The sequence below is a fragment of the Bradyrhizobium sp. CCBAU 53338 genome (assembly GCF_015291665.1).
GTDB lineage: Bacteria > Pseudomonadota > Alphaproteobacteria > Rhizobiales > Xanthobacteraceae > Bradyrhizobium.
The window spans coordinates 5722048-6181196 of the sequence record NZ_CP030048.1; the positions used below are offsets into that span (position 1 = coordinate 5722048).

At 64.2% G+C, this 459149-nt stretch carries 428 protein-coding genes, 2 tRNA genes and 2 pseudogenes (1 of these 432 running past the window's edge); 193 read left to right on the top strand and 239 right to left on the bottom strand.

Annotation, left to right across the window (positions count from 1 at the left end; translation table 11 throughout):
- On the bottom strand, positions 1–913 hold the 5' portion of the coding sequence (locus XH90_RS26770) for a cell wall hydrolase (RefSeq protein ID WP_194477290.1). The gene continues 551 nt to the left of window position 1, outside the view; the window shows 913 of its 1464 coding nt (coding positions 1–913); the start codon lies at positions 911–913; its stop codon lies off the left edge, out of view.
- A 209-nt stretch (positions 914–1122) separates the two neighbouring features.
- Here XH90_RS26770 and XH90_RS26775 point away from each other — a divergent pair, with 209 nt between their 5' ends.
- Positions 1123–1365: a hypothetical protein gene (locus XH90_RS26775; RefSeq protein ID WP_194477291.1), complete on the top strand. Its 243-nt coding sequence runs from the start codon at positions 1123–1125 to the stop codon at positions 1363–1365.
- A 57-nt stretch (positions 1366–1422) separates the two neighbouring features.
- Here the strand turns inward: XH90_RS26775 and ppdK are convergent, their stop codons facing one another.
- Both ppdK and XH90_RS26785 read right to left on the bottom strand, forming a co-directional pair.
- Positions 1423–4335 (bottom strand): pyruvate, phosphate dikinase, encoded by a 2913-nt coding sequence (gene ppdK / locus XH90_RS26780; RefSeq protein ID WP_194477292.1) that lies wholly within the window; start codon positions 4333–4335, stop codon positions 1423–1425.
- 96 nt (positions 4336–4431) lie between these two features.
- Positions 4432–4587: a DUF3096 domain-containing protein gene (locus XH90_RS26785; RefSeq protein ID WP_014497329.1), complete on the bottom strand. Its 156-nt coding sequence runs from the start codon at positions 4585–4587 to the stop codon at positions 4432–4434.
- Between the two features lie 237 nt (positions 4588–4824).
- Between XH90_RS26785 and XH90_RS26790 the strand changes: the two genes are divergently transcribed.
- Positions 4825–5178 (top strand): DUF1236 domain-containing protein, encoded by a 354-nt coding sequence (locus XH90_RS26790; RefSeq protein WP_194477293.1) that lies wholly within the window; start codon positions 4825–4827, stop codon positions 5176–5178.
- 179 nt (positions 5179–5357) lie between these two features.
- Here the strand turns inward: XH90_RS26790 and glyS are convergent, their stop codons facing one another.
- From glyS to XH90_RS26820, 6 genes are all read right to left on the bottom strand, one after another.
- Positions 5358–7457, bottom strand: coding sequence for a glycine--tRNA ligase subunit beta (glyS, locus tag XH90_RS26795; RefSeq protein WP_194477294.1), 2100 nt, complete (start codon positions 7455–7457; stop codon positions 5358–5360).
- Entirely contained in the window at positions 7457–8392 is a 936-nt protein-coding gene (locus XH90_RS26800; RefSeq protein WP_194477295.1) for a glycine--tRNA ligase subunit alpha, read from the bottom strand. The genes glyS and XH90_RS26800 overlap by 1 nt, the downstream gene beginning before the upstream one ends.
- Positions 8393–8541: 149 nt before the next feature.
- Complete coding sequence (locus XH90_RS26805) at positions 8542–8733, bottom strand: hypothetical protein (protein ID WP_194477296.1); 192 nt, start codon at positions 8731–8733, stop codon at positions 8542–8544.
- A 104-nt stretch (positions 8734–8837) separates the two neighbouring features.
- On the bottom strand, positions 8838–9746 hold the full coding sequence (locus XH90_RS26810; RefSeq protein WP_194477297.1) for a S49 family peptidase: 909 nt from the start codon (positions 9744–9746) through the stop codon (positions 8838–8840).
- 216 nt (positions 9747–9962) lie between these two features.
- Positions 9963–10730: a tRNA1(Val) (adenine(37)-N6)-methyltransferase gene (locus XH90_RS26815; protein ID WP_194477298.1), complete on the bottom strand. Its 768-nt coding sequence runs from the start codon at positions 10728–10730 to the stop codon at positions 9963–9965.
- Positions 10723–10950, bottom strand: a complete 228-nt coding sequence (locus XH90_RS26820; protein ID WP_194477299.1) for a DUF2007 domain-containing protein — start codon at positions 10948–10950, stop codon at positions 10723–10725. The genes XH90_RS26815 and XH90_RS26820 overlap by 8 nt, the downstream gene beginning before the upstream one ends.
- A gap of 129 nt (positions 10951–11079) precedes the next feature.
- Here XH90_RS26820 and XH90_RS26825 point away from each other — a divergent pair, with 129 nt between their 5' ends.
- The 5 genes from XH90_RS26825 (at position 11080) to XH90_RS26845 (ending at position 15701) form a co-directional block, all read left to right on the top strand.
- Positions 11080–12087: a polyprenyl synthetase family protein gene (locus tag XH90_RS26825; RefSeq protein WP_194477300.1), complete on the top strand. Its 1008-nt coding sequence runs from the start codon at positions 11080–11082 to the stop codon at positions 12085–12087.
- Between the two features lie 276 nt (positions 12088–12363).
- Positions 12364–12879: a helix-turn-helix domain-containing protein gene (locus XH90_RS26830; protein WP_194477301.1), complete on the top strand. Its 516-nt coding sequence runs from the start codon at positions 12364–12366 to the stop codon at positions 12877–12879.
- Position 12880: 1 nt separating this feature from the next.
- Positions 12881–14143, top strand: coding sequence for a beta-ketoacyl-ACP synthase II (gene fabF, locus XH90_RS26835; RefSeq protein WP_194477302.1), 1263 nt, complete (start codon positions 12881–12883; stop codon positions 14141–14143).
- Positions 14144–14186: 43 nt separating this feature from the next.
- Complete coding sequence (locus tag XH90_RS26840; RefSeq protein ID WP_194477303.1) at positions 14187–14819, top strand: LysE family translocator; 633 nt, start codon at positions 14187–14189, stop codon at positions 14817–14819.
- 6 nt (positions 14820–14825) lie between these two features.
- Positions 14826–15701, top strand: coding sequence for an alpha/beta fold hydrolase (locus XH90_RS26845; protein ID WP_194477304.1), 876 nt, complete (start codon positions 14826–14828; stop codon positions 15699–15701).
- A gap of 12 nt (positions 15702–15713) precedes the next feature.
- On the opposite strand, the gene XH90_RS26850 is transcribed toward XH90_RS26845, so the two are convergent.
- From XH90_RS26850 to XH90_RS26865, 4 genes are all read right to left on the bottom strand, one after another.
- Positions 15714–16653 (bottom strand): IS630 family transposase gene (locus XH90_RS26850; RefSeq protein ID WP_194476425.1). Its coding sequence is split into 2 segments (ribosomal slippage): positions 15714–16316 and positions 16318–16653, totalling 939 coding nucleotides; the frame shifts between segments, so codons are not numbered across the junction.
- Between the two features lie 128 nt (positions 16654–16781).
- Positions 16782–17666: a 4-(cytidine 5'-diphospho)-2-C-methyl-D-erythritol kinase gene (locus XH90_RS26855; protein WP_194477305.1), complete on the bottom strand. Its 885-nt coding sequence runs from the start codon at positions 17664–17666 to the stop codon at positions 16782–16784.
- 29 nt (positions 17667–17695) lie between these two features.
- Positions 17696–19492, bottom strand: coding sequence for a tetratricopeptide repeat protein (locus XH90_RS26860; RefSeq protein ID WP_194477306.1), 1797 nt, complete (start codon positions 19490–19492; stop codon positions 17696–17698).
- Between the two features lie 295 nt (positions 19493–19787).
- Positions 19788–21449 carry an electron transfer flavoprotein-ubiquinone oxidoreductase gene (locus tag XH90_RS26865; RefSeq protein ID WP_194477307.1) on the bottom strand — a complete coding sequence of 554 codons (1662 nt, stop codon included), beginning with the start codon at positions 21447–21449 and terminating at the stop codon, positions 19788–19790.
- A 136-nt stretch (positions 21450–21585) separates the two neighbouring features.
- On the opposite strand from XH90_RS26865, the gene XH90_RS26870 reads away from it, so the two are divergent.
- Positions 21586–22392 (top strand): uracil-DNA glycosylase family protein, encoded by an 807-nt coding sequence (locus tag XH90_RS26870; RefSeq protein WP_194477308.1) that lies wholly within the window; start codon positions 21586–21588, stop codon positions 22390–22392.
- Between the two features lie 13 nt (positions 22393–22405).
- On the opposite strand, the gene XH90_RS26875 is transcribed toward XH90_RS26870, so the two are convergent.
- The 3 genes from XH90_RS26875 to XH90_RS26885 form a co-directional block, all read right to left on the bottom strand.
- The gene (locus XH90_RS26875) at positions 22406–23914 is read right to left on the bottom strand and encodes a glycosyltransferase family 39 protein (RefSeq protein ID WP_194477309.1); all 1509 of its coding nucleotides are present in this window, start codon (positions 23912–23914) and stop codon (positions 22406–22408) included.
- Between the two features lie 99 nt (positions 23915–24013).
- Positions 24014–24799: a ribonuclease HII gene (locus XH90_RS26880; RefSeq protein ID WP_194477310.1), complete on the bottom strand. Its 786-nt coding sequence runs from the start codon at positions 24797–24799 to the stop codon at positions 24014–24016.
- A gap of 88 nt (positions 24800–24887) precedes the next feature.
- Positions 24888–26063, bottom strand: coding sequence for a PA0069 family radical SAM protein (locus tag XH90_RS26885; RefSeq protein WP_194477311.1), 1176 nt, complete (start codon positions 26061–26063; stop codon positions 24888–24890).
- Positions 26064–26273: 210 nt separating this feature from the next.
- Here XH90_RS26885 and XH90_RS26890 point away from each other — a divergent pair, with 210 nt between their 5' ends.
- Complete coding sequence (locus XH90_RS26890; protein WP_194477312.1) at positions 26274–28661, top strand: phosphoketolase; 2388 nt, start codon at positions 26274–26276, stop codon at positions 28659–28661.
- A gap of 357 nt (positions 28662–29018) precedes the next feature.
- Here the strand turns inward: XH90_RS26890 and XH90_RS26895 are convergent, their stop codons facing one another.
- The gene (locus XH90_RS26895; RefSeq protein ID WP_194477313.1) at positions 29019–29858 is read right to left on the bottom strand and encodes an RMD1 family protein; all 840 of its coding nucleotides are present in this window, start codon (positions 29856–29858) and stop codon (positions 29019–29021) included.
- 333 nt (positions 29859–30191) lie between these two features.
- On the opposite strand from XH90_RS26895, the gene XH90_RS26900 reads away from it, so the two are divergent.
- Complete coding sequence (locus tag XH90_RS26900) at positions 30192–30767, top strand: glycosyl transferase (RefSeq protein WP_194477314.1); 576 nt, start codon at positions 30192–30194, stop codon at positions 30765–30767.
- A gap of 62 nt (positions 30768–30829) precedes the next feature.
- Positions 30830–31759, top strand: coding sequence for a helix-turn-helix domain-containing GNAT family N-acetyltransferase (locus tag XH90_RS26905; protein ID WP_194477315.1), 930 nt, complete (start codon positions 30830–30832; stop codon positions 31757–31759).
- 187 nt (positions 31760–31946) lie between these two features.
- Here the strand turns inward: XH90_RS26905 and moaB are convergent, their stop codons facing one another.
- Both moaB and XH90_RS26915 read right to left on the bottom strand, forming a co-directional pair.
- Positions 31947–32510 carry a molybdenum cofactor biosynthesis protein B gene (gene moaB / locus XH90_RS26910; RefSeq protein ID WP_194477316.1) on the bottom strand — a complete coding sequence of 188 codons (564 nt, stop codon included), beginning with the start codon at positions 32508–32510 and terminating at the stop codon, positions 31947–31949.
- 162 nt (positions 32511–32672) lie between these two features.
- Positions 32673–33614, bottom strand: coding sequence for a neutral zinc metallopeptidase (locus XH90_RS26915; protein ID WP_194477317.1), 942 nt, complete (start codon positions 33612–33614; stop codon positions 32673–32675).
- 405 nt (positions 33615–34019) lie between these two features.
- On the opposite strand from XH90_RS26915, the gene XH90_RS26920 reads away from it, so the two are divergent.
- The 3 genes from XH90_RS26920 to XH90_RS26930 all read left to right on the top strand — a co-directional run bounded on the left by XH90_RS26920 (position 34020) and on the right by XH90_RS26930 (position 36415).
- Complete coding sequence (locus tag XH90_RS26920) at positions 34020–35150, top strand: site-specific DNA-methyltransferase (RefSeq protein WP_305853142.1); 1131 nt, start codon at positions 34020–34022, stop codon at positions 35148–35150.
- A 126-nt stretch (positions 35151–35276) separates the two neighbouring features.
- Positions 35277–35603, top strand: a complete 327-nt coding sequence (locus tag XH90_RS26925) for a hypothetical protein (RefSeq protein ID WP_194477319.1) — start codon at positions 35277–35279, stop codon at positions 35601–35603.
- A 131-nt stretch (positions 35604–35734) separates the two neighbouring features.
- A complete protein-coding gene (locus XH90_RS26930; protein WP_194477320.1) occupies positions 35735–36415 on the top strand; it encodes a glutathione S-transferase family protein in 681 nt (226 codons plus the stop codon).
- Between the two features lie 96 nt (positions 36416–36511).
- Here XH90_RS26930 and XH90_RS26935 read toward each other — a convergent pair whose 3' ends face one another.
- The 3 genes from XH90_RS26935 to XH90_RS26945 form a co-directional block, all read right to left on the bottom strand.
- A complete protein-coding gene (locus XH90_RS26935; protein WP_194477321.1) occupies positions 36512–39055 on the bottom strand; it encodes an HWE histidine kinase domain-containing protein in 2544 nt (847 codons plus the stop codon).
- Positions 39052–39636: a biliverdin-producing heme oxygenase gene (locus XH90_RS26940; protein WP_194477322.1), complete on the bottom strand. Its 585-nt coding sequence runs from the start codon at positions 39634–39636 to the stop codon at positions 39052–39054. The genes XH90_RS26935 and XH90_RS26940 overlap by 4 nt, the downstream gene beginning before the upstream one ends.
- A 108-nt stretch (positions 39637–39744) precedes the next feature.
- Complete coding sequence (locus XH90_RS26945) at positions 39745–40191, bottom strand: nuclear transport factor 2 family protein (protein WP_194477323.1); 447 nt, start codon at positions 40189–40191, stop codon at positions 39745–39747.
- 91 nt (positions 40192–40282) lie between these two features.
- On the opposite strand from XH90_RS26945, the gene XH90_RS26950 reads away from it, so the two are divergent.
- Positions 40283–41197: a LysR family transcriptional regulator gene (locus tag XH90_RS26950; protein ID WP_194477324.1), complete on the top strand. Its 915-nt coding sequence runs from the start codon at positions 40283–40285 to the stop codon at positions 41195–41197.
- Positions 41198–41317: 120 nt separating this feature from the next.
- Here the strand turns inward: XH90_RS26950 and XH90_RS26955 are convergent, their stop codons facing one another.
- Positions 41318–41938 (bottom strand): glutathione S-transferase family protein, encoded by a 621-nt coding sequence (locus XH90_RS26955; RefSeq protein WP_194477325.1) that lies wholly within the window; start codon positions 41936–41938, stop codon positions 41318–41320.
- Between the two features lie 128 nt (positions 41939–42066).
- Here XH90_RS26955 and XH90_RS26960 point away from each other — a divergent pair, with 128 nt between their 5' ends.
- On the top strand, positions 42067–43344 hold the full coding sequence (locus tag XH90_RS26960) for a flavin-dependent oxidoreductase (protein ID WP_194477326.1): 1278 nt from the start codon (positions 42067–42069) through the stop codon (positions 43342–43344).
- Between the two features lie 207 nt (positions 43345–43551).
- Here XH90_RS26960 and XH90_RS26965 read toward each other — a convergent pair whose 3' ends face one another.
- Entirely contained in the window at positions 43552–43974 is a 423-nt protein-coding gene (locus XH90_RS26965; protein WP_194477327.1) for a PaaI family thioesterase, read from the bottom strand.
- A gap of 51 nt (positions 43975–44025) precedes the next feature.
- Positions 44026–45144: an A/G-specific adenine glycosylase gene (mutY, locus tag XH90_RS26970; RefSeq protein WP_194477328.1), complete on the bottom strand. Its 1119-nt coding sequence runs from the start codon at positions 45142–45144 to the stop codon at positions 44026–44028.
- 122 nt (positions 45145–45266) lie between these two features.
- Here mutY and XH90_RS26975 point away from each other — a divergent pair, with 122 nt between their 5' ends.
- From XH90_RS26975 to XH90_RS27020, 10 genes are all read left to right on the top strand, one after another.
- Entirely contained in the window at positions 45267–45758 is a 492-nt protein-coding gene (locus XH90_RS26975; protein WP_194477329.1) for a DUF721 domain-containing protein, read from the top strand.
- Positions 45759–45900: 142 nt separating this feature from the next.
- Positions 45901–46557 carry a DsbA family protein gene (locus XH90_RS26980; RefSeq protein WP_194477330.1) on the top strand — a complete coding sequence of 219 codons (657 nt, stop codon included), beginning with the start codon at positions 45901–45903 and terminating at the stop codon, positions 46555–46557.
- A 216-nt stretch (positions 46558–46773) separates the two neighbouring features.
- Positions 46774–50238 carry a chromosome segregation protein SMC gene (gene smc / locus XH90_RS26985; RefSeq protein ID WP_194477331.1) on the top strand — a complete coding sequence of 1155 codons (3465 nt, stop codon included), beginning with the start codon at positions 46774–46776 and terminating at the stop codon, positions 50236–50238.
- A gap of 32 nt (positions 50239–50270) precedes the next feature.
- On the top strand, positions 50271–51260 hold the full coding sequence (locus XH90_RS26990) for a small ribosomal subunit Rsm22 family protein (protein ID WP_194477332.1): 990 nt from the start codon (positions 50271–50273) through the stop codon (positions 51258–51260).
- 60 nt (positions 51261–51320) lie between these two features.
- Positions 51321–51698: a hypothetical protein gene (locus XH90_RS26995; RefSeq protein ID WP_194477333.1), complete on the top strand. Its 378-nt coding sequence runs from the start codon at positions 51321–51323 to the stop codon at positions 51696–51698.
- 197 nt (positions 51699–51895) lie between these two features.
- Positions 51896–52456, top strand: a complete 561-nt coding sequence (locus XH90_RS27000; protein WP_194477334.1) for a LemA family protein — start codon at positions 51896–51898, stop codon at positions 52454–52456.
- 32 nt (positions 52457–52488) lie between these two features.
- The gene (locus XH90_RS27005) at positions 52489–53736 is read left to right on the top strand and encodes a M48 family metallopeptidase (RefSeq protein ID WP_194477335.1); all 1248 of its coding nucleotides are present in this window, start codon (positions 52489–52491) and stop codon (positions 53734–53736) included.
- Between the two features lie 211 nt (positions 53737–53947).
- Positions 53948–54700, top strand: a complete 753-nt coding sequence (locus tag XH90_RS27010) for a hypothetical protein (protein ID WP_194477336.1) — start codon at positions 53948–53950, stop codon at positions 54698–54700.
- Positions 54701–54760: 60 nt separating this feature from the next.
- The gene (locus XH90_RS27015; protein WP_194477337.1) at positions 54761–55429 is read left to right on the top strand and encodes a hypothetical protein; all 669 of its coding nucleotides are present in this window, start codon (positions 54761–54763) and stop codon (positions 55427–55429) included.
- An 83-nt stretch (positions 55430–55512) separates the two neighbouring features.
- Entirely contained in the window at positions 55513–55845 is a 333-nt protein-coding gene (locus XH90_RS27020; protein WP_194477338.1) for a GIY-YIG nuclease family protein, read from the top strand.
- 16 nt (positions 55846–55861) lie between these two features.
- Here XH90_RS27020 and XH90_RS27025 read toward each other — a convergent pair whose 3' ends face one another.
- The 6 genes from XH90_RS27025 to petA form a co-directional block, all read right to left on the bottom strand.
- Complete coding sequence (locus XH90_RS27025) at positions 55862–56401, bottom strand: adenine phosphoribosyltransferase (protein ID WP_194477339.1); 540 nt, start codon at positions 56399–56401, stop codon at positions 55862–55864.
- Between the two features lie 9 nt (positions 56402–56410).
- Positions 56411–58576: an anthranilate synthase component I gene (locus tag XH90_RS27030; protein ID WP_194477340.1), complete on the bottom strand. Its 2166-nt coding sequence runs from the start codon at positions 58574–58576 to the stop codon at positions 56411–56413.
- Positions 58577–58838: 262 nt separating this feature from the next.
- The gene (locus XH90_RS27035; protein ID WP_246755597.1) at positions 58839–59438 is read right to left on the bottom strand and encodes a hypothetical protein; all 600 of its coding nucleotides are present in this window, start codon (positions 59436–59438) and stop codon (positions 58839–58841) included.
- A 49-nt stretch (positions 59439–59487) separates the two neighbouring features.
- Positions 59488–60162 (bottom strand): dienelactone hydrolase family protein, encoded by a 675-nt coding sequence (locus XH90_RS27040; protein WP_194477341.1) that lies wholly within the window; start codon positions 60160–60162, stop codon positions 59488–59490.
- A 180-nt stretch (positions 60163–60342) separates the two neighbouring features.
- Positions 60343–62403 (bottom strand): cytochrome b/c1, encoded by a 2061-nt coding sequence (fbcH, locus tag XH90_RS27045; RefSeq protein WP_194477342.1) that lies wholly within the window; start codon positions 62401–62403, stop codon positions 60343–60345.
- Positions 62404–62465: 62 nt separating this feature from the next.
- Entirely contained in the window at positions 62466–62996 is a 531-nt protein-coding gene (gene petA / locus XH90_RS27050; RefSeq protein WP_194477343.1) for a ubiquinol-cytochrome c reductase iron-sulfur subunit, read from the bottom strand.
- 279 nt (positions 62997–63275) lie between these two features.
- Between petA and XH90_RS27055 the strand changes: the two genes are divergently transcribed.
- The 6 genes from XH90_RS27055 to XH90_RS27080 all read left to right on the top strand — a co-directional run bounded on the left by XH90_RS27055 (position 63276) and on the right by XH90_RS27080 (position 66877).
- Positions 63276–63734 carry a tRNA (cytidine(34)-2'-O)-methyltransferase gene (locus tag XH90_RS27055; RefSeq protein ID WP_194477344.1) on the top strand — a complete coding sequence of 153 codons (459 nt, stop codon included), beginning with the start codon at positions 63276–63278 and terminating at the stop codon, positions 63732–63734.
- Between the two features lie 18 nt (positions 63735–63752).
- Entirely contained in the window at positions 63753–64385 is a 633-nt protein-coding gene (gene queE, locus XH90_RS27060; protein ID WP_194477345.1) for a 7-carboxy-7-deazaguanine synthase, read from the top strand.
- A gap of 14 nt (positions 64386–64399) precedes the next feature.
- Positions 64400–64765, top strand: a complete 366-nt coding sequence (locus XH90_RS27065; protein WP_194477346.1) for a 6-carboxytetrahydropterin synthase — start codon at positions 64400–64402, stop codon at positions 64763–64765.
- Positions 64766–64769: 4 nt separating this feature from the next.
- Complete coding sequence (hemF, locus tag XH90_RS27070) at positions 64770–65669, top strand: oxygen-dependent coproporphyrinogen oxidase (RefSeq protein WP_194477347.1); 900 nt, start codon at positions 64770–64772, stop codon at positions 65667–65669.
- Positions 65660–66400, top strand: a complete 741-nt coding sequence (locus tag XH90_RS27075; RefSeq protein WP_194477348.1) for an HAD family hydrolase — start codon at positions 65660–65662, stop codon at positions 66398–66400. Before hemF ends, XH90_RS27075 begins: the two co-directional genes overlap by 10 nt.
- Before the next feature lie 273 nt (positions 66401–66673).
- Positions 66674–66877 (top strand): YodC family protein, encoded by a 204-nt coding sequence (locus XH90_RS27080; protein ID WP_194477349.1) that lies wholly within the window; start codon positions 66674–66676, stop codon positions 66875–66877.
- Between the two features lie 130 nt (positions 66878–67007).
- Here the strand turns inward: XH90_RS27080 and XH90_RS27085 are convergent, their stop codons facing one another.
- On the bottom strand, positions 67008–67397 hold the full coding sequence (locus XH90_RS27085) for a GNAT family N-acetyltransferase (protein ID WP_210348702.1): 390 nt from the start codon (positions 67395–67397) through the stop codon (positions 67008–67010).
- A gap of 260 nt (positions 67398–67657) precedes the next feature.
- On the bottom strand, positions 67658–68383 hold the full coding sequence (locus XH90_RS27090) for a hypothetical protein (RefSeq protein WP_194477350.1): 726 nt from the start codon (positions 68381–68383) through the stop codon (positions 67658–67660).
- Positions 68384–68834: 451 nt separating this feature from the next.
- Here XH90_RS27090 and XH90_RS27095 point away from each other — a divergent pair.
- Positions 68835–69457, top strand: a pseudogene (locus tag XH90_RS27095) (IS5 family transposase); the annotation flags it as partial.
- A gap of 613 nt (positions 69458–70070) precedes the next feature.
- On the opposite strand, the gene XH90_RS27100 reads toward XH90_RS27095, so the two are convergent.
- The 3 genes from XH90_RS27100 to XH90_RS27110 all read right to left on the bottom strand — a co-directional run bounded on the left by XH90_RS27100 (position 70071) and on the right by XH90_RS27110 (position 71002).
- The gene (locus XH90_RS27100) at positions 70071–70364 is read right to left on the bottom strand and encodes a hypothetical protein (protein ID WP_194482910.1); all 294 of its coding nucleotides are present in this window, start codon (positions 70362–70364) and stop codon (positions 70071–70073) included.
- Between the two features lie 71 nt (positions 70365–70435).
- Positions 70436–70810: a hypothetical protein gene (locus XH90_RS27105; protein WP_194477351.1), complete on the bottom strand. Its 375-nt coding sequence runs from the start codon at positions 70808–70810 to the stop codon at positions 70436–70438.
- A 30-nt stretch (positions 70811–70840) separates the two neighbouring features.
- Positions 70841–71002, bottom strand: a complete 162-nt coding sequence (locus XH90_RS27110; RefSeq protein ID WP_194477352.1) for a hypothetical protein — start codon at positions 71000–71002, stop codon at positions 70841–70843.
- 146 nt (positions 71003–71148) lie between these two features.
- Between XH90_RS27110 and XH90_RS27115 the strand changes: the two genes are divergently transcribed.
- Entirely contained in the window at positions 71149–71865 is a 717-nt protein-coding gene (locus XH90_RS27115) for a Crp/Fnr family transcriptional regulator (RefSeq protein ID WP_194477353.1), read from the top strand.
- An 88-nt stretch (positions 71866–71953) separates the two neighbouring features.
- Here XH90_RS27115 and XH90_RS27120 read toward each other — a convergent pair whose 3' ends face one another.
- The 6 genes from XH90_RS27120 to XH90_RS27140 all read right to left on the bottom strand — a co-directional run bounded on the left by XH90_RS27120 (position 71954) and on the right by XH90_RS27140 (position 75772).
- Complete coding sequence (locus tag XH90_RS27120) at positions 71954–72352, bottom strand: hypothetical protein (RefSeq protein ID WP_194477354.1); 399 nt, start codon at positions 72350–72352, stop codon at positions 71954–71956.
- On the bottom strand, positions 72352–72714 hold the full coding sequence (locus XH90_RS27125; protein ID WP_371748372.1) for a TauD/TfdA family dioxygenase: 363 nt from the start codon (positions 72712–72714) through the stop codon (positions 72352–72354). The genes XH90_RS27120 and XH90_RS27125 overlap by 1 nt, the downstream gene beginning before the upstream one ends.
- 129 nt (positions 72715–72843) lie before the next feature.
- Positions 72844–73086 (bottom strand): hypothetical protein, encoded by a 243-nt coding sequence (locus tag XH90_RS27130; protein WP_194477355.1) that lies wholly within the window; start codon positions 73084–73086, stop codon positions 72844–72846.
- A 915-nt stretch (positions 73087–74001) separates the two neighbouring features.
- Positions 74002–74238: a hypothetical protein gene (locus tag XH90_RS27135; protein WP_194477356.1), complete on the bottom strand. Its 237-nt coding sequence runs from the start codon at positions 74236–74238 to the stop codon at positions 74002–74004.
- 121 nt (positions 74239–74359) lie between these two features.
- The gene (locus tag XH90_RS39125; protein WP_246755598.1) at positions 74360–74560 is read right to left on the bottom strand and encodes a hypothetical protein; all 201 of its coding nucleotides are present in this window, start codon (positions 74558–74560) and stop codon (positions 74360–74362) included.
- Between the two features lie 432 nt (positions 74561–74992).
- Entirely contained in the window at positions 74993–75772 is a 780-nt protein-coding gene (locus tag XH90_RS27140; protein WP_246755599.1) for a TauD/TfdA family dioxygenase, read from the bottom strand.
- A gap of 13 nt (positions 75773–75785) precedes the next feature.
- On the opposite strand from XH90_RS27140, the gene XH90_RS39130 reads away from it, so the two are divergent.
- Positions 75786–76025, top strand: a complete 240-nt coding sequence (locus tag XH90_RS39130; RefSeq protein WP_246755600.1) for a hypothetical protein — start codon at positions 75786–75788, stop codon at positions 76023–76025.
- A gap of 159 nt (positions 76026–76184) precedes the next feature.
- Here the strand turns inward: XH90_RS39130 and XH90_RS27145 are convergent, their stop codons facing one another.
- A complete protein-coding gene (locus tag XH90_RS27145) occupies positions 76185–76655 on the bottom strand; it encodes an SRPBCC domain-containing protein (protein ID WP_194477357.1) in 471 nt (156 codons plus the stop codon).
- A gap of 310 nt (positions 76656–76965) precedes the next feature.
- On the opposite strand from XH90_RS27145, the gene XH90_RS27150 reads away from it, so the two are divergent.
- The 4 genes from XH90_RS27150 to XH90_RS27165 all read left to right on the top strand — a co-directional run bounded on the left by XH90_RS27150 (position 76966) and on the right by XH90_RS27165 (position 79589).
- The gene (locus XH90_RS27150) at positions 76966–77508 is read left to right on the top strand and encodes a hypothetical protein (protein ID WP_194477358.1); all 543 of its coding nucleotides are present in this window, start codon (positions 76966–76968) and stop codon (positions 77506–77508) included.
- Between the two features lie 177 nt (positions 77509–77685).
- A complete protein-coding gene (locus XH90_RS27155; protein ID WP_194477359.1) occupies positions 77686–78381 on the top strand; it encodes a YafY family protein in 696 nt (231 codons plus the stop codon).
- 60 nt (positions 78382–78441) lie between these two features.
- Positions 78442–78810, top strand: coding sequence for a VOC family protein (locus XH90_RS27160; RefSeq protein ID WP_194477360.1), 369 nt, complete (start codon positions 78442–78444; stop codon positions 78808–78810).
- Positions 78811–79016: 206 nt separating this feature from the next.
- A complete protein-coding gene (locus XH90_RS27165; RefSeq protein WP_194477361.1) occupies positions 79017–79589 on the top strand; it encodes a hypothetical protein in 573 nt (190 codons plus the stop codon).
- 7 nt (positions 79590–79596) lie between these two features.
- On the opposite strand, the gene XH90_RS27170 is transcribed toward XH90_RS27165, so the two are convergent.
- The 5 genes from XH90_RS27170 to XH90_RS27190 are packed head-to-tail and all read right to left on the bottom strand — an operon-like array spanning position 79597 to position 83179.
- On the bottom strand, positions 79597–80367 hold the full coding sequence (locus tag XH90_RS27170; protein ID WP_194477362.1) for a sulfite exporter TauE/SafE family protein: 771 nt from the start codon (positions 80365–80367) through the stop codon (positions 79597–79599).
- Entirely contained in the window at positions 80364–81629 is a 1266-nt protein-coding gene (locus tag XH90_RS27175) for a CCA tRNA nucleotidyltransferase (protein ID WP_194477363.1), read from the bottom strand. Before XH90_RS27175 ends, XH90_RS27170 begins: the two co-directional genes overlap by 4 nt.
- 10 nt (positions 81630–81639) lie before the next feature.
- On the bottom strand, positions 81640–81903 hold the full coding sequence (locus XH90_RS27180; RefSeq protein ID WP_194477364.1) for a DUF6111 family protein: 264 nt from the start codon (positions 81901–81903) through the stop codon (positions 81640–81642).
- On the bottom strand, positions 81900–82571 hold the full coding sequence (locus XH90_RS27185; protein WP_194477365.1) for a CoA pyrophosphatase: 672 nt from the start codon (positions 82569–82571) through the stop codon (positions 81900–81902). Before XH90_RS27185 ends, XH90_RS27180 begins: the two co-directional genes overlap by 4 nt.
- Positions 82568–83179, bottom strand: a complete 612-nt coding sequence (locus XH90_RS27190) for a DUF1285 domain-containing protein (protein ID WP_194477366.1) — start codon at positions 83177–83179, stop codon at positions 82568–82570. The genes XH90_RS27185 and XH90_RS27190 overlap by 4 nt, the downstream gene beginning before the upstream one ends.
- 261 nt (positions 83180–83440) lie before the next feature.
- Here XH90_RS27190 and XH90_RS27195 point away from each other — a divergent pair, with 261 nt between their 5' ends.
- The 6 genes from XH90_RS27195 (at position 83441) to XH90_RS27220 (ending at position 93293) form a co-directional block, all read left to right on the top strand.
- Positions 83441–84439 (top strand): MoxR family ATPase, encoded by a 999-nt coding sequence (locus tag XH90_RS27195; protein ID WP_194477367.1) that lies wholly within the window; start codon positions 83441–83443, stop codon positions 84437–84439.
- Positions 84439–85383, top strand: coding sequence for a DUF58 domain-containing protein (locus XH90_RS27200; RefSeq protein ID WP_194477368.1), 945 nt, complete (start codon positions 84439–84441; stop codon positions 85381–85383). The genes XH90_RS27195 and XH90_RS27200 overlap by 1 nt, the downstream gene beginning before the upstream one ends.
- On the top strand, positions 85380–88193 hold the full coding sequence (locus XH90_RS27205; protein ID WP_194477369.1) for a DUF4159 domain-containing protein: 2814 nt from the start codon (positions 85380–85382) through the stop codon (positions 88191–88193). The genes XH90_RS27200 and XH90_RS27205 overlap by 4 nt, the downstream gene beginning before the upstream one ends.
- A 7-nt stretch (positions 88194–88200) precedes the next feature.
- The gene (locus XH90_RS27210) at positions 88201–90264 is read left to right on the top strand and encodes a hypothetical protein (protein WP_194477370.1); all 2064 of its coding nucleotides are present in this window, start codon (positions 88201–88203) and stop codon (positions 90262–90264) included.
- Positions 90265–90478: 214 nt separating this feature from the next.
- Complete coding sequence (locus tag XH90_RS27215) at positions 90479–90877, top strand: DUF2946 family protein (protein WP_194477371.1); 399 nt, start codon at positions 90479–90481, stop codon at positions 90875–90877.
- A 148-nt stretch (positions 90878–91025) separates the two neighbouring features.
- A complete protein-coding gene (locus XH90_RS27220) occupies positions 91026–93293 on the top strand; it encodes a TonB-dependent receptor (protein WP_194477372.1) in 2268 nt (755 codons plus the stop codon).
- A 165-nt stretch (positions 93294–93458) separates the two neighbouring features.
- Here XH90_RS27220 and XH90_RS27225 read toward each other — a convergent pair whose 3' ends face one another.
- The 4 genes from XH90_RS27225 to XH90_RS27240 all read right to left on the bottom strand — a co-directional run bounded on the left by XH90_RS27225 (position 93459) and on the right by XH90_RS27240 (position 97892).
- Positions 93459–93842 carry a RidA family protein gene (locus tag XH90_RS27225; RefSeq protein WP_194477373.1) on the bottom strand — a complete coding sequence of 128 codons (384 nt, stop codon included), beginning with the start codon at positions 93840–93842 and terminating at the stop codon, positions 93459–93461.
- Between the two features lie 41 nt (positions 93843–93883).
- Positions 93884–95500: an amidohydrolase family protein gene (locus tag XH90_RS27230; protein WP_194477374.1), complete on the bottom strand. Its 1617-nt coding sequence runs from the start codon at positions 95498–95500 to the stop codon at positions 93884–93886.
- Between the two features lie 10 nt (positions 95501–95510).
- Positions 95511–96830: an MFS transporter gene (locus XH90_RS27235; protein ID WP_194477375.1), complete on the bottom strand. Its 1320-nt coding sequence runs from the start codon at positions 96828–96830 to the stop codon at positions 95511–95513.
- A 291-nt stretch (positions 96831–97121) separates the two neighbouring features.
- Positions 97122–97892, bottom strand: a complete 771-nt coding sequence (locus tag XH90_RS27240; protein WP_194477376.1) for an IclR family transcriptional regulator — start codon at positions 97890–97892, stop codon at positions 97122–97124.
- Positions 97893–98338: 446 nt separating this feature from the next.
- Here XH90_RS27240 and XH90_RS27245 point away from each other — a divergent pair, with 446 nt between their 5' ends.
- Positions 98339–101518 (top strand): hypothetical protein, encoded by a 3180-nt coding sequence (locus XH90_RS27245; RefSeq protein WP_194477377.1) that lies wholly within the window; start codon positions 98339–98341, stop codon positions 101516–101518.
- A gap of 117 nt (positions 101519–101635) precedes the next feature.
- On the opposite strand, the gene XH90_RS27250 is transcribed toward XH90_RS27245, so the two are convergent.
- From XH90_RS27250 to XH90_RS27270, 5 genes are all read right to left on the bottom strand, one after another.
- Positions 101636–102103, bottom strand: a complete 468-nt coding sequence (locus XH90_RS27250; protein ID WP_194477378.1) for a hypothetical protein — start codon at positions 102101–102103, stop codon at positions 101636–101638.
- Between the two features lie 26 nt (positions 102104–102129).
- Positions 102130–102645, bottom strand: a complete 516-nt coding sequence (locus XH90_RS27255) for a GNAT family N-acetyltransferase (RefSeq protein ID WP_194477379.1) — start codon at positions 102643–102645, stop codon at positions 102130–102132.
- A gap of 114 nt (positions 102646–102759) precedes the next feature.
- On the bottom strand, positions 102760–103695 hold the full coding sequence (locus XH90_RS27260; protein WP_194477380.1) for a glycosyltransferase family 2 protein: 936 nt from the start codon (positions 103693–103695) through the stop codon (positions 102760–102762).
- On the bottom strand, positions 103692–104843 hold the full coding sequence (locus tag XH90_RS27265) for a hypothetical protein (protein WP_194477381.1): 1152 nt from the start codon (positions 104841–104843) through the stop codon (positions 103692–103694). The genes XH90_RS27260 and XH90_RS27265 overlap by 4 nt, the downstream gene beginning before the upstream one ends.
- A gap of 48 nt (positions 104844–104891) precedes the next feature.
- Positions 104892–105383 (bottom strand): NUDIX domain-containing protein, encoded by a 492-nt coding sequence (locus tag XH90_RS27270; RefSeq protein ID WP_194477382.1) that lies wholly within the window; start codon positions 105381–105383, stop codon positions 104892–104894.
- Positions 105384–105487: 104 nt separating this feature from the next.
- Here XH90_RS27270 and XH90_RS27275 point away from each other — a divergent pair, with 104 nt between their 5' ends.
- Positions 105488–106369, top strand: coding sequence for a metallophosphoesterase (locus tag XH90_RS27275; protein WP_194482826.1), 882 nt, complete (start codon positions 105488–105490; stop codon positions 106367–106369).
- 38 nt (positions 106370–106407) lie between these two features.
- Here XH90_RS27275 and XH90_RS27280 read toward each other — a convergent pair whose 3' ends face one another.
- The 3 genes from XH90_RS27280 to XH90_RS27290 form a co-directional block, all read right to left on the bottom strand.
- Positions 106408–106962, bottom strand: a complete 555-nt coding sequence (locus XH90_RS27280) for a hypothetical protein (protein ID WP_194477383.1) — start codon at positions 106960–106962, stop codon at positions 106408–106410.
- Between the two features lie 190 nt (positions 106963–107152).
- Positions 107153–107362: a hypothetical protein gene (locus tag XH90_RS27285; RefSeq protein WP_008137787.1), complete on the bottom strand. Its 210-nt coding sequence runs from the start codon at positions 107360–107362 to the stop codon at positions 107153–107155.
- A gap of 23 nt (positions 107363–107385) precedes the next feature.
- On the bottom strand, positions 107386–109020 hold the full coding sequence (locus XH90_RS27290) for an isocitrate lyase (protein ID WP_194477384.1): 1635 nt from the start codon (positions 109018–109020) through the stop codon (positions 107386–107388).
- Positions 109021–109254: 234 nt separating this feature from the next.
- On the opposite strand from XH90_RS27290, the gene XH90_RS27295 reads away from it, so the two are divergent.
- Positions 109255–110700, top strand: a complete 1446-nt coding sequence (locus XH90_RS27295; protein WP_194477385.1) for a short-chain fatty acyl-CoA regulator family protein — start codon at positions 109255–109257, stop codon at positions 110698–110700.
- Between the two features lie 43 nt (positions 110701–110743).
- On the opposite strand, the gene XH90_RS27300 is transcribed toward XH90_RS27295, so the two are convergent.
- On the bottom strand, positions 110744–111037 hold the full coding sequence (locus tag XH90_RS27300; RefSeq protein WP_014497428.1) for an antibiotic biosynthesis monooxygenase: 294 nt from the start codon (positions 111035–111037) through the stop codon (positions 110744–110746).
- A 229-nt stretch (positions 111038–111266) separates the two neighbouring features.
- Between XH90_RS27300 and XH90_RS27305 the strand changes: the two genes are divergently transcribed.
- Together XH90_RS27305 and XH90_RS27310 are read left to right on the top strand one after the other, a co-directional pair.
- A complete protein-coding gene (locus XH90_RS27305; protein ID WP_194477386.1) occupies positions 111267–112079 on the top strand; it encodes a hypothetical protein in 813 nt (270 codons plus the stop codon).
- 160 nt (positions 112080–112239) lie between these two features.
- Entirely contained in the window at positions 112240–112587 is a 348-nt protein-coding gene (locus XH90_RS27310) for a hypothetical protein (protein WP_194477387.1), read from the top strand.
- A gap of 31 nt (positions 112588–112618) precedes the next feature.
- On the opposite strand, the gene XH90_RS27315 is transcribed toward XH90_RS27310, so the two are convergent.
- The gene (locus tag XH90_RS27315) at positions 112619–113260 is read right to left on the bottom strand and encodes a tetratricopeptide repeat protein (protein WP_194477388.1); all 642 of its coding nucleotides are present in this window, start codon (positions 113258–113260) and stop codon (positions 112619–112621) included.
- A 135-nt stretch (positions 113261–113395) separates the two neighbouring features.
- Positions 113396–114355 (bottom strand): zinc metalloprotease HtpX, encoded by a 960-nt coding sequence (gene htpX, locus XH90_RS27320; protein ID WP_194477389.1) that lies wholly within the window; start codon positions 114353–114355, stop codon positions 113396–113398.
- A 365-nt stretch (positions 114356–114720) separates the two neighbouring features.
- Here htpX and XH90_RS27325 point away from each other — a divergent pair, with 365 nt between their 5' ends.
- The 7 genes from XH90_RS27325 (at position 114721) to XH90_RS27355 (ending at position 123067) form a co-directional block, all read left to right on the top strand.
- On the top strand, positions 114721–115986 hold the full coding sequence (locus tag XH90_RS27325) for an HlyD family secretion protein (protein WP_246755601.1): 1266 nt from the start codon (positions 114721–114723) through the stop codon (positions 115984–115986).
- Positions 115983–117923: a glycosyltransferase gene (locus tag XH90_RS27330; RefSeq protein ID WP_194477391.1), complete on the top strand. Its 1941-nt coding sequence runs from the start codon at positions 115983–115985 to the stop codon at positions 117921–117923. The genes XH90_RS27325 and XH90_RS27330 overlap by 4 nt, the downstream gene beginning before the upstream one ends.
- Positions 117924–118025: 102 nt before the next feature.
- Complete coding sequence (locus tag XH90_RS27335; protein WP_194477392.1) at positions 118026–118814, top strand: L,D-transpeptidase; 789 nt, start codon at positions 118026–118028, stop codon at positions 118812–118814.
- Between the two features lie 120 nt (positions 118815–118934).
- Positions 118935–120245: a lytic murein transglycosylase gene (locus tag XH90_RS27340; RefSeq protein ID WP_194477393.1), complete on the top strand. Its 1311-nt coding sequence runs from the start codon at positions 118935–118937 to the stop codon at positions 120243–120245.
- A gap of 108 nt (positions 120246–120353) precedes the next feature.
- A complete protein-coding gene (locus XH90_RS27345; protein WP_194477394.1) occupies positions 120354–120857 on the top strand; it encodes a DUF1993 family protein in 504 nt (167 codons plus the stop codon).
- 179 nt (positions 120858–121036) lie between these two features.
- Positions 121037–122137, top strand: a complete 1101-nt coding sequence (locus XH90_RS27350; protein WP_194477395.1) for an alkene reductase — start codon at positions 121037–121039, stop codon at positions 122135–122137.
- Positions 122138–122260: 123 nt separating this feature from the next.
- A complete protein-coding gene (locus XH90_RS27355) occupies positions 122261–123067 on the top strand; it encodes a lipopolysaccharide assembly protein LapB (protein ID WP_194477396.1) in 807 nt (268 codons plus the stop codon).
- Here XH90_RS27355 and XH90_RS27360 read toward each other — a convergent pair.
- From XH90_RS27360 to glpD, 8 genes are all read right to left on the bottom strand, one after another.
- Complete coding sequence (locus XH90_RS27360) at positions 123056–123766, bottom strand: hypothetical protein (protein WP_194477397.1); 711 nt, start codon at positions 123764–123766, stop codon at positions 123056–123058. The two genes, XH90_RS27355 and XH90_RS27360, sit on opposite strands and share 12 nt — an antisense overlap.
- 183 nt (positions 123767–123949) lie before the next feature.
- Positions 123950–125731 carry an ABC transporter substrate-binding protein gene (locus tag XH90_RS27365; RefSeq protein ID WP_194477398.1) on the bottom strand — a complete coding sequence of 594 codons (1782 nt, stop codon included), beginning with the start codon at positions 125729–125731 and terminating at the stop codon, positions 123950–123952.
- A 76-nt stretch (positions 125732–125807) separates the two neighbouring features.
- Positions 125808–126137 (bottom strand): DUF2160 domain-containing protein, encoded by a 330-nt coding sequence (locus XH90_RS27370; protein ID WP_194477399.1) that lies wholly within the window; start codon positions 126135–126137, stop codon positions 125808–125810.
- Between the two features lie 9 nt (positions 126138–126146).
- Positions 126147–126953, bottom strand: coding sequence for a carbohydrate ABC transporter permease (locus XH90_RS27375; protein WP_194477400.1), 807 nt, complete (start codon positions 126951–126953; stop codon positions 126147–126149).
- Entirely contained in the window at positions 126953–127855 is a 903-nt protein-coding gene (locus tag XH90_RS27380) for a carbohydrate ABC transporter permease (RefSeq protein ID WP_194477401.1), read from the bottom strand. The genes XH90_RS27375 and XH90_RS27380 overlap by 1 nt, the downstream gene beginning before the upstream one ends.
- Entirely contained in the window at positions 127855–128940 is a 1086-nt protein-coding gene (locus XH90_RS27385; protein WP_194477402.1) for an ABC transporter ATP-binding protein, read from the bottom strand. The genes XH90_RS27380 and XH90_RS27385 overlap by 1 nt, the downstream gene beginning before the upstream one ends.
- A 12-nt stretch (positions 128941–128952) precedes the next feature.
- A complete protein-coding gene (locus XH90_RS27390) occupies positions 128953–130029 on the bottom strand; it encodes an ABC transporter ATP-binding protein (protein WP_194477403.1) in 1077 nt (358 codons plus the stop codon).
- The gene (glpD, locus tag XH90_RS27395) at positions 130026–131576 is read right to left on the bottom strand and encodes a glycerol-3-phosphate dehydrogenase (protein ID WP_194477404.1); all 1551 of its coding nucleotides are present in this window, start codon (positions 131574–131576) and stop codon (positions 130026–130028) included. Before glpD ends, XH90_RS27390 begins: the two co-directional genes overlap by 4 nt.
- A gap of 282 nt (positions 131577–131858) precedes the next feature.
- Between glpD and XH90_RS27400 the strand changes: the two genes are divergently transcribed.
- Both XH90_RS27400 and XH90_RS27405 read left to right on the top strand, forming a co-directional pair.
- A complete protein-coding gene (locus XH90_RS27400; protein ID WP_194477405.1) occupies positions 131859–132110 on the top strand; it encodes a type II toxin-antitoxin system prevent-host-death family antitoxin in 252 nt (83 codons plus the stop codon).
- Complete coding sequence (locus tag XH90_RS27405; protein ID WP_194477406.1) at positions 132110–132526, top strand: type II toxin-antitoxin system VapC family toxin; 417 nt, start codon at positions 132110–132112, stop codon at positions 132524–132526. The genes XH90_RS27400 and XH90_RS27405 overlap by 1 nt, the downstream gene beginning before the upstream one ends.
- Here XH90_RS27405 and XH90_RS27410 read toward each other — a convergent pair.
- Complete coding sequence (locus XH90_RS27410; protein WP_194477407.1) at positions 132523–133368, bottom strand: DeoR/GlpR family DNA-binding transcription regulator; 846 nt, start codon at positions 133366–133368, stop codon at positions 132523–132525. The two genes, XH90_RS27405 and XH90_RS27410, sit on opposite strands and share 4 nt — an antisense overlap.
- A 90-nt stretch (positions 133369–133458) precedes the next feature.
- A complete protein-coding gene (locus XH90_RS27415; protein ID WP_194482827.1) occupies positions 133459–134133 on the bottom strand; it encodes an HAD family phosphatase in 675 nt (224 codons plus the stop codon).
- Positions 134134–134285: 152 nt separating this feature from the next.
- Here XH90_RS27415 and XH90_RS27420 point away from each other — a divergent pair, with 152 nt between their 5' ends.
- The gene (locus XH90_RS27420; protein WP_194477408.1) at positions 134286–134678 is read left to right on the top strand and encodes a nuclear transport factor 2 family protein; all 393 of its coding nucleotides are present in this window, start codon (positions 134286–134288) and stop codon (positions 134676–134678) included.
- Between the two features lie 121 nt (positions 134679–134799).
- On the opposite strand, the gene XH90_RS27425 is transcribed toward XH90_RS27420, so the two are convergent.
- From XH90_RS27425 to XH90_RS27470, 10 genes are all read right to left on the bottom strand, one after another.
- A complete protein-coding gene (locus XH90_RS27425) occupies positions 134800–134991 on the bottom strand; it encodes a hypothetical protein (RefSeq protein ID WP_194477409.1) in 192 nt (63 codons plus the stop codon).
- 222 nt (positions 134992–135213) lie between these two features.
- Positions 135214–135624, bottom strand: coding sequence for an acyl-CoA thioesterase (locus XH90_RS27430; protein WP_194477410.1), 411 nt, complete (start codon positions 135622–135624; stop codon positions 135214–135216).
- 7 nt (positions 135625–135631) lie between these two features.
- Positions 135632–137728, bottom strand: a complete 2097-nt coding sequence (locus XH90_RS27435; RefSeq protein ID WP_194477411.1) for a 3-hydroxyacyl-CoA dehydrogenase NAD-binding domain-containing protein — start codon at positions 137726–137728, stop codon at positions 135632–135634.
- A 2-nt stretch (positions 137729–137730) separates the two neighbouring features.
- On the bottom strand, positions 137731–139014 hold the full coding sequence (locus tag XH90_RS27440; protein ID WP_194477412.1) for an acetyl-CoA C-acetyltransferase: 1284 nt from the start codon (positions 139012–139014) through the stop codon (positions 137731–137733).
- Entirely contained in the window at positions 139014–141281 is a 2268-nt protein-coding gene (locus tag XH90_RS27445) for an acyl-CoA dehydrogenase (RefSeq protein ID WP_194477413.1), read from the bottom strand. Before XH90_RS27445 ends, XH90_RS27440 begins: the two co-directional genes overlap by 1 nt.
- 297 nt (positions 141282–141578) lie before the next feature.
- Entirely contained in the window at positions 141579–142202 is a 624-nt protein-coding gene (locus tag XH90_RS27450) for a flavin reductase family protein (protein WP_194477414.1), read from the bottom strand.
- A 70-nt stretch (positions 142203–142272) separates the two neighbouring features.
- The gene (locus tag XH90_RS27455; protein WP_194477415.1) at positions 142273–142872 is read right to left on the bottom strand and encodes a TetR/AcrR family transcriptional regulator; all 600 of its coding nucleotides are present in this window, start codon (positions 142870–142872) and stop codon (positions 142273–142275) included.
- Positions 142873–142905: 33 nt separating this feature from the next.
- Complete coding sequence (locus tag XH90_RS27460) at positions 142906–146043, bottom strand: efflux RND transporter permease subunit (RefSeq protein WP_194477416.1); 3138 nt, start codon at positions 146041–146043, stop codon at positions 142906–142908.
- Positions 146044–146228: 185 nt separating this feature from the next.
- On the bottom strand, positions 146229–147335 hold the full coding sequence (locus XH90_RS27465) for an efflux RND transporter periplasmic adaptor subunit (protein WP_194477417.1): 1107 nt from the start codon (positions 147333–147335) through the stop codon (positions 146229–146231).
- Between the two features lie 252 nt (positions 147336–147587).
- Positions 147588–148916 (bottom strand): MFS transporter, encoded by a 1329-nt coding sequence (locus tag XH90_RS27470; protein ID WP_194477418.1) that lies wholly within the window; start codon positions 148914–148916, stop codon positions 147588–147590.
- A gap of 74 nt (positions 148917–148990) precedes the next feature.
- Between XH90_RS27470 and XH90_RS27475 the strand changes: the two genes are divergently transcribed.
- Positions 148991–149428 carry a DUF2809 domain-containing protein gene (locus XH90_RS27475; protein WP_194482828.1) on the top strand — a complete coding sequence of 146 codons (438 nt, stop codon included), beginning with the start codon at positions 148991–148993 and terminating at the stop codon, positions 149426–149428.
- On the opposite strand, the gene XH90_RS27480 is transcribed toward XH90_RS27475, so the two are convergent.
- From XH90_RS27480 to XH90_RS27490, 3 genes are all read right to left on the bottom strand, one after another.
- Complete coding sequence (locus XH90_RS27480; RefSeq protein ID WP_194477419.1) at positions 149413–150573, bottom strand: winged helix-turn-helix domain-containing protein; 1161 nt, start codon at positions 150571–150573, stop codon at positions 149413–149415. The genes XH90_RS27475 and XH90_RS27480 overlap by 16 nt on opposite strands.
- A 118-nt stretch (positions 150574–150691) precedes the next feature.
- Positions 150692–150946 carry a hypothetical protein gene (locus XH90_RS27485; protein ID WP_194477420.1) on the bottom strand — a complete coding sequence of 85 codons (255 nt, stop codon included), beginning with the start codon at positions 150944–150946 and terminating at the stop codon, positions 150692–150694.
- A gap of 122 nt (positions 150947–151068) precedes the next feature.
- Entirely contained in the window at positions 151069–151314 is a 246-nt protein-coding gene (locus XH90_RS27490) for a hypothetical protein (protein ID WP_194482829.1), read from the bottom strand.
- Between the two features lie 385 nt (positions 151315–151699).
- Here XH90_RS27490 and XH90_RS27495 point away from each other — a divergent pair, with 385 nt between their 5' ends.
- Entirely contained in the window at positions 151700–152341 is a 642-nt protein-coding gene (locus XH90_RS27495; protein ID WP_194477421.1) for an OmpA family protein, read from the top strand.
- 53 nt (positions 152342–152394) lie between these two features.
- Here the strand turns inward: XH90_RS27495 and XH90_RS27500 are convergent, their stop codons facing one another.
- Positions 152395–153660 carry a phospholipid carrier-dependent glycosyltransferase gene (locus XH90_RS27500; RefSeq protein ID WP_246755602.1) on the bottom strand — a complete coding sequence of 422 codons (1266 nt, stop codon included), beginning with the start codon at positions 153658–153660 and terminating at the stop codon, positions 152395–152397.
- A 212-nt stretch (positions 153661–153872) separates the two neighbouring features.
- Here XH90_RS27500 and XH90_RS27505 point away from each other — a divergent pair, with 212 nt between their 5' ends.
- Positions 153873–154574 (top strand): FecR domain-containing protein, encoded by a 702-nt coding sequence (locus XH90_RS27505; RefSeq protein WP_194477423.1) that lies wholly within the window; start codon positions 153873–153875, stop codon positions 154572–154574.
- A 2-nt stretch (positions 154575–154576) separates the two neighbouring features.
- Entirely contained in the window at positions 154577–155653 is a 1077-nt protein-coding gene (locus tag XH90_RS27510) for a hypothetical protein (protein WP_194477424.1), read from the top strand.
- Between the two features lie 162 nt (positions 155654–155815).
- On the opposite strand, the gene XH90_RS27515 is transcribed toward XH90_RS27510, so the two are convergent.
- From XH90_RS27515 to XH90_RS27525, 3 genes are all read right to left on the bottom strand, one after another.
- Complete coding sequence (locus tag XH90_RS27515; protein ID WP_194477425.1) at positions 155816–156304, bottom strand: VOC family protein; 489 nt, start codon at positions 156302–156304, stop codon at positions 155816–155818.
- Positions 156305–156330: 26 nt separating this feature from the next.
- A complete protein-coding gene (locus XH90_RS27520) occupies positions 156331–156759 on the bottom strand; it encodes a VOC family protein (protein ID WP_194477426.1) in 429 nt (142 codons plus the stop codon).
- 131 nt (positions 156760–156890) lie between these two features.
- The gene (locus XH90_RS27525) at positions 156891–157406 is read right to left on the bottom strand and encodes a cupin domain-containing protein (RefSeq protein ID WP_194477427.1); all 516 of its coding nucleotides are present in this window, start codon (positions 157404–157406) and stop codon (positions 156891–156893) included.
- A 127-nt stretch (positions 157407–157533) separates the two neighbouring features.
- On the opposite strand from XH90_RS27525, the gene XH90_RS27530 reads away from it, so the two are divergent.
- Positions 157534–157752: a CsbD family protein gene (locus tag XH90_RS27530; RefSeq protein ID WP_194477428.1), complete on the top strand. Its 219-nt coding sequence runs from the start codon at positions 157534–157536 to the stop codon at positions 157750–157752.
- A 58-nt stretch (positions 157753–157810) separates the two neighbouring features.
- On the opposite strand, the gene XH90_RS27535 is transcribed toward XH90_RS27530, so the two are convergent.
- Together XH90_RS27535 and ggt are read right to left on the bottom strand one after the other, a co-directional pair.
- Positions 157811–158275 carry an FKBP-type peptidyl-prolyl cis-trans isomerase gene (locus tag XH90_RS27535; RefSeq protein ID WP_194477429.1) on the bottom strand — a complete coding sequence of 155 codons (465 nt, stop codon included), beginning with the start codon at positions 158273–158275 and terminating at the stop codon, positions 157811–157813.
- Positions 158276–158343: 68 nt separating this feature from the next.
- Positions 158344–159930 (bottom strand): gamma-glutamyltransferase, encoded by a 1587-nt coding sequence (gene ggt / locus XH90_RS27540; RefSeq protein WP_194477430.1) that lies wholly within the window; start codon positions 159928–159930, stop codon positions 158344–158346.
- 197 nt (positions 159931–160127) lie between these two features.
- Here ggt and XH90_RS27545 point away from each other — a divergent pair, with 197 nt between their 5' ends.
- Entirely contained in the window at positions 160128–160895 is a 768-nt protein-coding gene (locus XH90_RS27545) for a rhodanese-related sulfurtransferase (protein WP_194477431.1), read from the top strand.
- A complete protein-coding gene (locus XH90_RS39135) occupies positions 160885–161103 on the top strand; it encodes a SlyX family protein (RefSeq protein ID WP_256442433.1) in 219 nt (72 codons plus the stop codon). The genes XH90_RS27545 and XH90_RS39135 overlap by 11 nt, the downstream gene beginning before the upstream one ends.
- A 6-nt stretch (positions 161104–161109) precedes the next feature.
- Here the strand turns inward: XH90_RS39135 and XH90_RS27555 are convergent, their stop codons facing one another.
- Entirely contained in the window at positions 161110–163014 is a 1905-nt protein-coding gene (locus XH90_RS27555; protein WP_194477433.1) for a diguanylate cyclase, read from the bottom strand.
- A gap of 171 nt (positions 163015–163185) precedes the next feature.
- Positions 163186–163401: a hypothetical protein gene (locus XH90_RS27560; protein WP_194477434.1), complete on the bottom strand. Its 216-nt coding sequence runs from the start codon at positions 163399–163401 to the stop codon at positions 163186–163188.
- A 111-nt stretch (positions 163402–163512) separates the two neighbouring features.
- Between XH90_RS27560 and hemE the strand changes: the two genes are divergently transcribed.
- Complete coding sequence (hemE, locus tag XH90_RS27565) at positions 163513–164547, top strand: uroporphyrinogen decarboxylase (protein WP_194477435.1); 1035 nt, start codon at positions 163513–163515, stop codon at positions 164545–164547.
- Between the two features lie 148 nt (positions 164548–164695).
- Here hemE and hemC read toward each other — a convergent pair whose 3' ends face one another.
- The 3 genes from hemC to XH90_RS27580 form a co-directional block, all read right to left on the bottom strand.
- Positions 164696–165676 carry a hydroxymethylbilane synthase gene (gene hemC, locus XH90_RS27570; protein ID WP_194477436.1) on the bottom strand — a complete coding sequence of 327 codons (981 nt, stop codon included), beginning with the start codon at positions 165674–165676 and terminating at the stop codon, positions 164696–164698.
- A 61-nt stretch (positions 165677–165737) separates the two neighbouring features.
- Positions 165738–167360, bottom strand: a complete 1623-nt coding sequence (locus XH90_RS27575) for a GMC family oxidoreductase (RefSeq protein ID WP_194477437.1) — start codon at positions 167358–167360, stop codon at positions 165738–165740.
- Positions 167361–167598: 238 nt separating this feature from the next.
- Positions 167599–168189 (bottom strand): TetR/AcrR family transcriptional regulator, encoded by a 591-nt coding sequence (locus tag XH90_RS27580; protein ID WP_194477438.1) that lies wholly within the window; start codon positions 168187–168189, stop codon positions 167599–167601.
- A 218-nt stretch (positions 168190–168407) separates the two neighbouring features.
- On the opposite strand from XH90_RS27580, the gene XH90_RS27585 reads away from it, so the two are divergent.
- A complete protein-coding gene (locus XH90_RS27585) occupies positions 168408–168773 on the top strand; it encodes a nuclear transport factor 2 family protein (RefSeq protein ID WP_194477439.1) in 366 nt (121 codons plus the stop codon).
- Between the two features lie 317 nt (positions 168774–169090).
- Positions 169091–171052, top strand: a complete 1962-nt coding sequence (locus tag XH90_RS27590; protein ID WP_194477440.1) for a bifunctional diguanylate cyclase/phosphodiesterase — start codon at positions 169091–169093, stop codon at positions 171050–171052.
- A 6-nt stretch (positions 171053–171058) separates the two neighbouring features.
- Here the strand turns inward: XH90_RS27590 and XH90_RS27595 are convergent, their stop codons facing one another.
- The 4 genes from XH90_RS27595 to pgm all read right to left on the bottom strand — a co-directional run bounded on the left by XH90_RS27595 (position 171059) and on the right by pgm (position 175762).
- The gene (locus tag XH90_RS27595; RefSeq protein ID WP_194477441.1) at positions 171059–172039 is read right to left on the bottom strand and encodes a PDR/VanB family oxidoreductase; all 981 of its coding nucleotides are present in this window, start codon (positions 172037–172039) and stop codon (positions 171059–171061) included.
- Between the two features lie 7 nt (positions 172040–172046).
- A complete protein-coding gene (locus XH90_RS27600) occupies positions 172047–172808 on the bottom strand; it encodes a GntR family transcriptional regulator (protein WP_194477442.1) in 762 nt (253 codons plus the stop codon).
- A 5-nt stretch (positions 172809–172813) separates the two neighbouring features.
- Positions 172814–173863, bottom strand: a complete 1050-nt coding sequence (locus tag XH90_RS27605) for an aromatic ring-hydroxylating dioxygenase subunit alpha (protein WP_194477443.1) — start codon at positions 173861–173863, stop codon at positions 172814–172816.
- A 252-nt stretch (positions 173864–174115) separates the two neighbouring features.
- The gene (gene pgm, locus XH90_RS27610) at positions 174116–175762 is read right to left on the bottom strand and encodes a phosphoglucomutase (alpha-D-glucose-1,6-bisphosphate-dependent) (RefSeq protein ID WP_194477444.1); all 1647 of its coding nucleotides are present in this window, start codon (positions 175760–175762) and stop codon (positions 174116–174118) included.
- A 293-nt stretch (positions 175763–176055) separates the two neighbouring features.
- Between pgm and XH90_RS27615 the strand changes: the two genes are divergently transcribed.
- Positions 176056–176424: a cytochrome c family protein gene (locus tag XH90_RS27615; protein ID WP_194477445.1), complete on the top strand. Its 369-nt coding sequence runs from the start codon at positions 176056–176058 to the stop codon at positions 176422–176424.
- Between the two features lie 93 nt (positions 176425–176517).
- On the top strand, positions 176518–177660 hold the full coding sequence (locus XH90_RS27620) for a S9 family peptidase (protein ID WP_194477446.1): 1143 nt from the start codon (positions 176518–176520) through the stop codon (positions 177658–177660).
- 27 nt (positions 177661–177687) lie between these two features.
- Here XH90_RS27620 and XH90_RS27625 read toward each other — a convergent pair whose 3' ends face one another.
- Positions 177688–178503: a response regulator transcription factor gene (locus XH90_RS27625; RefSeq protein ID WP_194477447.1), complete on the bottom strand. Its 816-nt coding sequence runs from the start codon at positions 178501–178503 to the stop codon at positions 177688–177690.
- A gap of 188 nt (positions 178504–178691) precedes the next feature.
- Here XH90_RS27625 and XH90_RS27630 point away from each other — a divergent pair, with 188 nt between their 5' ends.
- A complete protein-coding gene (locus tag XH90_RS27630; protein ID WP_194477448.1) occupies positions 178692–179540 on the top strand; it encodes an MBL fold metallo-hydrolase in 849 nt (282 codons plus the stop codon).
- Between the two features lie 4 nt (positions 179541–179544).
- Here the strand turns inward: XH90_RS27630 and XH90_RS27635 are convergent, their stop codons facing one another.
- The 9 genes from XH90_RS27635 to XH90_RS27675 form a co-directional block, all read right to left on the bottom strand.
- Positions 179545–180429 (bottom strand): aldose 1-epimerase family protein, encoded by an 885-nt coding sequence (locus tag XH90_RS27635; RefSeq protein ID WP_194477449.1) that lies wholly within the window; start codon positions 180427–180429, stop codon positions 179545–179547.
- Between the two features lie 99 nt (positions 180430–180528).
- Positions 180529–181842 carry a UDP-glucose/GDP-mannose dehydrogenase family protein gene (locus XH90_RS27640; protein ID WP_194477450.1) on the bottom strand — a complete coding sequence of 438 codons (1314 nt, stop codon included), beginning with the start codon at positions 181840–181842 and terminating at the stop codon, positions 180529–180531.
- 281 nt (positions 181843–182123) lie between these two features.
- A complete protein-coding gene (locus tag XH90_RS27645; RefSeq protein ID WP_194477451.1) occupies positions 182124–183134 on the bottom strand; it encodes an NAD-dependent epimerase in 1011 nt (336 codons plus the stop codon).
- Positions 183135–183252: 118 nt separating this feature from the next.
- Entirely contained in the window at positions 183253–183990 is a 738-nt protein-coding gene (locus XH90_RS27650) for a hypothetical protein (protein ID WP_194477452.1), read from the bottom strand.
- A 25-nt stretch (positions 183991–184015) separates the two neighbouring features.
- Positions 184016–186226: an AAA family ATPase gene (locus tag XH90_RS27655; protein ID WP_194477453.1), complete on the bottom strand. Its 2211-nt coding sequence runs from the start codon at positions 186224–186226 to the stop codon at positions 184016–184018.
- Positions 186227–186235: 9 nt separating this feature from the next.
- A complete protein-coding gene (locus tag XH90_RS27660) occupies positions 186236–186766 on the bottom strand; it encodes a hypothetical protein (protein WP_194477454.1) in 531 nt (176 codons plus the stop codon).
- A 141-nt stretch (positions 186767–186907) separates the two neighbouring features.
- Positions 186908–187534, bottom strand: a complete 627-nt coding sequence (locus XH90_RS27665; protein WP_246755904.1) for a transglutaminase-like cysteine peptidase — start codon at positions 187532–187534, stop codon at positions 186908–186910.
- A gap of 96 nt (positions 187535–187630) precedes the next feature.
- The gene (locus XH90_RS27670; protein ID WP_194477455.1) at positions 187631–188263 is read right to left on the bottom strand and encodes a hypothetical protein; all 633 of its coding nucleotides are present in this window, start codon (positions 188261–188263) and stop codon (positions 187631–187633) included.
- Positions 188264–188341: 78 nt separating this feature from the next.
- A complete protein-coding gene (locus XH90_RS27675; RefSeq protein ID WP_210348703.1) occupies positions 188342–189703 on the bottom strand; it encodes an O-antigen ligase in 1362 nt (453 codons plus the stop codon).
- Between the two features lie 41 nt (positions 189704–189744).
- Between XH90_RS27675 and XH90_RS27680 the strand changes: the two genes are divergently transcribed.
- The 4 genes from XH90_RS27680 (at position 189745) to epsC (ending at position 194360) form a co-directional block, all read left to right on the top strand.
- Positions 189745–191181 (top strand): hypothetical protein, encoded by a 1437-nt coding sequence (locus tag XH90_RS27680; RefSeq protein ID WP_246755603.1) that lies wholly within the window; start codon positions 189745–189747, stop codon positions 191179–191181.
- Positions 191181–192290 (top strand): acyltransferase, encoded by a 1110-nt coding sequence (locus XH90_RS27685; RefSeq protein WP_194477457.1) that lies wholly within the window; start codon positions 191181–191183, stop codon positions 192288–192290. The genes XH90_RS27680 and XH90_RS27685 overlap by 1 nt, the downstream gene beginning before the upstream one ends.
- Before the next feature lie 99 nt (positions 192291–192389).
- On the top strand, positions 192390–193682 hold the full coding sequence (locus tag XH90_RS27690) for a lipopolysaccharide biosynthesis protein (protein WP_194477458.1): 1293 nt from the start codon (positions 192390–192392) through the stop codon (positions 193680–193682).
- A gap of 81 nt (positions 193683–193763) precedes the next feature.
- Positions 193764–194360 (top strand): serine O-acetyltransferase EpsC, encoded by a 597-nt coding sequence (gene epsC, locus XH90_RS39705; protein WP_305853143.1) that lies wholly within the window; start codon positions 193764–193766, stop codon positions 194358–194360.
- 25 nt (positions 194361–194385) lie between these two features.
- Here the strand turns inward: epsC and XH90_RS27700 are convergent, their stop codons facing one another.
- On the bottom strand, positions 194386–194919 hold the full coding sequence (locus XH90_RS27700; RefSeq protein WP_194477460.1) for a serine O-acetyltransferase: 534 nt from the start codon (positions 194917–194919) through the stop codon (positions 194386–194388).
- Positions 194920–195561: 642 nt separating this feature from the next.
- Here XH90_RS27700 and XH90_RS27705 point away from each other — a divergent pair.
- The 8 genes from XH90_RS27705 to XH90_RS27740 all read left to right on the top strand — a co-directional run bounded on the left by XH90_RS27705 (position 195562) and on the right by XH90_RS27740 (position 208121).
- Positions 195562–198930: an RHS repeat protein gene (locus tag XH90_RS27705; protein ID WP_194477461.1), complete on the top strand. Its 3369-nt coding sequence runs from the start codon at positions 195562–195564 to the stop codon at positions 198928–198930.
- A 326-nt stretch (positions 198931–199256) separates the two neighbouring features.
- Positions 199257–200393 (top strand): glycosyltransferase family 4 protein, encoded by a 1137-nt coding sequence (locus tag XH90_RS27710; protein ID WP_194477462.1) that lies wholly within the window; start codon positions 199257–199259, stop codon positions 200391–200393.
- Positions 200394–200750: 357 nt separating this feature from the next.
- Complete coding sequence (locus XH90_RS27715; RefSeq protein ID WP_246755604.1) at positions 200751–201710, top strand: polysaccharide biosynthesis/export family protein; 960 nt, start codon at positions 200751–200753, stop codon at positions 201708–201710.
- Positions 201711–201941: 231 nt separating this feature from the next.
- On the top strand, positions 201942–203165 hold the full coding sequence (locus XH90_RS27720) for a glycosyltransferase (protein WP_194477464.1): 1224 nt from the start codon (positions 201942–201944) through the stop codon (positions 203163–203165).
- Between the two features lie 106 nt (positions 203166–203271).
- Positions 203272–204588, top strand: a complete 1317-nt coding sequence (locus tag XH90_RS27725; RefSeq protein WP_194477465.1) for a cellulase family glycosylhydrolase — start codon at positions 203272–203274, stop codon at positions 204586–204588.
- Positions 204589–204619: 31 nt separating this feature from the next.
- On the top strand, positions 204620–205774 hold the full coding sequence (locus tag XH90_RS27730; RefSeq protein ID WP_194477466.1) for a glycosyltransferase family 4 protein: 1155 nt from the start codon (positions 204620–204622) through the stop codon (positions 205772–205774).
- Positions 205775–205998: 224 nt separating this feature from the next.
- The gene (locus tag XH90_RS27735; RefSeq protein ID WP_210348704.1) at positions 205999–206931 is read left to right on the top strand and encodes a glycosyltransferase family 2 protein; all 933 of its coding nucleotides are present in this window, start codon (positions 205999–206001) and stop codon (positions 206929–206931) included.
- Positions 206932–206978: 47 nt separating this feature from the next.
- The gene (locus XH90_RS27740) at positions 206979–208121 is read left to right on the top strand and encodes an acyltransferase (protein ID WP_194477467.1); all 1143 of its coding nucleotides are present in this window, start codon (positions 206979–206981) and stop codon (positions 208119–208121) included.
- On the opposite strand, the gene XH90_RS27745 is transcribed toward XH90_RS27740, so the two are convergent.
- From XH90_RS27745 to XH90_RS27755, 3 genes are read right to left on the bottom strand one after another with little or no spacing between them, the layout of a single operon-like run.
- A complete protein-coding gene (locus tag XH90_RS27745; protein ID WP_194477468.1) occupies positions 208118–209191 on the bottom strand; it encodes a glycosyltransferase family 1 protein in 1074 nt (357 codons plus the stop codon). The genes XH90_RS27740 and XH90_RS27745 overlap by 4 nt on opposite strands.
- Before the next feature lie 22 nt (positions 209192–209213).
- The gene (locus XH90_RS27750; RefSeq protein WP_194477469.1) at positions 209214–209936 is read right to left on the bottom strand and encodes a bifunctional 2-polyprenyl-6-hydroxyphenol methylase/3-demethylubiquinol 3-O-methyltransferase UbiG; all 723 of its coding nucleotides are present in this window, start codon (positions 209934–209936) and stop codon (positions 209214–209216) included.
- Positions 209937–209947: 11 nt separating this feature from the next.
- Positions 209948–211159: a glycosyltransferase family 4 protein gene (locus XH90_RS27755; RefSeq protein ID WP_194477470.1), complete on the bottom strand. Its 1212-nt coding sequence runs from the start codon at positions 211157–211159 to the stop codon at positions 209948–209950.
- Between the two features lie 33 nt (positions 211160–211192).
- Here XH90_RS27755 and XH90_RS27760 point away from each other — a divergent pair, with 33 nt between their 5' ends.
- Entirely contained in the window at positions 211193–212563 is a 1371-nt protein-coding gene (locus XH90_RS27760) for a hypothetical protein (protein ID WP_194477471.1), read from the top strand.
- 289 nt (positions 212564–212852) lie between these two features.
- Here XH90_RS27760 and XH90_RS27765 read toward each other — a convergent pair whose 3' ends face one another.
- The gene (locus tag XH90_RS27765; protein ID WP_246755605.1) at positions 212853–214277 is read right to left on the bottom strand and encodes an undecaprenyl-phosphate glucose phosphotransferase; all 1425 of its coding nucleotides are present in this window, start codon (positions 214275–214277) and stop codon (positions 212853–212855) included.
- Positions 214278–214622: 345 nt separating this feature from the next.
- On the opposite strand from XH90_RS27765, the gene XH90_RS27770 reads away from it, so the two are divergent.
- Both XH90_RS27770 and XH90_RS27775 read left to right on the top strand, forming a co-directional pair.
- Entirely contained in the window at positions 214623–214901 is a 279-nt protein-coding gene (locus tag XH90_RS27770; protein ID WP_194477472.1) for a hypothetical protein, read from the top strand.
- 166 nt (positions 214902–215067) lie between these two features.
- Positions 215068–215802, top strand: coding sequence for a metallophosphoesterase family protein (locus XH90_RS27775; RefSeq protein ID WP_194477473.1), 735 nt, complete (start codon positions 215068–215070; stop codon positions 215800–215802).
- A 77-nt stretch (positions 215803–215879) separates the two neighbouring features.
- Here XH90_RS27775 and XH90_RS27780 read toward each other — a convergent pair whose 3' ends face one another.
- The 3 genes from XH90_RS27780 to rfbC form a co-directional block, all read right to left on the bottom strand.
- Positions 215880–216302: a hypothetical protein gene (locus XH90_RS27780; RefSeq protein ID WP_194477474.1), complete on the bottom strand. Its 423-nt coding sequence runs from the start codon at positions 216300–216302 to the stop codon at positions 215880–215882.
- Between the two features lie 109 nt (positions 216303–216411).
- Positions 216412–217308: a dTDP-4-dehydrorhamnose reductase gene (rfbD, locus tag XH90_RS27785; protein ID WP_194477475.1), complete on the bottom strand. Its 897-nt coding sequence runs from the start codon at positions 217306–217308 to the stop codon at positions 216412–216414.
- A 1-nt stretch (position 217309) separates the two neighbouring features.
- On the bottom strand, positions 217310–217864 hold the full coding sequence (gene rfbC, locus XH90_RS27790; RefSeq protein ID WP_194482834.1) for a dTDP-4-dehydrorhamnose 3,5-epimerase: 555 nt from the start codon (positions 217862–217864) through the stop codon (positions 217310–217312).
- A gap of 85 nt (positions 217865–217949) precedes the next feature.
- Between rfbC and rfbA the strand changes: the two genes are divergently transcribed.
- Together rfbA and rfbB are read left to right on the top strand one after the other, a co-directional pair.
- Positions 217950–218831 carry a glucose-1-phosphate thymidylyltransferase RfbA gene (gene rfbA, locus XH90_RS27795; protein ID WP_194477476.1) on the top strand — a complete coding sequence of 294 codons (882 nt, stop codon included), beginning with the start codon at positions 217950–217952 and terminating at the stop codon, positions 218829–218831.
- Between the two features lie 12 nt (positions 218832–218843).
- Positions 218844–219908, top strand: coding sequence for a dTDP-glucose 4,6-dehydratase (gene rfbB, locus XH90_RS27800; protein WP_194477477.1), 1065 nt, complete (start codon positions 218844–218846; stop codon positions 219906–219908).
- 96 nt (positions 219909–220004) lie between these two features.
- On the opposite strand, the gene XH90_RS27805 is transcribed toward rfbB, so the two are convergent.
- From XH90_RS27805 to XH90_RS27815, 3 genes are all read right to left on the bottom strand, one after another.
- Positions 220005–220271: a hypothetical protein gene (locus XH90_RS27805; protein WP_194477478.1), complete on the bottom strand. Its 267-nt coding sequence runs from the start codon at positions 220269–220271 to the stop codon at positions 220005–220007.
- Between the two features lie 179 nt (positions 220272–220450).
- Entirely contained in the window at positions 220451–220669 is a 219-nt protein-coding gene (locus tag XH90_RS27810) for a hypothetical protein (RefSeq protein WP_194477479.1), read from the bottom strand.
- 110 nt (positions 220670–220779) lie between these two features.
- Positions 220780–220935 carry a hypothetical protein gene (locus XH90_RS27815; RefSeq protein WP_194477480.1) on the bottom strand — a complete coding sequence of 52 codons (156 nt, stop codon included), beginning with the start codon at positions 220933–220935 and terminating at the stop codon, positions 220780–220782.
- A 599-nt stretch (positions 220936–221534) separates the two neighbouring features.
- Here XH90_RS27815 and XH90_RS27820 point away from each other — a divergent pair.
- The 3 genes from XH90_RS27820 to XH90_RS27830 all read left to right on the top strand — a co-directional run bounded on the left by XH90_RS27820 (position 221535) and on the right by XH90_RS27830 (position 224048).
- Complete coding sequence (locus XH90_RS27820) at positions 221535–221708, top strand: hypothetical protein (protein WP_194477481.1); 174 nt, start codon at positions 221535–221537, stop codon at positions 221706–221708.
- A gap of 219 nt (positions 221709–221927) precedes the next feature.
- Complete coding sequence (locus XH90_RS27825) at positions 221928–223520, top strand: EAL domain-containing protein (protein ID WP_194477482.1); 1593 nt, start codon at positions 221928–221930, stop codon at positions 223518–223520.
- 162 nt (positions 223521–223682) lie between these two features.
- Positions 223683–224048 (top strand): VanZ family protein, encoded by a 366-nt coding sequence (locus XH90_RS27830; RefSeq protein WP_194477483.1) that lies wholly within the window; start codon positions 223683–223685, stop codon positions 224046–224048.
- Between the two features lie 54 nt (positions 224049–224102).
- Here XH90_RS27830 and XH90_RS27835 read toward each other — a convergent pair whose 3' ends face one another.
- The 13 genes from XH90_RS27835 to XH90_RS27895 all read right to left on the bottom strand — a co-directional run bounded on the left by XH90_RS27835 (position 224103) and on the right by XH90_RS27895 (position 236846).
- Positions 224103–224531 carry a CHRD domain-containing protein gene (locus XH90_RS27835; protein WP_194477484.1) on the bottom strand — a complete coding sequence of 143 codons (429 nt, stop codon included), beginning with the start codon at positions 224529–224531 and terminating at the stop codon, positions 224103–224105.
- A gap of 129 nt (positions 224532–224660) precedes the next feature.
- On the bottom strand, positions 224661–224945 hold the full coding sequence (locus tag XH90_RS27840) for a hypothetical protein (protein WP_194477485.1): 285 nt from the start codon (positions 224943–224945) through the stop codon (positions 224661–224663).
- A gap of 126 nt (positions 224946–225071) precedes the next feature.
- On the bottom strand, positions 225072–225518 hold the full coding sequence (locus tag XH90_RS27845; RefSeq protein WP_194477486.1) for a hypothetical protein: 447 nt from the start codon (positions 225516–225518) through the stop codon (positions 225072–225074).
- A 147-nt stretch (positions 225519–225665) separates the two neighbouring features.
- Positions 225666–227387, bottom strand: coding sequence for a chemotaxis protein (locus XH90_RS27850; RefSeq protein ID WP_194477487.1), 1722 nt, complete (start codon positions 227385–227387; stop codon positions 225666–225668).
- A 5-nt stretch (positions 227388–227392) separates the two neighbouring features.
- Positions 227393–228484: a chemotaxis response regulator protein-glutamate methylesterase gene (locus tag XH90_RS27855; protein WP_194477488.1), complete on the bottom strand. Its 1092-nt coding sequence runs from the start codon at positions 228482–228484 to the stop codon at positions 227393–227395.
- Positions 228485–228501: 17 nt separating this feature from the next.
- Entirely contained in the window at positions 228502–229356 is an 855-nt protein-coding gene (locus tag XH90_RS27860; protein WP_194477489.1) for a protein-glutamate O-methyltransferase CheR, read from the bottom strand.
- 135 nt (positions 229357–229491) lie between these two features.
- A complete protein-coding gene (locus XH90_RS27865) occupies positions 229492–231303 on the bottom strand; it encodes a methyl-accepting chemotaxis protein (RefSeq protein WP_194477490.1) in 1812 nt (603 codons plus the stop codon).
- Positions 231304–231364: 61 nt separating this feature from the next.
- Positions 231365–231835 (bottom strand): chemotaxis protein CheW, encoded by a 471-nt coding sequence (locus XH90_RS27870; RefSeq protein ID WP_194477491.1) that lies wholly within the window; start codon positions 231833–231835, stop codon positions 231365–231367.
- 32 nt (positions 231836–231867) lie between these two features.
- Complete coding sequence (locus XH90_RS27875; protein WP_194477492.1) at positions 231868–233565, bottom strand: methyl-accepting chemotaxis protein; 1698 nt, start codon at positions 233563–233565, stop codon at positions 231868–231870.
- Between the two features lie 38 nt (positions 233566–233603).
- Entirely contained in the window at positions 233604–234065 is a 462-nt protein-coding gene (locus XH90_RS27880; protein ID WP_194477493.1) for a chemotaxis protein CheW, read from the bottom strand.
- Positions 234065–236161, bottom strand: coding sequence for a chemotaxis protein CheA (locus XH90_RS27885; RefSeq protein ID WP_194477494.1), 2097 nt, complete (start codon positions 236159–236161; stop codon positions 234065–234067). The genes XH90_RS27880 and XH90_RS27885 overlap by 1 nt, the downstream gene beginning before the upstream one ends.
- On the bottom strand, positions 236158–236523 hold the full coding sequence (locus tag XH90_RS27890) for a response regulator (RefSeq protein ID WP_194477495.1): 366 nt from the start codon (positions 236521–236523) through the stop codon (positions 236158–236160). The genes XH90_RS27885 and XH90_RS27890 overlap by 4 nt, the downstream gene beginning before the upstream one ends.
- Positions 236523–236846 carry an STAS domain-containing protein gene (locus XH90_RS27895; RefSeq protein WP_194477496.1) on the bottom strand — a complete coding sequence of 108 codons (324 nt, stop codon included), beginning with the start codon at positions 236844–236846 and terminating at the stop codon, positions 236523–236525. The genes XH90_RS27890 and XH90_RS27895 overlap by 1 nt, the downstream gene beginning before the upstream one ends.
- Before the next feature lie 285 nt (positions 236847–237131).
- Between XH90_RS27895 and XH90_RS27900 the strand changes: the two genes are divergently transcribed.
- The 3 genes from XH90_RS27900 (at position 237132) to XH90_RS27910 (ending at position 241294) form a co-directional block, all read left to right on the top strand.
- Entirely contained in the window at positions 237132–238271 is a 1140-nt protein-coding gene (locus tag XH90_RS27900; RefSeq protein ID WP_194477497.1) for an HD domain-containing phosphohydrolase, read from the top strand.
- A 184-nt stretch (positions 238272–238455) separates the two neighbouring features.
- The gene (locus XH90_RS27905) at positions 238456–239124 is read left to right on the top strand and encodes a hypothetical protein (protein WP_194477498.1); all 669 of its coding nucleotides are present in this window, start codon (positions 238456–238458) and stop codon (positions 239122–239124) included.
- 19 nt (positions 239125–239143) lie between these two features.
- Positions 239144–241294 (top strand): adenylate/guanylate cyclase domain-containing protein, encoded by a 2151-nt coding sequence (locus XH90_RS27910; RefSeq protein ID WP_194477499.1) that lies wholly within the window; start codon positions 239144–239146, stop codon positions 241292–241294.
- A gap of 99 nt (positions 241295–241393) precedes the next feature.
- On the opposite strand, the gene pobA is transcribed toward XH90_RS27910, so the two are convergent.
- Positions 241394–242566: a 4-hydroxybenzoate 3-monooxygenase gene (gene pobA, locus XH90_RS27915; RefSeq protein WP_194477500.1), complete on the bottom strand. Its 1173-nt coding sequence runs from the start codon at positions 242564–242566 to the stop codon at positions 241394–241396.
- 50 nt (positions 242567–242616) lie between these two features.
- Here pobA and XH90_RS27920 point away from each other — a divergent pair, with 50 nt between their 5' ends.
- A complete protein-coding gene (locus tag XH90_RS27920) occupies positions 242617–243522 on the top strand; it encodes a helix-turn-helix domain-containing protein (RefSeq protein WP_194482835.1) in 906 nt (301 codons plus the stop codon).
- 8 nt (positions 243523–243530) lie between these two features.
- Here XH90_RS27920 and XH90_RS27925 read toward each other — a convergent pair whose 3' ends face one another.
- The 3 genes from XH90_RS27925 to pcaH all read right to left on the bottom strand — a co-directional run bounded on the left by XH90_RS27925 (position 243531) and on the right by pcaH (position 245536).
- Positions 243531–243920 (bottom strand): SPW repeat protein, encoded by a 390-nt coding sequence (locus XH90_RS27925; protein WP_194477501.1) that lies wholly within the window; start codon positions 243918–243920, stop codon positions 243531–243533.
- Positions 243921–244109: 189 nt separating this feature from the next.
- Positions 244110–244736, bottom strand: coding sequence for a protocatechuate 3,4-dioxygenase subunit alpha (pcaG, locus tag XH90_RS27930; protein WP_194477502.1), 627 nt, complete (start codon positions 244734–244736; stop codon positions 244110–244112).
- A gap of 17 nt (positions 244737–244753) precedes the next feature.
- Entirely contained in the window at positions 244754–245536 is a 783-nt protein-coding gene (pcaH, locus tag XH90_RS27935; RefSeq protein ID WP_194477503.1) for a protocatechuate 3,4-dioxygenase subunit beta, read from the bottom strand.
- A gap of 96 nt (positions 245537–245632) precedes the next feature.
- Here pcaH and XH90_RS27940 point away from each other — a divergent pair, with 96 nt between their 5' ends.
- The 3 genes from XH90_RS27940 (at position 245633) to XH90_RS27950 (ending at position 249540) form a co-directional block, all read left to right on the top strand.
- Positions 245633–246562 (top strand): LysR family transcriptional regulator, encoded by a 930-nt coding sequence (locus tag XH90_RS27940; RefSeq protein ID WP_194477504.1) that lies wholly within the window; start codon positions 245633–245635, stop codon positions 246560–246562.
- Between the two features lie 121 nt (positions 246563–246683).
- Positions 246684–247988, top strand: a complete 1305-nt coding sequence (gene pncB, locus XH90_RS27945) for a nicotinate phosphoribosyltransferase (protein WP_194477505.1) — start codon at positions 246684–246686, stop codon at positions 247986–247988.
- Positions 247989–248235: 247 nt separating this feature from the next.
- Entirely contained in the window at positions 248236–249540 is a 1305-nt protein-coding gene (locus XH90_RS27950) for a GGDEF domain-containing protein (protein ID WP_194477506.1), read from the top strand.
- Positions 249541–249558: 18 nt separating this feature from the next.
- On the opposite strand, the gene XH90_RS27955 is transcribed toward XH90_RS27950, so the two are convergent.
- Entirely contained in the window at positions 249559–250176 is a 618-nt protein-coding gene (locus XH90_RS27955) for a TetR/AcrR family transcriptional regulator (RefSeq protein WP_194482836.1), read from the bottom strand.
- Positions 250177–250857: 681 nt separating this feature from the next.
- Here XH90_RS27955 and XH90_RS27960 point away from each other — a divergent pair.
- From XH90_RS27960 to XH90_RS27970, 3 genes are all read left to right on the top strand, one after another.
- A complete protein-coding gene (locus tag XH90_RS27960; RefSeq protein WP_194477507.1) occupies positions 250858–254262 on the top strand; it encodes an acyl-[ACP]--phospholipid O-acyltransferase in 3405 nt (1134 codons plus the stop codon).
- Positions 254263–254499: 237 nt separating this feature from the next.
- Complete coding sequence (locus XH90_RS27965; RefSeq protein WP_194477508.1) at positions 254500–254727, top strand: hypothetical protein; 228 nt, start codon at positions 254500–254502, stop codon at positions 254725–254727.
- 65 nt (positions 254728–254792) lie between these two features.
- A complete protein-coding gene (locus XH90_RS27970) occupies positions 254793–255365 on the top strand; it encodes a hypothetical protein (RefSeq protein WP_194477509.1) in 573 nt (190 codons plus the stop codon).
- Between the two features lie 33 nt (positions 255366–255398).
- Here XH90_RS27970 and tcuB read toward each other — a convergent pair whose 3' ends face one another.
- Positions 255399–256511, bottom strand: a complete 1113-nt coding sequence (gene tcuB / locus XH90_RS27975) for a tricarballylate utilization 4Fe-4S protein TcuB (RefSeq protein ID WP_194477510.1) — start codon at positions 256509–256511, stop codon at positions 255399–255401.
- The gene (tcuA, locus tag XH90_RS27980; RefSeq protein WP_194477511.1) at positions 256498–257889 is read right to left on the bottom strand and encodes an FAD-dependent tricarballylate dehydrogenase TcuA; all 1392 of its coding nucleotides are present in this window, start codon (positions 257887–257889) and stop codon (positions 256498–256500) included. The genes tcuB and tcuA overlap by 14 nt, the downstream gene beginning before the upstream one ends.
- 151 nt (positions 257890–258040) lie before the next feature.
- Here tcuA and XH90_RS27985 point away from each other — a divergent pair, with 151 nt between their 5' ends.
- Positions 258041–258724 (top strand): GntR family transcriptional regulator, encoded by a 684-nt coding sequence (locus tag XH90_RS27985; RefSeq protein WP_194477512.1) that lies wholly within the window; start codon positions 258041–258043, stop codon positions 258722–258724.
- 136 nt (positions 258725–258860) lie between these two features.
- Complete coding sequence (locus XH90_RS27990; RefSeq protein ID WP_194482837.1) at positions 258861–260300, top strand: IS1182 family transposase; 1440 nt, start codon at positions 258861–258863, stop codon at positions 260298–260300.
- Between the two features lie 353 nt (positions 260301–260653).
- Here the strand turns inward: XH90_RS27990 and XH90_RS27995 are convergent, their stop codons facing one another.
- The gene (locus tag XH90_RS27995) at positions 260654–261388 is read right to left on the bottom strand and encodes a GntR family transcriptional regulator (protein ID WP_194482838.1); all 735 of its coding nucleotides are present in this window, start codon (positions 261386–261388) and stop codon (positions 260654–260656) included.
- 116 nt (positions 261389–261504) lie between these two features.
- Between XH90_RS27995 and dctP the strand changes: the two genes are divergently transcribed.
- The 6 genes from dctP to XH90_RS28025 all read left to right on the top strand — a co-directional run bounded on the left by dctP (position 261505) and on the right by XH90_RS28025 (position 267382).
- On the top strand, positions 261505–262494 hold the full coding sequence (gene dctP / locus XH90_RS28000; protein WP_194477513.1) for a TRAP transporter substrate-binding protein DctP: 990 nt from the start codon (positions 261505–261507) through the stop codon (positions 262492–262494).
- Between the two features lie 96 nt (positions 262495–262590).
- A complete protein-coding gene (locus XH90_RS28005) occupies positions 262591–263103 on the top strand; it encodes a TRAP transporter small permease (protein ID WP_194477514.1) in 513 nt (170 codons plus the stop codon).
- Between the two features lie 2 nt (positions 263104–263105).
- Positions 263106–264404: a TRAP transporter large permease gene (locus tag XH90_RS28010; protein WP_194477515.1), complete on the top strand. Its 1299-nt coding sequence runs from the start codon at positions 263106–263108 to the stop codon at positions 264402–264404.
- Positions 264405–264409: 5 nt separating this feature from the next.
- Positions 264410–264844 carry a type II 3-dehydroquinate dehydratase gene (locus XH90_RS28015; RefSeq protein ID WP_194477516.1) on the top strand — a complete coding sequence of 145 codons (435 nt, stop codon included), beginning with the start codon at positions 264410–264412 and terminating at the stop codon, positions 264842–264844.
- A 52-nt stretch (positions 264845–264896) separates the two neighbouring features.
- Positions 264897–265583 (top strand): hypothetical protein, encoded by a 687-nt coding sequence (locus tag XH90_RS28020; RefSeq protein WP_194477517.1) that lies wholly within the window; start codon positions 264897–264899, stop codon positions 265581–265583.
- Entirely contained in the window at positions 265580–267382 is a 1803-nt protein-coding gene (locus XH90_RS28025) for an FAD-dependent oxidoreductase (RefSeq protein WP_246755607.1), read from the top strand. The genes XH90_RS28020 and XH90_RS28025 overlap by 4 nt, the downstream gene beginning before the upstream one ends.
- Before the next feature lie 249 nt (positions 267383–267631).
- Here XH90_RS28025 and ybaK read toward each other — a convergent pair whose 3' ends face one another.
- The 8 genes from ybaK to mobB all read right to left on the bottom strand — a co-directional run bounded on the left by ybaK (position 267632) and on the right by mobB (position 277450).
- Entirely contained in the window at positions 267632–268105 is a 474-nt protein-coding gene (gene ybaK, locus XH90_RS28030) for a Cys-tRNA(Pro) deacylase (protein ID WP_194477518.1), read from the bottom strand.
- Between the two features lie 170 nt (positions 268106–268275).
- Positions 268276–271044 carry a formate dehydrogenase subunit alpha gene (fdhF, locus tag XH90_RS28035; protein WP_194477519.1) on the bottom strand — a complete coding sequence of 923 codons (2769 nt, stop codon included), beginning with the start codon at positions 271042–271044 and terminating at the stop codon, positions 268276–268278.
- Entirely contained in the window at positions 271041–272750 is a 1710-nt protein-coding gene (locus XH90_RS28040; RefSeq protein ID WP_194477520.1) for an NADH-ubiquinone oxidoreductase-F iron-sulfur binding region domain-containing protein, read from the bottom strand. Before XH90_RS28040 ends, fdhF begins: the two co-directional genes overlap by 4 nt.
- Positions 272751–273000: 250 nt before the next feature.
- Positions 273001–273288, bottom strand: coding sequence for a hypothetical protein (locus XH90_RS28045; RefSeq protein ID WP_194477521.1), 288 nt, complete (start codon positions 273286–273288; stop codon positions 273001–273003).
- An 89-nt stretch (positions 273289–273377) separates the two neighbouring features.
- Positions 273378–275030, bottom strand: coding sequence for an OFA family MFS transporter (locus XH90_RS28050; RefSeq protein ID WP_194477522.1), 1653 nt, complete (start codon positions 275028–275030; stop codon positions 273378–273380).
- A gap of 317 nt (positions 275031–275347) precedes the next feature.
- Positions 275348–275611 (bottom strand): sulfurtransferase TusA family protein, encoded by a 264-nt coding sequence (locus XH90_RS28055; RefSeq protein ID WP_194477523.1) that lies wholly within the window; start codon positions 275609–275611, stop codon positions 275348–275350.
- A gap of 45 nt (positions 275612–275656) precedes the next feature.
- Positions 275657–276913 (bottom strand): gephyrin-like molybdotransferase Glp, encoded by a 1257-nt coding sequence (gene glp / locus XH90_RS28060; RefSeq protein WP_194477524.1) that lies wholly within the window; start codon positions 276911–276913, stop codon positions 275657–275659.
- Positions 276914–276922: 9 nt separating this feature from the next.
- Positions 276923–277450 carry a molybdopterin-guanine dinucleotide biosynthesis protein B gene (gene mobB / locus XH90_RS28065; RefSeq protein WP_194482840.1) on the bottom strand — a complete coding sequence of 176 codons (528 nt, stop codon included), beginning with the start codon at positions 277448–277450 and terminating at the stop codon, positions 276923–276925.
- Between the two features lie 106 nt (positions 277451–277556).
- On the opposite strand from mobB, the gene fdhD reads away from it, so the two are divergent.
- Together fdhD and mobA are read left to right on the top strand one after the other, a co-directional pair.
- Positions 277557–278447 carry a formate dehydrogenase accessory sulfurtransferase FdhD gene (gene fdhD, locus XH90_RS28070; RefSeq protein WP_194477525.1) on the top strand — a complete coding sequence of 297 codons (891 nt, stop codon included), beginning with the start codon at positions 277557–277559 and terminating at the stop codon, positions 278445–278447.
- Positions 278392–279069 carry a molybdenum cofactor guanylyltransferase MobA gene (mobA, locus tag XH90_RS28075; RefSeq protein ID WP_194477526.1) on the top strand — a complete coding sequence of 226 codons (678 nt, stop codon included), beginning with the start codon at positions 278392–278394 and terminating at the stop codon, positions 279067–279069. The genes fdhD and mobA overlap by 56 nt, the downstream gene beginning before the upstream one ends.
- A gap of 6 nt (positions 279070–279075) precedes the next feature.
- Here the strand turns inward: mobA and XH90_RS28080 are convergent, their stop codons facing one another.
- The gene (locus XH90_RS28080) at positions 279076–279375 is read right to left on the bottom strand and encodes a hypothetical protein (RefSeq protein WP_194477527.1); all 300 of its coding nucleotides are present in this window, start codon (positions 279373–279375) and stop codon (positions 279076–279078) included.
- 98 nt (positions 279376–279473) lie between these two features.
- Between XH90_RS28080 and XH90_RS28085 the strand changes: the two genes are divergently transcribed.
- A complete protein-coding gene (locus tag XH90_RS28085; protein ID WP_194477528.1) occupies positions 279474–279719 on the top strand; it encodes a hypothetical protein in 246 nt (81 codons plus the stop codon).
- On the opposite strand, the gene XH90_RS28090 is transcribed toward XH90_RS28085, so the two are convergent.
- Genes XH90_RS28090 through XH90_RS28105 form a run of 4 tightly spaced genes read right to left on the bottom strand, consistent with a single transcriptional unit; the run spans position 279686 to position 284818 of the window.
- A complete protein-coding gene (locus XH90_RS28090; RefSeq protein WP_194477529.1) occupies positions 279686–280813 on the bottom strand; it encodes an FAD-dependent monooxygenase in 1128 nt (375 codons plus the stop codon). The genes XH90_RS28085 and XH90_RS28090 overlap by 34 nt on opposite strands.
- Positions 280814–280860: 47 nt before the next feature.
- Complete coding sequence (locus tag XH90_RS28095; protein WP_194477530.1) at positions 280861–282810, bottom strand: molybdopterin biosynthesis protein; 1950 nt, start codon at positions 282808–282810, stop codon at positions 280861–280863.
- Between the two features lie 13 nt (positions 282811–282823).
- Positions 282824–283930, bottom strand: coding sequence for a molybdopterin-binding protein (locus tag XH90_RS28100; RefSeq protein WP_194477531.1), 1107 nt, complete (start codon positions 283928–283930; stop codon positions 282824–282826).
- Between the two features lie 54 nt (positions 283931–283984).
- Positions 283985–284818 (bottom strand): substrate-binding domain-containing protein, encoded by an 834-nt coding sequence (locus XH90_RS28105; RefSeq protein ID WP_194477532.1) that lies wholly within the window; start codon positions 284816–284818, stop codon positions 283985–283987.
- Between the two features lie 29 nt (positions 284819–284847).
- Here XH90_RS28105 and XH90_RS28110 point away from each other — a divergent pair, with 29 nt between their 5' ends.
- The 9 genes from XH90_RS28110 to XH90_RS28150 all read left to right on the top strand — a co-directional run bounded on the left by XH90_RS28110 (position 284848) and on the right by XH90_RS28150 (position 294190).
- A complete protein-coding gene (locus tag XH90_RS28110; RefSeq protein ID WP_194477533.1) occupies positions 284848–285246 on the top strand; it encodes a hypothetical protein in 399 nt (132 codons plus the stop codon).
- Positions 285215–286108 (top strand): helix-turn-helix transcriptional regulator, encoded by an 894-nt coding sequence (locus tag XH90_RS28115; RefSeq protein WP_194477534.1) that lies wholly within the window; start codon positions 285215–285217, stop codon positions 286106–286108. Before XH90_RS28110 ends, XH90_RS28115 begins: the two co-directional genes overlap by 32 nt.
- A gap of 104 nt (positions 286109–286212) precedes the next feature.
- Positions 286213–287427 carry an ABC transporter substrate-binding protein gene (locus tag XH90_RS28120; RefSeq protein ID WP_194477535.1) on the top strand — a complete coding sequence of 405 codons (1215 nt, stop codon included), beginning with the start codon at positions 286213–286215 and terminating at the stop codon, positions 287425–287427.
- Positions 287428–287609: 182 nt separating this feature from the next.
- A complete protein-coding gene (locus XH90_RS28125) occupies positions 287610–288584 on the top strand; it encodes a tripartite tricarboxylate transporter substrate binding protein (protein ID WP_194477536.1) in 975 nt (324 codons plus the stop codon).
- A 337-nt stretch (positions 288585–288921) separates the two neighbouring features.
- Positions 288922–288997, top strand: a tRNA-Ile gene (locus XH90_RS28130).
- Positions 288998–289457: 460 nt separating this feature from the next.
- Positions 289458–290357 carry a hypothetical protein gene (locus XH90_RS28135; protein WP_194477537.1) on the top strand — a complete coding sequence of 300 codons (900 nt, stop codon included), beginning with the start codon at positions 289458–289460 and terminating at the stop codon, positions 290355–290357.
- Entirely contained in the window at positions 290305–291297 is a 993-nt protein-coding gene (locus XH90_RS28140; RefSeq protein WP_194477538.1) for a hypothetical protein, read from the top strand. Before XH90_RS28135 ends, XH90_RS28140 begins: the two co-directional genes overlap by 53 nt.
- A gap of 1409 nt (positions 291298–292706) precedes the next feature.
- Complete coding sequence (locus tag XH90_RS28145) at positions 292707–293735, top strand: glycosyltransferase family A protein (protein WP_194477539.1); 1029 nt, start codon at positions 292707–292709, stop codon at positions 293733–293735.
- 143 nt (positions 293736–293878) lie between these two features.
- Complete coding sequence (locus XH90_RS28150; RefSeq protein ID WP_194477540.1) at positions 293879–294190, top strand: hypothetical protein; 312 nt, start codon at positions 293879–293881, stop codon at positions 294188–294190.
- Positions 294191–294407: 217 nt separating this feature from the next.
- Here the strand turns inward: XH90_RS28150 and XH90_RS28155 are convergent, their stop codons facing one another.
- Complete coding sequence (locus XH90_RS28155; RefSeq protein WP_194477541.1) at positions 294408–295205, bottom strand: adenylate/guanylate cyclase domain-containing protein; 798 nt, start codon at positions 295203–295205, stop codon at positions 294408–294410.
- A 191-nt stretch (positions 295206–295396) separates the two neighbouring features.
- Here XH90_RS28155 and XH90_RS28160 point away from each other — a divergent pair, with 191 nt between their 5' ends.
- Positions 295397–296026: a PRC-barrel domain-containing protein gene (locus XH90_RS28160; RefSeq protein WP_194477542.1), complete on the top strand. Its 630-nt coding sequence runs from the start codon at positions 295397–295399 to the stop codon at positions 296024–296026.
- Positions 296027–296175: 149 nt separating this feature from the next.
- On the opposite strand, the gene XH90_RS28165 is transcribed toward XH90_RS28160, so the two are convergent.
- The 6 genes from XH90_RS28165 to XH90_RS28190 form a co-directional block, all read right to left on the bottom strand.
- Positions 296176–297405, bottom strand: coding sequence for an adenylate/guanylate cyclase domain-containing protein (locus XH90_RS28165; protein WP_371748269.1), 1230 nt, complete (start codon positions 297403–297405; stop codon positions 296176–296178).
- A 79-nt stretch (positions 297406–297484) separates the two neighbouring features.
- On the bottom strand, positions 297485–298069 hold the full coding sequence (locus XH90_RS28170; RefSeq protein ID WP_194477543.1) for a HutD family protein: 585 nt from the start codon (positions 298067–298069) through the stop codon (positions 297485–297487).
- A gap of 90 nt (positions 298070–298159) precedes the next feature.
- Positions 298160–299317 (bottom strand): ABC transporter substrate-binding protein, encoded by a 1158-nt coding sequence (locus tag XH90_RS28175; RefSeq protein ID WP_194477544.1) that lies wholly within the window; start codon positions 299315–299317, stop codon positions 298160–298162.
- Between the two features lie 24 nt (positions 299318–299341).
- Positions 299342–300175 (bottom strand): amidohydrolase, encoded by an 834-nt coding sequence (locus XH90_RS28180; RefSeq protein ID WP_194477545.1) that lies wholly within the window; start codon positions 300173–300175, stop codon positions 299342–299344.
- 20 nt (positions 300176–300195) lie between these two features.
- Positions 300196–301038 carry a shikimate dehydrogenase gene (locus tag XH90_RS28185; protein WP_194477546.1) on the bottom strand — a complete coding sequence of 281 codons (843 nt, stop codon included), beginning with the start codon at positions 301036–301038 and terminating at the stop codon, positions 300196–300198.
- Positions 301039–301281: 243 nt separating this feature from the next.
- Entirely contained in the window at positions 301282–301833 is a 552-nt protein-coding gene (locus XH90_RS28190) for a carboxymuconolactone decarboxylase family protein (RefSeq protein WP_194477547.1), read from the bottom strand.
- A gap of 202 nt (positions 301834–302035) precedes the next feature.
- Between XH90_RS28190 and XH90_RS28195 the strand changes: the two genes are divergently transcribed.
- Both XH90_RS28195 and XH90_RS28200 read left to right on the top strand, forming a co-directional pair.
- Entirely contained in the window at positions 302036–302575 is a 540-nt protein-coding gene (locus XH90_RS28195; protein WP_194477548.1) for a VOC family protein, read from the top strand.
- Between the two features lie 84 nt (positions 302576–302659).
- Positions 302660–303472, top strand: a complete 813-nt coding sequence (locus tag XH90_RS28200; protein ID WP_194477549.1) for a class I SAM-dependent methyltransferase — start codon at positions 302660–302662, stop codon at positions 303470–303472.
- A 31-nt stretch (positions 303473–303503) separates the two neighbouring features.
- Here XH90_RS28200 and XH90_RS28205 read toward each other — a convergent pair whose 3' ends face one another.
- From XH90_RS28205 to XH90_RS28255, 12 genes and pseudogenes are all read right to left on the bottom strand, one after another.
- Positions 303504–305066: a L,D-transpeptidase gene (locus XH90_RS28205; protein WP_194477550.1), complete on the bottom strand. Its 1563-nt coding sequence runs from the start codon at positions 305064–305066 to the stop codon at positions 303504–303506.
- A 321-nt stretch (positions 305067–305387) separates the two neighbouring features.
- Positions 305388–306581, bottom strand: coding sequence for a CaiB/BaiF CoA-transferase family protein (locus XH90_RS28210; protein ID WP_194477551.1), 1194 nt, complete (start codon positions 306579–306581; stop codon positions 305388–305390).
- 93 nt (positions 306582–306674) lie between these two features.
- On the bottom strand, positions 306675–306866 hold the full coding sequence (locus XH90_RS28215) for a hypothetical protein (protein WP_194482911.1): 192 nt from the start codon (positions 306864–306866) through the stop codon (positions 306675–306677).
- A 34-nt stretch (positions 306867–306900) separates the two neighbouring features.
- Positions 306901–306993 (bottom strand): annotated as a pseudogene (locus XH90_RS39145) (ABC transporter ATP-binding protein); the annotation flags it as partial.
- Positions 306994–307033: 40 nt separating this feature from the next.
- Positions 307034–308158 (bottom strand): mandelate racemase/muconate lactonizing enzyme family protein, encoded by a 1125-nt coding sequence (locus XH90_RS28220; RefSeq protein ID WP_194477552.1) that lies wholly within the window; start codon positions 308156–308158, stop codon positions 307034–307036.
- An 18-nt stretch (positions 308159–308176) separates the two neighbouring features.
- Complete coding sequence (locus XH90_RS28225) at positions 308177–309214, bottom strand: tagatose 1,6-diphosphate aldolase (protein ID WP_194477553.1); 1038 nt, start codon at positions 309212–309214, stop codon at positions 308177–308179.
- Positions 309211–310170: a sugar kinase gene (locus XH90_RS28230; protein WP_194477554.1), complete on the bottom strand. Its 960-nt coding sequence runs from the start codon at positions 310168–310170 to the stop codon at positions 309211–309213. The genes XH90_RS28225 and XH90_RS28230 overlap by 4 nt, the downstream gene beginning before the upstream one ends.
- Entirely contained in the window at positions 310167–311240 is a 1074-nt protein-coding gene (locus XH90_RS28235) for an ABC transporter ATP-binding protein (RefSeq protein ID WP_194477555.1), read from the bottom strand. Before XH90_RS28235 ends, XH90_RS28230 begins: the two co-directional genes overlap by 4 nt.
- Positions 311241–311246: 6 nt before the next feature.
- Positions 311247–312251 carry a zinc-binding dehydrogenase gene (locus XH90_RS28240; protein ID WP_194477556.1) on the bottom strand — a complete coding sequence of 335 codons (1005 nt, stop codon included), beginning with the start codon at positions 312249–312251 and terminating at the stop codon, positions 311247–311249.
- 7 nt (positions 312252–312258) lie between these two features.
- Positions 312259–313086, bottom strand: coding sequence for a carbohydrate ABC transporter permease (locus tag XH90_RS28245; protein WP_194477557.1), 828 nt, complete (start codon positions 313084–313086; stop codon positions 312259–312261).
- Between the two features lie 4 nt (positions 313087–313090).
- Complete coding sequence (locus XH90_RS28250) at positions 313091–313978, bottom strand: carbohydrate ABC transporter permease (RefSeq protein ID WP_194477558.1); 888 nt, start codon at positions 313976–313978, stop codon at positions 313091–313093.
- A 59-nt stretch (positions 313979–314037) separates the two neighbouring features.
- Entirely contained in the window at positions 314038–315336 is a 1299-nt protein-coding gene (locus XH90_RS28255) for an ABC transporter substrate-binding protein (protein ID WP_194477559.1), read from the bottom strand.
- A gap of 190 nt (positions 315337–315526) precedes the next feature.
- On the opposite strand from XH90_RS28255, the gene XH90_RS28260 reads away from it, so the two are divergent.
- Together XH90_RS28260 and XH90_RS28265 are read left to right on the top strand one after the other, a co-directional pair.
- The gene (locus XH90_RS28260) at positions 315527–316567 is read left to right on the top strand and encodes a LacI family DNA-binding transcriptional regulator (protein WP_194477560.1); all 1041 of its coding nucleotides are present in this window, start codon (positions 315527–315529) and stop codon (positions 316565–316567) included.
- Positions 316568–316577: 10 nt separating this feature from the next.
- Positions 316578–317312: an SDR family NAD(P)-dependent oxidoreductase gene (locus XH90_RS28265; protein WP_194477561.1), complete on the top strand. Its 735-nt coding sequence runs from the start codon at positions 316578–316580 to the stop codon at positions 317310–317312.
- A 7-nt stretch (positions 317313–317319) separates the two neighbouring features.
- Here the strand turns inward: XH90_RS28265 and XH90_RS28270 are convergent, their stop codons facing one another.
- On the bottom strand, positions 317320–318756 hold the full coding sequence (locus XH90_RS28270) for an oligosaccharide flippase family protein (protein WP_194482842.1): 1437 nt from the start codon (positions 318754–318756) through the stop codon (positions 317320–317322).
- Between the two features lie 223 nt (positions 318757–318979).
- Here XH90_RS28270 and XH90_RS28275 point away from each other — a divergent pair, with 223 nt between their 5' ends.
- Positions 318980–320068: a glycosyltransferase gene (locus tag XH90_RS28275; RefSeq protein WP_194477562.1), complete on the top strand. Its 1089-nt coding sequence runs from the start codon at positions 318980–318982 to the stop codon at positions 320066–320068.
- A gap of 100 nt (positions 320069–320168) precedes the next feature.
- Positions 320169–321236 carry an endo-1,4-beta-xylanase gene (locus XH90_RS28280; RefSeq protein WP_194482843.1) on the top strand — a complete coding sequence of 356 codons (1068 nt, stop codon included), beginning with the start codon at positions 320169–320171 and terminating at the stop codon, positions 321234–321236.
- Positions 321237–321257: 21 nt separating this feature from the next.
- Here XH90_RS28280 and XH90_RS28285 read toward each other — a convergent pair whose 3' ends face one another.
- Both XH90_RS28285 and XH90_RS28290 read right to left on the bottom strand, forming a co-directional pair.
- The gene (locus XH90_RS28285; protein ID WP_194477563.1) at positions 321258–322052 is read right to left on the bottom strand and encodes a protein-L-isoaspartate O-methyltransferase; all 795 of its coding nucleotides are present in this window, start codon (positions 322050–322052) and stop codon (positions 321258–321260) included.
- Positions 322049–325507 carry an AAA family ATPase gene (locus XH90_RS28290; RefSeq protein ID WP_194477564.1) on the bottom strand — a complete coding sequence of 1153 codons (3459 nt, stop codon included), beginning with the start codon at positions 325505–325507 and terminating at the stop codon, positions 322049–322051. Before XH90_RS28290 ends, XH90_RS28285 begins: the two co-directional genes overlap by 4 nt.
- 136 nt (positions 325508–325643) lie before the next feature.
- Between XH90_RS28290 and XH90_RS28295 the strand changes: the two genes are divergently transcribed.
- The 4 genes from XH90_RS28295 (at position 325644) to XH90_RS28310 (ending at position 334326) form a co-directional block, all read left to right on the top strand.
- Positions 325644–332081: a non-ribosomal peptide synthetase gene (locus XH90_RS28295; RefSeq protein ID WP_194477565.1), complete on the top strand. Its 6438-nt coding sequence runs from the start codon at positions 325644–325646 to the stop codon at positions 332079–332081.
- 140 nt (positions 332082–332221) lie between these two features.
- Positions 332222–332389: a hypothetical protein gene (locus XH90_RS28300; protein ID WP_164938853.1), complete on the top strand. Its 168-nt coding sequence runs from the start codon at positions 332222–332224 to the stop codon at positions 332387–332389.
- Positions 332390–332617: 228 nt separating this feature from the next.
- Positions 332618–333349, top strand: a complete 732-nt coding sequence (locus tag XH90_RS28305) for a 4'-phosphopantetheinyl transferase superfamily protein (RefSeq protein ID WP_194477566.1) — start codon at positions 332618–332620, stop codon at positions 333347–333349.
- Positions 333346–334326, top strand: coding sequence for an LLM class flavin-dependent oxidoreductase (locus XH90_RS28310; protein ID WP_194477567.1), 981 nt, complete (start codon positions 333346–333348; stop codon positions 334324–334326). Before XH90_RS28305 ends, XH90_RS28310 begins: the two co-directional genes overlap by 4 nt.
- Before the next feature lie 44 nt (positions 334327–334370).
- On the opposite strand, the gene XH90_RS28315 is transcribed toward XH90_RS28310, so the two are convergent.
- The 3 genes from XH90_RS28315 to XH90_RS28325 form a co-directional block, all read right to left on the bottom strand.
- Positions 334371–335396 (bottom strand): histone deacetylase family protein, encoded by a 1026-nt coding sequence (locus tag XH90_RS28315; protein WP_194477568.1) that lies wholly within the window; start codon positions 335394–335396, stop codon positions 334371–334373.
- Positions 335397–335582: 186 nt separating this feature from the next.
- Positions 335583–336524 carry an SMP-30/gluconolactonase/LRE family protein gene (locus tag XH90_RS28320; protein ID WP_194477569.1) on the bottom strand — a complete coding sequence of 314 codons (942 nt, stop codon included), beginning with the start codon at positions 336522–336524 and terminating at the stop codon, positions 335583–335585.
- Entirely contained in the window at positions 336481–338553 is a 2073-nt protein-coding gene (locus XH90_RS28325) for a sorbosone dehydrogenase family protein (protein WP_246755609.1), read from the bottom strand. The genes XH90_RS28320 and XH90_RS28325 overlap by 44 nt, the downstream gene beginning before the upstream one ends.
- A gap of 202 nt (positions 338554–338755) precedes the next feature.
- Here XH90_RS28325 and XH90_RS28330 point away from each other — a divergent pair, with 202 nt between their 5' ends.
- The 4 genes from XH90_RS28330 to XH90_RS28345 all read left to right on the top strand — a co-directional run bounded on the left by XH90_RS28330 (position 338756) and on the right by XH90_RS28345 (position 341872).
- The gene (locus XH90_RS28330; protein WP_194464114.1) at positions 338756–338989 is read left to right on the top strand and encodes a hypothetical protein; all 234 of its coding nucleotides are present in this window, start codon (positions 338756–338758) and stop codon (positions 338987–338989) included.
- A gap of 9 nt (positions 338990–338998) precedes the next feature.
- A complete protein-coding gene (locus XH90_RS28335) occupies positions 338999–339175 on the top strand; it encodes a hypothetical protein (RefSeq protein ID WP_194477571.1) in 177 nt (58 codons plus the stop codon).
- 117 nt (positions 339176–339292) lie between these two features.
- Positions 339293–340108 (top strand): arylamine N-acetyltransferase, encoded by an 816-nt coding sequence (locus tag XH90_RS28340; RefSeq protein ID WP_194477572.1) that lies wholly within the window; start codon positions 339293–339295, stop codon positions 340106–340108.
- A 174-nt stretch (positions 340109–340282) separates the two neighbouring features.
- Positions 340283–341872 carry a gamma-glutamyltransferase family protein gene (locus tag XH90_RS28345; protein WP_194477573.1) on the top strand — a complete coding sequence of 530 codons (1590 nt, stop codon included), beginning with the start codon at positions 340283–340285 and terminating at the stop codon, positions 341870–341872.
- A 2-nt stretch (positions 341873–341874) separates the two neighbouring features.
- Here the strand turns inward: XH90_RS28345 and XH90_RS28350 are convergent, their stop codons facing one another.
- The 4 genes from XH90_RS28350 to XH90_RS28365 are packed head-to-tail and all read right to left on the bottom strand — an operon-like array spanning position 341875 to position 345336.
- Complete coding sequence (locus tag XH90_RS28350; protein WP_194477574.1) at positions 341875–343158, bottom strand: FAD-binding oxidoreductase; 1284 nt, start codon at positions 343156–343158, stop codon at positions 341875–341877.
- A gap of 13 nt (positions 343159–343171) precedes the next feature.
- Positions 343172–343903 carry an amino acid ABC transporter ATP-binding protein gene (locus XH90_RS28355; protein ID WP_194477575.1) on the bottom strand — a complete coding sequence of 244 codons (732 nt, stop codon included), beginning with the start codon at positions 343901–343903 and terminating at the stop codon, positions 343172–343174.
- Complete coding sequence (locus XH90_RS28360) at positions 343900–344553, bottom strand: amino acid ABC transporter permease (RefSeq protein ID WP_194477576.1); 654 nt, start codon at positions 344551–344553, stop codon at positions 343900–343902. Before XH90_RS28360 ends, XH90_RS28355 begins: the two co-directional genes overlap by 4 nt.
- Positions 344554–344577: 24 nt before the next feature.
- Complete coding sequence (locus tag XH90_RS28365; RefSeq protein ID WP_194477577.1) at positions 344578–345336, bottom strand: ABC transporter substrate-binding protein; 759 nt, start codon at positions 345334–345336, stop codon at positions 344578–344580.
- Positions 345337–345514: 178 nt separating this feature from the next.
- On the opposite strand from XH90_RS28365, the gene XH90_RS28370 reads away from it, so the two are divergent.
- Entirely contained in the window at positions 345515–346177 is a 663-nt protein-coding gene (locus XH90_RS28370; protein WP_194477578.1) for a helix-turn-helix domain-containing protein, read from the top strand.
- 55 nt (positions 346178–346232) lie between these two features.
- Here the strand turns inward: XH90_RS28370 and XH90_RS28375 are convergent, their stop codons facing one another.
- The gene (locus XH90_RS28375; protein ID WP_194477579.1) at positions 346233–347498 is read right to left on the bottom strand and encodes a D-amino acid dehydrogenase; all 1266 of its coding nucleotides are present in this window, start codon (positions 347496–347498) and stop codon (positions 346233–346235) included.
- 70 nt (positions 347499–347568) lie between these two features.
- A complete protein-coding gene (locus XH90_RS28380) occupies positions 347569–348897 on the bottom strand; it encodes an aspartate aminotransferase family protein (protein WP_194477580.1) in 1329 nt (442 codons plus the stop codon).
- 148 nt (positions 348898–349045) lie between these two features.
- Here XH90_RS28380 and XH90_RS28385 point away from each other — a divergent pair, with 148 nt between their 5' ends.
- Both XH90_RS28385 and XH90_RS28390 read left to right on the top strand, forming a co-directional pair.
- The gene (locus XH90_RS28385; RefSeq protein WP_011085008.1) at positions 349046–349594 is read left to right on the top strand and encodes a cupin domain-containing protein; all 549 of its coding nucleotides are present in this window, start codon (positions 349046–349048) and stop codon (positions 349592–349594) included.
- A 150-nt stretch (positions 349595–349744) separates the two neighbouring features.
- Positions 349745–349897, top strand: a complete 153-nt coding sequence (locus XH90_RS28390) for a hypothetical protein (RefSeq protein WP_194477581.1) — start codon at positions 349745–349747, stop codon at positions 349895–349897.
- 42 nt (positions 349898–349939) lie between these two features.
- Here the strand turns inward: XH90_RS28390 and XH90_RS28395 are convergent, their stop codons facing one another.
- Genes XH90_RS28395 through XH90_RS28405 form a run of 3 tightly spaced genes read right to left on the bottom strand, consistent with a single transcriptional unit; the run spans position 349940 to position 353743 of the window.
- Positions 349940–352201, bottom strand: a complete 2262-nt coding sequence (locus tag XH90_RS28395; protein WP_194477582.1) for a xanthine dehydrogenase family protein molybdopterin-binding subunit — start codon at positions 352199–352201, stop codon at positions 349940–349942.
- Complete coding sequence (locus XH90_RS28400; protein WP_194477583.1) at positions 352194–353249, bottom strand: xanthine dehydrogenase family protein subunit M; 1056 nt, start codon at positions 353247–353249, stop codon at positions 352194–352196. Before XH90_RS28400 ends, XH90_RS28395 begins: the two co-directional genes overlap by 8 nt.
- On the bottom strand, positions 353246–353743 hold the full coding sequence (locus XH90_RS28405; RefSeq protein ID WP_194477584.1) for a (2Fe-2S)-binding protein: 498 nt from the start codon (positions 353741–353743) through the stop codon (positions 353246–353248). The genes XH90_RS28400 and XH90_RS28405 overlap by 4 nt, the downstream gene beginning before the upstream one ends.
- A gap of 240 nt (positions 353744–353983) precedes the next feature.
- Between XH90_RS28405 and XH90_RS28410 the strand changes: the two genes are divergently transcribed.
- Positions 353984–354622 (top strand): TetR/AcrR family transcriptional regulator, encoded by a 639-nt coding sequence (locus XH90_RS28410; protein ID WP_194477585.1) that lies wholly within the window; start codon positions 353984–353986, stop codon positions 354620–354622.
- 66 nt (positions 354623–354688) lie between these two features.
- A complete protein-coding gene (locus tag XH90_RS28415; protein WP_194477586.1) occupies positions 354689–355096 on the top strand; it encodes a DUF4864 domain-containing protein in 408 nt (135 codons plus the stop codon).
- Here XH90_RS28415 and XH90_RS28420 read toward each other — a convergent pair.
- Positions 355093–356358 (bottom strand): MFS transporter, encoded by a 1266-nt coding sequence (locus XH90_RS28420; RefSeq protein WP_194477587.1) that lies wholly within the window; start codon positions 356356–356358, stop codon positions 355093–355095. The genes XH90_RS28415 and XH90_RS28420 overlap by 4 nt on opposite strands.
- Positions 356359–356529: 171 nt before the next feature.
- Here XH90_RS28420 and XH90_RS28425 point away from each other — a divergent pair, with 171 nt between their 5' ends.
- The 8 genes from XH90_RS28425 (at position 356530) to XH90_RS28460 (ending at position 363851) form a co-directional block, all read left to right on the top strand.
- Entirely contained in the window at positions 356530–356946 is a 417-nt protein-coding gene (locus tag XH90_RS28425) for a hypothetical protein (protein ID WP_246755611.1), read from the top strand.
- A gap of 81 nt (positions 356947–357027) precedes the next feature.
- Positions 357028–357315 (top strand): hypothetical protein, encoded by a 288-nt coding sequence (locus XH90_RS28430; RefSeq protein ID WP_194477588.1) that lies wholly within the window; start codon positions 357028–357030, stop codon positions 357313–357315.
- Positions 357316–357324: 9 nt separating this feature from the next.
- Positions 357325–358749 (top strand): TolC family protein, encoded by a 1425-nt coding sequence (locus XH90_RS28435; protein ID WP_194477589.1) that lies wholly within the window; start codon positions 357325–357327, stop codon positions 358747–358749.
- Between the two features lie 13 nt (positions 358750–358762).
- Entirely contained in the window at positions 358763–360094 is a 1332-nt protein-coding gene (locus XH90_RS28440) for a copper oxidase (RefSeq protein ID WP_194477590.1), read from the top strand.
- 32 nt (positions 360095–360126) lie between these two features.
- The gene (locus tag XH90_RS28445) at positions 360127–360582 is read left to right on the top strand and encodes a cupredoxin domain-containing protein (protein ID WP_194477591.1); all 456 of its coding nucleotides are present in this window, start codon (positions 360127–360129) and stop codon (positions 360580–360582) included.
- A 16-nt stretch (positions 360583–360598) separates the two neighbouring features.
- Entirely contained in the window at positions 360599–360898 is a 300-nt protein-coding gene (locus XH90_RS28450; RefSeq protein WP_194477592.1) for a copper-binding protein, read from the top strand.
- A 316-nt stretch (positions 360899–361214) separates the two neighbouring features.
- A complete protein-coding gene (gene flhA, locus XH90_RS28455) occupies positions 361215–363356 on the top strand; it encodes a flagellar biosynthesis protein FlhA (protein ID WP_194477593.1) in 2142 nt (713 codons plus the stop codon).
- Between the two features lie 294 nt (positions 363357–363650).
- Positions 363651–363851 (top strand): hypothetical protein, encoded by a 201-nt coding sequence (locus XH90_RS28460; protein ID WP_194477594.1) that lies wholly within the window; start codon positions 363651–363653, stop codon positions 363849–363851.
- Positions 363852–364785: 934 nt separating this feature from the next.
- Here XH90_RS28460 and XH90_RS28465 read toward each other — a convergent pair.
- Together XH90_RS28465 and XH90_RS28470 are read right to left on the bottom strand one after the other, a co-directional pair.
- Complete coding sequence (locus XH90_RS28465; protein WP_194477595.1) at positions 364786–365001, bottom strand: hypothetical protein; 216 nt, start codon at positions 364999–365001, stop codon at positions 364786–364788.
- Positions 365002–365098: 97 nt separating this feature from the next.
- A complete protein-coding gene (locus tag XH90_RS28470) occupies positions 365099–365491 on the bottom strand; it encodes a hypothetical protein (protein ID WP_194477596.1) in 393 nt (130 codons plus the stop codon).
- A gap of 412 nt (positions 365492–365903) precedes the next feature.
- Here XH90_RS28470 and XH90_RS28475 point away from each other — a divergent pair, with 412 nt between their 5' ends.
- The gene (locus XH90_RS28475; protein ID WP_194477597.1) at positions 365904–366221 is read left to right on the top strand and encodes a DUF3303 domain-containing protein; all 318 of its coding nucleotides are present in this window, start codon (positions 365904–365906) and stop codon (positions 366219–366221) included.
- A 364-nt stretch (positions 366222–366585) separates the two neighbouring features.
- On the opposite strand, the gene XH90_RS28480 is transcribed toward XH90_RS28475, so the two are convergent.
- The 6 genes from XH90_RS28480 to fliI all read right to left on the bottom strand — a co-directional run bounded on the left by XH90_RS28480 (position 366586) and on the right by fliI (position 372926).
- Positions 366586–367812 (bottom strand): NAD(P)/FAD-dependent oxidoreductase, encoded by a 1227-nt coding sequence (locus XH90_RS28480; RefSeq protein WP_194477598.1) that lies wholly within the window; start codon positions 367810–367812, stop codon positions 366586–366588.
- Between the two features lie 116 nt (positions 367813–367928).
- Entirely contained in the window at positions 367929–368888 is a 960-nt protein-coding gene (locus XH90_RS28485; protein ID WP_194477599.1) for an AraC family transcriptional regulator, read from the bottom strand.
- A 167-nt stretch (positions 368889–369055) separates the two neighbouring features.
- The gene (locus tag XH90_RS28490; protein ID WP_194477600.1) at positions 369056–370123 is read right to left on the bottom strand and encodes an anti-sigma factor domain-containing protein; all 1068 of its coding nucleotides are present in this window, start codon (positions 370121–370123) and stop codon (positions 369056–369058) included.
- An 82-nt stretch (positions 370124–370205) separates the two neighbouring features.
- Positions 370206–370751, bottom strand: coding sequence for a sigma-70 family RNA polymerase sigma factor (locus XH90_RS28495; protein WP_194477601.1), 546 nt, complete (start codon positions 370749–370751; stop codon positions 370206–370208).
- Positions 370752–371059: 308 nt separating this feature from the next.
- Entirely contained in the window at positions 371060–371479 is a 420-nt protein-coding gene (gene fliJ, locus XH90_RS28500) for a flagellar export protein FliJ (protein WP_092302166.1), read from the bottom strand.
- Between the two features lie 121 nt (positions 371480–371600).
- Complete coding sequence (gene fliI / locus XH90_RS28505) at positions 371601–372926, bottom strand: flagellar protein export ATPase FliI (protein ID WP_194477602.1); 1326 nt, start codon at positions 372924–372926, stop codon at positions 371601–371603.
- Positions 372927–373360: 434 nt separating this feature from the next.
- Between fliI and ctrA the strand changes: the two genes are divergently transcribed.
- Entirely contained in the window at positions 373361–374062 is a 702-nt protein-coding gene (ctrA, locus tag XH90_RS28510) for a response regulator transcription factor CtrA (RefSeq protein ID WP_016848562.1), read from the top strand.
- 93 nt (positions 374063–374155) lie between these two features.
- On the opposite strand, the gene XH90_RS28515 is transcribed toward ctrA, so the two are convergent.
- The gene (locus tag XH90_RS28515; RefSeq protein ID WP_194477603.1) at positions 374156–375739 is read right to left on the bottom strand and encodes a hypothetical protein; all 1584 of its coding nucleotides are present in this window, start codon (positions 375737–375739) and stop codon (positions 374156–374158) included.
- A gap of 76 nt (positions 375740–375815) precedes the next feature.
- On the bottom strand, positions 375816–377633 hold the full coding sequence (locus XH90_RS28520; RefSeq protein WP_194477604.1) for a CHAT domain-containing protein: 1818 nt from the start codon (positions 377631–377633) through the stop codon (positions 375816–375818).
- 273 nt (positions 377634–377906) lie between these two features.
- Here XH90_RS28520 and XH90_RS28525 point away from each other — a divergent pair, with 273 nt between their 5' ends.
- The 4 genes from XH90_RS28525 (at position 377907) to XH90_RS28540 (ending at position 380180) form a co-directional block, all read left to right on the top strand.
- The gene (locus XH90_RS28525) at positions 377907–378311 is read left to right on the top strand and encodes a DUF350 domain-containing protein (RefSeq protein WP_128953712.1); all 405 of its coding nucleotides are present in this window, start codon (positions 377907–377909) and stop codon (positions 378309–378311) included.
- Between the two features lies 1 nt (position 378312).
- Positions 378313–378717, top strand: coding sequence for a hypothetical protein (locus XH90_RS28530; RefSeq protein ID WP_194477605.1), 405 nt, complete (start codon positions 378313–378315; stop codon positions 378715–378717).
- A 62-nt stretch (positions 378718–378779) separates the two neighbouring features.
- Entirely contained in the window at positions 378780–379016 is a 237-nt protein-coding gene (locus XH90_RS28535) for a hypothetical protein (RefSeq protein ID WP_246755612.1), read from the top strand.
- Positions 379017–379019: 3 nt separating this feature from the next.
- Positions 379020–380180 (top strand): glutathionylspermidine synthase family protein, encoded by a 1161-nt coding sequence (locus XH90_RS28540; RefSeq protein WP_194477606.1) that lies wholly within the window; start codon positions 379020–379022, stop codon positions 380178–380180.
- 1 nt (position 380181) lies between these two features.
- On the opposite strand, the gene XH90_RS28545 is transcribed toward XH90_RS28540, so the two are convergent.
- The 6 genes from XH90_RS28545 to chpT form a co-directional block, all read right to left on the bottom strand.
- Entirely contained in the window at positions 380182–381054 is an 873-nt protein-coding gene (locus XH90_RS28545; RefSeq protein WP_194477607.1) for a protein-glutamate O-methyltransferase CheR, read from the bottom strand.
- Positions 381051–382247, bottom strand: coding sequence for a chemotaxis response regulator protein-glutamate methylesterase (locus XH90_RS28550; RefSeq protein WP_194477608.1), 1197 nt, complete (start codon positions 382245–382247; stop codon positions 381051–381053). Before XH90_RS28550 ends, XH90_RS28545 begins: the two co-directional genes overlap by 4 nt.
- A 75-nt stretch (positions 382248–382322) precedes the next feature.
- Positions 382323–382688 carry a PleD family two-component system response regulator gene (locus tag XH90_RS28555; protein ID WP_007600538.1) on the bottom strand — a complete coding sequence of 122 codons (366 nt, stop codon included), beginning with the start codon at positions 382686–382688 and terminating at the stop codon, positions 382323–382325.
- Between the two features lie 72 nt (positions 382689–382760).
- Positions 382761–383231, bottom strand: a complete 471-nt coding sequence (locus XH90_RS28560; RefSeq protein WP_194477609.1) for a chemotaxis protein CheW — start codon at positions 383229–383231, stop codon at positions 382761–382763.
- 23 nt (positions 383232–383254) lie between these two features.
- Positions 383255–386029 (bottom strand): hybrid sensor histidine kinase/response regulator, encoded by a 2775-nt coding sequence (locus tag XH90_RS28565; RefSeq protein ID WP_194477610.1) that lies wholly within the window; start codon positions 386027–386029, stop codon positions 383255–383257.
- Positions 386030–386225: 196 nt separating this feature from the next.
- Positions 386226–386879 carry a histidine phosphotransferase ChpT gene (chpT, locus tag XH90_RS28570; protein ID WP_194477611.1) on the bottom strand — a complete coding sequence of 218 codons (654 nt, stop codon included), beginning with the start codon at positions 386877–386879 and terminating at the stop codon, positions 386226–386228.
- Positions 386880–387054: 175 nt separating this feature from the next.
- On the opposite strand from chpT, the gene XH90_RS28575 reads away from it, so the two are divergent.
- Positions 387055–387882, top strand: coding sequence for a 3'(2'),5'-bisphosphate nucleotidase CysQ (locus XH90_RS28575; RefSeq protein WP_194477612.1), 828 nt, complete (start codon positions 387055–387057; stop codon positions 387880–387882).
- On the opposite strand, the gene XH90_RS28580 is transcribed toward XH90_RS28575, so the two are convergent.
- On the bottom strand, positions 387876–388361 hold the full coding sequence (locus XH90_RS28580) for a YHS domain-containing (seleno)protein (RefSeq protein WP_194477613.1): 486 nt from the start codon (positions 388359–388361) through the stop codon (positions 387876–387878). The two genes, XH90_RS28575 and XH90_RS28580, sit on opposite strands and share 7 nt — an antisense overlap.
- A 141-nt stretch (positions 388362–388502) precedes the next feature.
- Here XH90_RS28580 and XH90_RS28585 point away from each other — a divergent pair, with 141 nt between their 5' ends.
- The 3 genes from XH90_RS28585 to XH90_RS28595 all read left to right on the top strand — a co-directional run bounded on the left by XH90_RS28585 (position 388503) and on the right by XH90_RS28595 (position 390762).
- Complete coding sequence (locus tag XH90_RS28585; protein WP_194477614.1) at positions 388503–389111, top strand: DUF1134 domain-containing protein; 609 nt, start codon at positions 388503–388505, stop codon at positions 389109–389111.
- 117 nt (positions 389112–389228) lie between these two features.
- Positions 389229–390527 (top strand): hypothetical protein, encoded by a 1299-nt coding sequence (locus XH90_RS28590; protein ID WP_194477615.1) that lies wholly within the window; start codon positions 389229–389231, stop codon positions 390525–390527.
- Between the two features lie 160 nt (positions 390528–390687).
- Positions 390688–390762: transfer RNA gene (locus XH90_RS28595), tRNA-Val, on the top strand.
- A gap of 415 nt (positions 390763–391177) precedes the next feature.
- On the opposite strand, the gene XH90_RS28600 is transcribed toward XH90_RS28595, so the two are convergent.
- The 3 genes from XH90_RS28600 to XH90_RS28610 form a co-directional block, all read right to left on the bottom strand.
- Positions 391178–391399: a hypothetical protein gene (locus XH90_RS28600; protein WP_194477616.1), complete on the bottom strand. Its 222-nt coding sequence runs from the start codon at positions 391397–391399 to the stop codon at positions 391178–391180.
- Positions 391400–391449: 50 nt separating this feature from the next.
- Positions 391450–391704 (bottom strand): transcriptional regulator, encoded by a 255-nt coding sequence (locus tag XH90_RS28605; protein ID WP_194477617.1) that lies wholly within the window; start codon positions 391702–391704, stop codon positions 391450–391452.
- Between the two features lie 97 nt (positions 391705–391801).
- A complete protein-coding gene (locus XH90_RS28610) occupies positions 391802–392011 on the bottom strand; it encodes a cold-shock protein (RefSeq protein ID WP_194477618.1) in 210 nt (69 codons plus the stop codon).
- A 419-nt stretch (positions 392012–392430) separates the two neighbouring features.
- Between XH90_RS28610 and rpsU the strand changes: the two genes are divergently transcribed.
- Entirely contained in the window at positions 392431–392706 is a 276-nt protein-coding gene (gene rpsU, locus XH90_RS28615) for a 30S ribosomal protein S21 (protein ID WP_194477619.1), read from the top strand.
- Here the strand turns inward: rpsU and XH90_RS28620 are convergent.
- The 5 genes from XH90_RS28620 to XH90_RS28640 all read right to left on the bottom strand — a co-directional run bounded on the left by XH90_RS28620 (position 392696) and on the right by XH90_RS28640 (position 395192).
- Entirely contained in the window at positions 392696–392974 is a 279-nt protein-coding gene (locus XH90_RS28620) for a DUF1488 domain-containing protein (protein ID WP_194477620.1), read from the bottom strand. The two genes, rpsU and XH90_RS28620, sit on opposite strands and share 11 nt — an antisense overlap.
- 118 nt (positions 392975–393092) lie before the next feature.
- A complete protein-coding gene (locus XH90_RS28625) occupies positions 393093–393389 on the bottom strand; it encodes a hypothetical protein (protein WP_194477621.1) in 297 nt (98 codons plus the stop codon).
- A gap of 238 nt (positions 393390–393627) precedes the next feature.
- Positions 393628–394110: a transcription elongation factor GreA gene (gene greA, locus XH90_RS28630; protein ID WP_194477622.1), complete on the bottom strand. Its 483-nt coding sequence runs from the start codon at positions 394108–394110 to the stop codon at positions 393628–393630.
- 99 nt (positions 394111–394209) lie between these two features.
- Positions 394210–394689 (bottom strand): hypothetical protein, encoded by a 480-nt coding sequence (locus XH90_RS28635; protein WP_194477623.1) that lies wholly within the window; start codon positions 394687–394689, stop codon positions 394210–394212.
- A gap of 152 nt (positions 394690–394841) precedes the next feature.
- Positions 394842–395192 carry a hypothetical protein gene (locus XH90_RS28640; protein WP_194477624.1) on the bottom strand — a complete coding sequence of 117 codons (351 nt, stop codon included), beginning with the start codon at positions 395190–395192 and terminating at the stop codon, positions 394842–394844.
- 635 nt (positions 395193–395827) lie between these two features.
- On the opposite strand from XH90_RS28640, the gene XH90_RS28645 reads away from it, so the two are divergent.
- Positions 395828–397372, top strand: a complete 1545-nt coding sequence (locus tag XH90_RS28645; protein WP_194477625.1) for a heme peroxidase family protein — start codon at positions 395828–395830, stop codon at positions 397370–397372.
- A 136-nt stretch (positions 397373–397508) separates the two neighbouring features.
- Here XH90_RS28645 and XH90_RS28650 read toward each other — a convergent pair whose 3' ends face one another.
- The 4 genes from XH90_RS28650 to XH90_RS28665 form a co-directional block, all read right to left on the bottom strand.
- Entirely contained in the window at positions 397509–400637 is a 3129-nt protein-coding gene (locus XH90_RS28650) for a CHAT domain-containing protein (protein WP_194477626.1), read from the bottom strand.
- Between the two features lie 373 nt (positions 400638–401010).
- Positions 401011–401430: a hypothetical protein gene (locus tag XH90_RS28655; RefSeq protein WP_194477627.1), complete on the bottom strand. Its 420-nt coding sequence runs from the start codon at positions 401428–401430 to the stop codon at positions 401011–401013.
- A gap of 185 nt (positions 401431–401615) precedes the next feature.
- Positions 401616–402134, bottom strand: a complete 519-nt coding sequence (locus XH90_RS28660; RefSeq protein WP_194477628.1) for a hypothetical protein — start codon at positions 402132–402134, stop codon at positions 401616–401618.
- Positions 402135–402175: 41 nt separating this feature from the next.
- Positions 402176–403723: an acetolactate synthase large subunit gene (locus XH90_RS28665; protein WP_194477629.1), complete on the bottom strand. Its 1548-nt coding sequence runs from the start codon at positions 403721–403723 to the stop codon at positions 402176–402178.
- Positions 403724–403993: 270 nt separating this feature from the next.
- Between XH90_RS28665 and XH90_RS28670 the strand changes: the two genes are divergently transcribed.
- Both XH90_RS28670 and XH90_RS28675 read left to right on the top strand, forming a co-directional pair.
- Positions 403994–404569, top strand: a complete 576-nt coding sequence (locus tag XH90_RS28670) for a L,D-transpeptidase (RefSeq protein WP_194477630.1) — start codon at positions 403994–403996, stop codon at positions 404567–404569.
- An 83-nt stretch (positions 404570–404652) separates the two neighbouring features.
- Positions 404653–405468, top strand: a complete 816-nt coding sequence (locus tag XH90_RS28675; RefSeq protein WP_194477631.1) for a DUF2927 domain-containing protein — start codon at positions 404653–404655, stop codon at positions 405466–405468.
- Between the two features lie 25 nt (positions 405469–405493).
- Here the strand turns inward: XH90_RS28675 and XH90_RS28680 are convergent, their stop codons facing one another.
- Positions 405494–406621 carry a pyridoxal-phosphate dependent enzyme gene (locus XH90_RS28680; RefSeq protein ID WP_194477632.1) on the bottom strand — a complete coding sequence of 376 codons (1128 nt, stop codon included), beginning with the start codon at positions 406619–406621 and terminating at the stop codon, positions 405494–405496.
- Between the two features lie 305 nt (positions 406622–406926).
- On the opposite strand from XH90_RS28680, the gene XH90_RS28685 reads away from it, so the two are divergent.
- From XH90_RS28685 to upp, 3 genes are read left to right on the top strand one after another with little or no spacing between them, the layout of a single operon-like run.
- Positions 406927–408183 (top strand): GTP cyclohydrolase II, encoded by a 1257-nt coding sequence (locus XH90_RS28685; RefSeq protein ID WP_194477633.1) that lies wholly within the window; start codon positions 406927–406929, stop codon positions 408181–408183.
- A 7-nt stretch (positions 408184–408190) separates the two neighbouring features.
- A complete protein-coding gene (locus XH90_RS28690; RefSeq protein ID WP_194477634.1) occupies positions 408191–409429 on the top strand; it encodes a URC4/urg3 family protein in 1239 nt (412 codons plus the stop codon).
- 53 nt (positions 409430–409482) lie between these two features.
- Positions 409483–410112: a uracil phosphoribosyltransferase gene (upp, locus tag XH90_RS28695; protein ID WP_194477635.1), complete on the top strand. Its 630-nt coding sequence runs from the start codon at positions 409483–409485 to the stop codon at positions 410110–410112.
- 8 nt (positions 410113–410120) lie between these two features.
- On the opposite strand, the gene XH90_RS28700 is transcribed toward upp, so the two are convergent.
- On the bottom strand, positions 410121–411248 hold the full coding sequence (locus tag XH90_RS28700; protein ID WP_371748271.1) for a M48 family metallopeptidase: 1128 nt from the start codon (positions 411246–411248) through the stop codon (positions 410121–410123).
- A 3-nt stretch (positions 411249–411251) separates the two neighbouring features.
- On the bottom strand, positions 411252–412400 hold the full coding sequence (locus tag XH90_RS28705; protein ID WP_194482847.1) for a YjgN family protein: 1149 nt from the start codon (positions 412398–412400) through the stop codon (positions 411252–411254).
- A gap of 372 nt (positions 412401–412772) precedes the next feature.
- On the opposite strand from XH90_RS28705, the gene XH90_RS28710 reads away from it, so the two are divergent.
- Together XH90_RS28710 and XH90_RS28715 are read left to right on the top strand one after the other, a co-directional pair.
- Positions 412773–414035, top strand: a complete 1263-nt coding sequence (locus XH90_RS28710; protein ID WP_194477636.1) for a cytochrome P450 — start codon at positions 412773–412775, stop codon at positions 414033–414035.
- A gap of 94 nt (positions 414036–414129) precedes the next feature.
- Positions 414130–415404 (top strand): cytochrome P450, encoded by a 1275-nt coding sequence (locus XH90_RS28715; RefSeq protein WP_194477637.1) that lies wholly within the window; start codon positions 414130–414132, stop codon positions 415402–415404.
- Between the two features lie 266 nt (positions 415405–415670).
- Here XH90_RS28715 and XH90_RS28720 read toward each other — a convergent pair whose 3' ends face one another.
- A complete protein-coding gene (locus XH90_RS28720) occupies positions 415671–416591 on the bottom strand; it encodes a LysR substrate-binding domain-containing protein (protein ID WP_194477638.1) in 921 nt (306 codons plus the stop codon).
- A gap of 125 nt (positions 416592–416716) precedes the next feature.
- On the opposite strand from XH90_RS28720, the gene XH90_RS28725 reads away from it, so the two are divergent.
- From XH90_RS28725 to mdlC, 4 genes are all read left to right on the top strand, one after another.
- Positions 416717–417886 carry an acyl-CoA dehydrogenase family protein gene (locus tag XH90_RS28725; RefSeq protein ID WP_194477639.1) on the top strand — a complete coding sequence of 390 codons (1170 nt, stop codon included), beginning with the start codon at positions 416717–416719 and terminating at the stop codon, positions 417884–417886.
- A 9-nt stretch (positions 417887–417895) separates the two neighbouring features.
- Entirely contained in the window at positions 417896–418993 is a 1098-nt protein-coding gene (locus XH90_RS28730; RefSeq protein WP_194477640.1) for a CaiB/BaiF CoA-transferase family protein, read from the top strand.
- 15 nt (positions 418994–419008) lie between these two features.
- A complete protein-coding gene (locus XH90_RS28735) occupies positions 419009–419860 on the top strand; it encodes a MaoC family dehydratase N-terminal domain-containing protein (RefSeq protein WP_194477641.1) in 852 nt (283 codons plus the stop codon).
- A 123-nt stretch (positions 419861–419983) separates the two neighbouring features.
- Complete coding sequence (gene mdlC / locus XH90_RS28740) at positions 419984–421606, top strand: benzoylformate decarboxylase (RefSeq protein ID WP_194477642.1); 1623 nt, start codon at positions 419984–419986, stop codon at positions 421604–421606.
- A 6-nt stretch (positions 421607–421612) separates the two neighbouring features.
- Here the strand turns inward: mdlC and XH90_RS28745 are convergent, their stop codons facing one another.
- The gene (locus XH90_RS28745) at positions 421613–422389 is read right to left on the bottom strand and encodes an SDR family NAD(P)-dependent oxidoreductase (RefSeq protein ID WP_194477643.1); all 777 of its coding nucleotides are present in this window, start codon (positions 422387–422389) and stop codon (positions 421613–421615) included.
- Positions 422390–422464: 75 nt separating this feature from the next.
- Between XH90_RS28745 and XH90_RS28750 the strand changes: the two genes are divergently transcribed.
- A complete protein-coding gene (locus XH90_RS28750; RefSeq protein ID WP_194477644.1) occupies positions 422465–422926 on the top strand; it encodes a MarR family winged helix-turn-helix transcriptional regulator in 462 nt (153 codons plus the stop codon).
- Between the two features lies 1 nt (position 422927).
- Here the strand turns inward: XH90_RS28750 and XH90_RS28755 are convergent, their stop codons facing one another.
- Both XH90_RS28755 and XH90_RS28760 read right to left on the bottom strand, forming a co-directional pair.
- Positions 422928–423722: an SDR family oxidoreductase gene (locus tag XH90_RS28755; protein WP_194477645.1), complete on the bottom strand. Its 795-nt coding sequence runs from the start codon at positions 423720–423722 to the stop codon at positions 422928–422930.
- A gap of 72 nt (positions 423723–423794) precedes the next feature.
- A complete protein-coding gene (locus tag XH90_RS28760) occupies positions 423795–424490 on the bottom strand; it encodes a hemolysin III family protein (RefSeq protein ID WP_194477646.1) in 696 nt (231 codons plus the stop codon).
- Here XH90_RS28760 and XH90_RS28765 point away from each other — a divergent pair.
- Genes XH90_RS28765 through XH90_RS28775 form a run of 3 tightly spaced genes read left to right on the top strand, consistent with a single transcriptional unit; the run spans position 424489 to position 427162 of the window.
- Positions 424489–424659 carry a hypothetical protein gene (locus XH90_RS28765; RefSeq protein WP_194477647.1) on the top strand — a complete coding sequence of 57 codons (171 nt, stop codon included), beginning with the start codon at positions 424489–424491 and terminating at the stop codon, positions 424657–424659. The genes XH90_RS28760 and XH90_RS28765 overlap by 2 nt on opposite strands.
- An 11-nt stretch (positions 424660–424670) precedes the next feature.
- On the top strand, positions 424671–426140 hold the full coding sequence (locus XH90_RS28770) for a YcjX family protein (protein ID WP_194477648.1): 1470 nt from the start codon (positions 424671–424673) through the stop codon (positions 426138–426140).
- A complete protein-coding gene (locus tag XH90_RS28775) occupies positions 426137–427162 on the top strand; it encodes a YcjF family protein (protein WP_194477649.1) in 1026 nt (341 codons plus the stop codon). Before XH90_RS28770 ends, XH90_RS28775 begins: the two co-directional genes overlap by 4 nt.
- 5 nt (positions 427163–427167) lie before the next feature.
- Here the strand turns inward: XH90_RS28775 and XH90_RS28780 are convergent, their stop codons facing one another.
- Positions 427168–428673, bottom strand: a complete 1506-nt coding sequence (locus tag XH90_RS28780; protein WP_194482848.1) for a glycosyltransferase family 39 protein — start codon at positions 428671–428673, stop codon at positions 427168–427170.
- Positions 428674–429091: 418 nt separating this feature from the next.
- On the opposite strand from XH90_RS28780, the gene XH90_RS28785 reads away from it, so the two are divergent.
- From XH90_RS28785 to XH90_RS28800, 4 genes are all read left to right on the top strand, one after another.
- Positions 429092–430828, top strand: coding sequence for an adenylate/guanylate cyclase domain-containing protein (locus XH90_RS28785; RefSeq protein WP_194477650.1), 1737 nt, complete (start codon positions 429092–429094; stop codon positions 430826–430828).
- Between the two features lie 208 nt (positions 430829–431036).
- Positions 431037–432236, top strand: coding sequence for a molybdopterin-dependent oxidoreductase (locus XH90_RS28790; RefSeq protein ID WP_194477651.1), 1200 nt, complete (start codon positions 431037–431039; stop codon positions 432234–432236).
- A gap of 12 nt (positions 432237–432248) precedes the next feature.
- The gene (locus XH90_RS28795; RefSeq protein ID WP_194477652.1) at positions 432249–432557 is read left to right on the top strand and encodes a cytochrome c; all 309 of its coding nucleotides are present in this window, start codon (positions 432249–432251) and stop codon (positions 432555–432557) included.
- A gap of 196 nt (positions 432558–432753) precedes the next feature.
- Positions 432754–432954, top strand: coding sequence for a cold-shock protein (locus XH90_RS28800; protein ID WP_008134691.1), 201 nt, complete (start codon positions 432754–432756; stop codon positions 432952–432954).
- Between the two features lie 169 nt (positions 432955–433123).
- On the opposite strand, the gene XH90_RS28805 is transcribed toward XH90_RS28800, so the two are convergent.
- Entirely contained in the window at positions 433124–433585 is a 462-nt protein-coding gene (locus XH90_RS28805; RefSeq protein WP_025032087.1) for an Lrp/AsnC ligand binding domain-containing protein, read from the bottom strand.
- A 113-nt stretch (positions 433586–433698) separates the two neighbouring features.
- Between XH90_RS28805 and putA the strand changes: the two genes are divergently transcribed.
- The 3 genes from putA to XH90_RS28820 all read left to right on the top strand — a co-directional run bounded on the left by putA (position 433699) and on the right by XH90_RS28820 (position 438740).
- Entirely contained in the window at positions 433699–436698 is a 3000-nt protein-coding gene (gene putA, locus XH90_RS28810; protein ID WP_194477653.1) for a bifunctional proline dehydrogenase/L-glutamate gamma-semialdehyde dehydrogenase PutA, read from the top strand.
- A 112-nt stretch (positions 436699–436810) separates the two neighbouring features.
- Positions 436811–438016 carry a CaiB/BaiF CoA-transferase family protein gene (locus XH90_RS28815; protein ID WP_194477654.1) on the top strand — a complete coding sequence of 402 codons (1206 nt, stop codon included), beginning with the start codon at positions 436811–436813 and terminating at the stop codon, positions 438014–438016.
- A gap of 76 nt (positions 438017–438092) precedes the next feature.
- The gene (locus tag XH90_RS28820; protein WP_194477655.1) at positions 438093–438740 is read left to right on the top strand and encodes a glutathione S-transferase family protein; all 648 of its coding nucleotides are present in this window, start codon (positions 438093–438095) and stop codon (positions 438738–438740) included.
- Positions 438741–438743: 3 nt separating this feature from the next.
- Here the strand turns inward: XH90_RS28820 and XH90_RS28825 are convergent, their stop codons facing one another.
- From XH90_RS28825 to XH90_RS28835, 3 genes are all read right to left on the bottom strand, one after another.
- Positions 438744–438908 carry a hypothetical protein gene (locus XH90_RS28825; protein ID WP_194477656.1) on the bottom strand — a complete coding sequence of 55 codons (165 nt, stop codon included), beginning with the start codon at positions 438906–438908 and terminating at the stop codon, positions 438744–438746.
- A gap of 28 nt (positions 438909–438936) precedes the next feature.
- Positions 438937–440463: a hypothetical protein gene (locus tag XH90_RS28830; protein ID WP_194477657.1), complete on the bottom strand. Its 1527-nt coding sequence runs from the start codon at positions 440461–440463 to the stop codon at positions 438937–438939.
- A gap of 93 nt (positions 440464–440556) precedes the next feature.
- Positions 440557–441543, bottom strand: coding sequence for a hypothetical protein (locus XH90_RS28835; protein ID WP_194482849.1), 987 nt, complete (start codon positions 441541–441543; stop codon positions 440557–440559).
- Positions 441544–441836: 293 nt separating this feature from the next.
- On the opposite strand from XH90_RS28835, the gene XH90_RS28840 reads away from it, so the two are divergent.
- Positions 441837–442208 carry a Crp/Fnr family transcriptional regulator gene (locus tag XH90_RS28840; RefSeq protein WP_194477658.1) on the top strand — a complete coding sequence of 124 codons (372 nt, stop codon included), beginning with the start codon at positions 441837–441839 and terminating at the stop codon, positions 442206–442208.
- Positions 442205–443017, top strand: a complete 813-nt coding sequence (locus tag XH90_RS28845; RefSeq protein WP_194477659.1) for an MBL fold metallo-hydrolase — start codon at positions 442205–442207, stop codon at positions 443015–443017. Before XH90_RS28840 ends, XH90_RS28845 begins: the two co-directional genes overlap by 4 nt.
- A gap of 39 nt (positions 443018–443056) precedes the next feature.
- On the opposite strand, the gene XH90_RS28850 is transcribed toward XH90_RS28845, so the two are convergent.
- The 3 genes from XH90_RS28850 to XH90_RS28860 all read right to left on the bottom strand — a co-directional run bounded on the left by XH90_RS28850 (position 443057) and on the right by XH90_RS28860 (position 445186).
- The gene (locus XH90_RS28850; protein WP_194477660.1) at positions 443057–443554 is read right to left on the bottom strand and encodes a TPM domain-containing protein; all 498 of its coding nucleotides are present in this window, start codon (positions 443552–443554) and stop codon (positions 443057–443059) included.
- 2 nt (positions 443555–443556) lie between these two features.
- Positions 443557–444441, bottom strand: coding sequence for a YgcG family protein (locus XH90_RS28855; RefSeq protein WP_194477661.1), 885 nt, complete (start codon positions 444439–444441; stop codon positions 443557–443559).
- Positions 444442–444577: 136 nt separating this feature from the next.
- Positions 444578–445186, bottom strand: a complete 609-nt coding sequence (locus tag XH90_RS28860; protein WP_194477662.1) for a LemA family protein — start codon at positions 445184–445186, stop codon at positions 444578–444580.
- Positions 445187–445358: 172 nt separating this feature from the next.
- Here XH90_RS28860 and XH90_RS28865 point away from each other — a divergent pair, with 172 nt between their 5' ends.
- Genes XH90_RS28865 through XH90_RS28875 form a run of 3 tightly spaced genes read left to right on the top strand, consistent with a single transcriptional unit; the run spans position 445359 to position 448576 of the window.
- Positions 445359–446210 (top strand): enoyl-CoA hydratase, encoded by an 852-nt coding sequence (locus tag XH90_RS28865; protein ID WP_194477663.1) that lies wholly within the window; start codon positions 445359–445361, stop codon positions 446208–446210.
- Positions 446211–446215: 5 nt separating this feature from the next.
- Entirely contained in the window at positions 446216–447364 is a 1149-nt protein-coding gene (locus XH90_RS28870; RefSeq protein ID WP_194477664.1) for an acyl-CoA dehydrogenase family protein, read from the top strand.
- 15 nt (positions 447365–447379) lie between these two features.
- Positions 447380–448576, top strand: a complete 1197-nt coding sequence (locus XH90_RS28875; RefSeq protein WP_194477665.1) for an acyl-CoA dehydrogenase family protein — start codon at positions 447380–447382, stop codon at positions 448574–448576.
- Between the two features lie 45 nt (positions 448577–448621).
- Here XH90_RS28875 and XH90_RS28880 read toward each other — a convergent pair whose 3' ends face one another.
- The 3 genes from XH90_RS28880 to XH90_RS28890 form a co-directional block, all read right to left on the bottom strand.
- A complete protein-coding gene (locus tag XH90_RS28880) occupies positions 448622–450946 on the bottom strand; it encodes a xanthine dehydrogenase family protein molybdopterin-binding subunit (protein ID WP_194477666.1) in 2325 nt (774 codons plus the stop codon).
- Between the two features lie 111 nt (positions 450947–451057).
- Positions 451058–451933 (bottom strand): dihydrodipicolinate synthase family protein, encoded by an 876-nt coding sequence (locus XH90_RS28885; protein ID WP_194477667.1) that lies wholly within the window; start codon positions 451931–451933, stop codon positions 451058–451060.
- Positions 451934–452036: 103 nt separating this feature from the next.
- Entirely contained in the window at positions 452037–453002 is a 966-nt protein-coding gene (locus XH90_RS28890; RefSeq protein WP_194477668.1) for a VOC family protein, read from the bottom strand.
- A gap of 182 nt (positions 453003–453184) precedes the next feature.
- On the opposite strand from XH90_RS28890, the gene XH90_RS28895 reads away from it, so the two are divergent.
- Entirely contained in the window at positions 453185–454051 is an 867-nt protein-coding gene (locus tag XH90_RS28895) for a S1C family serine protease (RefSeq protein WP_194477669.1), read from the top strand.
- Positions 454048–454419: a response regulator transcription factor gene (locus tag XH90_RS28900; protein WP_194477670.1), complete on the top strand. Its 372-nt coding sequence runs from the start codon at positions 454048–454050 to the stop codon at positions 454417–454419. The genes XH90_RS28895 and XH90_RS28900 overlap by 4 nt, the downstream gene beginning before the upstream one ends.
- 147 nt (positions 454420–454566) lie before the next feature.
- Here XH90_RS28900 and XH90_RS28905 read toward each other — a convergent pair whose 3' ends face one another.
- The gene (locus XH90_RS28905) at positions 454567–456903 is read right to left on the bottom strand and encodes a Tex family protein (protein ID WP_194477671.1); all 2337 of its coding nucleotides are present in this window, start codon (positions 456901–456903) and stop codon (positions 454567–454569) included.
- 1097 nt (positions 456904–458000) lie between these two features.
- On the opposite strand from XH90_RS28905, the gene XH90_RS28910 reads away from it, so the two are divergent.
- A complete protein-coding gene (locus XH90_RS28910) occupies positions 458001–459149 on the top strand; it encodes a ring-opening amidohydrolase (RefSeq protein ID WP_194477672.1) in 1149 nt (382 codons plus the stop codon).

Here is a 459149-nt window from a genome sequence, read left to right on the forward strand (position 1 = left end):
ATTTGGAGCGCTGGTTGTCGGCGTTGACCTCGCCCTTCGGCGCGACGCTCTCGCCGCTCTCACCCGCATTTCCGGCGCCCTCGTTCGGCGGCGACAGCGAGGCGACTTTCAAATCAGGATCGGGCATCACGATCAGCGGCTCGGCGCCGGGCTGCCAGCTCTCGATGCTCTCGAGATTGCCGCCAAGCGAGGAGCTGCCGAAGAACAGGTTCGAGGTCTTGACGCTGAAAGGGTCGCGCGGCGGAGCGGCGACCGCCGCCTGCTTCAGTGCGTTGAGCGGCTGCGCCGCGAAAGACAGGGCATTGTCGTCCGCCTTCGGTGCACCGGTATATTGGGCCAATGGCGGCGCGCGCATCGCTTCCTGGAGTTCGGGATCGAGCGCTGCCGCGGACTCAGGCGACATCGCCTGCGGCTGCGCGACGGGCAACTCAGCCGTTTTGGCACCAAATACCGAGCTGTTCGAGGTCGCGGGATCATGCTGCGGGGGCGCCGCGGCAGGCTCGCTCGTGTCAGGCACTGGCGTCGGCGTCACGGTGGCAAGACGGTCGCCCTTCAGCGCACGCTCGACCTTGGGAAAATCGGAGGCCCGGTAGCGCGCCGGTGCCTGCAGTGCCGGATTGCCGCGAGAAATGGTGCCGGTGACGTCGCGGCTGTCGAGGCTCGCGAGGCGAACCATCGCGCTCTGCGGCGCAGACGTCCCGATCGGGCGAGAGAAGCTGTAAGTCGCGAGCTGAATGGACGAGGCCGCAGAGAATACCTGCTTCTGCCAGCGCTCGACGACGCCGGGCTGACGCGCCAGCAACGAGCCTATGTCCTGATAGCCGATCTCTCTGGGCATCAATGTGAAGACCAGGAGACCGATTCCGAAGGACGCGAACTGCGCGCCCTTCGGATGGTTACGCAACACTGACATCGATACGCTCACGCTACGCTTACGCCAGTTTTCGACCGAACCCAGTACATCCGTGCAATTCGATCTTTATCGTAAGTATCCAATTTAGGTTGCCGGGGCGTTAATCGGCGTTGCGCTGCCGACACACTCAAGCCGCCTCAAGTGTTTTCGCGGAGCGATGCTGCGCATTGGTAAATGCGGGCTGATCTGAAGCGGTAAACAAGTGCTCAATGCAAATGGTGAAGGAACTCTTGCTGACGCGTATCAATACGGGACGCGTGCGTTTCCTCGGTCGTCATTGCTACCGTAGCTTCCACATCATCGGTGTCATGCGCCGGTTTGACCGGGGAAAACCATTACGTCGCAGCCCCTCGATTGAAGCAATGCTTGCTCGGAGCACCGGATCGCCCGGTCAAGCGGGCGATGACAGCGAGGGTGTGACGACAGCGTTGTCTCAAATGAAGGTCGCCTGAAACGAAAAGAGGCGGAGCCAAGCCCCGCCTCTTTCGCATCGCATATGTCGCTTTAACTTACGCCTGGCTCGCAATCGCCTTGCCGAGTGCGGCTTGTGCTGCAGCAAGCCGTGCGATCGGCACGCGGTAGGGCGAGCAGGAGACGTAGTCGAGGCCGACATCGTGGCAGAACGCGACGGAGGCGGGATCGCCGCCGTGCTCGCCGCAGATGCCCATCTTGAGCTTCGGCCGTGTCTTGCGGCCGCGCGCCACTCCGATCTTGACCAGCTCGCCGACGCCTTCCTGGTCGAGCGAGATGAAGGGATCGATCGAGAGAATACCCTTTGCGACATACGGACCGAGGAAGCTCGCGGCGTCGTCGCGACTGATGCCGTAAGTGGTCTGCGTCAGGTCGTTGGTACCGAACGAGAAGAACTCGGCGCTTTCGGCGATCTCGGACGCGAGCAGACAGGCGCGCGGCAGCTCGATCATGGTGCCGACTTGATAGGCGATCTTGGTGCTGGTATCGCGCATCACGGCCTTCGCGGTTGAATCGATCCGCGCCTTGACGAGGTCGAGCTCGGCCTTGGTCGCGATCAGCGGCACCATCACCTCGAGGCCGACGGCCTTGCCGGTGCGCTTCTCGGCTTCGACCGCAGCTTCGAAGATCGCGCGTGCCTGCATCTCGGCGATCTCGGGGTAGGCGATCGCGATGCGGCAGCCGCGGAAGCCGAGCATCGGATTGAACTCCGACAGCTCGCGGGCGCGGTCGGCCAGACGCCGCGGATCGGTGTTCATGGCGCGCGCCACTTCCTCGACCTCGGCGTGGGTGTGCGGCAGGAATTCATGGAGGGGAGGATCCAAAAGCCGGATCGTGACGGGCAGGCCCTTCATGATCTCGAACAGCTCGACGAAGTCGGCGCGCTGCATCGGCAGAAGCTTTGCCAGCGCGGCACGACGCGACTGCTCGTCTTCGGAGAGGATCATCTCGCGCACCGTGCGGATGCGCGTCTCTTCGAAGAACATGTGCTCGGTGCGGCAGAGACCGATGCCTTCCGCGCCGAACTTGATCGCGGTGCGAGCGTCGTCCGGCGTGTCGCCGTTGACGCGGACGCCGATCTTGCGGACCTGGTCGGCCCAGTTCATCAGCGTACCGAACTCGCCGGAGAGCTCCGGCTCGATCATCGGCATGCGGCCGGCCAGCACCTGGCCGAGCGAGCCGTCGATGGTGATGACATCGCCGGCCTTGAAGGTGCGCGAGCCGATGCTCATGGTGCCGCGGCCGTAATCGACGCGGATGGTGCCGCAGCCGGAGACGCAGGGCTTGCCCATGCCGCGGGCGACGACTGCCGCGTGCGAGGTCATACCGCCGCGGGTGGTCAGGATGCCCTCGGCGGCGTGCATGCCGTGGATGTCTTCCGGGCTGGTCTCGATGCGGACCAGAATCACCTTGCGTCCGTCGCCCTGGAGCTTGGCCGCTTCGTCCGAGGAGAACACGATCTCGCCGGAGGCAGCTCCCGGCGACGCCGGCAAGCCGGTCGCGATCACGTCGCGCTTGGCGTTGGGATCGATGGTCGGGTGCAGCAGCTGGTCGAGCGAAGCGGGATCGATCCGCGTTACCGCTTCCTTCTTGCTGATCAGGCCTTCATTGGCGAGCTCGACCGCGATGCGCAGCGCCGCCTTCGCGGTGCGCTTGCCGCCGCGGGTCTGGAGCATCCACAGCTTGCCCTGCTCGACCGTGAACTCCATGTCCTGCATGTCGCGGTAGTGCTTCTCGAGCAGCGTGTAGATCCGCGTCAGTTCCTTGAAGGCCTCGGGCATCGCCGCTTCCATCGACGCCTTGTCGGAGCCCGACTCTTTCCGCGCCTCTTCGGTGATGTCCTGCGGCGTGCGGATGCCCGCCACCACGTCCTCGCCCTGCGCGTTGATCAGGAACTCACCATAGAGCTTGCTCTCGCCGGTCGAGGGATTGCGGGTGAAGGCAACACCGGTCGCCGAGGTCTCGCCCATGTTGCCGAACACCATGGCCTGCACGTTGACCGCGGTGCCCCAGGATTCCGGAATGTCGTGCAGCTTGCGGTAGGTCACCGCGCGCGCGTTCATCCAGGATGAGAACACCGCGCCGACCGCGCCCCAGAGCTGGTCATGCGGATCCTGCGGGAATTCCTTGCCAGTCTCGCGTGCGACCGCGTCCTTGTACTTGCCGACCAGGTCGACCCAGTCCTCGGCGGTAAGGTCGGTGTCGAGCGTATAGCCCTGGCTGTCCTTGAAGGTGTCGAGGATCTCCTCGAAGTGATGATGCTCGAAGCCGAGCACCACGTCGGAATACATGGTGATGAAGCGGCGATAGCTGTCATAGGCGAAGCGGCGGTCGCCGGAGAGTTCCGACAACGCTTCCACCGTCTTGTCGTTGAGACCGAGATTGAGCACGGTGTCCATCATGCCCGGCATCGAGGCGCGCGCGCCGGATCGCACGGAGACGAGCAGCGGGTTCCTGGTGTCGCCGAACACCTTGCCGGTCAACTTGCCGACATAATCCAGCGCCTTCTCGACCTGCGACTGCAATTCCTTCGGATAGGATTTGTCGTGGGCGTAGAAGTAAGTGCAGACCGAGGTCGGGATGGTGAAGCCCGGAGGCACCGGCAGGCCGAGATTGGCCATCTCGGCGAGGTTGGCGCCTTTGCCGCCGAGCAGGTCGCGCATCTCCGTGCGGCCCTCGGCCCTGCCGTCACCGAAGGTGAAGACCCACTTGTTGGCCGGGATCTTGGCTGGTGCGTTCTTGGCCGGAGCCGCCTTCGCAGCAACGCTCTTGGTCGCAGCCTTGGCTGCCGGCTTGGCGGCGGCCTTCGCAACCGTCTTGGCGACCGGCTTCGGCGCGCTCTTCACGGCGCTCTTGGCAAGCGTCTTGCGTGCCGCCGGCGCGGCCTTCGCCTTGGCGGAGGACTTTGATTTCGCTGGGGATTTCTTAGGCTTCGAGGCGGCTTTGGCCATAGCTTGCACACAACCTGCGAGAGGAACGGGAAATTGCGGGCCTTACACCATTTTGGGCGGGCCCGCGCAAGTCGAAGAGTTCCGGAAAATGAAGGCCTAGAGATGGAGCCACTTCAACAAACCGAGCCCGATCGCGCCATTGATGATGAGAAATATCGCGACGATCAGGTTCAGCAGGCGCGGCATGATCAGGATCAGCACACCCGCAAGCAGGGACAGGAGCGGCGAGATGTGGGCGACGGTGATATGCATGAATTTTCTTTCCGAGCGTTAGGGCGAATCGCGGGCGGATCATACCGGACCGGGTTCCGTGGGTAGAGACGCGCGGGCCGCCCGACGGGTTCCGCCGTTCGCGAAAACTGCCCGAAATTGCCGCTGATGCGGCAAGGCTTTTTCGGAACATCGCGCGCGGCGCAGCATTGGCAACCGGTCGCGCCACTGGCGCGTCCCGTAAAACCACGTCGCAAAAGCACGTCGAAGGAGTTGCCCATGCGGAACAGGATTCTCGCCCTTGCAGCGCTCGCGGCCGCGATCGGCTCGCCCGTCGCGGCGCAGGCGCAAACCGGGATCACGGTGGGACGCGCGCCCGTCGTGGTCGATAGCGGCCCGACGATTGCGGTCGAGCAGCGGCCGGCTTTCCGTGACTATGTCGTCGAGCAACGTGTGCCGGCCTTCCATATTCCGGATCGCGTGATCGTCGGTGCCACCTTACCTGAAACCGGCATCACCTATTATGACGTGCCGCAGCGTTTCGGCGCGACGACCTATCGCTACACCGTCGTGAACGGCGAGACGGTGCTGGTGGAGCCGCGCTCGCGACGCATCGTCGAGGTGATGGACTGATGTTGGTCGACTAGATGTCCGGCGCGCCATTTCAATCAGGCTGGCGCGAGCAGTGTTGATCGGACATCAGGCCCTGCCCGGTCTTCCCCCCGCCGGGCGGGGCATGTTTTGTGCCGTCATTCCGTGGCGCGCGCAGCGCGAGCCCGGAATGACACTGGTGTTTGCCGCGCGAGCGCGCCTCAATCCTGGATCTTCGAGAAATCCGCTACCGCTCGCGTGGCGCTGCGGATCTCGTTCAGCAGCTTCAGGCGGTTCTCGCGCACCCTGGCATCGTCGTCGTTGACGCGCACCTTGTCGAAGAACGCATCGACGGGCGGACGCAGCTTTGCCATCGCACTCATCGCGGCCGCAAAGTCCTCCTTGGCAACAGCAGCGCTCGCTTCCGCCTTCACCTCGCCGATCGCCCTGGCCAGCGCCTTCTCCTCGTCGAGGCCGTAGAGCGCGGTATCAGGCGCGCCGTCGAACGTGCGCTTGTCCTTCTTCTCCTCGATCGAGAGGATGTTGCTGGCGCGCTTGGTGCCCGCGAGCAAATTCTTGCCGTCGTCGCTCTCGAGGAACTTGCCGAGTGCCTCGACGCGGCGAACGATCATCAGGAGATCGTCCTGGCCGCCGAGCGCAAACACGGCATCGACGAGATCGTGACGCGCGCCCTGCTCGCGGAGCTGAACCTTCAGGCGATCCGCGAAGAAGGCGAGCAGATCGCTCGGGATCCTCTCGGCATCCGTAGCTCTTGCCGACAAACTGGCAAGCGCGGACGCCGCCACCTTCATCAGCGACAAACGCAGCGCGTTCTCGGCGATCAGCCTGATAACACCGAGCGCGGCACGGCGCAGCGCATATGGATCCTTCGATCCCGTCGGCTTCTCGTCGATGGCCCAGAAGCCGACGAGCGTATCGAGCTTGTCCGCAAGCGCCACCGCAACGCTGACCGGATCAGTCGGCACGCGATCAGCGGGGCCCTGCGGCTTGTAGTGCTCCTCGCAAGCCGCAGCGACGGAAACATCCTCGCCCTGCGCCAGCGCGTAGTACTTGCCCATCAGGCCCTGCACTTCAGGGAATTCGCCGACGACTTCCGTTAGAAGATCCGCTTTCGCCAGATGCGCGGCACGCGTCGCCTTCGCGACGTCGGCGCCGACCAGCGGCGCGATCTCAGCGACAAGGCGCTCGATGCGCTCGATCCGCGCCGTCTGGGTACCGAGCTTCTCGTGGAACACGATCTGATCGAACTTCGGCAGACGGTCCTCGAGCCGGGTCTTCAGGTCAGTCTCGTAGAAGAACTTGGCATCGCTGAGCCGCGCGCGGATGACGCGCTCGTTACCGGCGATGATGGTCTTGCCGCCGTCGGTGGCCTCGATGTTGGCGATCAGGACGAACTTATTGGCGAGCTTGCCCGTCTTCGGGTCGCTGACCACGAAGCACTTCTGATTGTTGCGGATGGTAGCTCGGATCACTTCCCCGGGCGTTGCCAGGAATTCCGGTTCGAACGAGCCCATCAGCACGACCGGCCATTCGACGAGGCCCGAGACCTCGTCCAGCAGGTTCTGGTCCTCGACAAGCTCGAAGCCTTGCGCGAAGGCAAGCTGCTTGGCGTCGGTGAGGATCGCGTCCTTGCGCCTGTCAGGGTCGAGCACGACCTTCGCGTCGAGCAGTTTTGCTTCGTAGTCCTCGAAGCGGCGCACGTTGATCGCCGCTGGCGCGAGAAAGCGATGGCCGTACGTGGTCTGGCCGGTCTCGACGCCGTCCACCGAAAACTTCACGACATCGGGCTCTTCGGTCTCGAGGCCGAAGGTCGCGGTGATCGCGTGCAGCGGACGCACCCAGCTCAGCGAGCCTGATTTGGCCGAGCGTGCGCCCCAGCGCATCGATTTCGGCCAGGGGAAGGTGCGGATGATGACGGGAAGGATTTCCGCGAGCACGTCGATCGCGTCGCGGCCGGTCTTCTCGATCAAGCCGATGTAGAAATCGCCCTTGGGATCGCGCTGGATCTTGGCCTCATCCAGCGATTTCAGGCCAGTCGCCTTCAGGAAGCCCTGCACGGCCGCATCGGGCGCACCGACCTTCGGCCCGCGGCGTTCGGTCTTCAGGTCGGGCTGGCGCGCAGGGATGCCGTGCACGGTGAGCGCAAGGCGGCGCGGCGTCGCGAACGCCTTGGCGCCTTCGTAGACGAGGCCTTCGGCGACGAGCTTGTCGGTGACCAGGCGGCGCAGATCGTCGGCCGCCTTGGCCTGCATCCGCGCGGGGATTTCTTCGGAAAACAGTTCAAGCAAAAGATCGGGCATCAGGCCGCTCCGCCCGCTTCAGTATGGATCCAGGCCTCGCCGCAAGCCTTGGCCAGCTCACGCACGCGAAGAATGTAGCTCTGTCGTTCGGTCACGGAGATCACGCCGCGCGCGTCGAGCAGGTTGAAGACGTGGCTCGCCTTGATGCACTGGTCATAGGCGGGCAGCGCCATGAGATGCGCGTCGCGCTTGCCGTCCTTCCAGCCTGCTTCGAGATATTTCCGGCAGGCCGCCTCGGCCATCTTGAATTGCTCGAACAGCATCGCGGTGTCGGCAACTTCGAAATTGTGCTTCGAATATTCCCGCTCAGCCTGCAGGAACACATCGCCATAAGTAACCTTCTGGTCACCGTCGCCGCCGTTGAAATTGAGGTCGTAGACGCGATCGACGCCCTGCACATACATCGCGAGGCGCTCGAGCCCGTAGGTCAGCTCACCCGCAACAGGCGCGCACTCGAAGCCGGCAACCTGCTGGAAATAGGTGAACTGGCTGACCTCCATGCCGTCGCACCAGCACTCCCAACCGAGGCCCCAGGCGCCCAGCGTCGGGCTCTCCCAGTCGTCCTCGACGAAGCGGATGTCGTGCACGGCGGAATCGATGCCGATCGCGGCGAGCGACTTCAGGTACAGTTCCTGAAGGTTCGGCGGCGACGGCTTCATGATTACCTGGAACTGGTAGTAGTGCTGCATCCGGTTTGGATTCTCGCCGTAGCGGCCGTCCTTGGGGCGGCGCGAGGGCTGCACATAGGCGGCGTTCCAGGGTTTTGGCCCGAGCGCGCGCAGCGTGGTGGCCGGATGGAAGGTACCCGCACCCATTTCCATATCGTAGGGCTGCAGGATCACGCAGCCCTGCTCGGCCCAGAACCGCTGGAGCGCGAGGATGAAGCCCTGGAACGAGCGTTCCGGGCGCATATGGGCGGGCAATGAGGCGTCCATCGTCAGATCAGGCTCTCGCGGGGGGTTGAATCGCGCGGGACCGTATCGACGGCGGGGGTGGGAATCAAGGCAAAGGGGGGTGAATGACGTCATTCCGGGGTACCCGAAGGGCGAACCCGGAATGACCGTGCGTATGGAAAGGGCGCTACCTATCCCGGCCTATAGGCTCCAGTGACGGGGTCACGCTTCAGCGTCTGGATGGTCCCCATAGAGGCGGCCTCGGCGACGCGCGACAGGCGCATCTCCTCCAGCTCCTCGTTGATCCTGATGGCAGTCTTGTAGGCCCAGCGGACCACGGCAAGCCCACCCAGGACGCCCGCAAATGCGATAAACGGCGGCATCGGTCGATCCTTGTCTCGTGCTCAGCCCCCACACGCATATTCGCGCAGTCCGGCCCGAGCCGCAATTGGCTCGCGGCGGACCAAATGGCGCGGGAGGGCGGCGCCTAGAACCCAAATTTCGCCCAAATCGCCCGCGTCTCGATCGCCGAGATCAGATCATCCGGCAGGCCGGCCATTGATTCCATGGCTGAAAGCTGCCCCGCGCCGGGCGATTTCCGCCCCAACAGGCCGGACAGCAGCCCGGCCGGCTGCGCGATCACGGGGGTGAGAACCTTCTCGCCATAGCGGGCACGAAGAGTTGAGCGGAGATCGCCGATACCGTCGGCGAGCCCGAGCGCGATCGACGTCTCGCCGGCCCAATACTCGCCGGTGAACAGCGTCTCGTCCGCGCCCTTCAGCCTGAGACCGCGGCTCTCTTTCACCAGCGCGATGAAGATCTGGTGGATCTCTCGCTGAAGCGCCTTCAGCTTGGCGACGTCATCGGGGTTTTCGGGCAGGAACGGATCGAGCATCGCCTTGTGGGTGCCGGCCGTGTAGAGGCGCCGCTCGATCCCGAGCCGCTTGATCGCTTCCTGGAAACCGAAACTGCCGCCGACCACGCCGATCGAACCGAGGATCGAGGACGGATCGCAGAAGATCTCGTCGCCGGCGCAGGCGATCATGTAGCCGCCGGAGGCCGCGACGTCCTCGACGAACACCAGCACCGGCAGCTTCTTCTCCGCCGCCAGCTGCTTGATGCGCAGATAGATCTGGCGCGACTGCACCGGCGAGCCGCCGGGCGAATTGATCACCAGCGCCACCGCCTTGGCGTTGCGATAAGAAAAGGCTCGCTCCAGCACCCGTGCGACACCCGCCAGCGTCATGCCCGGGCGCAGTGGCGTCACTGCGCCGATCACGCCCGACAGCCGCACCACCGGCACAACCGCGGCGCCGGGGCGGATGCGCGCCGGCAGATATTGCATGAGCTTTTCGGCAAGGCCGGAATTTTCGCGATCGTTCAATTGCTCGGCCATGCCGTTACTCCTGATTTACCAATTCTTATCACGCGACTGTCATTGCTGGTGCCTGGAACGTGTTTTGCAGAATCCCTGTTGGGAAGCTGCAATGAGGCAGCGGAGGAAGCGACATGAAGGTCTATCTGCTGTTGATGCTGATCGGTGCGCTTTTCACGGCGATTCGCTTTACATCGCGGCCGGAACAGCAGTCGGAATCGCTTCCGCAGTAAGCCGTCACGGCTCCGCCAGCGGCAAGACCGCCCTCCCCTCCAGAATATTCCGCACCTCTTTTCTGGGCACACCTGACTCATCATTGAGCATCAGGCCCGGCAACAACCGCAACGGCGCCCGGCCGCCCTTGACGGCGCGGATCAGCACACGGATCGCAGGCCTGCCCGCTTCGCCGTGAACCGGCAGGACCGCCACGCTGCCGAAACCGCGTGACAGCGCTGTCAAAACGTCCGCAAGTCCATCCGCACGCCAGATCAGCGTCAGCACACCGCTCGATCGAAGGAGCCGCCTTGCAGCATGCACCCACGCATGCAACGTCTCGTCGGTCGCGACATGTGCGGCGTGACGCGCCTGGTTCGGCGAGCCGCGATGCCGCGCGGCATCGTTGAACGGCGGGTTCATCAACACGCAGTCCGCACTGTCGGGCATGAGCCCGCGTGCCGCGAAGGCCTGCGCGTCATCAGTGACGTCGAGCACCACAACCTCAACAGCAATCGCATTTGCCGCCGCGTTGGCGCGCGCGAGTTCGGCCAGTTCCGGATCGATCTCGACGAGACGAAGGTCGATGCCCGCGGCGCGCCGGGCCAGCGCCAGCCCGGCGGTGCCGACGCCTGCGCCGAGATCGACGACGCGGTCGCCTTCGCGAGCCTCGGTCGCCGCCGCAAGCAGGATCGCGTCATGTCCGGCCCGGTGGCCGGATCGCTTCTGCTTGAGCAGCAACTGCCCACCGAGAAAGGCGTCCTCGGTGAAATCTGTGACGACGTCAATCATCGCCGCGCAGCTCGTGGCTGAGGCCGGCCTCGGTCAGCAGCTGCCGAGCCGCGGTGGCGTCGTCCTCATGGACCAGGATCCGCCGCGGCAAAACGCCGAGCGAACCCTCGATGATGCTCATGTTCTGGTCCAGTACCAGATGATGGATGTTGGCGCCGTCGAGCAGCGCGCCGATCGCCGACACCAGCACGATATCGTTGGTCCGAACCAGTTCACGCAAACGAGCCTCCTGAGCTGAAAAGGGTTAAGCGGCAATGTCAATGGTTCCACAGGCCTTGCCGCATCCCCTTCCAGTTTCTATTGTCTTTCCATCAGAATAGCCCCTCCGGGGCAAATATTGGAGACCGGCGTGGCCGTCATCGTACCTTTCGAAACCCCCGGCGCGTCGATCGAAGAGCTGGTTGCCCTTGTCGCCGGCGACATGGAGCGCGTCAACGCCACGATCCTGTCGCGGACAGGGTCCGATGTGACCATGATTCCGGAGGTCGCCAACCATCTGATCTCCTCCGGCGGCAAGCGGCTGCGCCCGATGCTGACGCTCGCCATGGCCAACCTCGCCGGCTACGCCGGCGACGGCCACATCAAGTTAGCTGCCTCCGTCGAGTTCATGCACACCGCCACCCTGCTGCACGACGACGTCGTCGACGAGAGCGAGATGCGCCGCGGCAAGCTGTCGGCGCGCATGCTCTGGGGCAATGAAGCCAGCGTGCTGGTCGGCGACTTCCTGCTGGGACAAGCGTTCCGCATGATGGTCGAGGTCGGCTCGCTCCGCGCTCTCGACATCCTCTCTGCGGCCGCGGCGACCATCGCCGAGGGCGAAGTGATGCAGCTCGCCGCCGCCAAGAACACCGCGACCACCGAGGACGAATATCTCGCCGTGATCCGCGGCAAGACCGCCGAGCTGTTCGCAGCGGCTTGCGAGGTCGGCCCCGTCATCGCCAATCGTCCGAAGGCCGAGCAGACCGCCTGCCGCTCCGTCGGCATGAATCTCGGCATCGCCTTCCAGCTCGTCGACGACGTGCTCGACTATGGCGGCAAGAGCGCAAAACTCGGCAAGAACACCGGTGACGACTTCCGCGAGGGCAAGATCACGCTGCCGGTGGTGCTCGCCTTCCGCCGCGGCAACGATACCGAGCGCGCGTTCTGGATCAAGGCGCTCGAGCGCGGCGAGATCGGCGACAGCGACCTCGATCACGCCATTGGCCTCATGAACAAGCACCGCGCGCTCGAGGACACGCTGAGCCGCGCGCAGCACTACGGCGCCATGGCCGTGGACGCGCTGGCGCTATTCCCGTCCTCGCCGATGAAGAGCGCGCTGGAGCAGGTTGTGGCGTTCTGTCTGGCGAGATCACACTGAGCGCGATCGCTCCCCAGCAGCCTATCACGACCGCACCTCGATCAGCCCCGTCACTCTGAGGCGCTCGTGCCTCAGAGTGACGGCGATAGATTCGCGCTCGCTGCCCCATCCTCGTCATTGCTGTGCGAGCGCAGCGAAGCAATTCAAAATCCCTCCTCGGAAACAATCCACTAACTCACACTCGAACCTCGGTAGTTCGACGGCCGCAGCTTCGCAATCTACCATCGTTCACCTAGTAACTTGCATTTTGCAAGCTACTATCCTACCCTCCCCGTCATGCAGCCTAAACTACCCTCGATCCTGGAATGCCCGGTCGGCCGCGCCGTGGAGACGGTTGGCGAATGGTGGAGCATCTTGATCCTGCGGGATGCACTTCAAGGCTCGACGCGGTTTGACGAGTTCGAGCGCAATCTCGGCATTGCGCCAAACATCCTGTCGCGGCGGCTCGCCCATCTCACCAAGACCGGCATGTTCGTACGCCGCCGCTATCAGGAGCGGCCGCCGCGCTATGAATATGTGCTGACGGACAAGGCGCGGGATTTCTTCCCCGTGATCGCGACGCTGCTCGCCTGGGGCAACAAGCATCTCGCGCCGAAGGGCGAATCCATCCTGCTGGCGAACCGGGGCGATCGCCGGCCGCTCGATCCGGTCGTGGTCGACGCCGCCGACAGGCAACCGATCACGATCGCAAATGCGGTGGTGATCGCAGGTCCCGCCGCGAGCCGCCTGATGCGACGACGGCTCACCTCGCTCAAAGCCATGAACCCGGCGATTGCGCCGGCGGGAGACTGACATGCGTCGTATCGTCGTGACGGGAATGGGTGCGGTGTCGCCGCTTGGCTGCGGTGTCGAGACGTCCTGGCGCAGGCTGCTCGCCGGTCAGAGTGGCTTGCGTCCCCTGCCCCAATGGTCGCAGGCCCTGCCGGCGCGCATCGCTGGCCTCGTGCCCGACAAGGCCGATGATACGGACGGCGGCTTCGATCCGGCGGAGGCGGCTGCGCCGAAAGATCAGCGCAAGATGGACCGCTTCATCCTGTTCGCGCTGCTCGCCACCGCGGAGGCGGTGGCGCAGGCCAAATGGACGCCGCAGGACGCGGCGTCGCTGGAGCGAACCGCAACGATCATTGGCTCCGGCGTCGGCGGCTTCCCTGCCATGGCGGAAGCCGTGCGCATCGCCGAACAGCGCGGCCCGCGGCGGTTGTCGCCGTTCACGATCCCCTCGTTTCTCGCCAATTTGGCCGCCGGCCATGTCTCGATCAAATATGGCTACAGGGGCGCGCTGGGCACGCCGGTCACGGCGTGCGCCGCCGGCGTCCAGGCGATCGGCGATGCCGCACGCCTGGTCCGCGCGGGCGATGCCGATGTCGCGATCTGCGGCGGTGCGGAGGCCTGCATCGATCTCGTCAGCCTCGGCGGCTTCGCCGCAGCCCGCGCATTGTCCAGCGGGTTCAACGACGAGCCTACCCGCGCCTCGCGTCCGTTCGATCGCGATCGCGACGGCTTTGTGATGGGCGAAGGCGCCGGCATTCTCGTTATCGAAGAACTCGAGCATGCGCTGGCGCGAGGCGCCACGCCGATCGCCGAGATCATCGGCTACGGCACTAGCGCGGACGCCTATCACATGACGTCAGGTCCCCCTGATGGTGACGGCGCCCGCCGCGCCATGGAGATCGCGTTGCGCCAGGCGAAGCTTGCGCCCACCGATGTCCAGCATCTCAACGCGCATGCGACCTCGACGCCCGCCGGCGACGAAAGCGAGCTCGCCGCGATCGGCGCGCTGTTCGGCCGCGACAAGTCTATCGCGGTGAGCGCGACCAAATCGGCCACCGGTCATCTGCTCGGCGCGGCCGGCGGGCTTGAGGCCATCTTCACCGTACTCGCTCTGCGCGATCAGGTCGCGCCGCCGACACTCAACCTCGAAAACCCCGACGCGAGTGCCGATGGCATCGACATCGTAACTGGGACGGCGCGTCCGATGCAGATGCGGCATGCTATCTCCAACGGCTTCGGCTTCGGTGGGGTGAACGCCAGCGCGATCTTCCGGCGCATGAGCTAGCCAGCGGGCTTGCAATCGCGCTGGGCATCGTTACCAAAGCAGGATGAGCGAAACGAATTTCTGGCTGTTCCTGGCCGCCGCCCTTGTCATCGCCGCCGTTCCCGGTCCGGGCATCTTCTACGTCGCAGCTCGGACCTTGTCGGAAGGTCGCGCCGGCGGCTTGGCGTCGACCGCGGGCACCGCTCTGGGCGGGTTGGTCCATGTGGTCGCGGGCAGCCTCGGCATCTCCGCGATTATCCTCGCCAGCGCTGAATTGTTTGCTGCCGTCAAATTCGTCGGTGCGCTCTATCTGGTCTGGCTCGGCATCAAGACGTATCAAAGCGCCGGCCGGACGCTGTCGCTCGCGAGCGAGCCCGTCGGCGACACCAGGGCGTTCCGTGACGGCGTGCTGGTCGAGGCGTTGAATCCGAAGACCGCAGCGTTCTTCCTTGCCTTCATTCCGCAATTCCTCGATCCCGCAGGCGCGAGCCCGACGCTGCAATTCATCCTGCTCGGCGCCATCTCGGTGACGCTGAACACACTCGCCGATGTCGTCGTGGTGCTGATGGCATCCGCGACGCGCGCGCAGTTGATCGGACGACCGCAGTTGATGCGGCGCCTCACGCAAGGCTCCGGCGTCTTCATCACGGGCCTCGGCCTGTCACTCGCGCTGGCGCGGCGGCCAGTACAGGGGTAGGTCGCGATGATGACCCCAGAAAGCCATTTCTACGAGTCGCACGGGCTGCGGCTGCATTACGCCGATTGGGGTAACGACAGCGCACCGCCGCTCATCCTGGTCCATGGCGGTCGCGATCATTGCCGGAGTTGGGACGCCATCGCCCGATCGCTGCAACGGCATTTCCACGTGATTGCGCCGGATTTGCGCGGGCACGGCGATTCCGACTGGACCAAAGGCGGCAGCTACGCGCTGACGGAGTATGTCTACGATCTCGCCCAGCTCATCCGCCGCATCGCTGCGCCTCAGGTGACCCTCATCGGCCATTCGATGGGCGGCATGGTGAGCCTGATCTTCTCAGGCTCATTCCCCGAGCAAGTCGCAAAGCTCGTCGTTCTCGACGGCGTGACGATGCTGCCTGACACGCCGAAGCCGCCGGTGCATGAACGCATCGGCAAGTGGGTCAGCCAGCTCGACAGGCTGCACGATCGCACGCCGCGCCGTTATGCGACTCTCGAAGACGCGGCTGCGCAGATGGTGCTTCACAACAAGCGCCTCACCCGCGACCTCGCGCTGCACCTCGCCACGCACGGCGCGCGGCGGAGCGAGGACGGCACCTATAGCTGGAAGTTCGATCCCTATCAGCGCGCTTCCGCGCCGCACCGGCTCTGGCCGGATGATCACGTCGCGCTGTGGTCGCGGATCGCGTGCCCCACGCTGCTGTTGAATGCCGGCGAAAGCTTTCTGGCTGGCGCTCGTTCGGCGGGATTGGAGCGTTATTTCCAGCAGGCGCGCATCGCGACCATCGCCGGTGCCGGGCATTGGTTGCAGCACGACAAGCCGGAGGAGGTGCTGGGTGAAATCCGGAAGTTTCTGGGGCTGGCCGAGAATGGCGCGGACTAAAGCGTGATGGTATTAAGTTCGATAGCCTGAGTTTTTCAGGTAGTTGGCGCATTCCTCGGATGTGAAGGCATCGAGTGCGTGGCCGATTGCGGCGCAGACGGTGTCGACGGTTCGCGCGGCAGCTTTGCGGACGAGGTGCTTGAGCTTGGCGAATACCTGTTCGATCGGGTTCAGGTCGGGCGAGTATTTTGGCAGGAAGAAGAGCTTGGCGCCGACCGAACGGATGAGCTGGCGAACTGCTTTGCTCCGGTGGCTGCCGAGGTTATCCAGGATGACGATATCGCCGGGTCGCAGAACGGGCAGAAGAACCTTCTCGACATAGGTGCGAAAGCTCACGCCATCGATCGGCCCCTCGATGAACCATGGCGCATCAATCCGGTCATGGCGCAGGGCCGCCAGGAAAGTCATGGTCTTCCAGCGGCCGTGGGGAACCTTGGCGTGAAGTCTGTGTCCGCGCGGCGCCCAGCCCCGCAAGGGCGCCATATCGGTCCTGGTCCAGGTCTCGTCGATGAAGACCAGCCGCTCAGCTTCGACGCGACCTTGATACTTTGCCCACTGGGCTCGCCGCCGTGCGACCTCCGGTCGATCGCGTTCGCCAGCCGCCACGCTTTTTTTTGAAGCTGAGCTTCTCGGCATGCACGAAATCCCACACCGAGTGGTAGTCGACCTTCAGGCCGCGTCCGCCAAGCTCGGCGACGAGACCCCGTATGGTGAAATCGCCGTCCTTGATCCGCTGCGACAGCCAGATCGCGTGCTCGCCCGAAATTGCCTTCGGCTTGTAGCCACCGATCTGGCCAGGCTCGACACTGCCGGTCTTATCGACCCGCTTCATCCAGCCGATGGCCGTGCTGATCGCCACCCCAAACTGCTTGGCGGCTCGATTGCGGGACATCCCGCCCTCGATTGCCGCCACCACGCGCTTGCGAAGATCCAGAGAATAAGGCTTGCCCATCCATGCTGGCCTCCTATCCAGCCAGCATGGTGAATCAGAAACACACTGATTTGGGAATCCCAAATCGATTCACCCTAACCTCATCCCGCTTTAGTCCAGCCCACAGCCGAGTGGGCAACGGATAGGCCCTAGCTCAACGTCCCCGCATGCACCCACCAACCGGGGTGGCCGCGCCGGATCTTCTCGGCGGCGGCATGCGCGTCCGCTGGAGCGCCATAGATCGCAAAGCAGGTCGCGCCCGAGCCGGACATCCGCGCCAGCTTGACGCCGGCGGAAGAGCGCAACGCCTCCAGCACGTCACCGATGACAGGCTGGATGCGCAGCGCGGGAGCCTCGAGATCGTTGGCGACGGTTTCGAGAACGCCGACCCAATCGGAAACCGACCCGCCCGCCTCCGGCCAGGCCGGAGCTTCGAGCACGTCGGTCGCACCGACCAGCAATTCGCCGTTGCGTAGGCCCAACTCCTGGAAGACGTCCTTGGTCGCGACCGGTACGCGCGGATTGACCATCACGCAGGGCATGCTCGGCAAGGCCAGCGGCAGCAACTGCTCGCCGACGCCGGTCATGTCGCACGCGCGAGAGAGCAGGCACACCGGCACATCGGCGCCGGTCGCAAGCGCGACCTTCTGGAGCCTGGAATCATCGAGCGACAGATCGTTGAGGCGCGCCAGCAAGCGCAGCGCCGCCGCCGCATCGGCCGAGCCGCCGCCGATACCGGCTGCGACCGGCAGGACCTTGTCGAGCGCGAAGGCGCCGAGCTTCAGATGCGGCACCGCTTCGGCCAGCAGTTTTGCGGCCTTGAACACGAGATTGTCCGAGGTCTCGCCGCAGGCCGCCGCAAGCGGCCCCGTGGTCGCAAGCCTGAGCTCGCCACCCGGTTCCAGCGTGAGCCGGTCGGCACAATCGGCAAATGCAACCACGCTTTCGAGATCGTGATAGCCGTCGGCGCGACGGCCAACCACGCGAAGGCTCAGATTGACCTTCGCGCGCCCTTCTTCAATCAACGCCGGCATCGGCGATACGCCCCCAGAACTCAACCAGATTAGCCGCCCTTGCCGTCGTCCTTCTTCTTGTCCGCCTGCGCGGCCGAAGAGTTCGAGCTGTCATCCGTCATGCCGTTGGCGATCTTGGCCTCGATCTTCGGCAGATCGTCCGGCTCGGGCTTGAGATCGCGGGCATGCGCCCACTGGAATTTGGCTTCAAGCGTACGGCCGACGCGCCAATAGGCGTCACCGAGATGGTCGTTGATGGTCGGATCCTCGGGCTTGAGGTCGATCGCGCGCTCGAGGTTCTTAACCGCCTCTTCGTAATTGCCGATGCGGTAATAGGCCCAGCCGAGGGAGTCGACGATGTAGCCGTCGTCGGGACGCTGCTCGACGGCACGCTTGATCATCTTCATGCCTTCGTCGAGGTTCACGCCCTGGTCGATCCAGGAATAGCCGAGATAGTTCAGCACATGCGGCTGATCGGGCTGCAGCTCGAGCGCCTTCTTCATGTCGGCTTCGGCCTTGGCCCACTCCTTGGAGCGCTCCTCGCAAATGCCGCGGTAGTAGTACCAGACGCTGTTGGCTTTGTCGTTGCCTACAGGCAGCACGGCGATGCCTTGCGAATAGGTCGCGCCGCAGTCGCCGAACTTCTTGCGGCCGCGCTCGAGATTGCCGAGCGCCATGATGGCTTCGAGATCCTTCGAGTCCTCGGTGATGACGCCCTTGAGGATCTTGATCGCCTCGTCGGTTCGGTCGGCGGAATCGAGATCGATGGCGAGCTGGATCTGCGCGTTGCGCTTGAGGGGCGAACTCGACGGCACGCGCTCGTAGATCTTGATCGCCATCTGCGGACGCTTCACCGATTCATAGAGGTCGGCGAGCGAGAGCAAGGCCAGCGGATGGGTGGGCTGGAGATAGAGCGCGAGTTGGAGATAGACCAGCGCGAGATCCTCGCCGCCTCGGCGGGTCAGCGTCGCGCCGATGCCGTAGAGCGCCTCGGCTGCACCGGCCTGCGCAGAATCGACCAGCGGCGGCATCTTCTTGCCGGCCTTGGTCTCGCGCAGACCTTCCACGATCAGCGGATGACGGGCGAGCTTCTTGTCGAAGGCTTCATAGATCGCCGTGGCCGACGCCGCGTCCTTGTTGCGCGACAGCCAGCGCGCATAGGCCTCGGTGACGCGCAGCATGGAATCGTCGAGCTTGTAGGCGCGTTCGAAACGGACGCCCGCGTCCTTTTCCTTGCCGGCGTTCTCGAGGATCATGCCGGCATGCAGGTCCTTGAACAGCGGATACCATTCCGGGCCTGCCAGCTTGTCGATCGTGGCGACCGCGCCCTTGGCATCGCCCGCCCCATAGGCGGCCCAGCCGGACAGCAGCGTTGCGACGAGATCGGTGATCGGCCCACGGATCGACTGGTTGATGTTGCTCTGCGCGCTCGAATATTTCTTCAGCTTCAAATCGTGCACGCCGACGACGAGGCGCGCAACGCGATTGGTCTTGTCGATGGTGAGGATGCGCTCGGCGAGCTTGACCGCCTCCTCGATGTCGCCGTCGTCGACCGAGGAAATGAAGGCGCGGTCGAGCAACTCGTTGTTCTTCGGGTCGGTCCGCAGCGCGGAGCGGTAGAAAGCGGCGGCCGAAGTCGCGTCGCGCTCGACGCTGGCGTGGCGGGCGGCGAGATAGCTGCCGGCGGTGGTGAGCGACTTCAGATCGTTTCGGGTCGGAAACTGCGCCGCCGTGTCGGCCGGATGGTCCGGCGTCTGCGCCAGCACTCCGCCGGGGACCGCCATGATCGCAGAGCCGGCAAGAGCGATGGCAGCAGCAGTCCAGCGGTTGAAACGATTTGAAAACATCAGGGCTCGCCTTGAGTTGGTAGTGCCTGGGTTCGAAGCAAAAGGCCGTCTCGCACGCGAACGCGACCGGCGACATCGGACCCGGAACCGTCGGGTCCGGACAATGCCGCTTTTGGCGCTTCACCGCAAGGATTCGGACCGGGCGATCCCTTCCGCACGCCCCAAATCGGCCAGCCGCGCCCCAAGACGCCGCTACTATGGCCTTATCGTGGCCGGAGGCACCTGTGGCGCTCCCGATCTCACGCGAACGTGCGCTCCATCACCCTTCGGGCCTATTTGCCCGCCTGGCGCGCCCTTACATCGCCTCGTAGTTCGGTCCACCGCCGCCCTCCGGAGGAACCCAGGTGATGTTTCCGTTGGGGTCCTTCACGTCGCAGGTTTTGCAGTGGACGCAGTTTTGGGCGTTGATCTGGTAGCGCGGAGCCGCGCCCTCCTCGACCCACTCGTAGACGCCGGCCGGGCAATAGCGATTCGAGGGACCGGCGAAGACGTCATGCTCGGACATCTTCTGGAGGTTCATATCGGCAACCCGGAGATGGATCGGCTGATCCTCCTCATGGTTGGTGTTCGACAGGAACACCGAGGACAGCTTGTCGAAGGAAATCTTGCCGTCCGGCTTCGGGTAGTTCCTCGGCGCATGTTGCTTGGCCGGATCGAGCGTCGAGCGGTCGGGCTTGACATGCGACTGCGTGCCGAACAGCGAGGTGCCGAACAGCGTGTTGAACCACATGTCGAAGCCACCGAGTGCGACGCCGAGCACGGTGCCGAACTTCGACCACAGCGGCTTGACGTTGCGAACCAGGAACAGATCCTTGCCGACCGACGAGGACCGCCACGCGTTCTCGTAGTCGACGACCTCGTCATTGGCGCGATCGGCCGCGAGCGCGGCCGCGACATGCTCGGCCGCCAGCATGCCGGTGCCCATCGCGTTGTGGACGCCCTTGATGCGCGGCACGTTGACGAAGCCGGCCGCGCAGCCCACCAGCGCGCCGCCGGGGAAGGTCAGCTTCGGCACCGACTGGTAGCCGCCTTCGGTGATGGCACGCGCACCGTAAGCAAGCCGCTTGGCGCCCTCGAAGGTGCCGCGGATCGAGGGATGGGTCTTGAAGCGCTGGAATTCGTCGAACGGCGACAGATAGGGATCGTCGTAGTTCAGGTGCACGACGAAGCCGACGGCGACGAGATTGTCGTCGTAATGATAGAGGAACGAGCCGCCGCCGGTCTTCAGGTCGAGCGGCCAGCCGAACGAGTGCTGGATCAGGCCCTTCTGGTGCTTGGCGGGGTCGATCTGCCAGACTTCCTTGAGACCGATGCCGAACTTCGGCGGCTCGCTCTTGGAATCGAGCGCGAACTTCGCGATCAACTGCTTGGTCAGGCTGCCGCGCGCGCCTTCGGCGAACAGCGTGTACTTGCCGAGCAACTCCATGCCGCGGGTGAAAGAGTCCTTCGGCTTGCCGTCGCGGCCGATGCCCATGTCGCCAGTGGCGATGCCCTTCACCGCGCCCTTCTCGTCATAGAGCACTTCGGCCGCGGCAAAGCCCGGATAGATCTCGACGCCGAGCGCCTCGGCCTTGCGCGCCAGCCAGCGGCAGACATTGCCGAGCGAGCCGATATAACAATGATGATTGTTCATCAGCGGCGGCATCATGAAGTTCGGCAGCTTGATCGCGCCGCCGGCGGTCATCCAGTAGAAGCGGTCGTCCTTGACCTGCGTCTTGAGCGGGCAATCCGAATCCTCGCGCCAATCCGGGATCAGCTTGTCGAGCCCGGCCGGGTCGATTACGGCGCCGGAGAGTATGTGCGCACCGACCTCGGAGCCCTTCTCCACCACGACGACGTTGAGATCGGCATTGATCTGCTTGAGCCGGATCGCCGCGGCCAGGCCCGAGGGGCCGGCGCCGACGATGACGACGTCGAATTCCATGGATTCGCGCGGGGGAAGTTCTTCGGTGCTCATCTGATCTCAGCCCTTGAGACGGTTCCTTGTCATTTGCGCCCCCTTGTTTCCGATTTTTCCGGGTAGGACAACCACGGAAATGCGTTCCGCTGGGATGCAAGGCGTCCTAAGATGAACTAATAGTCTGACTTTCCCGATGATCCCCGAGCCCGCACCCACCGTCCGAGAGCTTCTCGCCTTCTATCTGGAGGCCGGTGTCGACTGCGCGCTTGCGGAGGAACCGATCGACCGCCTGGCGGAATTAGACGCCCCGCCGCCGGCCCCGCGCGCGGCGTCGCCGTTCGAGGCACCGCGGCCTATTGCTGCGCCCGCCGTGATGCGCGGCGAGACCGCACCGGCGCCCGACGTCGCGATCGCCTCAGCGCGCGAGGCCGCACGCACCGCGCCGACGCTCGAGGCGCTCCGCGAACTCATGCAAAACTTCGAAGGCTGCGCGCTAAAGCATACCGCGACGCGGCTGGTGTTCGCCGATGGCAATCCGCAGGCCCGTATCATGTTCGTCGGCGAGGCGCCGGGCCGCGACGAGGACATCGAGGGACTGCCTTTCGTCGGACGCAGCGGCAAGCTGCTCGATCTGATGATAGGTGCCATAGGCCTCAACCGCACCACGGTCTACATCACAAACGTCATCCCCTGGCGACCGCCGGGCAACCGCACGCCGACGCCGCAGGAGACGCAGATCTGCCTGCCCTTCATCCAGCGGCATATCGAGCTGGTGAACCCCGACGTGCTGGTGACGCTCGGCAATCCCTCGACGCAGACGCTGCTCTCGACCCGCGAGGGCATCATGCGCACGCGCGGGCGCTGGTTCGAGTACGAGACCGGCCAACGCACCATCCGCGCGCTGCCGACGTTTCACCCGGCATACTTGCTGCGCTCGCCATCATACAAGCGCTTGGCCTGGCAGGATCTACGCGCGATCGCAAAGGCCCTGGCGGGTTAGCAGGCTCTCGTACTCACGTTCCCTTCGGCCGCACGATGGCCCAGCCGATGCGCAGGAGTTGCTGGCGTCCGGTCACCAGCCATTCGAAGGCGCGCGGCACTTCGGGCACGATGCCGGGGAAGCGCGCAAGGATTTCGGGCGGCGGGGTTCCCGCCGTATCGGAGGCACGCCAGACCACGACGCCGCCGCTCTCGCTGAATTTGGCCTGCGACATCCACGGCGTGCGCGCAGGATTGGCGTCGATGAAGAGGTGCGGCCGGCCGGAATGCAGCGTGATCAGGCTTGCAAGCTGGGTCTCACCGGCAACCGCGCGCAGGCGATGATTGGTACGGCGGGCAAAGCTCTCGTCGAAGAAATCCGAGATCGCGCGGGCCGGCATCGAGGTCGCGATCTCGCCGGTGCCGGTCCAGGGCATGAACAGCACGCCCAGCACGACACCGGCGGCGGGCGCCACGACGGCCGCCGCCCACACCGTGCGCAACATCCGCGCGCCGCGCATGGCGATGAGATCGCCTGCCACCACGACCATGGCGAGGCCCGACATGACCAGCACGACGCCGGCGCCGCCGACGACGGCCTCGAACCCGAACAAGCCGGAAATCACGACTGCACCGAGCGCCGGCGCCAGCGCGAAGAAGTAGACGAAGTTGCGTGCAAGCGGCTCGACCGGTGGCCGGTAAATGATCGGCGCCTCCTCGCCCCTGCCGGCGAACAGGGGCGCGTTGAGGAAGCTCAGTACCGGGACCGCGATCGCACCGAGCACGAGCCCGCCGAGCAGCCAGGCGGCGTGGATCGCGCGGGCGCTGAGGTCCGCCACTTGCGGCAGGGCTGGCAGGAGGAGAGTTTGGGCACGCATCAGCCAGACCGCGTAGGGCAGCGCCAGCACGGCGACGACGACGAGTGCGAACAGCGGATCGAGTGCGCGCAAGGTTCGGCGGCCGGCTGCGGTCGCAAGCGCGAAGATGACGAGCATCGCGAGCAGGAAGATTGCGGCCGGCGTGGTGAGGAGCAGGAGGCCCGCTTCGATCGACCAGGCGAACCATGCATTGCCGCGGCGCTGGCCGATGATCTGCCAGGAATGCAGCAGCAGCAGTGCCCAGAGCGGCCGCGCGAGTACCAGCGGGCCGAAGTCGAGCGCCGACGAGGAGAAGGCCAGCACCGTCATGGTCAAGAGCACGGCGAGCACCGCCTGCTGGGTGCCGACGACGGCGCGCGCCAGATGATAGAGTGCGATGAAGGTCGCGATCTCGCAGAGCTCGGCCAGCACGTAGACGCCGAACATGTGGCCGCCCGCGACGCGATAGGCGATATCGGCAAGCCAGATCGACAGCGGCGGGCCGAGATCAGTGCCGACCTGGTATTCCCTGCCGAAGGCCAGCAGGGTCGCGAGGCTGCCGGGCGGGCTGTGGTAGAACAACAGCGCCACCAGCAGCCACATCGCGGCCTGGAGCAGCACGGCAATCCAGACGATCAGTCGCGGCCGGGCGCGAATGAGCTCGATGACCAGGGAGGTAAACCGCATGCAACGCCCGCAAGATGCAGCCAACCCGTCCAGCCGGCCCTATTCGCTCACGCCTGTTTTGATAAAGGGCGCCACGCGTCGTGGCAACGCCAGTCTACGCTAGAGGCCTGCCGAAGCATCGATTTCAACCGAGGCCTCCACCTGCACCTCGACCTCGGCGACCTCGAACAGATCCCGCACCGGCTCGACCGTCCAGGGCATGTGCTTGGCGCGGGCGGCGACGACGGGAGCGAAGAAGCTGCGATGATGGATGGTGGGGCCGAGGCGGTCGAGCGCGTCGAGATGCTCGGGCACGCCATAGCCCTTGTGCTGCTCGAAACCATAACCGGGACAATCCTGCGCCAGCGCGCACATCAGCCGGTCGCGCGTCACCTTGGCGACGATGGAGGCGGCTGCAATCGACAGTACGATGCCGTCGCCGCCGATCACGGCTTCGCAGTCGCAGGCCGTGTCGAGCCGGTCGCGGCCGTCGACGAAAACGTGGCGGGGCGCCTCGGGCAAGGCGACCACCGCGCGCTTCAGCGCCCACAGCGAGGCGCGCAGTATGTTGTCGCGGTCGATTCGCGCCGGCGAGGCGACGGCGACCGAGACCTGCGCGGTGGCGCAGATCCTGTCGAACAGCTTTTCACGCTCTTCGGCGGTCAGCCGCTTGGAATCGTCGATGCCGCGCGGAATGCGATCAGGGTCGAGAATCACCGCGGCCGCCACCACGGGGCCAGCGAGCGGCCCGCGGCCGGCCTCGTCGCAGCCCGCGACCGGCCAGACGCCGCGCTTGATCAGCGCGCGCTCGCGGCGAAAGCTTGCCTTGGCGGGCGCTGCTTTTTTCGCAGCAGCCTTCTCTGGCACGGCTTTGGCCGGTTTCCTGGCGGACTTGTCCCGAATCATGGCCGGGATCGTGCGCAAGCCGCCTCGCCTGCGCAACCGGGAACCCGCGCAATTCCCGTTATTCTCGGACGGCCTCCACGCCCGCGCCTCAGAACAGGCTGAGCTGCTCGCCGTTCTGCTTCGGCCGCGCAAAATGATCCGTCGTCAGCTTCCAGCGGCGCTTGTTGAGACCGAGCCGGTCGCAGGCGATCTCGAAGCGCCGGCCGATGGTCCAGGCCATCGGTCCCGTGCCCTTCATCCGCTCGCCCCATTTCGAATCGTAGTCGCGGCCGCCGCGCATGTCGCGGATCAGGGTGAAGACGTGGCGATAGCGGTCCGGATAGTTCGCCATCAGCCATTCGCGGAAGAGGTCGCGTACCTCGAGCGGCAGCCGCAGCAGCACGTAGGAGGCTTCCTTGACGCCGGCGTGCGCGGCCGCGTCGAGGATGCGCTCGATCTCGGAATCGTTCAGCGCAGGGATCACGGGCGCCACCATCACGGTGGTGGGGATTCCGGCCTCCGAGAGTTGCTTCAGCGCCTCCAGCCGCTTCGGCGGCGTCGAGGCGCGCGGCTCCATGGTACGTGCGAGCTTCGGGTCGAGCGAGGTGACCGAGATCGCGACCTTGGCGAGATTGCGCCTGGCCATCGCTGCGAGAATGTCGATGTCGCGCACCACCAGCGCGGACTTGGTGACGATGCCGACGGGATGGCCGGTGCGCTCCAGCACTTCGAGAATGCCGCGCATGATTTTGCGCTCGCGCTCGATCGGCTGATAGGGATCGGTGTTGGTGCCGATCGCGATCATCCGCGGCTCATAGCCGGAAGCCGCGAGTTCCTTCTCGAGCAGACCAGGCGCCTCGGGCTTGGCGAACAGCTTCGACTCGAAGTCGAGCCCAGGCGACAGGCCGAGATAGGCGTGCGTCGGCCGTGCGAAGCAATAGACGCAGCCGTGCTCGCAGCCGCGATAGGGATTGATCGAGCGGTCAAAGCCGATGTCGGGGGAATCGTTGCGGGTGATCACCTTGCGCGAGGTGTCGACGCCGACAACGGTCTTGAACGGCGGCAGCTCTTCCAGGCTCTGCCAGCCGTCATCGAAAGCGACGCGCGCCTCGGCCTCGAAGCGGCCGCTGGCGTTGGATTGCGCGCCCCGCCCTCGCCTGCGCGCGCGGTCGATGGCGACGCCAAGTTCCGGAAAATCCGCGGGGAAATCGGAAGGCGCACCCGCCGGCTCGGAGGGCGCCGTGACCGGCGGGTGCTTGAGAGCAGAAGAAGAAGCTGGACTCATGCCATCAAGATAGCACGGGAAAGGAACAAATCAAGAACAAGAATCGAAAACGCGAAAACAACCCCATGCACAGTAGACCTGCCCAAACTTCGCGCGCCGGCTTTTGACCTCACGCAACACCGGGTCATCTCGATCCCGTTTGATGCCGCGGAAGGATCGATCTCGCCGGAACCCGGTTGGTGACGATCTGCGCTGAAGGTCGGCAGGATCATGACATTTCAACGACAATCGTCCGCTGCAAGCAGCGACCTCGATCTCCTGGATCGCTACTGGCGCGCGGCGAACTACCTCTCCGTCGGGCAGATCTATCTCCTGGACAATCCGCTGCTGCGCGAGCCCTTGCGACCCGAGCACATCAAGCCGCGCCTGCTCGGCCATTGGGGCACGACGCCGGGACTGAATTTCATCTATGCGCACCTCAACCGCGTTATCCGCGCGCTTGATATCAGCGTGCTCTATGTCTGCGGTCCCGGTCATGGCGGTCCGGGCATGGTGGCCAACACCTACCTCGAAGGCAGCTACAGCGAGATCTATCCTGACATCGGGCGCAGCGCGGATGGATTGCGGAAACTGTTCAGGCAGTTCTCCTTTCCCGGCGGCATCCCGAGCCACGCGGCGCCGGAGACACCTGGCTCGATCCACGAAGGCGGCGAACTCGGCTATGCGCTGGTGCACGCCTATGGCGCGGCGTTCGACAACCCTGACTTGATCGTCACCTGTGTCGTCGGCGACGGCGAGGCCGAGACCGGCCCGCTGGCGGCGTCCTGGCACTCCAACAAGTTCCTCAATCCCGCGCATGACGGCGCAGTGCTGCCGATCCTGCACCTCAACGGCTACAAGATCGCAAATCCGACCGTGCTCGGGCGGATGCCCGACAGCGAGATCCGCGATCTGTTCCGCGGATTCGGCCACGAGCCGCTGTTCGTAGAGGGCGACGATCCGAAGCTGATGCACCAGGCCATGGCGGATGCGCTCGACGTCGCGGTCGCCAGCATCCACTCGATCCAGCAGCACGCCCGAGACGGCCGAACCAGCGTCGCGCGGCCGCGCTGGCCGATGATCGTGCTGCGCAGCCCGAAGGGCTGGACCGGCCCGAAGGAGGTCGACGGCAAAAAGGTCGAAGGCTTTTGGCGCGCGCATCAGGTGCCCGTCGCGAACTGCCGCGAGAATCCGGCACACTTGAAGATTCTCGAAGACTGGATGCGCAGCTACGAGCCGGAAAAACTGTTCGACAGAAGCGGCGCGCTCATTCCGGAGCTTCAGGCGCTGGCGCCCGAAGGCAACAGGCGCATGGGCACCAATCCCCACGCCAATGGCGGCCTGCTGAAGAAGGAGCTGAAGCTTCCCGACTTCCGCAGTTTCGCGGTCGAGGTACCGCATCCCGGCACCGTCACCGGCGAGGCCACGCGCGAACTTGGAAGATTCCTGCGCGACGTCATTCGTCTCAACGCGAAGGAGCGCAACTTCCGCATCATGGGTCCTGATGAGACCGCGTCAAACCGGCTCGATGCCGTATTCGAGGCGACCGAACGGGTCTGGATGGAGCCGATCGAACCCTATGACGCTCATCTCGCGCAGGACGGCCGCGTGATGGAGGTGCTGAGCGAGCATCTCTGCCAGGGCTGGCTCGAGGGCTATCTGCTCACTGGACGGCATGGCTTGTTCTCCTGCTACGAGGCCTTCATCCACATCGTCGATTCCATGTTCAACCAGCACGCCAAATGGCTGAAGGTGACACGGCATCTGCCATGGCGGCGTCCGATCGCCTCGCTCAATTATCTGCTGACCTCGCATGTCTGGCGGCAGGACCATAACGGCTTCAGCCATCAGGACCCGGGCTTCGTCGATCTCGTCGCCAACAAGAAGGCCGACATCGTCCGCATCTATTTCCCGCCCGACGCCAACACGCTGCTGTGGATCGCCGATCACTGCCTGCGCACCTTTGACCGCATCAACGTCATCGTCGCCGGCAAGCAGCCGGCGCCGCAATGGCTCTCGATGCAGGAGGCGGCGATGCATTGCGATGCCGGCATCGGCATCTGGACCTGGGCCGGCAACGAGGATGCCGACGGCGAGCCCGACGTGGTGATGGCCTGCGCCGGCGATGTTCCCACGCTGGAGACGCTTGCGGCCGTCGACCTGCTGCGCAAGGCGCTGCCGGACCTCAGGATTCGCGTCGTCAACGTCGTCGACCTCATGACGCTGCAACCGAAAGAGCAGCATCCGCACGGCCTCAGCGACCGCGACTTCGACAGCCTGTTCACGCGCGACAAGCCGGTGATCTTCGCCTATCACGGCTATCCCTACCTGATCCACCGGCTCACCTATAGCCGGACCAACCATGCCGGCCTGCATGTGCGGGGCTTTGCCGAGGAGGGCACCACCACGACACCGTTCGACATGGTCGTGCTCAACGGGCTCGACCGCTACCACCTCGCGATCGAGGCGATCGAGCGCGTACCCAATCTTGCGACAAGAGCCGCGCTGGTAAAGCAGCAGTTCCGCGACGCGCTGATCGAGCATTCGCGTTACGTATGCGAGCATGGTGAGGACATGCCTGTCATCCGCGACTGGGTCTGGCCGGGAAAGGCGGCATGACGCATGCCGGCCTCCGATGCAGTGCTCGCCTTCAACGCGGGCTCGTCGAGCATCAAGTTCGGCGTGTGCGATATTAAGGGCAGAGCGCCTGCCCTGCTCTGCAAGGGACGGCTCGACGAGCACGAGGCGAAGCCGCGGCTGGCGGCCAGGAGCCCGTCGGGCGAGACGCTTTCGAAAAGCAGAGGGAGGCGAAGCGCCGGATGTGGGGTTCTGTCCGCGTTCACATGTGCACACGAGTATGCGGAGACATACCGCTCACCCAAGTGAGTTCGTATCTCCCAGCAGTGCTGCCCTCTCCCACAAGGGGCGAGGGCACATCAACGCGCACCTCGCGCTCGGCTGCGCAACAGCTCGCAACTAGTGAATCCCCGCAAAGATCTGGAAACATCCGATCGCGACCTCGATCACGATCAGCACCACCACCGCGATTTCGAGCCGGAGCGAGCGCTGGGTGTCGATGATGTCGGTCAGCGCATCCGCCGTCTCCGCGATGACCGTGAGCTTGCGCTCGAGCGTATCGAGACGCTCCTTCAGCTCGTATTCGTCCTCCAGGCGCGCATAGAGGCGGTCGAGCTGCGGCTTCTCCCAGAGCGCGTCGGGCTTCTCGGCGACCGCGACACGGCCGGCGACCCGTTGCTGGACCAGCAGCGCGTTGCCGATCAGCTGCAGGATGCTCCTGCGCTTCCGCGAGGTCCGGCCTTTTTCGGCGAGCTCCCGCGCGAAGGGCTCGATGACATCGAAGACCGCAGCGACACGCCGCTCGTCGCGCGCCAGTGACGTGCTCTTGGCGAGAGCGTCGGCGATCAGCAGCAGCCGTTCGTCGGAAAATTTCGCGAGGCAGATCGGCCCGCCCGGCTGGATCGCCTCCGCGTTTTCGTCCTTGCAGAGCTGCGCCTGCGCGGTTTCCTCCTCGATGGGGCTGAGCTCGCCGGTCACGCGGGACTTCAGGCCGTCGAGCAGCACCTTCTCCTCCGATGGAAGGAGGCCGATCAACACGGCGACGCCGTAGCGGAAGATCACGGCGAGGCCGGCATGGACGCGAAAGGCGGCGGGCGTCGAGGAGATCGACGGACCGATCTCCAGCCCCGACGGATTGATGCGTTCACCGAGCATCACGGCGCGGATCCGCAAGGTCGTCGCGGCGTCCGGCTTCTGCGAAGCAGGCGTCACACTCATGGGAAACTGATCGGCGTTCATACTCGTCTCGCTCGGCGCATCGGCGGTTGCGCGTTTTTCCCTGCCGCAAGATCCATGTCAGACTGCCGGTGTACCTTGCGGAAGGTGCCGTCCTCACCCCGGCGATATCGGCGGGGCAAGGCGCAGTTTGAAGCTCACGACATCGAGATTCACCGAAACATTCGGTAACGCCACCACCCTGCGCGCGACATATTCGGCTGCGACGGAGGGACGGCGATTTACCATCGCACGCCGAAGTGCCGCCGAAAAGTTGCGCTCGGCAGCGCTGCGTGTTTATGACAGGATCATAACGAGGTACGCTTCTTTCGAAGTGCGGACATCGAAGCCTCAACCATGCTGAGCGTCATCATACCGACCGAAGGCGTCGAACAGACGGCGGTCGCAACTCTCGCCGCGCTGGTACCCGGTGCCGCGGCGGGGATCATCCGGGAAGTCCTGCTGGTCGACGGCACCCGCAACGGCGTCATCGAGCGCGTTGCCGACGTCGCCGGCTGCCGCTTCATCGGCTACGAAGGCTCTTCGCAGGGCGCGGCGCTCGCCGCCGGCGCGCTCCAGGCCCGTTCGCCCTGGCTGATGTTCCTTCCCGCCGGCGCGGTGCTGGACACCGGCTGGATCGATGAGACCACCCAGTTCATCCAGGCCGTCGCGGCCAGCGGCCGGGATCGTGCGGCGGTGTTCCGCTACGCCCGTTCGCCTTACGCGGATACCGGATTCCGCGATATCCTGTGGTCCCTGGCCCGCAAGCTGGTCGGCCCGCTCGGCGACCAGGGGCTCTTGATCGCGCGTGACCATTACGACCGGATCGGGGGCTATCCGCCCCAGGCCCGCCGTTCCGAGGCGCGCCTGCTCAGGCGGCTCGGCCGCTCCTCCCGGACGCTGCTGCGCAGCCGGATCGTCATGGTCGGATGAGTCCACCTGATACTTGCCATAGTCAAATAATTGTTTGACAATGGCAATTATTGAGGTGCCCCATGTCCATCGACCGTACCGACGACCAGATATCAGCGGTTCGCGCCTTCAACCGCTTTTATACCCGCAAGCTCGGCGTGCTCGACCAGCACCTGGGCAAGAGCCCGTTCTCGCTCAGCGAGGCCCGCGTCATCTACGAGCTGGCGCATCGCGACGACGTTTCAGCGAAGGAGATCGGCAACGAGCTGGGTCTCGATCCCGGCTATCTCAGCCGCATCGTCCAGAGCTTCGACAAAAAGGGGCTGATCACGCGACGGCCCCTGCCCGCGGATCGCAGACAATACCAGCTCAGCCTCACCGCCAAGGGCCGCCAGAGCTTCGCCAAGCTGAACCTCAGCTCGCAAAACGAGGTTGCCGCGATGCTGGCCCAGCTTCCGGCCGGCGATGCAGCGCGGCTCACGCAGGCGATGGCGACCATCGAGACCGTGCTGGAGCCGCATCGAAGCCAGCCCGCACCCGTCGTGCTGCGCAGCCATCGCGTCGGTGACATGGGCTGGGTCATCTCCAAGCAGGGGGCCGCCTATGCCGCGGACTACGGCTGGGATATCAGCTATGAGGCGCTGGTCGCCGAGATCTGCGCACAGTTCATCAAGAACTACGACGCCGCACGCGAGCATTGCTGGATCGCGGAAGTCGGTGGCGAGCCGGTCGGCTCGATCTTTCTGGTCAAGGCCTCGGACGAGCTCGCCAAACTCCGCCTGTTGCAGGTGGAGAAGAAAGCTCGCGGCCTCGGTGTCGGCCGCGCGCTGGTCGAGCAATGCATGCAGGGCGCGCGCGAGCGCGGCTACAAGAGGATGACGCTGTGGACACAGAGCATCCTGGTCGCCGCACGCGGCATCTACAAGAGCGCAGGATTCGAGTTGGTCGCAACCAAGCCGCATCACAGTTTCGGGCACGATCTGGTTGGCGAGACCTGGGAGATGGATCTGTAGCCGCGCGGTGCGAGGATTCAGGAGCGATGCACATTGCTGCGCCCTCTCCCCTTGCGGGAGAGGGCCGCAATGAAGGTCGACACAAACTCACTTGGGTGAGGGGTATGTCTCACGCATTCCGTGCCGATAGATACCCCTCATCCGGCGCTTCGCGCCACCTTCTCCCACAAGGGGAGAAGGCAGAAGGTCACACCGTCGCGCCCTGCGCTTTCGGCCGGCGCAGATGCTCGTCGAGCCGCGGCATGATCTCGACGAAATTGCAGGGGCGCGTGCGGTAGTCGAGTTGCGCCGCCAGGATGCCGTCCCAGCCATCGCGGCAGGCGCCGGGTGAACCCGGCAGGCAGAAGATATAGGTCGCACCAGCGACGCCCGCGGTGGCGCGGCTCTGGATCGTCGAGGTGCCGATCTTGGCGTGGCTCAGCATGTGGAAGGCGATGGAGAAGCCGTCCATGCGCTTCTCGAACAGCGGCTCGATCGCCTCGGGCGTGACGTCGCGCCCCGTGAAGCCCGTGCCCCCGGTGGTGATAACGACATCGACGCCGGCATCCGCAACCCAGCGACGGATGACGGCGCGGATCGCCTCGACGTCATCGGTGACGATCTCGCGCGCGGCGAGATGGTGCCCCGCCGCGGTGAGGCGGTCGACGAGGGTCTGGCCGGATTTGTCATCCGCGAGCGCACGCGTGTCGGAGACGGTGAGTACCGCGATGTTGAGCGGGATGAATTGCTTGGATTCGTCGATCGAGGCCATTGGTGCTCCCTCTCGTGTCCCGGACGCAGCGCAGCGCGTCAGCGTTGCATCGCAGAGCCGGGACCCATTCCTAACAAACCAGGCGCGACCGGCATTGTGGGCCCCGGCTCTGCAGCGCACCGCTAGGAAGCGCTGCGCTGCGTCCGGGGCACGAGACCTGCGCTACGGCCCGCCGCCGCCGAACGTATTACAGGCTTGCAGCGAGCCCTGCTGGTAGCCGGTCATGAACCACTGCTTGCGCTGCGCGGCCGAGCCGTGGGTGAAGGAGTCTGGCACGACGCGCCCGGTGGCCTGACGCTGCAGCGTATCGTCGCCGATCGCGCTCGCGGTGGTCAGGGCGGCGTCGATGTCGCCGGCCTCGAGGAAGTTCGGACGCTTCTTCGCCTCGCGATTGACCCAGACGCCGGACAGACAGTCGGCCTGCAACTCGACCTTGACCTGAAGCGCATTGGCCTCGGCCTTGCTGCCGGCCTGCTGCTGCAGCCGCGTCACCTTCGGAATGATGCCGAGCAAATTCTGGATGTGATGGCCGGCCTCATGGGCGATGATATAGGCCGACGTGAAGTTGCACGCAGACTTGCCGGAGCAGCCGCGGAAGCGCGTCTCGACCTCGCGGAAGAACGCGGTGTCGAGGAAGATGGTGCGGTCCGGCGGACAGTAGAACGGCCCCATCGCCGACTCGGCCCGGCCGCAGCGGCCGCCATTGGTGGCGTTGCGGAACAGCACGACCTTCGGGCCGGTGTAGGACTGGCCGCTGGCCTGGAAGATCTCGCTCCAGCGATCGTCGATTTCGCCAAGGATGCCGGAGATCATGCTGCCCATCTCGTCGGTCGGCGCGCCGCGCTTGGCCTGCGACGACGGACGGTCGCTCTGGTAGCTCGGCGCCTGGCCGCCGCCGGTGAGGATCTCCGCGCCGCCGATCAGGATGCGCGGATCGATGCCGAAGGCATAGCCGACCAGGCCGAGCACGATGATGGTTCCGATGCCGAGGCCGCCGCCGCCCATCGGCAGGCCGAACCCGCCTCCGCCGCCGCCTAGCCCTCCGCCGCCATCGTCGCGACGATCCTCGATGTCGTCGCTGCGGCGGAAATCATCGTAGCGCATGGCAGGCTTCCCTCGGGTCTTGATGGCGTCAATTGGGCGGCGCGAAAACCGCTGGAGCTCAACGCGCCACATACGTAAAATTTCCGTTGCCTTTATCAATATCGTGGCCGGCAAAAATTGCCTAGTGCGACGGCATCGTCGCATCAGCAATTTTTTCCGAGGGCCATGCATTTTTTTCCGAGAGAAATTTGACCGCCGCAACGCCGCCCCGACGCGGGGAAAGGCGAAAGACACTGCAAAACACGGCAAATGCGCGCAGGCATCGGCTCACACAACCCGGTCGCCGGCCTGCTCGCGAAAGCGGCGGGTTAAGTCGATTTTTACTTTGCCGCTTCATTGTAACGGTCAGTCGGTTGTTTGGTCCCGCGTCGCCGACAGCGTCGCCTGAGTCAGAGTTCTTGAGTCATGGTAGTGTCGCGTCGCGGGGCGTCTGCAAAGGCGCCCCGCACAAATTTCGAGTCTGCCTCGCACAGCATCATCCTCGGCGATTGCGTCGCCGAGATGTCGAAGCTTCAGGCGGGTTCGGTCGATCTGGTGTTCGCAGATCCACCCTACAATCTCCAGCTCAAGGGCGATCTAAAGCGCCCCGACGAATCCCATGTCGATGCCGTCGACGACGACTGGGACAAGTTCGATTCGTTCTCCGCCTATGACGATTTCACCCGCGCCTGGCTGCTGGCCGCGCGCCGCGCGATGAAGCCGTCGGCGACGATCTGGGTGATCGGCTCCTATCACAACATCTTCCGCGTCGGCGCGATCATGCAGGACCTCGGCTTCTGGCTCCTGAACGACATCGTCTGGCGCAAGACCAACCCGATGCCGAATTTCCGCGGCCGCCGCTTCACCAACGCGCACGAGACCATGATCTGGGCCGCGCGCGACGAGAAGGCCAGGGGCTATACCTTCAATTACGAAGCGCTGAAAGCGGCCAACGAGGACGTGCAGGCGCGCTCCGACTGGCTGATCCCGCTCTGCACAGGCGAAGAGCGTCTCAAGGGCGCCGACGGCAAGAAGGTGCACCCGACGCAGAAACCGGAAGGCCTGCTCGCGCGCGTGCTGCTGTCGTCGTCCAAACCCGGCGACCTCGTGATCGATCCCTTCAACGGCACCGGCACCACCGGCGCCGTCGCCAAGCGTCTCGGCCGCTCCTATATCGGCTTCGAGCGCGACAAGACCTACGCGAAGGCAGCGGAGGCGCGCATCGCCGCGGTCGAGCCGCTGCCGGAAGAGAGCCTCGCCCCGTTCATGACCGCGCGCGAGGCCCCGCGCGTGGCGTTCTCCGAGCTGATCGAGCGCGGCATGATCATGCCCGGCACGAAGCTGTTCGACGCCAAGAAGAAGCTCGGCGCACTGGTCCGCGCCGACGGCGCCATCATGTTCGGCGACAAGGTCGGCTCGATCCATCGCATGGGCGCGGTGGCGCAAGGCGCGCAGGCCTGCAACGGCTGGACCTTCTGGCACGTCGAGACCAAGAAGGGTCTCAAGCTGATCGACGAGCTCCGCGCGGAGATCCGCGCCGGCATGGCGGCGGAATAGTTTCCGCTCCCTATCGTCATTCCGGGGCTCGCGCTTCGCGCCAGCGCAATGACGGCGGTGGTTGAAAGCCGCGGCCATCAGCACTAGATTCGTCCGATCTGTCCCGCCACCGACCGGTTGGCTCCCATGCGACGACAGTCCGAGACATTGCTGCTGGTGCCGCTGCTGCCGATCTTCCTGGTCGGCATGTTTCCGATGTTCCTGATCGCGCTGCTCGGCTTTTTCGGCCTCGCCATCTTCGGCGTGCTGGTGATCTGCGTCGGGCTTGCCAGCAGCAACGAGGCCCGCGACAATTTCAATCACGACGTCATCGTCAACGGCTATGCGCGGAGATCAGAGCGCGCGGCGCAGGCCTCCGACATGCATCTCGCCGTAAAGCTCGGACTGCGGCTGGAGGCCGTGGGTGCGGCCATGATCGTTACGGCGGCGATCGGCCTTTGTTACGCCGGCTGATCTGCGCCCCGCGCAGATACCGCCCGGCAAACTCGCCGGTTGCTCTCACGGACGACGTTCAGGCAAGAGAGACCGCCGCGCGGCAATGATGCTGCGTCCGCTGTTGGCCACCAAGGCCGGGGAGACGCCAGATGCTCAAATTCTATTTCAACGGATCGCCGAACCCGACCAAGGTCGCGCTCTTCCTGGAAGAGGCCGGCCTGCCTTTCGAGCCGATCAAGGTCGACACACGCAAAGGCGAGCAGTTCGCGCCCGATTATCTCAAGATCAATCCGAACGCCAAGGTGCCGGCGATCGACGATGGCGGCACCATCGTGTTCGACAGCAACGCCATCCTGCTCTATCTCGCCGAAAAGACCGGCAAGTTCCTGCCCGCCAACCGCGCCGAGCTGCTGTCCTGGCTCATGTTCGTGGCGACCGGGGTCGGGCCGTATTCGGGCCAGGCCGTCCATTTCAAGCATTTCGCGCCGAAGGACCAGAACCACGACTACGCCCATAACCGCTACCAGTACGAGACCGATCGGCACTACAAGATCCTCGACGCCCATCTCGCCGGCCGCCGCTACATGGTCGGCGACGCCTACTCGATCGTCGACATGGCGCTGTGGGGCTGGGCGCGGATGGTGCCATTCAAGCTCGGCGACGACGCCTTTGCGCGCTATCCGAATGTGAAGCGGCTGATCGACGAGATCTCGGCGCGGCCTGCGGCGAGCCGCGCGATCGCCCTGAAGGACAAGTTCACCTTCAAGGCCGAGATGGACGACGAGGCGCGCGCCAACATGTTCAAGCACATGACGACGAAAGTGGCCTGATCAGGCTGTATTCGACTGCGAGGCCACGCGCGTGCGCGTGGCCTCTTGCTTTCAGACAGGGTGGATTGCCGGTGATCTTCCCGATAGTGCGGCTCGTCAGGCCGTCGCCTGCTGCAATTTGCCGAGCGCGTTCTCGACCACTTCCAGCGTGTAGGGCTTCTGCACCACGGGTGCGGAAGCCAGATCGACCGGGATCGGCGCGCGCTCGCCGTAGCCGGTGGCGAAGATGAAGGGCACGCCGATCTCCTTCAGCCTCAAGGCCACCTTGATGCTGCTCTCATTGCCGAGATTGAGGTCGAGCAGGGCGAAGCTCGGCCGCGTGCGCTCGATCGCGCGCAGCGCCTGGTCGACGCTCGCCGCCGTGTCGACATGACGCGCCCCGAGATCGAGCAGGATCACCTCCGCCGCCATGGCGATGATGAGATTGTCCTCGACGATCAGGGCCGTGTCGGAAATGCGGGGACGGGCGGGCTGCTGTTCCTCTACGCGCATGGCGGCTCCTGCGATTGACGGCACCAGCTCGACGAAGTTCGGCGGGATGACGAACCTCGCCTGCACGCCGAGCAGGTCGAAGCGGATCTCGGCTTCGCCCTTGAGATCGAATGGGACGGAACGCTCGATGATGGTGGTGCCGAAGCCACGGCGCGACGGCGGCTGCACCGGCGGGCCGCCGCTCTCCTTCCACTCGATCTCGAGGCTCGAATTCGGGTCGACGCGCCACACCACCTCGACCTGGCCGGTGGAATCGGCAAGCGCGCCGTATTTGGCGGAATTGGTCATCATCTCGTGCACGACCAGCGCCAGCGTCGCGAACGCCTTCGGATCGAGCGCCACGTCGGGTCCGACGATCTTCACGCGGTCGGCGCGCGCGCCGAGATAGGCGCCGGCCTCGGATTCGAGCAGCGTGCGCAGCGCCACCGGCGCCCAGTTCAGATTGGTGATCTGGTCGTGGGCACGCGCCAGCGCCTGGATGCGGCCGCCGAGCACGCCGGCGAATTCGTCGACGCTTCTGGCAGTGTCCTTGCTCTGCGCCACCAGCGCGCGGACCAGGCTCAATATGTTGCGGACGCGATGATTGAGCTCGGCAATCATCAGCTCCTGCCGTTCCTGCGCACCGCGGCGCTCGCGCGCGGCAAGGTCGGACAATTGCAGGATCACCTCGAGCAGGGTGACGCGCAGGCTCTCGGCGATGCGGATGTCGGCCGCCGACCACGGCCTCGACTGGCCCGCCACCGTCTCCTGCCAGAGCTCGAAGCTCTTGCGCGGCGTCAAACGCGGTCCGTTCGGGCCCTCCTCGTAGACCTTCTCGGGCGCCCCCCCCCAGGTCACCGAGCGCAGCACCTCGCGGCGGAAGAAGATCAGGCAGTCGCGCGGGGTTCGCGAGATCGGAATGGCGAGAAATCCTGCCGCACGGTCGCGAAACACCTCGCCGGCCGCATAGAGCTTGGCAATCTCCGCACTGGCGCAGATTCGTCCCGGCGAAGTCCGGTTGATGAAGGCGACGAGCTCTTTCACCTCGCCCTCGGTCGGCGTGTCGCCGTCGAGCGTGATCCTGTTGTCCGACCAGATCGCGACACCGTCGCAGGCGATCATCCGGCGGTAATCGCCGACGAAATCGACGATCGCGCGCCGGCTGTGCTCGTGCGTGCCGGCGGTTTCGATCAACCGCTCCTGAATCTTCTGGGCGCCGGCTTCATAGGCGACGTCGCCTTCGCGCTCCCGCCCCTCCACGATCCAGGAAAACATCTGCCCGAACAATTCGGAGGCCGTACGCTTCTCGAACGAGATGTAGCGCGACGAATAATGGTGGCAGGCGAACAGCCCCCACAGCTTGCCGTCGCGCAGGATCGACACCGACATCGAGGCGGCGACGCCCATGTTGCGCAAGTATTCGATATGGATCGGCGACACCGAGCGCAGCACGCTCATGGACAGATCGAGCAGCCCCGCATTGTGCGTAGCCGTCGACAGCAGCGCGGCCGGCCTGGCGTCGATGTCGGCGATGATGCGCAGCCAGTTGCGCTGGTAGAGGATGCGCGCCTGCCTGGGGATGTCGGAGGCCGGATAGTGCAGGCCCAGAAACTTTTCCAGGCCCGCTTCCGCAGCCTCCGCAATCACCTCGCCCGATCCATCGGGGTGAAACTGGTAGACCATGACGCGGTCGAAGCCGGTCAGAACCTTCAGCTGGCGCGCCGCCTCGCGGGCGAGCTCGGTCATGCCGCGGGTCTTGCGGATGCGATCGAGCATCAGCCGCACCAGCTCGCCGGAATTGACGCCCGCTTCGATCACGCTGGGCTCGGCCTCGATCACGAGATAGGCGCCGGAAAAATGGATCGAGAGATCGTAGAGCGGCCGGCCCGCCTGGATCTCGACGCCGAACACGCGCTCGGTCGCATCAGGCCCGCCGAGCTGGTCGACGCGGTTGCGGATGGTCTCGATCGCGCCAGCAGAGAAGACCCCGGCAAGCGGCCGCTGCAGGAGGTCGGCGACGTCGCCGCCGAGGAAGCTGCCGGCGTTGTCCGACGCCATGCAGATCGTGAAGTCCGACAGCAGCGTCAGCAGGAAGCCGAACGGCTGCACATTGCCTGGGATGTGGATCGGCTCGCGATCGCAATTGGTGAGATTGACCGCCTCGTTCATGCGCGATCCGCCGCCCGCTCGAACGCGGCAAACGCTCTGCGCGCCGCTTCGATGACCTCGTCCTCGTCACAGCCCACGTCACTGGCGAGCTTTGACAGAAAGCTCTGCCACAAGCGCTTTCCGGCCCCATGCCTTAGATAGGCCGTGGCCTCGCCGATGCGCGGATCGGCCGCATCCGCGATCGTCTTCAGCAGAAACCTGGCGCCGAGGCGGGAGCCCTCCAGCACGTACATCGTGCCAACGATCCCGCCGGGAGTCAGTGGCGACACTGACACGGTGGCCTGCGCCTCCCGGCCGAGCTGATCGAGGTCGGCCCCGATTGCAGCGCTGCGTGTACGCTCCGGCCAGTCCGGAAACATCCTGGCGACGCCGGCGTCCACCAGCGCCGCTTCGAGCGGCAGCAGCGCGCCCGCGCTGGCCTGAAGGAAACGACGATAGCCGGAGAAGACGGTGAGATCGAACGCGGACATCTGAGCGTCGAGTTCCCGATGTGCAGTCGCGGTCGCATCTCTCAATCGTTCGTGGAGTCCGGGACAGCTGCGGCCCACCTGTATCGAAACGTCCGAAGCCCCAGCCAGCATGAAATTCCCAACGCGCGCGAAGCCGGCGCGCGATTGCCCCGGAAACGAACGAACGCAGGCGGGAGAAAAAGGTTCCCGCCTGGTTCCAGCCTCTCCGGGCGGCAGTTTCTAGCGCGCCGCGGCCGGCCGGGCCGATTGCGGGAAAGGCCCGAGCGCCTTCTCGGTCAGAACGGAGTCGCAATACTCCCTGATCTCCTTGATCTTGCCGTTCTCGAACCGGAACACGAGGCAATAGTCGTTGTCGTAACGCACGCCTTCAGGCGTGACGTTGTCGCCCTTGGCCTCGACGACGACGATGTCGCCATCGGCGATGAAGCGCTCGGCGATCGTGCGCGTCCGATCGCGCAGGCGGGTGCGCACATAGCCGTGCAGATCGTTGAGGATCGCGTCCTTCCCGGCGAAGGTGCGCGACCAGGAATACTGCCCGGTCACGATCCATCGGGCATCGTCGGCAAGGCTTGCCGTGAACAAGGCGCGATCCCGCACCGCCTGATCGGGGCTGGCGGCAGCGGCGAAAATATCCTGCATCAGTTTCTTGTTGGCGCTCGCGCTCATGGCGGCATCTCCGTTTGGTGGCAACACGGAGAACATCGCCGTCCCAAGACAATTCTTCAAATCGATAGGGAATATGATAACTATTCACCTCATGAATTTGAATTCGCTCGATCTCAATCTGTTGACCGCACTCGACGCGCTGCTGCGCGAGGCCAATGTCAGCCGCGCCGCCCTGCGCATCGGGCTGTCGCAGCCGGCGACGAGCCATGCGCTGCAACGCCTGCGCGACATCTTCGGCGACCCGCTGCTGGTGCGCACCGGCGCGCGGATGGAGCTGACACCGCGGGCGCAGGCGTTGCGCGCGCCGCTGGCGCAGGCGCTCGACCAGGTGCGCGGGCTGTTCGTGCCCGAGGAGTTCGACGCCGCGCGCAGTGAGCGCGCGTTCCGGCTGATGATGCCAGATCTCGCCGTCGAGCTGCTGATGCCGCCCTTGATGGGGAAGGTGACGCGCCTTGCGCCCAACGTCCGCATCGACGTCGTGCCTTGGCGGGGACCTGCGATCTTCCACGCCGAATTCGCCCGCACCATCGACCTCGTGATCTCGATCGGCAACGCCTTCAAGGGATTTCACCGCCAGCTGCTCTACACCGACAGCGACGCGCTGGCGGTGCGGCGTGGCCATCCCATGGGCGCCAGGCTGAAGCGGCGCGAGGCGTTCCTCGCCGCGCGGCATGTCGGCGTGGTCATCCGCGGCAATGCTGAGGATCTCATCGACACATGGCTGCGCACCAAGGGCATCGAGCGGCACATTTCGCTGGTGGTGTCGGGCTATCTCGAAGCCCTGCACGTGGCCGCCCGCACCGACCTCGTCGCCTTCGTGCCACGCCGGCTGATCGCGGCGCTGTCGAAGCATCTCGGCCTCGTCACGGTGACGCCGCCGCTCGATCCCGGGATCGACGAGCAATTCCAGTTCTATCCGACCCGGGCGCAGATGGATCCGGGCTCGATCTGGCTGCGGCGACTGATGCTGGAGACCGGGCGGGAGATGGAGAAGAAGCCTTGGTAGGGTGGGATAGACCTGCGAGCCGCGCAAAGCGCGGTCCACTGGGCGTAACCCGCCACTTCTGTCTTCTGCGGAAATTGAAGAGGTGGGTTACGCTTCGCTAACCCACCCTACAAGATCGTCTCACGCCTTCTGCGCGTCCATCACCTTGCGCACGGCGGAGCGATCGGACATGCGCTTGAAATGGTCGGCAATCTTCGGCGTGGCGTTGATGTCGACGCTGTCGCCCTCGAGCCAGGTCGAGAGCGTGTAGAGATAGGGATCGCAGACCGTGAATTGATCGCCCATCACCCAAGGTCCCCTGAACATCTTCTGTTCGAGCAGGGAGAAGCAGGCGCCCATGGTCTTCGGCACCATTGCCTTCATGTCGGCGAACGAACTCTCCTGCGTGGCCCAGCGGGCGCCGCGCATCTTGTGGGCATGGTTGATGTGCACGGTCGAGCAGAGATAGGAGTTGAACGACTGTACCTGGGCGAAGTCGAAGGGATCGTCGAGCGGCGCGAGTTTCGCCTTCGGGAAGGTTTGCGCGATATAGGCCAGCATCGCCGGCGTCTCGGTGAGGACGCCGCGGTCGGTTACCAGGGCCGGGACGCGGCCCTTCGGATTGATCGCGAGATAGGCCGGGCTGTTCTGCTGATTGTCCTTGAAGCTCAGCCGTTCAGCCGTGTAGTCGGCGCCTGCCTCTTCCAGGCTGATGTAGGTGGCGAGCGCGCAGGTGCCGGTGGCGTAGTAGAGCTTGAGCATGTCGAACCTCATGGGAAAGCTGGAAATTAACGGCTGTCCGTGGCCAGGTCTATAGCACGAAATCCTCTTCGCAGTTGCCCACGGCCGCCCGCCTGTGCCAAGACGCCTGCAAGTGGAGGGGTCTTGTCATGACGGTACTCATCGCCGGCGGCGGCATCGGCGGGCTGACGCTTGCGCTCAGCCTGCACGGAATCGGCGTCCCCGTGAAAGTGTTCGAGAGCGTCGCGGAACTGAAGCCGCTCGGCGTCGGCATCAACGTGCTGCCGCATGCGGTGCGCGAGCTGATCGAGCTCGGGCTGCTGGACAAGCTCGATGCCAGCGGCGTGCGCACCCGTGAGCTCGCGTACTTCTCCAAGCACGGCAAGCCGATCTGGAGCGAGCCGCGCGGGTTGGAAGCCGGCTACAAATGGCCGCAGTTCTCGATCCATCGCGGCACGCTCCAGCAGCTCCTGCTCGACACCGCGGTCGAGCGGCTCGGCCGCGACAACATCCTGACCAGCCATCATCTGACGGGCTGGACCGAGACGGCCAGCGGCGTGCGCGCCGACTTCATCGACAAATCGACCGGCAAGGCCGCCGGGACTTACGAAGGCGCGATCATGGTCGCCGCCGACGGCATCCATTCCGCCGCGCGAGAAAAGCTCTATCCCAATGAAGGCCCGCCGATCTGGAACGGTCGCATCCTCTGGCGCGGCGTGACGCCGGCCAAGGCCTTCCTCACCGGCCGCACAATGATCATGGCCGGGCACGAGATCTTGAAATTCGTCTGCTACCCGATCTCGAAGGAACCGGACGCATCAGGCAACCACCTGATCAACTGGGTCGCCGAGCGCCACATGCCGCCGACCTATCAGTGGCGGCGCGAGGACTATAACCGCACCGCGCGGCTGGAGGAGTTCTTGCCCTGGTTCGAGAGCTGGCAGTTCGACTGGCTCGACGTGCCCGGCCTGATCAGGAACTGTCCGCACGCCTACGAATATCCACTGGTCGATCGCGATCCGGTCTCGCAATGGACCTTCGGCAAGGTGACGCTGATGGGCGATGCCGCACATCCGATGTATCCGATCGGCTCCAACGGCGCCTCGCAGGCTATCCTCGACGCCCGCACCATCACGCGCGAGATTTTGGCGCACGGCCCGACGACGGAAGCATTGCTCGCGTATGAAGCCGAGCGAAGGCCTGCGACCACCGACCTCGTGCTGCTCAACCGCAAGAATGGCCCCGAGCAGGTGATGCAGCTCGTCGAGGAGCGCGCGCCTGACGGCTACAAGGTCGTCACCGACGTGCTGTCGCAAAAGGAGCTGGAAGACATCGCCGCGAACTACAAGCGCGTCGCGGGCTTCCAGGTCGAGGCGCTGAACGCCAAGCCGCCGATCGTGAGCACGGACGCCCGCGCGAGGGTGTGAGGTTTCCGAGCACGATGCACGTCAACGCGCCCTCGCCCCTTGTGGGAGAGGGCAGCGACGCAGGTAGACACAGACTCACTCGGGTGAGGGGTATCTCTCCGCGCGTTCACTTCTCGCGATTGAATTCGCGGAGACATACCCCTCATCCGGCGCTTCGCGCCACCTTCCCCCACAAGGGGGGAAGGAAGAGGAACGCGCGTCGCCGCACTATTTCCCTACCACCCTCGCCGCCTCCAGCAGCCGCTCGCTCGCGCTCGCCGTTGCCAGCACCGTGCCGTCCTCAGCCATCAGCTTGGCCTCGACGAACGCAATGGTCTTGCCGAGCTGCGTCACCTTGGCCTCACCAACGATCGGGCCAGGCTTCGCCGGCGCCAAAAAGTTCACGGTCATGCTGATGGTCGTGGTGTAGAGCCGGCCCTCGCTCATCACCAGCACCGCCGGACCCATCGTGTCGTCGAGCATGGCGGAGAGCATGCCGCCCTGGATGAATCCCGCAGGGTTGCAGAACTCGGGTCTGCCCTCGAAGCCGAGCTTGATCCAGCCGTCCTCGGGACGGGCCTCGAGCAGGCGCCACCCGAGCAGTTCGGCGCAGGGCGGCCTCTTGAAGTTGTCGAGTGCGGTCTTGACCATGGCAGCCTCCATATCGCGCGCTGATAGCGCAACGCTGCTGCCAGCATGCTGTCAGGAGGATCGGCCCGATGCTGGGGCCAACGCGTGCGCAATCACCTTGCGCATGACATTGGGCAGCGCCTCGCCGGACAGCGTCGCGATCGGCACCCAGCGCATGCCTTCGGGCGCGCGCGTGCGGGCCTCGGCCTTCGCCGTGTAGACCACGAGCTCCAGCGGAAAATGCGTGAAGACGTGGGTGACGACGCCGACCTTGCGTTGCCAGCGCGACAGCCCCTTCATGTCAGGCGCCTGCCCTTTCGCCGTCGCGTCCTCCTGGCCGGCGAGCCAGTCAGAACCCGGCACTTCGGTCATGCCGCCGAGCAGGCCCTTCTCGGGCCTCGAGCGGACCAGCAACTCGCCGCCGCGGGTGACGACGAAGGCGGCGCCGCGCCGCAGCGTTCCGCTCTTCTTCGGTGCCTTGCGCGGAAACGTCTCCTGCGTACCCAGTGCACGCGCCGTACAATCCGCAGAGAACGGGCATAGCGAGCAGGCCGGCTTCTTCGGCGTGCAGATCGAGGCGCCGAGATCCATCAGGGCCTGCGCGCTATCGCCGGCGCGAGAATTCGCCAGCAGCGTCGCTGCCAGTTGCTGGATCAGGGACTTTGCCTGCGGCAGCTCTTCCTCGACCGCGAACAGGCGCGACACCACGCGCTCGATATTGCCGTCGACAGGCATGGTGTGGCGATCGAAGGCGATCGCCGCAATCGCTGCCGCGGTGTATGGGCCGATTCCCGGCAGCGCGCGCAGGCCCTCCTCGGTATCGGGGAAGGTGCCGCCATGCTCGCGCGTCACCGCGACGGCGCAGGCGTAGAGATTGCGCGCGCGCGAATAGTAGCCGAGCCCGGCCCACATCCGCAGCACGTCATCAAGCGAAGCGCTCCCGAGCGCCGTAACGTCAGGCCAGCGCGCGACGAATTTTTCGAAGTAGGGCCCGACCGCCTTTACCGTGGTCTGCTGCAGCATGATCTCCGACAGCCAGACGCAATAGGGATCCGACGCCTCCCCTGGCGCGGCGCGCCAGGGCAGCCGGCGACGGTGGCGGTCGTACCATTGGAGGAGCGCAATCGGACGCGACGCGGTCTCGGGCTGACTGGGTTCCGATTTCGCCTTAGGGGCGGATTTGGGGCTCATGCTCTGACTGTAGCGACAACCCACCGGCCTCTCCACGCCATGCCCGCGCTCGTCGTGGGCATCCACGTCTTTCTTCGCTGCAGGGAGTCTGCCGGCCGCACGTCGGGGTGCTATAAGGCCCCATGGCCAAATTCCCACCCAAACCCGGCCCCATCAGCGCCAAGCCGCTCGGGATCCTGCTCGACGACGTCTTTGCCGAAGCCTATGCCAAGCAGGGATTTGCGGCCCGCGAGTTGGTGACGCGGTGGGCGGAGATCGCCGGGCCCGAGATCGCCGCCCATGCCGAGCCGCTGAAGATGCAATGGCCGCGCCCCGTGGAGGGCCAGCCGCAGGAGCCGGCGACGCTTGTGTTGCGGGTCGAAGGTCCGATGGCACTGGAGATCCAGCATTCCGCCGACGTCATCCTGGAACGGGTCAACCGCTTCTTCGGCTGGAGCGCGGTCGGCAAGCTCGCCTTCCGCCAGGCTCCCCTGTCGCGCGCCCGGCGCCCGGTGCGTCCCGGCCCGCCTGACCCCAAGGTCGTCGCCAAGGTGGCGGAGGGCCTCGGCGACATCGCAGACGAAGAACTGAAGTCGGCGCTGGCGCGGCTTGGGGCCGCCATCAAGCGAAATTGAGCCTCATTCCGGAGCCAATCTGGACCCCTCCTTGCCGCTCACCATTGCCTCAAACCACGTTTCAAGCTAGCGACAGGCCGCCTGGGAACCTTTGAGCCTTGACGAGAATCCTGGCGAGACCACATCAATTCGGGAGCCGACCTTGATCATTACCCGCCGCGCCTTCACCACGATGCTCTCGCTGACCGGCCTTGCCGCGCTCGCCGTGCTGTCGCCGCTGCGGTTCATTTCCGAGGCCATGGCACAGTCCGCGGCCGACGTCGCCAAGCCGGTGTCGCTGCCCGACATGGCGCTGGGTCCAAAGGACGCTGCCGTCACCATCACCGAATACGCCTCGATGACCTGCCCGCACTGCGCGGCCTTCAACGAGCAGGTGTTTCCCAAGATCAAGTCGGAATACATCGACACCGGCAAGATCCGCTACATCTTCCGCGAGTTCCCGCTCGACATCAAAGCCGCCGCCGGCTCGATGCTGTCGCGCTGCATCGCCAATGGCGACGCGCCGAAATATTTCGCTGTCACCGACATGCTGTTCCGCCAGCAGAGCGATTGGGTGGTGAAGAACACCACGGAGACCCTGACGCGGATCGGCAAGCAGGCCGGCCTCACCCAGCAGCAGGTCGAAACCTGCCTGAAGGACCAGGCGCTGCTCGACAAGATCGCCGCCGACCAGAAATACGCCAGCGAGGTGCTGAAGGTGGATTCCACGCCGACCTTCTTCATCAACGGCGAGAAGATCAAGGGCGAGACTTCGTTCGAGGAGTTCGCCAAGAAGATCAATCCGCTGCTGAAGAGCTGATTCGCTCGTCAAGATCCTGATTCGCATCTCAAAAGCCGTATCTTTCCCGGCATAAATCCCTTGGGAAAAGCGGCTTTCGCAGGTTGCCCTCGCGGCGCACCGCGGCCATTGTCCGCCGCATGAGGCGCCCCGCGCGACTCGCCCAGACAGCGACATTGCCTTCCATGGTATTGTCCCGGCAGGGGGATTCGCGCCTGCCAACAGAGATGCGTGCTTATGAAAATCACCCGCCTGCGCCTTCACGGCTTCAAGTCCTTCGTTGAGCCTACGGACTTCGTCATCGAGCCCGGCTTGACCGGCGTGGTCGGACCCAACGGTTGCGGCAAGTCGAATCTCGTCGAGGCGCTGCGCTGGGCGATGGGCGAGACGTCCTACAAGAGCTTGCGCGCGGCCGACATGGACGCGGTGATCTTCGCCGGCTCCGGCAACCGTCCGGCGCGCAACCACGCCGAAGTGACGATGACGATCGACAATGCCGATCGCACTGCGCCTGCGGCGATGAACGACAGCCAGCTTCTGGAAATCTCCCGCCGCATCGAGCGTGAGGCAGGCTCCGTCTATCGCATCAACGGCCGCGACGTGCGCGCCCGCGACGTGCAGATCCTGTTCGCGGACGCCGCAACCGGCGCCCGTTCGCCCGCGCTCGTCCACCAGGGCAAGATCGGCGAAATCATCCAGGCCAAGCCCGAGCAGCGCCGCCGCGTGCTGGAAGATGCCGCCGGTGTCGCCGGTCTGCACGCCCGCCGCCACGAGGCCGAGCTGCGGCTGAAGGCGGCCGAAACCAACCTCACGCGCGTCGAGGACGTGATCGGCCAGCTCTCCGGCCAGATGGAAGGCCTGAAGAAGCAGGCCCGCCAGGCCGTGCGCTATCGCGAGGTCGCGGCCAAGGTCCGCAAGGCCGAGGCTACGCTGTTTCATCTGCGCTGGATCGGCGCCCATGCCGACGTCAATGAATCCGGCCAGACCCACGATCTCGCGGTGCGCGAGATGGCCGAGCGTACCCAGCACCAGGCCGAAGCCGCACGTATCCAGGCGATCCGCGCCGCCGAAATGCCGGCGCTGCGCGATGCCGAAGCGCGCGCCGCCGCCGGCCTCCAGCGCCTGACCAACGCCCGCGAGCTGCTCGACCGCGAGGAAGAGCGCGCCAAGGAGCGCGTCGCCGAGCTCGAGCGCCGTCTCGCCCAGTTCGAAGGCGATATCTCGCGCGCCCAGCAGCAGACCATGGACGCCGACGTCGCGCTGCAGCGGCTCGACACCGAAGATTCCGAGCTGAAGGAAGAGATCAAGTCGCGCGTCGAGAAGCGCTCCGGCGTCGACGAGCGCGTCGGCGAGGCCGAGGCGGTGCTGACCGAAACCGAGCAGCAGTTCGCCGAGCTCACCACCGCGCTCGCCGACCTCACCGCCAAGCGCAACCAGCTCGAAGCCAACGTCCGCACTCACCGCGACAAGCTCGCCCGTCTCGACCAGGAGATCGCGAATGTCACGGCGGAAGAGCAGAAGCTGGCCGCCGACACCGGCGGCTTCGGCGATCTCGACGAGCTGACCGCCGCGGTCGAGACCGCCGAGCAAACGCTGGCGGCCTCCGAAGCCGCAGCCCAGGCGAGCGAAGCCGCGCATGTTGCCGCCCGTCAGACGCTGGAATCCTCGCGCTCGCCGCTGGTCGAAGCCGACAAGCGCGTGCAGCGGCTCGACACCGAGGCGCGCACGATCTCCAAGATCGTCAACGGCGAGACCAAGAATTTGTGGCCGCCGATCATCGACGGCATCACCGTCGACAAGGGCTTTGAAAAGGCCATTGGCGCTGCGCTCGGCGACGATCTCGACGCGCCGATCGATCCTTCGGCACCGATGCGCTGGACCAATGTCGGACACACCGAAGGCGATCCGGAGCTCCCCGAAGGCGTCACCCCGCTCGCCAACCATGTTCAGGCGCCGGCCGAGCTGACGCGCCGCCTGGCGCAGATCGGCGTGGTGCCGCGCGAGCGCGGGGCCGAGCTGGTCTCGCAGCTCAAGACCGGCCAGCGGCTGGTCTCGCCCGAGGGCGACGTCTGGCGCTGGGACGGTTTCGTCGCCGCCGCGCACGCCCCGACCGGTGCCGCACGGCGTCTCGCCGAGCGCGCCCGTCTCGTCGACATCGAGAACGAGCTGGAGCAGGCCCGCATCGACGCGCAGATCAAGCGTCAGGCGCTTGAAAATGCCGAGTCCGAATTGCAGATGGCGGCCAGCACCGAAGGCGCCAGCCGCGAAGCCATGCGTGCCGCGCAGCGCGAGCTGAACGTCGCGCGCGAGCGCCACGCCGCCGCCGAGCGCGAGATCAGCCGCCACGCCGCCCGCAAGGCGACGCTGTCGGAGGCGCACAGCCGCCTTGCCGCCGACCGCGCCGAGGCCGAGGCCGCCTACGAATATGCCGAGGCCGGCATCAGCGAGCTGCCCTCGAGCGAGGACACCGAGACGCGTCTTGCCGCCGTCCGCAGCGACATCGAAGGCCAGCGCCGCATCGCCGCCCAGGTCCGCGCCGAGGCGCAGGCGCTGGCGCGCGAGGCTGAGTTGGCCGACCGCCGCGTCCAGGCGATCCTTGCCGAGCGCACCGAGTGGGCGAACCGCAAGGAGAGCGCGGCCTCCCATATCGACACCATCCAGGCCCGTATCGCCGAACTCACGATCGAGCGCAGCGAGCTCGAGAACGCGCCCGCCGTGTTCGCCGAGAAGCGCAGCGCGCTGATCACCGAGATCGAATACGCCGAGAACGACCGCCGCATGGCCGCCGATGCGCTCGCCACCGCGGAGACCGCGATGGCCGAGACCGACCGCGTCGCCAAGCTGACTCTCGAAGCGCTCTCCAGCGCGCGCGAGGCCACGGCGCGCGCGGAGGAGCGCATGGAAGGCTCCCGGCGCCGGCTCGAGGACATCGAGCGCGAGATCCGCGACATGCTCGAAGTCGAGCCGCAGGCCGTGGCCGGCCTTGCCGAGATCGAGCCCGGCGCAGAGCTGCCGCCGCTGCACGACATCGAGGAAGACCTCGAAAAGATGCGCCGCGACCGCGAGCGCCTCGGCGCCGTCAATTTGCGCGCCGAGGAAGAGCTGCGCGAGGTCGAGACCCAGCACACCGGTCTCGTCACCGAACGCGACGACCTGGTCGAGGCCATCAAGCGGCTGCGCCAGGGCATCCAGAGCCTCAACAAGGAAGCGCGCGAGCGCCTGCTGACCTCGTTCGAGGTCGTCAACAACCACTTCAAGCGCCTGTTCGTCGAGCTGTTCGGCGGCGGCGAGGCGGCGCTGCACCTGATCGAGAGCGATGATCCGCTGGAAGCCGGCCTCGAAATCATTGCCAAGCCGCCAGGCAAGAAGCCGCAGACGCTGTCGCTGCTCTCGGGCGGCGAGCAGGCGCTGACCGCGATGGCGCTGATCTTCGCGGTGTTCCTGACCAACCCCTCGCCGATCTGCGTGCTGGACGAAGTCGACGCACCGCTCGACGACCACAACGTCGAACGGTACTGCAACCTCCTGCACGAGATGACCGGCTCGACCGACACGCGCTTCATCATCATCACGCACAATCCGATCACGATGGCGCGGATGAACCGGCTGTTCGGCGTCACCATGGCCGAGCGCGGCGTCTCCCAGCTCGTCTCGGTGAGCCTGGCCGAGGCCGTGGACATTCTCGACCAGAACGTGGCGTGAGGCCGCTGGCCCAGAAATGACGGTGGGCGAACATGATCTCGCCTACCCTCCCGCCTGAACTGAAAGCGGCCCTAGACGGCAAGCTGCAGGGCTTTTCGCGCACCGACGCCGCGCAACGCTCACAGAAAATCTCGACCACCTATCGCGCAGGCGGCGGCTCCGGCACGATCAAGTCGGACGCCGACGCGCTCGCCTATGCGCTGGCGCGCATGCCCGCGACCTACGCGGCCGTCGCCGCCAGCCTGAATGCGCTAACCGAGATCGCGCCGGATCTCACCCCGGAAACACTGCTCGACGTCGGTGCCGGCCCCGGCACCGCAAGCTGGGCCGCCGCCGAAGCATTTCCGTCACTGCAGGATTTCACGCTACTCGACGCCAATGCCACGCTGAGCCGGCTAGCGCTCGAGCTCACCCGTGACAGCACGCGGCTGTCGGAGTGCCGCTATCTGCCTGGCGACGCCGGCGGCAACCTCGCCGAGCTCTCGCAGGCCGACCTCGTCGTTGCCAGCTACATCATCGGCGAGCTCGGCGAGGCTGATCAGCGCAAGCTCGCGGAAGCCATGTGGACGAAAGCGCGCCATGCACTGGTCGTGATCGAGCCCGGCACGCCCGCCGGCTATGCCCGCATCCTCGCGCTGCGTCACCAGCTCATTGAGCAAGGTGCCTACGTCGCCGCGCCCTGCCCACACGAGAAGCCCTGCCCGCTTGCCGCACCCGACTGGTGCCACTTCTCCCAGCGCTTGCCGCGCTCGCAGGCGCACCGCCAGATCAAGGGCGCCGAGGTGCCATTCGAGGACGAACGCTTCATCTACGTCGCCCTCACCCGCACGCCGCCGGCAACCCGCGCGCTGCGCGTTCTGGCACCGCCTGATGTCGGCAAGGCTGAGATCACGGCCAAGCTTTGCACGGAGGATGGCGTCGCCACCACCAAAATCCCGCGGCGCCACAAGGCTGCTTATGCAGACGCGCGGCGCTGGCGCTGGGGTGAAGCTGTCACAGGACGCGACCACTTCGACGACTGAGCTTATGCCTATGATACCTTGTTGGATCATGCTATTATAGGTTGCTACCGCGCATATGGTTTGACCATCGGCACGATGAACACATCAGTCCCACAGCACCCTCCTCCCAAACAAACACTGATATTCATTTCAGGATGGACCGTTGAGATCGACCTGGCGGCACGACGGCTGACGATACTGAGGAAGGTCTGGCGGAAAACGGTCGTGAACTACTGCACCTTCGACGAATGCAGTGCAGTGGGTACGGTCAAGTACGAGGACGAAGGGCCAAATCCGTTTGGCGTATATTTGGACTTCAGAGGCGGAAGAGAGGTCATTCCGGCAGGCCCCAAGAGTGAGGCTTCAAGACTTGCTTCGGAATTGTCCGCAACGACGGGGATACCACGGCGCGACGCAAAAAGCTGGCACCGCTCGCTGTGGGGCTCTGATGACGACTGACGGCGGATGTGGACGGTATGATCGGGTAACGCCGACCACAAATATGGCCGAAAGTTAACCACCGTTCACCACTTTCGCCTTGAACTTGGATGGCGTCCCACTCGACCAAGTCTTACCTCCCTTCTGTGCCGGGGCTCTCGCCCTGCGCCAATTTGGTCTAGGCTACGGCCGCCTTCTTCCCCCTTCAGGAGTTCTCCATGTCGACCGGCTGGATCGTTCTCGGCGTCATCGTCGTTCTCGTCTTCCTGGCCTTCAGTGCCTACAACCGGCTGGTGGCGCTGGGCCAGCGCGTCGGGCAGGCCTTTGCCGATGTCGACGTGCAGCTCAAGCAGCGTCACGATTTGATCCCGAACCTGGTCGAGACCGTGAAGGGCTATGCCTCGCACGAGCGCGGCACGCTCGACGACGTCATCAAGGCGCGGAATTCGGCGATGTCGGCGCAGGGGCCGGCCCAGGTGTCCGCCGCCGAGACCCAGCTCTCCGGCGCACTCGGACGGCTGATCGCGCTGTCGGAGGCCTATCCCGACCTCAAGGCCAACGCCAATTTCCAGCAGCTCGCATCCGAGCTGTCCGACCTCGAGAACAAGATCGCCGCGAGCCGCCGCTTCTTCAACAACGCGGTCCAGGAATACAACACCGGCATCCAGCAGATGCCTGCGGCGCTGTTCGCCGGCATGTTCGGCTTCACCAAGAAGGACTTCTTCGATCTCGGCGCCAGCCGCGCCGAGGTCGAGGCTGCGCCTCAGGTGAAATTCTGATCTGAGCCTATAGGCCGGCAGGGCAACGCGTCATGGCCGCGTATGGTCTCTACACGCACATCGCCTCGAACAAGTTTCGTTCGATGCTGCTGCTCGCCGGCCTGTTCGCGCTGGTCTATGTGCTGGTCTATGCCGGCGCGCTGGTCGCCGAGGTCGTCCTCAACGGCAATCAGACCGTCGCCTATTATCTGAACCGCGCCCTCCACGACCTGATCGTCGCCTTTCCCTTTGCGACAGCCGGCGCGATCGCCTGGATCGTCATCGCCTATTTCTTCCACCAGTCGATGATCGACGCCGTGACCGGCGGCCACGGTGTTAGCAGGCAGGAGGAGCCGCGCCTCTACAATCTGCTCGAAAATCTCTGCATCTCGCGCGGCATCACCATGCCGAAGCTGAAGATCATGGAATCGCCAGCGCTGAACGCGTTCGCGACCGGCCTCAACCCGCGGCAATATGCCGTCACCGTCACCACGGGTCTGCTGCAGGCGCTGAACGACCAGGAGATCGAGGCGGTGCTGGGCCACGAGCTCACTCACATCAAGAACGGCGACGTGCAGCTGATGGTGGTTGCCGTGATCATCGCCGGCGTGGTCGGATTCTTCGGCGAATTGTTCTTCCGCCTGTTCACCAATTTGAGCTGGAGCTCCGGTGGCGGGTCGTGGTCATCGGGCTCCTCCTCGTCGTCGCGGTCGTCGTCGTCGAGCAACGACAACAAGAACTCCGGCGGCGGCGCGGTGATCGTGATCATCATCGCGGTCGTGCTGATCGTCGTGGCCTGGTTGGTGTCGCAGGTGGTGAAGCTCGCCCTGTCGCGCTCGCGCGAATATCTCGCCGATGCCGGCTCGGTCGAGCTGACCAAGAATCCCGACGCCATGATCTCGGCGCTGCGCAAGATCGAGGGCCGCGGCGAATTGCCCGGCGCAACCTCCGCGGTGATGGAGCTGTGCCTGGACAATCCGCGCGAAGGCTTTTCCGATCTGTTCGCCACCCACCCCTCGGTGCAGTCCCGCGTCGACGCGCTGGTCAAATTCGCTGGCGGCCACGATCCCGGTCCGCTGCCACCGCCATCCGATGAGGCGGAACAGCCTGCCACGGACGTACCCGAAGCGCAGGCCGGTCAGCAGGACACCCCGCCGCCAGTACCGCAGGGGCCGTGGAACGATGCGGGCGGTCGGTCGACGCCACCGCCCGTCCCTACCCCAGGCGCTTCCGGAACCGCAGCCGGCAATCCGTTACCCAATCCAATCGGCAATCCCATGGGTCCGTGGGGCCGCCACTGAGCTGCCGCGTCTTCTGTCGTTTCCTGGGCCGGTTTCACGACCTTTGGGAAAAACTCCGGGAATTGCTTCAACGGGATACCGGAGATTTGAATTCTCCCTTGTTTCTGCCATGTTCGCGCCCAACAGCAGACTCGGGACTATCCTTGGGACATCGATTTGGGGCCCGGCCGATTGCGACCTCGCGATCGGGGGCGCGCGTTAGGGGACAGCAATGGCAAAGCCGGCAGTGGTTGTGGTGGGCGCGGACAAGGGCGGGGTCGGCAAGACCACGGTATCGCGCACCCTGCTCGATTATTTTTCCGCCAACAACGTGCCGACGCGCGCGTTCGACACGGAGTCGCCGCGGGGAACCCTGAAGCGCTTCCACCCCGAGATCACCGAGATCGTCGACATGACGACGACGGCCGACCAGATGAAGATTTTCGACACGCTCAACGCAGTCAGCCCGTCGGTGACCGTCATCGACGTTCGCGCCGGCCTGCTCTCGCCCGCGTTGGCCTCGCTGCGCGACATCGGCTTCCTCGACGCCGCCAAGGCAGGCCAGATCACCTTCGCGGTATTCCACATCCTCGGACCCTCGATCGCCTCGCTGGAGGAGATCGCCGAGACCGCCGGCTTCATGACCGGCGCGAAATATTTCCTGGTGAAAAACTTCATCAACGACACCCAATTCTTCCAGTGGGACCAGGCGACCTACAATTCCTACTTCCACCGCATCAAGGATGCGACCGAACTGACCATCCCGAAGCTCAACGAAATGGCCTATGAGCAGGTCGAGGTGTCGTCCGTCCCGTTCCTGAAATTCGTCGCCAACAAGGGCATCCACGACGAGGCCGCGAACTACTCCTTCGTGCTGCGCGGCTATGTCCGGCACTGGCTGGCCAACGTCTGGAGCGAATTCGACCGCATCCGCCTGACCGACATCGTCGGTTCGAAACCCGTGACCCGCAACAGCGAAAAATAGTTGCGAAGGCCGGGCTGATACGGCTGGATTGGGCGGTGAGTTGGCCTGATATAGCTGTCGATGTCCGCGACGCCCCTCTACATCATCTGCTCGCCCCGCCCGCAGGTCGGCAAGACGCTGCTGGCGCGGCTATTGAGCGAATTCCTCCTGCTCAAGAACGGTAATGTCGCGGCTTTCGACGTCAATCTGAAGGAGCCGTCGCTGCTCGATTACCTGCCGAAGGTGACCGAGACGGCTGACGTCATCGACACCTACGGCAAGATGCAGCTGATGGACCGCGTCATCGTCGATGACGGGCTCGCCAAGGTCATCGACCTCGGCTTCCACGCCTTCGACGAGTTCTTCAAGATGACCGACGAGATCGGCCTGCTCAAGGAAGCGGCGCGCCGGCATGTCGCGCCAATGATTCTCTTTGTCGCCGACACCGACCGCGTCTCGGCCCGCGCCCACGAGACGCTTCGCCAGCAGATCCCGCGGATGAACCTGATCACCGTCGACAACGAGTTCGTCGTCCGCGGCGAACTGCCGCCCGCGATGGCCGGCGGCCGGCTGTTCCGCCTGCCCGCGCTGCCCGGCTTCCTCAAGACCTATATCGACCGGCTGAACTTCTCCTTCACCGGCTATCTGCGCCATGAGAAGGATTCATCGACGGAGCTGCACCAGTGGGTCCGGCGCAATTACCTCGCCTTCCGCGAGCTCGAGCTCAGCCTGATCCTGCAACGGTCGTGAGTATTTTATCCGGGTAGTATTTACACAACGTGGCCCAACCGTTACTGAGGCTGCACAACAGCATTTCTCAGCGAGATCTTCCCGTGAGCATCGACCGGAAAGCAGCCATCGCCGCCTACAAGGAGCGGAAGACCATTGCGGGCATCTACGTGATCCGCTGCGGCGCCTCCAGCATGGTCTGGGTCGGCCAGGCCCCGAATCTCGAGACCATCCAGAACCGCATCTGGTTCACCCTGCGCCAGGGCGGCCACCCCTGCCGCAGCCTCCAGGCCGCTTGGAACGCACATGGCGAGGCTGGCCTGACGTTCGGCGAATGCGAGCGACTGGAGGATGAGGAGAGTGCCTATGTCAGGAACGCGCTGCTGAAGGAGCGCGTGCTGCATTGGCGGGACGAGCTGAAGGCCGAGGTGATTTAAAGAAAGCCCCGGCGGCTCAATGCCCCTCGAACGTCATCAGCGTGCGCACCGGCACGTCCATGGCGCGCAGCTTGGCGGCACCGCCGAGCTCGGGCAGATCGATGATGAAACAGGCGGCGACGACATTGGCGCCGATCTGGCGCAGCAGCTTCCCCGCACCTTCCGCGGTGCCGCCGGTGGCGATGAGGTCGTCGACCAGGATGACGCGCTCGCCGGGCTGGATCGCGTCGACATGCATCTCCATCTCGTCGATGCCGTATTCGAGCGAATAAGCGATGCGCACGGTGGTATGCGGCAGCTTGCCCTTCTTGCGGATCGGCACGAATCCGGCCGAGAGCTGATGGGCGACCGCGCCGCCGATGATGAAACCGCGCGCTTCCATGCCGGCAACCTTGTCGATCTTGTTGCCGGCCCAGGGATTGACCAGCTCGTCGACCGCGCGGCGGAAGGCGCGCGCATCCGCGAGCAAGGTCGTGATGTCGCGAAACATGATCCCCGGCTTGGGATAGTCGGGGATGGTGCGGACGCTCGCCTTCAAATCGTGGTCAAAAGTCATTGGTGCCTCTCAATTGACCGGCGCATCCAGCCGGAACGCATTCTCGACAATCTTCAATCCGACCTCGTTGCCGAGCGACATCAGCGACTCCGGATGGAATTGCACGCCGGCGACCGGCAGGGTCTTGTGCTCGAGCGCCATGGCGACGCCGTCCTCGGTGCTGGCGGTGACATCGAGAACGTCCGGCATGCTGTCGCCCTCGACGAAGAGCGAATGATAGCGGCCGATGACGATCTCGTTCGGCAGATTGCGCATCAAGCGCCCGCCGCGCACCTGCACCCGCGAGGGCCGGCCGTGGGCGGGATGCGTGAGCTGGCCGAGCTCGCCGCCGAAATATTCGCCGATCGCCTGCACGCCGAGACAGACGCCGAACACCGGCAGCTTGTTCGCCAGCGCCGCATCGATCGTCTTCTTGATCCCGAAGTCCTCCGGGCGGCCCGGGCCGGGCGACAGCACCAGCAAGTCCCACCTCTTCTGCTCGAGCATGTCGAGCGCATGCACATAGCGGACCACGGTGACGCTGGCGCCGACTTGCCGGAAATAGTCAGCCAGCATATGGACGAAGCTGTCATCGTGGTCGATCAGCAGCACGCGCTTGCCTGAACCTGTGGCGTCGGGGGCAAAGGCCGACAGCGGCTTGGGCGGATCGCCACGCAGCGCCTGGAACAGCGCCGCGGCCTTGACCTGGCATTCGCGGTCTTCCGCGGCGGGATCGGAGTCAAACAGGCAGGTCGCGCCGACGCGGACCTCGGCGAGACCGTCCTTCATGCGGATGGTGCGGATGGTGAGGCCGGTATTGATGCTGCCGTCAAAGTTCACCGCGCCGATCGCGCCGGCATACCAGCGCCGCGGCGAACGCTCGTGATCCTCGACGAACTGCATCGCCCACAGCTTCGGCGCGCCTGTCACGGTGACGGCCCAGGCGTGGGTGAGGAAGGCGTCGAGCGCGTCGAAGCCGGGGCGCAGCATGCCCTCGACATGGTCTACCGTGTGGAACAGCTTCGAGTAGGTCTCGATTTGCCGGCGCGCGAGTACCTTGATCGTGCCGGGCACGCAGACGCGCGCCTTGTCATTGCGATCGACGTCGGTGCACATGTTGAGCTCGAACTCGTCCTTCTCCGAGTTCAGGAGCTGGCGGATCTGCTCTGCATCGCCGATGGCATCGGTGCCGCGCGCGATCGTGCCAGAGATGGGACAGGTCTCGACGCGGCGTCCATCGGAGCGCACGAACATTTCCGGTGACGCCGAGACGAGGAATTCGCCCTCGCCGAGATTCATCAGGGCACCATAGGGCGACGGGTTGATGACGCAGAGACGCTGGAACACTTCGGCCGGCGAGCGCTCGCAGGGCTCGGCGAAAAGCTGCCCCGGCACCGCTTCGAACAGATCACCGCGGGCAAAGGCTGCGCGCGCGGTCTCGACGGTGGCCTGATATTCGCCGGGCGCGTGGTCGGCAAAACCCTGGCGCCCGGTTTTCACGTAGGGGCTCTCGACGGTCTCGCGCGGCAGGCCTTCGGTCGATTGGCCCTTCCAGGCGAAATCGTAGCTGAGCACCACGCCGCGCCCGGTGGCGCGGTCGTAGGCGAGCAGGCGATCGGGGACGTAGAGCACGATGTCGCGCTGGTCATTTTCGCGCGTGCGCTTCTGCACGAGGTCCTCGATCTGGAAGACCAGGTCGTAGGCAAAAGCGCCGAACAGGCCGAGCAGCCCGTCGTCATTGGCGGAGAAGGCGGCGACGAGATCGCGCACCAGCGACATCACGCTGGCGCGACGCGTGCGCTGGTCTTCCTCGACGGGCGCTTCGCCGCGGATGATATGTCCGGCAAGACGCGTCGCGGTCTTCTCCGAGATCACCACACAGGGCTCGTGGAGGACCTCGGCGAGGAAGGCGATCAGCACCTGACCGCGCTCGTTCAGCGCTTCGAGCTTGAAATTGACGCCAACGGTTTCGAGCTTGAGCGGCGGATCGGAGAAGCCGAGATCGAAGCTCTCGTAACGGCCCGGCACGGTCGTGCCCGAGGACAGTACCACGCCGCGGCGGCGGTCGAGCAGGCTGACGAGATCGTCGAGCCGGTTGGCGCCGCCGGTGAACTGTTCGGCTACGCGCGTGATCGCGAGACCGCCACGGGTGACGTAATCGCTTCTGGGTGGAAGAGCAAAGACTGTCCTGTTCATGGGGTCCTCTTACGAAACTTGCCGAGGGAACGCCACACAGGACAAACGATCAGGCCGCCGCGCTGTGCTGGCGACCTCACACGATTTTGGGAAAGCAAATCGCACCGGCCACCTCTTAGGAGGTGCGCCACCAACGACGGGATGGGCGGGCTGCTGTGCTCATGGGCGGGATAATCACCATGACGCGGGGGCGGCGTCAAGGGCCGGAACCTACGCCAGTTCGGGCTGAAACGGCCGTCAGCCGGCGATTGCCTGCGCCTAACTAAAGCTCGTCGCCCTGAGGTACCCAGTCGAACTGGCGTTTCTTCCGATCCCATTTCAGGACAGAGCCTTCGTCGCACTCCATGCATGCCGAGGTGACCAGCGCGCCATCCTTCCCCTTTTGAAGAGCACCGAATTGACGGTCCGTGCGCACGGCGCTGACAAACCGGATCTTGGGCTTTCCGCCAGCGGGTTGATCGATGATCAGGACGAACCTTCCCTTCGCGCCGGCGCACTCCTGAAAGACGCCGACCAGCGCCACCTGCTTCGTCGTCGTGCCATCGAAATGCCCCTCGATCGCGAAGGACATGTTGACCGCGGCCATGGCATCGGTGTTGCCATCGAAGAGCAGTTCCCTTGGAATGAGATCCTTGCGGAATTCAGTCGCCTTGCACCAGCTCTTGCGGATCTGGTTCGCAGGTATGCCGCGAACCTCGGTCGTGAACGGATGGAATTCCGCGATGACCCACCAGGCCTCCTTCTTCGGATCGCCGTTCAGGGTCACAAATGCCTGCTGTGCCGCGGCCTGAGCCGTCGTCACCGCAACGAGGACGCCAATGCCGATGGTCGAACGGACGATCGCGCCAAGGACGCGGCGCATGAGAGACGTCGTCGACATGCTCCGCTGCCCCCGCCCGATCGCCCCGGTATCATCCGAGATGCTTTTTGAAGAACTCCGTCGCCCGGCCCCAGGCAAGCTCGGCGGCTTCGCGGTCGTGCACGGCCTGGCGCTGCTCGTTGACGAAGGCGTGCTCGGCGTCATAGCGGAACAGTTCGAGCGATTTACCGGCGGCCTTCATGGCCTTTTCGAAGCCACCGACCAGCTCTGGCGTGCACCAATCGTCCTTGTTGGCGAAATGAGCCTGCAGCGGGATCTTTACGTCGGCGGGTTTGGCCGCCTGCTCCGGCGGGATGCCGTAGAACACCACACCGGCGGCGAGCTCCGGCACGTGCACCGCGCCGATGATGGTCACGGCGCCGCCGAGGCAGAAGCCCGTCAGCCCGACCTTGGCGCCGTTGCGCGACAGATATTGCGTGGCGCCACGCACGGTCTGTGTGGTGGCGTCCATGAAGTCGAGCGAGTTCATCTCTTTGCCGGCCGCGTCCGTATCGTGATACGGCACCACCTTTCCCTTGTAGAGATCCGGCGCCAGCGCATCGAAGCCGGCGAGCGCGAAGCGGTCGCACAGGCCCTTGATCTGGTCCGACAGGCCCCACCATTCCTGGATCACGACCACGCCCGGCGCGTTGCCGCGTGCGGCATTGGCCAGATAGCCCGAGGCGTCCTTGCCGTCCGGACGCTTGAAAGTGATGCTGGTTCCCATGGTGTCCTCCGATGGGTTCTGTTGGGGGCAATGAGCAACATTTTGGCGGGTGCGCCGACCCGGCGCAATCCAAACGTTCGTCATTCCGGGATGGTCCGAAGGACCAGACCCGGAATGACGACACCGACAAAAAAGCCCCCATGCGGGGGCTTCTTCGGTCTCGTTTCGCGTCAGGCCCGCTCAGTGCGAGTCGGCCCAGACCTTCTTCTTGGTGAAGTACATCAGGAACGCGAACAGGATCAGGAACACGAACACCTGGAGGCCGAGGCGCTTACGCGCTTCCATGTGCGGTTCGGCGGTCCACATCAAGAACGTGGTGACGTCGTGAGCGTACTGCGCGACGGTGGCCGGCGAGCCGTCGTCATAAGTCACCTGGCCATCGCTGAGCGGCTTCGGCATCTTGATGGCATGGCCCGGGAAGTACTTGTTGTAGTACGTCCCCTCCGGCACCGTGACTCCCTCTGGCGGCTTATCTTCAAAGCCCTGGAGGATCGCGTCGACGTAGTTCGGGCCCTGCTCCTGGAACTGGGTGAAGAAGTCGAAGATGAACTGCGGAAACCCGCGCTCATAGGACCGCGCCTTGGTGATCAGCGAGAGGTCCGGTGGCGCTTTGCCACCGTTCGCCGCAGCCGCCGCCTGCTCGTTGGGGAACGGCGACGGGAAGTAATCCGCCGTGCGGCCCGGACGCTCGAACATGTCGCCCGCATCGTTCGGGCCGTCCTTGATCTTGTAGTCGGCCGCGAAGGCAGCCGCCTGTGCCACCGAATAGCCCGGCCCGCCGGGATCGGCGAGGTTGCGGAACGCGATGTAGTTCAGGCTGTGGCAGTTCGAGCAGACTTCCTTGTAAACCTTGAGGCCACGCTGGAGCGAGCCACGGTCAAACTTGCCGAATGGGCCGGCGAACGACCACTTGTTCGACGGAGGCTGCTGGTCCCCTTCGGCGCGGGCATCCTGCAAGGTGCCGACGAGCAGCGCTCCGGCAGCGACAAGCGCGACCATGACCGAAGCCGCGGCCTTGCCGCTCTTGACGAGGATCGCCTCCGAGATCGAGTTCGGCACCGGCCGCGGCTTCTCGATGCGCGAGAGCAGCGGCAGCACGATCAGGAAGTAGGCGAAGTAGCAGACCGTCAGAACCCGGCCGGCGATCACGTAGATGCCTTCCGGCGGCTGCGCGCCGAGATAGCCGAGCAGGATGCAGACCGCGACGAAGATCCAGAAGAACTGCTTGGCCAGCGGGCGGTACTTCGACGATTTGGTCCGGGCGGCATCCAGCCAGGGCAGGAAGCACAGGATGATGATCGCCGAGAACATGCCGATCACGCCCGCGAGCTTGTTCGGGATCGAGCGCAGGATCGCGTAGAACGGCAGGTAATACCATTCCGGCACGATGTGCGGCGGGGTCACGCCAGGGTTCGCCGGAATGTAGTTGTCGGCGTCGCCGAGATAGTTCGGCATGTAGAAGATGAACCAGGCGTAGAGCAGCAGGAAGCAGGCGACGCCGAAGCCGTCCTTGATGGTCGCATGCGGCGTGAACGGCACCGTGTCCTTTTCCGTCTTCGGCTCGACGCCGTCGGGATTGTTCTGGCCGGCGACATGCAGCGCCCAGACGTGGAGCACGACGACGCCCGCGATCAGGAACGGCAGCAGGTAGTGCAGCGAGAAGAAGCGGTTCAGCGTCGGGTTGCCGACCGAATAGCCGCCCCACAGCAGCGTCACGATGCTCTCGCCGACGTACGGAATTGCCGAGAACAGGTTGGTGATGACGGTGGCGCCCCAGAAGCTCATCTGGCCCCACGGCAGCACGTAGCCCATGAAGCCCGTCGCCATCATCAAGAGGTAGATGATGACGCCGAGGATCCAGAGCACCTCGCGCGGCTCCTTGTAGGAACCGTAATAGAGGCCGCGCAGCATGTGGACGTAGACCGCAAAGAAGAACATCGACGCGCCGCAGGCGTGCATGTTGCGCAGCAGCCAGCCGTAGTTCACGTCACGGACCAGCAGCTCGACCGACTTGAAGGCGAGATCGGCATGCGGCGTGTAGTGCATCGCCAGGATCACGCCGGTCAGAATCTGCATCCCCAGCATGAACGACAGAATGGCGCCGAAGGTCCACCAGTAGTTCAGGTTGCGCGGGGTGGGATAGACGACGAAGGAAGAATGCACGAGGCCGAGGATCGGCAGGCGCCGCTCGATCCATTGCAGGGCCGGATTGCTCGGCTGGTAGTCGGATGGTCCGCTCATGATGCGATCCTGAGGAAATAAAACGACGAGACGGCGCGAAGCTTCGGACGCGGGTCCGAAGCTCAGCCGATCTGGATTTTGGTATCGGAAACGAAAGTGTACGGCGGCACGGCCAGGTTCGCGGGCGCGGGCCCCTGGCGGATGCGGCCGGACGAATCGTACTGCGAACCATGGCAGGGGCAGAAGAACCCGTCGTAATTGCCTTCATGGGCGATCGGGATGCAGCCGAGATGGGTGCAGATGCCGATCACGACCAGCCACTGATCATGGCCGGCCTTGACCCGGGCCTCGTCGGACTGCGGATCGGGCAGGCTCGCCACGGGAACGGCGCGCGCCTCGTCGATCTGCTTCTTGGTGCGGTGGCTGATGTAGATCGGCTTGCCGCGCCAGAACACCTTGATGTCCTGCCCCTCGGCAACCGGGCTCAGATCGACCTCGATCGGCGCGCCGGCGGCGATGGTCGAGGCGTCCGGATTCATTTGGGAGATAAAGGGCCAGAGCGCGGCTGCGCCCCCTACTGCTGCAGCTGCCCCCGTTGCAACGAATAAGAAATCACGGCGTGTCGGATGGTCCGCCGAAGACGCTGTCGTCACGATTCCAACCCTTTCTTCTTATGCTGCCGGTGGAACCGCTCCAGGAGCCCCCAAGGTCCCCGGAACAGCGCTGCCGGCGCCCGCGGCCCCCCGCGGCGGCAGAACTTCACTTGTCGGCGCCAAAACAAGGCGAAAACAGCAGTCCAGAATCGTTCTATTGGCACCCTTGCAGGGCGAGCGCAAGCCCGCTAACGGCGCGGGAGCGTGCAATGCACGAATTCCGCGGCCGGCGATGTTTTATTGAGACATTTCCGGCCCACAACCAGCCCTGTAACGCTCATGCAGATCGCACTTTTCCAACCCGACATCCCCCAGAACACCGGCACGATTCTCCGCCTCTGCGCCTGCTTGGGGCTGGACGCCCACATCATCGAACCGGCCGGTTTCCCGGTCTCCGACCGGCATTTCCGCCGCGCGGGAATGGATTACCTCGACCACGTCAGCATCCTCAGGCACGATTCCTGGTCGAAATTCGGAGAATGGCGGGCGGCACACGGCTACCGCCTGCTGCTGTTCACCACCAAAGGCGCTACCGACTACCGCGATTTCCGTTACCAGACGTCCGACATCCTGCTATTCGGGCGCGAGAGCGCCGGCGTCACCGACGCGGTGGTCGAGGCCGCGGATGCGCGGCTGGTGATCCCGATCACCGAGGGGCTGCGGTCGCTCAATGTCGCCATGACCGCGGCGATGGCCGCAGGCGAAGCGCTCCGGCAGGTCCGGAACCCGCACGACTGACATGACGAGGAGAGAGAAGTGAGTTACGCGGTCAAGGAAATCTTCCTGACCCTGCAAGGCGAAGGCGCCCATGCCGGGCGCGCGTCGGTGTTCTGCCGTTTTGCCGGCTGCAACCTCTGGAGCGGCCGCGAGGCCGATCGCGCCACTGCGACATGCCAGTTCTGCGACACCGATTTCGTCGGCACCGACGGCACGCTCGGCGGCCGCTACGCCACGGCCGTGGAACTCGCCGACACCATCGCCGGACAATGGACTGGAGCCACCGAGAACCGCTATGTGGTGCTGACCGGCGGCGAGCCGCTGCTCCAGGTCGATGACGCCCTGGTCGATGCGCTCCACGCACGCGGCTTCGAGATCGGCGTCGAGACCAACGGCACGGTTGCTCCACCAGATGGACTCGACTGGATCTGCGTCAGCCCCAAGGGCGGCAGCGAGTTGGTGCTGCGCGCCGGCCACGAACTGAAGCTGGTCTATCCGCAAGCCCTCGCCGCACCCGAAGCGTTCGAAGGCCTCGCCTTCGAGCGCTTCTCGCTGCAGCCGATGGACGGGCCCGAAGTGATCGAGAATACCGCGCGCGCGATCGACTATTGCCTGCGCCACCCGCAATGGCGGCTGAGCGTGCAGACGCATAAATCGCTCGGCATCAGATAGGACTGAACGGACAGATGTGGGAATTGACGAAACAGTTCCGCTTCGAGGCGGCGCATACGCTGAAGGGGACGACCTTTGGTGCGGCGAGCGAAGAAATCCACGGCCACTCCTTCCGCGCCGAGGTGACGGTGCGCGGCACGCCGGACCCTGCGACCGGCATGGTGGTCGATCTCGGCCTGCTCCAGCGCGCGATCGAGGATGTGCGCTTGATGCTCGACCACAAGTTCCTCAACAAGATCGAGGCGCTCGGCACACCGACGCTGGAGAACCTGTCGCGCTTCGTCTGGGAGCGGCTCGCGCATATCGGCAAGCTGACCCGCGTCAGCATCCACCGCGACAGTTGCAACGAGAGCTGCACCTATTACGGTCCGCAAGGGTGACGACATGACATCCCCGTTGGACCCGACACTGATCGAAGACCGCAAGGCCCGCGCGCGCAGCTGGTTCGAGCGCTTGCGCGACGACATCTGCGCGAGCTTCGAGCGGCTGGAAGACGACGCGCCGCAAAGCCTCTATCCGGGCGAGGCGGGCCGCTTCGCGCGCACGCCGTGGCAGCGCACCGATCACGGCGGGGCCAAGGGTGGCGGCGGCGTGATGTCGATGATGTCGGGCCGGCTGTTCGAGAAGGTCGGCGTGCACTGCTCGACCGTGCATGGCGAATTCGCGCCGGAGTTTCGGGCGCAGATTCCGGGCGCGGCAGAAGATCCGCGCTTCTGGGCCTCCGGCATCTCGCTGATCGCGCACATGCGCAATCCGCACGTGCCGGCCGTGCACATGAACACGCGCTTCGTCGTCACCACCAAGGCCTGGTTCGGCGGCGGCGCGGACCTGACGCCGGTGCTCGACCGCCGGCGCACGCAGGAGGATGCCGACACCCTCGCCTTCCACGCCGCAATGAAGGAGGCCTGCGACCAGCCCAACGGCGTCGCCGACTACGACAAGTACAGGAAGTGGTGCGACGAGTATTTCTACCTGCCGCACCGGAAAGAGGCGCGCGGCATCGGCGGCATCTTCTACGACTGGCACGACAGCGGCGACTGGGACGCCGACCTCGCCTTCACCCAGGACGTCGGCCGCGCCTTCCTCAAGATCTACCCCGACATTGTCAGGCGCAATTTTGCGAGCGCCTGGACCGCCAGGGATCGCGAGGAGCAGTTGATCCGCCGCGGCCGCTATGTCGAGTTCAACCTGCTCTACGACCGCGGCACCATCTTCGGGCTCAAGACCGGCGGCAATGTGGACTCGATCCTGTCGTCGCTGCCGCCGGAGGTGAAATGGCCATGAGCGTGATCAAGCCCCTTCCCCGCGCCATGCTGATCGACATGGACGACACCATCCTGTCGGCCTATGGCCGGCCGGAGATCGCCTGGAACACGATCGCGGAGGAATTCGCCGAGGAGCTCTCCCCGCTGCCGCCGGCACAGGTCGCAACGGCCGTGCTCGCCTATGCGCGAAACTTCTGGTCGAATGCGGAAGCTGCGTGGCGGATGAAGCTCGGCGAAGCACGGCGGCTCACGGTGCGCGGCGGTTTTGCTGCGCTCGCGGCAGCCGGCCACCGCCCCCTCTCTGATGATCTCGCCGCGCGCCTCGCCGACCGCTTCACCACCTATCGCGAAGAAGCGATCTTCGTCTTTCCGGGAGCGCATGACGCGATCGACGCATTCAAGGCGCACGGCGTCAAGCTCGCGCTGGTCACCAACGGCGCCGCCGACATGCAGCGCGCCAAGGTCGAGCGCTTCGAGCTGACCCATCGCTTCGACCACATCCAGATCGAGGGCGAGCATGGTTTCGGCAAGCCGGAGGAGCGCGCCTACCTGCACGCGATGGAGGCGCTCGGCGTCACCGCGGAAGATACCTGGATGATCGGCGACAATCTGGAATGGGAAGTCGTGACGCCGCAGCGCCTTGGCATCTATGCGATCTGGCTCGACGCGCATGGCGAGGGCCTGCCCGAAGGCTCGACCGTCAAGCCGGACCGCATCATCCGCTCGCTGACCGAGCTCGTGCCGGGCTGAATTCTCGAAAACAACCCCATGCACAGTAGGCGTCGCTGCAAAATCAAGGGTTTGCGGATTTTACGAAGAAGCGTTGACCCGTCGGGCAAAACAGGCGCATGATGCGATCGTCGGGATGCGTGCGATCCATCCTTCGAGACAACCGCTGGCCGGCCTCCTCGGCAATGAGGTCCGGGCTCCCCGGCGCGATGCAGTTCGCCTCCGCCCGTGTTCGGCGTGTCATGACAAATTGCTAGCCTCGCATTCGGGTCGATCAACTCGAAAGGACAATCCATGGAATTGAAAGCCGGCGATATCGTCATGCTGAAATCGGGCGGCCAGCCGCTGACCGTCGCGGAGGTCAAGGGCGAGGACGTGCTCTGCGTCTGGATGGGCATGGAAGGCGATCTCTTCCGCGAGACGCTGCCGCTCGCCACCCTCATCCAGGTGGAAGAGGATGAGGACGACGAGGAAGAAGACGACGAGGACGACGAATAGTCTAAAGCCGTGTACTCATAAACCCAGCGACGTGATGCAACGAACGCATTGTCCGCCTCGCCCCTATAGCGGCTGGGTTCATGCGGCGGCGCAATATGTCGCGATGCGCCACAAGGCGACATACGCGCACTCAGGTCGATCGTAGCTCCTTCACAAACTTTGGCAGCATCCTTCCTGGTATCGAGCCGGAGGGAGCGAGCCCACAGTCCTCAGCGCCCATTCGCCTGTAGAAGGGCGCGGCGTCCGGGTCGGCCTCAATCAATAGGCGTTCGGCACCCTTGCTTCTTGCTTTGTTCATCGCCCAAAGAAAGAGGGCTCTTCCGACGCCGCTACGCAGCGCAGTCGGTTCGATAAAAAGCTTCAGCAAATCAGCTTCGCTTCCGACAATCTTGATCTGCGCAACGCCAACGATCTCGCCATTCCCTTCGGCCACCGCTATTGAGCTTGATCGCAACTCGCTTGGTTCAAACGTGAGCTCTCTGCGACAGGCCTCCATGAAGTCGTTGTCGTAGCCCCACACTGCTTTCGACCGGAAGCACAATGCCGAGAGCGCTGGCAGTTCTTCGACTGTTGGGGCTCTGACAATGCATCGCAAGCAGGTGCCTCCCTCGGGATTGGCTGATACATAACAGTTCGAGCAACCAACCTCTCCTACGGGTCAAAATGCGAAGACCTCAGATTGAGCAGAACCAGTCCGCTCCACCCACTAAGCGGACCTTAGTGGGGCCTTTGCCGCGACTTCGTTGATGGGCCAAGTGGCGACATATCTTCTTTGGTTTATCAATCCAAGCCGGAAGGCGACATTCTTGGCTCAACCATGGTAGACCGTGCTCGACTTGCATTGCGCAAATCGACAATCGTGCGTCCGAAATCGTCAAAATTCTTAATTCCGAGAAAGCCAAACAGTTGAGGCTGACTCCTCGGCACCGCCAACCAAATAGAACCCGATGGTTTGCCTAGCTCTATCGATTTGCCCGCAACCATCTCCAGAGGATCACTGTATCGCTCAAGATAGACGCTTCCGTACTGGGTCCCATAGCTACGAACCTCCACGCTTTTGATTTCTTCGAGAGGCACGCCGAGCCATTTGCGGCCTGCCCTGACACGTATATTTCTATTCGTGAGGACGAACGAGAGCCCACGCGCGAGAAGCGCGATAAGCAAAAGGAAGATCGAAAATACAATAAGGTCGAGTAGCGCCAGGACTTTTAAGAGGAATATCAAGTGGCCGCCTTTCGTGAGCATCAGCACAACTACTAGAAAAGCACTCAAACCAAGCATGGAAAGGATAGCGGCCCGCGACGCTTCCCAACTATACAGAAACGGATTCGGCTTGGCCTCGGACAGGACTACTTCGTCTTCCGATAGTCCGCCAAGCCGATCCAGCTTGAGCGCCCTCATGATGCCGTTGAGCCTCCCGCTTGCGTCGCCGCCGCAAGAAATGACGCCCACAGTGGCTCCAGCATCGCCTTCGTTGCAGGTGGCAACATCAGCATAAGAGGGCATGTAGCGACCAGCGCCGTACAGTCCAACCGCTCCTTCATCGTGGGCGCGTGCCGTCGTTCCCTGCGAACGCCGTGAGCTTTCACTTCAATGGTCTGCACGGTGATAGCCCCGCTTCGAAATGTTCAGCGCACGGGGAAGGACACGAACATACGACGCGCTGTGGCAGCGCCCTAAACAGTGCGAATTCTAGTAAGCCGAGGGGAACCTAGCCATCAGAAAGTTGAACATCTGCCTGGCTGCAACCGATTTCGCGCGGCCTGTGGCCGCTCCGCAACATACAGACAGCCAGAGAGCTAATGACGCTGATGGGTCATTTTCGACGGTTTCAACAGGGATTGTCGGCCGGCTGATGTACGCTTCTGCCCGTAAGCGTCCAAGTTGCGCCTGCCTCCAAGCGTTGGCGGCGGACCAGATCGCTGTGATTCAAGCTTCCAAACTGGGGGCTCGAATCATGCGCTACAAACTCACTGATCATGAATGGATTGCCATCAAGCCAATGCTGCCGAACAAGCCGCGTGGAGTTCCTCGGGTGAACGCCCGTCATGTCCTCAATGGCATCTTCTGGGTCTTGCGCTCTGGAGCACCTTGGCGTGATCTGCCCGACATGTTTGGTCCATACACCACCTGCTACAATGGTTTCGTTCGTTGGCGGCGGGCTGGCGTTTGGGGCCGCATTGTCGACGCGCTTGCCGCTGCCCATGACGCCGCTGTTCAGATGATAGACACCTCCATTGTCCGCGTGCATCAGCACGGGGCCTGCATCACAAGGAACCTGCGCCAATCGATGGGACGGTCACGCGTGGCTTAACGAGCAAAATTCATGCGGTAGTCGATGGCAATGGTCTGCCCGTGCGGCTGGCGCTGAGCCCCGGTGAAGCCCACGACGTCCGACTTGCCGGAAAACTGCTGTCTCGTCTGAAATCCGGGTCAATGCTGCTTGCCGACCGTGGCTCTGACACCGACTGGATCAGAGAGCTTGGCATGAAAAAGGGCGCATGGGCCAACATCCCGCCGAAAAGCAATCGCAGCGATCCGATCTGCTTCAGCCCCTATCTTTACTACGCTCGCAACCGATCTGGTGCGTCAGGCTCCGACGCGAGAGATGTCCGCTTCTTGGCCGACAGCGGCGCACTGGCGGACATCGCGCGAGGTCGCCAGCAGGATTTGCAAATGGCACGACTGCTCGCCCCGTGCAGCCCGGCGATGCCGAGGATGTGACCGGCCGTGAAGCCGGTATCCGTTGGGGCCTTACGGTCGAGCGCCAATTAAAGGAGGCTACAGCATCTGCATCCGGAGAAAAAGCGATGCGCTCCATTTTGGCTTTGAGCCTTTTGATCGCGCTGTCAGGCGTCGCGAACGCGGCGTCTGCGCATCACCCCCACCGCCACGCCGTTATCCCCTCCCGGCAGGGCACGCCAGGTACCGCTTCGAGCTTTGCCTACGCACCGGCTCAGCCGCCGGGTCAATTCCGGTCCGGCCGCTCCTCGTGCGACGCGCCTGAACCGTACTTCGGCGCTTGCCAGGGTTATGCGCCCGGCGAGAAGGAGCGATTTCTCCACAGCCTGTACAGCCCATGAGGCTTCGCCAGTGCACGCGATGATGCGCGCCACTGCAGCGCGCGCGGGAGGCTCGTGCGGTGAAGGATCATAAGTTGGCGTCAGCCACGGGCCAGTCAGCGGAACAGGGGCTAATCGAGACCACCGCGATCCTTCTTGATGATCGCTCGCAGATCGTCGGCGTACTCTTCGACGATGGCCAACCGATCCCGCTCCGGCTCGCCGATCGGCGCTTCCTCTATGAGGCCGTCCCATTCGCGCCAATGCGTCGGAAACACATATACGCGCGAACCGGTCTGTGAATTGACCCAGCCCCGAAGCACGCGGCGACACGGGAAGACCAGTGCGTGTACCTGTCCGGCGGTGTCGATGACCGCCAGTTGCAAATTGCGATCAAACGGTGCCGTTGCCGTGGAATTCCACATGGCGCGCTCCCTCTTTGCAGGCGGGAGCGCGATCGGTCTCTCAGCCACCGACGCCTACGGGCAGAGCCAAATCAGTCTATCAGATTTCGTCGGGGACCTGTGGAAATTGTTACGCTCGACGAGTTGATCTTCGCGCGCAGGCGGCGACAAGAATCTTCAAGCACCGTCTGCAGGTTTTCGCAGCCTATGAGCAGCCGCTCCGCATGTTCGCGCTCGGTTGTGCCGAAGGGATGACCGTTGCGAGCATTCCTGACAAGGTTCACCCTGTCACGGCCCTCCGTTGCTTTTCTCTCGACAAATTCGAGATTTTCCAGCTCATGCGCGAGCTTGTCCAACTCGGCGATCAGCAGCCCGGTCACGCCCGTTCGCTTGTCAGTCGTCAGATCGTTGCCGTTCAGAAGGCCGATGAAGTGATCCACATTGGCTCTTGCGATGAAACGGTGCATTGGACCCCCTGATCCATGCGTCTCGATGATTCATTTTGCCGGTACTTCAATCGCGTCCGTTCGGTCCGGTCGAAGTGACGTCCGCTCGACTCCGCAGGGCCGACAGAAGGGGCCGGAGCGAATTGGACGCACCTGGACCGTCAGCAGATTGAAATCATGATCAATATTGGCATGAGCGACGTAGCCGTCCATCTGGCTCCCCTCTCTTGGACCGGGCTAGGTTAAGTCATCGATGCTCATTGCGGCCATAGCCGGGGTGCGCCGAAATTTGATCGTGATCAAGTTCCGGTTCGACCATGACGCTATGAGAGATCAAAGCACCACGCGGACGCCGCAAGATGAAGCATGCAACAGGGCCAGCAATTCACGCGGTCCATCCGTGGGACCCGGGCAATCCTGAGAAAGGTGAGCGCCATCAGCTGCTGAGCGACGATGAGCGCGCCAGGCTCGCAAAAATAGCGCAGATCGTACGCTTCGCCAAAGGCCAGGAAATTTACGGAGAAGGCGCGGTAGCAGATGCCGCATTCAACATCATCGACGGGGTGGTCGTGGCCTACCGCGCAGAGCACGTCATCTCGTTTCTTTACCCCGGCGACCTGTTCGGCCTGTCAGAGGAAGGGCAGTATGCCAACGCAACCAGAGCTGCGACACCGGTGACGGCTTACAAGATGCCGCTGGCCGCAATACGCCGCATCCTGGCCAATAACGCTGATCTCGACGTCAATCTCATCATAAAGCTTTGCGAAGAACTCCGAGAAGCCCAGCGCCATGCCGTTCTTCTCGCGCAGAGAAGAGCGGCAACGAGGCTTGCGATGTTCCTGGGGCTACAGGAACACCTGCAAGCGGCGCGAGGCGAGTCGATCTCCGAGATCCATCTCCAAATGGATCGCTCGAGCATTGCTGCCTATCTGGGACTGACCACCGCGGCACTGAGCCGAGCGTTTCGAGCGCTCATCTCACGGAAAATCATCACCTCGCGGAATCTCCACTTCGTGAAGGTCGTCGACCGGGACTCCTTCGTCAGGCTCGCCGATGCGCGCCCGGATGGGAATTGATTGCGATCAGGACGATGGGCTCAGGAGCCCTCCTGTTCGTGGCCTGGCAACCGAGTGAAACCCAAGCCTCGGGACGTGGAACTGAATTTCAGACAGCTTCTTTCGTCGTTTCATCTGCCGGCGCTCCAACCACGATCCTGCTGCAACCCTTGTCGAAATCGTGTTCGAGCAAAGTTCGTATAGCGGACTGATAATCAGAAAGACGAGCCTGAATATATTGGCGTTCGAAATCCGTTAGATGCGTCTGAAGAAGACGATGGTAGCGGCGGATGTTGTTACGGTAAGCCTCGACAAGAGCGGTCCCCAGCTCGGTCATGACATCCTCCCATGTTTTCTCGCAGGAGGTGTCACCGTGCAGTCGAGCCCGAACGGCGTTTTTGATCGAACTCAAATGGCTGGCGCCCGGATTCGGCTCATAGTTGACTATGATCAAGATTCCATCGACTGGTGGGCTGCCAAGCGATGTTGCGTTGAACCGTTCGGCCATCAATCCAGCGGAACGTTCAGACTGGTCCCCTTGACGATGATGCCGCCCCGGTTGCCGATCTCGATCGAACCGTAGCGCTGCCTGAAGCAATCGCGCAGCGGCCGGTCACCCTCCATGCTGAGCCAGAGGCGCAGCAGATGCCGCTTCTGGTTGGCATCGGGCCAGTCGCGAAATCCGGTTCGATCGTGCAGCAGAGCATGATTGGCGACGAACTGCATGTCGCCGGGCTGAAGCCGCATGCCGAAGTGCAGCGCAGGATCATTTGCGAGCGCGTCGAAGAGATCGAGCGCCTCGACGTGCTCCGGCGTCAGTCTGAGTGCACCGGGAAAGCGCTGCGCGCTGTCCGATATACTGGCGTTGATAGAAGCCGGTCAGGACCCCGCAGTTGCCGGCACCCGGTCCGGAAGTCGCCGGATGATTGTAGTCGTCATTGGCCCACGCGACGCCACCCCCTCGCCAGCACAGAACGCGTCCCACTTGTTGAGGTCGCCCTACTGCCACCGAGTGACCTCGAAATTGAACCGAACCTGCATGACTGGACCCGCTGCATCCCTCACCTCTATCGCCATGCATCGCGTCGAAAAATGGTGGGCGCCGTGCACGGCATCGCGGGCCATGTCGGCCAAGGACTTGGCTGCTTCTTCCTGCACATCCCTTAGATTCGAGAATTCCAGGCCTTCTTCGTCTAGAAGAAGAGCGTCTTCGTCGCGGAGGTCAAAAAAATACACGGTCATGTTGCGCTCCCAATGCAGGCGGGAGCGCACGCCTCTCTCAGCCACCGACGCCTACTGGCAGGGCCTAGGTCGATGATGCGGGAACAATACGCTTTGGCAGCACTCGTTGCTACGGAATTGGGTCACTGCCCAGCCAGCTGATGGTCGATGCAGCGAGGTTCAACTTAAGGCGGCCTTACTCCTCCCAGATCAGATTATGGCACTCCTTGCAGCGATAGACATTTACCACGGTACCTTTAGCCGTGTCCGGAACCGTTAGATAAAGTCGAGGGATTCCATCGCAAAGCGCGCAATGGGTTGGCGGTTCTTGCGATGAGGGCGGCTTTTGTTGCGTACTCAGAGCACACTCCCTCCAAAGGCGGGAGCGCGCGTCTCTCTCAGCCACCGACGCCTACGGGCGGACCTAGGTCGGTGATGCGAGAACAATGTTCCTATTTTCGTTCGGTTGCTAGCGGATTAACTAGGAACTGCCGGATTTAACTTAGGACACCTGACAAGTCGAATTGAGACACTGGGAAATTTGCAGGTGGCGGAGCAAGAGCGCCGCCCGCTTAAAACCAGCGCGAGCGGCGGCTTACCAGCCCCGGGAGGGAGATTGTAAAATCCCGATACCATAATGTCTGCACGCGCCGTGCAAAGGTTCAAGAAGCCCCGCGAGGAAGTGCAAGACAATGGAGGCAGTGAGGGAAATAGCCTCTATTTGACCTGATCATCGCTGGGCTCTTAGCGCGGCTGCTGAAATCGGGCGATGTATGGCCCGAGCTGTAGCGTAACCTTTGGCTCCAGCTATTAGACTGGAGGGGCGGCTTCAGGCTAATCCGCAAAGACGCCGGGACGGAGCGGACTCCGTCTCTGCCGAAATCACCAATGCCGGGCGTTACGCACCAATAAAAGAGGCCGTCAACTGAGGCGGCCTTAGTGCCTGGTGCTCGCGTTCCGATAGATTATGGAAACGCAGAACAAGCGTGCAGCCGTCGAGCGCACTTCCACGGCCAAATCGGGCCGCTCGCCTTTGAAGACCGATTCCCTTGCAATACCGGTCAGTGTTTGCATCGCTTCGACTTCGGCGGCTTTGAGATTGGGCAGGCGCAGGCCCTCCTCATCCGCAAAGAACTCGCGGCCACTTTGGATGTCAAAGAAATAGCGTTCCATCACGACGCTCCATCTCCATGTAGGCGGGAGCGCGATCAGTCTCTCTGCCACCGATGCCTACGGGCGGAGCCTCGACCGGTGATAGGACAACAATAAGCCGGCTGTCAGATAGTTGCTAGAACTACTCTGGTGGCTGCAAGCCGGGTGATCTTAGCCACTCGCTCATGCGAGCGCCGGTTTCGGCCTGTCTGGCTTTGCGGATGGCGTCCTCACGCCGAGGACCTGGGGGAAGGGACTTAGCTTTTTCTCGGAGGCGTTCGGCTTCTTGGGAAAGGCGCGCTTCGAGGGAAACGGTTTGCTTGAATCGGCGGCGTCGCTGCATGACACAACCTCGTCGTTACGGGTCCTAACCGCAGGGTTTGGGTTCTCGCAAATCTTAATATGCAGGCGGGGCGACTTCAGTTCCGAAGTGAACATTACGAATTAGGAAACCACCGGATTCAACCTAGGGCACTTGGGGTCAAACACGGGCAGTACCCACGGGCGGGTACTGTCCGTAATAGGCCGTTCGCAGATGCGAAATGGGCCAGTGGGATGGCACTGCGAGCGTTGACCTGGCAATGGGAGCAATTTTTCAGTTCCCGTGGCGGAAAACCATCATCATCAGCAACCGAGGAAGTCGGGGCCACGTCCGCCTTATTTTTGATAAGCGCAGACCGCCCGGCGAAACTTTGACGGCGAGAGGGAATTCGTCCAGTCCATCTCGTCGGCAGTTAAGGCGAACGTGTTACGCGACGCGGCCTGAAGTCGGCCATCAATCCAGCGGAACGTTCAGACTGGTCCCCTTGACGATGATGCCGCCCCGGTTGCCGATCTCGATCGAACCGTAGCGCTGCCTGAAGCAATCGGGCAGCGGCCGGTCACCCTCCATGCTGAGCCAGAGGCGCAGCAGATGCCGCTTCTGGTTGGCATCGGGCCAGTCGCGAAATCCGGTCCGATCGTGCAGCAGAGCATGATTGTAGACGAACTGCATGTCGCCGGGCTGAAGCCGCATGCCGAAGTGCAGCGCAGGATCATTTGCGAGCGCGTCGAAGAGATTGAGCGCCTCGACGTGCTCCGGCGTCAGTCTGAGTGCACCGGGAAAGCGCTGCGCGCTGTCGATATACTGGCGTTGATAGAAGCCGGTCAGGAACCCCGCATGCCAGTTCAGCACCGGGATTTCGAGATATGGCTTCTCGTTCTCCGGCACCTCGCCGCGGCGATCCGTCGCGATGGGATCGAACAAGAGAGCGGCAAGGTCGGGACGCCTGTCGAACATCTCGTTGTAGATGGTCGACGTGCTGACAAGAAGGGAATCCCCTCCCTCCATGGCCTCGCGAATGCACAACAATCCGACCACGTCGGACGAGTCCGTGTGGAATGTCTGCCGTTCCGAGGTCTGATAAATCCTGACGTTCGGATCCCTCGCGTCGGCGCCGACGTCGCGGACGTGACCGAGAATGTGGCCCGCTGCATTTTGCGACCGTGCCGATCCGAGATGCGCGCCCACGCCGCAAAATATCGTCGCGGCGAATTCCTGGCTGTAGTTCGCCACCGGGAGCCCGCGGATGACTTCGAAGCCAAGACCACAGCAGTCGTTTCTTGAGGCCTTCCAGGTGCGCACCGAATTGGGGAAGCGGAAACCTTTCCTTGGTGATCTCGGCGATGTTCTTGCTCCGGCCAAGGTAGGCCTCAGCCGCGCTCTCGAGTTCCGCTATCTCGCTTGTCCCGAGTGTCACCAGCCATCGATCAGGCTTGGCTTTCATCTCGGCGCCGAGCCAGGCCGACGGGATGTCGATCTTCCCTGAAGGGCGATTGATCGCGCGGGGCGCGGAGACATCGTTCATATGATTGGTTCCCGGGAAGTGTGGTCGCCAGACAGGGCGTCGAACAATCGACGGTATTGTGCCGACCGCTTGTTTGCAACTTGGCCAGGCGCATGTGCCAAGGGCTGAAGCTGGCCGTAGCTAACGATCGCCGGTTTCAACAAACTCAGCGAGATTCTCGAGAGTGGAGGCTATCCCGATTTCATGATCGGCTTTGCTTATGCCTTGCGGAACATTGTGTGCGACGATGCTGACAAGCGTCTTGTCGCCCGAGGGATGAAAGACCCAGCTCATTGTCATCGTGCCGGCGAATTCAGGTCGGTCGGATACGAAATCGATGGCCTGAACGATCCTCTGGTCCGGCACGAGCGTCAGGAATCGCCCGAGCACGACATCGGTCCGGGCTGACGACTTTCCAATATCGCTCCTGAACGACAAGATGATCTTGAAGTGGCCTCCCTGCCTGGGTTCGAATCTTTCGATCTCGGCTTCGGCGCCTTCGGGCGCAATCCAGCGCACGAGTTGCTCCGGTCGGATGAAGGCGCTGTAAATGCGAGCCGAACCGGCAGAGATCAGGCGAGACGATGCGTGGGTCCGGTCCAACTCGTTCATATTTGTTTCCTGCTTTTTGCCGACATCAACACGCCCCATGTCGTTGCAAGACGTCTGCAGTGGTCGCATTCCGACAAGTCAGTCTTCTGCTATTTCGAGAGCGGCCGGTGCGGCAGCAAGCGGGCCCGCGGTCTGGCACTTCCTGCTCCGCGCCGTCGTCAGGTGGTTACGGCCGGCCTTGTGTTGATCATGCTATCGATGACAAATCGTCAGATGGCTTTGCGCTCCGCGAATTGCTGGTATCGGGTTATTATGATACAACCTTTGGCTGTCGGGACGGCTGTTCCGGTCCCGCTTTGGGAGGCACCTCATGAGATTCTCGTTAGGCTTCGCCGTGCCGTCAGTCGTCGCGACCTTGTCAACTGTCTTGCTGTGCAGCAGCGCGGCAATGTCGCAACCCACACCGAACTCCTCGCTTCCCGCCATCTCGGTCGAAGCACCGAAGGCAAGACAAAACGTTGTGCCGAGGCCGGGGCCAACGACCGCGACATCCCATCACCGGACATCTGGCTCATCGACGGCTCAGAATCCGGCGTTCGCGCCGGGCACGCCATTGGCCCGGCTTGCCAAGCTGGAGCGATCCGCCAGCAGCTGCAACGGTGGTTGCGAAACCAGCTATCGAGTCGGCAACGCCCCGTGGGTCGGATGCAGCTTCGCCAGCGGCTCTGAGCCCTTTACCTCTCATTTCTCGCCGACGTGCCGAGACACGCTGACCTACAATACCTACGCGCAGTGCGTCGAGACCAAGTCCTTCCTCGGCGCATCACCCAGGGAGACCAGGTGGCTTTGCACCAGCCTGCTGGTCGGGGGCAAGCTGGCCGGCGAAAAGCAAGTCGCCGAAAGCCGCCGCTAGTCCACGCCCGCAATCGGGACCGCCGCCCGGAGTGCCGGGCGGCCGCTTCTGGTCCACCCCGCCGCGATCCCGTCAGCTGATATTGGCCGAAGCCCTTGGCGGCGTCACGGACGACGCCCAGCCGAGCTGGACGTCGATGCTGACAAGATCTGGCAGTAGGGCGTGATATCAGCGGGCATGTCGCGCGCTCAACGCCTTCTTGATGTGATCCAGCTCCTGCGCAGGCATCGTCGGCCCGTCGCGGCATGTCGGCTGGCAGAGGAGCTGGGTGTCTCGCTCCGGACGATCTATCGGGACATCGAGACGCTGAAGGGCCAGGGCGCCCACATCGATGGCGAGGCCGGCATCGGCTATGTGCTGCGGCCGGGGTTCATGTTGCCGCCGCTGATGTTCTCGGAAGAGGAGATCGAGGCGCTGGTGCTGGGCGGCCGGTGGGTTGCCGCACAGCCGGATGAGCCGCTCGGAAAGGCGGCCAGGAACGCGCTTGCGAAGATCGCCGCCGTGCTGCCGGACGATCTGCAGCGGAGCCTGGAAACGTCGGGCCTGATGGTCGCTCGACGCGATCCGGCGGCTGGTGACGCCGAATTGCCGATCATTCGGGCTGCCATCCGCGGCGAGCGCAAATTGCGCATCATCTACAGCGACGAACGGGACAACCGCACCCATCGCACGATCTGGCCGATCGCGCTCGGGTTCTTCGATCGGGTACGCATGGTGGCGGCCTGGTGCGAGAGCCGCGGCGACTACCGCCATTTCCGCACCGACCGGATCGTGTCGATCACGCTCACGGAGCGCCGCTACCCGCGACGCCGCACCGATCTGCTGCGGGAATGGCGGCAGCGGGAAAGCATTGGCGAGCACCCACCATGCTGACAGAAACTGGCAGCACCTTCCTGTAAGCGTCGGCCATCGCCAGCTGAACAGGAGATGCAAATGGCCGACTTCAACCTTGTGGTGCTCTACGTCAACGATGCGCAAGCGAGTTCCACGTTCTATCAGACCCTGCTGGGGTGCCCCGTCGCGCAATCATCCCCCAAGTTCGTTGTTCTTCCACTCGGGAACGGCGCCATGCTGGGCTTGTGGCAGCGGGATGCCGTCGAGCCGCCTTCTGCTTCGCCAGCCGGCAGCAGCGAGATCTCATGGGCGGTCGCAAACGCGGAGGCGGTGCGCACGACCTACGACACCTGGCTGACCCGGGGCGCCCGGATTGCGCAGCCACCAACAGCCATGCCGTTCGGGCACACCTTTGTTGCGCTCGATCCCGACGGTCATCGCCTGCGCGTGCTGGCGACCGCCGCTTAAGGGGTGCCCGGTCTCCGCCAGCGACACGTTTCAGGTCGCCGAATTCGCGCGGCCGAAGCGCCAACGCTGGACTGCTTCGCGCGAGAGGCTGAGCAGTTGGCTCTGCCACGACCAGCCTCTCTGTCGCCGCGCCTCGGGGCGATCTGTGTATGCCGATCGACGAAGCACCAATTGCGTTGAGCGAAAAGGCTGACTAGGAAATTCGGATGAATTCCGAATCGTCCCCAGGCTGGCCAGTCGTGGAGCCTCAACCTCTCCTTCCCGCGCCGCGTCGGCGATGGCCGCTCGCGCTCTTCCTGGCCATCGTCTTGGCACTCATAGGCGCGGGCACCTCCTATGTCTGGCTGAACCCTGGATTGTTCATGCAATCGGCGGGGCGCGAGGCAGGGGACGCGAATGCCAACGCCAATGACAGCGCGGTCATGACTGATCTGCTCGCCGCGCAGCAAAAAACAACCGACGACCTCGCCGCGATCGAAAGGGCCATCGCCGACCAGCAAGAGCAGCTAAAGGCGATCGTGAGCGAGCTTGCCGACCTCAGCTCGAAAATCGACGCTCTGAAGAGCCCGGCCCCGCAGGCACAGGTCGCACCATCGCCGTCGCCTGGGCCAACCGCGCCGATGCCATCGGCCTCCGTCCCTCCTGCTGCGCCAGTTCCGGCAGCGCGCGTCGTCCCAAGGCAAAAGAAGCCGCCGCGCGTCGCGACCCCGACCCCGACGGGTCCGATCTCGGTCGGAGGAGCGCCGCTGAACGTCGCGCCCAACGCGACGGTGCGCTGAGCATGCCCTAAGCGATCATCTGCTTCGCTGCCGCCGAGATCATCGCCAGCCCGCCGGCAATCACGGCAACGTCGAGGATCGCGGCGTGAATGTGCACCGGCATCCGCTCGACGAAGGCCTTTGCCAGGAATGCGCCGGGGATGGCGATGCCGCCGATCAGCAGCGCGAAGGCGAGCACCTGCGCGGTGACGGCGCCGGAGAGGCCGAACACCGAGATCTTGATGAGGCCGGTGCCGAGCGAGATCATCGCGTCGGTCGCGATCACCGCGGCGCCTTCGAGACCCGCGGCCATCAGCAGCGAGAGCAGGATCACGCCCGACCCCGACGTGCCGCCGACCAGGACGCCGTAGCCGACCGATCCCGCCGCCAGCCCCGTGTCGCCGATCCTGACCTGGCGACGACGCAGCACGCGGCGCAGCGGCACGCTCAGGATCAGCATGGTGCCGATCACGAGCGCCGCGCCGGCATTGGTGAGGCGCGTATAGCCGTAGGCGCCGAGCGCGGTCGTCACCGCCGCGCAGGCGAGCACGATCAGTGCGCGGCGACGGTCGACGTAGCGGAGATAGGCAACGGCGCGGCTGGAATTGGTGAAGAGCGCGGAGATGGCGATGATCGGCACCACCGGCTCGGCGCCGACGAGGGGCACCAGCACCAGCGGCATCAGGGCGCCGGTGCCGTAGCCGGCGAGACCACCGAGGATCGAAGCAAACAACGCCATCATCGCAACCAGCAGCAGCTGGAAAATCGAGATGTCGGCGAAGCCCGAGACGATGGTCAATTTTTCTCGCGAGTGGCGCGTGCTGTGGCTTGATCGGCGATAGCAGCGAGTGCGGCTTGCTCTAGTGGAAAATCCGCCGCAAGCCAAGCATCCTCGGCAAGCGTCAACACATGTCCGAGCACAGGCCCTTCCGCGAGGCCCCGTGCGATGAAGTCGGCGGCCTTCAGCGGGAATTTCGGCGCGGTCCAGCGCTGCGGCAATTCGGCAAGCTCGCGCCAGCGCGACGAGGTCGCGTCGCCGCCGCTGCGCGCCCAGGCCAGCAACACGCGATCGTGATAGGGCTCGGGCCCCAGCCGGTAGACCAGCCGCCGCGCATTGGCCTCGTCCCTGGTGGGGAAGCGCCACCAGCGATGGCCCATCGAATCCAGCGCCTTGGCTTCCGCATTGGACAGCCGCAAGCGGGTCGCGACACGCTTGGCGTCTTCGGTGACGGCCACCGTCAGCGCGGCAAGACGGCGCGTGCTGCTCGCGGGCAGGCCAAGCGCGCGCTCGATCGCGATCATCGCCGTCAGCGGCCCTGCATAGGCAACGCCGCCGATCATCGCCTGCAGCAGGCCGGCATCGACCATCGCAAGCACGGCGGCGGATGCACCCGATGCCACCAGCAATTTCAGCATCTCCATGCGCACCCGCTCGGCCGAGAGCGTGGCAAGGCCCGCACGGCCGCGGATGCAGGCGAGGGTGCCGTCGCGGTCGGGCTCGCCGGCGCCGAAGGCGGCATGGATGCGGAAGAAGCGCAGGATGCGCAAGTAGTCCTCGGCGATGCGCTGGTCGGGCTCGCCGATGAAGCGCACGCGCCGTGCCCTGGCATCGGCGATGCCGCCGACATAGTCGTAGACGACGCCATTCGCGTCGACCGACAGGCCGTTCATCGTGAAATCGCGCCGCTCGGCGTCCTTGACCCAGTCGCGTCCGAACACGACCTTGGCCTTGCGGCCGAAGGTTTCGGTGTCCTCGCGCAGCGTCGTGACCTCGTAAGGCACGCCGTCGATGACCAGCGTGACGGTGCCGTGCTCGATGCCGGTCGGCACGCTCTTGATGCCCGCAACCCTGGCACGCCGCACCACCTCCTCCGGCAGTGCCGTGGTCGCGATGTCGGTGTCGCCGGGCGGCAGGCCGAGCAGCGCGTTGCGGACGGTGCCGCCGACCACGCGCGCCTCCTCGCCGTCGGCGTTGAGCAGTTGCAGAACGCGCGCCGTCCCGCCTGCGGTCAGCCAGGGCGCACCGGCAAGAAACGGCTCGAGGATGGGCTCCGCGCTCATCGTCCGGCTCTTATCTTTCTCTTCCCGGCACGAGCTTGCCGTTCTCGACATGGGCGGGAATGTAGGTGGAGTTCGGCGCGGCGCCGGAGAAATGCGCGAGCCCGATCAGCCCGGCGATGACGAGCAGCAGCGCCACCAGGATCAGGCGCGCGACGATGGTGATCGGCCAGGACGATTGCACGAACAGGCCGGACCGCGTTGCGGCCAGGAACAGCGCATAGACGGCAAAGGGGATGAGGAAGATTCCGATCTCGGTCAGAACCGGCCGGATCATGACGAATAGATCCGCTCATAGAGCACGCGCAGCATTCCGGCCGTCGCGCCCCAGATGTAGCGCTCCGCAAACGGCATCGCATAGTAAAACCGCTCCATGCCGCGGAATTCCTTGCTGTGCACCTGGTGGTTCGCCGGATCCATCAGGAAGGATAGCGGCACCTCGAATGCGTCATCAACCTCGGAATGGTTGATGTCGAGTTGAAAACCCGGCCGGACCCTCGCGACCGTCGGCAGGATGCGGAAGCCGAACGCGGTGCCGTAGAGGTCGAGATAGCCGATCGGCTCGACGAAATCCCGGGACAGCCCGACCTCTTCCTCGGCCTCGCGCAATGCGGCATCGAGCGGCGAGGAATCGGTCGCGTCGATCTTGCCGCCGGGAAAGGCGATCTGGCCGGCATGGTCGTTGAGATGGGCCGAGCGCTGCGTCAAGAGGATGGTGGGCTCGGGATGGTCGACCACCGCGATCAGCACCGCCGCAGGGCGCACCGGCTGCTCGCGCGCGACGATCTCCAGCATCTTGTCGGTGCCGGGATCGCCCGACGCGGGGACGATGTTCGGATCGAACAGGCCCGGCGGAACGTCGAAGCCGAGCCTCGCCCTGGAGCGGGCGAAGAAATCCGCCGCGCGGAACGCGACTTGCTCGTTCTTCGCAATAGGCTTGTTCAAAGCGCGGCCCTCACCTGCTCCGCGTCCGCCATGGCGAAGAACTCGCCGGCCGACTCGACGCCAAACATCGGCTGGCCATCGACCATCCGCTCCTCGCCCATGTCAACCAGATCGTAATAGAGCGCGCGCGTGACCTTGGCCCAGAGATCGGCGCGGACATGCAAGTAAGGCGTCAACCCTCCGTCCGCCGCCTGCTCGAAACGCAGCCGGTGCGCGGCGTCGCAGGTGACCCAGTCGTCGACATTGGTGCGGAAGCTCAGCACGCGATGGTTGTCCTCGCCGGCCTCGAGCATCTCGACCGCCATGAACGGCGCGTCGTCGACGCGGATGCCGACCTTCTCGACGGGCGTGACGAGGAAATGCTTGTCGCCCTCGCGCTTGAGGATGGTCGAGAACAGGCGGACCAGCGCGTGACGGCCGATTGGCGTGCCCATGTAGAACCAAGTACCATCGGAGGCGATTCGGATGTCGAGATCGCCGCAAAACGGCGGATTCCACAGATGCACAGGAGGCAGGCCCTTCTTGGCGCCTTCGGCATTGGCAGCACTTTTGGCGGCGGCAGTCAGCCCCTCAAGACCGCGATCGGCGCTCTGCCCTTGGTTCGCCATGGTTTGCCCTGACTTTGTCCGTTGGCACGATTGGTGCAGGTCTACGTTGTACGTAAGTTCACGGTTCCACTCCGGGTTAGTCCGGTGTGGAGGTCTCCACTTCGTGATGCCCCACATAACCCGAAGCCGATAAGGTGGGGATAGGTTAATTCAACGAATACATGGCGTTCCTGCAAGTCTAGCATAGCGCCCATGACGCAGATTGATGCGATAAATTCGACGACGCAAGAAAGCCGCGTGGCGGACTTAAGGAGCGAACGTATGGCGGAAAGTGTCGAGAAACTCGAAGACGGGATCGTCCGTTCGGCCGAGCAGGTGTCGGCGCAGATTCGCGCGGCGAAGGACGCGATCGCGTCCGTCATCTTCGGCCAGGACCGCGTGATCGAGAATACGCTGGTCACGATCCTCTCCGGCGGCCATGCGCTGCTGATCGGCGTGCCCGGCCTTGCGAAGACAAAACTGGTCGAGACGCTCGGCGTCACGCTCGGCCTCGATGCCAAGCGCATCCAGTTCACGCCCGATTTGATGCCGTCGGACATTCTCGGCGCCGAAGTGCTGGACGAGAGCACCGCGGGCAAGCGCTCGTTCCGCTTCATCTCGGGTCCGGTGTTCGCGCAGCTCCTGATGGCCGACGAGATCAACCGCGCCAGCCCGCGCACGCAATCGGCGCTGCTGCAGGCGATGCAGGAGCAGCACATCACCGTCGCCGGCGCGCGCCACGACCTGCCGAAGCCGTTCCACGTGCTCGCGACGCAGAACCCGCTGGAGCAGGAAGGCACCTATCCGCTGCCCGAAGCCCAGCTCGACCGCTTCCTGATGGAGATCGACGTCGACTATCCCGATCGCGACGCCGAACGCCGCATCCTGTTCGAGACGACAGGGGCCGAGGAGACGCTGGCGAAGGGCTCGATGAGTGCGGATGCGCTGATATCGGCGCAGCGGCTGGTGCGCCGCCTGCCGGTCGGCGATTCCGTGGTGGAGGCGATCCTGTCGCTGGTGCGTTCGGCCCGTCCGGGCGCCGAGAGCGGCGAGGCTGGAAAATTGATCGCCTGGGGCCCCGGCCCGCGCGCCAGCCAGTCGCTGATGCTCGCCGTGCGCGCCCGCGCGCTGATCGACGGACGTCTCGCGCCCTCGATCGACGACGTGCTCGACCTCGCCGAGCCCGTGCTGAAGCACCGCATGGCGTTGACGTTCCAGGCACGCGCGGAAGGCCGGACGATTCCGGACGTGATCAGGCAGTTGAAGACGCGGATCGGTTGATGGCAGCAGAGAACAGGCACACAGCGAAGGAGATCATCGCGATCCGACGTGCCGATGGCGAAAGCCGTACGCTCGCCGCTTCCTTGCCGCGCCTGGTGCTCGAAGCCCGCCGCATCGCCGCCAACGTCATCCACGGTCTGCACGGTCGGCGCCGCGCCGGCTCCGGCGAGAATTTCTGGCAGTACCGCCGCTTCGTGTCGGGCGAGCCGTCGCAGAACGTCGACTGGCGGAGGTCGGCGCGCGACGACCATCTCTATGTCCGCGAGCTCGAATGGGAAGCCTCGCACACGGTCTGGATCTGGCCCGACCGTTCGCCGTCGATGGCGTTCGCCTCGAAGACCGCGCGCGAGTCCAAGCTGGAGCGCACCCTGATCGTCGCCTTCGCGCTGGCCGAGCTGCTGGTCGCGGGCGGCGAACGCGTCGGCATTCCCGGATTGATGGCACCGACCGCGAGCCGCAGCGTCATCGACAAGATGGCGCAGGCGATGCTGCATGACGATGCCGACCGACTGAGCCTGCCGCCCTCCTTCGTGCCCGCGGCGCTGGCCGAGACCATCGTGCTGTCGGATTTCTGGTCGCCGCTACAGGAGATCAGGGCCACGCTCGCAGGCCTGTCCGGCTCCGGCGCGCATGGCACGCTGGTGCAGGTCGTCGATCCCGCCGAAGAGAGCTTCCCCTATTCGGGCCGCGTCGAGTTCGTCGAGCCCGAGGGCTTTGGCATGATCACCGCCGGCCGCGCCGAGAGCTGGGCGCAGGATTACACCATGCGGCTCGCGCTGCACCGCGACCAGATCCGCGCCGAGACCAGCAAGCTCGACTGGCTGTTCACGACGCATGCGACCGACCGCTCGGCCGCCGAGCTCCTGCTGTTCCTCCATGCCGGCATGCAGGTGAGCAAGTCGGGCGCGCGCATCACCTCGATCAAGGCGGGGCCGGCCGCATGATGGGATTGCCGCTCGCCTTCACCGAACCTCTGCTGCTGATCGGCCTGATCAGCCTGCCGGTGCTGTGGTGGCTGCTCCGCGTCATGCCGCCGCGGCCGCGCCGCATCGAGTTTCCGCCGACGCGGCTGCTGTTCGAGATCGCGCCAAAGGAAGAGACGCCCGCACGGACACCGTGGTGGCTGACCGCGTTGCGGCTGCTCGCCGCAGCGCTGGTGATCTTCGCCGCCGCCGGCCCGATCTGGAATCCGCAAGTTGGCCTCGCCGCCAGCAAGGCACCGCTGATGATCATGCTCGACGACGGCTGGAGCGCCGCGTCGAACTGGGACACCAGGATCCGGGCCGCCGACGAGCTGATCGCCAATGCCGACAACGACCGCCGCGCGATTGCGCTGGTGCCGCTGTCCGAGCCGAACCGCGACATCACCCTGATGCCGGCGGGCGCGGCGCGGGTTGCGCTGCGGCAGATCGTGCCAAAACCCTATTCGATCGACCGCGTTGAAACCCTTGCCGCCATCGATCGTTTCCTGAAGGCGACCGGCGACTGCGAGATCGCCTGGCTGTCCGACGGCGTCGACACCGGCCGCGGCGACGAGTTCGTAACCGGGCTCGGCAAGACCATCGGAGACCGCAGCTTGACGCTGTTCGAAGGCGGCACCTCCTCTCCGCTGGCGCTGGTCGCGGCGGAAAACGCGGCGGCGAAGATGACGGTGAAGGTGCTGCGCACCGACAGCGGCATTCTCGCCGGCACCGTGCGGGCGCTCGACCAGAAGGCCTCGCCGATCGGCGAGGCGCGCTTCACCTTCGGACCGCAGGACAAGGAGACCGAGGCGGCATTCGACCTGCCGGTCGAACTGCGCAACGACATCTCGCGGCTCGAAATCTCCGGCGAGCGTTCGGCCGGCGCGGTGCAGCTGCTCGACAAGCGCTGGCGCCGCCGCGCCATCGGCATCGTCTCCGGTTCGACCAGCGAAACGTCGCAGCCTCTGCTGGCGCCGACCTTCTATCTGACGCGCGCACTGGCGCCGTTCGCCGACGTGCGGCTCGCCGACAAGGGCTCGCCGCAGCAGGGCATCACGCAGTTTCTGGACCAGAAGCTGCCGATGATCATACTCGCCGATGTCGGCACGGTCGCGCCGGAACTGCGCGAGCGTCTCAACGCCTGGATCGAGCAGGGCGGCGTGCTGGTGCGGTTCGCCGGGCCCCGGCTGGCGCAGGCCGAGGACGATCTCGTGCCGGTCAAGCTGCGCAAGGGCGGCCGCACGCTCGGCGGCAGCCTAACCTGGGAGAAGCCGCAGCATCTGGCCGCCTTCACCTCCGACGGCCCGTTTGCCGGCGTCGCCGTTCCCAAGGACGTCACCGTGAGCCGGCAGGTGCTGGCCGAGCCCGACGCGGTGCTCGCCACCAAGAGCTGGGCCTCGCTCGAAGACGGCACGCCGCTCGTCACCGGCGAGCATCGCGGCAAGGGCATCGTCAGCCTGTTCCATGTCAGCGCGGACATGCGCTGGTCGGATCTGCCGATGTCCGGCACCTTCGTCGAGATGCTGAGGCGGATCGTCGACATGTCCGGCTACACCGCCAAGCCCGGCGCCGGCGTTGCCGGCGAAGCCGGCGCCGAAACGCTGGCACCGCTGCATCTGCTCGACGGCTTCGGCGCTTTCGGCCCGCCGCCCGCCACCGCCAAGCCGCTGACGGCCGATTATCGCGACCGCGCCACGCCGGACCATCCGCCCGGCTTCTACGGTCCGGCAGAAGGACCGCTCGCCGTGAACACGCTCGCCAGCGCCGACCGCATCGCAGCCCTCGACACCGCGTCCCTGCACGCCCGGCGCGCCACCTACACCAATGCCGAGCCGCGGGACCTGCGCGGCTGGCTGCTGTCGACATCGCTCGCGCTGTTTCTGGTGGACGCCATCATCGTCGCGCTGCTCGGCGGCGGCATCGCCGCACTGCTGCGCCGTCGCGCCGCGCCCGCGATGATCCTGCTCGGCGTCTTGCTCGCAGGCATCGCGGTGCTCTCGCCGACGCCGTCGCGCGCCGACAGCGCGTCGGACGATTTCGCGATGAAAGCGACGTCGCAGACCCGCCTCGCCTATGTCGTGACCGGCAATGCCGACGTCGATTCCATCGTCAAGGCCGGCATGTCCGGCCTGACGCTGTTCCTGGCGCAGCGCACTGCGCTCGAGGCCGGCGATCCCGTCGGCGTCGATCCCGCACGTGACGAGCTCGCCTTCTTCCCGCTGATCTACTGGCCGATCGTGCCGGGCACGCCGAAGCCGCCGCAGGACGCCATCAACAAGATCGACGCCTATATGAAGCAGGGCGGCACCGTGATCTTCGACACCCGCGACGCCATCGAAGCCCCGCCCGGCGAGAACGGCGCCTCGCAAACGCCGGGCATGCAGGCACTGCGCGAGATCCTGTCCTCGCTCGACGTGCCCGAACTCGAGCCGGTGCCGCGCGAGCACGTGCTGACCAAGACGTTCTACCTGCTGCGCGACTTCCCCGGCCGCTTCAACTCGGGCCAGACCTGGGTCGAGGCGCTGCCGCGCGAGGACGACGAAGAGAACGCCCAGCGGCCCGCGCGCGGCGGCGACGGTGTCTCGCCGATCATCATCACCTCCAACGACCTCGCCGGCGCCTGGGCGCTCCGTCCCGACGGCCAGCCGATGCTGCCGCTGACCCCGGGCGAGCCGCGCCAGCGCGAATTCGCCTACCGCGCCGGCGTCAACATCGTGATGTACACCCTGACCGGCAATTACAAGGCCGACCAGGTGCACGCACCGGCCCTGATCGAACGTCTCGGCCAATAGGATCAAGATGAACTACGGCATCGCCTTCACGCCGCTCGTCCCCGCGATCGTCCTGTGGATCGCGCTCGCTGCGATCGTCCTCATCGCGATCGTGCTGCTGCTCGCACGGGCGCGCGGTACGGCGGTGCGCGTCGCTGCGCTGGCGCTGTTCCTGCTGGCGCTCGCCAATCCCTCCTTCACGCGCGAGGACCGCGATCCCCTCACCTCGGTCGCCGCTGTCGTCGTCGACAAGAGCCCGAGCCAGAATTTCGGCAAGCGCAACCAGGAGGCCGCGAAGGCGCAGGAGGCGCTGGTCGACAGCCTGAAGAAGATCAAGGGACTTGAGGTGCGCGTCGTCGATGCCGGACAGGCCGACGGCGAGACCGACGGCACCAAGCTGTTCGGCGCGCTGGCCTCCGCATTGTCGGACGTGCCGGTCGACCGCGTCGCCGGCGCCTTCCTGATCACCGACGGCCGCGTCCACGACATCCCGGCCAACGCCGCCGCGCTCGGCTTCCAGGCGCCGGTGCAGGCGCTGATCACCGGACAGAAGGACGAGCGCGACCGTCGCATCGCGATCACGGCGGCGCCGCGCTTCGGCATCGTCGGCCAGAACCAGACCATCACCTACAAGCTCGACGACCAGGGCGTCAGCGGCGAGCGCGCCAAGGTCACGGTCCGCCGCGACGGCGAGGTCATCAACGAGCGCACGCTCTCGAGCGGCCAGAGTGCAAGCGTCGACGTCGAGATCAAGCATGCCGGTCCCAACATCGTCGAGATCGAGGCCTCGCCGCTCGAAAGAGAATTGACCCCGGTGAACAATCGCGCCGTCGTCGCCATCGACGGCGTGCGCGACAAGCTGCGCGTGCTGCTGGTGTCGGGCGAGCCGCATTCAGGCGAGCGCACCTGGCGCAATCTCCTGAAGTCCGACGCCAGCGTCGATCTCGTGCATTTCACCATCCTGCGTCCGCCGGAGAAGCAGGACGGCACGCCGATCAACGAATTGTCGCTTATCGCATTTCCGACGCGCGAGCTGTTCCAGCAGCACATCAACGAATTCCAGCTGATCATCTTCGATCGCTACGCCCGCCAGGGCGTGCTGCCGATCGCCTATTTCGACAACATCGCGCGCTACGTGCGCGGCGGCGGCGCGGTGCTGGTCTCGGCGGGTCCCGACTACGCCTCCAACACCAGCATCTGGCGCACGCCGCTCGACACGGTGCTGCCGGCCGAGCCGGTCGGCGTCACCGAGAAGCCGTTCTATGCGCATCTTTCCGACACCGGCAAACGCCATCCCGTGACGCGCGGGCTCGAGGGCTCGGCGTTCGAGCCGCCGCACTGGAGCCGCTTCTTCCGCACCGTCGAAACCCGCAATTCGGTCAACCCGCCTGTCATGACGGGCGCGGACGGCAAGCCGCTGCTGTTCCTGTCGCGCTTCGGCGAGGGCCGCGTCGCGCTGCTGCTGTCCGACCACATCTGGCTGTGGGCGCGCGGCTATGAGGGCGGCGGTCCGCATCTGGATCTGCTCAGGCGCATGTCGCACTGGCTGATGAAGCAGCCGGACCTCGATGAAGAGGCGCTGCGCATGCAGGTGCAGGGCAAGGATCTCGTGGTCGTGCGCCAGACCATGGCTGACAGCGTGCAGCCCGTGAGCGTGACCTCGCCCTCCGGCGTGTCGCATGATGTGACGCTAAGCCCCGGCGACCCCGGCGAGTGGCGTGCCAGCCTGCCGGCCAACGAGCTCGGCCTGTGGCAGGCGACCGACGGCACGTTGAAGGCGCTGATCAATGTCGGCCCGACCAATCCGAAGGAATTTTCGGAAGTCACCTCCACCGCCGACACGTTGAAGCCTCTGACGCAGGCGACGGGCGGCAATTCAGTGCGGATCGCGGACGGCGGCAGCGTCGAGCTGCCACGCATCGTCCCGGTGCGCTCGACCAGCGTGTTTTCAGGTGACGGCTGGATGGGCGTTCGCATGCGCGACGCCAGCGTCGTGAAGGGCGTCGGCGTGCTGCCGATCTTCGCCGGCCTGATCGGCCTCCTGCTGCTGCTCGGCGCGTTTGCCGCGACGTGGGTTCGCGAGGGGCGGTAATCTTCGAGGGGCTCACCTAGCGCTCGGACGACGGTGCGTTCCCTCCTCCCTTGTGGGGGGAACGGAGAGTGTTCTCGTTGCCCGAACACCACATCGGCCAGCTCGCCTATGCGCGTCGATCCTCTCGTGGTTGACATCCGCCAGCCGATCGGGCGATGTTACATTATAACATCGCGACATCAGGTCGGCGGCTCGCGATGTAGGGTGCCTTTGGATGAAGTGGTTCCGGTCGAATATCAGGCACGGCGCCCGGCTCGCGATGTTCGCGATGCTGGTGCAGTTCGCGCTGACCTTCGGCCATAGCCACTGGTTCGCGCAGGCTGCTCCTCTCGCCCAGGCCCAACTGGCCGACGGCGCCAAGAGCATCGCATCGCCCGACAGCGCGGCAGTCCAGAAGCGGTCACCGACCAATCACGATCGCGAAAAGCCGGGCGACGACAATTGCGCGATCTGCGCACTGGTCGCGATGGCGGGAACGGTCGTGTTCGCGACGCCGCCCCTGCTGCATTTGCCGCAGGCGGTCGAACTGCTCTACCGCACCACCGATGCCGAATTCGTCCATCTGGAATCGGCAAGCCACGCGTTCCAGCCGCGCGCTCCTCCCGCCTCCTGATGTCGATCGATTGAGCTGCCTTCGGCGTCGGCCGCGCTTTGCGCCGATTCCGCGAGGCTATCGAACACGATCCGTCGCGTGTCGACGGCGCGTGCTGCCTGCAGGTGCTCCGGACGAGCGCGGCGGTACGCGATCGGAAATCAGGACAATGGTGTCTTCAAAAGCAATCCTGGCGGGCTCGAGCCTCGCCGCACTCACCCTATTTCATCCCGGCAGTAACGCCACGGCGCAGACAACGGCCCCCATGACGACGCTCCCCAGCGTCGAGGTCGATGCGCCAAAGCGAACGCAGGCGCCGCACCGCCCGAAAGTTCGCGTCGCCGTCGACAGGCGACGTTCAGCCTCGCAGGCACGGCCGCAGGCCGAGGCGCCCGCCGCCGTCGAGGGCCAGAGCAACCGGTTGGATGCCGCGCGCCAAAGCGTGCTTCCGCCCGGCGGGGCGACGGCTCACACGCTCACGCGCCAGGCCATCGAGGCGTTGCCGCAGGGCAGTAACGCCTCGCTCGACAAGGTGCTGCTGCAATTCCCCGGCGTCACCCAGGATTCGGCGGCGAGCGGCGACCTGCACATCCGCAACGAGCACGCCAATCTGCAATACCGCATCAACGGCGTGATGCTTCCCGACGGCGTCGGCGCGTTCGGGCAGATTCTCGACACCGGCATCGTCGGCAGCATGAGCCTGCTCACCGGCGCGCTGCCGGCGCAGTATGGCCAGCGCACCGCCGGCGTGCTCGACATCCAGACCAAGGCCGATGCTTTCAACAATTCCGGCGTGGTCGGCGTTTATGGCGGCAGCAACGGCACCATCTCGACCAACGTGGAATACGGCGGGACGGCGGGGCAGACGCAGTATTTCCTGTCGGGACGTTTTCTCCAGAACAATCTCGGCATCGAGAACCCGACGCCGTCGGTCAATGCGATCCACGACCGCACCAACCAGGAGAAGGGATTTCTCTATCTCTCCACGATGATCGATCCGACCAGCCGCCTCACCTTCATGAGCGGCGTGTCGAATGCGACGTTCCAGATTCCGAACAATCCCGGCCAGACGCCTGCGAATACGGCGTTCGGCGTCTCGAGTTTCGACTCGTCGCGGCTCAACGAGCACCAGAACGAGTTCAACCAGTTCAACGTCGTCTCCTACCAGACCTCGAACGGCGAGTTCGACACGCAGACCTCGTATTTCAATCGCACCAGCCTGCTGCACTTCTACCCCGATCCGATCGGCGATCTCGTCTTCAACGGCGCGTCCTCGGACGTCTACCGCCAGAGCGTGGTCAACGGCCTTCAGCAGGACACCGCCTGGCGCATTGGCTATGCACACACGCTGCGCTTCGGCCTGTCGGTGAGCGCGGAGCGAACGCTGGTCAACAGCGGGACCACGGTGTTGCCGCTGGTCGATCCCGCCGATCCGGGCGCAGGCACGATCGACGCGCCGTTCTCGGTGTTCGATTCCAGCGCCAAGACCGGCTGGCTGATCGGGACCTACGTGCAGGACGAATGGAAGATCACCAACAATCTTACCCTGAATGCCGGCCTGCGCTTCGACCAGATGTACCAATATGTCGATGCGAACCAGCTCAGCCCGCGCGTCAGCCTGACCTGGAAACCGTTCGAGGGCACCACGTTCCACGCCGGCTATGCACGCAACTTCACGCCGCCCTCGCAGGTGATCGCCGCGCCCGTCAATCTAGCGCTGGTCACTCCGCCCGGCGCGCCCGCGAACACGCAGACGCCGGAGGTCGGGCAGAACAGCCCGGTGCTGCCGGAGCGGTCGCACGTGTTCGACGTCGGTGTGACGCAGAAGGTCTATGCGATCCCCGGCCTCGAGGTCGGCGCCGACGCCTACTACAAGAAGGCGCGCGACCTGCTCGACGACGGCCAGTTCGGCGCGGCCTATGTGTTGAGCGGCTTCAACTACGATCGCGGCGAGAATGTCGGCGTCGAGCTGAAATCGACCTACAAGAACGGCAATTTCAGCGCCTACGCCAACCTCGCCTGGGCCAAGCAGATCGCGACCAACGTGGTCTCGAACCAGTATCTGTTCGGCGCGGACGAGCTCTCCTATATCGACGGCCACTACATCTACACCGACCACGCGCAGATGCTGTCGGCGTCGGCCGGCGCCTCCTATCTCTGGGAGGGCACGCGTTATAGCGTGTCGATGGTCTATGGCAGTGGCCTTCGCTCGGGCTTTGCCAACACCGATCATTTGCCCGGATACACGCAGGTCAATTTCGGCCTCTCGCACGACTTCAACATCGTCGCGCCGAACAAGCCGACGACGGTGCGATTCGACGTGGTCAATGCGTTCGACACGATCTACCAGATCCGCGACGGCTCCGGCATCGGCGTATTCGCCCCGCAATACGGACCCCGCCGCGGATTCTATTTCGGCGTCTCGCAGCGGTTCTAGAGCGGGATCGAGTCAGGCTCGATCGGCGTCCGGGAACACCTCTCCCCGACGGGGAGAGGTGTTCGGAGTTCGCGGACTATACTGATTCAACCAAAACGCATTCCACTTTAGCTAAACAGAGCATTTGCGCCTGGGCCTGCGGGCTCCGGCGCAACAGGTGGCGCTTCACTTGCGATAGGCGACGCAGTCGATTTCCACCTTGCAGTCCACCACCATGCTCGACACCACGCAGGCCCGCGCCGGCGGATTGGCGCCGAAATATTCGGCGAAGACCTTGTTGAAGCTCTGGAAGTCGCGGGGGTCGTCGAGCCAGACGCCGCAACGCACGACATCCTTCGGCTCGTAACCGGCCTCCGTCAGGATCGCGAGCATGTTGCGGATCGCCTTGTGCGATTGCGGGATGATGCCGCCCTCGATCACTTCGCCGTTCTCCATCGGCGTCTGGCCGGAGACATAGAGCCAGCCGTCGGCCTGCACCGCGCGAGCAAAGGGAAGGTGCTGGCCGCCGGTACCGGTGCCGCCGGCCGCGCCATATCGTTTCAGCGTCATTGCGAATCGTCCTGTGTGTGATGGCTGAGATTGCGGGGCCGTCATCCCGTGATCAAGGCCCGGCCGGGCCGCGCGAAGGTGCTGCGACCGCCTGCGACCACAGCCTCGCCGGCGACGAAAACCGAACGGATGCCCGCGGGCATTTCCGTCGGCGTCTCGAACGTCGCCTTGTCCATGATGGTCTCGTCGAACAGCGTGAGATCCGCGATCATGCCCGGCCGAAGAATGCCGCGGTCGGAGAGGCCGAAGCGTTGCGCCGGCATCGCGGTCATCCGCCGCACGGCATCTTCGAGCGTCAGCCAGCCTTGCTCGCGCGTCAGCCGGCCGGCGACACGCGGGAAACTGCCATAGGCGCGCGGATGCGGCTTGGTGCCCGGGCGGGGAATGCCGTCGGAGCCGACCATGTGCAGGCGATGAGTGAAGGCCGCACGCAGATCGGCCTCATCGAGCTGGAACATGATGATGCCGGTCTGGCCCTGGTCCTCCTCGATGCACCGAACCATCAGATCGAACGGGGAGATGCCGAGCTCGCGCGCGGCATCGACCATCGACTTGCCCTCGAGCGGCTTCAGCGCGGGATTGGCGGTGGCGGAGATGCGCACATTGTGCCAGCCGATCAGCACGATCTTGGACTGCGCGGCATGCGGATCGGGATCGCCCTCCTCCACCAGCACGCGCAGCGCCTCGCGCCTGGCCGGATCGCGCAGCCGCGCGCGCAGGGCATCGATACCGCCTTCGAGCGCCGCCGGCGGCAGCAATTGCAGCATGTAGGAGCTGCCGGCGGGGTACGGATACATGTCGAAGGAGATGTCGATCCCCTCCGCGCGCGCGGCCTCCAGCCGGTCGAGCGCCTTGGGGATCGCGCCCCAGTTCGGCTTTCCCGCCGATTGCAGATGCGACAGCAGTCCCGCTGCGCCCGAGGCGCGCAGGATCGCGATGAACTCGTCGATGGATGGCAAGAGGCCCGCTTCATAGCTGCGGACATGCGCGGTGAGCAGCTTGCCGTGCGCTCGCACGGTCTCCGCCAGCGCGTTCAGTTCGTTGGTGTCGGCATAAGCACTCGGCGGATAGACGAGGCCGAGCGACAGGCCGGCCGCGCCTTGCGAGAGCTGCTGCGCCAGCAGCGCCTGCATCGCCGCGATCTCCTCGCCGCTCGCCGCGCGGCGCTCGTAACCGAGCACGGCGAGCCTGATCGCGGCGTGTCCGACCAGCGAAACGAGGTTGAGCGCCACGCCTGGCCCTTCCAGGGCCTGCCGATAGCCGTCGAAACTGTCGAACACTTCGTCCGCCTGAGTCTCGCCGGCGAGTCCCGAGAAATGCAGCCGCAGCATCTCGGCGGAGCCCGCGGTCGCCGGATAGAGCGAGAAGCAGCAATTGCCGACCACGAGCGTGGTCACGCCCTGCAACACCTTCTCGGGCCTGTCAGGCTCGCGCAGGCAGATCAGATCGTCGTGGCAATGGGCGTCGATGAAGCCGGGCGCCAGATAACACCCGCGCGCGTCGACGATGTCGGCGTCCTCCGCCGGCAAGGCGGCGCCGATCGCCGCGATGCGGTTGCCGCTGATGCGCAGGTCGGCCTCGAACCACGGCGCGCCGGTGCCGTCGATCAGCCTGGCGTTGCGGATCAGCGTGTCCTTGCTGCTGGAACTCCGGGGCATGCCCCTCTCCTCAGTGAACAGGCACCGCGCCGGCCGGCGGTACCTCCTCGAAATCGGGAATCGGCTCGATGCGGCCGAGCACCACGACATAGAAGAAGATGCCGATCAGCAGCACGACGCCCGCGATCATGAAGGCACCGGCGAAGGATTGAGTCCAGTCGACCACCACGCCGGTCACGATCGGCGCGAGCACACCCATCATGTTGTTGGTGAAATTCAGAATGCCGCCGACGGTTCCCGCCCCGCCCTTGGGCGCGATCAGCGACACGATCGAGGAGCCGACGGGAGCTGCGGCTGACAGCCCCGAGATCGCGATCGACAGCCACAACAGCGCCCAGCCCGGCTTCACCGTGAAGGCGGCGCCGATCACGGCGAGCCCCATCAGCATGCCGACGATGATCACCGACTGACGCACCCGCGTCGAGTCGTAGCCACGCGCGATCAGATGATCCACCAGGAAGCCGCCGATCAGGAGGTCCGCCAAGGTCGCGAAGATCCACGGAATGGTCGAATAGCCCGCGGCCGACATCAGGTTCATGTGCATGGTCTGGGCGAGATAGCCCGGCAGCCAGGTCAGGAAGAGGTAGAAGGTGTAGCCATAGGCCGAAAAGCCGATGGTCAGGCCCCAGACCTTGCGGTTGCGCAGGAGGTAGCCGAGCATGCGGCTCTGTCCCACTGCAGCGGGACCTTCGGGCGTGCCGCCGCCGGCGATGATGTAATCATGCTCCGCCTTCGAGAGCTTCGGATCTTCGCTCGGGTTGCGATAGATGACGTAGTAGGCGACGAAATAGAGGAAGCTCAGCACGGCGGTGACGCCAAAGCCCCAGCGCCAGCCATAGAGAAAGATCACATAGGCGACCAGCGGCACGCCAATCACGTTGGAGAACTTGGCGGCGGAATCGAAGATCGCGGTCGAGCGCGCGCGTTCGTCGAGGGGAAACCAGTGGCCGGTCGCCTTCTGGCTTGCCGGAAACGCCGGCGCTTCAGCAACACCGAGCAGCAGGCGCGCTGCGGCAATGCCCCACAATCCGCTGGCGAGCGCGGTGATGGTGGCGGCGACAGCCCAGAGGAAGCTCGAGGCTCGGCCGACCATGGTGACGCCGAAGCGGTCGAGCACCATGCCGCCGGGGACCTGCAGCAGCGAATAGGTCCAGAAGAACGCGCTGCCGAGCAGGCCGATGTCGGTCGCGGTGAGGCCGAGTTCCTTCGTCAGCTCGGGCGTCGCGGCGGAGAGCCCGACCCGATCGATGTAGTTGATGAGAATTCCGACGCCGAGCAGACAACCGATCAGCCAGCGTCGTCCGGGTACCTGTTGTCCTGCATTCGCCATTTTCGAATCCTCGCTTGAACACGCAGGAACGCGTCTCCCGCCCCGACATCGGGACGAGAGAATCTCATCGCGCCTGCAGCTACGTTGTCTCTTATAGTGGACAATATTATCTTATAGCGACACGTTAGTTATTGCGGCGGCGTGATGTCAAGCCCGGACATTCTAGTCCCTCCCGCCGCGAGGCGCATTTGCCGAACGTTGTGCGCTGCGTGCGCGAACATCGGGACGCGCAACGACGACGCGTGACACGATGCGGGAACATCGGTCACAGCGCCGCCGAAAGGACTCAGCTCAGGTGCGATCGGAGAGTTCGGTTGCGGTGGCGACCAGATCGTCGAGCAGCGCGGTCCTGCGCTCCTTCACCGAATCTGCGGGAACCACGAAGCACAGCGTCGCAACCGCGACACCCTTCTTGTCACGGATGGGCGCCGCAAGACACGAGGTGAACCGATCGGACAGCGCCGTTGTCACGCATTTGCCGTCACGCCTCGCGCGTGCGACGTCCTTGATGAAATCATCGACATCGAGCACGCGGCCGTCAGGAAGACGAAAATCCTCTTTCGGAACGAACGCACGAATCTCCGCCGGGCTCATGTGATCGAGCAGCAGCCGGCCCGATGCCGTCCACGGCAGCGGCACCTCGATGCCGACATCCGTGGTGATCCGAAACAGGCCCGACCCGTCCCTGGTATCGACCACCACATATTTGCGGCCACGCAGCGCGCAGAGCTGCGCCGTGGCGCTGTGCTGGGTCGCGAGCCGGTCGAGCGCTTCGCGGCATCGGCGATGCAGCGGATTGGCCTCCGCATAGGCCCGCCCGTAGAGATGCACCGCCTTGCCGAAATAGACCTGGCCGCCGTCGCCGACGTTCTCGAGCAGGTCAGCTTCGATCAGGCGGTTGGCGATGGCATAGACGGTCGAGCGCGGCGCGCCCATCTGCTTGGCGAGATCGCTGAGTTTGGACGGCGCGCGCAAATGCAGCAGTGCTTCCAGGAGATCGATGGTCCGATCGATCCCGTTCTGGCGTTCCGCGGGCGAGGCGCCCTTCTTCGATGCAGCCAAACTTCACATGTCCTTCGTCAGCTTCGCCTGCCGCTTTTGGCATAAACAGCGCGAGCGGTATAGCGTGTCCGCCTTTGCGCATTCAGAATTCAGCTTGGATGTTATCCAGTTCACAAAGCTGCAGCCACTCAGCGACGGATTTGCCGCAAGCGTGATCAACCCCTCCTTCAAACCTGTGGTAGCATCTCCTCTTGAAGCTCTATTAGCGTGCAATTGTATTGAGCACCATGGCAGGTTGTGATTTCAACACTGCCCGTGCCGAATTCGGCCTGCAACGATCGCATTGCTTGCGTTCAACCTGCCGGACAACTAGCCAGATTTAATTGCGCGCAGGCGAGGCCAAGCGTCTGCAAGCCATAGCACCTTGAACTGCGGAATTTTCTCGAAGCCGCGCCTGCGCAAACCAGAAGCGATCGCGAGACATTTCAGTTTCAAGGAGTAGCAATATGGCTCTCAGCAGCACCAGCTTGACCGATATTGGACAAGGCGCCGGCAAGACCACCAATTTCTGGATACGATACGAGAATTCGCTCGCCGACCAGACCAACGTCATCAACAACGCCAATTCCCTGCTCAGCAACATCAGTCCCTCGCTGAGCGTCATCGAGAACGAGTTCAACGTCACCACCGGCTGGTTCGGCACACCCTCCAGCCAGTTCGGCACCGGCGCGCGGCAAGAGGTTCGCCTCGATCAGGCCGACTCTGCCCTTTCGGGCGGAGGCTTCTCCTTTCCCGGCGCCAGCAACAACGGCGTCGGCAATCCGATCAGCCTCGACTCGCAAAACCTGATGAGCGACGCGCCGCTGCCGGCGCAGCGCGTCGGCATGGTGTTCATTGCCGAGTGGGTCGAGGTGCTGATGGGCATTCGCGGCAATTGGAACGCCGGTGACAGCAGCGGCGAAGGCTTGTCGCATTGGTCGGCCATCACCCGCTTCCAGCAGGGCCATGACAATTATTACAGCTCGTTCGTCGCGAACTGGCTGAACGGAGACGGCAACCCCAATCAGGGAACGATCCTGCCGAACCCGGCGCGCGGCGACTGGGTCAACACGACCTATACCGGCTCGACCGTGAGCGACGGCACGTTCGTGCACGGCGACGGCGATCCCGTCAGCTACGGCTGCGCGCTCGGCTTCATCTACTACCTCAACGTCCAGCTCGGCTTCAGCATCAACCAGATCATTGCGAACTACAATTCCAACCTGGCTAGCGTCTATCACGCCGTGACCAGCGACAATTCCAACCCGTTCCCGATCTTCCTCGGTCTCGTCGAGAGTGTCTATCCGCCCGGTACGACCGCGTCGATTTCCGGCCCCAATAGAAACAATCCCTTCCCGATCGCGCGCGTCTCCTTCGGTGCCGGCAAGAACACGTTCGGCAAGGACGAGACGCAGGACATCATCAACACGCAAGGAGGCTACGTTCCCAACGCCTTCACGATCTTCATCGAGGGATTCAGCAAGAGCTCGTTCCTGTCGCTCGGCATCACGGTCGGAAGTTTCGGCGGCTCGTTCTCGAGCCTTGCCGGCGTGGCGATCACGCCCAGTCCCACCGGCGTGCAGTTCGAGAGCGGCGTCAACGACTTCACGCCGCAGCGTATCGAAATTCCCTACGACCTGCATATCGACACGCCGTTGCTGGCACAGTTCCCCCCAACAGGCGGCGAGACCGAATTCGACCTCACGGTCTCGCTGAATACCTCCGCGACCGGACAGGTCAGCGGCTCGCAGGCCTCGATGCAGTTCGAGCTGATCGCCGGCGCCGATCCTTACTTCACGAATTTGAACGCGGACCACAGCAACCTGCCCTATCTCAGCCAGGACCTGCGCGTCTTCACGATCACCCCGGCGCTGAATGCGGCGCCGATCCCCGGCGTGCCCGCACTCGCCGACAACGTCTCCGGCGCCTACACCTATATCCAGGACCTGCTGTCGCGCTGGAATTCCGCGGCCAACGGCTTCACCAATCCGAACGGCCCCGATCCGTTCACGACGATCCTGCCCGACCAGGGCGACGCCAACCAGGGCGACTCGTCCGTGAACCCATTCACCGTGCAGATCAGCGGCACGTTCCCGCCCAATATCAGCATCGAAAACAATTACAGCTTCGCCGTCGCGCGCGTGCGCCTGCGTGGCTCCGCGGGATCGATGGCCAACAATGTCCGCGTTTTCTTCAGGCTGTTCACCACCCAGACCAACGACACCGACTATGACATCAACGGCGCCTATCTCTCCAACAACGATGCCGCCGGCAAGCCGGGGTCGCCGAGGCTGGGTGCTGGCAACACCTCGATTCCGTTCTTCGCCACCAACAATTTTTCGAGCCAGACCGACTATGCCGGCGGCCCCAACATCCAGACGCTGGCGATCCCCGACCATCAGGATCAGCTCTGGGGATATTACGGCTGTTTCCTCAATCTCTACGACAGCGGCAACGTCATCAACGGCGCGCAGGTGCAGACCTATCTGAACGGCACGCACCATTGCATTGTCGCGCAGATCGCCTTCGACGATGCGCCGATTCCGCAGGGCGTCTCGCCGCTGTCCTGGGACCAGCTCGCACAGCGCAACCTCCAGGTGACGCGCTCCGACAATCCGGGCCCCGCAGCCACACATCGCATTCCACAGACTTTCGACACGAAGCCAGGCCGCGCCGTCCGTGCGCCGCTAGGGCCGAACACGATCTACCCGGACGAATTGATGATCGAATGGGGCAGCGTGCCGACAGGCTCAGTCGCCTCGCTGTACTGGCCGCAGGTGCATGCCAGCGACGTGCTGGCGCTCGCCAAGGCCTTCTACGGCGTCTCGCCGCTCGGCATGAGCGATGCCAATACGATCCGGATCCCGATCACGCGCGGCGTCAGCTACGTGCCGATTCCGCCGGGCGCCGGCGACAATTTCGCCGGCCTCATCACCATCGACCTTCCCCAAGGCGTTCGCAGCGGACAGGTGTTCGACGTGACGGTCAAACGGCTCGGCACGCGCATCGGCAAGCCATTGCCGCCTCCACCTCCGCCGCCCGGCCCCAAGCTGCAGACCGCGCCGGCATTGGTGCATGCCGACGGCAAGACGGCGCAGGTGGGAACCGCCAAGGGCAGCTCCAAACCCCATCGCACCAAGCCGACGGAGGTGGAGCGGCTGACTCAATGGCGCTACGTCGTCGGCACGTTCCAGATCCGCATTCCCGTGACCACGGGCGACAAGATCCTCCCTGCCGAAGAGACGACGCTCGCAATCATGAAATGGCGGCTGGAGCAGATGTCACCGTCCAATCGCTGGCACCCGGTGCTGGTCCGCTACATCAAGTACATCTCCGACCGCGTCGACGGCCTCGGCGGCAATGCGAGTGCCGTGCCGCCTTCGCTGACCTTTGTGCCACCCTTGCCGAAGCGGCCGCATGAACCCGAGCGAGAGCGTTGCGGCAAGGTCTGCGAGGTTCTGTACGACTGCCACGGCGAGTTCACCGGCTTCATTCTCGAAGATTGCAGCGAGACGCATGTGTTCCACAGCCGGGCCAGAAACATCGGCAATCTTGCCGTGGAAGCCTGTCGCTACGGATTGACGCTATGTGTCTGGGTCGACGGCAAGGATCGCGAGAAGATCCGCAAGCTTGCGATCAAGGCTTAGGGAGCCGGCGCGGAGAGACGATCCCGTCGATATGATGGCACAGCCGTGCGTAAGCGCGCTTGGCTCGAGAGAAGGCGCCGCGCACAGGGGCTTACACCTTGGTGCGGCGCCGGCGGATCAGGAGCCCTGCATATAGCGAACGGGATTTTCGGGATCCGCTTCGAAAATGCCGGCAACCTCTGCGAACAGCGTCGATACGGTATCCTGCTTGAGATCGTCGAACCGCTCGAAACTGAAATTGTTGCCGCCCATGCGCAGTTCGCCCAGCTTGCCGGCATAGCGGGACACGAGCGGCGCGCCTTGCCTGGTTACCGTCACGTACGCGCTGATGTAGTTCTTCTGGAGCGCAACGCCGATCACCGGCCAGTCCGTGCTTCTTCCCGACTTGATGGCGTAGCGAAACTTGCCATAGCCGATCATCTTCATGCGCATGCCCGCCTCTCCCGCCGGCGTTCCCTGATGGAAATGGCGCTTGAGGGCCGGCGCGGCGGCGACAATCAGCTCGTGCAACTCGGTCAGATCGCGCTTTCGCTCGGGATCGAAATCGAGATAGGCCTGCAATGAATCGGCTGTGACGCGGAACATGTGAGCCTCGACTTGTGGCTGGTCCGTTACCCCCGCGCCTTGCTCCAGTCCGGAGCAACCGCGCCCGAGACGCCCTCGAACGCGCCGTCAGCGAGCTCGAACACCAGGACGCGCGCGGCATCGACCGGGCCCGGCATGGTGACGCGGCCCTTGGGGACTAGCTTGAATCCAATGCGGCTGTAATAGGGCTCGTCGCCGACCAGCAGCACGATGCGATGTCCCTTGTCCTTGGCGTCCTTCAAGGCCCGCTCCATCAGCATGCGGCCGATGCCGCGGCTGCGGAACGGCGGCTCGACCGTGAGCGGCCCGAGCAGCAGCGCCGGCGTCTCGCCGATCATGATCGGCAATTGCCTGACGGAGCCGACCAGCAGCGTTCCGATGCGGGCCGTGAAGGAGACGTCGAGCAGATGGTCGACGTGCTCGCGGATGCGGTAGGCGCTCAGCACGAAACGGCCGGGGCCGAACGTGCGCTCGTGCAGCCGCTCGATCGCCTGGGCGTCGCCTGGGGCTTCGGGACGGATGGTGATGGAGAGATCGTTCATGTTGCCAAAGCGTTTTCGAGCGAAGTGAATCCCGGTTCGCGTTGAGAAAACGCGTCAATAGAGGAATCGGAGTAGCATCTGGACGTCCTGCCGTCCATGGGAGCGCGCTCGTCGTCAGCTCGTTTTCGGCGCCGGCTGGGACAGATAGGCCAGCATCTTCATCTCCCGCCGCCCCCGCGTCACGGTGTCGAGCACGAGGCCCGAGGAGACCGACAGCATCGCCATGATCATCAGGCCCATCGACAGCACGGCGGTCGGCAGCCGCGGCACCAGCCCGGTCTCGATGAAGGTGATCACGATGGGGATCGAGAGCAGGACCGACACCACCGCCAGCAGGATGCCGATGGCGCCGAAGAAGCGCAGCGGCTTTTCCGCGCGGTAGAGTTTCAGCATGGTGCCGAGAATGCGAAAGCCGTCGCGCCAGGTGTTGAGCTTCGAGAACGATCCCTCGGGTCGCGCGTAATAGGGCGTCTCGAGTTCGGCGACCGGCAACGACAATTCCAGCGCATAGACCGCAAGCTCGGTTTCGATCTCGAAACCATCCGACAGCACCGGGAACGATTTGACGAAGCGGCGCGAGAACACGCGGTAGCCGGACAGGATGTCCTGGAAATCGCGGCCGAAAGTCCAGGCCAGAAACCCGGTCAGCATGCGGTTGCCGGTGCGATGGCCGAGACGGTAGGCCGCCTGCGACTGGTCGATACGGAGCCCGACCACCATGTCGAGATGCTCGTCGAGCAGCTTGTCGATCATGCGTGGAGCGCTCGGCGCGTCGTAGGTGGCGTCGCCATCGACCAGCACGTAGATGTCGGCCTCGACGTCGGCGAACATGCGCCGTACGACATGGCCTTTGCCCTGCCGCCGCTCGCTGCGCACGATCGCGCCGGCCTCGCGCGCAACAGCCGCAGTGCGGTCGCGCGAATTGTTGTCGTAGACGTAGATCTCCGCCGCGGGCAGCGCGCTGCGAAAATTTTCGACGACGGTCGCGACCGCGGCCTCCTCGTTGTAGCAGGGCACCAGCACGGCGATGCGGGGTTGCGCCGATGTCATCGCGGCTGCGCTCCGAGGCCGGCCGCGTCGGTCCGGACCGGTGCCGCCTCACGCGCCTCGGCCGGCTGCAGCAGCCGGGCGAACGACAACGTCCACAGCGACAGCATCGCGATCGGCACGACATAGTACGGCGTGAAGATCGGATGGCTCATGAAGAAGCCGAGATTGACGACGAGGTTGCCGACAACCACGAAGGCTGCCTGACGCACATGGCCCTCGCCGGCCCGCAACAGCCAGGCCGTCGCGCCGATCGCAAGCACGATCAGCACGAACTGCATGTCGCGCAGATACTGGCCGAACACCGCAAGATCGAGGGCCGGCGCGACCACGTCGGCACTGCCATAGGTCGTGGCCAGCGCACTGCCGGCATTGATGGCCTGGGCGGCCAGCGTCGGCGCCATGCCGACAAGCACGCCGGCACCGAAGGCGAGTCCCTGCACGAAGGTCGCGAGCGAGCGCGTCCACAGGAAGGGAATACCGAGGAACAGGAAATAGCCCGCCGCGAGCAGCGCGTTCGGCAGCCTGAAATTGACGGACGCGCCGAGCAGAAGGCCGGTGAGCGCGATCAGCAAGATGCTGCGCTTGTCCCTGGCCAGCCACAGCGCCGTCAGGAAGCCGGCGACGGCGCACAGCGCCATGGTCGGCGCGACCGAATAGCTCGCCTTGGCCGGATTGATCATGAGGTACACGGCAAGCGCGCCGAACAGGCCTGCACGAACGAGCGACGGCAGCGTCCGCGCCAGGAAAATGCCTGATAGCGCGAGGCCGCAGACGATCAGGCTCGCGGCAATGTAGAGCGGCACCACCTGATGTCCCTCGGGAAACAGCGCCAGCAGAAAGCCGGTGCCGGGCGGATATTGCAACACGACCTTGCCGCTTGGCATCGGGTTGTGGCAGGGCCAGCGGATCGGATCCTTCCACTCGGCGAAACCGATCTCCTTCATCTTGCCTTCGAAATAGCGATCGTCATCCCTGATAGCGTTGGTATCGAGCCCGCCGGCGCCGAAGCGCTGGAACAGATGCGCCTGACGGAGATAGCAGATGTCGTCATAGACCCCGCGCGCCTCGCTCCAGCGCGACATTGTCCAAATGTTGCTGGCGAGGATTGCAAGGCAGATCAGGCCTAAGGCAAGTTTTGCAGCTTTCATCAGGTTTCCGTGGCGCCCGTTCGGACGGGTTACTAGCATAGCCGGCCCTCAGCGCCACGTCGTCATCAGCGGCTTGCCATCCAGCACCTCAGCGAGCCGCAGCCGTGTACCGTTCGTGGTCCCCTCGGGCAAGCAAGCGGCGTCGAAGAAGCCGCATTCGATGATCTCGCGATTGGGCTCCGGCAGGCGGTCCTGGCGGAAATGCCTGACGACGTAGACCGCGACATGGTCGCGGCGGGAGACGTGGCTGTTGAGGAAGATGCCGTGCAGCATGGCCTCCCCGGTCAGGTCGATATCGCCCTCCTCCTTGAGCTCGCGGCGCATCGCCTGTTCCATGGTCTCGCCAAAGTCGACGCCGCCGCCCGGCAGATACCAGCCCGAGACGTAGCTGTGCTTGACCAGGAACACCCTGCCGTCGGCATCGAGCACCACGGCCCGGACGCCGAGCGTCATGCCTCGGACCACCAGGAAATAGGCGTGGAAGAATCGCCGCAGCAGCGGCTCGAATCTCCGTCGGATCTGGTCCAGGCGCTTCGCCATTAGCCTCTCGTGATGCGCCTTCTCAGGCTTCGCTTGCGCGTTGCCGGCGACCTTGCCATTACAGCAGGGGAATAGCGAGGCAATCGCGCGCGATGACATCTTTCTTGGCACCCTTCACGCTCGCCCATCTGTCCGACCCGCACCTGCCGCCGTTGCCGAAGCCGCGGCTGATCGAGCTCGCAGGCAAGCGCGCGCTCGGCTACGTCAACTGGACGCGCAACCGCCACAAATACCAGCGCCGCGAGGTGCTCGACGCGCTGGTCGCCGATTTGCAGGCGCAGGCGCCGGACCACATCGCCGTGACAGGCGATCTCGTCAATCTGGCGATGGAGGCGGAGTTCGCGCCGGCGCGCGCCTGGCTCGACGAGGTCGGCCCGCCCGATCGCGTCACCACGATCCCCGGCAATCACGACGCCTATGTCCGCGCTACCTTTCATCGCTTCGGCGAGACCTTTGCGCCCTATCTTGCCGGCGACGACGGCCGCATCGGCTTTCCCGGCGTGCGCCGGCGCGGCCCAGCCGCGCTGATCAGCCTCTCCAGTGCCGTGCCGACGCCGCCCTTGATGGCGACGGGCACGCTCGGTCGCGATCAGCTCAAAGATCTTGAAAACGTTCTCGACCGGCTTGCTGCCGAGGAAGTCTTCCGCGTGCTGCTGGTGCATCATCCCCTCAAGTCCGTCGCGCGCCAGAAGCGGCTGACGGATTCCGCAGGCCTGCTGGCGCTGCTCAAGCGCCATGGCGTCGAGCTGATCCTGCACGGACACGACCACATTCATTCGACGATGTGGTTCGAAGGCCCCAACGGCAACATTCCCGCGATCGGCGTGCCGTCGGCCTCGGCGCTCGCGCACGGGCGTTATCCGGCGGCCGCCTACAATCTGTTTGAGATCGAGAAGGACAATACCGGCTGGCGCTGCGAGCAGATCGTGCGGAGCATCGATCATGGCTTGCAGATCCGGGAGATCAAGCGCGCGCGGCTGCTCTGAATCGCGCGTGTCGGCGCGAGCACGGACTGCGCAAGCAATCACCAGCTCCGCAACGCCGCGAGCACGGCGACACCGAACAGTGCGGCGGCACCGAGGATGAAGCCGAACAGGAACGGCCAGACGCGCGAGCGGCGCGGCTGCTCCGCGATCTCCTCCTTCGGCTCTGACGGCACCACCATCGCACGCTCGCGCTCGATCATGCGGCGGGCGACGTAGTCGGTCACGGCGTCGACGATCACCGCCGTGTCGTGCGATTCGGCGAGCACGATGCGGCCGAAGCGGGTGTCCTGGACGAAGCGGTACTGCCGCTTGTCGCGCCCCATCATGATGTGGGCGACGACGTCGATCCAGAGCCTGGGCGTATCGCCCTGGCTGATGCCGCGGTCGAACAGATCGATCTGGTCGGGCACCTGGGCGAACAGCGGATCGAGCGCGTCGTTGAGGATCTCGAGCCGCGCTACCTCGGCGTCCCTGAGATCGACGACCACCCCGGTCCGGTCGGCGGCTTCGATCCGCGCGCGCAGCAGCGCATCGCGCAACCGCATCGGGCGCGGCTGGCTGGGATGGGTACCGCTGGTTTCGGGCTCTGACATTGCCGGCCTCGTCCTCAACTCTCCCCATTAACCTATCAGCAACCATAAGGTCCGCAAAGGGCTCGTTATTCCAGACACTTACCGTGCCCACAGGCCGTTGATGTGTGCCAAAAACAGACGATCCCACCCGGCTTGCGCCGGATGGGACCCTCCGTCCTTGGACGTCTTCTTAGAGTTTGTCAGCCAGCCGTCAGGCCGAGACCCGCGACGGCTCTTCCACGATCGAGAAGCGGACGCCGGCCTTGTGGCGGTTCTCTTCCGAAACCGAGCGCCAGGCGTCCTCGGCTTCCTTGCGGGTCTTGAACGGACCCTGCACCTGCGCCGAGCCCTCGACCAGCTTGTGGAAGTTCATCGAGCCGAACTCGCCGCCGATCACCCAGAAATTGCTGCCTTTGGTCATTGTCAGTCTCCTCTTGGATGGCGTTAGCCGAACTGGTTCATCGTGTTGTGAGCGCCGCCCGCCTTCAGGGCAGCCTCACCTGCGAAGTACTCCTTGTGATCGTCGCCGATGTCGGAGCCGGCCATGTTCTGGTGCTTGGCGCAGGCGATGCCCTGACGGATCTCCTGGCGCTGCACGTTCTTGACGTAACCGAGCATGCCCTGCTCGCCGAAATACTCCTTGGCGAGGTTGTCGGTGGACAGTGCCGCGGTGTGGTAGGTCGGCAGCGTGATCAGGTGATGGAAGATGCCGGCGCGCTTGGCCGAATCCGCCTGGAAGGTCCGGATGCGCTCGTCGGCTTCGATCGCCAGCGGCGTATCGTCGTATTCCGGCTTCATCAGCTCGGCGCGGTTGTACTTGCTGACATCCTTGCCGGCTTCCTTCATCGCGTCGTAGACCTGCTGACGGAAGTTGATGGTCCAGTTGAACGACGGCGAGTTGTTGTAGGCCAGCTTGGCGTTCGGGATGACCTCACGGATGCGGTCGACCATCTTGGCGATCTGCTCGATATGCGGCTTCTCGGTCTCGATCCACAGCAGGTCTGCACCGTTCTGGAGCGAGGTGATGCTGTCGAGCACGCAGCGGTCCTCGCCCGTGCCGGGACGGAACTGGTAGAGGTTCGAGGGCAGCCGCTTCGGACGCATCATCTTGCCGTTGCGGTTGATGATGACGTCGCCGTTGCGGGCGTTCGCCGCGGTGACTTCCTCGCAATCGAGGAAGCTGTTGTACTGGTCGCCGATGTCACCGGGCTTGTGGCTGACGGCGATCTGCTGCGTCAAACCAGCGCCGAGCGAGTCGGTGCGGGTGACGATGACGCCGTCTTCGACGCCGAGCTCGAGGAAGGCGTGGCGGCAGGCGCGGATCTTGGCGATGAACACTTCGTGCGGAACGGTGACCTTGCCGTCCTGGTGACCGCACTGCTTCTCGTCCGAGACCTGGTTCTCGATCTGGAGCGCGCAGGCGCCCGCTTCGATCATCTTCTTGGCGAGCAGATAGGTCGCCTCGGCATTGCCGAAGCCCGCGTCGATGTCGGCGATGACGGGAACGACGTGAGTCTGGAAGTTGTCGATCTTCGCGATCAGCTCCTTCTCGCGCGTCTTGTCGCCTTCCTTGCGCGCCTTGTCGAGCGCACGGAAGATGTCGTTGAGCTCGCGGGAATCCGCCTGGCGAAGGAACGTGTAGAGTTCCTCGATCAGCGCCGGCACCGAGGTCTTCTCGTGCATCGACTGGTCGGGCAGCGGTCCGAACTCGGAGCGCAGCGCGGCGATCATCCAGCCGGAGAGATACAGGTAGGTGCGATCGGTCTTGCCGCCGAAATGCTTCTTGACCGAGATCAGCTTCTGCTGGGCGATGAAGCCGTGCCAGCAGCCGAGCGACTGGGTGTACTTGGTCGGATCCTTGTCATAGGCCGCCATGTCGGCGCGCATCAGCGCGGCGGTGTAACGGGCAACGTCCAAACCGGTCCTGAAACGGTTCTGAAGGCGCATGCGCGCGACAGCCTCGGCCGAGACCCCGTTCCAGGTCGGCTGGGTCTCGAGGAGCGCCCGGGCCGCGTCGATCTCGCTCTGATACGAGGCCGGGCCCTGGAGGGTGTTGATACCGCGGGGCTGGTAGTTCATGTGCCTGATCCCTTTTGACGGATGGCAAAGCGAAAGGCCTTGTCATCGACATTTTTGACAATGCATTGCGAAATGCGTGTCATGAGATAAACGCGAGAAAGAGAAGTTCGTACAGAGGCCTTGTATTTGAATGGTGATGTCATGTAACATCAGAACATGTAATAGATGTTACTTTGTAAAAATTGTAACATATAGGTCAGAGAGACTGACCTTGATGTGCCAGGAGACGTGAAAATGCCCGCCGAATCCGGGAAAAAGCTGTTTGTCGGCCCGCGCTTCCGGCGGATCCGGCAGCAATTGGGGCTGTCGCAGACCCAGATCGCCGAGGGGCTCGGGATCTCGCCGAGCTATGTCAATCTGATCGAGCGGAACCAGCGACCCGTGACCGCGCAGATCCTGCTGCGGCTGGCCGAGACCTACGATCTCGATCTGCGCGACCTCGCCACCGCCGACGAGGACCGCTTCTTCGCCGAACTGAACGAGATCTTCTCCGATCCCCTGTTCCGCCAGATCGACGTGCCCAAGCAGGAACTGCGCGACCTCGCCGAGCTCTGTCCCGGCGTCACCCATGCGCTGCAACGGCTCTACGCGGCCTATACCGAGGCGCGTCAGGGCGAGACGCTGGCGGCCGCGCAAATGGCCGACCGCGATGTCGGCACGCGCTATGAGGCCAACCCGGTCGAGCGCGTGCGCGAACTGATCGAGGCCAACCGCAATTATTTCCCCGAGCTCGAGCAGGCCGCGGAAAACCTGCGGGACGAATTGAACGTGCCGGCCGAAGGGCTCTATGCCGCGCTCGTGGAGCGCCTGCGCGAAAAGCATTCGATCCAGACCCGCATCATGCCCGTCGACGTGATGCGCGAGACGCTGCGCCGCTTCGACCGCCACCGCCGCCAGCTCCTGATCTCGGAACTGGTCGATCCGCCCGGCCGCGCCTTCCAGCTCGCGTTTCAGCTCGGGCTTGGCGAATGCGCGCAAGCCCTGGAGACCATCATCGGCCGAGCCGGGCCGCTCGACGACGCGCCGCGCCGGCTGTTCCGCATCACGCTCGGCAATTATTTCGCCGCTAGCGTGATGATGCCCTACCCGGCCTTCCTCGCCGCTGCCGAAGCGCTCAACTACGACATCCACGTGCTGGCGCAGCGCTTCAATTCCGGCTTCGAGCAGGTCTGCCATCGCCTCACCACCTTGCAACGGCCGAACGCGCGCGGCATCCCGTTCTTCCTGTTGCGTGTCGACAATGCCGGCAACGTCTCGAAGCGATTTTCGTCAGGCACCTTCCCGTTCTCGAAATTCGGCGGCACCTGCCCGCTCTGGAACGTGCACTCGACCTTCGACACGCCCGATCGCCTGCTCAAGCAGGTGATCGAGCTGTCCGACGGCACGCGCTATTTCTCGATCGCGCAGATGGTACGCCGACCCGTGGCGCCGCACCCGCTGCCGCAGCCGCGCTTCGCCATCGGCCTCGGCTGCGAGATCCGGCACGCCGCACGCCTCACCTACGCCGCCGGCATGGATCTCGAGAAGTCGGAGGGCACGCCGATCGGCGTCAACTGCCGTCTCTGCGAACGCGAAAACTGCGCCCAGCGCGCCGAACCGCCGATCACGCGCACGCTGATCCTGGACGAGACGACGAGAAGGGTGAGCTCGTTCGCGTTTTCGAATGCGCGGGAGTTATGAGGGGGCACATGCTCCTCGTCATTGCACAGCAATGACGAAGGCCTCACGCCAGCGTATGCACGATCACCGGCCCCGCGGCGGCGCTGGCATGCCCTGCCAGCAACGGGCCGAGATCCTTCTCGATCCAGGCGATGGCGCGCCTGTTCGCCTCCTCGGCCTGCTCGAACTTGTCGAAGATGGAGATCGCGGTCACGGTGTCGTCGCCGGCATAGACCACGTAGTAGGCCCTGAAGCCGTCGACGTCGCTGATGATCGGAACGGCGCCGTCCTTGATGCGGCGCGCCAGCTCTTCGGCGCTTCCGCTCTTCGCCTTGGCCTGACGGATGGCGGCATACATGGCATCCTCCTCCGGCTATCGATGTGGGGCATGGGGTGCCCGAGGGATGATGTTACGCCGAAGCGCGCCGCCGATCTACGGCTTGGTTAACCCTGCCCTAACCCGCTGCCGCGATCTGCAACCAAGGATTAAGCACGCCTCAACATCGGTGCCTTAGTCTCGCCCCACTCACTTTTCGCAAACAACGGCAGCCTATCCTGCCGCGCGAAGTGACATCAGGGGGTTCATCATGCGCATTGCGTTGCTGCTGACCGCGACCATCGTCGGCGCGCTGTTCGCCAATCCGTCCTACGCCGGCTCGCTCGACGTCGCATCAGCGGATGCCGCGAAATCGCTGCCGCCCGGCTTCCAGAGCTATCGCGGCTACATGTTCGACGTGTCGGAGGCGTCCGATCGCAAGGACCTCGACAAGCTCACCGACAATCTCAAGCGCCAGATCGACGTCGTGGAGGCCGCCGGCCTCTCGCCGCGCGTGATGCGCTTCTTCCGCACCGTTCCGATCATCGCCAGCGAACTGGCCTGCCTCGACGAAGGCGCTGCGACCGCGTGCTACGGCCGGGTCACGCCGGACGTCCAGCGCACGACGCCGCGCACCTTGACGGTGTGGGACCACGACCAGCAGCGCTGGACCAATCCGAACGCGGTCGACCTCGCGGTCGATTCCGGGCTCGGCGTGATCATGGTCCGGCCGGATATGATGCGTTACGAGAAGGAGGCCGTGCTGCTCCACGAGATGCTGCACGCCTATCACGCGCGGCTGCTGCCGGACGGCTACGCCAACAAGGGCGTGATCAGCTATTACGCCTATGCCAAGTCCAAGGATCTGCTGCCCAAGGAAGCCTATGCGATGAAGAATCACATGGAGTTCTTCGCCGTGACGGCCAGCATCTTCCTCGCCGGCAAGAGCGACTACCAGGATCCGAAGACCCGCGAGGCGCTCAAGGAGAAGATGCCCGACTATTACAAATACCTGGTCGGCGTGTTCGGCTTCGATCCCGATCCATCGGCCAACTCGAGCGGACCGGTTGCCTCGCTGAAATGAGGCGGCAGCAAGCCCTCAAGAAGCCGCGCGAAACGCGCGGCTTTTTTGTTTTGGGGGACTCGAAGCTGCGGATGACGGCCCGGCAGGAATTGCCAAGGGAGGGCCCGATCTGCATAGTCCCGCCGCATCGATTGGGACTGTTTCGAAGAGGATAGAAGACATGGCGGACGCCGACCTGGATGTCGTGATCCGGCAACTGGCCAGACAGCTGCATACGGGCCTGATGTCCCGCGCCAAGCAGCGGCGGGATCGTTTCAACGGCCTTGCGGCCAAGGCCAAGGGCAAGGAGACCGGCACCCGCTTCAAAATGATGGCCAAGGCCACCATGGAGCAGGCCACCGCCGCCGCGAGGCGCCTCCAGATGTCCGCCGACAACGTCGCCGACAGCTACGCCCGCGCCATGCGGCTGGCCGCCAGCACACCCATCGAGGTGAAGGCGGAGAAGCCGGCCAAGGACAAGCAGGCAAAGAAGGCTGCAAAGGCCAAGAAGGCCAAGAAGGCCAAATAGTCGTCACCCCTCCCGAAGAAGCGACGAACGTTCACCGCCGCGGCGTGGAGACCTCGGTCGACTCGGCGTGCGCGAGCTCGGCGAGCTTTGCGCGCGCGGCGCTACGTGTCCGATCGTCCTTGCCGGGAGGCAGCGCAAGGGCCGCCTCGAAATCGGCGCGGGCATCGACGGCCTGGCCGCGGGCGAGGAACGCAAGACCGCGGTCGAGGCGCGCCTGCGCGTCGGCGGGGTCGAGCCGGACCGCCGTGCTGTAGCTCAGGATCGCGCGGTCGAGATCGCCCTTAGCGGCGAGCGCGAGGCCGCGCTGGTGATAGGGCGCGGCAGGCTTGGGATCGAGCGCGATCGCCTCGTCATAATCGGCGATCGCAAGGTCCAGATCGCCGTTCTGCCGGTAGGCCTGCGCGCGGTCGCGATAGAGTGAAGCACGGTTGGGATTGAGGTGGATGGCCTCGTTGAAATCGGCGATCGCCCGGCGGTTGTGGCCGTGGCGCAGCGCGATCCGCCCGCGCCCCTCATAGGCGAAAGCGATCAGAGAGCCGCGCAACGGCGAGAAGCCGATCACGGCTGAGCAGATGTCCGGCTCGTCCTCATCGCCGCAATTCACGACCGTATGCGTGGACAGGCCAATGGCCACGCCCAGGACGATCAACAATGGCACGGCGGCTCTGGTCATCTTCGACGGCGACCGGCGACGGGCCGGCCACGCATCCCCTTTCGAAGGAACACTCTCGGTTAGCTGTTAACACCGGCCGAACCGGAGCTCTGTGCGCCAGGTCACAAAGCCAGGCAAAATCCAGCCGGCTCCGTATCAGCCCCAAGGACCCCGCGAAGGACCACGCGATGGTCCTTGCGAGGACGAGCGGCCCCACGGGCCCCGCGGCGGATAGTTCTCGTTGGCGCCGACCGACGGCGCCGCATGCGCGCCGAGCTCGGCCGCAAGTTGCTGGAGCGCGGCAATGCGGTTCTGCGTCGACGGATGGGTGGCGAAGAGATTGTCGACGCCATGGCCCGATAGCGGGTTGATGATGAACATGTGCGCCGTCGCGGGATTTCGCTCGGCGTCATAGTTCGGCACCTGGTGCGCGGCGCTCTCGATCTTGACCAGCGCCGATGCCAGCCACATCGGCTGGCCCGCGATGCGCGCACCGAGATTGTCGGCGGCGTATTCGCGGGTGCGGCTGATCGCCATCTGCACCAGCATGGCGCCGAGCGGCGCCAGGATCATCATCAGGATCGAGCCGACGATGCCCGGGCCGTTGTTGTTGTCGCGGTGACCGCCGAAGAACATGCCGAATTGAGCCAGCATGGAGATCGCGCCGGCGATGGTCGCGGTGATGGTCATGAGCAGCGTGTCGTGATTCTTGATATGCGCGAGCTCATGCGCGATCACGCCGGCAAGCTCCTCGCGGCTGAGCTGGTTCATCAGGCCGACGGTCACGGCGACCGCGGCGTTCTCGGGATTGCGGCCGGTCGCGAATGCGTTGGGCTGCGCCTCGTCCATCACGAACACGCGCGGCATCGGAAGGCCCGCGCGGCTCGCAAGCTCGGCGACGAGCCCGACCAGCTCCGGCGCGCTTCGACGATCGACCTCATGGGCGCCGTACATCGACAGCACCGCACGGTCGGAGTTCCAGTAGGTGAAGAGATTGGTCGCGGCGGCAATGACCAGCGCGATCATGGCGCCTGAGGCGCCGCCGATCAGATAGCCCACGCCCATGAACAGGGCGGTGAGCCCTGCGAGAAGCATCGCGGTACGCAGATAGTTCATGACCGTCTCCCAAGGCGGCCGCGGGCAAGCCTCTGGCCGGCGTCCTCGAGGTATGAACGCCGCGCGCCGCTGCAAGGTTCGTGCGTCGCCGGGCCGCAGATAAGTGGGTCATCCGCCAGCCTTTCGCGCGTCGCTAAAGCTTGACCGGGATTTGCGCCAAAACGCGCGCGGACGCTTAGCAACCTGGAAAGCGCAGCATCGGCTAAATCCGCGGTAACCGGGCACGCTGCGCGGCCCTTGCGCATTGACCGGTTCCATTGGCCCCCCGTCGCAAGGTGACCGTCATGGCAGACCGCTCGCGCGCCGCTTCCGTCGACCCAGGATCAGTTTCCTCGCCTCAGGATACAAGGAATGATGCGAAGGGCTTGCAGGAGGCATTGCACGAGCAGCTGTTTGCCAATGACGAGTCCGGCCATGCGCCCGAAACCCAGACGCCACCGGAAACCACGCGCCGCTGGCCGCATCTGCGGCGCGGCGCCAAGATTGCCATCGGGCTTGCCATCATCGCCGTGTTCGGCTGGCTGCCGCTGCGTGCGATCTGGGAAAACTCCAGCGTCGAGGCGGTGCTGAACTCCCGCCTCGTCACGCTGCGCACGCCGATCGGCGGGCGTGTGTCCGCGGCCCAGCACGTCACCGACCAGGCCAGGCTCGATGCCGGAACCGTGGTCCTGCGCGTCGTGAATTCGCGCGGCGATCGCACACGGCTCGACGATCTCCGCCGACAGAAATCGCGTCTCGAGAACGAGCGGCCGAGCCTGGCCGCCAAGCTGGCCTCGGCCCAATCGGCACAAAAGGATCTGGCGCGGCAGGCTTCGCAATTCCGCGACGGACGCGTGCTCCAGTTGGAGGCCCGCATCGCGGAGATCCAGACCTCGATCGAGGCGGCGACCGCACGGCGGGACGAGGCCAGCGCCGCGGTCGACCGCGCATCCTCGCTGGCGAAGTCGGGCAATGTCTCGACCGTGGAGCTGGCGCGGCTGACGCGCGAGCTCTCGGTGTCGCAGCAGACCGAGCTCGGCGCGCGCAAGCGGCTGGACGCCGCCAAGGTCGAGCTTGCCGCGGCACAGAACGGCTCGTTCCTCGGCGACAGCTATAACGACCGGCCAAGCTCGGTGCAGCGCGAGGAGGAGATGCGCCAGCGTGCCGGCGATCTCGAAGCCGATCTCGCACGCACCGACACCGAGATCGCCTGGCTCGCCAACGAGATCATCGTCGAGGAGGTCCGCTTCGCCGACCTCTCCGAGGCCAACATCACGACCCCCGTCGCAGGCCGCGTCTGGGAGATGATGACCTCGCCCGGCGAGGACGTGCAGGCCGGTCAGCCTCTGCTCAAGGTGCTCGATTGCAGTGGCGCCGTCATCACCGCCAATGTCACCGAGAGCGTCTACAACCGCTTGCAGCTCGGCGACCGCGCCACCTTCGAGCCGAACGACGACGGCGCGCCGATCCCCGGCACCGTGATCAATCTGACTGGTGCCGCCGGTGCGCCCGCCAATCTTGCCATCAATCCTGACGCGCTGAGCAAGGAGCCCTATCGCGTCACCGTGGCGCCGCGCGATGCCGCCTCGCACGCCTGTGCCGTGGGACGCACCGGCCGTGTCGTGTTCGAGCAGCGCGAGAGCGCGCCGTGACGACGGCACTCACGCCGGGCCTGCTGACGCTCGGCGCCTTCATGGCGATCGTGCCGCTGCTGCGGCGCGACAGCACGCAGGCGCGCGCGTTCCTCGCCATCGTGTCGGTGGCTTTGCTGCTCCGGTATCTCCACTGGCGCCTCACATCGACACTGCCGCCACCGCACCTGACCGCGGATGCCGCGATCGGTTATCCCTTCATGCTGCTCGAGGCGGCATCGCTGGTCGCCGTCGCCCTGTCACTGCTGTTCCTGAGCCGGACGATCGACCGCACCAAGGCGGCCGGGATCGACGGCCGCACCACCGATCCAGGCGCACCGCTGATCGATGTCTTCATCTGCACCTACAACGAGGAGCGTTCGATCCTCGAGCGCACCATCATCGGCGCGACCGGCATGGAATACGGCAACTATCGCGTCTGGGTGCTGGACGACGGCCGGCGACCGTGGTTGCGGCGGCTCGCGAGCGAACTCAACTGTCACTATCTCACGCGGCCCGACAATCACCACGCCAAGGCCGGCAACATCAATCATGCCCTCAGGCATGTCGGCGCGCTGCCGGAGCGACCGGACTTCGTCGCCATTCTCGATGCCGACTTCGTGCCGCGGCCCGACTTCCTCGCGCGCACCATCTCGCTGATGGACGATCCCACGGTCGGCGTGGTGCAGACGCCGCAGCACTTCATCAATCCCGATCCGATCCAGACCAACCTCGCCGCGACCGACGTCTGGCCGGACGAGCAGCGCTTCTTCTTCGACATCCTGATGCCGGCGAAGGACGCCTGGGGCGTTGCCTTCTGTTGCGGCACCTCGTCTCTCATTCGCTATGCCGGGCTGGTGCAGATCCGGGGCTTTCCGACCGACTCCGTCACCGAAGACTATCTCGTCACGCTGCGCCTGAAGGAATACGGCCTCACCACGATCTACCTCAACGAGCGGCTGACGATCGGGCTCGCGCCGGAGGGATTGAAGGAATACATCACCCAGCGCGCCCGCTGGTGCCTCGGCTTCATGCAGATCATCCGCGGCCGCAGCGGTCCGTTGTCACGAACGTCAAAGCTCTCCTTCATCGACCGGCTTTCGCTGGTCGACGCCTTCATGAGCTGGTCCGCCGTCTACACCTCGAAAGTCGCGGGCCTCGTCGTGCCTTGGCTATTCCTGCTGTTCGGCATCAAGGCGGTGCAGGCGGACCTCACCGAACTATTGCGCTTCTTCCTGCCGTTCTATGTCTGGCACGGGCTCACCATGGCCTGGCTGTCGCGCGGCCGCTCGCTGGCGATGATGACGGATGTCTCGCAACTGATCGCCGCGCCCGCCGTGCTCAAGGCGGTGGCGGCCGGCCTGTTGAAGCCGAAGGGACACAAATTCAAGGTCACGGCGAAAGGCGGCGACCGCGACAGACGATTTGTCGAATGGCCGCTGCTGCGGCTCTACGGCAGCACGCTCCTCGTCACGCTCGCTGCCGTCGCCTATGCCTTCATCCTGCATCTGCGGGGCGAGAACATCGCCTATGGCGGACTGGCGCTGGCCTGGAGCCTCTACAACGCGTTCATCCTTGCGGTGGTTTGCTTCGTCTGCATCGAGCAGCCGCGCAAGCGCAAGGCGGAGCGGTTCGATCGCAACGAGGCCGTCCTGCTGCGCCAGGACGGCAAGTCGCATCTTGCGCGGCTTGCCGACATCTCCATTACCGGCGCGCGGCTGATCGACCCCGATCCACCGCTCCCCGGCAGCACGATCGAATGCCGCATCTACGGCCGGTCGATCGCCGCAATCGTGGTCCGCCGCACCCCCGATGGATTCGCGGTGCGCTTCGAGGAGGGCATGGACACGCGTGTGCACGCCATCAGGGCGTTCTATGCCGGCGAATATGTGCGGGCCTATCGGGGTGTCCGGGCGCTCCCGGTCGGAAAAGCGCTGCTGATGCGGCTGTTTGGCTAGGCGGGGGTGGCCAACGGCGTTTAGTGGTTCCGCTCCGGGCGTTTCGAACTTTGTTAAAACTTGCTGGGTACCTCTTCCAGGCAGAGTGACCTGGAGTACGACATGGCTAAGCGAGCCAAACGCAGAAAGGCAGAGACGCTCGCACTGCCAATGGCGGGGAGAGTTGCGATCGGCGCCGTAGCCGCCGCGGCAGTGGGGTACGGTTTGCTGTCTCACCCGGCGACCGTTCAGCCGATGCGAAAGGCGTCGGTGCACGAGGCCCAGGCATCGTCGTCTCCGGTTTACGTGGCAACACCGGTTCACGCGGCGGCGCCGGCCCCGGCTCCGAGTCCGGCCCCGGCGCCTCTGGTCGAACCACCAAAAGCCGTCGATGGCCCCGGAGCATTCGTCCGGCAGGTGGTTGACTACGCCAGCCACCAGACGCCGGGCACCGTGATCATCGATACCAGGAACACGTTCCTCTATTTCGTGCTGAACGACGCGCAGGCAATGCGTTACGGGATCGGTGTCGGCCGCGAAGGTTTTTCATGGTCCGGTGAACAGACTGTGGCCCGCAAGACGGAATGGCCGGATTGGCGTCCGCCTCCGGAGATGCTTGTGCGCCAGCCTTATCTGCCGCGGTTCATGGCAGGCGGTCCCACCAACCCGCTCGGCGCCCGGGCGATGTATCTGGGCGAGACCGAATATCGAATTCACGGGACCAACAAGCCAGATACGATCGGCAAGCGGGTGTCGTCCGGCTGTATCCGGCTGACCAACGAGGACGTCGTGGACCTCTATGAGCGGGTGAAAGTCGGAGCGAAAGTGATCGTGCTTCCGGCCTCGGCCCGATCCTCGGCGTCCAACACACGGATGCCGTCGCCCGGACCGAAGATTGCCGAAGCCCAGTAACTTGATCCTTTGCGCTCGGTCTTCAACCGAGGAGCCGGCGTGGCCTCGAGGGGATGGTTTGCGGCCGCCACTTCCCCTAGACTTCGGACGAATCCACGCCTGTCCGCCGCCGGAACCCCTATGCTCCTGACCCGATTTGCGATCGCGGCCGCTACCCTCGCAGCGTTCTCCATTCCCGCATCAGCCCAGTTCGCTCCCGCAAGGCCCGCAGCCCCCAAGGCGACGGCGCCGAAGGCCAGCACACCCTCGCCGCGTTCGGCGTCGTGCCACAATGGAGCGAATTTCGACCGCTTCCTGGCCGAGGTGAAACAGCAGGCGGTCGCCGCGGGCGTGTCGCAGCGAACGATAGCGGAGGCTTCGCCCTACCTCGTCTACGACCAGGGCATCGTCAACCGCGACCGCGGTCAGCGCGTGTTCGGCCAGATCTTCACCGAATTCGCCGGCCGCATGGCCGCGCCCTACCGCATGCAGAACGGCCAGCAGCACATCAGGCGACACGCATCGGCATTCGCGCGCGCCGAGAGGGAATATGGCGTGCCGCCGGCGGTGATCGCGGCATTCTGGGGCCTGGAGAGCGACTTCGGCGCCAACATGGGCAATCTGCCGACGCTGAGATCGCTGGTGTCGCTTGCCTATGACTGCCGGCGCTCGGAGATGTTCGTGAACGAGACCATCGCCGCGCTGAAGATCATCGATCGCGGCGATCTCACGCCCGACGAGATGATCGGCTCCTGGGCCGGCGAGCTCGGCCAGACGCAATTCCTGCCGACGCATTACGTCAACTACGCGGTCGACTATGACGGCGACGGGCGGCGCGACCTCCTGCGCAGCGAGGACGACGTGATCGGCTCGACCGCGAACTACATCGCCAACGGCTTGAAGTGGCGGCGCGGCGAGCCGTGGCTGGAAGAGATCAAGGTGCCGCAGAACCTGCCATGGGATCAGACCGACCTCAGCGTGCAGCTGCCGCGCTCGAAATGGGCGCAGTTCGGCGTCACCTATCCCGACGGCCGGCCGCTGCCAAACGACAATCTCGCGAGCTCCGTGCTGCTGCCGATGGGACGCTTTGGACCGGCCTTCATGGCCTACCAGAATTTCGCGGCATACACCGAGTGGAATAACTCGCTGATCTATTCGACCACCGCGGGCTATCTGGCCACGCGCATAGCGGGCGCAGCCCCGATGCGCAAGCCGACAGGCCAGGTAACTCAGCTGCCGTTCAACGAACTCAAGCAATTGCAGCAGCAGCTGGTTCAGGCCGGTTTCAACGTCGGCAAGGTCGATGGCGTGCTGGGCCAGCAGAGCCGCGCCGCCGTGAAGGCGATGCAGATCAAGTACGGCCTGCCGGCCGATTCCTGGCCGACCGCCGAGCTGCTGGCGCGCATGCGTGGCGGCACGGCACAGGCGCAGCCGCAGGCGACGGTCCGGTAGAATTTTCGCACCGCACAGGCCGTTTTCGCAATTGTATTATTCCATGACGCTCCCATGTGAGTGGCTCAGGTTTCCTCCTGAGATTCCCACCATTGAAGCGAGCATCACATGTCCTTCTACGACGCCGTCGTCCCCGCCTACTTGCAAATGCTGAACAGCCTGACCGGCCTGCTCACCAAGGCCGAGGCGCATTGCGCAGCCAAAAAGATCGATCCGAGCGTGCTGCTCGGCTCGCGCCTCTTCCCGGACATGCTGCCGCTGTCGAAGCAGATCCAGCTCGTCAGCGACTTTTCGGCCAAGGGCTGTGCACGGCTCACGCATACCGACGTGCCCTCCATGCCGGACACCGAAACCAGCTTCGCGGAATTGAAGCAGCGGCTGGCGAAGACCATCGACTTCGTGAAATCGTTCAAGCCCGAACAATTCGAGGGCGCCGATACCAAGGACGTCACGTTCCCTGCTGGTCCCGACCGGACCGTGACTTTGAAGGGCCAGCAATTCTTCAGCTCGGTATCGCTGCCGAACTTCTATTTCCATGCCGCCACAGCGCACGGCATCCTGCGCCACAACGGCGTCGAGATCGGCAAGCGCGATTTCCTCGGCATGAGCTGATTTGCGCAATCGCACGGCCGCGGCAGCGAAATCACGCCGCCGCGGCGAACGATGCGCATGAATTATGCTGCGCGGAGCCTGCCGCGCAGCTCGCCTGCACTTTCCGTATGGCTCGTCCCTTGCGCTCGATGTCGCAATGCACAAGTGTTCCGGACCTCTTAACTCCTGGAAGCACCCCAATGAGCCGTTCGACCAAATTGTTCGAGACCTACAAGCTCGGCCCGATCACGCTGGCCAACCGCCTGGTGATGGCCCCGCTGACGCGTAACCGCGCCGCGCCCGGCACCTTCGTCCCCTCGCCGCTCGCCGCCGAGTATTACGGTCAGCGCGCGTCCGCAGGCCTCCTGATCACCGAGGCGAGCCAGGTCTCTCAGCAAGGCCAGGGCTACCAGGACACCCCCGGCATCTACTCGAAGGAGCAGGTCGCGGGGTGGCGCAAGGTCACCGACAAGGTGCATGAGCGTGGCGGCAGGATCTTCATCCAGCTCTGGCATGTCGGCCGCATCTCGCATGTCGACCTCCAGGCGAATGGCGTAGCTCCCGTCGCTCCGAGCGCGATCCGCGCCAAGGGCAAGACCTTCGTCAACGGCACGTTCGCCGACGTCTCCGAGCCCCGCGCGCTCGAGCTCTCCGAAATTCCCGGGATCATCGACGACTTCAAGCGCGCCACGAAGAACGCGCTGGAGGCCGGCTTCGACGGCGTCGAGATCCACGGCGCCAACGGCTATCTGCTCGACCAGTTCGCCAAGGACGGCGCCAACAAGCGCACCGACGCCTATGGCGGCTCGATCGAGAACCGCGCCAAGCTGATGCTGGAAGTCTCCAAGGCCGTCGTCGCGGAAGCCGGCGCCGACCGCACCGGCATCCGCATCTCGCCGGTGACGCCCGCCAACGACATCGTGGATTCCAACCCGCAGGCGCTGTTCGATCACATCACCGACGGCCTCAACGCCTTGAAGCTCGTCTATCTCCACGTCGTCGAAGGCGCCACCGGCGGTCCGCGCGATTTCGCGCCGTTCGACTATGGATCCTTGCGCAAGCGCTTCTCGGGCGCCTACATCGCCAACAACGGCTACGATTTCGATCTCGCCACCAAGGTGCTGGATGCGAACGCGGCCGACCTGATCGCTTTCGGCAAGCCGTTCATCTCCAATCCCGACCTGGTGGAGCGCCTGAAAAAGGGCGCGGCGCTGAACGATTGGGACAAGAACACGTTCTACGGCGGTGGCGCGAAGGGATACACGGATTACCCGGCGCTCGCGGCCGAGCCGGCGGAATAAACCTGCTGCTTGCGCAGCAACGCGAACTAACAAAAAGGCCGGGATCGCTCCCGGCCTTTCGTTGCTGGATGCAACCACCCCAGCGATATTGCTGTGACCTGGCATCCTTGCTCTAATGCGGCGATGGATGACACCCAGACACTCGTTCGCCGCGCGGCTGCAGCGGTCAATTCGGGCAAGCCTGATGAGGCGCAGCGTCTGTGCGAACAGGGCCTTGCCCGCGATCCCGGCGATCCGGTGTTGCATCATCTGCTGGCCGCCGTGTTGTTCTCCAGAGGCGTCATCGTCCCGGCTCGCGCCCATATCGACGTCAGTCTTGCCAAGCGACCGAACAACGCGCCGGCGCGGCTGCTGGCCGCCCGTATCGAGCGAACCGAAGGCCAGTTCGACGCCGCGCTCGTGCATCTCGATGCCGCGATCGCCATCAGTCCGCAGCGCGAGATGTTCGTCGAGAAGGCCCGGACACTCGATATGGCAGGGCTGCGAGATCAGGCACGCGGCGCCTGGCAGGCGATCCTCAAGGTCATCCCTGGCCATCAGGAAGCGACGGCGCAGCTTGGCAGGATGGCATGGGAGGACGGCGATCCCGCCACCGCCGCAACCCTGCTCGCGCAGGCGACTGCGACCGACGCACCGGCTTCGGTGTGGTTCAATCTCGGCCTCGCGCGACAGGATTTGCGAGACCACGACGGTGCAGCAGATGCTTACCGCAAGGCGTTCGCGCTCAAGCCCGACCATGCCGAAGCCGCGCTCAATCTCGGTATCTCACTCCAGGAGGTCGGAGACATGGATGCCGCCATGGATGCATTCGGCAAGGCCTATCGCCTGCGCCCGCAGCTGTTCGGCTCCATCGCGATGGCTTTGACCTCCGCCTCTCACGGGCGGCTATGGCTCGACGAGGACGCCCTGCGGCGTGCGCTATCGGGTTAGGCGCCCGCGCTTGGCGCGAAACTGCTTGCGGTAGACGTTGGGCGCAGCCAGCACCTCGGCGACGACCCTGGCATAGGATTGCTGGTGCGCCGCGTCGAACGGCTCGAACACGAGTTCGGGCGCCTGGCGCGGAACGGCAAAGCACTGCGCAATCGGTGTCCCTTTCTTCAGGACGCCTGAAAAATCGGGCTTGATCCAGACGGCTGGAAAATTGATGCCGCCGTCGTGAAACCGGTCCGCGTCGACCAGGCCCGAGACGAGCCGAAACGGCAGGTCGTCGCGGTTGACGGGATGTGTCGCGAACAGGGACCAGCCGGGCTCGAGCTCGATGGTCCAGAAACTGTTGAATTTGAGCGCGGACCGTCCGTTCGAGAACGGTGCCTCGGCAAATTGTGCAACCGGATGGAAGCTGAGCGGTGCGCGCGGATGCCCCGCAGTCTCCGGCTCCGGGATGTCCCAATCCCAGGAAAATTCGCCGCCCCGGATCCCGACGTCGCACGGCAGCGGAATCATGACCCCATACGCCATCGCATCCACGAAGGGCGGGCATTGCTTGACCGTGCGGATGTCGCGGCCGTGGATCTGCGAATGCGCCGTCGCGGGCATCGCCCGCAGCCAGTCGGGCAAGGCCGTGCGCGCCGGGAACGGCCGCACCAGATGACCGGCCAGCTTTGGATCGCAACGGAAGATCATGCGCATGGCAAACGCTCGCTTCTGGATCGGACCCATTGAAGGTCGGACCTAATGAAGGTCAGATCTCGGCAATTCAGATCACCACCGCCGATAAGGCAAGAGGACAACACGACAAAAGGCCGGGATTGCTCCCGGCCTCCTGCTCTCATGGATGGCCAGGATGAACCCGGCCATGATGACGTCGGCGAATTACTTCGCGTCGGCGCGCTTGGGCGGGCTGGCCGGCCACGACTTGATCAGCGTGTCGTAGTCGACGGTTTCGCCCTTCGGCTTCTCGTTCGCCAGCTTGCGCTGCGGAGCGATGTTGCCGTCCTTGGCCGACTTGTCGTACCAGAACTCAGCCGTCTTCTTCGGGTTGAGCTTCGGTCCGCAGGCACCCTGCACGCCCGACTTCTCGAGACGCTCCATCACCGAGTCCTGAGCGGCAGCCAGCGCATCCATCGCCGCCTGCGGCGTCTTCGCACCGGACGACGCATCGCCGATGTTCTGCCACCACAGCTGAGCAAGCTTCGGATAGTCAGGCACGTTGTTGCCGGTCGGCGTCCACTGCACGCGCGCGGGCGAACGGTAGAACTCGATCAGGCCGCCGAGCTTCGGCGCGCGTTCCGTGAAGGACTTGTCCCAGATGTCGGATTCGCGGATGAAGGTCAGACCGACATGGCTCTTCTTCAGCGACACCGTCTTGGAGACGATGAACTGGAGATACAGCCAGGCAGCCTTGCGGCGATCGAGCGGGGTCGACTTCAGCAAGGTCGCCGATCCCACGTCCTGGTAGCCGAGCTTCATGCCGTCCTTCCAGTAGGAGCCGTGCGGCGACGGAGCCATACGCCACTTCGGCGTACCGTCCGCGTTCATCACGGGCAGGCCGGGCTTCACCATGTCGGCGGTGAAGGCGGTGTACCAGAAGATCTGCTGGGCGATGTTGCCCTGCGACGGCACCGGACCCGATTCGGAGAAGGTCATGCCCTGAGCCTGCGGCGGAGCATACTTCTTCATCCAGTCGAGATACTTGACGATCGAGTAGACCGCCGCCGGGCCGTTGACGTCGCCGCCACGCTCGACCGACGAGCCGACCGGACGGCAGCCTTCCATGCGGATGCCCCATTCGTCGACCGGCAGGCCGTTCGGGATGCCCTTGTCGCCGTTGCCGGCCATCGACAGCCAGGCGTCGGTGAACCGCCATCCGAGCGAGGGATCCTTCTTGCCGTAATCCATGTGACCATAGACGCGGACGCCGTTGATCTCCTTGATGTCGTTGGTGAAGAACTCGGCGATATCCTCATAGGCCGACCAGTTCACGGGAACGCCGAGATCGTAGCCGTACTTGGCCTTGAACTTGGCCTTGTAGTCCGGGTTGGTGAACCAGTCGTACCGGAACCAATACAGGTTCGCGAACTGCTGGTCAGGCAACTGGTAGAGGTGACCGTTCGGCGCGGTCGTGAACGACTTGCCGATGAAGTCGTTGACGTCGAGCATCGGGTCCGTGACGTCCTTGCCGTCCTTCGCCATCCAGTCGGTCAGGTCGACCGCCTGGCCGTAACGGAAGTGCGTTCCGATGAAGTCGGAGTCGTTGATCCAGCCGTCATAAACGTTCTTGCCGGACTGCATCTGGGTCTGGATCTTCTCGACGACGTCACCTTCCTGGATGATGTCGTGCTTGACCTTGATGCCGGTGATCTCCTCGAACGCCTTCGCGAGCGTGCGGGATTCGTATTCATGCGTGGTCAGCGTCTCGGAGACGACGTTGATCTCCATGCCCTTGAAGGGTTCAGCGGCCTTGATGAACCACTGCATTTCCTTCAATGCGTCGTCCTTCGACAGGGTCGACGGCTGGAATTCGCTGTCGATCCACTTCTTGGCGGCGGCTTCGTCCGCGCGCGCCGGCGCGGCGATCGTCATCGAGGCCGCGATCAGCGCGACGGCGCTGGTCATGGTCAGAAGACTGTCCTTGGTCGTTCTCAAGTGTCGCATTAGTTTCCTCCGGTTGAAGCGACAAAACTAAAATCCAGGCCCGGGTAGACCCCGGATCTGCTCTTTCTCGCCTGCCTCAGACGGTGCGAAAGATCACCACGCCCGAGGCAAGCGAAATCACGGTTGCGAGCCATAGGCTCGTCAGCTCAAATCCTTCCTCTCCGATCGGAAGCGTCGCGATCGGATCGGTACCGACGAAGCCGATCCAGACCAGGTGGATGACGGCAGCCACGATCAGCGAAATGAACAGGCGGTCGCCACGCGTGGTCGGGATGCGCAGGATCCCGACGCGTTCGGCCTCGGGATAGGCGGCCGCGAGCCAGGTCATGACGGCCAGCGTGCACGCCAGCGCCACGAAGAAAATCGCGGTCGGCAGCGTCCAGGCCATCCATGCGATGGAGTCCATGAAAACCTCCTAGACCCGGCCGAGCGCGAAGCCGCGCGCGATGTAGTTGCGGACGAACCAGATCACGAGCGCGCCCGGGATGATCGTGAGCACGCCGGCAGCCGCGAGCAGGCCCCAGTCCATGCCCGCCGCCGAGACCGTTCGCGTCATGACCGCAGCGATCGGCTTGGCGTTGACCGAGGTCAGCGTGCGCGCCAGCAGCAGCTCGACCCACGAGAACATGAAGCAGAAGAACGCGGCGACGCCGATGCCGCTCGCGATCAGGGGCACCAGGATCTTGATGAAGAAGCGCGGGAACGAATAGCCATCGAGGAAGGCGGTCTCGTCGATCTCGCGCGGCACGCCGGAGACGAAGCCTTCGAGAATCCATACCGCCAGCGGCACGTTGAAAATGCAGTGCGCGAGCGCAACGGCCCAGGGCGTATCGAACAACCCGATCGCCGAATAGAGATTGAAGAACGGCAGCGCATAGACCGCGGCCGGCGCCATGCGGTTCGACAGCAGCCAGAAGAACAGGTGCTTGTCGCCGAGGAACCGGTAGCGCGAAAACGCGTAGGCCGCCGGCAGCGCCACGGAGATCGAGATGACGGTATTGATGACGACGTATTCCAGCGAATTGATATAGCCGGAATACCAGCTCTCGTCGGTGAAGATGCGCCTGTAGTGCTGCAGCGTCGGCGCATGAGGCCACAGCGTCATCGTCGAGATGATCTCGCCGTTGGTCTTGAAGCTCATGTTGACGAGCCAGTAGATCGGCAACATCAGGAAGATCAGGAACAGCCCCATGATGAAGCGGCGGCCGGGGATCGAGTGCATCACGCGGCTCCTTCCTGGGGTTTGCGTTCGTTGCCGGCGTTGGTCATGACGGTGTAGAAGATCCAGCAAACGATCAGGATGATCAGGTTGTAGACCAGCGAGAGCGCCGCGGCCTTGCCGAGGTCGAACTGGCCGAGCGCGATCTTGACGAGCTCGATCGACACGAAGGTGGTCGAGTTGCCGGGGCCGCCGCCGGTGACGACGAACGGCTCGGTGTAGATCATGAAGCTGTCCATGAAGCGCAGCAGCACCGCGATCAGCAGCACGCGGTTCATCTTCGGCAGCTGGATCGCCTTGAATACGGCCCAGCGCGAGGCGCCGTCGATCTGGGCTGCCTGATAGTAGGCCTCCGGGATCGACTTCAGCCCGGCATAGCAGAGCAGCGCGACGAGGCTGGTCCAGTGCCAGACGTCCATCACGATGACGGTGACCCAGGCATCGACATCGTTGGAGACGTAGTTGTAGTCGAGCCCGATATGGTTGAGGACATAGCCGAGCAGGCCGATGTCGGGCCGGCCGAAAATCTGCCAGATCGTGCCGACCACGTTCCACGGAATCAACAGCGGCAGCGCGAGCGTGACGAGGCAGGCGGCGACGGTCCAGCCCTGACGCGGCATCGACAGCGCGACGACGATGCCGAGCGGCACCTCGATGGCGAGGATCACCAGCGAGAAGAAGAGATTGCGGCCGAGCGAGGCCAGGAAGCGGCCGCCGAGATCGGTCGAGGGATCGAGCAGTTCCTTGAACCAGCCGACGCCGTTCCAGAAGAACTGGTTGTTGCCGAAGGTGTCCTGCATCGAATAGTTCACCACCGTCATCAGCGGCAGCACCGCCGAGAAGGCGACGACCAGGAACACCGGCAGCACCAGGAACCAGGCTTTTTGGTTGACGGTCTTGTCCATCAGGCGGCTCCTTCCACCAGAAGGCTGTCGGCATAGACGTGGACGTGCGCGGGATCGAATTTCAGCCCGGCATTGCCGTCGGAGCTGGTGAAGCCCGCCGGCGCGCGCGCCGCGATCTTGGCCTCGCCGATGCGCACGCGCGCGAAGCGGATTCGGCCGAGGTCGTCGATCCGCTCGATTTTCGCAGTGAGCACGCCGGGCCCGGGCGCAACCGCGTCCACAAACTCCGGGCGCACACCGATCTCGATCTTGGCACCGGCCGGAAGGTTGTCGTAGCTGCGGTTCAGCGCGATGACATGGCCGTCGACCTTGGCTTCGCGCCCCCTCACCTCGGCCGGCAGGATGTTCATGCCGGGCGAGCCGATGAAATAGCCGACGAAGGTGTGGGCGGGCTTGTCGAACAGCTCCGCCGGCGTGCCGCTCTGCACCACGCGCCCGTCATGCATGACGACGACGGTGTCGGCGAAGGTCAGCGCTTCGGTCTGGTCGTGGGTGACGTAGATCATCGTGAGGTCGAGCTCGCGATGCAGCGCCTTGAGCTTGGAGCGAAGCTGCCATTTCAATTCGGGATCGATCACCGTCAGCGGCTCGTCGAACAGCACGGCGGCGACGTCGGAGCGGACGAGACCGCGGCCGAGCGAGATCTTCTGCTTGGCATCGGCCGTCAGCCGGGTCGCCTTGCGATTCAGATAGGGTTCGAGGTCGAGCAGGCGGCCGATCTCGGCGACGCGCCTGTCGATCTCGGCCTTCGGCACACCGCGGTTCTTCAGCGGAAACGCCAGGTTCTGCCCCACCGTCATGGTGTCGTAGATCACCGGAAACTGGAACACCTGGGCGATGTTGCGCTTCTGGGTTGACAGCGGTGTGATGTCCTGGCCGTCGAACAGGATTTTCCCGCGCGACGGCGTGATGATGCCGGAGATGACGTTGAGCAGCGTGGTCTTGCCGCAGCCGGACGGGCCGAGCAGCGCATAGGCGCCGCCCTGCCGCCAGGTCATGGTCACCGGCTTCAGCGCAAAGGTTTCCTGTGGCGCATCGTTGCCGCCGTAGGAATGGGCGAGATCGACGAGGTCAATGCGGGCCATATCGCATCTCCCTCACGAGCCGGGTGCCGCGACGAGGCGATCGGCCGCGTCGAAGACGAAGACATCATTGGGATCGAGCACGGCGTCCAGCGTCTGGCCTGGCTCGAACTCGTGCACGCCGTGCAGCACCGCAACCCAGTTCGATCCGTCGCGGGTCAAATGCACGAAACTCTCCGAACCGGTGATCTCGGTCACCGTCACCGTGGCATGGAATGCGTGGCGATCGGCCTCGCCATTGGCAAGCCCAAGCTGATGGGCGCGGAAGCCGACGCGATAGGTGCCGTCGGCCAGCGATGAATAGAGGCCCGAGGCCGGCGACGCCGTGCCGCCGGCATATTGCACGGCGCCGTTCTTCTTCTCGATGCCGACGAGGTTGAGCGGCGGATCGGAGAACACCTGCGCCACGCGCAAGGTCTGTGGCCGGCGATAGACATTGGTGGTCTCGCCGATCTGGAGCGCCTGCCCTTCCCACATGCAGACCGTGTTGCCGCCCAGCAGCAGCGCTTCGGTCGGCTCGGTCGTGGCATAGACGAAGATCGCGCCGGAGGCCTCGAAGATGCGCGGCAGCTCGGCGCGCAGCTCCTCGCGCAGCTTGTAGTCGAGATTGGCGAGCGGCTCGTCGAGCAGCACGAGATCGGCCCCCTTCACCAGAGCGCGCGCGATCGCGGTGCGCTGCTGCTGGCCGCCGGACAGCTGGAGCGGCGTGCGCTTCAGGAACGGTTCGAGCCGCAGCAGCCTGGCGGCCTCTGCCACGCGCGCCTCGATCTCCTCGCGCGGCTTGCCCTGTACGCGCAGGGGCGAGGCGATGTTCTCGTAAACCGTCAAAGAGGGATAGTTGATGAACTGCTGATAGACCATCGCAACCGAGCGTTGACGCACGTCGGCGCCGGTGACGTCCTTGCCGCCCACCAGCAACTTGCCCGTGGTCGGCTTGTCGAGGCCGGCGAGCAGCCGCATGATCGATGTCTTGCCCGACAGCGTCGGTCCGAGCAGCACGTTGAGCGTGCCGCTCTCGAGCGTCAGCGAGACGTCGCGGATGTGTGGGACCCCATCGACGATCCGGGTCACGTGATCGAGAGTCACGCTCATGAGCGTCCTCCTGCCTGCAGCAGAGGACTTTGCGACACGACGTGAGTCTTGATCCAGTCACTCAGGGCGGCAATTTCGTCGACAGATAGCCGCAGGCCGAGCTTGGAGCGGCGCCAAACGATATCTTCGGCGGTCACCGCCCATTCGTTGGTCATCAGGTAGCGAACCTCACGTTCCGTCAGGGTTGCGCCGAAAGCCTGGCCGAGATCGGCGGCCGACTTGGCGTCGCCCAGCAGCTTGATGGCGCGTGTGCCGTAGGCGCGCGCGAGGCGCCGCGCGTGCTCATGGCTCAGGAAGGGATAGCCGCGCTGGAGCTCGGCGATCAGGCCATCGACGGCCGACACGTCCATGTCGCCGCCCGGAAGCGGCCATTTGGCGGTCCAGCCCTCACGCGCTTTCGCACTACGAAGATAGGGCGCGAGCCGCTCAAGCGCTTCCTCGGCGAGACGACGATAGGTCGTGATCTTGCCGCCATAGATCGACAGCAACGGCACCCCGCCGGGCGTATCGAGTTCGAATACGTAATCGCGAGTCGCGGCCTTGGCTTCGCTGGCGCCGTCGTCATAAAGTGGTCGCACGCCGGAATAGGTCCAGACGACATCCTCTGATGTCACGGGCTTGGCGAGATATTCGCTTGCGGCAGCGCAGAGATATTGGATCTCCTCGGCGGTCGCCTTCACCTTGGACGGATCGCCGTCATAATCGCGGTCGGTGGTGCCGATCAGCGTGAAGTCGTCCTGATAGGGGATGACGAAGATGATGCGACCGTCTGCGTTCTGGAACATGTAGGCGCGGTCGTGGTCGTAGAGCTTCTTGACCACGATGTGCGAGCCCTGCACCAGGCGCACTTTGGCTTTCGCGTTGACGCCTGCACCGCGGCCGAGCACGTCCTCGACCCAGGGGCCGCCGGCATTGACCAGCGCGCGAGCCTGGATCTGCGAACGCGCGCCGGTCAGCGTATCAACCATGCCGACGGTCCAGATGCCGTCGGACTGCTTGATATCCGTCGCGCGGGTGCGGGTGCGGATCTCAGCGCCCTTGTCGGCGGCGTCACGTGCGTTCAGCACGACCAGGCGAGCGTCATCGACGAAGCAGTCGGAATATTCGAACCCGCGGCCATAGCGATTCGGAATCAAAGGCTTGCCGACCTCGTCGCGCCGGAGATCGACCGAGCGGGTCGCCGGCAGCAAATGACGACCGCCGATGTGATCGTAGAGGAAGAGGCCGAGACGCAGCAGCCAGGCGGGGCGCAGGCCGGCGTGATGCGGCAAAACGAAACGCAGGGGGCGAATGATGTGGGGCGCAATGCCCCAGAGGATCTCGCGCTCGATCAGCGCCTCGCGGACCAGACGGAATTCGTAATATTCGAGATAGCGCAGGCCGCCGTGCACCAGCTTGGTCGACCAGGACGACGTCCCGCTCGCCAAATCGTTCATTTCGCACAGGAAAACAGTGTTGCCGCGACCCACCGCGTCACGCGCGATGCCGCAACCGTTAACACCGCCTCCAATGATGGCGAGGTCGAAAATACGCTCCAACAGACGCATCCCCCGAAAACCGCTCGTTCCGTCGCGCGGCAACTTTCGCTTTTGATTAGATCACACCGGAAAACGAAAGCAAGACGAAAGAGAGACGAATGGAAGTGAAAGTGGAACTTTTCCATCGCCAAAGTGGTCGAGAAATCGGCAGCCTCACGGGCGGATTCTGGGGCAGTCGGCTTGATCGAGCGGCACGCGGGCCAACGAGCGAACTCGCAGCCTTGAATGTAGCAACATAACTACATATCATTTGCGCGGGTATGACGACGCCGCTACCGAGAGGGGCTGACGATGGTGACCACCCTCACCAGCCGGGAATTCAATCAGGACACCAGCGGCGCGAAAAAAGCTGCATCGCAGGGACCAGTCTTCATCACAGACCGGGGTCGCCCGGCCCACGTGCTGCTGACGATCGAAGATTATCTGCGCCTGAGCGGCGGACACATGAGTCTTGCCGAGGCTTTGGCGCAAACGAGTGCGGACTTTGATTTCGATCCGCCTCGCATATCCGGCGGGGTCTTCAGGCCCGCCGGTCTCGACTGATGTTTCTGCTGGACACCAATGTCATTTCCGAACTCAGGCGACCAGCCAAAGCTGACCGCCATGCCGTCGCCTGGGCCAATGCAGTTCCCGCGGCAAGCTTCTTCGTGTCCGTCATTTCGATTCTCGAGATCGAACTCGGCGCGCGCCTGATCGAGCGCAAGGATGCTGCACGAGGTGCTATCTTGCGCAGTTGGATCGACGGCCAGGTCCTGGCGCGCTTCGAGGGACGGGTCCTGGCCATCGATACGGCCGTAGCGCAGCGCTGCGCGCAACTACATGTTCCCAATCCGCGCGCTGAACGTGACGCTCTCATTGCAGCGACCGCGCTCGTTCACGGCCTGACAGTCGTTACCCGCAATGTGAGGGATTTCGAACCCATGGGCGTGCGGCTGCTCAACCCGTGGGACGGCGCTTAGCGCAGCCGCACCACCGGCGCTGCTTCAGGGGCTGCATCCTGCGCATCGGTCTGGGTTTCGTCGATGTCAGCGCCCTTCGGCATCGCCTCTACCACCTCGATGCCCTTGCTGTGGCAGATGGTGGCGAGACGCTCGGGCAGCTCCTGGTCGGTCACGAAGGTCTGGATCTGGGTCATATGCGCGATGCGGACCGGCGCGCTGCGGCGAAGCTTGGTTGAATCTGCGACCAGCATGACACTGCGGGCATTGGCGATGATGGCCTGCGCAACCTGCACCTCGCGATAGTCGAAGTCGAGCAGCGCGCCCTCCTCGTCGATCGCGGACGCGCCGATGATGGCGTAGTCGACCTTGAACTGGCCGATCAACTGAGTCGCGGTCGAGCCGACCACCGCGCCGTCAGCGCGCCGCACCGTTCCGCCGGCCACCACCACCTCGATGCGGGGATGGCGGTAGAGCAGCATGGCGACGTTGAGGTTGTTGGTGATGACGAGCAGGTCCTCGTGCGAGGTCAGCGCGCTCGCGACCTCCTCGGTCGTGGTGCCGATGTTGATGAAGAGCGAGCACCCGTTCGGGATCAGCGAGGCGGCCGCAACGCCGATGGCTTTCTTTTCGTCGGCGGCGACGAAACGGCGCGCCTCATAGGCGAGGTTTTCGACGCCGGAGGCGATGATGGCGCCGCCATGGATACGGGTGAGCGAGCGGCGCTCGCAGAGATCGTTGAGATCCTTGCGGATGGTCTGCGCCGAGACTTCGAACCGGCGCGCCAGTTCCTCGACCATGACGCGGCCGGAGGCGCGGGCGATGTTGAGAATTTCAGCTTGGCGATGGGTCAATCCGGTCACGGCAATGGCCTCAAATCAGAATGGTGCATGGTGCGGCTTCTCGCGCGCGCGGTCAATGCGCACGCCGATCACGGTTAATGGATGCGACGCTCACCATGCCAACGCGCGCGCGAGCCGCACGAGCAGCACCGGATCGTCGAAGGCGCTGGCGGAGGCGACCGCGCCGGCGCCAACAAGGTCAGCATCGCTGAGGCTGGTCCGGATGCCGATGGTCGGAATCCCGGCGGCCGTGGCCGACTGCACCCCGGAGCGGGAATCCTCGAACGCGATCGAGGCAGCCGCGCTGGCGCCGACGAAGCGCAGCCCCTCCTGGTAGGGTAGCGGATGCGGCTTGCCATGCGGCAGTTCATCGCCGATCACGAGCGTCTTGAAGCGATGCGTGATGCCGAGACCCGACAGCAGCAACTCGGCATTGAGCCGCGGCGCGTTGGTGACGGCGACCATGGAAATGCCGGCCGCATCCGCGCGGTCGAGCAGCGCCATCAGACCCGGGAGCGGTTCGATCTGCCCCGCGACCAGCGTCCGGAACACTTCTTCCTTCTCGCCGAGAATTTCGGCGCGCCGCTCCAACGTCTCGTCAGGCAGAAAGCGCTCACCGATCGACACATTGGCGAAGCCTTGCAACTCTCTGGAGAAACGCGCGTGGTCGAAGACATGACCGCGGGGACCGAGCACCTGATTGAACGCCTTCAGGTGGAGCGGGTCGGTGTTGGCGAGCGTTCCGTCGATATCGAACAGTAACGCTTTGCCCAGTCCCTGCATCATTTCGATTTTCCTCTCGCGCACTTGGCAACGATGCGGAGACGTATCAATTCGCGCCGACCGACGCAATGCAGCGCATTGCGACGACCACCGGACCCTCGACAAAACCGAATGCGGCTGCAACAGTGGGCGCAAGTTCAAGAACGGAGAATACGATGACACGCAATCGCGATCAGGCTGCCGCGACGGACGACGAGGCGGTGGCAAGAAAAGTCGAGGCCTTTCGCCTCGCCCAGATCGCGGCCGATCCGAAGGCGCTCAGCGCGCTGTGCTCGGAGGATTTGAGCTACAGCCATTCCAACGGCTTCCTCGAGGACAAGGCAGCCTTCGTCGCCAACGCCACCGACGGCAAGACGAAATTCCTGTCGATTACGTACAAGGATCCGACCATCAAGATCGTCGGCCCCGCCGCGATCGTGCGCTTCCACTGGATGGCCGAGATGATGACCGACGGCAAGAAGCTGGCAAACAGCCTTCACATCCTGATGAACTGGCAGAAGCAGAGCGATGAGTGGAAGCTGTTGTCGCGCTCCGCAACGAAGTTGTGATCGACGATGTCGTTCGGGACGCGCCAACGGCGCGGGCCCGGCATCCATTGGTCGGCAATTTTTGCCGCAGGCTCGATTCGGGGTTCGCGCTGCGCGCGCCCCGGAATGACGGGCGGGCGAACTACGCCGCCTCCTTCACATCGCCATCCAGCAACCTGCGCGCGGCGCGCTCGGCTTCGCGGGCGTTGCGGAAGAGCTGGCCTTCGAGCCGATTGAACTGGTGGGACGAGGCGAAGAAGCAGTAGCCTCCGTGGCCGCGAACGACGATACCCGCGGTTTCTGAATTCACTTCGATGATGTAGCTGTCCGGCATGGCCCGTGGATTCCTCAGTGCGGGCAAATAACGGCATCTCCGCCCAAAGGTTCCTAGGGCCAATCAGCCGGTTTCCACCCCGAATCGACGAGCCATTGAGTACGCCGGGACCTCATCCGTTTTGTGACCCGTTCTTGGCAAAGAAGCGACGCGATGACGCGACGGCGCCGCGTTTCCCCCGCCAGCAAGTTTTCGTGAGAAGGGACCGTTCGCCGCGCGCGGTTACGTCACGATCGGCGGATCGATTCGCTGGATTGCCTGCGGATGGCCAATGTCGTCGATCGAGACATAGGTGAAATTGCCGTCGGTCACGAGGATCGGTTGCACCTCGCGCCGCCGCAGCGCCCAGGCTTCGAGATGGACGGTGAGCGAGGTGCGCCCGACGCGCACGAGGTTGGCGTACACCGAGACGAGATCGCCGACATACACCGCTTTTCGAAAGTTCATCGCATCGATCGCGACCGTGACGGTACGCGACTTCGCGACTTTCGAGGCGAACACGCCGCCGCCGACGTCCATCTGGCTGAGCAGCCAACCGCCGAAGATGTCGCCATTGGCATTGGTGTCGGCAGGCATCGCCAGCGTGCGGATGCAGAGATCGCCGCTCGGTTCGGTGTCGGACTTCTCGGTCATGCGTCGCTCATTTGAAATTGTCCCAGCCCGGGTCGGGCGCGAAGCGTCCGCCGAATCGTTCGGCCAGCGTACGCAGGGTGGATACGACATTCTCCACCCCCCGTGTGCGTGCATAGTTCAGCGGGCCACCGCGGAACGGTGCATAACCCGTGCCGAAGATCATCGCCCCGTCGACCGTATCAGGATTGTCGACGATGCCCTCGCGAAGGGCGGCGACGCAGACATTTGACATCGGCAGCACCAGGCGGTCGATCATCTGATCGGTGACGCGGGGACCGGTCTCGGGCAACGGCGCCTTCTCCGCCTTGCCGTCCTTCCAGGTGTAGAAACCCTTGCCGGACTTGCGGCCGAGTTCGCCCTTGGCGACCTTCTCGCGCAGCCAGGCGGGCGTCGGCGGCAGGAGATCACCGAACTTTGCGCGCAGCATGTCGCCGACGTCGAGACAGATGTCGAGCCCGACCTGGTCGGCAAGCTCGATCGGCCCCATCGGCATGCCGAACTGCTCGGCCGCGGCGTCGATCAGGCGCTGGTCGGTCTTTTCGTCCAGCATCACCATGGCTTCGAGCATATAGGGGGTCAGCGCGCGGTTGACGAGGAAGCCGGGCGAGCTCCTCACGGAGAGCGGCAGGCGGTCGATCGCGCCGACGAAAGCGAGCACCTCCTTCAGCACCTGTGCGTCGTTTCCGTCATGGCTGACGACCTCGACCAGTTGCAGCCGCGATACCGGATTGAAGAAATGCAGGCCGACGAGCCGCTCGGGACGCGCCAGCGTGGTGCGCAGGTCCTGGAGCGGAATGCTCGAGGTGTTGGTCGCAAGGATCGCGCCCGGCTTCATCCTGGGCTCGAGGCTGGCATAGACCTTCTGCTTGAGCTCCAGCTTCTCAGGCACCGCCTCGATGATGAGATCGGCGTTGCGCACGCCCTCCCCGTCCAAGTCGGGGATCAGGCGGTCGAGCGCGTCGCGCACCTCGGTCGGCTTGCGGATGATCTTGCCGTAGAGCTCGGCGGCGCGCTTCACTGCAGCCGCGATCGGCTCGGCCTTCATGTCGGCGAGCGAGACGCGCAGTCCCTGCCCGGCGACCCAAGCCGCGATGTCGCCGCCCATGGCGCCGGCGCCGATGACGTGAACATGCTTGACCGTGTTGCCACTGCCGGCCGCCTTCTTCATCTGCTCGCGCAGGAAGAACACGCGGATCAAATTCTGCGCGGTCGGCGTCACCATCAATTTGGCGAAAGACGCCTGCTCCGCCTTCAGCATCGCGGCCTTGCTGCCGCCATGAGTCTCCCAGAGATCGATCAGCGCGTAGGGCGCCGGATAATGCTCGCGGGGCGCGGCCTTCGCCGCCTCCGCGCGCATGCGTTTGGCGAGCAGCCCGCGCACGGGGCCGAGATTGGCCCCGCGGGTGAGAAGCCCGGGCTTTGCCCGCTTAAGCCGGCCGAACAACACGTCCTTCACGGCGCCCCGGACGTGGCGCTCCTGCGTCACGCTGTCGACGAGGCCGAGCGCCTTGGCGCGGCGGGCGTCGATGGTGCGGCCGGTCAGCATCAGCGCCATCGACTGGGTCGGATTGACCAGCGCGGTGAACCGCGCGGTGCCGCCGAGACCGGGATGCAGGCCCAGCATCACCTCAGGAAAGCCGAAGCGCGCGCCGTCGATGGCGATGCGTGACTGGCAAGCGAGCGCGACCTCGAGCCCGCCGCCGAGGCAGAAGCCGTGGATCACTGCCACCGTCGGCAGCTTGAGCGCTTCCAGATGGTCCACCACCGCATGCGCGGCGCGGATGCGGGTTTCGACCATCTCAGGATCGGTGGCGCCGCGGAATTCGTTGACGTCGGCGCCGGCAATGAAGCCGGACGGTTTTGCCGAGCGGATGACGAGGCCTGCAGGTCGCTCGGTCTCGATCGCGGCGAGCACAGCGTCGAACTCCTCCATCACATCGGCGGACAGCGTATTGGCGCTGGAATCGGCACGATCGAACAGCAGCCAGGCGACGCCGTCGGCATCACGCGTCAGCTTGAAGTGCTTGTAGGGGCCGTCGGCCGACGGTTGGGGCCCGAGCGAGAGCACGCGGTCGCCGAGCGCGGTCATTATCTTGGAATCCATGGTCACACCGCCTCGATCAGCATGGCGCCGCCGAGCCCGCCGCCGATGCACTCGGTGGCAATTCCGCGCCGCGTGCCGAGCCGCTTCATCGCATTGACGAGATGCAGCACGATACGGTTGCCCGAGGTGCCGACGGGATGGCCGAGCGAGATGGCCCCACCATCGACATTGAGCTTGCCACGATCGATCTCGCCAGCCGCGCCATCAAGCCGCAAAATCTCGCGACAGAACTTCTCGTCGTTCCAGGCGGCGAGACAGCCGAGCACTTGAGTCGCAAAGGCCTCATTCAATTCCCAGGTCTCGACGTCCTGGAGGGTGAGGTTGTTGCGGGTCAGGAGCGGCGTGGCCGACATCACGGGGCCGAGCCCCATGATGCTTGGATCGAGCGCAGCCCAGTTGCTGTCGACGATCGCAGCCTTGGGCGTCAGCTTGTGCTTTGCCACCGCGGCATCGGAGGCGAGGATCACCCAGGAGGCGCCGTCTGTGATTTGCGAGGAATTGCCGGCGGTGACCTGTCCCCACGGGCGCTCGAACACCGGCCGGAGCTTTGCCAGCGTCTCGGCCGTGGAGTCCGGACGCACGCCGTCGTCGTGGTCGAAGAATTTGCCGTCGCGGGAGAACGCGGTCTCGACCTCGCCTTTCAGAAAACCTTCAGCCTGCGCATGCGCGAGGCGGCGATGGCTCTCTGCGGCATAGGCGTCGGACTGGGCGCGGGTGATGCCGAAAAGATGGCCGACGACCTCGGCGGTCTGACCCATGTTGAGTTCGGTGATCGGATCGGTCAGCCCGCGCTCGAGGCCGATGATCGGCTTGAGATAGCGCGGGCGCAGCTTGAACGCGGCGGCAAGCTTCGCGGCCACGCCCTTGGCGGCGGCAAGGCCAGCGAACCAGCGCACGCCGGAATTCGGCCAGACCAGCGGTGCGTGGCTCAGCGCCTCGGTGCCGCCGGCGAGAATCATGTCGGCATGGCCTTCGCGGATGTAGCGGTAGGCGGTGTCGATCGACTGCATGCCGGAGCCGCAATTGATCTGCACGGTGAAGGCCACCATGTCCTCGCCCATGCCGAGCCGGAGCGCAGCGACGCGGGCCGGGTTCATCTCGTCCGCGATCACGTTGACGCAGCCGAGGATGACCTGGTCGAAATCAGCCGGAGAGAAGGGTTGGCGTGCCAGCAGCGGCCGACCGCACTGCACCGCGAGATCGACCGGCGTGAACGGACCCGGCCCCGAGCGCGCCTTCAAGAACGGCGTCCGACTGCCGTCGACGATGAATACCGGTCGTGCCATCAGCTCGCCGCCCTCTGTTCACCGAGTTCCTGGAAGAACTGATGCACGTCGCCGGGTTTCTTGTAAATCGGCGACAGCGCCTCCGGCGCAAAATCGTCGACCTCGATGACTTTTGTGAGGGCTTCGTGAGCCGCGGCAAGCTGCTCGCCTTCGGCCTGCGTGATCACGCCCTTGGCGACGGCGTCCTTCCAATCGCGGATATGCGCCGCGCGCACGCGCTTGGCGATGGCGTCGGTGCTCGTCACCAGCTTGAACGCGCGCTCCAGCCGGGAGAAGCCGCTATCGTCATCGACGTGGGCCAGATCCGGCGTGAGGCGTTCGCGTGCCGCCGTGGGCTCCAGCACGAGGCCTGCACATTGGTGCACGACGCGGTCAGAGGGCCCGAGGACGCGAGCGCCGAAGGGCTGCACCACGAGCTTGAGGATCAGCGCGACGAAGCGGTTCGGCAGACTGGCGAGGATTTCGGCCAGCCTGATCTCGATGGTCCTGAAGCCGGTCGCCATGCACCATTCCAGCGCGGCAAAATCTTCTTTCTGCCTTCCCTCGTCCTGCCATCGCTTCAGCGCGGCCGAGAGCAAGTACAGTTCCGAAAGGATGTCGCCGAAGCGCGCCGACAGCATCTCCTTGCGCTTGAGCGCGCCGCCGAGCGTGAGCAGCGCCATGTCGGCGCAGAGCGCAAACGCGGCGGAGTAGCGCGAGAGCTGGCGGTAGAACGGCGTGGCATCGCCCGCATCGGGCGCAAGCGCGAAGGCACCAAAGGTCCAGCTTCGGCCGAAGGCACGGAACAGCGTCTGAAAGCTGTGGCCGACGTGCTTCCAGAACGCCTTGTCGAACGCGGCGAGTCCGCGCTCGCGGTCCGCGTCGGCCAGCGCATTCATCTCGTCCAGCAGGTAGGGATGCGCGCGGATGGCGCCCTGCCCGAACACGATGAGATTGCGGGTCAGGATGTTGGCGCCCTCGACCGTGATGCCGACGGGCACGGCGCGGTGGAGATTGCCGATGTAGTTTTGCGGACCGTCGATCACCGCCTTGCCGCCGTGGATGTCCATGGCATCGTCGATCGCGATACGCATCCGCTCGGTCGCGTGCAGCTTCATGATGCCGGAGATCACGGCCGGATGGACGCCCGCGTTCAGCGCAGCGCAGGTGAGCCGGCGCGCTGCGTCGAGCTGGTAGGCAGTGGCGACGATGCGCGCGAGCGGCTCCTCGACGCCCTCGAACTTGGAGATGGAGATGCCGAACTGCTCGCGGATACGGGCATAAGCACCGGTGGTGCGCGCCGCGTAGGCGGCACCGGCCGCGGAAAGCGACGGCAGCGAGATGCCGCGGCCGGCGGCGAGCGCCGTCATCAGCATCTTCCAGCCTTGACCAAGCCGCTCCTTGCCGCCGATGACATAGTCGAGCGGGATGAAGACGTCGCGGCCCCAGTTCGGGCCGTTCTGGAAAACCTGCATCGACGGCAGATGGCGATGGCCTATCTCGACGCCGGGCAGGTTGGTCGGGATCAACGCGACCGTAATACCGAGCTCGTCCTGATCGCCGACGAGATGGTCGGGGTCATAAGCCTTGAACGCAAGGCCCAGCAACGTCGCGACGGGTCCCAGCGTGATGTAGCGCTTGTGCCAGTTGAGCCTGAGGCCCGTGACCTCGCGACCCTCGAACACGCCCTTGCAGATGATTCCGGTGTCGACCATCGAGGCAGCGTCGGAGCCGGCCTCGGGGCTGGTGAGGCCGAAGCAGGGAATGTCGCGGCCGTCGGCAAGCCGTGGCAGCCAGCGCTCCTGCTGCTCTTTCGTTCCGAAGCGCAGAAGGAGCTCGCCGGGCCCAAGGGAGTTGGGCACCATCACGGTGACGGCGGCCGCGATCGAGCGGGTCGAAATCTTGCGCACGACCTCCGAATGGGCATAGGGCGAGAAGCCGAGGCCGCCAAACTCCTTCGGGATGATCATGCCGAAGAATTTTTCGCGCTTGACGAAGGCCCACGCCTCCTGCGGCAGGTCGCGCCATTCCCAGAAGATCTTCCACTCGTCGAGCATGACACAGAGCTCGTCGACCGGTCCGTTGAGGAAAGCCTGCTCCTCGCCGGTCAATTTCGCCTGCGGCGTCTTCAGCAGCTTCGACCAGTCAGGGTTGCCGGTGAATAGATCGGCGTCCCACCAGACGTCGCCGGCCTCCAGCGCCTCGCGTTCGGTGTCGGACATTGCCGGCAGCACGCCGCGCGCCCAGGAGAAGATCGGCTTGGTGATGGTGTCGCGGCGAAAGCTCATGGCGGACCTCATGCAACGGCGCGGTGACGGGTCATTTTAGCGGAAAGTGGCCGGGGTGGGTGAAGACTTCGCCCGCACAATCGTGCGAATTGGCGCGACCGGGCGGCCGCCCCCCGGAGGCGATAACGGCCGGGCGTGGGTGCAGTTCCGGGAGGGGGCAGTGAGATGCCCCTACACCGTCATTCCGGCGCGACGCGTAGCGTCGAGCCCGGGATCCATAGCCACGATCGTGAGTATGGACTCCGGGCTCGCGCCTGTCGGCGCGCCCCGGAATGACGGAGTGGAGAGAGGCCCGGCCTAGTCCGGCCGGACCATCTCGAACATGTTTTCCGGCTTGATCTCGAAATAATCGCCGCGGCGGCCGGCGCGCACGATCGGGCGGGCGGCGGCGGTTTGGTAGACGCCGTCCTTGATCATGGCCTTGTCGATGTGGACGGCGACGACCTCGCCCAGCGTCAGCCAGGCATCGGCCTCCTTGCCATTGGCGCCCTTGAGGCGGACGATATCCGACACCCTGCACTCGAAGGCGACGGGGCTCTCGCCAACGCGCGGCACGTTGACGAGCTTGCCGGGGACTGCGGTGAGGCCTGCGATCTCGAACTCGTCGACTTCAGGGGCGACATGCGCGGCGGTCGCGTTCATTTGCTTGGCGAGGTCCATGGTGGCCAGATTCCACACGAACTCGCCGGTCTGCTTGATGTTCGAGACCGTGTCCTTCCAGTTGGTGGAGGAGAAGCCGATGATCGGCGGGACGTAGCAGAACGCGTTGAAGAAGCTGTAGGGCGCGAGGTTGACGTGGCCCTTGGTGTCACGCGAGGAGATCCAGCCGATCGGCCGCGGCGCGATGATGGCGTTGAAGGGATCGTGCTTGAGGCCGTGGCCCTTGGCGGGCTCGTAGAAGTACAGATCCTTCTCGGTCACGCGCTGCTTCTCCGCTATCCCGCCAGTCCGGGCCATGCGAAGCAGCTTATAGGGCAAACGCCCTGCCCCGTCAGTGGCGCGGCGACAGACCGGCGATGACGAAATCGATCATCTGGTCGATGGTCGGGCCCGGCTTGGTGGCGCACTGGGCGATCATCTGGGGGTGGAAGAAGCGCATCATGGCGGTACAGGCGCAGAGCGAGGCCAGTTGCAGGTCCGGCGCCTCGAACTCGCCGGAAACAGCACCTTGCGCGATCATCTGTCCGACAAATCCGGCGATGCACTCCATGTGGTTGACACAGACGTCCCAATCCTCCTGCATCGCGATCTCAACCATCTCATGCAGCTTGTTGTCCCCGACATAACGCTCGGTGTTCATGCGATGGATGGTGGTGAGCAACTCGCGAAAGCGCTCGAGCACGGGACCGGGCCGCGCCACGATCCGCTGCGCCTCGAGCTCGACCTCGCCCATCAGCGAACGCGCCACCGCCTGATGGATCGCCTTCTTCGATTCGAAGAAGCGATAGACGTTGGCGGGGCTCATCCGGAGCTCTTTGGCAATGTCCCCGACCGTGGTCTTCTGGTAGCCGATCTGGCGGAACAGCCGCTCGGCCACCTCGAGAATACGACCCCGGGTGTCGCCTTCGATATGTTCCGCAACCAGTGTCATGTGTCAGGACTCGTCCGTCGTTAGTCTTCTCATTTATTCAGCCGCTTCAGCAAGCGGAATTGCGTGCTGGTCATCGCTCCCATGCTGCGGCGCGGCAGGCTGTTCCGGCGTACCGGCTTCGTCGAGGCTCTTCCTGAACCAAAGCGCATAGAGGCCCGGCAGGTAAAGGAGTGTGAGGAAGGTCGCGACGAACAGGCCGCCCATGATGGTGATCGCCATCGGGCCCCAGAAGGCCGAGCGCGACAGCGGGATCATGGCTAGGATGGCGGCGAGCGCCGTCAGCACCACCGGACGGGCGCGGCGGACGGTAGCCTCCACGATCGCCTCCCGGCGGGTCAAGCCGTGAGATACGTCGGTCTCGATCTGGTCCACCAGGATGACCGTGTTGCGCATGATCATGCCGGCGAGTGCGATCAGACCCAGCAGCGCCACGAAGCCGAATGGGGCGTTGGCGACGTTGAGACCGAAGGAGGCACCGACGATGCCGAGCGGTGCGGTCAGGAACACCAGGAACAGGCGCGAGAAGCTCTGCAGCTGGATCATCAGCAGCGTCAGCATCACCATGACCATCACCGGGAAGAGGACGAAGATCGAGGCATTGCCCTTGGCCGATTCTTCGAACGCGCCACCCGGCTCGATGCGGTAGGCCGGCTCGAGGTAGTCCTTGATCTGCTGGAGCTTCGGCGTGATCTGGTTGGTCACGTCGGGCGCCTGCACGCCATCGACCACGTCGGAGCGCACGGTGATCGCCATGTCGCGGTTGCGCCGCCACATGATCGGCTCTTCGTGCGAATATTCGATCCTGGCGATCTGCTGGAGCGGCACCGCGACGCCGTTCTTCGAGGTGATGGTGAGATCGCCGACGCCGCCGAGGTCGAGACGTTCGGACGGGATCGCGCGGGCGACCACGGCGACCTTCTCGATGCCGTCGCGCACCGTCGTGACCTGCGCGCCGGAGATCAGCATCGACAGCGCCTGCGACACGTCCTGCGGGGTCAGCCCCATGGCGCGAGCGCGATCCTGATCGACGACGAGCTTGAGGTAAGGCGACTGCTCATTCCAGTCGAGCTGGACGTCCTTGACGTTCTTGTTCTGCCGCATGACGTCGCGAACCTGGTAGGCGATCTCGCGCACCTTGTTGGCGTCCGGGCCGATCACGCGGAACTGGACGGGAAAGCCGACCGGCGGACCGAAATTGAAACGGTCGACGCGGACGCGCGCCTCAGTCAGCATTCCGTCGGCAACGGCGCCCTCGATCTTGGCCTTGACCCGCTCGCGCGCCTCGACGCCCTTGGCGACGATGACGATCTCGGCGAACGACTCGTTTGGAAGCTGCGGATTGAGGCCGAGCCAGAAGCGCGGCGAGCCCTGGCCGACATAGGACGTATAGGTCTCGATGTCCTTGTCGTCCTTCAGCAACGTTTCGGCCTTCTCCACGGCCTTCTCGGTCACGTTGAAGGCGGTGCCCTCGGGCAGGCGCAGCTGCAGGAACAGCTCGGGCCGCTCCGACAGCGGGAAGAACTGCTGTTGGACATGGCCGAAGCCGACGATGGAGGCGATGAAGACGCCGACGGTCGCGACGACGACGGTGATGCGGTGATTGACGCACCATTGCACGATGGCGCGCAGGCCGCGGTACATGCGGGTCTCGTAGACCGCATGCGGATCGTGGTTGTGGTGGACTTTGATCTCCGGCAGCAGCTTCACGCCGATATAGGGCGTGAAGATCACCGCCACGAACCAGGAAGCGACCAGCGCGATCGCCACGATCCAGAAGATGCTGCCGGCATATTCGCCGACCGCCGAATTGGCAAAGCCGATGGGGAGGAAGCCAGCGGCCGTGACCAGCGTTCCCGTGAGCATCGGAAACGCCGTCGATTCCCAGGCGAAGGAGGCCGCGCGCATGCGGTCCCAACCCTGCTCCATCTTCACAACCATCATCTCGACCGCGATGATGGCATCATCCACGAGCAGTCCGAGCGCGATGATCAGGGCGCCGAGCGTGATGCGATGCAGGTCGAGCGACATCGTGTTCATCACGATGAAGACGATGCCGAGCACAAGCGGCACGGAGAGCGCGACCACGATACCGGTGCGCCAGCCCAACGCCAGGAACGAGACGAACAGCACGATGACCAGCGCTTCCATGAAGGAGTGCACGAACTCGCCGACGGCGTGCTCGACCACCTTGGGCTGATCGGCAATCATCGAAACATCGATACCTTGGGGCACCGCCTTCATGAACTCCGCAGTCGCCTTCTCGACGTCCTTGCCGAGCTCGAGGATGTTGGCGCCCTTGGCGGTGACGACGCCGATGCCGATCGCAGCCTTGCCTTCCTGGCGGACGACGAAGCTCGGCGGATCGACGTAGCCGTGAGTGACGGTGGCGATGTCACCGAGGCGGAACACGCGACCGTTGCTTTCGACCGGCGTCTCGGCCACGGCCTTGGCGCCGTCGAGCGCGCCGGTGACGCGCAACGGCACGCGCTGCGCCGAGGTCTCGACCGTCCCGGCCGGCGTCACGTTGTTCTGCTTGGCGAGCGAATCGAACAACGCCTGCGGCGTGATGCCGAGCGTGGCGAGCTTGGCGTGGCTGAACTCGACGAAGATGCGCTCGTCCTGGTTGCCGTACATGTCGACCTTGGTGACACCTGGCACCTTCAGGAGGCGCTGGCGAAGACCTTCGGCGACCTTCTTGAGCTGGGCGTAATCGGCGCCGTCGCCGGTCATCATGTAGAGGATGGAATCGACGTCGGAGAATTCATCGTTGACGACGGGGCCCAGAATACCCGAGGGCAGCTGGCCCTGCACGTCGACCAGCTTCTTGCGCAAGAGATAGAAGAGATACGGCACGTCCTTCGGCGGCGTGGAATCGCGGAAGGTGACCTGGAGCGCGGTGAAGCCGGGCTTGGAATAGGTCTGCACCTTCTCGAAATAGGGCAGCTCCTGGATCTTCTTCTCGATGGGATCGGCGACCTGCGCCTGCATCTCTTGTGCGGTCGCGCCGGGCCACAGCACGGAGACGTTCACCACTTTCACGGTGAAGAACGGATCTTCGGCGCGGCCGAGCTTCTGATAGGAGAAGAAGCCGGCGACGCCGAGCATGAGCATCAGGAACAGGACCAGCGTCGGATGGCTGACGGCCCAGGCCGAAAGGTTGAAGCGCTTCATCGCACTCTCCGGAAAATCGATCCAATTGCCAAAACGACAGCCGCTCTGTTCAAACCGTCGTCGCGAGGCAGCGAAGCAATCCAGGGGGCTGGGCAGGTTCTGGATCGCTTCGCCGCTTCAGCCTTCGCGTAGGGGCAAAGGCCGAAACTCACCTCACACGACGTAACTCGTGGAAAACTCAAAACTCAGAAGGACAGCGACGACACGACCCGCACCTTCTGGCCGGGATCGAGCTTCTGCACGCCGAGGGCGACGATCTTGGCGCCCTCGTCGACACCGCTCGTGATGACGACGTCGTTGCTGTCGTAGGACTTCACGACGACAGGCTTCAGCGTGACCGCGCCATTGTCGTCGACGACATAGAAGGACGGCTTGCCGCCCTCGTTGAACAGCGCCGACAGCGGCAGCCGCGCGACGCGCTCGGTGGCGGCGTCCGACAGGGTCAGCGTCGCGGTCATGCCGAGCGCGACCTTGTCGTCGGCCTCGGGCAGCGAGAACTTTGCGAGATAGGTGCGCGTGGCGGGATCGGCGGCCGGTGCGATCTCGCGCAGCTTCGCGACGTACTTCTTGTCCGGCTCCGACCAAAGAGTGACGCTGGCAACGCCCGACTTGGCGCGTCCAACCAGCGTCTCAGGGATCGCGACGACCGCTTCCTTTTCAGCAAAGCGGGCGACACGGATCGAAGCCTGGCCTGCGGCGACCACCTGGCCGGGCTCGATCAGCGTTGCGGTGACGACGCCACGGGCGTCGGCAACGAGCGTCGCGTAGGAAAGGGAGTTCTTGGTCAGTTCGACCGAGCGGACGGCACGATCGAGGCGCGCGCGGGCCTCGTCGGCGGCGGCGCGGCTCGAATCCATCGCGGCATCCGTGGTCCAGCCCTTGGCCTTCAGTTCCTTGGCGCGCTGCTCGGCGGCGGCGGCCTGGGCCAGCACGCCGGTGGCGGCGGTCTGCTCGGCGACGGCCTGCTCGGCCTGAAGCTTCAGGTCGACCTCGTCGAGGGTGGCGAGCGCCTGGCCGACTTCGACGGTCTGGCCGACCTCCACGAGACGCTTGTCGACCTTGCCGGCGACGCGGAAGCCAAGGTCGCTTTCGATGCGGGGCTTGATGCTGCCGACGAAGCTGCGCTCCGGGGTCTCGGCATCATAATGGGCTGACGCGACCAGCACCGGCCGCGGCGGCTCGGCCTTCTGCGCCACGGTTTCGTTGCATCCGGCCAGGGCCGTGGCCATCAGGGCCAGCGACACACCCGCCAAGAGCCTGGAATAGCTGGACAAAACGGACCGAACGAACATCGGAGGACACTCCTGCGTCTGCAATGAGAGGAATGTCGACTAATCACTGATAAAAGTCAATAATCGTCAGTTATCAGGAATGCGTGATCGTTAAGGGCTGGTAAGGATTGGCCAGCCTTTCGAAGAAGGTGCGATTGTAGGGTGGGGAGCGGCACCCGGATCGAGCGCGATGTCCGGGGGCCCATCCAACGATAGAGCGAGTCCTGGATTTCGCCGCGCTCCGTCCAGGCTACGCAAGGACGGCTGTCGTCCTCACCGCCCCTGCTCGACAAACTCGTGCTTGGTCTCGTGGCCGCCGATGAACACCAGGATGCCGGCGAGCAGCGGCAGCACGGCGAGCACCAGAAGGCCCGTCGAGGTCTGCCCCGTCGCTTCCTTGACCCAGCCGATCAGGTAAGGGCCGCCGAAGCCGGCGAGGTTGCCGATCGAGTTGATCAGCGCGATGGCGCCGGCCGCTGCCGTGCCGGAGAGCCAAGAGGTCGGCAAGGTCCAGAAAACGCCGAAGACGCAGAACACGCCAATCGCGGCGAAGGTCAGCGCCACCATCGTCATGGTGGGATCGGTGATGTAGCTGGAGACGGCGAGCGCGACCGCGATCAGGATCATGGGCGCGCCGACATGCATCACGCGCTCGCGCGTGGCGTCCGAATGCCGTGCCCACAGGATCATGGCGATCGTACCAAACACATAGGGGATCGCAGTGACGAAGCCGGTCTGGGCGTTGGTGAGGCCGAACGCCTTGACGATCTGCGGCAGCCAGAACTGCATGCCGTAAAGCGCGCCCACGAAGCCGAAGTAGATCAGGCTCAACATGATCACCTTGGGCGAGGACAGCGCCTCGCCGAGCGTCAGATGCTTCACGGCCTGCTTGGCCGCGATCTCGGCGTCGAGCTTGGCCTTGAGCCAGGTCTTCTGCTCGGCCGAGAGCCAGTCCGCCTTCTCCGGCCTGTCGGTGAGGTAGAACCAGGTGACGACGCCAAGCAGCACCGAGGGAATGCCCTCGAGAACAAACAGCCACTGCCAGCCCCTCAATCCCATCGCGCCGTCGAGCCCGAGCAACAGGCCGGAGATGGGCGCGCCGATCACGGTCGAAACCGGCACGGCAATCGCAAAGGCCGCAAGGAAGCGGGCGCGATATTCGGCCGGATACCAATATGTAAGATAGAGGATGATGCCTGGGAAGAAGCCGGCTTCGGCGACGCCGAGCAGAAAGCGCAGCACGTAGAAACTGGTCACGCCGTTGGTAAGCGCCATGAGGGCCGAGATGATGCCCCAGGTCACCATGATGCGGGCGATCCAGCGGCTCGCGCCGAACTTCTCCAGCGCCAGATTGCTCGGCACCTCGAAGATGAAATAGCCGATGAAGAAGATGCCGGCGCCCCAGGAGAAGATCAGCGGCGTGAACTTCAACTCGGCGTTCATGGTCAACGCGGCGAAGCCGAGATTGACGCGGTCGAGATAGGAGAAGAAGTAGGCCAGCACCAGGAAGGGGATCAGGCGCCAGGAAATGGCGCGGATGGTCGAGGTTTCGATGGCGCTTTTCGCACCGGCGTAACCGGTATAGGTCGTGGTCTGGCTCATATCTTCCCCAGGGTTGTTTCTTTTATGGGCTGAGGGCGGTTTTGGGCATCAAGAGCAAAGAGTCAATGGAAGCCATGCACGGCGCGCAGCCGGTCAACACCAATACGCTGCGGCGGAGATCGATGATCCGCGCCGCGCTGGCGCTGGCCGTAATCGCCTGCGGGCTGTCCCTGCGCTGGTACGGCTTTCCGCTCGGCCTTCCCGCCTTCGCAGTGAAGTACGGCGGCTCGCTGCTCTGGGCGACGATGGTGTTTCTGCTGGTCGGGGCGCTGCTTCCGCGGCTGACGCGGAGCCAGCTTGTGGCCATCGCGATGGTGATCGCTGTCGTGGTCGAGTTTTCGCGGCTGGTGCATACGCCGTGGCTCGATGCTTTCCGGCTGACGACGGCGGGCGCGCTGCTGCTGGGGCGGATCTTCTCGCTGTGGAATGTGGTGGCGTATGCGGTCGGGATTGCGTTCGGCGTATGGATCGATCGGCTGGCCGCGGTGGCGAACACTCACTCTGCAAGCTGAAACCGCTCGAACCGATCGAGTTCGTCCTCGATCTTCTGCTTAAGCTCCCTGCGCCCTGCCGTCTTCTTGCCCTGCCCGAGCCAGGTCCATTTCTGCATCAAGAGCTTTTTGGCCTGCCGGTCGGTCTTGAGGTCGAGCGCGGCCACGATCTCGTCGCCGACCAGCACGGGCAGCGCGAAATAGCCGAGCTTGCGCTTGGCCTTCGGCACATAGGCTTCGAACAGATGGTTGTAGCCGAAGATGAGATTGGTGCGCTTGCGCTGGATGATCAGCGGATCGAACGGCGAGAGGATGTGGACGAGATCGGGCGATACCTCGTGCGGTTCCAGCGTGGCAGGCTGCGCCCAATGCTCCTGCTTGCCGGCGCCCTCGATCGCGACGGGCACGAGTTCGCCGCGGCGGACGCGCGAAGCGATCAGGCTCGCCACCGCCTTCTTGCTGGGGGCATCGAGGTGGCAGATCGAATCGAGGCTGACGACGCCTTGCGAGCGCAGCGCGCGGTCGAGCAGATAGGCCGTGATCTCCCTGGGCGACGCCGGCTTCGGCAGCTTGTCCCAGCCGAAATGCCTGACCATCAGATCGTAGGTCTTGAGCATGCCCTGGCGCGCGCTGATGGTGGCGACGCCAGTGTAAAAGGCAAGCTGAAGCGCCCGCTTCGAGGGTTTCCGGCTCTGCCACAGATGCTCCTTCTCGGAGAGCACGTCGTCCTCGATGTCGCGGATGGTGAGCGGGCCGGCGCGCAGCAGCCGCATCACCTTGCGCGTATCGGCCGGCGTCACCGAGGCGTACCACCTGTGCCCTTCGCGCTTGTGCTCGCGCATCGCCGGCAGGAAGAAGCGAAAATCACCTGAAGGAACGTAGGACAGCGCATGGGTCCAGTATTCGAACACGCTTTTGTCGACGCTCTGGGCATGACGCAGATCGGCGCGACGGTAGGACGGGATGCGGCTGAACAGGATGTGGTGATGGCAGCGCTCGATCACATTGATGGTGTCGATCTGTACGTATCCGAGATGGTCGACCGCCTCGGTGACGGCCTGTGCGCCCTTCCCGAACGGTTCACGCGTGTCGAGCCTTTGGGCGCGCAGCCAGATCTGCCGGGCCAGTGTCGTCGGAAGCGAAAGGGGTTTTGGTGCACGGGACATTGCGAGAGGCAATGTAGCGGGATTCGGGCAAAGCAGAAGCAGAACGAGCGACTGAACAGGGCGAAGAAGAGCCGCGCTGCCATCTGCTGACAGCGCGGTTGGATGGTGAGGCCGGGGCCTACTTCATCATCATGGCCTTTTGCGCCTTCATGTAGTGCATGCAGGCGCCCTTCATCTTGCCCATGCTCATGTCCGTGTTGGCCATGGCCATTTCCTTGTTCATGGCCACCTTGGCGGGGGTGTCGGCCGTGCCGCCCATCATGGCCGCGGATTTCATCATGTTATCGCTGGTGCACGCCATCATCGCGGCGGACGCGGGCGAAACTGAAAGAGCGAACGCGACAAAGGCTGCGGTAGTGAGCAAGGTCTTCATCGAAAAGTCTCCTGAAGTAAAACGAAACCGGCGTCATGCCGGCATTCGCAATTACGTATCCTCAAGCGAGAACGTTTCGCGGGGAAGACAATTTCCTTGCTGCAACGCGAAGCAAAACGGCCTCAGTGGCCGCTCTTCGGCAGCTTGGGCCGGTCGCCGACGCTGCCGGTAGCGATGTCGGGCTCGCAGGAGGCCTTGCCCCGCCCCTCGGCCTGACAGCGATAGACGTTGCCCGTCAGGCGATCGACCAGCCACATATTCTCCTCAGTCGGCGCTTCAAGACCGACATAGCGGGAGGTCAAGCCCGCGATCAGCGTCGAGAGCAGGATCGCCACCGCAATCATCGCCGCGCCGATATAGATGGGCATGGCATTGAGAGACACGGTCCGATCCGGCGGGCCATTACGATAGAACTGATGATCACTTGGCCTCGGCACTGAACGGAACTCGGCTCCCTTCGCCCGTCATGTCTGATGAGGGGTGTTTGCTAGGCGCGCATCTGGCCGAAAGCTTGTTCGCGAGCAGACCATGCCGCGACCGCTTTGCGACGAACGATGTCCGCGCGTTTCAGCAACGTCCCGCCACGATCCGTCAGCGCAAAGGCGGAAGCACAGCAGGTCCTGTTCCGGGCGGGAGGCAGGCTACCCCGGAAGCCCCCGCCCCCAACGTGACGAATATCACATCCGAGCCTTTGAACCTTCCCTATGCTCGCAGCATCAAATCGCCATCAGGCGTTAAAGCGAGGATACGACGATGACCCATTTCACCAAGTCTTTTGGATTAAAGGCGATCACGCTCACGGCCGTGCTGTCGATGACGGCGAGCCTGGCTTTCGCCGGCGACACCAACGTCTCGTCCAGCCAGATCCTGGATGCGTTGAAGCCCAGGCCGACCACCCGTGGTCTCTCCGCCGGTCCCCAGGCCGACCCGACCGCGCAGGCCAAGGAAGCGACGTTCCTCAACACCGTGCGCAACCGGCAGACCCGTTCGCTCTCGATGGGTGAACGTGACCAGATCGCCGAGCTCGCCGCGACCAAGCCGAACATCGACCTGGAGATCCAGTTCGACTACAACTCGGCCGACATCGCCAAGACTTCGGTAGCGTCAGTGCAGGCACTCGGCAAGGCGCTGTCCGACCCGTCGCTCAAGGGCTCGACCTTCGTGGTCGCCGGCCATACCGATGCGATCGGCACGGAAGAGTACAACCAGGGCCTCTCGGAGCGCCGCGCCGACACGATCAAGAAGTACCTGGTGCAGAACTACGGCCTCAACGGCAGCGATCTCGTCACCGTCGGCTATGGCAAGACCAAGCTGAAGGACACCGCCAACGGCGCCGACCCGATCAATCGCCGCGTCCAGGTCGTCAACATGGACACAAAGACTGCATCGAAGTAGTCGTGACGATCGACAAATCGCCTGCCGCTTTCGCGGCGGGCGGTTTTCCCTCGTCAGATCCAGCTCTGGAACAGCATCAGCCGGTTGAAGGTCTGCATCGACGTGCCGATGAAGGCGGCTGAAATGGGCAGCATCACCGCAAAGCCGATGGCGGCGATGCCGACATAAGCCCACAACAGCCAGCGCGGCAGGCCCTCTCGTCGCAACACATAGACCAGCGCGAGCGAAGCCGCCGTTGCGGCCGGCAGATAATAATAGCTGAACCCCAGCGTGCGCGGCAGCAGCGCCCAGGCGAGCCAGGGTCCGAAATAGAACGCTGCGATCAAAAACGCGTCCCAGCGACGCGCGACGATGAAGTCGCGGAGCACCATCAAGAGCGCGAGCAGCGCCGGCCATAGCACCAGGGGATTGCCGAGGAAGACGATCGCCGAGACGTTGTCATCCGAAGTCTTGTCGAACAGAAACCACACGGGACGCGCGAGCAGCGGCCAGGAGGGCCATGAGCTCATATAGGTGTGCCCGGCGATCGCGGTTGTGGTGTTGTCGGCAAAGATCCGGCGCTGCGCCTCGATCAGATCAGGCAACGACACCCCGTAAAGCGGAACGAATGCGGGCAGATAAGCCACGACCGGCAGCAGCACGAAGCAGAGCGCGGCATGATGGGCCTTGAACCCCGGCCAGAGATCGGGCCGGTACCAGTCATCTGGCCTCGCGTCGGCAAACAGCGTGTGCCAGCTTTGCATCAGGCGGGTCATCGCAACGATGACGATGCAGACGCCGAGCGGAAACAGGCCGCTCCATTTGCAGGCGGCGGCAAGGCCGAACAGGCTGCCCGCGAGCGCGAACAGCGCCTGTGGCCGCTCGCGGCGGAAGCCGTGCATGAAGGCGGCGATGGCGAGCAGACCGAAGCCGAGCGCAAAGATGTCGAGCATCGCGATGCGCGCCTGTACATAGAGCATCTGGTTGAACGCCGCGATCAGCGCTGCCGCGATCGCAGGTCCTTGCGAGCCGAACAGCGCGAGGCCGCAGAGATAGATCGCGACGATCGCGAGCGCACCGAACAGTGTCGCCGGATAGCGCCAACCCAACGCATTGTCGCCGAAGGCCGCGATGGATGCCGCGATCAGCTCCTTTGCCAGCGGCGGATGCATCAGATTGAGCATCGGCTGCGACGCCGTGGAGCCCAGCATCTGACGCGCCGCCGGCACGTAATGCACCTCGTCGAAGACGAACTTTTCCGGTGTCACCAGCCCGATCAGCAGCGCGAAATGTGCCGCTAGGAAGATCGCGACAGCGATCACTGCGCTTCGCGACACCATCGGAACCGCCTGTGCTTCACGCGACTGCTGTGAGACTATTTTGCGTGGCAAATCTGCGTCACCGCGGAATAAAACAAAACTCAGCCGATCCATTGAACGCATTCTGCCGCAAGTGTCACTAAGCTAGCGCTCGTCTCACGCCCCTTGTGATAATTCTGCCACAACACGGGCGTGCACGATCCGTACGGCCAGGGACTTCGATCGGTCACGAAATGATTTTGCGTTTTCTGCTTTTCCCCACACTGCTGTCGGTTGCACTGTGCGCTGCGCCTTGCGCGCAAGCCCAGACGCGCGTCGGCGAAGCCGTCCTCGTCCAGAACGAGGTGGTTCGCCTCGCCGCGACCGCGACGCCAATCAATGTCGGCGACAGCATGCTGCGCGACGAGACCGTGCGCACCGGCGCCGACAGCGCGGCGCGCTTCGTGATGGCCGACAGCACCAATCTGTCGCTCGGACCGAACGCGACGCTCAAGCTCGACCGCACGGTCTTCAACGACGAGCACAGCTACCGCGATGTCGCGATCCGCATGACCACCGGCGCCTTCCGCTTCGTTACCGGCCATTCGGAGAAAGCGGCCTACAAGATCACGACCCCGCTCGCGACCATCGGCGTTCGCGGCACGACGCTCGACATCCTGTCGCAGCGCGGTCGCTCGGTCGTCGTGCTTCAGGAGGGCGCGGCCAGCGTCTGCACGCTGAGTTTCCAGTGCGTCCAGCTCACCCAACCGGGCGACACTGCGGTCATCACCTCGACCGGCGGCAAGGTCACCATCGCCAAGACCAGCACGCCGCCGTGGACTTTCGCCGCCAACTGCGCTGCGAATTCGGGGCTTTGCGCCGTGAACCAATATGCCGACGCCTCACCGACCATCACACCTGGCGTCCGTGACGACGACACGCTGTGCGGGCGTTGACGATGGCAAAGCTCGGCTTCAAACGGCTCCTTCTGGCGGTCGCATTGGCCGCAACCACGGCGCTTGCCTTGTTCTCGCTCGATACGCGCTCGGCAGGCGCGGCCAGCTTCTGCGAGTCCGAATGCGGCGAGCCGACACCCTATCCGTCGCCGAACCCGTACCCATCGCCGAGCCCGACCCCGACGGGCGCCGACTCCAGCGGCAGCTCGGCCGGCGGCCTCGCAGGCCAGCGCTTCAACCAGATGATCACCAACCGGGTACTCGGCACCGTGCTGCTTGGCGTCAACGAGCAGGTCAATTGCAGCGACTGCGTCAGCGCATTCGGTTCGGCGGGCTCGTTCTCGGCCGGCATTCATGGCCGCAAGGAGCTGACGTCCAATCTGTCGCTGCTCGCTGGCCTCGCCTACACGCAATACAGCGAGGGCGGCTACCACATCACCAGCGCACCGATCGGCGCCTTCGCGCTGCGCTATGACTTCACCGATTGGGGCTCGTCGCGTCCATTCTTCGACGTCGGCACGATCCTGACGCCGTGGGAGAAGGCGCGCTACACCCGCAACTACGACACCAGCCTCGGCCCGGTGAGCGTGACGAGCTCGACCAATGCGGCGAACTACGCGGTCTATGGCCGCGCCGGCTGGATGAGCCGATTGTCGCCGCGCGACGAGGTCGCGGCCTCGATCGAGGTGTGGCAGCTCTGGCAGCGGGTCTCGGGCTATGCCGACGACACGGTCGCCTTCAATCCGTTCGACGCCAGCATTGCTGATGGCACCGACCGCACCAGCCTGGTCAAGATCGGCGGCCAATGGACCCATCTTTTCGCCGGCAACATCGAGACCAACATCAATGGCGGCTGGGTGCAATCGTTCGCCAGCCACAGCGGCATCGTCGCCACCGTGACCGGCGACGGCACGGTGGTGCCGACGATGGGCAACCAGGGCTGGTTCGAATATGGCGGCCGCCTCGGCTTCCGCGTGCAGAAGGGCTGGGTCGTGGACCTCTTCGCCAACGGCACGCTGGGCCCGCAGCCGGTGGGCAACACGATCCACGGCGGCGTGGGGTTGAGGATCAATTATTAGCGTGGGGTTCGCGCGGAGCCGCGAATTCCGCCGCGATGCCCCGGCTTCGACCGAAGCATCCAGTACGCCGCAGCCTTACGGTTCAACTGCCGTCGTCACGGAGTACCGGATCGCCCGGTCAGGCCGGGCGATGACAGTGCGCAGGTAGCAAGGCCGAAGCCCTCACGCAGCCGACTTGCCCTCGAACGCGCGGCGCAGCACCTCCACATCCAGCTTCACCATCTTCATCATGGCCTGCATCGCGCGGGCGGCGGCAGCCTTGTCCGGGCTCGCGAGGAACTCGAACATGACCTTCGGCACCACCTGCCAGGCCACGCCCCAGCGATCCCTGATCCAGCCGCACTGCTCTTCCCTGCCACCATGGGCCAGGAACGCATTCCACACGCTGTCGACCTGGGCCTGGTCGTCGCAATGGATCATCAGCGAGATCGCGTGCGTGTACTCCATGGTCATGCCACCGTTGAGCGCGACCAGGGGCTGGCCGGCCACCGTGAATTCGACGACCAACACCGAACCTTCCTTGCCCGACGGGCCGTCCGAAACGTTGTGCTGAACGTGCGTGATCTCCGAATTCGGCACGATCGAGACGTAGAACTTGGCGGCTTCCATGGCATCGCCGTTGAACCACATGCAGGGGACGAGCTTGGACATTGCGAATGCTCCTCTTCAGCCTTCGATCAGGCGTGCGCCATGGCGGGCTCGGCGGGGACGGCTGCCATGTCCAGCCAGTTCACGCCCCACATATGACCATCCGGATCTTCGAAGCTGCGGCCATACATGAAGCTGCAGTCGTCGACCGGGCTGGGATCGGCGACCGCGCCGGCAGCCGCGGCCTTGCCGACGATCTCGTCGACCTCGTTCCGGCTATCGGCGGACAGGCAGAACAGCGCCTGGTTCGAGGTCTTTGCATCCGCGATCGGCTTCGGCGTGAACTGACGGAATGTGTCGTGGGTCGTCAGCATCACGTAGATGGTCTCGGACAAGACCATGCAGCTGGCCGTCTCGCCGCTGAATTGCGGGTTCCGGGTTGCGCCGATCGCCTCATAAAAGGCGGTCGCTCGCTTGATGTCCGTCACGGGCAGATTGAGGAAGATCATCCTGGGCATCGGAAGCTCCTTGGGCGAGGTTCTGCCCAAGGACGGATGGCCGAGCCGCCATCCGACACGGCGGCTTCCGAATATTTTTGCGCACGGCCTTGCGAAGTTTGGTCACACCAACCCCCGCGCAGTCGTCAGCCTCATTTCTTCTCGTTCGGATCCCGATGCACCGGATCGATCCACAGCACGGTTTCGGGCTTCTCGACCGGCTCGATATCGAGATTGATCGCGACCGCCTCGCCATCGCTGCGCACCAGCACGCATTCCAGCACCTCGTCGGCGCTGGCGTTGATCTCCTGATGCGGCACGTAGGGCGGCACGAAAATGAAATCACCGGGGCCCGCCTCGGCGGTGAATTGCAGGCTCTCGCCCCAGCGCATCCGCGCCTTGCCCTTCACCACATAGATGACGCTTTCGAGATGGCCGTGGTGATGCGCGCCGGTCTTCGCGTCCGGCCTGATGCTGACGGTGCCCGCCCACAATTTCTGCGCGCCGACGCGCGCGAAATTGATCGCGGCAGCGCGGTCCATGCCGGCCGTCGACGGCACGTTGGTATCGAGCTGGTTGCCGGGAATGACGCGCACGCCGTCATGTTTCCAGCGATCATCGTGATGATCGTGGTCATGGTGGGAATGGCTGTGGTCATGGCCGGTCATGATTCTTGCTTTCTGTTGGTTCCGTGCGCGCGAAACTAACCAAAGCCGGCCTATCAAGCCATACCAAATTCGGAACCCTCATAGCCGCCAGACGTTGTCTTCGCGAGCAATCTGGAAGGAGAGTTTCATGGGTACCACGAGCGACAAGATCAAGGGCACCGCCAACGAAGTCATCGGCAAGGCCAAGCAGGGCATTGGTGAAGCCACCGGTTCCGAGCGTCTGCAGGGCGAAGGCGCGGTCCAGGAAGTGAAGGGCAAGGGCCAGAAGGCCATGGGCGATGCCAAGGATGCCGCGAAGGAAGCGATCGACCGCGCCGCTGCGGCTGCACGTCGCACAACCGAGTAGACTGCGTTGTACTGAAAGCGAAAAGACCGGCCGCGAGGCCGGTCTTTTTGTTGGTGCGTTATTTCACGCCGAGCAATTCCACGTCGAACATCAGTGTCGCGTTCGGCGGGATCACGCCGCCGGCGCCGCGCGCACCGTAGCCGAGCTGCGGTGGGATGATCAGCGTACGCTTGCCGCCGACCTTCATCGTGGCAACGCCTTCGTCCCAACCGGCGATGACGCGGCCCTTGCCGATGGGAAATTCGAACGGCTCGTTGCGATCGACGGACGAGTCGAATTTCTTGCCCTTTTGGCCGTTCTCGTAGAGCCAGCCGGTGTAGTGCATCACGCAAATCTGGCCGGGCTTCGGCGAAGCGCCGGTGCCGACGACGCTATCGGTGATCTGCAAGCCTGAAGCTGTGGTCATGGTCTTTCCTGCGGTCTGGGCCGAGGCCGTGGTGGAAACGAATGTCGACACGCCGCCGATCAACGTGATCACGAGCGCCGACACGATGGCGAGAAGCATGCGCTGGAAACGCTGCATAAGACACCTTCCGTTCGAGGCGGAAGGTGTCTAGCGCAAGGCGGTGATCGTTTCCAGCCCTCGGAGGATCAATAGCCGAGCGCGCAGCCGTCCTTGCGCGGGTCGGAACCGCCGGTCAGCGTACCCTTCTCCCAATCGATCCAGATCGCCTGCGCACCGCCGAGCGGGCCGACCACGCTGGTGGTCTTGTGGCCGAGCTTCTTGAGGCCTTCGACGATGTCGGCCGGCACGCTGTCCTCGAGCTGATACTGGCCCTCGTAGTGCAGACCGCGCGGCATGTCGATCGCCTCCTGCACGTCGCAGCCATAGTCGAGGATGTTGGTCAGGAGATGGGTCTGGCCGGTCGGCTGGTACTGGCCGCCCATCACCGCAAACGACATCGTGGAGCGGCCGCCCTTGGTGAGCAGGCCCGGCATGATCGTGTGCAGCGGACGCTTGCCGCCCTCGATGCAGTTGGGATGGCCCGGCTGGATGCGGAAGCCGCCGGCGCGGTTCTGTAACAGCACGCCGGTCTTGTTGGAGACGATGGCCGAGCCGAAGGAATGCGCGACCGAGTTGATGAACGAGCAGACGTTGCGGTCCTTGTCCACCACGGTGATGTAGATGGTCGAAGGATTCATCGGCGGCGCGACGTTGGGCAGGTCGAGCATTCCGTCCATGCGGATCTTGCTGATGTACTCGTCGGCAAAACCCTTCTCGAGCATCTCGGCGACGTTGATCTTCATGTGCGCAGGCGAGGCGACGTGCATCTCGCGGTTCATGTAGGCGATGCGCGCGGCTTCGGCCTCGAGATGGAAACGCTCGACGCTGACCGGCGCGTACTTGGTGAGGTCGAAGCGCGACAGGATGTTGAGCATCAGAAGCGCGGTGACGCCGGGGCCGTTCGGCGGGCACTGCCAGACGTCGTAGCCCTTGTACATGGTGCCGATCGGCGTGGTCACTTCGGTCGTGTGCGCGGCGAAATCGTCGAGCGTGTGCAGGCCACCGATACCTCTGAGGGTCTCGACCATGTCCTCGGCGATCGCGCCCTTGTAGAAGCCGTCGCGGCCATCCTTGGCGATTGCGCGCAGCGTTTTGCCGAGTTCTGCCTGGCGGATGACGTCGCCGGCGACCGGCGGCTTGCCGCCCGGCAACAAATAACGGACGGTGTTGGTGCCGTTCTTCAACTTCTCGAACTGGTTCTTCCAGTCGAACGCGATGCGGGGCGCGACGACGTAACCTTCTTCCGCCGCCTTGATCGCCGGCTGGAGGAGCCGGTCGAAGCCGAACTTGCCGTGGTCCCGCAGCACGGTCGCAAACGCGTCGATCACGCCGGGGATCGAGACCGCATGCGCGGAGGTCAGCGGCACGGAGGTGATCTTTCGCTCGAGATACCAGTCGGCATTCGCGGCTTTGGGGGCGCGGCCGGAGCCGTTATAGGCGATGATCTTGCCCTCGCCTCGTGGCTGGATCAGCGCGAAGCAATCACCGCCAATGCCGGTCGATTGCGGCTCGATCACGCCGAGCACGGCCGAACCCGCCACCGCCGCGTCCACCGCCGTGCCGCCCTCGCGCAGCACCTCGATCGCGGCAAGGGAAGCCTGCGGATGCGAGGTCGCGACCATCGCATTGGTGGCGTGGACCGTGGACCTGCCGGGGAAATGGAAGTTTCTCATCGAAGTTCTGCTCTCTCAGGGGCGTCTAGACGAAGTCTTGGGTGCATGCCGCACCGTCTCGGAAAATCGGGTCTTCATGACACATTCAGGGCCGCCCGGGCAATGCTGGCATACCAGGGAAATGGCTGCCATTCGCTGGGAATAGAGCTATCGGTTGCGGGTTTTCCGGGCGGCGGACGCCTGCTAAACGAGCCATCATGACGTACAAGGTCTGCGCCTTCTACCAATTCGCCGCCCTGCCCGATTACCGCGAGCTACGCGAGCCGCTGCGCGCGTTCTGCGCCGGCCTGGCTCTCAAGGGCAGCGTGCTGCTGGCGCAGGAGGGCATCAACGGCACCGTCGCGGGCGCGCCCGGCGCCGTCGACGCCTTCGCCGGTGAGCTCGCGCACGGGACGATGTTCGGCGGCAGGCTGAACAATCTCGAACTGAAGTGCTCGACCGCAGAGGCCATGCCGTTCGGCCGGCTCAAGGTGCGGCTGAAGAAGGAGATCGTCACGCTCGGCGATGCGGCCGCCGATCCGACCCGGCAGGTCGGCACCTATGTCGATGCGAGCGAATGGAACGCGCTGATCGCCTCGCCCGACACGCTGGTGCTCGACACCCGCAATGCCTTCGAGGTGGCGATGGGGACATTTGAGGGCGCAGTCGATCCTGAGATCAAGAGCTTCGGCCAGTTCAAGGAATTTGCCAGCCGGCAGCTCGATCCCGCAAAGCACCGGCGCATCGCGATGTTCTGCACCGGCGGCATCCGCTGCGAGAAGGCGAGCGCGCATCTGCTCGCGCGTGGCTTTGCCGAAGTCTATCACCTCAAGGGCGGCATCCTGAAATATCTGGAAGAGGTGCCGGAGGCGCAGAGCCGCTGGCGCGGCGAATGTTTCGTGTTCGACGAGCGCGTCGCGCTCGGCCATGGCCTGCAAGAAATTGGCTTGCGCGAACGGGACAAGGGGCACGACCGTGACGAATGAGATCAAGACGCTCGCCGAGCGCATCGACGCGCTGGAAATGCGCCTCGCCTATCAGGACGATACCATCGAGACGCTGAACCAGACCATCACCGCGCAGTGGAAGCAGATCGATGTGTTGACGCGGAAGGTCGCAGAGCTCGGCGAACGGTTGCAGGAAGCCGAGACGAACGCGCCGGGTCCGGCCAACGAGCGCCCGCCGCATTATTGAACGCGATTACTGGCCTGACGCTTTGGGCAGCAGATTCATGACCTCGCCGGACATCATCAGCCGATCGCGGCCGGCGGTCTTGGCGGCATAGAGCGCGCGGTCGGCGGCCTCCACCAGCGACCCCGCGCCCGCGGTACGCTCCGCGGCAGGCCGGCAGGCCGCACCGCCGACGGAAACGGTGACGCATGGTCCGGCCGGATTGGTGGCGTGCACCAGACCCGCATCATGGACGGCGCTGCGGATCCGCTCGCCGACCCGGGCACAGCCGGCGGCATCGGTGTTCGGCAGCAGCATGGCGAATTCCTCGCCGCCGTAGCGGGCCGCGAGATCGCCGACCCGTTGCACCTCGGCCGCAATGGTCCTTGCCACCACGCGCAAGCAGGCATCGCCTGCGGGATGGCCATATTCGTCGTTGTAGGCCTTGAAGTGATCGACGTCGATCATCAGCAGGCCCAGGCTGGAGCGGTCGCGATAGGCACGCGCCCACTCCTCCCTCAGCCGCTCGTCGAAGCGGCGGCGGTTGGCGAGCCCGGTGAGACTATCCTCGATCGCGAGCGTCTCGAGGCGGGTCTCCAGCTTCTTCTGCTCGGTGATGTCGCGCGAGATCGCGACCACGCCGTCGACATTGCCGTTGTCCTTGCGTGTCACGCGCATGGTCGATTCCAGCCAGACCTCGGTCTTCTGCCGGTGCCCATTGCGGTAAGTGATGCGCGCTTCATCCATGTCGCCGCGCTTCATGGCATCGACGATCGCCTGCACTTGAGGCCGATCCTCGGGATTGATGCCGGCGAGCGCATCCGTGCCGATCAGCTGGTTGGGACGCCATCCGACCACGCGGTTGGACGAGGGCGAGACGTAGCGCAGCCGCTCGTCGAGCCCGATGCGGGTGACCATGTCGCTGGAGCCTTCCGCGAGCAGGCGGAAATGCGCCTCCTTCTCGATCAGGGCGGCCGCCATACGCTGGCCGCGCTGCAGCTGCCGCACCAGCACCGCGCCGATGATCGCGATCAGCAGCACCAGCGCGATCACGTAGAGCATGCGCGAGATCGCCGCGGCTCGCCACGGCGCCAGCAATTCGTCCTTGTCGACGGTCGCGAGCAGCACGAGCGGATAGCGGCCGCTGCGCTTGAAGAAGCTGACGCGCTCGGCGCCGTCCAGCGGCGAGGTGAAATGATAGGCGCCGCTCGGCCGCTGCAGGCTGGCATCGCGGAACAGCGGCGTGTCGCCGACATTGCGGCCGACGAACTTCTCGTTGTTCGGGTTGCGCGCGATGATCTGGCCGTCGGCGTACATCAGCGTCACCGAGCTGTTGCGGCCGATCTCGAACTGCTCGTAGAAATGCGACAAATACCGGGAGCCGATGGCCGCGAGCACCACGCCGCCGAAGCTGCCGTCCGGCTTGTTGAACCGCCGCGACAGGGTCACGACCCATTCACCATCGACGAGGCTCTTCACGGGGTGACCGACATAGGCCTCGCGCAGGGGCGAAAGCTGGTGGTGACGGAAGAACGCGTCGTCGCTGAGCGTCGATGCGATCGTGCCGGGTGAGGTCAGCCAATTGCCCTTGTCGTCGATGATGGCGAGGCTGTGGACGCGCTCCATCGCCCTCTTGCGCGCCTCCAGCAGGTTGCGCAGCTTCGCGATCGTGGCAGGGTCCGAGCCGTCCATCTCCAGCCGGCTGACGACGCCGACCACGCCGGAATCAAGGAGGTCGAGGCTGTCCTCGGCATGCTGCGTCAGGGAGCGGGCGACGTTCGCCATCTCGGTCTCGGCACCCTTGAGCACCGCGTCCCGCGCGGCCCATTCGCGCCACCCGCTGACGCCCAGGATCGCAACGCAGGTCAGCACCACGAAGGCCGCCGTGCGCAGCGGCAGGCGGCTCCATCCGGCTCTCGGTGAGGCGAGGTTCATGCGGCAGAAATCTCCGATCGCCGGAACTTCTGCCGCTTCTCTTATAGAACCCTGAAGCACCCGCGCAGTTTCGCATTCATCTACGGGCTTTTCCGTACTCCTACGGACCGGGGCTTCCGCAGATCACTAACAAGGTCTTAGCAAGCCCATCGGAAACCGGCGGTCGGATCCCTAGCTGAAGATCGCCTTAACCTTGTCCCAGAGCGAGGGATTGTCGGCGTCCGCATCGGCCTTCGACGGCGTCGGCTGCGCGGCGCTCACGGGATCGGAGGCGGGAAAGGTATCCTCCAACCCGGTGTCGAGCCTGGCGTTGCGATCTGCGGCGAGCGCTTCGCGCAAGTCATCGGCGTGCTTGTCATGCGGCGCGGGATTGAATGTCTGGGCCATGGAATTCCTCCTCCATTGCCGGGTCAACGCGACGCATTTGCGCTGGTTCCCCTGTTCCGCTTCCGCGCGTGGCGGTGTATCAGGAACCCTGGATCTGCATCAGGATTGCTCGTGCCCCAGTCTGCGACAAAGCCCTTCATCGACGTGCTCTCCGGCCAGCGGCAAACCGTTCCGCCCCTATGGATGATGCGGCAGGCCGGCCGCTATCTGCCTGAATATCGCGAAGTGCGCGCCAAGGCGGGCGGCTTCCTCGATCTCTGCTTCAATCCGGAGCTCGCCGCCGAAGTCACGCTGCAACCGATCCGCAGGTTCGGCTTCGATGCGGCGATCATCTTCTCGGACATCCTGGTGATCCCCTACGCGCTCGGCCGTGAGGTGCGCTTCGAGGTCGGCGAGGGTCCGCGGCTCGAGCCGCTCGATGATCCCGCCAAGGTCGCAACGCTCGCGGCGCAGGCCGACTTCGGCAAGCTCGCGCCGGTGTTCGAGGCGCTCAGGATCGTGCGCGCCGCGCTCGATCCGAAGATAGCGCTGATCGGCTTCTGCGGCGCGCCGTGGACGGTGGCGACCTACATGGTCGCAGGCCAGGGCACGCCCGACCAGGCGCCGGCGCGGATGATGGCCTACCGGCATCCCGAGGCCTTCTCGAAAATCATCGACGTGCTGGTCGAGAGCTCGATCCACTATCTGCTGGCGCAGCTCGAGGCCGGCGCCAACGCCTTGCAGATCTTCGACACCTGGGCCGGCGTGCTGCCGCCGGCCGAATTCGCGCGCTGGTGCACCGAGCCGACGCGGCGCATCGTCGAAGGCGTGCGGGCGAAAGTGCCTGACGCGAAGATCATCGGTTTCCCGCGCGGTGCCGGCGCGCAGCTGCCCGGTTACGTCGAGGCGACCGGCGTCAACGGCGTCAGCATCGACTGGACCGCGGAGCCCGCCTTCATCCGCGAGCGCGTGCAGAGCAAGGTCGCCGTGCAGGGCAATCTCGATCCGCTGGTGCTGATCACGGGCGGCGCGGCGCTCGACCGCGCGGTCGACAACGTGCTGGCGAACTTTGCGCAAGGGCGTTTCATCTTCAATCTCGGCCACGGCATCCAGCCGGAGACGCCGATCGCCCATGTCGAGCAGATGATCAAGCGCGTGCGGGGATGAATCGCGAAAACAACCCCATGCACAGTACAAATCATTGAGGAATTTCGCGCCGCACGGGTGGAGCGCCGCTCGCATCGACATTTGACACGTCGGGCAAAACAGGAGCACGATGGCATCATACCGCCGATCGTGATCTCACCACCGACGCCTATCGAGGCCGGCTGCGCTCGATGATCTCGGCGGCGCCCTTGCCCAGCAGATCCAGCCCTACGGCGCGTCCCAGCTCACGCGGGCGATTGGCCGGGCCTGCGCGCGAGGCTTCGATGATGGTGTTGCCGGAGAGGTCGAGCACGGATGCGGTCAGCGACATCCGGTCGCCCGTGATGGTCGAGAAGCCGGCGACGGGCGAATTGCAGTGGCCGTTCAGCACCCACAACACTTCGCGCTCGGCATCCGCGCAGAGATGCGCGTCAGCGTCGTCGATCGACGACAGGATTTTTCGCGTTTGCCAGTCCTGCGCGGCGCATTCGACGGCGACGATGCCCTGCCCTGCCGCCGGCAGCATCTCCGCCGGAGTGAATTCGTAAGCGATGCGGCCGGCGAGCCCGACGCGGTCGAGGCCGGAGCGGGCCATGATCAACGCATCTGCGGGACCCACCGCGCCGCCATCCGGCAGCTTCTGCTTCTCGCCGTGGTCCAGCTTTCGCACGCGCGTATCGGCGGCACCGCGGAAGTGAATGACCTCGACATCGGGAAACAGCCGCCGCGCATAGGCCGCGCGGCGCACCGCGTTGGTGCCGATCTTGAAGCCCTTGCCGCGGGACTGGCGCAGCGCCGCCAGCGTCACGCCCGCGCGCAGCACCAGCGCATCGCCGGGCGGATCGCGCGACAGCGTCGCGCCGATGACGAGGCCGGGCGTGTCCTCGTTACCCGGCATGTCCTTCAGCGAATGCATCGCCGCCTGGAGCTCGCCCGCAAGCACCGCGGCACGGATCTGCGCGACGAAGGCGCCGCCCTTGCCGCCGTGGGGCAGCAGCTTGCTGGTCTGGTCGAGATCTCCAGTGGTGTCGAACTTGACGATCTCGACATCGAGACCGGGCACCGCTGATGTCAGGCGGCGCGCGATCTCTTCCGTCTGTGCCAGCGCCATCGCGCTCTTGCGGGTGCCGATCTTGAATCGCGTAGCCAAGTCCGAATGCTCCTTGAGTTAGGCATGATCTAATCGGAATACCGCTGCACACTTTTCCGGATCATGCCTGTGCGTCCTGCAATATCATATCGGAGGCCTTCTCCGCGATCATGATGATCGGCGCGTTGGTGTTCCCCGAGACGAGGTCGGGCATAATCGAGCCGTCGACGACACGGAGGCCTTCGAGCCCCCTCACCTTCAGCCGCTGGTCCACCACCGCGAGCGCGTCGTTGCCCATACGACAGGTCGAGGTCGGATGGTAGATGGTGCTGCCGCGGTCGCGGCAATAATCCAGGATCTCGGCGTCCGTGGATACCTTCGCACCGGGATCGTACTCGCTGATCACGAATGGCTTCATCGCCGGCGCGTTGAGAATCTTGCGCAGAATCTTGATGCCTTCGACATTGGTGGTGCGGTCCGTCTCCGTGGACATGTAGTTGATGCGGATCTCCGGCGGCACGGTCGGGTCCGCGCTTTTGATGCGCAAGCTGCCGCGGCTCTCGGGTCTGAGCTGGCACACCGACGCCGTGAAACCAGAGAAATCATGCAGCCGCTCGCCCATCTTGTCGGTCGAGAACGGCAGGAAGTGAACCTGGATGTCGGGCGAGGCGAGGCGCGGATTGGTCTTGAAGAACGCGCCCGCCGTGCCCGCCGCGATCGTCAGCCAGCCTTTCCGGAACAGCGCGTAGCGCGCGCCGGCCAGCGTGCGGCGGATCGGGTTGTTGACGGTGTCGTTGAGCGTGATCTTCTGCGAGCAGCGCATCACGATGCGGACCTGCATGTGGTCCTGGAGATCGTGGCCGACGCCTTGGGCGTCGAGCACGACGTCGATGCCGTGCTTGCGCAGCAGATCGGCGGGGCCGACGCCAGAGAGCTGGAGCAGTTGCGGCGAGTTGTAGGCGCCGCTCGACAGCACGACCTCCTTGCGGGCCCGCGCGCGGCGCACGCTCGCGCCCTGCCGATATTCGACGCCGACCGCGCGGCGCCCGTCGAACAGCACGCGCTGGCCAAGCGCCTCGGTCTCGACCTTGAGGTTGCTGCGGGTCTTCGCAGGACCGAGATAGGCGACCGCCGTCGAGGCGCGGCGGCCGTTGCGCGTCGTGGTCTGGAACAGGCCGACGCCTTCCTGCGTGGCGCCGTTGAAATCGGGATTGTAGGGCAGACCGGTCTCGACCGCGGCGTCCATGAAGGCCTTCGACAGCGGGTCGGTCACAACCATGTTGGAGACCGGCAGCGGCCCGCCGGCGCCGTGATATCGGTCGGCGCCGCGCGCCTGGTTCTCGGCCTTCTTGAAATAGGGCAGCACGTCGTCATAGCCCCAACCGGCATTGCCGTGCTGGCGCCAGCGATCGTAGTCCTCGTGCTGGCCACGAACATAGAGCAGGCCGTTGATCGAGCTCGATCCGCCCAGCGTCTTACCGCGCGGCTGGAAGACCTGGCGGCCCTTCAGCTCGGGCTCCGGCTCGGTCTGGTACATCCAGTTGACGGTCTTTTCCTTGAACAGCTTGCCGTAGCCGAGCGGCACGTGGATCCAGATGTTGGAATCCTTCGGGCCGGCCTCGAGCAACAGCACGCTGTACTTGCCGTTCGCGGAGAGACGGTTGGCGAGCACGCATCCGGCGGAGCCGGCGCCAACGATGATGTAGTCGAACTCGGGATCGGAGGAGGCGGAATTTGCGTTCATGCGCTACTGTTCTTCTTGTTGGCGTGGGCGTTTCCTTCTTCACCTCTCCCCGACGGGGAGAGGTCGGATTGCGCTCGGCAATGGGCAGCGTCGTCCGTAGCAATCCGGGTGAGGGGCCGCAACGGCAGACCGTAGCCCCTCACCCGGATCGCATCTTCGATGCGACCCGACCTCTCCCTACGGGAGAGGTGATCGCGTTTGGCGCCAGCACCGCCCAACTCATTCTGCACTAGCACAATCATGCCCGCACGCGCAGCGCCTCGACCAGCGACTTGAACGCACGGGCATATTCCACGCCCGCCCTTGCGATATCGGCGCGCCCGGCGCAGGCGACCGCCGCCTCCGTGACCGCACCAAGCAGCAGCCGCGCCAATGGCTCGACCGGCTGCCTGGCGATGAGACCTGCCTCCATCGCCGCCGAGATCGCGCGCGGCATCTTGCCGCCAAAGTGTTTCGCGTCGATCTCGCGCCAGCGCTCCCAGCCGAGCACGGCGGGTCCATCGCGCAGGATGATCTGGCCGGTCGCGCCCTTGGCGGTCGCGGCGAAATAATGCTGAGTGCCGGCGACCATCGCGGCCAGCACGTCCTTCTCGGCCCGCGCGGCGCTGTCGATCTCTATGACGAGATCGCGCGAGACGAGGTCGAACACCGCCTCGAACACGGCCTCCTTGGTCTTGAAGTGATGATAGACCGCGCCCTTGGCGATGCCGGCGCCTTCGGCGATCTCGTCCATGGTGGTGGCGGCAAAGCCCTTCGCCCCGAACAGCCGCCGCGCCGCCGTCAGGATCGCCTCGGTCGTTGCTGCGCGCCGCTCCGCCTGTTTTGCCATGCCGTTCCTGTCTAGCGCAGATCGGGCCGCCGGCTCGCGTTGTGGAGACACCCCCACCCCAGCCCTCCCCCGCAAGCGGGAGAGGGAGTCGACCTTCTTCGCGGATGCAGCTCGATCTGATGCTGCTCTAATGGAATTCTCCGCAGGCGACCAGTTGACTTTTCGACTAGCGGTCGGTATTTACCGACCAACAGTCGGTTTTACCCGTGAGGTGTGCCATGCCAAGCCGCGACGTCGTCGAAGCCTTTGCGCAGCGTCTGGAAGCCGGGGATTTCGTCGGCGCGATCGAGCAATTCTATACGCCCGATGCCGCCACCTATGAGAACAACGCCGCGCCGATGGTTGGACGGGACAAGCTGGTGGCAAAAGAGCGCGGCGTGCTCGCCGCCTTCGAGGAGGTCAAGGCGGTCCGCGTCGGGCCGAGCCTGATCGAGGGCGACAACGTCGCCTCGCGCTGGATCTTCAGCTTCACCAACGCCGAAGGCGTCACGCGCAGGCTGGAGGAGATCGCCTGGCAGACCTGGCAGGGCGACAAGCTGATCGAGGAGCGGTTCTTTTACGACCCGAAGCAGTTGGGGCAGTGACGACGTCTCCCGAACACAGGTGTCATCGCCAGGCTTGCGGTCTTCGCTGAAGCTTCGCCGGCCGCGGCGTACTGGATGCCCCGGTCAAAGCCGGAGCATGACAGCGGAGTTCGTGGCGAACTGGCGCAACTATTGCGCTGTTACAGCCGCGACGCGGCGCGCCGCATTTGTATCGATTTGTTATGGATATCGGCGATCGGACACGCAGAAGTGGTAACGGAGCCCGCCGCAAGCGTGGATAATTCATAGTTCGTCAAAGGTTTGCGGCGAATTCTCCTGACCAGGCCGGACAAACGGCTCATGCTGCAGGCTCTGGAATGCGGACTCACCTGACCAATCATGTCGCACGGCTGTTCGCCGGCGATCTGTCAGCCTTTGGCGGTCCCGCAACCGACGAAACCGTTGCAGGTCACATCCGCGCTGAACAGATGTCGCTGGTGCTCGGCTATTCGGTCGGCATCATGCTGGCCAATGCCTGCAATGCCGCGGTGCTCGCGATTGCGCTGTGGCAATCGCCCGACCGGACCGTCGCGGTGGTCTGGGCGATCGCCGTGGCCGGCGCCGCGATCGCGTTCGGCGTGCAATCCCATGCCTCGCGCAGGATCACCAAGCCGCAATTCGTCTCCCGCCGGGCGATACATCGGCTGGTGCGCAACGCGTTCGTGCTCGGCACCGCCTGGGGCATCGTCCCCGTCGCCTTCTTCGCGGACGCATCCACCGGCGGCCAGCTCGTCATCACCTGCCTCTGCTCGGGCATGCTGGCCGGCGGCGCGCTCGCCTTCGCCACCATCCCGATCGCCGCCATCGCCTTCACCGCCCCCATCTTCGTCGGCATCGCAATTTGCCTCAGCAGAAACGGCGATCTCGCCTTCCTGCTGATCGCCTTCCTCGTCGTGGTCTATGGCAGCGTGCTGTTGCGCGGCGTGTTCGTCAATTCGATCACCTTCGCGCGGCGCGTGATGCGGCAGATCGACGCCGAGCGCACGGTGCGGCAGGATCCACTGACGCAGCTGCCCAACCGCATCGCCTTCAACGAAACGCTCGACGCAGCGCTGAAACGCCTTGCCCTCTCAGGCGAGGAATTCGCGGTGCTGCTGCTCGACCTCGACCGCTTCAAGGAGGTCAACGACCGCTTCGGCCACCCCGCCGGCGACGAATTTCTGGTCCAGGTCGCAAGCCGCCTGCAACGCTGCACCCGCGCGGCCGAGCATGTCGCGCGGATCGGCGGCGACGAGTTCGCGCTGGTGATGGCCAACCTGACGCGGCCCGAAGATGCACTCGGGATCGCCGAGCGCTTCGTCGCGGCCTTCAACGAACCGTTCCTGATCGAAGGCTGCGAGATTGTTGGCGCGACCAGCGTCGGCATCGTGCTGGCGCCGCGCGACGGCAACGCGCCGCTCGACATCATGAAGAATGCCGACGCCGCGCTGTATCGCGCCAAGAAGGCCGGCCCCGGCACGATCTGCTTCTTCGAGGAGGCCGACGACAGGGTCTCGCGCGACCGCAAGGCGCTCCAGGCGGATCTCGCCGGCGCCGTCGCGCGCGACGAGCTGTTTCTGGTGTTCCAACCCTTCCTCGATCTCGATGCAAACCGCATCACCGGTTTCGAGGCGCTGCTGCGCTGGCAGCACCCCTCGCGCGGGCTGGTGCCACCGAGCGAGTTCATCCCGATCGCCGAGGAAAGCGGACTGATCCACGAGATCGGCGAATGGGTGATCAGGCGCGCCTGCGCGACGCTGACGGAGTGGCCGGAGGACATCCGCGTCGCCGTGAATTTCTCGGCGGCGCAGTTTCACAACGCGAGCATTCTCCAGACCATCGTGCAGGCTCTGGCCGACGCCAAGGTCGCGCCTGACAGGCTCGAGATCGAGATCACGGAATCGATGCTGCTGTCGAAATACGGTTCGGCCGCCTCGATCCTCAATGCGCTGCTGGAGCTGGGAGCCACCGTGGCGCTGGATGATTTCGGCACCGGCTTCTCGTCGCTGACTTACCTGCGCAAGCTGCCGTTCAGCCGCATCAAGATCGACCAGTCCTTCATCCGCGACATGCTGGTGCAGCCGGACTGCGCGGCGATCGTGAAATCGGTGATCTCGCTGGCGCGCGACCTCAACATCGGCGTGGTCGCCGAAGGCGTCGAGACCGCCGACCAGCTCGACTATCTCCGCCAGTTCAGTTGCGACGAAGTGCAGGGCTACCTGATCGGCCGGCCGGTGTCGGCGGACGCCGTGCAGGCGATGCTGGGCTCGAAGAAGCTGAGGGCGATTTTCGCGGCGTAACCGCCCTCAAACCGCATCCGCCCGCAGCAGCGTGTCCACCGTGATGGTGCCCCGCGCGCGCGAGACGCAGGCGCAGATCTTCGCGTTGCTTTGCTTCTGATGGTCGCTGAAGAAGACGTCGCGATGGTCGATCTCGCCGTCGACGGCGACGACGTCGATGGCGCAGAGGCCGCACTCGCCGCGCTTGCAGTCGGATATCACTTCGAAGCCGCTGGCGTTGAGCACGTCGAGCATCGATCGCTCGCGCGGGATTTCGAGCTCGACATTGGAATCCTTCAGACGCACGCGAAAGGTTTCGGTCGGCAACGTGCCGCTGGAGCCGAAGGTCTCGTAGCGGAGATCGGCGAGCGGATGGCCGGCGCCGATCCAGGCGTGGCGGGCGGCATCGAGCATGCGCATCGGGCCGCAGAACAGCGTCAGCGCGCCCTGCGGCAGGGAGGCGAACAGACGATCGAGATCGAGCCGCTTGCCTTCATCGCTGGCATGAACGACCAGGCGGTCGCCGAGCATCGCAGTGAGATCGTCGAGATAGGCGGCGTCTGCACGACTGCGCACCGCATAGTGCAACGTAACATCCGCGCCACGGCGCGCCAGCGCCTGCGCGGCGCCGAGGATCGGCGTGATGCCGATGCCGCCGGCGATCAGGCAATAGTTTTCACGGGCCCAGTCGACGGCGACGAGCGAGGCCGGCCGGGTGATGTCGAGCCGCGCGCCCGGCGCGAGCTGCCACATGTAGCGCGAGCCGCCGCGGGAATCGTCGGCCCGGCGCACCGCGATCCGAAAGCCGCGTGGCGAGGCTTCGCCGACGAGCGAATAAGAGCGCGTCTCGGGCAGGCCGTCGATGGTGACGCTGACATTGATGTGGCTGCCGACCTGATAGGCCGCACCGTCGAACTGGTCGGGCTTGATCAGGAATTCGCGGATGCCGGGCGACAGATCGCGCGTGGAGACGAGCGTTGCGGGAATCCAGGTTTCGATGAAGCGCATGATGCCCTCAATCGGTTGCGGTCTTGATCAGCGCGAGCGCCGGCAAGAGGTCGAGATGGGTCCGGTTGCGGAGCGCAAGGCGCAGGTTTCGCACCGCGAGCCGCGCATGCTCGCGCATGACGGCTTCGGCGCGCGCGCCCTCGCGGTTCTCGATGGCGTCGATCACGACGCGGTGGTGCTCCTGTCCGATGATCAGGATCTGCTGCGCCTCGGGCAACGCCGACTGCGCCATCACGAAACCGCTGGGCGAGGCGAACGGAAGCGCGGAGGCGCGGTCGATCTGCCGGATCAAGGGCGGACTGCGCGATAGTTCGGTCAGCAGCGCATGGAAGCGTGCGTTCAGGGTGACATAGGCAGAGAAGGCGTCGACCGAGATCGGCACCTGGCGCAGGAGATCGTCGATCGCGAGATGGCATTCCTTCAGCGGCTCGAGCTCCCGCGCGGAGACGCCGCGCTCGGCGGCAAAGCGCGCGGCCAGCCCCTCGAGCGTGCCGCGCAACTCGATCGAGTCCAAGATGTCGCGCTCGGAAAACGCCTTGACCATGAAACCGCCGGAAGGAATCGCCTCCAGCAGCCCCTCCTCCTCCAGCCGCACCAGCGCCATGCGCACCGGCGTGCGCGAGGCGCCGGTGGTCTCCACCGCCTGAAGCTCGGAGATGCGCTCGCCCGGCCGCAGGCTGCCCGACAGGATCTGGTCGCGCAGCGCGAGCTGAGCCTTCACGGTCTGCGAGACGGAGCGGTCGACCTCGCGCTCGGGAGCTGCTTTCACTTGGGCTACTCCGCGGCCTGGAGATGCGTCGGCGGATTTTCCTTGGCGACCATCCTGTCGATCAGCTTGCGCGTCCACATCGCACCGGCGTCGATGTTGAGATTGTAGAAGATGCGGTCGGGGTTCTCGTCCATCGCGCGCTGCTGCGCTTCCAGGATCAGCTCGTCCTCGCGGAAGATGCCGGAGACGCCCTCGCGGATCTCGGTGGTGATGCGCTGCTCGCCGATCTGGTAATTGCGCACGAACGCCCAGAAATAGTGGCAGGTTTTCTCGGTCTCGGGCGTGATGGTGTTGAGCACGAAGCCGTTGACGCCCTGCGAGCGGTCGCCTTCCGGCGCGCCGGTGCCGGTCGGCGCCACGCCGACGTCGATGGCGATGGTGCACGGCGCCTCGAAGCGGATGATCTGCCAGCGGTCGACGAGGCCGGGCTTGCCGAGCTGCTTGGCCCAGAACGGCGGCGCCTCGATGCCGCGCATCCAGCGCGTCACGGTGACAGTCTTCTCGCCATGGGTGACGTCGAACGGCGCTTCCGCCACAGCGTCATTGCCGATGGAGGAGCCGTGCACGAAAGTCTCGTGGGTGAGGTCCATGAGATTGTCGAGCACGAGGCGATAGTCGCAATTCACACGAATGGTCTTGCCGTCGCCGGCCCAGGCCGGATCGTGATTCCAGTGCATGTCGGGCACGAGCGCGGGGTCGGCGAGCGCGGGGTCGCCCATCCAGAGCCAGATGTAGCGATGGCGTTCGACCACGGGATAGGCGCGCACGCAGGCCGACGGGTTGATTGTCTCCTGCGAGGGCATGAAGGTGCAGCGCCCTTGCGCATTGTATTTCAGGCCGTGATAGCCGCAGACGACGGTGTCGCCTTCGAGCCGGCCCTTGGACAGCGGCACCAGGCGGTGCCAGCAGGCATCCTCCAGCGCAGCCACCGAACCGTCGGCCTTGCGGTACATCACGATGTGCTTGCCGCAGATCGTCCGCGGCAGCAGCGCCGGCTTCACCTCCGCGTCCCAGGCGGCAGCGTACCAGGCGTTCATGGGGAAGGGTTTTGTCACGGGCGATCTCCCAAGGCTTATGTATGCGTTGTGTATACAATAGCCGAGGGATAGAATCGTTCAAGGCCAAAAATGGCGTACTGAAATACCTATATCAGATGTTATGTATACAGGCTTAAGGCAGGTGGTCATTCCCCGCGAAAGCGGGGAATCCAGTATTCCGCGGCGGTCATTAGTTCGCGCAACTTCCGTCACGGCGTACTGGATCACCCGCTTTCGCGGGTGATGACACCTGTTGATATGGCGGACGCCCTACGCCCCGAACACCTTCTTCAACCCCGCCTGGGCCTCTTCCTGAATCCGCTTCAGATGCTCGGTGCTGCGGAAGCTTTCGGCGTAGATCTTGTACACATCCTCGGTGCCCGACGGCCGCGCAGCGAACCAGCCGTAATCGGTTTCGACCTTGATGCCGCCGAACGACTGGCCGTTTCCGGGGGCCTTGCTCAGCGTCGCGCGAACGGGATCGCCGGCGAGATCCTTCAGGCCGAGTTGCTCGGGCGTGACGGACTTCAGGATGTTCTTCTGCGGTCCGGTCGCGGCGACGTCGATGCGCGCGTAGTGCGGCACGCCGAGCTCGGCGGTGAGATCATTGAACAGTTGGCTCGGATCGCGGCCGGTCCTGGCCATGATCTCGGCAGCGAGCAGGCCGAGGATGATGCCGTCCTTGTCGGTGGTCCACACCGTGCCGTCGCGGCGCAGGAACGAGGCCCCTGCACTCTCCTCGCCGCCGAAGCCGAAGCCGCCCGTGAGGAGGCCGTCGACGAACCATTTGAAGCCGACCGGCGTCTCCACCAGCTTGCGGCCGAGCTTCCTGGCGACACGGTCGATGATCGAGCTCGACACCACGGTCTTGCCGATCGCGGCGTCCCTGCCCCAGTTCGGGCGGTGCGCGAACAGATAGGAGATCGCGGTTGCCAGATAGTGGTTCGGGTTCATCAACCCGCCGGTGCGGGTGACGATGCCGTGACGGTCGGCGTCGGTATCGTTGGCGAAGGCGACGTCGAAGCGGTCGCGCATCGCGATCAGGCTCGCCATCGCGTAGGGCGAGGAGCAGTCCATGCGGATCTTGCCGTCCCAGTCGACAGTCATGAAGCGGAAGGTCGGATCGATCGCCTCGTTCACCACGGTCGCCTCGAGGCCGTAGCGTTCGATGATCGGATGCCAGTAGTGCACGGCCGCGCCGCCGAGCGGATCGATGCCGATATTGATGCCGGCGGATCTGACGAGTTCGAGATCGACGACGTTGCCGAGATCGGCGACATAAGGCGTGATGTAGTCGTAGGCGTGGACCGTCGAGGATTTCAGCGCCTTGGCGTAGTCGATGCGCTTCACGCCCTCGAGGCCATCGGCGAGATAGGCGTTGGCGCGCTTCTCGACGACGCCCGTGACGTCGGTGTCGGCCGGGCCGCCGTGCGGAGGATTGTATTTGTAGCCGCCGTCTTCAGGCGGATTGTGCGAGGGCGTGACGACGACGCCGTCCGCAAGGCCCGAGGTGCGGCCCTTGTTGTAGGTCAGGATCGCATGCGAGATCACGGGCGTCGGCGTGTAGCCGTGATCCTTGTCGATCATGATGTCGACGCCGTTGGCCGCGAACACCTCTACCGCGCTCGCGAGCGCCGGCTCGGCCAGCGCATGGGTGTCGATGCCGATGAAGAGCGGGCCGGTCAGTCCCTTCTCTTTCCTGTAGTCGCAGATGGCCTGCGTGGTCGCGAGGATATGGCCCTCGTTGAAGCTGCTCTTCAGCGAGGTGCCGCGATGGCCGGAGGTTCCGAACGCCACCCGCTGAGCCGGATCGGCCGGATCGGGCCGGTTGGCGAAATAGGCAGTGACCAGCCGTGGCACGTTGGCGAGCGCGCCTGGTGCAACCGGCTTGCCCGCCGCGGGATCAACTTCTGCCATTGCAACTCCTCTGTACCTCAAGACGACAGTTCGAAGCACCATACCATCGGCCGACCGATCGCCAAGCCGGCTGCCGGACCGATGTCACGTTCCGGTCACGATCAACCGACAACGCCAGCCGGTGCCGGATGATCCACGACGACCGCATGGCGCTCTCGTACTTTGGTCCCGGATCAGGGTTGATACAGGACAAAGACGCCGTAGCACGGTGCGGGGCACGCTCATCGCCGTTTGATCAAGAAACGCCGGAGCTTGCGGCAATCGCCGCATATCCCACAGGGGGTGAATTCAAGATGACTGGACGTCTGATCTTCGTGCTCATGCTGGGTTTGGCCACGTCGCCCGCCGTCGCAGAAGGCGATGCAGCCGCGGGCAAGACCATCTTCCAGCGCACCTGCGAGAACTGCCACGCCACGGTGATCGGAGTGAACAAGATCGGCCCGAGCCTCTGGAACGTCGTCGGCCGCACGCCCGCCACTATCCCGGACTTTGCGTACTCCGACGCCATGAAGGCCAACAAGCAGACCTGGACCCCGACGACGCTGGACGCCTATCTCGCCGATCCTCGTGGCGACGTCCACGGCGTCAAGATGTTCTTCAGGGGGTTGCCGAGTCCCGGGGATCGATCCGACGTCATCACTTATCTTCAGACGCTGAAGTAAAGGATCGGGACGGACGCCAGATCCGCCCAATGCCACGTTCGCGGGCTCGCGCGATTCTGCTATGATTCTGGCGGCCAGGGAGAACCGACCGCCATGAACGTCGCGCGCTGGCATCTGCCCGTGCTGATCCTGCTTACCATCGCGGCAACTGCGGCTCGCGCGAACGCCGCCGAGTTCTACACTGAGGATCTGCGCATTCCGATGACGGAGGCCGGACCGCAGGGGCTGGAGGCGTTCCTGGTTCGCCCTGTCGGCACCAGGCGCTATCCGCTTGCGCTGCTGAGCCACGGCTCGCCGCGCAGCTTCGACGACCGCGCCACCATGACGGCTCACAAATATTACGGCATCGCGCTGGAATATGCCCGGCGCGGCTTTGCCGCGCTGATCGTGATGCGGCGCGGCTATGGCACCTCGCCGGGGGGGCGCGTCGACAGCGTCGGCGGCTGTGCCAATGCCGCTTATCTGCCGGCAGCCGCGGTCGCGGTTGCGGATTTGCGCGCCGCGATCGATGCGATGGCCCGACGGGGCGACGTCACCACGTCAGGCATGATCGCAGCCGGCCATTCCGCTGGCGGGCTCGCCACCGTCGCGCTGGCGGCCCAGGCTCCGGCGGGTCTGGTCGCCGCGATCAATTTTGCCGGCGGCCGCGGCTCGCGCGACGATGACGACGTCTGCAACGAGGATGGCCTGGTCCGGACCTTCGCCAGCCTCGGCAGGACCTCGCGCGTGCCGATGCTGTGGGTCTATGCGGCCAATGATTCCTATTTCGGCCCCGACCTGGCGCGCCGCCTCTATGACGGGTTTCGCACCAGCGGCGGCAACGCAAAGTTCGTCGTCGCGCCGCGTTACGGCGACGACGGCCACTATCTCTATTCCGTGGTCGGCCGCCCGCAATGGACGCCCTATCTCGACGCCTTCCTGCGCGAGCGCGGGATCGCCCAGGCCGTGCTGAGCCCGCCCGATCCGCTGCCGCCGCCGAGCCATTTCAATGACGCGGCGAAAGCCGAATTTGCGCGCTATCTCGCCAGCACGTCGCCGCACAAGGCCTTTGCCGTGTCGCCGAACGGCGGCTACGGCTGGCGTTCGGGCCGCAACACCGTGGACGAGGCGCAACGCGATTCACTCGCGGCCTGCATGAAATGGTCGCCGACCTGCACGCTCTACGCGGTCGACGACCGGCTCTCCTCCGGCAACGTGCAGGGGGCGTCAACCGAACAGGTCTTTCGCGCGCGATAGCGCGGCACCGGCATGACGAGGGCTGAGCTAGAGACGCTCGCTGAGCGCGAGCTTGTAGCCGACGCCGGTGACGGTGGCGATGACGGGCGTGCCGCTGCCGACGAGCTTGCGGCGCAGCCGCGCCACCAGCGCATCGACGGTGCGGATGTCGACCTCGGCCTGACGGTTGCTGACGACCTCGATCAGATAGTCGCGGCTGAGCGGCCGTCCGTCCGCACCGACGAGGGCGGCGAGCAGGTCGAACTCCGCACGCGTCAGCGCCACCGGCTTGCCGTCGCTGCCGAGCAGCTCGCGCCGCGTCAGGTCGATGATCCAGTCGCCGAAGGCGATCGAATTGTGGTTGCGCGCGGCCTTGCGGTCGATCGAGCGGCGTCGCAGCACGCTGCGCGCACGCGCCAGCAGATCGCGCAGATTGATCGGCTTGGTGACGTAGTGATCGCCGGCGATCTCGAGACCAAGAATGCGATCGACGTCGGTGTCGCGGCGGGTCACGAAGATGATGCCCGCGTTGCTGGTCGCCTGGATCTCCTTGGCGAGCTCGAAGCCGTCGCCGTCGGGCAACTGCACGTCGAGGAAGACGAGGTCGGTGCGCGCGCGCAGCGCCTGGCGGCATTCCGCGCAGGTGCCGGCGCCGACCACCTCGAAATTGTTCTCGCTGAAGTAACCGACCAGCATCGTCCGGGTCACGGGGTCGTCTTCGACCACGATCAATCGCTCGCGTCCGATGGGACGCAATTCCTGAAGTGCGGAATCAGCCACGATGTTGGATATCCTGTGTGCCTGCGACCCGGTCTGCAAATTCGGGTCGCTGCGCGATGCGCCGTCCTGTGAACGAACATTCACGGCTTATTCGATCCCCCGAAATTGCCTGCCGGAATACTAGGCGTGTTGTGTGCCCCGAACAATATAGGTCACAGTCCTGAAGCATTAACTATGAATTGCCCCACACTTCTCATCGAGCGCATCGTTGTTGCCCGGCACAACAGTTCCGTTCATCCGAAGGCCGATTCAACCGCACTGGAGTAGACGCCATGGAAGTCATCCTGCTCGGCACCGGCGGCCCGCGCCCGGACCCGCGCCGCATGGCGACGACCACGCTGATCAGGCTCGGCGAGGAAAACATCCTGTTCGACGCCGGCCGCGGCGTCGTTGTGCAGCTCAGCAAGGCCGGCGTGCCGCTCGGTGCCATCAACACGGTCTTTCTCACGCACCACCATTTCGACCACATCGGCGACCTCTACGATGTGATGCTGAATTCATGGATGCACGGGCGCAAGGACGATCTGCGCATCTTTGGACCTCCCGACACCGAACGGCTCGTCAACACGCTGGTCACCCAGGTCTACGACAAGGACATCGCCTGGCGCGATCAGGGCGAGCCGACCTTCGGCGGCTGGAAGCCGGTGGTCGCAACCGACATCGTTCCGGGCCCGGTCCTCGACACCGGTCGCTGGAAGATCAGCGCCGAGCTCGTCTCGCACGGCGACGGCCTCGACATGTCACCGGCGTTTCTCGCGCGCTGGATGTGCCTCGGCTATCGCTTCGAGGCCGAGGGCAAGGTCATTGCCATTTCAGGCGACACCGTCCCCTGCCCCGGACTCGAGCGGCTGGCTGATGGCGCCGACCTGCTGGTTCAGGTTTGCTTTCTGGCAACGCCGGAGATCAACAATGAGCACTCCAGGAGGCTCGCGAAATACACGCTCGCTTGCGGCGACACGGTCGGCAAGGTCGCGGCCAAGGCCGGCGTCAAGAAGCTGGCGCTGACCCATCACCGCCCCCGCACCGACGATGCCATGCTGGATGCGCTGCTCGCCGACGTCAGGCGCGACTATGACGGTCCCGTCGTGCTCGGCGAGGATCTCACGCGCATCGAGGTGTAAAAGCTCAAGACGTTCCCACGTCGATCCGGAACGACAGGCACTCCTCCGCGCCGGGCGCGATATGCATCAGGCCCGGCTTGTCGGTGAATTCTCCGTCGAAGTTTTTGGGACTGGCATAGCCGCGCCAGGGCTCGATGCAGAGGAACGGTGCGCCCGATGGTTTCGACCAGACACCGAGTTCGCGAAAGCCGCGCCAGGACATTTCGAGCCAGGGGCCGCTGCCATCCGCGGCGGCATAGCGGACCGCATGGCTGTTGACGGGATCGAAGATGACTGCGTCGCTGGTGAACAGGCCCTCGGACAGAGGAAGCACCTTGCCCTCGACCAGGCTCGGATCCGTTGCGGCGAGCAGGAGCCCGCCCTCGACACGGCGAACCGGCGCCGGCTCCTCGTTCGTGAAGGTCAGCGCGTAGCTCTCCTTCGGCACGCCGGGCCGAAGCGGCCAGTTGAAAGCGGGATGACCGCCGAGCGACACCGGCAAGGTTTCGCCGCCGGTGTTGACGACCGTGAGCGAGAGATCAAGACCGGCATCGTCGAGCGTGTAGGTGGCCGTCAGGCGGAATGCGAATGGATAAAGCGCGCGCGTGGCTGCGCTGTCTTCGAGCACCAGCGAGCACCGGCCTTCGCCACGTTCGGCCCAGACGAAACGGCTGTCGCGCGCAAAGCCGTGCTGGGTTATCCGGTAGGTCCTGCCCCGATGCCGCATTTCGTCATTGGCGAGGCGTCCGACGATCGGAAACAATAGCGGGGCATGGCGTTGCCATTCCGGGCCGGCCTGCCAGACGAATTCAGTGCCGCCTTCGTGCCTGAGCGAGCACATCTCGGCGCCATGCGCCTTGACGGTCGCGGTGAGGGAGCCGCTTCGAAGCGTGTGTGTGTCGTCGGTCATGATCATCTCCATCGCGGCAGCCGACGGGATCATACCGCATCGGAAACGGTTTCGCCCGCCTCGCGAAGAGGCGGGCGACCATCAATGCCGCGGGAGTTCTCAGGCCTGAGCGGACCGCCCCACGCTCTCATAAATGAAGCCGGCGGCAGCCATCTCTTCGGGGCGGTAGATGTTGCGGAGATCGACGACAATGGGCTGGGCCATGGTCGCCTTCAGCCGGTCGAGATCGAGCGCGCGGAACTGCACCCATTCGGTGACGATGACAAGCGCATCGGCGCCTTGCGCGCAGGAATAGGCGTCCTCGCAATAGGTGATGTTGGGAAGTTCACCCTTGGCCTGCTCCATGCCGACGGGGTCGAACGCCTTGACCTTCGCGCCCATGTCGATGAGGCCCGTGACGAGCGGGATCGACGGCGCATCGCGCATGTCGTCGGTGTCGGGCTTGAAGGTCAGACCCAGCACCGCGATGGTCTTGCCGCGCAAGCTACCGCCGAGCGCCTGGCTCACTTTCCGCGCCATCGCGCGCTTGCGGTTCTCGTTCACGGCAAGCACGGACTCGACGATGCGCAAGGACACGTCGTAGTCCTGCGCGATCTTGATCAGCGCCTTGGTGTCCTTCGGGAAGCAGGAGCCGCCGAAGCCGGGACCGGCATGCAGGAATTTGGTGCCGATACGGTTGTCCAGGCCAATGCCGCGCGCGACTTCCTGCACGTTGGCGCCGACCTTCTCTGAGAGGTCCGCGATCTCGTTGATGAAGGTGATCTTGGTCGCGAGGAACGCGTTCGCCGCATATTTGATCATCTCGGCGGTACGGCGCGCGGTGAACATCAGCGGCGCCTGGTTCAGCGACAGCGGGCGGTAGATGTCGCCCATCACCTTGCGGCCGCGCTCGTCGGAGGTGCCGACCACGACGCGATCGGGGAACTTGAAGTCGCGGATCGCGGCGCCCTCGCGCAGGAATTCGGGATTGGAGGCGACGACGACGTCGGCCTTCGGATTGGTCTCGCGGATGATGCGCTCGACCTCGTCGCCGGTGCCGACCGGCACGGTCGACTTGGTCACCACGACGGTGAAGCCGGACAGCGACTGCGCGATCTCCTTCGCGGCGGCGTAGACATAGGAGAGATCGGCGTGACCGTCGCCGCGACGGGACGGCGTGCCGACCGCGATGAACACGGCATCGGCCTCTGCGACCGGCCTGGACAGATCGGTTGTGAAGTCGAGCCGCTTGGCCTTCACATTGGTCGCGACCAGTTCGTCGAGGCCGGGCTCGTAGATCGGAATCTCGCCGCGATGAAGCGCTGCAATCTTCTTCTCGTCCTTGTCGACGCAGGTGACGTCGTGACCGAAATCCGCAAAACAGGCTCCGGACACCAGTCCCACATAACCCGTGCCGATCATCGCGATGCGCATGAAAAACTCTTTCCGTTGAAGACGGATGTTCCACTGAACACCCTAGACCATTTCTCTATCCGGTCGCACGCCCAACATTAGGGCAGTCTGCTTCGCGAACCGAACAAACCTTAACCGTCGCGCGTGACAGGCAGACCAATCGAACGGGACGGCATGATCGCAGAGATCGACCTCGCCCAGATCCATCGTAACGCAACGATGCACTGCCATCGGCGACGTCCCGTCGAGCGAGATCGCTCGCCATCATGCTCGACGAGTTCCACGAGCGTTCGATGTGGCGATCAAACGCCGTGGTACTTTCGGTACCATTCGACGAAACGAGCGAGGCCTTCCGCGATCGAGGTCGACGGCGCGAAACCGACGTCGCGCTGGAGCGGGGAAATGTCCGCGCGCGTCTCCAGCACGTCGCCCGCCTGCATCGGCAGGAGCTCGCGGATCGCAGGCTTGCCGATGATCTTCTCGAGCGTCTCGACGAACTCGAGCAGCTTCACTGACTTGTTGTTGCCGATGTTGTAGACGCGATACGGCGCATAGCTCGTCGAATTTTCCGGCGCTTCGGCGTTCCACGCGGGATTTGGCGTCGCGGGCCGATCAAGGGTGCGAACCACGCCTTCGACGATGTCGTCGACATAGGTGAAATCGCGCCACATGTCGCCATTGTTGAAAATCTTGATCGGCTCATTCGCGAATATCGCGCGCGTGAACAGCCAGGCGGCCATATCGGGCCGACCCCACGGGCCGTAAACGGTGAAGAAGCGAAGACCTGTCACCGGCAGCTTGTGAACATGCGCAAAGGTGTGCGCCATCAGCTCGTTGGCCTTCTTGCTCGCGGCATAGAGGCTGACCGGGTGGTTGACCGATTGTTCGGTCGAATACGGCAAGGTGCGATTGGCGCCATAGACCGAGCTCGACGAAGCGTAGACGAGATGTGCCAGGCCACGACGCCGGCCGGCCTCGAGCACGGTGACGAATCCGTCGCAATTGGCGCGAATGCTGGTGATGGGATCGTCGATCGAGGCGCGGACACCCGGCTGCGCCGCGAGATGCACGACCCGATCGGGTGCGGCCTCATCGAAGACGCGTATCACCGCGGCAAAATCAGCCAGGTCGATCTCGTGGAAGCTGAAGCCGGGACGGTGCCTGAGCGTTTCGAGGCGCGCGCGCTTCAGCGCCGGATCGTAATACGGCGTGAGCGCATCGACGCCAACGACCTGTTCGCCGCGCGCCAACAGCCGTTCGCAAACATGCATTCCGATAAAGCCGGCAGCGCCAGTAACCAGCACAGGGGCCAAGGCCAATCTCTCCGCTGTTTCATTTCTTCTGCACTGCAATGCCAGACTGGACCGGCAGAGGCAAGGCTTCAAACCCGCACGAACCGAGCCGCGGAAATCATGCTGCCGGCATTCGCGATCAGCTGCGCTGGTTTGCGGAAACGGGAAAGCAGGGATGCGAAATCGAAAGTCCGCGATCCTGAGCGAACCGGCGAAATACCAGCCGCACTTCCTCCGGCTGGGAACACATCTTGTCCAGCAACAACACCCGCGTCGCCACCGGCGCAGCCTGATAGATCACAACGGCTGTAGGAAGCTGTCGGGCGCCGACAATATCGACGAAGTCATCGAGCGTCTGTTGCCTGAGCTTTTCAGGCAAGAAGTTGTACGCCCGCAACGCAAGAGGCGCGCGGAAAAGTTGCACCCACATCTCGTGTGGCGCAAGAGCGTAGGATTGGGTCAAATAGGAAATGGCGCTTGGACCGAAGCCGAGCGTGCGAGTTTCCGCCCAATAGAGCGCCAGCCAGCCGATCGATTCCGCAGGTGAGCAGGCGATCAGCCGCTTGGCCGCATCCGTGACGTCCGGCAGCCTCAGATCCATGGCCGCCGCGTCGCCAGCTTCGAAGGCATTGCTCAACAGCCGCAGCCGGATCAAGAGCACATTGCGCCTCAGCTTCGGGTCGCAGAACCAGCCCGCGTCGCTGCCGACACGGCTCACGATCTGGTCGAGCGCCGCACTGTCGTAGCGCTCGCCGCGCATCAGATGCGAGGCAATATCCTGCAAAGTCGGCCGGAACGTATAGGTTGCGACCGATGTCAGCCAGGCCAGCGCGATCACCACGAGGACGGCATTGAGAACAGCGGCCGAGATCACCACCGGCCGCCGCGCAACACGCGATGCGTCAGCTCTGCTCAATGTAGTAGTCAGAGTAATGCCGCCCCTTATACGACTCGATCCGCTTCAGCGTTTTCGGATTGGCTCTATTGAGAACGATTCCGACGATCTTGCTCTTGAAGACTTCCAGGTCCGTGAGGGACTCGTGGACCGCCGCCCGGCGCGTCTTGCCCCATTCGACGACGTAGACGATGGCGTCGATCAAATGGCCCGCCGCCTTGGCGTCCGTCACCGGCAGCACGGGGGCCAGATCCATGAAGATGTAGTCATACTGCTTGCGGGCGGACCTGAGGAAATCCGCCATCGCGGGAGAGGCGAGCAGATCGGCAGAATTCACCAATCGCGTCTGCACGACCGAAGGCAGGAAATTGAGCTTCGAGTGGCGATCGACCTGGACGTGCCGCTCGAACTGGTTCGGCTCCGAAAGGGCCTCGACCAATCCGGTCTTGGCAGCGGGAGCAAGCTTGCGTGTCAAAGCCTGCGTGTGCAGGTCGCCGTCGATCAACAGCGTGCGGTGTCCCGTGAGCGAGGCCAGGTGAGCGAGATTGGCAGCGACCGTCGTCTTGCCTTCCTTCGGCAGCGAGGAGACGATGGCGATGACATTGGTCTCTCTCGACAATCGCGCGAGGTCGACCGCCGTCTTCACGTTCCGCAGCGTCTCCGCGTAGCGCGAGAACGGGTGCTCAAGGGCATATCGGACGAGGGCTGCACCGCCGGCGTCCGAAGACCCGTCCAGCCCATCCGAATGAATTTCGGGCAGCGTTCCGAGGCACTGGAGCGCAGTCTCGCCCTCCACTTCCAGGGGGGTCCGCAGCACTTCGGTGAGCAGCTCCTTCGCCACGGCGCCACCGACGCCGAAACACAGCCCGCCGACCAGGCCGCCAAGCAGGAGCAGGCCGATCCTCGGCCAGCTCTTCTTGTCCGGCTTTTGCGCCGTGCTGATGATCCGCGCTTCGCTGATCGGGAAGCTCTGGTTCTGCGTGGCTTCCTGGAGTTGCTGGAGGAAATTGTTGTACAGGGTACGATAAGTATCGGCGGCGCTTTCGAGATTGCGCAGCTTCACCTGGGCCTGGCTCGCGCTGCTGGATTCGCTAACGAGCTTGTTCAGATCGCCGTCAAGCGAGCTCTCTCGGCTGCGCGCAATCTCGTAATCGCTCTTGTAGGCATCGGCGATCCGCTTGACTTCATCCTTGATGGCCCGCTTCAGCTCCTGCATTCGCGAAGCCAGGTTGACCGAGGCCTGGTGATCCTTCCCGTACTTGCTGGACCAGTCGGCATATTGAGCCGCGAGATCAAGATATTGTGCGCGCAGACGCGTGATCACCGTATTGTTGAGCGCGTCCGTGACCGTGGGCTGGGCGAGATCCTGGTCCGTGATCGCATTGATCCGGTCGAGGCGCGCCTTGGCCTCGGCCGTGGCGGCCCGGGCCTGAATCAGCTGGGTATTGACGTCGGACAATTGCTGCTCGCTCATCAGCCCCTTGCTCGTTCCGACGATATTGTTCTGGGCCTTGAAGGTCTGGACCGCACGGTCGGCATCCATGGCCTGCTGCTGCAGCTCCGCGCTGCGCCGCTGCAACCACTCGCTGGCCCGTTTGGTCGACTGGTATTTGGCCTCGAGAACGCCGACCATATATTGGTCGGCCAGGGCGTTGGCGATGCGCGCCGCCTTGTCCGGGTCCGTGGACTTGAAAGACAGGGTCAGAACGTAGGTCACGCCGACCCGCTCCACCTTCAAATTCTTCTTCATCGCGGCGACGACCATCCGCTTGACGAAGTCCTTGGATTCGGGCTCGGCAAGTCCAAGCGCGCCCACGACGGCACCGATGATGTGAGAGAGCAGATTGCCTTCGACATACTCGGGGTCGCTCGTCAGCTTCATCGAATCGGCGACCGAACGGACGAGGTCGTCGGACGAGAGAATTTCAACCTGGCTTTCCACGAAGCCGGGATCGATCAGCGTACTGTTGGCGTCCGTGGACTTGCTCAGCAGTTGCGCCTGACGCGTGTCCACCAGAATGCTGGTGGAGGCCGTGTAGTAAGGGGTGGCCGTCAGCGAGTACGCCACAACCAGAGCGAGACAGCAGCCGACGACGGTGGCAATCAAGGGCCACTGCCGGCGAACGATATCCACCGCGCGCTCGAACGTCAGCACGGCCGTGTTGAACGGGAACGTCAGAGGCTGGCCGGGCTCAAAGTTGCTGCGAGGCTGATACATGTTGCACTTTTATCGCGGGGGGGTCTCAAGAGGAACCGGAATGGGGGCGAATGGATCGGCGAGGTCGGTGTTCCACTCGCCGGTGAATAATGAATTGGGCTGATTTGCCGGAGCGCTTTGCACGGGAAGTTGCGGCGCCGTGTCAGAATCAACCGAACCATAGCCGGCGCTCACGGAGGAGTCCTGCAAGTTTCGCGTGAAGGCGATGATGCTTTGCACGGCCTTGGGATCGACGGGACCGCAATGCTGCGCGGCGCGGGCAAGGCCACGACCGATCGCGGCGCGATTCGAGTCAGGCGCGAGTTGCACCAGCTTTTTGATCGCGGGCAGAAGATCCGGATCACTCGCCAGATACTCGGTCACCTTCTGCTCGATCTTGGATCGATCATTCTTCGCGTATTTCAATAGATGATCCGGATCGTCGGCGAACAAGCGAAGCTCCAGAGACGGAGTTCGCAAGAGAAGCGGCAAACAGCCAGACGCCGCGGCCGGCGAAACACCGACCACGGCGAACACGAACGCAAGCACAAAGCGTGCCATTACGTGGGCTCACCCAAGGTGAACCAGGATCCACAACGCCAGGAAGTCAACTGATGTCACCGTCAATGTCTGTCCGAGAACGCTCGCTTAACAGACAAATACGGCAAGTGTTTGTGCGTTGCAAAAAGATTTGTGTCTTGTCTAGTTGGAGTCGTTCTTCGCGCTCCCAAGCGCGGCAAAATCGCGATGATCCTGCTTGGCAATGGAAACCCAGAAGCGAGGATTCTCGGCCGACTCCATCGACACCCACTGATAGTCGACGCCGCCCCACCTCCGAACGTCCGAGGCGAGATTGTCCAAAATGTAATCACCGTCTTGCAGCCGCGCGACGAGCACGAGATGGCCGCCGGTCGGCGCATAGACGACCGCCAAACGCAGGGCGCTCGCGGGCCAGCCCCTGGCGATGAGCATGTGTCGCTTGGTCACCGCATAGTCATTGCAGTCACCGGACGCCGGCGAGATCGCCCAGCGGGCCAAGATGGGGTCCGTGGATTTGGCCAGCGGATGAATGCTCTGGTTCGCCGTCGCATTGACTTCGGCCAACGCCGCGAGGGCCTCATCCCGTGCCGGCAACCGTGCTTCCGAGGAGCTCGGCTCGCACTCCGCGGGATTGTTCATGCAGAACTTCACGAACTGGAGCGGAGCCAGCACGTTCTGCGCCTCTTTCAGGAATGCCCCCGAAGGCGCCGTCGCCTGCTCAGCCGCATAGCACGGCATTGACAGCCCAACGACGAGCCAAGCCGCAATCAGATGCCGTTTCATCACCACCTCCAACGAAACATTCGATGGAACGAGCGTAGTGTCGAAACTTCTCAGCCTGATTGCGCAATTTCGTAAAATTGCACCGAACCGAAGGATCGGCCTTCAGTTCGTCGGGCTGATTGGAGCAAGTGTGTTGGTCGAAGCGCTCGATGCGGCGGCGAAAAAGGTCGTCGTCGTCGCTGTTGACGCTCCGGAAAAAGTAGTGGTGTCGGAAGTACTTACGCCTCCCGACGATTGAGGGGCAGCTGACCCCCGTCCGCCGCCTACGACCGATTCACCGTTGGGATCAGACCCCGGAACAGCGTTGGTCGGAACATCTCCCGTGATGCTTTCGAAGGACTGAATAAGGTCGCGGTTCTCGGTTTTGAGGACCGCTTCCTGGATCAACGTTGCGGTCGCCGGATGCGATACGACGCAGGTCGCCGCGGCCGTTCCGAGCCCCGCGCCGATTGCGCGATTCTGACTCGGCGAGCCTGCGCTCGACAGCGATTGGATCCCCTCCAACGTCTCAGGGCGCATCGTCGCGAAGTCCCGGATGGTCGCCGAAAGCTTGCCCTCGTCACCCTCCGGGTAACCGCTCAGCAAGCCGCTCGGGTTGTCGAGAAATTGTGTCGCCCGCTCGGCATTCATCCCGCCGGCCAGAGGCGCGCATGAAACGTCGACCGCAGTCGCCGCGTGGGACAATGAGGGCGCGAGTGAAAAGGGAACCAAAAGCAGCCACACACTAACCTTCATTTTGGCAACCTCTTTTCGAATTTCATACGTGTAGAAGTCTCATTTGTATAAGCGAATTCCCCAACGGGGTGAACAGATTTAAGAAGTGGTGAATTGGCGCGGCGGACGCTGCTGCGTGGAGATCGACTGCGCCAGACCACATCCCGCGATCGCCGCGAATAACACTGCAAAGCCCGTTACTTGCACCGAAAAATCGACGCATGAATGCAGGGCTCCGAGCAGAAACACAGCGGCACCCGTGGCTGGCATATAATTGTCACGTCGTCTTGCGAAACTGCCGAAGACCATTCGTCCGAAGAACAGGACGACCAGACCACAGACGAGGATCGTCAAAGGAATGCCGGCGGAGACCAACATCTCGAGTGGAGTGCTGTGCGCCTTGTCCCAGATTCCCTGGCTTCCAAGATCCACTGCCCGGAAAGCAGGAAATGCTGCCTCGAAATTGCCCAGCCCCCAACCGAACAGTTCATGGCCCCTCAACATCTCCAATGACGTTCGATAGACCTCGAGCCGCCGCGGATCTCCCAGCCCGAACATGCCGACGCGGCTGCTTGCGATTCCACCGATCACAAAAAAAGCCATGATGGCAGCGACAGTCACCGTTCCGGAGACCAGCCAGTAGCGCTTCAACTGGTCTCGATATTGCATCAGATGCAGATTGGTCAGGAAGGCGAGACTAAGGAGAGTGAGAACGACGCCGGCACGCGACCCCGTCATGCCGACGGCCGTGAGGCAAGCAAGAAGGCCCGCGCAAAGAACGGCGGGATGATCAACAGGCGAATGCCGAACGTGTCGGGAGCTACGCTTGGCAAACCATGTGTCGGACGACCGTGCCAGCAATTGACCGAGGAACAAGACCGCACAGCAGCCCCAAAAGGCTGCCGCCGTATTTCGATTCACGAACGTTCCCGTGGCGAACGAGAGATAGTACTCCTTGGTCCGCCACAAGAGCCTGGTGGGAGCAAGCAGCTGTGCAGCGATGCCGTAGACAGCATAGGCGAAACCGGCATATGCAGTCGCCTTCAGCAGCGATCTCGCAGCCACTTCGTCCGTTGCGATCAGATAGGCCCGCACGAGCATCAGGGCAAAGAGCAGGCAAGGGCCAAACGCCACCCACGGGGCTGAAGCCGTGACAGAAAGACGATCCGGCAGCGTCAGCCCGGCGAGATTCCGGGCCACGTCCCATGCCGGGTCGGCGAATCCGGCACCGACTCCGGGCCAGATCTGAAAGACCGCCAATGCGCAGGTGAATAGCAGGATGACGACCGTCGAGCCCAAAATCCAGAGATCTGCGCGACACACGCGCGACAGGTCGGCCGTCATCAGACTGACAACCAGGAGCGCGGTCCAAATCCAGCCCCAGATCAGTTCGACCGAGCCGAATGGCAGCGGCGCCACCAAGACAACGAAAAGTGCGATAAACTGAGATATCCGGTGCACAGCAACAGTTTCTACTTGAAGGCCATGCAATCGGCCGTCGGTTGGTTGAGCTCGCCGCGCAGCATGAACAACACCACGTACCACCTTGCGCCCCGGACACTTCTTGTGCCCCAGACACTTCCCTCGTTGAAGACACGAAGTATTTAACGAAAGCCTTCACGATGGATCAACCGACGACGCATCCCGAAGTCCAAAAAGCGACGTCTGCGCTCTGGACGCTTCCGACCCTGGAAGGTCTCGCGGTCATCCTCTATTTCGGGCGCGACGCCTTCGCCGGCGTGGTCCGGTATTACGCAAGCCTTACTCATCTCGACCCGCTGTGGTTCGTCCCGGACGTCTTCGCATTCGCCTGCATCGGCGCCTTCACCTACAGGTACGCCTTCAAGAGAGCGAACGTTCTTGCAATTCTCTTTCTCCTCTATGTGCTGTTTGCCCTGTTCCTGGGCTACGTCTTCCTCGGCGAAGTCAAGGGACTGGCTTCGTCCATCAAGATGATTGCGCCGGCCTTCGTTGGATTCTGCTTCTGCGGCCGCGAGTTCAAGGATCAAAAACTCCTCCTGAGGCTGATCTACTTTCTCTTTTTCGCCTCCATGCTCGGCATCCTCTGGTCTGCCCATACACGCTTGCCGTGGGTCGCCTTTTCGTACGAATCCTTCGGCGCGACACGAACTGCCGCGCGGCTCTGGTGGACCGGCGGCGAAAGCCGCGTCTCCGGGTTCGCCGCCGACAGCACCATGGCGGCCTACTTCGTCTTGATCACCTACGTCTTCACCTCAATTCGAAAAAGCGTGCTGTGGTGCCTGGTGTGGGCCGGACCTGCCTTTTATGCGATCCACCTTTCGACGAACAAGACGGCGATCGGCGTCCTCGCGATCTATCTCGCGGCCCTGATGTTCGTCCGCGCATTCAACGAAAGGCATCGCTTTTCGGCGCTTCGATCGATCACTCTTTGGTCATTTGCGTGCATTCTGATCCCCGGAGCGCTGATGCTGATGTTCAGCGGCACGAACCTCGCGAGTGTCGCAAAGGGCCTCTACAGCCTGCAGGACCGCATCAACAACAGCTGGCAGCTGCCCTTCGTCTACATGAACGACCTCATGCCCCTCGGCTATTTCACGGGCTGCGGATTGGGCTGCTTCAACTACCCCCAGCAGCTGTTTTCGAACAAGGTCAGCTACTACGTGCCCGTGGACAATTTCTACATCGGTACGTATCTGATGTTCGGTCCGGTCTTCGTGCTTTTCATGATCTTCGTCATGCTGGCTGTGGCGAGGACACGGGACATCTACAAGCTCACCGTAGTCTTCGTCATGAACTTCTACACCATTACGGTTCTGGGCTACGGACCCGCCAGTGGCCTCCTGGTCATCACCATGGGCTTCAGCGAGGTGTTCGGCGCGAAACTCAAGTCCCGCCCGTTCAGCGCCGAATCCAATGCGATCGGACGGCAGCCGCTTCTGAGGGCAGCGAGCGGGTGATGAACCTCTCCAGATTGCCCGACGAGCGGGCAGGTCCCGTCACGGCGACATTTCCCGAGGGGGCCCATCGCACCCGTACGACGCAGTTCGAGCCCTCTATTCAAGGCTTGCGCGGCCTCGCCGCGTTGAGCGTACTGCTCGTTCACCTCTATGACATGCCGATGCTGGCAGGATTCCTTCCGGCCGTGCCGTCGTGGCTGAACGCGACCGTGGGAACCTTCGGCCGCGGGGTCGAGGTGTTCTTCATGATCAGCGGCTACCTGATTCCGGCGAGTTTGGTGCGGCACAAGCTGATCTCGAAATTCTTCTACGACCGATGCCTGCGCATCCTGCCGGTGTTCGTCACCTTCCACCTCATCCTGTTCGCCATTGGCCCGCTGGTCGGATACAAATTCTTCAAGGACATCGACGCGCTGAACTATCTGAAGATTTTCTTCGCCAACCTGTTCTTCCTTCCGGACATCCTCAATCTCCCTCTTGGGCAGCAGAACGCCTGGACGCTTACCTATGAGTGGGCCTTCTATATCTGGTTTGCCGTTGCCTTCTATTTCGCTCCGCGCTCGCGGCCAATCACGGCGCTCGTGGTCGTCGCAGGCTGCGCCGCCATGTTCTATTTCCCCATCACCGCTTATTTCCTGATCGGTCTCGTTCTCGGGGCGATCGAACTGCGCATCAGGGCACAGGGCCTGCCCGGGCTGATATTCAGCGTCGCCTGCCTGGCATTGATGTACGCGATGATGGAGTATGTACATCCGTTCGCAGGGTTGATCCCGGCGTTCCTCCTGTTTTCGACCGTGTTGAACCCGGACTCGGCCATCGCGCAGCTGCTGTCGAAGACTGCGCCGCAATTCGTCGGCAAGATCAGCTACAGCCTCTACCTCGTACATCCCTTTGCGCTCTATCCGCTCCAGGTCATCGGGAGCAAACTCGTTGCGCATGGATATTCACCGTGGGCGGTATGGCCGATATTCGTGATCGTCGGCTTGCCCCTCTCATTCGTGGCGTCGACCATTACGTACGAACTGATCGAGGTTCGAATGAGACATGCCGTCGCGGCATTGCTCGGAGACTCCAAGCGAAGATCCCTCGCCGAAGCGCGGAATGACTAGCCGCCCGAATGAAATTCTGGCGGCGGCACTTCTGCAACGTTCGTCGCTCCCTCACCTTTGACAGGCATTGCACGATATGCTTCGCCTTCGCGATCGCGGATGATGACGGTCCTGACAATGCGTATTCCACGAAAACTGGTTGCCCTGACGAATGTCCTCATTCGATCCGCAACGCTTGGGCTCCGTTTCCTACTCTCGTTCTATGTCATCAAATATCTCGGTTACGACGCGGCCGGCGTCTACGGGCTCACGGTCGGCGTGACGGGCATCACGCCGGCGCTGATCGGTTGGGGGCTGAACTATTTCGTAGCCCGCGAGGTGGTCGGCATGTCTCCGTCCCAGGCAGCCTTGCGGATTCGAAATCGCCTGTTCATCACAATCGTCTCGCTGACATTGGCGACGGTGGCGATGATCCTGTTCTCCTTCTTCACGCAACGAACCAGTGCCCCTCTCTTTGTCTTGATCGCCATCCTTGCCTGGCTCGAGACAATTGCGCTCGACTTGCACCTGCCGTTGATCGGCCTGGGCAAGGCCGTGGAAGCGAACGTTCTCGTGTTCATACGTTCCGCCGCCTGGGTCCCCTTCATCGTTGGTCTCGGCCTGGCCTTCCCACAATTCCGCTCGATGGAAGCGCTGCTGTCGGCGTGGATCGTCGCCGACGTGCTGGCGCTCGTCCTGCTCGGCGTCATGGCGCGGCAATGGGGTGTGGGAGGGATAATCAGCTCACAAATCGATTTCGGCTGGATCGTCAACCGGCTTCGACGATCCTGGCACATCTATGTCAGCGACGTCAGCCTCGTGGGATTGATGTACCTCGATCGATATATCGTCGGAATTTTCCTGGGGCTGTCTGCAACCGGCATCTACACCTTCTTCTGGTCGCTCAGCAATTCGTTGCAGACGCTGGTCTCTACAGCTGTCGTCCAAACAGCCCTGCCGACCCTGGTGAAAGCCTTCTCGAGTGAAGATCGCCACGCCTGGAAAAATGCAATCACGATCGAGTTCTACAAGGTGATCTCGATTTCCGTCGGAATGGCACTGGTGATTTTCGCGGCGAGCGAAGTCGCGCTGCACTACATGTCGATGCGGGGCCTGAGCGAACATCACGGCCTCTTCCTGCTGCTTCTTGCCGCTTCCGTTCTGCGTGCGTGTTCGGATCTGGGAAACGTCGCAATGCTGAGCACGCAAAAGGATACTTCGTATGCCGCCATCAATATCATCGGGGTCTTTCTCTCGACCGGCATGACCTGTCTCGGCGTCGCTCTTTATGGCCTCTCTGGCGCAGGCGTGGCGATCTTCACCACTGCGGTCATCCTTCTGCTGATGCGGATCTGGCTGCTTGCGGGCCTGCTTCGGCCCACTGCGTCGCCCGACCCCGGTGACCATGCCTGACGCCGGTCGAACAGCCTTGCGCGGCAAAGGAAAGACCCTAAGCTTGCCGGCAGCCGGTGCCGCATCGCGGAGCAACTCTCCATGACTCAAACGACGAAAATCGCCGACAAGATCAGGGAAGATCTGGCGCATTACGCCCTGCGGGAACACACCGGCGTCAGCGCCGCCTTTGCAGCGCGCATGTTCCTGCTGACCCCGGGATTTCAGTTTGTGCTGGCTTTGCGCATCCAGGAGGCACTGTTTCGGATTCCGCTCGTCGGAAGGCTCCTGCGCCGCATCGCCTGGTGGGCCTCGTGCCTCCTCTTTGGATCAGAGATCGCGATGGCTGCGAGCGTGGATGGAGGACTTTACGTCCCACATCCGTACGGAATCGTCGTCGGCGCCTGCGACATCGGAAAGCGAGTCACATTGCTGCAACACATCACGATCGGCCGAAAGGACCACACGGATCGAGGACGCCCTCGGATCGATGATGGCGCCTCTTTGATGGCAGGCTGCGTCGTGGTTGGAGATATCACGATCGGCAGCGGAGCAACCATCGGCGCCAACTCCGTCGTCCTGAAGGACGTCCCGCCCGATTCCGTGGCGATCGGCGCTCCGGCCAAAATCCTGCGGCGAGCCGACGCTGCGATCGACGCTAAAGACGAATTGCAGGACGCTAAATCGCAGGTCGCTTAGGATTGCGAGACGCGCGGTGCGCGGCTCAACCGGCCTTGGCCGTTGAATTGTCCGCTCCGACGATCCGCGCGGGAGCTCCCGCCGCGCACGCATGATCGGGAACATCGATAAGAACGACGGAATGGGCCGCAACGACGGCATTACGTCCAATCCTGATCCCACCCAGCACCGTTGCGCCAGTATAGATCACCGCTCCGTCTTCGATCGTAGGGTATGCCGCGACGTCCTGCGAAATGCGGCCAAGCGTCACGCCCTGATAGATCGTCACATCGTTCCCGATCACGCTCCCCTCACCTATGACGACGCCAATCGGATGCGGCAGACATAGCCCGGAACCCAGCCGGGCCGTGACTGCAATGTAACATCCATACGACGTGACCGTCCCTCGCCAAACAAGCCGTGACAAAACTCTGGCGATCTTGCCGCCGCGATTCAGCGACATCGCGAGCCGCGCGCGGATGACGACGCAGAAACCAGGCGATGTGACGAGCGCGATCGCCCCTCCCAGCCAACCCTTGCGCCCGGCATTTCGCGAGAGATCTCGCCTCCAAGTGCTCATTCGTAGCCTCATTCTCCTCGTTCGACGGATGCAACGAGTTCCTGGGCGCTCTTAACACGCCGCGACCGGTCACGAGTACCCTGTAGCATCGTCGTTTGCCATGTTTATAGCGTACTTCGTAACCAATCCACGGCGGGTCCCGCTCTTATCATCTCGAACCAAATCGGCAGAAAGCTCCTCGCGCCCTGAGCCAGCCGGCGAATGACCTGCCTGAGATGACTTGCCAGAATTGAGGGCGCCTCTCACCGGCGACGCTTCGGCGAATACGTTCGCGGATCCGACCGGAGCGTTCTAAACGACTCGTTAGTAATCGCACTCCTTCGTCCGACGACGATCTCGGCAGCATGGTTCGCGACAAGCTAACAACGTCCATCCATCGACCACGCTGCCACGCAATTCAGCAGAAGCAAACGAATGCATCCGGAGTTCTACGGAGGAACTGGTCTTTCGTCGCGCGCTGACGGCGAAGCTGATTACGACAAAGGCAATCATCGCGCTGAAGCTGCGCGCCGCCCCCGAGGGCAACGACAACAGTTCCGGTTTCAAGCACGTGACGACACAAATTTTAGATTGTGCAAGCACGAAATATTCCAACTTGCGTGAGACACACCACGAAACACTCACGTTTGGAATGACGTCACGATGGCAACGTCCAGCACCTCCTCCACAATTCTCTCGGCTCAGGCCTTTGTCGCCTCGATCGCCGTCAACGCTCACTCGGCCTATTCGAGCTCATCCGCCTACGCTTCTTACGGCAACTCGAGCTTGATCCTCGACGACTTGCATTATCTCGGCGTCACCACGATCCGTGACGCGCTCCCTACGGATCCGAACGCAACCCCCGTGGTCAACGCTCTCGCCGCCGCCGGCGTGAAGTTCGACTTCGTAGTCTCGTCCGATCTGCCGGCGTCCGGCGCAGCCGGAATTGCGCAATTCATCGCATCGCTAGACGGCTTCGTCGCGAAGTATCCGAACAGCATCGTGGCAATCGAGGGGCTCAACGAAGCAAACATCCAGGCCTTCAGCTACCACGGCAGTTCGTCGATGGCCGCTGCAGCCCAGTTTCAGAAGGACCTCTACACCGCGATCAAGGCCGACGCACATCTCGGCGGTGTCTCCGTTTACAATCTGACCCTGGGCCTGAACGACTCGGCCGCCTACGCCAAGCTCGGCGACCTCTCCAAATACTCCGACTATTCGACGTCCCACGCCTATGTCGCAACGTCGACACCCGAGAACTACGGCATTCAGTATGGCGTCAACGTTGCCGCCAGCAGCTCGCCCGGTAACCCCTCCGTCATCACCGAGACCGGCTACACGACGCTTGCGAGCTACACCGGCCTCGGCGTTGACCAGCTCGTGCAAGCCAAGTCGATCCTGAATTCCCTGGTCGATGCCTTCAGGGACGGCGTCAGCAAGACCTACCTGTACGAGTTGCTCGACCACGGCAGCAGTTCCGACCCGGAGGGACATTTCGGCCTGTTCAACGCCGACGGCACCCCGAAGCTGGCGGCGGTGGCGGTTCACAATCTCACGACCATTCTCGCCGACGACGGGAGCGGCGACCGCACGCCGACGGCGCCGCTCGCCTACACGATCGACAACCTGCCGACGAGCGGCAACAGCATGGTCCTCGCCAAGAGCAACGGCGCGTACGAGCTTGTCGTCTGGGCCGAGCCGCAACTCTGGAACGATTCAAAGGACGCGGAAATCTCCAATCCGACGACGCAGGCGAAGGTCCACCTCGGCAGCGTGCACAAGACTGTCACGGTCTACGATCCGCTGAACACCAGCAAGCCAATCGCGACCTACACCAACGTCCAGGATTTTACGCTTCCCATCAGCGACCACCCGCTCATCATCGAGATCGACGCGCCGACTGCATCGACAACCACGCCGGTCGGCGCAACCGACGTTGTCGCCACCTCGGCGGCGGTCGTGGCCGATCTGTCGGACCTCAATGCGGCCGGAACCGTAAAGTCCATCACGCTGACCGACAGCCACGTCCTGACTGTATCGTCGAAGGCGACGATGGATTACATGATCTCGCACTACGCGGGCGTGCTGTCCACGATCAAGGGCGGATATTCGTTCGCCGTGACGACCTCGGCCTCCACCTGGAGCCTCACCGAAAACTACGACTCGACCGGCAAGCTCACATCGACCGACCAGACAGCCTACCAGAATGGCCTGACCGCGTACGATCTCGTCACCTTTGCCGACGGCACGACCGCAGCCTCGAACTTTGCCAACGGCGTCAAGACGCAGACCACGGTCACGCACCCCGATGGATCCAAGGACGTCACCGTTTACGGGATCACCGGGAAATCCTACGTAACGATGGTCACGTACAGCAACGCATCCGGGGCCGTCGTCGAGAAGACGTATATCGGCGCCGATGGAAGCACGGTCGACGATCGCTTCAATTCTTCCGGTACGCTCGTCTCGGAGACCAGCACCAGCGCGGACGGCTCCTCGAGCACGACGCTGTTCACCAACGGCGTGAAGACGGCGGCCTTCGTCACCAACTCCGATCACAGCAATGACAACTCCTTCTTCAACATCAAGGGCCAGAGCTACGCCTCGGAAGTCCAGCACGTGGATGCAACCGGATCGGTGTCGTCGGTCATCCGCAACTATGCCGACGGAACGCTGGCCTACACCGAGACCCACAACTCGGACGGCACCATCGTCTCGGCAGACTACGACGCGAAAGGCGTGAAGGTCGCGCAGGCAGTGACGCACACCGACGGAACGAAGGACATCTATGCGCTGAATATCCAGCAGAAGTCCTACGCATCCGAACACAGCCATTTCGACGCTGCGGGCAACCTGACGCTGTTCGAACGCTTTCACGCGGATGGAAGTTACGCCGAAAAGTCCACGATGCTGGGCGGCATCAGCATGACCGACACCTATGACGCGAAGGGCACGCTCGTCAGCGAACTGGTCGCTGGCGCCGATGGCTCAACGTCGACGTCGCTGTTCTCCGGCGGCGTCAAGACGAAGATGTATGTCGCCTATGCCGACCACAGCCAGGATAATTACGCCTACAACGTGACCGGCCAGGCCTACGTCAACATCGTGCAACACGTCAGTGCCGCAGGCCAGCTGACCTCCGTCATGCGTACGCATGCCGACGGCTCCCCGGAATACACCCAGGTCCTCGGTGCGGACGGAACCAAGACCAGCACTCAATATGACGCGCATGGGACGAAGCTCGCTCAGACGATCACCCATTCCGACGGCTCGACGATCAGCGACTCGTTCAACGCCGCCGGTCAGCTCACGCAGGACGTCGTCAGGAACGCCGACGGCTCCTCTTCGACGTCCCTGTTCGTGGACGGCGTGAAAACGAAAATGTACGTCCTGAACGCGGATCACAGTCAGGACAACTATGCTTACGGCGTCGTCGGACAATCATACGTCGATATCGTCCAGCACGCGGACGCTGCAGGAACACTCACGTCGGCTACGCGCACCCATGCCGACGGTACGCTCGACTACACGTTTGCGACCGCCTCCGACGGCACCACGACCGCGACATACTATGACGCCAAAGGCGTCATCGGATCCGAGGTCGTTACGCAGACCACCGGAGCCAGGGACGTCTTCACTTTCCTGTCGAGCGGCGTACAGGACAAGGCCTACTCCGCGGCTGGCGTGCTGCAGAAGACGGACCTGCTCAAGACCGACGGCACGCATGTGGAGACCGCAAACGTCGCCGGCGTGACACTTCGGGGCGGGACCGGAAACGACGTGTTTACGTCGGCCGGTTCGACCACCTTCGTGTTTGACCGCGGCAACGACCAGATCCAGAACTTTCACTCGGGAGCGACGGCGGATCACGATGTCATCGAGATTTCCCGGTCGCTGGCTGCAGACTACAGCCATCTGAGCATCACCCAGGCTGGAGCCGACGCGCTGGTTCATCCGGACGACGCTGGATCGATCCTGCTCTCGCACGTCAATGCAGCTCAGCTGACGCACGACAACTTCCTGTTCGTGTGAGCTGACTGCGGCGCAGGCTTCGTCTGCACTTTCGGCGGCGCCCACCCACCGCGAGGCACCCATATCCGCATTGCGGGCAAAATATGGGCGCCGTCTGCCGCGAGACGACGCACCGTGGCTTGCCCGCCCACGAAAATTTGGCCAGGGGCGAGAAAAGCAGATCACGGAAAATCCATCGCGGCCATGAATTGCCACAAATTTCAATTTTGGTTGGGCCTGACAACAAGAGGTTCGCGCTATCGCCTTGCGTGTGAACGCAAATGCGGAATATGGTCGGAACCTGAGTGTTATGTGGATTAGTATGTCTCTATCAAGCCACTTTTCGAATGACGCATGAATTCTCGGGGCTGAGAATAGTCCATGTTGCCGAAACGGTTCGTGGTGGAATCGCGACCTATTTCAACGAACTGCACTCCCTTCAATGCCAGACCTTCGGCCAGGAGAACGTGCATTATCTCGTTCCATCGGATCATAGGGACGATCTGATCGGAATCTCCGACGCGAACATCGTCCCTTTCGATCGCTCGGGCCGCAACTTGACCAGCCTGATGCGGCTCGCTCTGGAGACGATGCAACAAGTCCGCGCCACTCGACCGGACATCGTGCACGTTCATTCCACGCTTGCTGGCATAATCGTGCGCATCATGTTGATGCTCGTCCGGAAACGGCCCGCGGTGGTCTACTGTCCTCACGGCTGGGCCTTCTCGCGCGACACGTCTTGGTTGAGCAATTATGTCGCAAAGCTGGCGGAATGGTCGCTCGCCAAAGTCACAGACCGGATCATTTGCATATCGAGGAACGAATTCGCCGCCGCGCGCGAGGCCGGCATCCCGGAGGAGAAACTCAATCTCGTTCTCAGCGGCATGCGCAATGAGCGCCTGAGTGCCGATCCCAGGACACTTAACTGGAACACGCCGAAGCTGAAGGTGCTTTTCATCGGGCGCCTCGATCGCCAGAAGGGCTATGACTTCCTCATCGAGGCCGCCGAGGAACTCGATAGCACGATCGACGTCCGAATGATCGGATCGGCAGTCGTCAGCGAGGAAGGCGATCACACCCTGCCTCCAAACGTTACACTGCTCGGCTGGCTTGCACGCACGAGCATCGAGGCGCAGCTCAACCTGGCGGACATTGTCGTCATTCCGTCACGTTGGGAGGCATTCGGCTTTGTCGCGATCGAAGCGATGCGGGCGCACAAGCCAATTTTGGCATTTCGCGCAGGAGCCCTGCCTGAAATCGTCGAGAACGGAACCACGGGATTGATTTGCGATCCCGTTGGGCCCCAGGCCCTCGTGATGGGATTGAAAGAAGCTGCGCGAATTGATCTGCCGGCGCTTGGAGAGGCCGGCTATCAGCGTTTCATTTCCATGTTCAGCGTCAATCGAACGCATGAACAGCTGCTCAAGGTTTATGCAAACGTGCTGAGGTTAACCTCGAAACGACTGCCAAAATTGGCGCTCTGATAAGCACGTGGCTCAAAAGCAACAACGCTGGTCGAATCTTCTTGGTCGGGATGACCGAGCGTTGGTCCGTATTCTCGCACCTGCTAAGAAGTATTTGGGCGGGAATTCAGAGTAGGATGCGCTTTGTTACAGTCATTTCTAAGAGTATCACCCGCGCTTCTTGTCTCGACCCTCTGTCTTGCAGGCTGCGGAGGAATCACGCCGCAAGATGCACCCAACAGCGCCGCGATCGTTACCAATGCAGCGCTGACGACGGCACCGAGCCCGCCGCTCCCATACGCCGTGCTTGCCGTTGATCCTGCGATCCTGAAGTGGGCAAATTCCGTCAGCGATCGCGGCGGCGGCTCGTTCAGCAAGTTGCCGGGCGGCAACTACAAGGACATCACGATCGGCGTGGGCGACATCGTCGCTGTAACGATCTTCGAGGCGCAGTCCGGCGGATTGTTCATTCCCCGGGAAGCCAGCGTAAGACCGGGCAACTTCGTTGACGTACCTCGTCAGCAGGTCGATCAGTCCGGAAACATCACAATTCCGTATGCGGGCTCAATCAAGGTCGCCGGGCTCACCGCCCGCGCCGTCGGCGATATCATACGAGAGCGCATCAAGAACCGCGCCATCGATCCGCAGGCCGTCGTCTCGGTCGTCGAACAGCGCGGAAATCAAATCAGCGTCCTCGGCGAAGCCAATGCACCGCTGCGGTTCCCGGTCGATCCAGGCGGCATTCGCGTTCTCGGGGCAATCGCGCGCGCTGGCGGCCCGAAAAATCCTGCATGGGAAACGAAGGTCAGAATCAAGCGCGGAGGCCGAACCTTCGTCGAGTCGATGAGCTCGATCGTCCGGCATCCCGAGGAAGACGCCTTCCTTGCGCCAGGAGACGTCGTCTATCTGTCGCGCGAACCCCGGATTTTCATGGTGTTCGGCTCGACACCGTCGCCCGGCTCCATCGGCGGAACGAACAATCGCAGGTTCACGTTCGAAAACGACACGATGACCCTCGCCGAAGCGATCGCAAAGGCGGGCGGCCTGGATGGAACCCGGGCAAACTCACCGTCGGTTTACGTCTTGCGGCTTGAGCCCAAAAACCTCCTGAAGTCGGCAGGCATCGATGTCGAGCGCTTCAAGGGCGAACTGGTGCCCACCGTGTACAATTTCGACTGGAGCAAGCCGGACGGAATGTTCTTTGCCGACTCGTTCCAGATCCGGGATCATGACGCCATCGTCGTATCGGAATCTCCGAGCACCGAGTTGCTCAAATTCTTCAGTCTGATGATCGCCGGAACCGATACGGCTGTGAACATCCAGACACTGACGCGATAACCGCGGTTCACGCTGGATGAAACCGGCACGCAGCGCTGCAATTTGCAGCGCTGCCCATCACTGCAACATCTCCTGAGTTGTTCGCGGCCCTCGCTGCAGCGGTTTCGTTTTGACTTGGATGTATGCCGGGTATTTGGCCTGGATACTGCAAGATGGCTGGCGCGCGTCATAAAAACGCGCCGTGTCAGCGGCTAAACGAGCCAGATTCCTGGTCATTTGGAGCTTGAGAGTATGCGCATTTTGGTCGTCTCGGCCATGTTCCCTCCGAACGTGCTCGGCGGTGCTGAAATTTCCGCATTCAACCTCTCATCCTGGCTCCAGAAGCAGGGACATGAAATCGGCGTACTCACGGCAGCAAAATCGCCTTCGGAGGAGAAGTTCGGCGAGATCGTCGACGGCATGAAAATCTGGAGCATCTACATGCCGCGCCCATACCCGATCTTCGCGCAAGGCGCGGTCGAGCAAAAATATCTCAAACCCATCTGGCATCTGCAGGACCACCTCGATCCGCGCAACCGAAGCACGGTCGCCAAGGTCCTCGAGGAATTCAGACCTGATTTCTGCAACGTGCATTATCTCACCGGGATCGGCCACAATGTGCTTTCCGAACTCGGCAAGCGCGACATTCCCGTGATGTACGTGATGCCTGACCTCGCGCTGTCCTGCGTGCGCCTGACCATGTTTCGCGACGGAAAGACCTGCGAACGACAATGTTCGCCGTGCAAGGCATCGGCGGCCTTCAAGCGCAGCGACTTCCGCTCGGTTCGACGTATCGGGTTTTGCGCGCCGTCGCGCGCAAATCTGGAACGCAATGCCCGCTTCCAGGCGCTCGACGCCTATCCGACCGCTCATATCCTGAACGCGAACAAGTATCCGGCGCCGTCGGTGACGAGGACGGCATCCGCCACGGTGCGCTTCATCTACGTTGGGCGTCTCCACGCGGCCAAGGGCGTCGACATGCTGATACAGGCCGCCGATATGATTCACGATCTGGATTATTCTCTCACGATCGTCGGCGGCGGCGCGGAGGAGGAAACTTTACGGCAGAAATACGGTCATCGCCCACGCATCGAATTCACGGGACACGTGCCGCTCCAGGAGGCGATCAATCGCATCGCCGGCAGCGACGTCCTCTGCATTCCGTCCATATGGCTGGAAAATTCTCCCGGCGTCGTCATCCAGGCACTCGGCATGGGCGTCCCCGTCATTGGCAGCGAGGTCGGAGGCATCCCCGAGCTGGTCCAACACGACGAGACGGGCCTGCTCGTCGCGCCGGGAGACATCGCTGCATGGAGCAACGCCCTCAAGCTGCTCGTCGTGGACCGCGAGCGCCTCAACAAATTTCAGCGCAACGCGACGAGCCGCGCCAATGAATTCGACCAGGATTTCATCGGCAAGCGCTATGCCGCATTCATGGATCGGATCGTGAATTCTGGCGGCCGACCGGCGCAGTGACGTGGAAGCGACATCTCAAATGACATTTCGGACCACCTGCGTCGCAAAGTTCATTGCGGCGACCTTGGCGACCATGAGCCTCGCTCCCCTCCTCACACGACCAGTGATGGCAGAGACGAAGATGGTCGTTTTTGCCCATCGGGATGCACCTGCGACGACACCCAGACCAATCTATGGTGCCAATATCCACTATGGCTTGCGACGCACGCTCGGCTACAACTCGGTTGCCCAGGGCATCAAGCAGCTGAACGACATCGGCGCGGTCTCTTTCCGCGACTATCTGCCCTGGCAATCGTTCGATTTCAGGACGGGAGCTCCGTCTCTCGTCTACTCCGAGCGATTGATGAGCTTTCTTCCACAGGCGCGGTTCAAGCCGCTCCTCAACCTCGGTGGCGCCAACAGTCAGGTTCCGGGCGGCGTCCCTCCCGTCTCCGAAGAAGGCCTGCAATACTTCGATCGCTATCTTGCGGCAGTCGTCGACGCCACAAGACAGTACGACCCGATCTACGAAATATGGAATGAATGGAATATGTACATCGGCACGGGACCTCGCATGCCGCGCTTGCAGGGCGCCGGCGAGGCGAGTGATCCGCGAGCCGCGGTTCACTATGCGCGCATTGCGCGAGCCGCAGTCGATACGATCAAGAAGGCAAACCCTCATGCAACAGTGATCGTGGGTGCCGTCGGCGACGACACGGACTGGGTATGGGCACAAGCCATCACGCGGTATGGCGCGCTCGATCACGCCGACGGCCTGTCGGTTCACCTCTACAACCAATGCGCGAGACTGGTATCCGATCGAACGGCCAAGGAGATGATCGTTCGCCTGGAAAAGCTGCAGAACGCGCTCAAAACGATCAGGAATGGTCAGCAGACTCCCATTTATGTCACCGAGTTCGGCTGGCCGACCTCGCAAGGCAATTGCGGCATGCCGCTGGATGTTTCCGCTTACAATTTCGCCCACTTCGTCCTGCAGAGCGCCACGTTGCCATGGCTCAAGGGAGCGTGGATGCACGAACTGAAGAATATCGGGCCGGATCCGGTGGACCGCGAAAACAACTATGGCCTTTTCACATTCGACGATCAGCCGAAGCCCGCCGCCTGCTTCATGCGCGAGGCCATAGACCTGGTCAAATCGGCCAAGCTGCTGGAATTGCGCGAGCCGTTCCCTGATGTCTTCGTGCTACGGGCCATCACGGCGAGGGGACAGACAGTCGCGCTCTGGACGTCAGGCCCCTTCAAGCGCGCGAATTACAGGTTCGACGTTCCGGCGACACACGCCCGTATGATGTGCGGCGACACAATACCGACAAGCCAGCCTGCCAGTCTGGGAGCGCAGCCCGTCGTCTACGAATTTGACCAAGGCGCTCAAATCACCGTAGCCGTGGATACGGGAGCACTGCCCGCTCCAGGGACGAAATGAAGCGCGTGACCGAGCCCTGAAGCGAGTTCCGATGCTGTTGTACTGCAAGACACTGATCTCAGAGCTGCGCAAGAAGAAGCGCGGCGCTGCTCGACTGTGGTTCATCGGCCCGATGCCACCTCCCCTGCACGGGCAATCCGTCTACAACACGGCGCTGTTGGAATTCTTGCGCCCCTATCGCGTGCCGACGTGCCTGCCGCTGGGCGGAACCAGATCAGAGAAAATTGCTGGCGCGCTGCTGCTGCCGTTGATCATACTGCTCTTCGCCCGGCGCGAAGACGACGTCTATACATCGCCGCCCGGCCAGGGTGGCGTCTGGGCATTTCTGCTCACGGTCGCAGCACTGCGCCTTCGCCATCTCGACCACTACGTACATCACCATTCCTTTCGGCCGATCAATCAGTCTCCGGCGCTGTCCGCAAGGCTGCTGGCGGGCGTAGGCAGCAAGTACCAGCACCATATTTTCCTATCGGAGGGAATGAGAGAACGATATGCGGCGCTTTATCTGAGCGGCCCGCAACAATCTCAGAGCCTTGTGCTCCCCAATTCCTTCCTGTTTTACGAGCCCTTAGACCGTATGCCCGAACGCTCGGGGCCGGTCACGCTGGGACACCTGAGCGTGATCACCCGCGAGAAGGGCATTGTCTACCTGATGGAGCTTGCCGATCGGATGTTTCAGGTTCGAAGCGATTTCCGTTTGGTGCTGGCTGGTCCGGTTCGTGACCCTTCCCTGAAGGACGAGATTCTCGCATTTTGCGCGCGGCACCCCGACAAGGCTGCATATCTGGGGCCGGTTTACGGCCCGGACAAAGCAGCCTTCTATCGCTCCATCGACATCTTTGTTCTTCCATCGCGTCTGCTCGACGAGGCCGACCCTCTCGTCTTGCTCGAATCCTACAGCAGCGGCTGCGACGTCGTGGCTTCGAGCACCGGCTGCATTCCCGAGCGGATTCGTTCGGGAGACAGGCTACTGTCCTTCGTTCCGAACGACGACTGCGCCCTGATGGGTCGCATCATCGATCAATGCAACGTGGACAGAGGAGACGTTTCCTCGATGTGCGTGACGCACGCCCGGCGCCTCTATGCGGACGCGCGACAGGCAGCCGTCCGATTCTTTGGAGCATTGTCGATCTCGATTCCGGTCAACGCTTTCCCCGACAGATCCGACAAAGCTCAAAAGTTGTGATCATGTCCCGCGCCCGCCCAATTTGCCCGACGCCGCCGACATGGCACATGCGCGCCAAACCGAAAGCCGATCGTGCAAGAACGATCTGCATCAAATTCATGCAGAAGATGACACTAAAAGAGACGCCTCGCGACGGCGTTTGTTGCATGGTGTTCCAGGGAATTATGATATGAGCCGTGACCTGAAGCCATGGAAGGCAGAGCACTGATGACCGGCATCGCAATTTGCCGGAACGTCAGCATGATGTGCCCATCCACTCTGGATTGTTCCGCCTGGATCGACGATTTGCCACAGTTCTCACGCCGCAGGATTTTCGCTCAATGAGCTGCCCGAGTAAGCTCCAGGCGGTCATCGTCAACTTCAGAACTCCCCAACTGACCATCCGCTGCATACAGTCGATGCTGGAGCATCGCGTGGTGGATCGGGATGGCGTGCTTGTCGTCGACAATTGTTCCGGAGACAATTCGCTCGAGGAAATTCGCAAGGCTCTACCCGACATCAGGACGATCGCCACCGACCGCAACGGCGGGTTTGGCGCCGGCGTCAATCTGGGCGTGGCGAAGACGACTGCCGACTATCTTCTGATCCTCAACCCAGACACTTACTTCGAATTCAACAGCGTCGCGGCCGTCGTCGACTACATGGAGCGGCATCCCGAAACCGCGCTGGTCGGGATGGATCTCGTCAATCCCGACGGCAGCCGGCAGTATTCGGCTCGCCGCTTCTACTCGGTGTTCGACGTCCTCGCCCGGCGCGTGGACTGGATCGGGTCGATGGTGCCGCAACGTGGCAAGAAGCATCTGATGATGGACGCCTGGGACACCGGGGAGCCGTTCGACGCGGAATGGGTCATGGGCACCGGGTTTGTCGTCCGACGCTCCGCATTCGAGCAAATCGAGGGAATGGACGAGAGCTATTTCCTGTACATGGAGGATGTTGATCTCTGTGCCCGCCTCTGGCGCGCGGGACACAAGATCAAGGGCATGCCGGGAGCCAAGCTGGTGCATGACCATCAGCGGTCAAGCGCCGCCGGTCCTCTTACGTTTGCCGGCCGGACGCACATTCACAGCCTGCTTCTTTTCAGGTCGCGATTTTCGGTTCCGCTATTCCGGCCACCGGGCGTCGGCAAGATCGTCAAGCGAAAGGCTCAGCATTGAGTGGTCGGCCTCTTCACGCCGCCATTTGACCGGGGAAGCGATCCTTCATGACGTCACAACTTCCGCAAAAAGAAGCTCCGGTGCCGCGACAGGGACAGCTTTTGCAGCTGAACTGGATCCGGGCCGTCGCGGCGCTGCTCGTGGTCGCCTACCACTGCGAAGTGACCATGATCTTGCCGAAATACTTCGGCGTCAGCACGTTTCCGTTGTTCAAGGCCGGCCATTCGGGCGTTCAGCTGTTCTTTGTTCTGAGCGGCTTCGTCATCTACCTGGCGCATCATCGCGACTCCGAAGGCAACGGGAGCATGGTCGCCCGCTTCTTGACGAAGCGATTCCGTCGCATCTATCCATCGCTTTGGATCGTACTCGTTCCCCTGATCGTCCTGTCATTTCTCGGCTTTGCGACGAGGGTGCCGGACAGCGCCGACGTCGTCTTGTCGCTCCTGATCTTGCCGGTGAAGGAAGAGGTGATCCTGGCTACGGAGTGGACGCTTCGCCACGAAATCCTCTTTTACGCCCTGTTCGCGTGCTTTCTCTGGAACAGGAAGATCGGGTTCTGGCTTCTGGTGACATGGGGCTTCATCGGCCTCCCCCTCGCCCTGTTCGGCGACAAGGGCTGGCTGATCGACTTCATCTTCAACAACAATCACGTGCTGTTTCTATGCGGGGTCGGCATCGCATGGCTCTACATACGTGGACATTCTGCCGGTGGCCCCTACTTTCTCCTCGCAGGGCTGATCGTTTTCGCTGTCACCTTCTACTTCGCGATGTCGAAACAGATTCCTCCAAACGGCGAACTCCTCTTATTTGGGCTCGGCGCAGCAGGAATTATCCACGGCGCGTGCTCCATGCCGTCCCTCAACCGGAAAATCGCTCCGTTGGAGGAGGCCGGGGCCGCGTCGTACGCGCTCTATCTCATTCATTATCCGCTGATCTCGCTGCTTGCGAAGATCGCGGTCAAGCTCAACGCAACGATCGCGGCGCCGCGCGCTCTGTATTTTGTGACCATCATCGCGATCTGTCAGATGGCGGCCATCGTTTTCCATCGCCTGATTGAAGCCCCTCTGATGAAGGCCGCCTGGATGCAGCGGCTGTTCCTCTCCACCGGGACCACGACGATCGCGTCGGGCTTTCAAGGCGCATCTCGGGATATTGCCGACCGTAACGTGCCAGCGCCCTCGTCGGACTAGATCGAGTTGACCATCGCCAGCGCGGAAGAGATCCACGTATACCGCGATCTCTGCGTTGCCTGACGCATGATTTCGGCGTCAGACAGCGCTCCCTTCTCGATCCGCTCCCGCATCAGACGAGCCAGATGTTCGGGATCAGTCGGGCTGCAATACTCGGCCGCATCTCCGCATACCTCGCGCAACACCGCGATATCCGACACGATCACGGGACACCCGAACACCATGGCCTCCAGCGGAGGCACGCCAAACCCCTCGTACAGGCTTGGGAAGATCAGCGCGGTTGCATGGCGATACAAGGCCGCCATGGACGCGTCCGAGATATGCCCCGCGGGGATCACACGATCATCGCCAGTTGCATCGCTGCGGCCGAAAACCCGCTCGTTGGCGGCGCCCACGATCACCAGGGGGTAATCGCTGGGGAGAGATCTTATAGCCCGGGTGACGAGGTCGATGTTCTTGTTTCGCTTGTTGGAGCCGATCGCCAGAAAATATCGACCCGGCACCAGGTTGAGCCTCTGCAAGATCGCATCGTCAGCCGGAATGCCTGCAAGATGCTCGGCGCTGTTCGAGCAAACGGCGATGTCGCGGGCCGGAATCTTCAGGACTTCGGAGAGCTCCCGTTGCGAGAAATGCGACACCGTCATGATGCGCGCGGTGCTGGCGTAAAGCCATCCGAGACAACGGTGAAATTGCCCATAGCTGCGGCTGAAGAACTCGGGATGCCGAAAGACCTGCGCGTCGTGAAGCACGATATGATGCCGACGATGCAGCACGGGCCCGGAATTGGCGAGGCTGATGAGCGTGCCGCTCCGCGCGGCCGAAGCCAGATCGATCTGGTCCCAGGCGTGCCCCGTCCGCTTTCCGATCTTCGCGATGCGGATGTGCTTCAGCGAAAGGCGATCCTCCGCATTCGGCGGCGCAAGGAGCGTCCAGGTCGCACCAGCGAGGCGCTCAGGCAATTGCTGCCGGTCAATCAGTTGATCGATCGCCTTGACAATCTCCGCGGCAAATCGCTGGACACCGCTGACGGGCTGCGACAGAAAGCGACCGTTTATGAAAACATCAGGCATGCGGGTTGTGGCTTCGCAGGGTCTACGGCAGCTTCGAGCGGCTCAGAACCATGAGAGACCATCCGCCGACGAGCCGGACCGTGGCGTCGGGGGCAGCGAGAAACGCCAGGCGTCGCGGCCATGCAGCCAACCGCTTCTTCCAGGTCTTGTACGACTGATCGATCGCCCAGGCCGTGTAGAAAGAGTCGATCGTCTCCAGGCCCGATTCCGCAATCAGGGACAGCGCGCTGTCCCGCGAGAAATAGTGGATATGCCCCAGCGTGCGACGGGCAGCCGGCAGCACCCAGCCGCGGCCGACTGCTAGGGCGCTCATGTCGAGCGGCACATGGATGACTTGCCAACGCGACATCCTTCCCATCGCCCGGAGGAATTCGAAAGGATTCTCGACATGTTCCGCCACGTCGATCGCCATCGCCAGATCGAATTGCTTGCCGCTCTGAAACGCATCCTCCATGCTGAAGCCCAGATTGTCCGACGCTCGTTTGAGGGACAGTTCGTGAGCGTAGGGCGAGACCTCAAAGCCTTCGAATCTCGATTGCTGATATTGCCTGGACAGGATTTCGACGATTGCACCCGTCCCGCAGCCGATGTCGGCGAGCGTCCGCCACTGGAGGCGGTTGCGATCGAGAATCGTGCGGATATGCGCGGCCTTCCACGGCGCATCTTCCTCGTGCCAATCCGGATTGTCGACGGCGTAGTCGTCCTGTCTGTACCGGCTCGTTGCGTCGGGGGCCGGCTGTTCCATCGAGGAAGAATTCATGCAGGCTGCGCCCTCACGCTCTCGTAGAAGGCAACGACCCGCCGCCCCAAAGTGTCCTGATTGAACTCTTGCATGGCCGCGCCGGCGCTGTCCTTGTACGCCTCGAGGCGCTCCGGATGATCGAGAACGCTTTCGATCGCCGCACCCCAGGCTCTTACATCGCCAGCCTCCACAAGGATACCATTTTTCTCGTGCATCACGAGTTCAGGTATTCCGCCGGCGTTGCTTCCCATGACGGGAAGGCCCTGTCCGAGCGCTTCGATGATCACTCCTGGCGAGTTTTCGAACCATATGGACGGCACGAAAAGGAGGTCGCTTTGAGCCATGCGATTGGCGACTTCCTGCACCGGCACATGCCCTGCGAATTCGATCCAGCGATGATGGCCAAAGCGCCGCTTGAGATCGTCTTCGCTAGGGCCCGTGCCCACCAGCGTCAGCATGAACTCGTGGCGTGCCGACAACGGCTCGAGGGCCTCAAGGAGAACGTACAGCCCTTTCGATTCATGCAGACGTCCGACATACAGGAAACGGACAGTCTTCGATGCACCTTTCTCGACGGTCGGGTGCGGTGATTTATTGGGATTGAGGATATGAGCCTGAGGCCAGGCCTGAATCGGTTGAAACGCCGCCAGCCTGCGAAGAATCGCGAGCGAAGGCGACACGAATCCCAGCCGCGGGACCGAGCGGAGAAAGGCAAGCTTCGCTCTCGACGAAAACGCGCAAGGTGGGCATAGGCGCTCGCACTCCCGGCCGGACTTGAACATCGCCATCTTCACGCAAGCGAGGCTGAGGTCGTGAAGCGTCAAGACGACGGGAATGTTGCGGGCACCTATCACGCGAAGGGTATTCCAGCCGACACCCTGCAGGACGTGAATGTTGACGACATCGGGAACAAATTCGTCGAGGACCTGGCGCATGACCCGGTCGTTGCGAGGATCAAAATGGTCTTGAAGATGCCAGATTGATTTCTGTAAACCGGCTTTTTGTGCAGCTTCAAACACCTGATACGGCCGAGGCATGTGAATGCGCCAGACTTTGAGTCCGTCAACGATCGTCCCCCTCACCTCGTCCGTCGGGGACGGTGACGTGGTCAGGATCGCGACCTCATGACCGTTCGCATGGAGCCATGCAGCCAGATTGCGCGCGGAAAGTTCAGCTCCACCCTGGATAAAGGGCGGAAAGAAAGCTGAAACGATGAGAATTCGCATCTACGTTCGTTACCTGACACAATAGAGATGAAGATGGCCAAAGCGGCAAAAAGAGGGTTGGCACTTGCGATCATCGCAGTAGGCCTGCTCTTCGGCAAAATCTATGCTGCCAATGAAACGACATCCTTCTCGATTGGCAAGCAGCCGCTGGCCGAACGTCCCGATCGCCCGATCATCGGCGTCGGCGTGCACTTTGGGATAGGCGGAGAGTATGGCTATTCCCCGCAAAAGTCTGCGCAGATATTGCGCTCCGACGCCTTCGATTCAGTCAGGGACGATCTGGCTTGGAGTCTGTTTCGGGCCGGGCCGGCGATTGGCGATGCGACAACGCAAGTCGCCCGCGAACCCTTCAAACTGTTCGATTTCCTGGATCAGACCCAGGCAAGGCCGCTGCTCATTCTAGGTCACCCCAATCCCCTCGTTCCCGACGGCGCACCTCCTCTGAGCGATGTCGGCCGAAAAAACTTCGCCGACTTTGCGGCGAAGGCCGTGCTGACGACCGCCAAGCGAAATCCGATCTACGAGATCTGGAACGAATGGAATATGAACGCCGTGCAGGGGCGTCCGTTCCTGGTCGGCGAAGGTGATCCGAGCGATCCGCGCGCGGCGAGCCACTATTCTGCCCTCGCGAAGGAGGCGCTCGCACGGATACGCGCCGTAGCCCCGAAAGCGCAGGTCTTGATCGGCGCGGTCGGGATGGATCCCGATTGGAAATGGACGATGGCGCTGGTGCGTTCCGGCGCGCTGGAGGGGGCCAGCGGCTTGTCCGTCCACCTCTACAATCATTGCGAGCGCGATGTGTCCAACCGAACTGCAGAGGCTGCGATCCGACAGATCAGCAACCTCCGCCAATTGCTCGATTCGGCCGGATCGAACATTCCGATCTACGTGACCGAAGTAGGCTGGCCCACGGCCTCGAAGATGTGTCCGATCTCGACGCAGGCAGCGGCAAACAATATCGCGCAATTCCTGCTCTGGACGGCCGCTACACCTTGGTTGAAGGGGGCCTGGGTCTACGAAATGAAGGATCAGGGCCCTGATCCGGCCGCCCTGGAGGACAACTTTGGCCTCTACGATTTTGCGTATGCGCCGAAGCCGGCCGCGTGTTTGACCCGTGAGGCGATCGGCATCATCAAGAGCGCAAGCGCGATGCGGTTCGAGCGCCCCCTCCCCGAATTGTCGGTCATCGAGGCAACGACCTCCGCAGGAAAGCGGCTCATTGCCTGGACGTCGCAAGAGAAGATCTCGGCAACCCTCGAATTTCCAGGCGGCACAGAACCGGAATACACCCCATTGTGCCAACAGAAGACGACCTCGAGGACGGTACAAATCGGAGCTACGCCCGTCGTCATTACGTTACCGACCACTGCGCCAATCGACCTGAAGGCGAAGATCGTTCGTTGACGTCCTCGTTCCATCATCTCACGTCTCTGGAGACCTGCCACACAGCCAAGCACGCCATCACGACACAATACGGAGCGTCGGGTACGGCCCGTCGCCCTTCATGGCAGTCCTAAGGGGATGCTTGGCTCGGCGCCCAATAGGCGCTCAAATCAGACGGGGAGGAAACAATGCGCCGCGGGCGTAACGACGCTCCGCGCTCCAGCACATTGGTGGATCACCTGTCACGCTGGAATGCAGCGGCGCCCATCTCGAGTTGGCCCAACATCGCCAGCGGAGTGAAACGCATCCGTCAATATGCTTCCTGATGGACCAGCGCCAAGGCAGTCTTGAAGATGATCTTGATATCGAGCCAGATGCTCCAGTTACTGACGTACCAGACATCGTACTCGACGCGCTTTTCCATCAAGTCGATGGTCGGCGTTTCACCGCGAAAACCATTGACCTGAGCCCAACCCGTCAGGCCCGGCTTCATATGGTGTCGGTAAACGTAGTTGCTGATCATCGGATCGTAGTAGTTATCGTGGGCCAGCGCATGCGGCCGCGGCCCGACCAGGGACATCTCACCGCGCAGAACATTCCAGAGCTGCGGCAGCTCGTCGATGCTGGTCCGGCGCAGCACGCGTCCAACGCGCGTGACCCGGGCGTCGCTCTTGGTCGCCTGCGTGACGGTGTGGCCGTTCTCCGCCACAGTCATCGAGCGAAACTTCCAGATCTCGAACGGCTTGCCGTTGAACCCACGCCGAGATTGCTTGAAGATGATGTTCCCCATCGAGTCGAGCCTGATCATGATCGCGGCCGTCACCAGCAGTGGCGCCAGCAGCAACAGCGCGAACGAGGCGAGACCGATATCGAGGCAACGTTTCTGCGCGCGCTCGAACACGGTCAGCGGCGCACGTTGAATCTCGATCGCGACAGTTCCACTGACGGGCTGGAATGGGCGCGAGACCAGGTCGGCGATCGGAAAGTCCGGCAAGAGCCGGATCGGTTGCGGAACCACGCGCAGGTGCTGACTGAGCTTCTGGAGCAGAGGCATTTCATCCCAGTCGATGACCAGGAGATACTCTTCCGCATCTGCGGTCCGCGCCTGCCGCACCACATCGCGGATCTCGCGGTCCCATCCCGCACCATCCTCGGACGGCTCGAGCACGAAGTGCCGCACGACATTGAAACCGTGTTTGCGGAGATCCTTGAAGCGGCTCGACGTGAAGTCGAGCGGCTTGAGACTGAGAAGCACGACCTTCCTGTCGACCAGGCGGCCCTTCGCATAGCTCGAGTTCAAGGCGATGCGCCACAGCACGCGGAGCCCTCCCAGGGCAACTCCGCCAGTCGCCGCAAACAGCAGCGTAGTGCCCCGCGACAGATCCGCGGAAGATTTGAGCAGGAACGCCTCGACCGCGAGAATGGTCAGCGAGATGATCCAGATCGCCAACGTCTTGCGGAGCTGCCAGAGCGTATTCAGGAGGCGATGATGATCATAGATGCCCTGAAAATACGAGATCATCACGAACACCGCTGCCACGACGAGACCAGCGCCGACGGATGAGTCCTGCTCGGCGACCAGCAGACGATACAGGCCGTTCGCCGCGAAGTAGCTGAGCAGAAGCGCGAGGAAGTCGCTCGCGATCAGAGCGATCTGGAGAGGTCTTTGGAGAGCGCCGCGGCGGCTCGATACAACCGGATAATAGTTTTCCGAACCATAAGTCGCTACAGCCATCCGATCCTCGCTGCCTCGTCACGCACTCGCAATCCAGAATTGCAAGGAGATCGATTCAAATACTCGATGTGTCTTGGGCAATGTCTTAACCAAACAAAGCAACATTGCGGCACTGCAACGAAAAAATCAAATCGATTTTCTGCAATACGACGCGCGTGCACGCGCATGCTCAAAGTGCTGTCACAAGCGTGACATCCAACTGAGCACAGCGCCATGTTTTGCGTCAGGTCGCGCAAATTTTACAAATCATCGCGCGTGTATTTGAACGATTGCTCAACCCTGTTGCTTAAGCCGCCCTTAGGTCGCCCCCCTTAACACTCGTGACAGTTTCGGGGGAGTTGTGCCGTGAGTACCGTCGCTGTCTTTAGCCTGCTGATCGGGTCGTTGCTGGGTGGCCGATTCCGGATTTTCATCCTGCCTCCGGCCATCGTTCTCGGTGCATCGATGATCGGCGCGATCTCGGCCTGGCAGGGCCAGGGAGCAGCTCACACGGTCGTTACGATCCTGGTGTTTGCGACGGTGCTCCAGCTCGGCTATCTCTGCGGCGCGATGCTGGTCCGCGCCCGCGCGGCGACGTATCGCACCAAGGCTGCACCGTCGCTCGACAACCGCAGCTTCGGCTGACACGGCGCGCGGCAAATCAACGCCTCGTCAAGCCGCGCGGGTGACACCACGGTCGCGCGAATGGGCGTTCACACGACATGCACGAAAAAAAGCCATTCATGCTGACCCGAATTGGTCGATAGCATATTGACATCTCGGGCCAAGCTCTCTCCAAGAGTTGGACCCCATGGTCACGCCCCCGACTCAAAACGCGCCCCGGCCGAAGCTGCCGAACGGCGTGCGGATTTACGCCCTCAGCGACATCCACGGCTGCGCGCATCTGCTTGAACAGATGTTCGCCGTCATCGATGCCGATATGGCGAACAGCCGGCCTTATCGGGCGATCGAGGTCTTTCTCGGGGACTACATCGATCGCGGACCGGATTCGCGTCACACTCTCGACCTCCTGATCGACCGCAGCCGCCGCCGCAACACGGTCTTTCTCAAGGGCAACCATGAGGCCTATTTCACCTCCGTGCTGGACGATCCATCGCGCACGACCGACTGGTTTCAGTTCGGCGGAATCCAGACCCTGATGTCCTATGGAGTCTCGGCGGCGCCCGATCTCAGCAAGGACGAACAGTCCGATGTCGTGCGCGAGCTCACGTCCGTGATGCCGCCGCAGCACATCGCGTTCCTGCGTCAGTTGCGGCCGACATTCACCTGCGGCGATTTTTTCTTCGTACATGCGGGCGTTCGCCCCGGAATCCCGCTGTCTGAGCAGCGTGAGCAGGATCTGCTGTGGATCAGGGACGAATTTCTTCAGAGCAAGAAGCGCTTTGGCAAGTACGTCGTCCACGGCCACACGCCCGTACGCCAGGCCGAGTTGCTCGAGAATCGGGCCAATATCGACACTGGGGCATATGCGACGGGCAACCTCACGCTGCTGTCGATCCAGGGCAACAGCATGCTCGCGATCTAGCGTGTTTGCGAGCGACGTGAATTGAGGTTCACGTCAAGAACACGTGTCGAAACAAGGGTCTGGTGCGCGCGGAGCGTTCAGTTGGTCTGGCTCGCCGGCGGCCGGTATTCCGGGAACCGGCTGAGCATCGCTGCCTTCAGGAACTTGAAATGGGCGATCGAAGCGCCGAGCTCCTTGAGCCTGCGCTGGCCGTTCAGGATCTCCTTGTCGAACAGATCCTGGTGGTGATTGTCCAGCGCCTCGCGCTCCAGATATTCGTCATTGCCGTTGCCGATGGTCACGGCCGCGCGCGCCAGCACGTCCTCCACCCGGCGGTTCAGGCCGGATTGCTCGCGCTCCGCGGCGTGCAAAGCCTCGTCAATCGCCACCATGATGGCTTCGATGCGCGTACGATCGGTCTCGGCGTCGCGCTCGGGCGAGCGCGCGCGAAACGCCTGCTCTCCGCCGAAGCGATCCTTCAGGAAATTGTGAGTTCGGGCCCGCAAGAAGAGCTGAAACATGCGTGCATTTCCGGTTCGAGGCGCCAGACCGGAAAATGGGCCCTGGATGGTTAACAAAGCCTAAAGGCCATGCAACGTTGTGCCCGGCCGCGCGCCTGTGAACCGGCGTTCAGAACGTCGCCTTGAGGGCATCCAGCTCGCGATCGAGCGCCTGCTGCCAGCTCGGCGGCGTAATGCCGAACCGCTCACGCAGCCGCGTGAGATCAAGACGGGAATTGAACGGCCGCTTCGCCTTGACGGGAAATTCATCCGAACGGATCGGAACAATTTCCTTCACGGCGAATTTGGCTCCCCTCGCTTCCAGGCCGGAAACGATTGCGGTTGCAAAACCATGCCAGCTGGTCTCGCCCTTGCAGACCAGATTGACGACACCGCCTCGCTGCTCGAACGTCTCGTGAAGATCGTCGTCGCTCCGCGGCAGCATTGCAACCACCGCTTGTGAAATCGCATTCGCTGTCGTCGGCGCGCCGATCTGGTCGGCGACGATGCGGAGCTGCTCGCGTTCTCCGGCGAGCCGCACGATCGTCTTGAGGAAATTCGCGCCTGACGCAGCATACACCCACGACGTGCGTGCGATCACATGCAGGGCGCCGGCCTCGGCAATGGCCCGATCGCCGGCGAGCTTGCTTTGGCCGTAAACCGAAAGAGGCGCCGGTATGCTGTCCTCGCGCCAGGGACGATCGCCGGAGCCGTCAAAGACGTAATCCGTCGAGAAGTGCACCAGCGGTACACCACGGGGCGCGGCCCATTGGGCAATCGCCCTGGGAGCTTCCGCATTGATGCGAAATGCGAGATCTCGCTCGTCTTCCGCGCGATCGACGGCGGTATAGGCGGCGGGATTGATGATCAGGTCGGGCTCGATCGAATCCAGCTTGCCGGCAAGCTCATCCGGCCGCGACAGGTCGAACTGCTCCAGCTCAGGCGCAACGATATCGGCGCGCCCCTGAAGCATCGGGAGCAGAGCTCCGCCCACCTGGCCCGCGGTTCCCGTCAGAAGAATCTTCATGTCAAATCTCTCCGTATCGCGGGAGATTCTTCACATCCGCGAGCAAGGGCGCGTCGGCATCCTTCGGCGAAAGCGAGGGCTCGGCGAGACCCCAGTCGATGCCGATCGCCGGATCGTTCCACCGAACCGAGATCTCGTCTTTCGGGCTGTAAAGCGCATCGCATTTGTAGAAGAAATCAGCCGTCTCGGAGAGAACAGCGAAGCCATGAGCGAAGCCACGAGGAACCCACAATTGCCGGCGATTGTCCTCACTCAATTCGACGGCAACGTGGCGCCCAAAATTTGGGCTGCCGACGCGGACATCGACTGCAACATCGAGAACCCGACCGCGGAGCGCCGTGACGAGCTTGCCCTGCGTGCCGGGATTTTGCAGATGCAGCCCGCGCAGCACTCCATGACGCGAGCGTGACAGATTGTCTTGAACGAATGGCCGCGCAACCCCGCTCTGCGCGTAGCGCTCGAACTGATAGGTCTCCAAGAAAAAGCCGCGTTGATCACCAAAAAGCTTCGGCTCGATGATCAGAACCTCGGGTAGATCTGTCTTGATAACGTTCATTCCAGCGACTTCAGCTCTGCGCACACAACAATGTTGTGCAGCGCACACTATCTGATATTTTCGAGGCGGTAAACCAGAGGGACCTATGAAGGGAATTATACTCGCTGGCGGAACAGGCTCGCGCCTGTATCCCGTCACGACAGTCGTGTCGAAGCAGTTGTTGCCGGTTTTCGACAAACCGATGATCTACTATCCACTGTCGACACTGATGCTCGCTGGCATTCGCGACATTCTCATCATCTCGACGCCGCAGGACAAGCCGTTGTTCCAGCGCCTGCTCGGCGATGGAGCGGAGATCGGGGTCAACTTCTCCTACGCCACGCAGGAAACGCCGCGCGGTCTTGCGGATGCATTCATCGTTGGCCGCGAGTTCGTCGGATCGGATTCCGTCGCCCTGGTTCTCGGAGACAACATCTTCTACGGCCACGGACTTCCGGAAATGCTCGCCAAGGCCGCGGCACGCAAGAGCGGTGCCACGATCTTCGGCTATGTCGTCAATTCACCCGAGCAATACGGCGTGATCGAACTCGACGGTGACGGGCGTGCCCGCTCGATCGAAGAGAAGCCCAAGCAGCCGAAGTCGAATGTGGCGGTAACCGGGCTCTATTTCTACGACAACAGCGTGGTCGACATCGCAGCGGAGATCAAACCGTCCGCGCGGGGCGAAATCGAGATCACCGACGTGAACAACGCCTACCTCGCACGCGGCGATCTGTTCGTCGAAGTGCTCGGGCGCGGGTTCGCCTGGCTCGACACCGGCACACACGCCTCGCTGGTCGAAGCCAGCCATTTCGTTCAAATCCTCGAGCAGCGCCAGGGCCTGCGCATCGCCTGCCCCGAGGAAATCGCCTTGCGACGTGGTTACATCTCTCTCGAAGACTTCACGAAGGTCGCCGAGAAGACCGCCAAGAGCAGCTACGGCCAGTATCTGCAATCGGTGGCCCGCTCCTTCGCCGCTCAAGACTGAGGCAAATCATTCATGCGTTTCGAAGGCTCAACGATATTCGTCACGGGCGGTGCGGGCTTCATCGGCTCCGCCGTCGTCCGTCATCTTCTGCGCGACACGCAAGCGCGCGTCGTCAACATCGACAAGCTGACTTATGCGGCGAATCTCGACTCGATCCCCGACGCCCGGACGAACCCGCGCTATGCATTCGAGAAGCAATGCATTTGCGAGGCGGCGTCGCTTCGCAAGCTGTTCGAGAAGTACCAGCCCGTCGCCGTGATGAATCTGGCGGCCGAAAGCCATGTCGATCGCTCGATCGACGGCCCCGGCGAATTCGTCCAGACCAACATCGTCGGCACCTTCACGCTGCTGCAGGAAGCGCTGCGATACTGGAGGACTCTGTCCCCTGACCGCCGTGCGCGGTTCCGCTTCCTACACATCTCCACCGACGAGGTGTTCGGGTCGCTCGGCAAGGACGGCTATTTCACCGAGACCACGTCCTATTCCCCGAACTCGCCCTATTCGGCGAGCAAGGCGTCGTCCGATCATCTGGTCCGCGCCTGGCGCGAGACCTACGACCTTCCGACGATGGTGACGAACTGCTCGAACAATTACGGGCCCTATCACTTTCCCGAGAAGCTCATTCCCCACATCATCATCAAGGGGCTCGCAGGAGAACCGCTGCCGGTTTACGGCGACGGGCAGAACATCCGCGACTGGCTCTACGTCGAGGACCATGCCAAGGCGCTCACGCTCGTGCTCGAGCGCGGTGCGATCGGCGAGACGTACAATGTGGGCGGCCGAAACGAGCGCACCAATTTGCACGTCGTGGAAAGCATTTGCGACCTGCTGGACGAGATGTCACCGCCCACGGCGGGCTCGCGGCGCAGCCTGATTTCGTTTGTCACCGACCGTCCCGGTCACGATCGCCGCTACGCCATCGACGCGTCGAAGCTCGAACGCGAGCTCGGATGGCGCGCCGACGAGAATTTCGAAAGCGGCCTGGCCAAGACGGTTCGCTGGTTCCTCGACAGCAGCGACTGGTGGCAGGCCATCCTCGATCGCGGATATCAGCAGAAGCGCATCGGCCTCGGCTAGCTGGCCGGATCGACTTCTCGACATCATGTGCATCGTGCTTCGCCGGCGCATTCGTGCCGGCGATGGCCCCCGACGACGCAGCTCTCGATCGTCAGGTCAGGGCCTGAGCTCCATCCGGCTTTGAGCCATCCACGCCTTCCAGGCGCCCTCGTGCTTCTCGTAGAGTTCCAGCCAGCGCCGCTCACCGGCGACCGGCGCCCAACCGCGACCGTTGCCGGACTGTCTGCCCTCTTGCGCAGACACCTGTTCGCTGTCGAGCCGCTCGAACTCGAAGGTTTCCTCCAACGTCAGTCCGATCAGGACGCGCCGGCCCACCGTATCCACGAAATATCGACGCGGTGCGTTGTTGGACAGGCTAGTCATGACGCGGTCCCTTCCCGTGTTCCATGGAACACTCGGCGCATCCAGACGATCGCCGCGGATCCGGAGAGAGCGATGCGTCTGGGAACGGAACGGTCAAGACCAGCCACGCCATCGGCCACAGCCCTCAATCCAGCGACACGACAAGGCTCATCAACGAAGACAGGCCAAGTTGCAAACCATCAGAATGCACGTCTCGCCCTCGCCAGCGAAACGCCCGGCTGGGGCATGGCTGGATCGTAAGGCTGATAGAGCGGGTGGCGCACCCTGCGCCGGCGTGACCGCCACGCGCGCATCGCATAGCCGGCACCAAAGCCGGAGAGGATCGAGATCAGGATCGCAGCTATCATCATTCGGAATTCTTCCAGCTTGCCGGACGTATTGTCTTCGCGACGCGACATTCTCATCTTCGAGTTGTGACCACATCATGATGAGCGGCGCTGATTTTCTTGTCAGCCCCTGGGAATTTTTGGGCATCACTTTGCGTTCGAAGTGATCGCTCGTCGGCTCGTCAACCGAAGAACCAGAGAAACAATCTCGTCAGCAACAGCGTGACGAAGTACACCCACCCTGCCATCGCGATCATCACCACGCTGAAAAATGCCCCCTCGAATGCCCGCTCCCTGATCTTCGTGAGAGGGAACGCCGATCGCGCTTTCTGAAGCATCCCGGTCTTCTGATTGTTTCGTTGTCCTGAGCGAACATAGCTGGATGAATTCGACGATCTCGTGACGACAGGATCGAGTACAATTCAATGCCGCTCACGAGCGACGAAGCACTCGTGTGTTGCAATCAGGGCGATCTTCAGATCGCGACGACTACGCTCACATCGCGTGGCGATCTCGGCGTGATTCGAACCCCCGTGATTTTTGAGAGTTTGTCGGGCGCGTGGCATGCGCCGCCTGATCAGAACCAGCCCGACATATTCCGCCGCCGCGCAACGGGTCGAACGCACGCAACGATGTGTGGTCGCGGTCGGGGATTCCATCATGGCCTTGCGGATGAGCGGCGAACTCCATGACTGGGGCTGCCGAGTCCGCCGCGACTCCCGTGGTTATACGGAGTCTCACAAGCCGATTTCATCGCGGTAAGGTTGAGCGGTTAGCTTAATCCGCGTTGTTTGTTGCGAAGTCTCGCCGATCGCCTATCCATCATTGCACCGAGCCTGCCCCAAGGCTCGGCCCCACCCAAGCAAAGCCGTCGAGCGAACATGGGTCCGCTTGGCGGCTTTGTCGTCGTGTTGACGCGAAGAGGAACATTTCGGTTATGGCGCGGAAGCCCTGGTCGTTCAAGGAAGACCGCCGGCTCATGGAGTTGGCCAAGTCTTCCATGTCGCTGGAAGAAGCAGCGAAGCAGCTCGGGCGATCGCCCGATGCCATCAAGCGCATGGCCCTGCGCCTCGGTCTGTCGCTCAGGTCGAAGGCCAGCAAGAAGGGTTAACGGCCGGCGCCGTCCCGTCAGACATCCGAAAGTCGTGCAAGCAGCCATCGACTGAGCAGGGCTTGGACGAACGCCGCGTCCGCGCCGCTAACCATACTTTCGAACCCGGCTCGATCCGTCCGCAAGCTCGAGCCCTGGAGGCCGGCGGCCGACTTAAACCTTATCTTAGCCCCCTAAGGCTATCGTCCGGGTCGTCCTTTCTTAGCCTCCGCGGGCCGGATGAAAGCAGCACGGCCGAAACTGTCACTGGCGGCGCTCGTACTCGCGGGCATGGCTGCGTTCGCCCTGGCCGGTCACATTGCGGCAACGCGCTTCATCCATGATCAGCAGATGCGCCAGCTCGACCAGCTGACCGAAGTCGTGTTGCGCCGGTCGGAACTCGCCGTCGACTTCGCGGTGGCAAGCCTCGACGAACTCGCCGGCCGCGGCCTCGCAACCTGCGACCCCGCCGCGCTCCAGGCGATCCGCCTGCACGTCTATCAGCGCTCCGCCGTGAAGGACGTCCGCCTCGTCAATTCCGACGGTTCGGTGATCTGCTCCGCCTATTCCGAGACGCTCGAATTCGACAAGGGCTGGGTCGATCGCGCGGACATGCTTGCCTCGCGCGATTCGAAGCTGATGCTGTTCCGCGTCGAGCAGTTCGGCGGCGACGCGCTCGGTGTGCTCAGGGACATCGACGACAAGAAGGCGCTGGTCGCCATTCTCGGCATCAATTCCAGCCTGTTCGACATCATGCCTGCCGAGCTGCGCTCGCATGGCGAAGTTCTGCTCGCACTGACCAACGGCGCAAGGCTCGGCGCGTTCGCGCTCGACGCCGACAAGGCGCTGCCTCATTCGATCGACTTCGAAAAAAGCTCGACGCGCTATCCGCTGCGCGCGGTCATCCGCATCGACAGGTCGGTGCTGGCGACATGGGACAACGAGGCCTACTGGCCGGTGATGACGGTCGCGCTCGCGCTCGGCGTACTGTTCGGCGTCCTGCTGTCGCGCACGCGGCGCATGGAGGGGCCCGTCGCCGATCTCGATCGTGCGCTGGCGCGCGGTGAATTCAGGCCTTACTTCCAGCCGATCTTCGATCTGCGCACCGGTGAGATCAGGGGCTGCGAGATCCTGGCGCGCTGGCTGCGAGAGGATGGCACGGTGGTGCCGCCGATGAACTTCATTCCGCTGGCTGAATCCAGCGGCCGGATCGAAGCCATGACCTGGCAGTTGCTCCGCCGCGCGCTGGACGAGTTGCAGCCGCATCTCAAGGCCGACAAGGATTTCAAGCTCTCGTTCAACGTCGTACCGAGGCACATCCTCGGCGCAGGTTTCGTCGAAACACTGCGCGGCACCGTCACTGCGGCACGGATTTCGGCGCGGCAGATCGTGATCGAGGTGACCGAGCGCGACGAGCTCGACGATCTCGCGCGCGCCGCGGCCGTGGTAAGCGAGCTGCGCGACTACGGCTTTCGCGTCGCGATCGACGACGTCGGCGTCGGCCATAGCGGGCTGTCGCGGCTGAAGGGACTGGGCGCCAACACGATCAAGATCGACAAGTTCTTCGTCGACACCATCACGGTGGACGCCTCGACGACGACCATCGTGGAGATGCTGGTCGCACTCGCCAGGGACTTCCACATGAGCGTGGTTGCGGAAGGCGTCGAAACCGAGGAGCAGGTCCGCGCGCTGATTTCATGCGGCGTAGAAGAAGGCCAGGGTTACCTCGTCGCAGCGCCCCTGCCCTTTGCGAAATTCAGCGAATTGATGGCATCGCGGCGAGATGGGACCGCGGTCGCGATGTCGGTCGGTGACACGGCGCTGGTCGCCTGAGGGACGCGGCTGGCCCGAATTTGGACGGCTCGTCGACGACCGTTTCCGAACATGTCCCGGTGCGAACCACAGTTCATGACGATACGATCGGCGATCAGCGAGCCTTAACGATATTCCGCGCTTTCGCGAGCGGCACACATGGCGACCGGCTATGATATTGCAATGCGACAGAATCATCTCATCGCAGCCGCAGCCGTCTGCCTCGCGCTGATCGTCTATGCCACGCTTGCGACGCTTGCGGGCAGGCCGGTTCTGCTGGGCCACGCCGAGGCCTATTGGGTCGTCGTCATCGAGCGCTTCAGCGCCTATTGCCTGTTGGGCTTCCTGCTGTCGTTCCTTCTGCCGGGACGCTTCAGGCTGGCTTGCGCGTTCGTCATCGCCGTCGCCGTCGGGCTCGAACTGTTGCAGGCGGTGGTGCCTGATCGCGATCCGCGGTTCATCGACGTGCTGCAAAAAGCCGCCGGTGGCATCCTCGGCGTCACCCTCGCCCAGACCATCCTGGCTTTCCTGCCCAGACCCCCGTCCTGACGCGCACGCTGTCAGTTCGGATCGCGGGTGCGACAGGCAGCTTCGTCCGACAGACTACTTTGCCAACTGCCCGCGCAGTTCGCCACCTGGATTGGCCGCGGTGTGGATGTTCGCGTACCATTTGCCGGCCAACAGATCGGTAGCCTGCGCCTCGGTGAGAGTTGCGGTGCCCTGGATCGGGCTTTGCGCCGACTTGAACGGCAGCGCGATGCCGGCATTCTTGCCCGCTTCGCCCGGTCCGTGAAAATGAGCGCCGAGCGCGGGGCCGGTCAGACCCGTGTAGGTCACCGTATAGGTCAGGACCTTCGTATCGGTGTTGAACGTCGCCTCGGCTTTGCCGGAGCCGGAACTCGCATTGGGCGGCACTTCGTTGCTGCCCTTGAGTTCCGCCTGTAGCTTGACGACTTCGGCTCTGGCCGCCGTCACGAAAAGAGGCGGGAGCGCAACAACCAACGCACCCGCCAGGCACACGGCTCTCATCATGGCAACCTCCCCACCCGGATCCCCTTGGTTTCAACCCGTTCCGGTGTGAAACACCAGGGGGCGCGCCAAATTCCGGATGGTTGATTATGCCTGATTCGAACGGAGACGACCGCTGCCGGAGCGGCGACCTTACGCCACCCCGCGCCGGATGCTCTCCCGATGCGCGCCGAAGACCCCGGACATCTGCCGGTGGGTGTCCCGGAGCGCCGTGATCGCGTCATCAAGGCCGAATTCGCCTTCGCGAATGGTCTCGAAAAACCGGCTCATCAGCGCGAAGTCCAGCTTGACGCGGGTGTTTCCATCGCGGCTCTTGCGGCGATCGAGCGACAGATGCAGCGCCAGCACCCTGGCCTCAGAGGCATTACAACCGCTGAGCGTCGCGAGTTCGTCATAAGTCATCCAGATTTGAGGCATATCCCTGTCCGCCTTTTGTTATGAGCCTCAACCTAGATTTTACATCTGAAGGCACTCTTGCCGCGGTGCGGTCGCCGCGTGCATTCGCAAGAACAGCGTCAATGCAAAGCTAAAGCGCTGACAGTATCAGGACGCAGGAGGCCTGGGGGGTGCGAAAGGCGGCCGCGGGCGCGACCTGTTGTCGAGCGCCTTGGGCAATTTGTCGGCATTGAGCTTCACGATCGCGCATTTCGAATCGACGGCAACGGCTTCTTCCTGGCTGTAGATCAACGTCGCCTCGAACTTGATCTCTGGTACTTCCCTCGCCGTTCCCGAGCACGTCGCCACCGCGCCATTGCACACGCCGGACAGACCGACCTCGACCTCGTCAGGACCGAACACGCTCGGATTGCCCTCCGTGTGCCGCTTCACGGTCAGGACGCCGTTGAAATGCTGCTGATCGACCTGATAGGAGCCACCGTAGGTGAAGAAGCTGTCGCGGCCCGAGATCCGTCCATCGACCAACTCGACGAGGCCCGTGCCCTGGCCAAGCGGGGTTCTGAACCAGGCAGCGTATTTGCCGTCTCTCAGCATGAAAACATCCGTCGCAAAGTTCAAACGTATTTGCGACCAACTCTGGGGCGCGACAATGACCGATATGGCGCGTGTTTCGCCACGGTTAACGCCCTGCAAAGCCAATTCGTTAAATTGCCGCTGCCGCATGCGGCATCGGCAGCACGCTCAAAACAGCTCGATGCCGTCATCCGCGGGCTCGACCGCTTCGACCCGGCGAGCGGCCGCACTCGACGAAAGCCCGACGGCTTGCAGAAAGTCACGATGGACCTCGCGCTCGCGCTCCATCGTGTAGCGCGCAAAGAGATCGTCGAGCAGCGCCTCGTCCTGCGGCTGCGGCTTGTGCGCGCCTGCGCTTGCCGTCTCCAGACGCACCGCAACGGCGGGGAGTGTTGCTGAACCTTCGCCGAGCGAGCTCATCAGGCCTTGCGCCGAATTCATCAGGCCTTCGAACTCCGCGCCTTCGTCGACGAGCCGGGTCATCAACTTGCCGAGCCGTTCGTTGCCGACCTCGACCTCGCGTAGCGCCTGGAGGATCTGCGGCTCTAGGGTGGCGAGCTGTGTGGGATCTCCCTTGACGCGGAGCTCCTTCAATTCGTTGGCCGAGCGCTCGATACCGTCGAGGACGGGCCGCAGGCGCGCAGCGCCCGCCGAGACCTGGTCGGCGGTCGCCTTGAGCTCGTTGGCGATGACGACGAAGGCACTGCCGCGACTGCCGAGATGGCTCGCCTTGAGCCCGGCATTCATGCCGATCAACGTGATATCGATCGTGGCCTCGGCGAGGCCCGCGATGGCCCTGCGGAACTTGGCGAGCGTATCCTCGACGACCGCGAGCGCCTCGTCGACCGATCGGCCGGCGCTCTCGCAGGTCGCGATCAGGGTCGAGGCATGGGCCAGCGTCTGCTTGATGCGGGTCATGAACGACGACGAAGCGCCGTCCTCGCCGCCGAACAGCGAGCGGCCGTGACCGACGACGACGCCAGCATCGCTCAGGATCGCCGAGAGCGCCCTGATGATCTGCGCGATGTCACCGCCGAACTCGCGCTGGGCGTCCCTCAGCTGGGCCGCCTCCAGCTTTCGGATCGCGTGTATGCCGTACTCGCTGGTCGCAAGCCCCGGAACGAGGCTCGGCTCCGAACCCGACGAAAGGCGCAAGCCATGGCAGACATGCTCGAGGCGTTGCCTTGTGCTGTCGCCGGCCTGCAGGGAAATGATCGCGCCGCCGACCGCTTCGGCGATCTTCCGCGTGCTGCCGCTCGCGAGATCAGCGAGATGGCTGCTCTTGCTGCGCTGGTCGCGAAGACCGGAATAGGCCGCACCGAGTTCGGTACTTTCCGCGACGAGCTGACCGCCGTAATTTCTCTCGAACTCCTTCTGCCGGCCGGACGCGGTGGCGACGGCCTCCGATAGACGCTGCTGATCCCGAGCGCAGCCCTCGATCGAACCCTGCACGGCCTTGCCGAGATCGTAAGCTTCTTGCGTGAAGGCGAGAAAGCCGTCGCGATCGCCGTCGAGCGAGGCTGCCTCGATCCGCGCGCTGCGCGCGATGATGGTGATCATCTGGATATGCTTGAACAACGGCTTCAGCAGCGCCGACGCCTCGCTCGTGCTCTTGCCGATCATCTCGAGCAAAGCGCTCTCGGCCGGCAACGCTCGCGCCAGCTCACTCAGCCGAGCCGCGATCTCCTGGAGCGCGGTCGCGGCGACCTCGATCTCCGCACCGGAGAGCTCCTCGGAAAGAGAGGCGAGCCCCTGATTCAGCTCCTTGAAGATGATTTGGCCACGACCGAGCTCGTGACCAACGCGCACAAACACGTCCTCGATGCGCGACGAGACGTTCTCGACTGCGGCGATCGCATCAGTCAGCGTGCTGGCCGGGATGGCGGACATTGCGTTCAACCTGTCAGCGCCGCGTGCCCGGCCTGGTACCATTGCATGATCTCGCGCGGGATATGGTTCAGCGAGACCACTTTCTCGACGCCCCCATGGGCGATGGCTTCCTTGGGCATGCCGAACACCACACAGCTCTCTTCGTCCTGCGCGCGGGTCGAAGCGCCGAGCTTGCGCATCTCCAGCATGCCGCGCGCGCCGTCGTCGCCCATGCCGGTCATGATCACCCCGAGCGCGTTGGCGCCGGCATGCTGGGCCGCCGAGCGAAACAGCACATCGACCGAGGGGCGATGCCGCGACACCGGTGGCCCGTCCTTGATCGCAACCTGATAGCGCAAGCCGATGCGCTGGAGCAGCATATGGCGTGCCCCCGGCGCGATGTAAGCCGAGCCCGGCAGCACGGTCTCGCCGTCCTCCGCCTCCTTGACGCGAATCTGGCAGACGCCGTCGAGACGCTTGGCGAAGGCCGCCGTGAAGCCAGCCGGCATGTGCTGGACGATGAGAATCGGAGGACAGTTCGCCGGCAGCATCTCGAGCACGTCGTTCAGCGCCTCCGTTCCGCCGGTCGATGCACCGATGCAGACGATGCGCTCGGTCGTCGGTCTAACCTTGCCCTGCACCGGCGGCGGGATGATGGCGTCGGCCGTCAGCTTCTTCTCGATGACCCGCCGTTCCGTGCGCGGCCGCACGCGCGCGCGCGCCGCCGACTTCACCGATTCACGCAAGCGCGTCGAGCATTCGAGCAGCGCCTGCCGCGTGTCGATCTTCGGCTTCGGCACGATATCGACGGCGCCGGCCTCGAACGCCTCGAACATCACGTGCGAGCCTTCCACGGTCAGCGAGGAACAGATGATCACGGGGATCGGACGCTGCGCCATGATCTTGCGCAGGAACGTCATGCCGTCCATGCGCGGCATCTCGAGGTCGAGGATCATGACATCCGGGATTTCGTCCTGGAGGCGCCGGGCGGCCACGAACGGATCGGACGCCGTCGCCATCACCTCGATGTCAGGATCGTCGTTGAGGATCGTTTGAAGGATTTGGCGGACCGACGCTGAATCGTCCACGATCAACACGCGAACTTTCTCCCTCGGCATGTTGAACGTGCTCCCGCTCAGACTTGAAAAATGGTCGGCTGAACCTGCTTCAGCCCCGGAATGGCACTGTGAATCATCGACTCGGAATGTCCGACCAGCAAGAACCCTCCCGGCCGTAGATGACTGCAAAGCTGCTCGACGACCTTCCGTTGCGTCGGCTTGTCGAAATAGATCAGCACGTTGCGACAGAAGATCATGTCGACGTCCCGGTCGACGGGATAGGACGAATCCATCAGGTTCATCCGCATGAAGTGCGTCATGCGCCGCAATTCCGGCACCACCCGCACTTCGCCGCGGGACCTGTCGCGCGAGGAGAGGAAATATCTCTTCACGAACGGCTCAGGCACCGGCGCCAGTACGTCACTGGTGTAGATCGCCGTCCTGGCGAGGCGCAGCACGGCGGTCGAAATGTCGGTGCCGAGGATGCGGTACTGAAACCGCGATCCGCTCCGGGTCATGTCGTCCAGCACCATGGCAGTGGTGTAGGCCTCCATACCGGTCGAACTCGCCGAACTCCAGAATTTCAAGTTCGCATTCCTGCGGCCGTGCAGCTTGAGCAACGACGGAATGGCGACGTCCCGCATGAACGCAAAGTGCTGCGGCTCGCGGAAGAAGTCGGTCTTGTTGGTCGTCACCACGTCGATGAGATGGGTCAGTTCGGTGTCGAAATGATCGGCCTCGAACAGGTTGTCGACATATTCGTTCAGATCGGAGAAATTCAGCGCCCGCACACGCTTGTGCAGGCGCCCCTCCAGCATCAGCCGCTTGCCTTGCGGCAGCTTGATGCCGACCTGACCTTCGATCAGGTCGGCAATGGTCCGGAAATGACGGTCCGACAGATGCACGGCCCGGTCCTGGACAGCCGGCATCATAACCGCCTGCCCCGGCCCCGGAGGCCCGCAGGCAATGAACGTCGGGCCTTCCAGGCCATATCGATTCCCACCCGTTTACACACCTGCAGAAGAGGATGGATCCGCCCTCGGGAGCGAACCCGTCACCGGAAAATCTCAGCGCTGAAAATCGGCGTCCCGATCATCCTCGCCGTCGTTCATGTCGAAAGCAAAGCCGCCGCCCGCGACCTTCATCGCGCGCACGGGCCTCGCCTGCGGCTTCCTGGCGGGCCGCTCGGCGGCAGCCATGGTTGCGGCCATGGTTGCAGCCTTGGCGCGCAGCTGATTGACGGCCCGGTCGATCGGCGCCGGAGCATGGCTCTTTCCACCATGGTCGATGCGGAAATAGGCGATTGTCGACTGCAGTTGCTCGGCCTGCGAAGCGAGTTCTTCCGAGGTCGAGGACACCTGCTCGGATGCGCTGGCGTTCTGCTGCCCGACTTTGTCGAGCTGCTGGATCGCCTGGTTGATCTGCGCCGAGCCGACGTCCTGCTCGCGGCACGCGGCGGTGATCTCCTCGACGAGTTCCGCCGTCTTCTTGATGTCGGGGACGAGCTTGGACAGCATGGCACCGGCTTCCTGCGCCACCTTGACCGTGTCGGCCGAGAGCGTGCCGATCTCGGCCGCGGCCGCCTGGCTGCGCTCAGCGAGCTTGCGCACTTCGGAAGCGACAACGGCAAAACCCTTGCCGTGCTCTCCGGCCCGGGCCGCCTCGACCGCCGCGTTGAGCGCGAGCAGATCGGTCTGGCGCGCGATCTCCTGCACAATGGTGATCTTCTCGGCGATGGTCTGCATCGCACTGACGGCGCGGCCGACCGCGGCGCCGCTGGCCTCCGCGTCCTTGGCGGACTGCGCCGCGATCTTCTCGGTCTGGTTGGCGTTGTCGGCGTTCTGCTTCACGTTCGAGGCCATCTCTTCCATCGAGGAGGACGCTTCCTCGGCGGAGGAGGCCTGCTCGGTCGCGCCCTGCGACAGCTGCTCGGCGCTGGCCGACAATTCCTGGCTGCCCGCGGAGACGTTCTGCGCCGCAGTCAGGGCTTCCGAGACGATCTGACGGAGCTTTTCCACCATGCGCTCGAGAGCGAGGCCGAGCGTATCCTTGTCCGACAACGCCTTGGCTTCGACGGTGAGGTCGCCTTGCGCTATCTGATTGGCGAGCGCCGCGGTGGCATTCAGGTTCACCGTCATCGCGTTCAGCGATTTGACGAGATCACCGATCTCGTCATTGCCGGAGGACTCGATCTTCTGGCTGAGGTCGCCGATCGCCACCGCGTCGGCAAGGCCGACTGCCTGCGCGAGGGCGCGGCTGATATTGAGCGCGATCCACGTCGCAGCCGCCGTGGCAATCAACAGCGAGGCAAGCACGAGGCTGATCAGAATGATCTCCGCCCGGCTGCCGTCCTGCCTCGCTTGCTCGGCTTCGTCGGCCATCGCCTTCTTGACGTAGGCCACATAGCCGTTGGCGGCGTCCATCGCATCGGCGACCACCTTGCGACCTTCATGCATGGAGCGATCCATCGACTTGGCCTTGTCCGTCTTCGCCAGCCTGACGGTCTCGTCCTGATACGCATTCATCCTGGCGTAAGCGGCGATGAAGACGTCCATCAGCTTCTTGCCGCCCTCGCTCGCCGCCGAATAGATCTCGTCCTTCGACTTCTGCAGGGACCCGCGGACCTTCGCGAGATCGGCGGTGAAGACGTCGTACTCGGCATCGGAAGCCAGGATTGCATTCTTTTCGGCCCGGACCTGCGCGAGGATGCCCTTTTCGAGCTCCGCGGCCTTTTCCATTCGACCGGCACGCGAGACCAGATGTTCCGCCGTTCCGACCATGTCGGACAGCTTCAGATAGCCGACGGCGCCGGCAATCATGGACAGCAGGATGACGACGCCAAACGCGCTCGCGAGCTTGGCTTTGACGGTGAATCTCATGTTCAGTCTCGTTGTTCGAATTTCGGTTGGTTACGCGCAAGAACGCTTGGTGTCGCAAAACTCAGGCCGCGCGCGGCGCCTCACCCGGCAACTCGTCGTTTGCCATCAGCTTGGCGAGGTCGAAGATCACGACGAACTTCTCGCCCTTGCGGCCGATGCCGGCGGCGTAGTCGGACTGCCACTTGCCGCCCACTTCGGGGATCGGCTCGATCGCCTGCTCGTCGATGTCGGTGACCTCGAACACGCAGTCGGCGACGAAGCCGACGCCGACCAGACGGTCCTTCATCGGCACGTCGAGAATGATGATCCGGGTCGCCTCGGTGGCGGCGACAGTCGGCAGGCCGAGCTTGATCCGGAGATCCACGATCGGGTAGCCGGCACCGCGCACGTCGATCATGCCGAGGAGGAAATTCGGCGCATGCGGCAGACGCGAGATCGGTCGCATGTCGAGAATTTCCCGCACGTTGCGGATGCTGATGCCGAACGTCTCGCCGGCGAGCCCGAGCGTCAGATATTGCGAGGTTGCGGCCATTGCAAAAGTCCAGGATCAGATGGTTCTAGATGTCAGCGCTGAAACTCGGCGTCGCGATCGTCCTCGCCGTCATGCATGTCGAAGGCGAAGCCGCCGCCACCCGCGACCTTCATCGCGCGCGCGGGCTTGCGAGCGGGCGGGGGCTTCTTCGCGCCGCGGTCCGCCGCCTGCATCTGCCCCGCCTTGCTGCGGAGCTGGGTGACGGCGCGGTCGATCGGCGCGGACGCGGCGCTCTCGCCGCGGCCGCCATGCTCGATGCGGAAGAACGAGATGGTCGACTGGAGCTGCTCGGCCTGGGAGGCGAGCTCTTCCGAGGTCGAGGACACCTGCTCGGACGCACTGGCGTTCTGCTGACCGACCTTGTCGAGCTGCTGGATCGCCTGGTTGATCTGCGAGGAGCCGACATCCTGCTCGCGGCAGGCGGCGGTGATCTCCTGCACCAGCTCGGCGGTCTTCTTGATGTCGGGCACGAGCTTCGACAGCATCTCGCCGGCTTCCTGCGCGACCTTCACGGTCTCGCTCGACAGCGTACCGATGTCGGCCGCCGCAGCCTGGCTGCGCTCGGCGAGCTTGCGTACCTCGGAGGCGACCACCGCAAAGCCCTTGCCATGCTCGCCGGCGCGGGCCGCCTCGACCGCCGCGTTGAGCGCGAGCAGGTCGGTCTGGCGCGCGATCTCCTGCACGATGGTGATCTTCTCGGCGATGGTCTGCATCGCACTGACGGCGCGGCCGACGGCGACGCCGCTGGCTTCTGCGTCCTTGGCCGACTGCGCCGCGATTTTCTCGGTCTGGTTGGCGTTGTCGGCGTTCTGCTTCACGTTCGAGGCCATCTCTTCCATCGAGGAAGAAGCCTCTTCGGCGGACGAGGCCTGTTCGGTCGCGCCCTGCGAAAGCTGCTCGGCGCTGGCGGAGAGCTCCTGGCTGCCGGCGGAGACGTTCTGCGCGGCGGTGAGCGCCTCGGCGACGATCTGCCGGAGCTTTCCGACCATCACGTTCAGTGACTTGGTGAGGTCGCCGATCTCGTCATTGCTGGAGGACGGGATCGTCTGGTTGAGATCGCCGTCGGCGACAGCGCCGGCGAGGCTGACGGCACGGCCGAGCGAACGGCTGATCGATATCGAAATCCACAGGGCTGCGGCGATCGCGACCAGCAGCGAGACGCCCAGCAACGTCAGCAGCATGAACTGCGCCTGATGTCCCTCTTCCTTCGACTCGACCGCCTGTTCGGCCATCTCCTTCTTGGTATTGTCGACATAGGCTCCCATCGACTCGAGCGCCTCGTTCACGATCTTGCGGCCCTCGTTCATCGAGCGCTCGGTCGCCTTGGCCTTGTCGGTCTTCGACAGCCGGATCGTCTCTTCCTGGTAGGCATTCATCTTGCCGTAGGTCGCGGCGAAGGCGTCGAGCAGCTTCTTGCCGGCTTCGCTCGCGAGCGCGTAGACCTCGTCCCTGGTCTTGGCAGCCTCCTCGCGGCGCTTCGCGGCGTCGGAGATGGCCTGCTCGATCTCGCTGTCGGTGCCGAGGATCGCGTTCTTCTCCGCGCGAAGCTGGATCAGAATGTCCTTCTCAATCTCGGTCGCCTTCTCCATGCGCTTGGCGCGCAGAACCATGTTGTCGGCGGTCGCCATCATGTCGCCGAGCTTCATGTAGGCGACGCCGCCGGCGACCATCGACAGGACGATGACCAGGCCGAACGCGCTGGAAAGCTTCGCCTTGACCGTAAATCTCATAACCAGCCCCCAACCCGGTCTCGCCGCGAGACCCCGTTTCAATTCAGAATGCGTTCCATGTTCGGAACGATGACGAACTCTTCACGCCATTTGGCAATGAAGCGAATGTATTCCGGCTTCCAGTGCATGCCGACGCGCGGCGTCTGCTGCACGTCGGTCTGCGAGATCTCGGTCACCTCGTAGACCTTGTCGGCGGTGACGCCGACGAGCACGGGCTCGTTGTCGAGCTCGATCTCGATCACGACGATGCGCGTATCCGCGGAGTCCTCGAGCTGCGGCATGCCGAAACGGATGCGCAAGTCCGCAAGCGGAATGACGTTCCCGCGCACGTTGATCACGCTCGGAACGAAGGCGCGCGCGCCCGCAACTCTGGTGACGGGCACGGGATCGATGATCTCGCGCACGAGGCCGGCGTCGAGTGCGAATTTCTCCTCACCTAGCCCGATCATGACGACCTGCATCGCGTCGGCCCGGTGCTCCGCCACCTGTCCTTCGGTCATCACGCCGCCTCGCAGATATGCTGTTTCTCGACCTTCGACTGCGCCAGGGTGACGAGCTGAGTGACGTCGAGGATCAGCGCCGCCGTGCCGTCGCCGAGGATGGTCGCGCCGGAGAAGATCGTGACGTCCGAATGCAGCTTGGAGAGCGACTTGATCACGGTCTGGTGGTTGCCGATGATCTGGTCGACGACGAGACCGACGCGGGTCTCGCCGGTCGAGATGATGATCGTCTTCTGGTGGCGGTCGGGCGCGCCAGTCGACGACATCATCTCGCGCAGGCGCAGGAAGGGCACGAGATTTCCGCGCACATTGAGGAAATTGCGGCCGCGCGAGCGTTCGTCCTCGGCGGTCAGCTCGACGCATTCTTCCACGGCGGACAGCGGAATGATGTAGCGGCCCTCGCCGACACGGATCAGGAGGCCTTCGATGATCGCCAGCGTCAGCGGCAGCCGCAAGGTCACCGTGGTGCCCTGGCCCGGCCTGGTCGTCAGGTCGATCGAGCCGCGCATGTTCTCGATGGTGCGCTTGACCACATCCATGCCGACACCGCGGCCGGACAGCGCGGAGATGGTCTGCGCGGTCGAGAAGCCCGGGTGGAACAAGAACTGATGGATTTCGTGATCGGAGACCACGGCACCGGCGGAGATCAGGCCCTGCTCTTCGGCCTTGGCGCGGATGCGGGCGGTGTTGAGGCCGCCGCCATTGTCCTTCACGGTGACGAGCACCTGCGCGCCGGAGTGTACGGCCGCGAGCTCGATCCGGCCCTGTTCGGTCTTGCCATTGGCGGCGCGGGTCGCGGTGTCCTCGATGCCGTGGTCGATGGCGTTGCGGATCAGGTGCACCAGCGGATCGGCCAGGCACTCGATCATGGTCTTGTCCAGCTCGGTATCCTCGCCCGAGGTGACGAACTCGACCGGCTTCGACAGGTCGCGCGACAGATCATGGATCAGGCGGCGGAAGCGGCCGAACAAAGAGCCGATCGGCACCATTCGCGCGCCCATCGTGGTGTCGCGCAGGGAGGATGCGAGGCGCTCGATCTCCTCGGCGATCATCTTGATCGAGAGGTCGGAGCCGGAGGCGGCGAGCTGGCTCAGTCGCGCCTGGGCGATGACGAGCTCACCGACCCGGTCCATCAACTCGTCGAGGCGCTCGGCCTGGACGCGGACCGTCGCAATGCCCCGATCGTCGCGCTTGGCTTCGGCCTTCGGCTCAGGCTTCAATTCGACCTTGGCCTCAGGCTTGGCTTGCGGCTTGGGCTCAACCTCTGCGGCAGGCTGCTCGACAACGAGGGCAGCAACGGCCTCAACGACCGGTGCGGAAATCACACCCGCCGCCGGCTCTTCGTCGAGCAGATGGAACAGCGGCGCCGGCGCGGGCGCTTCGACATGCTCCAGCGGCGAGAGCGTCAGCTTCATCTCGTCCGAGACGAACATGAAGACATCGTCGATCGCGTCCTTGTCGCAGGCCGCGTGCAGCTTGACGTCCCACTTCAGGTAGCAGTCTTCCGGCTCCATCTCGTCGAGGAACGGGACGCCGTCGGTGATAGGCACGACGAAGCAGGGACCGAGCTTGCAGAGATCTTCCAGCAGATCGAGCGGGTTCGAGCCGTTGCGCAGAATGTGGGATTCGAATTCCAGGTAGAGGTGCCAGCCGACCTGCCTGCTCCCGACGGGCGCGAGCGGCGGGGCTTCCGCGATCTCGGCGACCAACGCAGCTGGTCGATCCGACGACACGAAGCGCTTGAGGTCGTCGAGAATGGCTTCCCCGATGATGTCGTCGGTCGACTGCGGATCCTCGATCAGCGCGCGGATATAGTCCTTGGCGGCCAGTGCGACCGAGATCAACTCCTGGGTCGGCTTGATCTCGCCCTTGCGGACGCGGTCGAAAGCGGTTTCGAATTCGTGGGTAAACGATGCGACCTTGTCGAAGCCGAACATGGCGCCCGAGCCCTTGATCGTGTGCAGGGCGCGAAAGGCTGAATCGACCAGCTCGCGGTCGTCGGGACGCTGGCCGAGGTCGAGCAGGGCCCCTTCAAGGACCTCGAACAGCTCGCTGGCTTCCTGGCGAAAGACCTCGGTCGGGTCCATCGCGCTCATGCGCGCACCAGTTTTGCGACGACGGCGAGCAGTTGCTCGGGCTTGAACGGTTTGGTGATCCAGCCGGTGGCGCCGGCGCTCTTGGCCTCCTGCTTCACCGCGTCGTTGGATTCGGTGGTCAGGAACACGATCGGCATGCCGACCGCGCTCGGCAGCTTGCGCAGCGCCTTGATCAGCTCCAGCCCGTTCATGACGGGCATGTTGAGGTCGGTGATGACGAGGTCGAGCTTGCCGGCCTGCGCCTTGGCGAGGCCTTGCGCCCCGTCGCCGGCCTCGATCACGCTGTGACCCGCCGGCTCCAGCACGACCTTGATCATCTGACGGATGCTGGGGGAATCGTCGACCGTGAGAATCGTGGCCATTAGATGCCATCTTTCTTTTGCGGGAAGTGCTGATCGATCATCGCGTCGCTGGCGAAGCCGGCACGACGAAGGGTGTTGCGCAGAGACTGGGAGAAAGAGGTCAGAACCACCGGGCGGCCTTGGGCATCGCCGGTCTTGGCAGCCGACAGCAGAAGCTGAATCGAGGTCACGTCGGCCTTGTCGACGCTGGAGCAATCGATCTCGAGCCGGTCCTGCCGGCCGAACGCTTCGCGGATCAGGTCATACACGCTGCGGATCGCAGCGATGCTGCAATCAGCAGGCAGCCGTAGGGACCACTTCGGCTCAGTGACATCAGACGACATTCGTCCCCCAAATTCCCGAGAACCGCTGCACGCATGGCGCGAATCTCCTACGATGACTATTCGCGTTGGAGAGTGTGCAAACTCCTAATGGAATCCCCCGTACAACTACGGGTCACAATCCCCAAGACTTCGCGTATGCATGCAAGCGTGCATCGTCCGCTCAAATCTCATGCGCTGCGCGCAACGTTGAGGCAGTTTGCCGCGGAATGAATGTTTGCTCCGCGTTAAATCGCGCAGGCTATTCGTTGAGGTCACGCCTCGCCATCCGAACGGGACCGGCCGCCGATGCTGACCCAAGCGCTTCTGGTTGATGACAGCCGCTCTGTCCTCAATTTCCTGAAACGTCATATCGAAGCGGAGGGGCTCGTCGAGGCCACGACCTTCCTCGATCCCGTCGCGGCGCTGGCTTGCGCGCGCGAGCGCGTGTTCGATCTCGTTCTGGTCGACTACGAAATGCCGCACATGGACGGCATCAGCTTCATCCGCGCGTTTCGTACACTGCCGGGATGCGCCGATATTCCGATCGCGATGATCACATCGCGGCAGACTGACGACCTCAAAATGGAAGCGCTGCAGGCGGGTGCAACCGATTTCCTGCCCAAGGCACCGCAGAGCGTCGAGATGACGGTGCGCTTGCGGAATTTGATTCAGCTTGGTGCAGCCGTACGCAAGCTCAACGATCGCGCGGCGCATTTGGCGAGCGACGTCGCGGCCGCCACCCGCAAGCTCGGCGAGCGTGAGGAGGAGATCATCCTGCGGCTCGCGCTCGCGGTCGAATATCGCGACAACGACACCGGCGAGCACACGCTGCGCGTCGCCCGCTACAGCCGGATCATCGCCGAGCAACTCGGTCTCCCTGCCCGGCTCTGCCGCGACATCTATCTCGCCGCGCCCCTGCACGACGTCGGCAAGGTTGCCATTCCCGACAATATCCTGCTCAAGCCCGGCAAGCTGACCGACGACGAGATGGCGGTGATCCGCACCCATGCGACGATCGGCGGGAAGATCCTCGCCGATTCGAGTTGCGAGCTGATCCAGCTCGGCGCGCAGATTGCTGCAGGCCATCACGAGCGCTGGGACGGCGCCGGCTATCCGAACGGCCTCGAGGCGGACGAGATCCCTGTCGCCGCGCGCGTGGTCGCGGTCGCGGACGTGTTCGACGCCCTGACGACCAAACGCCCATATAAAGAGCCGATGCCGCTGGACGTCGCACGCGCCTACATGGTCGAAAACCAGGGACGGCAGTTCGACCCGGCCTGCGTTGAAGCCTTTCTGTCGCGCTGGGAAGAGGTCGTGGCGATCGCTACCGGGCAGACCGCGACACCCCTGCAGAAATCCGAGGCGGCCCTCGCACCCATTATATATCGAGCCACTGGGAGCCGTTCGGACCAGGACCGCTCGCCCGAAACCGCCCCGGCGCTCTGACGGGCGCATAGCGGCACGGTTGGCTGCGGCGCCGTTTTCTGCCATCACAGGTTTGAACCTGATCCTGCCAGGCTGCACCAATACTTAGAGTGATTCTGATCACACTTGCCTGGGGTCCCCCTGATAACCTCCCAGCGAGACGTGGATCAGTCTCCTATCCTTTCGAACTGGAATGAGAAAAACCATGAGAAGCCTGATCGGCGCCATCGTCGGCCTGTTCTGCCTGAGTGCGCCGGCCATTGCGGAGACGCCGGCCGCCATCGTCGAGGACGTGCAGGGCAAGGTCGAGGGCATCGAATTCATGGACTATGTGGCGCCCGGCAAGATCATCAAGCTCGGCCCCAAGGCCGGGATCACGCTCAGCTATCTCAAATCCTGCCTGCGCGAGACCATCACCGAAGGCGTCGTGCTGGTCGGAGCGGAACAGAGCACCGTGCAACTCGGCAACGTCCAGCGCGTCAAGGTGCCGTGCGATGCCAACGCCGCGCAGCTCTCCGAGCGCGAGGCGAACCAGAGCGCGGCAACCACGTTCCGCAGCATGCGAGCCGATGCCAACAGCGCGCCGGCCAAGCTGCCGACGATCTACGGTGTCGCACCGCTGATCCAGGCCAAGAGCGGCAGCACGCTGGTGATCGAACGCACCGACGGCAAGGAGCCCACGATCACACTTGCGCTGAAGAACGACATCATGGTCGCCAGAAAATTCTACGACCTTTCGAAGGCCGGCAAGTCGCTGACACCGGGCGGCAGCTACCTCGCGAAGCTCGGCAACAAGCGCTACACGTTCCAGGTCGACGCCAGCGCGACCACATCGCCGACGCCGATCATCGGTCGTCTGCTGCGGCTCGAATAGACGGTCCGCGACGGCAACGATGCGGCGGATCGGCAAGCGGGACATCGTTGCGGCGATCCTGATTGCGCTCTTTACGGGCGCGGCTTTCACGTGCCCTCCGTTCCAGCGGCTGCAAGGGCTCTCGCTCGACATTCTCACGGCCTTGCGCTGGACAATGTTCGGCGACCATCGTGATCCCGCGACGTCGCCGGTCGTCGTCGTGGCGATTGACGGAGAGACCTACGAGACGCCGCCCTTCAAGGGATCGCCGACGCAAACCTGGACGCGCGAGATCGGCAGGGTGCTCGGCAGCATTGCCGAGGGGGGCGCCAAGGTCATCGGATTCGACGTCATCTTTCCGAGCTCGATCGAGCAGTCGGAGATTCCCTTTGGCGATGTGTCGTTCGGCAGCCGCGTGAGGGGATTTGACCGGGACTATCTGATCGCGCTCAGGAAGCTCTCCGACAGCGGCAAGCTCGTGCTTGGCGAGATTCTCAGCAATGACCATCCGGACAGGCCCGATCGCGCGCAGCAACTGGCGGTGAAAAACAACATCCGCGCCCTCAACGTCCATACCGACCCCGACAACGTCATCCGGCGGATGCCGCTGAGCTTCTCGATCGAGGGGCAGCCGATGCCCGCGATGGCCGTCGAACTCGCTGCGCGATCGCTCGGCGTCAAGCCCGAGGCCGGCCCCACCGGGATAACGAGCTTGTCCGGCTACGCGGTCCCGGGCGCGGTGCCCAACACCCTCACCCTCAACTTCCGCGGCATGGGCCACGACGTTCCCGCTTATTCCTTCGCCGATCTGCGCGCCTGCGCCGAGAAGGGAGACATCGACTTCTTCCGCCGTGCCTTCGACGGCAAGATCGTGCTGCTCGGCAGCATCCTCAATTTCGAAGACCGCAAGCTCACGTCGATGCACCTGGGCCGCGGTTATGACGGAGGACCGGCGGCGCGATGCGCTCTGCCCGCCCCTGCGAGCGCTGCGAAACAAGCCCGTAGCGCGGTTGCCGGCGTCTTCGTCCATGCCACTGCTGTACGAAATCTGCTCGAGCATGACGCCGTCACCGAGCTCACCTTCTCGCTGCGGACGATCCTGACGATCGTGTTCGCGGCGATCATTGCCGCTGCCGCCTGCCTGCTCGCTCCGACCGGCGCGGCGATCACCTGGCTCGGACTCGCCGTCGCCTACGCTGCCGTCGCCGTCGGCACATTCGCGCACGCCATCGCGTTGCCCCTGACCGAGCCCGTGCTCGCGGGTCTCACAGCGCTCGCGATGATGATCGGCTACCGCTTCGTGATCGCCGACCGCGAGGAGCGTTTCCTGCGCAAGAGCTTTGCATTCTATCTCGCGCCCGAGGTGATCGACGGCATGGTCGCCTCCGGCAAGATGCCGGTGCTCGGCGGCGAGATGCGCAACATCACCATGTTCTTCTCGGACCTCAGCGGCTTCTCCTCGATTGCCGAGAAGATGACGCCGGCAGAGCTGGTCGCATTGATGAACGACTATCTCTCGGCCATGACCGACATCATCGAAAGCCATGGCGGCTATGTCGACAAATATATCGGCGATTCCATCGTCGCGATGTTCGGTGCGCCGGCCGTCGATCCCGATCATGCGCAGCACGCGGTGGCGGCAGCGCTGCAATGCCGCGACCGGCTCGACGAGCTCAACGACAGCCATCCCGCGTTTCGGGGCCGCGGTCTCGCCCACCGCATCGGGCTGAACAGCGGCGAAGCGGTGGTCGGCAATATCGGCTCGCGCCGGCGCTTCAACTACACCGTCATGAGCGACACCGTGAACCTGGCTTCACGGCTCGAAGGCGCGAACAAGTATTTCGGCACCGTGATCATGGCCTCCGAGGCAACCGTGAACCAGAGCCGCAGCGCCTATGTCTGGCGCGAGCTGGACATGGTCAGGGTGCAGGGACGCGACGAGCCGATCAGGGTATACGAGCCGCTCGCCGAGAAGAGCCAGCAGACGCAGGAGCAAGGCATTCGCGCGGCGACTTATGCCAAGGCACTAGCGTGCTGGCGCGCCCGCGACTTCGCAAAAGCTGCCGAGCTGTTTGAAAGTGCCGGCGGAGACGATCCGCCGTGCCGATACTTCGCCAAACGTGCGCGGATCATGGCGACCAATCCACCGGCGGCCGACTGGACGCCGGTGAATACGCTGGAAGGGAAGTAGCTGCTGCTAAAGCAATCCCTCGACAATCTCCAGACACCTCTCCTGGAGGGAGAGGTACGACGAGGGGGGCAGGCCGATCGAACCCAGCGCCATCATGCTCTAGAACGGTAGCCCCACGTAGTTCTCTGCGAGCAACCGCTGCGCCGTCTCCGACGAGAGCAGATAGTCCAGCTCCGTCTGCTGGAGCCGGTCTTCATACTCGGAGCGATCGGGGAAACGATGCAGCATCATCGTCATCCACCAGGAGAAGCGCTGCGCCTTCCATATCCGCGCCAGCGCCTTTGCGGAATAGCCTTTCAGCCCGGAATCGTCGCCATTCTGATAATGGGCGAGCATCGCGTGATAGAGATAATGGATGTCCGAGGCCGCGCTGTTCAGCCCGCGTGCGCCGGTCGGCGGCACGATGTGGGCAGCATCGCCAGCGAGGAACAGGCGGCCGAAACTCATCGGCTCGGCAACGAAGCTGCGGAGCGGCGCAATGCTCTTCTCGATCGAGGGACCGGTCACCAATCGCGCAGCGACGTCGTCCGGCAGGCGACGCTTCAGCTCGGCCCAGAACGCGTCGTCCGACCAGTCCTCGACCTTGTCGGTGAGCGGCACCTGGACATAATAGCGGCTCAGCACCTGTGAGCGCAGGGAGCAGAGTGCGAAACCGCGATCGTGCTTCACATAGATCAGTTCCGGCGACACCGGCTTGGTGCGCGATAGCACCCCTAGCCAGCCGAACGGGTAGACCTTCTCGTATTCGCGCAGCACGTCCTTCGGGATCGACTTGCGGCTGACGCCGTGAAAGCCGTCGGCGCCGACGATGTAATCGCAATCGACGCGAACTGTCGCGCCGTTCGCGCGGTACGTCACGTAAGGCCGATCCGACGCCAGGTCATGCGGCGTCACGTCCTCGGCATTGTGCACCACCTTGCCACTGAGCCGGTCGCGCGCCTCGTAGAGGTCGCGCGTCAGCTCCGTCTGGCCGTAGACCAGCACCGAATTGCCGCCGGAATGCTTGTGCAGATCGATATGGGAGAGCACGCCGTCATGGGCGATCTCGAAGCCGTTGTGGATCTCGCCCTCGCGGTCCATCCGCTCGCCGCATTGCGCCTCGCGCATCAGCCTGGCAAAGCCGTGCTCCAGCACACCGGCACGAATGCGAGCCAGCACGTGGTCGCGGCTGGACTTCTCCAGCACGATCGTGTCGATGCCCTTCAGATGCAGAAGCTGGGACAGCAACAGCCCGGACGGCCCGCCGCCGATGATGCAGACCTGAACTTTCATTTTTCCGTCCTCCCGCGCCTACTTTTTTGCAGATTCATCTGCTCGGACCGATGGAGGGTTTTGCCATTGTCTTGTACTATTCGAACATGAGGACAGCAGCCCCCGCCCCGGCCATCCGGGTCTACAACCTGTTCGGCGAAGCCGGCGACCTGCCGGACGTGGTCCATTGCGAGACGATTGCGTCCCGCTCGGTGCTGCACGACTGGACGCTCGCCGTGCACCGGCATGCCCGGCTGCACCAGGTGCTGCTGATCGAGCGCGGCGGCGGCGAGGCGACGCTCGACGGGCGCGTGGTGCCGCTCAAGCCGATGCAGATCGTCAACGTGCCGGTCGGCCATGTCCACGGCTTCAGCTTCGTGCCCGGAACCGAAGGCTGGGTGCTGACCATCGCCGCTGAAATCCTTGACGAGGTCCTGCTCGCGGCAGAAGGGCTGCGCGGCGTCCTGTCGCAATCGGCCGTGGTGCGCGGCACGCCGCAGATCCGCGCCACCATGAAGCAGATCTTTGCCGAGCACGCCGCGCGCGATTTCGGCCGCGCCCATGTGCTGCGCGCGCTGTCGGCGGCCATGATCGGCCTCGTCGCACGTGCCCTCACCGGCGAGAGCGGCGGCGGCGGCAATGCCGAGACAAACCTGTTCCGCCGCTTCGAAGCCTCGCTCGAACAGCATCATCTGGAGCGCTGGACGGTGGCCGACTATGCGAAGGCACTCGCCATCACGCCGACCCATCTCAATCGTGTCACGCGCGCGGCGACCGGCGACACCGCCTCGCATCTGATCCTGAACCGGCTGATCCGCGAGGCGCGGCGCAACCTCGTCTACACCAACCTGCCGGTCTCGACGATCGCCTATGCCCTTGGCTTCGAGGACCCCGCCTATTTCAGCCGGGTTTATGCCGCAGCTACGGGACTGTCGCCGCGTGCCTTTCGGACGCAGCTTCATGGCGACGAAGCCTGATCGAAGCTCTACTGGCGGACGCTTTTCCGCCGCGCTTCCGCGAGAGCGTCGTCCGGATGCCTCTTTTCGTAGTGCAGAAAGAGATCGAGCAGCGCCAGGAGCACGATGGCGATACCGAAGCCGATGCTCAGGTGCATCGCCCGCGTATGCGGAAATCCGAGCAGCCAGGGCGATGCGATGAGCCAGACGCCCATCAGGACGTTGATCCATTCCTCCCAGTCCCGGTAGGCAATGATGGCTGCCAGCGAGAGCACGACGATGATGGCGCTCGTGACCCACAGGTCGATCTTGCCCTGGCTATTGGTCAGCTTGAACAGCCACGGCGATACGAAGAGGACGGCTGCCAGAAGGAGATTGTAGACGTCAGGGGCCGTTTCGCGCTCTTGCAGCTTGCTCATGACAAACCTCCGCGAGGGACCTATCGGAGCAAGGATCGGGAGGCGATTTGGTTCCTGGGCGGCAGGGATCTTTGGCCTAGACTTTGGTCTCACTCCCGAAGCGGCGACGATAGTCCTGCGGTTCCGGGATCGCGACGACAGAAACGGCCCTATCCTCGAACGGGGCCGTTTCATCTTAGACGGGATCAATCAGACGTCGAAGAAAACCGTCTCGTCCGGTCCCTGCAGATTGATCGTGAAGGAATACACGACCTTGCCGGCCCGCTCGCTACGCGTTGCGATCAGCGTCTTGCGACGCACCTGCGGCTCGACCAGGTTGAGCACGGGATCGGCGGCGTTGGCGGCTTCCTCGTCGGAGAAATACAGACGCGTGTTGAGGCCGATATTGATGCCGCGCGCGACGATCCAGACATTGACGTGCGGCGCGCATTTGCGTCCCGCCTTGTCGGTGATGGCGCCCGGCTTGATGGTCTCGAAGGTGACGACGCCACTTTCAAAATCGGAGCCGCCGCGGCCCCAGCCGCGAAACTCCTCATCCAGCGCGCCGACGGAACGATCGGCCGGATGATTGTAGCGACCGGCCGCGTTGGCCTGCCAGATCTCGAGCAGCACATCGCGCAGCGGCGAGCCGCTGCCGTCGAGCACCTTGCCTTCCAGCGTGATGCGCTCGCCTTGCGTGTTCGGCGTCACCAGCACGTTGGAAAAGTTCTTCTCGAAAATGTCGAAGCCGGCCATGGCCGGAATCAGGCCGATATGGACGTAAGGGCCGGCGGTCTGCGAGGCGGTTTCCTTGAGATAGTCGAGCGGCTGCGGCATGATTCAGTTTCCTGGGCTCAGTTGCCTTCGGGACGATTTTCGAAATAGGTGGAGCGCTGGCCTCGCAGCACGATGTCGAAGCGGTAGGCGAGCGAGTCGAACGGCGTCGAGGCGTTGAGATCGAGCGGCGCCACCAGGCGATCGAGCGCGTCCTTGTCCGGGATCGTCGTCAGGATCGGACAGACCGGGATCAGGGGATCGCCCTCGAAGTACATCTGCGTGATCAGCCGCTGCGCAAAGCCCGAGCCGAACACCGAGAAGTGGATGTGTGCTGGACGCCAGCTGTTGACGAAGTTGCGCCAGGGATACGGGCCCGGCTTCACGGTGCGGAAATAGTAATAGCCGGTGTCGTCGGTCAGCGCGCGGCCGCAGCCGCCGAAATTCGGATCGATCGGCGCCAGATAGGTATCTTTCTTATGCCGGTAGCGGCCGCCGGCATTGGCCTGCCAAAACTCGACCAGGGTGTTCGGCACGCCGCGGCCGGTCTCGTCGAGAACGCGGCCATGGACGATGATGCGCTCGCCGACGGGATCGCCGTCCTTGGCGTAGTTGCGGATCAGATCGTTGTCGAGCGCCCCGAGATCGTTGTGGCCGAACACCGGTCCCGTGATCTCCGAGACCGAGTTCTCGAGCGACAGCAGCGCCTGGCGCGGCGAGCGCAGCACCGAGGATTTGTAGCCGGGCGCGTATGCCGGCGGATGGATGGTGCGGTCGCGCTGGAAAAAGCCGCCGTCGCGCGGGGTGAACGGCTCGGGGCTGTTGAGGCGAGGATCCCGTAAGGCTGGCGCCTGGACATTCATCGGCGTTGTCTCTCCCTGTGGCCGCGACCGGTCCGGACGCGGCGTGTCGGCGAGATCATGGGCCGGCCTATTCCACAAATAAATAGATCGATTATAATGCATTGCATGAAGGAAATCGATCATTTGGCGCTCGACGGCCACGCCCTCGAACTGTTCCTGGCCGTCCTGGAGGAGGGCTCGGTGACCGCAGCCGCAACGCGCCTCGACCTGACGCAATCGGCGGTCAGTCACGGCCTGAACAAGCTGCGGCGGATCGCCGGCGATCCCCTGTTCGCGAAGTCCGGCCGCGGCATCGCCGCGACCGCCCATGCCCAGGCTCTGGCCGCGAAGGCGCGCGCGCTGATCGACGAGATGCGCAGCTTCGCCGGCGGCGGCACCTTCGAGCCGGCCAGCGCGCAGCTTTCGCTGACGATCGCCGCCAACGATTTCCAGCGTGACCTGCTGCTGCCGCGCTTCTTCGGGCATGTCGCCGCGCAGGTGAAAAGCCTCAATCTGCGCGTGATCCCATCGCAATCGCCCTCGCCCGCGACGCTGCGCGAAAATCGCTGCGACCTGCTGATCACCCCGCTGCCGCCTGTTGGCGTCGACATCGTGCAAAAGCGGCTGCTGAGCGATCATTACGTCTGCTATTTCGATCCCAAGGCGCGCGCCGCGCCGCCGGGCCGCGCCGCCTATCTCGCCGCACGCCACATCACCGTGGTCTATACCGACAACGAGCGGCTCGACTTCGATCGCCGGCTCGCTGCGAACGGCTTTCACCGCGACATCGCCATCTCAGTGCCGAGCTTCTCGGGCGTGCCGTCGTTCCTGCGCGGCTCGCAGATGCTGGCGAGCATGCCGAGCCTGCTCGCCTCCGGCGTAATGCACGGTTTTGCGCATGCGCGGATACCACTGCCCTCGCGCACCCGCACCCTGGCCGAGTTGCCGATGTTCATGGTCTGGCACCAGCGCTATCAGAAGGACCAGGCCCATCGCTGGGTCCGGGCGCAATTGGAGTCCGTGGCTGCGACGGCCGCGGGCGGCTGACCTGGCCGTTGCGATGGCCGAGGGAATTGTTTCACCGCCCCTGATGACACCGACCCGCGCCGTGGCCAGCCCCTCGCCAAACCCACTGGTTGCGCGCGGGCGGCCACGCTAGAATTCGGCCATGACAGTGACCGACATTGCGAGCCGAACCTACAATCATAGCTGGCGGCTGGATCCCATCATCCGCAGCCTGCTTGATACCGACTTCTATAAGCTATTGATGTTACAGATGATTCGGGAAGACTACCCGGATCAGCAGGTGACCTTCTCGGTCATCAACCGCTCGCGCCATGTGCGCCTTGCGGAGACCATCGACGAAGGAGAGCTGCGCGCCCAGCTCGACCACGCCCGCACCATCCGCTTCACCAAGAAAGAGCTGATCTGGCTCGCCGGCAACACCTTCTACGGCAAGACCCACATGTTCTCGGCGGACTTCATCCGCTGGCTCGCCGAATTCCGCCTTCCCGAATACGAGCTGCGCAAGGTCGCGGGCCAGTACGAGCTGCATTTCCACGGGCCGTGGACCCACACCACGATGTGGGAGATTCCCGCGCTCGCCATCCTCAACGAATTGCGCTCGCGGTCGGCAATGAAGGGCCGCGGCCGCTTCGAGCTCGACGTGCTCTATGCCCGCGCCAAGGCCAAGCTGTGGACCAAGGTCGAGCGGCTGCGCAAGCTGGAGAATCTGCGGCTGTCCGACTTCGGCACCCGCCGCCGCCACGGCTTCCTCTGGCAGCGCTGGTGCGTGGAAGCGGTGAAGGAAGGCCTTGGTTCATCCTTCATCGGCACCTCCAACGTGCTGCTCGCGATGGACAACGATCTCGAAGCCATCGGCACCAACGCGCACGAGCTGCCGATGGTCGCGGCCGCGCTCGCCAAGGACGACGAGGAGTTGCGCTGGGCGCCCTATCGCATCCTCGATCAGTGGCGTCAGACTTATGGCGGCAATCTGCTGATCGCGCTGCCCGACGCCTTCGGCACGAAGGCGTTCCTGCGCGATGCGCCGGAATGGGTGGCCGATTGGACCGGCTTCCGCCCCGACAGCGCGCCGCCGATCCAGGCCGGCGAAGAGATCGTGGCCTGGTGGGAGAAGAAGGGCCGCAATCCCAGGGACAAGCTGCTGGTGTTCTCCGATGCGATGGACGTCGGCTCGATCGAGGAGACCTACCACCACTTCGCCGGCCGCGTGCGGCTCTCGTTCGGCTGGGGCACCAACCTCACCAACGATTTCGTCGGCTGCGCGCCGGACGGCTCGTTCAACCTCGATCCGATCTCGCTGGTCTGCAAGGTGTCGTCGGTCGACGGACATCCGGCCGTCAAGCTCTCAGACAATCCGGAGAAGGCGACCGGAATGCCCTCGGAGATCGAGCGGTACTTGCGCGTCTTCGGCGATGCCGGCCGCGTCCGCAAGCCGGTGCTGGTGTAGCGCCGGGCTGAAATCCTCTCGATCGGGTAAACGGCGAAAGTCGGATTTGCGGCATCGGCGCGCCGATACCGCTCCGGTTCCGGCTGCGTAGCATTTGCAGCGATCTACACGCATCGGTTTCACAGCGCTTTCACCGTGCGCGGTGGTCTTTCGGCTTCTTCAAGTCGAATTAAGCAGTGTTCCCGTCTTATTGGCGTTATCAGCGGAACGCTCCGCTGGGATCGTTGAGTGATTTGGGGAACGCAGAGTGTTTCGCAGAACAGCAACGTCGGCGAAGGAACGCAGCTTCCTTCACGTCATCAAGCTCGTCTCGCCATTCGTCATGGTCGTCGTGCTGCAGGCGACGATCGCGGGATTGAGCCTCGAGGTGATGTCGTCGGTTCGCGCCTATGTCGCGGGCGAGGCGATGTGGTCGCGCTCACAGAAGAACGCTGTCTATTTCCTCAATCTCTATCTGCACTCGGGCGAAGCCGGCCAGTTCGCGCAATACCAGAGTTCGCTCGCTGTCCCGATCGGCGACGAATATGCGAGATGGGCGCTGGAGCGCGATCCAGTCGATGTCGAACTCGCGCGCATCGGCTTGCTGCAAGGCGGCAACCATCCCGATGACGTTCCCGGCCTGATCTGGCTGTTCCGCTATTTCCACCAGGTGAGCTTCTTCCGTGATGCAATCCGGGAGTGGACCGCGACCGATCCGATGCTGCTGGAGCTCAACGTCTTCGGTGAGGTCATTCGAGGAGAACTGAAGGACGGCCCCATCGGCGACAGCGGCCGCCTGCAATTCCTGTCGGCCCGGCTCTCGGAGCTGAACAGGCAATTCACCGAGCATGCCGAGCGGTTCTCGGCGGTGCTGGGCAAGGGCTCCCGCGCGATCAAGCTGACGCTGACGTGGCTGAACATCGCCACCGCCGCCGCCTTGATCCTGCTGTTGATCTGGCACACGCGGCGACTGGTGCTCCAGCGGCAGGCGTTCGAGGATGCGCTGCACGCCGAGAAGGAGCGCCTCGCCTTTCAGGCCTCGCATGATTGGTTGACTGGTAGTGTCAATCGCCGCGCCTTCGAAGCCCGCCTGCAAAGTGAGCTCGATGGTCGCAGCGAAGGTGCGCTCAGCCTGATCCTGCTCGACCTCGACCAGTTCAAGAGCGTCAACGACAGCTGTGGGCATCTCGCGGGCGATCGGCTGCTGTGTCAGGTCGCGCAGCTGTTGCAGCAGGGCCGGCGGCCGCACGATCTGGTCGCCCGGCTCGGCGGCGACGAATTTGCACTGATATTGCCGCAATGCGCGCCCTACGACGCAGTGGACATCGCCGAGCGGCTGCGTCGGTCGCTCGAACTGTTCAGCTTCGCCTGGGACGATCGCTGTTTTGCGGTGACCGCGAGTATCGGCGTTGCCTGCATAGCCGACCGCGACACCACGCTCGAGGAGGTCATGCGTCAGGCCGATGCCGCCTGCTATCGCGCCAAGGAAAAGGGACGCAACCGGGTTCAGGTCGACAACGGGAAACCCGATGTCGTCGTCGTCACGAGGCCGCGCGAAGCCGCTCGGGCGTGACGGCGGCCATCGCAATCATCACGCCGGCAGGATCCCGAGACCGACGAGATGCGCGTCCAGAAACTGCGTAACCTGCTGTCGCAGCAACTGCGGCGGCACGGCGACCATGCGCTCTTCGAGGCCAAGCGAAATGATGCCATGCACCGCGGAAAACAACGTGCGCGACAACAGCGCGATCTTCACGTCGTCCGCATCCGGTAGCACCCGCACCAAGGGCGGATGCATCAGCGCGAAGGCGTCCATCACCATCTGAAGGATGTCGTCGGGATACGGACGATCGTCCTCCATCCGATGTTCGAACAGCGAGCGCAGCAGATTGGCGTTCTCGGCGAAGAAATCGAGATAGGTCTCGGCTAATCCATAGAGCTGGCGAACCGGGTCCTCGGCCGGAACCTCGCCCAGCCGCACCGTGAGGGCCTGAACCGTCTCCCTGTTGACGGTCAGGATCACCCCGTCGAAGTCCCCGAACTCGTTATAGACGCTGCCGACGGAGCAGCCGGCGGCGTCCGCAACGTCTCGAACCTTCAATGATCTCAATCCTTTAGCGGAAATAATCCCCCGGGCGATCTCCACGATAAGGAGCCGGCGCCGATTTTTTTTCTGGTCTCGCAGCGATTCTTCTTGAACATTGTTCATTTTCAAGCTACTCATTTGAACATTGTTCAAATTAACCTGGAGACCTGCAAAATGCAAACCCTTGCTGTTGATATCGCCTCCACCTTTGTCGACGACGCCGCGGCTCTCGTGACCGGATTTGGCCGCGCCTTGCTGCGGCTCGCCATGGCGCCCGTCGATCGCATCGCCAATGCCTGCGACGTTGCCGGCGTGCTCACCGAGCGCCGCGCGACCTTCCGGATGTGGCGGGCCAGCCGCGCCCGTGCCCGCCATGACGGCCACCGCTTCAGCCTGCTCGGCCGCCTCAACCCCTTTCGCCATCTCGCCCACCTCACCTGAGGCAAGCCGATGCGCATGCGCGTGCGCGTCCGCTCGAATGCAAGGGCCAACCGCAACAAAGGACTTACTATGCCCGAACATTGCAGGCCCATTCGCCCGATATCGACCCTCCGGTTCAGGCTTTCCTTATTGGCCGTGGCGATATGCGTCAGGCGCGGCATTTTCGCCCCGACTGCGACCGCGACCGGATATTTGCGAACCTAACGAGATCACCTGGAGACCAACAGGATCGGAGGGACCGAGGGACACGGGCAGGCCGGCGACCACGGTCGCCCTGCGATCGCTTCTCCCACAACCTTCCGGTCGTGACGTTCGACCTGCAACGTAACAACCTCGGGCTGCCTCTCCAAAACAGGACTAGTCATGATCAGGGATTTGATGTCGTCACGCCGCTTTGCGCCGCTATTCTGGGCGCAATTTTTCTCGGCGCTCAATGACAACGTGCTCAAGAACGCACTCGTCATCATCCTGCTTTACAGCGCCGCAACCGGCCACGGCGATGCCCTCGTGACGGTGGCAGGCGCCGTCTTCATCTTTCCCTATTTCATTCTGTCAGGGCTCGGCGGCCAGCTCGCCGACAAATACGTCAAATCCGTCGTCGCACGACGGTTGAAGTTTGCCGAGATCTTCGCTGCCGCCTTTGCCGCAGCCGGCTTCTTCATGCACTCGGTGCCGCTGCTGTTCACAGCGCTCGCATTGTTCGGCATCATCGCCGCCCTGTTCGGCCCCGTGAAATACTCGATGCTGCCGGACCAGCTCGAGCTCGGCGAGCTCGCTACCGGCAATGCGCTCGTCGAAGGCGCGACGTTCATGGCCATTCTGCTCGGCACCGTCGCCGGCGGCCAGTTCGTGGCCGGCTCCGCCCATATGGGCTGGGTCGCGTCGGCCGTGGTCGTGCTGGCTCTGCTGTCCTGGGCCTTTGCCTCCCGCATTCCGCAAACAACGCCTTCCGCGCCCGATCTGCCCGTCGATGCCAATCCCTGGACCTCGACATTCAGCCTGCTGAAGACACTCTATGCGGACCACCGCCTGTGGGACGGCACCGTGATCGTCTCCTGGTTCTGGCTGGTCGGCGCCATCGTGCTGTCGCTGTTGCCCGCGCTGGTCAAGGACGTCGTCGGTGGCAGCGAAGGCGTGGTGACGCTGTGCCTGGCGATCTTCGCGATCGGCATCGCCATCGGTTCGTTGTTCGCCGCGAGCCTCAGCCATGTTCGCCCGAACCTCGCGCTGGTGCCGATCGGCGCCATCATCATGGGCTGCGCAGGGCTCGATCTCGCCTGGGCCATCGCTGTCATAGCCAAAGGCCAGGACATCGCCGCGGTCGACTTCGCGACCTCGTTCGCGGGTCTGCGCATGCTGGCCGACTTCGTCGCCTTCGCGTTCGGCGGCGGGCTTTTCGTGGTTCCGTCCTTCGCCGCCGTGCAAGCCTGGTCGGTACCGGGCGAGCGCGCCCGCATCATCGCCGCCGGCAACGTGCTGCAGGCCGCCTTCATGGTGGTGGGCTCGCTGTTCGTCGCACTGCTCCAGGCCGGCGGACTGCATGTCGGCTGGATCTTCTTCGGCCTCGGTGTCGCGAGCTTCGGCGCCGTGTGGTTCGTGCTGACGAAATGGGGCAAGGAAGGCGTGCGCGATTTCGGCGGCCTGCTGTTTCGCGCCCTGTTCCGCACCGAAGTGCGCGGGCTCGAGAACCTGCCGCCGCCGGGCACGCGGATGCTGATCGCGCCCAATCATGTCAGCCTGGTCGACGGCCCGCTGTTGCACGCCGTGCTGCCGATCGACGCGAGCTTCGCGGTCGACACCGGCATCGCCAAGGCCTGGTGGGCCAAGCCGTTCCTGCGCGTGGTCAAGCACTACACCATGGACCCGACCAAGCCGCTGGCCGCACGCGACCTGATCAAGCTCGTCGCCGCCGGCGAGCCGGTGGTGATCTTCCCGGAGGGACGCATCACCGTCTCCGGCTCCCTGATGAAGGTCTATGATGGCACCGCGATGATCGCCGACAAGGCCGACGCCGTGGTCGTGCCGGTTCGCATCGAAGGCGCCCAGCGCTCGCATCTCAGCTACCTCAACTCCAGCCAGATCAAGCGCTCGTGGTTTCCGCGGGTGACGGTCACGATCCTGCCGCCGGTCAAGCTGCCGGTCGATGAACAGCTGAAGGGCAAGGCGCGCCGCAACGCCGCGGGCGCGGCGCTTCAGGACGTGATGATCGACGCCCTGGTGAAGAACGCCATGCTCGATCACTCGCTGTTCGAGGCGCTCGGGCATGCTTATCGCGACCGCGACACCGGCAAGGTGATCATCGAGGACGCGCTCGGCACCAGGCTGACCTATCGCAAGCTGATCCTCGGCGCGCAGGTTCTGAGCCGCAAGCTCGAGACCGGCACGATGGCCGGCGAGAACGTCGGCGTGCTGCTGCCGAACTCCGCGGGCGTCGCCGTCGTCTTCATGGCGCTGCAGAGCATCGGCCGCGTTCCCGCGATGCTCAACTTCTCCGCCGGCCCGGTCAACGTCCTCGCCGCCATGAGGGCCGCGCAGGTCAAGACCGTGTTGACATCGAAAGCCTTCATCGAGAAGGGCAAGCTCGACAAGCTGATGGCCGCGATCTCGGCCGAGGCGCGCGTCGTCTATCTCGAAGATATCAGGGCCTCGATCGGCACCACCGACAAGATCAAGGGCCTGCTCGCCGGCACCGCGCCGCGCGTCGCCCGCCAGGCCAACGATCCCGCCGTCGTGCTGTTCACCTCGGGCTCGGAAGGCACGCCCAAGGGCGTCGTGCTGTCCCACCGCAACATCCTCGCCAACGCCGCGCAGGCGCTCGCGCGGGTCGATGCCAACGCCAACGACAAGGTGTTCAACGTGCTGCCGGTGTTCCACTCGTTCGGCCTGACGGGCGGAATGATGATGCCTGTTCTCGCGGGCATTCCGATCTACATGTACCCCTCGCCGCTGCACTACCGCATCGTACCCGAATTGATCTACCAGACCGGCGCCACGATCCTGTTCGGCACCGACACGTTTCTCACCGGCTACGCCCGCTCGGCGCATGCCTACGACTTCCGCACCCTGCGCCTGGTGATCGCCGGCGCCGAGGCGGTGAAGGACCGCACGCGCCAGGTGTTCATGGAGCGCTACGGCATCCGCATCCTCGAAGGCTATGGCGTCACCGAGACGGCGCCGGTGCTGGCGATGAACACGCCGATGGCCAACCGGCCCGGCACCGTCGGCCGCCTCTCGCCGCTGATGGAAAGCCGCCTCGATCCGGTCCCCGGCATCGAGGAAGGTGGGCGCCTCTCGGTGCGCGGACCGAACGTGATGCTCGGCTACCTCAGGGCCGAAAACCCTGGCGTGCTCGAAGTGTTGCCCGAGGGCTGGCACGACACCGGCGATATCGTGGCCATCGACGCCGCAGGCTTCATCACCATCAAGGGCCGCGCCAAGCGCTTCGCCAAGATCGCCGGCGAAATGGTCTCGCTGTCCGCAGTCGAGAGCATCGCGACGACGCTGTGGCCGCAGGCTGGCTCGGTCGCCGTGTCGATCCCCGACCAGCGCAAGGGCGAGCGCATCGTGCTGCTGACGACGGAGAAGAATGCCGAGCGCAGCGCGATGCAGGCCCAGGCCAAGTCGATCGGCGCCTCCGAGCTGACCGTGCCCGCGACGATCATGGTGGTCGACAAGGTGCCGCTGCTCGGCACCGGCAAGACCGACTACGTCACGGCGACGACGATGGCCCGCGAGCAGGCGACCTCACCGGAACGCGAGGTTGCGTAGAGCTCAGACCGCCGCCGTGGCACCGCGCAGACGCACGGTGTGGTGCTGCTCCACAGCAGGCATCGGGGTCAGTTGCTGCCCCCGAAGCCTGGATTTCCCTGGGCAACCGAGGAACTAGTCGACCGTCGTTACCATGCGTACACGCAATGAAAGTGCCGATGCAGCACGGCAAAATGCATGGCTGAACGGTTGCGACTGATGTAGATTTCATCCTCATGGCGGTCGTGGAGATGCGAAATGCCGATCAAGCCGCTGCCTCCGATTACCTGCTACGGAGACTTGGAACGCGGTCGCCAGATCGTATGTTCATGGAAGCTCGGTCATCTGTCACGTGCAGATGTCGAGATCGTCGCGCGGGCAATCGCTCAGGGCATCGCCGAGGGACGCCGGCACGGCGTGGAATTTGCGCAAGTTCGGCCAGACGCCAATCATGAAGTGATCTCAGAACGGGAAGCGAAGGCGTAGAGAGCTCGCCAACACGATCCGCCTTCGGACAATTCAACCGCCTTGACCTTTAAATGGAGATTGGCATGTTTGATCCGGAGCAGTTTGTCGCCGACTGCCGTGCAGCGGTCGCAGCGGACCCAACCCACAAGGCTGTTCGTGAGATCCTTGCACGCGCGGTGTCCGAACCGGCGGCCGTCCTTAACGGGCTCGGTGAGCCGAAGCGGCCCGAGAGCCGCACACTATTCCATTCAGTCTCACTGACAATCCTCAACGTGATATGGGCGCCAGGCATGATGGTAATGCCCCACGATCACCGCATGTGGGCCGTGATTGGCGTTTACTCGGGACGAGAAGACAATATCTTCTGGCGGCGCATTCCGAGCACGCCGAACAAGGTCGAGGCGGCCGGCGCGAAGGCGTTGTCCGAAAAAGAGGCCATCGCATTCGGCTTCGACATCATTCACTCGGTCATCAACCCGATCGGTCGGCTGACTGGCGCCATCCACATCTACGGCGGAGATTTCCTGACCGTCGAGCGCAGCGAATGGGACGCGATGACGCTCGACGAGCACCGCCTGGACCGTGAGCAGAGGCGACGCTTGTTTGAGCAAGCGAACGAACGATACGAAGCGAGCCAGCAACATACGGCCGGCTAGCATTCACCCCGAAGCCACGCCGCACAGGACTTATCACCCGCGGACGCCAGTTTCGCCGCGCCGCTCCTGCGCGTAACGTACCAGCGCGACGAAACGATAGATGCCATGCACAAACTTGCCGTAGGGCATGGTGATGAAAAGCGCAAAGACCGCGCCGAGATGCAGCGCCAGCAGCGGCCCCATCGCGGCGGTCTCGCGCAGGAGCAAAACCAGCATACCCGTCGCCCCGGTCAAGAACAGCATCGCGATGAAGCCGACATCCATGCCGTAGCTGTTGTCGTCGAGCAGCTCGGGCGCACGGCGCGATTTGGCGACGAACAGTCCGATGGGACCAACGACAAGGCCGACGCCACCGAGCGTACCGAGCACGACAGGCAGATCCCACCACGGATACGGCGCCTCGCGACCGAGCAGATAGTGATACAGCGTGGCAACCGAGGTCGCGGCGAAGCACAGCAGGAAGCCGTAGAACGTCAGATGGTGGAACAGCTTGCGCCGGTCGGTCGGCTTGTCGCCCTCATTGTAGCAGCCGACACCGCCGCCATGGAGATAGCGCAGCTCGCCCGCGTCGCGGATCGCCTGGAAGATCGAGCCGCCGTCGGCGCGGCCGCCGATCGGCGTGCCGATGTCGCGCCAGAACGCGCGCACACTCATGACCAGCGCGAGGATTGCGTAGAGGAAAGCGGCACTGAATAAAGCGGCCATCGCATTGTGCGGCATCAGCTTGTAGAACGCACCCGGACCGGTGTGTACGCCGAACAGCACGCTGTGATCATTCAGCGCCGCAAAACCGAGAATGAACGCGGCCATGCTCAGCACAGCGACGATGCTGATGAGGAGGCCGTTGCGCGCAAACGCCCCGGAGAGCGCCTGCGGCCAGGCATAGGCGGCATAGGACTCCGCACGCGCGACCGCGAGTGTCCTGGGGACGTTGACGTTGAACTCGTGCGGCGGCGAGAACTGGCAGTCGACATAGCAGGCGCCGCAGGAATGGCAGAGATTGGCGAGATAGTTGAGATCGCCGTCGGAAAAAGCGCGGCGCATCTCCATCGCGGGGAAGACCACGCAAAGACCCTCGCAATAGCGGCAGGAATTGCAGACCGTCATCAGACGGTCGGTTTCGTCCAGGATCCTAGTTCCGTGCATGTTTCGCCGCTTCCCGTCCTGCGATCCGCCCGAACACGCTGCCGATGGTCATGCCCATGCCGGCGGCATAGCCCTTGCCGAGCACGTTGCCTGCCATGATCTCGCCGGCCGCGAACATGTTGGCCGACGGCCTGCCGTCCGCCATCAGCATCCGCGCGTCCTTGTTCACGCGCGTGCCCAGGTAAGTGAAGGTGATGCCCGGCCGCACCGGATAGGCGAGGTAAGGCGGCGTCTCGATTTTGCGCGCCCAATGAGTCTTGGGCGGTGTGATGCCCTCGGTTACGCAATCGTCCAGGATCGTGTGGTCGAACGTCCCGGGCCGCACCGCAGCGTTGAACTCGGTGATGGTCTTTTCCAGCGCGGCCGGATCGAGCTCGAGCTTGCCGGCGAGCTCGGCGATGGTCTGCCCCGCGATCGGCGGAAACAATGTCGGCATGAAGCTGGTGACGACGGTCGAATCGAAGATGATGTAGGCGATCTGGTCGGGCTGCGCCGCGACCAGCCGGCCCCAGATCGCGTAGCGCTTCGGCCAGAGATCCTCGCCCTCGTCGTAGAAGCGCTGGGCGTGCTTGTTGACGACGATGCCGAACACGACGGAGTCGTGCCGCGTGATGATGCCGCCGTCGAATTTGGGCGCGCGGGCGTCGATCGCAACCGCATGGCACTGGGTGGGATCGCCGACCTCCTGCACGCCCTTGTCGAGCAGCATCTTCAGGATCGCGCCGCGATTATAGGGCGTGCCGCGGATCAGGAAATTGTCGGCGGCCTCGCCCCAATATTGCTTCAGCCATTCGATGTTGGCCTCGAACCCGCCGGCGGCGGCCACCAGCGAGGTCGCATGGACCTCGGTCTCGCCCTTGATCGGCCGCTTCAGGCGCGCAGCGAGGAACATCCCGTCCTCGATCACGAGGTCGGTGACCTCGGCGTCGTATTCGACATCGACGCCGAGCTGCTCGGCGGTCAGATACAACGCGTTGAGCATGGCGCGACCGCCGCCGAGAAAAAAGGAGTTGGTGCGACCGAGGCTCAGCGTGCCGCCAAGCGAAGGCTGCCAGCGCACACCCTGCTCCACGATCCAGTTCAGGATGTCCTTGGACTCCCGGATCATGTGGCGGGCGAGCACTTCGTCGGTCTTCCCGCCGGTCACGCGCAGCAGATCTTCCCAGAACTCCTCCTCGGTATAAGGACCAGTCAGGATCTCGGTCGCGGCGTCATGGGCGCAGCGCATGTTGCGGGTGTGGCGGGTGTTGCCGCCCCGATAGAATTTCGGCGCGCCCTCGAGCACCAGCACCGAGGCGCCACCGCGCCGGGCGGAAATCGCCGCGCACAGCGCCGCGTTGCCGCCGCCGATCACCAGCACGTCGTATTTGCTGCCCATGCGCGTCTGCCCGATGCGACGAAGTTGGAGACATTCTGCCCGCCGGAGGGCTTGGTCAACCCTGGCGACTCTTGCGTACGTTTGTATACAAAGATATACAGATACGACGCAAGCGGCATCTCTGCATGGGCAGGATGCGCCCTGAGGGACCATGGCCAGACGTCCGGCAAAGGCAGGCGGATCGATCGCACGCGGCAGTGGCGTCGCGCTCGGTGAAGCCGTATTCCGCTCGCTCTGCGAGGCGCTCCAGGCCGGCAGCTACCGCGCCGGCGACCGCCTGCGCGAGGAAGAGGTCGCGCAACGGCTGAAGGTCAGCCGCACGCCGGTGCGTGAGGCGCTTGGCCGGCTTGCGGCGCGCGGCTTCGTCGAGCCCGCTGGCGGCCGCGGGCTGATCGTGCGCAACCTCGACATTTCAGAGGTGCTCGAGCTCTACGCGATGCGCGAGATCATGGAGGGCGCTGCGGCACGCCTTGCCGCCGAGCACGCCTCCGCGCCTGAGGTCGACGCGCTTCGGGACATCGAACAGGCTTTTGTGGAAACATCCCGGACCGACGCTGCCGACATGGCGCGGCTGAACCGCGCCTTCCACGAGGCGATCTGCCGCGCGGCGCGCAACCGCTATCTCGACAACGCTTCGCGCGAATTGCAGGACTGGATCGCCCTGCTCGGCCCGACGACCTTCACCGTGACGGGCCGCCCCTCGACCAGCCATGGCGAGCACCAGGCCATTGTCGAAGCCATCGCCGCGCGCGATGGCGACAAGGCCGAGCAGCTCGCGCGCGCGCATATCCGCGAGGCGCTGCGCTGCCGGCTCAAGCTATTGCAGAAGCAGTAGGACGTGTACTCATGAACGTCAGCTTCCGCCGGTTAAGCGGAAGTCGCTCCGTTTGGTCGGCATCGCTGCTTTTGACCCTGGCTGCGTGAAAACGACGAGTCAGATAGAGATCGTCTCGGGGTTTCGGAGACGACCGATGCGACGGTTCATTGAAGGCGCGGATCGCGATCAATCGACGTTGTTGCCGGAATGCCTCGATGATTGGGTCGGTGAGAGCAATCCTGTTCGCGTTGTCGATGCGTTTGTCGAAGCACTTAATCTCGATGGGATGGGTTTTGAGGACGTCGAGCCTGCGGCAACCGGCCGGCCCGGTTATCACCCTGCGCCGCTGCTCAAGCTCTACATCTACGGCTATCTCAACCGCATCCAGTCGAGCCGCCGGCTGGAGCGCGAGGCGAGGCGCAATCTTGAGGTGATTTGGCTGCTACAACGGCTTTCGCCCGACGACAAGACGATCGCCGACTTTCGCCGCGACAACGGCCCCGCCATCAAGAAGGTGTGCGCGAAGTTCGTCGAGCTTTGCCGGCAGATGGGCTTGTTGACGAAGGCCAGCGTCGCCATCGACGGCTCGAAGTTCAAGGCGGTCAACACGCGTGACAAGAACTTCACGAAGGGCAAGGTCGAGCGCCGTCGCCAGCAGCTGGAGGAGAGCGTATCGCGCTATCTCGCGCAGCTCGACACCGCAGATCTGCAGGAGCCATCTGAGACTCTCGCCGCGAAGACGGCGCATCTGAAGGAGAAGCTCACCAAGCTCGCGAGCGAGATGCAGAAGCTCGAAGCCTGCGAACAGGCAATGCTGGCATCACCGGACCAACAGATCTCGCTGACCGATCCCGACAGTCGGTCCATGGCCACGAGTGGCCGCGGCTCCGGTGTCGTCGGCTACAATGTGCAGGTTGCCGTCGATACCGAGCACCACCTCATCATCGCGCACGAGGTGACGAATAGCGGCTCGGATCGTGCACAACTCGCCAACATGGGTAAACAGGCCAAGGCCGTGCTCGGCGTCGACAAGCTCGAGGCCGTGGCCGATCGCGGCTACTACACGGGCGAGGAGATCAAAGCCTGCGCCGATGCCGATATCGCTGTGACACTGCCGAAGCCGAACACGACGGGCATGGAGGCGAAGGGCAAGTTCGGCAAGCACGACTTCGCATACCTGGCCAAGCAGGATGGATATCGCTGCCCGGCGGGCCAGTTGCTCGCGTATTGGCTTACAACAGTGGATGGCGAACGCACCATTCGGCGCTACGCCACGAAAGCTTGTGGAAGCTGCCCGCTTAAGGCGCGCTGCACCACAGCAAAGAACCGCGTCATCTCCCGTTGGGAACATGAACACGTCATGGAGGATGCCCAGAGGCGGCTCGACGCCGATCCTCGGGCGATGCGTCGCCGACGCGAGACCGTCGAGCATCCGTTCGGCACACTGAAGATGCGCATGGGCGCGACGCACTTCCTGACGAAGCGCTTGCCGAAGGTCGCCACTGAGATGGCGCTGCACGTGCTCGCCTACAATCTCACGCGCGCAATGAACATCATGGGTGTCGGTGCGCTGATCGCGGCGATGCAGGCATGAGGCAGGAGCGCTGTCGTGCGCGTGCCGCCAACCTTTATCGATCGATCACAGTGACCAAGGCGAAGCCAATGGGCCGGCTTCCGGCACCTTGGCGGAAGATATACCACTTTGGCGCCAGTTGGCCCTCACAGGGGCCGTTCACGGCCGTGTCACCCCGCACTGAAGCGTTTTCACGCGACCAAGACCCGAAGCGGACTGGTCGTTCTTATCCGTTGCCGTCCTTGCGGCTTGCTCCTAGTGGCGGGGTCCCAAGTTCCCGCTAGGAAACGATCATCCGCTGCCCAAGGTGCAAGCCAGCCTCTTCAATTGCATGATGCCCTGCAGACGTAATTGGCGCGGACCTTTGCTCCAACTCAGTCGACGCCAAGGGCTGACCTTTTGCCTCTCATCGTCGTTCGGCCAGTAGCGTTCCCGGCTATCTGACCTTTAGCCAATGTGAACGCGACGCACTCCTGGATGTGCCGGACGAGCACGTCTTTGGCGGTCCGGACGTCGCGCTTGAGGGCGCATTCGAGCAGCGCGCGATGCTCGCGCGCGGTGACCTCGCCGCGAAAGACGACGGCGATAATCAGGTAACGCAGATATTTATCGAAAACGGCCGAATGCGTATCGAGCAGCACCTTCGAGCCGCAAGCCGACAGCAGCGCATGATGGAATTCGAAATCGTAGCGCTTCCAGACGTCGGTACCCGTGCGATTGCCCGCGAGCAGGCGCGCCTCGACCACGGAAAGCTTGTGGTGCGCCGCTACAACTCGCCCTTCCCATTCCATATCGCCGCCTGCAAACGATGCCTCCAGGGCATGGCTCTCCAAAAGCTGGCGCAGGTTCGCAACCTCCTTGAAGTTCTGAACCGAGATCGACGCCACCTCGAAGCCGCGCGCGCCCTCGGCAACAATCAGTCCTTCCGAAGTCAGTCGGTTGAGGAGTTCGCGTAGCGTGCTGACACTGACGCCGTAGGTCTCCTTCAGCGCGTCGAGCCTGAGCCTTTGTGAAGGCGCGAGAGCCCCGGCGATTATGTCGTCCCGGATCCGGCGGTAAGCCCTTTCGCCAGCCGTTTCGGCGAGCGTCCGAGGTTGGTTGCCGTGCATGATCAACCGATGATCTCCAAATCATATGACGATTGTATTTTTGACCATTGAACCACGGATCGCAAGAGGGATAGTTGGCTCACAGAAAGTACAAGAACGCCCTGGGAGGAATATCAATGAGAGCGTCCTATTCGCGCCGTCGCGTTCTGGCTGCCGGCGCCTCCATGCTCGCCGCGGCGACAATCGTCCCCACAACCGTCCGTGCCGCCACAAAGCTGCGCTTCAGTGCCGCCTTCACCGAAACTGACCTGCGAGCCCAGGCCTACAAGGAATTCGCTGCGGCGATCAAAGACCAGTTCGAGTTCGAGCCGTATTGGGGCAACACCCTGTTCAAGCAGGGCGCCGAATTGGTCGCGCTCCAGCGGGACAATCTGGATCTGTGTAACCTCGCGCCTGCCGACATCTCCAAGCAGATCCCGGCCTGGTCGTTGCTCACTTCGGCGTTCCTTTTCCGCGATGCCGACCACATGGCGAAAACGTTCAAGAGCGACATCGGGAAAACCTTCATCAAGATGGCCAAGGATCAGCTCGGCATCCAGGTCATCACGCCGGTCTATTTCGGCTCGCGCAGTGTCAATTTGAAGCCGACGAAGGAAATCAAGACGCCCGCCGACATGGCCGGCATCAAGCTGCGGATGCCGCCAGGGGAGTTCTGGCAGTTCCTCGGCGAGTCGCTCGGCGCCAACCCGACGCCGGTCGCCTATGCCGAGCTCTACACGGCACTTCAGACGGGCACCGTCGATGGGCAGGACAATCCGGTCGTCGCCTCGAAGCTCATGAAGTTCGACGAGGTGACGACGCAATTCGTCCTGACAAAGCATGTCATCGCCTACGACGTGATGGTCATCCGCTCCAAGATCTGGGATGCGCTGAGTCCGGCGCAGCAAGCCGAATTCCAGGCGGCCGCGGATAAGATGTCGGCGGAGAACATCAAGCGTTTCGACTCTCAGGAGGCCGAGACGCTCGAATACTTCAAGAAGGAGGGCAAGAAGGTCTACGCGCCGGACGTGGCCGCCTTTCGGACTTATGCCCAGAAGAAGTACATCGACAAGTACGGCAAGGATTGGCCGACCGGCGCGCTCGAAGCCATCAACGCAATCGCGTAAGGCAAGCCCCTTACACGGACGACCGACGCCTCTTACAGCCGGTCGTCCGCCGTAGCGGCTTGCTTGCTCCGGATACGCACCGCCGAAAGAGCGCCAATGCATCCCCGTCTCATCGCCGTCGCGGACTGGCTCAGGCATCGCGCAGAGAACGTTGCCGTGGCGTTGCTGGCGGTGATGTTTGGCACGTTTATCCTGCAGATCGTCTTCCGCTACGTCCTCAATGATCCACTCGGGTGGTCGGAGGAACTCATCATCACCACCTGGCTGTGGACGGTCTTGTGGGGAGCGGCATTCACGGTCAAGGAGACGGAGGAGATCCGCTTCGACATCATCTACTCGCAAATTTCAGAGCGCATGCGACGGGTCTTCACGGTCATCACCGGCCTTGCGCTGGTTTTGATGTACGCCATCTCGCTGCCGGCGGCCTACAGCTACGTCAGCTTCATGAAGGTCGAGCATTCGGCCTATCTGCGCGTGCCGCTCAACTGGATGTATTCGGTCTTCATCATCTTTGCGGTCGCATGTATCGTGCGCTACCTCTGGCTGATGTGGCGCGCCTTCCGCGGCGATGCGTCGCCCACGACCAACCCCGCGGAGCTCGGGGACTGAGAATGATTATCTCCCCCTTCGCCCTCTGCATCATCGGCATCGTGCTGCTCGGCGCCCTCGGCCTGCCGATCGGTCACGCGATGATCGTCTCGTCGGTCTTCTATCTGCTGCTCAAGGGTCTTGACCTCGGCACGGCCGCCGAGCAGATCCTCAACGGCCTGTTCAACAGCTACGTCCTTCTTGCGATCCCGCTGTTCATCCTCGCTGCCGACCTGATGAACATCGGTAGCCTGACCGACCGGCTGCTGCGGTTCTGTCTGGTGCTGGTCGGCCGCTTCCGCGGCGGCCTCGGCCACGTCAATGTCGTCTCCAACATGATCTTCGCGGGCATGTCCGGTTCGGCGATCGCCGACGCGGTCGGCATCGGCCGGATCATCATCGGCATGATGACCAAAGAGAACCGCTACCCGGTGGCTTATGCGGCGGCGATCACCGCCTCCGCCGCCATCATCGGCCCCATTATTCCGCCCTCGATCCCGATGGTGGTTTATGCCCTCGTTTCCGACACCTCCATTGGTTACCTGTTCCTCGGCGGCTTCGTGCCGGGCGTCATGCTCGGCATCGCCTTCATGGTGATGAACTCGATCATCGCGCGTCGGCGCAAGTACCCGGTTGAGCCGGCGATCCCGCTGAAAGAGGTGCCACGGATCACATTGCGGGCTTTCCCGGCGCTGATGCTGCCGGTGATCCTGCTGTTCGGCATCTATGGCGGTGTGATGACGCCGACGGAAGGTGCAGCGGCGGCCGCCTTCTATGCGCTATTCGCCTCGACCGTGCTTTACCGCGCCGTGAGCTGGAGGCAGCTCTACGAAACCATCCTGACCAGCAGCAAGGCCACGGCCTCGATCGGCATGCTGATCGCAGGAGCGATGATCTTCAATTACGTGGTCACGATCGAGAATGTTCCAGCCTCTCTGGCGCGCCTCATGCAGGGCCATGCCATGAGCGCACCGGTATTCATGCTGGCTGTGAACGTCTTGTTGCTGGTCCTCGGCTGCCTGCTCGAGGGCACGACGATACTCTTGATCATCGTGCCCATTTTCATCCCGACGGCAAAAGCCCTGGGTATCGATCTGGTGCATTTCGGCGTGGTGGTCGTAGTCAACATCATGATCGGCCTCTTGACGCCGCCCTATGGGCTGTTGCTGTTCGTGCTGGCCAACATGACCAAGCAGCCGCTCGCGCGCATCGTGCGGGAAGCGGCGCCGTTCATCATCATGTCTCTGATCGTGCTCGTCATCATCGCGACCATCCCCGATGCCGTGCTTTGGTTGCCGCGGCTGTTTGGCTATAAGGGCTGAAAATTATGCAGAATGCGATCTACGTTCTCAACGGGCCGAACCTGAACCGGCTCGGCAAACGCGAGCCGGAGATTTATGGACGCACCACGCTCGCCGAAATCGAGGCGATGTGCCGCAAGGAAGCCGGCGATCGTCCCTTAGCGTTCCACCAGACCAACGCCGAGAGCCAGATGATCGAATGGATTCACGAGGCGACCGATGATGGCGGCGTTGGAGTCATCGTCAATCCGGCCGGCTGGTCCTTCACCTCGATCGCCCTGATGGACGCGCTGAAGATGTTTTCCGGCCCGATCATCGAATTGCATATCTCCAACATTCATCGGCGCGAGAGCCTCTATCACAATTCGCTGGTATCGAAGGTCGCGACCTCCGTGATCGCCGGCCTTGGAGCCAACGGATATCGCATCGCAGTCGCAGCGATGAAGGAGATACTGGGCTAACCGGCCGTCCGGAGCGGCAGATTTGCAGGGCTTGTTTTCAGGAGGAATCGCGATGCCGCTCAAAGGCAGGGCTTTCATGGCGATCTGGCACGATATCGAGGCCAGCGGCGAGGCGGAATACAGCGACTGGCATACGCGCCAGCATATGCCCGAGCGGCTCGGCGTCCCGGGCTTTCTCGCCGGTCGGCGTGGCGTCGACTGGAATTTGGTCCACCAGCGCTGGTTCACGCTTTACGAGACGCGTACGCTCGAAGTGCTGAGCTCCGACGACTACCGGGCACGCCTCAACAACCCGACGCATTGGAGCAACCGCGTCCAACCCAACTTTCGCAACTTCGCGCGTTCGGCCTGCATTCTATCTGCCAGCGTGGGACGCGGGATGGGGGGCGCAATGGCCACGATCAGGCTTGCTATGGGTAAGGAAGCTCTGGCCGGTTTCGAGGCGATTGCCGACCGTCTGGCGCATCGCATCGCTCTTCTCGACGGCGTCTGCGGCGCCCATCTCGGCGTGGCCGCACCGCAGACGACACTGATCAGGACACGGGAAAGCGAACTCCGTGCCTCGACCGGCGAGGACGTCTTCGACGCGGTCGTTCTGGTCGACGGCGTCGGCCGTCGTGAGCTGACCCGGGTGGTTCCCGACGTGCAAGAGCTGCTGCATACAGCATTGACCGTCACCTCGCATGAGGATGGCATATACGATCTCGCTTATCTCCTGACAGCGGAGGACGTGGAGTGACGATCGTCGCTGGCGCGACCGGGGTGCCCGGTATCGTCGGCGATACGAGCATGCAGGCGCGCGCTCCTGAGGTCTGGGCTGCGCAGGCGCATCGCGAACAACCGTGGGACGTCGAGACTGACCTTGTTGTGGTAGGAGCGGGTGCCGCGGGCATGACCGCGGCTCTCGTCGGCGCGCTCGAAGGGCTCGAGGTTGTCCTCTGTGAAAAAACGGACAAGGTGGGTGGCACCACCGCCTTTTCGGCAGGCAGCGTCTGGATTCCCGGCAGCAGCCAAAGCTGGAGCGTGGGCAGGCCGGACACCGTCGAAGCCGCGAGAACTTATCTTGGTGCGCTGCTCGGCAACCATGCTAGCGACGCGCGTTTGGATGCATATCTCCGGATGGGACCTCTGGTGCTGGACGATCTTGAAGCACGATCAAGCGTTCGATTCACCGCGCCCCCTGTTCACCCTGACTACAAGGCGCTTCCGGGGGCCGCCATCGGTGGAAGGGCTCTCGCCGCTGTCCCCTTCGACGGCCGCAAGCTCGGCGCCGACTTCGACCGGTTGAGGCCGCCGCGTCGCGAATTCACGGTGCTAGGCGGTATGATGATCGGAAAAGCCGACATCGATCCGCTCCTGCACCCGTTTCGGTCATGGAAGAATTTGATACACGCTTTCGGTATGCTGGCGCGACACGGGCTCGACCGCATTCGCTTCCAGCGCGGAACCCGCCTCGTCATGGGCAACGCGCTTGCCGCCCGGCTGTTCTACGATGTGCGCCGAGCAGGCGTCGATGTGCGATTTGAAGCTGTCCTCCGGCAACTGGTGGTCGAAGATGGGCGGGTGATTGGCCTGATCGTCAACGTTCCTGGTCGCACGCTCTGTATACGTGCCCGCAAGGGTGTCGTACTGGCGACCGGCGGCATCGGATGGAGTGCTGAACTTCGCGAACGACTGCTTCCGCTTTCGGCACGGCGCTTCTCGCTGGCGCCCGAATGCAATTGCGGAGATGGACTTTGCGCCGCCGAAGCTGTTGGTGGCGAGATCGTCTCCGATCTGGAGAGCCCTGCGCTGTGGATGCCGAGTTCGGTCATGCGGCAGCCCGACGGATATCTCTCCGTCTTCCCCCACATCATCCTCGACCGCGCGAAGCCGGGGCTTCTTGCTGTCGACGGCTCCGGCCGTCGTTTCGTCAACGAGGCCGACTCCTACCACGACTTCGTTGCAGCCATGCTTCGAGCAAGTGGCAAGGCCTCCCGGGTGCCCTCTTTTCTCGTTTGCGATCGACGCTTCATCGCCGAATACGGGCTCGGTCTCATCCACCCCGGCACACGTAACCTCAAACGATTTTGCGACGCCGGCTACTTGATCGTAGCTGATTCAATCGAGGAGTTGGCGCGAAAGATCGGCAGCGAGCCGGGCGAGCTTCACGCCACGATCGAGCGCTACAATGGTTACGCGGAGACCGGCGTCGACGAAGAGTTCGGCCGAGGCGCAAGCGAACTCAATCGCTTCAACGGCGACCCGGCGAACAAGCCGAACCCGTGCATGCGTAGCATCGGACGGGGCCCCTACTATGCCCTCGCAGTCTGGCCATCCGATCTCGCAAGCAGCGCCGGATTACGAACCGATGAACGCGGACGTGTGCTTCGGAGTGACGGCGAGGTGTTGAGCGGGCTCTATGCGGCAGGCAACGACGCCGTTTCAATTTTTCGCGGGACCTATCCGGGACCTGGTACAATGCTGGGCCCGGCAATCGTTTTTGGCTGGTGTGCGGCAATGGATGCGGCCGGAGCGTTAACGGCCTACCGAGCCTAAGGTCCGCGGCTGCTGGCCAAGAAGCATAGCTTGTCAGCTTGCCGCCCATAGCCGACCTTGGCACGCTGCCCGCCGACCGTCAGCATTGCCCCGGAGCGGATCTCCGCCCAAACACGAGCGACGGCGATATCGGTTCGCGTGAACATGCTGCCTCCTGTTGCGGAAACCCGGTGGGATCGATCAGCTTGGCGATTGCCGGAAATATGGCCACGCGCCGCACGCCGATCTCTCGCTTTGTCTCACGGGCCGTCAGGCAAGCACGTCCGCCACGACCGCCTTGACGACGTCCCTCACATCCGTCGGCCTCATCCGCACCTGCAAACCGCGCTGGCCGCCATTGAGATAGACCATTTCATGGCTGAGGGCGCTCTGCTCGATCACGATGGCGACCTGCTTGCGCTGCCCGAACGGGCTGATGCCGCCGACCTTGTAGCCGGTGACGCGCTCGGCCTCCGGCGGCTTCATCATCTGCGCCGACTTCCCGCTCACCGCCGCGGCGAGCTTCTTCATCGAGATTTCCTGGTCGGACGGGACGATCACGCAGACCGGCTTGCCGTCGACCAGCGTCATCAGGGTCTTCAACACGCGCGCAGGGTCCTCGCCAAGCGCGGCGGCCGCCTGCAGGCCGATGCTCTCGGCGTCGGGATCGTAGTCGTAAGCATGGACTGTGAAGGCGACACCGGCGACTGTCAGCGCGCGGGTGGCCGGGGTGACTTTGGACATTGGTCACCTTTACCACCGTCGTTACGGGCGGCGAAGCCGGACGCTGTTGGTGATCATGCAATCATACAGGTGTTTTGCCCGACGCCGCAAGCAATTTTCGGCAAGACCGAAAATTGCTCAAGCCGTTCAACCCCCGTTCTACTGTGCATGGGGTTGTTTTGCGCGGATTGCTACTCCGCCGCGTCCCGCATCTCCGCCCGTTCGGCCCGCGCGGCGCAGAACTTGAATTCCGGAATCTTGCCGAACGGATCGAGCGCCGGGTTGGTCAACAGGTTCGCGGCCGCTTCGGCGTAGCAGAACGGCATGAACACCATGTTCTCCGGCACGTCGCGGTCGGAGCGCACCTTGACCTCGACGGCGCCGCGGCGGGTCTCGAGCCGGATGAAATCGCCCGGCACCAGCTTCTTCTTGCGCATGTCCTTTGGCGACATGAACGCGACCGCCTCCGGCTCGATCTGGTCGAGCACCTGCGCGCGGCGGGTCATCGACCCGGTGTGCCAGTGTTCGAGCACGCGGCCGGTGGACAAGACCATCGGATATTCGGCGTCGGGCAGCTCGTCCGGCGGAATGACCTTGGCCGGCACGATCTTGCCGCGGCCGCTCGCGGTCGGAAAGCCCGTGGTGAAGATGATCTCGTTGCCCGGCAGTAGCGGATCGTCGGCCGGATACGTGACGGCGCCTTCGCGCACCAGCCGCTCCCAGCTGATGTTCTTCAGCGACGGCATCAGCTCGGCCATCTCGGTGTAGACGTCGCCCGGGCCGGCATAGTTCCATGGCAGGCCCATGCGCTTGCCGATCTCCTGGATGATCCAGAGATCCTGCCGCGCATCGCCCGGCGGCTTGATCACCTGGCGCGCGAGCTGCACGCGGCGATCGGTGTTGGTGAAGGAGCCGTCCTTCTCGGCAAAAGCCGAGGCCGGCAGGATGACGTCGGCGTGGAACGCGGTCTCGGTGACGAAGAGATCCTGCACCACAAGATGATCGAGCATCGCGAGCGCCTGGCGCGCGTGCTGCAAATCAGGATCGGACATCGCAGGATTTTCACCCTCGATATACATGCCCGTGATCTCGCCGGCGTGGATCGCGTTCATGATCTCGACCACGGTCAAGCCACGCACGGGATCGAGATCCTGCTGCCAGAGCTTTTCGAAACTGCCGCGCAGATCATCGCGGCCGACCGGCTGGTAGTCCGGCAGGAACATCGGGATCAGGCCGGCATCCGACGCTCCCTGCACGTTGTTCTGGCCGCGCAGCGGATGCAGGCCGGTGCCGGGACGGCCGACCTGGCCGGTGATCAGCGCCAGCGCAATCAGGCAGCGCGCATTGTCGGTGCCGTGGACGTGCTGGCTGATGCCCATGCCCCAGAAGATGATCGACGATTTCGCCCGCGCATAGGTGCGCGCGACCTCGCGCAGCGTCTGCGCCGGGATGCCGCAGATCGCCTCCATCTTCTCGGGCGTGAATTCCTTGATCTTCTCCTCGAGGTCTTCGAACCCCTCGGTGTAGCCGGCAATGTACTGGTCGTCGGTCAGGCCTTCGGTGATGATCGTATTGATCATCGCGTTCAGCATGGCGACGTCGGAGCCGGGCTTGAACTGGAGATGCTCGGTCGCATGACGCGACAGCATCTGCCGGCGCGGGTCCATCACGAACAGCTTGGCGCCGTTCTGCTTGACCGCGTTCTTGATGAAGGTCGCGGCGACCGGGTGGTTCACGGTCGGGTTGGCGCCGATCACCCAGATCACTTCGGCATCCATCGCGGCGGAGAACGGCGCCGACACCGCTCCCGAGCTCAGGCCCTCGAACAGCGCCGCCACCGACGAGGCGTGGCACAGGCGGGTGCAGTGGTCGACATTGTTCGAGCCGAAGCCGGTGCGCACCAGCTTCTGGAACAGATAGGCCTCTTCGTTCGAACCCTTGGCCGAGCCGAAGCCGGCCAGCGCCTTCACGCTCTTCTCGTCGCGGATCTTGACGAGCCCCCTGGCGGCGATGTCGAGCGCTTCGTCCCAGCTCGCCTCGCGGAAATGGGTGAAGGGATTGGCGGGATCGACCTGATCGTTGGCATCCTTCTTCGCATTCGGCAGCCGCACCAGCGGCTTCGTCAGGCGATGCGGGTGGTGGATGTAGTCGAAGCCGAAGCGGCCCTTCACGCAGAGACGATTGTGATTGGCCGGACCATCGCGGCCCTCGGCATAGATCACCTTCTCGTCCTTGACCTCGTAGGTCACCTGGCAACCGACGCCGCAGAACGGGCAGAGCGAATCCACCTTCTTGTCCGCGTAGGTCACGCGGGTCTGCTTGTCGTCGAGCATCACGGCCGGCATCAGCGCGCCGGTCGGGCAGGCCTGCACGCATTCGCCGCAGGCGACGCAGGTGGATTCGCCCATGGGATCGTCGAAGTCGAACACGATCTTGGCGCCGTGGTTGCGGTAGGCCATGCCGATGACGTCGTTGACCTGGACCTCGCGGCAGGCGCGCACGCAGAGGCCACACTGGATGCAGGCGTCGAGATTGACGCGCATCGCCGGATGGCTGGCATCGGTTGCCCAGCGCTCGGCGGCGGGGAACCGGCTCTCGGTGACCCCGGTCGTCTCGGCCCAGTGCCAGAATTTCGAATCCGGATCGTGGCTGGTCTCGCGCGCCGGCTGGTCGGCGACCAGCAGTTCCATCACCATCTTCTGCGCCGACACCGCGCGCGCACTCTCGGTCTTGACCTTCATGCCGACAGACGGCGTGCGCTTGCAGGACGCTGCCAGCACGCGCTCGCCCTCGATCTCGACCATGCAGGCGCGGCAATTGCCGTCGGGGCGATAGTCGGGCGCCGGCGAATAGCACAGATGCGGGATCTCGCGACCCTGACGTTTTGCGACCTGGTAGATCGTCTCGCCGGGCTTGGCCTCGACCTGCTTGCCGTCGAGCTCGAACGTAATCTTCGTCATTCGGCCGCTTCCTTGAACTCGTCAGGGAAATATTTGATCACGGAGGACAGCGGATTCGATGCCGCCTGTCCGAGCCCGCAGATCGAGGCATCGCGCATCGCCTGGCTCAATTCTTCCAGCAGAGCGCGGTTCCAGACCGGCTTCTGCATCAGCTGCGCAGCCTTCTGGGTTCCGACCCGGCACGGCGTGCACTGACCGCAGCTCTCGTCCTCGAAGAACTTCATCAGGTTGAGTGCCGCCGCGCGCACGCTGTCTTTCTGCGACAGGATCACGATCGCGGCCGATCCGATGAAACAGCCGTATTTCTCCAGCGTGCCGAAATCGAGTGGGATGTCGTCCATCGATGCCGGCAGGATGCCCCCGGACGCGCCGCCCGGCAGATAAGCGTAGAACTGATGACCGTCGGCCATGCCGCCGCAGTATTCGTCGATCAACTCGCGCACGGTGATGCCAGCGGGCGCGAGCTTCATGCCGGGATTTTTCACGCGGCCGGAGACCGAGAAGCTGCGCAGGCCATGGCGCTCATGGCGGCCGTTGCCCTTCCACCAGTCGGCGCCCTTCTCGACGATGTCGCGCACCCACCACAGCGTCTCGATGTTGTTGATCAGCGTCGGCAGGCCGAACAGGCCGACCTGGAACGGATAAGGCGGCTTGTGCCGGGGCAGGCCACGCTTGCCCTCGATGCTTTCGAGCAGCGAGGACTCTTCGCCGCAAATATAGGCGCCGGCGCCGCGACGCATGTGCAGCGTCGGGCCGTCCGCCGGGAGCTTCGTAATCTCGCGCTCGAGAATCTCGCGCGAGGCCGGATATTCGTCGCGCAGATAGATGTAGACGTCGGAGGCCTGCACCACATGCGCGCCGATCAGCATGCCCTCGATGAAGCGGTGCGGATCGGTTTCGAGATAATAGCGGTCCTTGAACGTGCCGGGCTCGCCTTCGTCGCCGTTGATCGCCATCAGGCGCGGGCCGGGTTCACCGAGCACGGCACGCCATTTGCGTCCCGTCGGGAAGCCGGCGCCGCCGAGGCCGCGCAACGAGGCGTCATCGAGCCCCTTCAGCAGATCGTCGGTCGACAAATCGCCGGAACGTAGGCGAGCCAGCAGCTTGTAGCCACCGCCCGCGACGTAGGCGTCATAATCGACATATTTCGGCAGATGCGCGTGAGTGTCGCCGGCCTTTGCGGCCGCCAACACATTGGCAACGGTCGCGTGGTCGACGAAGTTGTGGCCGACTTCCGCGGCAGGCGCGGTGTCGCAACGGCCGACGCAGGGCGCGCGCACGACGCGGATGCCGGGACCCGAAGCGCTCTGCAGATCCTCGAGCAGTTTCTCGCCGCCGAGCATCGCGCAGGTCAGCGAATCGCAGACGCGGATCGTCAGCGGCGCGATGTCGGGCTCGCCTTCCTTCACCACGTCGAAATGCGCGTAGAAGGTTGCGGTCTCGAACACTTCGGCGAAGGCGAGCTTCATCTCGTCGGCGAGCGCCGCCAAATGGGCCGCCGAGATCTGGTGATATTCGTCCTGGATCAGGTGCAGATATTCGATCAGGAGATCGCGCCGCCTCGGGCGATCGCCGAGCAACTGCTCGATCTCATGCAAGGCGGTCGGATCGACCTGACGCCCTTTCGGCGTGGCCTTGGCGCGCCGGCGTCCTTCGCCCGGATGCTCGAATTCCCTGACCTTGTGAACGTCGTCGTTGCTGCTCATGGAAACGTCGCGTTCTCCTCAAAAGCGCGATGAACTCAGGTGGAACCACCATCGCGATCCGCCCTCATTTCCAGCCTCGACCACCCGGGAATCGCGTTTCGCGAGTCCGACGGATCGAGCCTCATCGAACAGACCTTAATCTCTGGTATGCCAGAGGCAAGAGAGAAATTTAGAACGACTCTATAATGCGTTAGGGGGCAGGCAGTCGCCCTGCCATACCCCCTCATGCAAGCGCAACGCGGAACCCGCTTCAGGTCTTGTCCATGCAATCCTGGATGTAGAACCAGCGATCGTCGCCGATAAGCCCCTTGGCCTTCACCTCAGCGCGGCACGCCTTCAGCTTCGGCTTGTTGGCGGCCCACTTCGCCTTCATGTCTTTCAGCTTCTGCATGGTCAGCTTGATCTTGCCCTGCGGCTTGGCGTCGGTCGTAGCAGCAGGTGCGGGCGTCGCGGGCGCCGCCGTCGCGGTTTGGGCAGACGCGGCGTGCAGGCTTGCTGCCAGCATCATGGCGGCAAGGCAGATACGGGTGCGAAGCATAGGAATCCCCCTAGGTCCCATTTCGATTTGGAAGACAGATGTCGCGGGATGCCGAACAGTCGGCATCCCACAACGATATGGCCTTGCGATCAGAAGATCTGCCACGCGCTCTGGAGCGTCTTGTACACACCCCAAATCAGCGGAACGCCGACGAAGAGCCAGAACAACGCAGCCTTGCCATCGAGGCCGCCGGTGCCGATCCCGAACGAGCCCGTCTGGGCCGGCCCCGCGCCAACGTTTGCCGCCTGTACCTTCGCGACGTCAGCCTCGCTCATGTACCACTTCGAAGCGACCGGCTTGATCAGGTAGTTGCAGATGATACCTGCGATCAGCATCGCGCAGAGAATGTACATGGTGGTGTTGTAAAGCTGATCACGCGGCACACCCGCCGCGAGCTGGAACTCGCGGATGTAGTTGACCACGACCGGGCCGATAATGCCTGCGGTCGACCATGCCGTCAGCAGCCGGCCGTGGATGGCGCCGACGAACTGCGTCCCGAACATGTCGGCGAGATAGGCCGGCACCGTCGCGAAGCCGCCGCCATACATCGACAGGATGATGCCGAAGCCGAGCACGAACAGCAGTTTCGAGCCCATCGCCGCGAAGGTCGGCGCCAGCGCGTAGAGCGCGATACCGAGAATGAAGAACGTATAATAGGTGTTCTTGCGGCCCATGTAGTCGGACAACGAGGCCCAGAAGAACCGGCCGCCGATGTTGAACAGCGAGAGCAGGCCGGCAAAGCCGGCCGCGATGCCGGCGATGACGGTCTTCTGATCGGCCGAGAGCTGGCTGAAGGTGAGCTCGGGATGCCCGATCAGCTTGCCGGCGAAGATTTCCTGAAGCATCGGCGAAGCCATACCGATCACGCCGATACCGGCAGATACGTTCAAGCACAGCACCCACCAGATCAGCCAGAACTGCGGCGTCTTGTGCGCGTTGTCGAGATGGACGTGATGCTCGGTGATCATCGACTTCTTTTCGCTCGGCGGCGTCCAGCCCTCAGGCTTCCAGCCAGCCGGCGTCACGCGATAGGCGAAGGCACCGATCGTCATGAAGATGAAATAGACGACGCCCATGACGATGAAGGTCTGCCAGACACCGACGTCGGTCGACGACTTGAAAAAGTTGATCAGCAGATTGGCAAATGGTGCGCCGATCATTGCACCACCGCCAAAGCCCATGATGGCCATGCCGGTCGCCATGCCGCGGCGATCGGGGAACCACTTGATCAGCGTCGACACCGGCGAGATGTAGCCGAGGCCGAGCCCGACGCCGCCGATGACGCCGGCCCCGAGCCACATGATCCAGAGTTGATGGACGTAGACCCCAAGCCCGCCGACCAGGAGCCCGCCGCCCCAACAAAGCGCGGCAACGAAGCCCGCCTTGCGCGGACCGGCCCGTTCGAGCCAGCCGCCCCAGATCGCGGCGGAGACGCCAAGCAGGACGAAGAACAGCGTGAACATCCAGCCAAGGCTCGCGACCTTCCAGTCGCAGGTCGTCGTGAACAGTTCCTGCCACAGCGACATATCGGGGCAAGCCTTCGGCGCCGTGAGGCCAATCGCGCGCGACAACGGCAGCCAGAACACCGAAAAGCCATAGGCCATGCCGATGCAGAGATGGATGCACAGCGCCGCAGGCGGCACCAGCCAGCGATTGAAGCCGGCCTTCGCTACTGTATGTTCGCGATCGAGAATTCCCGCGCCAGCACCCGAAATGCTCCCAGTGCCCTCAATTGTCGTCATGCACTCCTCCCCTGCAGTCGCCCTTCTGAGCGAGACTGCCGCTACGATCCCGTTCCTCAGCCCATTACGGCGCAGCCGTTGCCCCTGCTGCTCCGCACAATCACCCGACACGCGCCAGGATCGTCACGCGTGTCTGAAAAGTTAACCCCTCTAACGGGGCTCTATGCCCTATCGATCTGCAGGCTTCGTGCATGGCCTGTTGATCCGGGTATCGCGGACGAGACTCAACCTCCGCGCCCACACGGACAAAGTCAATTGGGGCAGAAGCCGTGATCGATGTCGATAGTTAAATGGTCGGTATCCGCGCGGTAACGCGATCAAGAACGCAGCGCAGCATTTGCGTTGCCTATCGAGCCATTCGCTTTTTCTATCAAGAACACGATGCGCGCATCGTTGCGCTCGGTTATCTCCACCGTGTCGCCGGTCTCGCGGATTAGGTTCGGAATATCAATCACCGACAGCGGATCGGTGCAGTGCACTTCGAGCTGATCGCCCGGCTGCAATGGTTTCAGCGCCTTGCGTGTTTTCAAGGCTGGCAGCGGGCACTTCAGGCCGGTGAGATCAAGCGTCGTTCGGGTCATGAGCGCAACATGGCGGGAGGGAGCGAGGGCGTCAACGCAGTGGCTTCAGATCAGGCCTGCATAGGACAGGAAACCCACGCTCTCGCCCGGCTCGACGCGCGTGATGTCTTCGCCCAGTTCAATCAGGCCGTCTGTCGCCACCAATGACGACAGCAGCCCAGCGCCTTCGCGCGGGAACTTGATTGTTTCGAGCGTGCCGTCCCCTGCACGTCGCAAGGACGCGCGCACATATTCGCGGCGGCCAAGCTTTTTCTTGTAGGCGAACGCGGCGCGCACCGGGATCGGCAACAGCGGTTCCGGCAAACTGCCGGCGAGCGCCAGCACGGTCGGCCGTACCACATGCACGAAGGTGACAAAGCTTGCGACGGGATTGCCGGGCAGCCCGATCAGCGGCGTGCCGCCAATGATGCCCATCGCCACCGGCCGGCCCGGCTTGATCGCCATCCGCCACAGCACGAGCGAGCCGACGCTTTCGACCGCCGCCTTGACGTGGTCCTCCTCGCCGGTCGAGACACCACCCGTGGTCAGGATCAGATCGTGGTGACCTGCAACCTGCTTCAGACCACTCGCGAGCGCGGCGCGCTCGTCGCGCAATATGCCGAGATCGGAGACTTGGCAACCGAGGCGACGCAGCATCGCCATCAGCATGAAACGGTTGGAATCGAACAGCTGCGAGGCCGCGCGCGGCTCGCCCGGCGAGGCCAGTTCGTCGCCAGTGGAAAACACCGCGACACGGATGCGCCTGACGACGTCGAGTTGCGTCAAGCCAAACGCAGCGGCAAGCGCGACATGCTGCGGACGCAGCCGCTGGCCAGCGCGCAGCGCGACGTGTCCAACGGGAATGTCCTCGCCTGCCGGCCGGACATTGGCGCCGGGCTTCAGTCCGGGTGGCAGCACGACCTTGCCTGACGCGTCGAGGCGGACATCTTCCTGCATGAAGACGGTCTCGGCACCCGGCGGCATCGGCGCGCCCGTGAAAATGCGCGCGGTGTGGCCCGGCTTGATCGGTGCTTGTGCAAGGCCGCCGGCCTGGATGCGGCCATCGAGCGGGAATGCCTGTTCCGCTCTCTGCGGAAGATCGGCATTGCCGACGGCGTAACCGTCGACGGCGGAGTTCGTGAAGGGCGGCAATGGCAGCGGCGCGGCGACATCGCGCGCCAGCACGCGTCCGTCGGCGTCGGCAAGCGCAACCACCTCGAGATCGGCAATCGCGCTGACGCGCGCCGTGATCAGGCCAACTGCCTCGTCGACCGACATCATCGGTCCACCGAAGGCAAAGCAATCGTCCGACAATTGTGCCATCGTGCCTCGTCAGCAAATCGCCGTGCTTTTTGCCACCGCTTCCTCGACTGGCATCGCCACGCGCAGCATCAGGGCCGCCGCAGCCTCGATATCATCGAGATGGACGGTCGGCAGCCGGGTTTCAACCGCAGCATCGGTCGCAATTCCGACAATGCCGGGATCGTCAGGAAACAGCAGGGGCTTGTCGTTGGCGGCACGATGCACCTCGATCTTGCGATGCGGCTCGCGCTTGAAACCCTCGACCACGACGAGATCGACCGCGGACAGCTTGCTCAAGAGTTCCGGCAGTTGCGGCTCAGCCGCGCCGCGCAATTCATGCATCAGGGCCCAGCGGTTCGACGAGGCCACCAGCACCTCGGCCGCACCGGCCTCACGATGGCGCCAGGAATCCTTGCCGGGAACATCGACGTCGAACTGATGATGCGCATGCTTGATGACGGAGATGCGCAGGCCCTGCGCGTTGAAATGCGGGATCAGCCGCGTCAACAGCGTGGTCTTGCCCGCCCCGCTCCAGCCTGCAAGGCCGATGACTTTCATCGCAACTCGATCTCCGCCGGCCGCATCACGCGGCCGGAACCGCTTCTCCTTCGTCCTGCGCATGCTTATATCGGCTTGACCCGAATGTCATGCTAACCTCACCGCCATGATGAAGATCGACAAGGCCCCGGTGCCCCTGATTATCCCGAATCCCGACGACCCACGGCTGACCCAGAGCGTGACCGGGACCGACCAGACCGGCGCCAAGGTCGAGATCAAGGTGCCGATGGAGCGGCCGCTGACGCTTTACCTGAATGCGCAGGAGATCGTCACCATGATGACGATCGGCGATTATCCGGAATATCTGGCGCTCGGCTATCTGCTGAACCAGAACATGCTGAAATATAACGACGCGGTCACCGAGGTCGAATACGACGACGACCTCCAGGTCGTGGTGGTGCGCACCGAGCACCACACCAATTTCGAAGCCAAGCTGAAGAAGCGGACGCAGACCTCGGGCTGCGCGCAGGGCACCGCCTTCGGCGACCTGCTGGAGGCGGTCGAGAGCGCGGCACTGCCAAAGGCCGAGCTCCGCACGTCCTGGCTCTACCAGATGACCCAGACCATCAACACCATGCCCTCGCTCTATCTCGAGGCCGGCGCGATCCATGGCTGCGTGCTGTGCAAGGAGGGCGAGCCGCTCTGCTATACCGAGGACGTTGGCCGCCACAACGCCGTCGACAAGATCGCGGGCTGGATGTACCGCCACGGTGTCGATGCCTCCGACAAGATCCTCTACACCACCGGCCGCCTGACCTCGGAGATGGTGATCAAGACGGTGCGGATGGGCATTCCGATCCTGGTGTCGCGGTCCGGCTTCACCGCCTGGGGCGTCGATCTCGCGCGACAAGTGGGCCTGACCCTGGTCGGGCGCACGCGCGGAAAACGCTTCATCGCGCTCGCCGGCGAAGAGCGGATCGTCTACGACCAGAACCTCGCTTATGTTGAGGAGGAATCGGCCAAGCACAAGCGCAAGGGTGAAGGTGGTGACGACTGACATTCCGGCCACGCAAGGTGTCCTGCTCGCGGGCGGCCTCGCCCGCCGGATGGGCGGCGGCGACAAGCCGATGCGAACGATCGGCGGCCGCACCATTCTGGAGCGCGTGATCGCGCGTCTGTCGCCGCAATGTAGTGGGCTGATCCTCAATGCCAACGGCGATCCGGCACGCTTCGCTGCGTTCGGCTTGCAGGTCATTGCCGATGACGTGCCCGGCTTCCCCGGTCCGCTCGCCGGCATTTTGGCCGCGCTCGACTGGACCGCGACGAACCGGCCCGAGATCGAATGGGTGCTCAGCGCCGCCGGCGACTGTCCATTCCTGCCGCGAGATCTCGTGGCGCGCCTGCATAAGGCACGCATGCGAGAGAACGCCCAGCTCGCAGTCGCCGCATCCGGCGACCAGTCCCATCCGGTGATCGGCCTGTGGCACGTCGCCTTGCGCGACGAGCTGCGTCACGCGCTCGTCGACGAGGATCTCCGCAAGATCGACCGCTGGACCGCGCGCTATCCGCTGGCGACGGTAACGTGGCCGGCCAAGCCGCTCGATCCGTTCTTCAATGCCAACACGGTCGAAGACATCGCCGAGGCCGAGCGGCTCGCGGCACTGGATGACGCGGCCTGAGCCGCTTTACGATTTGGGAAATTCGCTGAGGAGCTCGGCCCAGATGATCGCGAAGGCGATCAGACCGGCAAGGCCGACCAAGGTGGTGAACCGCGGTAGCCGGTTGATTGCGACCAGCAGCCAGGCCGGCAGGAAGAACAGCCCAAAGACCATGCCGAGCGGAAACACCGCGAGCCATTGAAAGCCGGTGCCGTCGCCCTGCGGGACATGGGCGATTGCATAGAACGTATAGAGCCAGAACAGCGTGCCGGCGGTCGCCACGAGGACGGCGATTTTGCGGTAATTAAGGGACGTTAATGCAGTCATGTCCCTTGGTCGCGGCGGCGGCCGTCCAAGTTCATGGGCCAATCGAACCGAGCCAAGGTCGGCGGCGACTACCGATTGGGACACGCCGCGGATCAGCCATGATCGCCCCTTTCCTGAATGCCATCTTCACAGTCGTCGATTTCGTGTTCGATCTCTCGATCACGATCGATCGGACGAAGCGGCTGAGCCAACAGGCGACGGGCAGCGACAAGATCGTTGAGGTCCCCCCGGACCCGAAGCCGCTACCGCCCGCTGCACAGCGTGCGCTCGCCGAGGCCGAGGAACGCGAGCGTGCGCGCGAGGCGGCCGCTCAAGCAGCCAAAGGCGCCGACCAGGCATCGTAGCCGTAAACCCAGCTTGTATCGGTGCGCTGTTTCAGCCAGATGTTGGCGCGCGAGGTTTCCTGCACCCGCGTGGTCCGTTCCTTGCGCGTCGCCTCGAAACGGCGAAAGGCATCCGCGGCGCCGTCGCGGTCGACGCCGTCGAGGCAACGCGAGAGCACAGCGGCATCCTCGATCGCCATCGCCGCGCCCTGCGCCATATAGGGTGTCATTGGATGACAGGCGTCGCCGAGCAGCGTCACCTTGCCATCAGCCCAGCAATCCAGCGCGTCGCGATCCATGATCGCCCATTTGTGCACGTCGGGGCAAGCTGCAAGCACCTGACCGACCTGCGGGTGAAAGCCTTCGAACGAGGCGCGCAATTCGCGCACGTCACCCTTCGCGGACCAGGACTCTATGCGGAAGTTGGGCTCAGGCTGGCTGGTGACGAGATAGACTTCGCTACGATCGGGCTTGACGTAATAGATGACGATGTGACGGTCCTCGCCCCACCACTTTGTGCAATCGTCGATCTTCTCGCCAAGCAGCGCGGCAGGATACGTGGTGCGGTAGGCGATCCGGCCGGTGAATTTGACCGGCGCGGTGTTAAACAGGATGTCGCGCACGGCTGAATGAACACCATCCGCACCAACGACCGCGTCGGCAACGGCGCTGGTGCCGTCGGCAAAGGTGAGCCGGACGCCATCGCTGGCCTCGTCGAGGCCGACGAGCTTGTGATTGAGCCTCACGAACTCATCCGGCACCACACTTGCGAGCGCCGCATGGAGATCGCCGCGATGGGCGAGCAGATAGGGCGCACCGAACTTCTCCTCCGCGCTCTCGCCAAAGATCATGTCGAACTTGATGTCACCGCTCTTCCAGTCGCGGTTGTTCCAGGAGCGTGGATAGAACGACTGCTCACGCATTCGCTGCTCGAGTCCGAGCGCGCGCAACACCTTCATCGCGTTACAGCCGATCTGGATGCCCGCGCCGATGCGAGCGAACTGCGAGGCCTGTTCGTAGACCATCACATCGATGCCGACGCGCCTGAGCGCCGCGGCCGTTGCCAGCCCGCCCATGCCGGCACCAACGATCGCAACCGAAAGCGGCCTTGCCATCGCGCCCCCACCCTGTCCGTCGCACGGCTTGAATGCCGAGTCGTCGTCTACGCTGGCCGAAAACCCGCCCGCTCCAACGCCGCCCGCACTACGTTGGAGCCGAGTGCATCGAGAAAGGCCTGCACAGCCGGCCGCTGCTTACGCGCCGTCACCAGCGCAAAATCATAATGCTCTTCCGCGAACGGAATGAAACCGAGGCCGATTGCATGGGCGACCGGCGCAATCGTCATGCCCCAATCGGCGCGGTGCTGCGCGACCGCCGCAGCAACGGCGTTGTGCGAACGCGGCTGGTTCCAGTATCCCTCCGGCCGCGCGCCGCCGAGCAGACGGTCGATCAGGATGCGCGTGCCGGCGCCCTGGTTGCGGTTGACCATGATACAGGCGGGGTCGGCGAGCGCGGCCGCGACAGCTTCCTTCGCGCCGAGCCCATCGAAGCGCTTGTCGCCCTTGCGGAAGACGACGCCCTGCATGCGCCGCCAGCCCGGCAGGAGCTCGAGCCCATCGGCGAGATAAGGCGTGTTGTAGGTTTCGCTCTTGTCGTCGAACAGATGGATCGGCGCGAGATCGCATTCGCCGCGCTTCGCTGCCGCAAGTCCGCCGAGGCTACCGACCGCGATCGAGCGCACGGTGAGGCCGGCATGCGAGAGCGGTGCGGTGACGAGATCGAGGCCGGTGCAATGGCTGCCGACGATCACGAGATCGGGCACCCGCACATGAGGCGTGAACAGCGTCACCTCGGCCTCGGTGCCCGCCGGCATCTGGTCGGCGAGCGCATCGATCCGCAAAAAGCCGTCGGCCTGCGCGAACGAGGTGATCGCGCCGGACCCCTTGCCGGTGGGATAGGCAATCAGCCCGTCCTTACCCTCGACCAGCGAGACCATCACGAATTCGGTACGTCCGAGCTCGGACGCGATGCGCACCGGCACCGTCGCACTCACCTTGGCATCGGAGCGCGGCGGCAGCCCGGCCATTCTGCGCAGCACCGGCACGATCATGTCGTGGAAAGTGAACATCGCCGAGGTCGGAAAGCCCGGCAGAATCACCACCGGCTTGCCGCCGCACACCGCAAGGCACAGCGGCTTGCCAGGCTTGAGCGCGACACCGTGGGCGATGATGCCGGGTTGGCCGAGCCGACCGATGATCCGATGGGACAGGTCCCCCGCGCCCTTCGACGTGCCACCCGACAGCACCAGCATGTCCGCATCGGCCAGCGCCGAGCGCATGGCGGTTTCGAGCTTGGCTTCGTCGTCGGGAATCGCACCGAGGAAGATCGCCTCGCCGCCGTTCTCGTCGATCGCGGCGGCGACGATCGCGCCATTGGTGTCATAGATCGCGGCCGGCGGGAGCGCCTCGCCGGGCTGCACCAATTCGTCACCTGTCGAGATGACAGCGACACGCGGTCTCCTCGCAACTTTCACCTCTGCAATGCCGCAGGCCGCCAGCATGCCGATCTCACGCGAGCCGATGATCGTGCCAGCGCGCAGCAGCGCTTCGCCGCGCGCGATATCGGAGCCGGCGTAGGACACGAATTGTCCCGGCGAGACCGCGCGACGGACATCGATCGCATCTGCGCCGGCCGGCTGGGTGTGTTCGACCATGACCACGGCGTCGGCGCCACGCGGCAGCGGACCGCCGGTCGCTATCGGCGTTGCGGTTGCTGTCGCCACTTGCCGCTTGGGCGCGGTGCCGCAGTGAATGGTCTCGCCGTTCAGCGCCAGCCGCACGGGCGCGCCTTCGCCAGCGGTTGAGAGATCCGCCGATCGCACGGCAAAGCCGTCGACATTCGAGCGGTCGAACGGCGGTACATCGATCGGCGCGGAGATGTCTTCAGCCAACGCTGCGCCGAGCGCATCGCCAAGCTTGCGCGCCTCGTTCGGGATCGGACGCGGGAACAGAGCAGCTTCAAAGCGCGCCAGCGCCTCCTCGCGCGAGAGGATCTTGAGAAACTGCTCTTGCTCGAGCGCGCCGCGGTCTGGCGGCTTTGGGATCATCACCATGCCGGAATCCATATCATTCCCGCATCAGATAAGCATCGACCGACTCGCCCACCGCAAATCCCTCGTGATTGGCAGGAATGAGCAGCCATGCATCCGCGCGGGCGACGGCCTGGAGCGGCCATTCGCCCACGGCAAGCGGCATCCACGCCTGATGTTCCTCCGCGAGCAGCGCGACCTCGGCGATGCCGACGCTGGACGCGATTTTTCGCGCGAGCGGCAAGGGCGCTGTGCGACGCGGCTGCCGCCCCGACAACCGATCCATCAGCGGAAGCACCAGCGCAAGCCAGACCGCGTGAGCCGGACCAGGCGACCCAGGCAAAGCGAGGACGGGAGCTTTTCCGAGCCGCCCAGTGGCTGCGGTGCGTCCGGGCTGGAGCGCAAGACCGTGGACGAACCGTGCTCCGCGCTGAGCCAACGCGGTGACGGTAGCATCCGCCCGACCGACGCCGCTGCCGCCGATCGTGAGCAGGAGATCGCAGGCCGAGACATCGAGCGCCTCGGCGATCGATGTCGCATCGCGCGAAGCGGCCTCATCCGCGGCCACATCGAATCCCGCCGCGCGCGCGAGGCCTGCGATCATCTGCATCGTCGCGGTTGCGCCCGGCACGTTGACGATGCGCAGACGCGGTCGCCTGACACTCATCTTGTCCGCGCCCGCGACACGCGCGAGCAGCAGAGCCACCGCATCGATGGGACATCCCGCGGCGGCCGCGGGTGTGTTTTGGGCAATATCGCTACCGGCGCGCGCGACGCCCTGCCCCGGAACGCCCTCCGCCAACGCCTGGGCGAGTGGGCCCGACAGCTCGACTGCGTCGATATCGAGCACGCAATCACACCCTGCCGGCAGCACGTCGCCGGCGTCGACCCACACGGGAAGCTCGGTCAGAGGCAGTGGCGAATAGGAGGACGCACCGACAAGATCGTTGGCGCCGAGCGCCCAGCCATCCACGGCGGCGATGTCGCGCGGCGGCCGCGCCGGCAGCAACGGCGTCCCCGCAGCGATGCAGCCGGCGGCTTCCGCCAACGGCAATTCGATCGGCATGACGGGATCAACGCCGCGCAACAGCGCAGCGAGCGCGGTATCGAGCGGCGTCAGCGAGGGCGGCAGGCGTTGGGTCATGCCTCATGATGGACCATGCATCGCGTGGTTTTGCAACCGCTCGCGCCCCGACCATCAACGGGCCGACTTGTCTGCATTCGGAAAGAACACTTGTTGACCATCGACCTTGTAGCCGGCGATCGCCGCCTGTCCCTCCGGCGAGACCAGCCATTTAACGAAAGTCTGTCCCAGGTCCTTCTTGACGTCCGGAAACTTTTCCGGGTTCACGAGCATGACACCGTACTGATTGAGCAGGCGCTTGTCGCCTTCGACGACAATGTCGAGATCGCCGCGATCCCTGAAGGCGATCCAGCCGGCGCGGTCGGACAGCACATAGGCTTTCGCCGCGCGTGCGGCGTCGAGGGCAGCCGTCATGCCCTGCCCGCTCTCTCGATACCAGGCGCCCTTGGCACTGGCGATGTCGATGCCGGCGACGATCCACAGCGCGAGCTCCGCCGCGTGGGTGCCGGAACGATCGCCGCGTGTCACGAAGGGCGCGCTCCTGGCCTCGATCGCCTTCAGCGCCGTCGCGATGTCCTTGCCTTTCACGCCGGCGGGATCGCTCTTCGGCCCGATCAGGACGAAATCGTTGTACATCACGTCGTAGCGCTTGGTGGCAAAACCGTCGGCAACGAATTTCTCCTCCTGCGGCCGGGCGTGCATCAACACGACATCGGCCTCGCCTCTGCGCGCGCCGTCGAGCACCTCGTCGCTGCGGCGTGCGATCACCGTTACCGCAATGCCTGTTTTGTCACGGACAATCGGCAGCAGATAGTCGAGCAGGCCGGAGTCCTCCGTCGACGTCGTCGACGCCAGGACAATCGCGCGCTCCTCGGCAGGTGAGGCCACGATGCCCAGGGCAAGGCCGCAGAGCAACGCAATTGCAACGGTCAGTCGGCGAACGGCCATGACGGGTTCCCAGTGAAAACGACCCGATCATGATGATCGATTGCGCCGCACTCGTGACGGATCCGGTCGTCGCGAGGCCAGCAAGAAATAGAGCTGGGTTTAGGCTTACCGAAGGGCAAGTTCGCGATGCGCCGGTCGTCGAGCCGAAGTGCGCCATTCGGGAAGTTTTGGCAATCAACCGGCACGTCGATTGCACTCACGCGTACGAGTGCAGGCTCCAAGGCCCGCAACCATCAACGCCTCGCAAGATCGTCAACCAAAATCAAAACACGCGTCAGGATATGTTGCAAAGCAACGAGATCATCGGGCATGGTCCGCGCGGACAAAAATTCGAAGTGCAGAATTCCACCTGCGTTGAACGTCAAAAAGAAGCAAGAATTTGCATAGGAATGCAGGATGGAATTCCTGACGACCAGCGAAGCCGCTGACTATCTCCGTCTCGGCGAACGCAAGCTCTACGAACTCGTCACCAACGGCGCGATCCCCTGCACCAAGGTGACCGGAAAATGGCTCTTCCCGCGACACGAGCTCGATCTCTGGGTGCTGTCGGGCATGGCGCGCCCCGCCGGCATGCTGACGGCGGAGCCGCCGCCGGTGGTGGGCGGCAGCCAGGACGAACTGCTGGATTGGAGCCTGCGCGAATCCGGCTCGGGCCTCGGCTCTATGACCGAGGGCAGCGCGCGCGGGCTCGAACGGCTGCAGCGCGACGAGGTAATGGCAGTGGCCGTGCACTTCCACAGCCTCGATGCCGAGGGCAACCTCGCCGCTGATGCCAGCGTGACGGCGCTGCGGGACGCACCGGACCTGCACGATGCGCTGCTGGTCGCATTCGTGCGCCGCGAGCAGGGTCTCGTGCTGCCGCCGGGCAATCCGAAGCGGCTGCGCGGGCTCGCCGACGTGCTTGCGCTCGGCGCCCGAATGGCGATGCGACAGCAAGGCACCGGCGCGCAGATGCTGCTCGACGTGCTCTTGACGCGCGCGGGCGCCTCGACGCGGGATTTGCGGCGAGTGCAGACGCCCGCCCTCACCGTGCCCGATCTCGCCGAACTGGTCCGCGCCGGACAGGCCGATTGCGGCGTCGCGACGCGCGCCGCGGCGCGGTCCGCGGGCCTCGATTTCGTGCCGCTGGTCTGGGAGAATTTCGATCTTGCGATGCGGCAGCGCAGTTATTTCCGCCCCGCCATGCAGGCCCTGATCCGGTTCCTCGGCGAGCGGCGGCTGCGCCAGCGCGCCGAGGAGCTGACCGGCTACGATCCCTCGCCCGCCGGCCAGATCCGCTTCGCCGGCTGAGATTGACGCCCACCCCAAAATAGTTGCAAAAGAAACCAATTCAGCCGGGCCGTACCCGGCGCAGGCAACTTTCGGCCAACGTGCCGGATCAGGGGAGGACAAGCGTGAATCCAATGAAATTTGGACTGCCGGTCGCGGCCGCCTTGACGGCGGCACTGCTGTCGGGTGCCGCAACGGCGCAGGTGTCCGACGACGTCGTCAAGATCGGCGTGCTCACCGACATGAACGGCCCGGCCTCCGCGCCGACCGGCCAGGGCTCGGTGACGGCGGCGCAGATGGCGATCGACGATTTCGGCGGCACCGTGCTCGGCAAGCCGATCAGCATCGTGATCGGCGACCACCAGCTCAAGGCCGACATCGGCGCCGCGATCGCGCGACGCTGGTACGACGTCGACCAGGTCGATCTGATCGTCGACGTGCCGGTCTCGGCCGTGGGCCTTGCGGTGCAGAACATCGCCAACGAGAAGAAGAAGCTGTTCATCACCCACTCCACCGGCACCGCCGATTTCCACGGCAAGTTCTGCTCGCCCTATGCGATGCAGTGGGTGTTCGACACCCGCGCGCTCGCGGTCGGCACGGCCGATGCCGTGGTCAAGCGCGGCGGCGACAGCTGGTTCTTCATCACCGACGACTACGCCTTCGGCCATTCGCTCGAGCGCGATGCCTCGAGCGTCATCACCGCCAATGGCGGCAAGGTGCTGGGCTCGGTGAAGCCGCCCTTGGCAACGCCCGACCTCTCCTCCTTCGTGCTGCAGGCGCAGGCCTCCAAGGCCAAGATCATCGGCATTGCGGCCGGCCCGCCCAACAACATGAACGAGATCAAGACCGGCTCGGAGTTCGGCGTGTTCAAGGGCGGCCAGCAGATGGCCGCGCTGCTCGCGTTGATCACCGACATCCACGGCCTCGGCCTGCAGGCCGCCCAGGGCCTGTTGCTGACGACGTCGTTCTATTGGGACATGGACGACAAGACCCGCGAATGGTCGAAGCGCTATTTCGCCAAGATGAACAAGATGCCGACGATGTGGCAGGCTGGCGTCTATTCCAGCGTGATCCACTATCTCAACGCCATCAAGGCGACCGGCACCGACGATCCGCTCAAGGTCGCCGCGAAGATGCGCGAGACGCCGGTCGAGGATTTCTTCGCCCGCAACGGCAAGCTTCGCGACGACAATCTGATGGTGCACGACCTCTGGCTGGTGCAGGTGAAGACGCCGGAGGAGAGCAAATATCCGTGGGATTATTACAAGATCCTCGCGAAGATCCCCGGCGACAAGGCGTTTGGGCCGCCGGACCCCGCGTGTGCGCTGGTGAAGAAGTGACGATCGCTTGAAGCGATCGTCCTCACGCGTCAGCACGAAGCTCGAGGAGCCGAGCGAGGCGATCGGCTCGGACTGTTTCGAATGGGCCGCCCCTGCGTCAACATCGACGCGGGGCGATGTAGGCAGCGAGCGGTTTTTGTGAAAGCATGCCCCATAACGACAATAGAACAATGGGAGGCATCATGTTGCGAATCTTGCGTAATGCTGTTTTCGGTTTGGTCATTCTTTCAGGTCTTTTCGCCGCCGCCCCTCCCGCCTCCGCCGCCTACCCCGACCGTCCGGTGCATTGGCTGATCGGCTTTGCCGCCGGCGGCCCGGTCGACATCGTCGCGCGCATCATGGCGCAGGCGCTGTCGGATCGGCTCGGCCAGCAATTCATCGTCGAGAACCGCGCCGGCTCCGGCGGCAACATCGCGGCGGGTGCCGCGATCAACGCAGCCCCCGACGGCTACACGCTGCTGTTCGTCGCGCCCAACAACGCGATCTCGACCTCGCTCTACAAGAAGCTGCCGTTCGACTTCCTGCGCGACACCACGCCGGTCGCCAGCATCATGCAGCTCACCAACATGCTGGTCGTCTCCAACGCGATGCCGGTGAAGACGGTCCAGGAGTTCATCGACTATTGCAAGGCCAACCCGGGCAAGATCTCGTTCGCCTCGTCCGGCAACGGCACCTCGGTGCACATGTCGGCCGAGCTGTTCAAGGCGATGACCAAGTGCGACATGATCCACGTGCCCTATCGCGGCTCCGCGCTCGCCTTTCCCGACATCATCTCCAACAAGGTGCAGCTGATCTTCGACAACCTGCCCTCCGCGCTCGAGCAGTCGCGCGGCGGCAACGTGCGCGCGCTTGGCGTGACCTCGCCGCAGCGCTGGCCCGCCTTGCCCGACATGCCGGCGATCGCCGAGACCGTGCCGGGCTTCGAATCGGTCGGCTTCTACGGCATCTCCGCGCCGAAGGGCACGCCAGCCGACATCGTCGAACTCCTCAACAAGGCGGTCAACGAAGCGCTGAAGGACCCGAAGGTGATGGCGCGGCTGACCGAGAACGGCGGCATCCCGAGGCCGATGACGCCGGCCGAGTTCGGCAAGCTCGTCGCTGACGAGACCGAGAAGTGGCGCAAGGTCGTGGAGTTCGCCGGGGTCTCGGTGGACTGACCGGCGGGCCGGCGACCCGCCATCGGGCGGCGGGACGGAGGGGAGTTAAGGGTCCCCTCCCGGCAAAACGCGAAAACAACCCCATGCACAGTAGAAAGTCAGGCGATTTCAGCCGGTTACGGTAGGGAAAATCAAAAGCCCCCGGAAAACGGTTGACCCGTCGGGCAAAACAGGTTCATAACGGCATCATCGCAAAATTCGGTATTTCAAAAACCATCTCCGGTGCGGCGCCGAGGTTTCCGCTGCGCCCGCCGCGGCATTGCACCCCCGCCTCCATCCCTGTAAACGAACCGCGCACCGTTGCCGGCCGCGCGTTCCTGCGAGCCGTCTCGCGGCGGGGCCTGTAGCTCAATGGTTAGAGCCGGCCGCTCATAACGGTCTGGTTGCAGGTTCGAGTCCTGCCGGGCCCACCATTCCTCGAAAGATCAAAGCCTTGGCTCCCGGATGCCCGCTGGTGGGACATTTTGGTGAGGGATTCAGGCCTGTTCGCTCCCTCGTATCTGGCCGTGTCGCGTCACGGCATCTACTATTTCCGTTGGCCCATACGCGCTGCGTCGATGGAGCGCAGATCATCAAGCGTGAAGATTTCGCTACAAACACGCGATCCGAAGGAAGCGATGCGACTGTCACGCGCACCAAGCTATTCGGCTCAACAGTTGATCCAGTACGGCACCGAGCGCGGAATGAACTGAAGTTAAGTCACGAAGCCATGTGCCTTTTGCAACTAGCGCCGCCTCGCGGGGGGCACGGGGGGAACTACGCAAGCCAATTCCATTAGATGCCCGCGCGAATTTTTTATCCTATCTGCATTTGCAAAGACGCCACCGACTCAATCTACAATTGCCTTTTTCACAAACGACCCAGGACACTTGAATGACTGATCGGATTGTTCGGCAACTAATTCCGCAACCTGCCGAGCCAAATCAAGGACAGCTATTCTCTGAATACGCTGAGACGCCGAACGTCGTGCTATTGGGCGCGCCCGGGGCTGGGAAAACCCACCTGTTTATCGAAGCCGCAGCCAAGAACGGCACGCGAGTTACTACCCGGGACTTCCTCAACATTCCTGCCTTTCCCGCCGCGACAACATTGTTCATCGATGCGCTCGACGAGCGTCGAGCAGGACGCGGTGACCAGAGCACGATCGATGCCGTCGTTCAAAAATTGTTTGATGTTCAGCCAAAGCAACTTCGCATCTCCTGCCGCGAAAGCGACTGGCTCGGCTCCACCGACCTCGCAACGTTTCAGCCCTACTTCAGCAGCCACGGAGGCTACGTAGTCTTAGCACTCGAAAAGCTGACCACGGAGGAGCAGCGAGCCGTCCTGCAAACGCAAGGCGTGACAAATCCGAACGCATTTCTAGAACAAGCAGTAGAACGCGGCCTGAATGACCTTCTTACCAATCCACAAAATCTCGTGATGCTCGCAAAGTCTGTAAAGGACAAGAATTGGCCACGCAATCGGACTGAACTATTACAGAATGCTACTACGCTGCTGTTATCCGAACACAATCCCACGCGTGCGCGTTCGGGGGATGGTGTCTACGGGGCAGATGAGCTTCGCGCACCAGCGGGGGCTGTTCTGGCGACACGCCTAATAAGCGATGTGGGCGGCGTAAGTTTAGCCGACAACGAAGCGGTAGATGAATATCCAAGTTACCGAACCACACCATTCCCTGACCGGGATAGAGTCCGGGCCGCGCTCGGTCGCCGGGTCTTCATTGGAAACGGCGACGAGGCCGCAGATTATACTCACCGCACGACGGCCGAATAAAGGGATTGACACACCGCCCAAGCTAGCCCTGCTTTATGAGCTGGCAATCCATCTTGCCATCGGCGTCGATAATTCTCAATTCGACGAGCTCTATTATTACGCAGACTCTCATTCACATCTCTCCGCTGTTCGAGGTCGCGTCATTACCTCTCCGTTGGAAGATTGGCGACGAGAAGATGCTGCACGCGCCTCTCAGCAGGCTTCAGACGATGAGCAGAGCGCGATTGCACGTCGCCACGAATTCGAGCGCGACAAGTCAGAAATTGCATCTGGAAGACACTTAGGCTGGCTACAGTGGCTCGCAGAAATTTACTTCGACGAGAACATGGAAGCCACGCCGTATCAACGACTGGAGCAGAAAATTGGAGCTGAGAATGCCGAGGTAGCTATTGCGGGCTTCAAGGCTTGCCTTCATAGGACCGACTTACCTACGGTTAAAGACGTAGGGAAAGCCAGCGCACAAAACCGCTATCCAAAGTGGTGGTACGCCCATACGACGCAGTTGGACCGTCTGTACACCGCAGACCCAGAGGCAAGCGGATATGGGATATACGGTGTATTTTGGTTTGGTCCAAAGCGCCCCCGAAAAATCCCTGCCAGACCGGACGGCGGAAGATCGCCCAGTACCGCAATGGAAATGTTGGAGATTTTGACCGGGATGATACCAGCTCAGAAGCGAGAGAAATTGAGCGTCGTCGTACTGGATGTTTCGGGCCCAGCTGGCGCGCAAAAGAACCCAAAAGGCAACCGACTAAAGACTTCTTCATCGCGCAAGCGGAAGGGAGCGCTTGGCGCGGAGAAGAACCCTAAAGGGACAAAGCGACGAGGCAATCGAACAAAGGTGCCTCCACCTCAAAAGCGGAAGCCGAGCGTTGTTAGGAAGGGAGCAAAAACTTCTGCGTCTATCAAGTTAGGATCGAAGCGTAAGAAGAGACAGTAGGTCACGCCTGTGGAGATGCTCCGCCCAAAAGCGGGACAATGGTCCGAGTTACCGGCTGAGTTATCGTCCTTGTCCTAACGTCGTCCGACTTTTGATTAGTGTCTGTGCGTTGCCTCTTGTTGTCTACGTTGCTAAGTAGAGCACAAAGGTGGGACATTGTGTCCTTCCTACCCAACCAGAGCGCCGGCAAAACTTTGGCTTTCTTGCGATGGTGGATGCTCCTGCCGGGCCCACCACGCTTCGCCCTTCGGGCTGCGCGTGGCGCAGCCACGCAGGAGCCCGAAGCACGAAGCGTGTCCGGCGTAGCTGGAGCAAAGCGGAAACGAAGACGGACCGTTGCCGCAAGCTCCGCCTCGAACTCCAGCGCATCGCAACTCCGCATCACTCAAGCCGAGCCATCGTTCCAATCGGTGCAAGTGAGCTGCTGCCGGCTTGATGGACACCCGGTTAAGCTAATCCCACCTTGCGATCGAACGCAGACGAAAAGCAGAGCAAGTCGATCACGCCGGTCGTCTCCGGTCGCCTGATCCCGTCGTCAGCTCCCTCGATCATTGCTCCGGCAGGCAACGCTTCACGGCAGGACGGGTTTGCAGATTCGCACGAATTGCACCGCCAACCCGTGCATGATGCCGCGGATGTTACCCGCCGTGAGGCAGCCGCGGATTGCGAGGACATCGACCGAGGCTCACTTAACTGCTCATCGTTAGGTCCATTGGAGACATTGCCATGCGATCGGGTCTGGTCTTGAGCCTTTTGATTGTCCTGTGCGCACCGGTCAGCGCCGCTATGGCGGCCCAGGGACATCGGCATCATGCAACTGTTCACTCCACCCACGTTTGGACGAGAGGGCCCGCTGCCGCCTGGGCCTATTCGCCGGCTGCGCCGGCGCGCCCTCAGCCGACCCCGCACTACGATGATCAACCAGAACCAGGTCACAATCCGTTTGCGGGATGGGGCGGTTAGTACCGGACGCCATCGCAGCGGCGCGGGTCGCTGCTCCCGGCCGCCGGCCGCAATATTTCGGATGCGCCTTGCCGGTTCGACCAACCCGCGGCAGTTCCCAGCACACTCGCCTTAACAAAAGTGGTTACTCAATCATTGACGCTCCACGGGGACGCAAGTCGTGACCGCCCTTCGCGCCGAGCGCGCCGCTGCGCCGGCCCTCGCATGTTTGGGCAAATCGGGTCGAGCACGTCGCCTGCATGATCTTTCGTTCATCCGCCGCGGTTCATTAACGACGCAGTGCGAATTGGCTTCTGGAGAAGCCCATCTTTGATAAATTTCGCATAGGACCACAAAGGCACCAATCCAGGCCGGCCGCGCAACTGGCCGCGTCCCCCTGGACGGCGAATTCAGACGCGAGCCGTTCGTGAACGCGACCACCCGGTTCACCGGCGAGGAGAGTTGAGATGCAGGTCAGATCGGCGCTTCAGATCAATTTGCATCCGCTGGACGTGCGCCATGCCGTTCACACGCTTCCGCATCAGCTCGACGTGTGGGGCGATCAGGTCGATCGCATCGTCTTCACTGTCGACACCAGGCAGAGCAGGAGCGGCCGCTACACCGGCAGCGCCTACGAGGAGTGCCGCGGACGCCTGTTTGCGCTGCTGGAAGCCATCGCGCGGCAGTCGCCGAAGGCGGAGATTTCCGAGGTCGATTATTCGCCGGCGGCGTTGGAGGCCGTGCGGCAGCGCTATTTCTCGACGAGCCGCGTCTATCCGGAAAAGGCCTTCGATGGCGGACCGTTCCATGCCTATTTCTACGGTCTGTTGAAGACCAACGCCGATTATGTGGTGCATATGGACAGCGACATGCTGTTCGGCGGCGGCAGCCAGGTCTGGCTGGAGGAGGCGATCGGCTGGCTCAAGACCACGCCCGACGCACTGTTCGCCGGACCACTTCCCGGTCCTCCCCGCGCCGACGGCACGCTCGGCGATTTGCACGGCGGGTTTCCAGGCTTGACCCACGTCCAGCCGCCCGAGCGGCTCGCTGCCGCCTACCCGGCTTACCGCTTTCGCACCGTGAGCACGCGTATCTTCGTTCTCGATCAGGTCAGGTTCGACGCGTCGATCGGGGCGCTGGACCTGGTGCGCCCGAATCTCCGGCGCCGGATCCGCGCGAGACTGTTCCACCAGTCGCCACTGACGATGCCGGCCGAGGAGATCATCTCCGCCGCCATGCTGCGCAGGCAACTCTCGCGGATCGACTTTCTCGGTTCGGGCGCCGGGCTCTACTCGCTGCATCCGCCGTACCGCACCGATACTTTCTATCGCGAATTGCCACAGTTGATCGCTCGCGTCGTCGCCGGTGCGATACCGGACGCCCAGCGGGGCGACTATGACGTCAATTCAAGCATGTTCGACTGGACGGAGGCGCTTCGGCAGAAGACCGTCGGCCGCCGCCTTGCCCGCGCCGCCCGCACGCTGATGTCGAGCTGAGCATCATTGCCGCGCGGTCGCGTGGCCGAAGCGGAGCGGAAGCCGGATCGGGCCGCCCGTCAAACTGCCGCGAGCAACATCGCCCATCGCAGGAACATCGAAAGCTGCGCGCCGTTGGTGGTGCCCGCAACTGGAGAACAGACATGAAGATTGTTCCATGTGTCGGCATGATCGCCGCGGCGATCGCCGTGACCACGGTGGCAACCCCGAGCTTCGCTCAAGGCCCGGGTCCCTGCACGAGCTCGGGCAACATGGCCGTCGGCGCCGAAGGCCCCGCCATGAGTGGCGGCCAGTTGATGGCCGGCGTCGGAAATTGCCGCCATCGCCACGCCAGGTGGCGCGACAGCTACGGCTACTATCAGGCGCCGGCCCGCGGCTATTACGACCGTGGCTACTACGACCGCGGATATGACGGCCCTGATGTCACGATCGGCGTTGGTCCCGGTCGCTGGTGAGAACAGAGGAGAGGCCGCCGTCAGGGCGGCCTCTTTCGTTGCGAAAAGGCCCTTTCAGGCGGCGCCAGGTTCGCACCAGCCTGGCACCAGGGAATGCCGCGGCGCGGAGCATCCCGACGATTTCAGCGACACCAGCGGCGCTGGTATCTTGTCTCGATCCAGCGATCGCGGTCCACGTCAGCGTCGGTCACCTCGCCGGCGCGCGCGACGCGCCCGCCTAACCTTCCACCCGGTATAGCCGCCACCGCGCCGGCACGCCCTTGAGCTGATGGCTGCCGTGATCCCTGAGGCGGATCTGGGATTGCGCCGCGAGCAGGTCCTTCACCGCGCTCGAGACGAGGACTTCGCCGGCGCGCGCCTTGGCGGCGACGCGGGTGCCGATGTGGAACGCGAGACCGACCATCTCGCCGCCGCTGATCGTGTATTCGCCCGCGTGCAGGCCGACCCTGATCTCGAGGCCGAGCGTACGCACGGCCTTCTGAATCGCGGTTGCGCAATTGATTCCGGCGGCCGGCGCCTTGAAGGTCGCGAGCACGCCGTCGCCGGTCGTCACCACTTCCTTGCCGCGCGACGACTTCAACTCTTTCCGGACCGCGGCGTAATAGAGGCCCATCACCTTGGTCCAGCGCGCATCGCCGAGCTTTGCGGCCTTTGCCGTGGAGCCGACGATGTCGACGATCAGGATCGTGGCGAGCGCCTGCTTGAGGTCGGCGCTGCCGTTCGCGGATTTGCGCCGGGTCGCGATGGCGCCGCTCAGCGGCTCGTAGTCATGGCTGCGCCGTCGTGCGATCGCGGATTTGGTGTAGTCCTGCGCGCGCTGCGCGGTGCCGCAACGGATGGTTTTCTCCTGCGGCAGATGCGTCCAGTAGACCTTGCGGCCCTTGCCGGCGCCTTGCACCTCGACCGCGCCCCATTTCAGGAACACCGCCGAGCCGACCCGCCGCACGCACCACGCCTTCGAGGTGTACCCTGAGACGTTCGACTGATGCAGACCGATGCGAAGGAATTTGGGCATGACGGAGCGGCGATCGCTGGACCATTTTTGGCGGAGCTGAAGCGTAGTTGGACGCCCGCACCTTGGCAACAGCAGCGCCCATCACCCCCTGCCCCTCCCAACCTGATCAAAATTTCATGCAACCGGCGATTTTCCGTGACGTTGATCCTGCGAAGGCAGGATGAACTTTTGAGCGACAGGGAGAACGTACAATGCGTGTTGCCATCTTACTTGCGACCACCGCCACGATCGCACTGGGCTCTGCGGCGTGGGCAGCGTCCAACAAGGACAATACTCCGCAAGCGTCGGACATCCGGCAGGACGTGACGAAGACCTTGCAAAAATCCGGATACAGGGACATCAGCCTCGCGCCGACCTCGTTCGACGTGAAGGCTGTCGATAGCGACGGAAATCCGGTGAGGATGTCGATCGGGCCGGACAGCTTCGCCGAGATGATCACCGTCAGCGACAGCCATCCGAGCGCCACGGATCAGAACGCCAGCGCGGCTCGTCCCGGCAATGCCGGCGACTACGTCACCGTCCAGAAGTCCGACGATATTGCATCCAAGCTCATCGGTCTCGACGTCTACAACAACGACAACAAGGACATCGGCACCATCAAGGACATCGCGCTCGACCAGAGCGGCCACGCCAACGCCTACATCCTGTCCGTCGGCGGGTTCCTGGGGCTGGGCGAACATTATGTCGCGGTCGCCCCCTCGGCGATTCACGTCACCTACAATGACAACAAGTGGCACGCCGGCATGAGCGCCACGGCCGACCAGCTCAAGTCGGCGCCGGAATTCAAGTACAGCGGCCGCTGGGGCGGCAGCGTGACCTAGCCCGGTCGCCGAGGTCAGCATACCTCTCCCCACCGTCCGGCCTTGGGAGAGGCCCCGGCTCCCCGGGGCTTCTCCCCGTTGGCCGCCGAGACAGTGCCGCCACGGACGACGAGGCCGGGCCGGCCGCGGACGCGATATCGGCGCCGCCGTTAGTCTGCGCGTTCGCCCGGCTCAAACGCAAACAGCTCGATCGGCTCACTGAAACCGCGCACCGCGTGCTGGCCGACCCGCTCGAGCGCGAACTCCGTCGCCACGAGCTCGGCAAAGTCGCGCGACAGCAGCACCCTCTTGCCGATCTGCTTGGTGAGCGCCTCGAGCCGCGAGGCCATGTTGACGGCGGGACCGATCACGGTGAAGTCGAGGCGGCTCGACGATCCGATATTGCCGTACATGACGTCGCCGACATGAACGCCGATGCCGTAATTCAACGGCGCGCGGCCCGTGCCGTCGTTGCGCACGTTCAGCGCGGCCATGGCCTTACGGGCCTCGGTGACGGCGCGCAAGAGGTTGGCGCAGGCGTCGGGTTGGCTCAGCGGGAAGATCGCGAGCAGGCCGTCGCCGATGAATTTCAGGATCTCGCCGCCGTGTCGCGCGATCGGGTCGGACATCGCGTCGAAATAATCGTTGAGGAGATCGATGACGTCGTCACGCGGCCAGTTGTCGGAGATTTTCGTGAAGTCGCGCAAGTCGCAGATCATGATCGCGGCGCGCACCGTCGTGCCGGTGCCGCGCCGGGTGGCACCGGCGAGGATCAGCTCGCCGGCATGGGAACCCACATAGGTCTCCAGCAGCGTCCGCGCCAGGCGATTCTTGATGCGGATCTCGCTGACCAGCGCCAGCACCGGCAGCAATTTCTTCAGTGCGGCGACGTGCGCCGCATCGAAGCCGCCGGGCCGATCGGTTGCGAAGGTGACGAGATGGCGCTTGCCGAGGGTGTGGTAGAGCGGCCAGGCGACATAGTCGGTCAGCCCCATCGCCCGCATCTCGTCATAAAGCGCATGCTTGCGGCCGCGCGCGGGATCCTGCTCCAGATTCTCGCGTACTTCTGTCGCGCCGTCCTGCATTTCGTTGGCGGGGCTGCCGATATATTCGGAGCGTTCCCGCACGTCGAAATCGACCCGCGCGATCTCCGCCTCCCGCATGCCGTCGGACCACATGAACCGCGCCCCCAGCCATTGCGGATGCTGGATCAGGACATGAAGCGTCGACCGCTTGAGCGGAATGCCGGCCTGCTGGATGCGAATGCACATTTCCGCGAAGATGTTGTCGATGAAGCGCTCGTTGTGCGTGCCGTTGGTCAGCCAGTCGACGACGCCGTCGGCTTGCGTGGCAGCGGAAATCCTGTCTGGCGCGTGCATATCCTGGCCTTCGGTCTTCATCCGGGCAGATATCGTGTTCCGGATCGGCCGCGTCAACCTAGCCAGTTGCACGGATTGTGCGCATTCGCACGATCGCCCCCTAGCCGGCGGGCCGAATCGACCCCAGCACGGCGAGCCCCGAGACGAGCGCGAGCTTCGACGGCTCCGTCAGCTCGATCTTCAGCGTGCTGCCGGCGGGGATGACAAATTGCTCGGAATTGAGTCGAATGCCGCAATCGCTTGATACCGCATAGACCAGATGCGTTCCGGCAGGCAATGACCGCTCGCCGGGCTCCTCAAGCGCCGCCAGCTCGATCTCCGCCGCACCGCGCCGCGCCATCAGATTGACGACCTCGACCGGGCCGGCCTCCAGCTCGGTGACGATCTCCATCTCGCCGGTGAAGCGCGCGGTGGTGAACGGCTCGCGCTCGTCGAACTCCTGGCCCGGAGCCTTCAACACCAGTCCGCGCCCGGCGATCACCATCTGCAAGCGGTCGATGCCAGGCATGTAGGAGAAAGGCCCCGGCGCCACGATCGGCGTCGAGGCGAAGCGCCACAGCAGGCTGTCCCAATCCTTCACCGCCGCACCTGGCCGATGCGCGTCCGCGATATCGGTCAGGATGCCGCCGCCGTTCTTCCAGGGCGAGCGGGTGTAGTCTTCGGATTTCAGCAGCGTGGTTTTCATGAATTGCGGGCGTCCCAGGAGAGGATCACCCGCGCATCAATAATCGTCTCACGCCTTGGCGTCGAGCGGCGCCTCGTTCTCACGAGCCTTTCATCCCCCGCTCTTCCCGCCATTCAGCTTCGGCAAGGTCTCGACGATCTTCTGCTTGCCGTCGACGATCTCGGCGAGGAAGCTGGCGCGGTCGATGTCGCCGTTCTGGTCCCAGCTTGCTTCCATCAGCATGCCCGGGGCCTTGTCGGGTGTCAGGGTCAGGCCCTTCATCGCCGCGCCAAACGCCTTGCTGTCGAACTTGCCGATCTTCTCGGTGACGTATTTGACGAGGTAGACGGCGGTATAGCCCTTGATGCCGTTATGATCGGGCAGATATTTGAAGCGCGCGGAAAACTTCTTCGCGAATTCCTGGATTGCCGGCACCGGCGCGTCCGCCGAGAGGCCGACATGGCCGCGCACGCCGTTGGCGGCGGGGCCGGCGAGCTCCACCACCTTCTGGCTGAGCAGCGTGGTTTCGCCGAACAGCGGCGTCGACAGGCCCTGCCGCTTCGCCTCGATCAGGAAGCGCGCGCTCTCCTCCTCGTTGGTGTAGATGAAGGCGGCATCGGCCTTGGCGCCCTTGAGCTTGATGACGTCGGAGCCGAAATCGACCTGGCCCTGCTCGGTGGAGATATCGGCCGCGATCTCGATGTTGCGCGCCTTCATCTCCTTCACGAAATTGTCGTGACCGCCCTTGCCGAAATCGTTGTTGACCCAGAGCACCGCAACGCTCTTCACGTTCAGCTTGTCGTGCAGATAATTGGCGATCTTCGGCATCGAGAATTGCTGGCCGAAGGCGGTGCGGAACACCCACGGATTGCCCTGCGTCGTGATGTCGGCGGCCTCGGCGCCGACGATCTGCGGAATCTCGGCTTGCTGCGTCAGCGCCATGTTGACCTTGACCGAGCCGGAATAGATCGGCCCGAGCACCACATAGGGATTCTTGTCCAGGACCTTCTGCACCTGCGCACGCGAGATGCCGGGATTGCTCTGGGTGTCCAGATGCTCGGTCTGGATCTTGCGGCCCAGAATGCCGCCGGCGGCGTTGATCTCGTCGACCGCAAGCGAAACGCCGTCGCGCCAATTGGTGCCGGAGACGGCGCCGGGGCCGGAAAGTTCGATGACATCGGGGATGTAGACGGTGCTCTGCGCGCGGACCGCGCCTGCCGAAAATGCTGCCGCCAAGGCGATGGCGAGCGTGCCTGCAAGATGTTTCATGATGTCCTCCCTTTGCTTTCTTGTTTATGACGCGTCGAAGCCGAGCAGTTTCGCCGGCGTTCGCCACAGCAGGCGATGCTGGTCGCCTCGATCCGGAAACAATCTTGTCAGCACCGCGAGCAGCGGCCCGTAGTCGAGCCGCTCGGCCGCGCGCAGGAACGGATAATCCGAGCCCCAGACGCAGCGATCGAGCGTGAAGGCCTCGACCAGCGCGGCGATGAATGGCCAGGTGTCCTCGTACGGATGCGGCTGCTGCGAGAACTTGTAATAGCCTGACAGCTTGACATGCGCCTCGCGCTCGCGGCCGATTGCGAGCAGCGCCTGGAACGCCTTGCCTTTGACTCCCTGCCCGACCGGTGGCCGGCCGCAATGGTCGAACACCAGGCGGACCTGCGATTTGTCGATCAGCGGCAGCAAGTCGAGCAATTGATCCTGCTCGACCTGGATCTGGAGGAACAGGCCGAGGCTTACCAGCTTCTGGAGCAGCGGCGCGGTGTGGCGATAGTAATCGGCGCCGTGGAACGGCACGTTGAAGGCGACGCCGATGACGCCGGCCGACTTCAATCTTTCGAGTTCGCGGATGTCGACGTCGTTCTCGACCACGGCGACGCCCTTGAAGCGGCCGCCGCCCTGCTCCAGCGTATCGAGCAGGATGCGACTATCGCTGCCGTAACCGGTGTTGGTGGCGACGACGAGTGCATGCTTGACATCGAACGCGTCGAACACGCGGATGAGCTGCGCGGCCGTCGCGATCTCCTGCCCGCTCGGCCGGTACGGCGTGTCGGCGCCGTAGGGAAAGCGAACGGGATCGAGTGCGTGGATGTGGCAGTCGATCTTGGGGCCCGCCGGCAATGTCATGGCAAAGCTCCCCGCGCGGTTCAGAACGTGGCTTCGATGGCCTTGATCAGCTCGGGCGTGACATCGGGCATGACGCCGAACCAGGCCTTGAAGGCAAGCCGGGCCTGGTTGAGCAGCAGGCCGAGCCCGTTCACGGTGGCGCAACCGCGCGCGCGCGCCTCGGCCAGGAACGGCGTCTCCAGCGGCGTGTAGATCAGATCGGCGGTGAGCGTTGCAGGCCTCAGACGCGACAGGTCGATCTCGAGCGCGCTCTTGCCGACCATGCCGCGATCGGTGCAGTTGACAAGCAGCGCGACGTCACCGAGCGCGGCCGCACGATCGCCCCACGCGACGGTGCTGACGGCGGAACCGAATTCGGTAGCGATCGCTTCCGCCTTCTCGGCCGTGCGGTTGGCGATGCGGATCTCGCGCGCGCCGTTTTCCAGCAGCGCGACGACGACCGCACGCGAGGCGCCGCCCGCGCCCAGCAGCAGGATGGGGCCGGCATCGCCGCGCCAGTCGGCCTTGGCGTCGCGCAGGCTCTGCACGAAGCCGTTACCGTCATTGTTGAAGCCGGACAGCGTGCCGTCCTGCTCGACCACGATGGTGTTGACGGCGCCGATACGCCTGGCGGTCTCGTTGACACGGTCGAGCTGCGCCATCGCCGTCTGCTTGTGCGGCATGGTGACGTTGCAACCCCGGAACCCGAGCGCGACCAGGCCGCGAAGCGCATCTGCGAGGCGCTCCGGCTTCACCGCCAGCGGCACATAGGAACCGCGGATGCCATGCGCCTTCAGCCAGTAATTGTGAATGACCGGCGAGCGCGAATGCGCGACCGGCATGCCGATGACCCCCGCCAGCCCAAACCCATCCGCCTGCGACATGCTGCGATTCCCGTCCCTGACACGCCTTCGGCGTACGACCATGTTATTTGGTCATATGTACAAGACATCTAGAGGGAATGGCTAGCAGGCGCAATGTGAATTTGGGGGTGGGCAAGGCCCGCAGATGGCGCAGAAGCCAGCCCAATCTCTCCGTCGTCCTGGCGAAGGCCAGGACGACATCGGAGAGGCATCGCGCCTCGTCTCACATCCCGCCCGGCGCTCGGCCTCCGTCACCTCGGCCGCCTATCTCCTGCCGCTGTCATAGACTTTCATGCCGGCCGCGGGATCGAGATCGGTTTCGGTCGCCTCGGTGACGCGCGCCATCATCATGTAGAAGCCGAGCGCGACGATGGATTCGACGATCTCCTGGTCGCTGAAATGTTTTCGCGCGGCGGCGAAGATCGCCTCGGGGACGCGGACGTTCTCGACCACCTCGCGGCCGAACTTGAGCAGCGCACGCTCGGCGTCGTTCAGCGCGACGGCATCGTAATCGCCACGCTCGACCGCATCGATCTGGGCCTGCGTGCAGCCGACGCCGAGCGCGATCGGCACGTGCTGGCGCCATTCATAGGCGCCGCCCTCGAGCTGGGCGGCCTGGAGGATCAGCAGTTCGCGATTGACCGCCGAAAGCTTCTGCTTGTGCAGGATCGAATTGCCGAGCCGCATCGCCGGGATCATGTTGGCCTCGGCATGGGCCATCATGCGGAAGATGTTGAGCTTGACCGGCATGCGGTCGAACGAGGCGCGGATGTCGCCGCTCGTCGCTTCCGGATCAATCAGGGGCAGCCTTGCCACGATTCTCTCCCTCGGTTTTTCTCTTCTCGTTGGCGTCATTGCCCGCCGCAATCAGCGACGGGAAGGAGGCGAGATAGCGGTCGATCGCCTCGCGCGCCTCCTCCAGCCGGCTCGCCGAGCTTGCCGGGCCGCGCTCGTTGGAGCAAGTATTGAAGTCGAGCGATCGAGGTCAAGTGAGCAGGTTGCAAACGGGAGCGTGGGCATGAGCCGCATCTTCGGCGCGGTGCGCCAGAACGGATATGTGGTGCGGGACATCCAGGCCGCGATGACGCACTGGATCGAGGTGATGGGTGTCGGTCCCTGGTACTACATGGACCGCGTCACGACCGACTGGTTCCGCCACCGCGGCCGCGACTCTTCCGTCGAGATGAGCATTGCGCTGGCGAACTCAGGCGATCTCCAGATCGAGCTGATCCAGCAACGCAACGATGCGCCCTCGCTGTACAAGGAATTCCTCGACGCCGGCCACGAAGGCCTCCAGCACATGTCCTACTGGAGCCACGACTACCAGGCGCTTTACGACAGGGCGATCGGGCTCGGCTACACGGTCGGCCACGAGGGCCAGATCGGCGGCGACAAGGGGCGCTTCGCCTATTTCGACACGCAGGCCCATCCGGGCACGATCATCGAGATCTCCGACATCAGCGGCACCAAGGGCCCGTTCTTCGAGAGGGTGCGGCAGGCGGCTCTGAACTGGGACGGATCGCGGCCGATCCGCGAGGTCGGCGGCGCGAAGTCGTAGGCGCGCTCTCCGGATCCCTGCTGGCGCCGGAAAGGACGATCTGTGTAACATGAGCCTCGTGTCTGAACCTTCAGCGAGGCAAGCATGTCCAGCACTGACAAGGTTTTCGCCGGCTCGGTCCCGAAGCTCTACGACGAATATCTGGTTCCGCTGATCTTCTCCGTCTACGCCGACGACCTTGCCAGGCGCATCGCCGCGCTGTCGCCCTCGGATCTGCTGGAGATCGCAACCGGCACGGGTGCTGTGACGCGCGCTGCGGCGGCGCTGCTGCCGTCGGGTGTCCGCTACGTCGCGACCGACCTGAACGAGCCGATGCTCGAGGTGGCGAAGCAGCGCCAGGGTGACGATCCCCGCATCACCTGGCGTCAGGCCGATGCGCTGGCGCTGCCCTTCGACGCCTCGGTGTTCGACCTCGTCTGCTGTCAGTTCGGCGCCATGTTCTTTCCGGATCGCAGCAAGGGTTATGCCGAGGCGAAGCGGGTGTTGAAGCCTGGTGGCACGTACCTGCTCGGCGTGTGGGACCGGATCGAGGACAATGTGTTCGCGGATGACGCGACCGTCACGCTCGGCAAGATGTTCCCCGACAATCCGCCGCTGTTCATGGCGCGGACGCCGCACGGCTATCACGACAAGACCGTCATCAGGGCCGATCTCGAACGCGCGGGCTTCAAGGACATATCGATCGAAACGGTGACTGCGACGAGCCGCGGGCCCTCCGCGGAATATGTGGCGATCGCGTATTGCCAGGGCACGCCGCTGCGCGGCGAGATCGAGGCCAGGGATGCGAGCAGGCTCGAGGCCGCAACCGACGCGGTCGCCGAGGCGATCCGGAAACGCCACGGACCCGGACTGGTCGAGGCCAAGATTCAGGCCCTGGTGATCACGGCAAGGCCGTAGCGGCAGGAGTCGCTACGCCCTCGCCACGCGCCTACCAGAAACTCCGCTGCATCGGCTGCGTCGATTGATAGTACTGGTACTGGCCGCGCCGGCGGGGATTGACCGGCTGCGGGGCGGGATCGCGCTGCCCGAAGAAGAAGAAGCTATTGCCGCCGAAGCCGCCGCCCCAGCCATCGTCGCTGGCCATTTCGACGGACGGTGCGGTCGGCTTGCGGGTGATGAAGCCACCCTGCGGATGGTTGCTCAGCACTGCGACGAACTCGGTGCGGTAGTTGGTCTCGGCGCTCAAGGGCTCGTCGGAGATGATGATCGACGAGCGCGGCATGGCGGTCGGCCCGATGCGATCCCATACCTCCTGCGGGATGGTGATGCGGTCGAGCGCGTCCTTGGCGTTGTCGCCGTCGTCGATGGAGACCACGCTCCAGCGCAGGCCCGTGTCGTTCTTCGCCATCGCGGTGAAGATGTGCGTGCCGATCGGCTGGTCGGGATTACGGATGGTGACGGGAACCTCGATGCTGGTGTCGAACACCTCGCCGCCGCCATCCGGCGCCGGCTTGTGGGTGTTGCGCCGGACATAGAGCTTCTGCGTCGTGCGGCTGATGTAGACCGAGACCGGCCCGAGCGCGAGTTTTGCGTCGGTCGCGGCTTTCACCGCATCGGCCTTCTTGGCCGCGGCGACCTTGGCCGCTTCCTTGGTCGCGGCAACCGCGTCGCGCTTCGGCTGCGCGGCAGCCTTGGCGGCGTCGAGCTGGCTAGCGGCATCGGCGGCCTTGGTCGCGGCCTTCTGCTTCAGTTCGTCGGCCTTGGCCTTGGCCTGGTCGCTCTTGGCGTTTGCAACAAGCTTGTCGGCATAGGCGTTCTCGGCATCGGCGCGGGCCTTCTGCTGCTCGAGCTTGCGCAGCGTCGCCGGGAGCGACTGGGCATCCTTCGCTGCCGCGACGGCCGCCTTCTTGGCGTCATCGGCCGCGCTCGCGGCCACCTCCGCCTCGGCGGAGAGCTTGTCGGCACGCGCCGGGGCCGCCGCAATGGCCTCCTTGCTCGGCACGAACAGCGAGGGATGCGCGAAATCCACCGGAGCGGCGTCGTTCGGCGAGATGATCACCCGCATCCCGATATTGGTCTTGTCGAACAGGCTCTCGGCGAAGCCGAAGGGCATGCGGATGCAGCCATGCGAGGCCGCGTAGCCGGGCAGCGGCCCGCCGTGCAGTGCGATGCCGTTCCAGGTAATGCGCTGCATGTTCGGCATCCAGGCATCGTCATACATGGTCGAGTGGTGGTCCCTGTCCTTCTCGACGACGGCGAAGACGCCGGCGGGCGTTTCGCGTCCGGTCGTGCCGGTGGAGACCGGCGCGCGCAGGATCCAGCCCTCGGAATCGTAGAACGTGACCTGCTGGCTCTTGATCGACACGATCGCCATGATCGGCTCGCCGGCCTCGCGCGGTGCCACCGCCTCGGCGGTCTGGCGCGGCTGCTTGGCGGCAAGGGCGACGCCGGGGAGGGCCAGCGCAAGCGCCGCCGCGAACATCACAATTCCGGGAGCCCCGCAACGCCGCATCGCTCCATTGGCTTGCGCCGTCGTCATCAGGTCTTTCATGCCATTCCCCGGTTGCCTGTCCGTACTTGGTCCATCAGCGATCAGATTGCGATCTTTGGATTAAGAAATCGCAGCCACCATCCGTTCCGTTTCCGGCGATATTCAGTCCGTTCCGGCGACGAAACTCTCATATACGAGGGTCCGTTCCGGCGGAAGTGCAGTCCACGGGCGGGGCTGGCCTGAAGCTGGCAGGCGAGCTGCGGCGGAATGTCCGTCGGAGGCGTCGCGGAACAGGGTGTGACCGGAATCACAGAGGTCAGGACATGGCCGCATCGCCGGCCGGCAACGGCGAAGAGCAAACTATCGGAGGATGAACAGACCTTACGGCGCGCCAACGGCCTTGTTCTCCACCAGCGTTTCGATCTCGGCGTCGCTCAGGCCGGCTTCGCGCAACACTTCGCGCGAATGTTCACCAAGGCGCGGCGCCATGCGGTGGATGCCGGCCGGGCTTTCGGAGAACCTGGTCGCGGGCCGTGCCTGCCGGATGCGGCCTTCCGTGGGATGATCGATCTCCGCAAACAAGCCGACGGCCTCGAGATGCGGCTGCTCGCCGATCTCGGTCAATTTGGCAAACGCGGTGTGCGGCACGTCGAGCCGCAGCAAGAGTTCCTCCCACTCCGCAGTGGTGCGGGTCGGCCCGATCTCGCTCATGCGGTCGTAGATCTTGTCGATGTTCTGCGAGCGCAGCACGGGGTCGCGTACCCCGAGTTCGTCGCTCAATTCAGGGCGACCAACGGCCTCGAAGAAGGCGCACCAATTGTCGCCGGAATAGGGCAGCATCGTCAGCCAGCCATCCTTTGTCCTGACCGGACGCCGGTTCTTCATCCGCTTGTAGCCGGTCGGCCCGATCGGCGGATCGAAGGCGTGGCCACCCAGCATCTCGATGCTGTTGAAGCCGGCGATCGTCTCCAGCATCGGCACCTCGACCATCTGGCCCTTCCCGGTGCGCTCGCGTCGGAACAGAGCCGCAGAGACAGCGCCAACCATCGCCATCGCGCAGATCTTGTCGCCGATCAGGCTGGGGACGAATTCCGGCTTCTCGTCCGATCCGATCGACGATGCGAGACCCGAGGCCGCCTGGATGATCTCGTCGAAGGCCGGGCGTGCCGCCCAGGGGCCGTCCTGGCCGAAGCCGGTCGCCGCGGCATAGATCAGCCGCGGGTTGAGCTTTGCGCAGTCGGCGTAACCAAAGCCGAGCCGCGCCATCGCGGCGGGGCGCACATTGGTGACGAGCGCGTCGACCGTCGGGATCAGCCTTGCAAGCGCCGCCTTGCCGTCCGGATGCTTCAAATCGAGCGCGAGACTGCGCTTGTTGCGGTTGACAGCCATGAACTGACCGCTCATGCCGCGGTTCCGGAACACGCCGGTGTAGCGCCAGGTGTCGCCCGACGGCGGCTCGATCTTGATGACATCGGCGCCCCAGTCGCCGAGCATCTGCGCGGCATAGGGACCGAACAACACGCTCGTGAGATCAAGAACGCGAATGCCGCTCAGAGGGCCGGTCGGTGTCGTCATATGTCATCACTGCTGTTGGAGGAAGCAATCACGGGTGGGCGGTGGGAGGCGGGAAAGGCCAACGCCCTGCCCGCCCGCCACGATAGGTCGAGACTACTCGCCCAGCACGTCGCCGAACAGCTCCCAGGATTTTCCGTTGAACCGCCCCATCTGCAACTGGCGGATCGGCGTCACCTGCTCGACCGGGGTGCAACGCCCATGACGACGAGCAGAGCGACGGCTCCGCCGATGAACTTGAATGTTTGGCGGGGCATGCGCGGTATCTCCTTCCCTGGCATAGCGCATCGACGCACGGGCTCGCATGGCCGCGCTCGACGTCCACGATCAGCGGCGCGAGCCCTTCGGTCGGCTCGTCGATCATGATCAAACCAGGATCGCCTATCAGCGACCGGCAGCTCGTCAGAATAGACCGCCAGGGGGAACTCGCACGGATCGCGTCGTGACTGCGCTCGTTAGAGGCTGCGATAGTCCGCGATGCCCGACAGATCAGGCGTGAAGCCGAGCCCCGGCTCCTCGCCGAGAACAATCGTACCATCCGTCACATCAGCGACGGTACCGCAGAACAAATCGCGCAGCGGATTGTCATTGGCGTCGACCTCGAGCCAGCCATCGCCGCCGACGCCGGCGAGCAGATGCGCCGAGGCAAGCAATCCGATGCCGCCACCGAGATAATGCGGACAGAATGTCTTGCCCGACTTCAGAATATCGTGTGCCAGTCGAGCGCAGGCGCTGAGCCCGCCCCACTTCGCGATGTCGGGCTGAACCACGCCAAGCACGTTTTCGGCGAGAGCTTCGTGGAATCCTGCGACGCTGGAGATGTTCTCACCCGCAGCGATCGGCATCTTCGCGCTCGCATGCAGCCTGCGCCATTCCTCGCGCGGGCGGTCGGCACGGATCGGCTCCTCCAGCCAGCGCAGATCGAAAGCGGAGAGCCGCGGCAGCATCTCCAATGCCTGATCCACCGACCAACCCTGATTGGCATCGGCGGCAAGCATGCCGGCGCCGACGATGGCACGCAGTGCTGAGAGGTTGGCAAGATCGGTCTCGGCACCGAATCCGACCTTCAGCTTCAGCGCTCGATGGCCGCGCTCGAGCGCTGCTTCGGCCGTCCGCGCGGCGCCGCCGGGATTGATGCCGCTGGCGTAGACCTTGATCCTGCGCGACTGGCCGCCGAGCAGCCGCCACAGCGGCACCTGCTGCCGCCGGGCAACGAGATCCCACAGCGCGAGATCGATGCCTGAAATCGCCTGCGCGAACGGACCGGGCTCGCCGCATTGAAGGGCGAGCACCTCGGTGCCTTTGGTCAGGACGTCGAAGGCCTGAGCGGGACGGTCGAACCTGCGACCCACGAGGCCGGGCGCGAGCACTTCATTCACGAGCCGGCCGCGATGCTCCGCGCCCGGTGCGGGGAAGTTGGACCATGCCTCGCCCCATCCCTCGACCCCGTCTTCGTCGATCACCCGGACGAAGACGGCGGGACGGTTGAGCATCTTGCCGAACGACGTCACCACGGGCGTCGCCAGCGGGTAGCGATAGCAGAAGGCCTCGATCGAGCGGATGGTGAAGCTGTCAGTCATCTTGCAGCCTCTACCATCTCAATAGGCGCGCGCGAAGTCACCTTCCTGCTTGATGTCGGCGAAGACGGGAAAGCGCGCCTTCCAGGCCGCACCCTTGGCCGTCGTCAGCTTGTTGAGCCGCTCCAGCACGTTGAGGCCATCCTTGCGCAGGCTCGCCGAGACCGCGGCGCGGTCCGGGAAGTTCTTCAGCACGGCATCGAGCCAGATGGTGCGGCCCGCCAGGAACCCGCTCGCGCCCGCAGCATAGGAGTAGTCGAGCACGCGCTCGAATTTCTCGGGCTCAGCGCCCCCCGACAACAACACCCAGGGAATGCTGCGGTCGCGGCAGATATCGCCGATCGCATCGAATTCCTTCTGTGCGGCTTTTGCTTCAGCGCTGCTGTCACGGGCCGGCAGGCTGTTGGCGGCAAGCGGGCTCTCCAGCTTGAGGAGATCGACGCCGTATTCGGGCTTGGCGAACTCGCGCACGCTGTCGATGACGAGACCGGGCAGCTTGCCGGGCGATTCCACGTAGTCGGCGGTATGATTGGCGCTGCCGAGGAACGGATAGACCAGCAGCTCCAGGACGTAGGGAATGTCGTGGCGGGCGCAGTCCTCGCCGATCTCGCGCACGAAGGTCTTCTGGTGCTCGTTGACAGCGGCATCGGCGTCCGGACGGTACCACGCCAGCACCTTGACCGCGTCGCCACCCATCGCGCGAATCTTGTCGACGCTCCAATTGGTGATCGCGCGCGACTTACGGCCGCCCGCGGTCTCCTCGACGCGATGCTCTTCCAGCGTCATGATCAGGCCGCAGCGCGGAGGCAGCAGGTCGATTGCGGCGGGCACGGCAAAGTTCGGATCGAACAGCATGGAGCTGCAATGCGGTGCGAGGTTCTCGACCAGAAGTCGCTTGGCCGCCGTGACGTCGGAATATTCGACCTGGTCCCGCGTGATGCCTTTTGCCTTGGCGATGGCATCGAACAATGGCGGCCGCTGGTCCAATGCGACCATGCGAAAGTGGCCATCCGCGTCAGCAAGCCGGGCCAGGCCGCGGTTCTTTCCAATCGTTCTCATGGCTTCGTCCTCATGAATACAAGACACTCGTTGATGGTGGGGATTCCGTTGCGGCCGCCGGCGTGGCGGCATTTCATGGCGGCCGTGGCCGCCGAAAACGCCATGGCGGCACGCACGTCGAGACCGGCGCCGATCGCGAGCGCATAAGCGCCGTGGAAGACATCGCCCGCGCCCGTGGTATCGACGACGTCGACGGTGTAGGCGGCCTGCCGGTGCAGCCGGCCGTTCTCGTACCAGTTCACGCCGCCCTCGCCGCGCGTCACAGCGATGACACGGCAGCCGAAGCGCGCGAGCGCTGCGAGGGACTCGTCCTTCGCAGAGCCGGCAAAGGCGGTGAGCGCAGGCTCGGAGAAGACCGCGTGGTCGGTCAGCGGCAGCAGCCGCTCGAACACGTCGGCATCCGCCACGTCGCCATCGAGTACCGTCGCGATGCCACGCGCTCGCGCTTCCCGGAACAGCGTCGCGGCGCCCTCGACCCAGCGCGGGTCGGCCAGCACGGAGGATGCGCGCGCGACGGCTTCGAGCGGAAGCCAATCCGCGGCTTCGGGATAGAGCCCGCGAAAGTTCACGATCTGCCGCTCACCGCTGCTATCGACGATGATTCCCGAGACGGACGAGCGGCCATCGGCAAACAGCCGAAAGTTTTCGACATCGACGCCTTCAGCGGTGAAGGCCGACTTCATCTCGTGGCCGGCGGCGTCATGCCCTGCCCGCCCCCAGAACGCGACGGATGCGCCGAGCTTCGCCACCGCGACGCTCGCATTGGCGGCCATGCCGCCACCGAGCGTGCCGTAGGCGACGGCCTTGATCTTCTCGCTTCCGCCTGCGAACGGCCGATCGACGCGCCAGACCTGATCGAGCGCGGACAGCCCCAGACAGATCACGTGTACCGGCCTGGCCCTGGACGCAATGTCCGCCAGCGCCGAGAGGTCAACGATGTTGGCCGACGCGCTCACCGCAAGACCTGCCCATTGGTTGCATCGAACAGATGCGTCTTGCCCGGCTGCGGACGCAGGGTGACGCGATCGCCGACCTTCGGCCGCAGCGCCGGATCGACCCGCGCGATGGCGGAGACACCGGCGAGCTCGAAATGGATCAGCGTGTCCGAACCGAGCGGCTCGACCAGCTTGACGTCGATGGCGAGACCATCGGCGGAATCCGCCGCCACGGCGAAATGTTCGGGGCGAATGCCGAGCACGCCGTTGCCGGCCTGACGCAGACGGCCCGCGGCCTCACCATCCAGCGGCACCGCAGCGCCACTCTGCGAGAGAACCGCGCGCTGCTGGCGCCACTCGACCGGGAAGAAGTTCATCGCGGGCGAACCGATGAAGCCTGCGACGAACTGATTGGCCGGCCGCTCATAGACCGCCTCGGGCGTGTCGTATTGCTGGATCGTGCCGCTCTGGAGCACGACGATGCGGTCTGCCATGGTCATGGCTTCGATCTGGTCGTGGGTGACGAAGACCATGGTGGTCTTCAGCTCCTGCGAGAGCGCCTTGATCTCGGCGCGCACCTGCCCTCGCAGTTTTGCGTCCAGGTTAGACAGCGGCTCGTCGAACAGGAATGCCTTGGGGTTACGCACGATCGCGCGACCCATGGCGACGCGTTGGCGCTGCCCGCCCGAGAGCTCCTTCGGCTTGCGGCCCAGATAAGGCTCGATGTGCAGCAGTTCCGCGGCCCGCTTCACCCGCCCGTCAATCTCGGCCTTCGGCGTGCCCCGCAGTTCCAACGCGAACGACATATTGTGGTAGACGCTCATATGCGGATAGAGCGCGTAATCCTGGAATACCATGGCGATGTCGCGCTGCGCGGCTTGCACGCCGTTGACGCGGACGTCGCCGATGTAGAGATCGCCCGACGAGATCGGCTCGAGGCCCGCGATGATCCGCAGCAAGGTCGACTTGCCGCAGCCGGACGGGCCGACGAACACGACGAACTCGTGGTCCGCGATCTCCAGATTGAGATCGGGAATCACGGTGAAATTGCCGTAGCGTTTGACGAGGTTGCGGATCGAGATCGAGGCCATGATCGCTCAGTCCAGCGCCAGCACAGGCTTGATCAGCTCGCCCTTGGCGAAGCGGGCGAAATTCTCAGGCAGCACCGGGAGGCCGAACTCGCCGTCGACGAGGACGCGGTATTCGTCCTTGTACTTGCGCAGCAGCTCGACATTCGGCTCGAAATCCGACACCGGGAAGTAGAAGGTCCGGATCATGTAGAAATCCTTGCGGCGGAACACCTTCCCTTCCTCGATGGTCCAGGGTGCGGCGTTCTCGCCGACCAGCACCAGCGCGCCGCGCGGCAGGACGAGCTCGATGCCAAGATTGCGCGCGGCATGCGCGCCCGAGCATTCCATGATGAGCGCAAAGCGCTTTGAAGTATCGCCGACCGGGTGCGCATTCGCGCCGAACGATTGCGCAATCTTCAGTCGCGTGGCGTTGGGATCGGCGACATGGATATCGTCATAGCCGAGCGCGCGAAGCGCCAGCACGACACCGAGGCCGACAGGTCCCGCGCCCATCACGAGCACCGGTCCGGCCTCGCGCGGCGGCACCACGCGACTGACGAAGCGCACGGCATGGCCCGATGTGCCGATGGTGTCGAGCAGCAGCGGCGCAAGGCTGTCCTCGATATCATCGGGGACCGGCAACAGGCAGTTTTCCGGCACCGGCACATATTCGGCGTAGCCGCCCGGCCTGTTCCAGCCGATCAGGCTGGAGACCTCCAGGCACATCTGGGTGTCGCCGCGCCTGCAGGCGGCGCAGCGGTCGCAGTGCAGAGGAATGTAGACGGCGCAGCGCCGGCCATGCAAACGGTGACCCGGCTGCTCGACGACGCCGAAGATCTCGTGGCCGGCGGTGAACTCGGCGCCCTTGTGCCAGAGCTTGAAGTCCGAGCCGCACAGCGCGGTGCGCGAGACGCGGACCAGCACCTCGCCGGCGCCGACATCGGGCATGGCCACGCGCTCGATCGTGATGCGGTCGTTGCCGTGGAAGACTGCGGCTTGCATGATCGAATTCGGTCGGGGAGATGTCTTCATCGGATACCTAGCCTTTCACCGCGCCGAGCGTCAGTCCGGACACCAGCCAGCGCTGAACCAGAGCCGCCAGCACCAGTGGCGGCAATGCGATCAGCGTCGCCGCCGCCATGAGGGCGCCCCACTGCGTCGAGCCTTCGCCGATGAAGTTGAAGGCCGCCGCGATCAACGTCTTGGTGTCGCCATTGGAGAGCACCAGCGCAAACAGGAAGTAGTTCCAGGAGAACACGAAAGCGAGGATCGCCGAGACCGCGACGCCGGACGCCACCAGCGGCAGCGCGATGCGCCAGAGGATGCGCGTGACGCTGCATCCATCGACCTGCGCCGCTTCGAACACGCTGCGCGGGATGCCGTCGAAGGACGGCAGCAGGACCCAGATCACGATCGGCAGCGTGATCACGGCATGGCTGAGGACCAGCGCGGTGTAGGAACCGATCATGCCGACCTGCCGGAACATGACGTACCACGGCAACAGGAACAGCGTGCCGGGCGCCATGCGCGCGGCGAGCGTCAGGATCGCCGGCCACGATATCCGCGTCCAGGAGACGGCGAAGGCGGCGGGGACTCCAAACAGCAGCCCGAGCGCGGTCGAGCCGACGGTGACGATGAGGCTGTTGAGCGCGTAGCTCAGGAACGGAGTCGTCTTGGTCAGCTCGACGTAATTGTCCAGCGTCGGCGAGAAGACCAGCGTCGGCGGATAGGCCGTGACCTCGAAAGACGGCTTGAACGAGGACAGCACCATCCAGACCGTCGGCGCCATGATCAGCACGCCGGCGAGCACGAGCTGCAGGGTGTTGAGCCAGCGGATCCAGCGGTCGGTGTTGGCGGCATCGTTCATGACGTCACCACGCCACTGCGCCGCGCAGGCGATTGAAGGCGAGCACGGCACCGAACACGATCGCCGTCAGCGTCAGCATCAGGGCGCTGGCATAGCCGATGTTGAAGAATTCGAAGCCGACCCGGAAGCCGTAGATGTTGAGCGTGTTCGAGGCGTTGCCGGGACCGCCCTGGGTGGTGATGTAGATGATATCGAAGAAGCGCAGGAGATCGACGCTGCGCAGGATAGCCGCGGTGACGATGGTCGGCAGCAGCAGCGGCAGCGTGATGCGCTGGAAGGTCCTGAACGGGGATGCGCCGTCGATCTGCGCGGCCTCGTAGACGCTCGGCGGCAGGGACTGCAATCCGCCCAGCACGATCAAGGCGACGTAAGGCGTCCACTGCCAGCTGTCGATCAGCGCGACGGTCGGAACGACCCATGTCGGCGAGGCCAGCCAATCCGACGGCGGCAGGCCGACCGCCTGGAGGATGTAATTGGCGGCGCCCAGCGACGGATCGAGGATCACGAGCCACATCATGCCGGCCACGACGGGCGGCATCATGAAGGGCGAGATGAACAGCGAGCGCACGATGCCGGGCAGGCGCTTGGCGTGAAACAACACCAGCGCGAGCCAGACGCCGAAGACGAGCTGGAGCGCCAACGACAGCACGAACAGCGCGATCGTGATCCAAAGCCCGTGCCAGAATTCGACGTCGGAGATCAGCTTCGAATAATTGGCGAGGCCGGCAAAGGACTGCCTGCCGGTCGAGGAGAAGGTCTGGAAGCCGAGCCAGATCGTGTAGACGACGGGAAACGCGATCATCGCGACCGTGAAGATCACGGCCGGCGCGGAGAGCGCTGCCATCTCCAGCCTCTGCCGGTCCTGCGTGAATGTCGCAGCCGTATCAGACATGCGTCCGCTTCCCTGGGAGTGAGGTGCCGGCAGGCAGCACGCCTGCCGGCGTCAGGCCGTTACTTCTGGGCGATCAGCGCATCGAGCGCCTTGTCGGCATCGGCGCAGGCCTGGTCAACCGACTTCTGCTTCAGGATCAGATCCTGCACCGCCTGACCGATGAACTCGCGCGACTCCGGATTGGCGACGATGGGATAGCCGACCTCGGAGGAGCCCTTCGTGGCGAGCACGTCGAGCGCGGCCTGCCATTCCTTGCGCACCGGCTCTTCATCGATCCACTTGCGATACTCGGGGTCCTTGGCGACCGACGGACGCGGCGGCGCAATGCCCTGCAGAGCCATCTTCTTCTGCACTTCGGGGCTGGTCGCCCATTGCACGAAGTACCAGGCGGCGTCCGGCTGCTTGCTGTGCGAGGACACCGCCATGCCCCAGCCGATCGTGGTCGGCACCTGGCCGGCTTCTCCCGCCGGGAACGGCAACAGGCCCGTGTCCTTCAGACGCGCGCCGCCGTCCATCACCGTGCGCAGCTCGTTGGACGATTCGAACGCCATCGCGGCGCGACCGCTGCGATACAGCGCGGAAATCTGCTGGAAGCTGTAGTTGACGACACCAGGCGGCCCGAAGTCGCGCAGCAGGCGGCTATAGGTGTCGAGTGTTTCCTTGCCCTTGGCCGAGCAAAGGTTCGATTTACCGTTGGCGATGTAACTGCCGCCGATATTGTGCAGCATGTTGCTGAAGGTGTAGGCGACCGCGGGCTTGAGGCCGCGCGAGACGAACGGCGTCACCGAACTGTCGCAAGCCTTTATCTTTTCAGCCGCAGCCTCGACGTCCTTGATCGTCTTCGGCGCCTCGAGACCGCACTTCTTGAAGATATCGGTGCGGTAATAGAAGATCGGGCCCTCGATGTTCATCGGCATGCTGGTAAGTTTGCCGTTGAAGGTCGCGGCCTTGAGCAGGGCCTGGCTCAGCCCGTTCGGATCGTAGTCCTTGGCGACCTCGCTCTTCGCCATCGCGGTGAGATCGCCGTACCAGCCGGCGGCAGCGAACTGCTCGCCCTCGCGCGAGGGCAGCGTCATGAACACGTCGACTTCGTCGCTGTTCGCGTTCATGACCGTCACCAGACGCTGGCGCATCTGCTGTTCCTGATACCCGTCGACCTTCAGGGTCATGCCGGTCAACTTCTCGAAATCCGCCTTGTAGGTCAGCAGCGCCTGCGAGACCGGATTGTTGTTGGCGAGAAAGGTGACGGTCTTGCCTTTGAATTTCATCCAGTCGAAATCGGCCGCGTGCGCCTGCGCACCGACGGCCATCGCGAGAACGGGCAATGCGACATGCGTCGCGAGCATCCTGGCCTTCATCGAACTCTCCTCCCGGCTGTCCGCCTTAACTTGGCGGACCATTTTGAACGCATTTGAGCTTCACTGAAAACGGTTACAAAATAGACCTCGCATCGGCCGTGTCAAGCGATGGACAAGCCGCATAATCCGCGGATAATTTGCAAAGTTGTCGCACTTTGCGGTTCGCGCCGCATCATGTAACGTTACATCCATGAGATTGACCAACGCCAAATCTGCAAAACAGGGGATTCGCGCAGTAGCGGCCCGGGCCGGCGTCTCGACGGCCTCGGTCTCGCGCGCGCTCAACAATCCCGATGCGGTCAGCCCGTCGCTGCGTGCGCGGATCGAACAGGCCATCGATGCGCTCGGCTACATCCCGCATGCGCCCGCGCGCATTTTGTCGTCGCGCCGTTCCCGCACCTTGGGTGCGATCGTGCCGACGATCGACAACACGATGTTCGCGCGCGGCATCGCCTCGCTGCAGCAGTATCTATCTTCGGTCGGATACATGCTGTTTCTCACCACCAGCGGATACGATCTCGACGTCGAGTTACAGCAGGCGCGCAACCTCATCAGCCGCGGTGTCGACGGCCTCGTGCTGCGCGGCGACTGCCACCACGACGGACTGCGAAAGCTGCTCGCGGACAACGCGACACCGTTCATCAATGTCGGCATCTACCAACCTGACCGGCCCTATCCCTGCGTCGGCACCGACAATGAAGCCGCCGCCCATCGCGCCGCCGCGCACGTCATCGAGCTCGGCCATCGTCGCATCGGGATCGTCTCGGCGCTCCAGCGCAACAACGATCGCGCCAGCGCCCGTGTCGCCGGCTTTCGCCGTGCGCTCGCGGAGAACGGGATCGAGCTGCCTGCGCAATGGCACGTCGAAGTGCCCTATACGCTGGACGACGCGCGCGAGGCGGCGCGCTATCTCCTGAACCTGAAGGACCGTCCCACCGCCGTGGTGTGCGGCAACGACGTCATCGCCTACGGCGTGCTGCTCGAGGCCGAGCGCGACGGATTCTCCGTGCCGCGCGATCTGTCGGTGATCGGCTTCGACGACCTCGACTGGAGCCGCCATCTGCGACCGAGCCTGACCACGATCCACGTTCCGACCGGGGAAACCTGGCAGCGCGCCGGCGAATATCTGGTTCGGAGCCTCGCCGGCGAGCAGACCATCATGCATCGAGAGATCGACTTCTCGCTGGTGGTCCGTGAATCGACGGCTCCGCCACCGAAATCCCTCACGTGAGACCCCCAAGATGAGTTCGAACTTCTCACTCGCGCCCGGCTTTCATGCCGTCGTGATCGGCGGCGCCGGCGACATTGGCGCTGCGATCAGCAACCAGTTTTGCGATCTCGGCGCGACGGTCACGGCAACCGGCGCAAACGAAGCCGAGCTCGCGCGCACCCTGCTCGAGCCGCGCGCGGGGCTGACGCTTGCGGCGCTCGACGTAACCGAAGACGCGGCCGTGACGTCCTTCGCGAGCCGGCACAAGCGCGTCGACGCGCTGGTGAATTGCGCCGGCATTCTCGCGCGCGACAAGGAATTCGAGATCGAGACCTTCATGAAGGTGATCGACGTCAATCTGACCGGCACGTTTCGGACCTGCATGGCGTTCCACCCGATGCTGTCGAAGTCCGAGGGGGCGATCGTCAACATCGCCTCGATGAACGCGACGCTGGCGCTGCCGCGCATTCCGGCCTATTGCGCCAGCAAGGGCGGCGTCGTGATGCTGACCAAGGCGCTGGCCTTGAAGTGGGCCGAGGAGGGCATCCGCGTCAACGCGGTGGCGCCCGGCTACATCGAGACCGCGATCAACGCCGCCGGCCGGACCGACCTTGCGCATTATCAGCGCATCGCCGATCGTACCGCGTTCAAGCGATGGGGACAGCCGGAGGACATTGCAGGAGCGGTTGCCTTCCTCTGCATGCCGGCCTCGCAATACGCGACCGGTACCGTCATTGCGGTGGATGGAGGCTTTCTGGCGGGGTAACGGGGCGCTAGACGCCCAGCGCCTTGCGATTGAACGTCCGCAGGAAGCGCAGCGACAGCGTCCGTACGTTCGCGACGTTCAGCAGCCACGCCGCGGTGACGTAAGCGAGACCGCCGGAAGCGCTCACGATCATCAGCGCCACGATACCGGTGCCGCCGACCTGCGAACGCGCGATGAAGATCGCTCCTGCCATCGCCACGGCAGACGCAGCGATACCGGCGAGCCTGATGACGTCGAACGGCACGGGATGGGCCCGGTGCATCAGCACGACGGCGACGACGAAGCCGATCACCTCGGTCGCGAGCGTCGCCAGCGCCGCGCCGTAGATGCCGTAGCCTGCAACCAGCGAGAACATCAACACCACGCTGAGAACCAGAGTGAGGAACGACTGCGCCGCCAGCATGAACGGTCGCTCGGCGAGCTGGAAGCTGAGCTGGACGTAGAACTGATTGGCGATGCCGAAGAAGCGAGCGAGCACCAGCGTCGGCAGCAGCGCGGACACGCCGGCGCGAAAATCGACGCCGACGAGCGTGCCGACGACCTGGTCAGCGCCGAGCGCAAGCCAGACCGCGACGGGCGCAACGACGACGAGCAGCAGTTCGAGGCTCTCGGTCAGCCGTTCCCGCGTCGTGTCGCCGTTCTTCTCCGACAGCGAGCGGAACACCAGCGGCACGGTGGCCGCGGCGACGCTGGTGGCGATCATGACCATGAACTGGCGCGGCAGATCGGCAGCGACGCCGAAGATGCCGGCGGAATCCTTGCCGAGCAGATAGGCAACGATGAGCCGGTCGCTGGCCGAGTAGACCGCAACCGAGAGCCCTGCCAGCGTCAACGGCAGGCCATAGCGCGCGAGCTGCATGAATTGGCTGCGCGAAAAGCTTGCTATCCTGGCGCGATCGCTCACGAGATTGAGGATGATCCCGGCGAGCGAGCCGAGGCCGAATGCCCCGAGCAGGCCCATGCCGCCCCAACCAAGCCAGATCCCGAGCAGGCCGAAGCCGACGCTCGACACGCTGCGCACGATCGCAATCGCCGCGAACCGAAACGGCCGAAATTTGGCGCGTTCGAACTCCTGGCCGACGTCGAACCCGTTCGACATGATCGCGACGAACATGCTGGCGAGCACCAGCTCGACGCCGACGTCGCCGCGAAACAGGAATACAAGTGGTGTCGCCGCGCACATTGCGAGGACGGTCAGCGCAAACGCGACCATCGCCGTGCCGCGAAAATCCGCCTCCGCGGACATCGCCTGATAACGCGACACCGACAACTTGATCCAGGCGAAGAAGATCGCGCCCAGAATGCCCGCAATGCTCATGCCGACGACATAGACGCCGTACTCCGCCGGCGTCAGCAGCCGCGTATAGGCGGTGACGGCGAAGAAGCCGACCGCTGCGGACAGGATGTAGCTGACGAGGTAAATGGAGAAATGGCGGTTCAGCATGCGTGCACGGGACTGGCGGCCCTTGGCGATTGGACTGCGTCGCAGCATCTCCCAAGAGTGTCACATAAGTCTGCAAATCGGACCGCGAATGGGGCGGGGCGGCAGGTTTCGCGCGTTAGCGTTAAATTTGCCCTGTCCTTGAACGGGCCCTCGCGATCACCGAAAAGAAACCATGATTCCAAGGCGTCGCCCGGCGTTTGGTTAATGCGTGGACGTGACTAAGATGAACGTTGTCGAACGTTTGCGAGCAAATCCAGCCTCCCTGCCCCATGGCGGGACGGATGCGTCCCTGGTCCCGGCCTCCCCTGCGGACGGAGGCGAGCGGATGACGCTCAATTTGTTCTTCGAGGAGCGGGCTGACCGCTGGTTTCCGGGCGACCGCCACGTCCGGCCGCTGCTGCGGCGCATGCTGATCGGAAAATCCTGGATCAGCGGGCAGCGTCGCGTGTTCCTCAATCTCTGCGCCGGGCTCGACCGGGTCGGGATTCCCTATCGCGTCAACGATTACAGCTACATCCGCAAGCATCCTGAGGAACTCGCCTGCATCCTCGGGCGCCCGTTCGTGCTCGACTGGTTCGCATGGAAGAACCCGCTCCTGCTCGGCGTCGTCATGTACAACCATCCGATCGACGTGCCCGAGCGTCACCAGGACCGGCACGAGAGAACGATCCTGGTACCCTGCAACTGGTATGCGGAGATGTGCCGGCCATACTGGCCTGACGTCGAGGTGTGGCCGGTCGGCATCGAAACCGACTTGTGGACGCCAACGCCAGCCGCGCAGAAGAGCGTCGACGTGCTGCTTTACGACAAGGTGCGCTGGGAACACGAGCGCTATGAGAGCGAGCTGATCGACCCGATCCGCCGGCATCTCGAAGCGAGCGGCCGTTCGGTCGAAGTGATCCGCTACGGCCATTACAAGGAAGACGACTACAAGGCGGCGCTGGCGCGCTGCCGCAGCATGGTCTTCCTCTGCGAGCACGAGAGCCAGGGCATCGCCTGCCAGCAGGCGCTGTCCAGCGGCGTGCCAGTGTTCGCGTGGGATCGCGGTGGCCCGTGGCAGGATCCGGATTATTTCCCGGATCGCGTGAGATACGAAGGCGGCGTGTCTTCCGTGCCCTATTTCGACGCACGCTGTGGCCGCACGTTCATCGACGCGGCCGGCTTCGTCGCAGGCTGGAGCGACTTCTGGTCGCATGTGAGCGCGGGCGACTTCGCACCTCGCGATTATGTGATGGACAATCTCACGCTCGAAAAGGGTGCGCTTCACTATTACGGCATCGCTGAAGCGGTGATGCAGCGCCAGACGCGCTGAGACGGCCGTCCGTAAAAGTTAACCCAACAAAGGGAAACCACGGCATCGCAAGGCGCCGCTTGGTACGATGGTGCGTTGGTTCCGGAAGGACTGCGACCATCTGATGAAGCTCGACAGACGCGAATTTCTCCTCGGCGGCGCCGCCGCGCTCGCGGCGGGCGCATCGGCGTCGGCACTGCCGGTGTCGAAACTCGTGCAGCGCCGTCCGGGCTACGGCGCGGCCGCCACGCTATGGGACCTGCAAGCCGATCCGCGTCTCGGCGAAGCCATCAGCACCTATTGCACGCAGGTGGTGCCGGTACTGGAGCTGAAATGGCCGGTGCTGCGGCCGGACGCGCACACCTTCGCGTTCGAGCGCGCGGACGCGATTCTGGATTTCGCGCAGAAGAACGACCTGACCATGCGCGGCCATACGCTCGCCTGGTATCATGACATTCCCGACTGGACCAAGCAGATCGAGGATTCGAAGGGCGTCGAGCGCGCCTTCGTCGATCACATCAACACTGTCGTATCCTACTACAAGGACAAGCTGACCTCTTGGGACGTCGTCAACGAACCCATCCCCGACAATCCAAAGAGCGTCACCGACCGGCGCGACACGTTCTGGACGCAGCACCTGGGTAGTCGCTGGATTCCGTTGGCATTCCGCACGGCCGCGGCGGCCGATCCCTACGTCAAGCTCGCCATCAACGAATACGACATCGAGTCGGCGAAGGACTCGTTCATCGCCAAGCGCGCGGCTTACCGCAACCTCATCATGGAGCTGCTGGACCAAGGCGTGCCGCTGCACGCGGTCGGGCTGCAATCGCATCTGCACGCCGAGCTCGAGATCGACACCCACGGGCTCGCCGAGTTCGTCACCGAAGTGCGCTCGTGGGGCCTCGAGGTCTTCGTCACCGAGCTCGACGTCGACGACCAGAAGCTGACGGGGAGTCCGTCGGAGCGCGATGCCATCGTTGCCAAACGCGTCGACGATCTCCTGACGGCGATCTCGACCAGCGGGCCGGTACGCTCGATCCTGACCTGGGGCATTTCCGATCGCTACAGCTGGATCAACGGCTTCGTCAAGCGCCCCGACAAGCAGCCGAACCGTCCGCTGCCGCTCGACGGCGATTTCAAGCCGAAGCGGTTCATGGACGTGATCAGCAAGTTTACAAAGGACGTGTAAGGCCCGGCGCGGCTGCAAATTCTAGCCGTCTGAGGGCAATCCTTGCGCAATACCGCGAAAGCGCAGCGGCGCCAGCGACGATGCCCGCAGCCACCAATCGGCGACGCGATCGTCGAGCGCCGCCACCCCGCGGCCCTGGCCGGGGAAGATCCGGATCTGCTGCACTGCCTCGGCCTCGAAGCCCTTGCCCTTGCGCGCGATCTTGATGACGGCGCCTTCGCGATCGCGCTGCGTCAGCGGTACCAGCAGGCGACCACGCGGGCGGAGCGAGGTAAGCCAAAGCGGATGCGGATGCGAAAAGCCGGCATGCACGATGATCACATCGGCCGGCTCGCTGATATCGCGGCAGCCGTCGCCGCTGACGACATCGACATTTGGATAGGCGCGAAGATAGGCCGCGGCGCGCGATGCGAGCCGCGCGTCGCATTCGATCGCCTGCACCCTGCCCTGCGGCCCGACGATCTCTGACAGGATCGCCGAGAAATAGCCGAGCCCGCAACCGATCTGGACCACGCGGTGCTCCTCTCCGACGCCGAGCACGTCGATGAAATGCGCCCACAGGCTCGGCAGCCCGGTGTCGAGCTTGCGGCGTGCGTCGATGGCGACCAGCACATTGTCGTAGAGATGGATGGGGTCGGCGTCGGGTGTCCGGCGGTAGCCGCGCGCCGCCTCGGTCTTGATACGCCAGGGCCCCTTCGCCAGAAATTTTTCGCGCGGCACCGTCGCGAGCGCGTCGAGCAGGCGTGGCGAGGTAATCCGCTCCCGCTTTGCAATCAGCGCGACGTAGCGGGCGCGCGCCGCCGAGAGATCGCTCATTTCACCGGGTCGGCCTGCGGACGCGCCGGCGTGTCGCCGCCGAGCTCGTGCACGAGCTGCATCGCCAGCTTCAGGTCCGGCGTCAGGAAGCCCTCGTTGAACTTGCCGACGATCGGCAGCAGCAGAAGGCTCGCATGTTCGCGCTTGCCGGCCTCGTGCGACAGCCGCGCCAGGCTGACGGCCGTCCTGAGCTCCCAGGACAACGCGCCTTGCTTGCGCGCCGTCTCGAGTGACAAGCCGAACAGATCTTCAGCTTCCTGCACCGAGACCGGATTGCCGCCCGACAAGGTGATCTCGCCTTGCAGGCGATAGACCTCGGCAAGATAGGAGTGATCGCCGGTCCGCCTTGCGGTCGCAAGCGCACCGTCCAGCGCGCGCAAGGCGGCGTCGCGCATGCCGACCTTGGCATAGGCCTCGGCGAGCAGGCAGCGAAACCAGCAGCCGGCAAGCCAGGAGTCCATGGCTTCATATTCGTCGAGGCCAAAGCGCATCTGGCTGATGCCCTCTTCGGCCTCGCCGAGCTGGGCCAGCGCCCAGCCGCGCAGGATCGCAGCCTGCTGCTTCCAATGCAGGAAATTGTGCTCGGTGGCGATGATCATGGCGCGGTTGGCATAGTCCCGCGTACCCTCGATGTCGCGCAGATGCTGGCAGAGATAGGCGCCGAACACCAAGGCAAACGCGAGCGAGAACGGATGACGGATCTTCTCCGCAAGCTGGATCGCCTGCTCGCTGTGCTGTCGCGCCGCGTCGGGCTGGCCGAGGAACCAGAGGAGATAGCCGAGATAGGACAGCGAGACGACGCCGGGATCGGTGCCGTGGCGCTCCATCAGGTCGGAATGCAGATCCGGGCTGTAGAGATCGATGCAGCGATGCAGATGATGCTGCGCGGCGGCGAAGCGCCCGCGATAAAGCATGGTCATCGCGATCGAGCGGTGCGCCTCGATCAGATAGCCGGTCTGCTGCGCCGTGTCCTCGTTCAACCTCTCGCGCTTGGCGAATTTCAGCAGCTCGACGCTGAGATCGTGCGCTCGGGTGAGGTCTGCGCGAATGAAATGACAGACCCAGAGCCCGCGGGTAGCGGCAAAGGCCTTTTCGTCGTCGTTGAGCTGCTGGCCGAGCTCGAGCGCACGAATGTAGTTTTCCTCGACCTCCTGCACGGCATAGCCCTTGGCGGCGATCAGCGCGTTGCCGAGCGCGATCCGCAGCTCGAGCTCCATCTCGTCGGCGCCCTGCATGCGCGCATTGGCCTGCACCACGCTCAAGCCCCGGCGGAGATGACCGATCGCCTCGAGATTGGCGCCGCTCTTGGCCGCCTGCTTGCCCGCCTTGAGCCAGAAGCTCGCCGCGCCCTCGCTCTGGCCGGACTCGGTGAGATGATGGGCCAGCAGCTCCGGCTCACGCTCGGTCTTCTCCGGATACATCTCGGCGAGCACCTGCGCGATGCTCGCATGCAGCTTGCGCCGCTCGCTATGCAACAGGCTGTCATGCGCCGCGTTCTGGATCATCACGTGCTTGAAGGAGTAGAGCGCGTCGGGCGGATGACCGCGGCGCATGATCAGGCCCGCTTCTTCCAGATGCGTCAGGGCCGCCTCGATCTGCTCCGCCGGCGTGTTCGCAACCGCGTGCAGGGTCTCGTAGGAGAACTCGCGGCCGATCGTGGCGCCGATCTGCGCGATCCGCTTGAACGGACCCATCCGGTCGAGACGCGCCATCAGCGAGTCCGTCAGGGTCGCGGGGATCGCGAGCTGCCGCCATGGGCCCGAGAGCACGAAGCGCCCGTGGCGCTCCGTCAGGAGGTTGGATTCGAGGACCGTCTTGGTCAGCTCCTCCAGGAACAGCGGCACGCCGTCGGTCTTGACGATGATCTCCTCGACGACCTCCTTGGGAAGCTCTCTGCCCGCAACGCGCTCGACCAGCGTCGTGCGCAGCGGCCGGCTCAACCGGTTCAGTACGAGGGTGGTGATATGCGAATGCGCATTCCAGCTCGGCTGGAATTCGGATCGCGCGGTGATGATGGCCAGGATCGGCCGGTTCTGCACCCGGTCGACCAGCAGGTCGACCACCTCGCGGGAGGTCGGATCGATCCAGTGCAGGTCCTCGAAGGCCATCACCAGCGGCATCTCGCGCGCGAGGCCGAGGAAGTGGTTCACGAGCGCCGCGACAGTCGCGTCCTTCTGCTGCTGCGGCGACAGGTCGAGCGGCGGATAGCGCTCTCCGGTCGGGATCGCCAGCAGAGCGGCAAACAGCGGCGCCACCTGCTCGATGTCGCCGTGTGCTGCGGCAATCGCCGTTTCCAGACTCGCCAAGGACAGCGCGGACGCATCCTCGCGATCGAGTCCGAGCGAGAATTTAAGCTGCTCGACGAAGGGATAGAACGCAGTGGAGGTGTAATAGGGCGAGCACTGGAACGAGACCTGTCCGTGCCGGTCACCTGAGATCCGCTCAAATATCTCCTGGATGATGCGCGACTTGCCGATGCCGGGCTCGCCGAACTTGACGACGACCTGACCGTCGCCCTCCTTGACCTGCTGCCAGCGCGCCATCAGCAGCGCGATTTCCTCCTCGCGGTTGACGAGCGGGGTCAACCGCGTGCCCATGGCGGCGGCAAAGCGGGTTTCCACGCGCGTGGCGCGCACGACGTGCCAGGCCTGGGTCTTCTCCGATATCCCCTTCAGCGCATGGGCGCCGAGATTGCGGTAATCGAACTTGCCCTTGAGGAGCGATTGCGTCGAGGCGGAGATCACGACGCCGTTGGGCGGCGCCAGCGCCTGCAAACGCGCGGCAAGATTGACGGTCTCGCCGACTGCGGAGTCGCGCTCTTCGGTGCCCTGCCCGACGAGATCGCCGACCACGACGAGGCCGGTCGCAATGCCGATGCGAACGGCGGGCGCATGGCTGAGCGCGCCGCGCGGCTCGATCGCGCGCGCCGTCGACAGCACCCGCACGATCTCGAGCCCGGCGCGCACCGAGCGCTCGGCATCGTCCTCATGTGCGGTCGGGTAGCCGAAATAGACCAGAATGCCGTCGCCGACGAAGCGGGCGGCATAGCCTTCATAATGCTTGACCACGCGCACGCAGGTCTCGCGGAAGCTCGCAATCATGTCGCGCACGTCTTCGGGGTCGAACTGGGCGGAGAGCGCGGTGGAATCCACCATGTCGCAGAACATGGTGGTGAGCTGCCGCCGCTCGGCGCCGACCTCGCTGCGAACAGGCGGGCGCGCCGGCGCAACCGGTGCCTCCGCCGTCTCGGCGTGGAACAGCGCGGCCGTCGCCCGCTGCAGCCGCTTGCGATCGCCGAGTGGCAATCCGAGTTCGGCAAGGTCGGCCTCCGTCAGGTCGCCCATGACGTCGAGATCGAGGCGGTGCTGCGCGAACAGATCGGTGTAGTGACCAAGACCGATGCCTTCGAGCCAGCGCTTCAACCCGACTTCCGTCTCCGGCTCTTTCTCCAGCATGGTGATTCCACCCCGACACTCCCTCCGTCGAAGGGCTTAAGGTCCCTCAACCACAGATTTTGGGGCCTAAACTTCACCTCAGACTGGACGCGTTCCCTAACTCTTGGGAAGAATAGCCCAATCGGATCAAAAGGGAATGGCATTGTCGGAGATTGCATGCGGGGCGGGTGAGGTAACTGTCGGCCGCACCGCCGAAGCCAATAGCTTTGCCGATATCGGCGGCCTGCTCGCGTTTCATGCCCGAACGACCCCGGCGGCGCCGGCCCTGCTCGCGCCCGGCCGCCCGCCTCTGTCTTACGGCGAGCTCGGCGCCAGGATCGAGCACCTGCTCCGCACGCTGCGCGGCCTCGGCATTTCACCTGCCGACCGTGTCGCCGTTGCACTGCCACGCGGCGCCGACAGCGCGCTGGCCTTGATCGCGGTCGCATCAAGCTGTGCATGCGTTCCCGTCAACCCTGATCTGACGGTGGACGAGCTGCAACGCTATTTCAGCGAGATGAAGCTGACGGCTCTCGTGACGCGGTCCGACATGAACTCGCCCAGCCGTGACGTCGCCAGATCACTCGATGTTGCGGTGATCGACTTCGTGCCGGGACCGGATACGGATCTCGGCGGCTGCGAGTTCATCGGCCCTCGGGTTGGTCCGGCCTGCGCAAGCGGCGCTGCGCGCGCCGAGGACGATGCGTTCATCCTGTTGACGTCGGGCACTGCGGCGCGCCCGAAAATGGTGCCCCTGACGCATCGCAATGTGTGTCTCTCCGCCCAAAATGCCGGCCGGGTGCTGTCGCTGGCTCCGCAGGATCGGCTGCTGAATGCCCTGCCGCTGTTTCACGCCCACGGACTGATCTCCGGCCTGCTGACAGCGCTGGCGGCCGGCTCCAGCGTGATCTGCACCAACGGTTTCGACGCGCCGTCCTTCTTCGGTTGGATGCGGGATCTGCAACCGACCTGGTACACGGCGGTGCCGACCATTCACCGCGCGTTGCTGACCGCCGCGGAAGCAAACCCAGAGCGCGTCCGATCGTCGTCGCTGCGCGTGATCCGCTCGGCCTCGTCCTCGCTCGCGCCAGCGATTCTCAACGGATTGGAGACGACCTTCGGCGTCCCCGTGCTCGAGACCTATGGCATGACCGAAGCGGCCTCGCAGATCGCGGCAAATCCATTCGAGCTGCGCAAGATCGGGTCGGTCGGCCGTGCCGCGGGCCCTGAAATCGCGATCATGAACGAGACGGGCCGCGGGCTTGCCAGCGGTGAGCGCGGCGAGATCATGCTGCGCGGGCCGAACATGAGCCGCGGCTATTATAATGACGAGGCGGCGACACAGGCCGCATTCCGCGATGGCTGGTTCAGGACCGGAGACCTCGGCTATCTCGATGCCGACGGTTATCTCTTCATCGTCGGGCGCATCAAGGATGTCATCAACCGCGGCGGCCAGAAGATCTCGCCGCTGGAGGTGGAAGAGGTTCTGCTGGCCCACCCGGCGGTGCTGGAAGCCGGCGTCTTCGCCGTTCCCCATGCCAAGCTCGGCGAGAACGTCGCCGCCGTCGTGGTGCTGCGTCCCGGTTCCGAGGCGACTTCCGACCAGTTGCGCCAGTTCGCGCGCAAACGTCTCGCCGCCTACAAGGTGCCGAGCCTGATCCGCAACGTGGCGGCGTTGCCGAAGGGCGCCAGCGGCAAGGTCAAGCGCAACGCCCTGGCCGAGATGATCTCATCGGCCCATGACGACGACGAGACGCAGCTGCCGCGCAACGCGCTGGAGACCCAGCTCGCGGAGATCTGGGCCAGTCTCCTGGAACTTCCGCATGTCGGAATTGATCAGGACGTCTTCGCGCTCGGCGCGGATTCGCTCGCGGTCACGCAGATGCGTTCGCGTCTGCGCGAGCGTTTCAACATCGACTTCTCCTTCGAGGACATCTTTGATTGCGCCACCGTCGGCGCGCTGGCCGCCCGGCTCGAGACCACAGCACATCGCGATCCAACGCTGCCGGCATGGCGCGCGGGGACTGCAGAAGGGGACGCGCCGCTGTCGTTCCAGCAGCAGCGAATGTATGTGCTCTCGCGGCTCGACCCGACCCGCTACAACTATAATGTCGTCGAGGTCGCGCTGCTCAAGGGCGAGCTCGACATCGCCGCGCTTCAGGCGGGCTGCGCTGCGATCTGCGCGCGGCACGAGGCGCTGCGCTCGGTCTTCGTCGAGCGAGAGGGCGAGCCCATGCAACGCGTGCTTCAGGCGGCGCCGCGGTTCGAGCGGATCAAACTCAAGCCCTGCCCGCCGCAGCGGCGCGCTGCGGTCGTCAGGCGCGAGGCCGTGAAGCTCGCGCAACATGCGTTTGATCTTGCGTGCGAGCCGCCGCTGAAGGTCACGCTGCTTTCGTTCGACACATCCAGCCATGCGCTGGTCGTCAACGTCCATCATCTCGTTACCGATGGCTGGTCGCAGCGGCTGTTCTGGGAGGCGCTCGCCGCCGGGTATTCTGCCGCGCGTCAGGCAATCGCGGCGGTGCGGCCCTCACAAACCTTCCAATATCGCGACTTCGCGCGCTGGCAGCAGAGCTGGGCGCAGACACCGGCGGCGAAAGAGCAGCTCGATTACTGGAAGGCCCAGCTCGACGGCGTCACCACGCTGCCGCTGCGAACCGACCGCCCGCGGCCTGAGGTCTGGAGCGGCCAAGGCGCGCGTCATTATTTCGAGTTCAGCAAGCCGCTCTCGGCCGATATCCGCACTTTGAGCCAGGACCAGGGCGTCACGCCCTTCATGACCCTGCTCGCAGTCTTCCAGTGCCTGCTGTTCCGCCATACCGGACATGAGGATGTCGCGACGGGTTCGCTGATCGCGAACCGCAACCAGATCGAAAGCGAGCGGCTGATCGGGCTGTTTGCCAACACGCTCATCCTGCGCAACGATTTCAGTGGCGACCCGACCTTCGGCGAGATGCTGCGGCGGGTGCGCCCGGTCACGCTCGATGCCTATCGCAACCAGGATCTTCCGATCGAGGAAGTCCTGCGCGCGTTGCAGATCGCGCGAAGGACGGACGGCAATCCGCTATTCCGGATCATGTTCATTCTCCAGAACGCTTCGATCGAGGCGGTGCGCTTTCCCGGCCTGTCGACGCGCCGGCTGGAAGTCGACCCGAAGGTCGCGCGCTTCGACATCACGCTCGAGCTGGTCGAAGCCGATGGCCGCTTCACCGGTTTCTTCGAATACGCCACCGATCTGTTCGACGCAGTGACAATCGAGGGCATGGCGGATCAGTTCAAGACCCTGCTGAAAGCAGCCATCGCCAATCCGGAGCAGCAAATCTCGCGCCTGCCGCTGCTCACCGACGCCGAACGCAGGCGGCTGCCGGCGAAAGGCCGCCCCGCCAATTTCACGACGCGCGGCAATCTCTGCGAACGTTTCGAGCGGCAGGCAAAAAAGACGCCGAATGCCGTTGCCATATCCGACGGGTCGTTGTCCCTGAGCTATCGCGAGCTGGCCCGCCGCAGCCAGGCGATCGCGCGCTGGCTCGCGCGCGAAGGCGTCGGCGCGGAGAGCGTGGTCGCGCTGTTGGCGGACCGCGGGCCCGACCTGCTCGCGGCGATGATCGGCGTGCAGCGCGCCGGCGCGGCCTTCCTGAACCTCGATCCCGAGCAGCCGCCGGCACGGCTCGCAACCATCCTCGGATCGAGCTGCGCCAACGTGTTGCTGGCTGGGCACGCGCAGTCCACCATGGTCGACCAGCTGCTCGAGCCGCTGGTCGCGCGCATCCATGTGGCCGAGATCGAGGACGCGATCGCGCTCGAATCGACCAGGCCGGCTCGCGCGGCGCGGCGTGCGGGGGCGAGCCTTGCCTACCTCGTCTATACGTCCGGCTCTTCCGGTGCGCCGAAGGGCGTCATGATCGAGCAGCGCGGGCTGTCGAACCATCTGGCGTCGTTGATTTCCGAGCTTGGGCTCACGAGCAAAGACGTGGTCGCTCAGACCGCGCCGCAGAGCTTTGTGATCTCGGTCTGGCAGTTCCTAGCCGGTCCCATGACCGGCGCGCGGGTCCATGTCTGCAACAACGCGGTCGTGCGGGACCCGATGCTGCTGGCACGAGAGATCGAGCGGGAAGGCATCACGGTGCTCGAGATCGTGCCCTCGCTGCTCCGCGTCGTCCTCGAACGCCTCGACGAGGCGCCGATGCTGCGCGCCTTTGCCAAGCTGCGACTGCTGATCTCGACCGGCGAGCCGCTTGCGGTCGATCTCTGCCGCGCCTGGTTCGCCCGCTGCCCGAAGGTGCCCCTGATCAACGCCTATGGCGCCTCGGAATGTTCTGATGACGTCTCCCTGCACCGGCTGACCAAGGCGCCGGACACGACGATGACCAATGTTCCGGTCGGCGCACCGCTGCCCAACACCCAGCTCTACGTACTCGATCCGAACCTGGAGCCGCAGCCGATCGGCGTGGTCGGCGAGCTCTGCATCGGCGGCGCCGGCGTCGGCCGCGGCTATGTCAATGATCCCGCGCAGAGCCGGCAGCGCTTCATCCCCGATCCGTTTGCGCGCGAGAAAAGCAGCCGTCTGTACCGCACCGGCGATCTCGCCCGACGCCGTGTCGACGGGACGATCGAATGCCTCGGCCGCACCGACCTTCAGGTCAAGGTCCGCGGCTATCGTCTCGAACTCAAGGAGATCGAGGCGGTGCTTGCCGACCACGCCGGCGTCCGCGCCGGCATCGTCGAGCCGCGACGCGACGCCAATGGTGATATCAGGCTGATCGCCCATGTCGTTGCCAGATCAGGCAGCCAGACCAGCGCCAGCGAACTGCGCGAGTTCCTCAAGGGCCGGCTGCCTGTTCATGCGATCCCGTCGGCGTTTCTGTTCCTGGATCAGGTCCCGCTCAATGCCCATGGCAAGCTCGATCGCTCGGCCTTGCTGGCGGCGCCGCAACCGGAAACCGGCGGGACGGAGGCCATCGTGCCGGCCCGTCGCTTCACCGAAAAGGTCCTGTCCGACATCTGGATCGACCTGCTGAAGGTCGAGAGCCTGGGTGTCACCGACAATTTCTTCGACCTCGGCGGCCATTCGCTGCTGGCGGGTCAGGCGATGGCGCGCATCGCGCGTGCGCTTGGGGTCTCGCTGCCGATCAAGACCATCTTCGAGGCGCCGACGATCGAAGAGCTCGCCCGGCGGGTCGACGAAGCCGTGGCAACGAAGCCGCAAAAGCCGGCGGCCAGTCCCCCTCGCCTGGCCCAAAGCGGTTCGCCCTCGCTGTCGATCGCGCAGGACCAGATGATGCGGATCGAGCGGAACCTGCCTGATCTGCCCCTGTTCAACCTGCCCTTCGCTTTCCACCTCGAGGGCCCGATCGATCCGCGCCGACTTGCGCAAGCCATCGACGACATCGTGCGCCGGCACGATTCGCTGCGGACGGCATTCGGCTGGAATGGCGACGAGCCGGTCAGCCGCTTCATCGCGCCTGCCACGCTTGGTCCGGCCTTGACCGTCGAGAGCATCGGCGAGGGACGGCCCCACAACAGCAAGCGGCGAAGAGCGCTCGAGTTGAAGAAGATCGAACTCCTGATCGCGCAGGAGGCCTATACTCCTGTTAACACCGCCCGGGCGCCGCTGCTGCGGGCACGGCTGCTGCGCCTTCACCCAGCGGATCACATCCTGCTGCTGACGCTGCATCATGCCATCGCAGATGGCTGGTCGATCGGCGTGCTGTTCGAGGAACTGTCCAACCGCTACGCTACACTGGCGGGCCAGCCGTCGGTGCCTTTGCCGAAGATGCCGCTCGCGTACTCCGATGTCGCACGCTGGCAGCGCTGGTGGTGCGGGACCGAGGCCGCCCGCCGGCAGGCCGCCGACTGGACCGAAAATCTGCGCGGCGCAGCTCCCTTGTTCGACGGCGAAGCGCGACCGGGCGCGTCGACCGGTCATCATCCACTCAGCCTGGAGCACGATCTCGTCGCCCGGCTCACCGCCTATGCGCGTCAGCACAACGCCACGCTGTTCATGTGCCTGCTTACCGGCTTGAAGGCCCTGCTGCTCGCCCAGACCGGACGCACGGACATCTCGATTGCCACCGCCATGGCCAACCGCGCCCAGCCGGACACCGAGCGAATCGTCGGGCCGTTCGAGAACACGGTGATCGTCCGCAGCCGAATCACGCCGGATCTGTCGTTCATGCAAGGATTGGCGCGGGTGCGCCAAAGCGTGCTGGACGCCCATGCGCGGCAGGAGCTGCCGTTCAACATCCTGGCCGACCATCTGGAGCAGGAAGGCATCGATGCCGCATCGCTGCTCCAGGTCTATTTCACGCTGCAAAATCCGCTGCGCCAACCGCTCGACCTGCCCGACGTCGCGGTGCGATCGATCGGGGACGTCGCGCGCGAGGGCCAGCCGGTGCTGCCGGTCGACCAGACCTGGCTGTCGCTGATGCTGAAGGAGCGCCCGACCGGGATCACAGGTTCGTGCAATTACAAGGGCGATCTGCTCGAAGGCACCATGGTGGGCACGTGGATGGAAGACCTCGTCGCGCTGCTGGGCGCTGCCGTCACCCAGCCGAATACGCCGCTCGATCGGTTGCTCGCCCGCAGGGCGGCATGACCCGCTGGACAGGGCCGGCGAACAAGGGTTCACCCGCTAAAGCTGTGAATGAACAAGTTGCATCTTGATTCTTTGGTGCGGGCGCGCAAGATTATTCCCGTGTTTTGATTTGAACTGTTATTTTCAACCGGGGGAGAGTTATGGGCTTCATCAAATTTACCAAAGGCACCTCGCTGAGCGACAAGGACCGCAAGGCCCTGCAGAAGCTGCTTACCGATGAGAAGAAGAAACTTCAGTCCGCGCTAAAGGAAGTCGACGCCAGCCTTTCGGTGTTGGGCGGCTCGAAGAAAGCCAAGAAGAAAAAGTAAGATTTGTCGGCCGGGACGCCGCACGAATCGTCGGATTTCATTTCCAGATTTGGGCCGCTCGCCTGTCGAGTTGGGGTCTCGTACAAGCTTGCACCTGTGAACTGGCCAGCAATCGCCAAGGATTCGCCTGGGTGGACCGCTAGGAGCAGTCCGCTCAGTCGATTCCTGCCTGGTTGATTCTTCAGTCAGGCCGGATTTGGCCTCCGCCTGACGCTATGGGCCCGTTTGATGGCAGACGACGGCATTGAACTGTTTGTCGGACTGATCGAGAGTATCGACACGCCAGGCGACGTCGATGCGTGCCGGCGGCTGCTCTCGCTCGACGAACGCATGCGCGCCGACCGCTTCATGTTCGAGCGCCATCAGCGACAATATATCTTCGCGCACGCGATGTTGCGCATGGCGCTCTCGCACGCGGCCCCGGAGGTTGCACCGACCGATTGGTCGTTTTCGACCGGCCGCTACGGGCGGCCCTTTGTCGCGGCGCCCACGACGTCGACAGCGCTGCATTTCAGCCTGTCCCACGCCGACGGATGCGTCGCCTGTGTCGTGTCGAAGCACGAGACCGTCGGCGTCGACGTCGAGACGGTGTCGCGGCGCGTGGCGCCGCTGTCGACTGCGCTTCGCTTCTTTGCGCCGGAAGAGGTCGAAACGCTCCGCACGCTACCGGAGCCAGCCGCGATCGAGCGCTTCTTCGACTACTGGACCCTGAAGGAAGCCTATCTGAAGGCCAGAGGCTTTGGGCTCAATCTGCCGCTCGATGCATTTGCGATGCAGGTGTCGCGGGAGGCGATCGGGATCCGCTTCAAGCCCGACATCGCCGACGATCCTGCCGGCTGGCGCTTCTCGCTGTGCTCGCCCTCACCATCGCATCGCCTCGCGATCGCCGACGGCTCGCGCGCGGCCGGCGGCCTGCGTATCACCCGCAACGCCTGGCCATTCCAGGAAGCGGCGGAGTGATGGCGGCGCGGCTGCGCGTCTTTCCCGCGATCTCGCGTAACCGGGATCCCAAGAAATATGTCGGCGAGCTGATGCGGGTGGCGGAGTTCGCCGATCGCAATGGCTTCGAAGGCATTCTGCTGTTCGAAGGCAACGACGTCTTCGTCGAGCCCTGGGCCATGGCCCAGCACATCATGGCGGCGACCGCGCGATCCTCGCCGCTGATTGCCGTCAATCCTGTTTACATGCACCCGTTCACGGCGGCGAAATTCGTCTCGTCCCTTGCACAGCTCCACGGCCGCAAGGTCCATCTCAACATGATCACGGGGACCGCGATCAGCGATCTGCAGGGGCTGGGCGACGAGCAGTCGCATGCCGATCGTTATGTCCGGCTCGGCGAGTTCGTCGCCATCGTGCGCCAACTGCTTTCGAGCCCGCGGCCGGTCACCTTCGAGGGCAGGTTCTATCGCGTGAGCAATCTGCAACTGCGGCCGCGGTTGCCGGCCGAGCTGATCCCGGAATTCCTGATCGCGGGGCAATCGGACGCGGCACAGCGCGTCGCCAAGGAGAGCGGCTGCATCAAGATGCAGATGCTACCGCCCGATCTCGATCGCGGCCTCAACGCTCCCGGAATGAATTTTGGCATCTTTGCGCGCGAGAGCGGCGACGAGGCGCGACGGGCCGCGAAGGCGCGCTTCCGCGACAATCCTGACGACCGCGAGCTGCTGGCGCTCACGGTGGAGAACTCGGATTCCGTCTGGAAGCGGCGGCTCTATGAGGGCCAGAGCGGCGACCTCGCCGACAATGGCTATTGGCTGCTGCCCTACCTCACCTTCCAGGCAGACTGCCCTTATCTCGTCGGCAGCTATGCCGAGATCGGCGCGAAGCTGCGGGAATTTGCCGCGAAAGGTCTGACCACGATCATGCTGGACATGGTCGCGGACGAAGCCGAGATGCAGCACGTCTGCAAGGCGCTCAAATCGAGCGGGATGTTTTGAGGCGCCTCTTCTCTCTCCCGTTCTTACGGGGAGAGGTGGGGAGATCACCTTGCCTCTTCGAACCCCGCCAGCACCGACGTCAGGTTCGCGCCGAGAATATCCGAGAGATAACCGCCCTCCTGCACGAACACAGTCGGCAGGCCCATCCTGGCTATGGCCTGGCCGATGCGGCGGAAGCCGGGCGTGGTGACGGCAAGGCCCTTCAGCGGATCATGCTCGGAGGCATCGAGGCCGAGCGCGATCACGAGCGCGCCCGGTGCAAAGGATTCGATGGCCTTGCGCGCGATGTCCATCGCCTGGATGTAACCGTCATCGCCGGTGCCGATGGCGAGCGGAATGTTGAGATTGGTGCCGAGGCCAGGCCCCTCGCCGCGCTCATGCGCATACCCCCAAACAAAGGGATAGTAGGCGACCGGATCGGCGTGGATCGAGATCGTGTAGACATCCGGGCGCGCGTAGAAGATGCCTTGCGTGCCGTTGCCGTGGTGGACGTCGACGTCGAGGATGACGACGCGCTCGTGCTTCTGCCGCAGATGCGCGGCCGCGATCGCGCTGTTGTTAAGGAAGCAGAAGCCGCCGGCCATGTCACGATAGGCGTGATGGCCGGGCGGACGGCAGAGCGCGTAGACCGCATCCTCGCCGTCCATCACCATTTGCGCCGCGCTGACCGCAACGTCCGTCGCAGCACAAGCCGCAGCCCAGGTGCCCGGACCGATTGGAGCCGCGGTGTCGGCGGTGTGCCAGCCGAGCTTGCCGACAATGTGGGTCGGATAAGTCGCTGCATGACGCACCGGATGGATGTTGCCGATCATCTCCGGACCGGAATCGCCGAGCGCTGTCCAGGCATCCCAGGCTTCGCTCAGGAACGACAGATATTCCGGACTGTGAATGCGAGCGCGCGGACCCTGGCCGAATGTGGTCGGCTCGACCAGTTGATGCCTGCCGTCCTTCAAGCCCTTGAGCAGGCGGTCTGCACGCTCGGGCTGCTCGGTGGTGCGCTTGACGACGCCGCGAACCAGGAAGAATTGCGGATCGTGGCTGCGGTGCAGTTCGGTATGGACGGCTCTCACTCAATGACTCCGTGCTCGCATGCTTTCTGACTTGACGCGTTTTCTTGACGCGAACCGGTATCCACTTCGCTCGAAAACGCTTTGGCTGCGCCACAGATTTCTTGATCCCTGCGGCGTCCAGATGCAAGCAAGAAGAATGCCGTCCTCGTCCTCACGCCCTGCGCGGGAAGCAGATCGCCCTTGAGTTCAGCAGCGCCCCCGCTGGAGACAATGCTCGCGGCCCTGCTGATCGGTGCGGAAGGATTCGATGAAGCCGCCCTGGCGCTGGGTGACGAAGACGGTCTTGCCGTCGCTGCCACCAAAGGCGAGATTGGTCGGCTCTTTGCCTTTCAGCGCGATCTCGCGCTCGACCGCGCCATTGGGCTTCATCAGGGCGATCGTGCCCTTGAGAATGCGCGCGACATAGAGACGCCCGGCAAGATCGGTGCGCAGGCCGTCGATCGTGTCGGGCTGGAACGTCTTGACCAGCTTTGCGTCAGTGAGCTCGTTGCCACGGATGGCATAGGACCAGACCTGGCCGTTGCTGGACTCACCGACATAGAGCGTCTTGCCGTCGGGGCTGAGATCGATGCCGTTGGTAGTACCCATCGCGCGCGGCGCCGACATCACCTGCCCCCGCACCGATCCGTCCGCGGATTTCGTCATGCGCCAGACGTGGCCTTCCCGGCCCTTCCAGTTCGGATCGCTCGCATAGATCGTGCCATCGCGGGCGATGGTCATGTCGTTGGGCTGGTTCATGTCGTCGGAGTGAAACCAGACTGCGGGCTCGGTTGCACCCTTCGGGATCGCAAAAATGTTGTGCTTCTTGTAGTCGGCGATGAACATCGTGCCGTTGCGATCGAAGCGGATGGCGTTGCCGACGCTTCCTTCGGGCAATGCGGTGAAGGCCTCCGACGCCGCAGCGCCCGCGCGCAACCGGCCGATGGTGCCGGGCTTGCCGAAATTGACGACAAAAAGGTTGCCGTCGAGATCGGCGGCGGGCCCTTCGATGCCATGTGTATATTCGTCCGCAGGCGTCACCTGCACGCTTTCGAACACCTTCGTCTCGGCTGCGAGGAGCGGCGTCGCGACGACGAGCAGAATGCTACGGCAAAGGCACCAGAAAATCCTGCCGGATGTAATAGCCATCGTCGTCGCTGCACTCGCCGTTCAAGTAGGGATCGGCCGGCCGGAAGAATCGGCTGAAGCCGGGTTTGTCTACAGCGTTCCTTTGTGTCACGACAACGACCTTGGCGGCCGGTATTTCGCCGCATTCCTTGTTCGCCTTGCTGACGAACTTGCGCTGTGGCAGGCCGAGCTTGATGCGCATCGGTGTCCCCGGAACCATCCTGGCAACCAGCAGATCAACCGTGTTGAGCAGCGCCGCGTAACCCGGTTCGGTCTTCGGCAGGCCCTCGCCACCCGGCGGCATCAGCTTCTCTGCGCCGATGCCGCGCAGCCGCGCGCGCAGTCTGCCGGAGGCAGGATCGCCCGGATAGATCCAGCCATCCTGCGACAGCATGAAGCGCAGCACGGCGGCGTCCTTGTCGGCGTCCGACTGCCCCGCCTTCAGGCCGAAATCGGAGTGGCAGCCGACACAATGCTTTTCGACGAGGTTCTTCCGCAGCGCGGTGATGCGGATATTGTTCTGCGCATCCTTGGCGACGAAGGCGGCAAGCTGGTCGATCAGCGCCTGGCTGCGCGTATCACAGGGCAGCGGCGGCGGTGGATCGCCCACGGCGCGATCGATCCGGATGATGGTCTGGTTCTTGTCCTCGACCAGCCAGATCGCACCATCCTCTGCGACTGTCATACCGACGGGGGCGCCTTGCGGCCGCGCACCGTTGACGCGGTGCCAGCCGGCGATCAGCTCCTCGAACGGCGCAGCCGTGACATCCCCGGCGTCGGTCTGAAAGGTATGAGTCGGATCGGCCGCGCAACTGACGTGGTAACGCACCGGTGGCGGGGCCGGCTTCGGGAAGCCGTGGTCGTCGACGTCGTAGATCAGCACGCGGCTGCCGGTCGGGCGATAGCCGTGCAGACTGACCAAGAGCTTGCCTTCGAGCTCCGGAAACATTGCACCGTGATAATACAGCATCGAGAGCGGCGCACCGTGCGGCGGCAGCAGTGAGAAGGGCGCCTTGTACAACGGATTGCCGGTGCAAAGCGATTTGTAGACGCCCGATTGCAGTACGAGTTTGAACTCGGGGCTCGGCGTCGACAGATCGTAACAATAGGGCCAGCCATAATGCCTGCCCTGCTCGATCGCGTTGATCTCCTCGTTCGGCTTGAAGATGTCGGGTAGATCGCGACCGTTCTCGCCTTGCAGGAAGGCGTAGCCGGCATCCGGGAAATTCGGATGCAGCACCAGCGCCATCGAATTGCGCAGGCCCCGCGCGTAGATCGTATGCGGCGGATCGGGATCGTTCGGCTTCAGCGCCGGGAAGACGCCACCTGACGGCGGTGTGAACAGCCAGATCGCAGCCATGGCGGAGGCGCCTTCGGCGGCCGCACAAGGTTTCGTGATCGGCGCCGACGTGATGCAATCGTCGCTATGGGCGCCGACATTGACGAACAGCCGCCCGTTCCTGTCGAACACGAACTGCTTCAGCGGATGTGCCGCCTCATCGAGCTTCGTGCCGTCAGGTAGCGTGATGCGGCGGCCCGGCATGTGGTGGATGATGGTCTCGACCGTGCTGCGCGGGTTGTCAGCGAGGGGATCAAAGCGGAAGATGCTCTCCGCGGTCGAGGCGTAGAGCTTCTTGTCTGGACCGATCGCGAGGCCGAACGGATATTCGACGGCGGTCAGAAGCTCCTTGAACCGCTGACCGCTAGCCGCGTGCGGATCGAGCAGCAGCAGCCGGCCATCGGTGTGGCCCCAGCCACCCATGTCGGCGACCACGAACAGATCCCGGCCCGGCACCTGAATGATCGACCGCGGAAATTTCAGATGGTCCTCATCGCTGGCGACGAGGCCCGCGCAGAAGCCGGCTTTCATGTCGATCTGGACTCTTGGAAAGGCGAGATCGCCGCTGCCGCAGGTCTCCGATCCCAACACGTAGCCGCTCCTCCTCACCGGCTCGGACGAGGCCGGGGCGATGCCGAGCAGCGCTCCGAGCAAAACCACTGCAAATACACGCAGATTTCGGCGTTCGCTGGCGAATGTGAACTGGTTCACGGTGTCTCCCCGGACTTTCCGGAAAGCTTGTTCCATGGCGCCTCGGCGTCGTCCAGCCATCACCCGTCTGTGATTAAACCTGTAACGACCTTCGCGCCGACCAACCTCCGTAAATTCCCTTACCGGGCTCGACCCGAATGTTTCGGGAATGCTTGGGGTGGTAGCAGTCTGCCGTCCCAATCGCTTTCCACAGGAGGCGCTTATGGTTCAGGTCTACTTTCACTGCTCCAACACCGAGGGCACGCTGATCGACCGCTACGGCGCTGCCGTCGCCAATCTGACCGAGGCGCGCGACCGTGCTGCCCAGATCATGAATTCGATGATCCAGACGCCCGGCAGTGAAGACTGGCGCGACTGGGTGATCCATGTCGCCGACGACGACGGCGAGGAGATCTTCGATCTCCCCTTCACCGCCATGCTCGGCAAGCCGCATTGAGGTGATGCCATGCTGCTTGCTTCACTGAGCCTGCTCCGCCAACCCTTCACCTTCGTCGCCACAAAATGGCAGAAGCTGGTGCAGATCGCCGGCAACCCCTATCGTCCCGAGCTGCACTACATGCGCGGCCCGGGCCCGAAATGGCACGCCAAGTATCAGGCCAGCCGCCTGAACCGCGGGCTCTGAGCGCGCCATACCGGGCGCGGCGGGCGCCTGCCACGACCCACCGCGGTCATCCGGCCCTTTCAAGATTGAGCGTTCCTGTCTACGTTGCGCCCCAATTTTCAAGCTGGGAGCGCTTTCATGTCCAATGAATTTAGGCTGTCCAATTATCTGGCTCGGATCGGCCATGGCGGCCCTGTAAGGCCGGACCTCGCGACGCTCACCGCGCTCCATGCCGCCCATGTCAACGCGATCCCGTTCGAAGGTCTCGATCCGCTCCTCGGCCGGCAAGTCCGACTCGATCTCGCTTCGGTCCAGGCCAAGCTCGTCGACAGCAGGCGCGGCGGTTATTGCTTCGAGCAGAACGCGCTGTTCAAGGCCGCGCTTGAGACGATCGGCTTTGCCGTGACCGGCCTGTCCGGCCGCGTGCGCTGGATGTCGCCGCCAGAAAGCCCGCTCGGTCCGAAAGTCCATATGCTTCTCAAGGTCGACCTGCCGGAAGGCCCCCATATCGCCGATGTCGGTTTCGGCGCCTGCGTGATGGATGCTCCCTTGCGGTTCAAGACCGAGATCGAGCAGCCGACTGCAATGGGCACCTTCCGGCTCGGCGAGACCAACGGGCTGTTTTCAATCAGCGCCAGACAACCCCAGGGCTGGCGAACGATGTATGTCTTTGACCTGGAGCCCCAGATCCAGTCCGACTACGAGCTAGGAAACTATTTCACCTCCACCAGCTCGCTTGCGCCCTTCACTAGCACCCTGATCCTGGAACGCGTTGATGCCGACAAGCGTTACAAGCTCGCGAACCGTCGATTGACGATCGAGGCGCGAGAGGGCGAGGTGCGCCACGAACGCACGATCGACAGCGCCCATGACCTAGGCCAGGTGCTCCAAGAGACGTTCAATGTCGAGCTACCCGGCCCGACAGACGACGTCTTCGGACGGATCGGCGGATAGCCGACGCCTATTGCCGGCCCACGGAATCATTGACGCGCGGCCGCGCCAGCTTCACATCAGCCATCTCGCAGGTGGATGTTCTCGCTCACCGCAATGTGCCATTGTCCGCGACGCTGCCGCCGATTGAAGAGCCGACCGTCAACGCAACGAAGCCAAGGCAAAGCCGAAAACATCATGCCTCACCAGTTCAGCCTCAACCAAACCGTCCGCAAACCCGCCGTGAAATCCAAGGGCGGCATCGTCGCGTCGCAATCGCGGCGGGCGGCCGAGGTGGGGGCGCAGGTGCTGGCGGCGGGCGGCGACTGCGTCGACGCGATCGTGGCAACCACTTTTGCGCTGAACGTGCTGGAGCCCTGGAACAGCGGGATCGGCGGCGGAGGCGCGATGGTGCTCTACCGCGCCAAGGAAAATCGGTATGAGGTGATCGACTACGGCATGTGCGCGCCACTGAGCATCCGCGCGTCCGATTACCCCATCGTCGGAGACCGCCTCGCGACCGACCTGTTTCCGTGGCCGCGGGTGAAGGACGACCGCAACGTTCACGGCCCCGGCGCGATCGCTGTGCCAGGCGTCGTCGCCGGCATGGAAGAAGCGCACCGTCGATACGCCAGGATGTCGTGGAAGGAGCTGGTCGCTCCGGCGGCCGCGCTCGCCGGCGAAGGCCTGCTGGTGGACTGGTGGACCGAGCTGACGATCGCGGGCTCGGCGACAGACCTTCGGCGCTATCCCGCGAGTGCAGCGATGTTCTTGAAGGACGGCCTGCCCCCGAGCCCGCCCTGGAGCATCGAGGCCGAGATCCGGTTGCCGCAGGACAATTTGAAGGCCACGCTGCTGCACCTCGCCGAGGCCGGGCCGCGCGACTTCTATCAGGGCGATCTCGCCAGGAGCATCGCGTCCGACGTCAAGGCCGACGGCGGCTCCCTGTCGGTCGAGGATCTCGCCGCATTCCGCGCCCACCCGCGAGAGCCGCTGGCGATCCCCTATCGCGGCGGCAAGGTGTATGCGACGCCGGAACTCACGGCCGGGCCGACCATGGCGCATGCGCTGCGCCTGTTGCAGCAGAATTTGATGCCGGCACGCGCGCCGGATGCGGCCGCTTATGCTGAATATGCCGTTGCCCTGCAAGAGGCCTACCGCGAGCGGCTCAAGGACATGGGCGATGCCGACGGCAAGCGCTCGCTCGGCGCCGAATATCTCGCGCCGGCCTGCACCACGCATTTCTCCGTGGTCGACCGGGACGGCAACGTCGCCGCGGTGACGCAGACGCTGCTCTCGTCCTTTGGCTCGAAATATGTCACGCCGCACACCGGCATTCCCATGAACAACGGCATCATGTGGTTCGACCCGACGCCGGGCACCACCAACTCGCTCGCCCCAGGCAAGCGCTGCCTCACCAACTACACGCCTGTCATCGCCGAGACCAAGGACGGCAAGCGCCTCGCGGTCGGGGCTTCCGGCGGCCGCCGCATCCTGCCGTCGGTGATGCAGCTCGTGTCCTTTGCGATGGATTTCGACATGGATCTCGATGCCGCCATCCACCAGCCCCGCATCGATTGCAGCGAAGGCGCGATCGTCCTCGGCGACACCAGGCTGCCGGCGGATACACGCAAGGCGCTTGCCGCACGCTTCGACTACAGGGAAGCGCCGGTGCAGACCCTGCCGATGAAATTCGCCTGCCCGAGCGTCGTGATGCGCGACGGCGATACGAATTCCGGTGCGGTCGAGATATTCCAGCCCTGGGCCGACGCGGTAGCGGAAGGTTAAGGCTAGATCCCCAACCGGTCACGCACGCGGCCGGCAATCACCGCTGTTGTCACGCCGACCGGCCAGAACGCGTGCATCGGGATCGGATTGATGCCGGTGACGGGCATGTCGATCTCGGCCTTGGCGCCACCGATCAGCCGACGCGCGAGCTGCGCGCCCATTGCAGTGGAGAGCGCAACCCCGCGGCCGTTGCAGCCGAGCGAGATCAGAATGCCTTCCGCGGGCTCGTGCACATGCGGATAATGATCCCTGGTGATGGCGAGCCGGCTGTTCCAGCCGTGGGTCCAGGCCACGCCTTTCAGTTGCGGCCACAGCCGCTCGGCGTAGCGGATGAGATAGGCGACGTCATCAGGCGAGTTGATCCAGCGCATCGGCCCCCGGCCGCCCATCAGGAGGCGGTTGTTCTGGTCAACGCGGTAGTAGACCGTGATGTGGCCGCTCTCATAGAGCACGGGCCGCGTCGGCATGATCGAGCGCGCGACATCGTTCGAGAGCGGCGCGGTGGCGGCGATCGAGGAAAACACCGGCACGATGGTGCGGCGAAGCGCCGGCCAGAGATCGTCGGTGAAGCCGTTGGTGGCGAGCAGCACCTTGTCGGCATGCACGACCGCGCGCGGCGTCTCGATACGCCAGCGACTGCCGTCGCGGCGCAGCGATTGCGCCGGTGTCTCGCCGTGAACCTTCGCACCCGCCGAGATCGCGGCGCGCGCGAGGCCGCGGGCGTAGCTCAGGGGATGCAGATCGCCGCCGCGGGCGTCCAGCATGGCGCCAATGTAGCGATCAGTGCCGGTCATCTCACGCAGTTGCTCGCGATCGAGATACGTCACCGGCATACCGCGACGGATGCACTGCCGTGCGGTCTGCTCGATCGCAGCGGCGCTGGCCTCGTTATAGGCCGCGCGCAACGTCCCGTTCTGCCGCGCTTCACACGGGATCTGGTAGCGGCGAATCAGATCATGGGTGAAGTTCGGCGTGCCGTAGGAAAACTCGATCATGCGGCGGCCGAGCTCCGTGCCGAAATCGGCCTCGATCTGATCGGGATCGTGTTTCAGGCCGGGATTGGTGTGGCCGCCGTTGTTGCCGGACGCGCCCCAGCCCGGCTCCTGCGCCTCCAGCACCAGCGCCTCGACGCCCTGCTCCGCCAGATGCAGCGCCGTGGAGAGCCCCGTGTAACCGCCACCGACGATTGCCACGGATACGTTCTTGTCCGTATCGAGCGGCGGCGTCGCCACCGGCGCGACGGCGGTGTCGGCGTAGAGCGAAGGCGGCAGCGGCAGGCGCGTCATTGCAAAAGTCCGGTCAGAGCGGATGCAGCACGCGGCGCAGGAAATCCTGCGTGCGCGGATGCCGGGGTTGGTTGAGCAGCGCTTTCGCCGGCCCCTGCTCGACGATGACGCCCCCGTCGATGAACAGCACGCGATCGGCGACGTCGCGGGCAAAACCCATCTCGTGGGTGACGACGACCATGGTCATGCCGTCATCGGCGAGCTTGCGCATGACGCCGAGGACGTCGCCGACCAATTCCGGATCGAGCGCCGAGGTCGGTTCGTCGAACAGGATCGCCTTGGGCTGCATTGCCAGCGCCCGCGCGATCGCAACGCGCTGCTGCTGACCGCCGGAGAGCTGCGGCGGATGTGCATCGGCCTTTTCAACAAGGCCGACCTGGGCGAGCAGCGCGCGGCCACGCTCGATCACCTGGGCGCGGGGCTCGTTCTTCACGAAAAGCGGACCTTCGATGACATTCTCCAGTACCGTCCGATGGGGAAACAGATTGAAGCGCTGGAACACCATCGAGACTTGTGTGCGGATCGATACGATCGATGGCGCGTCGCGATCGACCTTGAGGCCTTCGACGCTGATCTCGCCGCGGTCGTAGCTTTCGAGCCCGTTGATACAGCGCAGGATGGTGGACTTGCCGGACCCAGAGGGACCGATGATGCAGACCACCTCGCCCTTCTGCACGGAGGCCGTGATGCCCTTGAGCACCTCGACCTTGCCAAAGCTCTTGTGGACGTCGCTCAGCTCGATCATTTCTTGCCCGCCCGCTTCTCGAAGTGACGGACCAGCAGGATCAGCGGGATGCTCATGGTGAGATACATCAAGGCGACCATCGTGAACACGCTGGTGTTCTTGAAGGTCGAGGACGCGATCAACTTGCCTTGCAGGGCGAGCTCGGCGACCGTGATGGTCGAGGCCTGCGAAGAGTCCTTCAGCATCATGATCATGACGTTGCCGTAGGGTGGCAGCACGATGCGCACCGCCTGCGGCAGCACCACGCGGCGCATCGTCAGCCACCAGCCCATACCGATCGATTGCGCCGCCTCGATCTGCCCCTTGTCGATGGCCTCGATGCCGGCGCGGAAGTTTTCAGCCTGGTAGGCCGAATAGGCGATGCCGAGACCGAGGATCGCGGCCTGCAAGGCGCTGAGCGTAACGCCGAGATCGGGCATCACGAAATACAGGTAGAACAGCAGCACGATGATCGGGATGCCGCGGATCACGTTGATCAGGCTGGCGCTGAGCATCGCCAGCGCCTTGATGCCGGAGACCCGCATCATCGCCCAAATCAGGCCGAGCACCGTCGAGAGCAGCAGCGAGCCGATCGTGACGATGATCGTCAGCGCGACGCCGTTCATCAGAATCGGGAAAAACTCGACGGCGTCGTGCCAGAAACCTTTCATCGGGTCGCCTGCGATGAACCGCTATCAGCCCTGAGCCTTCAGGCCCCATTTGCCGAGGATCTTGTCGATGGTGCCGTTGGCCTTGAGCTTTGCCAGCGACGCGTTGATCTTGCCGAGCAACGCGGTCTCACCCTTGCGGACGCCGATGCCGACCGAGCCGACGGTGACGGGCTTGTAGCCCTCAACGAGCCGCGTCTCGGGAAAACCGCCCTGCTTCAGGTTGTAGGCGAGGATCGGATAGTCGGCGTAGCCGGCCTTGAGACGGCCGGTGTTCACGTCACGCAGGATGTCGGGGATGGTGTCGTAGGCCTTCACGTCCGCGAACAGGCCAGTCTTCTTCAGCGCATCGACAAAGGCGGTACCGACCTGGGCACCGACCGTCTCGCCCTTCAGATCGTCCTGCGTGGCATAGGCCTTGGTATCGCTCTTCGGAACGACCAGGCCTTCGCCATAGGTGTAGATCGGATCGGAGAAATCGACGACCTCTTTCCGGGGCGCCGTGATGAACATCGCGGCGGCGATGATGTCGATCTTGCTCGAGGTCAGCGACGGGATCAGCGCCGAGAACTGCATCGGCTCGATCTGCACGTTGAAGCCGGCGTCCTTGCCGATTTCCGTGACAAGATCGACCATGATGCCCTGGATGGTGTTGGTCTTGGTGTCGAGGAACGTGAACGGAATGCCCGTCGGCGTCGAGCCGACCTTGAGCACCTGCTGCGCCGATGCGGGCGCCCCGGCGCAAAGTGCGAGCGCCGCGATTGCGGCCAGACCAATACGCTTCATCGCATCCCCCTTTGGGCTTGCCGATGACGGCGCTGGCGCATGTCCTGATCAGACATTGCGGGCCAAGCCGTTTCGGCCTATTTTCACCGATATGAAAATTTGGTCACACTTTCGCGGACGATGCAAGCGATTTTCATGCACATGAAGGAAGCGGTTTGACGTGAGCGGTGGTAAAAGAATGCGCAAACCGGCCGCCGCAAAGCCGGCGAAGAAAGCCGAGAACCGTAGCAAGAACGGCCGAAAGGCCATCGCAAAGCCGACAGAGCCCGCAATGGACGTCGCTGTCGGCCGCCGCATCCGCGATCTCAGGCGGGTCAGGCAATTCTCGCTCGAGGCGGTCGCCGCGCGGACGGATCTGTCGATCGGCTTCCTCAGCCAGATCGAACGCGGCCTGTCGTCACCATCGTTGCGTGTGCTGGCGACGCTCGCCGACGTGCTCGGCGTCGGCATCGCCGCACTGTTCGGCGCAAGCCCGAGTGCTGATGGCGCATCCGATCAGGTCGTCACACGCGGATTGCAGCGGCCCGAGCTGAAGCTTTGGCGCACGGGCGTGTCCAAGCAATTGCTGAGCCCGGCCAGCGCCGACAACAAGCTCAATCTATTCCTGGTGCATCTGGAGCCCGGCGGCTCCACCGGCGACGAGCTCTACACCCATGACGGCGAGGAAGCGGGCCTCGTGCTCGAAGGCGAGATGATGCTGACGGTGGACAGCGAGACATGGTCGCTGAAGACCGGCGACAGCTTTCGCTTTGCCAGCCGCAGGCCGCACCGGTTTTCCAATCCGGCGCAGGATGCGAAGGCCGTCGTGCTGTGGGTAAATTGCGTGACGGGGGCGGGGTAGGTTTCACCGTCATTCCGGGGCGATGCGAAGCATCAACCCGGAATGACGTCATCAATCACCCAAACCGGTGCTGATACCGCTCCACCGACAGCGCGCTCACATCCACCTCCGGCTTCTTGCCCGAGAGCATATCCGCGAGGATGCGGCCGGAGCCGCAGGACATGGTCCAGCCGAGCGTACCGTGGCCGGTGTTGAGATGGAGGTTGGCGTATTGCGTCGGGCCGATCACCGGCGGGCCGTCCGGAGTCATCGGACGCAGGCCGCTCCAGAACGTCGCCTTGGCGAGATCGCCGCCGCGCGGGAACAGATCGGTCAGGGAATGATCAAGCGTGGCGCGACGGGCGCCGTAGAGCTTGGTCGAGAAGCCCGAGATCTCGGCGGTGCCGCCGACGCGGATGCGATTGCCGAGACGGGTGATCGCGACCTTGTAGCTCTCGTCCATCACGGTCGATTCCGGCGCACCGGAGGCGTCCTTGATCGGCACCGTGATCGAATAGCCCTTCACCGGATAGACCGGCAGCGAAATGCCGAGCGGCGCAGCCATTCGCGACGAATAGCTTCCGAGTGCGAGCACGTACGAGTCGGCCTGCAACATCCCGGCGCTGGTCGCAACGCCGCTGACGCGTCCGCCATCCGTGACGATGCGGTCGATGCCGGTGTTGAACATGAAGCGCACGCCGAGCGCCTGCGCATGCTTGGCCAGCGCCTGCGTAAACATGTGACAGTCGCCGGTCTCGTCCTGCGGCAGGCGAAGCCCGCCGACGAATTTTTCCTTCACGCCTGATAGCGCCGGCTCGACCGCGATGCAGCCTTCGCGGCTCAGCGTCTCGTAAGGCACGCCGTACTGCTTGAGCACGGCGACGTCTTCGCCGGTGCCGTCGAGCTGGGCCTGGTAGCGGAACAGCTGCAGCGTGCCCTGCGCGCGCTCGTCATATTGAATGCCGATGTCGCGGCGCAGATCGCGCAGGCAATCGCGGCTGTATTCCGCGATCGGGATCATCCGGCTCTTGTTGACCGCGTAGCGCGCGCTGGTGCAGTTGCGCAGCATCTTGAGCAGCCAGACCCACATGACGGGATCGAGCTTCGGCCGGATCACCAGCGGTCCGTGCTTCATCAAGAGCCACTTGACCGCCTTCACCGGCACGCCGGGGCCGGCCCATGGCGAGGAATAACCGGGCGACACTTCGCCGGCATTGGCAAAAGACGTCTCCAGCGCCGGTTCGGGCTGACGGTCGACGACCGTCACCTCGTGGCCGGCACGGGCGAGGTAGTAGGCAGAGGTGACGCCGATGACACCGCTGCCGAGGATCAGAACTTTCACGCTTGGTCAAACTCCCGCGGCATCACGCTCGCCGCTGCAAGATAAAACTCACCAGCGGCGAGAGCAATAATCAGGCCACCTTCTTGATGGCGTCGCCGAGGATCGAGACCATCTGGTCGATGTGGTTCTTCTCGACGATGAGCGGAGGCGACATCGCGAAGCTGTCACCGCTCATGCGCAGATAGAGGCCGGTGTTGAAGCAGTCGACCATGACGTCGTAACCACGCGCACCGACGGCGCCGTCGCGCGGCGCGAGCTCGACCGCGCCCATCAGCCCGCAATTGCGGATGTCGACGACGTTCGGCAGGCCCTTCAGCTGATGCAGCGTATCGCGCCAGTATTCGGCCATCGTCGCACCGCGCGTCAGCAGGCCCTCGTCCTTGTAGATGTCGAGCGTGGCGATACCGGCGGCGCAGGCGGTCGGATGCGCCGAATAGGTGTAGCCGTGGAACAGCTCCATCTGGTTCTCGGGGCCGACCATCATGCCGTCATGCACCTTGCGGCTCGCGAACACCGCGCCGCAGGGAATGGTGCCGTTGGTGATGCCCTTGGCGGTCGTCATCAGGTCCGGCGTGACGCCGAAGAAGTTGGCGGCGAACGGCGTGCCGAGACGGCCGAAACCGGTGATGACCTCATCGAAGATCAGAAGGATGCCGTGCTTGTCGCAGATCTCGCGCAGGCGTTGCAGATAGCCCTTCGGCGGCGGCAGCACCGCGGTCGAACCCGGCACCGGCTCGACGATCACGGCGGCGATGGTCTCGGCGCCGTGGAGGCCGACGAGACGATCGAGATCGTCGGCGAGTTCGGCGCCATGCTCCGGCTGATCCTTGGCGAAGGCGTTGCGGCTGAGGTCGTGGGTGTGGCGGATGTGGTCGACGCCCGGCAGCAGGGTGGTGAAGGCGCGGCGGTTGGCGACCATGCCGCCCACCGAGGTGCCGCCGAAACCGACGCCGTGATAGCCGCGCTCACGGCCAATCAGCCGGGTGCGGCTGGCCTGGCCGTTGGCGCGATGATAGGCGAGCGCGATCTTCAGCGCGGTGTCGACCGATTCAGAGCCGGAGTTGGTGAAGAAGACGCGATCGAGGCCCTTCGGCGCGATCTCGGCGAGACGCTCGGCGAAGTCGAATGCCAGCGGATGACCCATCTGGAACGACGGCGCGAAGTCCAGCGTCATCAGCTGCCGCTCGACGGCGGCGGCGATCTGCTTGCGGCCGTGGCCGGCGTTGACGCACCAGAGGCCGGCGGAGCCGTCGATCACCTTGCGGCCGTCAACGGTGGTGTAGTGCATGCCCTCGGCCGAGGAGAACAGGCGCGGCGCCTTCTTGAACTGACGGTTGGCCGTGAACGGCATCCAGAACGAGTCGGTCTTGATAGTGTTCGGAATCTGATGAAGGGTCACGGGCCACGCTCCTTTGCTGACGCCATAGCAGAGCCACGGCTTCGATAGCGCAACAAGTCCTTTTCTGAAGACCTGCAAGCCATTGATTTTACTGGGTCATCCGGTCCATATTTGCGCGATCCGCAACACTTGCAACAGGGCCAGAGGCATGAGCGTCGACATCGGTGGACGGCTGCGATTCATCCGGGCGCGCCAGAAGCTGTCGCAGCGCGAGCTCGCCAAGCGCGCCGGCGTCACCAATTCGACGATCTCGCTGATCGAATCCAACCAGATGAACCCCTCGGTCGGCGCGCTCAAGCGCATCCTCGACGGCATCCCGATGGGACTCGCCGAGTTCTTCGCGCTGGAGCCCGAGAGCCGCCGCAAGATCTTCTATCGCGCCGAGGAACTCACCGAGGTCGGCAAGAAGCCGATCTCCTATCGGCAGGTCGGCGACAATCTGTTCGGCCGCAGCCTGCAAATCCTGAAGGAGCGCTACGAGCCCGGCAGCGACACAGGTCGCGTGCACCTCGTTCATGACGGCGAGGAAGGCGGCATCGTGATCTCGGGCAAGCTCGAGGTCACGGTCGAGGATGAGCGCCGCATCCTCAATCCCGGCGACGCCTATTATTTCGAGAGCCGGCGCCCGCATCGCTTCCGCTGCGTCGGCGGCAAGCCATGCGAAGTGATCTCGGCCTGCACCCCACCGACATTCTGAAGCGCGATCGCTTTATCCGGGATCTTACGGAGCCACCGGTATCTTACGGTGCTTGAGGTATCTCAATTTCCGCGCGGCAGTCTTCTATATGTTGCGAGCAATAGTCTAGCCGAGAGACGTTCCGGCACTGCTTCACAACCGGGCTCGCAGATGAAGATCACGCTCGCCAATGCAGAGGCTGCGCTCGATGAAGTGCAGCGCGACACCGACAAGCTCCATTCGCAGGAGCTTCGCAAGGCGATTGCCGAACACATCGAGACGCAGCGAGAGGCGATCAAGGCCCTCCGCAAGAAGCTGCATTGACGACGCGCGGCGGAGCGAGAAGATCTCACCCCGCCTTCTGTCTCAAAGCTGCGTCAGCAACTCCTCGATCCGGATCGGGAAGCGCCGCACCCGCACGCCGGTCGCATGCCAGACGGCATTGGCGACCGCTCCCGCGCTGCCGGTAATGCCGATCTCGCCGACGCCCTTGATGCCGAGCGCGTTCACATGGGGATCATGCTCCTCGACCGTGATGACGTCGAGCGGCGGCACGTCGGCATTCACGGGGATGTGGTACTCGCCGAGATTGGCATTCATGATCCGCCCGCTGCGGCGGTCGGTGATGGCCTCCTCATGCAGGGCGAACGACAGGCCCCAGATCATGCCGCCGAACAGCTGGCTCTTCACCAGATGCGGATTGACTATGCGCCCGGCGGCGAAGGCGCCGACCATGCGGGTGACGCGGATCTGACCGAGCTCGGGATCGACCTTCACCTCCGCGAACACCGCGCCATGAGCGTGCATGGCATATTCTTCCATCGCCGCCGGGTTTGGAGCGCCTGTGCCGCGCGCCTCGACCTCCGCAACGCCGGCACGTGCGAGGATCTCGCTGTAGCTCTCGCTGCGGCTCTCGTCGTCACGACGAATCAGGCGACCATCGCGCGCGATCACGCCGGCATTGCCGGCACCGAACAGCGGCGAGCGCTCGTCCTTGGTGGCGAGGTCGGCGAGCTTGGCGATGACGGCCGCGCCGGCGCTGTGGATCGCAGCACCCGCGGTCGCGGTATGCGCCGAGCCGCCGGCAATGCCGGCATCGGGCAGGTCGGACGTGCCGGCCTTGAACTCGACGCGTTCGATATCGAGGCCGACAGCATCGGCTGCGATCTGGGCAAGCGCCGTCCACGCGCCCTGTCCCATGTCATGCGCACCGATCTCCATCGCACCGGTCCCGTCACGGCGGATCGCCGCGCGCGCTTCAGCCTGGAACATGAGCGCGGGGAACGTCGCGGTGCCCATTCCCCAGCCGACCAGCAGTCCGGCGTCATCGCGCATCTGTCGCGGCTGGAGCGCGCGCTTCGCCCAGCCGAAACGCGCTGCGCCCTGTTCGTAGCAGGCGCGCAACGCCTTCGAGGAAAACGGTTTTCCCGTGATCGGCTCGACCTCGGCATAGTTTTTCAGGCGGAAGGCCAGCGGATCCATGCCGCATGCCCAGGCCATCTCGTCGATCGCGCTCTCCAGCGCAATCGATCCGGTCGCCTCGCCCGGCGCGCGCATGAACAGCGGCGTGCCGGTGTTGACGCGCACGGCGTCATGCGAAGTGCGGATCGCTGGCGCGGCATAAAGCGTATGCGAGGCATCGGCCGCGGGCTCGTAGAAATCGTCGAACGTGCTCGACACGGTCCTCGCATGATGATCGAGCGCGGTCAGACGCCCTTCAGCGTCGGCACCGATGCGCAGGCGCTGGCGCGTCGGCGCACGATGGCCGACCGGGCCATACATCTGCTCACGGCGCAGCACGAGCTTGACCGGCTTGCCGACCAGCTTTGCCGCCATGATGCCGAGCACCGGAGGGCCGGCCATCAGTCCTTTCGAGCCGAAACCACCACCGAGGAACGGGCTGCGGATATGGATCTTATCGTGCGCGATGCCGAACAACTCGGCGACGCGCGCGAGGGAGAGCATCAATCCTTGGGTCGGCATATCGATCTGAAGACTGTCGCCGTTCCAGTGAGCGACGATGGCATGCGGCTCCATCGCGTTGTGATATTGCGCCGGCGTCTCGTAAATCGAGTCGATCTGCTTGTCGGCTGAAGCAAGGCCAGCCGCGACATCGCCAACGTGATTTTCGGACGGGTTTCCGACACCGACGACCGGCGGCACGTAACTCTTGCCGGCATCGAGACCGACCAGCGCCGGCTGAGTTTCATAGCGCGGCGCCAGCAGCACTGCGCCTTCCGTCGCCGCCTCGAGCGTCTCGGCAATCACGACGGCGATCGGCTGGTTGGCGTAGCGGACCTCGTTGCTCTGCAGCACCTCCATCCGGAACACGAAGGGATTCGTCTTGATTTCAGGATCGATCGCAAGCTGCGGCTTGTGATCCGTCGTCATGACGTCGACGACGCCGGGATGCCGCCTGGCAGCGGCGACATCGAGCGAGGTGACGCGGCCATGCGCGACGCTGGACACCGCCATCACCGCGAACAGCATGCCGGGTGGATGATTGTCGGCGGCGTAGGTCGCCTGCCCCCTGACCTTGAGCACGCCGTCGCGGCGGGTGAGCGGCTGGCCGATGCTGGAGCCGTGGCGGAGATGGGCGGGTGCGCTGGTGAGATTGAGCTCAGGCATGGATGGCTCCAGACGTCGAAGCAAGGGGAGAGGCCGGCAACGCGGGGATGCGCTCGGGCGTACCGGCAGCGGCAAGGGCCAGCGCGCGCGCGACGATGCGGCGGGCGAGCTCGATCTTGTAGGCGTTGTCGCCGGACGGTTTTGCGTCGGCGAGCGCACGCCAGGCAGCTTCCTGGAAGGCGTCGGCCGTGGGTGCGACGCCTTTCAGAACATCCTCCGCGGAGCGGGCACGCCAGGGCTTTGCGGCGACGCCGCCAAGCGCAAGCCGCGCTTCCGCGATCTTGCCGTTCTCGATCCGCAGCGCTGCAGCGGCCGAGACGATCGCGAACGCGTAGGACGTGCGCTCGCGGACCTTGAGATAGCGCGCATGCGCGGCAAAGCTGCGCGCCGCGGGTGGCAGCCGCACCGCGACGATGAGGTCGCCGGGCTCGAGCGCAGATTCGCGCTCGGGCGTATTGCCGGGCAGACGATGCAGTTCGTCGAGCGCAATCTCACGACGGCCATTCTTGCCTTCGATCTCGACGATGGCGTCGAGTGCGACCAGCGGCACGCAGAAGTCGGACGGGTGCGTCGCGATGCAGCTCTCGCTCCAGCCGAGCACCGCATGCGACCGGTTCTCGCCCGCGCGGGCATCGCAGCCGGTGCTGGCCTCGCGCTTGTTGCAGCGGCTGGCGGTGTCGTAGAAATACGCGCAACGCGTACGTTGCAGCAGATTGCCGCCGACAGTCGCGGCGTTGCGCAATTGCGCGGAAGCACCCGAGAGCAGCGCTTCGGCAACTGCCGGATAGGCCTTCGCGAACTCCACGTCATGCGCGAGATCGGCATTGCTGACGAGCGCGCCGATACGCAACGCCCCATCGGCGAGGCGCTCGATTCTGTCGAGTCCCTCGAGATGCGTGAGGTCGACCAACCGATCCGGCCGGCTGACATTGCCTTTCATCAGGTCAAGCAGATTGGTGCCGGCGGCAAGGTAAGTCGCGCCCGGTTGGGCGGCGGCAGCAACGGCCTCGACGACCGTGGCGGGCCTGACATAATCGAACTGTTTCATGCGGAACGCCTCTGGTTGGATTCGTCGGCACCGGCCTGCGCCTCCAGCACGGCATCGACGATGCCGGCATAGGCGCCGCAACGGCAGAGATTGCCGCTCATGCATTCGCGGATACGTTCGGGATCGTTGCCGGCCTGGGCTTCCTGCATCATGCCGATCGCGCTCATGATCTGGCCGGGGGTGCAGAAGCCGCACTGGAAGCCGTCATGGGCGATGAAGGCGGCCTGCACCGGGTGAAGCTGGTCGCCGTGCGCAACGCCTTCGATGGTGAGAATGTCGGCGCCGTCATGGCTGATGGCGAGCGCGAGGCAGGAATTGATGCGCTTACCGTCGACGAGAATGGTGCAGGCACCGCACTGGCCGCGGTCACAACCTTTCTTGGTTCCGGTGAGATGGAGGCGCTCACGCAGGAGATCGAGCAGCGTGACGCGGGGATCGTCGAGGACGAAGTCGCGCCGTGCACCGTTCACGGTGAGGCTGATGGAGTGGTTCATAAATGGCTCCGATCAGATGTGGACATGGCTCATCGCCCGGCGCGCCACCGCCGTGGCCGCCGCCGATATCGCATCGCCCCGGAGATGTTCCGGGCCGACACCCGCGAAGATACGGAGGCACCCTCCGCTTAACAAGGGCCGCCGAAAAATATTTGGAATTCGTCAAAAGCCCGTGTGCGGACAACGCGATGCAGCCACAGAAGGGTTCAATCTAACCAATTCGTGATCTACATTGCCTGAATGGACGACCATTCCGACCAGGCCAGAAAACCCCGCGCCGATGCCGTGCGAAATCGCGAGCGCGTGCTCGAGGCGGCCAAGGTCGTGTTCAACGCGGGCGGCCCGGAGGCAAGCCTGGAGGCCGTTGCCAAACGCGCGGGCGTCGGCATCGGCACGCTTTACCGACATTTTCCGACGCGCGAGGATCTGTTCGAGGCGGTGTACCGTCGCGAGGTCGAGCAGCTCAGCGAGCTCGCCGAGCAGTTGAAGAATGCCAAGGACCCGGTCGATGCGCTCAGGCGCTGGCTGCACTCAGGTGTCGAATTCGTCGCCACCAAGAAAGGCATGGTGGCAGCCCTGGCACTCGCGGTGCAGAGCGGGTCCGAGCTGCACGCCTTTTCCTTCGAGCGCCTGACCAAGGCGATCGGCTCGCTGCTCGATCGTGCAGCCGCGGCGGGCGTGATGCGCGCCGACGTCAGTCCCGAGGACTTGCTGCGCGCGTTCTTCGGCATGTGCTACATGCACGATCAGCCAGGCTGGCAATCCTCGGTGCTGCGGATGCTCGACGTGTTCGTGGATGGATTGCGCGTGCAGCCCGTCGCAAAGGCCAAGACGCGTACGGCCAAGCCAGCGAAGGCAGCAGTGAAACGGACGCGATAGCTCGCCCGTACTTGCCAATGGTCGTGCTAGAATCAGCACCGCCGGGATATCAACGCGGAGCCTGTCATGCGCATCGCAACCTTGGTCGTCGCAATCGCTATCGCCTTCAGCCCCCTCGCCGCACGCGCCGACGATGTCTCGGCCGCACAGGACGCGATCCGTGCGCAGGAACAGGCCTTCGTCCATGACGACGCCACGGCCGCCTACTCCTACGCAGCGCCGGCTATCCAGCAGATCTTCCCCGCACCCGAGATCTTCATGTCGATGGTACAGAACGGCTACGCGCCGGTCTACCGCCACAAGAGCTTCGAGTTCGGCGACAGCAAGATCGAAGGCAGCTCGATTGCCCAGCGCGTTCACATCATCGATGCCAATGGCGAAGCCTGGGAAGCGCTCTACACGCTCGAGCAGCAGGCGGACGGAAGTTACAAGATCACCGGCTGCTCGCTGCTGAAGGCGGGACAGGCGGTTTAGGTTGCGAAGTTCGGCCCTGTCTTGGCCGAATTCATCCGCGAGCGGATCAGCAGCGTCAAGACGATGCCGACATTGAGGGCATTCCACGCCACGCCATTGGCGAACGCTGCGGCATAGGAGCCGGTAGCGTCGAAGATGATGCCGGACACCCAGCCCCCGAAGGACATGCCGAATACCGAGGCGAAGATCACGATGCCGACGCGGGTTGCGGCTTCGCTCGCCGGCATCGCCTCGCGGACGATGATCGCGTAGCTCGGCACGATGCCGCCCTGGAACAGGCCGAACATCGCCGAGATCAGATACAACGACGTGAGGCTGTCGAAGAACAGGTAGAACACAAGCGCAAAGCCTTGTGCCAGCGACCCGAGCAGCAGCGTGCGAATGCCGCCGATCTTGTCGGCGAGATAACCCGAGCCAATACGGCTGAGGATGCCGCAAGCCATCATCAGCGACAGCATCTCGGCACCGCGCGCCACGCCATAGCCGAGATCGCCGCAATAGGCGACGATATGCACCTGCGGCATCGCCATGGCGACGCAACAGGAAATGCTGGCGATCGAGAGCAACACCGTCAGCGCGTTGGTCGAGAGCTTCAGATCCACGCGCGGAGGCGGCGCATTGGCGTGATTGCGGACCTTGTCGTCGCCGATCTGGGAGCGCAGGACCAGCACCAGGATCGACATCAGGCTCGCGCAGACCAGACCGATGCCAATGTGGGTGTAACGCCAGCCAATCGTCTGCATGCCCGAGCTTACGATCGGCGGCCAGATCGTGCCGGCGACGTAGTTGCCGCTCGCGACGATGGTGACGGCCAGCCCGCGATAGCGCTCGAACCAGTGCGAAGCCTCCGCCATCAGCGGGGCGAAGGTCGCCGAAGTCCCAAGGCCGATCAGAAAGTAGGCTGCCACGAACTGCCAAAGCTGCGTTGACAGTCCCGCGAGCACATTGGCGACGCCGAGGAAGGCAATGCTGATCGCCATCGCCGGCACGATGCCGAACTTGTCTGTGATCTTGCCGGCAATCACGCCGCCCAGCCCAAAGCCGAACATCATGAGCGTGAAGGCAAGCGACACCGCGCCGCGGGTGGCCGCGAATTCGGTCTGCACCACGGGAATCACGACCACGACCGCCCACATCCCCACGGCACCGATCGAGCCGATCACGAGCGCGATGACGAGCCGCACCCAGGCCTGACGGGAATCAGGGGCGAATGAAGGCGGCTTCTGTCCTGGGTGATTTGGCGCGTGCACGGCGCGGACCATGTTCGCGGATCGCCGCGCGGTCAAGCATCGTGCCGCGATATTGGGCATGCGCGGTGCACTGCGGTAAGAAGGAGCTTGGCGAAACCGCGCTTTGCCATTAGTTTGCAATCTGCGTGTGCAACAAGGCCGCGCGGAGCGACTGTCGGGATGTTGTTGCGGATAACGCGATCGATGCGGATCAGGGTGGGGCGCCTCATTGCGCTGGCCTATCTGTTCTGCGTGCTCGCGCCAGCAGCGGCACTTGCCTGGGGTAACGGCCCGGCGCCTTGTCTCGATGATGCGATGCTGGCTGATCTCGTGCCTATCAATCATCAGATTTCGGCTGGTCACATGCATGGGAACGCGACGCACGACCACGCCGCAAGGCATGCAAATCACCAGTCGGCTCAGGACACGTCCGCCCCTCATCATCATGACGGCAAGGGCAAGGTTGGCCCGTGCTGCGCGATGATGTGCATTAGCGCGCTGCCAGCGGATCTTCCTGACGTCGCAAAGCCGCTTCAGCCGGTTTCCGCTTGCGCGCCTGAAATCGTGGTGAGCCTGCACAGCGCAGCGCCGCCCCTGCACTACCGCCCTCCCATCACCTGATCTGACACGCGACGACGTCAGGCCGAGCGCGCATTCCGGCGCGCACGAACCTGTGGTCTCCAGACAGATCAGGGATTGCTCATGCTTACGCTTCTCGGGGCGAAGTCCGCCGCCGCATTCGCGGCGCGTGGAGGACACTTTCGATTCCATTGGCCGCTGCTGGCCGCAGCCACGTTAGCTCTTTCCAGCTGTATGCCGGCAACGATGTCAGTTGCCACCACCGCCGATCCGGCCGATCCCACGGCGAAGGTCGCGCGCGTCGGCTATCGCTCTGCGGTCGCGCCCTACACGAGCCTGCGGCCCGCAGCGCCGATGCCATGGCGCGAGCGCAACGACGCCGTGACACCGCAGCCAAAGCAAGACCGGTAGGAACGCGCCATGATACATCATACTGCGCGGGGCCTGCTCGTTTTCGCCGCACTCGGCCTCTCCGGCTGCACCGCGTTCTCGCCCGACGGCGGCATGACAACGGTCTCGGAACTGACAAGCCAGACCATCAAGAAGGACGTCACCTTCGTACGCACGCCCGAGGTAGCTGGCGCCGTCGAAGCGCGCGTGCGTCAGTTGCTGTCGCGGACGCTTACCGCAGAGACTGCCGTGCAGATCGCGCTGCTCAACAACAAGGGGCTGCAAGCTGCCTATAACGAGCTCGCGCTGGCCGAGACCGATCTTGTCGAGCAGAGCCTGCCGCCCAATCCGGTGTTCTCGGTCTCGCGCATCTCGGGCAATGGCGCCAGCGAGATCGAGCGCCAGGTCGTCGGCGACATTCTTGCGTTGGCCACACTGCCGTTCCGATCCGACATCGCGCGCGATCGCTTTCGCCAAGCGCAATTGCGCACAGCGCTGGCGACGCTACGGCTCGCAGCCGACGTGCGGCGCGCCTACGTTCGCGTGGTCGCCGGCAACGAGACGGTGGCTCTGCTGACCGACGCAAAGGCCACGGCGGAATCGACCGCGCAACTGGCGGTCAAGCTCGGCGAAACCGGTTCAATCAACAAGCTCGACCAGGCTCGCGAGCAGGTGTTTTACGCCGAAATCACCGCCGACCTCGCCACTGCGAGGCAAGCTACCACGAGCGCCCGCGAAAGACTGGCACGCCTGATGGGCCTTTGGGACGACGGCCTCGATTTCCGCCTGCCCAACGCGTTGCCGCCGCTGCCACGCCGACCGCAGGCCCTGCCGTCGATCGAGGCCGATGCAGTCGCGCATCGCATCGACTTGCAGATCGCGCGGCTGGAACTGACGGCGCTGGCGAAGTCATTGAACCTGACTGAAGCAACCCGCTTCGTCACGCTGCTCGATCTCGCCGGCATCTCCCGCCGGACCCAGGATCCGGAAGGCTCCCCGTTCCGCGAACGAGGATTCGACGTGCAGTTCCAGATCCCGATCTTCGACGGCGGCGAGGTGCGGGTACGGCAGGCGGCGGAGACCTACAATCTCGCCTTCAACCGCCTGACCGAGCGTGCCGTCAACGTCCGTTCGGAGGCGCGTGATGCTTATCGCGTTTACCGGTCGACCTACGACATCGCCAGCCACTATCAGCGCGAAATCCTGCCGTTGCGCAAGATCATCACGGAAGAGATGCAGCTGCGCTTCTCCAGCATGCAGGTCGACATCTTCGCGCTGCTGACCGAGGCGCGGCAGCGCCTCGCCTCGCTGCGCGGCGCGATCGACGCCAGGCAGAATTTCTTCCTCGCCCAATCCGAGTTGCAGAGTGCCGTCAATGGTGGCGGCGCGCCTGCATCCGGCAGCGACAATCCAACCAGCATCGCCGCGGCAGCGCCTGCCGATGGCGGCCATTGACATGGAGGCCAACATGTTTTCCCGCCGCGGATTTTTGGGCACCGCCGCGCTTGTCGGCGCGTCAGCCGTCGGCGGCCGCGTCCAGGCCGCATCGATCCCGGACGCGCCCACCATGGACAGGGCGGTCATGCAGCCGCCGCTGCACCCTGCCAGCGGCCCCGACTATCGCCCCGTCGTCACGCTCAACGGCTGGACATTGCCGTTCCGCATGAACGGCGACTGGAAGGAATTCCATCTCGTCGCCGAGCCCGTGGTGCGCGAATTCGCCGAGGGCATGAAGGTCAATCTCTGGGGCTATAACGGCCAGTCGCCGGGACCGACCATCGAAGCCGTCGAAGGCGACAAGGTCCGCATCTTCGTCACCAACAAATTGCCCGAATACACCACCGTGCACTGGCACGGCATGATCGTCCCGAGCGGCATGGACGGCGTCGGCGGCTTGACCCAGCCGCACATCCAGCCCGGCAAGACCTTCGTCTACGAGTTCGAGATGAAGAAGAGCGGGACCTTCATGTACCACCCGCACTCCGACGAGATGGTGCAGATGGCGATGGGCATGATGGGCATGGTCGTCGTGCACCCGCGCGATCAAAGCTTCCGGCCCGTCGACCGCGACTTCGTCTTCGTGATGAGCACCTATCGCGTCGATCCCGGCACGTATTTGCCGCGCGTCAACGAGATGACCGATTTCAACATGTGGACCTGGAATGCACGGGTGTTTCCCGGCATCGACCCGCTGCCGGTGCGGCTCGGCGACAAGGTGCGCGTGCGCATCGGCAATCTCAGCATGACCAACCATCCGATCCATCTGCACGGCCACAGCTTTGCCGTGACCTGCACGGACGGCGGCTGGATTCCCGAGAGCGCGCAGTACCCGGAGACGACCACCGACGTGCCCGTCGGCGCGGTGCGCGTGTTCGACGTGCTCGCCGACAATCCCGGCGACTGGGCGTTTCACTGCCACAAATCGCATCACACCATGAATGCGATGGGGCACGACATGCGCAACATGATCGGCGTCTCGCGCAAGGATCTCGCAAAGGCCGTTGGCAAGCTCGCGCCGGACGCCATGGTGATGGGGCAATCAGGCATGGCGATGGGCAACATGGAGATGCCTGCCCCCGACAACACGCTGCCGATGATGTCGGGCGCGGGCCAGTTCGGCCCGATCGAGATGGGCGGCATGTTCACGGTGATGAAGATCCGCGAAAACCTCGCGCGCGACGATTATCGCGATCCCGGCCCCTACCAATTCCCGCAAGGCACCGTCGCCTATGAGGTCGCCTCGCCGTCGGCGGAGCCGGCGCGGCAACCGGGCACGCCAGCGCGCAGGATGAAGATGTGAGCGTTTCGATGAAGGACCAACTGGAGAACACAATGAAGACGACGATCAAACTCGCGCTTGCGCTTGCAGCGCTCTCGACGGCACCCGCGCTCGCGCACGAGGGTCACGGCCATCACGGTTTCTCGGCCGGCGAGCCCGGCGATCCCGGCAAGCCCGCGCGCATCGTCGAGATCGCAATGAGCGAGATGTCCTACGAGCCATCGAACGTCAAGGTGAAGCGCGGCGAGCAGATCCGCTTCGTGCTGCACAACGTCGGCAAGGAGGACCACGAATTCCTGCTCGCCACCACGAAGGAGAATCTCGCGCATGCCGAGGTGATGAAGAAGCACCCGCATATGGAGCACGACGATCCGAACGGGGTGCGGCTGGCGCCGAACAAGACGGCCGAGATCGTCTGGAAGTTCAGCAAGGCCGGCACGTTCGAATTCTCCTGCCTGATCCCCGACCATCGCGACTACGGCATGGTCGGCCACGTCACCGTGAAATGAGCAAGTGGAGACACATATGAAGCCGATCATCCGCATCGCCGCGGCGCTCGCGCTGACGCTGGGCTTGACCGTGAGCGCGCTCGCGCAAGGCGCCTCCATCAGCGGCGAGGTCAAGAAGATCGACGAGGGCGCCGGCAAGATCACCCTCAAGCATGGCCCGGCCAAGAGCCTCGGCATGGACGAACCCATGACCATGGTCTACCGCGTCAAGGACCCCGCCATGCTCAAGCAGGTTAAGGTTGGCGACAAGGTGACGTTCGAGGCCGAGGAGGCTCCGTCGGGGTATACCGTCACCAAGATGCAGAAGGCGAAATAGGGTCGGCCTTCTCCTCAGCGGTCATTCCGGGGCGATGCGAAGCATCGAGCCCGGAATCTCGAGGTTCCGGGCTCGGCTCTGCGAGCCCGCCCCGGAACCACAGCCCAAATCGCCCCCTGCAAACACCCCTCCGTTAACCCTTTGCTAACCATACACCCGGCAAGAATTGCCGGGTGAAGTCGAGTGTCGTCAGCCGCGTAGAACGGGAGCTCCCGTGGACGCCAGTGCGGTGCCTCACTTTCGGAACGGCGGCCCATCGGCCGCCGCGCAGGCGTTTGGGGCGCGCGGACGGCAGTCGCGCGGGGGGACAGCTACGATGGTCGACGTCACCGCGGGACAGGGCGTAGGCGCAGCCAAGCCGGGGATCCCCTCCCTCTCCGAAATCGTCACAATCCTCAAGCGTGGCGACATCGCGCTGGCGCTCGGCATCCTCACCATCCTGGTGGTGCTGATCCTGCCGCTGCCCGCGATCGTGCTCGACCTGTTCCTGGCAATCTCGATCACGCTCTCGATCCTGATCCTGATGACCTCGCTGTTCATCCAGGCGCCGCTGGAATTCTCCGCCTTCCCGACCATCCTGCTGATATCGACCATGCTGCGGCTGTCGCTCAACATGGCCTCGACCCGCCTGATCCTGTCGCACGGGCACGAGGGCACGGATGCGGCCGGTCACGTCATCGAGGCGTTCGGCAGCTTCGTGATGGGCGGTAATTTCGTCATCGGCATCATCGTCTTCGCCATCCTGATCATCGTCAATTTCGTCGTCATCACCAAGGGTTCGGGCCGTATCGCCGAAGTCGCCGCCCGCTTCCACCTCGACGCCATGCCCGGCAAGCAGATGGCGATCGACGCCGACCTCTCGGCCGGCCTGATCGACGAGAAGGTCGCCAAGGAGCGCCGCAAGGCGCTGGAGGACGAGAGCGGCTTCTTCGGCGCCATGGACGGTGCCTCCAAATTCGTCCGGGGCGACGCCATCGCGGGCCTGCTGATCGTCTTCATCAACGTCGTCGGCGGCATGATCATCGGCGTCGCGCAGCAGGGCCTGTCCTTTGCGGATGCCGGCCGCAGCTACACGCTGCTGACGGTCGGCGACGGCCTCGTCACCCAGGTGCCGGCGCTGATCGTCTCGACCGCGGCCGGCCTGCTCGTCTCCAAGGCCGGCGTCTCCGGCGCCGCCGACAAGGCGCTGATGAAGCAGTTCTCCGGCTATCCGCAGGCCCTCGCAATGTCCTCGGCGGTCATGCTGGTGCTGGCGGCGCTCCCGGGTATTCCGACCATTCCCTTCCTCGCGCTCGGCGCCGGCGCCGGCGCGCTGGCCTGGCAGGCCCGCAAGCACAAGCGTACTGCCGTCAAGGCCGAGGAAGCCGCCAAGGCCACGCCCGCTGGCGGTCAGCCCGGCGCGCCGGGCGCCGCGGCCGCGGAGGAGCCGATCTCGGCAGCGCTGAAGATCGACGACCTCAAGATCGAGCTCGGCTATGCGCTGCTGCCGCTCGTCAACGGCCCCGACGGCACCGACCGCCTCACCGAGCAGATCAAGGCGCTGCGCCGCTCGCTGGCGATCGAGATGGGCTTCGTGATGCCGGCGGTGCGCATTCTCGACAACGTCCAGCTCGAGGCCAACACCTACATCATCAAGATCAAGGAGGTCGACGCCGGCACCGGCAAGATCTGGCCGAACCAGTTCATGGTCATGGACCCCGGCGGCAGCCAGGTGCAGGTGCCCGGTATCCACACCACCGAACCGACCTTCGGCCTGCCCGCGACCTGGGTCGATGCCAGCCTCAAGGAAGAGGCGTCGCTCAAGGGCTACACCGTCGTCGACGCCGCAACCGTGCTCTCGACCCACCTCACCGAGCTGCTCAAGGCCAACATGTCGGACCTGCTCTCCTATGGCGAGGTGCAGAAGCTGCTCAAGGAGCTGCCGAAGGAGCAGAGCGAGCTGGTCAAGGACATCGTGCCCGGACAGGTCACGGTCTCCGGCATCCAGCGCGTGCTCCAGTTGCTGTTGGCCGAGCGCATCTCGATCCGCGATCTCTCGACCATCCTCGAAGGCATCGCCGACTCGCTCGCCTTCTCGCGCAACCCGGCCACGATGGTCGAGCACGTTCGCGCGCGGCTGGCCCGGCAGATCTGTGCGCAAAACACCTCCTATGCCGGCTATCTGCCGCTGATCGCGTTGTCGGCGCGCTGGGAGCAGGCCTTTGCCGAATCCATCATCGGCCAGGGCGAGGAGCGGAGCCTGGCGATGCAGCCTTCGAAACTGTCGGAGTTCATGACCGCCGTCCGCGAGGCCTTCGAGCGCGCCGCCCGCGAAGGCGAGGCGCCGGTGCTGGTGACCTCTGCGGCAATTCGTCCCTTCGTCCGGTCCCTGGTCGAACGATTCCGCGCCCAGACGACCGTGTTGTCTCAGGCCGAAATCCATCCCCGGGCCAGGCTGAAAACGGTCGGAAGCATCTGATTTGCCTTAAGAAGCCGTATGTTTTTCGGCCACAGGCAAATGGTTTTTGAGTTCCAGGCGCCCTGTCGACCAAAGGCTGACAAGGCGCCCGGCTGGCACATTACGACATTGAAATAATTATAGAATTGAACGATCAAGCCTCGCTCTTGATCGCGATCTTTCACGTCCAATCACGCTCTTGTGATAGCCCCTTGGGAACGAATCCGCCCAATACTAGGTTGTTGGGCACCGGAAGCATGAACCTGCCTGAACAGGCTGGCGACTACTTCGGGTAGGTGGCGGCAGGAGGCTTCCATGAACCACTCGATCTACAGCGCAGATCGCTCGACCCATTTGAAGATTGTGGTCGTGGCCCTCGTCGCAGGGATCGCGGTTGCTGGCTTCGGCATTACGGCCCGCACGGGTTCGGACGACGGCCTCACCCAGACCGCCCGCGTCATCAAGGCCGGCAAGCCGGTTGCGATCACAAGTTCGGACGCATCGCTCGTTCGATAAGGAGATTTTGAGTTTCAGGAATTCACGCGGCTCTTTACCAGCCCCCCAAAGTCGCCACGTGGATATGTAGACGACCCCAACCCCAAGTCGACTACAGAAAGCGCCCGCCCCCCACGGGCGCTTTCTCATGTCTGGGGATCCCTCGCGAGCGCGCACGCATCAAACTCGCCAATCGCTCCTCTGGTGTCGCGGATGCGCTGCAACGCTCTTGCGTCGCTGCGCCGCGTCCTGGGCACGAGACCTTTTTCAACGTTCGACATGGATAATCATCCTCGCGGCTTTATCCGCCCGAGCTTTGCCTCAACACCTCACCCTCAAATGAAAGAGGGTGCAGGGAAGACCGGGTGCTGACCTGGCACCCGCGGTCCACTGTGCGATATCTGCGCTACAAGAGGCTGCACAGCGGCATACAGGTGAAGCCCAACAACCGGCCTTCCCTGCGCAGTGGTTTGACGGCTTATGTCGCGATCTCCCCGGGGAGCGATGCACTATTGCCCCCGTCGCCCCGCGGATGGCTGATGTGCGCGTCCGGTTGGACCTCGCACGTCACCACAGGGCTTGGCGCACAGGCTCCGGGCGCCAGGACCACACGATTTTGCCGTACGCGGATCACACCGGTCGTGTGCGCGATGGTCTTGCTCACGGTTGCCCGCCCTGCAAAGCCCTTCGCGCCGATGAGACCCACGTCCACCACAGCCCGGCCCGCGTCGTGACGATCGCGATACGCCCCTCTTCCAAGGGCCGGGTTGCCGCGACACATACGCCATTTCCGAATTTCGGTAAAGTGGAATATTTTTGGCGAAGTGGGTTGCCCCAAGGCTGGGTGTTTTGCCGGTCAGGCAACGCAAGGGCTCGTGGATGAGGCCGACCAAGGGCAGACCCTGTCCCGGAAGCGGCCCTGGCAAAGAAGATGCCCTTCCGGTGTGTTCGCGTGTCAGGGCTGCAGGAGCGACAGGAGCCTTTGGCGGTCTTGATCGCGCAGGCGCTGGCATTTCCGCAGCCGTTCCAGTTCGTTTTCAGCGCCTGCGGCATTTTGACCGTCCCGTTTCAAGTCGAGAACCAGCCGCTCCTGTTCTGCAAGCTGGCGCTCTCCTGCAACCACGTCGCGTTCAACACGGCTCAACTCATCATAGATCGAGGTTCTGTCCATCGAAGCGCTCCACGTGCTCGATCAACCCGATCCACGTTTCACCGTTCCTTCTCTTTTGCCGTTTTTTCCCAACCGCCTTGACGTCACCGAGAGAAACTCATCGCCGCCGGTTCACGAGCCACAGCGCGCCCGACGATCCCGCGAGCGTCACGACCATGATGAGGACGAGCGCGACGGACATCACGCCCTCTCCCGCGGCCGCCAGCGACGTGCCGCCCCCGCCCACGAGCATCAGGAGTGGGATGGCGACGAGCGGCCCGCCGAACTGCGCGGCAAGGAAGGCGCCGGCAAACGAGACGACGATGTTGACGATCCAGCCGAGCACACCACGCTTCTTCGTCCACGCCTCGTGGACGGCGATCGCCAGTGCGGCGGCAAACGTAGCCGCCGCGATCACCAGCCCGCCACCGACGGCATCCATCGGAATCGCGCCGGTCATTTGCAGAACCACGATGCCGATCACGGCAGTCAGCCCGATGATGTATGGCATGAGGTTCGTCCCTGCTGCTCCGTCGGGGTCGACCAATCCGCCGGCACGCTCGCGTCGTGCGCAGGCTCGCCCCGTCTCACGATTAGTTGTTGGGGATGCTTGTCTGGTTCACCCGCGGGCCCGAACGGTCGCCCAAACCAGGGAGTCTGCGTCGGATCACGAGCTGCCGATGGCACCCGACTCTGCAGGGTCCTCTCTTTACTCGACGACGGACACACGCGCGGCCACCGGGATTTCCGCCAAGGGACCGTGAACGGACTTCGCGGAAAGCGCGTCGTCTCGTAACATCGCTGCCCCCAAACCCCGCGTCGGAATCCAGCTTTCTGAAGCGACGGGTTTGTGGTGTTATCGAACCCGAGCAACGCCGGCAACGCGTGCTCCATTGCGCAAATCATTCAATTGGAGAAAAATCATGAAGTACATGATCGACTACAAAATACGGCATGGTGTCGGCCATGAGCAGAACTTCAATACGGCAGAAGGGCTCATTACGGCCTTCAGCAAATGGAAGCCGGAGGATGGACTCAACGTCCACGCGTTCGTTTCGAACCTGGTCGGTGATGCCGGTTACGTCCTGGTCGAGACGAACAACCCAACCGTCATTCTTTCATTCGTTTCGAAATTCACTTTCTGGAACGACATACAAGTGCATCCCGTGATCGACGTCGCAGAGGTCATACCTGTGACCACGGGATCGGTTGACTGGGCCCGGAAGGCATCCAAGGCCTGAGAGACATCTGGCTCGAACCTGAAGCCGAGCCGCCGGCTCCAGGACGGCTCTTCAATCAACGAGAAAGGACCCGCCTTCGGAGCCTTTGGGAAGAACGGAGGAATGCTGTCGCACCCAACGTGCCATGAAGGCACCCGAAAGGCGGGGCCGCAAAGGACTTAAGTTATACCAACGGAGGACGACTAGAATATTTTCGCCGTTCTCCGGTAGCGAGCTTAGCCACTCTCATTCTCAAGCTCAAGCTGCGAGCGATCGGAGAGCTCCCGTGACAAGCGAGCCGCCGCCGCTGCATGCGCAGGGTCAATTCTGGCGCTCCACGTTGCGGGGCCGGGATGCTGCAGCGCCGCTGAGTCCGCCGCGCAGTTCAACGACGCGATGCTCCGTAAGTCGGCGGCGGTGCCTGCACCGTCGGGGCTGCGGCAGCGAACAGATCGTCCTTCCTGCCACTCAGCGGCGGATAGATGCGCTTGCAGTTGATGGTCTGCTTGGTCGCCTTCGCGGCCTGACCAGTGGTCCGCACCTCGCGATCCCAGCCTTCCGTGTAGAGCGCCCCCCAATCGCCGAGATCGAGCACGGTGACGTACCAGTCGATCCTGAGCGGCAGCATCGGCCGGCCGACGAGATCGGCCACCACATTATGGCCTGCGAAGCGGCCCATGGGTCGGGCGAACTGGCAGGACATCACGGTCGGATGCAGGCCATCGACCACGCTGGACGCAACGTCGCCGGCGGCGAAGACGCCGGGCAGATCCGCGATCCGCATGAACGGATCGACCAGGAGGCGCCCGAGCCGATCGCGTGCCTCCGGAAAATCTTCGGCGCGCCGGCTCGCACGCATGCCGGCGCACCAGATCAACGTCTGCGCCGCGATGAACTCGCCCGAGCTCAAGCGAACGCCCGATGCCTCGACCGACACGACGCGCACGCCGAGCCGCGTCTCGACCTCGAGCGAGGACAGTGCCGTCTCGATGACGGGACGCGCGCGGTCGCCGATCGTGGCGCCGACAGCGCGATTGGGATCGACCAGGATGATGCGGCGGCTGCCAGTGATGCCGGCGCGCATGAGCCTATCGGGCATTTCGGCGGCAACCTCGATGCCCGTAAAGCCGGCACCGACCACCACGATTGTCGACCGGCCCGGCGACGGTGCGCTGTGGCCAAGCGAGGTGAGATGCTCCTCCAGTCGACGCGCCGCGGCATAGGTATCGACGTCGAATGCGTGTTCGGCGAGGCCCGGAATATCAGGACGCATCACCTCGCTGCCGAGTGCAAGCACGAGGCGGTCGTAGCTCAGCGTCTCTTCGCCGCGGCCGGTGACCAGCGCGATCTGGCGCCGCGCCGGATCGATCGCCTCGACCTCGCCGATACCGTGCGTGACACCAACAGGGTCGAGCAGTTGAGCGAGCGGCAGCGCGACATCGCTGAGATCGACCTCGTAGTTGCGAACTCGGATGTTGTGGTAGGGATTGCGGTCGATGAGGTGGATCTCGATGTCGCGGCCGGCCTCACCGATCGCCTCGCGCATGCGCGCGGCACCGATGGCCGCCCACAGGCCCGCAAATCCGGCGCCGAGCACGACGATACGCGCCATGTTCGTTGACTTCGCTATTCCCTGGAATCCGGCGATCTGCCTTGCGCCGACAGATATAGCTCATTCAGCCGGATCGACCAAATGCGGCCGCGGCGCGCCGCGGCGCAAATCCGGGCTCAGGCCTCGCGCAGTTCGGACGGCGTCGCACCGAAGCGCTTGCGGAAGGCACGGTTGAAATAGGACAGATCCGAGAAGCCCGAGGAGTGCGCGATGTCGCTGATCTTGCGCGCTCGCGCGCGGGGGTCGCCGAGCAGTTTGCGCGCCTGCAGCAGGCGTTGCTCGAGCACGAATTCGGTAAAGGTGGTGCCGGCCTGCTCGAACAGCCGCTGCGCCTGGCGCGGGCTGAGGCCCGAGCGGGTCGCGACCTCGGACAGGCAGAGATCGTTACGGCCGAGCGCCGCCATCACATCGGCGCGCATGAGGTCGAGACGGGCCGCGGCATGGCCGCGACCGCGCGCGAGCGCGGCGTGCTCGGCATCGGTGCCGAGCAGGAGGCCGACGAGATCGACCATGTGCTGCGCGGTGAGGCGCTGGCCGACGGCGTCGAGATGCGGCGCGTGATGGGCGGCGAGCGCGTGATAGCGGAAGATGGTCTCGGCCACCGCACCGTCCGACAGAACTTGCGACAGCTTGTCCTCGGCACGCGGATTGATGTCGAGCAGCGCGCGGCGCGGCATGCGGATGGTGGTGAAGCGGTTCTCGTCGGTGTGACCGACGCTGCCGGTGATGCTCATGTCGGCCAGCACCATCTGGGCCGGCGCAAGCTCGACGGCATGGCCGTTCTGCCTGACGTTGACGAGGCCCGCATGCGCGGCGATCAGCACGAGATCGTCGCTGCCATCGCCAAGACCGCTCTGCGTGCGCGAATATTGCGCGGAGGCTCCTTCGGGAATGGCGAGCGTGATGTTGTCGACCAAGCTGACCTGCAGCCTGCAATCGATGCTGTCGCCATGGCTCGGCCCGATCTCGAGGCCGCAGGCCCCCAGGGCCCGGTCGCGCCAATGTTCGAACGCCGGCCCGTGCGGCAGGCCTGCATATTGGTGGATAAAGATGCCCGGCGGCTTGGCTGCATCCATCTGATTTCTAGCCCCTTCCCGGCACCATGATCGGCCGTGCCGACTGCAAATTCCGGGCATTTGACGCCGCGGAACGGACGGAGGTTCAAATCGGATGAGGATTTGGAGGGACTTGTCGGATTGCGACGACAGAATGGACCGTGGCGACAGGAAAAGGCCTGTCGCGGCTACTTCTTCGCCGGAACCTGCGGCTGGGACGGCGGCACCGTCTCGATCAGCTTGCCGGAGAACACCGGTGCCGAGGTCGGCTGGCCGTTGGGCGAGCCACCCGACTGCTCGACGGTGACGGCATAGGTCGCGCCGTTGACGACATCGGCATCGTAACCGGCGAGCACAGGACGCGCCGTGAAATCACTGCTGCCGATCACGCCGAGCGAACGCGGTCGCGGCAGCTTGTCGGAGATCAGCCAGAGCTCGAAACTCTTGCCCGGCTCCGGCGTCGCCCCGACCTTGCGCACCGTGAAGTTCTTGGTCGCGCCATCGATGGTGAGGATGAAGGCGGGACCGCCGCTTTGCCCCTGCAACAGCGCGACATATTGCGCGGGCGAAGACAGCGGCGCCGCCGGCGTCTTCACCTCGACCGTCTGGATGCGCGGTGGAGGACGCAGCGCGCCAGGCAGCGCATCGGGCAGGAAGACCTGAAGCGACAGCGTCACCAGCAGCGCGGCCGCGAGCGCACCCACGGCGGAGGCGATCGTGCGCCAGCGCTTCACGCGGCCCTCGAGGGAGATCACGTTGGTGTCGTCGACGACAGGCACCTGCGTCGCGGGCGTCACGCTCGGATCTGGCGCATGGGTCTGCGGAATGAATTGCGGGGAGATCTCAGGAATGGCATCGGAGTCGGATTGGGACGGCGCCGGCGGCTGCACGTCTAGCGAGGGAGCTTCCTGCGATGGCGACTCTGGAGATGAAGGCTCTGGAGATGAAGGCTCCGCTGAAGAGAGCTCCGGCAGTGACGGCGGCAGCGTATCCGACAGCGCCGGCGGCACCTCGGGCGTGCCTTGCGCTACGGCCTGCGCGATCTCGCGCTTGATGTTCTCCCACACGATCGGCCGCGGCTCGATCGTGCCGACCATCTGGTTGAGGGCACCGAGCCGGAATTGCCAGGCCTGCACGATTGCGGCGAACTCCTCGTCCACCGCCATCATGGTCGCGACCTGCGCGCGCTCGTCGGCATCGAGCGTGCCGAGCGCATATTCCGCGGCGAGCGCGATATGGTCCTCGCTGTAGGCCATCAATTCAATTTCCTTCACCTCTCCCCGACGGGGAGAGGTGAACTGCCGTTGCCGCTCTGGCTCGTGCCACTCTCATCATCCTCTAAAGCCCGAGGCACTCCCGGATATCCAGCATGCTGCGCCGGAGCCACGTCTTCACCGTGTTGACGGGCGCTGCGAATTTCTCCGCCAATTGCTCGCGGCTCCAGCCGTTGTAGTAGGCGAGAAGCACGAGCCGCTGACGGTCCGGCTCGAGCCGACCGATACATTCCAGGAGCCGCTTCAATTCCTCGGACATCTCCCGGCGCGCCAGGGGATCGGGACTGTCGGCGGCGACCTCCATCGCCTGCGGTTCCTCCTCGAGCGAGGCTTCGGTCTTCTTGCGCACGACATCGATGGCGCGGTTGCGCGCGATCGACGCCATCCACGTGATCGGCGATGACAGCGTCGGATTGAACTGGCCGGCGCTGTTCCAGATCTTGACGTAGGTCTCCTGAATGACCTCCTCCGCGAGATCCTGTCGGCGCAAGATACGCAGGACGACGCCGTAGAGTTTCGCGCGCGTGGCGGCGTAGAGGCGCTCGAACGCGGCCTGATCGCGCTTCGCCACCGCCTCAATCAGCCCGACCAGCTCTGCTGGCGTCAGCATTCAGCCCCCCAACGCGCGGCCCAGTCGCATCCCTCTAACCTCTCCCCGACGGAGAGAGGTCGATTTGCGCAGCAAATCGGAGAGCTGACGGGAGACCGCAACCCCTCACCCGGCGCTCCGCGCCGACCGCTCCCAAGGGAGAGGTGGACACCGCCGTCGCTGGCACAGCATTCATTCCCGCTACCATAGCGCGCGGCCAAGCCCGTCACCAAGAGGCGGGGTGCCACGCTGTGGACAGCGCACGCAAAAACCCGGACCTTGCGGGTCCGGGCTCGCAAATTCGCAAGGGTTTTGTCGCCGGCGGCCGCTTACGCGACGGCGCCGATCCGGGAACGCATCAAGCCGATGCTGTCGAGATCGGCCTGCTCGCGGGCATTTTCCTCGGCGCGCTCGCGGGCCTGGTCGCGCTCGTCCAGGAGCTCGACCTTCTTCAACTCCTCGAAGGCCTCGCCGAGCGCGGCCTTGGCTTCCTCGAGCTGGCCCTTCAGCTCGTCGGCCGAGCGGGTCAGGTTCTCGCGGCGCTGGATGGCGGCCTTGGCATAGGTCGGATAGGCGAAATGCGAGGGATCGTTGATCCCGGCGCGGTCCTGCTCGGTCTGGATCTCGCGTTCAAGATCCACCGACATCCGCTGGAAGTCGGCGATCATGGACTCGATCTGGGCGACCCGGCGGCGCTTCTCGTCGACCTGAAACTTCTTCAGGCGGATGAGGGTATCACGTGACTTCATCGACTCGTACTCCCCAGAAGTCCCTTGGCTGCACGTGGGACGGCACCGGTCTCCCCACAGGCCCCGTTAAGGCCAAGACCGGCTCTACTACTCTGTGGGATCGGATGATGACGGGACAAAGTTAGCGTTCCGTTTCCAAATTCCCGAGGATTTGCGCCAACTGGCGGTAGCCGTCCGCAAGTGATGCATTTTCGTCCTTGCGCTGGCGCAGGAACGCCTCCAGCGGCTCGTGCAGGCGGATCGCCTCGTCGACCTCGGGGCTGGAGCCGGCCCGATAGGCCCCCAGCCGGATCAACTCCTCCATGTCGGCGTAGGTCGCCATCACCGCCCGTGCTTTCTGGATGGTCGGCCAGAACTGCGGGTCGGCCGATTTCGGCATGGTGCGGGAGACGGATTTGAGAATGTTGATGGCGGGGTAGCGGCCGCGCTCGGCGATCGAGCGCTGCATCACGATATGGCCGTCGAGGATGCCGCGGACGGCGTCCGCGATAGGCTCGTTGTGATCGTCGCCGTCGACCAGCACCGTGAAGATCGCGGTGATGGCGCCCTCGCCGAGGCCCGGGCCGGCGCGCTCCAGCAGCTTCGGCAGCTCGGTGAAGACGGTCGGCGTGTAGCCCTTGGCGGTCGGCGGCTCGCCGGCGGACAGGCCGATCTCGCGCTGGGCCATGGCGAAGCGCGTCACCGAATCCATCAGGCAGAGCACATCCTGGCCCTCGTCGCGAAAATATTCGGCGACCGCGAGCGTGAGATACGCGGCCTGCCGCCTCATCAAGGCCGGCTCGTCGGAGGTCGCGACCACCACGACGGAGCGCGCCAGCCCCTCCTCGCCGAGATCGTCCTGCAGGAATTCCTGCACCTCGCGGCCGCGTTCGCCGATCAGGCCGATGACGCTGACGGCGGCATCGACGTTGCGCGCCAGCATCGACAGCAGCACCGATTTGCCGACGCCGGAGCCGGCGAAGATGCCCATGCGCTGGCCGCGGCAGCAGGTGAGAAAGGTGTTCATCGCGCGCACGCCGAGATCGAGCGGCGCGCCCACGCGCTTGCGCGAATGCGCCGGCGGCGGCGAATTGCGATACGGCATCGGCGAAGCGCCTTGCGGCAACGGCCCCTTGCCGTCGATCGGCTCGCCCAGCGCATTGACGACGCGGCCGAGCCAGGCGGCCGACGGACGTACCAGATTGGCCGCGTTGGCGATGACGGCCTTGCAGCCGCGACGCACGCCGTCGAGGCCGGCGAACGGCATCACGACGGCGTTGTTGCCGGAGAAGCCGATCACCTCGCAGGGGATCGACCGGTTGGCGCCGGTCTCGATCACGAGCCGCGCGCCGACCGACATCGCGTGGATCGGGCCGGCCACCTCGACCATCAGGCCGCGAACGCCGACGACACGGCCGTAGATATTGACGCCGTCGATATCGCCGATCTGTTCGGCAAGGGCTTTCATCGAGAGAGCGCCTTCATGAGAGGGCCTTCATTAAGGTGGACCGCCTTCGATATCCGGGCCTTCGCGGCGAAACCCTTAAATTTCGCCATATTTCTGAACGCCGCTTAACTTCGTGTTTACCCGCATCATTAATCATTGCGTCACTGTCTTTGTGACTGAGCGTGACTCCCCTTCAGAAGAAGGCTGAGTCGCGGGAGTCGGTTAGGCCCGTCTCTTAAAGTGGAACTTGAACGGAGCCGGATAACGAAAGCTGCTTCGCGCGCAAGACCTTAGGGCGATTCGACAAAAATTGCACCGGGGGGACTTGCGTTCCAGAATCAGGATTTGTTAACCATCTGTTGTCAGGATCCGAATCAGTTGTTCAAAGGCGTTTTGTTGAGTGCCGCGAATGCGGCCGACCTGACGCCCAGGAGCGGCGACTATGGGGAACTGGCATGCGCGTTTTGCTGATTGAAGATGACAGCGCCGTCGCGCAGTCGATCGAGCTGATGCTGAAGTCTGAGAGCTTCAACGTCTACACGACCGATTTGGGGGAAGAAGGCGTCGATCTCGGTAAATTATACGATTACGACATTATCCTTCTCGACCTCAACCTGCCGGACATGTCGGGCTACGACGTGCTCAAGCAGCTTCGGGTTTCCAAGATCAAGACACCGATCCTGATCCTCTCCGGCCTCGCCGGCATCGAGGACAAGGTCAAGGGTCTCGGCGTCGGCGCCGACGACTACATGACCAAACCCTTCCACAAGGACGAGCTGGTTGCCCGCATCCACGCGATCGTGCGCCGCTCCAAGGGTCATGCCCAGTCGGTCATCCAGACCGGCGACCTCGTCGTCAACCTCGACACCAAGACGGTCGAAGTCGGCGGCCAGCGCGTGCACCTGACCGGCAAGGAGTACCAGATGCTGGAGCTGCTCTCGCTCCGCAAGGGTACGACCCTCACCAAGGAAATGTTCCTCAACCACCTCTATGGCGGCATGGACGAGCCCGAGCTGAAGATCATCGACGTCTTCATCTGCAAGCTCCGCAAGAAGCTCGCCAACGCATCCGAGGGACGCAACTTCATCGAGACCGTGTGGGGCCGCGGCTACGTGCTGCGCGAGCCGCACGAGGCCGACGAGCGCATCCCCGCCTGATCCCTGGGTTTACGCCGCGAGCCTTTGTCGGGCTCGCTCCTCCCAGCCTGGACCCCGCCGCAAATGGCGGGGTTTTGTTTTTTTGGGGCGTGGTCAGGCGCCCGCGAGCATTGGGCTGGCCATAACCGCGTTCCTGACCGGAACGCGCGATGCCGCCTCGCGCAGCCAGGCGATCAACGCGTAGCCGATGATGAATCCGAACGCGAAGGTCGGCAGCACGAAGGACCAGAAGAACGTCCAGCCGGAGACGTTGTCGACGACCTCCATCACAGGCATCGGGCTGACCTGGTGGATGGCCAGCAGCAACCACAGCAGCACCGTCATGCCGCCACCGAAGACGAGGCCATCGCGCATCCGCCGCGTCTTCCGCGACCGCCTGCCCCAGGTCGAGTCCTGCACCAGGAGCGCCGCCATCGCCGCGATTCCCCAGGGGAAGATCAGGAGCGGCAATTCGTGCAGGACCACGTCGAGATAGGGCTTCTGCGGGAACTGGTAGAAGTCGAACGCCGCCTGGACGGGGAGAAGGATCAGGGCACTCCAGAGGCCGACCGTCAGGATGAAGCCGATTGGCAGCCGGCCGAAAATGGTCTCGTTCGCGAACGCGTATTGCCGCTTGAAATAATAGACCAGCCAGAAGTTCACGATCAGGTACAGGGGCGTCATCAGCAGCGTCCGCATCATGCCGACATATTGGTCTCCGGGCATGTGGACGATCTTGCCTGAGCCGAGCAGCCATGCGAGGCACCAGACGAAGCCGAAGCCCGCCGCGACCGCGACAAATTTCGCGATGCCGGGCGGAGCCGGCTCCAGCGTGAAGCCGATCGCCCCGAGCCTCTGCCTGCTGCGCCCGAGCGTCCATTCGCCGGCGAGCGCGGCGCGCGCTGCGAACAGCAGCAGATTGTTGAGCAGGGAATCCATGTCCTTGCGCAGATCCTCCAGCATGCATCCGGCCGCGGTCTGGGCCGCGAGTTGAAGCTGGCTGACCACGGTGTGGCGGGTCGAGAGCTTGTCGAGCGCCTGCCAGTCGTCAGGCTCGACATGGCTGTCCTCCATGATCGCACCGTAGATCTCGGCGCTGCTCTTGAGCACGCGGACGGTGCGGAAGCAGAGCGAATCGTAGACCGCGAGCAGCTCCGCATAGAGATCGGAATTGCGCTCCATGAAGGCATCATGATCGGCGGCCCAGCGCTCGAAATGGAGCATCAGCGCCGAGATCTTGAGGAAGCGCGACTGGATCGCGGTCGATTGCGTGGCGCGGAAATCGTCGACCTGGTAGCCGACCCTGGACAGCTTGCGCTGAAGGCTCGGCATGTCGTCCGGACCGACCTGGAACGGAGCTGCAGCCAGCGCGTCGCGCAGGGCGAACGCGCTGACGGGAATGCCGGCCAGCTCCTGACAGAATTTCCGCCACACCTTCGGCGCGACGGGAATCAGCCAGGCGAACATCAGCAGCCAGACCGCGGCGAGCGGCGAGAGCTTGCCGGGAAGAACGGCATAGACCACCAGGAACGGCGTGGTGAAGACGGCAAGGCCGAACAGAAACAGCGGCCGCGTCGTGAACGAGCGGGTGCCTTTCAGCGTGTGAAACCTGAACCAGTAGAACAGCACGACCAGAAGCGGTCCGCCGAACGATTCGAAGATCGCATTCAGTGGTTCTACGACTTGAGCAAGCGACACGATGAACTCCTATTGCTAGGGTTCGCTGTTGAAAGGCGCACCGGACAAAGCGGCATCCGGCGACCGGCGTGAAGCGTCACGCAGCCTGGGCAACCATCTTGGCCTTCTGGACCAGGAGATCGATATTGTCCGGGGCCAGCGCAATCGCGCTGTCCATATCGTTCTGGGCCTTCACCACGTCCTTGATCTGGGCGTAGGCATTGGCCCGCGACACCAGATATTTCGGCTCGTTCTCGTTGGTCGCGATCGCCGTGCCGAAGGCCTTGATCGCCTCCTCGACATAGCCGCGCTTGTCGTCGGTGCCGGCGGCCGTCATGCTGACGATGCCCTTGATCCAGTAGAACTCCGCGTTCTTCGGCTTGAGCTTGATCGCCTCGGTGATGTCGCTCAGCGCGTTCTCGTAGAGACCGACCGTCACGTTGAAATTTGCTCTTCGCACGAAATACTCCGGCTTGGCCGGATCGAGCTTGAGCATGTAGGCGAAGCTCGCGGCGGCCTTCGGGATCTGCTTCTGCTTGTGTTGAAGCGTGCCGAGATCGAAATAGACCTTTGCGAGCCGGGTCGACAGTTCGGCATCGTCGGCGAGGAGGCCGTGCAACTCCTGCCCGCGCCGGGTCAAGTCCTCCAGCGCCTCGACCGTCGTCGGGGCAATCAGCAGCGCCTCCATGAAGTCATCGCGGCGCTGTTGCAGCATCTCCTTCGAGGGGCGCGCCGCCTCGGGTGGAGCGACCGGCGGCTGCGGCGCTTCGACGTCGAAGATCCGGCCGTCCGGCGAGCGCATGTAGAGGACGGGAATTCCCCACTCGACGCGCGACTTCTCCTGGATGAATTTGCGCGCGAGCGTCACCGCGTCGTCGATCGGCCGGTTGCCGGCGAGCGCCGCGTAAAATCCCTCCGACATCGAGATCGCGGCGTTGTCGGTGATCGGAAACTGCATCGCCACCACGGCGGGCAGCCATCCCGTCTTCATCAGCCCGATCGCCGGATTGCCGAAGCGGTCGCCGACGTTGATCCTGGCGCTCTCGCAGCAATTGAGCACGATCAGGCGCAGGCTGCGCTTTGCTCCCGTCAGCATCATCGCGAGGTCGGTTGCGAACTTCTTCACCGGCTTGCCGTCCTCGTCGACCATGACGACGAAGCCGCTAGCGCCGGCGCCGGGCGAGGCTTCCTCGACGCCGCCATGCCCGATGAAGTGGAAGATGTGCCAGTCGCCTTCCAGGAGCTTCTTCATCAGGTCTTTGCCGGTGCCGCCGGGGACCCACTGGAAATCGACCTTGCCTTCGTGCTGGAGCGCATCGATGCCCTTGTTGATGCGGTCGCGCTCCTTGACGACGTTGAGCTTCGGCCATTCGCTGGTCGAGGGATCGGAGATCATGCCGAGGATGCGCAGCGGTCCCTTGACGCCCATCCGGCTGACGCCGCCGGCCGTCTCGAGATAGCGCACGATGGGGCGCGTGAGGCTGACGAAGCCCGGCATGTCGTCTTCGTCGTAGAGATATTCCCAGGGCAGTCCGGCGAGATCGGCCGACTCGATGCGCAGCTTGATCCTCAGATCCTGCGCCGCGCCCTTGCTGCGCTCGTAGATCCGCTGGATCGAGGGCACGTCGGTGAAGACGCTGCGAAACACACCGCGGCCGAAATCGCGCAGCACCTGCTCGCCGCGCGTGGTCGGGCCCTGGCGGTTCTTCTCGTCGATCTCGAGCACGGCATTTTCCAGCTCGCCGCGCAGCTTCGCCAGTTCACCGGGCGCCGAGAACCAGAACTTCACCTGGCTCTTCGGCGCCTCGCCGGCCGGCGACCTGACGACCCGGCCGTAATATTGCTGAGGACCGCCGCCCGCCGGCAGATCGGAGCCGATCTCGAGCTCGAAATCTTCGTATTCGGCAACAGGCATTTTGAGCCTCACTCAACAATGTCTTGATCTGGACGAAGCATCCCTCGAATGAGCGCGGCCGATCGAAATGAGGGCGGCCGTAGAACAATGGCTCAGTTTATCACACACAACCTCGAGACGCATTTGTGAAGCATGTCTCATCCGGCCCGAAAATTTGTGCGGTGCGCGGGTACGTCGCAGAGCGGGCTTGTTTCTGGGGATCGAACCTGTCGGCCCGCTGCGGCGACTAAGCGATCGTGCCAGAATTCGCCGGCGCCAAGGTTGGACCTCCCCATGATCCTGCAATCGCTCGCCGGCCTGCCCGCCTTCCTGGTCTATTTCTGCACCGGGCTGATCGCGATAGTGGCATATCTGCTGGTCTACACGCGGATCACGCCGCACAACGAGTTCCAGCTGATCCGGGACAACGATCCTGCCGCAGCGATCGCGCTCGGCCTCAGCCTGCTCGGCTTCGTAGCGCCGCTGTTCAGCGCGATCGCACATTCCGCCAATGTGCTGGACTGCCTGGTCTGGGCCTTCATCGCCCTGATCGTGCAGGTCGCGGTTTTCTATATCGTGAAAATCCCGGTGCCGAACCTGTCGGGACGGATCGCCGCCGGCGAGCTCGCGCCCGCCATCTGGCTCGGCCTGTCCTCGCTCGCAGCCGGCCTGCTGAACGCCGCCTGCATGATCTACTGATATGGCCGCCAAGCCTCCCACCAAGGATTTCGGCAAGCGCAGGCCCGCCCCCGTGCCGCCGGCCCCGCGCGAACCGGTGAAGCGCTCGGGCCATGTCGCGCTGCTGGTGATGGGCACCATCGCGGTGGGCAGCACCGCCTTCATGCTGATGCCGCGGCAGGCTTGCGATCCCGCGCCTGCCGGGACGACGCCTCCCGGCGCAACGACGCCGGCACCGGCGACCACCAACTGCAGCAGCAGCAGCCGCAGCTCATCAGGCAGTTCGCACTGGTCGTCGCGATCGAGCTTCTACAGCAGCGACTCCTCAAGTCATTCCTCGTCGGGTGGATCGCCTGAAGGGGGCTCCGGCGGCGTCACTCGTGGCGGCTTCGGCTCGTTTGCACACGCCTTTTCGGGCGGCAGCTGACGCGCGCGGTTTTGAATTCAACGCCGCGCGCCGGTCTGCTTTAAAAGCGCGCGGAAGGACACATGATGAAACGTTCGCGAAGGGTCATGCTTACGCTGATGGGAAGCGCCGCGGTCAGCGCGGCCTCGATGGGATTCACCAGGCGGGATCGTCCCTGCGGCTACGGGCTGGAAGCCGTGCCCGGCATCGACGGCCAGCCGTATTGCCGGCCGCGCTATGGCGGCTTCGGCGGCACGCTGCATCGCATGCACGGCCATGGCGGGCACGGTCATGGTCATGGCGGACACGGCGGCCGCTGACACATGCAGCGCATCACCTGTCCCGAGCGCGACGACTGGCAACAAACCGCCGAGCAATGCGGCTTCGCCTTCCACACCATCGACGGCGAGCGCTATTGGGACGAGCGCGCCTATTACGCATTCACGCTCGACGAGATCGAGCGCGGCATCGAGACGCCAACCGGCGAGATCGACGCGATGTGCCTGGAACTCGCCGGGCACGTGATCGGCGACGAGCGCCATTTGCGGCGGCTCAAGATTCCGGAAGCGTTCTGGGATCTGATCTCCGAGAGCTGGGAGCGCGACGACCGCAGCCTCTACGGCCGGCTCGATCTCAAATTCGACGGCGCGGGCCCCGCAAAGCTGCTCGAATACAATGCTGACACGCCGACCTCGATCTTCGAGGCTGCCGTGTTTCAATGGACCTGGCTCGAACAGGCCATCGAGCGCCGCATCATCCCCGCACGCGCCGACCAGTTCAACTCGATCCACGAGCGCCTGATCGCGGCATGGAAGGACATTGCCGCAAACAAGCACCTGCACCTCACCGGCACCACCGGCAACGAGGAAGACGCCGGTACGCTCGCCTATCTCGAAGACACCGCGCGCCAGGCGGGCCTCTCGACCACGCTGCTCGACATCGAGGAGATCGGCTGGCGCGACGAGACCGGCGGCTTCGTCGATCTCGATAACAACGACATGGAGCTGGTCTTCAAGCTCTACCCCTGGGAGTGGATGTTCCACGACGCCTTCGGCGCCAAGCTCAAGGGTGCACCGACGCGCTGGATCGAGCCGCCGTGGAAGGCGATGCTCTCCAACAAGGGCATCCTGCCGCTGCTGTGGGAGATGTTTCCAAAGCACCCCAATCTGCTGCCGGCCTTCTTCGAGGACGACCCGCGCGCCGCCGAGCTTGGCAGCTCCTACGTCCGCAAGCCCTTGCTGTCGCGCGAAGGCGCCAATGTCACGCTGGTATCGAGCGGAATGTCACTCGACGAGCACGCCGGCCCTTACGGCGCCGAAGGCTTCGTGCGCCAGGCGCTCTCACCGCTGCCGAATTTTTCCGGCGTCTATCCGGTGGTGGGGAGCTGGCTGGTGAACCACGAACCGTGCGGGCTTTCGATCCGCGAGGACGAGAGCCCGATCACGGGCAACAGCTCGCGGTTTCTGCCGCACGCGATTTTGTAGATCACCGCGCCGCGGCGACCTTCAGCGGCTGCGGCATCAGTCCGCCCATTGGTCGGCCCGAGCGCGCGGGGTTGAGCTGATAGAGACCACGGCGATCGGACATCGGGCGGAACGCGTCGGTGATGCCGACCACGGATTCGGCAGCGCCCAGCAGCAGCGTGCCGTCGGCTTCCAGGCCCTTCGCCATGCGCTCGAAGATCATGGCCTTGGTGTCCTGATCGAAATAGATCAGCACGTTGCGGCAGAAGATCACGTCGAACGTGCCGAGATGGGAGAAGTCCTGCAACAGGTTGAGCTGGCGGAACTGCACCATCGCGCGGACATCGGCATTGAGCTGCCAGACATCGCTCGCCTGGGTGAAGTATTTCATCAGCAACTGGATCGGAAGGCCGCGCTGCACTTCGAACTGGCTGTAGGCGCCGGCCTTCGATTTCTCCAGCACTTCCTGCGACAGATCGGTGGCGACGATTTCGATACGCCAGCCGCCGAGTGCAGCCCCCATCTCCTTCAGGCACATCGCGATCGAGTACGGCTCCTGCCCCGTCGACGACGCCGCCGACCAGATCCGTAAGCTCCTGCGCGCGGCCCGGGCCTGGATCAGGCCGGGCATGATGCCGTCGCGCAGATGATCGAACGGGATCTTGTCGCGGAAGAAGAAGGTCTCGTTGGTGGTCATGGCTTCGACCACGTCGGTCGCAAGCCGGCCGTCGCCGTTCCGGATCTTGAGAACGAGATCGGAGATGCCTGATAGACTCGCCTTGCGCGCCAGCGGCAGCAATCGGCTCTCGACCAGGTATTGCTTGTCGGGCGAGAGATCGAGACCGGAACGTTCTTTCAGGAACTTGCGCAGATAGTCGTAGTCCGCCGGCGTCACGAACGGTCTCCCGCGAACAGGCGGTTGACCTTCGCGCCGATCTGGTTGAGCGGCAGGATCGCCGCGCAGATGCCGGCGTTGGCCGCCGCACCCGGCATGCCCCACACCACGCTGGAGGCCTCATCCTGCGCGATCACGCTGCCGCCGGCGGCGACGATGTCCTTGCCGCCGCGCATGCCGTCCGAGCCCATGCCCGTCAGGATCACGGACAGGATGTTGCCGTGCCAGATGTCGATGGCGGAGGTGAAGAGCGGATCGACCGCAGGTTTGCAGAAATTGACGGCCGGACCGTCGTCGAGCGCGATCGCGGCCTCCGTGCCGCTGCGCACGACGCGCATGTGCTTGCCGCCCGGCGCGAGATAGATGCGACCAGGTTTCACGGGCTCGCCATCGACAGCCTCGGCTGCCGGACGGCGGCTCGAACGCGCCAGATGCTCGGCGAGAATGGTGGTGAAGGTCGGCGGCATGTGCTGGGTGATCAGCACCGGGAAGCGGTCGATGACGGGGCCGAGCTCGGTGACGAGCGTCATCAACGCCTGCGGGCCACCGGTGGAGGAGCCGATCAGCAGCACCTTCGGCGCCTGGGTCGAGAACGGACGCGTGGAGAGCGAGCCCGACGACAAGGCATGCACGGCCGGTGCGGGCGCTATGGGTCGCGCCACGGCAGGTGCACGCGCAATGGGCGCAGCGGGGCTCGCGGGCGCCAGCGGCGGACTGGCCACTGCCGGCTTCCGGCGCAGCCGCGCACCGAGGTGGCGGATCTTCTGGATCAGATCGTGGTGGAAGATATCGGCGGCGGAGGTCTCACGCGTCGATTCCGGTTTCGGAATGTAGTCGGCCGCGCCGAGCGACAGCGCCTTGAAGCTGACCTCCGCGTTGCGGCGGGTCAGCGTCGAAGCCATGATGACGACGAGATCGCGCTTCTTCGCCAGGAGCTGCGGCAGCGCCGAGATGCCGTCGAGCTCGGGCATCTCGATGTCGAGCACGGCGACATCGGGGTTGATGCGTTCGAGCTGGTTGACCGCATCGAGCCCGGTGCGCAGCGACGCCGCGACCTCCATGTCGTGCTCGGCTCCGATCCAGCGCGAGATCAGACCGCGTATGACGACGGAATCGTCGACGATCATCACCCGCAGCGGCCCGGCCTCACGCGACGGGCTCATGGTCGAATTACCTGCGAACGCCACACTCATTACTCACCAACTCAGACTGAAACGGTTTAGTTGAAAACAAACGCCGAAGGAGCCGTCCAGCCTCCGGGGGTTCGCTCAGATCAAGCCGACTTCCTGGAATTTCGCCGTCACGATGTCCTTGTCGAAAGGCTTCATGATGTATTCGTTGGCGCCGGCATGCAGCGCACGCGCGATGTGCGCGACGTCGTTCTCTGTGGTGCAGAACACCACCTTGGGCTGGTCGCCGCCGGGCATGCGGCGGAGATGACCGAGAAACTCGTAGCCGTCCATCACCGGCATGTTCCAGTCGAGCAGCACGGCGTCGGGCAGTCCGCGCTTGCAGGCTTCCAGGGCCTTCTCACCGTCCTCGGCTTCCAGAATCTGGAAGTCGAGGCCCTCCAGGATCCGACGCGCGACCTTGCGGATGACGCTGGAATCATCAACGACGAGACAAGTGCGCATGTGAACCTCTGCTTCCTGTCCCCTTTGCGGGGACCTTCCAATTGCTTGGCCGTCGGCGGCAATGCCGCCGTATCAGGCCGCCATCATCTCGGGCGCGAGCTCGAGGACGCGATCGACGTCGAGGACGACCATGAGCTGGCCGTCGAGACGGTGGACGCCTCCGGCGAGCTTGGCCATGCGGGGGTCGAGGTTGACCGGGTTCTCTTCCTTGCTGTCCTCGGGCAGGCGCAGCACCTCGCCGATCTGGTCGATCAGGAGGCCATAGGATTCGCCGCGCAGGTCGACGCCGACCGCCATCGGCGTCTTGCCGTCCTCGTCCCTGGGCAGGCCGAGACGGGCGCGCATGTCGACCACGGTGACGATGCGGCCGCGCAGGTTCAAGACGCCCGAGATCTCGCGCGAGGACAAGGGAACGCGGGTGACGCGCTCGGGCATGAACACGTCCTGGACGCGGGAGATCGGCAGGCCGAACAGCTGGCCGCCGATCATCGCGGTGACGTATTCGACCATGGCGCCTTCGGTGGACTGGGTCTTCTTGCTCATTGCAATCTCTCCTGATCCCGGTCTTACGCCGCCGCCCGGCTCAGCTCGGAGGCGCCGGCGGCGCCCGCGGTCTGCTCCTTCAGCGCCGCGATCAGACCGGGACGGTCGAACTTGGCAACATAGTCGTGGAAGCCGGCCTGACGGCCGCGCTCGATCGCCGCCGGCGACACCAGCGCGGACAGGCCGATGATCGGCATCGCGCCCAGATTGCTGTCGGAACGAATGGTCTCGGCGAACTCGAACCCGTTCATGTCGGGCATCTCGATGTCGGTCAGGACCACGTCGAAGTTCTGCGCGCGCAAGGCAGCCAGGCCCTCCTGCGCGGTCGGCGCGGTGCGGACGCGGTAGCCGGCCGCTTTCAGCACCGGCGCCAGCATGTTGCGGAAGAACGCGCTGTCGTCGACCAGCAGCACCGACTGCGAGTGCATCGACGGCTTCATCTCCTTGCGGGTGAACCAGTCGGCGAACGCCATGGGCAGGAAGTGGCCGACGTCGATCACCTCGGTGGCCTGGCCCTTGATCACGGCCGAGCCGAGGATGCCGCTAGCCGAGCCGCCGACCTCGATGTTGAGGCGCTCCTCGACGATGTCGATGATCTCGTCGACGACGAGGCCCATGGAGCGGCCGTCATCGGCGAACACCAGGATCGGCTGGGCGCCCTGGCTGGCGATGCTGACGCCGTCCATGGCCACCAGCGGCATCAGCTGCTCGCGGTACTGCACCATGTAGCGGCCGTTGGAGAACTCGATCTTGTCGGCCGGCAGCTCTTCCAGGCGCGTGACGAGGCCAAGCGGGACCGCCTTGGGCTGGCTGGAGCCGGCGCGGAACACCAGCAGCGAGGTGGTCTGCTCGCCCGAGCCGATGTGGAGCGCGCCATTGTCGTCGGCCATGTCATGGGCCGAGGAGCCGGCGGCGCCGAGCGCCTTGGCAATGCCGTTGGGGTCGATGATCATGATGACGGCGCCATCGCCCAAAATGGTATTGCCGGAGAACATGTCGATGTGGCGGAGCTTCGTCGACATCGGCTTGACCACGATCTCTTCGGTGTGGAACACGCCGTCGACGACGATGCCGAAGGTCTGGCTGCCGACCTGGGTGACCACGATGAAGCCGTTCTCGGGATCGCTGGCCGCGCCGTCGTCGATCTTGAGCAGCTTCTTCAGGTGGATCAGCGGCAGCAGCTTGTTGCGCAGGCGAAGGACCGCGGTGTCCTTGATGCGCTCGATGCGGTGCTCGGAGTTGGCGCGGGCACGCACCAGCTCGACCACCGAGAGCTGCGGGATGGCGAAGCGGTCACCGGCGGCCTCGACGATCAGCGCGGAGACGATCGCCAGCGTCAGCGGGATCTTGATGGTGACGGAGGAGCCTTCACCGGCGACCGACTTGATGTCGATGGTGCCGCCGATCTGGTCGATATTGGTGCGGACCACGTCCATGCCGACGCCGCGGCCCGAGACCGAGGTGATGGCGGCCGCGGTCGAGAAGCCCGGCGCGAAGATGAACTTGTGGATCTGGGCTTCGCTCATCTTCTCCAGTTCGGCCTCGGTGACGAGACCTGAGGAGAGCGCCTTGGCCTTGATCTTCTCGGTGTTGAGGCCGCGGCCGTTGTCGGCGATGCAGATGATGATGTGGCCGCCCTCGTGATAGGCGGACAGGCGGATGGTGCCCTGCTCGCCCTTGCCGGAAGCGAGGCGCTCGGCGGGGGTCTCCAGGCCGTGATCGGCGGAGTTGCGCACCATGTGGGTGAGCGGGTCCTTGATCAGGTCGAGCACCTGGCGGTCGAGCTCGGTGTCGGCGCCGTGCATCTCCAGCTCGATCTGCTTGCCGAGTTCGCTCGAGAGGTCGCGGACGATGCGGGGCAGCTTCTGCCAGGCATTGCCGATCGGCTGCATGCGCGTCTTCATGACGCCTTCCTGCAGCTCGGCGGTGACGTTGGAGAGGCGCTGCAGCGGCACCTTGAACTCGGTGTCCTCGTTGCGCCTCGAGATCTCCAGCAGCTGGTTGCGGGTCAGCACCAGCTCGGAGACCATGGTCATCAGGTGCTCCAGCGTATCCACGTTGACGCGGATCGACTGGTTGGCGATGCGCTCGCCCTCGCCGGCGCTCTCGTCGGCCATCGACTTCTTCGGCGCAGCCTTCTCCCTGGCAGGCTTTGCGGCCTCCCTGGCGGCAGGTGCCGGGACTTCAGCCACCGGCTCAGCCTTGGCAACCGGCGCCGGGGCTTCGATCGCGGTCTCGCGGAAGGCGCGCTCGAGCTCGTCGAGCGAGACTTCGCCCGGACGCAACGGACGCTCCAGGGTCTGGTCGATCAGCGTGCCCGTGGTCATCTCCTTGGCGGCAGCGGGCGCAGCGGCAGGGGCTTCCGGCACCAGCGGCGGGGCTTCGGCAACGGGAGCAGAGCTCCCCGCCGCCATTGCGGCCATGCCCTGCTCGACCATCGCTTCCAGCTTGTCGATCAGATCGCGGTCGTTGCCTTCGGGCTCGGCTTCGGTCGCCTCGAGGCCGGCCAGAATCTCCTTGATGCGGTCGATCGAGGACAGGATCAGCGTCACTGCCGGTCCCGTCACCGGCATGCCGTCGCGGAATTTGCCCATCAGCGTCTCGCCGGCATGCGCCAGCGCTTCGAGCCGCGGCAGACCGAGGAAGCCGCACGTACCCTTGATGGTGTGGACCAGGCGGAAGATGTTATCCAGGATCTTGGCGTTGTTCGGTTCCTGCTCGAACTTCACCAGCTGATTGTCGACGGTGTCCAGGCTCTCGCTGGTCTCCGTCAGAAACTCCCGCAACAGATCATCCATGAAACAGGCCTTCATACAGGGAGGGCACGCACGACTTGTGATGCGCCTATTCGGAATGGGGCCAGCTTCACCGCAAAGCGTTTAATAATGGTTGAGTATGTGCAAAAGAACGGAACCAACAAAGACATAAGGCGCTCCGGACAAGCCGAAGCGCCTCGTAAAGGATGGCTTAACAGTTCGAGAGCGACGGGCGCGCTTACGAAGCGGTAACGATGATCGCCTCGCCTTCGAGCTTGAGCGTCACGGTCAGCCCACAGGCCTGCGCCAACAGCCGCGTATAATAAGGCTGGATCGCGTGCGCATCCGCAGCCGGTCCGCGCTCGCCGCTCAGAAGCTCGGAGATGTTCTGCGGCAGGCGGGCATTGTGTCCGGTCGCGGTGATGCGGAAGCTCATCGTCTCGCCCTCGCCGATCGGATCGATCGTCAGCATGCCGCCGCGCGGGATCGTATGCTGGGACACGACCAGCATGTTGAGCAGCAGCTTGACGCGGTTCTTCGGCAGCAGCAGCCGCGGCAGATTCCACGTGATCGTGCACTTGCCGTCCTCGATGTGGCCCTTTGCCATGGTCTGGGCATCGCCGAGATCGATCTGCGCGCCGGAGGAGCCGGCCGCGCCGAAGGCGAGGCGACAGAATTGCAGGCGGGCGGAGGCGGTCTTGGCACTCTTGCGAATGAGATCGAGCGCGAATTCGCGGTCCTCGGGCTTGGGATCGTCGTCGAGCACTTCGAGCCCATTGACGATGGCGCCCACCGGGCTGATGAGATCATGACACACCCGCGAGCACAGCAGGGCCGCGAGTTCGAGCATGTCGGGAGCGGAAGCGGTAGCGGGTGACGGAGCGTCAGACATAAAGGGTTCCTGGAATTGCACGGTGCGGACGCGGCGAATCACGCATGCTTGAACTGTTGCTGCGGGTTCTATCATTCGCCAGCCTGTGGCAGCTAGCTTGCGATAGGTTCGAAGCGGCCGTAATGGACGCAGGCGAATCACGTGACGAGAGGCGAAACTTGCCGATGAATGAGGCATGCGGGTGAGGATCATCGACGGCGAGGCCGCGTTCCGGCTGATGGAGCCCCTGACCGCACTGGTGGTGCAGGCCGGCGAGGCGATCCTGAGCGTCAATCGCGGGGCGATGCGGGTCGACGGCAAGCAGGACGGCTCGCCGGTGACCGAGGCCGACCTCGCCGCCGACCGGATCATTGCCGAAGGGCTGGCACGGCTTGCCGGCGACGTGCCGACACTCTCGGAAGAGCGGACACACCTCGCCACGCCGCCGTTTCGCGGCAGCTTCTTCCTGATCGATCCGCTCGACGGCACCAAGGAGTTCGTCGCCGGCCGCGACGAGTTCACCGTCAACCTCGCGCTCGTGACCGAGGGTGTGCCGCTGCTCGGCATCGTCAGCGCGCCGGCGCTCGGGCTGCTCTGGCGCGGCATTGTCGGCCGCGGTGCCGAGCGTGTGAGGTTCGACGGCACCGCCATCGGCGCGGCCGAGCCAATCCGGACCCGCAAGCTGCCGAAAGCCGGCGAGCCCTGGATCGCGGCGGTGAGCCGCTCCCATGGCGACCCCAAAAGCGAAGCATTCATCGACAACAGACCCAACGCCGTCAGAAAGACCTGCGGCTCGGCCGTGAAGTTCGGCCGGATCGCCGAGGGCAGCGCGGACATCTATCCCCGCTTCGGGCCGACCTGCGAATGGGACGTCGGGGCGGGCTGCGCAGTGGTGACCGCAGCCGGCGGCAGGGTGACCGACGGCCAGGGCGGCGAACTCCGCTTCGGCGAACGCGGCGACACCGGTTTCATCATTCCGGCGTTCGTCGCCTGGGGCGATGCCGCGGCGGTGATGCCCTACTGACTGAGCTGATCCTGAAGCGCCGGCCAGCGTTTGCCGACCTCATACAGGAAGCGTTCGGGATTAGCCGCGAAGGCGTCGCGATTGGCCTCCCGGCTGAACAGATAGAGCCGCTGCGCCGAGATCACGAAGAAGCGGGGATTGCCGGCGATGGTCACGCCGCGGGCGATATCGGCGGGGTCATAGCCGCCGAATTGCGGGCCGTAGATTTCTGGGTGGGCCAGAAACTCCGCCCGGTTGCCCTCGTTGCGGAAACGCCAGACCGCCCCCCAGAGGTTGGCCTCGAACTCCGCCGTTCCTCGCTCGGGGCCGCCATCGACGAAATAGGCGACGGGGTCGAAGCCTTCGATCGCGACGCCCGAGAAACGATTGACGACGACACGCTCGGTGGTCGCCGCATGCGCCGGCAATCCGGAAGAGACCAGCCAAATGCCTGCCAGCAGGCAGACCAGACGGCCGATCAAGGCAATTCCGGGGCGCAAAGGGCTATCTTCCTGCCGTTGTGCCGTCATAGTTGCTGCGGATAACATCCGAGTCGAGGGGACATCCGGCGCAACCTAGAGCCGTGCCTGTTGGCGTCAGGTTAAGGGAAGCGGACCGGAATCGATACCAGGGGTTCTTTTATGACTTTCGCATCACGCCTTGCCGCAGTGGCGCTCATCGCGCTGGCTGGCTGGACCGTGCCGGCCTCGGCCCAGACGGCCGCGCCGCCGCCGGACTTGCCGCCGCCGCAGCGGACCCCGTCACCCACCACCTATGGGCCGGAAGAGCTCGTCACCGCCGGCCACCGCTTCTTCGGCAACGTCTCGCGCGGGCTCGCCTCGATCATCGAGAAGGCGGTCAGCCAATGGGGCCTGCCGAACGGCTATATCCTGGGCGAGGAAGGCTCCGGCGCCTTCGTCGCGGGCCTGCGCTACGGCGAAGGCACGCTCTACACCAAGAACGCCGGCGACCTGCGCGTCTACTGGCAGGGTCCCTCGCTCGGCTTCGACTGGGGCGGCGACGGCGCGCGCACCATGACGCTCGTCTACAACCTGCCCGCCACCAACGCGATCTACCAGCGCTTCGCCGGCATCGACGGCTCGGCCTACATCATCGGCGGCTTCGGCATGACGGCGCTCACCGCCAACAACATCGTGCTGGTGCCGATCCGCTCCGGCATCGGGCTACGCCTGGGTGCCAATATCGGCTACCTCAAATACACGCCGCGCGCGACCTGGAACCCGTTCTAGATCCCCTCTTCCGATCCAATTCCGGATTCACGTTAACAACAGGGCGGGGCTGGCTTTTTGCCGGCCCGCCATGCATTGTCCTTGGTAAATTTTTCCTTGTTTCTGGAGCTCTGACCCATGGTCGAACCGATCATGTACCTGGCGATCGGTTTCCTGCTGTCGATGCTGTGCGGGCTTGCCATCGTGCCGCTGGTGCATAACCGCGCGGTGCGCCTGACCACGCGCCGGCTCGAGGCGGCGACACCGCTGTCGATGGCGGAAATCCAGGCCGACAAGGACCAGCTCCGCGCCGAGTTCGCGATGTCGGCGCGCCGGCTCGAGATGAGCGTCGACCAGCTCAAGAACAAGACCACCAGCCAGCTCGCAGAGCTCGGCAAGAAGAGCGACGCCATCAACCGCATGAAGATCGAGCTCGGCGAGAAGAACGCCACGATCTTCGCGCTGGAGGCGCGCGAGAAGGCGGTGAAGGAACAGCTCCGCGCCACCGAGGAAGAGTTCAACGCCAAGACCGCGTCCTTGCGCGAAGCCGAGATTGCACTGACCGACAAGCAGGCCGAGCTCGCAAAAATCAATTCCGAACTGTCCGACCGCTCGATCATGGCGGAGAGCCGCCAGGTCGAGCTGGTCGCGGTGCGCGCCCAGATCGAGGAACTGAAGAACCGCGTCGGCGACGCCGAGAAGGAATTCACCGCCACGCAGGCCCGGCTGACGCAGGAGCGCTCGGACTCGGAAGTCGCCTCGCGCGAGCTTGGCGATGCCCGCGGCCGCGTCGAGAATCTGAGCCAGCGCGTCACCGAGCTCGATCGCCAGCTCGTCGTGCAGGTGAAAGAGGCCGAGATGCTGTCGGGCCGCGTCGCCGACCTCGAGGGACGCCTCGCCACGCAGGGCAAGCTGCTCGCCGAGCGCGACTACGAGAACAACCAGCTGCGCCAGAGCAACGACGGCGCCGAACGCACCATCAAGGAATTGCGCGTCGAGATCGCCGCCCTGAGCGGCGGCAAGTCGTCGGCCGCGATGGAGACGCTGCGCACCGAGAAGGCCGCGCTGGAAGACCAGCTGCGCACCGCCCGCGACGAGCGCACCAAGCTGCAGCGCGACATCAACGCGATCCAGCAGCAGGCCGAGAGCTCCTGGGCGACCGAGCGCATGGAGAACGCGCTGCTGCGCGAGCGCATCAACGACATCGCCGCCGAGGTGGCAAAGCTCGCGATGCAGCTCGAAGGCCCGAACTCGCCGATCGAGGCGCTGCTGGCGGCCGAGGCCGGCCAGCCGCCGAAGCCGGCCCCGCGCCCGGCCAATGGCATCGCCACCAACGGCGCGGCAGCAAGCCCCCTGCCCGAGGGTGGCGGGACACTGGCCGAACGCATCCGCGCGCTCCAGGCCCACGCCTCCCGCGCCCGCCAGCAGGGCGCATAATCAGCCCGAAACCCGGCCTCGCCGCCGATTTGAACGATCGACGAAAGGTTTTCCGGCCCCGGGGCGCCTGAAAACTTGACACGTCTAGCCCGCACTTCTAAATCGCGGGCTTCGATGCGCCGGCCGGCCCCAAAAGTCCGGCCGTCTGCATGATGGTCCCGGGCGCATAGCTCAGCGGGAGAGCGTTCCCTTCACACGGGAGAGGTCCAAGGTTCGATCCCTTGTGCGCCCACCACGCTTCGCCAAAAGGCTTCGCGTGGCGCAGCCACGCCCAATGATGGCGAAGCGTGTCCGGCGTAGCTCGAAGAGCGTCGACGGACCAGGCATCTTGCTCCCGCTCCGTCAAAGCCTCGAAAACAACCCCATGCACAGTAGCCGACATCAGTCGGACCGATCGGCTGCGCCTTTTCCGAAATACAATTGACACGTCGGGCAAAACAGGGGCATGATGGCAACATCTCGGAAGAGGCCCGCCGAGCCGCGTGAGCGATTGCGAGAAGGCGCAAAAGGCTTTCCACGCGAACAGGGAACGGCTCAAGGCCGAGCGACTGGCGAGGGAAGCAGAGCAGCGGAGCCGGCGCGACGGGACGTGTTAGCTAGCGCTCACCCGATCCATTGAAGACCCGCCGATGCAGACGTGGTCGAGACGATCAAAGCATCGACAGCACGACGACGCCGTCTTCGAGTTCCCCCGAGGCAAGGCGCGTGCGCGCCATATGCTCGAACTCCGTTCGATGCTTCTGGAGGTAGCTGAACGCCTGCTTCTGCGTATCGAAGGTCGTCGCAAGCCGGCACATCTGCCTGCCAGCGCCGAACGCGACGAAGAAAGTGATGGTTCCGCCTTCCGGTTTGATTCTGCGCACGACCTGCACTCTCCGGAATGGGATCGGCGCTCGAATTGCGGCGACGACGCTGAAGACGATTATCGTGCCGTTTTCCTGGAACGCTTTTTGACCGCGCGTGCGGGCGAGGCGGTCTGAAGAGCTGCGTCCGCCGCTTCCTTCTCGCGTTCCCTGGCCTCGCGAATCTCTCGGAGCCGCGCCATGTTCCTGCGCACTTCGATGGCCTGTCTCTCGACGTCCGCCAATGCGCGCATTCCCTCTTCAGCGGCGAGGCGCTTGCGATCGGAACGCGCGATGCCCTCGGGTGACAGCTCGGCCGTTTTCCTGGCGCTCATGCTTCACTCCGTTTTGCACGCGACGAAACCCGCTCAATCCTGGGATCGAGCGGGCCAAGCGGCCGTTTCAGTACATCCGTGAAACGGCACCACGATATCAAGCCAGCGAGAGATTCTCGGCGCTGACCTTGCCTCGCATCTTGTCGGTCTTGGTCTCGAAATTGACCTTCTGGCCTTCCGCTAGACCTGAAAGACCGGCGCGTTCGACGGCGCTGATGTGAACGAACACATCATTGCCGCCGTCGTCCGGCTGAATGAATCCAAAGCCCTTTTGGCCGTTGAACCACTTCACGGTACCTGTCGCCATTCTCTTCTCCAAAGCGCAGCAGCGCATGCGTGCCGCGCAACAATCACGCGGACACTTTCAATTTCGTCGATGTCTTTGGAAAAGGAGCCCGCGGGCGCATTCAACAAGGCACAGCGGCTGATCGAACGATTTCAATATACACCGCACTCGTTCTTTTACAAGGGCGGAAGCCGATTTGTTTTTCCGGCCGGTTGTTCCCGCCGGATCGGCCGAGATCGTGGCAGGCCTTGTCGATTGACTTGTCCGCGCGAGAGTGTTCACGTGACGCACGAGGTTGCATCGCGTGCGAGAGCGCATCGACCGGTCCGGAGCCGGCGACTGAAGTCGCGGCTACTATCCTGAAAAATCGCAATGAAGCTCCTGCGCAATTGGCTGCCTGCAGGACGTGTCGCATTTGCAGCCTCGAGCGAGGAACATCAATGCAGGTCGTCGTCAGAGATAACAACGTCGAGCAGGCGCTTCGCGTTCTCAAGAAGAAGATGCAGCGCGAAGGCGTCTTCCGCGAGATGAAACAGCGGCGCTCCTACGAGAAGCCGTCCGAGAAAAAGGCGCGCGAGAAATCCGAAGCCATTCGCCGCGCGCGCAAGCTCGCTCGCAAGCAGGCGATTCGGGAAGGATTGCTGCCCGCGCCGCCGAAAAAGAAGCCGTTTGAGCGCAGACCGCCTTTGCCGGAGATCAAGGCTCCTACGACCTGAAATCGATGCCGCGCAGCACGATCCCCGGCGGAGCGCCTTCGAACTCCGTCGCGCAGTATTTGCTCGCCGCGCGTGCCTCGATGCGGTCGCGCAGGCGGATGAACTGTGCTTCCCTCTGCTCGGGCCTGACATGCGAGCCAGGTTCGAGATCATCCATCGCGGCGGTCGAGATCGCGCAAGGAACTTCCCTGGCGCCGTCCTGCATCGAGAAGCGGACGATCATTCGATCGTACTCGTGGCTGATAAAGCGGCCGCGGGTCAATGCCATGGCTTACCTCGCTACGTGATCCGTTCCTCACGAGTGCAGCAATCATCGCGCGCGAACGGCCACCCGCCTTCGCGACCGTTGCACGTCACGCGTCGAGACCAGATGCCCGACGTTCGGCTCAGCCTTCTTCCGACAGCCTGACGAAATCGTCGAACAGTGCAGCCACCAGCGCACGGTGGCGGGTGTCCTCGACCGGCAGACTCGCGGCATAGAGGTTGAGCAGATAGCGGGCCTTGGTCGCGGCCTCGGGCCAGGACGCGGCCGGCACCGTCAGCATGCGATTCTCGAGGTCGGCCTCGCGCTCGCGCAGCTCCCTGACGTTGGCTTCGACCTCGGCCAATGCGCGGCGAAGCTCGGTCGCTTTCTGCGCGGCCATGCCGCGGTGCTTATCGAGATCGACGGGGTGCTCAGTCATTTGCGGTGCTCGCGTCTGCGGCTTGCGCGTTCGCAAGATCGACCGAGCCAATCGACCGGCGCGTTGCGCTCGGTGCTGCCGATGCGGATTGGAAGCCTGAACGTGACGGCTTCTCGCCGCGGGTGGATGGTCATGCACGCCTGCCCTTCGCGAGTGAAGCCCGACCGGTGCCGCGGCTGACACGACCATGCGCCCTTGCCGCAGCGATAGCCAGCACTATCGTGGGGAGGACGTGCCCTCAGGCGATCGCCAGAATCTCGGTCTCCTGCGCGCCCGCGCCCACGACATCACCCACCGCCTTCCCCATCAGCGACTTCGCGACCGGCGCGACAAACGAGATCGAGCCCGCCTTGGGATCGGCTTCGTCCTCGCCGACGATGCGGTAGGTCTGTACGCGGCCATCGGTGCGGCTGAACGTCACCGTGCTGCCGAAGGCGACAACATCCGATGATGCCGGATCGGCGACGAGCTGAGCGGTGCGCAGCCGTTCGGCGAAGTATCTGACATCGCGCAAGGGCACTGCCGACTGCCGGCGCTTTTCGTTGACGTCGTCGATGGCTTGCGCGGCTTCATAGGCCTCGCGCGCTTGGTGGAGCTGCGTCTGCAACGCCTTCAAGCCCGTCTCCGTCACGAGGTTCGGATGCGGCGAGATCGGGCGATCCGGCAGCAACGTCTCGGAGGCCGTCTCGGCGCTCTCTTCTTTGGTAAAGGCGACGCTCAATTCGATATCCTGTCGAACGGTTTTGGCGTGATCGCCGCGTCATTCCACCGCAGTCCATCGAAATGAACTGCGTCGAAGCGCCCCTGCGATCGTCCTCCACTATATCTCAAGTTCGACGAAACGGCGCAGCTTGAAGACGAGATCGGGCAGCGCCTGGCGGAACCGCGTCGCGTTCTGGAAATTGGTCGAGAACGGCGCGAAGGTGATCATCGCGTTCCAGTGCCTGTAACCGTAGACCGTGACCGAGACGCCGGACGCCGGAAAATCCTCGATCTTGCGGAGTTCGCCGAGCACGAGCTCGGCAATCGCCTCCGCCGGCAGGAGTCGCTTGCCGCCGGGTGTCACGGGTTGAGCGGCAGGCGCGATTGGCTTTGAAGCTGCCGCGTCATCGGATGCATCCTGGAGCTTCGGCGACTCGGCTTCCGGGATCTCAGGCACCGCAGCGACGGGTTCGGCCGCCGGCGCGGCCGGCGTGAAGTCGGCGAGCGGCGGCGGGCTGGCGCCCTCTGCACGCTTGTTGCCTCCCAGGATGCTGCTGATCATGGCCACCAGGCCAGCATCCTTTGCGTCGTCACTCATCACGGCTCCCCCCGGCTTGGCCCAGTCTAACACCGGGACCGCGGACCGCCACAGGGGGCAGCCGATCAGATCGCGCCGTCGCTGCTGCATGGCTTCCGGCCAATTCCACCGCAGCGCAAGGCGGAAAACGCCTCACGCCGCGGCGGCGCCGGTCACTGCTTCTCGAACGGAATATACTGCTGATATTGCTTCGGCACGGAGCTGCGATAGCGCGCCGGAACGGTGCCGCTGTCGATCGAATGATCGATCTCCTGCTGCCGCGTCATCTTCTTCTTCGGCTTCTTCTCGGCGCTCTTCTTCGAGCCGGCCGGCGCGGTCGAATTGTCGGTGGTCGCGGCCGGAGCCGTGGTCGCGGTTGGAGCCGTGGTTGCGGCCGGCGCCGCGCTGGTTGCGGCGGCCGGCGGCGTGCCACCCTCGGCGGGCGCGCTCTGCGCCAGCGCGAGCGGCGTGTGCATGACGAGCGCCAGTGCCGCAGTCGCGGCCAGCAAATATGATCTTTGCATCAGAACCTCCAAAATGCCTGATCCCCAATGACGGAAGCTCAAGTCCCGCGGGATCGACGCGTGCAAGTGCGCCGAGGATAGGCGGGACCACGGCTGCAAAATGTGGCCGAGGTCACATGCCACGCCGGCCCGCCGCATCATAGGCCGATGCCGGGCGCGGCGCACGCCCCGATACCAGGACATTTGCGGCATCGTGCCGGACGAGTCCCGGACCACGCGAGTGCCTCGCGACGACTTGCCGGACCTTTGCCCCAGTGGCGGCATCGATCCGCGCCACGCATCCGCCAAGCCCGCAGCTTTTGGTGACGCGGCATATGTGCACCATTGCAATTTTTACGCGAACACGATTCCGGGCACGACGATCGCTCTGCCGATTAGGTCGGCGAGGCTGACGTTGCTTCCATGCGCCGACGTCGATGACGAGAATGTTATTCGGAATCGACACACGAAAAATTTGCGAAGCGCATCCGCAGCTTGATCGCGGTGCCGTCTCGCGAATCCGGATCGACGTCGCGCGATGTGTGAAACAACGCATTGCGACGCCGGATTCCGCGATCTAGCCTCACATGCATATTCTATTGCGAACAACTTTAACTTTAGTTGCTTGCCGTCGTAACTTTTCATGGAGGTCCTTTATGAGCAGTCGTCACGCCATTACCCCCCGCGGTCTCAACGCCACCCGCTCGCCGCTGTCACAAGGCCGCTTCGGCCGCATGTTCCGCACGCTGACACCGGCGAAATTCGGCCCGAACGAGGCCGACAACATCGCCAACCTCTCGGCACTCGCCGACAACATGGTCGGCGATTTCGATCCGCCCAAGGATGGGCCGGACGCGGAAGAGAGCGGGATTCCCGCGCTCTACACATATTTCGGCCAGTTCGTCGATCACGACATCACCTTCGATCCCGTGAGCTCGCTGACCAAGCAGCAGGATCCGGACGGGCTCGTCGACTTCCGCACGCCGTCGTTCGATCTCGACAATCTCTACGGGCGCGGTCCGAACGACCAGCCCTTCATGTACGACAACACAGGCAAATTCCTCCTCGGCGACCCGCTGACCGGCACCGGCGTTTCCAATGCCTTCGACCTGCCGCGCTTCAGGGGCCGCGCACTCATCGGCGATCCCCGCAACGACGAGAACAGCATCGTCTCGCAGTTCCAGGGGCTGATGCTGCGCTTCCACAACCGCATGGTCGACGACAACGACGGCCTCTCGTTCCAGGACGTGCAACAGCGCGTCCGCTTCCACTATCAATACGTGGTGCTGAACGACTTCCTGCCGCGCATCGTCAATGCCGCCGTGCTGAACGATCTCAGGACCGGCGGCCACTACGATCGCGGCAAGCTCGCCTACTATCACTGGAAGACGTTCCCCTACATGCCGGTCGAGTTTTCGGTCGCGGCCTACCGGCTCGGGCATTCCATGATCCGGCCCGGCTATCGGCTGAACGACGCCGACAACATGCTGCTCCAGATCTTCCCCGATCCGAACAATCCCGACAACAACGCGCTGACCGGCTTCCGCGCGATGGGGCCGGGACGCGCGATCGACTGGGGACGCTTCATCGACATCGACACGCGCCCCTATGGCGTCGAGGACGACGGCACCAATCCCGACAACAAGCGGCGGCTCCAGTTCGCCTATCGCATCGACACTTCGCTGGTCGATCCGCTGCGCAAGCTGCCGCCTGAGGTCGCCTCCAATCCGTCGTCGCTGGCGCTTCGCAATCTCGAACGCGGCTGGCGGCTCGGGCTGCCGTCGGGCCAGGCGGTCGCCAGGGCGATGCACCAGACGCCGCTGACCGACGAGCAGATCGTCGTCGGCCGGGCCGTCGACAATCCCGATCCGGTCGGCGACCCGCAAGTTCCGATCGCGTCGATCGCGAACGGCGTGTTCAAGGGCAACTGCCCGCTCTGGACCTACATCCTCGCCGAAGCGCGCCAGTTCGCGACCTCGGTCACGGTCCCCGCAAGCGGCGCGCCTGCGACCGGCATCAAGACGCCGCAGCTCGGGCCGGTCGGCGGACGCATCGTCGCCGAAGTCTTCCTCGGCATGATGTTCGGCGACGCCTCCTCCGTGCTGTCGCTCGATCCTAACTGGGCGCCGGTGACCGGTTCCAACTTCGCGCTGAAGGACCTCGTGACCTACGCGCTCGGTGGCGGCGCTCCGCTGCATTGAGCTTGTAGTGACTGGTGCTTAAGGGTCGCTCGCGCGAAGCGGGCGGCCCTTTTGCCAAAGACGAGCTGCCCGATGGTCTACCTCTCTCGGACCGGGACAACACCAACTTGCGTCGCGCTCCCTTTTTTCGAGGCGATCAACGCGTGCCGCCGTCGCCCAAGATGGTATAGGGCGCCCAAAACAACGGGTGAGCGTAAGTGAACTCTGTCTTCCCGTCGGGGCCGACATAACCCGGCCCGTCCATCAGAGCCATCATCGCCTGCCGTAGCGCCTCAGCGCGCGTCAGCTTGGGATCATCTGCCTGGCGCTTGAATAGATCGGTGACCAGCTCCTTTGCCGATTGCGAATGAACCGACCAGTTGGTTACGAGAATGGCCCGTGTGCCTGCATAGAAGAACGCGCGGCCGAGCCCAGATGCTGCTTCCGCGCCGGCCCCTTCCCCGGCACCCGTATTGCAGGCCGAAAGAATGACCCAGTCCGCGTCGAGCCTCAGTTGCAAGATTTCCTCCATCGTGAGCAACCCATCGCCGTCGACGCCGGCGACGGCAGGCGCGGTCAGCGCCAAAGCAGGCTGCGTCAGCCCGTCGAGTTCCCCCGTCGCGAGGCCATGCGTCGCGAAAACGACGATCCTGAAGCTGGACAAATTCGTCGTCTTGACGACCTTTTCGTTGGCATCCCTCCCAAGCCTCAGCACTTTCGACGGATCGACCCCCAGCGCAAGCGCGATCGACTTGAGTTCGTCGGCAGTGTCCGGAAGCCGTGGCAGCATCGCGAGCTCGGCGCTGTCAATGCCTTCCAGCTTCGGAATTGATCTCCGACTTAATGGCCGGCGACGCATAGTTGAGGCAGCCGAGGGATTGACAGGCTCGTTCGTTTCTTCCGCCTCCTCGGCCTGCTGTTCGTTGAAGAGCGGGTCACCGAATGCGATGAGTTGGCTGCGTCCGGAAGCGGCCGCCGGCAGGGAACGCAGGGTACGAAGTGCCGACAATGATGGCAGAGTAACGACGTCATGCGTGCGAGCCAGCCAAGGAACATTCCGGTAACCTGCGAAGAGCGGACCGTCGTCGGATTTGAGCACGGATGGCGCGGTCGGCAACAGCGACAGCGGTAGCAGCCCGAGCGCACCGTTCGTCACCACGATCAGGCTTTTCGACTGCTTCCAGCCGGCTTCAACGGGCTTCAGCAGGAGGGAATAGAGTTGATAACCGAGGCCGACGTCGAAGGGCGGGATATCGGAAATCAACGCCGCTTCCGGCTCCAAGGCTTCCCGCAGCTTTTTTATCTTGCTTTTGATTTCATCGGGCTTGGCTTCAACGGAAGCAAAAGCGATCGGGCCGCTCTTTGGGACCGCCCAGACAAAGCTCGCATCGTCTCCAAAGTAGAACGACAGAGCCGCTTCGCCGTCGTGAAGAGCGTCCTTGATCTGTGCTATGCTAGGCGGCTTCGGATTGACGAGATCAGCATAGGCGGGGAACCGCCCGTTCATCTCGGCACGAGCCACGTCCCGATCGACACGCAATCGCGCAATCGAACTCTCGACGTCGTGCAGGATTTTCTCGTCGCGCTCGCTTGACGGCACATTTAGAAGATTATTGAGCGAGCCGACCCGAGCCCTGAGCTGCTTACTCAGATCCTGCTCATTGCGCACCAGCTCGGCGAGCGCCGGATCCTTTGCCGCCACGCGTGCGCTCGACTCGGCCAAAGCCTGCTGCACTGCGTGCCCGCGAATGGAGTCCGCCAAGATGAAAGTTTGCGCAGCAATGTCGTCAGCTGGGCTTCGGGTTGTTGCGAGGAGCTTGATGTAGTTCTCGACGATGAACTTCAGTCGGGCCTCAGCCTTTGCCACAACCGCAGCATCATTATCATCAGAGTCCTGTTGCGCCGCTTGCAGCACCGGCAACGCGAGCTTGAACTCGTGGATTGCTTCGGCGCCTCTGCCTGCGCGCATCAAGGCAATGGCCAGAACGCCCCTTGCAGAGGCGCTATCATAATTGCTCTCGCCGAAACGTGCGACCTCGTGTTGAACAAGTGCCTGCGCGGCGCCGAGCGCTTCCTCGTTTCTACCTGAAGCCAAGAGCGCATTGATCCGCGTGGCGTTCCACAGCAAACCCTCCCGTTGCCGGGCATCCCAGGTGGCAACCGCTTGGTCGAGTTGGTCGAAGACCTCATTTGCCTCATCCGCTTTCCCTTCGCCGGTCAGGATAGAACCGAGCCAAGAGAGAGCGTAGGCACTATTCGGATCCGCGTCGCCGATACCAAGCGTGCGCTGGATGTCGAGGCCCGTTCGTACGAGCCTCTCGGCCTTTGAGAAGCGGCCTTCCCAATTCAGGATGTTGGCAAGACGAGTGACGTAGGGCGTTGTCAGACGATTGTACTTGCCGTCCGCCTTGAGACGCGAAAACAATGCGATGCGAGCGTCCGACTCGGCTTCAGCCAGCCGTCCTTGCCGTGATTTCATCGTGGCGATATTCAGCAGAAATGAATCGGTCTGTCTCTGCAGGTCCGAATCCAGCGGCACGTCCGGGTCTGTTTTTGCTAGCTTGTCGAAGACCTCGATCGATTTCATTCTGAACTCGCGTGCCCGAACATAGGCGGCCTCGGCACTACGATACTGGCCTCGCGCGGCGAAAATGACCGCTTGCATCCATGCAATTGAACATTCCCATGAGCTGCCTCTGATGCGGTAGGCTTGCCAGCGGGGGTTGCCACTGCGCGCCTCCTCGATGAGGGCCAGTGCTTGTCGTAAGTACTCGTCAGCCCGCGGCAGGTCCCCCATGGCAACCGCAATATTGACAGCGAGATGGTGCAGGGGGAACAAATTACCCCTTGTGCGCGGTTGATCGGCTTCGGCCATCAGCCGTTCTGCCATCGCGAGGGCGCGCTTGTAGTCACCCACCGTCTTGAGCCTGCTCGCGACATCCATCCCGATCCGCATCGCAAGACGATGGTTGCCGACCGCCCGCGCGGCGACGAGCGCGTGCTGACTGTCGGCCAGCGCATCGGCCGAGCGCCCCAGGATTCCCCTCGCCTCGGATCGGGCGTAGTAGAATTGCGCCAGCGGCCCTTGCGAAAGGTCGTCAGAAGGTTCCGCGTCGGCGGCAGATTTCATTCTAGCCAGAGTGGCGGGATCGGGCTTTTCGCTATCGAGAATCGCGGTGATATCCGCAATCGATCGCGGCGGAGGAAGAAAGCTTGCCGGGAGCGGGACGCCAACATTTGATTCTGTGGCTTTGCCGTTCGGTGTTTCGCAGGCATGCTTTTGCAACGCGTCACGAGAGCATTCATCGGGTTGTGCCTGCAGGGGACCGAGCGTTAGTACAAGGCAAAGGACGATTGTCCACCCTGACCACCTGTCCATGCGGAGTCCTCGCTCAAGCGCAGCCCGATGGAGACTGCGAGTAAATTGCAACTTGATCTCAGTCGTTGTTTCTCTAACGGGACAGGTCGTGCACTGCAGGTCTTCGAAAAATTCAAAACTACTTTCAGGAGGAACAAGAAGGAGATGGCGCCATTTGCGTCCCTGGCACGCCTATGCTGCACGGACACCAAAAACGGAATCGTTTAGCTCGGCAGCGCAGCGATTCGCTCGACGGGACCGTACTCCGGCGAGAGCAAGCGTCGACCAGAATGCAGAACACTCACTTCGGTGAACAGGACCGGTAACCAAATTTCCTGATCATGTCCCGCCCTGAGATGGTGGTGAAGCTGGTCGTTTCCATGATGTGATTTGCGACGAGGTAGCCGCGCAGCGAGCCATTGTAGGAGTTCATCATCCTCTGCGTACCTTTGGGGGTTTCGGCCGCATGAAACAATAGTTCGGCATTCGGGTCGACACAGACGTTCTTCAATTTGAGGAACATTGTGCAGGCCGACTGACAATGACCTTCGATTCGGAAAGGTTGACCGCTCTCGGAGATCTGCTTGCGGACTTCACCAAATTGCTTGGTTTGACCACCCATCCCGTAACGGGACGAGGAATCCTGAGCGAGAGCGTGTTCACAATAGAGCAGTGACGAAAAGACGAAGAAAAGTGACGCGACTCGAAATCGGTCCAGCATAAAAATTCCTTTTTGATTTATCTATGGACAATCAGTTGGAGAGCAAAATCTTGGTGTCAGTAAGCGACAAGCCGACCTCAGGTAATCAGTCTATGCCACGCTAACGAATAGTCAAATGTCCCACGGGTCGCGTCGCTAACCGTCTTCCGCTCTGCCTCGATATCTCACGTTTATGAGTAGGCGCCCTAACGCGCCGCCCCAAAGCCGGTTTCCGCGAGCCGCTCCGCGAACCAGAGCGACTGCGCCGGATCGACCACGCCGCTGACATAGACCTCCGACATGGTCACGTTGTGCTGGTCGAGCACCAGCAGCACGCCGATCCAATAGGCGAACCAGACATGCGGATCGGTCAGCGCCATCAGCTTGTGCTGATCGTGCTCCAGCGGCGTATGATTGCTCGCCTTGCGGATTTCGACGGTCAATAGGTTGTTCGGGATCTCGCGCTGATGCACCACGACATCGGGATAGATCGACTTGCCGAGATGATCGTCGGTCGAGATGATGGTGCCGTGCGGCAGGTGCAGCGTCCGCTCGCCGAGCCGGTCGTAATTGCAGTCGACCGACCAGCCGGAAAACTGCCGCTCGAGATGGACGGCGAAGCGGTGCGTGATCGCACGCTCGCCGATGTCCTTCTCGAACAGGAAGCCCTCGTGGGCGTAGAAGTCCCGGAGCGCCGCGATCACCTTGTTCAGCTCGGTCTGCATTTTGCCTCCGGGCTCTCGGCGCTCCGTCGCTTGCGCGCCCCTTACATCTGGACTTCGATCAGCCGTGGCCCCGGCTCGGCGACGGCCTCTGCCAGCGCCTTGTTGAACTCGTCGGCGTTGGTGACGGCGCGGCCCGGCACGCCCATGCCCTTGGCCAGCGCGACGAAATCGAGCGTCGGGCGATCGAGGCGGAGCATGTCGTTGGCGCGCTGGCCGGGCTCGCCGGCGCCGACATTGTCGAACTCGCCGCGCAGGATCTGGTAGATGCGGTTGGCGAACACGATGGTGACGATGTTCAGATTCTCGCGCGCCTGCGTCCACAGCGACTGGATCGTGTACATCGCGCTGCCGTCGCCGACCATGGTGATGACCTTGCGGTCCGGGCAGGCGATCGCGGCACCGATCGACAGCGGCGTGGAGAAGCCGATCGAGCCGCCCATGTTCTGGAGCCAGTCGTGCGGCGCGGCTGCCGCGGTCGGCGGGAAGAAGCCGCGGCCGGTGGTGAGGGATTCGTCGACCATGATCGCGTTCTCGGGGATCGCACAGGCGATCGCCTGCGCGATCGAGGCGAAGGTGAGCGCGCCGGTCGGCTTGACCAGTTCCTGCAACGCCTGCGGCTTGACGTCCCTGGCGCTGGCCCTCACGGCGCCGGCGAGCGCTTCCAGCGCCGCCACCGAATTCTCGCCCCAGGAGGTCATGCGATGGACCTCGCAGCCCTCGGGCTTGAGCATGCTCGGCTTGTTCGGATAGGCGAAGAACGCGACGGGATCGTCTGACTCGACCAGCACGATGTGACGGAACTTGGCCAGCATCGGCAGCGCGTTCTCGATGACGTAGTGGATGCGGTCGATCGAGAAGCGGCCGCGGCCGCGCGCCATCTTCGGGCGGAACGTCGGGCCCATCACGGTGCAGCCGGTCTTGCCGGCGATGCGCTCGGCCAGCGCCAGGCCGTGCTCGCTCAGCGCGCTGCCGGTCATCAGGAGCAGCGTGCCCTCGCCGTCGCCGTGCAGGATCTTTGCGGCCTGCTCGACCGCCTGCGGCGAATAGCTGGCGCGCTGCTGCTCGGCCGGAACCTCGGCAATGCCATCGGCCTCGTTCCAGGCGGTGTCGGCGGGCAGGATCAGGGTCGCGATCTGCGGCGGCGCGCTCCTGGCGGCGGCGATCGCCGCGGCACCGTCGGCGGCGACCGATTTGGAATTCGGCGAGGTGCGGACCCAGGACGACATCGGCCGGGCCAGGCCCTCGATGTCGGAAGTCAACGGCGCGTTGTAGTCGATGTGGTAGACGGCGTGCTGGCCGACGATGTTGACGATGCCGGAATTGGCCTTCTTGGCGTTGTGCAGATTGGCAAGGCCGTTGGCGAGGCCGGGGCCGAGATGCAGCAGGGTCGAGGCCGGCGAGCCCTTCATGCGGAAATAGCCGTCGGCCGCCCCCGTCACCACGCCCTCGAACAGGCCGAGCACGCAGCGCATGCCCGGCACGCGGTCGAGCGCCGCGACAAAATGCATTTCGGAGGTGCCCGGGTTGGTGAAGCAGACGTCCACCCCGCCCTTGACCATCGTCCGCACCAGGCTTTCCGCACCGTTCATTCTTCTTGCTCCCGCAACCGGCGATTTCCAGTGATCCCTGCGATCAATCATTGTTCGCTGGCCCGGTCAAAGCAATAGCCGGCATTGCGACCCTGCCCCGCATGGCAATCCGCCGGTTTGGCTAATGCTTTTTTCGACAAATTGGCGCGGTTGCCGATTTGGTAACGCCATCCGCCGGGGGATGCCCTGTCTCACGGGGCCGTGGCTTGCGAAATGCCCGCAAGTATGGCCTGTGGCTGTCGTTGAATCGATTTTTTTCTGGGGGAAGCAATGATCCGGTTTTTTGCCGCGCCGATCACCGCAATGGCGCTCTTGCTGGCCGGCGCGGCCGGCGCGTCCGCGGCGGGGATGGTCGACTTCACGGGCACCAGCTCCACCGGCTTTCTCGGCGGCGGCGCGAGCCCGATCCCCCGCACCACCGTCATGTACAACGGCAATTATGCCCCCGGCACGATCGTGGTGAACACCGCCGAGCGCCGGCTCTATCTGGTGCTCCAGAACGGCCAGGCGCTGCGCTACGGCATCGGCGTCGGTCGCGACGGCTTCCGCTGGGGCGGAGTGCACAAGATCACCGCCAAGAAGGAATGGCCGGATTGGACGCCGCCCTCGCAGATGATCGCCCGCCGGCCCGACCTGCCACGTCACATGAAGGGCGGCATCGAGAACCCGCTCGGCGCGCGCGCGATGTATCTGGGCTCGACTCTCTACCGCATCCACGGCTCCAACGAGCCGGAGACGATCGGCCAGGCGGTCTCCTCGGGCTGTTTCCGCATGACCAATGACGACGTCACCGACCTCTACGGCCGCGTCGGCGTCGGCACCACCGTGGTCGTACTCAACAACTGATCCGCGGACACGGCGGGATGCTGCCCGCCGCGTGAATTTGCGGACTTGTGCGCGGGCAGCGAATACGGCAGCGTGGCGCGACGATGAGCGCATTGGTCCCGCCCTCGGCTGCCCCTCGCTTCGCCCTGCTGGCGTTTGCAGCGTTCGCGCTCGTGCCTGACACCGCGCCCATGGCGACCGCCGGCGAGCTACCCGCGATCGCCTCGCGGCAGCGTACCGAAAAGAAGAGCTTTGCCGACGCCGAGATCGTCGACGGCTTTTTCAAGACCGCCTTCGGCGCCGAATACCACCTCGCCGGCCGTGTCGATCGCATCCGCAAGTTCGACGGACCGGTGCGCGTGTTCGCCGAGACCGACCGCGCCGACCGCAAGGCGCAGCTCGCAAGGGTCGTCGCCGACATCGGCAAACGCGTGCAGCATCTCGACATCGCCATGACCGACACCGCCGAGGCGGCGAATGTGCGGGTGAAGCTGGTGCGCGACCGCGACCTCTACCGCACCATCACGAGCTTCTACGGCGCGGAGAAGGCGCGCGAGATCCGCACCTCGCTCGATCCGCAATGCCTGTCCGGCTTCCGCAAGAACGAACAATTCGAGATCGAGCATTCCGACGTCATCCTGACCGTCGACACCGGCGACTTCACCTTCCTCGACTGCGCCTACGAGGAGGTGCTGCAATCGCTCGGGCCGATCAACGACACCGCCAGCGTGCCGTGGACGATGTTCAACGACAACGTCTCGATGGGCTATTTCGACGTCTACGACCAGTACATCCTCAATTTGCTCTACGACCCCCGCATCAAGGCCGGCATGACCGTGCTGGAGGTGAGAGCGGTGCTGCCCGAGGTGCTCGCCGACGTGCGCGCCTGGGTGAAGCAGGTGAACGATCTGAAGGAGTGAGCGCGCCGCCGTTGCGAGCCCCGCCCTACTGCACGAGGTCGGCCACGGTGGTCGCCGCCTTCAGCCCGGTGCCGGTGAGGACTGCCACCGTGGTCTCGTTCGCCTTGATGGCCCCGTCGGCCGCGAGTTTCTCCAACGCCGCAGCCGCGCTGGCGCTGGTGGGCTCGGCGAAGAGCCCCTGCCGCGCAAGACGCCGCAGGGCGGCGACGATCTCGTCCTCGGTGAGCGCGACCGTGCCGCCGCCGCTTTCACGAAGAGCGCCGATGATCTCGCGCAGCCGCAGCGGGGACTTGATCGCGGTGCCCTCGGCGATGGTCTTGCTCACCTCGCGCGCGACGGGCGTATCGACGCCGGCCTTGAAGCTGGCATCGATCGGCGAGCAGTTGAGCGGCTGCGCCGCGAACAGGCGCGGCAGCTTTGCGATCTGCCCCGCCTTCAGCAGCTCGCGGAAGCCGAAGGCGCAGCCGAGCAGGCTGCTGCCCGCACCGACCGGAACGATGACGTTGTCGGGCGCGCGAAAGCCGAGATCTTCCCAGATCTCGTAGGCAAGCGATTTTGTGCCTTCGAGGAAGAACGGCTGCCAGTTGTGGCTGGCATAGAAGGTCTGGCTCGACTGCCTGATGGCTTCCGCCTCCGATTCCTCGCGCGGGCCCTCGACGAGTTGCACCTCGGCGCCGTAGGCGCGCACCTGCGCGATCTTGGCCGGCGAGGTCGAGGCCGGCGCCAAAATCTTCACGCGCATGCCGCCGGCCGCGCCAAGCCCGGCCATCGACGAGCCGCCGTTGCCGGAACTATCCTCCAGGATGGCGTTGACGCCGATCTGCCGGAGGAACGAGAGCATGACCGCCGAGCCGCGGTCCTTGAAGCTGCCGGTCGGATTGAACCATTCGAGCTTGAAGAACGGCCGCAGATCGCCCCATGCCTGCTGCACCAGCGGCGTGCATCCGGTGCCGAGCGAAATCGGGTCCTTGATCTCCACCGGCAGCGCCGCCCGGTAGCGCCATAGCGAGCGCGTACCGCTGTCGATATCCGCCCGCGAGATCCCCGCCCCCGGCGTCACCAGCAGCGGCGTGCGCTCATCCGAACACCAGCGCGGCTCATCAAGCGGATAGAGCTTTCCATTGCGGGGATCGATGTAGCTGGCGGTGGGCATGGCATTCTCCGGGGCGGGCCGATCCGGTCGATATGTCCGAATATGCAGGTTTTATCCAGTCACCTGTTTCGGCGCCGCCGCCCCCTCCCCTTCAAAAATTCGAACGATTACATAGATATAGAACACGTTCCGGCGTCGTTCGCCGGTCTGGACGAGGAGGCGAACGCCAGCCCGCCACGATTAACTTGTCTGTCGCGGGTCGCCGCTACAATATGTTGGATTGCGTCGCCGGGGCTTCGTTCCGGCAACGCTGATGAGCCAGGCCCGTCCGAGCGGCGGGCCGTTGGCTTTTTGGGAGTTTGGCCATGAGCCGCGCGAACCGTACCGACCATATCCGCCTCACCTCGCACCCCGAGCCGGGCCGGAAAGCCGCCTTCCCGATTCACTGGGGCGCAGCCGACGCGCGCGCCCGCGGGCCGATCATTGGCACGGTGTCGCGCGCCGGGGATCGCAACGTGATCGGCAGCCATGGCGGCTCCTATGCGATGTACCGCGCGCTCGCCGTCTCCGCCGGCGCGCTCGATCCCATCAGGCGCCCGGATCTCACCAACACCTTCCCGGCCGCCACCATCGGTCCGTTCGAACAGTGGCGCGATCCCGCGAAAATCGTCGCGCTCGATCCCTGGGGCCATCTGGTCGCCGAGAACTTCGGCAAGGACATCGCCGAGGGCGTCGATATCCGCCCGAGCATCGCGATCACGCGCGCGCGGCTCGACCTGCCCGAGATCCGCGAGGCGCTGGCGGCCAAGCGGCTGCGCGCCGACGGCGAGGTCGTCCATGCCAATGGCAGCGTCTCCGTGGTGAAGATCGCGATCGATCCGGTCTGGTACCTGCCGGGCCTTGCCGAACGCTTCGGCACCGGCGAGACCGAGCTGCGCCGCACGCTGTTCGAGCAGACCGCCGGCATGTTCCCGGAGCTCGTCACGCGCCCGGACATGAAAGTGTTCCTGCCGCCGATCGGCGGCACCACCGTCTACATGTTCGGCGATGTGACAAAGCTGCCTGATCATCGCACCAGGATCACGTGCCGCGTGCATGACGAGTGCAACGGCTCCGACGTGTTCGGTTCCGACATCTGCACCTGCCGTCCCTATCTGATCCACGGCATCGAGGAATCCGCGCGCGGCGCGCAGGAGGGCGGGCTCGGGCTCGTCGTCTACAACCGCAAGGAAGGCCGCGCACTCGGCGAGGTCACCAAATTCCTGGTCTACAACGCGCGCAAGCGCCAGGAGGACGGCGATGCCGCTGCCGCGTATTTCGAGCGCACCGAATGCGTCGCCGGCGTGCAGGACGCGCGCTTCCAGCAATTGATGCCTGATACGATCCACTGGCTCGGCCTGAAGCGCATCGACCGTTTCCTGTCGATGAGCGACATGAAATACGACGCGCTGACCTCTCAGGGCATCGACATCGTCGAGCGCGTGCCGATCCCGCCTGAGCTGATCCCGGCGGACGCCTATGTCGAGATCGCCGCGAAGAAGGCGGCCGGCTATTACTCGACCGACATCGCGCCCGAGAAGGACGTCGATGGCGTGGTCGGGCGTTCGCTGGAAAAATACTGATCCGGCGATGGCGGACGTTTTGGAACAACAGGCACGCGCGCTGCTCACCGCGAAGGCTGTTCGCGCGCGCGCCGGACAAATGCTCGACATCGGCCTGCGCGACGGGCTCACGCATTTCACCATCGATCTCGATCGCATGGACGGAGTTGCGGAGGCGGTGCTTGTCGTCACGCGCAAGGCTTACCCGACGCTCGACATTCCCTTCCACGCGCGGTGGCGGCATTTTGTGTCCGGCGGCGCGGACCGCTGGGCGCAATTGGCCGACGCGACATCGTGGCCCGATCGTGCGGCACGGGCGCGGGCGGAATTCGACCTCGCCATCGTCAGCGTCCTGCTCGACGCCGGCGCGGGCGCGACGTGGCGATACCGTGATGCGATGACCGGACAAGGCATCGGCCGCTCCGAGGGGCTCGCGATCGCAAGCCTCGACATGTTTGCCGGCGGCCTCTTTTCGCGCGATGCGCGCGCGCCGTCCAGGGTCGATGCGGACGTGCTCGCCAAGCTGCCGCTTTCGGCACTGACGTCGGCCTTCCAGGCGAGCGAGGCCAATCCGCTGCTGGGCCTCGAAGGACGCACCGATCTGCTGCAACGTCTGGGCAGGCTGGTGGCTGCGCGCGCCGATGTCTTCGGCATGCAGGACAGGCCGCGGCCGGGCGGCTTGTTCGATCATATCGCCGCGCAAGCGAGGGGCGGCGCCATCCCTGCGCCTACGATCCTGTCCGCGGTGCTGAACCAGCTCGGACCGATCTGGCCGTCACGACTCGAGCTCGCCGGCGTTCCGCTCGGCGATTGCTGGCGTCATCCTGCGATCAAGAGCGACGATGCGACCGCCGGCCTCGTGCCGCTGCACAAGCTGTCGCAATGGCTGAGCTATTCGCTGATCGAGCCGCTCCAGCGCGCAGGCTTCGAGGTCACCGACATCGATGGCCTGACCGGGCTTGCCGAATACCGCAATGGCGGCCTGTTCGTCGATCACGAGGTGCTGTGCCTGCGCGATCCCGCCGACGCCGAGCGCGCGCATGCGGTCGACTCGCTGCTCGTCGTCGAGTGGCGCGCACTGACCGTCGCGTTGCTGGATCGTGTCGCCGATCTTGTTCGCGCCAAGCTCGACCGCACGCCGCAGTCATTGCCGCTCGCCAGCATTCTGGAAGGCGGCACCTGGGCCGCCGGCCGCGCCATCGCGTTTGCGCGCCGTCCCGACGGCTCACCGCCGCTCAAGGTGATCAGCGACGGCACCGTTTTCTAGCCCACCCTTGTTGCCCGCCGCACTGACTTGAAGAATTTCAGGAGCATCCGATCATGGAAGGCGTCACGATCGTCGATCATCCGCTGGTGCAGCACAAGCTGACCCTGGTGCGGGACAAATCGATCTCGACAAAGTCGTTCCGCGAGCTGATCAAGGAGATCGGCATGCTGCTCTGCTACGAGGTGACGCGCGACCTGCCGCTCACTGATACCGTCATCGAGACGCCGCTGGCGACGATCCACTCGGCCAAGATCGCCGGCAAGAAGCTGGTGTTCGTGCCGATGCTGCGCGCCGGCACCACCTTCGTCGACGGCATGATGGATCTGGTGCCGACCGCGCGCGTCGCCCATATCGGGCTCTACCGCGAGCCAGAGAGCTTTGCCGCGGTCGAATACTTCTTCAAATCGCCGTCCGATCTCAGCGAGCGCCTCGCGATCGTGGTGACGCCTGTCGTCGCCACCGCCAACACGGCCGTCGCCGCCGTCGACCGATTGAAGGAGCGCGGCGCCAAGGACATTCGCCTCGCCTGCCTGATCGCTGCACCGGAAGGACTCGAGCGCCTGCGCGGCCTGCATCCCGACGTGCACATCTGGACGGCAGCCGTGGATGAAAGTCTCGATGAAAACGGCTTTATCCTGCCGGGCCTCGGCGATGCCGGCGACCGTGCTTACGGAACGCGGTAGGCGCTAAGCTAAATCTTCCCGCTGCCGCAGATGCCCTTCAGCGCCTGCCACTCCTTGTCGGTCAGCAACGGCGGGCCGCTGGCGGGACGGTCCTCTTTCGTCATGCGCGCGAGGCGATCCTCGGTGAGCGGATGGCTCGCCAGGATCGTCGACAGGCCCGAGCCTCCTTCCTTGCCGGTGATGCGGAACATCAACTCGGCCGCGGGCTTCGGCGAGCGGCCGAGCGCGTGCATGATCTCGATCGCAAAAGTGTCGGCATTGGTCTCGGCCTCGCGCGAATAGGAGGCTTCGACCACGCTGCGCGAGGCGAAGATCACGGCGGAGGAGCCGGTGACGTCGCCGAACAACAGGCCGATCAGGAACGAGGTGCCGCCGTTGTAGATCAGGCCGCGCATGTTGTCGGAGTGCTTGAGATGGCCGAGCTCGTGGGCGAGGATGCCAACGAGTTCGTCGGGATTTTCGGCCTTGTCGAGCAGTCCGCTCAGCAAATAGACCTTGCCGCCCGGCAGCGCGAACGCGTTCGGCACCGAGGTTCGCAGCACGCCTGCCGTCATGGAATCGTCGTCGAGGCCGGCGGCATCGCGCAGCCGGTTGACGAGCTTGCGAAACGCCGCCTGACCGGCCGCGTCGTCGCAGGCCGCGCCGCGGAAGATCGTCTTCACCTGCACCTCGGAGGCATCGCCGATGCGCCGCTCGATCGGCTTCGGCACCAGCGGCGCGAGGCGGTCCGCGGCCAGCGGCACGCCGAACAGCACCACGCTGACGATGGAGATGGCGGCCGCGACCGACCAGCCCACGATCTTTGCAACACCGCGGCCCGTGGTCTGGTGCTCGTCGATGCTCGGACAGCGTGCGACGAGACCGGCACTGAGCGCCGCATCGCGAATCTCGAGCCGCGCCAGCGGCGGCGCGGACATGGAGGTCAGGCGCAGGGTGCCGGCCGGACTGTCGGCGCGTCGGATTTCGGCGTAGGCCCAGCGCGTGACGGTCGCCTGCCCATCGCTCGGCTCGACGATCTCGAGCGCATCGCCCAGCGTCAGCACGACCTGGCGCCGGCGGCTCGACAGGCCGTCGAAGAAGATAGCCTTTTGTCCGGGCTTCGTCTCAGCGCCGGGCTCGGCAGTCACATCACTCACGATCTAGAATCCCGCGACATCGAGACCATCGGCAAAACCTTCGCCAAGCGCGCTGGCCAGTTCGCCGCTGGCGCGAACGTCGGCCGCGGCTCCGATATCATGCACCGCGACGGTTTCCAGTACCTTGGCCCAGAGATCGCGCTGCAGATAGACGCGCATGATGATGTTGATGGCAAGCGCCAGCGCGAGATAGCCGATCACCATCGCCACCAGCATCGGAATGCTCTTGGCCGCATGACCGGGCCCGAACACCTGCTCGGGCGGCAGGCCAGTGAGCTTGACGACGAGCAAGGTGGCACCGCCGATATAGAAGCCGAACAGGGTCGAGAGCAGCATCCACCAGCCGATCATCTTCCAGTACAGGCCGTAGAAGGCATTGTGCGGCAGATCCGAGGACAGGCTGACGCCGCCGATGCGGATGCCGTTCAGCCACCAGCGCCATTCGCGCGCCTTGAACTCGGCATAGAAGAACGGCGCGAGCGGGAAGATCACCACCGCGATCGGGCTCAGCAGCCACAGCCACCAACCGCGCTTGAAGAATTCCCAGCCGGTGCCTTCGAAGTCGCCTTGCAGATCGCCGAAATGCGTATGCCGCATCTTGTAACGCTCCAGCGACGCCTCGCGCCACGGCAGCGCCAGGCCGAACGTCATGAACACCAAAAGACCCCAAAGCATCGCACGGAAGGAATAGGCCCAGCCGGAGCCGTCCATCCAGAAGCGGACGCCACGCCAGACCGTGCGCGTCAAACGATAGCGACGCGCGCGAAAGATCGCGAACTGGCCGAAGGCGTAGAACGAGATGAACAGCGGCGTCGAGGCAAAGCCCTGCCAACGTTCGAACTCGATACCGACGAGGAAATAGCCGAGATAGATCGGCACCAGGATCGCCAGCGCGAACAGGAAGCCGACCAACAGCTCCTTGGCCCGGCCGGTGTATTCGGCGGCATCGCCGTCGATCGCGGTGTTCGACCACAAATGCCTGCGGATGTCGGTGACGAGCCAGAACCGGTAGAAGCCGAAGGTGACCAGCTCCAGCATGGCCCCCTTGGTGACCATCTTGCGGAACTCGGTGCGATTGCCGGTGAAGTCGACCTGCGTGGGCGGCAGCGGCGGGGGGACCGGTTCGGAGGGGCCGATGGGAGCCCACTGCATGTCGTTCACGGCGGCAACCTCGGGATGCGGATCCGATCCGCTCAAACTATAGATCAGAGATTAGTCGATCCCCGGGGTGGCCGGGTTCGATTTACCTCGGTTTCGAGCGAATTATCGGACGTCTCCGTTGGCCAGGGCGTGCTGAAGATCGCGCTGGCGGATTCGTCGCCCGGACGGAGCGCAGCGCAAATCCGGGGCAGTGTCGGTTGCGGGCCGAATCCCGGATTTTCGCTTCGCTCAATCCCGGATACGCACCTCGCTTGCGGCAAAACTGCCGCTTGCCCCGAAGCACGTAACGCGTTGTAATTGTAGTTCAAATACCGCAGCGCAGAATTCACAAAAATCGCGCGGTCCACGCCAGGGAGAACGGTCATGCACGGGACCATCGAGAGCGCGAAGATCGACGCATTGCGCGAGCGCGCTTCGTCGCTGCCGCTGGAGCAATACGATCCCGGCGATCCTGAATTGTTCAGGACCGATACGTTCTGGCCCTATTTCGATCGTCTGCGCCGCGAAGATCCGGTGCACTATTGCAAGGATTCGATGTTCGGGCCGTACTGGTCGGTGACGCGCTACAACGACATCATGGAGATCGAGACCAACCATTCGGTGTTCTCCTCGGCCTCCGCGCTCGGCGGCATCACCATCCGCGACGTCGATCCCGATCTGCGCCGCGAGAGCTTCATCTCGATGGACCCGCCGCGGCATGCGGCGCAGCGCAAGACCGTGGCGCCGTTGTTCACGCCGACGCATCTGGACAATCTCGCCCTCAACATCCGCAAGCGCTCCGCCGAGTGCCTGGACAACCTGCCCCGCGGCGAGGTGTTCGACTGGGTCGACCAGGTCTCGATCGAGCTCACCACGCAGATGCTCGCGGTGCTGTTCGACTTCCCCTGGGAGGACCGCCGCAAGCTGACGCGCTGGTCTGACATCGCGACCACCATTCCCGGCGCCGACGGACTCGTCGCCACCGACGAGGAGCGAATGGCCGAACTCGGGGAATGCGCGGCCTACTTCTCACGGCTCTGGAAAGAACGCGCCGAGCAGCCGCCGAAGAGCGACCTGCTCTCGATGATGGTTCATAGCGCGGCGACGCGCGACATGGACGCGAAGAACTTTCTCGGCAATCTCGTTCTTTTGATCGTCGGTGGCAACGACACCACCCGCAACACGATGTCGGGCTCGATCTATGCGCTGAGCCAGCATCCCGAGCAGTACCGCAAGCTGCGCGAAAACCCCGCGCTGCTCGACAGTTTCGTGCCCGAGGTGATCCGCTGGCAGACGCCGCTCGCGCATATGCGCCGCACGGCGCTCTCGGATTTCGAGTTCCGCGGCAAGCAGATCAAGAAAGGTGACAAGGTCGTGATGTGGTACGTCTCGGGCAATCGCGACGAGGAGGCGATCGAGAAGCCGTACGACTTCATCATCGATCGCGCCCGGCCACGCACGCATCTGTCCTTCGGCTTCGGCATCCACCGCTGCGTCGGCTTGCGGCTTGCCGAACTCCAGCTCAAGATTATCTGGGAAGAGATTCTGAAGCGGTTCGACCATATCGACGTGATGGGCGAGCCGAAGCGGGTGTATTCGAGCTTCGTGAAGGGTTTGGAAACGCTGCCGGTCAAGATTGCGGCGTGACCTCCGAATTATAGTGTATAACATTGGCAATTGCGACGACGCCCCTCGCCTCGCCACTGCGACGGCGCGAACGAACACACTGGAGCGACTGCCCATGAACATTCAGACACCGGTCAAGACCGACAAGGCCGAACGCATGCGGCGCGCGCGCGAGGAAGCCTATGCGACCCCGCTGAAGAATTTTCATCCGGGTGCGCCAAGACTGTTCCAGGACGACACGCTGTGGCCGTGGTTCGAGCGGCTGCGCAAGGAAGAGCCGGTGCATTACTGCACCAACGCGCCGATCGAACCCTACTGGTCGGTGGTGAAATACAACGACATCATGCATGTCGACACCAATCACGGCATCTTCTCGTCGGACTCGACGCTCGGCGGCATCTCGATCCGCGACGTGCCCGAGGGCTACGACTGGCCGAGCTTCATCGCGATGGACCAGCCCAAGCACTCGTCGCAGCGCAAGACCGTGTCGCCGATGTTCACGCCGACCCATCTGGACGAACTGGCAAAACTGATCCGGCAACGCTCGCAGACCGTGCTGGACAATCTGCCGCGCAACGAGACCTTCAACTTCGTCGAACGGGTTTCGATCGAGCTGACGACGCAGATGCTGGCAACCCTGTTCGACTTCCCCTGGGAGGAGCGGCGCAAGCTGACGCGCTGGTCCGACGTCTCGACCGCGCTGCCCAAGAGCGGCATCGTCGCCTCGGCCGAAGAGCGCCGCCGCGAGATGGACGAGTGCTACGCCTACATGTCGAAGCTGTGGAACGAGCGAGTCAACTCGGCGCCACGCAACGATCTGTTGTCGCTGATGGCGCATAACGACGCCACGCGGTTCATGGATCCCGACAACCTCATGGGCAACATCATCCTGCTCATCGTCGGCGGCAACGACACCACGCGCAATACCATGACGGGCTCGGTGCTGGCGCTGAACGAGAACCCCGAGCAGTACGACAAGCTGCGCGCCAACCCCGGCCTGATCGACACCATGGTGCCCGAGGTGATCCGCTGGCAGACCCCGCTGGCGCATATGCGCCGCACCGCGCTTGCCGATACCGAGATCGGCGGCAAGCACATCAAGAAGGGCGACCGCGTCGTGATGTGGTACGTCTCGGGCAACCGCGACGAGGAGATGATCGAGAAGCCGAACGACTTCATCATCGACCGCGCGCGCCCGCGCACTCATCTCTCCTTCGGCTTCGGCATCCATCGCTGCGTCGGCATGCGCCTCGCCGAGCTGCAGCTGCGAATCGTCTGGGAGGAGATGCTGAAGCGGTTCGACCGGATCGAGGTGGTCGGCGAGCCGAAACGGATCTATTCCAGCTTCATCAAGGGATATGAGTCGCTGCCGGTGAGGATTGCGGCCTAAGGCCTATCCTCCGTCATTGCGAAGGCAGCTATAGAATTCCGGCATGACAGCTCGCGCAACATGCGAAGGGCCGGCCGCCGCCTTGTGTCCTAAGCACTCACCGCGCGCTCGCTGCGCCCCCTCGCCCCGCTTGCGGGGAGAGGGTTGGGGTGAGGGGGAGTCTCCACGGGGACGGTGACAATTGGACTCGCGGAGACTCCCCCTCACCCGGAATTTGCTCAGCAGATTCCGGCCTCTCCGCGCAGGCGGGGAGAGGCAAAGAAAGGTCAACTCAATTTGATGTCCCACACGCCTTCCTTGCGGCAGGCGGCGACTTCCTCGCGCAGGAGCGCGGTGATGGCGAGCGAGGCCGTCGAGGCCGGGCGGTCGATCGGAGAGGCGAAAATGAGCTCGCGCGTCATCGGCTTGGAGACGATAGCGGTTTCCAACCGGCCGTCCGCGACCTCGCCATGGACCGACGAAGGCGGCAGCAGCGCGAAGCCGAGCCCTTCCTCGACGAGGCTCGTCAGCACGCGGAACGAATCTGCCTCGAGCTGGACGTCGAGCTTGATCTTGCGCTGGGCTGCCGCATGCTCGATCAGCGCGCGGAGGCCGTGCGAATGACTGGGCAACACCAGGCGCTGCCGCAGCAGCCAGCCGACATCGACGCTCTTCCTGCGCGCCAGGCCGCAGCCGCGCGGGCCGACCGCGACGATGTTGTCGCGTCCCAAGCTCTCGACGTTGAGATGCAGATCCGCCGAGCGGCCGTACAGGATGGCGAGGTCCATCTCGCCGCGATGCAGCCATTCGACCAGATGGCCGCTGTAGCTCTCGACGATGCGCAGCGAGATGCCCGGATATTTTTCGACGCAGCGCCGCGCGAAGCGCGCCGACAGCACGCAGCTCACGGTCGGAACCAGGCCGAGCACGACCTGCCCCGACGGCGGCCCCTTCGCCGACTGGATGTCGTCGCGAATCTGGTCGATCTGCCGCACGATGCCGGAGGTGCGCGCCAGCAAAAGGCGCCCGGCTTCGGTCAGCACCATGCCGCGGCCGTTGCGGGTGAACAGCTCCGTGCGCAGCTCGTGCTCCAGCAGCTTGATCTGCCTGGAGAGCGCGGGCTGCGCCACGCGCAGCGTGTCGGAGGCCTTGCTCAGGCTGCCGAGCTCCGCCACGCAACTGAAGGTCCTGAGCTGCCGGAAATCCATGCTTGCCAATCCTGGAAGGCTACTCCATACGCTATAGCAAATGAGCATAGGGGGCTGGCGTTGTTTTCACAACGCCGGAGGATCGGCCGGCGTTATCTTAACTGCCGCTACCAACGGGAAACGCCATGACTGAGCAACACCACAGCGAAGATTACGCCGACATCCGCGAAGCCGTCGCAAAGCTTTGTGCGCAGTTTCCCGGCGAGTACTGGCGCAAGCTCGACCGCGAGATGGCCTACCCCAAGGCTTTCGTCGACGCGCTGACGCAGGCCGGCTATCTCTCGGTGCTGATCCCCGAAGAATATGGTGGCGCCGGCCTGAAGCTTTCCGCCGCGGCGGCGATCCTGGAAGAGATCCAGCGTGCCGGCTGCAACGGCGGCGGCTGCCATGCCCAGATGTACACGATGGGCACCGTGCTGCGGCACGGCAACGCCGAGCAGAAGGCAAAATACCTGCCGAAGATCGCGAGCGGCGAATTGCGCCTGCAGGCGTTCGGCGTCACCGAGCCGACCAGCGGCACCGACACGTCATCGCTGAAGACCTTCGCGCGCAAGGAAGGCAACGACAGCTACATCGTCAATGGCCAGAAGATCTGGACCAGCCGCGCCGAGCATTCGGACCTGATGGTGCTGCTGGCGCGCACCACGCCAAAGGAGCAGGCCAAGAAGCGGACCGATGGCCTGTCGGTGTTCATCGTCGACATGCGCGAGGCCAGGAACAACGGCCTCGAGATCCGCCCGATCCGCACCATGATGAACCACGCCACGACCGAAGTGTTCTTTACCGACATGAAGGTTCCGGCGGAGAACCTGATCGGCGAAGAAGGCAAGGGTTTTCGTTACATCCTTTCCGGCATGAACGCCGAGCGCATCCTGATCGCCGCCGAGTGCGTCGGCGACGCCAAATGGTTCATTGCCAAGGCGACCAACTACGCCAGGGAGCGCACGGTGTTCGGCCGACCGATCGGCCAGAACCAGGGCATCCAGTTCCCGATCGCGAAGGCCTACGCCTCGATGCGGGCGGCCGAGCTGATGGTGAAGGAAGCCACGCGCAAATACGAGGCCGGGCTCGACTGCGGCGCGGAGGCCAACATGGCCAAGATGCTGGCCGCCGATGCGTCCTGGGAAGCGGCGAACGCCTGCATCCAGACCCATGGCGGCTTCGGCTTTGCCGAGGAATACGACGTCGAGCGCAAGTTCCGGGAGACGCGGCTCTATCAGGTCGCGCCGATCTCGACCAACCTGGTGCTGTCCTTCGTCGCCGAGCATGTGCTCGGCATGCCCCGCTCGTACTGAGGTCGCATCATGGGAGCACTTGACGGGATCAGGGTGATTGCGGTCGAGCAGGCGGTGGCCGCGCCGTTCTGCACCTCGCGCCTGGCGGATGCCGGCGCCGAGGTGATCAAGATCGAGCGGCCCGAAGGCGATTTCGCCCGTGGCTATGACGCGGCCGCCAAGGGCCAGAGCAGCTATTTCGTCTGGCTCAACCGCGGCAAGCAATCCGCCGTGGTCGACCTCGCCACCAAGGAGGGCCGCGCCGAGCTGGAAAAGCTCATCGCGAGCGCCGACATACTGGTGCAGAACCTCAAGCCGGGCTCGATGGACAAGCTCGGCTTCTCCCGGGCGCGGCTTCTGAAGGACTATCCGAAGCTGATCTCGTGCACGATCACCGGCTATGGCGACGAGGGCCCCTACGCGCATCGCAAGGCCTACGACCTGCTGATCCAGGCCGAGAGCGGCCTTGCCTCGATCACCGGCAATCCTGACGGCGCCTCCCGCGTCGGCGTGTCGATCGTGGACGTCGCGACCGGCGCCACGGCGCATGCGGCGATCCTCGAAGCGCTGATCGCGCGCGGCCGCACCGGCAAGGGTGCGGACATCCGCATCTCCATGTTCGACGTGATGGCGGACTGGTGCACCGTGCCGCTGCTCAACGCCGAGGCCGGCAATCCGCCCAAGCGCATGGGGCTGCGCCATCCCTCGATCGCGCCCTATGGCGTGTTCACCTCGAAGGACGGCAAGGACATCCTGATCTCGATCCAGAGCGAGCGCGAGTGGAAGACGCTGTGCGCCGAGGTGCTGGACCAGCCCAATCTGCCCGCCGACCCCCGCGTCGCCAACATGGTGGAGCGCGTGCGCAACCGCGACTTCACCGACACGACGGTCGCTGACATCTTCGGCAAGCTGACTCGGGACGAACTGCTGAAGCGGCTGTCCGACGCCGACATTGCGTTCGCCGAGGTCAACACCATGACCGATCTCACCAACCATCCGCATCTGCGCCGCATCGAGGTGGACACGCCGAATGGCCGCGTCAGCTATCCCGCGCCCGCGCCGATCATCGTCGGCGAGACGCGCAGCTACGGCGCCGTGCCGGCGATCGGCGAGAATCCGAAAAGGTAGGAAGAGCGAGGCATCATGACCGAGAAGCTCGACGTCGATCACCTCCGGCAATGGATCGGCCGCAGCACCGAGGCCACCGACATCGTCACCGCGCAGCTCGTGAAGGGCCTGCGCGCGACGCTGTTCCAGGATGTCGGCGAGCCCAAGGCCGGCGATGCCGCACCGTTCACCGTGCATTGGTGCCTGGCGCAGCCGGTGTTTCCGATGTCGATGCTCGGGCCCGACGGCCACCCGACCCGCGGCGGTTTCCTGCCGCCGGTGCCGCTGCCGCGGCGGATGTGGGCCGGCGGCGAGATCGAGTTCCTGCAGCCATTGCGCGTCGGTGATGAATCGACGCGGACCTCGCGCATTGCCGATGTGCAGGTGAAGACGGGCTCGACCGGCACGCTCTGCTTCGTCTCGGTCGAGCACAGCATTTCCTCGCCACGGGGCGTTTCCATCCGCGAACGCCAGGACATCGTCTATCGCGAGATGACCAGCAGCGCGCCCGCGAGCGCGAAGGCCCCGTCCCCGCCGCCGAAGGCGCAGCACCGCGAGACGCATGTCTCCGATCCCGTGCTGCTGTTTCGCTACTCCGCGCTGACTTTCAACGGCCACCGCATCCATTACGACCGCGACTACGTCACCAAGGTCGAGGGCTATCCGGGCCTGATCTTCCACGGCCCCCTGCAAGCCGCGCTCATCATCGAGATGGCGGCAAAGCTCCGCAGCGGCAAGCCGCCGAAGAAGTTTACCTATCGCGGCCTGCAGCCGCTGTTCGAGGGCAGCGAGTTCTCCATCAATGCCAACGAGACCGACGCTGGCATGGAGCTGTGGACCGCGAATGCCGAGGGACAGCCGACGATGAAGGGCACGGCGGTGTGGTGACGGCGACACCGTCATTCCGGGACGGTCCGCCGGACCGGACCCGGAATCTCGAAATTCCGGGATCCATGCTTTGCATCGCCCCGGGATGACGAACGAAACAATAAGCAGCGGGGAACGGAAACCATGTCCAAGAACGGCAAGACCGGCAGCAAGTCCGTCACCGTCAAGCAGGCGACGCTCGACCTGCTGCGCGCGTTCGGCATCAGACGCGTGTTCGGCAACCCCGGCTCGACCGAGCTTCCGTTCCTGAGCGACTGGCCCGACGACATCGACTACGTGCTGGCGCTGCAGGAAGCTTCCGCCGTCGGCATGGCCGACGGTTACGCGCAGGCGACACGCAATGCCGGCTTCATCAACCTTCATTCGGCGGCCGGCGTCGGCAACGCGCTCGGCAACATCTACACCGCGCATCGCAACCAGACGCCGCTGGTGATCACCGCCGGCCAGCAGGCGCGCTCGATCCTGCCGCTGCAGGCATTTCTTTACGCCGAGCGCGCCTCGGAATTTCCGCGGCCCTACGTCAAATACAGCGTCGAGCCGGCGCGGCCCGAAGACGTCCCGGCCGCGATCGCACGCGCCTATTACACCGCGATGCAGCCGCCGTGCGGGCCGACCTTCGTGTCGATCCCGATCGACGATTGGGCCCATGCCGCAGCGCCAGTCGAAGCGCGCAAAGTCAGCCGCGAGATCGGCCCCGAATTCGATGCGATGAAGGCGCTTGTCGCGGCGCTTGGTTCCGCAAAACACCCTGCCCTGGTCGTCGGTCCCGGCGTCGACCGCGCCGGCACGGTGGATCTGATGGTGCGCGTCGCCGAGAAGGCAAGGGCCAGCGTCTGGGTCAGCCCGTTCTCGGCGCGCTGCTCGTTCCCCGAGCGTCATCCGCAATTCGCAGGCTTCCTGCACGCCTCGCCGGCACAGCTCTCCGATGCGCTCCGCGAGCACGACCTCGTCGTCGTGATCGGCGCACCTGTTTTCACCTTCCACGTCGAGGGCCACGCCGCGATCTTCGATGGCGGCGCGACGATCTTCCAGATCACCGACGATGCGGACGCGGCCGCGGTGACGCCGGTTGGCACCAGCATCATCGCCACGATGAAGCCGGCGCTGAGCCTGCTGCTCGACATGCTCCCGGACAGCAAACGCGCCGCGCCAAAGGGCCGCACGCTGCCGCCGGCGCCGCAGGCCGCCGATCCGCTGCCGGTCGAATTCCTGCTGCATTCGCTGTCGCAGGCGATGCCTGAAGGCGCCTCGCTGGTCGAGGAAGTGCCCTCGCACCGGCCGGCGATGCAAAAATTCCTGCCGATGCGCGGCCAGGACAGTTTCTACACCATGGCGAGCGGCGGCCTCGGCTACTCCCTGCCCGCCGCCGTCGGCATGGCTCTCGGCAAACCGAACCAACGCACGGTCTGCCTGATCGGCGACGGTTCGGCGATGTATTCGATCCAGGCGCTGTGGACGGCGGCCCAGCGAAAGCTGCCGCTGACCATCGTCGTCATCAACAATTCCGGCTACGGCGCGATGCGCTCGTTCAGCCAGGTGATGCAGGTGCGCAATGTGCCGGGACTGGAATTGCCGGGGATCGATTTCGTGCGGCTCGCCGAAGGCATGGGCTGCCATGCGGTGCGCGTGAGCAAGGCCGCCGAGCTCGGTGAGGCGCTGAAGCGCGGGATGGCGCACAAGGGCACGAGCCTCGTCGAGGTCGTCGTGGATTCGGCGGTGCCGGTCCTGTACGGGCAGAAGCATTAGAGGGCACTACGCCGCCAGAAATCCCCCGTCCGCCGCCAGCACGTGGCCGACTACATAAGACGACGCATCCGAGGATAGCCACACCACGGCTTCCGCCACCTCCTCCGGCGTGCCCATCCGCCGCAGCGGCAGGCCGGCGCCGACGGTCGCGACATCGCCGACGCCGGCGCTCAGCATCATGTCGGTGATGACACGGCCGGGTGCGATCGCGTTGATGCGGATGCCGCGCGGGGCGCTCTCCATCGCGGCAGAGCGGGTCAGCGAAATCGCGGCGGCCTTCGAGGCCGAATAGAGCGCGAAGCCCGGATTGGGATTGCGCACGCCGCTGACGGAGGCGTTGACCACGATGCTGCCGCGCCCCTGCGCCAGCATGACAGGCAATTGATGACGCAGGCAGAGAAACAGCGCGCGAACATTGGTGTCGAACACGCTGTCGTAGATATCAGTGCCCTGCTCCTCCAGCGGCGCGCGGCGTTCCTGGAAGCCGGCATTGTTGAAGGCGACATCGAGACGGCCGCAGCGCTCGACGGCGGTGCCGACGAGGCGCGCGACGTCATCTTCTTGCGTGATGTCCGTCTTCAGCGCGACCGCTTCGGCGCCGAGTTCGCGGCACGCCGCGGCTGCAGCGTCGATCTCGGCCTCGCGCCGGCCCGCGACAATGATTGCCTCGGCGCCCTCGGACGCCATCCGCAGCGCCGTGGCGCGGCCGATGCCGCTGCCGCCGCCCGTGACGAGGCAGACCTTGCCTCTCATCCGCTGGCCGGTTGGCAAGGTTCCGCTCATGGCCCACTCCAAAACGCTTGCGCGCGCCGTTGCGCGCATATAGTTGTATGATACAACTATATGCCGGGAGTCAAGATGGCTGAGCTTTCGCTGATCGACGACATCCGCTCTGCCTCGCGGTTGATGGTGCGTGAGCTCGGCTTCATGGATGCGACGGTGGCGGAATCGAACTATCCGCCGTCGGCCGTGCACACGATCCTGGAGATCGGCATCCGCGGCCCGCTGACGTCGGGCGAGCTCGGCGCGTTCCTGCACCTGGAGAAATCCAGCGTCAGCCGCCTGGTGCGCAAGCTGGTCGATTGCGGCGAGCTACGTGAGACGCCCGATGAATCGGATGCCCGCAGCAAGCTGTTGTCGCTGACGGCAAAAGGCCGGCGAACGCTGGAGGCGCTGCATGCGTTCGGCCGCCGGCAGGTGCGCGGAGCGCTGGCCGCGCTGTCGGAGGCCGAGCGGCGCACGGTGCGCGAGGGGATGATGCTCTATGCACGGGCGCTCAGGCAGAGCCGCATCGCTGACGAAGCAGAAGCGGCCGCCTAGCCTACTTCCCGAACTGCTCTCGCATCTTCGCCTGGATCTTGGCCATGCCGCCGATCCAGCGGTCGTAATTCTCGGTCTTCTTGCGCATATAGCCGAGCACCTGGGGGTGCGGCAGGATCAGGAACGTCTCCTGCTCGAGGCCGGCGAGGACGTCCTTGGCGACCTGCTCGGGCGAGAGATCGCCATCGCCGGATTGCGGGCCCTTGGGGATCGAGCGCAGCATGTTGGTGTCGACGCCCTGCGGGCAGAGAATCGAGACCTTGATGTTGTCGGCCTTGTGCGAGATCGCGAGATTTTCGGCAAAGCCGACCGCGGCGTGCTTCGTCGTCGAATAAGCCGGGCTGCCGACCTGCGACAGCAGGCCCGCGGCCGAGATGGTGTTGAGGAAATAGCCGCCGCCGCGCGACTTCATGCGGGGGACGAGATGCCGCGCCGCGTAGACATGGGCCATCACGTGGATCGCCCAGCTGCGCTGCCAGGGCTCATCGGACGCGCCGCCGGCGTTGACCGACATCGGATCGAAGCCGCCGCCGATGCCGGCATTGGAGCAGAACAACGCGATGGGGCCGAACTGCCGCTCGGTCTCATCGATGACGTGCGAAATATCCTTTTCCTGCGCGACGTCGCATTTGAACGCCGCGCCATCAACCGTCGCCGCGACGGCGCGCGCGTTGGCGGCATCCATGTCCGCGACCACGACCTTGGAAGCACCTGCCCTGTGAAACGCCTCGCACAGCGCCTTGCCGATGCCATTTGCGCCGCCCGTGACGACCACGACCTTGCCGGTCACCTGCATGCGACGTCTCCTCTCTCTTATACAGCGCTTCGCTCGTATGCCGCTTGGCTTATGCCGCTTCGCGGAACTTAGCTAGCTCAACACGAGGTCGAGCACCGCGGTATAATGGCATGCCGCGCCGGCCAAGACAAAGCCGTGCCAGATCGCGTTCTGGAAGCGCAGCCGCCGCCAGGCGTGGAAGATCACGCCAAAGCTGTAAAGCAGGCCTCCCGCCAGGATGAAAGCCAGCACCAGCGCGGGCAACGCCCTGACCACCGGCCCATAGAGCATCACGCCGCTCCAGCCCATCGCGAGATAGATGCCGACAGCGACGCGATCGAACCTTCCGGGGCAGAGAAGCTTCAGCACGATGCCGAGAACCGCGACACACCAGACACCGGCGAGCAGCACCAGCGCGAACAAGCTGTCCTTCACCTCCAGGATGAACGGCGTGTAGGTCGCGGCGATCAGCAGATAAATCGCGGAATGATCGAAGCGGCGCAGCAGCCATTTGGCGGGCGATACCGGCCACAGATTATAGGTCGCGGACAGCACCAGCATCGACATCAGCCCGGCGACATAGATCGAGACGCCGACGATGTTGGTCGCATCGGCATAGACCGCCGTCAGCACCACCAGCACGGTCGCGGCGATGATGCCGGCGAGCACGCCGATGCCATGGATGATGCCGTCGGCGATCAGCTCGGCGCGATCGTAATTCCAGCCGATCACGTCGGCTGCGGCGTGGACGGAGGTGGATGCAAGTCGTTTCAATTGGAAGACGGTCATGGCAATCCGCAAAGCAAAGACAAGGCCACTCTTCAAGAAGTCTTTCGGGACCGGAGCGTCGTTCAACCGGCTGATCGCCGATAAAGGCGGTGGAAGTATGAAGCTTGATTTTCCTCACGCAATTGCCACTTTTGTGAACGGCTTCACTGTTCCGCCCGCCCGGGATTAAATCACGTTCATATGGCATTCAGCTTCCAGGATATGGTCGAAGAGGCGCGCCTGTCCGCCCGGGCGCTGATCTACTATGGCGAGCACTTCTTCAACCCGACAGTACGGCTTGGTGTCACCGGCCTGTCGCGGGCCGGTAAGACGGTATTCATAACCGCGCTGATCCACGGTTTGACACGCGGCGGCCGGTTTCCGGTGTTCGAGGCCTATGCTTCGGGGCGGATCGCGCGAGCGCATCTGGCGCCCCAGCCTGACGATGCCGTGCCGCGTTTTTCCTACGAGAACCATCTGCGCGCGCTGATCGAGGAACGGCGCTGGCCGAATTCGACCGTCGACATCAGCGAACTGCGTCTCGTCATCGACTATCAGCGACAGAACGGCGCCGACCGCACGCTGACGCTCGACATCGTCGACTATCCCGGTGAATGGCTGCTCGACCTGCCCCTGCTGCAGAAGAGCTACGAGCAATGGTCCGCCGAAAGCCTGGCGCTCTCGCGCGAGACGCCGCGCGCGCATCTGGCCAAGGACTGGCACGCGCATCTTGCGACGCTCAAGCCCGAGGCACGCGAGGACGAGCAGGCAACGCTCACGGCCGCAAGGCTCTTCACCCAATATCTGCGCGCCTGCCGCGACGAGCGCTTTGCGATGAGCCTGCTGCCGCCCGGCCGCTTCCTGATGCCCGGCAGTCTCGCCGATACGCCGGCGCTGACCTTCGCGCCGCTCGACGTCCCCGTCGGCGGACAGGCTCCGGAGGGATCGCTGTGGGCGATGATGGTGCGCCGCTATGAGGCCTACAAGGACGTCGTGGTGCGGCCGTTCTTCAGGGACCACTTCGCCCGGCTCGATCGCCAGATCGTGCTCGCCGACGCGCTTGCCGCATTCAATTCCGGACCCGAAGCGCTACACGATCTCGAAGCCGCGCTATCAGGCATTCTCGACTGCTTCCACATCGGCCGCAGCACGTTTCTCTCCAGCCTGTTCAGGCCGCGCATCGACCGCATCCTGTTCGCGGCGACAAAGGCGGATCATCTGCATCAGTCCAGCCACGACCGGTTGGAGGCGGTGCTGCGCCGCGCCGTCACCCGCGCGGTCGCGCGTGCGGAAGATACCGGCGCGCAGATCGACGTCGTCGCGCTCGCCGCCGTCCGCGCCACCCGCGAGGCGCAGGTCGCGAATGGCCGCGACAAATTGCCCTCGATCCTTGGCACACCTGCCGCCGGCGAGAGTGCCAACGGCGAGTTCTTCGACGGCAGCACGGAGGTCGCGACCTTTCCGGGCGATCTGCCAGATGATCCCGAGCCGCTGTTCAACGGCACCGAAGCGTTCCGAGGCCTCGCGACGGAGGTCGCCGAAAGAAGCGATTTTCGGTTCCTGCGCTTCCGCCCGCCCAGGCTCGAACGCGACGGGACGAATGAGCCCGCGCTGCCTCACATCCGCCTCGACCGTGCCCTGCAGTTCCTGATCGGAGACAAGCTCGCATGAACGACCGATCGAAGCCACGGCGGCCGGCGACGTTCCGGCTGGACAATCCCGATGTCGTCGTGACCGAGGCCGACGAGACCAACCGCCTCAGCCGCGCCACCATCCAGATCACGCCGGAGCCAGATCCATCGACCTTGCCGGTGCCGATTGAAACGGCGCTTCCGGCGCGGCGCCGCTTTCCCTGGGGCACGCTGTTCTGGTCCGGCCTCGCCGGCCTGACGCTGCTCGGCACCGGGCTCGGCGTTGTCAATCTGATCGAAGATCTGTTTGCGCGCAGCGAAACGCTCGGCTTCGTCGGCATTGCCTTCGCCTTCGTCACCGCGCTTGCGCTTGCGGTGGTGATCGGGCGCGAGGCGCTTGGGCTCGCGCGTCTCGCGACGATCGAGAGGCTGCATCAGCGTGCAGCCGCCGTTCTTGCCAGCGACGACCGCAAGGAGAGCCGCGCCATCGTGCAGGATCTCCTGAAGATCGCGCACCAGAACCCGCAGCTCGCACGCGCCCGCGCGGCGCTGGAGAGCCACACCGGCGAGATCATCGACGGCGCCGACATGATCCGGCTCGCCGAGCGCGAGTTGATGTCGCCGCTGGATGCGGAGGCGCGACGGCTGGTGTCGTCGGCTGCGCAAAAGGTCTCGATCGTCACGGCGGTGAGCCCGCGCGCCGCGATCGACGTGATCTTCGTGTTCGTCGCCGCGTTGCGCCTGATCCGTCGGCTCGCTTTTCTCTATGGCGGCCGTCCCGGCGCGCTCGGCATGATCCGCCTGCTTCGCCACGTCATCGCCCATCTCGCCATCACCGGCGGCATGGCCGCCAGCGACAGCCTGGTGCAGCAGATGCTCGGGCACGGGATCGCAGCAAAGCTGTCGCAGCGACTGGGTGAAGGCATGCTCAACGGGTTGCTGACGGCGCGGCTGGGCCTCGCCGCAATCGACGTCACGAGGCCACTGCCCTTCGCGGCTCTCCCGCCGCCAAAGCTGTCGGATCTCGCGACGGATCTGCTGCGGAGGAAGGAAGAGGAGTAGGGGCGTCAGGCGAGCGGACGCGCTTCAAGTTCCCCCGCCAGCACGCGCCACTGGAACAACGGCGAGTCCTTCGGCGGCGAAAGCTCCGGGGTCCATCCGGTGAGCTTGTCGAGCGTGTACGTATCGATCAGGACGCCGCGCCAGCGGCGCTCGACTTGCGCCAGTGGCGCGCGCGTCGCGGGGATCTGCGCCCACAGCGACGAGTGATCGTCGGGCTGGCGACCGATATAGAGACCGGCGTGTCCGCTGATCCTGTCCATGCCGGGATCGCGGAAATCCTGGAAACGGCCGCGTTCGTTGATTTCGACCACGGGCACACGGCCCCTGAACAGCCAGCGCATCATGGCATAGGTGCGGTAATCCGTGGTCGCAATCCAGGTCGCACCGGTCTCGTCCAGCGCGACCTGCGCGCGCGCGGCGACCTGGTCGTAGCCGGCCTCGGCGCCGATCGGATCCATCTTGCCGAGCAAATTCCAGGGCGCGGCGACATAATAGAGGAACACGATCAAGACGAAGGCGATGCCCGACACCAGTGCCGTGTTCACCCAGAAGATGCTCGAGCGGATCGTCCGCGACGACCAGCCTTCCTTCGGCAGTGCCGTCAGGTTCGTCGCAGCAGCAGCGAAGCCGACCGGCCACATGAACATCGGCCAGGTGTCGCCGACCCTGAGCGTCAGCGACTTGAAGAAGAAGTAGAGGAACGGCACCAGCACGGCCGTCGACAGCAGGATCGCTACCGGCTCGCGGCAGCGATAGCCGCGCCAGGCCGTCATGACGAGCCCCGACAGCACCACCGGCAGCAAGACGAAACCGACGAGGCCGAACTGCAGGCCGATGTAATCGCCGATGGTGCGCAGCGAGATGCCGTAATTGGCGGTCGCGCGCACACCCTGAAAACGGAACGAGGCCCAATCATGCTGCGCGTTCCAGATCAGCACCGGCGAGAAGACGGCGATCGCGACCAGCACCGCCAGATACGGATAGGGGCTGCGCAGCCAGCGCCAGCGCCAATTCGGTACCAGCAGGAACGCGGCGACCGCCGGTGCGAACATGATCGCGGTGAATTTCGACAGCAGTGACAGGCCGCCGAACAGTCCGGCCGCGAGCCACCAGCGGCCATCGCCGCTTTGCGCCAGCCGCACCAGCGTCCACATCATCGCCACCGCAAACGGGATCATAGCGACATCGGGCGCCACCTTGGCCATCAGCAGACCGTAGTAGAGCGCGGCCTCCGGCATCAGCACCGCAACCACGATCGCGCGCACATCATGGGTGAGGCGGCGAACGATGTCGGCGAGCAATAGCTGCGTCACCAGCATCGCCACGATGCCGCCGAAGCGGACACCGAGCACGGTGTCGCCGAAGATCGCCGTGCCGAAACGGATCAGCCAGGCGATGCCCGGCGGATGATCGAGGAAACTCAGCGCGCCCTCCTTCGACCAGGTCCAGTAGTAGGCCTCGTCGGTGCGAAGCTCGATCGCGGAGGCATAGACGATGCGCAGAACCGTCATCGCGGCGATCACCAGCACGGCCACGACGAGCAGCCGGCGCGATGCGCGGTCGGGTTTCACGGTGATGTCGGGAGCGATCGTCACGGCCGCGCTTTTCCCCGACTTGGGAGGGCGAGTCAATGTGGCGGGTGATGCGTCATATTTCAGTGTCGTTCAGGGGCGCGACGTAGTCGCGAGCCCGGGGTCCATACCCCCAGGGAGCGGTTGTGGCACGAGATTGTAGCCATGCGCGTCTTCGTCAAACTACTCCCTCCGGCTAAAGGTCCTGGATCTGCGCGCGCCTGAGGGCGCGCTTGTCCGGCACGACAGGAGAGTGTGTGGCGGCGGGTGTCCCGCGCATGTGATCGGAGGGGGCGTCTATCCGCGGAATTTAACTCTCCGCTGGCTGTTCTCCTCAGTGAACTGGTACAAGCGAATCATGGCCACGACCGCCCTTTCACGATTGCCCGAACTCGTGCGCTCGACCAGCGCGCGGCAGGTGAGGCTGGTCTGCGGCGTCATCCTGTTCTCTTACGTGATCAGCCATTTCCTCAACCATGCGCTCGGCAACATCTCGGTCGATGCCATGCAGATCGGGGTCTATTACCACACGACGTTCTGGCAGTTTCTCCCTGTCGCGATCGTGTTCTACACCGCCGCCCTCACCCATATGGGGCTCGGCGTCTATGCGCTCTACCAGCGCCGCCAGTTCCGCTGGCGGACGATCGAGCCGATGCAGCTCGTACTGGGACTGAGCATCCCCGCGCTGGTGATGGCGCATGTGATCGGCGTCCGGCTGGGCCAGACCCTGTACGGGCACGAGAAGCTCTATCCGCAGGAGCTCTATCTGTTCTTCGTCGCAGCGCCAGGCCGGCTCTGGACGATGACGACCCTGCTCATCGTCGCCTGGGTGCACGGCTGCATCGGCATCTACTTCTGGCTCCGGCTGAAACCGTTCTTCACCCGAGCGGCACCGTATCTGCTGGCAGCCGCCGTGCTGATCCCGACGCTGGCGCTGCTCGGCATCTACCAGGGCGGCCGCAGCACCGCCGCCGACAGCGACGACGGCGAATGGCGCACGCACAATCTCACCCAGCGCCAGGTCGGCTCGGTCGCAGAGGCCGACATGCTCGATCGCATCACCGGCGGGCTGACCATCGGCTATGTCGGCCTGCTCGGCCTGGTGCTGCTCGGGCGCGGCGTGCGCGGCTGGCGGGAACGGCGCGGCGGCATGATCGCGCTGTCCTACGGCAACGGCAAGACCGTGCGCGTGCCCAAGGGGCTCTCCGTGCTGGAAGCGAGCCTGCGCCACAACGTGCCGCATGCCAGCGTCTGCGGCGGCCGCGCCCGCTGCTCGACCTGCCGCATCCGCATCATCGGCGACCACGGCATGCTGCCCGAACCATCGCAGCGCGAGGCCTTCGTGCTCGCTCGCGTCGGCACCGCCGATCCCTCGATCCGCCTCGCCTGCCAGCTGCGGCCGAACGCCGATCTCTCCTTCTTCCAGCTGTTCATGCCGCACATGCTGTCGGCGAACGCGCACGCGTCCTCGCCCGCAAGGATCGGCCAGGAGCGCTACCTCGTCAGCCTGTTCGTCGACATGCGCGGTTCGACGCAGCTCGCCGAGAAGCGGCTGCCGTTCGACACCGTCTTCATCGTCAACCGCTTCCTCGGCGCGGTGTCGCAGGCCGTGATCGAGAATGGCGGCCAGCCGAACCAGTTCGTCGGCGACGGCATGCTGGCGCTGTTCGGCCTCTCCAGCGATCCGCAAGAAGCCTGCCGGCAGGCGCTCAAGGCGGTCGCCGGCATCGCGACCCATGTCGACGAACTCAACGAACTCCTCAGCCACGATCTGCGCCAGCCGATCCGCTTCGGCATCGGCGTCCATGGCGGAGAGGTCATCATCGGCGACATCGGCTATCGCGACCACATCGTCTTCACCGCGCTCGGCGATGCAGTGAACGTCGCTGCGCGGCTCCAGGACATGACCAAGACGTTCGCCTGCGAGGCGATCGTCTCCGAAGAGGTCCGCCGCACCGCCGGCCTTGAGGAGGACGCGCTGCCGCAGCAGGAGGTCGCGATCCGCGGCCGCGACGAGCCGATGGTGGTGCGCGTCATCACCGACACCAGGACATTGTCCGCCCTGATCGCCCGCGGCGAGCGCGTCGCAGCGTAACGCGAGCCACCCGCAAGGGGCGCTCCCTTTCCCGCGAACGGGAGAGGTGAAGAGAGAAACAACTCGCGTAACACCGGCCTGTTGCAGCGCAGCGGCATGGGCTTGCTGCGAAAGCACGAATTGACTTCAACCAAATGGTCGAGACAGATGAGCGCAGGTCTTGCGGTGATGACCGCGAGCCAACGAAAAGCTCCGGGAGGAGACCAAGATGTTCGACCGACGCGACCTGCTCAAAGGAGCCGGCCTTGCCGCCATGGCGGCCACACTGAATTCCACCAAGGCACTGGCACTCGACACCGTCACCCTGCCGATCGGCAATGGCGAGCGACCGCTGGTGAAGTACCCGCAGAAGCGGCCGATGATCGGCCTGACCAGCCGGCCGCCGCAGCTCGAGACGCCATTCGCGGTGTTCAACGACGGCCCGATTACGCCGAACAATGCGTTCTTCGTGCGCTATCACCTCGCCGGCCTCCCTTACGATCTCGACCCCGACAAGTTCACGCTCGACATCAAGGGCAAGGTCGACAAGCCGCTGAAACTGTCGCTGAAGGATATCCGCAAGATGAAGGCGACCGAGATCGTCGCCGTCAACCAGTGCTCCGGCAACAGCCGCGGCTTCTTCGAGCCGCGCGTTGCCGGCGGCCAGCTCGCCAATGGCGCGATGGGGAATGCACGCTGGCGCGGCGTGCCGCTGAAGACCGTGCTCGACATGGCCGGCGTTCAGGCCGGAGCGAAGCAAGTGGTATTCGGCGGTATGGACGGACCGGTCAGCGACAAGACGCCGGACTTCGCCAAGGCGCTGGATCTCGCGCACGCCACCGATGGCGAGGTGATGCTGGCCTATGGCATGAACGGCGACGATCTGCCGTTCCTCAACGGCTTCCCGCTCCGCCTGATCGTTCCAGGCTATTACGGCACCTACTGGGTCAAGCACCTCAACGAGATCACCGTCATCGACAGCGTCTATGACGGCTTCTGGATGAAGGGCGCCTATCGGATTCCGGACACGCCCGACAATTCGATCGAACCCGGCACGACGCCGAAGGCGACGATCCCGATCAACCGCTTCACCATCCGCTCCTTCATCACCAGCGTGACCGATGGCGCCAAGCTGAAGGCTGGACGCACGATGCTGCGCGGCATCGCCTTCGACAGTGGCAAGGGGATCAAGGACGTGTCGGTCTCCACCGATGGCGGCAAGAGCTGGGTTCCGGCCAAGCTCGGCAAGGATCTCGGCAAGTACTCGTTCCGCGAATGGAAGCTGCCGGTGAAGCTTGCGGCCGGTCAGGTCGAGCTCAAGGTGCGCGCCACCAGCAATTCCGGCGAGACGCAGCCGGAGACGCCGCGCTGGAACCCGGCGGGTTATTTGCGCAACGTCGTCGAAACCGTCCGCGTCAGCGTGGCCTGAGGGAGAATGATCATGCAGCGCACCGTTCTCCTCGCCATCGCATTGGCCGCCGCAGCAGCAAATGGTCCCGTCCTTGCCGCACCGGTCAACTACAAGACGCCCGATGAGGTCGCAGCCTTCAAGCCCGGCCCCAATCTCGAAGTCGTGCAGGGCAATTGCGCCGCCTGCCACTCGTCCGACTACATCGCGACGCAGCCGCAGATGAAGGACAAGAAAGCATTTTGGCAGGCGGAGGTGACCAAGATGATCAAGGTCTATGGCGCACCGATCGACGATGCCGACGTCGGCAAGATCGTGGACTATCTGGCCGCGACTTATTGACGGTGTACAGGCCAATTGACCGCGAAACGGGCAAAACCGGCAAAAACGCCGCGAAGTTGAGCGAATTTCAGGGAAATGCGGATGTGGTTTGATCTACCAAGCCCGCCACATTCCGCGTATCCTATAGGACCGAACCGGCCGGTTGGCGGGGACTGGCGGTTCGTGATCTCGGAGGAAGACCCGCGGAGAAGTCGTGATGGCTAAAGGTACGGTCAAGTGGTTCAACCCGACCAAGGGTTATGGATTTATCCAGCCTGCGTCGGGCGGCAAGGATGTGTTCGTGCATATCTCGGCAGTGCAGAAAGCCGGCCTGTCCTCGCTCAACGAGGGACAGACGGTGGAATATGAAGAGATCGCAAACCGGGGCAAGACCTCCGCAGAGAACCTCAAAGTATAAGCCCGTCAGCGTTTGCTGCCTCCCGGATCTGCTCCGGGAGTGAGGCCAAAAAAATTTAGAAGACGATCAGTGCATTCGACGACAGGCGTTGCGATTGCGCGAAGAGGGCTATTTGCCTAGAGAGATCGCCGATCAACGCCGCAGCAATGACAATCGCGACCGCATGTGGTCAGCCCACCGGCAACGGTGCGTCGCGCTTGATCTCCTCCATCACCGCATAGGTGCGCGTCTCGCGCACACCCGGCATCGACAGCAAGGTCTCGCCGAGGAAACGCCGATATGCGGTCATGTCGGCCAGCCGCGCCTTGACCAGATAGTCGAAACCGCCTGCAACCATGTGACATTCCAGCACTTCGGGCGCGAGTTTCACCGCGCGCGCAAAGCGCTCGAAATTGTCAGGCGTGGTCTTGTCGAGCAGCACCTCGACGAACACGAGCAAGCCAAGGCCCAACCGGTGCGGATTGAGCCGCGCCCCATAGCCTTCGACGAAGCCCTCCCGCTGCAGGCGCTTCAGCCGCTCGCCGATCGAGGTCGGTGACAGCCCGATGCGCTCGGCCAGTTCGACATTGGCGATTCGTCCATCCTCCTGCAGAATTGAGAGGATTTTCCGGTCAGTTCGATCAAGTTCCATATTTTATACGGTCCATATGTATAAGATATTCATTTTCTAAGGCAAAATGGCTATCTTGTCTATCGAACTACGGTGATGCGGGCTTTATCCTGACTTCAACCACAGGACATGCCATGCCGAACATCCCGCCTCCCTTCTCCGCGCCCTACGCTCCCGATGATGCCGACATCGCGGCGCGGCTGTTTCCATCAGCGCATCTCGCCTCGCCGCAGGAAGCGCGGATCGACCGCACGGCGACAAGGCTGATCGAAGCGATCCGCAAGCGCGACGACAGGCTCGGTGGGGTCGAGGACATGCTGCGCGAGTTCGCGCTCTCGACCAAGGAGGGCCTCGCGCTGATGGTGCTGGCCGAGGCTTTGCTGCGCGTGCCCGATGCCCGCACCGCCGACCAGTTCATCGAGGACAAGCTCGGCGAGGGCGACTTCATCCACCACGAGACCAAATCCACCGCGTTCCTGGTCAACGCCTCCGCCTGGGCGCTTGGCCTGTCGGCGCGGGTCATCCAGCCCGGCGAGACGCCCGACGGCACTATCGGCCGCCTGGTGAAGCGGCTCGGCGCGCCGGCGGTGCGCACCGCCACGCGCCAGGCGATGCGGTTGATGGGCAATCATTTCGTGCTTGGCGAGACCATCGAGCAGGCGCTCGAGCGCGGCAAGCCGCGCTCCGGCCAGAAGCCGCGCTATTCCTTCGACATGCTCGGCGAAGGCGCCCGTACGGCTGACGACGCCAAGCGCTATTTCGACGCCTATGCGAGTGCGATCGAGACGATCGGCAAGGCGGCCGGCAACCATCCCCTGCCCGACCGCCCCGGCATCTCCGTCAAGCTCTCGGCGCTGCATCCGCGCTTCGAGGCGATCAGCCGCGACCGCGTCATGGCCGAGCTCGTGCCGCAGCTGCTGGGCCTCGCCCGGCGCGCCAAGGCGCATGACCTCAACTTCACCGTCGATGCAGAGGAGGCCGACCGGCTGGAGCTGTCGCTCGACGTGATCGCGGCAACGCTCGCCGATTCCTCGCTCAATGGCTGGGACGGCTTCGGGCTGGCGATCCAGGCCTATCAGAAGCGTGCGAACGCCGTGATCGACTACATTCACGAATTGGCCGGCGCGCATGATCGCAAGCTGATGGTGCGGCTGGTCAAGGGCGCCTATTGGGACACCGAGATCAAGCGCGCGCAGGAGCGCGGGCTCGACGGCTATCCGGTGTTCACCCGCAAGGCGATGACGGATCTGAACTACGTCGCCTGCGCCTCGAAACTCTTGGGCCTGCGGCCGCGCATCTTCCCGCAGTTCGCGACCCATAACGCCCTCACGGTCGCGACCGTGCTGGAGCTGGCGGGCGACAGCGGCGGCTTCGAATTCCAGCGCCTCCATGGCATGGGCGAAGCGCTCTACGAGCAGCTTGCCAAGGATCACCCCGACATCGCCTACCGCACCTACGCGCCGGTCGGCAGCCATCGCGATCTGCTCGCCTATCTGGTGCGGCGCCTCCTGGAGAACGGCGCCAACTCGTCCTTCGTGGCGCAGGCGGCCGACTATCGCGTCCCGGTCCCGGCGCTGTTGAAGCGTCCGGTCGATCTCATCGTCCGTCCCGATCGCGCACATCACGCCAGGATTCCGATGCCGGGCGATCTCTTTGCGCCGGAACGGCATAATTCAGCTGGCATCGAGTTCGGCGAGCGCGCGGCACTCGACCGGTTGCTCGCCGACGTCAAGGCCGCGACGCCCGATCTCAAGCCGGTCGCGGACGCGACGCCGAGGCAAGCGGACGCCGCGATCAGGGCGGCCCGCGCGGGCTTTGCCGGATGGAGCCGGACACCGGCGGGGACGCGCGCGGCGGCATTGGAGCAAGCCGCGCATCTGCTGGAGAGTCGCGGCGCACACTTCATCGCGTTGCTGCGAGCCGAAGGCGGCAAGACGCTCGATGATGCGCTCTCCGAGCTGCGCGAGGCCACCGATTTCTGCCGCTATTATGCAGCGCAGGGCCGCAAACTGTTCGGAAGCGAGGTCGCGATGCCGGGCCCGACCGGCGAGAGCAACGCGCTCGCCATGCGCGGCCGCGGCGTCTTCGTCGCGATCTCGCCGTGGAACTTTCCGCTGGCGATTTTCCTCGGTCAGGTCAGCGCCGCGCTGATGGCCGGCAACAGCGTCGTTGCAAAGCCCGCGGAGCAGACGCCGCGCATTGCGCGCGAGGCTGTCGCGCTGCTGCACGAGGCCGGTATCCCCACGAGCGCTCTGCATCTCGTCACCGGCGACGGCCGCATCGGCGCCGCGCTGACCGCGCACACTGACATTGCCGGCGTCGTCTTCACCGGGTCGACCGAAGTTGCACGTCACATCAACCGGACTCTGGCCGCCAAGGATGGGCCGATCGTGCCGCTGATCGCCGAGACCGGCGGCATCAATGCCATGATCGCGGATGCGACCGCGCTCCCCGAGCAGGTCGCCGACGACGTCGTCACCTCGGCGTTCCGCTCCGCCGGCCAGCGCTGCTCGGCGCTAAGGCTGCTGTTCGTGCAGGAGGACGTCGCCGACCGCATGATCGAGATGATCGCGGGTGCCGCACGCGAGTTGAAGATCGGCGATCCCGCAGGTGTCGCGACCCATGTCGGCCCTGTTATCGACACTGATGCCAAGCAACGGCTCGATGCGCACATCGCGCGGATGACGAGCGAGGCACGGCTGCACTTTGCCGGCATCGCACCAGAGGGCTGCTTCGTCGCCCCACACATCTTCGAGCTCAAGGACGCCGGCCAGCTCACCGAGGAAGTATTCGGCCCGATCCTGCACGTGGTGCGCTACCGCGCCGAGACGCTCGGACACGTGCTGCAAGCGATCGAGCGCACCGGCTATGGGCTGACGCTCGGAATCCACTCCCGCATCGACGACACGATCGAGGCCATCATCGACCGCGTCCAGGTCGGCAACATCTACGTCAACCGCAACATGATCGGCGCCGTGGTCGGCGTGCAGCCGTTCGGCGGCAACGGCCTGTCCGGAACCGGCCCCAAGGCCGGCGGCCCGCACTATCTCGCCCGCTTCGCCACCGAGCAGACCGTGACCGTCAACACCGCCGCGGCCGGCGGCAATGCTGCCCTGCTCGCAGGCGAGGCGTGAGTCCCGCCGCGAGCCGTTGCATCCCGCCGAAACATCGGTCTAATGCCTCCGCGAGTGGCCCGCGAAAATTCCAGCAAGCGGGAAACAACAAGAGCGAGGGAGCAACGCCGCGATGGAAAAAGGCATTTTTGCAGGGCTCAAGGTTCTGGACTGCGCGAGCTTCATCGCGGCGCCCGCGGCCGCGACCGTGCTGTCCGATTTCGGCGCCGACGTCATCAAGATCGAGCCGCCCGGCGCCGGCGATCCCTATCGCAACCTGCCGAACCTGCCCGGCTATCCCACCGGCGAGCACAATTTCGCCTGGCTGCTCGAGGCCCGCAACAAGAAGAGCCTCGCGCTCGACCTCTCCAAGCCGGAGGCGCAGGCCGTGCTCTACAAGCTGGTCGAGGAGGCCGACGTCTTCATCACCAACATGCCGCCGCCGGTGCGCGGCCGGCTCGGCATCAGCTATGACCATCTCGCCCACCTCAACGACCGGCTGATCTACGCCTCCTTCACCGGCTACGGCGAGAAGGGCGAGGAGGCCAACAAGCCGGGCTTCGACAGCAACGCCTATTGGGCGCGCTCCGGCCTGATGGACCTCGTCCGCGCCGACATCGATACGACGCCGGCCCGCTCGGTCGCCGGCATGGGCGACCATCCCTGCGCCATGGCGCTGTACAGCGCGATCGTCACGGCGCTGTATCAGCGCGAGAAGACCGGCAAGGGCTCGCATGTCGCCTCCAACCTGATGGCCAACGGCGTCTGGGCGGCGAGCGTGCTGGCGCAGGCAAAACTCTGCGGCGCCAAGTTCGGCGAGCGGCGTCCGCGCGAGCGCGCGCTCAATGCGGTCGCCAACCACTACCAGTGCAAGGACGGCCGCTGGCTGATCCTGTCGCTGCTCAGCGAGGAGAAGCAGTGGCCGACGCTGGCCAAATGCCTCGGGCGCGAGGACCTGATCAACGATCCGCGTTTCGCCACCAAGCCCGACCGCCACGCCCGCTCGATCGAGCTGATCAAGATCTTTGACGAGACCTTCGCCACCAGGGACCTCGCCGAATGGCGCAAGATCCTCGACGGCAACGGCCTGGTGTTCGGCATCGTCGGCATTCTGGACGACATCCCGAACGACAAGCAGATGCTCGACAACGAGGTGCTGGTGCCGTTCGAGAACGACACCATGCTCACCATCAACTCGCCGATCTGGATCGACGGCACCAAGAAGGTGCGGCCGCGCAAGCCGCCCGGCGTCGGCGAGCACAGTGACGAGATTTTGCGTGGCGCGGGATACGACGAGGCCGCGATCAAGCAGCTGCGGGCAAAGGGCGCTGTGGGGTAAGGGGCGCTCGCACAGCAATGACGATGCCGCACCATCGCGGTATCGTCTCACGGCCATGATCGTCTCGTGAGGTCCCATGCCCCTCTATCGCCTGCACTACTTCCCGGAATCCGGCAACAGCTACAAGCTGGCGCTGATGCTGACGCTGTGCGGCGAGACGTTCGAGCCGGTGTGGACCGATTTCGGCGGCGGCGTCACGCGCACGGCGGAATGGCGCAAAGCCGTGAACGAGATGGGCGAGATACCTGTCCTCGAGGTCGACGGCGTGAAGATGACGCAGACGGCCCCTCTTCTGCTCAAGCTTGCCGAACAGTACGGCCGCTTCGGCGCCGCAACGGAAGACGAAAAATTCGAGCTGCTGCGCTGGCTGTTCTGGGACAACCACAAGCTCACCGGCTACATGGCGACCTATCGCTTCATGCGGGCCTTCACCGAGAGGAACGATCCGCAGGTGCTGAAGCACTTCCGCCGGCGGCTCGACGACTTCCTCGGTATTCTCGACGGACACCTCCAGCACAGCGCCTTCGCGATCGGAGCCAAGCCGACCGTCGCCGATATCTCGATGATGGCCTATCTGCACTATCCTGTTGACGAGCACGGCTTCGATTTCGCGGCGAGCCATCCCGCCATCCACGCCTGGCTCGACCGCATGGCGGCGCTACCCGGCTGGAAGCCGGCCTACGAGTTGCTGCCCGGCAAGCGGATGACGAACTACGCGAAGTGAGGGCTACCTCAGCGCCAGCCAGCCGAGCGTGAACAGGATGCCGCCGACAAGGACGACGACCGCGATAGCGGAGGTGCTGACGCGGATGCTCCCGGCCACTTGCCTGGCTTCCTCATTCTGCGCGATCTCGCGATTGCGCTCCTTGTTGGCGTCGCTGGTGTCCGTCATGGATCATCCAAAATCGGTTGGGGCGGGCCTACCGCGTCTTGATGAAGCACATGCCAATGCGGCTCGAAGCCGCCGCAGCCTGACAGGTGAGACCCTTGGCACAGGTCCATGACGTAAAACTCTTATCGGCCGTTCCCGATCCCGCGTTTTGCAGGGAACAATGGGCGCCCCAGCCGTCCTGATACTCGGTGCCGGCGAGTTCACGGCTGCCGCGGGTTTGCGGCCGGCTGGCGAATCCACGTGAGAAATCAGGGCGTTTGCCGGCGGCAAAGGCGGTCAGGATGTCACGGCGGCGGGGCTGGTCGCCAAAGAAGTGCGGCGAGGCCGGCACGATGGTAGAATTCGACGCGTTCTCCGTCAGCCAGTCCACGCCCGGGAAATGAAAGCCGCCGATGCCGCGGGTCTGGTGGCAGCCGGCGCAGGTGACGTCGTTGAGGCGACGTTGGAAGCCCGCGACCGAGCGAATGTTCTCCATGGTGATGCCGCGCGCCGCCGCATGGTTCAGCGCGCCGACGACATCCTCGTCGGTAAAGACGGGTTCGCCTTTGCCATCCCCTTGCATCATCCCGAACTCCGGCTGCAACGTCGAGGCGTCCAGGCCTGCAGGTGTCGGCGCCACCGCAGCCTTGGCGAGATACTTCTCCGGGATCAACACCGTGCCACGATCGAACGCGCGAAAATTCGCGGGCGTCAGCAGCCAGGCCTTGAAGTCGCGCCTGAGCGCTTCATCGGCAAGGATGCGGTCGCGGTCGATCTGGTTCTCCAGCGTCGATTCCACGAACGTTTTCGTGGCGGCGTCGTATTTGAACACCTTGAGGAGATAGTCGGAGCGGAAATCGTGCAGCGCCGACTTCGGCGCGATCGATATCTGGATGTTGGTTTCGATGCGGTCGATCATTGCGTCATAAGGCGCGGAGCGGCTACCGATCAGAGCCTGCCAGTCGCCATTATCGAGCCAGCGCCGCGCGACCTCTGCGCAGGTGACGGGCTTGCCGTTCGCGTCGGTCTGGCGCGCATCGCGCGCCTTCATCACCAGGTTGAACGTCATCGGCAGGCGCGTCGCAGTGTCGCTGGTGTCGAACCGCGCGAGACGATAGATCAGCCGGATCTCGCCGCAGGACTCTTCCGACACGTAGGCGCGATCCATGCGGTTGACGATGCCTGCCAGCACGAAACGCGTGTTGGCAGAATTAAGACTGGCCCTATCGAACAGCTGGACGTCGAAACCCTCGCCGACGCCGATGGTCTCGCTGGGCCAAGCCCGTTTGTGCCGCGCGACGTAGCGATCGAACTCCGCATCGATCGCCGGCAGGATGTCCTCGAGTTGCGGCAGCGACGCGAACAGCACATCATTCGTCAGGGGGGCATTCGCGTTGCGCTCCGGCTGCAGCAGCCGCGAGATCGAAAGAGCATCGCTCCGGTCGAGCTTGCGCAGCAGATCGGGATCGGTGATCGCGGTGCCGCGCACGAGCGGCGCGTTCTCTGCTGCCGAGAGCGACATGACGCCGCCCAACAATGGAATCGCAGTCAGGAGAATTCGCAGCGCGCGGCTCATGCCTCCACTAACACCGCTGACGACGGCCTATTCAAGTCAAAAGGCGCTTCACGCGGTGGTGAAGCGCCCTTTCGAAAGTCGGATATCGACCGCCTAGCGCGCGACGATCAGGCCCCTTGGAGTGACGACGACCCAGCGGCCGTCCTGACGGCGGATCGCATCGACACGGCCGACGCCGGGGATGGGATCGCCCGCATAGACTTCGTAAAGGCCGCCCCGGCCCTCGATCAGCGCGCCGCCATTCGCGACGTCGCGAAGCCTCCAGCCGTCGATCGTCGGCAGGCGGCCGACTTCGGTCTTGGGGGCGGGCGCAGGTGCCGGCGCGGCAGCGGCCGTCGCGACCTGGGTCGGGGCCGGTGCTGCGATCGTGCCGGTGGTTTCCTTCGCGGACATGGCGGCTGCCGCTTGAGCGGGAGTTGCGGGCGGCGTGGCGCGGAGCTTCTCAACAGCCTCGGACAGCTTTGCGATCTTGGCCATCGGTTCGGCCTGCGCCTTCTCGAGCTTCTCGAGACGGTCGTTGGTCCGGTTGATCTGGCTGAGGCCGTTCTTCGACGTGTGCTCGACATTGGCCTTGAGCGCGACGATGTCGGAATCGATCCGGGCAACGGACGCGTCCAGCGCGCTGGTATCGGCGACCTGCGAGGGCGCCGGGCTGGCGAAGTGCATCATGCCGGCGGTCGCGAGCGCGCCGCTGATGGCGCCGACGCAGGCCGCGATTGCCACCACCGCGGCCATCGCCGACATGCGGCGCTTGCTCTCGGTGTCCCGCACTTCGTCGGCCTTCACATGCGGGGCAAACTCTTCGCGGTCCCAGGACCGCTCCGAGGGCGCCATCACGATGAGCTTGCCGGGCTTCGGTTCGGGCTTGGTTTCGGCCAACGGTGCGGCGCTGATCCTGGGCACCTCGATCCTTGAAGCCTCGATCTTTGGCGGTTCGACCTTCGGAGCGTCTGCTTTCGGTGGCGCCTCATGGTCGGGAGCAATCGAAGGGGCCTCGATGCCGGCAGCAGCCTCGACGGCCTGCGGCGCGGTTGCTGCGACTGCGTCGGCGGCAGTGTCTTGGCCGGCCAGTTCGGGCATGGATTCGCTCACGGCTCAAATACTCCAGTCTAGGTTGACCTTTTGGTAACTTTCATTGCTTGCGAATTCCTTACCTCGGGACCCGCTTACCGAAATTTTAGGAACTCGTCCGAGGCCGAATTGGGTCGGGAAAGTGGAACCGGCATGGCGGCGTGCAACAAATTGTCAGCCGATGCTGCCCTGCGGTAGACCACGCGTCTTAGCCGAAGGGTTTGTTTGCCCGCCATTGTTCCCCGGTTAACATGGGCCGTCCCGTCAGCCAGAAGGGCTCCGGGAGGCCCTCAGGGGGTACCATGGCGATCGAGAAATGCATCAACGCGTTTGGTGTCGATGACGTCATCTTCGAGGAGGGCTCGACCGGCCGCGAGCTGTTCGTCGTGCTCGACGGCGAGGTCGAGATCGCCAAGATCGACGGCGGGCGCAAGATCAGCATCATCAAGCTCGGCAGAGGCGAGTTCTTCGGCGAGATGGCCGTGATCGACGGCTCGGCCCGTTCGGCGACCGCGATCGCCTCGGCCCCAGACACGCGCGTGATGCGGATCAACCACGCGCGCTTCGTCTATCTCGTCAGCCAGCAGCCGGCGTTTGCGCTGATGGTGATGGACGCGCTGTCGAAGCGCCTGCGCGCGTCCAACGCCGTCACCTACCGGGCAGCGCAATCATGAGCGAGCGCAAGCCGACGGCTTTCCCGATCCTGATGAAGAACGACACCTGCTCGCTGATCCAGGCCGCCGATGACGTCTATCAGATCCGCTTCTCCAACCGCGCCGCCAACGCCTATCTGGTGCGCGGCTCGGCGCGCACCATCCTGATCGATGTCGGCTTGTCCTCGAACTATCCGGCGATGGTGGAGTGCCTGAACTTCGCCGGATGCCCGCCCGAGAAGATCGACATGGTGGTGCTGAGCCACGAGCATCTCGACCACATCGGCGCGGCTTGGCACTTCAACGAGCGCCGCACCTATGTGGCCGCCCATCGGCTCGCCGCCAACAAGATCATGCTGCGCGACGATTTCTCGATGCTGCGAAAAATGTTCAACGAGCCGAACGTGCCGATCAACATCGACATCTGGCTCGAGGAAGGCAATCTGATCGACCTCGGCAATTTCCGCTTCAACGTGATGTACACGCCGGGCCACACCTCGGCTTGCATCACGCTGTTCGACCAGGACAAGGGCCTGCTGTTCGCGGCCGACACCTTGATGCCGGGCGGCGTCATGGGCGGCGTGTTCGGCTCCGGCAGCATCGCCGACTACATCCAGTCACTGGAACGCATCAAGGGACTGAACGCGAAGATCCTGCTGTCGGGGCATGGAAGGCTGTCCGACACGCCGCAGGAGGACGTACGCACAGCGATTGCGCGGTCGCACGGCCTGCTGGAAGACACCGCGCAATTGTTCGACGCGCTGGACGCACGCTCGAACTTCGAGCCGATCATGCAGTCGGTGCGGGATTTGAACAAGCTGGATGACTAGAGGCGCAGTGCCCCCACGGCGTCGGCCCGGCGCGGGGGCTCATATCACCACCGGCTTGTCCGGCAGCTCGTTCGGATGCCCGCGGCCCGGCGGGAAATGTTTTGCCAGCTCGCGCGACACAGCCGCGATGCCGTCGATGACGCCGGGCTCGAACCGGCCGGCGCTGAATTCGACCTCCATCGCGCGGCAGATCGCCTCCCAGCCGGCAGCACCGACCTTCGCATCGATGCCGCGGTCGGCGACGATCTCGACGTCGCGATCTGCGAGCAGCAGGTAGATCAGCACGCCGTTGTTGTGCGCGGTATCCCAGATCCGCAAATGCGAGAACACGTCGAGCGCGCGCGCACGAGCGTGCTGATTGCGGAACAGCGGACGGCCGTCGAGCGCGCCTTCCACGACGAAGCGGACCTGGCCGGAATGCGTGGCTTCGCTTTGCTTGATCGCCTGCTCGATGCGATCGAGCACCTCCTGAGGAAACGCCTGCTTCGCGCGCCAATGGTGCTGGAGGAGATGCCTGGTGATACGCCTGATGCCCATGATTACCAGCTCCCCGAGGCGCCGCCGCCGCCAAAGCTGCCGCCGCCCCCGCTGAAGCCGCCGCTAGATGACGATCCGCTGCTCCAGCCGCCAGACGAGGAGCCGCTCGACCATGACCCGCCGCGCGACGACCCCGTCGATGCCGGAAACAGATCGGCGATGAAGGACAGCACGAAGCCGATGATCCCGGCGAGCAATGCCAACGCGCCGGATCCGAGGATGAGCAATGCGACGAAGCCAATCACGCTACCGGTTGCGACCGAGCCGAGCAGCCGCCCCAGCAACGCACGCAAGAATCCTCCGACCACGAAGGAGGCGAACAGGACGACCGGGGCGAGCGGCCCGATGTCGTCCAGATTGGCAAAATTCACGGTGCGTGAGGGAGCCGGCAGCGGCTCGCCGTCGATGACGCGCATCATCCGCTCGGCGCCGGCCGAGATGCCGCCGGCGAAATCACCCTCTCTGAATTTCGGCGTGATGACCTCGTCGATGATCCTCCGCGAGGTGACGTCGGTGAGTGCGCCTTCGAGGCCGTAGCCGACCTCGATGCGCAAGTGCCGGTCGTTCTTGGCAACGACCAGGATCGCGCCGTCGTCGACCTTCTTGCGGCCGATCTTCCAGGCTTCAGCCACACGGATCGAGAACTGCTCGATCGTTTCCGGGTCCGTCGTCGGCACGATCAGCACCGCGATCTGGCTGCCCTTGCGCGTCTCGAAATCGCCGAGCTCCTGCGAGAGCGCAGCGATGTCGCTGCTCGACAGCGTGCCGGTCCGGTCGACCACGCGGCCGGTGAGCTGCGGCACCGCGACGTCGGCCAAGGCGTGGACGACGAACGTGAATACAAGCGCAACAATGAGGGCAGCACGCCACCACATATTCGCTGTCATCGCCCGCCTCGACCGGGCTATCCGGTATTCCAGAGGCGCCAGCGGAACACCGAAAGGCCTCGGCGTTCTTGATCCCCCGCTTTCGCGGGGGATGACAGCGGTGGGTGCGGTGAAGCCCATGCGTAAAACGGCGCGATTACTTTGACGGCGCGGGCGCGGCGTTGAAATCGACCTTCGGCGCGGTCGAGATCTCCTTCTCGTTCTCGACCGTGAAGTTCGCCTTCGCCTTGTAGCCGAACATCATCGCGGTGAGGTTGCTCGGGAACGAGCGGATGGTGACGTTGTACTCCTGCACCGACTTGATGTAGCGGTTGCGCGCGACCGTGATGCGGTTCTCGGTCCCCTCCAGCTGCGACATCAGATCCTTGAACAGCGCGTCAGACTTGAGCTGCGGATAATTTTCGGTAACGACAAGGAGCCGCGACAGCGCGCTGGAGAGCTCGCCCTGGGCGGCCTGGAATTTCTGGAAGGCGGCGGGATCGTTGAGCACCTCGGGCGTCGCCTGGATGCTGCCGACCTTGGCGCGGGCATTGGTGACGCCGAGCAATACGTCCTTTTCCTGCTGCGCAAAGCCCTTCACCGAGTTGACGAGGTTGGGCACGAGATCGGCGCGGCGTTGATACTGGTTCACCACCTCGGACCAGTTGGCCTTGATCTGCTCGTCCTGGCTCTGGATCGCGTTGTAGCCGCAATTGGTGAGGCTGAGCGAGGCCAGCGCCGCCAGCACGGTCAGGATCTTGCGCATCAAATTTCTCCCGGTGGAATCGGGGGCAAGCTACCAGATTGCGCGCACACGGCGCCAGATATCCCGACCGGACGGCGCGAAAAGCAGCCGGCTGACGCAAGCCCCTTGCCTAGCACCACGCGACATAGTCAACTCGAAGCAAACAAGACGAAAAGCAGCAGGGGAACGCGCCATGTCCTCGTTCGAGACCATCCTCGTGGAGCGGCCGGAGCCGGCGATTGCCAGAATAGTCATGAACCGGCCCGACGCGCGCAACGCGCAAAACCTGCAAATGACCTACGACCTCAACGCCGCCTTCGACGCGGCGGTGCAGGACGACGCGGTCAAGGTCATCATCCTCGCCGGCAACGGGCCGCATTTCTCGTCCGGCCACGATTTGCGCCCTGGCGGCAAGAACGCCGCAGGCACAGATTTTCCGCCGGTAGGAAATTGGGGCGGCTTTGCCGAGGCGAACGCCCACGGCCGCTTCGCGCGTGAGCAGGAAATATATCTCCAGATCACGCGGCGCTGGCGCAACCTCGCCAAGCCCATGATTGCGGAAGTGCACGGCAAGTGCATCGCCGGCGGCTTGATGCTGGCCTGGGCCTGCGACCTCATCGTCGCCAGCGACGATGCGCAGTTCTGTGACCCGGTCGTGACGATGGGCGTCTGCGGCGTCGAATGGTTCGTGCATCCCTGGGAACTCGGCCCCCGCAAGGCCAAGGAATTCCTGTTCACTGCCGACAGCTGGAGCGCGCAGGAGGCGCATCAGCTCGGCATGGTCAACAGGGTCGTACCGCGTGCGGAGCTGTCATCGCGCGTGCTGGAGCTGGCACGCCGAATCGCAGCAAAGCCGTCCTTCGCGCTGAAGCTGACCAAGGAAGCCGTGAACCGCTCCGTCGACGTGATGGGCCAGCCCGCAGCGATCGACCAGGCCTTCGCCCTGCATCAGCTCTGTCACGCCCACAATCTTCAGGAGTTCGGCATGGTGGTCGATCCATCCGGACTGCATCCTTCCGTGCGCAAGCCGGCGGCCGCGGAGTAAACGCCATGGATCTCAATCTCACCGACGAGCAACGGCTGCTGCGCGAAAGCGCGGAGCGCTTCGTGGCCGAGAGCTACGATGCCGACCACCGCCGCAAGACCGCCAATGATCCACTCGGCTTCAGCCCTGATGTGTGGAAGCAGTTTGCGGATCTCGGCTGGCTGGCGCTGCCGATTCCGGAGGAGTTCGACGGCCTCGGCGGCGGGCCGGTTGAGATCGGCATCCTGATGGAAGCGTTTGGGCGCGGGTTGGTGTCCGAGCCGTATGTCGCGACGGTCGTGCTGGGCGCAGCGCTGATCGAGCGATGCGGCAGCACGGCGCAGAAGCAGGCGAGCCTGCCCGAAATTGCCGACGGATCATTGAAGGTTGCGTTCGCGCATTCCGAGCGTGCAGCGCGGTTCGATCTCGCCAAGGTCGCGACGTCAGCGACCAAGACGGCGCAAGGCTGGCGTCTTTCCGGCAGCAAGGTCGCCGTGCTCGATGGCCATGCCGCTGACGAGATCATCGTCTCCGCGCATCTGCACGACCATCAGGGACCGTCGGGGCGGATCGGCCTGTTTCTGGTGTCGGCAACGGCCCAAGGGTTGTCGATCTCGGATTATCCGCGCCTCGGCGGCGGGCGGGCTTGCAACATCGAACTCGCCGACGTGCAGCTGCCGGCAGATGCCCTGCTCGGTGACGGAAAGGACGCGCTGCCGGCAATCGAATGGGCGGTCGATCGCGCCATGGCTGCGCTCGGGGCGGAAGCCGTCGGCATCATGCAGACGCTGCTCGATACCACGCTCGAGTACACCAGGATCCGAAAGCAATTCGGCCGGCCGCTCTCCGCCAACCAGGTGATCCGCCACCGCCTCGCCGACATGGCGATCCAGGTCGACGAAGCCCGTTCGATGGCGCTGCGTGCCGCGCTGAAGGCCGACAGCGCGCCGATGGAACGTGCTCGCACAGCTTCGGCTGCGAAGGCGAAGATCGGCAAATGCGCCCGCTTCGTCGGCGAGCAGTCGATCCAGCTTCACGGCGGCATGGGCGTTACCGAGGAGCTCGAGGTCGGCGCCTATTTCAAGCGGCTGGTCGCCTTCGAGACACTGTTCGGCGGCACCGCGCACCATTATGCCCGCCACGCCCAGCTTGACCGCACCATCAAAGCTGCCTGACACAAGGAGCGCATCATGGACCTCTCGTTCAATGCCGAGGAGCGCGCCTTCCAGAGCGAGGTGCGGAGCTTCATCGCCAAGAATCTCACCGAGGATATGAAGCGCGCCACTGCGCTGACGCCGTCGGTGTTCTCCGATCCCGACATCGGCATGGCCTGGCAGCGCGCCTTGCACGGCCGCGGCTGGGGCGCTCCGGGCTGGCCGGTCGATCATGGCGGCCCCGACTGGACGCCGGCGCAGCGCTGGATCTTCGAGAGCGAATGCGCGCGGGCCGGCGTGCCCAATGTGAACGTGATGGGCGTGAAGATGGTCGGCCCCGTCATCATCGGTTTCGGCTCGCCGGAGCAGAAGAATTTCTATCTGCCGCGGATTCTCTCTGGCGAGGATTATTGGTGCCAGGGCTATTCCGAGCCGGGGTCCGGCTCCGACCTCTCCTCGCTGAAGACCCGCGCGGTGCGCGACGGCGACGACTACATCATCAACGGCACCAAGATCTGGACCACGCACGCCCATCACGCCAACCGCATGTTCGCGCTTGTGCGCACCAGCGACGGACCGCGGCAGCAGGACGGCATCAGCTTCATCCTGATCGACATGGCGACGCCGGGCATCACCACGCGCCCGATCCTCACCATCGGCGGCGACCACGAGGTCAACCAGGTCTTCTTCGACGACGTGCGCGTGCCCGTGGCCAACCGCGTCGGCGACGAAGGCAAGGGCTGGACCTACGGCAAATATCTGCTCGAGTTCGAACGTGGCTCCGGCATCGCGTCAGCCAAGCTGCGCGAGGGACTCCGAGCGATCACCGAACTCGCGGAGTCCGATCTGACGGGACGCGCCATCGACAGCCCCGATATCGCCGCGCGCATCTCCGAGGTCGAGGTCGACATCGACGCGCTTGAAATGACCGAGCTGCGCGTGCTCTCGGCGCTGCAGACAGGGCAAAATCCCGGCGCGGTGTCGTCGATCCTGAAGCTGCGCAACAGCGAGATCCGGCAGGCCGTGACGCGGTTAGGGGTCGACGTCATCGGCCACGACGCACTCGCGGTCGAGCCGATGCGCCCGCTCTACAAGCTCAACCACGAGCCGGCGCTGCCTGAGGACATGCTGACGGTCGTGCCGGAATATCTCAACGGCCGCGCCTACACGATCTTCGGCGGCACGTCGGAGATCCAGCGCGATATCATTGCGAAGATGATGCTGGGGATCTGAGGGGGACGGCGCCACACGTTCCGCCGTCGTCCCGGACAAGCGCGCTTAGCCCGCCACCTTCGCGTCCCTGATCGCCTTCCAGATCTTCTGCGGCGTCAGCGGCGTATTCAGCTGGCTGATACCGAGCTCGGCGAGCGCATCCATCACGCCGTTGGTGACGCAGGGCGGCCCACCGATGGCACCGGATTCACCGCAGCCCTTGGCACCCAACGGATTGGTGCGGCAAGGCGCGGAATCGTCCAGCGTCACGACAATGGGCGGCACATCGTCGGCGCGCGGGATGCAGTAGTCCTGGTAGCTTGCCGTCAGAAGCTGACCGTCGGCATCGTAGGACACGCCCTCGTACAGCGCCTGGCCGATGCCCTGCGCGACGCCGCCATGGATCTGCCCCGTCACCAGCATCGGGTTCACGGCGACGCCGACGTCGTCGACGGTGGTGTAGCGCACGACCTTTGATACGCCAGTCTCCGGATCGATCTCGACCTCGCAGATATGCGTGCCGTTCGGCCAACTGGGACCATCAACCTCGCCCTCGGAATCGACGCTGAGCTTGGCGCCAGCCTCCTTCTCGGCGATGTCGAACAGGCTGATGCGGCGATCGGTGCCGACCACGGTGAGCATGCCGCCCTGATATTCGATGTCCTCGACCGAGGTCTCCAGCACATTCGCCGCCTTCTCGCGCGCCTTCTGGATCAGATCGTTCGAGGAGACCGCGACCGCGGTACCGCCGACGAACAACGAGCGCGAACCGACGCTGCCGAAACCCATGGCGAGATCGGTGTCACCTTGGACGACGTCGATCTTGTCCATGGGGATGCCGAGCGTGTCGGAGATCATCTGGGTGTAGGTGGTCTGCAGCCCCTGCCCCATCGCCATGGTGCCGGAATGCAAGATGACGCGGCCCTGCGAGGTGGCGTGCAGGCTGACCTTCTCGGTGTGGGCGCGACCGCCGGTCCATTCGATGTAGGAGGTGAGCCCGCGGCCGTAGAGCAGGCCCTTCTTCTTCGCCGCCTTCTTGCGCGCGGCAAAACCGTCCCAGTCGGCGAGCGTCACCGCACGGTCGAGCATGTGTGCGAAGGCGCCGGAATCGTACACCTGCCCCGCGGCATTCGTGTAGGGCAGCTGCGCCGGCTTGATGTAGTTCGCCTTGCGGATCGCGCGCGGATCCATGCCGATCTTGCGTGCAGCGGCGTCGAACAGACGCTCGACGATGAAGACCGCCTCGGGGCGGCCCGCGCCGCGGTAGGCGCCGACCGGTGCGGTGTGGGTCATCACCGACTTGATCTCGAAATGCACCAGCGGCAAATCGTAGACGCCGGTCTGCACGAACGGCCCGAGCACCAGCGGAATGATGTTGGCCGCGCCCGAGGAGTACGCGCCGGTGCAGCCGATCGAGGTGACGCGATAGGCCAGCACCTTGCCCTTCTCGTCCAGAGCAAAGGATGCGGTCGAGGTGAGATCGCGGCCATGGGTGCCGCCGACGAACTCGTCGGTGCGATCGCCGCGCCAGCGGATCTTCTTGTTCAGCTTGGTCGCGACATAGGCGACGATGCCGTCTTCCGGATAGAGATTGGTCTTCTGCCCAAAGCCGCCGCCGATGTCGCCGACCAGCACGCGCACGCTGTCCTTGGGACGCTTCAATACGGCTTCCGCCAGCACATCGCGGGTCGAGGCCGGGGTCTGCGACTGCACATGCAGGAGGAGCCGGCCGGTCTTCTTGTCGATCTCGGCGATGGTCGAGCGCGGCTCCATGGCCGAGGGCACAAGGCGCTGGCTGACGAGATCGAGCTCGACGGTATGCGCGGCCTTGGCGAAGGCCTCGTCCACCTTGGCGGCATCGCCATAGCTCATCGCGCCGACGATGTTGTCGGGCGCCTCCGGCCATACCACCGGCGCACCGGGCTTCACGGCCTCGACCGGATCGACCACCGCGGGCTGCACGTCGTACTCGACCACGATCACTTCGGCCGCGCTCTGGGCCTCTGCGCGCGACGAAGCCACCACCGCAGCCACCGCTTCGCCGGTGTAACGCACGACCTCATGAGCGAGCAACCGGCGCGGCGGCACCGTCATCGGCTTGCCGTCGGGGCGCTTGAAGATGCTCAGCGTCGGGATGCTGCCGACGTCGTCCTTGATCAGGTCGGCTCCGGTATAGATCGCGGTGACGCCGGGCATCGATGCCGCTGCGCTGGTGTCGATCGAGACGATCTTCGCGTGCGCATGCGGCGAGCGCAGCACGTGCAACCACAGCGCGCCGTCCTCCGGCATGTCGTCGATGAATTGCCCCTTCCCGGTGAGCAGCCGCTGGTCTTCCAAACGCTTGACGGGCCGACCCGCTCCGAAACGCAAACTGCCGGGAAGAATGTTCATTCCTTAGGTCCTCTAAGCCTCAAAGTGCGGGCGCCTTTTAGCGGATCGAGACAGGCGAGACCAGCCGCGGTTTTGGGCGGAAATGCCGCGCTTTCGGCATAATAAGAGCGCTTAGCCGAGCTCTTTGAGCGCAGCTTCCACCACCTTGCGCGCATCGGCCGTCAACGCGGCCTGCGGCGGAACGGGATCGCCGACGTCATAGCCCTGGATCGCGAGGCCGGCCTTGATGCAGGCCGCGAGGTTGAAGCGGGCGAAGGCCTCGTTGATGCGCCACAGCTTGCGCTGGAGCGCCATGGCCTCGTCCCAGCGGCCGGCCTGGCAGAGATCATAGAGCTTAACGCTCTGGCGCGGGATGATGCAGGCCGGTCCCGCCATCCAGCCAAGGCCGCCGATCAGCATCACCGCGGCCGGGATATGGGCAGAGGCCGAGAACACGCGCAAGGAATCGCCGCAGCGATTCATGATCGAAAGCAGCCGCCCGGTGTTGGTCGAGGCGTCCTTGATGTAGCCGATGCGCGGATGCTCGGCGAGGCGCGCGATGACGTCGAGGGTCAGATCCGAGCGCTGGAATTGGGGATTGGTGTAGAGGACGACGGGAATGTCCACGGCATCCGCGATGCTGCGGAAATAGGATTCGATCTGGGCATCATTGAGCGGGAAGTAGGCCTCCAGGATCGCCAGAATGCCGTCGGCACCGAGCTTCTGGCAGGCCTGTGCCTGCGCCACCGCATCCGCCGTCGAGGTCGACGCAACGCCCGCCACCACGGGTACCCGCCCCTTCGCAGCCTCGATCGTGGTCCGCACCACGGCCAGGCGCTGCGCGGCATTGAGATAGGCGAACTCGCCGGTCGAACCGAGCGGCGTCAGCCCGTGCACGCCGGCGCCGATCAGATCGTCGCAGAGCGCTGCAAGCACGTTGGTACGCACGGTGCCGTCAGCATCGACGGGCGAGACGAGATAGGGAAAGACGCCGCGAAATTCTGTCATGTCGGGAATGAAGTCCGGGGGAGCCGAGTTCGGTCGGGCAGGCGCGCGATCCATGGCGTGCTACCATGGGCTCCTATTGCCAGCAAGCGAACGCGCGGGCCGCTTACACCTTGAGCAGCCGCACCCGCGTGCCCCAGGGATCGACCGCCTCGACGCCGTCAGGCAGCTGCGCCATCTGCGCGCCGCCCTCGCGCAGGCGCTCCTCCTGCGCGGCGAGGATGTCCCGCTTCTCAGTCACCAGCGAGAACCAGGCGAGCCCTGTCGCGGCATCGTCGCGCTGGCCGGCGCCCTGACTCTGCCAGACGTTCATGCCGAGATGGTGATGATAGCGCCCCGACGACAGGAAGGCGGCGCCGTTGCGGCTGCGGGTCGGGTCGAGGCCGACAGCGCCGTGGTAAAACTTCTGCGCCTGCGCGAGATCGCCGACACGCAAATGCATGTGGCCGACGCGTAGTCCGTCCGGCGCCCTGGCGTAATCGCTGACGCGCGTGTTGGTCAGCGACAACAAATCTGGGATGTCGAGCTCGTCGGTCGCCATCTTCACGCTGCCCTCGCTCCACTGCCATTGCGAGGGATCGCGGTCGGCATAGACTTCGATGCCGTTGCCTTCGGGGTCGTCGAGATAGACGGACTCGCTGACGAGATGATCGGCAAAGCCCGACAGCGGCACGCGGTGCGAGGCGGCGTGGACCAGCCAGCGCGCGAGGTCCTTGCGCGTCGGCATCAGGAACGCGGTGTGATAGAGGCCGGCGGCGTTTCGCGGCTCGATCGCAGCGTCGGGACGGGCCTCCAGCGCCAGCAACGCGATACCGGCCGTGCCGAGTTTCGCGGCAGTCGCCGAACGCCCCATCACGGTGAGGCCGATCACGTCGCGGTAATAGTCGGCGACCTTGCCGAGATTCCTCACTCGCAGCGTCACCATGCCGACCCGCATCGGCGTGCGGCTGGCATAGGTCGGCCCGCCGCCCTGCGGAACGCCCTCGGCGCGCGCGGCAGCCGCCGCGGCCATCGCGAGCGAGCTGGCCCCGGCGAGTTGAAGCAGGGTGCGGCGGGTGAGGTCGATGGTCATCGGTCGGGGCTCGCTGCAAATCGTTTGAGGCCGTCGGGCGCAATGTGGGGATTGCTACACGTTCCCGTGAGCGGCTCCAATCACATGTTCGTCGGCCGCGGCTTTGGGGACGACTGGCCACCCGGCCAGTTTCGCTGGCCGCCGCGACATCCCAGATTGGAGGCAGCTTACAGGAGCCTTCCATGACTGACCTCACCCCTCTCGCCTCGCTGTCGTCAGCGCTCTCAGACGTCGTCGCGCGCATCGCGCCATCCGTCGTGTCAGTGCATTCGCATCGCTCCCGCTCGACCGGCTTCGTCTGGAAGCCGGGCCTGATCGTCACCGCCGACGAGGCGCTGGCCGACGAAGGCGAGGTCGGAATCGTCCTTGCCGACGGCAGCACGGCCACCGCCGCGATCGTCGGCCGCGACCACACCACCGATATCGCGCTGCTGCGCGCCGACACCGGCATCACCCCGGTCGAGCTGGCCACGACAGTCCCCGCCCTCGGCGCGCTCTCTGTCGTGGTCGCCACCAACAGAGACACGGCGAGTGCGGCGCTCGGGATGGTCTCGGTCTCCGGCACTGGCTGGCGCTCCTTGCGCGGCGGCGAGATCGACGCACGGATCGAACTCGATGTTCGCCTGCGTCCGAACCAGGAGGGCGGCCTCGCCGTCGATGCTTCAGGCGAGGCTTTCGGCATGGCGGTGCTCGGGCCGCGCCGCGTTCTGGTGATCCCAACCGCAACGATCGAGCGCGTCGCGGCACAACTCGAAACGCGGGGCCGCATCGCCCGCGGCTATCTCGGGCTCGGCCTCCAGCCGCTGCGGCTCGACGACGGCGTCGGCGCGATGGTGATGAATGTCGACAAGGCAGGGCCCGCTGCCGCGGCCGGCATCCGCCAGGGCGATGTGATCGTGGCAGTCAACGACCAGAAGCTGTCCGGCGTGCGCGCACTGTTGCGCACCCTGGGACCTGCCAGCGTCGGCCGGGTGATCGACGTCGCGGTCCGCCGTGGCGGTGAACCAGCGAGCTTCAGGGTCACGATCGGCGAGAGGCCCGAGACGTGAGCGCGGACACCGCGCCCGAGATCGTGCTGTCGCTGGAGATCGACGATCCCGCACTGGCCGACCGCCTCGCGACCCTGCTCGGCAGCGTCGCGGGGCTTCGCCTTGCCTCGCCCGGCGAGCGCGCCAATGCGACCATCGTCGCGCGCGACCCCCGCGTCATGCCCGATGACATCGCGCTGACGCAGCGCGAGCTCGACGTGCTGGCGCTGATGGCGGAAGGCGCCTCCAACAAGATGATCGCGCGCCAGCTCAACATCTCCGTGCACACCGTGAAATTCCACGTCGGCTCGCTGCTCGACAAGCTGGATGCGACCGGCCGCACCGATGCGGTCGCGCATGCGGCGCGCCGCGGCGTGATCGAGCTCTGAGCGGGGAGCGACGATCTCTCCCCGTCACTGCGGAGAGCTCTCGCGGGGAAGCAACCCAGAGTCTTTCCGCGGTGGCAGCCTGGATTGCTTCGCTACGCTCGCAATGACGGGCGGATGGAGCTCGCCCTCTATGCGCTACTCGGCTTGTTACGCCCGTTTCCCGTTGTTCTTCTCCGCAGCCCGGCGCATCGCTTCGGCCAGCGCGCCGCCACCGCCGGATGGCTCCTGCTTGCGCGGGGCCGAGGAGGTCATGCGGGCCGGACTGCGTACGCTGTTGTCGCGCTGCATGCCGGGGGCGTCCTTCCTGGCGCCGACCTCGTCGTCGAGGCGGAGCGTCAGCGAGATGCGCTTGCGGGCGACCTCGAAGTCCAGCACCTTGACCTTGACGATGTCGCCGGGCTTCACGACCTCGCGTGGATCCTTGATGAAGTTCTTCGACATCGCCGAGATGTGCACGAGGCCGTCCTGGTGCACGCCGATGTCGACGAAGGCACCGAAGGCGGCGACGTTGGTCACGGTGCCCTCGAGGATCATGCCCTTCTGGAGATGCTTGATCTCCTCGACGCCCTCCTTGAACACCGCGGCCTTGAACGCCGGACGCGGGTCGCGGCCGGGCTTTTCCAATTCCTTCAAAATGTCGGTGACGGTGGGCAGACCAAAGGTCTCGTCGACGAAGTCCTTCGGCTTGAGCGTGCGCACGAGCTCGCTGCTGCCGATCAGCGCCTTGATGTCGCTCTTGGTCGCTTCGAGAATCCGGCGCACCACCGGATAGGCTTCCGGATGCACGCCGGAGGCATCGAGCGGGTCTTCGCCGCCGAGGATGCGCAGGAAGCCGGCGCACTGCTCGAACGCCTTCGGACCCAGGCGCGGCACGTCCTTCAGCGCCTTGCGCGACTTGAACGGGCCGTTGGCGTCGCGATGCGCGACGATGCTCTGGGCGAGGCCCGAGCCGACGCCCGACACGCGCGCCAGCAGCGGCGCGGAGGCGGTGTTGACGTCGACGCCGACGGCGTTCACGCAATCTTCGACCACGGCATCGAGCGATTTGGCGAGCTTGGCCTGCCCGAGGTCGTGCTGATACTGGCCGACGCCGATCGCCTTGGGCTCGATCTTGACGAGCTCGGCGAGCGGATCCTGCAGACGCCGCGCGATCGAGACCGCGCCGCGCAGGGTGACGTCGAGACCGGGCAGTTCCTCCGAGGCGAAGGCCGAGGCCGAATAGACCGACGCGCCGGCTTCCGACACCACGATCTTGGACATCTTGAGTTCAGCGAGGCCCTTGACGAGATCGCCGGCGAGCTTGTCGGTTTCGCGCGAGGCGGTGCCGTTGCCGATCGCGATCAGCTCGACGCGATGCTTGATCGCAAGCTTGCCGAGAATCGCGAGCGCCTCGTTCCACTGCCGCTGCGGCTCATGCGGATAGATCACGGCGGTGTCGACCACCTTCCCGGTCGCATCCGTCACGGCGACCTTGACGCCGGTGCGGTAGCCGGGATCGAGGCCCATGGTGGCGCGGGTGCCGGCGGGCGCGGCCAGCAGCAGGTCGCGCAGGTTCGAGGCGAACACGCGCACGGCCTCGGTCTCGGCCGCGTTCCACAGCCGCATGCGTAGGTCGATGTTGAGATGCACCTGGATCTTGGTGCGCCAGGCCCAGCGCACGGTGTCGATCAGCCAGCGATCGCCGGCGCGCTTGAGGTCGGCAATGCCGAACCGCTTCATGATCTTGAGTTCATAGGCGCCGGGTACGCCGGCGGGCGGCGCCTCCTCGGCCTGAATCTGCAGATCGAGGATCTCTTCCTTTTCGCCGCGGAACATCGCCAAAATTCTATGCGACGGCAGCTTGGTCAGCGGCTCGGAGAAGTCGAAATAGTCGGCGAACTTCTCGCCCTCGGTCTTCTTGCCGTCGCGCACCTTGGAGGCCATGCGCGCATTGGTCCACATGTCCTCGCGGAGCGCGCCGATCAGGTCGGCGTCTTCGTCGAAGCGCTCGACCAGAATGGCGCGGGCGCCGTCTAGCGCGGCCGCGGCATCCGCGACGCCCTTCTCGGCATTGATGAAACCTTCGGCAACGACCTTGGGATCGTTGCCGGGCTCTGCCATGAGCTGATTGGCGAGCGGCTCGAGGCCGGCTTCCTTGGCAATCTCCGCCTTGGTGCGTCGCTTCGGCTTGAACGGCAGATAGATGTCTTCGAGGCGTGCCTTGCTGTCGGCGGCGAGAATTGAGGCCTCCAGCGCGGCATCGAGCTTGCCCTGTTCGCGGACTGATTCGAGGATCGCCTTGCGGCGGTCTTCGAGCTCGCGCAGGTACACCAGGCGCTCCTCCAGGGTGCGCAATTGCGCGTCGTCGAGCGCACCGGTCGCTTCCTTGCGGTAGCGGGCGATGAAGGGAACCGTGGCGCCGCCGTCGAGCAGCGTCACCGCGGCCTCGACCTGCTCCGCCCGTACCCCAAGCTCCTGCGCAATTTTCTGGTTGATATTTGCCACGCGAGATTTCCTCTATATCCAAGCACGCGACGCAAACCGAAATCCGGCCGCGGGACGCCGCTTATGAACCAACCGAGGTTGATTCATCAAGATGCGGCGCACAACCGTCGACAGAGGATTTTTTTGTCGAGCCGATGCGATCTCGCCACAATCGTGGGGATGTCGCGGGGGCTCGTGTCCCGGACGCGCTGCGACGCGCAAGCGTTGCGGCGCAGAGCCAGGCCCCAGAAAGTGGCGCGGCATGCGGCGAGATGGGCCCCGGCACAGCAGCGCATTACTTTGTGCTGCGCAGCGTCCACGGCACGAGGCACCCTTGGATTATTCATCTCCGCAACTTCGTTCAGCAGACACAGCTTCGCCTCCTCGCGGCGCAATCCGCCCGAGTTTTGCTGTTCGCGTCACGCCCTCAAAACAAAGGGCGCAGGGAAGGCCGGGTGCCGGCCGGCACCCACGGTCCGCTGTGCGCATGTAGCGCAAAAAGAACTGCACAGCGGCATACAGGTGTGGCCGAACACACGGCCTTCCCTGCGCGATGGTTGGACGGCTTATGCCGTGCTCTCCCGGGAGCCGAATTCCTTCTGGCCTCCCTCGCCCGACGGAAGTCACCGGCACCGCGCCGGTTGGCGCGATGCCGCATCCGCAAGGCTTGACCGTAGCGACGACGGCCGGGACCACACGGTTTTGCCGTACGCAAGCGACCCTGCTTCGCCAAGAGGCTTCGCAAGACATCGAGCGCCGTTCGTACAACGCGGCTTGCAAGACGCTCACGGGGTTCGGCTCAATCCATCGCCCCACCCTGCGGCCCGCATCCGCGACGGCGCTGCCCGCGTCCACCGCGACCCGATCCGCGGCTCGTGACGACGTACGACCGCCCCTTTTCGCCGGATCAGGATGGGCGACACATACGACAAAACCGAATTTCGGTAAAGCGGAATATTTTTGAAGCGCGGGATTGACAGGCAGGCGAAACAGGGACGTGGCCGTGCAACAGGTTCAGTGTCGTCCTGGCTCTCGCCAGGACGACATCGGGGATTGACATCCACCCCGCTTCCACGGCTGTTGGACTTGCCGGGCCATCGAATTCCACAGGACTATCCATGCGCACAACATCGGTCGGCGTCTTCAAGATCGCCACCAGAGGCCCCGGCGACGTTTCCGGCCTCCTGGGCCTGATCGCCTCTCGCGCGATCGATCCGGCCTCCATCCTGGCGATCCTCGGCAAGACCGAGGGCAATGGCGGCGTCAACGATTTCACCCGGGAATATGCCGTCGCCGCGCTGTGCACGGCGCTGGCGCCAAGGCTCGGCCTGACACCTGAAGAGGTCGAGCAGCGCATCGCCTTCGTGATGTCCGGCGGCACCGAGGGCGTGCTCAGCCCGCATATCACGGTGTTCACGCGCCAGCAGCTCGAGACGCCACCGGCAGGCATCTCCGGCAAGCGCCTGAGCATCGGCATGGCGCAGACGCGCGATTTCCTGCCCGAGGAGCTTGGCCGCTCGGCGCAGATCGCCGAGACCGCCAAGGCCGTGAAGGCCGCGATGGCGGATGCCGGCATCACCGACGCCGCTGACGTTCATTTCGTCCAGATCAAATGCCCGCTGCTGACCAGCGAGCGCGTCGAGGAAGCAAGCTCACGCGGCCACAAGGCGGTGACGATCAGCGCCTACAGCTCGATGGCCTATTCGCGCGGCGCCTCCGCGCTCGGCGTTGCTGTTGCGCTCGGCGAGGTCGCCGCCGACGCCAAGGACGAGGACGTGCTGCGGCGCTACGATCTGTTCTCGAAGGTGGCATCGACCTCCTCGGGGATCGAGCTGATGCACAACGTCGTCATCGTGCTCGGCAATTCGGAAAGCTCCGCGAGCGAATTCGAGATCGGGCACGCCGTGATGAACGACGCAATCGATGCCGCCGCGGTGATCGAGGCGCTGAGCAGCGTCGGACTTGGCGCACAGGGTCTTGGCGCACAGGGTCTTGGCGCGCAGGGTCTTGGCGCGCAGGCCAAAGCCGGCCGCGCGCTCGTCAACGTGCTCGCCAAGGCCGAGGCCTCGCCCGATGGCACCGTGCGCGGCTGCCGCCACACCATGCTCGAGGACACCGACATCAGTTCGACCCGCCACGCCCGCGCCGCGGTCGGCGGCTTGATCGCGGGTCTTGCCGGCACCGGCGCGGTCTATGTTTCAGGCGGCGCCGAACATCAGGGCCCGGCCGGCGGCGGTCCGGTTGCAGTGATCGCACGTCTGCCTTAA

Coding starts and splice junctions, on each gene's coding strand:
- XH90_RS26775 (WP_194477291.1), top strand. CDS start 1,123: ATGCAAATGGTGAAGGAACTCTTGCTGACGCGTATCAATACGGGACGC.
- ppdK (WP_194477292.1), bottom strand. CDS start 4,335: ATGGCCAAAGCCGCCTCGAAGCCTAAGAAATCCCCAGCGAAATCAAAG.
- XH90_RS26785 (WP_014497329.1), bottom strand. CDS start 4,587: ATGCATATCACCGTCGCCCACATCTCGCCGCTCCTGTCCCTGCTTGCG.
- XH90_RS26790 (WP_194477293.1), top strand. CDS start 4,825: ATGCGGAACAGGATTCTCGCCCTTGCAGCGCTCGCGGCCGCGATCGGC.
- glyS (WP_194477294.1), bottom strand. CDS start 7,457: ATGCCCGATCTTTTGCTTGAACTGTTTTCCGAAGAAATCCCCGCGCGG.
- XH90_RS26800 (WP_194477295.1), bottom strand. CDS start 8,392: ATGGACGCCTCATTGCCCGCCCATATGCGCCCGGAACGCTCGTTCCAG.
- XH90_RS26805 (WP_194477296.1), bottom strand. CDS start 8,733: ATGCCGCCGTTTATCGCATTTGCGGGCGTCCTGGGTGGGCTTGCCGTG.
- XH90_RS26810 (WP_194477297.1), bottom strand. CDS start 9,746: ATGGCCGAGCAATTGAACGATCGCGAAAATTCCGGCCTTGCCGAAAAG.
- XH90_RS26815 (WP_194477298.1), bottom strand. CDS start 10,730: ATGATTGACGTCGTCACAGATTTCACCGAGGACGCCTTTCTCGGTGGG.
- XH90_RS26830 (WP_194477301.1), top strand. CDS start 12,364: ATGCAGCCTAAACTACCCTCGATCCTGGAATGCCCGGTCGGCCGCGCC.
- fabF (WP_194477302.1), top strand. CDS start 12,881: ATGCGTCGTATCGTCGTGACGGGAATGGGTGCGGTGTCGCCGCTTGGC.
- XH90_RS26840 (WP_194477303.1), top strand. CDS start 14,187: ATGAGCGAAACGAATTTCTGGCTGTTCCTGGCCGCCGCCCTTGTCATC.
- XH90_RS26845 (WP_194477304.1), top strand. CDS start 14,826: ATGATGACCCCAGAAAGCCATTTCTACGAGTCGCACGGGCTGCGGCTG.
- XH90_RS26855 (WP_194477305.1), bottom strand. CDS start 17,666: ATGCCGGCGTTGATTGAAGAAGGGCGCGCGAAGGTCAATCTGAGCCTT.
- XH90_RS26860 (WP_194477306.1), bottom strand. CDS start 19,492: ATGTTTTCAAATCGTTTCAACCGCTGGACTGCTGCTGCCATCGCTCTT.
- XH90_RS26865 (WP_194477307.1), bottom strand. CDS start 21,449: ATGAGCACCGAAGAACTTCCCCCGCGCGAATCCATGGAATTCGACGTC.
- XH90_RS26870 (WP_194477308.1), top strand. CDS start 21,586: ATGATCCCCGAGCCCGCACCCACCGTCCGAGAGCTTCTCGCCTTCTAT.
- XH90_RS26875 (WP_194477309.1), bottom strand. CDS start 23,914: ATGCGGTTTACCTCCCTGGTCATCGAGCTCATTCGCGCCCGGCCGCGA.
- XH90_RS26880 (WP_194477310.1), bottom strand. CDS start 24,799: ATGATTCGGGACAAGTCCGCCAGGAAACCGGCCAAAGCCGTGCCAGAG.
- XH90_RS26885 (WP_194477311.1), bottom strand. CDS start 26,063: ATGAGTCCAGCTTCTTCTTCTGCTCTCAAGCACCCGCCGGTCACGGCG.
- XH90_RS26890 (WP_194477312.1), top strand. CDS start 26,274: ATGACATTTCAACGACAATCGTCCGCTGCAAGCAGCGACCTCGATCTC.
- XH90_RS26895 (WP_194477313.1), bottom strand. CDS start 29,858: ATGAACGCCGATCAGTTTCCCATGAGTGTGACGCCTGCTTCGCAGAAG.
- XH90_RS26900 (WP_194477314.1), top strand. CDS start 30,192: ATGCTGAGCGTCATCATACCGACCGAAGGCGTCGAACAGACGGCGGTC.
- XH90_RS26905 (WP_194477315.1), top strand. CDS start 30,830: ATGTCCATCGACCGTACCGACGACCAGATATCAGCGGTTCGCGCCTTC.
- moaB (WP_194477316.1), bottom strand. CDS start 32,510: ATGGCCTCGATCGACGAATCCAAGCAATTCATCCCGCTCAACATCGCG.
- XH90_RS26915 (WP_194477317.1), bottom strand. CDS start 33,614: ATGCGCTACGATGATTTCCGCCGCAGCGACGACATCGAGGATCGTCGC.
- XH90_RS26920 (WP_305853142.1), top strand. CDS start 34,020: ATGGTAGTGTCGCGTCGCGGGGCGTCTGCAAAGGCGCCCCGCACAAAT.
- XH90_RS26925 (WP_194477319.1), top strand. CDS start 35,277: ATGCGACGACAGTCCGAGACATTGCTGCTGGTGCCGCTGCTGCCGATC.
- XH90_RS26930 (WP_194477320.1), top strand. CDS start 35,735: ATGCTCAAATTCTATTTCAACGGATCGCCGAACCCGACCAAGGTCGCG.
- XH90_RS26935 (WP_194477321.1), bottom strand. CDS start 39,055: ATGAACGAGGCGGTCAATCTCACCAATTGCGATCGCGAGCCGATCCAC.
- XH90_RS26940 (WP_194477322.1), bottom strand. CDS start 39,636: ATGCTGGCTGGGGCTTCGGACGTTTCGATACAGGTGGGCCGCAGCTGT.
- XH90_RS26945 (WP_194477323.1), bottom strand. CDS start 40,191: ATGAGCGCGAGCGCCAACAAGAAACTGATGCAGGATATTTTCGCCGCT.
- XH90_RS26950 (WP_194477324.1), top strand. CDS start 40,283: ATGAATTTGAATTCGCTCGATCTCAATCTGTTGACCGCACTCGACGCG.
- XH90_RS26955 (WP_194477325.1), bottom strand. CDS start 41,938: ATGCTCAAGCTCTACTACGCCACCGGCACCTGCGCGCTCGCCACCTAC.
- XH90_RS26960 (WP_194477326.1), top strand. CDS start 42,067: ATGACGGTACTCATCGCCGGCGGCGGCATCGGCGGGCTGACGCTTGCG.
- XH90_RS26965 (WP_194477327.1), bottom strand. CDS start 43,974: ATGGTCAAGACCGCACTCGACAACTTCAAGAGGCCGCCCTGCGCCGAA.
- mutY (WP_194477328.1), bottom strand. CDS start 45,144: ATGAGCCCCAAATCCGCCCCTAAGGCGAAATCGGAACCCAGTCAGCCC.
- XH90_RS26975 (WP_194477329.1), top strand. CDS start 45,267: ATGGCCAAATTCCCACCCAAACCCGGCCCCATCAGCGCCAAGCCGCTC.
- smc (WP_194477331.1), top strand. CDS start 46,774: ATGAAAATCACCCGCCTGCGCCTTCACGGCTTCAAGTCCTTCGTTGAG.
- XH90_RS26990 (WP_194477332.1), top strand. CDS start 50,271: ATGATCTCGCCTACCCTCCCGCCTGAACTGAAAGCGGCCCTAGACGGC.
- XH90_RS27000 (WP_194477334.1), top strand. CDS start 51,896: ATGTCGACCGGCTGGATCGTTCTCGGCGTCATCGTCGTTCTCGTCTTC.
- XH90_RS27005 (WP_194477335.1), top strand. CDS start 52,489: ATGGCCGCGTATGGTCTCTACACGCACATCGCCTCGAACAAGTTTCGT.
- XH90_RS27010 (WP_194477336.1), top strand. CDS start 53,948: ATGGCAAAGCCGGCAGTGGTTGTGGTGGGCGCGGACAAGGGCGGGGTC.
- XH90_RS27015 (WP_194477337.1), top strand. CDS start 54,761: ATGTCCGCGACGCCCCTCTACATCATCTGCTCGCCCCGCCCGCAGGTC.
- XH90_RS27025 (WP_194477339.1), bottom strand. CDS start 56,401: ATGACTTTTGACCACGATTTGAAGGCGAGCGTCCGCACCATCCCCGAC.
- XH90_RS27030 (WP_194477340.1), bottom strand. CDS start 58,576: ATGAACAGGACAGTCTTTGCTCTTCCACCCAGAAGCGATTACGTCACC.
- XH90_RS27035 (WP_246755597.1), bottom strand. CDS start 59,438: ATGCGCCGCGTCCTTGGCGCGATCGTCCGTTCGACCATCGGCATTGGC.
- XH90_RS27040 (WP_194477341.1), bottom strand. CDS start 60,162: ATGGGAACCAGCATCACTTTCAAGCGTCCGGACGGCAAGGACGCCTCG.
- fbcH (WP_194477342.1), bottom strand. CDS start 62,403: ATGAGCGGACCATCCGACTACCAGCCGAGCAATCCGGCCCTGCAATGG.
- XH90_RS27055 (WP_194477344.1), top strand. CDS start 63,276: ATGCAGATCGCACTTTTCCAACCCGACATCCCCCAGAACACCGGCACG.
- XH90_RS27065 (WP_194477346.1), top strand. CDS start 64,400: ATGTGGGAATTGACGAAACAGTTCCGCTTCGAGGCGGCGCATACGCTG.
- hemF (WP_194477347.1), top strand. CDS start 64,770: ATGACATCCCCGTTGGACCCGACACTGATCGAAGACCGCAAGGCCCGC.
- XH90_RS27075 (WP_194477348.1), top strand. CDS start 65,660: ATGGCCATGAGCGTGATCAAGCCCCTTCCCCGCGCCATGCTGATCGAC.
- XH90_RS27080 (WP_194477349.1), top strand. CDS start 66,674: ATGGAATTGAAAGCCGGCGATATCGTCATGCTGAAATCGGGCGGCCAG.
- XH90_RS27090 (WP_194477350.1), bottom strand. CDS start 68,383: ATGCCCTCTTATGCTGATGTTGCCACCTGCAACGAAGGCGATGCTGGA.
- XH90_RS27100 (WP_194482910.1), bottom strand. CDS start 70,364: ATGTGGAATTCCACGGCAACGGCACCGTTTGATCGCAATTTGCAACTG.
- XH90_RS27105 (WP_194477351.1), bottom strand. CDS start 70,810: ATGCACCGTTTCATCGCAAGAGCCAATGTGGATCACTTCATCGGCCTT.
- XH90_RS27110 (WP_194477352.1), bottom strand. CDS start 71,002: ATGGACGGCTACGTCGCTCATGCCAATATTGATCATGATTTCAATCTG.
- XH90_RS27115 (WP_194477353.1), top strand. CDS start 71,149: ATGAAGCATGCAACAGGGCCAGCAATTCACGCGGTCCATCCGTGGGAC.
- XH90_RS27120 (WP_194477354.1), bottom strand. CDS start 72,352: ATGGCCGAACGGTTCAACGCAACATCGCTTGGCAGCCCACCAGTCGAT.
- XH90_RS27130 (WP_194477355.1), bottom strand. CDS start 73,086: ATGACCGTGTATTTTTTTGACCTCCGCGACGAAGACGCTCTTCTTCTA.
- XH90_RS27135 (WP_194477356.1), bottom strand. CDS start 74,238: ATGGAACGCTATTTCTTTGACATCCAAAGTGGCCGCGAGTTCTTTGCG.
- XH90_RS39125 (WP_246755598.1), bottom strand. CDS start 74,560: ATGCAGCGACGCCGCCGATTCAAGCAAACCGTTTCCCTCGAAGCGCGC.
- XH90_RS39130 (WP_246755600.1), top strand. CDS start 75,786: ATGACTTCGAAGCCAAGACCACAGCAGTCGTTTCTTGAGGCCTTCCAG.
- XH90_RS27145 (WP_194477357.1), bottom strand. CDS start 76,655: ATGAACGAGTTGGACCGGACCCACGCATCGTCTCGCCTGATCTCTGCC.
- XH90_RS27150 (WP_194477358.1), top strand. CDS start 76,966: ATGAGATTCTCGTTAGGCTTCGCCGTGCCGTCAGTCGTCGCGACCTTG.
- XH90_RS27155 (WP_194477359.1), top strand. CDS start 77,686: ATGTCGCGCGCTCAACGCCTTCTTGATGTGATCCAGCTCCTGCGCAGG.
- XH90_RS27160 (WP_194477360.1), top strand. CDS start 78,442: ATGGCCGACTTCAACCTTGTGGTGCTCTACGTCAACGATGCGCAAGCG.
- XH90_RS27165 (WP_194477361.1), top strand. CDS start 79,017: ATGAATTCCGAATCGTCCCCAGGCTGGCCAGTCGTGGAGCCTCAACCT.
- XH90_RS27175 (WP_194477363.1), bottom strand. CDS start 81,629: ATGAGCGCGGAGCCCATCCTCGAGCCGTTTCTTGCCGGTGCGCCCTGG.
- XH90_RS27180 (WP_194477364.1), bottom strand. CDS start 81,903: ATGATCCGGCCGGTTCTGACCGAGATCGGAATCTTCCTCATCCCCTTT.
- XH90_RS27190 (WP_194477366.1), bottom strand. CDS start 83,179: ATGGCGAACCAAGGGCAGAGCGCCGATCGCGGTCTTGAGGGGCTGACT.
- XH90_RS27195 (WP_194477367.1), top strand. CDS start 83,441: ATGGCGGAAAGTGTCGAGAAACTCGAAGACGGGATCGTCCGTTCGGCC.
- XH90_RS27200 (WP_194477368.1), top strand. CDS start 84,439: ATGGCAGCAGAGAACAGGCACACAGCGAAGGAGATCATCGCGATCCGA.
- XH90_RS27205 (WP_194477369.1), top strand. CDS start 85,380: ATGATGGGATTGCCGCTCGCCTTCACCGAACCTCTGCTGCTGATCGGC.
- XH90_RS27210 (WP_194477370.1), top strand. CDS start 88,201: ATGAACTACGGCATCGCCTTCACGCCGCTCGTCCCCGCGATCGTCCTG.
- XH90_RS27215 (WP_194477371.1), top strand. CDS start 90,479: ATGAAGTGGTTCCGGTCGAATATCAGGCACGGCGCCCGGCTCGCGATG.
- XH90_RS27220 (WP_194477372.1), top strand. CDS start 91,026: ATGGTGTCTTCAAAAGCAATCCTGGCGGGCTCGAGCCTCGCCGCACTC.
- XH90_RS27225 (WP_194477373.1), bottom strand. CDS start 93,842: ATGACGCTGAAACGATATGGCGCGGCCGGCGGCACCGGTACCGGCGGC.
- XH90_RS27230 (WP_194477374.1), bottom strand. CDS start 95,500: ATGCCCCGGAGTTCCAGCAGCAAGGACACGCTGATCCGCAACGCCAGG.
- XH90_RS27235 (WP_194477375.1), bottom strand. CDS start 96,830: ATGGCGAATGCAGGACAACAGGTACCCGGACGACGCTGGCTGATCGGT.
- XH90_RS27245 (WP_194477377.1), top strand. CDS start 98,339: ATGGCTCTCAGCAGCACCAGCTTGACCGATATTGGACAAGGCGCCGGC.
- XH90_RS27250 (WP_194477378.1), bottom strand. CDS start 102,103: ATGTTCCGCGTCACAGCCGATTCATTGCAGGCCTATCTCGATTTCGAT.
- XH90_RS27255 (WP_194477379.1), bottom strand. CDS start 102,645: ATGAACGATCTCTCCATCACCATCCGTCCCGAAGCCCCAGGCGACGCC.
- XH90_RS27260 (WP_194477380.1), bottom strand. CDS start 103,695: ATGACATCGGCGCAACCCCGCATCGCCGTGCTGGTGCCCTGCTACAAC.
- XH90_RS27265 (WP_194477381.1), bottom strand. CDS start 104,843: ATGAAAGCTGCAAAACTTGCCTTAGGCCTGATCTGCCTTGCAATCCTC.
- XH90_RS27270 (WP_194477382.1), bottom strand. CDS start 105,383: ATGGCGAAGCGCCTGGACCAGATCCGACGGAGATTCGAGCCGCTGCTG.
- XH90_RS27280 (WP_194477383.1), bottom strand. CDS start 106,962: ATGTCAGAGCCCGAAACCAGCGGTACCCATCCCAGCCAGCCGCGCCCG.
- XH90_RS27285 (WP_008137787.1), bottom strand. CDS start 107,362: ATGACCAAAGGCAGCAATTTCTGGGTGATCGGCGGCGAGTTCGGCTCG.
- XH90_RS27290 (WP_194477384.1), bottom strand. CDS start 109,020: ATGAACTACCAGCCCCGCGGTATCAACACCCTCCAGGGCCCGGCCTCG.
- XH90_RS27295 (WP_194477385.1), top strand. CDS start 109,255: ATGCCCGCCGAATCCGGGAAAAAGCTGTTTGTCGGCCCGCGCTTCCGG.
- XH90_RS27300 (WP_014497428.1), bottom strand. CDS start 111,037: ATGTATGCCGCCATCCGTCAGGCCAAGGCGAAGAGCGGAAGCGCCGAA.
- XH90_RS27305 (WP_194477386.1), top strand. CDS start 111,267: ATGCGCATTGCGTTGCTGCTGACCGCGACCATCGTCGGCGCGCTGTTC.
- XH90_RS27310 (WP_194477387.1), top strand. CDS start 112,240: ATGGCGGACGCCGACCTGGATGTCGTGATCCGGCAACTGGCCAGACAG.
- XH90_RS27315 (WP_194477388.1), bottom strand. CDS start 113,260: ATGACCAGAGCCGCCGTGCCATTGTTGATCGTCCTGGGCGTGGCCATT.
- htpX (WP_194477389.1), bottom strand. CDS start 114,355: ATGAACTATCTGCGTACCGCGATGCTTCTCGCAGGGCTCACCGCCCTG.
- XH90_RS27335 (WP_194477392.1), top strand. CDS start 118,026: ATGGCTAAGCGAGCCAAACGCAGAAAGGCAGAGACGCTCGCACTGCCA.
- XH90_RS27340 (WP_194477393.1), top strand. CDS start 118,935: ATGCTCCTGACCCGATTTGCGATCGCGGCCGCTACCCTCGCAGCGTTC.
- XH90_RS27345 (WP_194477394.1), top strand. CDS start 120,354: ATGTCCTTCTACGACGCCGTCGTCCCCGCCTACTTGCAAATGCTGAAC.
- XH90_RS27350 (WP_194477395.1), top strand. CDS start 121,037: ATGAGCCGTTCGACCAAATTGTTCGAGACCTACAAGCTCGGCCCGATC.
- XH90_RS27355 (WP_194477396.1), top strand. CDS start 122,261: ATGGATGACACCCAGACACTCGTTCGCCGCGCGGCTGCAGCGGTCAAT.
- XH90_RS27360 (WP_194477397.1), bottom strand. CDS start 123,766: ATGCGCATGATCTTCCGTTGCGATCCAAAGCTGGCCGGTCATCTGGTG.
- XH90_RS27365 (WP_194477398.1), bottom strand. CDS start 125,731: ATGCGACACTTGAGAACGACCAAGGACAGTCTTCTGACCATGACCAGC.
- XH90_RS27370 (WP_194477399.1), bottom strand. CDS start 126,137: ATGGACTCCATCGCATGGATGGCCTGGACGCTGCCGACCGCGATTTTC.
- XH90_RS27375 (WP_194477400.1), bottom strand. CDS start 126,953: ATGCACTCGATCCCCGGCCGCCGCTTCATCATGGGGCTGTTCCTGATC.
- XH90_RS27380 (WP_194477401.1), bottom strand. CDS start 127,855: ATGGACAAGACCGTCAACCAAAAAGCCTGGTTCCTGGTGCTGCCGGTG.
- XH90_RS27385 (WP_194477402.1), bottom strand. CDS start 128,940: ATGGCCCGCATTGACCTCGTCGATCTCGCCCATTCCTACGGCGGCAAC.
- XH90_RS27390 (WP_194477403.1), bottom strand. CDS start 130,029: ATGAGCGTGACTCTCGATCACGTGACCCGGATCGTCGATGGGGTCCCA.
- glpD (WP_194477404.1), bottom strand. CDS start 131,576: ATGCGTCTGTTGGAGCGTATTTTCGACCTCGCCATCATTGGAGGCGGT.
- XH90_RS27400 (WP_194477405.1), top strand. CDS start 131,859: ATGGTGACCACCCTCACCAGCCGGGAATTCAATCAGGACACCAGCGGC.
- XH90_RS27405 (WP_194477406.1), top strand. CDS start 132,110: ATGTTTCTGCTGGACACCAATGTCATTTCCGAACTCAGGCGACCAGCC.
- XH90_RS27415 (WP_194482827.1), bottom strand. CDS start 134,133: ATGATGCAGGGACTGGGCAAAGCGTTACTGTTCGATATCGACGGAACG.
- XH90_RS27420 (WP_194477408.1), top strand. CDS start 134,286: ATGACACGCAATCGCGATCAGGCTGCCGCGACGGACGACGAGGCGGTG.
- XH90_RS27425 (WP_194477409.1), bottom strand. CDS start 134,991: ATGCCGGACAGCTACATCATCGAAGTGAATTCAGAAACCGCGGGTATC.
- XH90_RS27430 (WP_194477410.1), bottom strand. CDS start 135,624: ATGACCGAGAAGTCCGACACCGAACCGAGCGGCGATCTCTGCATCCGC.
- XH90_RS27435 (WP_194477411.1), bottom strand. CDS start 137,728: ATGGATTCCAAGATAATGACCGCGCTCGGCGACCGCGTGCTCTCGCTC.
- XH90_RS27440 (WP_194477412.1), bottom strand. CDS start 139,014: ATGGCACGACCGGTATTCATCGTCGACGGCAGTCGGACGCCGTTCTTG.
- XH90_RS27445 (WP_194477413.1), bottom strand. CDS start 141,281: ATGAGCTTTCGCCGCGACACCATCACCAAGCCGATCTTCTCCTGGGCG.
- XH90_RS27455 (WP_194477415.1), bottom strand. CDS start 142,872: ATGACACTGGTTGCGGAACATATCGAAGGCGACACCCGGGGTCGTATT.
- XH90_RS27460 (WP_194477416.1), bottom strand. CDS start 146,043: ATGAAGCGCTTCAACCTTTCGGCCTGGGCCGTCAGCCATCCGACGCTG.
- XH90_RS27465 (WP_194477417.1), bottom strand. CDS start 147,335: ATGTTCGTTCGGTCCGTTTTGTCCAGCTATTCCAGGCTCTTGGCGGGT.
- XH90_RS27470 (WP_194477418.1), bottom strand. CDS start 148,916: ATGAGCCAGACCACGACCTATACCGGTTACGCCGGTGCGAAAAGCGCC.
- XH90_RS27475 (WP_194482828.1), top strand. CDS start 148,991: ATGCACGGCGCGCAGCCGGTCAACACCAATACGCTGCGGCGGAGATCG.
- XH90_RS27480 (WP_194477419.1), bottom strand. CDS start 150,573: ATGTCCCGTGCACCAAAACCCCTTTCGCTTCCGACGACACTGGCCCGG.
- XH90_RS27485 (WP_194477420.1), bottom strand. CDS start 150,946: ATGAAGACCTTGCTCACTACCGCAGCCTTTGTCGCGTTCGCTCTTTCA.
- XH90_RS27490 (WP_194482829.1), bottom strand. CDS start 151,314: ATGCCCATCTATATCGGCGCGGCGATGATTGCGGTGGCGATCCTGCTC.
- XH90_RS27495 (WP_194477421.1), top strand. CDS start 151,700: ATGACCCATTTCACCAAGTCTTTTGGATTAAAGGCGATCACGCTCACG.
- XH90_RS27500 (WP_246755602.1), bottom strand. CDS start 153,660: ATGGTGTCGCGAAGCGCAGTGATCGCTGTCGCGATCTTCCTAGCGGCA.
- XH90_RS27505 (WP_194477423.1), top strand. CDS start 153,873: ATGATTTTGCGTTTTCTGCTTTTCCCCACACTGCTGTCGGTTGCACTG.
- XH90_RS27510 (WP_194477424.1), top strand. CDS start 154,577: ATGGCAAAGCTCGGCTTCAAACGGCTCCTTCTGGCGGTCGCATTGGCC.
- XH90_RS27515 (WP_194477425.1), bottom strand. CDS start 156,304: ATGTCCAAGCTCGTCCCCTGCATGTGGTTCAACGGCGATGCCATGGAA.
- XH90_RS27520 (WP_194477426.1), bottom strand. CDS start 156,759: ATGCCCAGGATGATCTTCCTCAATCTGCCCGTGACGGACATCAAGCGA.
- XH90_RS27525 (WP_194477427.1), bottom strand. CDS start 157,406: ATGACCGGCCATGACCACAGCCATTCCCACCATGACCACGATCATCAC.
- XH90_RS27530 (WP_194477428.1), top strand. CDS start 157,534: ATGGGTACCACGAGCGACAAGATCAAGGGCACCGCCAACGAAGTCATC.
- XH90_RS27535 (WP_194477429.1), bottom strand. CDS start 158,275: ATGCAGCGTTTCCAGCGCATGCTTCTCGCCATCGTGTCGGCGCTCGTG.
- ggt (WP_194477430.1), bottom strand. CDS start 159,930: ATGAGAAACTTCCATTTCCCCGGCAGGTCCACGGTCCACGCCACCAAT.
- XH90_RS27545 (WP_194477431.1), top strand. CDS start 160,128: ATGACGTACAAGGTCTGCGCCTTCTACCAATTCGCCGCCCTGCCCGAT.
- XH90_RS27555 (WP_194477433.1), bottom strand. CDS start 163,014: ATGAACCTCGCCTCACCGAGAGCCGGATGGAGCCGCCTGCCGCTGCGC.
- XH90_RS27560 (WP_194477434.1), bottom strand. CDS start 163,401: ATGGCCCAGACATTCAATCCCGCGCCGCATGACAAGCACGCCGATGAC.
- XH90_RS27575 (WP_194477437.1), bottom strand. CDS start 167,360: ATGAACGCAAATTCCGCCTCCTCCGATCCCGAGTTCGACTACATCATC.
- XH90_RS27580 (WP_194477438.1), bottom strand. CDS start 168,189: ATGGCAAAACAGGCGGAGCGGCGCGCAGCAACGACCGAGGCGATCCTG.
- XH90_RS27585 (WP_194477439.1), top strand. CDS start 168,408: ATGCCAAGCCGCGACGTCGTCGAAGCCTTTGCGCAGCGTCTGGAAGCC.
- XH90_RS27590 (WP_194477440.1), top strand. CDS start 169,091: ATGCGGACTCACCTGACCAATCATGTCGCACGGCTGTTCGCCGGCGAT.
- XH90_RS27595 (WP_194477441.1), bottom strand. CDS start 172,039: ATGCGCTTCATCGAAACCTGGATTCCCGCAACGCTCGTCTCCACGCGC.
- pgm (WP_194477444.1), bottom strand. CDS start 175,762: ATGGCAGAAGTTGATCCCGCGGCGGGCAAGCCGGTTGCACCAGGCGCG.
- XH90_RS27615 (WP_194477445.1), top strand. CDS start 176,056: ATGACTGGACGTCTGATCTTCGTGCTCATGCTGGGTTTGGCCACGTCG.
- XH90_RS27620 (WP_194477446.1), top strand. CDS start 176,518: ATGAACGTCGCGCGCTGGCATCTGCCCGTGCTGATCCTGCTTACCATC.
- XH90_RS27630 (WP_194477448.1), top strand. CDS start 178,692: ATGGAAGTCATCCTGCTCGGCACCGGCGGCCCGCGCCCGGACCCGCGC.
- XH90_RS27635 (WP_194477449.1), bottom strand. CDS start 180,429: ATGACCGACGACACACACACGCTTCGAAGCGGCTCCCTCACCGCGACC.
- XH90_RS27640 (WP_194477450.1), bottom strand. CDS start 181,842: ATGCGCATCGCGATGATCGGCACGGGTTATGTGGGACTGGTGTCCGGA.
- XH90_RS27655 (WP_194477453.1), bottom strand. CDS start 186,226: ATGTATCAGCCTCGCAGCAACTTTGAGCCCGGCCAGCCTCTGACGTTC.
- XH90_RS27660 (WP_194477454.1), bottom strand. CDS start 186,766: ATGGCACGCTTTGTGCTTGCGTTCGTGTTCGCCGTGGTCGGTGTTTCG.
- XH90_RS27670 (WP_194477455.1), bottom strand. CDS start 188,263: ATGAAGGTTAGTGTGTGGCTGCTTTTGGTTCCCTTTTCACTCGCGCCC.
- XH90_RS27685 (WP_194477457.1), top strand. CDS start 191,181: ATGAACCTCTCCAGATTGCCCGACGAGCGGGCAGGTCCCGTCACGGCG.
- XH90_RS27690 (WP_194477458.1), top strand. CDS start 192,390: ATGATGACGGTCCTGACAATGCGTATTCCACGAAAACTGGTTGCCCTG.
- epsC (WP_305853143.1), top strand. CDS start 193,764: ATGACTCAAACGACGAAAATCGCCGACAAGATCAGGGAAGATCTGGCG.
- XH90_RS27700 (WP_194477460.1), bottom strand. CDS start 194,919: ATGAGCACTTGGAGGCGAGATCTCTCGCGAAATGCCGGGCGCAAGGGT.
- XH90_RS27705 (WP_194477461.1), top strand. CDS start 195,562: ATGGCAACGTCCAGCACCTCCTCCACAATTCTCTCGGCTCAGGCCTTT.
- XH90_RS27710 (WP_194477462.1), top strand. CDS start 199,257: ATGACGCATGAATTCTCGGGGCTGAGAATAGTCCATGTTGCCGAAACG.
- XH90_RS27720 (WP_194477464.1), top strand. CDS start 201,942: ATGCGCATTTTGGTCGTCTCGGCCATGTTCCCTCCGAACGTGCTCGGC.
- XH90_RS27725 (WP_194477465.1), top strand. CDS start 203,272: ATGGCAGAGACGAAGATGGTCGTTTTTGCCCATCGGGATGCACCTGCG.
- XH90_RS27730 (WP_194477466.1), top strand. CDS start 204,620: ATGCTGTTGTACTGCAAGACACTGATCTCAGAGCTGCGCAAGAAGAAG.
- XH90_RS27740 (WP_194477467.1), top strand. CDS start 206,979: ATGACGTCACAACTTCCGCAAAAAGAAGCTCCGGTGCCGCGACAGGGA.
- XH90_RS27745 (WP_194477468.1), bottom strand. CDS start 209,191: ATGCCTGATGTTTTCATAAACGGTCGCTTTCTGTCGCAGCCCGTCAGC.
- XH90_RS27750 (WP_194477469.1), bottom strand. CDS start 209,936: ATGGAACAGCCGGCCCCCGACGCAACGAGCCGGTACAGACAGGACGAC.
- XH90_RS27755 (WP_194477470.1), bottom strand. CDS start 211,159: ATGCGAATTCTCATCGTTTCAGCTTTCTTTCCGCCCTTTATCCAGGGT.
- XH90_RS27760 (WP_194477471.1), top strand. CDS start 211,193: ATGGCCAAAGCGGCAAAAAGAGGGTTGGCACTTGCGATCATCGCAGTA.
- XH90_RS27765 (WP_246755605.1), bottom strand. CDS start 214,277: ATGGCTGTAGCGACTTATGGTTCGGAAAACTATTATCCGGTTGTATCG.
- XH90_RS27775 (WP_194477473.1), top strand. CDS start 215,068: ATGGTCACGCCCCCGACTCAAAACGCGCCCCGGCCGAAGCTGCCGAAC.
- XH90_RS27780 (WP_194477474.1), bottom strand. CDS start 216,302: ATGTTTCAGCTCTTCTTGCGGGCCCGAACTCACAATTTCCTGAAGGAT.
- rfbD (WP_194477475.1), bottom strand. CDS start 217,308: ATGAAGATTCTTCTGACGGGAACCGCGGGCCAGGTGGGCGGAGCTCTG.
- rfbC (WP_194482834.1), bottom strand. CDS start 217,864: ATGAACGTTATCAAGACAGATCTACCCGAGGTTCTGATCATCGAGCCG.
- rfbA (WP_194477476.1), top strand. CDS start 217,950: ATGAAGGGAATTATACTCGCTGGCGGAACAGGCTCGCGCCTGTATCCC.
- rfbB (WP_194477477.1), top strand. CDS start 218,844: ATGCGTTTCGAAGGCTCAACGATATTCGTCACGGGCGGTGCGGGCTTC.
- XH90_RS27805 (WP_194477478.1), bottom strand. CDS start 220,271: ATGACTAGCCTGTCCAACAACGCACCGCGTCGATATTTCGTGGATACG.
- XH90_RS27810 (WP_194477479.1), bottom strand. CDS start 220,669: ATGTCGCGTCGCGAAGACAATACGTCCGGCAAGCTGGAAGAATTCCGA.
- XH90_RS27815 (WP_194477480.1), bottom strand. CDS start 220,935: ATGCTTCAGAAAGCGCGATCGGCGTTCCCTCTCACGAAGATCAGGGAG.
- XH90_RS27820 (WP_194477481.1), top strand. CDS start 221,535: ATGGCGCGGAAGCCCTGGTCGTTCAAGGAAGACCGCCGGCTCATGGAG.
- XH90_RS27825 (WP_194477482.1), top strand. CDS start 221,928: ATGAAAGCAGCACGGCCGAAACTGTCACTGGCGGCGCTCGTACTCGCG.
- XH90_RS27830 (WP_194477483.1), top strand. CDS start 223,683: ATGCGACAGAATCATCTCATCGCAGCCGCAGCCGTCTGCCTCGCGCTG.
- XH90_RS27835 (WP_194477484.1), bottom strand. CDS start 224,531: ATGATGAGAGCCGTGTGCCTGGCGGGTGCGTTGGTTGTTGCGCTCCCG.
- XH90_RS27840 (WP_194477485.1), bottom strand. CDS start 224,945: ATGCCTCAAATCTGGATGACTTATGACGAACTCGCGACGCTCAGCGGT.
- XH90_RS27845 (WP_194477486.1), bottom strand. CDS start 225,518: ATGCTGAGAGACGGCAAATACGCTGCCTGGTTCAGAACCCCGCTTGGC.
- XH90_RS27850 (WP_194477487.1), bottom strand. CDS start 227,387: ATGTCCGCCATCCCGGCCAGCACGCTGACTGATGCGATCGCCGCAGTC.
- XH90_RS27855 (WP_194477488.1), bottom strand. CDS start 228,484: ATGCCGAGGGAGAAAGTTCGCGTGTTGATCGTGGACGATTCAGCGTCG.
- XH90_RS27860 (WP_194477489.1), bottom strand. CDS start 229,356: ATGATGCCGGCTGTCCAGGACCGGGCCGTGCATCTGTCGGACCGTCAT.
- XH90_RS27865 (WP_194477490.1), bottom strand. CDS start 231,303: ATGAGATTCACCGTCAAAGCCAAGCTCGCGAGCGCGTTTGGCGTCGTC.
- XH90_RS27870 (WP_194477491.1), bottom strand. CDS start 231,835: ATGGCCGCAACCTCGCAATATCTGACGCTCGGGCTCGCCGGCGAGACG.
- XH90_RS27875 (WP_194477492.1), bottom strand. CDS start 233,565: ATGAGATTTACGGTCAAGGCGAAGCTTTCCAGCGCGTTCGGCCTGGTC.
- XH90_RS27880 (WP_194477493.1), bottom strand. CDS start 234,065: ATGACCGAAGGACAGGTGGCGGAGCACCGGGCCGACGCGATGCAGGTC.
- XH90_RS27885 (WP_194477494.1), bottom strand. CDS start 236,161: ATGAGCGCGATGGACCCGACCGAGGTCTTTCGCCAGGAAGCCAGCGAG.
- XH90_RS27890 (WP_194477495.1), bottom strand. CDS start 236,523: ATGGCCACGATTCTCACGGTCGACGATTCCCCCAGCATCCGTCAGATG.
- XH90_RS27895 (WP_194477496.1), bottom strand. CDS start 236,846: ATGTCGTCTGATGTCACTGAGCCGAAGTGGTCCCTACGGCTGCCTGCT.
- XH90_RS27900 (WP_194477497.1), top strand. CDS start 237,132: ATGCTGACCCAAGCGCTTCTGGTTGATGACAGCCGCTCTGTCCTCAAT.
- XH90_RS27905 (WP_194477498.1), top strand. CDS start 238,456: ATGAGAAGCCTGATCGGCGCCATCGTCGGCCTGTTCTGCCTGAGTGCG.
- XH90_RS27910 (WP_194477499.1), top strand. CDS start 239,144: ATGCGGCGGATCGGCAAGCGGGACATCGTTGCGGCGATCCTGATTGCG.
- pobA (WP_194477500.1), bottom strand. CDS start 242,566: ATGAAAGTTCAGGTCTGCATCATCGGCGGCGGGCCGTCCGGGCTGTTG.
- XH90_RS27920 (WP_194482835.1), top strand. CDS start 242,617: ATGGAGGGTTTTGCCATTGTCTTGTACTATTCGAACATGAGGACAGCA.
- XH90_RS27925 (WP_194477501.1), bottom strand. CDS start 243,920: ATGAGCAAGCTGCAAGAGCGCGAAACGGCCCCTGACGTCTACAATCTC.
- pcaG (WP_194477502.1), bottom strand. CDS start 244,736: ATGCCGCAGCCGCTCGACTATCTCAAGGAAACCGCCTCGCAGACCGCC.
- pcaH (WP_194477503.1), bottom strand. CDS start 245,536: ATGAATGTCCAGGCGCCAGCCTTACGGGATCCTCGCCTCAACAGCCCC.
- XH90_RS27940 (WP_194477504.1), top strand. CDS start 245,633: ATGCATTGCATGAAGGAAATCGATCATTTGGCGCTCGACGGCCACGCC.
- pncB (WP_194477505.1), top strand. CDS start 246,684: ATGACAGTGACCGACATTGCGAGCCGAACCTACAATCATAGCTGGCGG.
- XH90_RS27955 (WP_194482836.1), bottom strand. CDS start 250,176: ATGAACAATGTTCAAGAAGAATCGCTGCGAGACCAGAAAAAAAATCGG.
- XH90_RS27960 (WP_194477507.1), top strand. CDS start 250,858: ATGATCAGGGATTTGATGTCGTCACGCCGCTTTGCGCCGCTATTCTGG.
- XH90_RS27965 (WP_194477508.1), top strand. CDS start 254,500: ATGCCGATCAAGCCGCTGCCTCCGATTACCTGCTACGGAGACTTGGAA.
- XH90_RS27970 (WP_194477509.1), top strand. CDS start 254,793: ATGTTTGATCCGGAGCAGTTTGTCGCCGACTGCCGTGCAGCGGTCGCA.
- tcuB (WP_194477510.1), bottom strand. CDS start 256,511: ATGCACGGAACTAGGATCCTGGACGAAACCGACCGTCTGATGACGGTC.
- tcuA (WP_194477511.1), bottom strand. CDS start 257,889: ATGGGCAGCAAATACGACGTGCTGGTGATCGGCGGCGGCAACGCGGCG.
- XH90_RS27985 (WP_194477512.1), top strand. CDS start 258,041: ATGGCCAGACGTCCGGCAAAGGCAGGCGGATCGATCGCACGCGGCAGT.
- XH90_RS27990 (WP_194482837.1), top strand. CDS start 258,861: ATGCGACGGTTCATTGAAGGCGCGGATCGCGATCAATCGACGTTGTTG.
- XH90_RS27995 (WP_194482838.1), bottom strand. CDS start 261,388: ATGCACGGCAACCAACCTCGGACGCTCGCCGAAACGGCTGGCGAAAGG.
- dctP (WP_194477513.1), top strand. CDS start 261,505: ATGAGAGCGTCCTATTCGCGCCGTCGCGTTCTGGCTGCCGGCGCCTCC.
- XH90_RS28005 (WP_194477514.1), top strand. CDS start 262,591: ATGCATCCCCGTCTCATCGCCGTCGCGGACTGGCTCAGGCATCGCGCA.
- XH90_RS28010 (WP_194477515.1), top strand. CDS start 263,106: ATGATTATCTCCCCCTTCGCCCTCTGCATCATCGGCATCGTGCTGCTC.
- XH90_RS28015 (WP_194477516.1), top strand. CDS start 264,410: ATGCAGAATGCGATCTACGTTCTCAACGGGCCGAACCTGAACCGGCTC.
- XH90_RS28020 (WP_194477517.1), top strand. CDS start 264,897: ATGCCGCTCAAAGGCAGGGCTTTCATGGCGATCTGGCACGATATCGAG.
- ybaK (WP_194477518.1), bottom strand. CDS start 268,105: ATGTCCAAAGTCACCCCGGCCACCCGCGCGCTGACAGTCGCCGGTGTC.
- fdhF (WP_194477519.1), bottom strand. CDS start 271,044: ATGACGAAGATTACGTTCGAGCTCGACGGCAAGCAGGTCGAGGCCAAG.
- XH90_RS28040 (WP_194477520.1), bottom strand. CDS start 272,750: ATGAGCAGCAACGACGACGTTCACAAGGTCAGGGAATTCGAGCATCCG.
- XH90_RS28045 (WP_194477521.1), bottom strand. CDS start 273,288: ATGCTTCGCACCCGTATCTGCCTTGCCGCCATGATGCTGGCAGCAAGC.
- XH90_RS28050 (WP_194477522.1), bottom strand. CDS start 275,030: ATGACGACAATTGAGGGCACTGGGAGCATTTCGGGTGCTGGCGCGGGA.
- XH90_RS28055 (WP_194477523.1), bottom strand. CDS start 275,611: ATGACCCGAACGACGCTTGATCTCACCGGCCTGAAGTGCCCGCTGCCA.
- glp (WP_194477524.1), bottom strand. CDS start 276,913: ATGGCACAATTGTCGGACGATTGCTTTGCCTTCGGTGGACCGATGATG.
- mobB (WP_194482840.1), bottom strand. CDS start 277,450: ATGAAAGTCATCGGCCTTGCAGGCTGGAGCGGGGCGGGCAAGACCACG.
- fdhD (WP_194477525.1), top strand. CDS start 277,557: ATGATGAAGATCGACAAGGCCCCGGTGCCCCTGATTATCCCGAATCCC.
- mobA (WP_194477526.1), top strand. CDS start 278,392: ATGTTGAGGAGGAATCGGCCAAGCACAAGCGCAAGGGTGAAGGTGGTG.
- XH90_RS28080 (WP_194477527.1), bottom strand. CDS start 279,375: ATGACTGCATTAACGTCCCTTAATTACCGCAAAATCGCCGTCCTCGTG.
- XH90_RS28085 (WP_194477528.1), top strand. CDS start 279,474: ATGATCGCCCCTTTCCTGAATGCCATCTTCACAGTCGTCGATTTCGTG.
- XH90_RS28090 (WP_194477529.1), bottom strand. CDS start 280,813: ATGGCAAGGCCGCTTTCGGTTGCGATCGTTGGTGCCGGCATGGGCGGG.
- XH90_RS28095 (WP_194477530.1), bottom strand. CDS start 282,810: ATGGTGATGATCCCAAAGCCGCCAGACCGCGGCGCGCTCGAGCAAGAG.
- XH90_RS28100 (WP_194477531.1), bottom strand. CDS start 283,930: ATGACCCAACGCCTGCCGCCCTCGCTGACGCCGCTCGATACCGCGCTC.
- XH90_RS28105 (WP_194477532.1), bottom strand. CDS start 284,818: ATGGCCGTTCGCCGACTGACCGTTGCAATTGCGTTGCTCTGCGGCCTT.
- XH90_RS28110 (WP_194477533.1), top strand. CDS start 284,848: ATGATGATCGATTGCGCCGCACTCGTGACGGATCCGGTCGTCGCGAGG.
- XH90_RS28115 (WP_194477534.1), top strand. CDS start 285,215: ATGGAATTCCTGACGACCAGCGAAGCCGCTGACTATCTCCGTCTCGGC.
- XH90_RS28125 (WP_194477536.1), top strand. CDS start 287,610: ATGTTGCGAATCTTGCGTAATGCTGTTTTCGGTTTGGTCATTCTTTCA.
- XH90_RS28135 (WP_194477537.1), top strand. CDS start 289,458: ATGACTGATCGGATTGTTCGGCAACTAATTCCGCAACCTGCCGAGCCA.
- XH90_RS28145 (WP_194477539.1), top strand. CDS start 292,707: ATGCAGGTCAGATCGGCGCTTCAGATCAATTTGCATCCGCTGGACGTG.
- XH90_RS28150 (WP_194477540.1), top strand. CDS start 293,879: ATGAAGATTGTTCCATGTGTCGGCATGATCGCCGCGGCGATCGCCGTG.
- XH90_RS28155 (WP_194477541.1), bottom strand. CDS start 295,205: ATGCCCAAATTCCTTCGCATCGGTCTGCATCAGTCGAACGTCTCAGGG.
- XH90_RS28160 (WP_194477542.1), top strand. CDS start 295,397: ATGCGTGTTGCCATCTTACTTGCGACCACCGCCACGATCGCACTGGGC.
- XH90_RS28165 (WP_371748269.1), bottom strand. CDS start 297,405: ATGAAGACCGAAGGCCAGGATATGCACGCGCCAGACAGGATTTCCGCT.
- XH90_RS28170 (WP_194477543.1), bottom strand. CDS start 298,069: ATGAAAACCACGCTGCTGAAATCCGAAGACTACACCCGCTCGCCCTGG.
- XH90_RS28175 (WP_194477544.1), bottom strand. CDS start 299,317: ATGAAACATCTTGCAGGCACGCTCGCCATCGCCTTGGCGGCAGCATTT.
- XH90_RS28180 (WP_194477545.1), bottom strand. CDS start 300,175: ATGACATTGCCGGCGGGCCCCAAGATCGACTGCCACATCCACGCACTC.
- XH90_RS28185 (WP_194477546.1), bottom strand. CDS start 301,038: ATGTCGCAGGCGGATGGGTTTGGGCTGGCGGGGGTCATCGGCATGCCG.
- XH90_RS28195 (WP_194477548.1), top strand. CDS start 302,036: ATGAGCCGCATCTTCGGCGCGGTGCGCCAGAACGGATATGTGGTGCGG.
- XH90_RS28200 (WP_194477549.1), top strand. CDS start 302,660: ATGTCCAGCACTGACAAGGTTTTCGCCGGCTCGGTCCCGAAGCTCTAC.
- XH90_RS28205 (WP_194477550.1), bottom strand. CDS start 305,066: ATGAAAGACCTGATGACGACGGCGCAAGCCAATGGAGCGATGCGGCGT.
- XH90_RS28210 (WP_194477551.1), bottom strand. CDS start 306,581: ATGACGACACCGACCGGCCCTCTGAGCGGCATTCGCGTTCTTGATCTC.
- XH90_RS28215 (WP_194482911.1), bottom strand. CDS start 306,866: ATGCGCTATGCCAGGGAAGGAGATACCGCGCATGCCCCGCCAAACATT.
- XH90_RS28220 (WP_194477552.1), bottom strand. CDS start 308,158: ATGACTGACAGCTTCACCATCCGCTCGATCGAGGCCTTCTGCTATCGC.
- XH90_RS28225 (WP_194477553.1), bottom strand. CDS start 309,214: ATGAGAACGATTGGAAAGAACCGCGGCCTGGCCCGGCTTGCTGACGCG.
- XH90_RS28235 (WP_194477555.1), bottom strand. CDS start 311,240: ATGGCCTCGATCTCGATCCGCAACCTCGTCAAACGCTACGGCAATTTC.
- XH90_RS28240 (WP_194477556.1), bottom strand. CDS start 312,251: ATGAAGACATCTCCCCGACCGAATTCGATCATGCAAGCCGCAGTCTTC.
- XH90_RS28245 (WP_194477557.1), bottom strand. CDS start 313,086: ATGAACGATGCCGCCAACACCGACCGCTGGATCCGCTGGCTCAACACC.
- XH90_RS28250 (WP_194477558.1), bottom strand. CDS start 313,978: ATGTCTGATACGGCTGCGACATTCACGCAGGACCGGCAGAGGCTGGAG.
- XH90_RS28255 (WP_194477559.1), bottom strand. CDS start 315,336: ATGAAGGCCAGGATGCTCGCGACGCATGTCGCATTGCCCGTTCTCGCG.
- XH90_RS28260 (WP_194477560.1), top strand. CDS start 315,527: ATGAGATTGACCAACGCCAAATCTGCAAAACAGGGGATTCGCGCAGTA.
- XH90_RS28265 (WP_194477561.1), top strand. CDS start 316,578: ATGAGTTCGAACTTCTCACTCGCGCCCGGCTTTCATGCCGTCGTGATC.
- XH90_RS28270 (WP_194482842.1), bottom strand. CDS start 318,756: ATGCTGAACCGCCATTTCTCCATTTACCTCGTCAGCTACATCCTGTCC.
- XH90_RS28275 (WP_194477562.1), top strand. CDS start 318,980: ATGAACGTTGTCGAACGTTTGCGAGCAAATCCAGCCTCCCTGCCCCAT.
- XH90_RS28285 (WP_194477563.1), bottom strand. CDS start 322,052: ATGAGCGATCTCTCGGCGGCGCGCGCCCGCTACGTCGCGCTGATTGCA.
- XH90_RS28290 (WP_194477564.1), bottom strand. CDS start 325,507: ATGCTGGAGAAAGAGCCGGAGACGGAAGTCGGGTTGAAGCGCTGGCTC.
- XH90_RS28295 (WP_194477565.1), top strand. CDS start 325,644: ATGGCATTGTCGGAGATTGCATGCGGGGCGGGTGAGGTAACTGTCGGC.
- XH90_RS28300 (WP_164938853.1), top strand. CDS start 332,222: ATGGGCTTCATCAAATTTACCAAAGGCACCTCGCTGAGCGACAAGGAC.
- XH90_RS28305 (WP_194477566.1), top strand. CDS start 332,618: ATGGCAGACGACGGCATTGAACTGTTTGTCGGACTGATCGAGAGTATC.
- XH90_RS28320 (WP_194477569.1), bottom strand. CDS start 336,524: ATGGCTATTACATCCGGCAGGATTTTCTGGTGCCTTTGCCGTAGCATT.
- XH90_RS28330 (WP_194464114.1), top strand. CDS start 338,756: ATGGTTCAGGTCTACTTTCACTGCTCCAACACCGAGGGCACGCTGATC.
- XH90_RS28335 (WP_194477571.1), top strand. CDS start 338,999: ATGCTGCTTGCTTCACTGAGCCTGCTCCGCCAACCCTTCACCTTCGTC.
- XH90_RS28340 (WP_194477572.1), top strand. CDS start 339,293: ATGTCCAATGAATTTAGGCTGTCCAATTATCTGGCTCGGATCGGCCAT.
- XH90_RS28345 (WP_194477573.1), top strand. CDS start 340,283: ATGCCTCACCAGTTCAGCCTCAACCAAACCGTCCGCAAACCCGCCGTG.
- XH90_RS28350 (WP_194477574.1), bottom strand. CDS start 343,158: ATGACGCGCCTGCCGCTGCCGCCTTCGCTCTACGCCGACACCGCCGTC.
- XH90_RS28355 (WP_194477575.1), bottom strand. CDS start 343,903: ATGATCGAGCTGAGCGACGTCCACAAGAGCTTTGGCAAGGTCGAGGTG.
- XH90_RS28360 (WP_194477576.1), bottom strand. CDS start 344,553: ATGAAAGGTTTCTGGCACGACGCCGTCGAGTTTTTCCCGATTCTGATG.
- XH90_RS28365 (WP_194477577.1), bottom strand. CDS start 345,336: ATGAAGCGTATTGGTCTGGCCGCAATCGCGGCGCTCGCACTTTGCGCC.
- XH90_RS28370 (WP_194477578.1), top strand. CDS start 345,515: ATGCGCAAACCGGCCGCCGCAAAGCCGGCGAAGAAAGCCGAGAACCGT.
- XH90_RS28385 (WP_011085008.1), top strand. CDS start 349,046: ATGAGCGTCGACATCGGTGGACGGCTGCGATTCATCCGGGCGCGCCAG.
- XH90_RS28390 (WP_194477581.1), top strand. CDS start 349,745: ATGAAGATCACGCTCGCCAATGCAGAGGCTGCGCTCGATGAAGTGCAG.
- XH90_RS28395 (WP_194477582.1), bottom strand. CDS start 352,201: ATGCCTGAGCTCAATCTCACCAGCGCACCCGCCCATCTCCGCCACGGC.
- XH90_RS28400 (WP_194477583.1), bottom strand. CDS start 353,249: ATGAAACAGTTCGATTATGTCAGGCCCGCCACGGTCGTCGAGGCCGTT.
- XH90_RS28405 (WP_194477584.1), bottom strand. CDS start 353,743: ATGAACCACTCCATCAGCCTCACCGTGAACGGTGCACGGCGCGACTTC.
- XH90_RS28410 (WP_194477585.1), top strand. CDS start 353,984: ATGGACGACCATTCCGACCAGGCCAGAAAACCCCGCGCCGATGCCGTG.
- XH90_RS28415 (WP_194477586.1), top strand. CDS start 354,689: ATGCGCATCGCAACCTTGGTCGTCGCAATCGCTATCGCCTTCAGCCCC.
- XH90_RS28420 (WP_194477587.1), bottom strand. CDS start 356,358: ATGGTCCGCGCCGTGCACGCGCCAAATCACCCAGGACAGAAGCCGCCT.
- XH90_RS28425 (WP_246755611.1), top strand. CDS start 356,530: ATGCGGATCAGGGTGGGGCGCCTCATTGCGCTGGCCTATCTGTTCTGC.
- XH90_RS28430 (WP_194477588.1), top strand. CDS start 357,028: ATGCTTACGCTTCTCGGGGCGAAGTCCGCCGCCGCATTCGCGGCGCGT.
- XH90_RS28435 (WP_194477589.1), top strand. CDS start 357,325: ATGATACATCATACTGCGCGGGGCCTGCTCGTTTTCGCCGCACTCGGC.
- XH90_RS28440 (WP_194477590.1), top strand. CDS start 358,763: ATGTTTTCCCGCCGCGGATTTTTGGGCACCGCCGCGCTTGTCGGCGCG.
- XH90_RS28445 (WP_194477591.1), top strand. CDS start 360,127: ATGAAGACGACGATCAAACTCGCGCTTGCGCTTGCAGCGCTCTCGACG.
- XH90_RS28450 (WP_194477592.1), top strand. CDS start 360,599: ATGAAGCCGATCATCCGCATCGCCGCGGCGCTCGCGCTGACGCTGGGC.
- flhA (WP_194477593.1), top strand. CDS start 361,215: ATGGTCGACGTCACCGCGGGACAGGGCGTAGGCGCAGCCAAGCCGGGG.
- XH90_RS28460 (WP_194477594.1), top strand. CDS start 363,651: ATGAACCACTCGATCTACAGCGCAGATCGCTCGACCCATTTGAAGATT.
- XH90_RS28465 (WP_194477595.1), bottom strand. CDS start 365,001: ATGGACAGAACCTCGATCTATGATGAGTTGAGCCGTGTTGAACGCGAC.
- XH90_RS28470 (WP_194477596.1), bottom strand. CDS start 365,491: ATGCCATACATCATCGGGCTGACTGCCGTGATCGGCATCGTGGTTCTG.
- XH90_RS28475 (WP_194477597.1), top strand. CDS start 365,904: ATGAAGTACATGATCGACTACAAAATACGGCATGGTGTCGGCCATGAG.
- XH90_RS28480 (WP_194477598.1), bottom strand. CDS start 367,812: ATGGCGCGTATCGTCGTGCTCGGCGCCGGATTTGCGGGCCTGTGGGCG.
- XH90_RS28485 (WP_194477599.1), bottom strand. CDS start 368,888: ATGGATGCAGCCAAGCCGCCGGGCATCTTTATCCACCAATATGCAGGC.
- XH90_RS28490 (WP_194477600.1), bottom strand. CDS start 370,123: ATGGCCTACAGCGAGGACCATATCGCGCTCGCCGCGGAATATGCGCTC.
- XH90_RS28495 (WP_194477601.1), bottom strand. CDS start 370,751: ATGCTGACGCCAGCAGAGCTGGTCGGGCTGATTGAGGCGGTGGCGAAG.
- fliJ (WP_092302166.1), bottom strand. CDS start 371,479: ATGAAGTCACGTGATACCCTCATCCGCCTGAAGAAGTTTCAGGTCGAC.
- fliI (WP_194477602.1), bottom strand. CDS start 372,926: ATGAAAGCCCTTGCCGAACAGATCGGCGATATCGACGGCGTCAATATC.
- ctrA (WP_016848562.1), top strand. CDS start 373,361: ATGCGCGTTTTGCTGATTGAAGATGACAGCGCCGTCGCGCAGTCGATC.
- XH90_RS28520 (WP_194477604.1), bottom strand. CDS start 377,633: ATGCCTGTTGCCGAATACGAAGATTTCGAGCTCGAGATCGGCTCCGAT.
- XH90_RS28525 (WP_128953712.1), top strand. CDS start 377,907: ATGATCCTGCAATCGCTCGCCGGCCTGCCCGCCTTCCTGGTCTATTTC.
- XH90_RS28530 (WP_194477605.1), top strand. CDS start 378,313: ATGGCCGCCAAGCCTCCCACCAAGGATTTCGGCAAGCGCAGGCCCGCC.
- XH90_RS28535 (WP_246755612.1), top strand. CDS start 378,780: ATGATGAAACGTTCGCGAAGGGTCATGCTTACGCTGATGGGAAGCGCC.
- XH90_RS28540 (WP_194477606.1), top strand. CDS start 379,020: ATGCAGCGCATCACCTGTCCCGAGCGCGACGACTGGCAACAAACCGCC.
- XH90_RS28550 (WP_194477608.1), bottom strand. CDS start 382,247: ATGAGTGTGGCGTTCGCAGGTAATTCGACCATGAGCCCGTCGCGTGAG.
- XH90_RS28555 (WP_007600538.1), bottom strand. CDS start 382,688: ATGCGCACTTGTCTCGTCGTTGATGATTCCAGCGTCATCCGCAAGGTC.
- XH90_RS28560 (WP_194477609.1), bottom strand. CDS start 383,231: ATGAGCAAGAAGACCCAGTCCACCGAAGGCGCCATGGTCGAATACGTC.
- XH90_RS28565 (WP_194477610.1), bottom strand. CDS start 386,029: ATGGATGATCTGTTGCGGGAGTTTCTGACGGAGACCAGCGAGAGCCTG.
- chpT (WP_194477611.1), bottom strand. CDS start 386,879: ATGTCTGACGCTCCGTCACCCGCTACCGCTTCCGCTCCCGACATGCTC.
- XH90_RS28575 (WP_194477612.1), top strand. CDS start 387,055: ATGCGGGTGAGGATCATCGACGGCGAGGCCGCGTTCCGGCTGATGGAG.
- XH90_RS28585 (WP_194477614.1), top strand. CDS start 388,503: ATGACTTTCGCATCACGCCTTGCCGCAGTGGCGCTCATCGCGCTGGCT.
- XH90_RS28590 (WP_194477615.1), top strand. CDS start 389,229: ATGGTCGAACCGATCATGTACCTGGCGATCGGTTTCCTGCTGTCGATG.
- XH90_RS28605 (WP_194477617.1), bottom strand. CDS start 391,704: ATGAGCGCCAGGAAAACGGCCGAGCTGTCACCCGAGGGCATCGCGCGT.
- XH90_RS28610 (WP_194477618.1), bottom strand. CDS start 392,011: ATGGCGACAGGTACCGTGAAGTGGTTCAACGGCCAAAAGGGCTTTGGA.
- rpsU (WP_194477619.1), top strand. CDS start 392,431: ATGCAGGTCGTCGTCAGAGATAACAACGTCGAGCAGGCGCTTCGCGTT.
- XH90_RS28620 (WP_194477620.1), bottom strand. CDS start 392,974: ATGGCATTGACCCGCGGCCGCTTTATCAGCCACGAGTACGATCGAATG.
- XH90_RS28625 (WP_194477621.1), bottom strand. CDS start 393,389: ATGACTGAGCACCCCGTCGATCTCGATAAGCACCGCGGCATGGCCGCG.
- XH90_RS28635 (WP_194477623.1), bottom strand. CDS start 394,689: ATGAGTGACGACGCAAAGGATGCTGGCCTGGTGGCCATGATCAGCAGC.
- XH90_RS28640 (WP_194477624.1), bottom strand. CDS start 395,192: ATGCAAAGATCATATTTGCTGGCCGCGACTGCGGCACTGGCGCTCGTC.
- XH90_RS28645 (WP_194477625.1), top strand. CDS start 395,828: ATGAGCAGTCGTCACGCCATTACCCCCCGCGGTCTCAACGCCACCCGC.
- XH90_RS28655 (WP_194477627.1), bottom strand. CDS start 401,430: ATGCTGGACCGATTTCGAGTCGCGTCACTTTTCTTCGTCTTTTCGTCA.
- XH90_RS28660 (WP_194477628.1), bottom strand. CDS start 402,134: ATGCAGACCGAGCTGAACAAGGTGATCGCGGCGCTCCGGGACTTCTAC.
- XH90_RS28665 (WP_194477629.1), bottom strand. CDS start 403,723: ATGAACGGTGCGGAAAGCCTGGTGCGGACGATGGTCAAGGGCGGGGTG.
- XH90_RS28670 (WP_194477630.1), top strand. CDS start 403,994: ATGATCCGGTTTTTTGCCGCGCCGATCACCGCAATGGCGCTCTTGCTG.
- XH90_RS28675 (WP_194477631.1), top strand. CDS start 404,653: ATGAGCGCATTGGTCCCGCCCTCGGCTGCCCCTCGCTTCGCCCTGCTG.
- XH90_RS28680 (WP_194477632.1), bottom strand. CDS start 406,621: ATGCCCACCGCCAGCTACATCGATCCCCGCAATGGAAAGCTCTATCCG.
- XH90_RS28685 (WP_194477633.1), top strand. CDS start 406,927: ATGAGCCGCGCGAACCGTACCGACCATATCCGCCTCACCTCGCACCCC.
- XH90_RS28690 (WP_194477634.1), top strand. CDS start 408,191: ATGGCGGACGTTTTGGAACAACAGGCACGCGCGCTGCTCACCGCGAAG.
- upp (WP_194477635.1), top strand. CDS start 409,483: ATGGAAGGCGTCACGATCGTCGATCATCCGCTGGTGCAGCACAAGCTG.
- XH90_RS28705 (WP_194482847.1), bottom strand. CDS start 412,400: ATGCAGTGGGCTCCCATCGGCCCCTCCGAACCGGTCCCCCCGCCGCTG.
- XH90_RS28710 (WP_194477636.1), top strand. CDS start 412,773: ATGCACGGGACCATCGAGAGCGCGAAGATCGACGCATTGCGCGAGCGC.
- XH90_RS28715 (WP_194477637.1), top strand. CDS start 414,130: ATGAACATTCAGACACCGGTCAAGACCGACAAGGCCGAACGCATGCGG.
- XH90_RS28720 (WP_194477638.1), bottom strand. CDS start 416,591: ATGGATTTCCGGCAGCTCAGGACCTTCAGTTGCGTGGCGGAGCTCGGC.
- XH90_RS28725 (WP_194477639.1), top strand. CDS start 416,717: ATGACTGAGCAACACCACAGCGAAGATTACGCCGACATCCGCGAAGCC.
- XH90_RS28730 (WP_194477640.1), top strand. CDS start 417,896: ATGGGAGCACTTGACGGGATCAGGGTGATTGCGGTCGAGCAGGCGGTG.
- XH90_RS28735 (WP_194477641.1), top strand. CDS start 419,009: ATGACCGAGAAGCTCGACGTCGATCACCTCCGGCAATGGATCGGCCGC.
- mdlC (WP_194477642.1), top strand. CDS start 419,984: ATGTCCAAGAACGGCAAGACCGGCAGCAAGTCCGTCACCGTCAAGCAG.
- XH90_RS28745 (WP_194477643.1), bottom strand. CDS start 422,389: ATGAGCGGAACCTTGCCAACCGGCCAGCGGATGAGAGGCAAGGTCTGC.
- XH90_RS28750 (WP_194477644.1), top strand. CDS start 422,465: ATGGCTGAGCTTTCGCTGATCGACGACATCCGCTCTGCCTCGCGGTTG.
- XH90_RS28755 (WP_194477645.1), bottom strand. CDS start 423,722: ATGCAGGTGACCGGCAAGGTCGTGGTCGTCACGGGCGGCGCAAATGGC.
- XH90_RS28765 (WP_194477647.1), top strand. CDS start 424,489: ATGGCAATCCGCAAAGCAAAGACAAGGCCACTCTTCAAGAAGTCTTTC.
- XH90_RS28760 (WP_194477646.1), bottom strand. CDS start 424,490: ATGACCGTCTTCCAATTGAAACGACTTGCATCCACCTCCGTCCACGCC.
- XH90_RS28770 (WP_194477648.1), top strand. CDS start 424,671: ATGGCATTCAGCTTCCAGGATATGGTCGAAGAGGCGCGCCTGTCCGCC.
- XH90_RS28775 (WP_194477649.1), top strand. CDS start 426,137: ATGAACGACCGATCGAAGCCACGGCGGCCGGCGACGTTCCGGCTGGAC.
- XH90_RS28780 (WP_194482848.1), bottom strand. CDS start 428,673: ATGACGGTTCTGCGCATCGTCTATGCCTCCGCGATCGAGCTTCGCACC.
- XH90_RS28785 (WP_194477650.1), top strand. CDS start 429,092: ATGGCCACGACCGCCCTTTCACGATTGCCCGAACTCGTGCGCTCGACC.
- XH90_RS28790 (WP_194477651.1), top strand. CDS start 431,037: ATGTTCGACCGACGCGACCTGCTCAAAGGAGCCGGCCTTGCCGCCATG.
- XH90_RS28795 (WP_194477652.1), top strand. CDS start 432,249: ATGCAGCGCACCGTTCTCCTCGCCATCGCATTGGCCGCCGCAGCAGCA.
- XH90_RS28800 (WP_008134691.1), top strand. CDS start 432,754: ATGGCTAAAGGTACGGTCAAGTGGTTCAACCCGACCAAGGGTTATGGA.
- XH90_RS28805 (WP_025032087.1), bottom strand. CDS start 433,585: ATGGAACTTGATCGAACTGACCGGAAAATCCTCTCAATTCTGCAGGAG.
- putA (WP_194477653.1), top strand. CDS start 433,699: ATGCCGAACATCCCGCCTCCCTTCTCCGCGCCCTACGCTCCCGATGAT.
- XH90_RS28815 (WP_194477654.1), top strand. CDS start 436,811: ATGGAAAAAGGCATTTTTGCAGGGCTCAAGGTTCTGGACTGCGCGAGC.
- XH90_RS28820 (WP_194477655.1), top strand. CDS start 438,093: ATGCCCCTCTATCGCCTGCACTACTTCCCGGAATCCGGCAACAGCTAC.
- XH90_RS28825 (WP_194477656.1), bottom strand. CDS start 438,908: ATGACGGACACCAGCGACGCCAACAAGGAGCGCAATCGCGAGATCGCG.
- XH90_RS28830 (WP_194477657.1), bottom strand. CDS start 440,463: ATGAGCCGCGCGCTGCGAATTCTCCTGACTGCGATTCCATTGTTGGGC.
- XH90_RS28835 (WP_194482849.1), bottom strand. CDS start 441,543: ATGCCCGAACTGGCCGGCCAAGACACTGCCGCCGACGCAGTCGCAGCA.
- XH90_RS28840 (WP_194477658.1), top strand. CDS start 441,837: ATGGCGATCGAGAAATGCATCAACGCGTTTGGTGTCGATGACGTCATC.
- XH90_RS28845 (WP_194477659.1), top strand. CDS start 442,205: ATGAGCGAGCGCAAGCCGACGGCTTTCCCGATCCTGATGAAGAACGAC.
- XH90_RS28850 (WP_194477660.1), bottom strand. CDS start 443,554: ATGGGCATCAGGCGTATCACCAGGCATCTCCTCCAGCACCATTGGCGC.
- XH90_RS28855 (WP_194477661.1), bottom strand. CDS start 444,441: ATGACAGCGAATATGTGGTGGCGTGCTGCCCTCATTGTTGCGCTTGTA.
- XH90_RS28860 (WP_194477662.1), bottom strand. CDS start 445,186: ATGCGCAAGATCCTGACCGTGCTGGCGGCGCTGGCCTCGCTCAGCCTC.
- XH90_RS28865 (WP_194477663.1), top strand. CDS start 445,359: ATGTCCTCGTTCGAGACCATCCTCGTGGAGCGGCCGGAGCCGGCGATT.
- XH90_RS28870 (WP_194477664.1), top strand. CDS start 446,216: ATGGATCTCAATCTCACCGACGAGCAACGGCTGCTGCGCGAAAGCGCG.
- XH90_RS28875 (WP_194477665.1), top strand. CDS start 447,380: ATGGACCTCTCGTTCAATGCCGAGGAGCGCGCCTTCCAGAGCGAGGTG.
- XH90_RS28880 (WP_194477666.1), bottom strand. CDS start 450,946: ATGAACATTCTTCCCGGCAGTTTGCGTTTCGGAGCGGGTCGGCCCGTC.
- XH90_RS28885 (WP_194477667.1), bottom strand. CDS start 451,933: ATGACAGAATTTCGCGGCGTCTTTCCCTATCTCGTCTCGCCCGTCGAT.
- XH90_RS28890 (WP_194477668.1), bottom strand. CDS start 453,002: ATGACCATCGACCTCACCCGCCGCACCCTGCTTCAACTCGCCGGGGCC.
- XH90_RS28895 (WP_194477669.1), top strand. CDS start 453,185: ATGACTGACCTCACCCCTCTCGCCTCGCTGTCGTCAGCGCTCTCAGAC.
- XH90_RS28910 (WP_194477672.1), top strand. CDS start 458,001: ATGCGCACAACATCGGTCGGCGTCTTCAAGATCGCCACCAGAGGCCCC.